The sequence below is a fragment of the Brevibacillus panacihumi W25 genome (assembly GCF_000503775.1).
GTDB classification, from domain to species: domain Bacteria; phylum Bacillota; class Bacilli; order Brevibacillales; family Brevibacillaceae; genus Brevibacillus; species Brevibacillus panacihumi_A.
This window is the reverse complement of sequence record NZ_KI629782.1, coordinates 631,890-1,093,262: the sequence shown is the minus strand read 5'-3', so window position 1 is coordinate 1,093,262 and position 461,373 is coordinate 631,890. Positions and strand designations below refer to the sequence as shown.

Here is a 461,373-nt window from a genome sequence, read left to right as displayed (position 1 = left end):
GCCGATGTCCAAAACCGTCTTGCCTGTGAACATCTGCTCTTGAGAGTGATAGGGGAGGAAAAATTGAATCGTCTGGTCCCCTTTTTGAAACTGCCATTCGGTGTAGCTCATCTGCCCTTCGTTCGCCAGGTTAAAGGGATGAACGGGCAGGGGAAAGAGTCGGTTCAAACCGAGCAACATTTGAGAGGATACGGACATGTTCCAGACTACCTTCCTTCCTGTTAAGATCATCATTATTGTTTTCGGTGCAGAGCCTTCAAGACCAGCTCGCTGCTCTTCGCAGCTTCTTGCTCCAACAGAAGCGCTTGACGTGTGATCGTCTCCCGTTCTTGGTCGAGCATCTTCAGCCGTTCCGCCAAAAGGGTGAGCAACGAGTTGGCTTCCAATTTCGTAATATGGCCGGCGTTGGGCATGCCAGCTCTTTCGACAAAACGATCGATTTTGGGATCGTAGGATATTCCGGTAAAAGGGATGCGCAGCATGCAAGCCAAAATGAGCGAATGCAGACGCATGCCGACGACGTAGTCACATTGCTTCAATACGGACATGATATCGTGAAACGTGACGGGAACATCGAGAAGCCGGGCACCCTGCTGCGTCATCTGATCCATGATTTGTCTGGAAGGAGCCAGATCGCTGGGGACGTGCATCGGGAGGAACAATACATTCCAGCCCTGCTCGATGAACCAGTCTGCGGCCTTTGCCATGCTTTGTTTAAAATGCTGCTCCTGTTTCCAGTCACGTACCGAAATGGCGACAAGCGGCTTCGTGGCATCAGCAAACATGCCTGCCAAGAGAGCTTTGCCACGCTCGTCCGATATGTCATCCGCTGAGATAGTCAAAGCCGGGTCTGCGGTGACATGGATCGGGGCTCGTATAACGCCGCAAGCCTTGAAGTCTTCACCCGATTCGTGATCGCGCACGGTGATGATATCGACGCGATTGACGACCCGCTTGATCATGGAGCGGCTCAGCGACTTCAGGATCGGTCCGAACCCTTGGGCGTAAAAGACGACAGGCTTGCCGAGGAGCTTGGCAATCATGACAATCCCCAAATAGTAGAGAACACTGCGGGGACTGGTCACGTCCTGCATCAGGGTTCCTCCGCCCATGACCAACATGTCGCTTCGCTTCAACTCACGGATAATCGTACCCAGACTCCAGCGATCATACGCCTCGATCCCAAACAGCTCGGCGGTACGCTCTGGCGTGTTGGAGAGCACAGCCAGGGAGATATTCGGTTGTTCCCGCACAAGCGAGCTGATGATGCCGTATAGGACCACATCGTCTCCGGCATTGTTGAAGCCATAGTACCCGGAGATGAGAATTCGCGACATGGAGTGAACCTTCTTTCTATATCAAACGTACAGGAAAAACACATTCTCAAGTATAATCGAGTAAACAATGGGAAGTAAAGCAACCCCCTAGCGCAAAAAGAGAATACCCATGGCAAGCATGCCAACGCCAAGGATGGCGAAGATGATCATCAGGATCAACATCCCTTTGTTTTTGCGCCGCCGATAAAAGAATTCGTCAAACATGAGCAACCTCCCTGCGGTAACTGATCCATTCTAGTATCATACCATGCAGCCTATGATCCCGCTATGTTCAGTTGTGAACATGCGAGGAAGAGTACCGGAAACGAAGAAAAGGAGAAGAGGAAAGTGGAGCAAAAGTGGTTGAAATACACCTTGCAGGTTAACCAGGAAATCGAGGACGTCTTTGTTGCGGAATTATTGGACAGTCCCTACACATTCGGCTGGTCGGAGCCGCCATTTGAGGTGCTGACCACCGAGAACGGCTATGACTTTGCGAAAAATAGCGTAGATGCCGTCACCGTCTACGTGTTCGAGCCGATGCAGCATCAGGAGGAGGCGCATCTGCAGCTCTTGCGGGCATACCTTGAACGCTGGTCTGGTGCCGTTTTCATCCGGGAGGTAGAACAGGTAGCGGAAGAGAATGATTCCTGGAAAGAGGCATTTCGTGAAGTGCAAGTGGGAGAATGGTGGATCGCCCCGACCTGGACGGATCCGGATCTGTTGAAGGAAGCCCGGAATATACTATGGATCGATCCTGGAGCTGCTTTTGGGACTGGCTACCATGGCACTACCCAGGATATTTTGCTTTTCCTTCAGGAGATCCCGGTCGCAGACAAGGTCGTACTCGACATTGGTGCGGGCTCAGGCATCCTTTCTTTATACTGTGCCGTCAATGGAGCAAGTCAACCCATCTACGCCATCGATATTAACCCGCAAAGCGAGTACCAGATCGAGGTGAATACCGCAAATAATCAAGTGCCGGACAAAGCCCTGAAGATCCTCATCGGTGATGCCCTCGAGGAGGCTGTACGCGAAAATTTGCCTGAACAAGCAGACTTGATCCTGCTCAACATCGGGGGAGAGGAAGATGTAGCCATGCTGCCGGTCGTAACAGAGCGGATCGCCCAGAATGGACATGTACTTTTGTCTGGCATCGTAGAGTGGAACCGCGAGATGGTCCTGTCCGCATACGAAGAAGCTGGCTTTGAGGCCTTGGGGGAGCGGCGCAGCGAGGAGTGGGTAACGATTCTGATGAAAGCCTCTGCCAATATGTCCCCACAACGGTAACCAATAGATGGTAAAATAGGAAAAAACGAAGGAGTGGGAAGCGGAATGGAGCGAGTCGTCATCGCGGCTGCCGGACGTACACCAATCGGTACGTTTGGCGGGGTGTTAAAGGATGTAAGTGCACGAGGCTTGGCGCAAACAGCAGTGCAAGGCGTGTTGGAGAGGGCTGGACTGGAAGGAAGACAGGTAGAGGAAATCATATTGGGCAACTGCATTCAGCGCACCGATGAACCCAACATCGCCCGGGTCGTGGCGATCGATGCAGGTCTGGGCCATGAGGTCACCGGTTTTACGGTCCAACGCCAATGTGCATCCGGAATGCAGGCTATTGTCAGCGGTGCATCACAGATCCTCCTGGGCGACCATGAAATCGTGCTGGCAGGCGGCGTGGAAAGCATGAGCAATGCTCCGTACGTCTTGAAAAACGCTCGCTGGGGCAAAAGGCTTACGCATGGCGAAATGACAGATGCGATGTGGGAGCTGCTCACGGATCCGCACCACCAGATCTTGATGGGTGAAACAGCGGAGAGACTGGCAGACCGCTATGGCATTACCCGCGAGGAGCAAGACGAAATTGCCCTGCGGAGCCAGCAAAATGCAATACATGCCATCGACAGCGGTATTTTTGCCGAAGAAATCATCCCTGTTTCTGTGAAAAAGAGAGGGGAAAGCCTTCTGGTCACCACCGACGAGCATCCTAGACGGGGAGTCACGATGGAGAGCTTGGCCAAGCTGCGGCCTGGTTTCCGGGAAAACGGCACCGTAACGCCGGGAAATGCCTCAGGTCTAAATGACGGCGCTTCCGCTGCCCTGCTGATGAAGGAGAACAAAGCGAAGGATCTGGGCATCGAACCGCTCGGAACCATCCTCTCCTGGGCTGTGGCAGGTGTAGAGCCAGACCTGATGGGCTACGGTCCAGTACCAGCTGTTCATAAGGCGCTGGCAAAAGCCGGCCTCACGCTGGGAGACATCGACTTGATCGAGGTGAATGAAGCGTTCGCGGCACAGTATCTGGCTGTGGAAAAACTTCTCGGGTTGCCGCGCGAGATCACGAATGTAAATGGCAGCGGCATCGCACTCGGCCATCCTGTCGGCTCGACGGGCTGCCGCATTGTCGTGACACTGCTGCATGAGATGAAGCGGCGCCAGGTGAAGCGCGGGCTCGCTGCCCTCTGTGTAGGCGGCGGCATGGGCATGGCCCTGATCGTAGAACGTCCCTGAATCGAGCAGGTTTAAACCAGATCTCTTCCGTTAAAACTGGAAACAAGTCCCTGTCCAAGCTGCTGCGTGACAGGGACTTGCTTTTACGGGGGAGGTCACGCGCAATGTTCAATCAATCCTTTTTCAAACGGTATGGAAAACAAATCGCCTTTCATCTGGTATCCTGGTGTATTCTTCTCATGCTGGCAGCTGTCGCGTATACAGTGATGGAGTACAGGCAGCTCGCCGAAAAATGGTACATGCCGATAGACGGACAGGTTCAAGATTCAGCTCAAGCCAATCCGGAACCATCACCGCCTCGCTCCCTGGGTTCTGCCACTACCCCGATGAAGCCGTTCGTCGCCCTGATTTTGGGAATTGACAGCAGAGACGGCGAGGCTGCCCGCTCGGATACCATCATGCTGGCAGCTATCCACCCAGCCAAGCAATCCGCCTATCTGATCTCGATTCCGCGCGACAGCTACCTGAGCATCCCAGGACGCGGGTATGACAAAGTGAACCACGCAATGGCCTTCGGAGGTCCCAAGCTGGTCAAGCAATCCCTGGAGCAATTCCTGGGCATCGAGATCTCGCGGTATGTGACGGTAGATTTCGAAGGCTTTCGCAAGGTGGTCGATGAGCTGGGAGGTGTCGCAATCGATGTGAAAAAACGGATGAAATACAGTGACCCCAGCGATGATACCTTCATCGATTTGCAGCCCGGTTTGCAGACACTTACGGGAGAGCAGGCACTGGATTACGCCCGTTACCGCAAAAGCGACCTTGGCAAAGAGGATAGCGACTACCAACGGATTGAACGGCAGCAGGAGATTATGGAAGCGTTGGTCTCGAAGGGGACTTCTCCCGAGGTATTGCCCAAAATGCACAGCTTGCTTTCCATCATGGGCGAACACGTCAAAATGGATTTGACCGAGGGCGAGATCGCCTCGCTGCTTTTTTCCTTTTCAGATCCGAAAGACAATCTGCTCAAGACGGATACCCTGATCGGGAGAGATGAGAGAATCTGGCACAACGGTGTACTGGGCTGGTACCATTTAGTCCCGTCGGCCGAGAGAGAGCGGGTTCAGCAGCAAATCAGGCAGGTTTTATCGCCTTGATACATAAGATAAAGTAGGAAGGGGGGCGAGATTGGGCCGCGTCCCTCCTTTACATTTCAGAAAAAAATTTCCATATCGAAACATTTTGTTGGAAAATTAACTATCTTTCGAATAGAATGAGTACTAGGAAGAGGTTATGAATGCTGAGCATACGGGACGGCAAGGCCATTACGCGATGGAGGGATAACCCATGTCAAATGCCAAGCCTTGGATTGCCAGTTACCCACCCGAAACTGCCCCGTCATTGGAATACCCCCGTGTTTCATTGACGCATTTTCTGGAGCAGTCAGCAGCTACATATCCCGATAACAATGCTATTTATTTTATGGGAAAGCGGATTACGTATCGTGAGCTGTTGGATTTGTCGTACCAGTTTGCCAACGGACTGATCAAGCGTGGCGTGAAAAAAGGCGATCGCGTCGCCATTATGCTGCCCAATGTGCCGCAAACGGTGATCTGCTATTATGGTGCCCTGTTTGCTGGCGCGACCGTCGTGATGACCAATCCCCTCTATACGGAGCGGGAGCTCATTCATCAATTGAACGACTCCGGGGCAGAGACGATCATCACACTGGATCTGCTGTACAAACGCGTCACTTCCGTTCGTTCATCGACCCCACTGAAAAGACTCATCATTACCAGCATCGGCGATTATCTTCCTTTTTTCAAAAGAATGCTGTATCCGCTGGTGCAAAAAAAAGACGGGCACAATCCGCAAGTCACATACGGCAGCGATGTTGAGCCTTTTCTTTCCATAGTAAAAGAAAGCGCTAACAGTCCGGTGAAGATCGAGGTAGATCCCGAGCATGACATCGCCTTGCTGCAATACACCGGGGGCACAACAGGCGTCGCCAAAGGCGTGATGTTGACACATGCCAACCTGATCGCCAATGCCGTGCAATGCAAAGCTGTTTTATACAAGCTAAAGATGGGAAGAGACCGCATTCTTGGCGCATTGCCGCTTTTTCATGTCTACGGCATGACGACGGTCATGAACAAAGGCATTTCCATCGCAGCAGAAATCATTCTCGTACCTAAATTTGACGTCAAGCAGATGCTGGAGTTGATCAGCAAGACCAAACCGACGCTGTTCCCCGGAGCACCTACTATGTACATCGGACTGATCAATCATCCCGATCTGCAAAAATACGATCTGTCCTCTATTGAAGCATGTGTAAGCGGTTCGGCTCCTTTGCCGGTTGAAGTGAAAAATCGCTTCGAGGAGTTGACCGGCGGCAAGCTGGTAGAGGGGTATGGATTGACCGAAGCCTCTCCGGTTACTCACTCCAATCCCATCTGGGGCAGAAGTATCACAGGCAGCATCGGATTGCCCTGGCCGGATACGGACAGCCGCGTTCTCGACCCCAGCACGGGTGAAGAGCTGCCTACTGGCCAGATCGGCGAGCTTGCTGTCAAAGGTCCGCAGGTCATGGTCGGGTACTGGAATCGCCCGGAAGATACGGCTGCGGTCCTCAAGGATGGCTGGCTTCTGACTGGCGATATGGGATACATGGACGAAGACGGGTATTTTTATATTGTAGATCGAAAAAAGGACATGATCATCGCTGGAGGTTTCAACATCTATCCGCGTGAAGTGGAGGAGGTTCTGTTCGAGCATCCCGCTGTTCAGGAAGCTGCGGTCATCGGTGTGCCAGACCCGTATCGCGGAGAGACCGTCAAGGCCTTTGTCGTCTTGAAGCAGGGGATGGAAGCCAGCGAAGAAGAATTGGAGAAGCATTGCAGAGAAAAGCTGGCTGCCTACAAGATTCCGCGTCTGTACGAATTCCGCAGTGAATTGCCGAAGACGATGGTGGGTAAAGTGCTGAGACGCCAGCTTCAGGAAGAGGACAAAAAGCAAAGAGAAGCTCAGGAGCAGATCAAAACCAGTTAAAAGGATTGACAGGACCGTTCCCTCACAGGATAACGGTCTTTTTTCTGTGAAAAACGTCTCGACGTTTTTCATAAAAGTGAATGTGACCGCTTGCGGTCAAACAAAACGGTCATGACCGTTTTGTTTTTGTAAAAAATGACCGACCGCTCAGGATTGACGCCAAGCAGGAAGTATACTACACTTATGATTGTGAATGAATAGTCATTCATTCTATCATCGCTGCGAGTAAAACGTGGAGGTACATATGGCAAAAAAAACGGGGGAAAAGTATCAGGCCATTATCGATGCTGCAGTTCGCGTCATCGCCAGGCAGGGCTACCACAATGCCCAGGTTTCCAAAATAGCCAAAGAAGCGAAGGTGGCGGACGGTACGATCTACCTCTACTTCGAAAACAAAGATGATATTCTTATCTCCTTGTTTAACGAAAAGATGGGGAATTTTATCGAAACATGCAGAGCACGCATCTCGGAAGCGACGTCGGCGGAGCAGAAGCTATTTGTTCTCGTTCATGCGCATTTCAGCCAGCTTTCCCAGGATCATGAATTGGCGATGGTGACACAAATTGAACTCCGCCAATCCAATCCGATAATCAGCGAGGGCATCGGGAACGTCATGAAGCAGTATTTTTCGCTGATTGACGAGGTCATTCGCGAGGGGATGGAGTCTGGGATGTTCCGTCCTGATCTCGATGTGCGCTTGGCGCGAAAAATGATTTTCGGCACGCTGGACGAAGTGACGACAGCTTGGGTCATGAAACAGTGCAAGTACGATCTTGTCTCCTATGTTCACCCCATTCATAATCTCTTCCTGCACGGTTTGATGGGGAAATAGGAAAGAAAAGCTTTTGTTGCATACGTACCTTTGCTACAATAAAAGTGCAAAACTGAGCGACCGTTCGGAGGATGGTTGTTCCTTCATTTTTGATAGAGTGGAGGGTGAGAGATGACTGCACATTGGAATGTACAGGTGGAAGACCGCATTGCGATCGTTACGATCAACAATCCCCCAGCCAATGCATTAAGCAGAAAGGTGCTGGAGGAGCTGCAGGAGCTGTTGGGGCAGTGGGAAGCGGATCCTGCCATCAAGGCGGTTGTCCTGACGGGAGAAGGCAGGTTTTTCATTGCGGGCGCAGATATTAAAGAATTTACGCAGATGGATGCGGAGGATGCGAAAGCAGCTTCCAAACTGGGACAAGATTTGTTTACCCGAATGGAAACCTTTCCAAAGCCCATCATTGCTGCGATTAACGGCCCTTGCCTGGGCGGCGGTCTGGAACTGGCGATGGCTTGCCACATCCGTTTGGCTGCGGTGGAAGCAAGGCTCGGCCTGCCGGAACTGAATCTTGGACTGATCCCTGGCTACGGCGGGACTCAGCGTTTGCCTCGTCTGGTAGGCAAAGGTCGGGCGACGCAGATGATCCTCACATCCGAAATGATCGATGGAGTAGAGGCGCATCGCATCGGATTGGCGGAAGCCGTCTACCCGGTCGAGCAATTGTTGGAGGAAGCGAAAAAACTGGCAACAGTCATCGTGAACAAGAGCGCTGTGACCGTCAAGCTGGCTTTGGAGGCAATCCACGCTGCTGGCACGCTCTCTGCCGAAGAAGGCATGGAGAGAGAAGCCAAGCTGTTCGGTGAAGCATTTGCTACGGAAGACGTCCGGGAAGGCGTAGCTGCTTTTATAGAAAAACGCAAGCCGCAATTTTCTGACCGTTGACGAACGACGATAGAGAGAAGGAAAGAAATGGTTTGCCTCATCAGCTATTTCGCGGTAGCATTTCGACTAAGGAGGGGTCCTCATGAACATTTTGGTTGTGTTGAAGCAAACGTTTGACACAGAAGAGAAAATCGTAATTCAAGGCGGAAACATTTCGGAAGATGGTGTGGAATTTATCATAAATCCCTATGATGAATATGCCGTTGAGGAAGCCATCAAGCTGAAGGAAGAGCATGGCGGCGAGGTAACAGTCGTCAGCGTCGGACCGGATCGCGCGGAAAGCGCCATTCGCACCGCGTTGGCCATGGGCGCAGACAAGGCTGTGCTGGTGGATGACGAATCTCTTTTCGGTGATGAATTCACGACGGCTAAAGTCCTGGCAGCCGTAGCGAAGAAAGTCGGCTTTGACATTATCCTGGGCGGTCAGATGGCTGTCGATACGGGAGCTGGTCAAGGCGGGCCGCGACTGGCTGAAGAGCTGGGCATCAATCACGTCTCCACTGCAGTGAAGCTGGAAGTTAACGGAAGCCAAGTTCGCGTCGAGCGTGACGTGGAGGGGGACCTGGAGGTTGTTGAAACCAGTCTGCCTGTTTTGATCACTGCCCAGCAAGGATTGAACGAACCGCGCTATCCTTCCCTTCCTGGGATTATGAAGGCGAAGAAAAAGCCTTTGGAGCGTCTCTCTGCTGATGATCTGGGTCTGTCTGCCGATGAGGTAGCGGCAAAGACTGAGATCGTGGATCAATTTTTGCCGCCAACAAAAGGGGCTGGACGCATTTTGTCTGGTGATCTGTCTGCCCAAGCGTCAGAATTGGTGCAACTGTTGCGCAACGAAGCGAAAGTGATCTAAGAGAGAGGGAGAGGATTTCCATGAAAAAGGTACTTGTATTGGCAGAAGTGCGTGACGGACAACTACGCAACGTATCGCTGGAAGCCTTGGGAGCAGCGCAATTGATTGCTGACGGGGGCGAAGTGGTAGCAGGCGTTTTCGGTGCAAATGCGGCGGCTCATGCTGCGACTTTGGGCCATCATGGGGCTGCAATGGTCTATGCGGCTGAGCATGAGGCATTGGCACAGTACACGCCTGATGCTTATACACAGGCTGTGACACAATTGATCGAGTTGGCTGCGCCAGATGCAGTCGTATTGGGCCATACAGCGATTGGTCGCGACGTGGCGCCGCGCGTGGCAGCCCGTCTGGGATACGGTCTGGTATCTGACGTGACAGGGATCGAGGCTGGACCTGTTTTCATCCGCCCGATCTATGCCGGGAAGGCATTTCAAAAGCGCAAGTTCGTCGATGGAAAGCTGTTCGTCACCATTCGTCCAAACAATATCGCGGCAGGTGCGGCAGACGAATCGAAGTCGGCGACAGTGGTGCCTGTAGATCTGGAGATCAAAGACCTGCGCACCATTGTAAAAGAGGTCGTCCGCAAAACCAGCGGGAAAGTAGATCTTTCTGAAGCGAAAGTAATCGTATCCGGTGGACGCGGAGTCAAGAGCGCAGAAGGGTTCCAGACCTTGCAAGAGCTGGCCGACGTCCTGGGTGCTGCTGTCGGTGCGTCCCGCGGAGCGTGCGACGCCGATTATTGCGATTACTCCCTGCAGATCGGCCAGACTGGTAAAGTCGTAACGCCTGATCTGTACATCGCTTGCGGCATCTCTGGCGCGATTCAGCATTTGGCTGGCATGTCCAGCTCCAAAGTGATCGTGGCGATTAATAAAGATCCTGAAGCCCCAATCTTCCAGATCGCTGATTACGGCATCGTCGGAGATTTGTTCGAAGTCGTGCCATTGCTGACTGCTGAATTTAAAAAGGTTCTTGTCTAATCAAAGCTTGCGAAACGTCCTGGACTAAGTGATTCCAGGACGTTTTTTTGTCCCCGTGCTCGGAGGGCAAGAGGGCTTCACAAAAGAAACGATTTCCTGACAAGAAACAAAGGGTAAGGAAGGGTATGCAGGACAAACTATCCTTGAGTGCGGAAAGTGTCTGGCGTGATGGTCATATCGCCGCAGGGATGATATACTGATTCTCAGTAAGATACTTTTTCCAGAAGTAAGAGATCAAGGAGGTAACACTCATGGCAATTGTAAATGCATCTGATCAAAACTTTACCCAGGAAGTAGGGCAAGGCACCGTCCTGGTTGACTTTTGGGCACCTTGGTGCGGCCCTTGCAAAATGATCGCGCCTGTCCTGGAGCAAATCGATGGTGAAGTGGGCTCCCAACTGAAAATCGTAAAAGTAAACGTCGACGACAATCCTGAGTCTGCAGGCCGTTTTGGCGTCATGTCCATTCCGACATTGATCGTGTTCAAAGACGGTCAACCGGTAGACAAAATCATCGGGTTCCAACCGAAAGAAGCATTGATGGCAACAGTAGGCAAACATCTGTAAGCCGCCACATAGACGGAAATGTATCGAACGGACAGCATTTGCTTGAGAAAGGCAAATGCTGTTTTTCTTTGCCCAAACGTGTTACGATGGGGGGTGGAAAGTTGCGAAAGGAGGGGGGCAGCCGTGAATCGCTCCTTGAAAGACAAGTTGGGTGTATTGCCTGAAAAACCGGGCTGCTACCTGATGAAAAACGCTGCCGGTGAAATTATCTACGTAGGAAAGGCGAAGGTGTTGAAAAACCGCGTTCGCTCCTACTTTACCGGAAGCCATAATGGGAAAACACAGCTTTTGGTCAGTGAAATTACTGATTTTGAATATATCGTCGTATCGTCTGCGATTGAGGCCTTGGTTCTGGAGTGCAACCTGATCAAGCAGCACAATCCGCGCTACAATGTGATGCTTCGCGACGACAAGACGTATCCCTACATTAAAATTACCAATGAAAAAGAGCCGCGACTGGAGATCACGCGCAAGGTGTTGAAGGACAAGGCCCGATACTTTGGTCCCTACCCCAACGCTGGCGACGCAGGAGAAGTGAAGAAGCTGCTGGACCGTTTGTATCCACTGCGCAAATGCAAAACGATGCCGAAGCAGGTCTGTCTGTATTACCATCTGGGCCAATGTCTGGCTCCCTGCGTGTACGATGTGGCCGAAGAGGAAAATCAGCGGATCGTGGAGGAAATCGCCCGTTTTCTCGACGGCGGCCATGAAGCGATGAAGCAGGAATTGACGGCCAAGATGAATCAGGCGGCAGAGAATATGGAGTTTGAGCGGGCGAAGGAATACCGCGACCAGATCAAAAGCATCGAAGCCGTGATGGAGAAACAGAAGGTGACCATGGCCGACACAGTGGACCGGGACATTATAGGCTTCGCGGTCGACAAGGGCTGGATGTGCATTCAGATTTTTTACATGCGCCAGGGCAAAATGATCGAGCGGCAAACGACGTCTTTTCCTTACTATGGGGAGGAAGCGGAAGACTTTATGTCCTATGTGGGCCAATTTTACTATGACAAGCAAAACGCGCTGCCCAAGGAGATTCTGCTGCCCGAGGAAAGCGATCCCGAATTGCTCGCCCAGTGGCTCGGAATCAAGGTCCATGCGCCGAAACGCGGCAAGAAGCGGGAACTGGTGCAGATGGCGAATGAAAATGCACGAATTGCGCTGCAAGAGAAATTCGCCCTGATGTCCAAAGACGACGCGCGGACCGTCCAGGCGGTGCATAATCTGGGGCATATTCTCGGAATCAAAACCCCGCACCGAATCGAAGCGTTCGACAACTCTAACATTCAAGGTACTGAGCCGGTCTCTGCCATGATCGTCTTTACGAATGGACGTCCCGACAAAAAAGAGTACCGCAAATTCAAGATCAAAAGCGTCGAAGGTCCTGATGATTACGGCTCGATGCGGGAGGTCATCCGCCGTCGCTATTCCCGCCTGCTGAAAGAAAATCAGGAGATGCCCGATCTTATCGTGATCGACGGAGGCAAGGGACAGATCAGTGCAGCCATGGATGTGCTGGAAAACGAGCTGGGCTTGTACATCCCGGTTTGCGGCTTGGCGAAGGACGACAAACACCGTACCGCGCAGCTGATGTACGGCGATCCGCCAGAAGCGGTGGAGTTGAGACGCGACAGCTATGAATTTTACTTGCTGCAGCGCATCCAGGACGAAGTGCACAGGTTTGCGATCACGTTTCATCGGCAGTCGCGGTCCAAGACGATGCTGTCCTCCCAGCTCGATGAAATCCCTGGGATCGGGGAAAAACGAAGAAAGCTGCTGTTTACTCATTTCGGCTCGCTGAAAAAAATGCGGGAGGCAAGTGTCGAGGATTTCCGCCAGCTGGGAATCGGCGACAAGCTGGCCCGCGAGATCATCGCGCATCTGCGCAAGCTGGAAACCTGATCGAACGAGCAAAAAGGAAAAAGCCATTGATCCCTGCCAGGCAGCATGTTATAATGCCATTCAAACAGAATAGTTGACCTCACTTCCCCAAAGGAGTGAGGTAGAGGCGCGAAAACCATGAGTACCTCCCAGAGATCGGGTATCTATGAAGGGCAGGAAAAGGGGAATTCGCCGAAGTGTGAAGAGCGACCCGTGCTTTTCATGCTGGGCTTGCGTTGAACAAGCGCAGGACTGTCATCCAGGCAATGGCCAGTTGCTGGATGGAGAGCTATCTCACGGTGTGACAGTGTGAGTGATGACTGGTTTTTCCGATCATCTCTTGCAGTCTGTCCGCGTGTATTGGGAAGGGGGAGCCGGTATGTCGAAACCATAGACAGCGACAGGTGAAATTCCTCGTCGGTGTCTTTTTTGTTTATCTGGAAAACATAAAGAAAAAGAGAAACCAAACATAGAGAAAAAACGTGTGGATATGAGAATAGGAATAGGAGAGAAGTGCCATGGGATTGATCGTGCAGAAATACGGAGGTACTTCCGTAGGAACTATTGAGCGAATTTTGCGAGTAGCTGATCGGATTATCGCAAACAAGGAAGCGGGTCACGACATGGTGATCATTTTGTCCGCGATGGGAAAATCGACGGACGTGCTGATCGACATGGCGAAAGAAATTACGCCTTACCCGTCTGAACGGGAGATGGATATGCTGCTGACCACGGGGGAGCAGGTGTCCATCGCTTTATTGTCAATGGCCTTGCACCAAAAGGGGTATGACGCGATTTCCCTGACTGGCTGGCAGGCAGGAATTACGACCGAATCGATTCATGGCCGGGCACGAATCAAAGAGATCGATCCAACCCGGATTCGCGCGGAGCTGGACCGCGGACGCGTCGTGATCGTGGCCGGATTCCAGGGCATCAGCGACACAGGAGAGATCACCACTTTGGGACGTGGCGGATCCGATACGTCTGCCGTGGCCTTGGCGGCAAGCCTGCAGGCCGACAAATGCGAGATTTTCACCGATGTCGCAGGCGTGTATACCGCAGACCCGCGCGTGGTTCCGGCAGCAAGCAAGCTGGATCGCATCTCCTATGACGAGATGCTGGAGTTGGCCAATCTCGGTGCCGGTGTCCTTCACCCGCGATCTGTAGAGGCAGCCAAGAAATACAAGGTGAAGCTGGTGGTTCGCTCCAGTTTTACCGCAGAAGAAGGCACCTATGTAGAGGAGGTTCCCGATATGGAAACAGGTAGAGTAGTAAGCGGCGTCGCTCATGATGACGAGGTGGCCAAGATTACCGTGGTCGGCATGGCAGCAAAGGTCGGAACCCTGTCCCGACTGTTCAATACACTGGCGGATCATCGGGTAAATGTAGACATCATCATCCAAAGCTCCTACGATTCCGATGTGACGAATATTTCTTTCACGGTGGCAGCAGGAGACCTGAAGCATGCCTTGGATACCTTGGCGAAAAATCAGGCGGAACTTGGCTTTGAAAAAGTGGACTACGAAGAAGGCTTGAGCAAAGTATCCATCGTAGGATCCGGCATGGTGAACAATCCGGGTGTCGCTGCGGAGATGTTCCGCGTGCTGGCTGAGGAGCAGATTACTATCAAAATGGTGTCGACCTCCGATATCAAGGTATCCTGCGTCATCCCGGCAGATTTGACAGAGCTCGCGGTTCGCAGCCTGCATACGGCTTACGGTCTTGACGTGGCGGAGACTGCCGTGGTACACGGTTCGTAGATGATCATAGCGGGCAGCCCCCCTCTTCGCATCGGGAGAGGGGGGCTTTCACGGTCAGAAGCTGACGTGGATCTGTACGCTTCCTTTCTGTCCGAGCTCCATCTGCACAAGGGTTTCTTTGCCTTGCCATTCTTCTATCGCTCCCGCTATGACGCCGCATTCCAGGGAAAGGGTACGGCTGAGGCGCTCTTGAGACATATAGGGATAGATGGTGTGTGAGAGGGAATAATGGAGGTGTTGCTCGGATTCCTTCAACAGGTCGAGCTGTCCTAGGCCCAACCGGATAAAAGGCAGAATAATGCCATTGGCAGATTGAATCGGTATCTTTCGTCCCATATTCTTTCCGACCCAATAAAGGATCGGGCTTTCGCTTTCTCCCAGCAGGGTCTGGGTCAGCGTCTCGCGCAATAGATGGTAGCCGAGATAGGGCATATTCATCCGTTCCGCATAGGCGATCGATGCTGTCGGCAGCAAGGCACTCAATTGATCGGTCACTTTCACTCTACTTCCCCTCCTGTCCCTAATAGACTATGATGGAAGGGGAGCGGACATGCCATTTTGGTAGAGGAAAAATATCGGGTTCAGTTTCGTTTATTCTATCAATGGATTTAGTCTATTCATTATCTTGACGCTCCTTCACGACAGGAGTACAATTGTTTTGGTCAATGTTTTGCCAATCTTTTTTCCGTATTCCGACACATTTTGTCTTTTCCAGACAAAGGATGTGACGGACGTCCCGTCATGTCTAATGGAGAAGTCAATGGGTTAGGATAGGGGGAAAGATCGAGTAAAAGAAGGTTAGATACATTGAAAGGGGGACCATTGTATGGCGAAAGGCCATAGCTTTCTCAGTCACAGGCTTCACTCTCTCTTAGGTTTGTTTCCAATCGGGCTGTTCTTGCTGTTCCACCTGACGGCAAACTATCAAGCAACGCGCGGACCGGAAGCTTTCAACACGGCTGCGGGTCTGATTGAAAACGTACCATTCTTGCTGGTAGTTGAATTTGTCTTTATCTACATCCCGATCCTGTTTCACGCGGTCTACGGTCTCTACATCGCCTTCCAAGCGAAACAAAATGTAGGGAACTTCGGCTATCTCCGGAACCAATTGTTCCTCTGGCAGCGTTTGACAGGTATCATTACGCTTATCTTTATTGTTTGGCACGTCTGGGAAACACGCATCCCAAAAGCGATGGGCGCTGAAGTCAATTTTGACATGATGGCCAACATACTTAGCAATCCTGTCATGGTCGTATTTTATGCGATCGGGATTATCAGTACGACCTTCCACTTCTCCAACGGAATCTGGTCGTTCCTCGTTCACTGGGGAATCACAGTTGGGCCTCGTTCCCAACGCATTGCAACATATTTTACAATGGCAGTATTCGTAATTGTAACGTTCATTGGCTTGCGCGCTATGTCGGCGTTTATTGTATAGGGATAGGGGGACAAAGTCATGGCAAAAGGTAAACTGATCATTGTCGGTGGTGGTTTGGCCGGCTTGATGGCTACCATCAAGGCAGCAGAAAAAGGTGTTCCCGTCCAACTGTTCTCTCTGGTTCCGGTAAAACGTTCCCACTCCGTTTGTGCCCAAGGCGGTATCAACGGTGCGGTGAATACCAAAGGGGAAGGCGATTCCACTTGGGAGCACTTCGATGACACCGTGTACGGCGGCGACTTCCTGGCGAACCAACCGCCAGTAAAAGCAATGGCGGATGCGGCTCCAGGGATCATTTACATGCTGGACCGGATGGGTGTTATGTTTAACCGTACTCCTGAGGGACTGCTGGACTTCCGTCGTTTCGGCGGTACGAAGCATCACCGCACTGCGTTCGCAGGTGCGACGACTGGACAGCAATTGCTTTATGCATTGGACGAGCAAGTCCGCCGCTATGAAGCAGAAGGTTTGGTCACCAAGTACGAATATTGGGATTTCCTCGGTGCTGTGTTGGATGACTCCGGAACCTGTCGTGGGATTACAGCTCAAAACCTGCGTTCCGGTGAAGTTCAATCCTTCCGTGCAGATGCTGTTATCTTGGCAACGGGCGGTCCTGGGATTATCTTCGGTAAATCGACGAACTCGATCATCAACACCGGTACAGCGGCTTCGATCGCGTACCAACAAGGTGTCGTCTACGCCAATGGCGAGATGATTCAGATTCACCCAACAGCGATTCCTGGCGACGACAAGCTGCGTCTCATGTCCGAATCTGCTCGCGGTGAAGGCGGACGCATCTGGACGTACAAAGACGGTAAGCCTTGGTACTTCCTGGAGGAAAAATATCCGGCGTACGGAAACCTGGTTCCGCGTGACATCGCAACACGTGAGATTTTCCACGTCTGCGTAGACATGAAGCTGGGTATCAACGGCGAGAACATGGTATATCTCGACCTCTCCCACAAAGATCCGAAAGAATTGGATGTCAAGCTGGGCGGTATTATCGAGATCTACGAGAAATTCGTCGGTGATGACCCACGCAAGGTTCCAATGAAAATCTTCCCGGCTGTTCACTATTCCATGGGCGGTATGTGGGTAGACTACAATCAAATGACCAACATCCCTGGCTTGTTCGCTGCCGGTGAGTGCGATTACTCGCAGCATGGTGCGAACCGTCTGGGTGCAAACTCTTTGCTCTCCGCGATCTACGGCGGTATGGTAGCAGGTCCAAAAGCGATTGAGTATATGAATGGACTGAATCAATCCTCGGATGATCTCTCCTCTACGCTTTACGACGGCTTTACGAAGAAAGAGCAAGAGAAATACGAAAACATCCTGAAAATGGATGGAACAGAGAATGCTTACCTGATCCACAAGGAGCTGGGTGAGTGGATGACGGACAACGTAACCGTCGTGCGTTACAATGACCGTCTGAAGAAGACCGACGAGAAAATCGTTGAACTGATGGATCGCTACAAGAACATCAACATTAACGATACAAGCAAATGGAGCAACTCCGGCGCTTCCTTCACACGTCATCTGTGGAACATGCTGGTGCTGGCACGCGCGATCACCATTGGTGCCCTGATGCGCGATGAGAGCCGCGGTGCTCACTACAAGCCTGAATTCCCTGAGCGCGATGACGAGCGCTTCATGAAAACAACCATGGCAAAATTCAATCCGGAAACTACGGCTCCGGAGATCTACTACGAGGACATCGATGTTTCGCTGATTCCGCCGCGTAAACGTGACTATACGTCCGACAAGAAGCACTAAGAGAGGAGGAAACTGATCATGGCCGAAAAGTTGATTCACCTGATTATTACTCGCCAGGACAGCCCTGACAGCACTCCGTACAAGGAAGAATTCAAAATTCCTTACCGTCCGAACATGAACGTGATCGGGGCGCTGATGGAAATTCAACGCAATCCTGTAAATGCCCAAGGACAAAAAACGGCACCGGTCAACTGGGAATCCAACTGCTTGGAAGAAGTCTGCGGTGCCTGCTCGATGGTGATTAACGGCAAGCCGCGTCAAGCGTGCTCTGCCCTGATCGACAAGCTGGAACAGCCGATCCGTCTCGAACCAATGAGCACCTTCCCTGTACAGCGCGACCTGTCGATTGACCGCAGCCGCATGTTCGATGCGCTGAAACGCGTAAAAGCGTGGGTTCCAATCGATGGAACGCATGACCTGGGTCCAGGACCACGTATGCCAGAGGTTGAGCGTCAATGGGCATACGAACTGTCCAAATGCATGACCTGCGGTGTTTGCCTGGAGGCTTGCCCGAATGTCAACAGCAAATCGGACTTCATCGGTCCTTTTGCCATCTCCCAGGTTCGCCTGTTCAACCAGCATCCAACCGGAATGATGAACAAGCATGAGCGTCTGGAAGCGTTGATGGACGATGGCGGTATCGCGGATTGCGGGAACTCGCAAAACTGCGTACAAGCTTGTCCGAAAGGAATTCCACTTACCACTTCCATCGCACATATGAATAAAGAAACCATCAAGCATGGCTTGAAGAAATTCTTCTTCTCGTAAGCCTTTGCCTGATCGCAAAAAGCGTGTATCTGCTCTGTCAGATGCACGCTTTTTTGCATAGCTGGAAGCCTCCCTGTGAAAACTGTGGTAAGGGAACCTTTTCCTAAAGGAGGCAAACGATGAAAAAGAAGTGGATCAGCATAGGAGTGGCGTTGACTTTGCTTCCGACAACAGCCGCAGGTACGTGGCAGACGAAAGCGGCTACTCCCGGAGAAATGTCTGGATTTCAACAGCAGGTGATACGCGACATCCTCGTTTCTGAAAGCCCATTCCTACATAAAGCAACAGATGCATCTGCGTCCAGAAAGAGGGAATGGCATCCGGCCAAAGCAGATGAATGGCTTCATACGAATGATCGAATACTGGGCGAAAAGATGAACCAGTCATCCACATCGACCCTGGATATGATTGAAGCAACCAAGGCATGGCAGGAGGCTGGCGTGAGGGGAGAAGGCATGCTGGTCTCGGTCATTGACACCGGGATCAATCCGCAGCATCCTGATTTTCCAGCCCCGAAGGACAAGCGGCTGGCGCAACAAAAATCTGGATCAAGCAAAAAAGTAATACCAGGCTTTAACTGGGCAGATCGCAACCAGACGACCGTAGATGTGGGAGAATCGCAGCACGGCGCACATGTGGCGGGAATTATCGCAGCAAATGGCAAAATGACGGGAGTCGCACCAGAAGCCCAATTGATGAGTCAAAAAGTGTTCTCCAATTACCAGGGAGAAGTGCCGGGTCTCAGTGAGTCGATCCAGTACGCCATCAATGATTCCGTCACGAAAAAGGCAGATGTGATTAATCTGAGTCTGGGCTCATCTGCCGGATATGTAGACGAGGGCAATACGGAGCAATACGCAATCAAAAAGGCTGTAGATAATGGGGTCATCGTCGTGGCAGCCGCAGGCAATGACGCTTATTTTGGCAGTAACAAGGTGCGGGCGCAAAATCCGGACGTGGCGATGATCGGGTCTCCTGGTCTGTCACCTGATGCCTTTTCCGTCGCTTCGGTCAACGCTACGACATTGGCGGGACACAGTTTTCGCGTCGACGGGGTATCAGGAATGGATCGCATCGTCTATCTGCACGGACAGGCCGGCAATGGAGCTGCGATGAATCCTGTCACCACCCTGGTAAAGCCGTATGAACTGGTCTACATGGGCAAAGGCAAAAAGGAAGATTACAACGTAAGCGTCAAGGATAAAGTCGTGTTGCTGGAGCGGGGAGACATTACCTTTGACGAGAAACTTCGGCTGGCAAAAGAGGCAGGCGCAGCCGGTGCCGTGATCTACAATAACGAACCAGGTCCGATCATTATCAGTGCAGAGCATCTCAAGGTCATACCTGCTGTTGCCATTCTCAAGCAGATGGGCGACAAGCTGGCACAGGCTCTGAAAAAAGGGAAGAAGGTAACGCTGACCTTCGACGGCGAATACGCGCAAAATCCGATGCCTTACCCGGATGGCGGCACGATTTCCGCCTTTTCATCCTGGGGGCCGACGCCGGATTTGCAGTTCAAGCCGGAAATATCTGCGCCGGGCGGGGGAATTCTCTCGACCGTGCGCGATGCCGATTACGCCGTAAAAAGCGGAACTTCGATGGCGACACCTCATGTAGCAGGTGGAATGGCTTTGATGAAGCAAGCCTACGAAAAGCAAGGACGGAAGCTGCAAGGCAGGCAGCTCGTCGAAACCCTGAAGGCTGCTGCGATGAATACGGCCCAGCCAATCCTTGATCCGCAGCAGGATGTGGCTGCCTCGGCTGGCAAGCAGTCGGAAAAATTGCCATATACGCCGCGGGTGCAAGGGGCAGGACTGATGCAAGTAGCCAAAGCAATTCGCACGCCAGTGATCGTCGTGGATCAGAAAGGGAAGGCGGGCGTATCTTTGGGGGAGATCGGGGAGATGACGACTTTTTCCCTGTTCGTGGACAATCGCTTTGGAAACAAGCCGCTCACCTATCAAATCAAGGATGAGTTCGGCGTCCTGACAGATCGCAGGAAGGATGGTCTCAATCTGTTGCGGGAGGCCCGGCTGGAAGGCGCGAAGCTTAATTTCTCCAAGCAGGAGGTCACCGTCGCCCCCGGGAAGAGGGAAGAGGTCAAAGTGACGCTGCAAATCCCGAAAGAGGCCGAGTTGAATCAGTTTGCCGAGGGGTTTGTTCTATTTGCTTCCACAGACAAGGAGCTGCCGGATTTGCGCGTGCCTTATATCGGGTTCTTTGGCAAATGGGATGCGCCGCGGATCATGGACGAACCGATGTGGAAGGAAGAAAGCCAGGAAAAGCGTACAGGCGTCAAAACCACTTGGTACCATGACAAGGGAAATGACAAGTGGAAATACCGCGATTACCTGGGGGTGTCTGGTGTTACGGAGGATGGCTCTGCAAAGATCGACCCGGACAGGATCGCTTTTTCCCCCAATGGAGACGGTCATTACGATGTAGCTGGACCCTCCATCACCTTTTTGCGAAATGCGCGCCAGGTATCGGTCGAGGTGGCGGACGCGTCAGGCAAGGTGATCCGCTCCCTGGTCCAGGATGAAAAGGTAAGCAAATACGATCAATCTAAGCTTGGCACCCCGTATTATTTTACGGAGCGGGAAGAGTGGGGCTGGGATGGACGCGCGTATTCGGTGGAAAAAGGCACCTATGAAAAAGTTCCGGATGGACAGTACCAATTCGTGATCAAGGCGAAGATTGACGGGCGACATACAAATTGGCAGACGTTGACGCTGCCAGTGCGTGTGGATACGAAACCGCCAGCCGTCACAGCATCGATCTCCGGCAACCGCCTTCACTGGAGCAGCAAAGACAAGGATATTCAGGGATACCTGCTTTACGTAAACGGGAAGAAGGTGGGCGGTCCCTATGCGCCCAGCGTGACCAGCACAATCGTGAATCAACCGGATAAAAAGATGACGGTCGTAGCGTTCGATTATGCCGGGAATATGGGGATGGCGCACATCAATGGAAGAAGCGATACGACGCCGCCTTTCGTTGAGTTTCCCAATGACCTGTTCCAATATATGAAGATCACCAATCAACCGGAATTGGCCATAAGCGGCAAAGTGACGGGCGAAGATATGCTGGACAGAGTCAAGCTGACGATTAATAAACAACCGGTCAAAGTTGATGCGGACGGTGCTTTTCAGACGATCCTGCGTTTGACGGAAGGGTTGAATTACGTCAGCTACAGCGCCCAGGACCTGTATGGCAACACAAGGCAGTTTGTGCAACGGGTCATCATGGATACCACACCTCCTGTTTTGCAGTTCATGAATACTGGCAGTGAGGAAATGGTATTCGATGCGGGAACGAAGCGGATGATCGTCCCCATACGTTTCCTCTATCGCGATCAGACGTACAAGGGACAAATCAGCGTAAACGGTCAGATCATCGCAAGCTTTGAAGAAGATCAATTGGAGAGGCCGGTGCAGAAGCAGCTTACCCATACGCTGTCACTGAAGCACGGAGAAAATCGCATTCTGCTCGAAGGCAAGGACGGAGCGGGGAATCGAAGTGAACTGGTGATTTACGGCTACGTGGATGCCAATGTGGGCTCGGTCGTTTTGAATCACGGTGAACAGCGCTATACTTACCAGGCGCGGCAAACGCCAGCCCCAACCTTGGACCTAGCGCATAAGCAGATTGAAGCGGAAGAGGGAGAGACTCTACCGATTGAAGGAAGGGTTGTAGGTTCCGTCCCGATCCAATTGCAGATGGTGTACCGGGACAGACGGATGATGGCGGATATTAACGATCGCGGGGAATTTCGTCTGATGCTCGATCAGATCGAGGAAGGCAAGCAAAAGCTGTCGGTCATCGCCAGAGATGCGTTGGGACGGGAAACACAGGCGGAGATGATTATTGTCGGCAAGAAAAAATAAGCAGGCGTGAAACAAAGAAAGCCCGCTGCAGTGATGAAAAAATCGCTGCACCTGGGCTTTTTTCCATAGATGCTTTGGATGGCGGCAACCACAACTGGGAGGAAAAAACATGTTTTTTCACGGCATTAATTGGGAATATGTGAAGAGGGAGTATCCGCTGCTTTCCCCGCGTCGTACGGTCAGTCAAAAAGGGCAAGAGCAGCTCTTGGATCGTATCCATTTAATTCAGCAGTTTGGCATTGAGCCTATCCACTTGCTGGAAGCAGACGAGGGCTACCCGGAGGAACGTTGTATTCGGGAGTGTTATGTGTTTGGAGATACGGTTTTTGCCTTCGAAAGGCTGCCGTTGCCAATGTGGCAGCTGAGCAGCCATGAAGTCGGTGTCGAGGTGTTGGACCTGCGGAAATGCAGCCGGATTTATACGTATCGATCGGTGGTCGAAGTAGAGGAATGGTTTCCCGGAATTCCTTGCATACGGACCCAAAGACCTAATCATTTGCAGAGAACTATTGAATCCGGGAGAGATCATCTTTAAGATTAGGTAAAAAGAACGGATTTCCCGGGAAAGGAAGAGGACTTAATGAGTGTGCAATACTTACATCCTTTTTTGGATTCGGCGTCATTCGTCATCCAGCAAGTATGCCAAGTAGAGATTTCCCGTGGAGAACTGGAGCTTAAGCAATGGACGTACCGGGAAGGACATACTTGGCTGCGCATCGGGATGACCGGACAATTAGAAGGAGATGTTTTTTTCGGAATTCAGGATGATCTGGCCTTGCGGATTGTGTCTGCCATGATGGGTGGTTTTCCGATTCAGGAGATGGATGAGATGGGGAAAAGCGCAATCTCCGAGCTGGGCAACATGATCTCGGGGAATGCGAGCACGATCTTGTCCAATCAAGGCATTGTGATCGACATTACTCCGCCGTATTTCCTGGTGCACCAGGATCTGCAACAAATGACCGGGACTGCACTGACCGCTCCCTTGGAGTTGCAGGACATGGGGAAAATGGAAATTCAGCTGGTTGTAATCAAATAATCCATGGATGGGGTCATACGTACGTGAAAAGGGTTCCGAGTCTGGAACTCCTTTTTGCGTCGGAAGCAATGAGGGGGGATATTGTATTCAAAAAATAAAGAAAGATAAAATATTTTTGCCTGCCTAGATGATTTTTTTTAGATAGTGTATTGTGGGAAGAGCAAGGGGGTATGCAGGCTTGACATATGTGAAGCAAATAATAGGAATATTCTTGCTCGTTATCGTGATCTGTGGCGGGCCCTTGATGTTGACGACGGTAAAGGAAGAAGTCGTATTTGCCCCGGAAGAAGTCGTCACCCGCGCCATTTATTTGGTCCAGCAGATTGCAGGCGGTTCGCTTGGCACCTACTATTTGGGCGATTATGAGCGAAGCATCGCGGAGGATATTATCCCGTTTGCGATCAGCACGTTTGAGCTGCTCTTCTCCAGCGTCGTGATTGCGGTCTTGGCAGGGCTGCTTTTCGGCCTGTTTCTGCAGCGCTTCTGGATTGTGCGCAAGTTTCAGCGTCTGCTCGACCTGGTGTCTACGATTCCGGACTTTATTCTGATTTTTCTTTCAATCCTGGCGGCAGTAAGCTTTTACAAGCTGACAAGCATTCGGATCATCACGTTGTCTCCGACGAGCGATGCGGCGAACAAGTGGTTTCCCATCGTCCTGCTCTCCATAGGACCGACCATTTTTCTTTTAAAAGTGATCAGTCTGAAATACGTGCAGATCGGCGGCGAGGATTACATCAAGACGGCATTGGCAAAAGGGATGGGCATCTGGCATGTCCTGACCCATCACGTATACAAAAACATCAAACCGTTTTTGCTGGCTGATTTGAAAAAGACCATCGCGATCACGGTAGCGAACCTGTTTGTGGTGGAATATTTGCTCAATGTGGTGGGGCTGACGCGATTCATTTTCAGCAAAAGCGCAGAGTATCAGTTCAATGCAGCTGTCATGGGTCTTATGGGCATTATTCTTCTTTCTATCCTGGTGTATCTGTTGATCCGGGCGATTCTGTACCTGTTTGAGCGAATACTCGTCTATAAATAGGCAAGAGTGAGGTTCTACTATGCAAAAACGATTTAATTGGCCGTTGTGGACCGGATGTGTGCTGGTCACTCTTCTGCTGCTTCTGGGCATTACGGGTCCCTACCTGGCTCCCTATGAACTCGATTTCCAGGAAAAGTTAAGCAGTACGGTTGTAAATGGCAAGACCGTCATCACGTATCCGCCGCTGCCTCCATCCGCAGAGCATCCGCTCGGAACGGACAAATGGGGCTATGACTTGCTCACGCTGTTGCTTCATGGAGCGCCGTATACAGTGTTCGTCACATTGGCAATCGCCTTCATTCGCGTCTTCATCGGAACCATCATGGGCCTCTACATCGGCATCCAGGAGAAAACGCAGACATGGTGGCTTTCGGTTGAAAACGCTTGGAGCTACATGCCGATCTTCATTCCCGTCTATTTTTTACTGGCTGGGGTGACGATCAACTCCGAACTGCCCACAGCGAGTCTGGTCGCCTTGTTTATTGGCGTTGTCGCCATTTTGGGTACGCCAAGCGTGACGGCATCGATCCGCCAGAAAACGGAACAGATCAAGGAAACCCAGTACGTGCTGGCAGCCACCTCCCTGGGTGCAGGGCGCGAACAAATTATTTTCCGCCATATTTTGCCGCAGTTAAAAGAGCAAATCATCATCATTCTGGTTACCGAAATCATCGCCATCATGACGCTCATGGGCCTGCTCGGCATGTTTGATCTGTTCGTGGGGGGCACCTATATGACCACTGATCCTGTCATCTACAAGTCGATTACGAATGAATGGGCAGGGCTTCTCGGTTCGTATCGCTCCTTTGTTTACGGCAACGCGATCTGGATCTTTTTGTCTCCGTTGATCGCTTTTGTCGTAGCGGTTGGAGCCTTTACCTTGCTCGCCAAAGGACTGCGCGATCAGTTTGAGCAAAGCTACAACCGGACGCCTTTTATCTAGGAAGAATCGGGAGGATCCTCTTTTGAGGCGGCGACGTCAGGACGAACCCGAAGATGACGCGAGTTATTTCAGGATCAAAGCGACTTTCGCGCTTCTTCGGGAGTAATGGCAGGCAAATCGCTGACATCCATTCACAAACGTGTGGAACCCATTGCCCATTTTTCGAATAGGATGTATGGCAAAAGCCTAAAATACTTGAAATTCCGGCACCATCACCCACCCCCCATCATAGGATAAGGTGACTCTGTAATCCCTCAACCTTGTTCCTGTAGAGCCCACAAGGAGGGGTGGCACGATTGAAGGGTAGCGCCAATAGTGGTACAAATCCTTATAAAACAAGGATTTGTGCCACTTTTTTATATCGTATTCCTATTTTGATGCTAATTTGATGTTTTTAGGAGGCGAGTACATATGCCGTTAATAAGAATGAGAAGGTGGGGACGGTAAAAAATGGAGAAAGAGGATCCGAGGCGGGGATTGGTGGCGCTTGGTCTTGCCTATGAAAAGTAAGACTTGGTCGTGTGCAGGCATTTTGGAGGTCCTGTCACACAAAGGGAGATCCAAAAGGTACTTCATTTTCTCACGCCCCTCTTTCGGATATACCAGCGGCGTTTATGAAAGGAAATGGACCTGTATTTCTGGGCCAGTCTGATGATTCGTTTACGAGTAAGGGATGCTGGTGTTGAAGAGGAGCTTTTGTTAAGGGAACTTCTTACAACTAGATGACCGGGGTAGTGAGCTTTCACGAAGTTACCGTATGTTTCGAACTCGGAAAAGCCGGCATAACTCTGTTTGTTGGTCTTTTTGATAATTGCCCAGTACCACCGAGTCTTATGCCTGGCTTCAATTTTACGCTTCAGTCGGGATAGCTTCGCTTTGTCGAACAGCATATAGTGGGCAACGAAAGAGCGCGAGGCGGTTGGCTTGGTCCCCAGTAATTTCTTATAGGTGCGAAAATACTCGGGACGACTCCAGTTACGGCAGTAAAAAACGGTTTTCCCTTTGACGAGAAAGACATGAGGGCGGATGAGGACGGTGTCGGCGTCAATCACAAGATAATACCGATGCTTGGTCAAGTTTCCACCCGCCAGCTTCAACAATTGTTGGAGCAGCCAGCCTGAGCGATTGGTGCGTTTGGTTTGGTAGCGAATGTCTTTTTTTGAAATAGGAAGGACGCGTCTTTCATTGATGAAGGTGCAGTTTTTACGCCGGCAAAGGGCTTGTATTCGCTTGCTTGGTGGCGATACAAGCATGATCTTACCGACCGGATGCTTCACTTGCTTACGGATACTGTCAATGACATAAGGGAGAGTGCCAAGGTCTTTCTCAATAGCTGGGATTAGGACATCAATTTTGATCGTCAACTTCTCAACTCCTTTTCGTTAAGCACTTTAAGCAAATGTGACTGAACAGGTCGGCCAGAGTGTCAGACTTTCCAGATAGGATATGATTTTCTTCCTTAGGGTGAATATGACAGATATGGAGAACCTGCAAAATGGGTGTTTGTCTGCATTCTTGAGTCATGAATGTGAAACTGTTCAAGGTGGAACGATTAACACAGCACACGCTGAAATACCTGAGCATAAAAAAATCCCCCTAAAAGGGGATATTTGAGTTACTTGGAATGTGACAGAGCTGCATCAAAGGCGTCGAGTATTTCAAGGAAATGAGAGGCTTCTCTAAAGACGTGGTCAGCAAGTAATGGAGGGATAATACTCTTAATCCGACATGCTTCAATTAGATCACGTGCAGTTTTCTTAAAATCTCGTAATTGGCGTACTGATACACGATTTTGATCAACAAATTGATCGAGGAGGGGCTGGGTTTGTGATTGTGGACGCATAGAGTCAAGATCAATAGCTTGAAAGAGGAGTTGATCAAAGTCATGGCTAAAATCTCGCGCTTGCTCAACTAACTTTCTCTCAGACGGATCTAGCAAGTGATTTATGAATTTTGCATGGTCAGCCATAATCTTCAGGAAGAACACATTTTCATTTATGACGGCATCCGGCAATGGATCAAGGGTTCCTGTATTCAATTGTTTCAGTCGATTCATGAAATAAGCCGCTTCCCGACTTACATGATCCACCAACAAAGGGAAGTTGCTACCGAGGATTTTGCATTGAATGATTAATCCAAGTACTTTTCGCTTGAATGCCCAAATATGACAAGTGGCAGTGTGAACTACATTGTTAAAATCGTAGATTACTCGGGGATCAACATCTGGAGTAAAGGCAAGTGCCCGGTTTTCAATATTCTCAAAAATGCTGTAAAAACGGTCCGCTTCCTGGATTAATTGAGTGTCTTCACAGGTAAAACCTAATTTCAGAAAAAGCGAGTGTTCCTTCATGATACGCGACCAAAAACGAATTTCGTCTAGTGACCTTTCAACGAATTCATCTGCCATACGGTACCTCCAAATGAGTGTTTTAGGGGAACAGAGTAATTAGCAGGCAGATCTATATTTTAAGAGTTTAGTATGAAGGCGATCTCCTGTTATTAGAACTTGATGTATACCTATGCGTTTGCCCATACATTGGAATGGGCGTTTGCCCAAAAAAGACTAACAAAACAAGCCCAATTTTTGAAAAGAAGCCCGTTATATAAAAACATTTTGTGTTTTGATGCTAATTTATCGTCATTCGTCATTGGATGTAACGGAGGGGGTGAACGCAGATGCCGGTCTTTAAGAATGAAAAGGCGAGGGGGGACAAGAAATGGTGGTACCAGTTCTATACGGGCGAGATCAAGAATGGTGTGAGAAAGAGGATTACCAAGCGAGGCTTCAAGACGAAGAGGGAAGCGGAGAGGGCGATGGTAGAGGCTCAGGCTGCCAGCAGGAAAGGTCAATACGTAGAGCCGAGCAGGATGCTTTTCCGGGACTATCTCCAGGACTGGATAAAAACAAAGCGTAATCTGGGGGAACAAACCCTGGAATTGTACGACTCCTATCTAAGGACGCACATCATTCCTGTATTAGGCCATATTCCGCTTGCCAAGCTTACGGCTCATGATATCGAGATGTTCCTGAATTCCTTACACGATAAGGGACTGGCAGCCGGAACAGTGAAGCGAATCTTTTCCGTTGTCAACGCCGCTTTGAATGCTGCCGAGACGAAGGAGCTGATTACAAAGAATGCGGCAAATAAGGTGGAGAAGCCCCAGGTATCCAGACGCAGGGAGCTTGTTGTTTGGGACCCGGCTTATGTAAGTGTGTTTCTTGAGCAGACCAAGCAGGCTAGCCGGTACTGGATTGCGATTTACCTGGCTGTCATGACGGGGATGCGGCAAGGGGAGATCCTGGGGCTTCGCTGGTCGGATATTGATTTTGAAAAGCGTACTCTCACCATCCAGCAGACGGTGAATCGTCATGGAGAGATCAAGCAGGGGGGCAAAACGAAACAGAGTATGCGCTCTGTCGCCTTGTCACCTGAAACGATAGAGGTATTACAGGACCATCACAAGCTGATCATGATGGAACGGGCAGCGCTCGGTTCTGCCTACGAGGACCATGGCTTGGTCGTATGCACCCAGTTCGGCGGCCCTGTTACGCAGAGAACGATACAAAAGGTATGGACCAGCTTTTTGAAAAAGACGGGTGCGCCGAAGATCACCTTTCATGATCTGCGCCATACACATGCCAGCCTGTTGATCAAGCAAGGGGTGCACATCAAGGTCATCTCCGAGCGGCTCGGTCACTCATCCGTTTCGATCACCATGGACACATACGGGCACCTGATGCCAAATATGCAGGAGGACGCAGCTATCGGCCTCGATAGACTGATGAAGAAAACGAGAGAAGTACAATGCGATGATACGGAGAATCCCGACCACCGAGTATAAGGTCCAAACAATTGAACCGCCCGCGGGCGGTTTTTGTTTATGGCTACACTGTCCAGAAGGAGGCGCAGACGCTACGGAGTGAGGGTAAGTTTTACTCGTCCCCCCGTGATTCGGCCATGACCAGGTATCCGATACCAGTCACGAGAAAAATACAACCAAGGATCGGGAGCAGCCAAGCGAACGTATCCCTGATAAACCATTGAAATACGACGTCATCATAGCCTTGTCCGGAGTGTAAGATCGCAGCCCCCAAGTAATAGGCTGCAAATAATAGCGTTGCACAGAAACAAAAACCGAATCCAGTCAAACGACGAGACAAAGAAAGCACATCCTTTCGGCTATTTCATGTAGTTCCTGACGTCAAAAGAATTTCTTGAGGTGAAAAACAAAATACAACATCAGAATGACAGGAGATACAAAGCTATGGGTCAGACTCGTCATTTCCCATACTCTGAATGGTTGAAAATACCCAAACTCTTCTAGGCCAAAGACGGAGAAGAAACTTTCAGAGCTTATGTAGGAAAGCAAATGGCCAACGAGTAAAAAGAGAAAGGTTTTGTGTAAAAAGACAAGGATTGAAAACAGCGAGAGTAAAATAAGGTCCCCATACGGATAACCGCTAGATTCCCACAGGAGTTTCAAATAAACAAATGGGATCAAATAGATCGGCAATAACAACAAATCTCGCTTCACGGAGAATACCCCTTTTTCGGACATAGCCTAAATATACCAAATCTAGGCAATTTGCAACAAATAAGAAAGGACGGTCCATATTTATTGACCGACCGTCACAGCTCTAGACTGTATTATTGTCCTGCATATGAAGAACGAGAGATCCAGAGAGAATTAGGAGGAATGAGACAGCCGGAATTGCATGTAAACATATGGTATGGAGGGGAGGATGCAGGATGGGAATTTTCAGCAAGGTCGATCTTACTGAAGTACTGGAGGTGCAGCATATCCAGAAGTATTTGAACATTGGCCGCGTTCAGGCATATGAGCTGGTGAATTCGGGGCAATCTCATGTTGTCAGAGTGGGAAGACTCATTGGCTTGAGGGCAATTTCGATCCAAAGCAGGAGTAGGGCGATCCTGCTTTATTTTTATGTCTGATGATAATTTTGATGTGAAACTCCGGATAATCCCCCCTATAAAAGAATGGTAATGAAAAATGAAACGAGCCACACGGAAACACTTGTTAGGCAATACCTCCAGATACTTGAGGACTTTCGGGCAAAAAGAAAATTGGTTCCCAAACATATTAATAAGTAAATCAGGATGACCAAATACCCTAAGGGACTAGTACTTGGAGACCGGCTACCATCAAGTGCACCACCAGTCATTATGACAAATAGTAGAACATAGACTCCTGCGATCCCGAGGAGGATGTTCAAGGCGACAGCAGATAGCTTAATCCACATCGGTATTCACCTCGAATAAGTTGATATTTGTTTGACGCGTTTTAATCAATAATGTTGTCTCTCGTTACCGTACAAAATGCTCAGGGAGATAAGAAAAGGGGCGAGATCCTGATGGCACGGCGAAGATGCTATAACTCATTATGCCGAAATTAATTTACCACATATAGTTATTCAGGAGAGAGGGTGGGAGGGAAGGCAGCAACGGAAAAACCGAGCGCAATTGGAATCCTATCGAAAACGTAGCTGATGCCATCCAAATAGCAGATACGATCTTCGGTGAAGAATGGACGTTGCACAGACATGACGGCGGCTACTCTTTCAAAGGGGTAACTCCAGACGGTAAGGTTGGAAATGCTCACCTGGAGGAAGCGAAAGAGCTTGCCATTGTCACGGCGGCATTGCAGACGCTATCGGACGGGTGCAACTTCATGGGGCCATGCACGTTCTGTAAGCAGGAAACAGAGCTAATGCCGATGGAGGAAGGCGGCATCTGTAATGATTGCGTGGAATAAGGGGAGGGAACGGGGATGGAAAAGAAAAAGACGGTATTCGATGCGGGTAACATGCATCACCAGATGTTGGCTGGCATCATGACGATGTTCGTCGATGATTTCGGATCCACACCACGCGAACTGCTTGAGTTGATGGAAAGTGCGAAACGGGAGACCTGGCACGCGCTCCAGGAGATCGCGAAAGAGAAGAGGTTGTCTGATGAAGTTTGATCTACGGCAACCATGCAAAGCAGAGCGTCTTGGTTGCAACGATTACAGCAAATTAAATATGGACGTCGATTTGATCGATAATTGATTTAAGCGTCGTTTCTCCGGCGCAGCAGTATCCAACCAATAGTTAAAAGCAGCAGAGCGAAAATATCATAAGAAATGTCATACAGAAATTGGTTGGGTCCTGGTTTAACATGATGAGCCTGTAATAAGTGATGGTTAACTATACCCTCAACAAGATTAAATGCTCCAGCACCTAATAAGAAACTGCCCCAAAAACTAATTGATGGTTCCTTGGGGTTACCTTTCCATAACAAGATGCCTGACACAAATATGACGAGAGTTACGAATAAATGAAAAAGCCCGTCACTCATGATTTGGTGAAATCGATCTGTGTGCATATTCACACTATGCCACTGCAGAATTTGGTGAAAAACGATTCCATCTAGCATCCCGATAATACCTACACCAAATAAAAATGCTCCAATATCTGCTGTCTTCACGTTTTTTACTGACCTCCTTAACCTTCAATAGCATTATTGCCAGTTAAAAGGTCGGTTAGAACAATTATTCACACATCACACGATATGTTAACTGTATCGGCCTACGGTGAGCAGTTTCAGAGCATGAGAACTCAGTTCATCGTTACTGTCTTGCCAAATCGTTAGCAGAGCTTTAAAGGTTGCTTTCTTGTTATGATGAAGCCAAAGTAATCTTAAGCTCAATATTGGCGATTTAACAAAAGAGAGATTTTTGATGAGGAGGAAGCGAACGATAGAAAAGGGTACATCAAGTACCCTTAAGCTCCACTCCAGTAATGAATCTATACAAGTTCAATTAATAAATTTCTTGGCAAACACGTTGTGCATAACACCCTTGTGTTTCAGCAGCTGTAGCTCCAGCCGTTACAGACATAACCATTGCTACAGAAAAAACAACAGCAAGAAACTTTTTCATAGGGTCGATCACCTCCTCACAAAAGTTATAACAATAAATTATCATTTAAGGTAAAATATGTAAATAACTTTTTTCTTGAGAAGCTGAAAGGGTATAAGCCTTGAAACCAGCGATTAGTAAAGGGAGCATGAGCGACTTCATGGACAAGGTGCGGCGAAAAATATGCAACTGCGTATCCCATCCCGTTGAACTTTGTATCACTAACAGTCATCGAAGAGGGCTCACTCGTCTGCGATGGCGACTCCAAGAAGCATCTCTCCGAGTTGGAAGGCGTCCTATACGGCAAAAAAAGGCCATAGCCGGGAGACGGTACGGCTGGACTGATGGAGAGAAACAGACAATCTGAAGGCATTTTATTAGCTGGCGCTTGATTTGGACATTCAAGTTGTGAAGTCAGATGTCCTAAAGTAATGGGACTTGCAGAATACGAAATATCAATAAAGGGAGAGGTGATCAATGTGACGAACGAACTGAGAAGTGATGACTTGCCGGAAGTCCTGGAGGTCAAGCACATTCAACAGTTCCTGGGAATCGGTCAAGTACAGGCTTATGATCTTGCCAACTCTGGGCAGTTCCATGTGGTGCGCGTAGGTCGTAGAATTAAGATACCGAAAAAAAGTTTTCTTGAATGGTTTTATGGTAAGAAGCAGGATGCGTAGTCCTGCTTCTAGCTTGCTCTAGCTCCAAAAAGCCGCAAGCTCTTTGGGATATGCTTAAACAGTCGATTTGTGGAGTGATTAAACTTCTGCCATTAGGCTAAGATTTGCTGTTAATTTTGATGTTAAAAACCCGATAAAATAAAATTAACAGCAATTTTTATAAAAGCCATCAAAGCAGGACTAGCCTAGTAATGATAATGGTTTCCGGGTATCGTAGATGAAACGAAATAAATATAGATAAAACACAAATTCACTATTGAAGGGTAGCGACCAAACCAAGCCGTTGTTAACAAATCGAGAAAGAGAAGTGTTTGAACTCTTGGTCCAGGATAAGACAACCAAAGAGATTGCCGGACAACTCGTCATCAGTGAAAAGACTGTACGCAATCACATCAGCAATGTCATGCAAAAATTAGGGGTCAAAGGTCGATCTCAAGCAGTAGTCGAACTGGTTCGACTTGGTGAACTAGAGATTTGAGCCCTGTCCACCCAGCCTCCCTTTTCTTCCCTTGGTCGGAAGGGAGGGTTTTTTGTTTTATGAATTAGCCGAGAACACTCGTGACTTCAGTCATGAGATGAATCCGGCTTCGGACAAGTCATGTCTTTTGACACGTCAATTGTCCGATATATGTTAACGTAAAGATTAACAAAAGGTACTGATATCTAGTGGTAATTTCTTGAAAAACATCTTGCATCTGTTATCCTGAGATTGAGGTGGATAACATGGCAGATGTCAAACATGGTAGAGGATATGTGTGCTCTATCCAATACCATATTGTATGGTGTGTGAAATATCGCCATAAAGTGTTGCTTGGTGATATCGATAAAAAACGAAAGGAAATACTTAATTGCTACAGATAACGGTTTCACGATCTCAGAAATGGAAAGTGATTGTGACCATGTTCATCTCCTCATTGATTGTAATCCGCAACATTCCATTCCAAATATTATCAAAGCATTAAAGGGTGTTTCGGCAAGATTGCTATTTAAAGAGTTCCCCCAAGCTAAAAAAGAAGCTATGGGGAGGGAATCTTTGGAATCCTCAATACATCCAAAATCAGAAAGTGAGGTGAAAAGCGATGTTCGTAAATAAAGCATACAAATTCCGTATCTATCCAACCAAAGAGCAGGAAGTATTCATTGCTAAAACGATCGGTTGCAGTCGATTTGTGTTCAACCACTTCTTGGCAAAGTGGAACGAAACATACAAAAAAACAGGTAAAGGATTATCATACGGAGTATGTTCTTCCGAACTGCCGAATCTGAAAAAAGAATTCCCTTGGCTAAAAGAAGTAGATAGCATCGCTATTCAATCATCAGTAAAGAACCTCGCAGACGCCTATTCACGATTCTTCAAGAAGCAGAATGATGCACCACGTTTCAAGTCAAAAAGGAATAAAGTTCAGTCGTACACAACGAAACACACAAATGGAAATATTGCGATTGAAGGAAATAAGATCAAACTCCCTAAACTTGGACTTGTTCGTTTTGCGAAATCAAGAGAAGCAGAAGGGCGTATTTTACATGCTACGATTAGACGCAATCCTTCTGGCAAATACTTTGTTTCGTTGTTAGTAGAAACAGACGTGCAACCATTACCAAAAACAAACAGCGAAGTTGGAATAGATGTCGGACTTAAAGATTTTGCGATTCTCTCAAATGGAGAAGTATTTGAGAATCCGAAATTCCTACGGAATATGGAACAAAAACTCATTTGTGCACAACGCACCCTTTCCAGACGTGTGAAAGGTTCTTCAAACTGGAATAAACAGCGAATGAAGGTTGCCACAATCCATGAGCGTATCACAAATGCCCGAATAGACTACTTGCAAAAAATTTCAACGCATATTGTCAAAAACCACGACATCATTGCGATTGAAGATTTGCAAGTATCGAATATGATGAAGAACCACAAACTCGCCAAAGCGATTAGCGAAGTGTCTTGGTATCAATTCAGAACGATGCTTGCGTATAAAGCAAAGTGGTATGGGCGTACTGTCATTGCTGTAGGCAAAACATTCGCTTCCTCTCAGCTCTGTTCGTGTTGTGGATACCAAAACAAAGAAGTTAAAAATCTTAATTTGCGACAGTGGAAATGTCCTTCTTGTCATAGCGAATGGGATAGGGATGTGAACGCAAGTTTGAATATTCTTGCCGAAGGCAAAAGACTACTATCTGTATAATCGCAGTAACCGCAGGAACTGCGGGGATAGCTTGGTGGTACATCATGTACTAATTCTGTTCAGTAGAACGGACTACCCAAGAATCTCGTGGCTTTAGCCATGAGAGGTTCAATTGACGAAATGGTGTTGACTACAGCTCATGAAGATGGATACGAATATGTGACGAGGAGTGTCGTTCATGAAACTCGATGGGAAGGTTGTCATCATAACGGGAGGAGCAGGGGGATTAGGAAAAGAAGCGAGTTTGTTATTTGCAAGCGAAGGAGCACATGTTGTTGTCGTCGATTATCATCAGCAGTCGGCGGAGGAAGTAGCAAAAGAGGTGAATGGTTTTGGACTAGCGGTTGACGTGTCCAAACGTGATCAAGTGGATGAAATGGTTAGTGAAGTGATCAACCGATATGGAAAAATAGATGTTTTGATTAATAATGCAGGAATCACAATGGACTCCACACTTGTGAAAATGACGCAGGAACAGTGGGACCGAGTGATTTCCATTAACCAAACCGGTGTCTTTCATTGTACACAAGCGGTGGTACCTCACATGATAAAGCAAGGCTCTGGTCGAATCATCAACACCAGCAGCATCGTCGGGAGAATGGGGAATTTCGGGCAAACCAATTATGCAGCTTCGAAAGCAGCGGTGATCGCCATGACACAAACGTGGGCAAAAGAGCTTGGAAGGAAGGGCATACAGGTGAATGCTGTTGCTCCAGGCTTTATCATGACCCCTATGACAGAGAAAATGCCGGAGAGCGTACTACAAGGCATGAAGGAGAAAGTAGCTCTCCAGCGACTGGGAACACCAAGGGATATTGCGAATACATATTTATTTCTGGCAAGCGATGATTCCAGCTATATCAATGGTGCCGTCATTCCTGTCGATGGTGGTCTTTCGATATAATTGGAATGTAAAAAGGATTGAACTCTGCATGGGACAGAGCTCAATCCTTTTCTTGTTACTTTAGTTATTAAAAAATGGTCGGGACCATGCCTCCGTCCATACGGATTGGTGAGCCTTTAAATGCGGTCGCATAAGGGCTGGATAGGAATGCAACAAGCCTGCCTATTTCAGAAGGCCTGATAAACCGCTGTAATTCGGATTGGGGCAGGTTTGCAGCCATAAATTGATGCTCCTTATCCGAAAAGGACATATCAGCAGGAAACAGGCGATCAATGATTTGATATACATTTTCGGAAAGCGTTGGTCCTGGCATGATGGTATTGGATGTGACTTCTGTTCCTACCGTTAGTTTCGACAGGCTTTTAGACAGTGACAATAGCATCGATTTTGTCATGCAATACTGAGGCATTTGTCCTGAAGGCATAATCGCTTCCTCACTTGCGATAAAGATGATTCGTCCAAAATTGCTCTTCAACATCTTAGGCAAATAAAATTTAGATAATCCGTTAGCGGCAAGGACATTGGTTCGGAAGTATGTTTCCCATACTTCATCGTCAACGTCCTCATAGGACATGATTTCATAAATGCCCATATTGTTGACGAGAATATCTACGTGAGGATATTTTTCAAATATAGCTTCTCTTTGCTGCCTGTCCACAAGATCACCTGCAGCATTCTGAGGAGAAGTAGCCGGAAATTCCGACTTCAATTCTTTTACGATTCGTTCTACCTCTTCGTCATTCCGTCCATTGACAAGGACATTGACGCCTTCTTTTGCAAGCTCAATGGCAATTGCTTTCCCTATACCTTTCGTCGATCCAGTTACCAAAGCCGTTTTATTCCTTAATCCCATATCCATAACACTTGTCTCCTTTGTTGTCATTCATCGCAAGCTGACTAGAAGTTGTTCTTGGAACATCCTCGTGCTCCGGATAGAGATTATCGTACTATGTCTGGATCGTTCGGTAACTAGCGTGCAACGCCAGATTTCTTGCTTAGCCCGCCAAATATGGAAACGCGAAAAATGCAAGACATTCTTGAAACCGGGTTGGTTAGGGGATCTATGACGCTAGTTTGACTCTACATATTCGAAACGCCAATTGGAAGGTGTATCGCCTTCCCACATGCGAAAGGCCCGGTAAAACGAGTTTTGATCTTCATAGCCAAGTAAGAAAGCCACTTCTTTAATATCGAGCGTAGGGTCGGCCAAGCATTCTCGGGCTTTTTCATGTCGAGCCCGTGTTAACAGTTTCTTGAACGTTGTGCTTTCATCAGTAAGACGACGCTGCAAGGTACGATCGCTCATACCAAGCTCTCTCGCAACAGCTCGAATATCAAGGCTGCCTCCGGGTAGACTTCGCTTCAATATCCACTTGACCATCTCAGCAATGGACCGGCTTCCCTGTTCCTCCAATGATCGGTCCAATACGGGAGTCAGGATCTCCAATAATTCTTGGTTATATGAAAGAAAGGGGCGGTCCAGATCGCTTCGATGCAGGGTTAATCGGTTGGCATTGGCACCAATCTGTATGGGACACCCGAAATACGTTTCAAGGGCAGCTACATTCCCCATGGTGTGGGAAAATTCAACGGTCCATGCAGATATAGGTTTGCCCGTGCCGCGTCGTCCAAGCTCTAGAAGAAAGGCTAGCGTGATTCCAACCAAAACGGGTGGTACGGGTTGTTGTTCGTTGCGCATCCACTCCAATTCGATTGTACAGCGCTCGCCCTCCTCTACGATATGCAAGCTTTCCGGAGGGCACAGTCGCTTGTACCGTGCCATTCGATTCAGAGCGTCGCGATAGTCACGAGCATGGTAGGTCGCTAAAACGGTCGGTGGGTATTGTGTCGTTTCAAAAGCGGTTGCAAGCTTGATGATTCCGATAGCAGTGTCGCCAATGAGATCAGAGTATGCTTGCCAGATTTTATAATATTGGGCAGTGGTGACTACAGCTGATTCTGCGAGAATGGTGAGCGGTAGGCGCGCTTTGCGAGCTACGTCGTATGGGTCAATCCCTACTCGTTGTAATCCAGCCCAAAATCCCGCGGGGAATTTTATACGGTCTGATTTCATACGTATGACTCTCCTTTCGCCGCTTACCTATTCGTTCCTGCGCTCCTTCTTCGTTGCGATCCGCTTATGATTTGACAGTTTCAGTCGCCTTCTTATTTAAAATACTGTCTTCCAGCATGCCTTCGGTATCGCCGTATACGCGGATAATATGTTTTTCACCCCACGCGCACAGCGTATCTAAAATCCCTTTCAAACTCCAGCCATACTCGCTCAGTTCGTAGACCACTTTGGGAGGAACCTGCTCATAGACAATCCGGTTTATAATGCCGTCATCCTCTAATTCGCGGAGCTGCTGGGTCAGCATTTTTTGTGTAATGCCTGGCATCAGGCGCTTCAGTTCACTTGTTCGTTTTTCCCCGTGTGTAAGATGGCAGAGGATGACGCACTTCCACTTTCCGCCGATCACTTCCAAGGTAGCCTCTACCGAGATATTGTATTTCTTTTTTTGCATGATTCTCACTCGCTTTCTATAGGCACTAAAAAGTACCTATATTACTTTTTGGTATCTATGTCACTTAAAAGTACGTACTTTTCATTGCCGCTTATAGCATTCATAATAGCATATGCCAGCTGGTAATCAACAAAAATTTATCGATCAAAAGGAAGGAGATACCTCGTGAAAGAGAAAAACCGAAGCACACTTGCCTTGCTCGCATTGGCAGTCAGTGCCTTCGCTATTGGAACGACAGAATTTATCAGCGTGGGTCTGCTGCCGCTGATCGCGCAAGACTTGCAGATTCCGGTCACGACTGCAGCTCTGACCGTTACGTTATATGCGTTGGGTGTTACGTTTGGCGCACCTGTCCTTACGGCTGTTACCTCAGGGGTACCGCGCAAACGGCTGCTGCTGTGGATCATGATCATTTTCATCGTGGGCAATAGTATCGCAGCTGCCGCGACGAGCATCGGAGTCTTGCTCGTAGGACGGATTGTCTCAGCCTTAGCGCATGGGATATTCATGTCGATCGGTTCGACCATCGCAGCGGATCTGGTGCCTGAAAATCGCCGGGCAAGCGCCATTTCCTTGATGTTTACAGGCCTTACAGTAGCCACGGTCACTGGGGTGCCACTCGGAACGTATTTGGGGCAACAGGTAGGCTGGCGGTTTGCTTTCGTCGCAATCGCGGTCATCGGTCTTATCGCCTTTTTTGCCAACAGCATCCTCATACCAGCTAATTTGCAAAAAGGAGTACGCACCACGCTTCGGGATCAAATGAAGCTGGTGACGAACGGCCGTCTGCTTTTGATGTTTTTGATTACGGCTTTGGGATATGGCGGGACGTTTGTCGTCTTTACTTATTTGTCCCCAATCCTTGAAACGATCACTGGTTTTTCTGGTGGACAGATCGCTGTCATCCTGCTTGGTTACGGTATCGCGATTGCGATTGGTAATATGCTGGGAGGGAAGATCGCGAATAAAAATCCGCTGTCTGCATTATTTCGCATGTTCATCGTTCAAGCTCTTGTCCTATTTGTCCTATACTTTACGGCACCATTTTCGATGGCTGGCCTGATCACGATTCTGTTCATGGGGCTGATGGCATTCATGAATGTGCCAGGTTTGCAGGTATATGTCGTGATATTGGCTGAACGTTACGTACCAAGCGCGAAGGATGTGGCGTCTGCCATCAACATCGCCGCCTTTAACGCTGGGATTGCCATCGGTGCGTATTTGGGTGGAGTCGTTACGAATTCCATCGGGCTGATCCATACGACATGGATTGGAGGATTCATGGTGACAGGAGCGGTTATACTGACAGGGTGGATTCAGGTGCTGGAGCGTAGAACATCTATACACACACATGTAGAAAAACAGGAGGTACAAGTATCATGACAACTCATTTACAAGCTACAACCACATTGAGCAACGGAGTGAAAATGCCCTGGTTTGGCTTAGGCGTATTTAAAGTGGAGGAAGGACCTGAGCTGGTCAATGCTGTCCAGACAGCGATCAGACATGGCTATAGAAGCATAGACACAGCTGCGATTTACGGAAACGAAGAGGGTGTGGGCGAGGGAATCCGGCAAGGACTGAAAGAAGCGGGAATCAAAAGAGAGGAGCTGTTCGTTACCTCGAAAGTATGGAATGCCGATTTGGGGTACGAATCGACACGCAAAGCATTTGAGCTCAGTCTGAAAAAGCTAGGCTTGGAGTACTTGGATTTATATCTGATTCACTGGCCTGTTGCCGGTAAATACAAGGAAGCGTGGCGCGCACTGGAGCAGCTTTACAAGGAAGGGCGAATCAAGGCAATCGGTGTGAGCAACTTCCAGATCCATCATCTGCAAGACCTGATGCAGGAAGCTGAAATCAAGCCCATGATCAATCAGGTGGAATTTCATCCGCGCCTCACTCAAACGGAGCTTCGTGCTTTTTGCAAGGAGCAGGGGATTCAAGTAGAGGCGTGGTCGCCACTGATGCAGGGACAATTATTGGATCACCCGGTATTGAAAGAAATCGCCGATCGTCATCATAAATCGATCGCCCAGGTAATTCTGCGCTGGGACCTGCAGCATGGTGTTGTGACCATTCCGAAGTCTACCAAGGAGCAGCGGATCAAGGAGAATGCCGATATCTTTGACTTTGAGCTGACAGCAGAAGACATGCAGCTCATCGATGCCATGAACGAAAATCTGCGAGTAGGCCCAGACCCTGATAACTTCGACTTTTGATATTGATAATCACTGTGGAGCAGGCGTAGCTCCAGTGGGACCATGAGAGTCGCCAGCATTGGCGTTATCATGGTCCCATTTTACATAGTCGGAGGTTCGATAAAATTATTATTGTAAATTTTCTGATTTATTCTAAAATAATGACTATCAGCATCTCGTTCTTAATATACTTCCGGTACATATATCGAATTGAAAACGATTAGGAGCGCGGCTGAAGAAAATAGTAGTATAAGGGGGATTCATTCAAATGAAGAGACGGGTTCAACGCAGCTTTTTGTTATCAGTGTTGGTAGCAAGTATCGCACTCGCAGGATGTGCCGGCTCTAACAGTACGGGAAGCAATGCAAGCGGTGGGGCAACTTCCGGTACGCAAGGCTCCACGAGCGAAGGAAACAGTGCTGCTGGAGATGGAGGCAAAATACTCATTGCAACACAGAGCCCTCTTTCCGGCAGCCAGTCGGCGCAAGGTGATTCTATTAAGAGCGGAGCCGAGTATGCGCTGAAACTGAAACAAGAAGAGTTTAAAAAAATGGGCTTCGATCTGCAATTGTTACCCCAGGATGACCAAGCAGATCCGAAAATCGGGGTTTCCAACGCGGAGATGCTGATCTCCAATCCTGATGTGCTGGGTGTAGTCGGTCACTTGAATACAGGGGTTGCCATCCCGTCTTCCGTAAAGTATGAAGAGGGCAATCTTGTCATGGTATCACCGGCAAATACGGGCGTAAAACTGACAGAAGAAGGCAAGAAGACCGTCCACCGCATATGCGCGCGTGACGACTCGCAAGGCCCTAAAGCAGCGATGTATGCGAAAAATTCACTAAATGTCAAACAAGTTTTTGTCATGCATGATAAAACAGCATACGGTCAAGGTTTGGCTGATCAGGTAAAAATGCAGTTTGAAAAAGACGGTGTAACGGTTTTGGGCTATGAAGGGATAACGGCTGGTGAAAAGGATTATTCCGCTGTCATCACTCAGATCATCTCCAAAAACCCAGACTTGATTTTCTTCGGCGGCATGTACCCTGAAGGTGGCATTATCAGTAAGCAAGCTCGGGACAAAGGGTATAAAGGCTACTTTATGGGCGGAGATGGATTCGACAACTCAGATATGATCAAGATAGCCGGTGATGCTGTCGACGGAATCATCTTTACTTCTGTGGCCGGTGACGTGACACAAACCGAAGAAGGGAAAAAGTGGGGAGAGGAATACAAAAAGGCAACGAATAAACCGTTAGAGGCGTTTTCTGTTTACGGTTATGATGCAATGAATGTCCTCTTGAACGGTGTGGAGGAAGCCATTAGAGCAAATGGTGGCAAGAAGCCAACTCGTGAACAAGTTTTGGAAGCTGTTCATAAGACAAAAGACTTCCAGGGATTATTCACGAAGGTTACTTTTGATGACAAAGGCGATAACACGTTTGCCGATGTATTTATCTATAAATACGAAAAAGGGAAAGATAGATCTGTATTTGTAGGTAAGGCGGAATAGAATTCGCCAGACCAGATGAAATCGCGGTGGGACTTAAGGGTTCCCACCGTTTTTTTCTGTTTGATCGTCCGATGATTTATTGGAGAAGATGCCGTACGCGATGCGCGTCACGACGCCGAAGGTAAGCCCCGTACCCGCGAAAATGTAGAAGATCGTAAATACCTTCCCTAGGGCAGTCTGGGGAACAAAACCAGAATGTCCGACCGTGGTTAGCGTTGTAACACTAAAATAAAGAGAATCCAGGATCGGAAGACCTTCTTCTGAGGAATAAAAGATCGTTCCAGATAGCAGCAAGATGAGGGTAATCAGAAAAATGACCTGGAAGTTCTTGTCTTTGAATGCATGTAAAAGCCCCTGGACCAATCGCCTGGCTGTCAGCATAAAGGAAATCATCGAGGCATTCGCTCCAATCGCTTGAAAGTATCCCGATACACGATCGGACTCTTGGCGGTTGGAAATAGTATGGTCAATTGGTAGGAGTTTCATCAAAGCAAAAAGACGAAAGCAAGATGCAATCGTCTTTTCGGCAAGAGGGCAATGCCCCTTTGATTATCTACCTGTATACAGAATCAACGCGACCGCAGTGATGGCTACCAGTGCGACAACGACACCTAATCCCAAAATAAACGTCAAAGACATGATGAAAATCCAGATCCTTTCTGTAATAGTCATTCTTTCAATGAGTATTACGCAGTTTCATCCTGTCTCGTTACATCCGGGGATTCATTCAGACTCGCTCAAGCGGACGGTGCGGGAGGGGCGGGTATTCGACCCGGATCGGATCACCGGGCTTTACCTCACCGGAGGCTGTCACAATTCCCATGACGCCGGCTTTGCGGATGAGGTTGCCGTCCGGGTCGCGATCCAGGACAGCGTCCATCAGGCCTGGCTGGAACTGGTTTAATTGTTGGCAGGGATTGCGAAAGCCAGTCAGTTCGACTACGGCGAATCTCCTAGATGAAGGCGTGTGCCAGTCGGCAATTCCAGCAGAGGGATGCCACGGGTAGTGATATTCTCGCCCATTTGTCCGCTTGAGACGTCAAAGCCTGCGCTTTGCAATTCCTCATGCAGCTCGGCATGAATGAGATGGACTTGCCGCAGGTTCGGCTGGTTTGGATTCTGTGCTACACGCGAACGATGCTTCACAGTCTCCCCAAGATGCGCGTCTCCCTCTACTCCCAGCCCATCAAGCAATTGGATAGAGGACTGGTTTTGCTTGCTGAAGGAATGGGTGGCGCTTCGGCTGACTGCTGTTACGAAACCTGCAGGTGAAGGGATTGTGGGAGTCTCTTTTAAGACCAGGATAAATTCTTCCACCTCCTCATCGCGGAAATGGGAAAAGCCCTTGTCTTCGCCAACAATTTCGAATCCGCATTTTTGCAGCACGCGGGTCGAGCCGATATTGTCTTTTGCCACTCGGGCATAGAGCGGGCGAGTCGGCAGTTGTTTTACAAATAGGGAGAGTGCACGGGTGGCGATTCCTTTTCCCCAGAACTCTTTCCCAAGCCAATAGCCGACGGTGGGCAGCCCAAGGAATTCAAAGCTCGATAGGTGTCCTGCTACTGACTCTTGAAAAAGAATGGTCTGCTTGTGGATGCTCGTATCGCCTAACCGTTTGGTCCAGTTGCTGAAATAGGTTTCGCGGTCTTGCGGGTCCTTGGCTGTAAAAGCAGCCATGTGATTGGCGGTCGGGTCTAGCTGCTGTTCAAAGAACAATACAAGGTCCTCTTCTGTTATATCTCGCAGCCGAACGTTGTTGGCAAGCTCCTCCATCGTGAACACCTCTTGTCTTTGATAGGGAATCGTATAACGCTGACGAAACGGGGACTTTCTTCTTCCGAGTATAGTATGATAGAACTTAGAAAAACAGAATGGAGATAGCAAGGAGGGTTTGATGTATGGACAAATTCATGAAGCGAGCGGTAGAGCTGGCAATCGAAAATGTAGACAATGGCGGACAGCCGTTTGGCGCCGTACTTGTGAAGGACAATACAATCATAGCGGAGGGCGTAAACGAACTCCATCAAAAGCATGATGTCAGCGGTCATGCAGAGCTTTTGGCGATTCGGCGTGCGCAGGACCAGCTGCAGACCAACAGCTTGTCCGGATTTACGATGTACGCGAGCGGCGAACCATGCCCGATGTGTTTTGCTGCCATGCATTTTGTGGGGATTGATGATGTGTATTACTGCTTGTCGGTCGAGGATGCAGGGGAAGTGGGCCTCGGCAAGTCCAAGGCAATCTACGAGGACTTGAAGAAAGAGCGGTCAGCGCGCTCTCTAGCAATAAAGCACATGCCTCTCGGAGAAGAAGACACAAATCCGATGACGCTGTGGAAAGATCGCTCGACGAAATCGTAAAAAAGCAGGAGAAAACGGTCCTGTGACGCTTGGTGGAGGGGCATTCGGCTTTACGGCAACGGCCAACGCCCCACCTTTTTCAAGATTCAATCCGGGGTCTGGTCGGGTAACAATCAGGTGCCTTCACATCGGACACTTCGGAGAGCTTCATCAGGTAGTAGCACTCCTCACGGGACATATGATCGGCCATGAGTGGAGAAAGGACACCCAAGACCGCATTGTGCATGCGCATTTCTTGCAGCTCGTGCAAAAATACCTGAAACAGTTTGATTTCCATTTCAGCTTGATGATTGAAGCGATGCAGAGCCGGGAAATCTTGCAGATTGGTTCGCAGGTATCCTGCCAACTCGACTGCCTTTTGATAGAAATCCTCAAATTTCTTGGTGAAATGCTCGCTTTTGTGCTGCACGTCTTTTTCTACCATGTCCAGCAATGAGGTAATCGAGGCGGCATGCCCTGCTGCATCTGAGAGCCAAAGCAGATGGTAATGGACAGGGTGTTCACAGGGGATCGGGTGGCCAGTCAGGAAGGCGTGCAAAATTCGCTGGTACTCCTCCAGTTCATTCACCATGTGGTTCACGAAGGTGGGCGGCAGGGAAAAGGAGATTTTTCCAACCAATTGCCGCTGCAACAAGTGAAGCTTAAACTCCCGCAAGCGCTCTGTCAGCTCGCTTGCTTGTTGCGTGAGTGCAGTGACTTCTTCTTCCTGCAGATCCTGCCGCGCATAATCGAGCAGCGTATCGAACGAGTGGATAAAATGATTCGCTTGTTCGATCTCTGTGCATTCATCAGGAGCTAACGACTGAAAAATAAACCGGGAATGATCCCCCAGGATTTGCAGCCAAAAACGATGTTCAAACAACTGCTGATCTTTTGTGCTGATTTTCATCGGATTCCCTCCTTGCATACGTCCACAGTCTATGTGCAGCAGCCCATATCGGTGAATGGACGATGCGAGGAAAGCAGAGAGCTAGAACAAAGTGAGAATCCAATAAATCGATCCGCTGATGATCAGCAGCGTGAGAAAAAGCAGCAGGCGCGATTTGAATCTGCTATTGGAGGCAAAGAGGACATCCGCTCCTGCCCAGATCAACAGAAAGACCGCAAGCATAACACTTGTCATAAGCTCCATGAAGGAACGCCTCCCTTTTCCGAATATTACCATATCTTTTCTAGAGCGTGAACAGGCAATGCGACTTATGGAAAAGATCGGTATTTTTCGTATAATGAAATACGCGAGGATAGAGAGTGAGGAGGGGGAAAATGGGAGAAAGTGTCTCGTTAATCAAGCCGACTGTAGACGTGAAGGATGAATACCTGGCTTTCTATCAGGAATGGAAACAAAGCGGCGAGCAGATGGTGCCATGGGTGATCAGCAAAGATCCATCAGATTTTTCAGCGATGGTAGAAGAACTGCACGCGGAGGAGTCAGGGGAAAACCTGCCCGAGGGATGGGTTCCCGCGTCTACATACTGGTTGATTACAGAGGATAAGAAGATCGTGGGGGCCGTCAACATCAGGCATCAGCTTACGGTGCCTTTGCTGCAGACTGGCGGACATATCGGCTATGGGATCCGTCCATCGGAAAGACGCAAGGGCTACGCTACGCAGATACTGGCTTTATCCCTGCAAAAAGCAAAAGAACTGGGGATCGAAAAAGCGCTGGTGGTTTGTGATGCGACCAATCTGGCATCCGAGCGGACGATTCTAAAAAATGGCGGCATGGCAGATGAAAGTTTTGTAGAGGAAGACGGGAACATCGTCAAACGATATTGGATCGCGTTGTAAGAGATGGGGGCTTCAGATGAAAAAGAGAAATCTAGTGATCCTTTTGCTCGTACTGGTTGTCGTGGCGGGACTGGGCTTCGCCGGGTTCCGTCTATTCGGTGCCACCGCCCTGGCAGAGGGATACCTTTATGAGGAAGAGAACCTGCTGCTGTACGCCAAAGTGACGCAGGCAGAGGAGATCGGCGTAGAGATTACGGAATGGCGAGTCGTGACAGAGAAGGGCATTCCGGTCTTGAAAACCAGGGAGGATGCGTACAAGGCGACTGTGGACGAGCATCAGCTCACCCTGCAGCAAGACGGGGAAAAGAAGTGGAGCGCTTCGGTTACAAAAGAAGAGCTGATCCTGCACGATCCTGTGACGGAAGGGCTTGCGGCCGATTCGAAATGGCAAGCGAGCGACCCGGCAGGCTTCGAGTCCAAGCGAAAAGCTCTGGAGGAGCGGGTCCAGCAGCAAGCCGAGCAGAAGAAAAAAGAACAGGCTATTGAGGAAGAGCGCGTCAGAATCGCGGAGGCGGGGGACAAGTTCAAACGGCTCAAGGCGGATTTGCAGGAAAATAGCGAATATCTCGATGCGACGCAGTTTTCCGATGAGACCAGTGTTGCCGAAAATCAGCTCGCACACATGCAGAGCCTGCTGGAAGAGGTACGGATGTACGCGGAGCAGACGAGCATGAATCGCATGGAATTTGAGGTCATGCAAGCAACTGTGGACAGCATGAAGGTGATTCGGGACGGGGCTGGTACGATTCAGGAAAACATCGACCGCAAAAAGACAGGGATGGTCAACCTGACGGAAATTCTGGAATCGGATGTGGCGGAACTGGACAAAATCTGGGAGCAGGTGATCAGCCAATTGCCAGATGCCAAGAGCCAGGAGGAAGAGTACAAGAAGGTAAAAGAGACGGTTGCCACCGCGATCGCCCAGGCGAAAGAGCGATTGGCTGCGGGAGAACAGACCGTGGCAAAAACGAAGCAGGATATCGAAGCCCTGTACGGAAATGCCACAGCAATGCTCCAACAGGCAAAAATGAAATACCAGTTTTAGGAAAACCAATCAACCTCCATGTTTCGGATGAAACGTGGAGGTTTTCATTTGTTTGCATTTATATTATTCTTATAGAAATACTGTGTATTATGCTCGTCTTTACTGACTGAGGAGGAACCATACGATGAGTGTGTATCAAAATATAACCGAACTGATTGGCAGGACTCCTATCGTCCGATTGCGCCGATTGGTTCCCAGAGAAGCAGCCGAGGTATTCGTGAAGCTGGAGAAGTTCAATCCGTCCGGCAGCGTCAAGGATCGGGCCGCGTTCAATCTGATCCATACAGCGGAAGAGGCAGGTCTGATCAAGCCTGGGGACACCATTATTGAGCCGACAAGCGGCAACACCGGGATCGGTCTGGCGATGAACGCGGCAGCCAAGGGGTACCGGGCGATACTCGTCATGCCGGACAATATGTCAAAAGAGCGCATTAATCTGTTGAGGGCGTATGGGGCCGAGGTAGTGCTGACGCCGAGCGAATTGCGGATGCCGGGTGCGATCGCCAAGGCTATAGAGCTGCAAAAGGAGATTCCAAACAGCTTTATACCCCAGCAGTTCGAGAACCCGGCCAACCCGGATATTCATCGCATCACGACAGCGAAGGAGATATTCGAGCAGATGGAAGGCAGGCTGGATGCTTTCGTCGCTACGGCGGGGACCGGGGGCACGATTACGGGCACGGGCGAGACCTTGCGCGAACAGCTTCCCGATCTGCAGATCACGGTCGTGGAACCAAAAGGCTCACCAGTCTTGTCCGGCGGAAAGCCCGGTCCGCACAAGCTGGTCGGGACCAGTCCCGGTTTTGTGCCGTCTATTCTCAACACGAGCATTTACGACGAGATCGTGCAGATTGCGGATGAGGAAGCACTGCAAACGATGCGAAACCTGGCGTCGATGGAAGGCATCCTAGTGGGGCCATCCTCGGGTGCATCGGTGTTCGCGGCCATTCAGGTTGCCAAGCGCCTGGGTGCGGGCAAACGCGTCGTCTGCATCGCTCCCGATACCGGAGAACGTTATCTCAGCATGGGGCTATTTTGACCTATCATCCCTACCATCAGGAAAAGCCTGTCCGCGGACAGGCTTTTTTTCTGTGAAAAACGTCTCGACGTTTTTCATAAACGTGGATGTGACCGCTTGCGGTCAAACAAAACGGTCATGACCGTTTTGTTGTGAAAAAGCCGTCTCCTCGTGATAGAGCTGATAGTTTTGGTCTAAGCAAGGGTTGTCAGCAATAGGTTATAGCAATGTATAGATGCTGGAATCAGCCCGAATAGGTGCTTGGTAGCGAGGAGGGAAAGGGATGTTGCACATAGTCGCCTGTATCAAACAGGTGCCGGACACCAAGATCATCAAAATGAACCCGAAGACGAATACGATGGACCGTTCCAGTGCCCCAGCCATTCTCAATCCGTATGATGCGCATGCCGTCGAGGAAGCGGTTCGTTTGAAGCAACGATACGGGGGAGTGGTCTCGGTCGTGACGATGGGCCCCCCCCCAGCCGTCAAGGCGATTCGCAAATGCGTCGAGATCGGAGCGGATGAGGGGTATCTGATCACGGATCGTGCCTTTGCTGGTGCAGACACGTTAGCGACGAGCTATGCCTTGACCAAGGCGATCGAAAAAATCAGCGAGATCAAGCCGGTAGATCTTGTGATCTGCGGCAAAATGACGATTGACGGAGACACGGGTCAGGTAGGTCCAGGGATTGCCCGGCGCCTCGACATTCCACCGTTGACCAATGTCAATAAAGTGGTCGAGGTAAATCAGAGCGAAGGGTACGTCATCGTCCACCGCAAGCTGGAGGATGGCTACGAAGTGATTCGTTCCACCCTCCCATGCCTGTTTTCTGTAGAAAAGGAGATCAACGAGGTTCCCTATTCGCCGTTGCCGAACATGCTCCGCGCCGCTCGCTACCAACCCGTCATCTGGGCTGTCAATGATCTGGGCGAGATCGACCGCACTTTGCTGGGGCTGAAAGGGTCTCCGACTATCGTGGCGAAGGTGTGGCCGCCTGAAAAGCCAAAAGGCGGAGAGAGACTGGAAGGAACAGCACAGGAGCAAGTATCCCGACTGATGGAGATCTTGCAGGAGAAGCAAGGGTTGTTCCGGGTGAAGGAGGAGCAGGTATGAATCTGGAGGAATACAGTGGCATATGGGTCTTTTTGGAAGTGAAAGACGGACAGATCGCTCCCGTCTCGCTCGAATTGCTGGGCGCCGGCCGGCAGATGGCCGACAAGCGCGGTGTGCCCCTGGCTGGCCTTCTCATCGGGGAGGGGGTGGCTTCACTCGCCGAAATGGTTTTTCCCTACGGGGCTGACGAGGTCTATCTCTACGACGAAGAGATCTTTCGCGATTATCGCACGGAGTCTTACATGCGCGCGGTGCTGGAATGCGTAGAGAAGCACAAGCCGGAAATTATCCTCTACGGTGCCACCTCCACCGGAAAAGACCTGGCCAGTGCGGTCGCGACTGACTTGCAGACTGGTCTTACGGCGGATACGACCATGCTCGACGTGAATGCGGAGACCGGACTTTTGGAAGCGAGCCGTCCTGCTTTTGGCGGCAATATCATGGCGACCATCCTGTGCAAAAAGCATCGTCCGCAGATGGCAACTGTACGTCCGAAGGTCATGAAAGCGCTGCCACCCGATCCAAATCGAACCGGGCAAATCATCCGGGAAACGATTGAGCTGCGCGAAGAAGACATCCGAACGAAGGTTCTGGAGATCGTGCGTGAAACGAAGGAGAAGGTGCGCCTGGATGAGGCAGATGTGATCGTAGCGGGAGGAAAAGGTCTGGGGAGCAGAGAGGGCTTCGAGCTGATCCACCGTTTTGCCGAGAAGATCGGGGCAACAGTCGGGGCCAGTCGCGATGCAGTGGAAGCGGGCTGGATCGATCATCAGCACCAGGTGGGTCAGACGGGAGTGACCGTGACGCCAAAGGTCTATTTTGCCATCGGCATCTCGGGAGCGATCCAGCACATCGTCGGCATGCAGAACGCGGGATTGATTATCGCGATCAACAAAGACCCGGAAGCTCCCATTTTTCAATCCAGCCACTACGGCATCGTAGGAGATGCGTTTGAGATCGTCCCGATACTGATGGAAGCGTTCCAGAAGATGCCGGACAAGGAGGTTCAATATGGCGGAAAAATTTGACGTTATCGTCGTGGGAGCAGGTCCGGCGGGAACCGCATGCGCCTATACGCTGGCAAAAGCGGGGGCGAATGTTCTGTTGATGGAGCGCGGGGAGTATCCCGGCTCGAAAAACGTGATGGGCGGTGTCCTTTACCGCAAGACGATGGAGGATATCATCCCCGAATTTTACAAGGAAGCACCTTTGGAAAGACCGATCGTGGAGCAGCGATTCATGATGCTGGATAAATCCTCTGCCCTGACTTTCAGCTACAAAGGATTGGAGTGGGCGCAGGAGCCGTACAACAATTTCACCGTGCTGCGTGCGAAGTTCGACCAGTGGTTTGCAGACAAGGCTGTGAAGGAAGGAGCTTTGCTGCTTAACGAGACGGTGGCACTGGAGTGCATCGTCGAGGACGGCAAGGTGGTTGGCATCCGTACAGATCGGCCGGATGGCGACGTCTATGCCGACGTAGTGGTGTTGGCGGATGGGGTCAACTCCTTGCTGGCGAAATCACTTGGCTTCCACAAGGAATTCCGTCCCGACGAGGTCGCGCTGGCGGTCATGGAAGTCCTCAAGCTGGATCGGAAAATCATCGAGGACCGCTTCAGCCTGGAGGGAGATCAGGGCTGCACGTTCGAGATCTTCGGCGATTCCACCAAGGGAATCCTCGGAACAGCGTGGCTCTATACCAATAAAGACAGTCTCAACATCGGAGTCGGAGCGATGCTCTCCGGTCTGATCAAGCACAAGATCAAGCCGTATGAGCTGTTGGATTATGTAAAAAATCATCCGATGCTGCGACCCTATATCCAGGGCAGCGAGCAGCAGGAATACCTAGCGCATCTCATCCCGGAGGGCGGCTACAAGTCCATGCCCAAGGTGGTGGGCAACGGGGTGATCGTGGTGGGGGATGCCGCCCAGCTCGTCAATGCCATCCACCGGGAAGGCTCCAACATGGCGATGGCATCCGGTGTCATGGCAGCCGAGACCATTTTGCAAGCGAGGGAAGCAGGCGATTTTTCCGAGAAAATGCTCGACATGTATCGGGTGAAGCTGTTGGACAGCTTTGTCGGCCAGGATTTGAAAAAGTACAAGGATGCCACGCATCATTTTGAAAAATTCCCGCAGTATTTCGAGCAGTATATTCCCATGATGAACAGAGCGGCAAGCCAGATGTTTACAGTAGACGGAACCTCCAAGTGGGAGAAGCAGAAAAAAATCTGGCGTGACATCGGGACTCCCAAGGAAAAATGGCGGATGGCTCGCGATCTGATGAATGCATGGAGGGTGATGAAGTGATGGCTGACCTGCCCAAAGGCCAATCGATCGAGGAAAAGCAATATCTGGTGAGGTTCAAGGCCGACACGCAGTCGCACCTGCACGTGCTGGATGCCGATATCTGCGCGACGCGTTGTCCAGACAAGTTGTGTACGATTTTTTGTCCCGCGGAAGTCTATAAATGGGAAGAGGTGCGGATGCATGTGGGATATGAAGGATGTCACGAATGTGGAAGCTGCCGCATCGGTTGTCCCTACGAAAACATCAAGTGGGAGTATCCCAAGGGCGGGCACGGCATCATCTTCAGGCTCGCTTGATTTAATGGCAGCCGCGATGATCGAAGAAGGGGATTCCGTCGTCTATGTACGTGACGGGGCGCGAGGGGTCGTGGTTCGTGTGGAAGAGGGTCGCTTTCTGATCTTCTGGGAGGATACATTTGTGAGTTGGGAGCCTGTCCATCTTGTGGAGAAAATAAAAAAATGAAAGAGGCAGACCGTCTCGCCTCTTTCATGCAAAAAAAGTGACTGGAATCGGTATGGCTCTTTGGTCGATTATCCGGTAACTGCCGACGGTAGGCTGTTTATTGGCGAGGGAGACAATCAGATACGCAGCTTCAGGATAGGTAGCGTAGGCGATATCTTCTTTAGATGGAATGGGGGGAGCAGTTGGGTGGGAGTGGTATACTCCCGCCAATTGCTCCCCTCTCTCTTGAATGGCCTGAAAAACCGTTCTGATTTGCTCAGGGTCCATGTAGAAGGATACTGGACTCCGATCGACATTTACCATTCGCCAGATCGTTTCGACCCTTCCCATGCGTCCCGACAAAAGTCCGCATGCCTCATACGGACGCTCTTCGAGGCAGTGAATCAACATTTCCTTCCATACCCTATGGGAAGCGAAGAGGGCTGGAATAGGATAGACCATTTTGCTGTTACTGTGAGCGTTTCCTGCCACAACAACCGCCTGTTTTGGGTGTAGCCACACTTCTGACGGTATTTGTCGGTCCAGAATTGGGCAAGGGTGTCTGTATGCGTTGCTGGCCGGATGCATGGTTCCTGACTGGGCGAGCCTGCCTTTGGCGATACAGCTCGCGATATTGTTCGGGTGTCATCCAATCCCTTCCTTTCGCTAAGACTAATAATGGTTTATGCCGAGCAACCTCAGGTTGGAACGGCAGTTGCACATTGAGGGGAAAGGAAGGGGAAAGTGGGGGAGTCCATCGATTACGGCTACTCAGTCGGCTTAAAAGGATTGATGGGGTGAGTATGCGGTGTTTGATGTGGTTTCAAATATGTGGCATGGGACTGTGTAGGCATTTGGATTGAGGTCGATGGAGTTGAAGTTGCTGGAATTGATTTTGCTGAAGTATGGGCGGTTTGTTGGATCGGTATTCCCGTTTTGGGGGACCGAGCTTCTTTTGCCGTAAACTCCTGGATGGACTCCTTGTATTTTTTCTCCTTTTCCTGCCACTGTGCATGCATATTTTTCAAGGACTCAATGGTTTTCATCAAGTTGCTTTCTTGGAGCTGCAGTTTGGAAATCAATGAATCCTTCTCTTCCAATTGCTTGCTCAAGGCCTCTTGAGCGGCTGTGTGGGAGGCGACGGCTTCCGCCAGTTCCTGTTCCAGGAGTTGGATTTTCTGCTCGACTTCAGCCTCTTGTCGGGTGGTATCTTGTTCCTGCAGTTTGGAAATCAATGAATCCTTTTCATCCAATTGTTTGCTCAAGGCCTCTTGAACGGCTGTGTGGGAGGCGACGGCTTCTGCCAGTTCCTGCTCCAGGAGTTGAATTTTCTGCGCTGCTTCAGCCTCTTGTCGGGCGATTTCTTGTTTCCGAGTGAGCTTCGCTTGTTCAAGCTGTTTCTCCCACTCTCGTTCCTTCTCCTGATAGTCCTCAATGATTTTTTGCTTCTCCTCCAAAGCCTGTTCATATTCCCGTACCTTGACCAGAATATCGGACTTATTCAGCTTCTCTACTTTTTCCTTGTAGTGGGCAATGGTGCCTTCTTTTTGATGTAAGATCTTGGCTTGCTGCTGTATTTTGGTTTCCAAATCGCGAATTTGCTGCGTGCCACCTGCGAGCTTGTCGCGCCAGTCGGCTTCCAGCTCCTGATAGTTGGCTAGGGTTTGGCGTATTTCCTTGAGTTGTTGCTGATATTCCTTTTCTCTTTCTTCCCACTGCTGGTGCTGTTGCTGGAGTTCTTTCAATTCATGGCTATACTGGAGAGCGATTTCTTCGTAGTAGCTCGCCTGTCTTTTGAGCAAAATGATCTTCTCTTTTTCGGGCGAGCGCTTGGTGGACTTCTTCTTGATAGGCATTCTATCCCTCCCTCCGGTATCCAGTTTCCCCTATAGACATATGTCGGCAGGCGCGTACGGGTGCAAGTTAGGTGAAAGCTTTTCTGAACAAAAAAAGAGAGAAGCAATTGAGGCTTCTCTCCGAGTTCAAGCGTGGATGAAGAATTAGGGGATTGTCGGTCCTACCAGAACATCTGGGAAGGTAATGCAGTCTTGAACCAGCAGTTGTGCATCTGGAACGATGGTGATCGCTGCTGCGAAGGAAACGACTCCCAGAGGATCGGTCAACAGGAAGAGAATGACGTCTGGCAGTCCCAGACCTGTTTCCGCCAAGACCAAGGTGTAGTTGAGTGTCTGTGTTGTGCCTGTAGCAGTAAATGTCTGTACCCCTGTACCTGTCACGATCATGCCGATTGCGATGGTTGGCAGTGCGATACCTGGAATAAGCCCAGGAAGGACAGTGATGCAAGTAGGAGAGCTGATCGTAGTAGGGGAGAAGTTGAAGCTTTGATCGCCTGGTAAGACATCCGGGAGCGGAGTCGGACCAGGAGTATCGAAGAAGTTGAAGGTGAAGGTGCTGCCGCCAGGGTTGCAGCTCGGGCAAATATCGGCAATCAACTGCACGGTACCGATCTCTACGATAGCAGCAGGCGGCAGACCAAGGCTTACCCCAACTCCTGGAATCAGTGTATTGACAGTTGCCTGGCAATCGCAGTTAGGCCGCGGGAAGATCGGCGGGCATTGCGGCGGGAAGGCAAAAGGAGGGCAACGGAACGATGGTGTAGGCGATGGAACCGGAATGTCGTTTGGACGTGGCGAGCAGAATTTTGCCAGTACTTCCAATTTGACCTCGGCTTCGACCTGAACATCGAGACAGAAGATGACGTTTAGCTCAACCATGCCACCCAACAAAACAGTACCAGTCGGGATGCATTCCAGAGCAGCGATTCTGCAAACGATATTGTCTTCATCGAGAGGTTCAGGCAGGCAGAGTACGACCTCTTGATCAAATTGAACGGTTGTAGGGAAGTCGCACAGCAATACCCCGTCTGCGAAGATCCGAATGATCGCGGTTCCACCAAATATGAACCGTACCACCCCTACACGAACGGAAACTCCACCCACTACAATGTTCTCACGGCGAATGCTGGCAACACGACATGTGAAGTTGCCTGTGGGCTCAATGCATTGCACGGTGATGTCTTGACCTGCAGCAATCGCTGCATCTACCAATGCCTGACAGTCGGTTGGAAGTGGAATCTTGTTGCGATACTGATTGGCGCTGACGACCCAGTCGTACACCTTTTGGACGCGGATACACTCTTCAGCTAGGTTGTTGGGGATTGGCGGAGGAGCGGTAGGCGTCGGTGTAGGCACTTGGCGACCCATGATGGGCTTGATGTTGTTCACCAGATGGACCCTTCCTTTCCTATTGGATTTGCATTTGCATTTACATTCTATGGAGGAGGCCTCGTTTTTGCTTGTCATCATTTGCCTATTTTCAGGCGATTGTACAAGGGTAACAGGCCCGCTCTTCAAATCCAAACGCTTAAAAAGGAATTCTGAATTCCCGGGTCCACCAGTCGTCGTCATGTTTTCGTCGGGCGAAATAGCGGACGCGTTGGGCGGCCGCACCATATTTTATTACGTCCTGCTCTACTTCATCGGCATTGGCATGAATGATCAGCTTTTTGCAGGCGGCAATTCTTTCCTCTTTGAAGTGGCTGTACGCCATACGCAGCATGTTGTAGTACACGTGTGTATGGGTTACCGTGTACGGGTGCGCCTGACGGAAGAGATGAAGGATTTTGACGTTGGGATGGACAAAGCAGCGATAACCGAACAGCCAAAGCTTGATGGAAATTTCAATGTCTTCGTAGCCCCACACTTGAAAGCCGCGATCGAACCCGCCAATGTCCATGAAGACAGATTTGGGAATGACAAAACAGCCGCCGGGCAGGATGGCGACTGGGGAGGGACGGTAGGGTTGGGGGTTCCACACGACTCCCAGGCGCTCATCCAGCTTTTGACCATAGCCTACTTTATGAGGTTCGCTGATGGAGCCGATCGCTGGGGCTACTGCATCTGCTGTTCGGGAAAGGATCAACTCCAGCAAGCGGTCGATCCAGTAAGGCTCGAAGGTCAGATGCGCATCACAAAAGATCAGATAATCTCCATGTGCCTGTTCAGCACCTAGGTTGCGTGCCGGAGCGGCTCCAATCCCGGGAGTGGAAATGAGTCTGACAGGCAGGGCTTGCTGCTCGGTCTTTAAAAAATCACAACATTTGTCACTGGAGCCGTCGTCTACCACAATGATTTCCAACGGGTAGCGCGTCTTGCATTCATACAGGGATGCCAATGTCGTGCGTACATTTTTTCCCTCATTTTTGGCCGGAATGATGACCGAGACCAATGGTAGTTTTTCTATGGACAAGTTGATCACTCCTCTCCTTTGCTAGGGTATGCAAAAGCCTGATTGAAGGCACACCCCCAGGGCAGGGCATTCATACAATAGACCGGGTATGTGTAGGTGAGAAGGAGTGAAGAGGATCATGGATGTCGAGGTGTATTATGATGGACAGCGCAGAGAAGCCATCCCCTATTCGGCATTGCCCGCTCTGCGCCTGTTCTGCCAGGAACAAGGCTTTCAGCTTCAGTGGGACCCGGAAGCCAAGCGGGTTGATCTGGGATCAGGTTTAAAAGGAAAGGTTTTTATGTTGATAGCGGGTGGTATGGATGATGACACAGGTCTGGAATACGAAGTGCTTTCTCGTACTGCATCCTTTCTCCGTGATGTTGGTGCCAAGCCAGTCCTGCTGGAGAGAGGGGATGAATCGTCGGGCGACAGTGATGCCGCTTTGCGTTTTTCGGCTAAGGAGCTGCCTTCCCTAGATGAATCGCGTCTGATTCTCTTCCAAGGGGACGATGAGCGAAGAAGAAGGCTGCTGCATCATGTGTTCCACGAGATGAAAGAGAGTGGCATTCCTTGCCAGATACGCATCAGCAAGCGGGCGAAGACGTCAGTTCTTTTACCGATCCAGTGGCATGTTCCCTCGGGACTTGAGGGAGCAAAGAGAAGCAAGCTGGCAGAGCAAATCGCGATCTCTCTTGTCTCGGGGATTCTTCGCGACGTCCATGAGGGTCAGGGAATCAGTCCGATCTCGTATCTGCTGCCACACCTCCTGCAGACATTCTTCGGTCAAGTGCAGAAGCTGGAGGAATGGGAGACTAAGGATCAAAAGGAGCAACAGGAGCAACAGGTACATCAGCCTGCACTAGTCGAGGCCGTAGCGGAGGTGCACCAGGAGGAAAAAGAAGAGAAGCAGATAATCGAGAGGCCGATATTGCCGACGGAAGTAAAAATGCCTACACCCATTGCGACAGAACAGCGCATAGAGGCAGAAGTTTATTTTGACTACACGTTGATGCACCATGAGACAGAGAACCGTCCCTATCTGTTGATCGGAAGCCTGATCGTAAAAAATACAGGAACTGAAGCTTTGTACAACCCGGTAGTCTGCTTGCGAGTCAACCCGATCGAGGGTATCAAGCTAGGCGGGCAAATCCTGCCGCCGAACATGGTAGAGACTCTCGGTGTCCAAGGACAGGGTGGGGCCAAAGGGTGGAAGTACATGGAGGATGACTGGTTCGAACAAGCGAAGGAGCGTGGAGAATATTGGATTGCTCCGATTCAGCCGATGATCATCCCGCCGAAGATGAGCGAGGCATTTCAAAATTTCCAGATCTCCTTTTTTCAACAGGAGGAGCGAACCACCATTACCGTGGAAGGGATCGTTATGGTGAACGACCAACAACTGCATTTTCCGGCAAACAACCGGATTGCTGTATCATTCTAAAGAAAACCCACCGCCTTCGGGAGAAGGGGTGGGTTTGAGCAAGGCTTAATATTTTACGAACATCTGCACGAAGGTTTTTCCATGAGGTCCGCCATCTACGACTGCAATCCCCACGTGTGTGTAGGTTGCGTTCAGGATGTTGGCCTTATGTCCAGAGGAACCCATGAACGATGCGTGGGCGGCAGATACGCTACGGTTCTGGGCGATATTTTCCGCCGCAGCGCGATAGTTGATGCCGAACGTGTCCATCATCTGGAACGGGGAGCCATAGGTTGGAGAAGTGTGGCTGAAATAGCCATTGTTTACCATGTCCTGTGCTTTGACCCGGGCTGTCTTGACGATGTTCATGTCTACTTGCAGCGGTTGAAGTCCTCGGCTGGCACGCTCTTGATTGACCAGCTGAACCATTTCCTTCTCCTCTGATGTCAGGCCAGCTGGAAGCGGCACTTCTGCAGAGGGATTTGAATTTCCGGTTTGATTGGACTGATCGGGTGCAGCAGGAGTCGAAGGCAATGTTGGCTTGCTTGGAGTTGTTGGTTTGGACTGCTCTCCAGACTGGCTTGGCTTCTCTTGTGCTTGTTTGGAAATTGCCGCAATGAGCTTGCTGTCTGCTTCACCTGTCAGGCCCAACGAATGTCGCGATTGGAAAATCATCACGGCCAGGCGGGTGGAAGCATCGTAGTTGCCGCTGACTGTCACGTTGTATCCCAGCTGTTTCAAATCCTCCTGCAAAGCTTTTACTTCTTTCCCGGATGAACCCAATTTGAGCGTGTCAGAAAAATGGGTGTCGGGCTTAGTGCTTTCCGGCTGCTTATTTTCCGAATTGGGTGTCTGTGTCTCTTTGTCTTTTTGGCTGTCGGAAACGTCATTGTTACTCGCCTTTTGCTTGTTTGCATAGGCTTTTTTCAGCTTGTCATACGTAAGCTTATTGACGGTTCCGGTTTGTTTCAGCTTCACTGATTTTTGGAATTTTTTAACATTTAGAGCTGTGTATTTGTTGTACAGCTTGTCCACTTTCAATTTGTAATCAAAATTCAATGCCTTCAGCATTTTTTCAACTTCCTGTACTGTCTGACCTTTCATCCCAGATTTCAATGGGGTAAAAGAGGTTTTGGCGAATACAGGTTGTCCGATAACGGCAAGCGAGACGGACAGGGAAAGGATGGTTGCCATCTTCGTTAGGTTGTGCCTCATGTCATCACACCTTCCGCTGGTTTTTGTCGCCTTTCAATGTTACTAGACCCAAAGTTGACATAACAAGGAGAAAATCCTGGAAAGGGATGGAGTCCAAATGTTTGGCATTTCGTTTTTGGATTTGGTGATTCTTGTGCTGGCGAGCTTCAGGCTTACGCATTTGATTGTGTTTGATGAAATTACAGCGTTCATCCGCAAGCCGTTTCTATCTGTTACCTATGATTCGGATCCATCAGGACAGCTGGTCCGAAATGTGGAATACAAGGGGACCGGATTGCGGCGCTGGATCGGCAGTCTGCTTGCTTGTCATTGGTGTGTCGGCGTCTGGGTGGCAGCGGTCATTTTGCTCCTTTATACGTATGTCCCCATAACCTATCCGTTGTTGCTTGTGCTTGCTATAGCCGGAGCGGCGGCCGTGATCGAGACAAAGATGTATTTTGGATGATCATGCTCTTTCACGGACGCTCACTTGGATGGCAACCCATTGCCGGCCGACAGACTAGTGGGCAAAGGTCCGAAAAACAATGGCTTCTTCGCGGGAGAGCGGAAGGATTTCTTCTGCGATGAAGCCTGCCGCCTGAAGGAAACCCAGCCGCAAAGAGACAGGAGAAATGATTTGAGAAGTTGCAATGTCCACCAGATTGCTCGTCCTCGAGGGATCGAGCGGGATCTCCAGCTGGAAGCTGGTCTGGGTGATCGGAAACGATTTGTAAGGCTGCCCATTGATTAATGCTGTCAGAGTCATAGGCTTCTGATTTTGAAAGGCAGGTGCGGGAAGTCTTCCCTTGACGATCACCAGATGGGCGGGGGCGTGTGCATCGGAAGCGATCTGGATGCGAAAGATCGGAGGAGTCCACATGTCAATGGAACGGTTGGTATGGATGACTCTTGGCTGGTTATGAGCGGCGTCTTTCAACTTGTTGATCAAGGTAAAAGCGCCCGGCCCTTGATATTGGGAAGCGTAGGTAACCCAGCCGTACGGAATGCTGCCGTAGTGTTTGGCCAATGATTTCAACACCTCGGGAATCCCGGTCGATTGCCACTGTGTCGCGGATTTGCAGTTGCTGTGAAGTCTGGCGGTTGCGACAAATTCCGGGATATACCCGATGATATGCTGTTTGGCGACACGCATCCATAATTCATAGTCCATGCAAAAATGCAGACTTTCATCGACACCGTTCATTTGCTCAAAGACATTTTTGCGAATAAAGGCAGCAGGCTGACAGATACAGCAGGTATGGTACAGCTTTTGGGCATCTGCTGGTTCGGTGGGAAAGCTGCTCGTGATCTGATTGGTCTCATTGGCGACATGGCAGTGTCCGTGCATCATTCCCCACTCCGGATGGGAGAGGAGGGCATGCACGGCTTTCCGGATCGCTCCTGGCAGGTACGTATCATCTGAATTGAGCCAGCCGATGATTTCCCCCCGTGCCATGGCCAATCCTTTATTGATGGCATGTGACTGACCGCGGTCAGGTTCGGAGATAAAGCGAAAACGCCCGTCGCTTTGCGCATAGCTTTGCAGGATCGCAATGGTGTTATCTGTAGAACCACCGTCGACGACGATGTGTTCAATATGTCGGTAATCTTGCTGCAAGACGCTGTCGATGGTCTCCCGAATGAACTTCCCCTGATTGTAGGAAGGCGTAATAATGGTGACCAGAGGCAATGGTGAATGTGACACAATATCCCTCCCTTGCTCGAAAGGCGGATCTTTCCAAACCCACACTTCTCTCCCGCAGTGTATGTACAAGGGAAGCATTTTGTTTTAGGGTAGCTTTCTTATTTCCTCAAGGTTTTTCCATATATCCAAAGGCATCCAGCCGATTGTTCGCCGACTGGATGCCAGGAAGGGAATTACAGATGCTCAGGTACCAGTCCCGGATTTCGAAACGTCCGCAAGATTTCGGCGCGGGCTGCCGGATCGATTTTGCTGGGAGGTATCGCTTCTGCCAACAAGCTGATCCTCCCGGCATGATAACCGTTAAATCTGCCCGAGGATACCGTGCGAATCGTATGGGGAAGCGGTTGAAACAAGGTGTTCTCCAGCATTTCCAGTAAGCACGGCAGAGTAGGGAGCCACCAAGTCGTATCATCCTGATAGATGCGGTTCATCTTTCCCGGGGTGCCGTTCAAAACCATCATGGATTCATCCGAGTCGAGAACAGCTGCTGTCTCCAACAGAAGATGACCGCCGGTTTTGATGACGCTTCTGCATTGGGAAAGGGTGTAGAGCGGGTCGCGTACATGATAGAGAAGCCCCAAGTGTTGAACGATGTCGAATTTATTGTGCTGGATTTGCTCTGGAAAGGGTTTTCTTGCAGTCATATCGTCCATGAGCAGCACCTGAAGACCGTCCCATAGGCGATAGGGCGAGGTATTGTAAAAGGGGATGGCTTTGCTGTTCAGAATGTCTTTACATAGTTCAAAGTTGGCGTATAGAGGATGCAGGCAATCTGTGGCAACTACCAGGCTCGCTCCAAGCTTTTCTGCTTCGAACACCCACATGCCGTCAAAACTGGCCAAATCAAGGACACGCTTGCCTTGATAAGAGACATGTTGTCTCGTCTGCCGTGTCATGTCCCAGAGATTTTCAAGAATCTGTATTCCCGGCGTGACAATCCCGGGGCGAAGCTCAATTTTGTGATACCATTTGCGCTTGTTTATTTCTTGTATAATTTCTTCGTTCGTCCAGTTGCCTCCCAACTATCTGACCTCCTTGTCGGTATCCTTCTCTCACTTGTGGTGGACTGATGATAGGATACGTGCGGATGCTTGGTTGGGTACTGGTTGGTTGCCCCAATTTGGTCCCCACGCGCCAGCAGATTACATATGGTATCGGAGAGAAAATGGCGCAAACAGGGAGGAACGTCCGATGTCCTTGCCCATTGTATTCATCCATCGTACGGACGACAATTACTTGTCATACAGCTTGCGGCAGGCCCAAGTGAGCAACCCCGGTTCGAGAATTTTCCTGCTCGGCACAGCTCTCAACCAGAGATTTGGGACAAATGGTATACAGCATGTGAGATTGGACGCATACATGCAGACCGCCGCCGCCTTTGCCCCGCACTACAAGCATCTGCACGTCATGTCCCACGCGTACAATCTGTTTTGTTTTCAAAGGTGGTTTATTCTTCGTGATTTCATGCGTTCTCAGCAAATGACGGCTTGCTGCTATATCGATTCGGATGTGATGCTGTACGAGAACGTAAACAACCCGGAATACAGCCAATTTATGATGGAATTCGTCTGGACCAATTTTGTGAAGGCAGAGCTTTTGGACCGTTTTTGTTCGTTTACAACGATGTATTTTGCTGATCCCGTCATGTTTGAGAAATTGGTGCAGGAAACAAAGGAGCTGGGGCATGTGAGCCATGACCTTCCTCTCGTCTCAGACATGGTAGCCGGTCTTTTATTTTTGCGTCAGTTTCCGGACTACACTTATACACATGGCCGATACGGGGACAAAATGTTTGATGAAAATATCAATCGTCCTCTATGGGCAGAAAGTCTCAATGGAAAAAGAAAGGTGTATCTGATAAACGGCAAACTGTACACCAGGGAGATGGCGAGCCATACCTTTATCCGTCTCAACTCCCTTCATTTTCAAGGCTTGGAAATGAAATCGTATATGCCTTACTTTTTCACTCCCCATCTTTCAACGCAAGGCATGTTCATGTTTGATTATCTCAGCCAGCGGTGGCATCCGACGGGATTCTAGGCAGCTTGCAGCCCTCTTGGTATCTGGCTATGGGGGCTGCTTCATTTTTTCTCGGATCAGCAGCACGCCTACAGGAGAACAGACCATTTTCCGGCAAACGCGAGGCATCGCCTTCAACTGGTACATATGATGCCTTATACACGATGAAAATGGACAGAGGTGGCCTGGATGATGCTGATACTGCTTTCGGGAGGGGCTGGAAAAAGGTTGTGGCCGCTATCCAATGAGGCAAGGTCCAAACAATTCCTGAAGTTGCTACGTCAGGCAAGCGGCGAGCCGGAATCCATGGTGCAACGTGTCTGGAGACAGTTGACAGCACATAAATGGACAGATCAAGTGTATATTTCAGCTAGCAAACCCCACATCGATCTATTAAAAAGCCAGTTGGGCGAGGATGTTCCCTTGATAATAGAACCGCAAAAAAAAGACACGTTTCCTGCAGTCGCTTTGGCCGCAACCTATCTGCACACCTGCGTGGGAGCGGATCCGGCTGAACAGGTGATCGTCATGCCGGTCGATTCTTATGTTGAGGAGCATTTTTGGGAAAAGCTGCAGGATTTGAGGCAAGCGTTGCTTCATTCTAAGGCAGATCTTGCCCTGATTGGTGTCACACCTACCTATCCTTCTACCAAATACGGCTATATTGTCCCCATCACGTCCACTATGGACAGCCAAGATTCCTTCTCTTATTACCATGTCGCAAGCTTCAAAGAGAAGCCATCCGAGACGCAGGCAAAAGCGTTGCTGAAGAAGCAAGCAATGTGGAATTGCGGTGTCTTTGCTTTTCGATTGAGTTATCTTCTGGACTTATTAAAGAAAAAAGGTTTGCCTACAGACTATGAACAACTGCTTCAAGCCTATGCCACGCTTGAACCGATCAGCTTTGACTATGAGGTCGTAGAGAAAACGGATCGGATTGTGGTGGTTCCGTATACAGGGTACTGGCGAGATCTGGGCACCTGGAATACCTTGACCGAGGAGATGAACGTCCAAACCGTAGGACGAGTATATCAGGATGGGGATGCGCCCAATACACATGTGATCAATGAGCTGGATATTCCCATCGTCACCATTGGCTTATCGGATACCGTCATCGCAGCAAGTCTTGATGGCATTCTGATCTCGGCTAAAGACAAGAGCCATCGGGTAAAGGATCTGCCCTTGGAGTGGCAGCAACGCCCCATGTACGAAGAAAAGCGCTGGGGGACGTACCGAGTCCTGCATTATCGGACGACAACAACGGGCGCACAGGTATTGACCAAGATTCTGCATATTTTCGCGTACAAAAATCTGAGTTATCAGACCCATCAATATCGCAGTGAGGTCTGGACGGTAGTCGAAGGGGAGGGGGAATTCGTCTGGAACGATCAGCTTATTCCAATAGGTCCGGGCGATGTTCTCGAAATCCCCGCGGGAACCAAGCACGCGATACGAGCATCAACTGACATGGAAATCGTCGAAGTGCAGCTGGGAAGCCAGCTTATTGAGGAGGATATTGTCCGCCACGCCATGTCCTGGGAGGAGATTTTGTTGCAAGTCAGGTCCAGCGGGAGTGTGTCTGATGGTCAATAGCTCCTTTTGGCACAAAAAAAGAGTATTGGTTACCGGGCATACCGGATTCAAAGGAGCTTGGCTTAGCATCTGGCTGCATGCAATGGGGGCAGAAGTGACGGGATATGCCTTGGAGCCGCCGACTGATCCGAGCCTGTTTCGGCTGGCGAGTGTCGGGCAGCTCGTACACACAATTACAGCTGATATTAGGGACAGGCGAATGCTGGAGCAGGTTATCTTGCAAGCAAAGCCTGAGATTATTTTTCATCTGGCTGCTCAATCCCTGGTGCGTCAAGGGTATCAGCATCCGGTCGAAACCTATGAGACCAATGTGCTCGGGACGGTCTATCTGTTGGAAGCAGTCCGACTGGCATGCCAACAGGGAGTGCCGATCCGGGCTGTGATCAACGTAACAAGCGACAAATGCTATGAAAACCGGGAATGGGTGTGGGGATACCGAGAGCAGGATGCCTTGGGGGGACGCGATCCTTATTCCAGCAGCAAAGCGTGCGCCGAACTCGTTACCGCCAGCTATCGCAACTCCTTTTTTTCTGCTGTCGAGACAGCGGGGATTGCGATCGCCTCTGCCCGTGCCGGCAATGTGATTGGCGGAGGGGATTGGGCTGCAGATCGCTTGATTCCCGATTGTCTGAGTTCCCTTATGAACGGAAAAAGAATCAAGCTTCGATACCCTGAAGCTGTACGCCCCTGGCAGCATGTGTTGGAACCCCTTGGAGGTTATCTGCTGCTTGCCGAACGGATGTGCGAAAATACCGTACGCTTTTCAAAAAGCTATAATTTCGGACCTGATGAGCGAGATACTCGAACAGTGGCCTGGGTCGTCCAAAAGCTGTGCGAGAAGTGGGGGGCAGCTGCAGAGCTTGAAATAGAACGTGAGGATAACTGGCCTGAGGCTTCCTTGTTGAAGCTGGATTGCTCCAGGGCTAAAGAAGAGCTTGGCTGGAATCCCCGATGGAGCATCGAACAGGCTTTGGAGCAAATCGTGGAATGGACGAAAGACAGCCAAATGGGGAAAAATCTCCAGGAAATCTGCAAAAAACAGATCCAGAACTACATGGAAGCAGCACCGCAATAAAGGATCCTGGCCGGGGACAAGAGACAGGAGGGAGAGAAAAGCGTGAAAGTGGTCATATTGGCTGGCGGATACGGGACGCGGATTGGGGAAGAGACGCATTTGAAACCAAAGCCCTTGATCGAGATCGGCGATAGGCCGATTATTTGCCATATTATGTCCATTTATTCCCGGTACGGCTACAATGACTTCATTATTTGTCTGGGCTACAAGGGGTACATGATCAAGGAGTATTTCTCCAATTATTTTCTGCATCAGTCCGATGTCACCTTTGATTTTCGCCGGGACAATGAAATGATCTTGCACAATCGCCGCACGGAGCCATGGAGGGTGACGCTGGTAGATACAGGCAAAGATACCGGAACCGGGGGGAGGGTGAAGCGCATCCAGCCCTACGTGGGGGATGAACCCTTCATGCTGACCTATGGAGACGGGGTAGCCAATCTGGACATCTCTGCCCTGGTTTCGTTTCACCGCGAGCACGGGAAGCTGGCCACGATTACCGCTACACAACCGCCGGGGAGATTCGGGGCTTTGGACGTGACGACGGAGAATGTCGTTCGCGGCTTTCAGGAGAAGCCAAAAGGGGATCGAGGCTGGATCAACGCCGGATTTTTTGTAATGGAACCAGAGGTGTTCGACTATCTTGAAGGCGATGAGACTGTGCTGGAAAAGGAGCCATTGGAAGTGCTGGCGAGGTCTCAGGAATTGGTGGCATTTCCTTTTACGGGATTCTGGCACCCTATGGATACGCTCCGGGATAAAAATTATCTGGAGAGCCTGTGGAGAGCAGGTACGCCGCCGTGGCAAATCTAGGAGGAACGATGGCATGCGTGTGCTGGTGACGGGTGCGACAGGATTTCTTGGCAGTCATCTCGTAAAAGCTTTGCTCGCTGAAGGGCATGAGGTTTACATTCTGAAACGAAAGACTTCGGATTGTTCTCGCCTTGCCACTGTCCTTCATGAGATTGAATGCTTTGATCTCGAACATGTGGAGATAGAGGGGATGTTTCGCGACATAGGTCCCTTGGATGCTGTCATTCACACGGCAACCTCCTATGCCCGGAACCAGGAGAGCTATCATGCCACACTGGAAGCGAATGTCTCCATGCCCCTGCAAGTGCTGGAAGGGGCGATTCGCTGCGGGACGCCCCTGTTCATGAATACCGATACATTTTCCAATACGGCTCAAGGAATCTTTCAGAGACTTGTCGGGTATCACCTGACCAAAAGGCATTTTCTGGAATGGGGAAAGCATTTGGCCGCGCAATCCTCCCTTCGCTTTGTCAATCTCAAGCTGGAGCATCTGTACGGACCTGCTGATTCACCGGAAAAATTCATCCCGTATATCGTCAGAACTTGCCTGGAAAACCAGCCTGATCTCTACCTCACTCCCGGGGAGCAAATGAGAGATTTTATTCATGTCCGGGATGCGGTTGATGCGTATCTGCTCCTCCTGCGTCAAAGCAAGCTTTTCACCGCTTCTTTTTGCGAGTTTCAGGTTGGAAGCGGCGTTGCCACCTCGATCAAGTCGCTGGTTAGAGAAGTACACAGATTGACCGAATCGGCGACGACCCTTCATTTTGGGGCGCTGCCCTATCCTTCGCAAGAAATGATGCATTCGCTTGCCGACGTGGAGCCGTTGCGAAGGTATGGATGGCGCAGCCAAGTCCCGCTGCGGGAAGGACTGCTTACGGTCATCGAGGAGCATCGCTCGAGAATTTCTGCAAAATAAAAAACGTGGCTTCGCCATTGGCGGCGGCCACGTTTTTTCGTCTGCTTGTATATAAGGATTCCTATCCCCAGCTATTCTTATTGGTGCAGTACAGATCACCGTGGAACGGCTTGATCATCTCTAATAACGTCTCGTAGTCTGCGACTTTGACAACTTGATCGTCTCTGCGAATCAGGTATATGTTCCTATACAGCTGTTGAAGAAGCGCATACAGGTCATGCGGATCTTTTCCGAAATTGTTCATCATGCTATCCAGATTGAATTCGATGACCAGATCCGGGTCAAAGCGCTGAAGGGTTTCCTGAGCGCCGTGCAGCACCTCCAGTTCGGAACCCTCAACATCCACCTTGATCAGGTCGAGGCGATTCAATGGATTTTTTTGGACCCAATCGTCGAGGCGGACACAAATGATTTGATTGGCAGGATCAGTGGAATGAACCTGATTGGCGTCGATAAAAGACCAACCACCACCAGAGGCCACTTCGTGAAACTGGATCGCACCGTTTCGGTCAAAAACCCCTAGCTTGATCGCTTCGATGTTTTTGATGCCGTTTTCTCCGATGTTTCGCATTAAAAAATTGTAGTTGACTGTAGAAGGCTCAAAAGCGTACACCTTGCCCTTTTTCGCCAGATAACTCAACGCAAGCGAGATCGTTCCCAGGTTGGCGCCGATGTCCAGACAGATGAAATCGGGAGCCACGACACGCTGGAGCAATTTCAGGACGTATGCTTCATAATAGCCGTTTTCCAATTCCAGATAGTACAAAACACTCTGGTCCGATTCGCTGCCGTAGAGCACGAACGATTTTTTGTCAAAGGGCAGGTGGAAATCTAGCTTCTTCAAAAGAAAGACTCCTTTCTAGGGTAGATGGATGCGGATGATATCGTCTTTTACCGTGTACTGCATATCGGGGCGTTTTGTCAGGACGTATGTCTCCAGCTCCTGGATGGTGGGGAAATCGTTCAGCAAGGGATTAGGCCCAATAAAGCAGCGGGCATCATCGATCAGGATGACATGGTTGCGAACGGGATGCTCCAGAATGCTGTCGAGCTCCTGGAGGATCGGAGTATCCTTGCTGCCTTTTGCCGCCTCGGCAGACAGGGGAATGTAGTGACCATCAAGCCAGAACAGGCAAGGCTTTTGGATCGTCGAGAGGAGGGCGGGCAGTTTCTCTGCGCTGTCCCCATAGAGGAGCTTGACGTTAGGATCAGCAGCAAACTTTTTCGAGGCGGACCAAAATAGAGGATAATTCAGTTCGATGGAAAAAACCTGCTGAAAATAATGCTTGGTAGCTTGGATCATGGCCCCCTGAAATGTTCCTGTTTCGATCAAGGTATCCAGCGAAAAGCGTTGACCGTATTCCAGCACGGCTCCTACCTTTACGTCATAGGTGGGAGACTCCAAAACCCAGAAATCCCACGTCTCCTGGGCGCTTAAAGGATAGGGGATGCGGTGTTCAGATCGCCATACCCGCAAGATTTCATCCATTCGTGATGTCGACATCAGGTACCTCCTTTACCCGCCTTGAGGACGGAGTACAGATTGAAAAACAGCAAGTGTATGCCGTGCGCAGGCATCCCAGGAAAAGCGGGAGGCTTGCTGCGTTCCTTTGGCAATCAGGTCTTCCCGAAGGGCGGGATCCGACATGGCGGCAATCTTTACAGCGATGTCTTCCGGGACATGAGGGTCGAAAAGGAGAGCAGCTTGGCCTACAACCTCCGGAATACTGCCTGCGTGGGAACAGGTGATTGGAATTTTGGAGCGCATGGCCTCGACCAAGGGAATGCCGAATCCTTCAAATAGCGAGGGGAAGCAGAGGAAGGATGCGTTTCGATAAAGCGAGGGCATCTCCGCTTGGGGAATGTAGTTCAACCATTTGATCTGATCCCACATTTGATGCTGGGTGATGAAGTTGATCACGGTTTGATGCGCTTCCTGAGGGAAACCGGTGAAGACCATGTTCACCTTGTAGTTGTAGGTGCGACGCAGAATCAGCAGGGCTTGCAGAAGATTGATGTGATTTTTATGTCGCCAGGTATTGGCGGGGTAGAGTCCGTATTGTGCAGGCAACTGGTATTTATGGCGAAATTGCTGATCGAGTTCTGGCTGAACAGGCAGGGAAAATTCCGCGGCTGCGTCCAGATGAATGCTGTGCACTTTATGGGACGGCAAATGAAACTTCTCGATGATTGATTTGCGAGAGAATTCGGATAGGGTAAGCACGGCACTGCTCTTCTGGGCTGAGGACTGATAGTTGTCTTTTCGCCATTGCAGCACAGGAGGATCAAAAAACTGGGGATAGAATTCATGCTGAATATCAGGAATGTTGATGACACTGGGAATCGTTACATCGGACGGCTGCAGCACCAGCAAGGGACAGAACCAGAGATCGAGCCGCAAATGCTGGATTTGCTCGTGGAAAAGGGAGTGCGCTGCCGATATGTCCCGGAATAAAATCTTGTGCAAATATTGTCCTTCCGCGAAGGTGTGATAGTTGTGACTGCTCAAAAACAGGAACCATTCATGCCCCTCGTTGTTCCTCTGCGAAAAGTCAATCAGATTGCGTACATACTGTTCCATCCCGCCTATTTTTCCAGGGATGACAGCGAGAAGATTGACGCCGATTCTCAAGTCCTCTCCCTCCCGTCAGATAGGCTTTGCCTGTACCAGGCGATGGTTTTCTGCAAACCGGCATGAAGCGGAGTAGATGCCTCGAATTGGAAAAGGGCCTTGGCACGGCTCACATCCAGCCTGCGTCTAGGTTGTCCGTCCGGCCGTGTTTTGTCCCAGAGAATCTCGCCGCCGTAGCCGCTCTCTTCCTTGATTAACAACGCCAGCTCGCGAATGGTCATCTCTTCCCCCGAACCGATGTTGACGGGTTCCGGCCCGTCATATCGCTCGGTAGCCAGCACAATCGCACGTGCGGCATCCTCTACATAAATAAACTCCCGGGTCACTTCGCCGCTGCCCCACAGCAAAATAGTCGGCTCATGGTTCGTCTGGGCCTCCACACATTTGCGGATGATGGCGGGAATGACGTGGGAGGTTTCCAGATCAAAGTTGTCATGCGGTCCGTACAAGTTGACGGGCAGCAGGAAAATCGAATTAAATCTGTATTGTTCACGATAAGCCTGCGCTTGCACGAGCATCATCTTTTTTGCCAGGCCATAGGGAGCATTCGTCTCTTCGGGGTATCCGTTCCATAAATTCTCTTCGGAAAACGGTACAGGGGTAAACTTCGGGTAAGAGCAGATCGTCCCGATTGCGACGAACTTTTCTACGCCAAACAATCGGGATTGCTCCAGCAGTTGGGCACCCATCATCAGGTTATCGTAAAAAAAGGAACCGGGATTTTTTTGATTGGCCGCAATCCCTCCGACGACCGCAGCCAGGTGTATGACGATTTCAGGGCGATAGGTTTCAAGCATGTGGATGATCTCTTTCTCTTTGCGTAAATCAAACTGCTTCTTGCGCGGAACGAAGATATGCTCACAGCCGAGCTGGGAAAGCTGCTCCACTACATGCCGGCCCAAAAATCCTGCTCCACCAGTCACAACGATTCGTTTTTGTGTGAGATCGATCATCTTGGAAATGTACACCTTCCTTTCTTGCGGATGCTCACAGAATGGGGGAGGGATGTCTGTTTTGTTTGATCCATTCGCTCAAGGGGTTGCTCCCTTGCAGAAAATGCTGATAGAAGCTGTATTCCTCTTCAGAGAGAGGCAGGATTTGATCAACCAGGTAGCTTACCGTCCGCTTGTTTTGATCGGGGAGCGGATCTTCTTTGACAATTTGCCGACTCGCGATCACGTCTACAAAGCACGTGGGATTGTTCGATTGAATCGGAATTTCCATCGTAAACACATGATCTGCGTCGGTATGAACGCGCATATCTGCCTGTTGCCCTTCCACGAGAGCATGAAAATGCATCGGGTGCATGGATGGGGGATAAGAGCCCTTGATCACCAATGTATGAAGGGGACAAGACGAATCCACATGGAAGTGCATACGCAGATAAGGCGGAGCCCATAAGTCGGCAAATCGGTTGGAAGATGCTAGAGACGGTGTAGAGCCGAATATACGATGGAATTTGAACAAGTCGAGAAACCAGAAGACACCTTTATCCCGATAGGTCTTCAGAAAGTGGAGCAACCACTCATTGGCGACTGTGCCAAAGTGCCGCATGCTGGTCTTCACGATTTCCGGAAAACCGACGTCGATCAGGCTGGTTACGGATTTGCACTTGTCATGCAGGCGGGAACTGGCCAGATAGTCTTCGATGCAACCGATCGGGTATTTGGCTGAAATACGGAGCCACAAGTCATAATCCATGCAGAAATGTAGATCCTCATCGACACCGCCTACTTCCTCGAAGATCGATTTTCGAATGAACGCCGTAGGCTGGCAGATAATGCAGTGAGTAAACATCTTTTTTCGATCAAAGGGAACCCACGGATATTTGTACATAATTTTGTTTGCTTCGTTGATGTGCAGCCCTTTTCCATACACCATCGACCAGTCGGGATGCTTCAGTAAACTATCTACGGCTTTTCGCACCGCTTGGGGAAAATAAGTATCGTCTGAATTCAGCCAGCCGATGATTTCCCCCTTGGCCATTTTCAACCCTTTGTTGATGGCGTGGGATTGGCCGCCATCTGGTTCCGATATATAGCGGAAGCGCTCCCCCAACTGACTGTACTGTCGCAGAATAGCCTGCGTACCGTCCGTAGACGCTCCGTCAACCACGATATGCTCGATCCGCGGATAATCCTGACGCAGCACGCTTTCGATGGTTTGTTTGATAAAAGCTGCCTGATTGTAGGACGGGGTAATAATCGAGACCAATGGCATGGAATGGTTGTTCAACATCTCTCCCTCCCTGAATGTTGTCGTTTGCGTAAAAGAATACGCCAGTAATCGAGGAGATCTTCCATTGTTTTGGCAAAAGGGATTTGTGGCGCCCATCCTGTTTTGCTGCGAAACGCAGAGGAGTCTCCGAGCAATGTATCCACATCAGAGGGGCGAAGGCGGTCGGGATCCACTTCGACAGTCACCTGAACATTCGTAAGGGAGAGAAGAATTCGCAGGACTTCTTCAATCGTATAAGTAGAACCGGATGAGAGATTGTAAACTTCACCGGGTTCGCCATGTGTTGCAGCAAGCCAGTATGCCTGCACGATATCGCGTACATCTGTGAAGTCTCTTTTGGCTTGCAGATTGCCGACGAAAATTTTGGGCGGCTGTAAACCAAGCTCAATTTGGGCGATCTGTTTGGCAAAATTGGAGGTCACAAAATGCTCGCCTCGACCAGGTCCCGTGTGGTTAAAGGTTCGAGTGCGGATGATCGGCATCCCATAGCTTTGATAGTATTGATAGCCAAGAAAGTCTTGTGCGATTTTGCTAACCGCATAGGGATTGAGAGGACGCAGCGGGTTATCTTCTTTGATCGGTGTCTCGTGGGGAAAGACCAGACCGTATTCTTCGCTAGAGCATGCGATATGGATGCGGCAGGAGAGATCCAGCTTGCGAACAGCTTCCAGCAAGTGAATCTGGCCGACGAGATTGTTCACCATTGTCTCGGCGGGAGAGTTCCAGGAGGTAGGGACAAAGCTTTGTGCTGCGAGATGAAAGATCAGGTTGGGCCGGATTTCTTCAAGCATCCGATGGACAGAATGAGGGTCCCTCAATTCACACTCGACGAGATGGATCTGCTTTGTAATCGGTTCAAGCAGCTCCATGCTGCTGCGCACCCGGTAGGTGCCGCATACCTCGACATCCCCGCGAGAGAGAAGATATCCGGCTAGGTGACTACCGGCAAATCCGGTAATTCCCGTAATCAATGCTTTCAATGAACAACCACCTCCCCGTAGGGCTTCCAAGCGGTAAATCAACGAATCATTCTAGCTATTCATATGGTTTGCCAAGGAACATGCCACGGCACCAGCCTTTTGACGGGCTGACTTTTGGCAGATGCGGATGGCGGCGTTGCAGTTGCGACATAGAATAAGGCAACGATGAGACAAGGAGGCAGGAGATGGGCCAAATCAACAGCTTTGAAAAGAAGGTATTTTCGCAAAATGGCGAGGATGGAGTGATTGAAGAGCTGTTCTCCAGGATCGGTACAGTCAATCGCTTTTTTGTAGAGTTTGGGGTCGAGGATGGCATGGAATGCTTGACTCATAATCTGTGGGTTCATCATGGATGGTCAGGTGTGCTGCTGGAAGGAAGCCAATTTCATTACCAAAATCTTGCAAATAATATCGCTCCGTATCCTCAGGTTCGCGCCAGTCAGCAATTTGTCACGCGCGATAATATCGGCCAGCTGTTTCAAGAGATGGCGGTTCCCGTCGAATTCGATTTTTTATCGATCGATATTGATGGAAATGATTACTGGGTGTGGCAAGCACTCGACGCCTATCAGCCGCGGGTAGTCGTGATCGAGTACAATGCATCCTATCCTCCGCCACAAAACATGGTCATCCCCTACCAGGAAGATTTTTGCTGGGACGGAACATCGTATTTTGGAGCCAGTCTGTGCTCGCTCACGACATTGGGCAAGAAACTGGGCTACGCTTTGATCGGTACAGATTCCCAAGGGGTAAATGCGTTTTTCCTGCGCAAAGATCTTCTGGATGTAGCCCAATTTGCAGAACTTTCCCCCGAATCAGCGTATCACCCCCCAAACTATGGCCCGGATAACGGGGGCCATCCGCATCGCAGCGGCCCGATTCTGGACATCTAACCCTCCGAAGGATGTTCGAGCAGTTTTTTGACGTCGACTTTTAACTGTTCCAGCTTTTGGGAGGCTTCCTTGTGGGAGTCTCCGACCGTACCGAGATATAGCTTTAGTTTTGGCTCTGTCCCCGATGGGCGCAGACAGAACCAGGAGCCGTCTTCCAACAGAACCTTGAGCACATCAGACCGAGGCAGCGAAAGAGGTGTGCGATTCCCTTTTGCCAAGTCCTCCATGCTTCCTGTCAGATAGTCCTCTATGCCAATGATGCGCATACCGGCGAAAGATGGAGGCAGATGCCTGCGCAGGGAAGACATCAAATCCTTCATGATTTGGATGCCTTGTACTCCTTTGAACGTTTTGGTTTGCAGGTCCTCAAGGTAGTAGCCGAATCGCTCATACAAGTTTTGCAGCGCGTCGCCAAGACTCTCGTTTTTCGCCTTGTGGTAGGCGCACAGGTCTACGAGCAGCAGGGCGCTTTGTACGGCATCCTTGTCGCGAACAAAATCTCCGATCAGGTATCCGAAGCTTTCTTCATAGCCGAATAGAAACACATAATCTCCACTTTTTTTGTACGTTGTTATTTTTTCACCAATGTATTTGAAGCCGGTCAAGGTATCTTCCGTTTTGACGCCAAAATCAGCGGCGATTCGCCTGCCAAGTTCAGACGTAACGATGGTTTTTAAAACGATGCCATTCGGCGGCAAGCTCCCTTGGATACGTTTTTGACGCAGCACATCATATAACAATAGCGCGCCGATTTGATTGCCTGTCAGCGGCAGATACGTCCCGCCGCTTTGTTTGACCCAGACCCCAAGTCGATCCCCGTCCGGATCGGTGCCGATTACCAGATCAGCTGCTGCTTGGATCGCGTACTGCAAAGCCAGATGGAACGCTTCTGGTTCCTCGGGGTTCGGGGAAGAAACGGTGGAGAAATCAGGGTCGGGCAAAGCCTGCTCGGGAACAGTCAGCACGTGATGATAGCCAAAGTCCTTCAAGCCTTTGGAAATGACTTCCCCGGTTGTCCCATGCAAAGGGGTAAATACGATGTTCACCGCATTCTTGGCTGCCTGGGACAATTCGGAATGCTGACGAATGCTGCTTACCTGCTGGAAATAAGCGTCCACGATCGTGTCGCCAATTCGCAGCAGCATGCCGCTTTGCAGCAGGCTTTCTTCATCGGCTGTTTGAATCGCCAATTCATCTCCAGCTTCCTGGATCAGGGTGAAAAGTCGGGAAGCGGTGTCGGGCGTGATTTGTGCACCGTCAGCATCGTATACCTTTATTCCGTTGTAGTTGGCCGGATTGTGGCTGGCAGTGATTACGACACCTGCAGAAGCAGCCAAATGACGGACGGCAAAGGATAGAATCGGCGTTGGCATGATCCGTTCAAAAAGATAGATGCGTATTCCGTGATTGCCCAATACTTTGGCTACTTCACGGGCGAACGTTGCAGATTGGTGCCGTGAGTCGAAGGCAATCACGACACCGGCTTTTTTCGTTTGCTCTCCCTGGACGGAGAGGTAGCGGGCAAGACCTTCCGCCGTTTTGCGGACCGTGTAGAGATTCATGCGATTGATGCCAGGACCTAATTCTCCACGAATGCCTCCTGTTCCGAATTCCATATATCGGTAGAAACAATCCATCAGCAAAGATTCATCTGATTCAAGGGCGTGCAGATCTCGACGAAGATGATCGTCCAGATTGGGAAAGTCACGCCAGCGCTGATACGCTTTTTTCCATTCTTCCTTCATGGCTAAGCCCCCTCCGGTCAAGGGTAAGTAGATCAAATCACCTTATTCGATACTTTATTGACAACCTGGAAAATGCGTGCGGGCGAAGGAACAATCAGCCAGTCCGAACATATACAAGATGGTAGAGGGAAGATTGAGTTGGGGGGAAGCCGATGAAAACAGCTTTTATCACGGGGATCACCGGTCAGGATGGAGCCTACTTGGCCAAATTTCTGTTGGAAAAAGGGTATCGGGTCATCGGACTGGTCCCCCGCCGGAGCACGTCCAATCTTTGGCGCCTGGAGTATTTGCAGATTGCTGATGATGTGGAATGGAAAGAAGGCGACTTGCTGGACCTCTCCTCGCTGACCCGTGCGATCAAGGCGGCCAAACCTGATGAGGTCTATAATCTTGCGGCCCAGAGCTTTGTCGGATCATCCTGGGAGCAGCCCATCCTGACCGCACAGGTGACGGGGATGGGAGTCTTGCATGTGCTGGAGGCCATTCGCGAGACGGATCCCGGCATTCGCATGTACCAGGCGTCCTCAAGCGAGCTGTACGGACTGATCCAGGAGCCGCAGCAATCGGAGAAGACGCCGTTTTACCCGCGCAGTCCCTACGCTGTATCCAAGCTTTTTGGCTATTGGATGACCAAGAACTACCGCGAGAGCTTCCACATGTACACCTGCAACGGAATCTTGTTTAATCACGAATCTCCCCTGCGGGGACCGGAGTTTGTCACCCGCAAAGTGACGCAGGCTGTCGCCCGAATCGCCACGCAAAAACAAAAAGAACTTCGCTTGGGTAATATTCACGCGAAAAGGGACTGGGGCTTTGCGGGTGATTTCGTCGAAGCCATGTGGTTGATGCTGCAACAACAAAAGCCGGAAGATTACGTAATCGCTACCGGCAAGACAACGACCGTAGAAGAAATGTGCAAGGTCGCTTTTGATTACGTAGGCTTGAACTACCTGGATTATCTCGTGATAGACCCGGATCTATACCGGCCAGCCGAGGTGGACGTTTTGCTCGGCAATCCAGCCAAAGCGAAAAGGGAACTGGGCTGGTCCCCCAAGACCACCTGGGAAGAACTGATTCATATGATGGTGGAAGCAGATCTGCAGAGAATGGGAAAATAATACGGAATAGGCACCTCACATCCCTGAAGATCCGGGAATGAGGTGTTTTTTTTGGTTGTTTAAAAATGGGTGATCCTATTTTCGGAAAAACGGGTTATAAAAACGAAAAATGTTACCCTATTTTCGTTGAGTTGGCAAAGAGAGAGGAGCTTCAGCCCAGATAAAAAGTATATTTTTAGATTTATCTCAAGTTTGGCACGATAGTTGCTTGTTCTCCACTTAACAAGGATTCCAACCAACCTCAAAAAGGAGACTTGTTATGAATGTGGTAGCAAACGTATACCGGGGAGACCAAATGGAAAGCTCTCATCTGGGTCACATCGCAGTAGTGGATCAACATGGCAACCTGCTTTACTCTTACGGTGATCCCGATCGACTCACTTTTGCCCGATCCAGCATGAAGCCCCTACAGGCAATTCCGATCATCGAAACAGGTACAGCAGATCGATACCAGTTGGAACCGGCGGACCTCTCACTTTGTTGTGCTTCTCACAGCGGAGAGCCGCGCCATCGTACGCGGGCGATGAGTATGCTGGAACGTGCAGGGCAGCCAGAAGCGACTCTGCAATGCGGCACCCACGTTCCTCGTCACGAGGAGAGCTACAAGGAATTGATTCGGGCAGGCAAGCCGCTGACACCTGTGTACAGCAACTGCTCCGGCAAGCACGCGGGCATGATCGCCACAGCCACACATATGGGGGAGGATGTTGCGAGCTATCATTTGCCAGAGCATCCTGTCCAGCAGCGAATCCTGGATGTCGTAGCGGACATCACTGGTTACCCGCGCGAAAAAATCACCTTGGGAATAGACGGGTGCGGCGTACCGGTTCATCGTCTGCCGCTTGTCAATTACGCTTGGGCCTTCGCCAAGCTGGCCAAGCCGGAAGTCATCGACAATCCAGTTCGTCAAGATGCTGCGAGAAGGATTGTGGAGGCGATGGTAGCCCATCCCGAGATGGTTGGGGGGGAGAGCCGCTATTGTACAGATCTGATGAATGCATTCGGCGGGAGAATTTTCGGGAAAGCAGGCGCTGAATCCGTCTACTGCCTCGGGGATCGCGAGCGAGGCATTGGCATCGCGGTCAAGATCGAGGATGGCGGTGCACGCGCCATCTATCCGGTGGTCAATGAAGTGCTTCGCCAATTGGGGATTGGCGTGGACGGGGCGCTGAAGACTCTTCATGCCTATACGAATCCGCCTATTACCAACATGAGTGGCAGTGTCGTCGGCCGTGTCGAGACGACATTCCAGCTGCTGCAGGAGAATCGGTCGATTTGTTAATAAATGGCCTTCTACACAGGGATGCCATTTGTTATATGCTTTTTACATGAAAAGGGGGAACATTCATGAAGATGAAAAAAGGATGGAAGGTGCTTAGCACTGCGGCTCTGCTCGCGGTCCTAGCCGTCACCGGTTGCAGCCAAACGGCAGCTCCAGCGCCGCAAGATACAGGCAGCAATGCGGGTGCTGCTCCGCAACAAGAGCCTGCGGGACAAGCTGACATGACCGCAAAACTGCGGCTCAACCTGAAGACAGAGCCGCCTTCCCTCGATCCGCCAAAAGGCTTTGACAGCACGTCCAATGAGGTTCTGAATGCTACCATGGAGGGCTTGGCCCGCCTTGATCAAAAACACGTGCCGCAGCCGGCGATGGCAGAAAAATGGAGTGTCAGCGAAGACGGCAAAACCTATACCTTCACGTTGCGCGATTCGAAATGGTCCAATGGTGATCCCGTCACCGCTCATGACTTCGAATTTGCCTTCAAGCGTATTCTCGATCCGAACAATGCCTTCCCTTCTGCCTTCCTGGCATACTACATAGAAGGAGCGGAAGCCTACAACAAGGGAGAGGGCAACGCGGACGGAGTCCAGGTCAAGGCATTGGATGACAAGACGCTTGAAGTGAAGCTCGCGGCGCCAGCTGGTTATTTCTTGCATATTATCACCCAGCCAACTTTCTTCCCTGTGAACAAGAAAGTGGTAGAGAGCAATCCGAAGTGGGCAGAAAACGCTTCTTCCATCGTGACCAATGGACCTTTCAAAATGGAAGATTGGGTGCATGATCAATCCGTGAAAGTAGTGAAGAATGACGGCTATTGGGACAAGGATTCCGTAAAATATGCGGGCATCGATTGGATCATGGTCAACGATGAGAACACACAGTACCAGATGTACAAAACGGGACAGTTGGATATGATTCAAACCGTTCCAATCGATCTCAAGGCGAAACTGATCGAATCCGGTGAGGCGAAAGTAGAGCCAGAAGCAGCAATCTACTACTACCGCATGAATACGCAAATGCCTCCTTTCACCAATGCGAACATCCGTAAAGCGTTTGCGCTCGCCCTTGATCGCAAGCTGTTGATCGAGAATGTCGTCCAAGGAAAACAGATTCCTGCCCTGGCGCATGTGCCGATCGGTTTCCCTGAGCCGGATGGAACGGACTTCCGTGAAAAAGGCGGCGATTTCTTCAAGGATAATGATGTCGAACAAGCCAAGGCACTGCTGAAAAAAGGGATGGAAGAAGAAGGCTGGACGACATTGCCGCCAGTCACCATGACGTACAATACAAGCGATACACATAAAGCGATCGCACAAGTGATGCAGGAAATGTACAAGAAGAACCTCGGTGTTGACGTCAAGCTGGAGAACAAGGAATGGAACGTATTTTTGGCAGAGCAGCGCGCTCGTCAACTCCAGTTCTCCCGTTCTACCATTCCTGCAGATTACGGTGATCCAATCAACTTCCTGGAGCTCTTTGTCACGGATCATCCTGGCAACCGCATCAATTACAGCAATCCCGACTACGATGCCCTCGTAGCGAAAATCCGCAACACGGCAGATGAAAAAGAGCGCTTCGGTCTGATGCATGACGCGGAAGCTATTTTCATGAATGACATGCCGCTGGTTCCGGTCTACTTCAATACGAAGGTGTTCATGGATCAACCGAACATCAAAGGGATTTTGCGCCATCCTGTAGGCACGCTTGACTACAAATGGGCGGAGATTGAGAAGAAATAGTAAAATAGGCGAAGACAAGGGTCTGCATGGGATGCCCTTGTCTTCACTTTACCTCGTGGGGCGGATGGAATGGAGAAAAAAAGTGTCACCTTCATTGCAAAAATGGATGAATTCTTGCACTCTGCTGTCAGCCAGTGTGTGGAATTGGGTGTGTCCGATGACTTTCATATCGAAGGCATACGCGTCGATCAGCTTGCCTTCAGGCCCATCGCAGAAGGATCACTCGTGGTCATTTCTTCTCCGAGCCTTGAGGGCATGGTAGAGTCCTATCTGCCACAAGGAAGCAAGATGATTATCGCGAAGCGGATGTTTTCCTATCAGAACCTTCGCGGCATGCTGGAGATTCCCAAAGGGATCAAAGTCCTCTTGGTCAGCGATACCCCCGAAACGGCATACGATAACATCGAATTGATCCGCGCTTCCGGACTGGATTTTGAGTTGTATCCGTACTATCCCGGAGCAGATTATCCGAAAGATATTGAGATTGCCGTGACGCCAGGAGAAGCGGAGCATGTACCGCCGCATATTCGCAAGGTCGTCGACATCGGTTTTCGGGTTATCGATCTGTCTACGTGGCTCGCCATTTACACGCATTTTGACAATGACAATTTCCAGAAAGTGACCATGCGCATCATGCAGTCGCTGGTGTACATCACGAAAGAACTGAACAATGAGATTCAACATGCTCATCTGCTGAGCAAGTATCTGGAAGCCATCGTCAATGGGATCGAGGATGCCGTGATTGCTTGCGACGAAGAGGAAATTATTCGCTTTATCAATCAAAAGGCGATTGATTCCCTCAACCTGCGCGGTGCCAGCATCGTCGGAGAGAAGGCAGCTGTCAGCCTGCCATCCGATTTTTACCATCTGCAGCAGCAATGTGAAGAGAATGAGGATATTTTGGTGGATTGGGCGAACAAGACCTATTTTTTTCGCAAGACGCACATCTTTATGGAAGGTCGCTTCCTGGGCAGCTTGCTGCTGTTCCGCCAGGCGGTAGAGATCGAAAAGCTGGAACATGATTACAGAATGCGTCTGTACAGCAAAGGACTGGTGGCAAAATATCAGTTCGATGATATCTACGGAGAAAGTCCTTCCTTTCAAAAAGTCCTGCAAATCGCCCGAAAGATTGCCAGAAGCAATTCAACCGTTCTTTTACTGGGAGAGACGGGGACGGGTAAGGAATTGCTCGCCCAAGCTATCCACAATGCCTCGCCGCGGCGCAGAGAGCCTTTCGTCGGTGTCAACTTTGCCGCCATTTCCGAATCCCTCCTCGAAAGCGAATTGTTCGGGTATGAGGAAGGCGCCTTTACTGGTGCGCGAAAAGGGGGCCATATCGGCTGGTTTGAGTTGGCTCACAAAGGAACGATCTTCCTCGATGAGATCGGCGATGCGAGCGGTGCTATCCAAAATCGCCTGCTGCGTGTCCTGCAGGAGCGGCAAATCATGAGAGTGGGCGGAAATAAAGTCATTCCTACCGATATTCGGGTCGTAGCGGCAACCAATCAAGATCTGAAGCAAATGATCGCAGAAGGAACGTTTCGCGCTGACTTGTATTACCGGCTGAATATCCTCCCGATTCATCTGCCGCCGTTGCGGCACCGACAGGAGGACATTCCCTGGCTGGTCGAGCGTTTTATCCGCAAATACTCCTACGATTTGCGCAGACCGCCTTTCACGCTTTCAAAGGAGGCGATGAAAGCGATGCAGGAGTACGAATGGCCCGGCAACATCCGCGAATTGGAAAATGTCGTAGAGTATCTGGCGCATATCGTAGAGGATGAGGGCTTTGTTTACCAACTGCCCTTCCTTGTCGAGAATGCCGAGTCATTGGACGACGGATTCTCCGAGGAATGTGAGCAGCTTGTAGAAGAATACAGCAAGCGCGGATTTTTGGAGGAGATGGCCGCGATTCTGCTGGAATTGCAGCAAGGAGGTACGGGCCGCTATGCCCTGAGCGAACAGTTGGAGGCACATGGATTGTCGATTTCCTCGCAGCAGCTTCGCTATCGTTTAAAGCTGTTGCAATCGAATGAGCTGATTCAAGTAGGGAAAGGGCGACAGGGAAGTAAAATCTCGTCCAAGGGAGAGCAGTTTCTCGACTTTTTAAAACGACGAAACGGGAAGGGGAATCGTCATGAGTCATAACTGGAAAGAATTGGCGCATCTGAGGCGAGACGCTTTTTTGGCAGACTTGCAGCGCTTTCTAGCTATCAACAGCATCGAGGATATGACGACCGCAGAGGAAGGAAAGCCTTTTGGAGCAGGCGTCGCCGAAGCGTTGGAGTATATGCTCACGCGTGGAGAAGCAGATGGATATGTGACTCGCAATGTCGACGGCTACGCAGGAGTGATCGAATTCGGAGCAGCTCCAGAAGAGATTGGCGTCCTGGTTCATGTGGATTTGGTGACCGTGGGGGAAGGCTGGACGACTCCCCCGTTTGAACCGAGCATCCGGGACGGCAAAATCTATGCACGCGGCGCACTGGATGACAAGGGACCGGCGTTGGCTTCCTATTATGCGATGAACATCGTGAAGGACTCAGGCCTTCCTTTGTCTAAAAAGGTGCGGTTCATCATCGGGACGGACGAGGAAAGCGGATGGTTGTGCATGAAGCATTTTTTGGAGAAAGAGACGCTTCCGCAGGTTGGTTTCTCGCCAGACGCCTCCTTCCCGATCATCCACGCAGAAAAGGGACAGATTAATCCTACGCTGACGATTCCGCCAGACTCCGAAATGGCTGCTGAAGGGGGCTTGAAGCTTCTCTCCTTTGTCTCCGGCAATCAGGGGAACAGCGTGCCAGATCGGGCTGTCGCGATTGTATCTTCAGGTGAGCCCTCCGTTTTGCAGGAGATGCTTGCGAAGTGGCCGGCATTTGTGACGGAGAAATCCACGACTGGAGAGGCAGCCATCGGCGAAGACGGGAATCTGGAACTTACATTATTTGGAATAAATGCGCACGGGATGGAGCCGCAGATCGGAAAGAATGCTGGAACAACCCTGGCATGTTTTCTGCGCCAATACCCGTTTGAAGGTTCGGCGTATTCGTATATTTCCCTATTGTCAGATATCCTGCACGAGGATTTCTACGCAGAACGCTTGGGACTGGCCTGTGAGGATGAGGTCTCTGGCAAGCTGACCGTAAACGCCGGCATCTTGCGCTACAGTCAGGCTGAGGGAGGAAATATTCGGTTAAACATCCGTTATCCCGCTACCGTATCTAAAGAGGAGCGGATCGAACGGCTAAAAGAGCGAGTGGCTGAAATGGGCTTGACGCTGGCAGAACTGCGTTCATCATCCGCTCATTACGTCCCGAGCGATCATGTTGTCGTGCAAACGCTGTCCCGCGTCTACGAAGAACACACAGGCATGCCTGCTGAGCTCTTGTCTTCGGGCGGAGCAACCTACGCCAAGATGATGTCGTCAGGGGTTGCTTTCGGACCGCTTTTTCCGGGGAGGGCATCTACGGCCCATCAGACGGACGAGTATATCGAGATCGAGGATCTCATGCGTGCGATGGCTATCTACGCTCAAGCCATCTACGAGCTAGCCAAGTAAACAAGGAGGGGTCACCATGTCCAACTATCTGCTGAAGCGTGTTTTGATGATGTTCCTGACCCTGTGGATCATTGTGACGCTTACCTTTTCATTGATGCATGCCATCCCGGGTAATCCGTTCGCATCCGAATCGGACCAACTGCCCGAGCAGATCCTCGCCAATTTGCGTGCGAAATACCACTTAGACGAACCATTGCCTGTTCAGTATTTCATGTATCTGAAAAATCTGGTGTCTCTTGATTTAGGACCTTCGATCAAGTCGGATTCGCGCAATGTGAATGATATGATCGCTGACGGTTTCAGCGCTTCGGCCTGGCTGGGCGGACAAGCCATTGTCGTCGCACTGATCTTCGGCGTGCTATTCGGAATTATTGCGGCGTTGAATCGCAACAGAGCGCTGGATTACATCGCCATGGCGCTGGCTGTTCTTGGTGTTGCTGTGCCGAGCTTTATTTTGGCGCCGCTTCTGATCAACTACCTGGCAATCAAGCTTCCGCTGTTTCCTGTCGCCACCTGGGGGACGTGGATGCATACCGTTCTGCCGTCACTCGCGCTGGCATTCGGTCCGATCGCGATTATCACCCGCTATATGCGTGCGAGCATGATTGAAGTAATGAATCAAAACTATATCCGCACGGCAGAGGCCAAAGGGATTCCGACTGTGCTGATTGTGATCAAGCACGGGATCCGCAACGCCATTTTGCCTGTCGTCACGTTTTTGGGACCGCTGATTGCTTCGTTGATCACGGGAACCTTTGTAGTCGAAAAAATCTTTGCGATCCCGGGTATTGGCAAGTATTTTGTAGATGGCATTTTTAACCGGGATTATCCCGTCATCCTGGGAACAACCATTTTTTACAGTGCGATTCTGATCGTCACGATCTTTTTGATCGATATCGCGTACAGTCTGATTGATCCGCGAATCAGGCTCACCAAGAAGGAGGGATGATGTATGGAGATGGATCAAAGAATAGACCCGCTGTTCCGCCCGTTGACCAAGGATAATCAGGCAGCACAGGTGATCACGCGGCCAAGTCTGAGCAATTGGCAGCAAGTAATCCGAAAATTGGTGAAAAACAAACTGGCTATGCTCGGGTTGTTCATCATCCTCTTTTTGGTCGTAATGGCATTGATCGGGCCTTTGCTTGTACCCTACAGCCACTCGGATCAAAGTCTGCTGGACCGCAACAAGGAAATTTCGGCGGAGCATTGGTTCGGTACCGATGAGCTCGGGCGTGACATGTTTGCCAGGACGTGGTACGGTGCACGAATTTCCTTGACGATCGGAGTGGTAGCTGCCCTGATCGACCTGGTGATCGGTGTGACGGTTGGCGGAATCGCCGGATACATGGCAGGACGAGGCAAAAAAGGGGATCGGATCGACAACCTGATCATGCGCGTCATTGAAATCCTGTACGGTCTGCCGTATCTGTTGGTCGTCATCCTTTTGATGGTCGTGATGGAGCCAGGGATCCTGACGATCATCATCGCCCTGTCTGCGACAGGCTGGGTGGGCATGGCGCGGCTGGTGCGCGGACAGATTCTGCAGTTGAAAAACCAGGAATTTATCATGGCCGCACAGGTTTTGGGAGCGAAGTTTTCCCGCATTTTGCTCAAGCATCTGATTCCCAACACATTTGGCGTGATTATCGTCAATCTGACGTTTACGATTCCCTCTGCGATTTTCGCGGAGTCCTTCCTCAGCTTTTTGGGACTGGGCGTTCAAGCGCCGGCAGCCAGCTGGGGGACGATGACCAACGATGCGATGGGCGTGATATTGACCGGTGACTGGTGGCGGCTCTTCTTCCCGGGGCTGATGATTTCGCTGACGATGTTTGCGTTTAACGTGTTTGGCGACGGCTTGCAGGACGCCCTTGACCCGCGTCTGCGCGATTAGAGAGTGGAGGGAGGAAGAGAAGATGAAAGAGCATTTGCTTTCGATTGAAAATTTAAAAGTGAACTTCAAAACCTATGGCGGTGAAGTACAAGCGGTTCGCGGCGTTACCTTCCACGTCGAAAAGGGAGAGACCGTCGCGATTGTCGGGGAGAGCGGCTGCGGCAAAAGTGTGACAGCCCAGGCCATCATGGGGCTGATTCCCAATCCTCCTGGCCGCATCGTCGATGGCAAGGTCGTATTCGAAGGGACCGAGATCAGCAAGCTTCCCAAGAAAGAATTGCTGGGGATTCGCGGTACACAGATCGGGATGGTGTTCCAGGATCCGATGACCGCTCTGAACCCGACGATGAAAGTTGGAGCTCAAATCGTAGAGGGCTTTGTTCGCAGCCAGAAGGTATCGCGTGAGGAAGCGAAAAAACGCGCGATTGAGATGCTTCGCCTTGTCGGGATTCCCGACCCGGAGCAACGCGTCGATCAGTATCCGCACCAGTTTAGCGGCGGGATGAGACAGCGCGTCGTCATTGCCATCGCCTTGGCTTGCAACCCGAAACTTGTCATCGCGGATGAGCCGACGACCGCATTGGACGTAACCATTCAGGCTCAGATTCTCGATCTGCTGAAACAATTGCAGGAGGAGCAAGAGCTGGCGGTCGTCATCATCACGCATGATCTCGGCGTCGTGGCAGAAATTGCGCACCGCATGGTCGTCATGTATGCAGGGATGGTTGTAGAGACGGGGACGGTTGAAGAGGTGTTCGCCAATCCGCGTCACCCGTACACGTGGGGCTTGATGCGCTCACTGCCGCGACTTGATGAGAGTGAAAAGCAGCGATTGGTTCCGATCGAGGGAGCGCCGCCAGATCTGTTCAACCCGCCTGCCGGTTGCGCCTTTGCCGCTCGATGCGATTTTGCGATGGAGATATGCAAGCAGCAGATGCCGCCTACCACAACGTTTGGCGAGGGACATGAAGCCGTATGCTGGCTGCATGACGAGCGAGCGCCGCGCATCGATGAATTGGTTGCAGCAGGGAGGCAGGATTCATGAGTGATGTATTGCTGGAAGTCCGGGATTTGAAGAAGCATTTTTCCATGTCCTCTGATTTTGTTTTAAAAGCGGTGGACGGCGTCTCCTTTTCCATCCGCAAGGGAGAGACGCTGGGACTGGTCGGCGAGAGCGGCTGCGGCAAATCCACGCTGGGCCGCACCCTGATCCGGCTATACGAAAATACGGACGGGGAAGTGTTGTACAAGGGGAAAAACGTGCATCAATTGCGGGGGAAAGAGGTCAATCAGTTCAATCGTGATGTCCAGATGATCTTTCAGGCCCCGCAGGCGAGCCTCAATCCGCGGATGACGGTTGAAGATATCGTAGCAGAAGGGTTGGATATCCACGGATTGGGCCGTGGGAAGAGACGTGAGCGTGTCGCGGAGCTGCTCGAACTGGTAGGGCTGCATAAGGATCATGCCCAGCGTTACCCGCATGAATTCAGCGGAGGACAGCGCCAGCGGATCGGCATCGCACGAGCTTTGGCTGTAGAGCCCGAGTTTATTATTGCCGACGAGCCAATTTCCGCGTTGGACGTGTCGATCCAGGCGCAGGTGGTCAATCTGCTGGAGGATTTGCAGCAGGAACGTGGTTTGACCTACCTGTTTATCGCCCATGATTTGTCGATGGTCAAGCATATTTCCAACCGGATCGGCGTGATGTACCTGGGGAAAATGGTGGAGATGGCTCCGAGCGGCGAATTGTACGCAGAACCGCTGCATCCGTATACTCGAGCGTTGCTCTCCTCGGTGCCAGTGCCGGATCCGACCATCAAGCGTGAGCGGATTGTCCTGCAGGGCGATTTGCCCAGCCCTGCAAACAAACCGAGCGGCTGCGGCTTTCGCACTCGCTGCCCATTGGCTGTTCCGCGATGTGCTGAGGCAGAGCCGATGTGGAAACAAGCGAAGCCGGATCATTGGGTAGCGTGTCATTTGCTGGACATGTAAGTGCGGGGTGCTTTTCAAGCGGACAAATGCATGTCAGGCCTGTCCATAATAAAGAAGCGTAAGACCGATGGAAAATAGGGTCAGCATGAGGCCCGCTTCGATCAAAAGGGATGTTCCTCTTCGGATGAACATCTCCTTTTTGCGTTGGAAAGACGGATCTTCCATTTGGAACAGGTCATCCTGGAGAATGCGCGGCTTGCGAAAGAATATTTGCTTTAGCTCGCGAAATCCCTTGGTGAACACGGTAAGGAAACCAGATCGCATGACGATTGTGAAACCACCTGCGATGAGGAGGAATAGACCAAGCAAAAAGCTTTGATTGATCACACGAAGAACGATGTGGGTGGGGGCTGCATACCCGACGGCCACGCAGGAAAGTAGTGTGATGACAAGCCAGTAGGGAATTCTTTTCTTCATGGATTCAGACACATCCTTGCGAGAATGGGCGTGACAATGAAAACTGCCATCTTGACTGTACAGCAAAAGCACAACATTGCCAATGATCTTTCTTAGCCAGCACAAAGTGAACAAACCCCTCCATGCCCATCTGCAGCAGGGCGTTGAAGGGGTTCGGGATCGGCTCGATTTCTTAATAGGGCTGCCATCGAAGTTTTCTCGCTTGCCCAAAACGCTCTTCCACATAAGGCCAATTGACCAGATTCCACCACGCCTTCACATAGTCGGGCCGCTTCTCTTTATACGTAAGAAAATAGGAGTGTTCCCAGACATCGAGCGGCAAGAGCGGGATGACGTCCCATTGTGACAGGTTTTGGTGTTTTTCCGCCGTCAAAATTTCCAAGCGCAAGGAGCGGGGAGACCAGACGAGAATCGCCCAGCCGGGTCCTTCCACCTTTTCGGCCGCATGGGTAAAATGCGCCTGAAAGGCAGGGAAGGAGCCGAAATAACGATCGATGGCTTGCGCCAAGTCTCCTGACGGTTCGCCTCCGCCCTGGGGACTCATCGTAGACCAGAATAACGTGTGCAGGTAATGGCCTGCTCCGTTGAATGCCAATTCCCGCTCCCAATGCCGAACCAGATCGAAATCTTGATTGGCGCGGGCCTCCGCCAATTTGAGTTCGGCCTTGTTCAGATCGTCTACGTACTTCCGGTGCAGTTTTTCGTGATGAATCCGCATGGTCTCCTCGTCGATATGCGGTTCCAGCGCATCATACGCATAGGGCAGCGGTGGTAGCGTGTGGCCACCCAAAGGGACAGGACGAGCTACTGGGACACGCTCCCGCGATGGGCTTGGCTGTGGCCGAGTCTCCCGGACGGGTTCGAAGACCGGTGGTGGCGATGTGTCCTGGACAGACTCCAAGACAGGGCGTTGCTGCACATAGTCGGCTGGTTGCATGGCAGGGCGGTTGGCCGCTTGATCGAATGCACCATTGACGTGCGCGTCTCCGTCAGGCTCCTGTTGATGGACAAGACGTAAAAACTGATGAAATTGCTCCTGAATTTTATGTGCCTGTGAGACCAAAATTGGCAATTCGTTGATATCGATTGTCTGACCTAATCGCGAAGCCTTTTTTCCGATATTCGTGAAAGACTCGTCGAATTTGTGGAGATGACGCTCCAACTCACGGTTGAGCGGCTTGTTCTTGCGCAGTTGTTCGATCCACTGCCGCCCCCACTGGCTCCAGTCCAGCAGTTGCCTCGTTTGATCTTCCACTCTGATCCCTCCTGCAGATGCACATCTCACCTTCAAGGTATGACATTTGCCCAGAGAAGGTGCGGCATTCGCGGAGTGCAAGAAATTTCAAGCCCGCATATGGTAGTAGCACAAAGGCAGGAAGTGGTATGCTGTTCATTATTCACGACAACAGGGGAGACACAGCATGCATAGAGATCAAGTAATTGCCATTATTGATTCAGGAGTAGGCGGACTTACAGTAGCCAAGGAAGTGCTTCGCCAACTGCCGCATGAGAAGATCCTGTACGTGGGGGACAATGCGCGTTGCCCCTACGGTTCCAAAACGCCGGAGGAAATTCGTGCCTGCAGCTTTCAAATGATTGATTACGTCGCACGGACACCCTTGAAGGCACTCGTCATTGCCTGCAATACTGCTACAGCCGTAGTGCTCGAGGAGGCTCAGGCTTATCTGCCGCATCCGGTGATCGGGGTGATTGAGCCGGGAGCCAGAGCGGCGGTAAGAGAGTCCAAGACAGGAAGGATTGGCGTGATCGGGACGGAGACGACGATCCGTACCCAGGCTTATGAACGGGCGTTGCTGCGGATCCAACCGGAGCTGTACGTCCGCGGTTTGGCGTGCCCGGGATTTGTTCCTTTGGTGGAAAATCATCTGGCACAGACCGAGGAAGCGTACCGAATCGTAAAAGAAACGCTGCAGCCGCTGCTTGCAGAAGAGCTGGATACCTTGATATTGGGATGTACGCATTACCCGCTGCTCGCACCGCTCATTCAGGAGGTCATGGGCAACAAGGTCCGTTTGATCAACTCCGCAGAGGAGACGGCCCGCGAGCTGGCGGAGCAAATTTTCCCCGCCAGGGCCAAGACTGGGGATCAATCGGGAGAGCGCATGCCCGAGCCTGTTTTTGTCACCAGCGGGGATGCCGAGATGTTTCGTTTGATCGCCGAAGAGTGGCTGGATCGTCCCGTGACGGTCGAGCATCACTCGCTTGCCGGCAGCTTTCAACCCTAAAACAGCGTTATCTCCAGCCGCGACTTTGTACGACATTCTACGCATAAACCCAAGCCCTGCTCGTATACATGGTAGTACAAAGTGTCTGGAGGAGGCTGGATGAGATGAAGATACAACGCATGGGCAAAATGACGGCCGTGCTGGGAGTAAGTGCAATCCTGCTTTCGGGCTGCGGTCTCTTTGGCCCGGAGAAGGAAGTGAGCAGCATCGATGCACCTCCGTTGTCGGAGGTGACGGTAGAATTGCCTGGTGCTGCGACGGATGCCGACGATTCGCTGGCAGTCCAAGGGCCGGAGGGTGTACAGGAAACGTGGGAGCGAACCGTTTATCTGGCTGACGCCAATGGGTATGTCGTCCCTGTTTCCCTCTCGCTGCCCAAAGTGGAGGGACCTGCAAAACAGGTTTTGAGCTACATGGTCAAAGGCGGTCCCGTCGAAAGCATGCTCAACAGCGGCTTTTCTGCGATCTTGCCAGAGGGAACGCAGGTCAAAGGGCTTCTCATCAAGGATGGCGTCGCCACGGTCGATTTTTCCAAGGAGTTCAAAACTTATGAGGAAAAGGATGAGAAGCGCATCCTGAATGCGGTCACCCGCGCCTTGACGGAATTCGGCAATGTGAAGACCGTCCAGATCTGGATCAATGGCACACCGCTCAAGGAGATGCCAGCCGCAAGCACGCCCATCACCCAACTTGACCGTCAGCTCGGCGTGAATCTGGAATTGGCGGAAGGAGCAGTCCCCGGAAACACCACTTCCGTCACAGTCTACTTCCAGGGGCAGCTGGATGATGCCCGGACGTATTTCGTCCCTGTCACCCGTTTGATCCCGACCACACAAAATGTAGCGAAAGCAACGGTAGAGGAGCTGATCAAGGGGCCGAAGCAGGATTCTCAGCTTTTCAGCTCGTTGTTGCGCACTACCAAAGTGCTGGACGTCAAACAGGAGAAGGATCTGGTCACTGTCAACCTCAGCGGCGACATCCTGAAGTATGACGACGGCAAGGACGCCAGTCCCGATGCCCTGGAGTCGCTCGTTCTGTCGCTGACAGAGAGCACAGGTGCCAAGCAGGTGCAACTGCTGGTCGAGGGCAAGCCGCTCACCAGTGATGTCCATGATTTTTCCAAGCCGGTTGCGCGTCCCGTCCATGTCAATTCGATGAGCTTCTAATCTACATGAGAAGATTCGACCACGCCTGTGGCTTCGCAGCGCGTGGTTTTCTTTTTGAATGTTTGCCCCTCCACCCAGATGGCGCGGCCCAGAATCAGGGACGTGATGGTTACGAAGGCGCCGGCTGCAAAACCTACGATGCGTGGTTCTGCGAAGGCGAGAATCCATCCTCCTGCGAGCATGGAAAGCCCGAGCAGTACGTTGGAGAATGTTTCATCTAAAGCGAATACGCGGCCGAGGTTCCTGGCGTGGACATGCTTCATCAGCAACGTGCGCAGACAAGCGTTCCCCATCCCGCCTGCGACCGTGGACAGGGCGTAAAAAAGCGCGGTAACGTACAGCGTGGGAGAAAAGCTGGTAAGCAAAAAAGCCAGCCCCTCAATGGCAAAGCTGAGAGCTGCCACCTCATAGGGTCTTTTATGAAAAAACTCCGCGATCAATCCCCCGACGATAAAGCCCGCGCCAATCGCGCCGTACAAAAGCCCGATTCCCCATTTTCCGGCATCGAAGACCTGGTAGGCATAGACGCTGATCAGCACGTTGAAAAATCCGCCGCCAATGGGCCACATCGCGGTCATGAGCAAAATGGCGAGCACGATCGGCGTGCGCATGATCATGTGAAGCAGCTCGCGATAAGAAATCGCCCCTTTGCCTGCCTCCTGATCCGCGACAGGAGCAGCTTTTTCTTCCTGCTCCGTCTGGTTGGGAACGGTCAGCCGCATCAGCACCCAACCCGAGAAGAGAAAAGAAAAAGAATTGAAAACAAAGGCTACTTCGTTACCCCACATCGCCACGAAAACCCCGCCGATCAAGGAGCCGACCGCCATGACAGTCCCGTAGATGGTCTGGTCCAGCGCATTGGCAGCTGCCAATTCCTCGCGGCTGACGATTTGCGGCAGAATCGACAGCCTGGAGGGGTTGTAGAGACTGGAAAACATGACGAGCAAAAAAGTGGCAGCATAGACGATCCAGACATCGCTCGCGGAGGAAATCAGGAGAAAGGAGAGGGCGATGACAGCGCGAGCCAGATCACAGACAATCATCACCGTCTTGCGGTTGAAGCGGTCTGCCAGGATGCCGCCGAGCGGACCGAAGATTAGGTGAGGCAGGGTGCGCAAGGCAAGAGTAATGCCGACTGCCATCGCCGTCCCGGTCACTTCCAGCAAAAGGCTGAGTACAGCTACACTGTTGAACCAGTCACCAATTCCGCTGAAAAAATTGGCGGTAAGCAGCCGCCTAAGGTTTGGTTTTTTTACAAGTGCCAAGGTCTTCATCTATCATCATCCTTTAATTAGATAAAAATCTAATTAGATAATATTTGAATTCGAAGCACTGCACAAGGTCCTTTTTTAAAATCGCTATTTTTGTCCACGCGAATTTTGGCAATAGTCCCACATCCGACAGAGCGGTCATGTTTACTGGCAGAGCGTTTCCTGCCTCTGGTATAATGGGCTGAGTATGAAAGCATGTAGGGGGAACTTGAGATGAGAATAGACAGCCGAGCAAATGACCAATTGCGCCCGGTAACGATTACGCGCCATTACATCAAACATGCGGAGGGGTCTTGCCTGATCGAGATCGGGGACACCAAGGTGATCTGCACGGCGACAATAGAGGATCGGGTACCGCCGTTTATGCGCAATGGAGGGAAGGGCTGGATTACCGCCGAATATTCCATGCTTCCCAGGGCGACAGCAACCCGCAACCCGCGGGAATCGTCCAGAGGAAAAGTCGGAGGTCGCACGATGGAGATCCAGCGGTTGATCGGCCGTGCCCTGCGTTCCGTCGTTCATCTGGAAGGAATGGGAGAGCGGACGATCTGGCTGGATTGCGATGTGATTCAGGCAGACGGCGGCACGCGCACGGCTTCCATTACCGGGGCGTATGTAGCAATGGTAGATGCCATGAATAAGCTGGTCGAGAGTGGAGTCTGGAAGCAGTTGCCGCTCCATGATTTTCTTGCGGCGACATCCGTCGGGGTCGTCGGAGAGGATTCGGTGCTTGATCTGAATTATAAAGAAGACTCGACAGCTACGGTCGATATGAATGTGGTGATGACCGGAGCAGGCAAATTCGTCGAGCTGCAGGGGACAGGGGAAGACGCTCCTTTTTCACCGGAGCAATTGCAAGAGATGCTTGCCTTGGCGAAGAACGGCATTGATCAGTTGATTACGATTCAAAAGCAAGCCTTGTCCGACGTGACTCTTCCTTTTGCCAACAAAGAGCTGGGCGAATCCGATACGCTTGTAGGTGAGAGCCATGTCTGAATCAAGACAAATCGTCCTTGCGACACGCAATCAGGGGAAAGTGAAAGAATTCAACAAGCTGTTTGCCTCCCTTGGCTGGGAAGGCATTAGTCTGGCGGCATTTGACGATGTGCCTGAAGTGATCGAAGACGGGGATACGTTTGAAGCCAATGCCATCAAGAAAGCCGTCACGATTTCTACATACTTGAACCTTCCCGCGGTTGGCGACGACTCGGGACTGGAGGTAGATGCCCTGGATGGACGTCCGGGTGTCTACTCAGCCCGTTATGCCGGGGAGACGGCGACTGACGAGGAAAACTGGAAAAAACTTCTGCACGAGCTGGACGGTGTGCCACAAGAGAAGCGGACGGCGCGGTTTCGCTGTACGCTGGCCCTCGTGGAACCAGGAGGTCAGCCGCTGATCGCGACAGGCTCCTGCGAGGGAATCATCGCCACGCAGCCGGCTGGCACCAATGGATTCGGCTATGATCCGGTGTTTTATTTGCCTGAAAAGCAGAAGATGATGGCTGAGCTCAGCGCGGAGGAGAAAAACCAGATCAGCCACCGGGCGATGGCCATGCAGGAATTGCTGCGTCTACTGCAAGAGAACAGGTAGTCAGCAAGATATATGATAGAAGAAACGGGAGTGGGAGCGATGGGCATTCTGGTCATGAGCGACAGTCACGGACTTGTGCGGGAAGTGGAGCAGGTAGTGAAGCGGCATTCTGTCGATCGTATCTTTCACTGCGGTGATTTTTGCGTCGATCATACACGCCCGCCTTTTTCCGGTATGAAGCTGGTACGCGGCAATTGCGACACGACCAAAGCTGTAGCGACCGAAGCGCTGTCAAAATGGCGCGACCTGACTATCCTGCAGACACACGGACATCTGTTCGGCGTCAAAAGTTCTCTCTTGCGCCTGCACTATCGGGCAGAGGAGACGGGAGCCAATGTCGTATTGTTCGGACACTCCCATCTGCCTGTTTGCGGCGTCGAGCGCGGCATCCTGTTCGTCAATCCCGGCAGTCTGCAGATGCCGCGCGGTTTTGATGTGCCGACCTATGCGTTGATCGAGCAGAATGAAGCTTCTGCGGAAAAGGTAGAGGTGTCCGTCACTTTCTATGATGTTCGGGGGAATCTCGTAACGCAATTGGGAGGCAATTATTCTCTGCGGCGCTGATCCGTTGGTCAGGTTGAAAATGAAAAGATTTATGCTATACTGGAATGGTTATAATGACTAGAATATGATCGCCCGAGTTTTGTAAGCAAAATTTTGCAAGGCTGGCGGTGTTTTCGTGGATCCAATCTAGGAGGGGAAGTTTACGTGGCAGCAAATTGGGAAAAGGTAGAGAATAACCAGGGAGTCCTGACGGTTGAAGTAGATGCTTCGCAAGTAGATGCGGCATTGGATCAAGCGTTTAAAAAAGTCGTGCAAAAAGTGCAAGTTCCAGGATTCCGCAAAGGAAAAGTTCCACGCAAGATGTTTGAAGCGCGCTTTGGCGTAGAGTCGCTGTATCAAGATGCGCTGGATATCCTCTTGCCAACCGCTTACGGACAAGCAGTACAAGAAACTGGGATCGAGCCAGTTGACCGTCCAGAAGTAGACGTAGAGCAAATGGAGCAAGGCAAATCTCTGATCTTCAAGGCTACAGTAACGGTGAAACCGGAAGTGAAGCTGGGCGACTACAAAAACCTGACGATCGAACCAAAAGAATTCGAGGTAACCGAAGAAAGCCTGGACGCAGAATTGAAACGCATGCAAGAGCGTCATGCTGAGCTGGTAACCATCGAAGAAGGCGTTGCTGAGAACGGCGATCAAGCCATCATCGATTTTGAAGGTTTCCAGGACGGTGTCGCATTTGAAGGCGGCAAAGCAGAAGACTATTCGCTGGAGCTGGGTACCGGCACATTCATCGCTGGTTTTGAAGAGCAAGTAGTGGGTATGACTTTGGGCGAAGAAAAAGACATCACTGTCACTTTCCCAGAAGAGTACCACTCTCCAAACCTCGCTGGAAAAGAAGCGGTATTCAAAGTGAAGCTGAATGGCCTGAAGCGCAAAAACCTGCCTGCTTTGGATGACGAGTTCGCAAAAGACGTCAGCGAGTTCGACACGCTGGAAGAGCTGAAAGCAGATACCAAAAAGAAACTGGAAGAAAAAGCAGCACAAGAGAAAGATCAATACATCCGTGAACAGCTTGTACTGAAAGCTGCTGAAAATGCAGAAATCGACCTGCCTGCTGTTATGGTAGAGCATGAGCTGGATCAAATGGTGAGCGAATTTGGTCAACGCCTGCAATACCAAGGCATGACGCTGGAGCTGTACTATCAATTCTCCGGCATGGATGAGAGCCAACTGCGCGATCAACTGCGTGCAGACGCTACTTCCCGTGTGCGTACTTCCCTGACTTTGGAAGCAATCGGCAAAGCAGAGAACATCGTGGCAAATGACGAAGATGTAGACGCAGAACTCGAGAAGCTGGCAGCTATGTATGGCCGCCCTGCTGATGAGCTGCGCAAAATCTTCTCTGCTCAAGACGGCCTGGTTGCTCTCAAGCGCGATGTTCAAACTCGCAAAACTGTCGATTTCTTGGTTGCAGAAAACAAAGTAAGTGCATAAACTTAGAGGAACGCATGAATAGCCAGTGGTCAGGCTACGCCTCACTCTGGCATGGCGGATGACAAGGCACGATTTCTCGTGCCTTGTTTTTCCAACTGGGTAATCCTTTTGGCAAAGGAGGAACATACATATGCTGATTCCTATGGTGATTGAGCAGACGAATCGAGGCGAACGTTCCTACGATATCTACTCGCGCCTCTTGAAAGACCGGATTATCCTTTTGGGGACCGAGATTGATGACGAAGTTGCCAATCTTGTTGTCGCCCAACTGTTGTTTTTGCAGGCTGAGGATCCGGACAAAGACATCTCCCTATACATAAACTCTCCCGGCGGTTCTGTCACGGCAGGAATGGCCATTTTTGACACGATGCAGTATATCAAGCCAGATGTCTCGACGATTTGTGTAGGCATGGCTGCCAGCATGGGTGCATTCCTGTTGGCGGCTGGCGCAAAAGGGAAGCGATTTGCCCTCCCGAACAGCGAAGTCATGATTCATCAGCCGCTGGGCGGTGTGCGCGGACAGGCAGAAGACATACGGATTCACGCCGACTGGATTTTGAAAACCAAGCGGCAGTTGAATGAAATTTTGTCGGAACGGACAGGACAGCCATATGAGCGCGTGGAAGCAGATACGGATCGCGACAATTTTATGAGTGCCGAAGAAGCCAAAGCCTACGGATTGATTGACGCTATTATTGAACGCAAAAACTGACCTGTTGTGAGGTGACGCGCATGTTTAAGTTTAATGACGACAAGGGCCAACTGAAGTGCTCCTTCTGCGGCAAGTCCCAGGAACAGGTGCGCAAGCTGGTAGCCGGTCCCGGTGTATACATTTGTGACGAGTGTATCGAGTTGTGCAACGAGATTGTGCAGGAAGAACTGGGCACTGAAGAAGAAGTCGATATGAAAGAGATTCCGAAGCCGATCGAAATCCGCAAAATCCTGGACGATTATGTCATTGGTCAGGATCTGGCGAAAAAGTCGCTGTCGGTTGCGGTATATAATCACTACAAGCGGATCAACTCCGGTGCGAAGATCGAGGATGTGGAACTGCAAAAGTCCAACATCATGCTGATCGGTCCGACCGGTAGCGGGAAGACGCTCTTGGCGCAAACACTGGCCCGCATTCTCAACGTGCCATTTGCCATCGCAGACGCTACCTCTTTGACAGAGGCTGGCTATGTAGGTGAGGATGTGGAGAATATCCTGCTGAAGCTGATTCAGGCTGCAGACTACGATGTGGAAAAAGCGGAAAAAGGCATTATCTACATCGATGAGATCGACAAGGTAGCGCGCAAGTCGGAAAATCCGTCCATCACGCGCGATGTATCCGGTGAAGGAGTACAGCAAGCCCTGTTGAAAATTCTCGAGGGTACGGTTGCCAGCGTGCCGCCACAAGGTGGACGCAAGCATCCGCACCAGGAATTCATCCAGATCGATACGTCCAATATCCTGTTTATATGCGGCGGAGCTTTTGATGGCATTGAGCAGATCATCAAACGCCGTCTGGGCAAAAAGGTGATCGGATTTGGCAGCGATCTGAACGAAGGCATCAAGGGCGATCTGAAAGCAGGCGAATACCTGAAATACGTTCTGCCGGAAGACCTGCTGCGCTTTGGTTTGATCCCGGAATTCGTCGGCCGTTTGCCGGTTCTGGCAACACTGGAGCCGTTGGATGAGGACACCCTGATCCGCATCCTGACCGAGCCGAAAAACTCTTTGGTGAAGCAGTACCAAAAATTGCTGAGCCTCGATGGCGTCGAACTGGAGTTCGATACAGGCGCATTGCTGCAAATCGCCAAAGAAGCAATCAAGCGCAACACCGGCGCTCGCGGCCTGCGTGCCATCATCGAGCAAATCATGCTGGACATGATGTACGAACTGCCGTCGCGTGACGACGTAAGCAAGTGCGTCATCACTGAGGAAACCGTTCGCGACAAGGTACAGCCGCAGTTGATGACCAAAGAAGGAGAAAACGCTCGTTCCGAAACGGCGTAATTGTATCGTGAATGTAGAGAGGCTATTCCATTGAGGAGTAGCCTCTTTTTTCTTGAAATGGAGCCGTAGAGGGGAGAAGGGGATTTCCATGCTTCGCTTTCCTCTTCGTCCTGCAAGGGTGCCGGGACTGTCCGCTCCGCAGTGATTGGCGGGGAATCGCAAAAGCAGCCAGCACTTCGAAGTCTGCGCAGGGTTGCGATTCTTTTTCCCGCCAATCTCTGCTCCGCTAGGCTGGACTACGCCATAAGCTGCGCCTGGAAATCCCCTTCTCCGTGTAATAAACCCATTGAGGATAAAAGACCGTGATCGCAAGTCTAAGGTGGTTTATGAAATGAAGCCGTAGAAATGACCAGAATTGGAGTCCATTTTGTTTCTGGTCTTTATTCCTGGAAAAGGAGAAGTAGTTGCTAGGTTAAGGCACTGTACTTCCGAATAGCAAAGTGATTTCCAAGATGTTTTGCCAACAGCCCCTGCTTTCAAACGCTCGAAGACCGCGTCGTACCTGGAGAAGAAGATTTCCAGACCAGCTCCTTGCGAAGTCCGACCCAGCGGAGCGAGGAGAGGCGGGAAAAAGGACCGCAACCCTGTATCACTTCAGTGAGTTGGCTGCTTTTGCGGTTCCCCGCCACTCCTCGCAGAGCGGACAGTTTCCGCTTCCTTGCGGGACGCAGAACGGAGTGCAGACTGGAAATCTTCTTCTCCCGCCTACAGCCCATTCCAAGGAGCTTTTAAGAGTGCTGTGTCCCCGCCACTCCTCGCGGAGCGGACAGTTCCCGCTTCCTTGCAGGACGCAGAACGGAGCGCAGACTGGAAATCTTCTTCTCCTCCTACGGCACCATTTCAAGGAGCCTACACAAGCCTGGTAACAACAGGAAGCATGGTTTACCTCCCCCTGCAAGCGGCAATACTACTTGGTAAAGCTTATAGATGTTTCCTGGGATGAATAGCTGCCAGAATCGTATGGGAGGGATTCAGATGAACTATACAACGTTAGTCATTGCCGTAATTGAAGTGATTGTCGGGATCGTGATCGGAACGTATTTTTGGAACCTCTTGCGCGCACAAAGAAGTACGAAGAACTCCTCGGAAAAAGAATCGAAAAAGGACTTGGATTCCCTGCGCCGCTTGCGCATGATCGCATTGACGGAGCCCCTCTCGGAAAAAACACGGCCTGCAAAGCTGGAAGAGATCGTCGGCCAGGAGGATGGATTGCGCGCGCTGCGTGCCGCATTATGCGGCCCCAATCCCCAGCATGTGATCATCTACGGCCCTCCAGGAGTGGGAAAGACGGCAGCAGCCCGCGTCGTTTTGGAAGAAGCCAAAAGAAACCACTTATCCCCTTTTACAGCAGACGCGAAGTTTATCGAGATTGATGCGACGATTGCCCGTTTTGACGAACGGGGGATTGCCGATCCATTGATTGGCTCCGTGCATGACCCCATCTACCAAGGAGCTGGCTCGCTTGGTCAGGCGGGTGTTCCTCAGCCAAAGCCCGGGGCAGTCACCAAAGCCCACGGCGGAATGCTTTTTCTCGACGAAATCGGGGAACTTCACCCGGTGCAAATGAATAAACTGCTCAAGGTTTTGGAAGATCGCAAGGTAATGCTGGAGAGCGCGTATTACAGTGAGGAAAATACACAGATCCCTTCCCATATCCACGACGTGTTCAAATACGGCTTGCCTGCTGACTTCCGTCTGGTCGGAGCGACGACTCGTTTGCCGGACGAATTGCCAGCGGCGCTGCGTTCCCGCTGCCTGGAGATTTTTTTCCGCCCGTTAAAAGCGGCTGAGATCGGCAGCATTGTAAGGACGGCTGTGCCGAAAATGGAGATGACCATCATGGACGACGCCGTCTCCGTTATCGAACGCTACGCGACGAACGGACGCGAGGCAATCAACACCTTGCAGATTGCGGCTGGGATTGCCCTGACAGAAGAAAGAAAAGTGATCCAGGCATCTGATGTGGAATGGGTGATGCACAGCAGTCAGAAATCACCCCGCATGGAAAAGCAGGTGCATGACCAGCCGCAGGTGGGACTGGTCAACGGACTTGCGGTATACGGTCCCAATATGGGCAGTGTCATGGAATTGGAAGTGACAGCCTCTCTTGCAGCCGCAAAAGGCCAAGGCCGGGTAGCCATGACCGGGATGGCAGAGGAAGAAGAAATGGGCAGCAGAAGCCGGACAATCCGCCGCAAATCGATGGCCAAAGGCTCCATCGAAAACGTGCTGACCGTTCTGCATCGCATGGGCGTGCAACCGTATGATTACGATCTGCACATCAATTTTCCCGGCGGTGTACCCGTCGATGGACCTTCTGCCGGGATTACCATCGCGACGGCGATCTACTCCGCCATCCGGGAAGTGCCGGTGGATAACCTGCTGGCGATGACGGGTGAAGTCAGCATCCACGGAAAAGTAAAACCAGTCGGCGGCGTGGTAGCCAAGGCAGAAGCGGCACGTCTGGCTGGAGCGACACGGGTCCTGATCCCGGAAGAGAATTGGCAGTCCATTTTTGCCGAGATGAAGGGAATCGAGATCATCCCCGTATCTACCGTGTCACAAGTGCTGGAACTTGCTGTCCTTGAAGAGAAGCTGCCGGAAACAGAAGAAGCTGGATTTACCTTGCAGTTGCCGGCAGAAGAATTGGCTTCCTCTCCGATGTCCCTGTAACAGTCGAGTGCGCTTGCGGATTAGACATCAGATTGCGTTTGCGCTACAATGGAAAAAAGCTTGATACGAGGGCGCTGCCTATATCAAAAAGCTGGATGGACCGGCGTCTCTCGTGTCGGCGGGTTGTATGTTCGACGATCAAAAACGGCTGTCGGAGCCGTTTTTGCGTGTTAACTGAATCTTTAATCAAGGGAACAACTAAGGAGAGGTGCATAAGTTTTGGCTGAACGTTCCGGTAACCGAGAATTACCGCTTCTCCCGTTGCGAGGATTGCTAGTGTATCCAACGATGGTACTCCATCTCGATGTTGGGCGGGAAAAGTCCATTCGTGCATTGGAGCAAGCGATGGTGGATGACAACAAAATCCTGTTGGCAACGCAGGAAGAGGTCCACATAGAAGAACCGAGTGCGGAACAAATCTACAAGATTGGTACCGTGGCTCGCGTCAAGCAGATGCTGAAACTGCCAAACGGCACGATTCGTGTCCTGGTGGAAGGTCTGCAGCGCGCCAAAATCGAGGAGTACCTGCAGACGGACGACTACTTCATTGTCTCCGTTACATATCTGGAGGAAGAAAACGCAGAAGAGAATGAAGTCGAAGCCCTGATGCGATCTGTCCTCAACCACTTCGAGCAGTATATCAAACTGTCCAAAAAAGTGACCCCAGAGACTTTGACCTCCGTCTCTGACATCGAGGAGCCGGGCAGACTGGCTGATGTGATTGCCTCCCATCTTCCGCTGAAAATGAAGGATAAGCAGGAGATCCTGGAGACGGTCAACATCCAGGAGCGCCTGGAGATCCTGTTGACGATCCTCAACAACGAGCGCGAGGTATTGGAGCTGGAGCGCAAGATCGGCAACCGCGTGAAAAAACAGATGGAGCGCACACAAAAAGAATACTACCTGCGCGAACAGATGAAAGCGATCCAGAAAGAACTGGGAGATCGTGACGGACGCCAGGGTGAAGTAGACGAACTGCGCGCACAGCTTGAAAAATCCGACGCGCCTGAACGGATCAAAACAAAGATCGAAAAAGAGCTGGATCGTCTGGAGAAAATGCCGTCCACCTCTGCGGAAGGCTCGGTGATTCGCACCTATATCGACACCTTGCTGGCTTTGCCGTGGACCAAAACGACCGAAGACAATCTGGACATCGCCCATGCGGAAAAGGTGTTGGATGAGGATCACTACGGATTGGAAAAGCCAAAAGAACGCGTGCTGGAATATCTGGCTGTCCAAAAGCTGGTCAATTCCATGCGCGGTCCGATTCTTTGTCTGGTAGGTCCTCCGGGGGTAGGGAAAACGTCCCTGGCTCGCTCCGTTGCCCGTGCATTGGGACGGGAATTCGTCCGCATCTCGCTTGGCGGCGTTCGGGACGAAGCGGAGATTCGCGGTCATCGCCGTACCTACGTCGGTGCATTGCCTGGACGGATCATCCAGGGAATGAAGCAGGCTGGCACGATCAATCCAGTCTTCCTGCTCGACGAGATCGACAAGCTGGCTTCTGATTTTCGCGGCGACCCGGCCTCCGCTTTGCTGGAAGTGCTGGACCCGAATCAGAACGACAAGTTTTCCGATCATTATATTGAAGAAACATACGACCTGACCAATGTCATGTTTATTACGACGGCAAACAGCCTACATACCATCCCGCGTCCGTTGCTGGACCGGATGGAAGTCATCTCGATCGCAGGCTATACCGAACTGGAGAAGCTGAACATCCTGCGCGGCTACCTGCTCCCCAAACAAATGGAGGATCATGGTCTTGGCAAGGATAAGCTGCAGGTTAACGAAGACGCCATGCTCAAACTGGTTCGCCAGTACACGCGCGAAGCTGGGGTGCGCAATCTCAATCGGGAAGCAGCCAACATTTGTCGCAAGGCAGCCAAACTGATCGTCAGCGGCGAGAAAAAACGCGTCGTGGTCACCGCAAAGACCCTTGAGACCCTCGTGGGAAAACCGCGCTATCGCTACGGCTTGGCGGAGAAGAAGGATCAGATCGGTTCCGTGACGGGATTGGCCTGGACGCAGGCAGGGGGAGATACCCTGAATGTCGAGGTAAGCATACTTCCCGGCAAAGGCAAACTGACGCTGACCGGACAACTCGGCGACGTGATGAAAGAATCGGCCCAGGCTGCCTTCAGTTACATCCGTTCCCGCTCCAAGGAGTGGGGCATCGATCCCGATTTCCACGAGAAGAACGACATTCATATCCATGTTCCGGAGGGTGCGATTCCCAAAGACGGTCCATCCGCGGGAATTACGATGGCGACAGCCTTGGTGTCTGCCTTGACACAAATCCCGGTGAAAAAAGAAGTCGGGATGACTGGGGAGATCACCTTGCGCGGTCGTGTGCTGCCGATTGGTGGTTTGAAGGAAAAATCCATGTCTGCCCATCGTGCGGGTCTGACAACGATCGTTATGCCGAAGGATAACGAAAAAGACATTGATGATATCCCGGAAAGTGTCCGCAATGAGCTGACCTTCTATCCAGTAGAGCATCTGGATGAAGTGCTTCGCTACGCTTTGACCAGACAGCCAGAAGGTGGCCAGTCATGAAGGTAACCTCATCGGAGTTTGTCATCAGTGCTGTTGGTCCGAAGCAATACCCGGAGGACGGTCTGCCCGAAGTTGCCCTGGTGGGCCGTTCCAATGTAGGGAAATCGTCATTATTGAATAAAATGATGAATCGCAAGGGGTTGGCACGCATCAGTTCGCGGCCAGGCAAAACCCAGACGCTGAACTATTTCCGCGTCAATCAGATGCTATATTTCGTTGATTTTCCAGGATATGGATACGCGAAGGTAGCCAAGACGATCAAGGAACAATGGGGAAAAATGATCGAAGGCTACTTGAAAAACCGCGAACAGCTTCGTTTCGTCATCCAATTGGTGGATATCCGCCATGCACCGAGCAAGGATGACGTCGCCATGTACGAATGGTGCAAGCAAATCGGCATTCCCACCGTCGTCGTCGCGACAAAAGGAGACAAGATCGCCCGTGGACGCTGGATGCAGCATCTCAAGGTGATTCGCCAGGATTTGAACCTGCGCGGAGATGATTCCATCATTGTTTTCTCCTCCGAGACCGGTCAAGGAAAAGACGAGCTGTGGGGAGAAATCATGCGGCGTTTGCGCGCGGCAAACGATCAGCCAGATACCGACAATCCTTCATAACCCAAACCATGAGGCAGGGGGATGTCTTCCGTGAGCGAGCATGCGCGTTTTGCTATTACGGGGGTAATCGAGGGCTTCTACGGACCGCCCTGGACCCATCAGGAGCGCTTGGACATGATTGGTTTTTTGGGGAGCTGCGGGTTTAATACCTACATTTACTCTCCAAAAGAAGATTCGAGCTTGCGGGATCGCTGGATGCAGCCACATTCGCAGCAGGAGCTGGACCAGTTCCGCGAATGGGCAGATGCCGCGTCCAAGCAAGGGATTTCTTTCGTCTATGCGATCAGTCCCGGCTTTGGCATGGAGTACGCCAGCAAAACCCATTTACAGGTATTGAAGGACAAGTTCTACTCGCTGTATAGACAGGGCGTGCGCCAGTTTGCTCTTTTATACGATGACATCCCGCTGCAGTTGATGCATGAAGGGGATCAAGCAGCGTTTTCCCATTTGGCTGAAGCTCATGTCGCGACAGCCAGATGGATCTGGGAGGAGATCAATGCCTGGCCAGAGACGAAGAAGCTGCTGGTCTGTCCGACCCAGTACTGCGGTATGGGGGACGAACCGTATATCACTTATCTGGGGCGCCATCTGCCGCGGTCCGTCGAATTGTTCTGGACGGGCCGCTTTGTCTGTTCCCCTTATCTGACGAGCCAGGATGCCATGCGCTTTTTGACCTACACCCAGTGTTGTCCGCTCTACTGGGACAACTATCCGGTGAATGATCTGGCGATGGCCAATGAGCTTCATATCGGTCCATTGCGCAATCGCGACCATGACCTGGGCAACTACGCTGCCGGATACGTCGCGAATGCCATGTCTTCGTCCGAGGCTTCCAAAATCCCGTTGATGACGGCTGCCGAGTATCTGCAAAATCCGCAAGGCTATCTGGCAGACGCAGCATGGGACAGGGCGATTGAGGCAGTAGTCGGGAGGAAACACGCTGCTGCCTTTCGCCGATTTGCCGAGCATGTGCAGGGGTCCTTTCTGCATGACAGGGAGTCGCCTGAATTGCTCGAGGCATTCTTGCAGTTTCGCTTTCATTTTTTACAGGGAAACAGGCGGGATGCGCTGCGGCAGTTGCAGGATCTTTTCTTAGAAATGGAGATGACGGCTGACGAGCTGCTGAACGGCCTTGAAAATCGCAAGCTGCTTGCAGAATGCCGTCCGTGGATCGAAAAGTATCGCCTTTGGGGAATGGTCGGGCAAGCGGCCGTCTCGTTGATCGATGCGGGGACCGAGGGGAAAATGGCTCAGGCTGCCTATCATCTGCTGAAGCTGAAGAAACTGGTCAAACGCGCGGAGGCGATGCCGCAAAAGGTATGCGGCAATGTGATGAGCATGTTTGTCGACAGCGTGCTGCAGGAAGTCAAAAAGGGCAGGCAATAGAAAAGGTTCCTACCTGTTGAGGTGGGAACCTTTCTTCCTACTTAAGCGGAATGCTTCTGATTCTGCTTTCGCTGCTTTGCATTTTCCAGCCATTCCTTGATCGGCAGCTCTGCCAGAATCATGCCGACGAAGATCAACAGACAGCCCACGAGCTGACGTCCGCTTAGGACCTCATGAATGAAGACATACGAAGTAAGGGCGGCAAAAACCGGCTCCAAAGCAAAGATGAGTGCAACCCGTGTAGAGCTGGTCTGCTTCTGCAAGGCGGTCTGGGCGAGGAACGCCAATGCTGTGGCAAAAATAGAAGTGATGAACAAGCCAAAAGCAACTTCCGGGATCAGTAAGATGGCTGGATCGAAGGCGCGCTGATAATCTTCAAACAAGAAAGCGTAAGCCCAGCTTAACAGAGCAACGGTGAACAACTGTATAATCGCCAGCGGCAGGGCGGGAAAACGCGGAGCGTACTTGCCTGTGATGACGATTTGCATCGCGAAGCAGATCGCACAGCCGAAGACGAGAGCATCTCCCAGGTTGAACGTAAAGCTCTGGTTCTGTGTCAGCAAATACAGACCAAAGGCGGCCATGATGACACCGACAATCGCAGCAGGCTTGACTCGATCCCGCAAAATCAGGAAGGAGAAAAGCGGGACCAACACTACAGACAGCCCTGTGATAAAACCAGCTTTGGAAGGTGTCGTGTAGAGAAGGCCGACGGTTTGCAGCGCGTAGCCCAAGCAAAGCCAAAAGCCGAGGATGGCTCCAGAGACGAGAAGCGGGCCGCGCCACTCTTTCCATTGCTTGCGGTACAAGATGATTTGAAGCAGAAATAAGAACAAGGCCGCGATCGTAAAGCGTACAGCGTTAAAGCTGTTGGGCGGCAAAGAGGCGATTGCCTGCTGTACGATGAGGAAGGTGCTTCCCCAAATGAAGGCGACCAACAGTAGGGTGATGTCGGCCATCCATGGTTTTTTCAAAACTTCTCTACTCCTTATCTGTGAATTCGCAATTTCTTGACACGTTCTTGTATAGCCTGCATGATACGGCATTCCCGCGGAGAGCGCAAGCGGATTTCGCACCATTCCAGCAAGCGGGAAAAGCAGCGAGAGGACTTTGGAATCTGTTGGGAGTGTCGCCAGTTAATAAACTTTTCACAATTACGCATGGTTCTTTTGGGACATAATGATATAATGATAGTGAATTTTACACAGGGAACGACAAGGAACGTCAATCTGGGAGGATGTCATGGATATACTTTTGCTGGGACTCAATTATAGAACAGCACCAGTCGAAATTCGCGAAAAATTTACCTTTAGCGATGACGGGACTGAGCGGGCTCTTCATCTTCTCTCCCAGACGAAGAGTATCGCAGAATGCATTATTATCGGCACGTGCAACCGCACTGAGATATACGTGGTATGTGATCAGGCCAATATCGGACGGGATTATACCCTGCGCTTTCTGGCGGAGTGGTTTGGCGTGGAGAAAGAGTCTTTTAAGCAACATCTCTATATAAAGCAGCAGGAGCAAGCGATTGATCACTTGCTGCGGGTGTCCGCTGGTCTGGACTCGATGGTCATGGGGGAAACGCAGATTCTCGGCCAGGTGCGGGACGCTTTCATGCTTGCCCAGCGTTGCAAGACCACAGGAACGGTCTTCAACACCTTGTTCAAGCAAGCGATCACCTTTGCCAAACGGGCGCATACCGAGACTGCAATCGGCCAAAATGCCGTCTCCGTCAGCTATGCGGCGATCGAGTTGGGCAAAAAGATCTTCGGCTCTTTTGCGGGCAAGTCCGTACTGATTATCGGTGCAGGCAAAATGAGCGAGTTGACCGCCAAGCATCTGCATGCCAACGGCTCGGACAAAGTGATTGTGGCGAACCGGACATTGGAGCGGGCTCAGCTTTTGGCTGAGAAATTCAAAGGGGACGCCTGTACCATGGAGCAGTTGCCGGAGGCGCTGCTCACCGCAGACGTCGTCATCAGCTCTACGGGTGCTGCCGGCTATGTGCTGGGCAAAAAAGAGCTGGCACCCATCATGAAGCAGCGGAAACACCGCCCTTTGTTCATGGTGGACATCGCGGTGCCCCGAGACTTGAATCCCGACCTGCACGATCTGGATAATGTCTATCTCTATGATATTGATGATCTGGAAGGGATTGTGGCAAGCAACGTGGCTGAGAGATCACGGGAAGCACAGCGTCTGGATTCCATGATCGAAGAAGAGATCGTTGCCTTCACCACTTGGTACCAGACCTTGGGTGTAGCTCCGCTGATTGCCGCACTGCGGGAAAAAGCGCTGGGCATTCACAGCGAAGCCATGCGCAAGATCGAGAACAAGCTGCCAGAGCTCACTGAGCGGGAGATACATATCATCCGCAAAACGACCAAAGGGATTGTCAATCAATTGATGCATGATCCCGTGGTCCGTCTGAAAGAGATGGCGGCCAGCAAAAAAGGAGACGATGTGCTGGATATCTTTACGACGATGTTCGCGCTGGAGGAAATTTTGGAGCGGACAGAGAAGGAAGCAGTCTGGGCGGAAGAGAAAAAGACACAACGTGCTCCCCAGGAAAAAGTTCTCGTCTCTTCTGATTCCTAGAAGGGACGCGGGCGTCCACAGACAGAAACTTGAAAGAGAAAGAGAGGAGAGCGTACATGGCTGATGTAAGATGGATCTATGATCTGACCATCTTTCTCTACGCTGCGAGTGTTCTCTTCTATCTTAACGACTTCTTGCAGAGCAATCGGAAAGTCAATCGTTTGGCTTTCGGGTTGCTTGCTGTCGTTTGGGCCTTGCAAACCGCTTTTTTTGTCTCGCAAGCGATAACCAAGGCCTATTTTCCGGTCATTACCTTGTTTGAGACACTTTTCTTTTACTCATGGGTGCTGGTAAGTCTATCCCTTGCCATTCACTATTTTTTTCGCATAGATTTACTGGTTTTTTTTACTAATATCATCGGTTTCGTCGTGCTGGTCTTGTCCATGTTTTTGCCGGAGACGCCGATCAAGGCTGTTTCCCATATCCTGACCTCCGAGCTGCTATTGACTCATGTGACGCTCGCGATATTCAGCTATGGGGCCTTTTCTCTATCCATGGTCTTTTCCGTGATGTACCTGTTTCAGCACAAAATGCTCAAGGAGCGCAAATGGACGCCTCTCTTGCGCAGGCTTCCGAGTCTGGACCAGCTCGAAGCGTATGCCTACCGGATGAACATGCTGGGGGTGCCGATGCTCTTGCTGTCCATCGTACTCGGTACGATCTGGGGGAAAATGGTGCTTCCGGAGAAATTTTTGCTTGATACCAAGGTGTTTTTCTCCCTGCTGCTTTTAGCCGCGTACTCTTTTTGGCTATACAAACGGTATCGGGATACATGGCAAAAGAGGCGTCTGGCACAAGCCAATATTTTGGCATTCGCCCTTTTGCTGATCAACTTTTTCGGAGTCAATACTTCAAATTTTCACAGCTGGTGGTAAGGGCTGTCTAGGGAGGCCGTTATGAAAAAATGGAACGTAGGGACGCGTCGCAGTCGTTTGGCGCTTACCCAGACCAATTGGGTCGTGGAACAACTGCAGAAGCTTGAGCCAAATGCAAGTTTTGAGCTGCATGAGATCGTGACCAAGGGAGACAAAATTCTCGATGTGACGCTTTCCAAAGTAGGGGGCAAAGGATTGTTTGTGAAGGAAATCGAGCAGTCCTTGTACGAGAAAGAGACGGATTTCGCGGTGCACAGTCTAAAGGACATGCCGGCAGAACTGCCTGAGGGTTTGGTCATCGGGGCGATTCCGAAGCGGGTCGATCCGCGGGATGTGCTTCTCTCCAAAGACGGCAAAACACTGGATGAATTGCCGCAGGGGGCATTGGTCGGCACGAGCAGTCTGCGTCGCGCGGCACAACTCCTGGCTTATCGGCCTGACTTGCAGATCGAGTCTGTGCGGGGAAACATCGACACGCGCATGCGCAAGCTGCATGAAGGCAATTTCGATGCTATCATTCTCGCAGCAGCTGGATTGGAGCGCGTCAATTTTGAAGGAGAGATTTCCCAATTTATTCCAGTCGAAATCAGTCTTCCTGCTGTCGGTCAAGGAGCTTTGGCGATCGAGTGCCGATCCGATGATGAAGAGACACTTGCTCTGCTTCGCCGTCTGGACGACGAGCCGACACGACAGGCGGTCACGGCCGAGCGCACCTTCCTGCACAAGCTGCAAGGGGGATGTCAGGTTCCGATCGGCGCATACGCTACCGTGACGGATGGCGTAATTCAGATCACCGGTATGGTCGGCTCCCCGGACGGCAAGCAGATGTGCAAAAGCTCGGCTTCCGGGAGCGATCCGGTGGCAGTAGGCTTGCAGGTAGCGGAGGCCGTACTGAAGCAGGGAGCGGCGGACATTTTGGCGAAAGTACTGCAGGAGAATGAAAAATGATGAGCGGTGAAGCCTACACCGAAACAACAAGGCCGCTTGCAGGCAAGTGCGTCATGGTGACGCGGGAGCGCAGCCAAGCGAAAGAGATGGTGGAAAAGATCGAGGCATTGGGAGGAGAAGCTTATGCTTTTCCGCTCTTGAAAATGATTCCGCCACAAGACTGCACGAAGCTGGATGCTGCGATTCACGAACTGGCCAGCTATGATTGGGTGATGTTCACCAGCGTGAATGGCGTCCGGTACTTTTTTGCCCGCATGGATCAACTGGGAGTACCCGCAGCACGCATCACGGGCCAGCTGGCGGCCGTCGGACCCAAAACAGCAGCAGCGCTGGAAGAACGGGGACTTCAGGTAGCCGTCATCCCCGGCGAATATGTGGCGGAGGGCTTGTTGACCAGCCTGGGTAATCAGCTTCATGCAGGACAGCGCGTTCTTCTGCCACGAGCGGATATCGCACGAAAAGTCCTGCCGCAGGAACTGCTGGCGATGGGCATGGACGTGACGGAGGTGGATGTCTACCACACCGTGATCGATGCTGAGCAGGCGCCAGAGGCAGTTGGACGCATTCAAAAAGGCGAAATTGACGCCATCTTGTTTACCAGCTCGTCGACCGTGACCCATTTCGTCCAGGCGATGGCTCCTTATGCGACACCGGGGTGGCTTGCGCGGGTAAAGATTGCCTGCATCGGCCCCATAACGGCTGAGACAGCGCAACGACTCGGATTGACCGTAGATGTTGTGGCGCAGGAATATACTGTGGATGGCTTGCTGGAGGCTGTAACGAAAAATATGGGAGGGGAACACGCATGACAAGCAAATTTGATCGTCACCGCCGCTTGCGCAGCAGTGCGGCGATGCGCAGTCTGGTTCGGGAAAATCACGTACGGGTAGAGGATTTGATCTATCCGCTATTTGTCGTGGAAGGCCAGAACATCAAGGAACAGATTCCTTCGATGCCGGGAGTCTATCATTTTTCACTGGATCGTCTTGCAGAAGAAATGAAAGAAATCGCTGCAGCAGGCATCAAGTCCGTGCTGATGTTCGGCGTACCGGAGCACAAGGACGCATGCGGCTCTGAAGCGTACAACGATCAGGCGATTACGCAGCAAGCGATTCGCCAGATCAAGGAAGCGTATCCGGAAATGATCGTGATCGCAGACACCTGTCTGTGCCAGTATACGGATCACGGCCATTGCGGCGTCCTGCATGAAGGCCAGGTCGTCAACGACGAAACTCTGAAGCTGCTGGCTCAGACCGCTGTCTCCCAGGCCAAAGCCGGGGCTGACATCATCGCGCCCTCCAACATGATGGACGGTTTTGTCATTGCGATCCGCGAAGGCTTGGACGAAGCAGGCTTCGCCCACATCCCGATCATGTCCTACGCGGTGAAATACGCGTCTGCCTTCTACGGACCATTCCGCGATGCGGCGCATTCGACTCCGCAGTACGGCGACCGCAAAAGCTATCAGATGGACCCTGCCAATGCGCGTGAAGGCTTGCTGGAAGCTGAGTCCGACATCAAAGAAGGCGCGGATTTCCTGATCGTGAAGCCGGGTCTGGCCTTTATGGACATGGTCTTGCGTCTGCGTGAGAACTTCCATGTGCCGATTGTCGCCTACAACGTAAGCGCGGAATATTCGATGGTCAAGGCTGCAGCCGCCAATGGCTGGATCGACGAAGAGCAGATTGTGATGGAAACACTGGTCGGCTTCAAGCGTGCCGGGGCTGATCTGATCATTACGTACCATGCCAAAGACGTGGCAAAATGGTTGGCGAGGTGAACGACATGAATCGTGAAAAATCATCGCAGTTTTTTGCAGAGGCGCAGACCTACATACCGGGAGGCGTCAACTCTCCGGTGCGGGCGTTCAAAAGCGTCGGAGGCAATCCGGTCTACATCGCCAAAGGGGAAGGCTCCCGCATCTATGATGTGGACGGAAACAGCTACATTGATTACATTGGCTCCTGGGGACCGCTGATTTTGGGGCATGCTCATCCGCAGGTGCTGGCAGCCATTACAGAAGTGGCGGCATTGGGAACCAGCTTTGGTGCTCCTACCGAACGAGAAACCGAGATGGCGAAGCTCGTTTGTCAGCTCGTTCCTTCTGTGGAAGTGGTCCGCATGGTCAACTCCGGTACAGAAGCGACCATGAGCGCTCTGCGTCTCGCGCGCGGCTATACCAAGCGCAATAAAATCATGAAGTTCGAAGGCTGCTACCACGGTCATGCCGACAGTCTGCTGATCAAAGCAGGATCGGGTGTCGCGACGCTCGGCTTGCCTGACAGCCCGGGAGTACCCGAAGGCACGGCGCAAAATACGATCACAGTGCCATACAACGACTTGGATAGTGTGAAGCTGGCGTTTGAACACTTTGGCGAGGATCTGGCGGCTGTCATCGTCGAGCCGATCGGCGGAAACATGGGTGTTGTCCCTCCTTTGCCAGGCTTTTTGGAGGGATTGCGTCAGATTACAGAGCAATACGGCACTCTGCTGATCTTCGACGAGGTCATGACAGGCTTCCGCGTCGCATTGGGCGGTGCGCAAGAGCGGTTCGGCATCACGCCTGACCTGACAACCATGGGGAAAGTGATCGGCGGCGGCTTGCCTGTCGGCGCTTACGGCGGCAAACGGGAAATCATGCAGCAGATCGCTCCGGCAGGTCCGATCTACCAAGCAGGAACACTCTCCGGGAATCCGCTCGCGATGGCGGCAGGTCTGACTACCCTTCAGGAGCTGTCCAAGCCAGGTGTGTATGAACGGCTGGAAAAACTGTCGGCACGACTTGGCGAAGGGCTTGCCGAAAACGCGGCGAAGCTGGGAATCCCTCATACCTTGAACCGCGTAGGCTCGATGGTTTGCCTGTTCTTCACCGATACACCGGTCGTCAATTACGAGACTGCGAAGACCTCCGACCTGGAGCGCTTCTCCGCCTACTTCAGCCATCTGCTCGACGACGGCATCATGATTCCTCCTTCTCAGTTCGAAGGAATGTTCGTCTCCCTGGCGCACACAGAGGAAGACATTGAGCGCACTATCGAGGCAAGCTACCGGGCAATGCAAAAGCTGTAAGTATCATCAAGGGTTGTCCCACACGTCAACAGACGTAAAGGACAGCCTTTTTTGCTTTCTTACAGGATTTCCCTTCCTTTGGTGCGAATAGAAATAAGATGGCTTGATCGAAAAAAGGAGTGAATCTCCATGACAGGGACGATTGTCAGGCTTCCAGAAAAGCACTTTATCGGGATGAGTTTTTCCGGGTCATTCCAGACGCTTATAGCGGGAATGCCCGGTCATTGGGGAGATTTTCTCAAGCGCCAGGATGAAATTGCGCAGGTGATCGAACCGACTGTCCGCTATGACATCAGCGATGAAAATCGCAGCTTTCAGATGCATACCGAATACGTGGCCGTCGAAGTCGAAAATTTTGCCCATATTCCGCAGAAGATGGTCGGGTTTACGATTCCAGCACGCACCTATGCGAAATTCACCCATGTTGGACCGATGACGCAGGTGCAAAATACGTATACGCAGTTGTTTCAATGGCTGCATGCACAGGGGCTGCAGATGGATGAATCCGCATTGCGCTTGGAGCGATATGACGAGCGATACATTCCTTCTATGCATGCTGCGGATCGGGTTGAAAATACATATGAGATTTTCATTCCATTGCTCGATAAGTAGGAGAATGCGGATGAAGGCAACCTTTTTTCAAAAGATCAAGTCAGAAAGAGAGAAAACCAACACCGTAATCGGAGTGGAATTGAAAGAGGGATCATAGTGAGCATGATTGGAATTGACTTGGGAACCACGAACAGCCTTGTCGCCTATTGGGACAAGGATCAGGCTGTGATCATCCCCAACGTGCTGGGGGAGCATTTGACGCCGTCGATTGTCAGCGTGGATGAGAATGGCAGCATTTTGGTGGGACGAATCGCGCAAGAGCGGCTGATTACCCATCCGCATCTGACCGCGTCTACCTTTAAACGTTTTATGGGTACGGAAAAAAAGTACACACTGGGACAACATACATTCACGCCCGAAGAGCTGTCCTCCTTTGTCCTGAAATCCTTGAAAGCGGATGCCGAGGCTCATTTGGGAGTAGAAATCACGGAAGCGGTAATCAGCGTTCCCGCTTATTTTAATGATTCCCAGCGCAAAGCGACGAAACGGGCGGCGGAAATCGCGGGATTGAAAGTAGAGCGTCTGATCAGCGAGCCGACAGCGGCAGCCATTGCCTATGGCTTGCATCAGGAAAAGCCGGAAACCAAGTTTCTCGTCTTTGACCTTGGAGGAGGGACTTTTGACGTCTCCGTGCTAGAACTGTTTGAAGGCATTATGGATGTCAAATCCATCGCTGGAGATAATTTTCTCGGTGGAGAAGATTTTACAGAAATCCTGATTGCGCATTTTTTGGAAAAACACAAGCTGGAGCTCGCATCTCTAGACACCAAAACCCAATCGGCGCTCTATAAACAGGCCGAAACCTGCAAGCTCGCCCTGGGGCAGGAAACCAGTGCGACGATGAGCCTGACGATTCAGGATCAATCCTACGAGCTGCGGCTGGATCGGACGGAGTATGAAAAACTGGCTCATCCACTGTTGCTGCGCCTGCGCAAACCCATCGAACGGGCATTGCGGGACGCCTCGCTCTCCCCGTCCGATCTCGACGCGGTAATCCTGATCGGCGGTGCGACACGGCTGCCGCTGATCAAGCATGTCATCGGACGCATGTTTGGACGCATGCCGTACACCAATATCAACCCTGACGAAACAGTTGCTTTGGGCGCGGCGATCCAGACGGCTTTGAAACAACGCAATCAAGCTCTAGAGGAGATCATTCTCACGGATGTTTGCCCGTATACGTTGGGGACGAGTGTCGTACAGGAGCTGGGGAATGGCCAATTGTCATCCGGCCACTTTTTCCCGATCATCGAACGAAACACGCCGATTCCGGTCAGTCGGGTTGAGCGTCTGTACACCGTATACGACAATCAAAAACGTTTGACTGTCGCGGTCTATCAGGGTGAAAGCAGGCTTGTCGAACATAATATCAAGCTTGGCGAGCTGCAAATCAAAATACCCCCTGCCCCTGCGGGAGAGCAGTCGATCGATGTCCGCTATACCTATGACATCAATGGAATTCTTGAGGTCGAGGTGGTCAGCGTCTCGACAGGGGAGAAAAAGCGGGTCGTGATCGAGCAAAATGAAGGCAGCATGACCAAGGAACAGATCGAGGCACGTTTGCGGGAATTGGAGGATATCAAGATCCATCCGCGTGACCGTACCGAAAACCGTTTGCTGATCGCAAAAGGAGAGCGGCTGTATGAAGAGTCTCTTGGAGAGCGGCGCGAGGCCATCGCCATCGCTATACAGCAGTTCGAGAAAGCCTTGCTGACCCAAAACGACAAGGAAATCAAGAAAGCCACCGAACTATTCAAGGAACGGCTGGAGCAGATGGAAAGGTGGATGGATTTCTCGTGAGCGTATGGGATATCTTGGAGATCGATCCGACCGGGGAAGAATCCGTCATCAAAAAAGCGTACGCCAAAAAGCTCAAGCAGCATCACCCCGAGGATGATCCGGAAGGATATCAACGGCTTCGGGAAGCGTATGATTCAGCCCTCAAGCAAGCCAAGCATATCGCTGCCGCTCCCCCGACTTCCGCAGTCATGAATGAGGAAGATCCGGATGCCGACGAGGAATGGATGTGGCAGGATGAGGACGAGGAATGGGAAGAAGATTCGGATGAAATCGTCTTGCCAGAAATCGAAGAGCACCCTGTCCGCCGTTTTCTAGAACAGGTCGAGGAGTTGTACGAAGATTTTCCATCGCGTATCGAGCCCGACTCTTGGAAAGCTTTGCTGGACTCAGACATTGTCTGGGATGTAGAGCAAAGTCAGTCGCTGCAGGACGGACTGATCTCCTTTTTGGAGGATTCGCACCATCTCCCGCACAGTGTCTGGGAGGTGCTGGATCAGGTGTTTCGATTCAGCGCGGACAAGGAAGCACTGCTGGAACGTTACCCGGAGTATTTCGTAGCGTACATGCTCCGCCAGATCAATGGCTCGATGGAGCTTCGCTACGATTGTTTTCGCGGTGTAGAGACAATCGATGACGTAGACATCGAGTATTACCTCTCTTTGCGGGAAGACGCCCAGGAGATGTTGAGCGATGGCGATCTGGAGGAAGCAAAAGAACTTCTGGATACCGCCTATGAGATGTTTTCCGACGATCCCGATCTGGAGCTGATGCGAAGCAAGTATTTTCTTGCAGTGGGCGAAACGGACCAAGCGCTGGAAAGTCTTCAGCACGTCATTGAGCTAAGCCCGGAAGATTGGGATGGACATTGGCATCGGGCGCAGTTGCTCCACGATCTTAAGCGTTACGAGGAGGCCTTGGCTGATTTGGAGGTTCTGCTCCAGCAGGAACCTCATAATTCGCATGTGCTGAGTCTGGCGGGGCGCTGTCATCTCGGACTTGGGCAGCTTGAGGAAACCAGGGAGAAGATGAAGCTATCCTATGAACAAGACAACACGCACATCAACACGTTTGTGTATTGGTATATGGCGGGTAACAAGCATTTCTACGAGCAGCCACCAATAAAGCCCGCTGATCGTCGCAAAGCGCGTCTGCACACCTTCTACTACTGGGCAGTGGTCTACCTTCGCATGACCTGGCTGCCAATCATCCTTTATACGATGCTTGAAGTGTTCTTCGATTTGCCTGCAATCTGCAACCGCTTGTTTATTCTGATCCTGCTCTGGAATTTATGGAGAATGATCAGGTCAGAACGCTTTATCTCAACCTAGAAAGGAGTAACCCTGTATGCGAAAGCACTACAGCAGGAAGAAGCAAAGGCATCTAGAGATGTACTTTCGCTGTCTGTCCAGTTTTTGCAACGACAGTCTTCTGACCAACTACTATCTCCTTTACGAGTTTCATCCCATCGAGCGATGGCTTCGAAACCACCTGTTGAAACAGGCTTTGGTGTTATGGGATATAAAGGATGCGGCGTCTTTGAAAGAGCGAATCCGCTGGTTGCTGGATGACGGCGGACGCATGGAATACAAGGAATTGCATCATCAGCTATTGGCACTGACAGAGGCAGCACGCCGCAGGTATATCGAGACCGCCGAGGATGATCTGAAGCATGCCAAGCGCAAAGTGGTGCATACGTTTCTTCCCCAATTGCCGTCTGGCGAGATTGCGGCGTTCGGAGGGGGATGGGCGATCTATCTAAGTCGGGTAGGGCTGGCCTACGGGTATCTGACGAAAGAAGAAGCATGGATATACAAGATAGAGGCTGCCCGTTATATCCAACAGCATTACAGCAGTTGGGGCGAATATATCACCGCTATTGCTGCAGGAAACATTTTCAAATCGTCAGATAAACAGATGACACGTAACAGACCGATCATCAATATGGCCAGTTCCTTCCTTGGCAGAAGTACATTGGTCAAGAAAGTCGTTTGGGAGCAGGATTTGCAGCCGGATAAGGCAGTGAGCCTGCCAAAACAGGAGCAAGTCTCGGTCTGAGTTTTTTCGGATGCTGGATTCAATCGGGTACATACCCTGCATGGAGACGCAGGAGGCATCAGAGCTGGACAGCCTTCAACCGTCAGATGTGCTGGTCTGGAAGAATCAGGCAGGGGAAGGCATCCATGCTGCATATTGTATCGCATCGGGCTTCGTATTCAATAAAATGGGGCAGTCCTGGGAACAGCCCTGGTCCGTCATCGACATCAAAGAAATCTTGGATTACGCCGAGGTGATTTCTGGGGGTGGAAAGATTGTCATTTACCGAAAAAGCAACCCCGAATGAGACCTGTCTTTTTTTCGCCCGCCATGCCCATTCAGTCTATTCTGCGGATGAATACGGCAGGCCACTGAGCGAGCGTGGCTATCAAGATGCCCAGCGAGTAACAGAAATCCTGAAGACAGAAAACATCAATCGAATCCTCTCCAGTCCCTACAGACGCGCCATTGAGACCGTGGAGGGGATAAGCAGATTCCTGGGTATCGAAATTGAACGGAAAGAGGATTTTAAAGAGAGAGTGGTAGCCAGTCATCCCGTCGAGGATTTCGCTTTGGCGATGGCGAAGCTGTGGGGAGACGAACAGTTTGCTTGGCCGGGAGGGGAGTCGAACCAAACGGCCCGAGCCAGAGGCGTGCATGCAGTCAATAGGGTACTGGAAACCTATCCGGGTGAAAACATCGTCATCGCAACACATGGAAATCTCATGGTCCTCACGATGAACCAATTTGACAGCAGGTATGACTTCTCCTTTTGGAAACAACTTGCGATGCCGGATGTGTACAAGCTCACTTTTGAAGGAATGCAATGGCGAGAGGCTCGAAGACTATGGGTACCCCAATAGGATGCAGTCTGAACAACGAACATGAGGAAAAGGCAGGGGATCAGCATGAAGAAACAGGTACAACTCAAAAATGGTACGCGCATCTCTTACCAGGAAGCAGGCTCGGGTGATACCCCCATCGTTTTGCTGCACGGCTTTTGCGGAAGCAGTGATTACTGGCATCTGGTCCTGCCGCTGCTGTCGGCCTCGCATCGCGTGATCGCCGTAGATCTTCCCGGACACGGCGACAGCTCGGCACCAGGTCCCGATGAGACTTACTCCATAGAGCTTTTTGCTGAAAATCTGCACGCTTGGGCGCAAGAGACAGGGCTGGATCGCTTTCACCTGTTTGGCCACTCTCTCGGAGGCTACATCACGCTGGCCTTTGCCGAGCAATACGCGGATCTGTTGAAAAGCTTCGGATTGATCCATTCCACGCCTTTTCCAGATGACGAGGCAGCCCGCCAGAATCGGGACAAGGGAGCGGAAAGCATCAAGAGCAATGGCATCGAGCCCTTTATCAAGGCACTGGTCCCCAAGCTTTTTGCGCCGAACCATGTGCAGACCATGCCGGAGCAACTGGCTTTGGCCAAAGAAATCGGCCTTGGGACCGATCCAAACGGTGCCATTCAGACCCTGAGGGCGATGCGGGATCGAAAAGATCGGCTTCGTGTTTTGCAAGAGGCGGTTTTACCCATTTTGCTGGTGGCAGGCAAAGAGGATCAAGTCATCCCGCCTGAGAAAACCTTTGTCGTCCAAAAGGCTCAGGTTCAACAGGTGCTGTTGCCGAGTGCAGGCCATATGGGGATGCTGGAGGTTCCGGAAGAGCTGGCAGGAGCGATCAAAACATTCCTCGATCAGCTTTAGAATCTTTACTAGCATTATATTTTTTAGGTAAAATGTTCCGATCTATCAACCCAATTTCTTCATATTTTGATATAATGGTCACGAGTTTGGACTTACTAGATACATAATAGAGAGGGGAAATTTGCGATGAAAAAAGCACGTCGGATCACGATGACAGCATTCGCATCGGTTGTCTTTGCTTCTCTGATGGCGACATCGGCCTTCGCGGCACCGCTTCATCCAGTGCAACACACAGATTGGATGGTTAAAAAATCAATCCTGTCCGCGGGACAAAACGGGGACTTGGCCCTCGACCGCAATATCACCTTGGCAGAAGCAGTTGTTGTTTTCGCCAAGCTGAAGCAGGAAAAAGTAGAGAATGCGGCTGGTGGTCATTGGTCGACGCCTTTTCTGAACTGGGGAAAAGCGAACGGGGCCATTACGGATGCTGATTTTGCCCATCCAGGAAAACCTGTAACTTCTGCCAAACTGGTGGAAATGGCCAAAAAATTCGGATATGATCTGACGCTGGAGCAAAAAGCGCAAGTAACTCGCGGTGAATTCTTCCAGGCGTTGGGAGATGCAGCCACTACCCATATCACAATCGCGCATACCAACGACGTGCATGGACACATCCAAGAAGACAAGGGACAAAAAGAGTTTGGCTATGCGAAAATCGCTACACTGCTGAAGGAATGGCGTGAGGAAAACGAGAACTTCCTGTTGCTTGACGCAGGCGATACCTTCCAGGGAACGATCTTCGTCAACCAGTTCAAAGGGGAGTCTATCGTTCCGATTCTCAACAGCCTGGACTACAATGTCATGGCAGCCGGGAACCATGAGTTCGACTTCGGCTACGAGCAATTGCTGAAGCTGCGCGATTCTTTGGATCATCCTGTCATCTCCGCCAACGTGTTCAAGGCAGATGGCAAGGAACTGCTTGTCCCTACCTTCAAAGCTGAAATCGGCGGCAAGAAGTTTGCCTTCCTCGGATTTGTAGCAGAAGATACACCGATTCTGACACACCCGGACAACGTCAAAGGACTCACCTTCAAGAGCCCTGTAGAAGTAGCGAAGGCAGTCGTTCCTGAACTGAAAAAAGAAGTGGATCACGTGATTGTTGTTTCCCACATCGGGATCAATGTAGACCGTGAGATTGCCGAAAACGTGCCAGGCATCGACCTGATCGTCGGCGGTCACTCCCATACGCCTCTGAAGACACCAGAAGTGGTAAACGGAACTTACATCGTTCAGGACTGGGAGTATGGCAAGTCCTTGGGTCGTGCCGATCTCTACTACCTGGGTGAAGAACTCGTCGCTTTCAGCGGTGGACTGAAAGAGTATGACGAGGCAGTAACACCTGATCCGGAGATCGACAAAATGGTCAAGGAGATCGTCACTAAAATCGATACTGTGATGAATGTGGTCATCGCCAAATCGGAAGTGCCACTCGACGGCGACCGCAACCTGGTCCGCAAGAAAGAGACCAATGTGGGGAACCTGATCGCAGATATCATGGTGGAGCGTACGCAATCCATTCCTGGCTACGAAGCCGATATCGCTTTGGCGAATGGCGGCGGAATCCGCACTCAATTGGAAGCTGGCGATATCACCAAGAAAGACCTGTACACCTTGCTCCCATTTGAGAACAATACTTTGTCTGTGACTGAAGTCACCGGGGAAGTGTTGAAACAAGTTCTGGAACATGGCGTTAGCGATGTAGAAAACGGCGCAGGACGCTTCCCGCAAATCAGCGGTATGAGCTTTACGTACAGCAAAAGCAAACCAGTAGGTGAGCGCGTCCTTGAAGTGAAGGTAAAAGGCGAACCGCTTGATCTGAAGAAAACCTACAAGCTGGCAACCATCGATTTCCTGGCCGCCGGCGGTGATGGCTACGAAATGTTGAACAAACCGTTCTTCAACAGCGGATTATCCATGTACAGCGTAGTAGAAGCCGCACTGATCGAACGCAAAGTGGTGAATCCAAAAGTAGAAGGCCGCATCGTAGAAGTTGAATAGCCAAGCAAAATGGGGAATGTGATTGCACATTCCCTGTTTTTTTGTCCCTCCCCGCCACTCCGTCGTGGCGACCACCTCAATTACTACCTTGTAATGTATAGTAGTTATCTGGTAGAATCTGACTGGGTGATGAATATGAACGCTCAATTTAAAAAAGGGGTGCTGGAGCTATGCGTGCTTGTCCTGACAGCCAATCGGGACAGATACGGGTACGAACTGGTGGCCAGCATTTCTGAAAAGTTCCAGATTTCTGAAGGGAGTGTCTATCCCTTGCTGCGTCGTCTGACCCAGGAGGGGATGTTTACGACATACTTGGCAGAATCGCAGGAAGGCCCGCCGCGCAAGTATTATCAGCTGACAGAACGGGGCCGCATGTATATGAACGATCTGATTTTGGAGTGGCATGTCTTTAGCCGCGGCGTGAATCGGATCATTGAGGAGGGACTCGGATATGACGAGGCGTGAGTTTATGGACGAATTAAGCACGCTTCTTGCAGATTTGCCTGACAAGGAGCGTTTGGACATTATCGCGGATTACACCGAGCATTTTTTGAGTGGAATCGAGGATGGAAAGACCGAACAGGAAATTGCCGAACAGTTGGGGAGTCCCAAGGCTGTGGCTCGTGAGCTGTTGGCTGGATACCGCATCCATCAGGCACAGACGCATGCTTCCGCAACCAATATCGGCAGAGCCATCCTCGCGACACTCAGCCTCGGTTTTTTTAATCTGCTGTTCGTCTTGGGACCATTTATGGGGTTGGTCGGTGTATTGATCGCCTTTTACAGTGTGGCAGCCACATTGCTGGTAGTACCGGTAGGGTTTCTCTTCTTCCCTCCGAACATGATGGAGACGTCTGAAAATCGCCTTCTTCTCTTGTTTGGCGGGATGGCTTCGATCGGGCTGGGAGGCATGATGTCAATTGGCCTGCTGAGATTGACAGTCTGGCTGTACCGCCAGTTCTTGCGCTATCTCCAATTTAACGTGCAGTTGATCAGGGGGAAATAAAATGATTCGCTGGTTGAAAAGATTGTTTCGCTTCTTTCTATTGCTCTTTCTCGTCGGGGTCTGCGGTCTAATATGGCTGTTTTCCCAGCGTGATGCCTTCTTTTTTACGATAAACAATATCGACGAGCAACGGGTGGTCGACCAGGCGTTTACCTCGGTGGAGATTACGGCGCAGACGTCAGATATCATCATCAAAACAGATCACATTCCATCCGCGCGTCTTCATTTCACTGGCAGCGTGCCCGAGGAAAGGAAAAAGAGTCTCCAGCTTGTCAGCGAAGTTCAACCAAATGGCACGCTAATCGTGAAGATCGTGGAGAATGAAGAGTATTCCTTACTCAAGCCGGGCTTCCATAAGCTGAAACTGGAAATCACGCTCCCGGAAAAAGAAGAACCGTATAAAGTCGTTCGCGTACAAAACTCGTTTGGCGATGTAAGTGCAAGCTCCGTACAGACGGAAAAGGGAAGGTTTGCTACCCATCTTGGAGACATCTCATTGTCTGAGGTCATCGGGGATGACATCCAGGTCAGGACGGATACAGGAGATATCCAGTTGAATAGGGTGCTGGCCGCGATAGAGGTGGATAACTCCCTCGGGGATGTAGAAGTGGTGATTCCCGAACTGGTGCATGACATACGGGCAAAGACAGAGACGGGTGATGTGACGATCAGCATTACGAAGACGCCGACCGAAGCCATTCTTGATTTGGGTACGTCGTTAGGTGACGTTCAGGTGGATTGGGACCGGACTGCAATTAAAACCGGCGGTCCGACGATTTCGGCGAAAACCTCACTTGGAGATATTCGGATTCAATAAGCAGGATTTGGAAAGAATAATGGAATAGGTTCCCAAAATGAAGAAACGATAAGATTTTGACACAAAAGAAAGGGTTTTTGTCGAAACTCAATGGTATCATTAGAATTGGGTAAGATTATTGTGCAAAGCGAGGTTTATTCATGACCGCCAAACCATTTAACGATACCTTTTTAAAAGCTTGTCGCAAGGAAGCGACGGATCGCGTGCCTGTCTGGTATATGCGCCAGGCAGGACGCTATCAGCCTGAGTACCGGGCGATCCGCGCAAAACATAGCTTTTTTGAGATGAATTACATACCGGAAGTATGCGCAGAAGTTACGCGACTGCCTGTCGAGCAGCTTGGGGTGGATGCTGCTATTTTGTTTGCCGACATCATGACCCCCCTAAAACCGATGGGAGTAGATGTAAACATCGAATCGGGGATCGGACCGGTGATCGCCAACCCGATCCAGACGCTGGCTGATGTACAGCGTCTTCACGATCTCGACCCCGAGACACATGTTCCGTACATCCTGGAATCGGTGAAAATTCTGCGTCAACAGCTTTCGGTTCCGCTGATTGGCTTTGCCGGAGCGCCGTTTACCCTGGCAAGCTACATGATTGAGGGTGGCCCGTCTAAGCACTATCACAAGACCAAAGCCTTTATGTACACAGAACCGCAGACCTGGCAGGCCCTGATGGACAAGCTGGCTGACATGACTATCACCTACCTCAAGGCGCAGATCAGAGCAGGCGCACAAGCTGTACAGGTATTTGATTCCTGGGTCGGAGCCTTGAATGCAGAGGATTATCGCACTTATATTACTCCTGTTATGCAACGGATCTTTTCAGCGCTTCGTGAAACAGATGTGCCGATGATTTATTTTGGCGTAGGGGCCGGTCATTTGCTCAAGGAATGGAATCGTCTGCCGGTCGACGTGCTCGGCCTGGACTGGCGAACGACGATTACCGAAGCGAGAGAGCTGGGCGTGACCAAGGCGTTGCAAGGCAACCTGGACCCGACGCTCTTGTTGGCTCCGTGGGAAAAGCTCGAATCCAAAGCGCATGAGATCTTGGAGGAAGGAACCAGACAGCCTGGCTTTATCTTCAACTTGGGCCATGGCGTGTTCCCGGATGCAAAGGTAGAGACCTTGCAAAGATTGACCCACTTGATTCATAGCTACAAACGGGAGCAGTAATCAGGAGGTGCGAACACAATGTCCAAACAAAAAATGGGTTTATTGCTGATGGCGTACGGGACACCCCGCTCTCCTGAAGAAATAGAGCCTTATTATACTCATATTCGCCGAGGCAGAAGACCGTCGCAGGAGCATTTGGACGATCTGGTCTCCCGCTACGAGGCGGTTGGCGGCCTGAACCGGTTTGCAGAGATCACGGATGAACAGGTCATCGAATTGGAAAAAGAAATGAACCGCCGCTATCCAGAACGGGAATTTGTCGGATATCTGGGTCTCAAACACATTGCGCCTTTTGTGGAGGATGCGGTAGAGAAGATGAAGCAGGATGGCATCACGGATGCGATCAGTCTCGTTCTCGCCCCGCACTATTCCACTTACAGCGTAAAAGAGTACAACGGCCGGGCGAAAGCGCATGCGGAAGCCATCGGGGGTCCGAACATCCGCAGCATTGAAAGCTGGTACCTGGAGCCAGGATTTATCGGGTACTGGGCAGACGCCATTCGCGACACTCTGGCTGCAATGCCAACGGAACAACGGGAGAAGGCAGTGGTGATCTTTTCCGCCCACAGCCTTCCGGAAAAAATCCTGCAATCCGGGGACCCGTATCCGCAGCAATTGGAGGAGACGGCCAAACGGATTGCCGAACAGGCAGGAATCCCCGATTACGCCATCGGCTGGCAGAGTGCAGGCAACACGCCGGAGCCTTGGCTGGGGCCGGATGTGCAGGATTTGACCCGCGAACTGCATGAGAAACACGGGTATCAGGCGTACGTCTATTGCCCTGTCGGTTTTATCGCTGAGCATCTCGAAGTCTTGTATGACAATGATGTGGAGTGCAAGGCTGTGACAGATGAGCTGGGCGTACACTACTACCGCCCTCCGATGCCCAATGCCAGACCAGCCTTTATCTCGAGTTTGGCAGATGCGGTCGAGAAAAAGCTGGTAGAGTAGGGGTTCGATCAAAATGAGTGACAACAGCTATCACATGACGATTATTGGCGGCGGCATCACGGGACTGAGCGCCGCCTTTTACTTGCATCGGCAGATCCAGGAGCAGGGCTTGCCGGTCCGTTTTCAGCTCATCGAAGAGGCAGATCGCCTCGGGGGCAAGATCAAAACCTGGCGGCACGAGGGATTCGTCATCGAGCTTGGCCCGGACTCCTTTCTGGAGCGCAAAGCAAGCGCAGCTCAATTGGCCAAGGATTTGGGCCTGGAGGACGAACTGGTACGCAATCGCACAGGGCAGTCTTACATCTATCACCAGGACCACCTTGTTCCGATTCCAGAAGGTGCCGTCATGGGTGTGCCGACCAAAATCATGCCCTTCGTCAAAACGGAACTGGTCTCCTGGCCGGGCAAGCTGCGTGCGGCGGCTGATTTGCTCCTGCCTGCCGCTCAAGGGACTGAAGACCGATCAGTCGGAGAGTTTTTTCGGCGCAGACTGGGAAATGAGGTCATCGAAAATCTGATTCAACCGCTTCTATCCGGCGTCTATTCAGGTGATATCGACAATCTCAGCCTGTTGGCAAGCTTTCCGCAATTCGCCAAAATGGAGCAACAGCACCGCAGTCTGATCTTGGCGATGAAGCAATCCCGGCCGCAGGCCAAGGAGCCTGGAACTCCGAAGGGAATTTTCCTGACTCTGAAAAATGGCCTGGAAACATTGATTGAGGGCATGGAAAAAAGCCTTCCCGTGGAAAGCATTTGGAAAGGGATAGGTATAGAAAAGCTGGAAAAAAACGGGAATAACCGTTATCTTCTGACGATGAAGGATGGACGGATACTGGAAACAGATGCCGTTCTGCTCACGTTGCCGCATGCGGTGACAGAGCCGCTTCTCGCCCCCTATGCATCAGTGCCGACACTGCCAAAAGCAAAGCCGCACATGGTGGCGACGATAGCCATGGCGTTCCCGGAGGATGCACTGGATCAACGGCTGGACGGTACGGGCTTTATCGTACCGCGCAACTCGGGGATCGAGATTACGGCTTGCACCTGGGCGCATCGCAAGTGGCCCCATTCCACACCCAAAGGAAAAGCATTGCTGCGCTGCTTCGTAGGCAGAGCAGGCGAGCAATCCTTCCTGCAGCTTTCAGATGAAGAGATTGTTGATATGGTCCTGCGAGAATTACGGAAGATCATGACGATTCGTCAGGAGCCTGATTTTTATCGTGTCACCCGCTTGCAGAATGCGATCCCGTATGTCGTGGGACATCAGGCATGGGTACAGGAAGTGAAAAAGCGTGTTCGCGAAGAGCTTCCAGGTGTCTATCTGGCAGGTGCTTCGTACGATGGCGTCGGGGTGCCTGATTGCATCGATCAAGGAAAAAAAGCAGTATCCGATTTGCTGGCAACCATCCAACCGGGGAGATAACCCCGGTTTTTCTATTTTCCGGTGCTAAAGGACTCGTCCGTTCCATATAGTATAGGGAAATGTCCTGCACTTGAAAGGAGGAGCACGAATGGCATTACAGGATGGACTGCTTTCGTTCACCATCAAGGAGACCATTTTCCTCTCATCTGATAGAGCCGGTATCGGTGATTTGCAAGAGCTGGAATTGGTTCCGGATGTGGAGGTGCTTGAAAATCAGTCCTATGTTTCCATCACAGGCTGCTTGCAGCTCTATGGGAAGTACGAGCCGATCAGGGATACTGCTGAGCCAACCAGTGGTGGAACGGAAACCCTGGTAGAGGCGATGTCGTTCTCCCCATTACGTCTGGATGCATCTGAGAGGGCTGCTTACGGTTTGGAAGAACAGATCGGACACCGCATTCCGCTGAATATTACGATTCCTGTAGAACGGATCGCACAGATGGGGGATATCTACGCGGTCGTAGACAGCTTTGATTACAAGCTCGAATCTCCTCATCAGATGCTGGTAGAGGCAGAACTAAAAATCGCCGGGATACATTTTGCAGATCCGGCGGAGGAGAGGCAACAGGAGACGAATTCCTATGATTACAGTTACGAGGCAGTGCCAGCCAACCATGAAGACGTTTGGGATTACTCACACGTAGCGGTAGAACAGACGGAAGAACTGACCGAGCCGGCGACGCTGGAAGAGATCGAGGAGAAACTGAATGCGCTGGAACAGGAAATGGAAAGAGATGCCCAGCCCATCGCATACGAATCACAGGATTCCCCTTCGCTCTTTGACACACCGGCTGTAGAAATGAGTTCGCATCAGATGTATACCAACAACAGCTTTGGCGAAGTGACGGAAGATGAGGCAGGCAATTCAGATTCGAGCCAGTACGAATCATGGAATCTGCCCGCTCAAGTACGGGAAGAGGATTCATCGACATTCGAGCATGTAGCGGCACAGAACGGCTACAATGATCAATACGAGTACGACCAGCAGGAGGAAGAACTGGATGCTCCCGTCTTGGCCATCCACGACGAGCAGGAGGTAGACTATACATCTGTCGCCGACCAACAGCCTGCCGCCAGACAGGAGGAAAGTGCTGAAGAGGGGATTGCCGCGAAGACTTTTTCAGCAGAAGAGGAGCAGGAGAGCCAGGAAGTGCTTGCCTCTGCTCAGGAGGAAGAAGAGGCTGATTCGCAAGCAGTGGACGGTCATGTAGAAGAGGTTGAAGATGAAGAGGTTGCGTCCGAAGCCGATGCTGCTGAAGTAGAGGTAAGCGCGGAACCAGAGGTGCAGGAGGAGGCAGAAGTACGAGTCGCGATTTCCGGGAAACCCTCCAGGGAAAAAGAAGGGAATCTGAACATTACGTCCATCTTCTCGCATGCTTCGAAGGCGAGACAGGAAGCGGAAGCGCAGGATCCCGAGTCTTCCTCCAGTTCGTCCAAAAAAGCGGCCGTGCCAGCTGCCAACGCGTCTACTTTGGAAGCGATGCAGAACCTTTCCGCCTTCGCGCGCAGCCGGGAAGAGCGAACCAGCCAAATGAAGCTGTGCATCATCCAAAAAGAAGAAACCCTGGAAGTCATCTCGCAGCGCTATTCCTTGCCGGTATCCAGGCTGGTGGAGGTAAACCGACTGACCTCTGATCAGTTGGTAGCCGGACAAATCCTGTACATTCCACAGTGAGGAGTGGAGGGCTGTGGACAAGATTGAACTGAATGAGATTTGCCAACAGTATCGAGCGCGTGTGATTCGCGTCACGCCGCTGGACGACTGTTATTTGCTGGAGACCAATCGTGGTCCCAAAGAACTGCGGGTATGGCCGCGCGTAGATGTGATGCGCTGGTCGTTTGCTTGGCGCGAACGACTGGCGCGTCAGGGTTTTCGCGGTCTGGAGAGGTTTATACGGACGCGTGAAGGCAAACCTTACGTCATCGCAGGGAAGCGTGGAGTCACCATGACAGATCACCATCGTCGTATCGAGCCTTGTCAGCCAGGGGTCGAGATGGCTCGCCAATGCGGAGAGGTGATCGGGATGATGCATGCCGCACAGCAAGAGAGTCCGCTGCTGAACGGGACGGAGTACCTGAAGCATGAGCAGTTGAAAGCGGAATCGGAATGGAATCGGGCGAAGGCACTCTTCGCCTCCTTCCGCAGGGAAGATAAAAAAAAGCTTCGGGGAGAGCGCTGGGTGGCGGAACTGGGTCCGACGCTCCTGCAGCGAATGGAGCGCTCCTATACGATGCTGAGCCATCCGGAGATCCCCCAGGACAGCATCGGCGTATCACACAGAGATTTGACCCGTGACAATTGGGGGATCGTGGATGAGCGGCTGTTTATCCGCGGCTTCTTTCGGCCGGCGTTGTCGGTACAGCATCGGGATGTAGCAGGATACTTGCGGGAACTCTACTTGACGCATGAGGACCTGGAGCAGATCGATTCATTTTTGGATGGTTACGAAGAAAAAAAGGCGCTCTCCTACGGGGATTATACGTTGATGCTTGCTTTCATGGCTCGTCCCCGGGAAGTGTGGAGAAGTGTGGAGTCGTATGTAAAACAGCTTGAGCACGGGCCGCAGGTGCCGACGACAGCGATTGAACAGGCTTTGGAATGCCAGCAGACAGTAGATGTCCTTCTGCGGCACATCGCCAATCGAGCCGAGCGGGCAAGGAGTGAAGGCAGCCATGAGTCGCTTTGAGGAAATTTTCCCCCTGTTTCAGGAATACGACATGTTTGCCCAGTCCATCGATATGATCAAGGAGCCGAATGTGTTCAAGGCAGAAACACCGTACGGCACCTTTATCTGCAAGAGATCGTCCATCCCGGGCAAGCGTTTTTCTCAAGTCAGCGATGTCTTGCGGCAATTGCAAAAACGCGGCTGGGAAGGGGCTGTCCCCTTCGTGTATACGAAGTACGACGATCCCTTCGTGCAGGTCGAAGACAGGGTGTATTACCTGACACGATGGCAGCCCGGCAACGAACAATGGGCTGCTCAACCGCTGGCTTGGGCGACGCCGACTCTGGAAAGATTGGCGGAAATGCATCATTTGACCCAAAATGTTCACTTCGACGATCCCAGACAGGTGGAGCCGTTGATTGACTCCTTGCTGGCGAGATGGCGGTTCTGGCTCAAGCAAATGGACGCCGCAGCCGAGACGGCCCAAGGACGGATCTATCAATCTCCGTTTGATGTCGTATTCTTGGCCAACCAGGGGTTTGTCGCTGATCTGGGCAATCAAGCGATTGAGCTTCTTACGGATTGGCGCGAGCGGCACGAGACTCACGCGCACTTTCGCCTGTCATTGATACACGGCTATCCGCACCCGGCTCATACGGTTGCGGACCGGAATGGCCGGGGAAGACTGATCAATTTTGACCGGGCTGTATTCGACACGCCGATCCGCGATTTGACGTTGTTTTATCGCACGTATTTTCAGATGGCGGGCGATCAGGCAGGCGCTTCTCAGCTGTTTCACCATTATGCCTCCATCTTCCCGCTGCGGCCGGATGAGATCGAACTTTTGGCAGTGTTTTTAAGCTATCCTGAACGTGTGATGCGGGACATCGATGTCTATTACAACAAGCGGCGAGACTGGAGCGAATTATATGCCGTCAAGCGGCTGGAAAAAGATATGGACCGTTTGATGCGACTGCATCGCTGGGTCCAGCAAGCATTCTAATGGGCAACGTCTCAGCAGCTTGGGACGTTGTCTTTTCCATTACAGCCAATCCAGGACGATGGCCACATAGAGCAAAGCGAGGAGTCCCAGCAGGATCACATCGAAGGAGGTCGGGAAGAGGACGGTTCGGATAAATTGAAAGACGATCAAGGGAAGTAAAACTTGCTTGAAGCCAAACTTGATTCGCAGAAAGGTAGGATTGTACTTCCAGCGAAAATTCATCGCGAGATCACCTCAACTCAGCATATGCCAAAGCAGTTTGGACAGTGCCAGTCAGCTCTGCGCAGGTTTGGGGCTGGGTAAAAGAGGGAAGGGCAATTACAACAAGGATATATGCTGGCGAGTAAGGTGATGGAGATGCAAATGGAAGCGTTGATTTTTTGGCTTGGCATCGGTGTTGGCGGTTGCATTCTTTTTGGCTTGTGGGCCGCTTACCGAGAATATGGCACCAAGATTTTAGAAGATTCGGCTGCTGAAGGATTTCGCCGCCAGTACCTCAAACTGCGTTTTTCTCAATTGGAAGCTGGCTTGATGCTTTTATTGATGCTGGCAAGCTTGCTTGGTCTTTTGCTGCTCCCGCAATTGTCCTTCGCCGGGAGTGCGGGCTTGTCCGCAGCGCTTCTGCTGTGTGCCTTTCACTTTGTTAGGACAGGCCTGTCGAATCGAATGCTACTAAAAGAGGTATTTCACTCTGCGGCCAAGCTGCAGCAAAATTATGCAGAGAAAGTGCTTTCCTTGCAGGCGACCAACAGCCAGCTTGCACATCTTGTGGGAGTAAACAAAAACTACAAATTTTTACTGAATGCCAGAGATGACGTCCGCCCGCGCCCGTTGACGGAGGATTCTTTGCAGGAATTGACCCAAGAGCTCGTCGACAACTGGTTTGCGAGGGTCGGCACCATCTCCTTTCTGCGGTTCTCGCTGGAAACAGCCGATGGCGACGTGTATCATGAGGCGATGCGAGGCACACCGGATCATCCTGATGTCATCCTGCGGGTCTGTGAGCAAATTAAAGTGGAAGATCTGCCTGGTTCCCTGGAGCTGATCCGATTCGTCACGCTGACGGCAGAGGTCAAGATGGGGGAAAATGGTGAACGGGAGCTTGAACCAGCCTTTTTCCGCTTTTTGCTGCTCCATGTTCACGACTATCTCCTGCAGTGCATGGACAATCGCCGTTCCTTGGCGTTCCGGGAGATGGAGAAGGAAATGGAGCTGGCGCAGCGAATACAATCCTTACTGATTCCTCGAGAGAAGTTCTCTCTGGAGCGGTTAAAGGCGCGCGCGGTCTATTCTCCCGTGACCTACGTAGGCGGAGATTATATCGACTACATCCAGATGGATGAACGCTATACCTGCTTTATTGTTGCTGATGTCTCAGGCCATGGATTGCCAGCCAGCATGCTTGCGACGGGCATCCGAAGTGCCGTACGTTCAGTCGTGTTGCAGAATGTATGCGCCCCTGATGAGATTCTGGGTCGGTTGAACCGGCTGTTGTACGAGGACCTGTCCAGGACGAGATCATTTATCACGGCGCTGGTGATGGTTTATGATAGAGATGAACACAAGCTGCTGCTGAGCAGGGCAGGTCATCCGCACCCCTTGTACCTGTCGGAAACAAAACAGGTTATCCTTCCTTGCATGGGTGGGGTTGGATTGGGCTTGTTGCCGGACTTTACCTATCCCTTGCAAGAGATCGCTTTGCAGGAAGCGGGCATGATGCTCGTCTACACGGACGGCTTATTGAATTCGGGACGAAACGATCCCCAAAAGTATCCGCAGAAATGGCTGCACGATCTCGGGTTGCTTTTGCAGGAATCTGATGTAACATGTGAAAACGCGATTGATCGCGTAGAGGCATTTATCTGGGATAAGACAAGAAGTGGGCAACAGACCGATGACATTGCTGTGCTGATTTTGCAATTTCTACCCGAAGAGGAAACATGCATGTATCATAAAGGGGGCAACACGGAGGGAAAAGCGTCCGCCCCAGCGGCCAACGCGACACGAAAAAGGAGGATGAACCGTGATTCTGTGCGAACAGTGTCCGAACAATCCTGATTGTCAAAACTGCCTAGAAGCCTTGCGTGTCGGCAATTCGGCTCGAAAAGTGATTCCGCCCCGTTCTGTTCGCATCACCCTCCTTGGCAGCGGAAAGACCTGCCAAGTCCAATTGGTGACGGTCAGCAGGACGGCGATAGGCTTATACAGCCCCAATCTTCCGCTTCACGACCGACTCGAAGTGGAACTGGCGGATGATTTTCGCATTATTGGCACTGGATTAAAAGGGATTGAGGGCGATCCGTATTTTGTGATGGACATCGACAAGGTGCTGCGCCGTCAGGAAGTCCTGGATCGCTTGTTGCTCGAGGAATTTCATACCTGGCTCATGAGCAAGGAACTGGATCTTTCCAACATCCTCCTGGATTGGAAGGAACGAGACGACCAGATGAGCCGTCTCATCAAGCAGGAGCTGCAAAAGCTGTCCATTCTGCGTCAGGTGGAGACGATCTTTCTGTACCACTACGAATGGGGAAAATTGCGTCCGCTCGGATCAAACCGGGCTGATCCGGACGTCGAAAGGGAAATGAAGCGGCTGATTCATCCGGCCTCTTTGACAGGAGCTTCCCTTCGCGAGCAGCTGGTCTCGGCGAATGGAGAGAAGGTTTTTGAATTGTACGTCTCTCCCCTGCCCGATCAAACCTGTGGCGTAGCATTGATCGACGTGACGGCTGTCATCATGGAGGAGCGCAAGCGCAAGAGGCGAGAGTGGGAGATGTACCGCGATCTGCTCGGTGTCGTTACGCGAAACAAACTGCTGCTTTTAAACGATGAGGAACTGTTTGTATTGCTGAGGGAGGGACGAAAGCTCCTGTCACAGGACCTGGGGGAACCAGAGGATTTGGCTTCGCTGCGGAAGGCCTTCCGGAAAGCACTGGAGCCGATGAACCTGCCGGATAAACGGCTCCTGCAATATCTGGTCGCCGTCAATGAGGCGGCATCCAACATGATCAAACACGGGAATGGCGGTTCCATCCTGCTCTATGCTGCGACGGACTGGAGCAAATGCAGAGCAGTCATCCATGATGATGGGCAGGGAATTGTACTTGAGGACCTGCCTCGTGCTACACTGTTACAAGGGTATTCAACCCAGCATTCCCTGGGAGTCGGCTTTCACGTCATGCTGCAATACTGTGATCGGCTCTATCTGGGGAGCTCGCATGCAGGTACGAAATTGATCCTGGAGTGCGACGCTACTTCCTGAGGCGATAGGCATTCTTTGGTTTTCATGTTTATGGACGCAAAAATCAGGGTAATCAATCAGTGTGGAATGACAAAGTACAGTATCGATACCGAGAGGGGGGTGGGCATGGACTACCGAGCAACGGAGACAAATGGACAGGCCACGTTATTTTTTACTGGAGAATTGGATATGGCAGTGGGAGACCAGGTCGGCCAATTGCTTCAGAAATACGGAGAGCGGAATCAAACTGTCAGAGTCGATTTTCAAGATGTCTCTTTTGTGGATTCATCCGGCATCGGCAGCCTGTTTTTTACCACAAAAGAGTTGCTGGCTTTGGGCAAAGAAGTGGAGATCGTAAATGTACGCGAGGAAATCCTGGATATTTTGCACGTGCTGGGCTTCACGCAAGCACTGGGCATCTCTATTGGAAAGGCCGAATAACCGGGTTTGACGCAAAACGACTCTATTGTATATAATACATGAGATGAATAAATTCCATATACCATCAACGATGAGCGGGAAGAGTAGGTCAGGACGCCTTGACAGAGAGGAGAATCAAAGCTGAGAGATTCTCTAGGTTGGGAATGGCTGAATGTCGCCCAGGAGTTGTTCCGATGAGACCATTGTAGTCGGAAGCGGTTCGCAGCCGTTATCTTGTTTGAGGGAACACCCGAGTCTGCAAGGCTTGGCGTGTTAACAAAGGTGGTACCGCGAAATGATCCTTTCGTCCTTTGGATGAAGGGTTTTTTTATTTTTTCAACGAACGAGGAGGAAAAAGCGATGTCAACACAACCGTCACAAGAGATCGATCAATTGCTGCCGAAGAACTATGACCCCAAGGCTGCAGAGAGCAAGTGGTATCCATACTGGATCCAGAATGAATTTTTCAAAGCGGAGCGCGATCCCAAAAAACAACCATTCACGATTGTGATCCCGCCTCCCAATGTGACCGGAAAACTGCATCTGGGCCATGCGCTTGATACGACCCTGCAGGACATCATCACACGCACGAAGAGAATGCAGGGCTACAGTACTCTGTTTCTGCCTGGGATGGACCACGCAGGGATTGCTACGCAAGCGCGTGTCGAAGCGACGCTGCGTGAGGAGGGTATCTCCCGCTATGATCTGGGCCGGGAACAATTCCTGGAGAAGGTCTGGGAGTGGAAGCATGTCTACGCAGGGCATATTCGCGAGCAATGGGAGAAAGTGGGTCTCGCTCTGGATTACTCCCGTGAGCGCTTCACGATGGATGAAGGATTCTCCCGCGCCGTGCGCGAGGTATTTGTCCGCCTTTATGAAAAGGGCTTGATCTATCGCGCCAATCGGATCATCAACTGGGACCCGGCAGCACGGACGGCTCTGTCTGACATCGAGGTTATCTACAAAGAAGTGAAAGGCGCCATGCACCATATGCGCTATCCGCTCTCGGACGGCAGCGGATTTATCGAGGTAGCCACCACGCGTCCGGAAACTATGCTGGGCGATACAGCAGTAGCGGTTCACCCGGAAGACGAGCGCTACAAGCATCTGGTCGGCAAAACGGTCATTCTCCCGATCGTCGGCAGAGAAATCCCGATCGTAGCCGACGACTATGTCGATCCCGAATTCGGTTCCGGCGCAGTGAAAATTACGCCTGCTCACGATCCGAACGACTTCGAGCTGGGGCTTCGCCATCAGTTGCCGCAAATCGTCGTCATGGATGAGACGGGCAAAATGAACGAGCTGGCTGGCATCTATCAAGGAATGGATCGCTTTGCTTGCCGCAAGCAGATCATCAAGGATCTGACAGAGCAAGGCGTGATGTTCAAAGTCGAAGAGCATATCCATCAGGTAGGTCACAGCGAGCGAAGCGATGCTGTCGTGGAGCCGTATCTGTCCACCCAATGGTTCGTCAAGATGCAGCCTTTGGCCGATGAGTCCCTCGCCAACGCAGCGAGTGAGGAAAGTGTCAAGTTCGTGCCGGAACGCTTCAAAAACAATTACCTCCGCTGGATCGAAAATATTCGCGACTGGTGCATTTCCCGTCAGCTCTGGTGGGGCCACCGGATTCCTGCCTGGTACTGCTCGGATTGCGGGGAAACCATCGTATCCCGTGAAGACGTATCGGAGTGCCCGAGCTGCCACAGCCACAAGCTGGAACAAGATAACGACGTTTTGGATACCTGGTTCTCTTCGGGCTTGTGGCCGTTTGCAACCCTTGGATGGCCGGAAGAGACAGAGGATCTGAAGTACTTCTATCCGACTAATGTGCTTGTTACCGGATACGACATCATCTTCTTCTGGGTAGCCCGGATGATTTTCAACGGACTGGAATTTACCGGTCAAAATCCGTTCGAACACGTTTTGATCCACGGCATTATCCGCGATTCCGAGGGACGCAAGATGTCCAAGTCGCTCGGCAATGGCGTCGATCCGATGGATGTGATTGAGAAATACGGTGCGGATGCCCTGCGCTTTACACTGGCTACGGGGAACTCTCCGGGGAATGACCAGCGCTTCTACTGGGAAAAAGTAGAGTCCAACCGCAACTTTGCCAATAAAATCTGGAACGCTTCCCGCTTCGCCCTGATGAACCTTGCAGGCTTCCGCTATGAGGACATCGACCTCAGTGGAGAGCTTTCTACACCAGACAAATGGATTCTTTCCCGTCTGCAAGCGACAATTGCCGATGTGACCCGATTGTCCGACAGCTTTGAATTCGGCGAAGTAGGACGGATTCTCTACAACTTCATCTGGGATGATCTGTGCGACTGGTATATCGAGATGGCCAAACTGCCGCTGTACGGCACGGACGAGGCAGCGAAGAAAACCACGCAATCGGTGCTTGTGACCGTCCTTGACCAGACCTTGCGTCTCTTGCATCCGTTCATGCCGTTCATGACCGAAGAGATCTGGCAGGCTTTGCCGCATGAAGGGAAGAGCATCACCGTAGCAGCATGGCCGACCGTCAAGGAAGAGTGGATCTTTGCCGATGCAGAGGCGGAGATGAATCTGCTCGTCGAAGTCATTCGCAACGTACGCAATATCCGCGCTGAAGTAAACGTACCGATGTCCAAGAAAATCGAACTCCTGATCAAGCCAAGCGATGCCCTTTCTTTTGAAAGACTGAGCCGCTCGGAAGAATACATCACGCGTTTCTGCAATCCGGAGCGTCTTTTGATCAGCATGGAGCTGAGCACTCCTGACAAAGCGATGTCTGCCGTCATGACTGGTGCCGAGCTGTACCTCCCGCTCGCAGGATTGATCGATTTGGAGCAGGAGCTGGCTCGTCTGGAAAAAGAACTGGCTACCTTGAACAATGAGGTAGAGCGGATCGAAAAGAAATTGAACAACGCCGGCTTCATGGCCAAAGCACCGGAAAAAGTCGTCGCAGAGGAAAAAGCGAAGATGGCCGACTACATGGAAAAGCGGGATAAAGTAATTGCCCGACTGGCCGAATTGAAGGGCGCATGATTCGCCGTATCATCGCATAATTTGAGAATGGAGCATAGCGGTATGAGTTCAGAACAATTTACGAAATACGAGCAAGGGCTCGACTGGCTGCACGGACTCTTGAGATTCGGGGCGAGACCGGGTCTGGAGCGAATGAACTGGGTCCTGGAAGAGCTGGATCATCCGGAGCGCAGACTGCCGTTTATCCATGTAGCGGGGACCAACGGCAAAGGTTCGACCTGCGCATATCTGACGCAGATGCTGTTGGAGGCAGGGTACAGTGTAGGGACGTTTACTTCTCCGTATCTGATTGATTTTCGGGAACGTATTCGCTACAACGGCAATATGATTCCTCAAGACGATCTGCTTGCGTTGATCAACGAGATCAAAACGCTGGTGGATCGATGCGAACAAGAAACGGAATACGGCTCTCCCACCGAGTTTGAGGTGGTTACGCTAATCGCGATTCTCTACTTCGCAAGAGTGGTGAGACCGGCTGTTGTAGTATGGGAGACGGGGCTGGGCGGACGCTTGGATTCTACCAACGTCGTCCTGCCGATCGTCTCGGTCATCACGAACATCGGGATGGATCATACGCAAGTGCTGGGACAAAGCCTGCCGGAGATTGCCTGGGAAAAGGCAGGCATCATCAAGCCTGGCGTTCCGGTCGTGACAGGCGAGCGCAATCCAGAAGCGCTTGCCGTCATCACGAAAAAAGCGAAAGAGACCCGCAGTACCGTGTACCAGATCGACAAAGAATTTGAAGCTGCACAACTGGAGGAGCAGCTGGGCGAACAACGGTTTCGCTACAAAAGTATTCACCGCCGCCATGAAAGCAGCTACCGGTTGACGATGAACGGACCGCACCAGGTCGATAATGCGGCTGTCGCTTTGATGACGATCGACGTGCTGCGAAACTACTTCTCCTATATCCTGGAGGAGGAAGAAATCTTGCGCGGTTTGCAACAAACGCGCTGGCCTGGACGTCTAGAAGTCGTCTCCTCCAGGCCGTTGGTGGTTCTGGATGGAGCGCACAACCGAGAGGGAATAGAAGCGCTCACGGGCAGTCTGAAGAAGTTAATGCCAGGAGAGGCGCGTCTGCAAATGCTGTTTGCTGGACTGGGTGACAAACCCTTAATGGAGATGGCGTCAGCGCTGACAGAGATGATGGACCGGGTAGAATCACTTCACGTGACAACCTTTGATTATCCACGGGCTGCAGATGCCCAAACCTTGTATCAAGCGTTTCGCGACGGAGGATGGGAGGAAACGCTCCTGGACACTGTCCCAGACTGGCGTGCTTTTCTGAAAGATTGGATGAAAGATAAGCAATCAGCGAAGGCGGATGACTGGCTGGTCATCTGCGGTTCGCTCTACTTCATCGCCCAAGTGCGCGCATTCTTTCCCACTACAGTAGAAGAGGCAGGTGAATAGGGTGGATCAGGCACAACACGTCCACTTTGTGGGTATAGGCGGTTATGGAATGAGTGCAATTGCTCGTGTCTTGATTGACCAAGGGGTTAAGGTGACCGGCTCGGATGTCGCATTGAATGATTTGGCGAAGAAGCTGGAAGCAAGAGGGGCAATTGTACACATCGGCCATTGCGCATCCCACATCGAAGGAGCAGACACGATCGTTTACTCCACCAGTATTCCCAAAGATAATCCAGAGGTGGTTGCGGCAGCAGAGCAGGGAATCCCGGTTTTGCACCGCTCCCAGATGCTTGCCAAAATCTTGAATGAGCGTACAGGGATCGCCGTGGCAGGGGCGCACGGAAAGACTACGACCACTTCCATGATCGCTCATGTCCTAGAAGAATGCGGCGTAGATCCGACGTTTATTATTGGCGGAGAACTCGTGAATGCCGGGACCAATGCAAAGGCGGGTTCCAGTCCATACGTGGTGGCAGAGGCGGATGAAAGCGACGGTTCTTTTTTGGAATATCGTCCCTACTACGAGATCGTAACAAGTATAGAGCCTGATCATCTGGAGCATTTCGATGGCGACTTTAATAATTTGAAACGTGCCTATGTCGAATTCCTCGGTCATCTCAACCCCGGGGGAAAAGCTGTACTATGCATTGATGACGCGCATGTGAGAGAAGTGCTTCCCTCCGTTGCACAGACTGTCATCACATACGCCATCCATGAGCCGTACGCCCAGGAAGCGACGTATCGAGCGAGCGAGATCGAATGCGGAGATCGGCGGGCAAAATGCCTCGTCTATCATCGCGATCTCCTGTTGGGTGAGCTGTCTTTGCATGTACCAGGGAAACACAATATCTCGAATGCGCTGGCAGCGATCATCGTCTGCCTCGATATTGGCTTGCCCTTTGAACAGATTGCCGCAGCACTGACCACTTTCCGAGGAGCCAAGCGACGCTTTCAAATTATCGGCGAAGCACGGGACATCCTCGTAGTGGATGACTATGCCCATCATCCGACGGAAATTATTGCGACGCTGCGTGGAGCGAAGGCGTCCGGCAAGCGAGTGATTGCCGTGTTCCAGCCGCAGCGATATACCCGTACTTTTTTCCTGATGGATGAGTTTAGTCGAGCCTTCAGTGAGGCGGATGAGGTGATCATCACCGATATTTATTCTCCAGCAGGGGAAGAGCGGATCGAGGGGGTTTCCTCAGAAGTCCTCGTTCAGAAGATCCGCACCAACAGTCATCCTCGTGCCCAATACATCCCGACCAAGGAGCAGGTGCAGGAGCGTCTCTATCAGGAGATTCAGCCTGGTGATTTGGTCATTACGATGGGCGCGGGAGATATTTGGAAGTCGGCTTATTGGCTGGCCGAAAAGTTAGGAAAATAAATCGAGAAGAGGCCCTTCTCCTCGGTGAGCAAGACCACTTGTTGACAAGAGTCTATGCCCACAGGCGAGAAGGGCATTCTTTTATTTAATTTTTAGTACTAGATACTAATACCTGGTGTTATAATGAGGTTATCAAATTGATAGCGATTGGAGTGTTGGCAATGAAATCACCAACGTTGACCACGAATTCAAAGGCGCGTGTCACCGCCATTGGCACCTATGTGCCCGAACGCGTACTGAGCAATGAAGATTTGGAGAAAATCGTAGATACATCCGACGAGTGGATTGTCCAAAGAACAGGCATGCATGAACGACGAATCGCCTCGCCTGATCAGTTCTCCAGCCATCTCGCCATAGAAGCGGTCAGCAACCTGGCGAAGCGCTACCAGAAAACACTGCATGATGTAGACATGGTCCTGGTCGCCACCTCGACGCCGGATTATCCGTTCCCCAGCGTAGCCAGCCAGATTCAGGCTCATTTTGGCATGGCGCAGGCGGGGGCTTTGGATCTGGGTGCGACATGTGCAGGCTTTGCCTACGGGCTACATGTAGCCAATGGCCTTGTAAGTGCTGGCTTGCATCAAAAGGTGCTCGTCGTAGCGACAGAAACCCTGTCCAAAGTGACGGATTATACAGATAGGACCACTTGTGTCCTCTTCGGTGACGGCGCGGGAGCTGTTCTGGTAGAAAGAGACGAAGAGCAGACCAGCTTCCATTCGTCTTATACCACGGCAAAAGGGGAAGGCGGGATTCACCTGTACCGCTCCGGACTGTCCAAGAAGATGCACGGGAAGCCGCTCTCTGGAGACGGATGCATTGTGCAGAACGGCAGGGAAGTCTATCGCTGGGCGGTGACGACTGTTCCTGAAGGCATGAATGAGGTCGTAAAACGGGCCAGGATGTCGCTTGATCAAGTGGATTGGTTTATTCCGCACTGTGCCAATTTGCGGATGATCGAATCCATTTGCGAGAAAAGCGGGTTCCCGCTCGAAAAAACTCTCACCAGCATGGCGTATTACGGCAATACATCGGCTGCCACGATTCCCTTGTCATGGGAGGAAGGGATCTTGCAGGGGAAGGTCAAAGCAGGCGATACGCTCCTTCTCTACGGATTTGGCGGCGGACTCGTCCAGGCCGGCATGCTGCTCACTTGGAATCCGAAGCAATAGGGAGGGACGCTGTCCGGCACAATGCAAGGTGCCGGGCGGCTTTTTTTGTTCCAGTGACATGCGGCATACTTGCAGGCACAACAAACGGGGGAATGGAGGAACGTAGTGGGAGCAGTTTCGATGGAAATCATCACACGGTGCGTACTGTTCGTCTTATGCTTATTTGTGACGTGGACGGATTTGCAGGAGAGGCGAATCCCAAATTGGTCGCTGCTCTTGTGCGTGATCCTTCTTTTTGTCATGCGCTTTTTCTTTGGTCCGCCCTGGTCCTGGCTCGATCCATTGCCTGTAGCTAGTGTAGTCCTGTTTTCCTTTGCGGCACTGGCCTGGCGATGGCCGGAAGCGTTGGGGATGGGGGATGTCAAACTGTTCGCTACGCTCGCGTACGGACTGGGTGGCGCGGCCTTCGTCTGGATTGTAACGGCAGCCAGTCTCCTTGCCCTTTTATCCGCAGGCGTGGTACTCCTGGTCAAACGAAAGAAAGCGCCACGGCTGCTGCCTTTTGCTCCGTTTCTCTTCGCTGGTTATGCTTGCTGGCTTAGCGCCGGAGCGGCATCCTGGTGAGACAACTGTCATACCCCGTCCCATCGCGGCGTATGCTGGTACAAAGAGCCTGTAGCTGGGAGGGCATGACGTTGAGCGGAAGTCAAACAAACAAATTCAGAGTAAAAGTGAACGGGCAAAACTGGGATACACCGTCTAAGGGATCAGCAAAACCAGTCGAAGAAAAACAACCTTCGTCTGGCCGCAAGCAAATTCAGGGACCTGCCTTGTCTGCGGCAGAATTAGCCAAGATGTCAAAGCGCGAAGACGCATGGGACAGGATGATCGAAATTCGCGGTACTGCTGCCGTGGAAAGAGCGGCGCAGCCAGAAAGTGACCCTGAACGGGATGAAGATAACCAGCCGGATTACGGAGAACTCGATTATAGCGGCGGCAAAAGGAGAGGGCAGCGCATCGAAGCCATCTGGCCGAAGAAAGCATTTGTCCGCATCTTTCTGACGACGGGTGGCGCTGTGGCAGTCGGTCTCATCTTTGGCATTATGGTGCTGACGATTTTTTCCCAAGAGCAGTTCAAGACTTCCTACCGGTCGGTTTTGTCCGATACGGTGCAGACGCTGACAGCACAATCCGCGGACCAGGGAGAACAGAAGACACCTACTGCTGGGACGCCACTCCCGCAAGAAGCGGACGCAAGCACGGCGCCGACTGCTTCTGCAGATGCCTCTCAATCCGTGTCGCTGCAGCTTCCTGAACTGAAAATGTTCGTCGCGCAGGCAGGTGTTTTTCAAGCAGACACATCTGCAGAGGCAGCGGCGGCTCCTTTGACCCAAAATGGTCTCTCGCATCTGCTGTACAACGACTCGTCCAAGCAATACATGTTTGCCGCAGCCGCCACCAATCGGGAAGCTGCGCTCGGCTTTGCCAGCAATATCAAGGACAAGGGCATTGAGGTGTATGTAAAAGAGTTCAGCTTCCCTGCTTTTCATGGAGCGGTTCAAATGGGCCAGTCGACTGACGCAGGGAATCATCTCGACCTGCCGATGTTCTTCTCCAAAGGGCGTGAACTGGTGGAAGCCCTGTCTGCTAACTCCGGCCTGGTGATCACAGCTCAGCCTGCCTCTGGAGAAGTGGCGAAAATCAAGGAGACGCATCGGAAGTTCCTTGAGTCGGGCAAGGTGAGCGCTTTACCTGCGGAATGGCAGCCTCATTTTCAACAAATGGTGAACGGCCTGAATCAGGCAGTCACAGCGCGTGATAAAATGGCGGAGGCTTCCACGGGCCAAAAAACGCAAAGTGCCGAGCAATATGCCTGGCAGGTTCAGGCGGGGATTCTCTCCTATCTGGAAAGCTATACGAAATGGATACAGCAGGTAGAGAACAACCAATTTCTATAGATGTGCGCAAAGGCTTCCGCCAAGTTTTCTTGCGGGAAGTCTTTTCTTTTTATACAGTTACTACCAAGAGCAACCGGGGATTGTTTCACCCTCTCCCTTTTGCTACACTTAGGGTTGGTTAATGTGAATCCCTTTGCGGTTTTTGGGAGTGGAAACATGGGGAAAGAGACGCTTACACTAGTTTTTCTATTGATTTGCGGAATGCTTTTTGGCAGCATTATGGGCGAAATCCTGAGTCCCTGGATTCCGTTCTTGACCAAGAGTAAAATGATAAGCTGGTCACCCGCTGCGGATTTGGAGATTGTGAAGTACGACCTGAACTTTCAGTTTAAGCTAAACCTGGCAAGTATCGGGGGCCTTGCCCTCGCGTTTTGGATACATCGACGACTGAAGTAGGGAGTATGACAGATGAAACAAGAAAAAATGCTCATTCTTGCGTCGTCCTCACCGCGACGCAAAGAGTTGTTGCAGACACTTGGCTTGTCCTTTAGCATTCAATCCAGCGATGTGGACGAGACGACAGATCCGGGCATGCAGCCGCAGGAAATCGTAGAGGAACTAGCGTTGCGCAAAGCCCGAAAAATCGCTTCTGGCTTGACAGAAGGCGTTGTTCTCGGCTCGGATACGATCGTCGTGTTGGATGGTGAAATCTTGGGCAAGCCTGTGGACGATGAAGATGCTTATCGCATGCTGCATGCTTTGCAAGGGTGTGAACATACTGTTTACAGCGGAATCGCTCTGATTGACGCCGAAAGCGGGCAATCAGAGGTTACCCATTCCCGTACACAGGTAAGGATTCGTCCGCTCGCACCAGATGAGATCCGCGCGTATATCGCTACCCGTGAACCGATGGACAAGGCTGGTTCTTACGCGATCCAGGGAATCGGAGCGACGCTGGTCGAAGGGATCGAGGGTGATTACTTCACGGTTGTCGGTCTGCCTCTGCGTCTGACAGCCTCGATGCTCTCACGCTTCGGCATCCAGGTTTTGTAAGTTTTGAGCTTGCTTTGGTTTCTAGCGGCTAGGGTATTATTCTGCATGATCGCAACCTCACGCAGCCGTTTTCAAGCAATAGATGGGAATGGCTGGAGGCGAGGAAAATGTCAACAAATACCTGTAACAAAACCGTCCTGAAAAACGTCCCTTACTATGATCGTCCCCGGGAGAGACTACTCCGAGTGGGAGCCATTCATTTATCGGACACGGAGCTTTTAGCCATCTTGTTGCGTACAGGGAGGGAGAATGAGACGGCTTATCAGCTCGCTGCTCGTTTGCTCGCTACCTTTGGTGATCTGCACGGACTGGCTCAAGCAGCTCATTCGGAGCTGACGGAGATAAAAGGAATCGGTCAGGTCAAGGCGATCGAACTGCAAGCCGCTTTGGAACTGGGGCGCCGCTTGCACAGTACCCCAAGGCAAAGACGTGCTGCGATTCGTTTGCCGAGGGATGTGGCCGAACTGATGGCTCCAGAGCTTGCCCATCTGACGCAAGAACATTTTGTTTGTCTATTTCTAAATACAAAAAACCATGTCATTGGCAAACAGACGATTTTTGTAGGAAGTCTGGACTCCTCAATTGTGCATCCTCGTGAAGTGTTTAAGGAAGCAATTCGGCGAAGCAGCGCATCTGTGATCTGCTTACATAATCATCCGAGTGGCGATCCGACTCCAAGCAGGGAAGATATCGCGGTTACGCATACATTGCGGGAAGCAGGCGAATTGGTTGGGATATCTCTTTTGGATCATGTGATTATCGGGGATGGCAAATACATCAGCATGAAAGAGCAAGGGTATATGTAAATCATAGTTATTTCACAAATTACCGGCTCGCTACTGTCAAATATTGGAAGGAGTTTTCGTATGTTTGGTGGATTTACTCGTGACTTGGGGATTGACCTGGGTACTGCTAATACACTTGTCTTTGTAAAAGGAAAAGGAATCGTCGTTCGGGAACCATCCGTTGTGGCGATTCGCACAAACAACAATTCAATTGAAGCGGTGGGAAATGCAGCGAAAAACATGATTGGACGTACGCCGGGTAATATCGTAGCCGTCCGTCCCATGAAAGACGGTGTCATTGCCGACTTCGATACCACAGCGACTATGATGCGCTATTTCATTAATCAGGCGCAAAAAAACCAAGGCATGTTCAACCGCCGTCCCAACGTCATGGTATGCGTACCTTCCGGGATTACAGCCGTAGAGAAGCGGGCGGTAGAGGATGCGACAAAACAGGCTGGAGCAAAAGAGGCGTATACGATTGAGGAGCCATTTGCTGCCGCTATCGGAGCAGATCTTCCTGTCTGGGAACCGACAGGCAGCATGGTCGTAGACATCGGAGGAGGGACCACCGAAGTGGCGATCATCTCCTTGGGGGGAATTGTCACCTCGCGTTCTATTCGTGTAGCTGGCGACGAGATGGATGAGGCGATCATCCAGTATATCAAACGCCGCTATAATCTGATGATCGGAGAGCGTACGGCAGAGACGCTCAAACAGGAGATTGGTTCTGCGATCGCACCGGAGGAAGTAGAGACCGTAGAAATTCGCGGGCGAGACCTGGTGACAGGACTGCCCAAAACGCTGACCGTCAGCAGCACCGAAATCGCCGAAGCATTGGCTGAGACAGTGGCTGCCATCGTGGAAGCTGTCAAAGTTACATTGGAAAAAAGCCCGCCTGAGCTGGCTGCAGATATTATGGATCGGGGGATTGTACTGACTGGTGGAGGGGCCTTGCTGCGAAACATGGACCGTTTGTTGAGCACGGAAACGGGGATGCCCGTCCATATCGCAGAAAACGCCTTGGATTGTGTGGCGATTGGGACAGGACGCGCACTGGAGAACATGCACCTGTTCACGTCCAAGACCGGTATCACCTCTTCCCGACAAAAACGGGGTAAATAAACGGAGGTCTGGGCATGTCGTTTTTCGGGAACAAGCGGCTTATTATTGTACTTGTAGGCTTGGTCCTGCTCATCTCGGTCGTGGGCTTCACTTCTCGAGAACGAGAGAGCCTGACCTGGCCTGAAATGTTTTTCAAAGATACATTCAGTTGGGTGCAGGGCGTTTTTTATCGTCCTGCCCAGGCTGTTTCCGGCTTTTTTAAGGAAGTAGAGGACGCCTATAGCGTCTATGAGGAAAACAAGGCTTTGAAGGCGAGTCTGGACCAAAATGCCCGCCTGACAGCCGAGCTGCATGATCTCAAAGCGGAAAACGATCGATTGCGGGAACAATTGAATGCGAAAGAAAGCTTGAAGCTCTACCAATTGCGTTTTGCCGAGGTGGTGGCCCGCAATCCGGACACCTGGAACAATGTGATCACAATTGATAGAGGTCTCAAGCACGGCATCAAGAAGGACATGGCTGTAATCACAGCAAAAGGGATGATTGGTCGCGTACAAAGTGTCGCTAACTTTTCATCGACGGTTGAATTATTGACCAGCTATGAACGCAGGAATCATATTTCTGCCGACATCCAGACTCAACAGGTTGTCGACGGGGTAGCCACGTATCACAACGTTAGTGGAGTCGTCGAGGAATACGACCCGCAGGAGCGTCTTCTCATCATGCGGAAAATTCCTTGGGGACAGAAAATTGAAGCAAAGCAACAGGTGGTCACTTCCGGTCTCGGAGGTGTCATTCCGCGAAATCTGCCGATCGGATACGTCGTACGCGTAGAGCCGGATGATTACGGCTTGACGCAGACTGCCTATGTACAGCCAAGCGCCGACTTCACGCAATTAAACGAAGTGATGGTGGTCGAACGTAATTTCTCCATCTCGCCGAACGGGGAAGTCATTCCGACGAATCCCGAAGGCCAGACGAACTCGAATGCCGCTGGAACGATGAACTCCTCCGGCACTGTCAATCAGGGTACACCTGCCAACGGGGGTGGGCAATAAATGGCTCGCCTGCTCATGACCGCTATGGTGTTGCTGCTGTTTGTGCTGGAGGGGACCGTCGTGCAAGTGATTTCACCTTCAACGGGGGGGCTGTCATGGATGACAGTACCCCGATTTGCGCTTGTATGCACCATTTTGATCTCCATGTTTTTAGGCAGGCGTGAAGGCTTGTACTACGGGCTGGCATTTGGCTTCTTGCAAGATGTTCTGTACGGTCAGGTAATTGGGATATACTCTGTCTCCATGATGCTGGCCAGCTACTTCTCTGGCATGATCGTGCTGTTGTTTCAGCGAGGGTTTGGCATGGTTATCATCACCAGCATTCTGGTCATTTTTGGCCATGAGTGGCTTCTGTACAGCATGTATCGGATGTTTTCCCTGGCTCCGCATGACGTCCAGTGGATTTTGAGCAGCCAGATCCTGCCGACAGTTGTCCTGAACGGCTTGTTTACCCTTGTGATTTATATGCCGATCAGGCGTCTATGCAAAATGATAGAGTCGAAGAAGGACTTGTCTGCGAAGGAATAGTCTGGTGTGAAACGAAACCAAGAGGGGGGCAAGATGGATGGAAGAGGAGAAAAAACAGAAACCGACGATCCCCATCCGACTCAATATCTTGTTCGTCATCGTCTTCTTGTTTTTTGCCACGATCATTCTGCGACTCGCCTATGTTCAGCTGGTAGAAGGTGAACAGTATCGCCATGAATTGGAGAAGTTCAGTATTCGCGAACTGCCGATACCGGCCCCGCGCGGGAGAATTCTCGACAAGAACGGGGTTGTGCTCGTCTCGAACAAGCCTGTCTACACAGTACAGTACGTTGAGGAGCAGGGACAGGATATCGATGAGGAGAAGGTGGCAGATCGTCTGGCGCAGATTTTGGTGCCCGACGACAGCAAGATCGGAACGGACAAGGAACTTTTGAAGAAGACGATTGAATTGCGTTCGACGCTGCCCGTCGGCTTTAAGCGGGAAGAGACCAACGCATTGAAAGAGAAGATTATCCCCATGCTGACGCGTCTTCCAGATGTAAATCAGGTGGCTGGCATGAAGGATTTCGATTTGGTCAAGACAGCGATGTACGCCGGGCTTCGCGTTCGTTCTCCCTTTACGGAAAAAGAACGCACTGATGTAGTGAAAAAGCTCAATGCTTATTCCGAGGCCAATGGCAGCGACATTACCTATGATGACGTGAATGACTGGGAAATTTTCAAGCAAGCCTTTAAAGCGAATCTACCGATGAAATTGACTCTTGATAAAGAGGATCGCGAAGATTTGATTAAGGAAGTACAGGCTCAGCTGCGGCAGCTTCCTACACCAGCACAGTTGAACGGGAAGTCGGATATGGACCTGCTGCGCCTCGCCTCTCTTTTTGATCTGGACATTACCCTGCCGTTGACTGATGAGCAGCGACTCCACCAATGGCATAAGCTGTCCTTGCTGCAGGAGATGCGTTCTCCGCAATTGGCAAGCTATATTCCCAGACGGGTCAAGGTGAACATCACCCAGGAGGAAATGTTTCAAATCGAGGAACGGCGTACCGAACTGCCGGGGATCAGTGTAGAGCTGGAAGCGGTTCGGCAGATTATGCCGGATCCGGATGGAACGGGATTTGCCACCCATATTCTCGGCTACATCAATGCCATTCCGCCGCAAAGCTTAAAAGAGTACATGGCACAAGGGTACAATGCCATTGATCGCGTCGGCATCACGGGGCTGGAAGCTTATTACGAACGCTATCTGCGCGGCAAGGACGGGATTATGGACGTGCACGTCAACAAGAATTCCGAGTCGGTAGAAAAAACGATGCGACAACCCGCACAACCTGGAAATGATCTCGTCCTTGCACTGGATTGGCGTTTCCAAAGCAGGGTAGAGGCGATCTTGAAAGAAGAGGTCGAGAAGTACAAAAAGCTCCCCTCAACACCAAAGGAATACAACAAGACGCATGTGCTGGTGATGAACCCGAACACAGGAGAGATCCTGGCAATGGCCAGCTACCCGGATTACGATCTCAATCTTTATTATGATCGTAAAAAGTTCAATGAGAATTACAGTTCCTTGATTTTGCCCAATGAGTTGAATGATTTCATTTATACGCCATATCCACCTGCATCCACGTACAAACCGCTTTCGCTCATGATTTCGTTGCAGGAAGGCCTGACAAATCCATCAGAGACGATCTATGATTCGGGTGGCTATTATGTAGGGACAGCCTACAAGCGCAACTGGAGGGCGGGCGGACACGGTTCTGTAAATGCCCGACGTGCGTTGCAGGTATCCAATAATACCTACATGTACATCATGGCGGATCGCCTGTTGAAAAAATCCAGCCCATGGCAAAACCAGTTCCGTATTCTGGATTACTACAATGCTCAGTTCGGTTTGGGCGTGAAGACAGGTATCGACCTGCCAGGAGAAAAGAAAGGCTGGGAGAATCCTTACCTGAACTACGGGAACTTGGCGGATGCGTTTATTGGCCAATACGATCTGTTCACTCCGATGCAGATCGGACAGTACGTTTCCACGATTGCCAATGGCGGCTATCGGATTCGTCCGCATCTGGTCAAAGAGATTCGCCGTGGTACAACAGACCCGAAAGAGCCTGGACAAACGCTGAGTGTAATCGAACCAGAGGTTTTGAATCGCGTTACGATCGATCCGAAGCACCTCCAGGTAGTCAAGGAAGGGATGCGGATGGTGACACAGCCGGGCGGTACCGCTTCCAGAGATTTCGTCGGTCTGCCTTTCAATGTGGCTGCCAAATCAGGTACGGCTCAGACAGGGCGAAAGGCTGAGAATGCGTTGCTCGTCGGCTTTGCACCTTATGAGAATCCACAGTTGGTGTTTGTGGTCGTCGCTCCCAACAGCTTGCGCGACGGTACATCCAGCTCCGCCGCGACAGGGCCTGTATCCCGACGCTTGCTTGAAGCGTATAACGAGTTGAACCCAGGAGTTTTGACTGCTCCCCCTGTACAGACTCCTGCTCAGTCAGCCAAGTAGACGCGAATCGAGCAGTTTCGGCAAATTTTTCAGCAGAGCAGGAAAGTGATTGCCGGATGGCGAATGGTATCGGTCGAGGTGAAACCGGTGACGACTGTGAAGAGCAAGGTCACCATCAAAGGAACAAAAGAAGGTCTTGTCTTCTTTATGGACGATACTTGTTCCTTCGATGAACTGTTGGCCGATTTGCGTGAAAAAATAGAGCATAGCCACCAACAAATTTTATCTGGTCCGTTGATACGGGTATCGATCAAGCTAGGCAAGCGATACTGCACACCGGAGCAGCAAGAGGAATTGACAAAGATTATCCGGCAAAAGGGCAATCTGGTGATTCACCTGGTTGAAGCCGATGTCATTACCAAGGAAGAGGCTTTCGCCGAGCGTCTAAAGTCTCAGTTTCATGTGCAGGTGCATACGATTCGTTCTGGGCAGGTGCTGGAATCAGACGGAGATATTCTGCTTTTGGGAGATGTCAATCCGGGTGGTACGATTCGCAGCACCGGGAACATTTACGTATTGGGCCATTTGCGGGGCTATGCCCATGCAGGCATTTCGGGAGATACCGAAGCCATTATTGCGGCTGCCGTGATGAGTCCGACCCAATTGCGAATCGCTGAGGTGGTTAGCAAACCGGGAGACGAATGGACCCAGAATTCTGGCGGGACCGAATTTGCCTATCTGGAAAATGAGACGATGCTCGTCGCCAAGATGAACTATCTGTCACGGATTCGCCCTGAGCTGGGAGAGACAAAAGCATGAGGGTTGATGGAATAGGGGGAACGGATGTGGGGATCGGAATTGTCGTAACTTCAGGGAAAGGCGGCGTGGGAAAGACAACCACTTCCGCCAATTTGGGCACAGCGCTTGCCTTGATGGGACAAAAAGTATGTATGGTCGATACGGATATTGGGCTACGCAACCTCGACGTGGTGATGGGGTTGGAAAACCGGATTATCTACGACCTGGTGGATGTCGCAGAAGGCGCCTGCCGTTTGCAGCAGGCTTTGATCAAAGATAAGCGTTTTGAAAACCTAAGCCTTTTGCCGGCAGCGCAGACCAAAGACAAAAATGCGATTACACCTGAACAAATGGAAGAAATCATTACGCAGTTGAAGCGCGAGTTCGACTACGTCGTCATCGATTGCCCTGCAGGCATTGAGCAAGGCTTCCGCAACGCCGTGGCAGGGGCTGATCAAGCCATCGTGGTCACAACACCAGAAAAAGCTGCAGTCCGCGATGCGGATCGAATTATTGGCTTGTTGGAGAGAGAAAAGGTTGGCATGCCGAAGCTGGTTATCAACCGGGTGCGTTCCCATATGGTCAAAAATGGTGAAATGCTGGATGTAGAGGATATTCTGGATTTGTTAGCCATTGACTTGGTGGGCGTTGTACCCGATGATGATCATGTCATTAAATCGGCGAATCAGGGCGAGCCAGCCGTGATGAATCACGAATCACGGGCTTCGATCGCGTACCGCAATATCGCCCGCAGATTACTGGGGGAAGCGGTACCGCTTCTGCCCTTGGAAGAAAAAAAGGGCGTGTTTCAAAAAATGCGCAAATTCTTTGGACTGAAATAGGGTAGAACGGAACAGGAGCATTCCTGTTCTTTCCTATTTCTTTCCTGCCGAAATACTGGGCTCCGTTCTACTTTTTGAATGACTTTTTCGCGAACGCGGGTTTTCGCTACTGGACTAGGGCGAAAAGGCCGTGTTTTCCATTGGACGGTTGAAGCCATTTGGTCTAGGAGGAAAGAAATGGACCTGGAAAGACGACATCTAAAAAACATCGACTGGGCGATTGTGATCATAATGGTCGCCCTTGGCGCTTTTAGTTATGTAGGAATTGCCGGTTCTGCGGCAGGGGTTGAAAAGGCGAACCAGCAGGTTTTATGGTATGTGATCGGCTTTATCGTCTTGGGAGGAACCCTTCTTTTTGACTACCGGATCTATTCCAATCTCTCCTACGTTTTGTACGGGCTTGGAATCATATTGTTGCTCGGGGTTTTGAAAGCTCCTGCGATCAATAACACACATAGCTGGTACAACCTGGGGCCGATATTGTTTCAACCCTCAGAGCCGATGAAGCTGTTTACGATCCTGATGGTCGCCAGGTATATGGCAAAACGGGCGGAGGATCCCCATCGGTACCGTTATTTTTACAAGCTGATTCCGATCGCTTTGCTGGTAGCTGTGCCGTTGCTCCTGATTCTCATTCAGCCGGATCTCGGAACGGCTCTGGTCTATACCGGCATGCTCGCGACGATGCTGATCGTCGGAGGGATTCGCCTGCTCCACGTGCTTTATGTAGGGGGGATGGTCGGAGGCCTGTTTGCGGGAATGACCTTGTTGTATGAGTATAAGCGGGATCTGTTCTTCAAAATCATCAAACCGTACCAGTGGGACCGTGTCGTATTCTGGCTCAATCCCGACCTGGAGCCGATGGGTCGCGGTTTTCAATTGAAGCAGTCCCTGATCGCGATCGGCTCCGGCCAATTGTTTGGGAAAGGAATCGATACGCCTACCCAAGCGAGCTTTGGTTGGGTTCCTGTCGGGGAAAGCGACTTCATCTTTACCGTTATTGCTGAAAAAATGGGCTTCGTCGGAGCTGGCTTTTTGATGATTTTGTTCTTCTTCCTGATTTATCGGATGGTTCGCATCGCGATGGAGGCAAAAGACCCGTTTGGTTCATACGTGGTCGCCGGAGTGGTAGGGATGCTTACCTTCCAGGTCTTTGAGAATATCGGGATGAATATCCAATTAATGCCGATCACCGGGATTCCGCTGCCCTTCATCAGCTATGGGGGAAGTTCGCTCGTCACCAACTTTTTAATCATCGGAGTTGTGCTGAATATCGGCATGCGCAAGGACAAGTTGCGCTTCGACTAAATGCGTGACAAACCGAAAACGTTGTGATAAACTCAACCTAAGTTAACCATTTTTACAAGTTGCAGTGATTTGATGGCTTGGTTATGGAGTCGTGCCTTGTTGAGAGACGTCACCATGTCAAATCTCAACTTTGCACGGCTTTTTTCCTTACCGCAATAGGCTTCAGGAGTAAAAAAGGGTTAACGCTACACTTCTTCGCCTCGTGGGGCGCAATGTTTAGGGAGGTTTTGTTTCATGCAACAAGGTATCGTGAAATGGTTTAACGCAGAAAAAGGATACGGTTTCATCCAAGTTGATGGCGGAGATGACGTATTCGTACACTACAGCGCGATCCAAACAGAAGGTTTCAAATCGCTGGACGAAGGCCAAAAGGTTGAGTTCGAAATCGTTCAAGGAAGCCGTGGACCACAAGCTGCTAACGTAATCAAACTGTAAAAACTTCGGCAAATCCAACAGACAGTCTCTCTTCAGGGAGACTGTCTTTTTTGTTGTGCCAGGAAATTTTATTGATGCAAAAGTGTAACTTTATGTTTTCCATAAAAACGAATTGGGTACATAACAATTAAAATATTATACACAAAGGGTGAACACAGCAATGAAATTTCAGCTGAGATCAATGAGAACCAAATTGATCATCTTATGTCTTCTCATTCTTCTTATTCCAACCACTTTTATCGGAATAACGACGTATGAGGTTTCAACCAGCAAACTGGATCAAGCAGGGAAAGAGCAATTGAAGCATAGTGTGAAGATGGCCATCGCCTTGATCAACGTAATGAATGAACAGGTAGAAGCCGGCAACATGACACTGGAGGAGGCGCAGGAAAGGGTTCGGGTAGAATTGTTGGGAGTGAAAGAAGCCGACAATAAACGTCCGATCAATGAGGATTATACAGTTGGTGAAACAGGCTACCTCTGGGCTGTCAATCAGGATCAAATTTCTGTCATGAACCCTGCCAACGAAGGTACGGATCTGACAGAGGTCAAAACAGAAGACGGGGTCATGATCGGACATGAGATTGTAACGATCGGCGCAAACGGCGGCGGGTATTTGACTTATATGTGGAAAGCTGCCAAGTCCGATTCCTTGGAGATGAAAGTAAATTACGTAGAGAAGGCACCTCATTGGGGATGGACGATCGGTGCAGGAGCGTATCTTTCCGAATTTAACAGCGGGGCCAAAGAAATGTTGAACATTGTGATGATTATCACGTTGATCGCGCTCATTGTCGGTTCCGTGATCGCAGCGCTTTTCTCCAAACGCTTTACAGGACCGATCATCCATATTGCCGAAAAGCTAAATGCAGTGGCAGAGGGTGACCTGACGATAGACGAGGTTTCTATCCGATCAAAAGACGAGGTTGGAAAATTGGCAAAAGATTTCAACCATATGATCCAAAACATGCGGCATTTGATAAAAGAAATGCATGCGTCCGCAGACAAAGTTGCAGTTTCCTCCAATGAATTGACAGCCAGCTCCGAACAGACCAGCAAAGCTTCGGAACAAATTGCAAGCGACATTCAGGAATCAGCCAATGGTGCAGAGGAACAACAAGATGCACTACAAAAAGCGTCTGCTTCCCTCGGGGAAATTTCCATCGGAATGCAGCGGATTGCGGAAAGTTCCTCCACAATAGCGAATTCCTCTGAAGAGACCATGGATACGGCAAATTTGGGCGGTCAAGCGGTACAAAAAACCGTGGAGCAGATGAATTCGATTCGAGACTCCGTCCATCAGTCGGATGCTGTGATTAAACTTTTGAACAAACGCACGCAGCAAATCGAAGAGATGTTGCATGCCATCTCGGACATCTCGGCTCAAACCAATCTGTTGGCTTTGAACGCTGCGATTGAAGCTGCGAGGGCTGGTGAGCATGGACGAGGCTTTTCTGTAGTAGCGGAAGAGGTCAGAAAACTGGCTGATCAATCAAGCCAGTCTACGAGTCAGATTGCCTTGTTGATTGAGGAAATTCAGAAAGATATGGATCAGACCATCCTCACCATGAGCAAGGTGAAAGAAGAAGTGGTGTCTGGTATTGAAGTGGCAAACGAAACCGAGAAAAGATTTGACGGCATTCTTTCGCTGACCACTCAAATCTCGCAGCAGATTGAAGAGTTGGCTAGCGTGTCTCAACAGATCTCGGCGAGCATGCAGGAAGTTACCGCAAGCGTAGAAAATGTATCGGCTATTTCGAAACAATCTTCCCTCCATTCGCAAAACATCGCGTCAGCGGCTGAAGAACAGCTTGCTTCGATGGAGGAGGTAAGCGGATTATCTGCTCATTTGGCAAATCTGTCGGATGAAATGCAGAAGCTGACCCAGAAGTTCAGGTTCTGATTCCCAGTTTCAGCGAGGAGCGGCTTGTCATGTACGGACAGGCCGCTCCTTTTTTGTCCCGCCTGCCGAGTATGCCCTTCGTGTCAAGGGACGCACGGACGAGTATAAAGCGGGTAGACAAGTCATAGGATGGTAGAAATGGCTGGTCTACGGAGGGGATGGACGTGTTTGATGGTGAGCGTATAAAAGAGCGGAGACGGGAGAGGGTGGAGAGGATTCGACTTCAGCAGTCCCGGGACAGCTATACACCTTTTGTGGATGATTGGAAGGACCCCATTGATCCCCATGAAGAGTTATTCTCGTTTTCATCGCGGGATGAGCGCGGCTACGAGCCCAAAACCGTCAATGAAAAGTGGGGGATTCAGATCTTTGCCTCCCTTTTGTTGGTGGGAATGGCCTATCTGGTGTTTCAGACCGCTCTCATTCCGGCTTCGTGGAAGGATTCTGCGCGTGAAGTGATGACGCGCGATTTTAATTTTGCGGGAGTGTCGGACTGGTATGAAGCGAATATCGGTACGATACCAACCTTCTTGCCCCCTCTCTCGACTCCACAGGTCGTTCCGGCCAGCACAGAAGGAGAAGCCCAGGTCTGGAAGCTGCCTTCCCATTGGAAGGTCGCGAAATCGTATAACCCAGAGAGTGCCAAAGTCGTTTTGACAACCGGGTTTTCGGATCAAGTCAAGATTGGAGAGATGGGCTGGGTGACGTTTATCGGAGAAAAACCGGGATACGGCACTACGGTAGTCGTTCGCCTGACAAAGGGGCGTGAGGTTTGGTTCGGGAATCTGGATGGAGTGATGGTAAGCAAAGACGAGGTCTTGCAACCCGGGCAGGTGGTCGGGACGGCCCGAGCGGTCAATCAAACCTCACGCCATTTGTATCTGGGAATGTCCGTGAACGAGGAATTCGTCAATCCACTGGATGTGATCCCCTTTGAATAAAGGGGGCTGGTTTGGGTTTCGTTTTCGCATACATCTCTTGTTTTGGGTGGTAATCGGTCTTTCTGTGGCGGCTGGCCGTTTTTTGGAGGTTTGCACCTTGTTCGTCATCGTCTTGATCCATGAATTCGGACATGTTGCCATGGCAAAGGAATTGGGCTGGAAGGTAACAGAGGTGCAGCTGCTCCCCTTTGGCGGCGTCGCGACGATGGAGGATTCCTACGCGACAGATCCACTGGACGAAATCGTCATCGCATTGGCGGGACCGTTTATGAATGTCGTCATGATGGGACTCTCTTATGTATTCTGGCTTGGAGGAATCTGGACAGAAGAATGGGCAAGATTTTTTCTGATGAGCAATGCTGCCATTGCGGGATTCAATCTGCTTCCGATCTGGCCCCTCGACGGTGGTCGAATTCTTTTGGGACTGCTCTGCTACCTATTGCCGTACCGTCAGGCGGCCTTGCTTTGCTTGCTGGGAAGCACCTTGTTTGCGGGGACGATGCTCGGCTTGTCGTTGTTTGACTTGAAAATCAACCTGCTGGTGATCGGCAGCTATTTGCTTGCAATCAACATCCAGGCTTACTTGCGCTTTCCTTATCAGTTCTTCCGCTTTCTCATGGAAAAATACGTGCGACAGCCCGTGGAATACAACGTCCAGGCGATCCAGATCAGACCGGACGAGACTGTGCTGCAGGCCTCGCAGAAGCTGCGCAGAGGAGCCTCCCACTTGATCTATGTGCAGGGTGCCGGTCTGCTGGCAGAGGATCAGCTCCTGCGGGCCTTGTTGTTTGAGCAAAAGCATGATACGGCCGTGAGAGAACTCGTCCTCTAGCGGCCACAAGACCATTCCATAGCCTGCAATCTCGCATTGCCTGACGTTGCTGTCTTCTTTTCATTTCCCCAAGCCTATGATAGGATTACTTCCTAGTAAGTCCGGATTTCCTGTCTGGACACTTGAAGAACGGAAGGAAAGCGGGAGTGACGGCTGTGCGGCAGGTAGCGATAAGCGGGAGCGGCAAACGTATGAGTGTGGCATTGCTGGAGAATGAGCGTCTGGTGGAATGGCGCTCAGAAGGCGAACAGACCGAGGTGGCAGTGGGTGAAATCTTCGTCGGACAGGTTGCGGATGTCCTGCCTGCGATTCAGTCCGCGTTTGTCCAGATCGGGATGGACCGAAACGCCTATTTGTATGTAGACGATGTTCGAGAGCCCTCCCAGCTTCCGGCTCGCAAAACCACAATTCGCGAACGGGTGCGCGAGGGAGAGAAACTGCTCGTGCAGGTGATCAAGGAGGGCAGTGAACTCAAAGCACCCAAAGTGACGACAAAGCTCAGCCTGCAAGGAAGGTACCTCGTCCTGTTGCCTTATGAAAAGGGCATTTCTATGTCCAGAAAAATGGCTGATCCCCATAAGCGCGAGCGTTTGCAGGAACTGCTTGTCCCTTTGCTGGCAGAAGATGAAGGCGTTATTGTACGGACAGAAGCCTTTGAAGCAGATGAACAAAGACTGCTTGCGGAACTCGAATTTTTACGTCGACGCTGGCAGGAGATTCGTGAACAGGTTTCGCAAAAGACTGGGGTAGGGCGAGTCAGCCTTGCGACAGATTGGCTGGAGGCGACGTTGCGCGAGTTGGTTTCGGCAGATGTCGCGAAGATCTGGGTAGAAGACGGAGCTGTCTATCAGAAGGTCAAGGAAACGCTTGAGATGGTTGCGCCGGAAGGGCTGTCTGGCCTTACCTGGTATCGGGAAAAAGAGCCTTTGTTTGCCCGCCTGGGGATCGAAGTGCAGTTGCAGCAGGCCGTGCAGCGTCAGGTCAAGCTGCCCAGCGGCGGCTTTTTGATTTTTGACAAAACAGAAGCGATGACGGTCATCGACGTGAATACAGGTGCTTTCACGGGCAAGGGAGGGCAGCAGCGCGAACAGGCTGTCACCCAGACCAATCTGGAGGCTGCGGCACAAATCGCGGTCCAGCTTCGGCTGCGCGAGATCGGCGGCATCATCGTCATAGATTTCATCGATATGAAGGAACAAGCCAATAAAGAACGGGTACTGACTGCTCTAAAGCGCGAACTTGCGAAAGACCCGGTCCCTGCCACCGTCCTGGGCATGACGGCCTTGGGACTGGTCGAGATGACCCGAAAACGGGTTCGCCCCAGTCTGACCGAAAGACTCTTCATTCCCTGCAGCGCTTGCAGAGGACAGGGGCTGTTGCTGTCCCCACAGGAGGTTGCTTCCCGTCTGTACAGCGAGGTTGCGTCGCTCTCAAAGGTGCAGGAAGCAGAGGCGGTGCTGGTCGAGCTGCCTACCCGTCTCTTTCATCAGATCGAGGAGGCTGAGCTTGCATGGCCTGCTCGAGTGTACAAGCTTCATCGGCCTGCCCTGCTGGCGGATGAGTACCGCATATTGTACCTGGGCAGCGAGCAGGAAGCGAAGCGTCTTTATACCCGGCAGACACAAATAACTTGACTGGGTGAGCGCAGATATGGTAACCTATTGGTTGTCATACAGATATGTCTTGTGCATACTGTAACCGCACGAAGCAGGTAGACAAGACGTCGTTCGCGGCGCACCTGTACAGGCGAGTCTGAGTATAGGAGGTGCACACAGTGTACGCAATTATCGAAACCGGTGGAAAGCAATACAAAGTAGAAGAGGGCTCCGTTCTCTTCATCGAGAAACTGGCTGGCAACGAAGGAGAAGCAGTTACTTTTGACAAAGTTCTCTTCGTAAACAAAGACGGTAAAGTAACAGCAGGTACTCCTACAGTAGCAGGAGCAACTGTTACAGGCAAAGTAGAAAAGCACGGTAAAGCACGCAAAATCATCGTGTTCAAATACAAAGCCAAAAAGAACTATCGTCGCAAGCAAGGTCATCGTCAACCGTTCACCAAAGTTGTGATCGAAAAGATCAACGCTTAATTGGTAGACTAGATGGTTACCGTAACTGTAAAGCGAAACGAGCGTAACGGGATCGAGGAAATTACCATTTCCGGACATGCCCACGCGGGAAAGCACGGCTCGGACATCGTCTGTGCCGCTGTATCCGCAGTCAGTCTGGGAACGATTAATTCCGCAGATCTGTTGCTCGGCTCAAATCCGAATGTTCAGTTTGCAGAACGGGAGGGCGGGTACATCCACTGGAAGGTGGGAGATTGCCCCGATCCGCTCATCAGCGAGAAGCAGCAGCTTTTGGCTGAGAGCTTGGTCATCTCTTTGTTCATGATCGCTGAAACAAACGGAAAATATGTCTCAATTCAAGATCCAAAATGGCAAGGAGGTGTCTGACATGAACTTTCGTTTTCCTGTAGACCTGCAGTTTTTCGCATCGAAAAAAGGGGTAGGTTCCACCAAGAACGGTCGCGATTCCATCGCGAAGCGCCTCGGCGTAAAACGTGGCGATGGACAATTCGTGAAAGCGGGTAACATCCTCGTTCGCCAACGCGGTACGAAAATTTACCCAGGTGAAAACGTGATGAAGGGTGGAGACGACACTCTGTTTGCAGTAGCAGACGGTGTTGTTCGCTTCAAACGTCTGGGCCGCGATCGCAAGCAAGTTGTGATCGAACCAGTAGCATCCCAAGCGTAATTGGATACGAAGAAAAACCCAGCCTCGCTGCTGGGTTTTCTTTTTGCCTCAAGCCATTTTGTGGTACAATAAGGAGTACAAAACAAATACATTATTGACTTGGGTGAATGGGAATGAGTCACGACAGGCGACTGATCACGCATCAGACTGACGAACTGCTGACAATTTTAAATAGGCAGCGACACGACTGGTTGAACCATGTACAGGTTCTGCTCGGCTATTTGCATTTGAACCGTACGGACCAGGGAGAAGCACATCTGAAGCGAATCGCGGAAATCGCGATGCAGGAAAGCCTGATCGCTCGGCTCAACAACTCGCTTTTGTCCGTTTTTTTCTTGACATTCAACGCGTTGAACAAGGAAATGCTGTTAGAGGTAGACGTGTGCGATCAGGTCGACCTTTCGTGCCTTGTCTTGGACGAGCAGGACTTGTTTTCTTTCGTGTCGGACATCCTATGCACAGCGAACGATCATGTCAGCACGGATGGTTATGAGCCGGCAAGCATGCAGGTCACGCTGTTTTCAGGTGAGCGTGGCGTCCATTTTCGCTTTGACTTGGCCGGAGAATTGACTGCTGAAGGTTTGGACGAACTGGAAAAACGGGTACATAATAGCAAACAACGTACGGTGGAAGTCACCGAATGGATACATACGAAGGAAGAGTGGATCTTGGAATTGATCGTTCCATTCTCGAAATGAAAGAGGTGACACCATGTTTGTCGATCAAGTCAAGATTTATGTAAAAGGAGGAGACGGCGGCAACGGAGCTGTTTCCTTCCGACGCGAAAAATACGTCCCGCTTGGCGGTCCTGCGGGTGGAGATGGCGGACGCGGCGCAGATGTCGTGTTTGTCGTAGACGAGGGTCTGCGTACGCTGGTTGATTTTCGCTATCAAAGGCACTTCAAGGCCCCGCGCGGCGAACACGGCCGCAATAAGGGGCAGCACGGCGCTGGAGCGGAGGACATGGTGGTGCGCGTCCCTCCAGGAACAACGGTGATTGACGATGATACGAAAGAAGTCATTGCGGATCTGGTCGAACACGGTCAGCGTGCTGTCATCGCCAAAGGTGGTCGCGGCGGGCGCGGGAATATGCGCTTTGCCAATCCGTCCAACCCGGCGCCGCACATCTCGGAGAATGGGGAGCCCGGCCAGGAACGGTATATCACGATGGAGTTGAAGCTGATTGCGGATGTCGGTTTGGTCGGCTATCCGAGTGTCGGGAAATCAACCCTGCTCTCCAGCGTCACAGGGGCAAGACCGAAGATTGCCGCCTATCATTTTACGACCTTGTCCCCGAACCTGGGCGTCGTGGAACTGGGCGAGCAAAGCTTTGTCATGGCTGATCTTCCAGGCCTGATTGAAGGGGCTCACGAAGGAGTGGGGCTCGGACATCAATTTTTGCGCCATGTCGAGCGGACCAGGCTGATTGTGCATGTGATCGATATGGCTGGCGTGGATGGACGTGATCCGTACGAAGATTATCTGCAGATCAATCGTGAACTGAAGCTGTACAATCTCAAGCTGGAAGATCGCCCGCAAATCGTCGTCGCCAATAAAATGGACGTTCCGGAAGCGCAGGAGAATCTGCAACGCTTCAAGGAAAAGCTTCCTGACATCCAGGTGTACGAAATATCTGCTGCGACGAGACAAGGTTTGCAGGAGTTGATGTACGCGATCGGCGAGATGCTGGCAACGCTGCCGGAAAAATTGGCCGTGGAAGAAGTCGCGGAAGTCGAAGAGCGTGTGGTGTTCCGTGCTGAGAAAGAGCCGGATGCCTTTGAGATTCATCGTGAAAACGAAATTTTTGTTGTCAGTGGCGACAAGATTGAAAAGCTTGTGCGCATGACCAACCTGAACAGCTACGACGCAGCTCAGCGCTTCGCAAAGATGATGCGCAGCATGGGTGTGGATGACGCATTGCGCAAGCACGGAGCAAAAGATGGGGATACGGTCCGCATCGGGAAACTAGAGTTTGATTTTGTGGAGTGACCTAGACCATGGCAGATATTCCTACCCTCCAACCTTTTCTGAACGATAGCAAGCTTCAACGCGGCGGTATGTTGCAGATGCAGATCTCCAAGCAGGGGCAAGCTCCGATACCGATCATCGTCGAGCATGCCAAAGCAGGCTATCTCGTCGTCAGCTATGAAGCGAATACCACGGAAAATCTGCAGATCTTGGGCTCTCACGTACGTGTACGCTGGGAGAATGATGCCAGTGTTCACACAGTAGAGATGGAGGTTGTGCAGGAACAAACCGTATGGCCGATTAAGCTGCTTGGCCTAATCCCCTTAAGTGTCAGTGTCGAGATTGCGCTCAGAGGACGCCAAGAACCCATAGCGCCCGATTTTATCATCCAGGTTCCTTACAAAGTGATGGGGGCAAGGCCCAGCGAGGAAAGAGGAGAGGGTGTCCTGTTGAAATTTTCTCCGACCCGTCTGGTGATCGGGACAGATGGATATGTAGCCAAAGGCGATTTCGTCAATTTATCTTTTTCAATTCCGCATTTCAAGCAGGAAATTGTAGGAATGGGAAAAGTGGTGGAAAAAAACTTTGAGGACTCGAAAGCGCTGATCGAGCTGATATTTACAGATATTAGCAAGCAAAATCATGAATGGATCAAGAAATACTATAAAATGCTGCAAGAAACCGCTTCTTCTTGACGAAGCGGTTTTTACCTTTGAAGTTATAGTGAATAAGGTATATAGTATAGGTGTAGAGAGTACTGAATCGTGCCTGCTCGTTTTTTTTCCGGTACTTTGTGAAAAAAATTACAAAAGAAGCGCGCTAAGGCCTCTATTCCAATGCAAAGGAGGACGTTTTCCTATGTCACAAACTACTCAACAAGCCGCTGAAGAGGTGGCGAGCACTTCTGCAGTAGCTTCCCAACAACCTGATGTACTGGATCAACTGATGAAACCGGAAATTCAACAGTCCTTGAACGTTTTGGTAGAAAATCTGCCGAAATTGGCCGAGATGACGACGGTTCTGACGAAAACCTATGATTTGGTGCAAACGGTTGCCAATGACCACGTTCTGATCAACGATTTGAAGGGTGGCATGGAGGAGTTCGTGAAGCCCATTCAAGACAAGGCGAAAGGGATTGCCCAGGCAGCGATTGAAGCAAGCGATCGTTCGCAGGCCGAGACCTCGACAACCGTTGGGCTGTTCGGGCTTTTGAAAATGCTCAAGGACCCGCAAGTGCAGAAGGCTTTGCGTTTTGCCCAAGCATTCTTGGAAGTAACGGCGGAACGCCAGCAACAACAGAAGTAGTACTTAGATTGAAGAGACGGACGGAGGATTGAGCAATGGCGAAGCATATAGTTATTCTAGGCGGCGGTTACGGCGGGTTGCTCAGCGCATTGACTGCCCGTAAATATATGACGGCAGAGGAAGCTGAGATCACTGTAGTAAACCGTTTTCCATCCCACCAAATCATCACGGAATTGCACCGTTTGGCAGCAGGCAACCTGGCTGAAAAGGCTGTCGCCCTGCCACTGGAAAAATTGCTGCGCGGCAAAGATGTCAACCTGATGATCGATACCGTAGAAAACATCGGTCTGGATTCCAAACGCGTAACATTAGCTAGCGGCGAGACGTTGAAATACGATGCGCTTGTCGTGGCTTTGGGCAGTGAAACGGCATTTTTCGGTATTCCAGGTCTGCAGGAATACAGCTTTACACTCAAATCTGTGGATGAAGCCAACAAGCTGCGTGCACATGTAGAAGAACGCATCGCGGCATACAGCCAAAGCAAGAACAAAGCAGACGCGACCTTTGTTGTCGGCGGCGGCGGTCTGACAGGGATCGAGCTTGTCGGAGAATTCGCGGACATGCTGCCAGGTCTTTGCGAGAAAAACGGCGTAGATTACAGCGACATCAGCCTCTACTGCGTAGAAGCGGGTCCTTCTATTCTAGCCGGATTTGCTCCAGAGCTGGTAGAACGCGCGAAAACAAGTCTGGAAAAACGCGGGGTTCAATTCCTGACAGGCGTGGCTGTTACCGAGATGAAAGAAACAACTGTCCTTTTGAAGGACGGCAGCAGCATTGAAACGAAAACAATGGTATGGACAGGCGGAGTTCAAGGAAACAGCGTCGTAGCCAACAGCGGTCTGGAAGTAAATCGCGGGCGCGCTACGGTAAATGAATTCTTGCAATCCACATCCCACCCAGAAGTATTCCTTGCAGGGGACAGCGCCGTGGTTATGGGACCAGAAGGACGTCCATATCCTCCAACTGCCCAATTGGCATGGCAAATGGGAGAAGTGGTCGGACACAATCTCTTCGCTTCCTTCAAAGGATCAAAGATGCAAGTCTTCACACCAGTTTTCTCTGGTACGCTGGGAAGTCTGGGACGCAAGGATGCGATCGGCACCATCGGAGCGAGCCAAATCAAGCTGAAAGGTGCTCCTGCCTCCTTTATGAAAGAAGCCAGCAACGTGCGCTACCTGGCACACATCAATGGCCTGTTTTCAATCGCTTATTAATCTGGAAACACAAAACCCGGGAAACGGTCTCCCGGGTTTTTTCCATTTGACTAGCCATTGCCGCTTGGATCCTCGATTACATGTGGAGATTGGGCCATTTTTTTCCCTTTCATTTCATCCCCGAACTGGTCCAGATGACTCGGCTTGGCAGCGGGATGATTGTTGCGTCGCTCCGATTTATCCGTCTTTCCTCTTCCAGCCATTCATGATCACCTCCTCGCATTACTCGCTTTCTATTCTGCGCGAAGAACCATCTACTCATGTAAACGCGAACTGAACAAGATAGCCCAATTATGAAAAAAACGTCGACAAGGATTGTCAGGCGGAGAACGATCCGTTATAATGTCCTCTATGAAGAAACAACTGTTTTTCTCAGGAGGACACATCGAGTGAAACGGGAAGAAAAATTCTATCTGATACGATCTGACATTCTGCCGGAGTCAATCGCCAAAACCATTGAAGCGAAAAAAATGCTGGAATCCGGCGAAGTGGACACGGTCAACGACGCGGTAGAACGCGTAGGACTCAGCAGAAGCGCCTTTTACAAGTACAAGGACGGCATTTTTCCCTTTAATGCCATGATGAGCGAAAAGATCATGACGATTACCTTTTCGCTGGATCACTTGTCAGGCTATTTGTCCAGAGTCCTGACGTATGTAGCGGATCAGGGCGGGAATGTGCTTTCGATCAATCAGACGATTCCTTTGCAAGGGATCGCCAATGTCTCGATGTCGGTTGATATGGCGCATTTGCGTGTATCAAGTACGGAGTTTTTGGATGGTCTGCAATTAATACCCGGCGTGCGCAAGGCGATGATCGTCGGTAGAGGGTAGAATGGATGGGAGGAAGAGAGATGGAGAAGCAGGTTGTAAAAGTAGGATTGATGGGCTTCGGAACAGTAGGGACTGGTGTCGTGCGCATCATCTCGGCACATCAGGAGGATTTGCAAAAACAGACAGGGCTTGGCATCGAGATCAAAAAGGTGCTGGTGCAGGACGCAGAAAAAGCTCGCCACATCCGTTCCATGGAAAACAAGCTGACAACCGATCCGGCTGAATTGCTGGAAGATCCAGACATAGATGTGATTGTTGAAGTGATTGGCGGCATCTCGCCAGCAAAAGAGTACATCCTGGGGGCCCTGGAGCGCGGCAAGCACGTCGTGACTGCCAACAAGGACCTGATGGCGCTGCACGGCGCAGAGATTTTGAACAAGGCGCAGGAAGAAGGCTGTGACGTCTTCTACGAAGCGAGCGTGGCAGGCGGTATACCAATCCTGCGTGCTCTGGTCGAGGGCTTCTCATCTGACCGCATCACCAAGATGATGGGGATCGTCAACGGAACAACGAACTACATTTTGACCAAAATGAGCCAGGAAGGCGCGGATTACGCAGAGGTGCTGAAAGAAGCGCAAGCACTGGGCTATGCGGAGGCGGACCCGACCTCTGACGTGGAAGGATTCGATGCCGCTCGCAAAATGGCGATTCTGGCAACGCTCGGCTTCCGTGTACCGATGAAGCTGGAAGATGTCGATGTCAAAGGAATTAGTGCGGTAAGCCGGGAAGATATCGCCTACGGCAAGCAATTGGGCTACGAAGTAAAGCTTCTGGGACTGGCCCGCCGCGATGGCGAAGCGGTAGAGGTAAGCGTGCAGCCGACTATGGTGCCGAAGTCTCATCCACTCGCTTCTGTCAATGGAGTGTTCAATGCCGTTTACGTGCACGGGGAAGCCGTCGGAGAGACCATGTTCTACGGTCCAGGCGCAGGTGAGATGCCAACCGCTACCGCAGTCGTATCCGATCTGGTGACTGTCGTGAAAAATATGAAAATGGGCGTCAACGGCCGCGGCATGGTCGCTCCATACAAAGAGAAAATTCTGAAAGACGACAGCCAGAAGCTGTCCAAATACTTCTTGCGCATCGTCGTAGCTGACAAGCGCGGCGTGCTGGCGAAAATTACCCAGATGCTGGCGGACAAAAACATTTCGCTGGAGCAAGTCATCCAACAGCCGTACAACAACGGCGCGCAAGCAGAGATCATCATGATTACCCATCTCTCCTCCAAGAGCGACATGAGCAATGTCATTGTGGATATGGAGGAAATGGAGATTATTACGGAAGTAAAAAGCTGCTACCGTGTGGAAGGTGGAGACCAACAATGAGTACAGATCGTCAATCCGGCATCATCGCCCGCTACCGGGAATTTCTCCCGGTCACCGAAAAAACACCGTTAGTAAGCTTGCATGAGGGTACTACGCCGCTCATTCACGCAGCCAATCTATCCAAACAATTGGGTGTGGAACTGTACGTCAAATACGAAGGCTTGAACCCGACCGGTTCATTCAAAGACCGCGGCATGGTCATGGCAGTAGCCAAAGCGGTGGAGGAAGGCAGCACGACAATCATGTGTGCGTCTACCGGAAACACTTCTGCTGCTGCTGCCGCATATGCCGCACGCTGCGGATTGCGCTGCATTGTCTTGATCCCGAGCGGCAACATTGCATTGGGCAAGCTGGCGCAGGCGATTGCTTACGGCGCTGAAGTCATTGCGATCGACGGCAATTTTGATGAAGCCCTGAACATCGTGCGCGAAATTACAGCAAAAGAACCGATTACCTTGGTCAACTCGGTCAATCCGTACCGTATCGAAGGACAAAAGACAGCTGCATTTGAAATCGTAGATGCTCTCGGGGATGCTCCAGACATCTTGGCGATTCCGGTGGGCAACGCCGGAAATATCACGGCTTACTGGAAAGGGTTCAAAGAGTATCACGCTGCAGGTAAAGCCCAAAGCCGGCCTCATATGTACGGCTTCCAGGCGGCGGGAGCGGCTCCGCTGGTTCACGGAGAGCCCGTACCGAATCCGGAGACGATCGCGACTGCGATCCGCATCGGCAACCCTGCAAGCAAGGACGGCGCTCTGAATGCCATCAGCGAATCCAATGGACTCGTCGACAGTGTAACGGACGAGGAAATTCTGGAAGCCTATCAATTGTTGGCGAAAAGTGAAGGGGTATTCTGCGAGCCTGCTTCTGCTGCATCATTGGCCGGGGTTATCAAACTGCACAAGGCGGGCAAGCTGCCAGCAGGGGCCAAAATCGCATGCGTGCTGACCGGAAACGGCTTGAAAGACCCGAATATCGCCCTGAAGCTGGTCGGCTCCGAACCGCGCACCGTACCGGCAACACATGAAGCTGTCATGAATCTGGTGCGTCAGCAAGAGAAAGAAGTGTCGTCATGAGCAGCAAGCGTGTACGCGTGACCGTTCCGTCCAGCACAGCCAATCTTGGCCCTGGATTTGACACCCTCGGAATGGCATTGCAATTGTATTCAGTAGTCGAGATGCAAGTGAGCGAGCAAACCACAATCGAGCTCATCGGCAAGGAACTGCAAGGCACCCCCACAGACAAAAGCAACCTGCTCTATGTCATCGCGGCCGAGCTGTTCCAACAGGCTGGCTTGGCTGTTCCTGAGCTGCATATCCGCGCCTCCAGCGAAGCACCTTTGACGCGCGGTCTGGGCAGCAGTGCAGCCGCGATCGTAGGGGCATTGGTAGCGGCCAATCACTTGGCTGGAGAACCGTTTACCCGAGACCAGCTTTTTGCCATGGCAGTAAAAAAGGAAGGACACCCCGACAATGTGGGGCCGTCCTTCTTTGGCGGGATCATCGTCGCTACGATGCCGGAGAAGGAAGATCAGCCGATTCCCTACATTTGCCTGGCACCGCCTGCAGCAATGAGGGCATTGGTTGTCATTCCGGATTATGCCTTGTCTACCGAAAAAGCGCGCAACGCACTGCCGCAGGTGTACAGCAAGCAAGATGTCATATATAATGTTGGTCATAGCAGCTTGCTTGTGGCCGCATTGGCGCAAGGCAGGCTGGACCTGTTGGGTCAAGCGATGGGGGATCGGCTGCATCAGCCGTACCGCGCACCGCTTGTTCCTGGCCTCGAAGAGATCCTGGCCGCAGCGACAGATAACGGCGCAGTAGGCGCTGCCCTGAGTGGAGCAGGGCCGACGATTCTTTGCTTGACAGCTTCGGATTCGGAATGTGAGCGGTTGAAGTCGTTTGTGGATCAGGTGATGAGAGGGCACGGCATTTCGTATCAGACAATGGTGTTGCAACCAGACGAACATGGCGTACAGGTAGAAGTTCAATAGAGAGATAGCTTCAAGCCGAACTGGATAGGAGAACGTCATGGAGAAGAAACTTGCCTTTCTCGGACCGCATGGAACTTTTACGGAGCAAGCAGCACGATCTTTTGCAAGGGAGCAGCCGTTTTCGCTCGTTCCGTACCCGAATATTATCGAAATTTTAAACGCAGTACATCGTGGTCAAGCGGACTACGGTGTCGTCCCAATGGAAAACTCGATTGAAGGTAGCGTCAATATGACATTGGACTGGTTGATTCATGAAGTTGACCTGCCAATCATGGGAGAGCTGGCCTTGCCGATCACCCAAAATCTTCTCGTGGCAAAAAGGGATCAACCGCTCCCGCTGTCTGCGATTACTCGGGTCTTGTCCCATCCACAGGCAATTGCCCAAAGTCACAACTTCTTGCGGGAGCACCTGCCGCAAGCCGCGATTGAGTACACAAACAGCACAGCATTGGCCGCACAAATGGTAAGCGAGCATCCAGAAGAACCGTGGGCCGCTGTTGGGACCGGACTAAACGTGGAGATCTATCCGCTGGAATTCGCCCGTGAGCAGATTCAGGACTTTTCCAACAACTTCACGCGCTTTGTGCTGGTGGGCCGCGAGCCATTGGACATGCCCTCCTCCGACCGGGAGAAGACGACGATTCTGGTCAATCTCCCAGAAGATTTTCCGGGAGCGCTCTACCAGGTGTTGGCGGCGTTTGCTTGGCGAAAGATCAACCTTTCGAGGATTGAGTCGCGTCCGACGAAAAAAGCATTGGGCAGCTATTATTTTGTAATTGATATTGAACAGAAAATGGATGAAGTTCTGCTCCCAGGCGCTTTTGCGGAAATCGAGGCGATCGGCTGCCAGGTAAGGCAGTTGGGGACATATCCATTCTATATGCCGAAAACCAACTCCTAGGGGTTGGTTTTTTGCTATTCCATGCCCCTCCAAGAAAGCTGGGCGGAGCAGGAGCAAAACGCCCAGAGGTGCATACGATGGTAGGGAGTTTCCGCAAGGGAGGAGAAAGCGTGAGAATACATGTAGTACAAAAAGGCGATACGATGTGGAAAATCGCCAAAAGATATGGCGTCGATTTCAAAGAGCTATTGAGGTTGAATAGTCAGCTCGCGACCCCCGATACGATTTATCCAGGGGCACGGATCAAAATTCCCGCCAAAGGTGTACCCGTTCGTCCCAGAAGAAGGTCTCCTCAACAACAAAGCAGTCAATCTCAATCTCCCCAATCGGTAAAAGAGCGGCCGATCCCCAAGGAAGTGCCGGAGGTTCCGATTGAGATCGAGCGAAGACCGATGGAAGAGCCAGAACAAGAGGAAGAGATTCAAGGCGAGATGGAGCAGGAAATGGAGCAGGAAATGGAGCCGATAGAAGAAGCAGAGCCAGAGGTCGAGATGGAATCGGAAACAAGGATCGAGTCAGAGTCCAAAACGAAGCCTGACATTCCTTATGTGGATCATCCAGCCGTCGAACGACCAACTCCTACGCTCTCGCCGCAAATCGTCACACCTCCGGCCCGTCCGATGATGCCCCAACAGACACGTCCGAACATTTCTCCCTATATGCTTCCCAATCAAGGCCAGCAGATGATCCCCCCGATGCAGCCGCCGCTCCCGATGCGCCCGATGCAGCCCATGATGCCGCCTCCGGTACGCCCGACTGCAGCACCGCAGCAGATTAGTCCCTATATACAAAAAGCACCCAATCCTCCCATGCAGATGCAGCCGCCCATTCCGCGAAGGCCATTGAGTCCGATCAGACCGACGCAACCTCCGGGCCAGGTTAGTCCGTTTCAATCGAACCGTCCCCCGAGCCAGGTGAGCCCGCTGCAACCGAACGAATCGCCGAGTCGGGTCAGTCCGTTCCAATCGAACCGCCCCCCGAGCCAGGTGAGCCCGCTGCAACCGAACGAATCACCGAGCCGGGTCAGTCCGTTCCAATCGAACCGCCCCCCGAGCCAGGTGAGCCCGCTGCAACCGAACGAATCGCCGAGCCGGGTCAGTCCGTTTCAGCCCAACCGACCGCCAAGCCAGGTAAGTCCGTTCCAGCCCAACCGACCGCCAAGCCAGGTAAGTCCGTTCCAGCCCAACCGACCGCCAAGCCAGGTAAGTCCGTTGCAACCCAACCTACCACCAAGCCAGGTAAGTCCGTTGCAACCTAACCTACCGCCAAGCCAGCTTAGTCCGTTTCAGCCACCCATGCCACCCATGCTGCCGATGCCGCCGATGCTGCCGATCCCTCCTTATATGCCGCCAGGGCATGTGAGTCCTTTCCAAGAGCACCACATGCCATTGCCACCGATGCCGATGCCGCCCCTGCATCGTCCTGCTCCTTGTCCGCCATGTGGAGGTGCAAGCCGTGGTTATCCGGTCGGGCCGATGTATTTTCCGCCAATGATGCCACCCATGCCGTGCCCGCCTGACCAAGGAATGCCCGGCTACCATATGTTGCCGCCTGATTATGATTCGTCGTACTCTTCTTCGTGCGAATGTTCCCCTGAACGGCCAAAGCCCAGACGAAAAGCCTTGAGACGGTCCAAAAAAGCTCACGATTCGTATCACTACTACCCAGCAAGCATGATGTCCCCTCCTTCACCCGCCATCTCCAGTACGCCAGGGCAAGGGCTATGGCCGAATTGGGGAGAAGGACATGATGAATCCTCTGCCTACTAATCGGGTTGGCTATGAACAAAGGATTACTACCTTCTCTTGAAAAAGCGTTTCGTTGCCAAATCTTTGGAGTCAAACCGAAACGAAACGTGAATCTGCTCAAAACGGACCGGGGCTACTGGATCATCAAGGGGTACAAGAATCGGGAAAAAGCGCAATGGGTGACTGAAATCGCTCAAGCACTGCGCGAAAAAGGGTTTCGGCATACCGTTCACTACGTGTTAGATGCGAGCGGGTCCGCTATTTTTGCCTACGGTGATCGCTTCTATACCATTATGAAGATGATTGATGGCCAGGAGGCGGATAATGCTGCACTGTACGACGTCAAAAAATCAGCAGAAACACTCGCTCGCTTTCATATAGCTGCACAAGGATTTCCCGTGCCACACAGCTCCTATACCTATGAAGGCACACCGGCATTGTTGGATAAATGGGAAAGCCGTCTGGAACAATTTGAACGAATTACCTGGTCGATTGATCTGAATGGTCCGCAAAATCGGATCGAGCAATTGATACAGCAAATGGCTCCCCAGGTGATTCGCGACGGGCAGGATATTTTGCAAAATGCTTACAAGTTGCCTCTTACCCCAGAAATGTATGTGGCGCTGGAGAGGGGGACATTGGCTCACCGGGATGTGGCGAGCCACAACTTTTTGCTGACCAGCAGAGGAAACTGCTATCTCATAGATCTCGATACCGTGGGTCATGACCTGCAGCTGGTTGATCTGGTTCAGTTGATGTCTCGCATGCTGATGATGCAGGAATATCGGGTCCAATCTTTTGTCGAGGCCATGGAGGCTTACAGCAAGGTCAAACCTCTCAGTGACACGCAAATCTGGATGGTGCATCAATTGCTGCGTTATCCTGACAATGTGCTGCGTGAAATTACAGGTCTGTACAGCCATCGTCCCGGCTATCATATGCGCGGGGTCCTTCAGCTGGTGCAGATGGAAGGCAGGCTGCAGCAGCAGCGGAGCATGTTCCTGGAAGCGGGGGACCAGATCTTGCAGCGCTCGCCGTGGGGGAATTATCACTTTGTAGGGTAAAAAAGAAGGTGCTGCCCATGGGTTTTGGGGACAGCACCTTGTTTGTGTTCATTATTTGGAAGCTGGTTTGGAAAGGTCGATTGTGTATTTTGCAAAGCCGTCTTCTTGAGTCGTAACGTATTTGAGGTTGGGCATTTTATCCGCGTATGGCTTCGCATCCGGGGATGTTTTGAAGGTAACGTTGAGATCTCCCTGGATGGGTGCAAAAGACCAGTTGTTGTCTGCAGCAGGGTTGATCGTTTTTTCACTCAGAATGTAGTTGATTACGACTTGGCGGCTTTCATCAGGTGAATCGATAATGATATTGGAACCGTCCAACCCAGGGAAGCTTCCTCCGCCACTTGCGCGATAGTTGTTGGTGACGATGATGAACTTGTCTTCCGGGTTGATCGGCTTGCCGTTGAAGCTCAGGTTTTTGATGCGGTGAGCGTTCGCGTCAGCCAGTTTGCCATCGAGCGCGTAACGGGACGGCTGTGTTACATCGATCTGGTAGGTAACACCGTCAATCACATCGTAGTTATAGGTTGGGAAGGCTTCATTCACCAGAGGCTGTTCTTCTTTTTTCTTCACATCGATCTGGTTGAATTGGCCAGCGGCGCGCTCCAGCCATTCTTTCACATCGGAGCCTTTCACCAGTACTGCGTTTACAGTGTTCGGATAGATGTACAAATCAGAAACGTTCTTGATTGCGATGGTTCCTGTCGGAATATTGGTGTAGTAGCTTGCCCCATTGCGTCCGCCCGCTTTGAATGGCGCGCCAGCAGAAAGAACTGGAATTCCTTCGTATTCCGTACCTTTGATGTGGTTTTCCACATACCATTTCTGCGCGTTTGTTACGATCTGAATCGAAGGATCGTCCTGCACCAGTGCAAAAAAGCTAAAGATCGGAGAAGTAGTTGTTCCTACCGCAGAACGTACCCATTCTACCGTGTGGTCATGATCTTCCTTCACTGCAGCCACCAGATCTTTATCTGCCTCTGCCAACGGAGCTTTTTTGGCTACGTCGTAGATGGGAAGCGCAGCCGTTTGGGAATCTGCAACTTTCCATTTGCCGTTCTCCTTCTGCAAGGTAAGGTCGATTACGCCCAGATGATTGCCCCAATAGCCGGGCATGACGGCTGGTTTTCCGTTAATTGTTCCCTTGGCAACGTCGACACCTTCAATACCCTCGAAGTTAGGGCCCGGGAACAAAGCATGGGAATGACCGAACAGCAGCGCGTCGATTCCATCGACTTTGCTCAATTGGAAGGTAGTGTTTTCGGCCATTTCTTCTGTTTCAGTGCCGCCGATTCCGGAGTGAGGCACTGCGATGATGATGTCTGCTCCTTTTGCCTTCATTTCAGGAACGAATTTTTTGGCAGTCTCTACGATATCCTTCGCAATGACTTTCCCTTCCAGATTGGCTCTGTCCCACTGCATGATTTTTGGCGGAACGAAGCCGATCACACCGACTTTGAGTGTAACGTCTTTGCCGCTTTCATCTTTAAATGTGCGATCCAAAATCAGGTAGGGAGTAAACTGGTTTTTGTCATTGTCTGGATTGTCGTCCTTGTCATCCACGTACACGTTGGCATTGACATAGGGGAAATTTGCACCTTTCAGACTGATCTCCAAGTGCTCCAGTCCGAAGTTGAACTCGTGGTTTCCGATGTTGCCGGCGTCGTACTTTAGCAGGTTCATCGCTTTGTAGACGGGGTGTACCTCGCCGTCTTTCAGCGGGTCTACTTTCGCTACGTAATCTCCCAAAGGATTGCCCTGGATGAGGTCGCCATTGTCGATGAGAATGCTGTTTTTCACTTCATCTCTGGCTTTTTTGATCAAGGTAGCTGTTTTTACAAGGCCAAATTCATCGGTTTCTTTATCTTGATAGTAATCATAGTTGACGATATTGGTGTGGATGTCTGTTGTCTCCAGCAGACGCAATTTCAGTGTCGATTCCGAATTTGCGCTTACAGGAGTAACAGGAAAGGCGAAGGCGCTGACGACCAACGACGTACTGAGCAAAAAGCTTGCCAGTAGTTTCTTGTTTGGCTTCTTCATAATGAAATAGATAACCTCCAAGTCATGAATAATATCATACAAAAAGATTTTACCATCAGAGACAGAATATTGGTATAAATTCCTAATGAATTTGTCGTAAATATGAGAATGTTGAAGAGACACGGGTATGTGGCCCCTTCCTTCTGGCAAAACTAGGAAAAAAGTCTAGTGAAGGGGTTCATCGTGCTATGAAGAGAAAATGGATGGTCTATGCCTCATGGGTAGCAGCCCTGTTGACCGGATTGATTGTGGGGATCGTAATGATGCTGCAGCCGGGTGCGGACAAGCAAAACAGCTTGACCCGGTTGTTTTCCCCGAGTTCAGAGAATGCGGCAAGAGTGATGGGTAACACCTATAATCTCGTATTGACCCGTACCTATTTGTGCGGTGTGAGGGACGAGGAGTACAAACCTGTAACAGCGAATCGATTGGCGGATATGATGGCGGATTACAAGGGCTGGGAGATCGTCTCCGCTGACGCCCACAAACTGATTTTGCTTAAAAGGGAGCATGATCTATCCCCGGCCTGCAAGGAAAATGGGTATTTCGGATTGAATGAAGACGGCATGCTTACGTTGTTCCACGGTCTTCCCAAGGAGCAGGAGGTCGTCCAAACCTTTTACCGGATCAACACCGCGAAAATGGAAGCAAGTCTCTCCAAGGAAGAATTGGAGAACTTGAAGCAAGGAATTCGAATTCATGACCTGGCGGAGTACAATAGTGTGTTGTCTACTTATGGTGAGTTTCAATTGATGGAGGAAGAGTGAGAGGGGCTGTCGCGAGGACAGCCCTTTTTATTTTCGTATTCAAGGATAGTCCATTTGGACCTCAACAATTCTCCAGCGGTCCCAAGGCGCTTCCCGATGCAGGAGAAAGAGCCAGGTGCCGGAGCGTTTCCTGCCGTTTTGCCCCACGAAATCGACATGAACGGGGAGTGCCACGAAGAAAAGACCAGCTTCATCAGACCGCGGAATATCCTCTTGTCGCTTGACACCTTGGACAGAGAGAAGCGATTCTGGCAGCGAGAAGCCAGAAGTGGTCATCCGCAGCGTGTGCTGATCATGCTCGTTCAATGAAGTGAGAAAATAGCCAACCAGCTCCTCGGGTTCTGCACGGACCAAGGTCTGGGCCAAAAGTCCGGATGGCTTGAGGATCATCAAGCTATGGCTGGGGTCTGGTTCCGTGCGGCGATGAGTTGAACTGCCGAAGAAATGGATGCAAAAATGGCCCGGAAAGGCATTTCCGCGTATGGCGCCAGCCCCATGCGGCATACCGTGCATGGAGGCGGCAAAAAATTTGCCGTCCACTTCGACCAGGATCGCACGCCGTTTCCAGCTCCATTTGCCCCGATAGATTTCTTTCATGATCATGGTATCCGCGCGAGTCAAGGGCTGGACGTCAGCGTGACGGCTGCCTGCTCGCCGCTGCACCATGAACCGCTGCCCGGTCTCCAGGTCGACGACAGTGGCATTCTCCATGCGCTCAAAGGATTTTTTCACTTGTTCCCAGGGAAGCGGATTTCCGTAGTGTGCTTGCTCCACAATTTGAACGAACTGCTCCACCTGTTGCCTGGCTTTTGCCGGGATCAGGAGGAGCTGCGATTTTTGCGGATCGTATAGTCGACCATCATGATCGTACCAATACAAGCGTTTATTCACCGCCATCGTGGCTCGGACCCAGTGCGGATTGCAAGTAGACTCTTTGGTGCGGGCACGCGAGATTTGCTTGATAAATGTACGGTCTGCCTGAAAGGTGATGGTTGTGACGAATGAGGATTCGGGTGAGACGCGAACCGAGATGGCAATATTGCGTCCCTTTACCGTTGTGGCATCTACCTGAGCAGGGGCGAGGATGAGAAAATAAAGGCAAAAGCAGCATACTATTCGAAAAAACAGCCGCATGACCGTCACCTCCACTCATTAGTCTGCGCTGCAAAGAAAAGGAGCAAATCTGCAAATCTTGCCAACATAAGCGATTGGCCGATGCGCATACTGTTTCCATACGGCGGTCTTGAGGAGGTATCTTTCGCATGGGCTCAATGCCGAGAGGAAGCTATAAGGACCAATTCCACCAACGTTTGTATGTTCAACTCAACCAAGGCCATAACAAGCTGGACTATCGCCGAATCAGCAAGATCCAGGATGAGATGCGAAACCATGTTGATGAGTATGCTCATATGCTGCACGATGAGGCTGATACGCTGGGGATGAACAAACACTAGGTGACGCCGTATGACCCGCTCTCCATTCAGAGCGGGTTTTTTCCGTCTTGTTTCGCGCTCATGGAAATGCATGTTCGCTTTGTTGGCGCTTTATGATACAGTAGAGATACGAATCTTTGTATCATTGGCAGGAGAATGGATTATGCGCATTATTGGAATTGACCCGGGAATAGCCATCGTCGGATTTGGCGTGGTGGACAAAGAGGGAAGCCAGCTTCGCCCTGTTCAGTACGGCAGCATCCAGACACAGGTAGGCCTTTCCGTTCCTCTACGATTGAAGCAGATCTTCGAAGCGATGCAGAGTCTGCTTGAGACTTATCGCCCGGATGAGATGGCGGTAGAGAAGTTGTTCTTTAATAAAAATGTAACGACAGCCTTTACGGTCGGGCAGGCGAGAGGCGTGATTCTGCTCGCGTCCGAAATGGCTGGCGTACCCGTCTATGAATACACCCCGATGCAGGTGAAACAAGCGGTGACCGGTTATGGTGGTGCAGAGAAAAAACAGATTCAGGAGATGACCAAGCTGCTCCTTCGTCTCAAAGAAGTGCCAAAGCCAGACGATGTGGCTGATGCTTTGGGCATCGCATTGACTCATGCGCAGTTCCGCGCATTTATTTCGATTTCGGAAGGGGTTCGCCGATGATTGATTTCGTGGAAGGCACCTTGTGCTATTTGGATTCAGAATATGTGGTGATCGAGACGAACGGGATTGGCTACCGGATTTTTTGTCCGAACCCTTATCAGTTTGTCCGCGATGAAGGAAATCGGACGAGATTACATACGCATCATCATGTGCGGGAGGATGCGATTCTTTTGTACGGGTTTGCGAGCCGTGATGAGCGGGATTTGTTTCGCAAGCTGATCGATGTAAGCGGCATAGGCCCCAAGGGAGCTTTGGCGATCCTGGCGGCAGCCACACCTGAGCAGATCGTCATGGCAGTACAGCAAGAGAATGTCACGTATTTAACGAAGTTCCCAGGAATAGGAAAAAAGACAGCGCAACGCATTATTCTGGACCTGAAGGACAAATTGGTAGGCTTTACGCCATCGGCAATCCTCACTGTTGCGACCGGGGAACTGGCGCAGGGAGAAAAGGCAGCCTCCGCTTTGAACGAAGCCCTGGAAGCGTTGACCTTCCTTGGTTACTCTGATGGAGAATTGCAAAAAATCAGGAATGCGCTGTCTGAAAAGGCCAAAGGTGGGGACAAGGTAGAGGCGCTCATCAAGCAAGGGCTGGCTCTGCTGATGAGGGGGTAGACTATGGACGAGCGTATTATTACGACACAGATGAACCTGGAAGAGGACGCGGCTGAGTTCAGCTTGCGACCGCGGTATCTGAATGAGTACATCGGTCAGCAGCAGGTAAAGGAAAACCTGAAGATCTTCATTGAGGCGGCCAAGATGCGCCACGAGTCGCTGGATCACGTCTTGCTGTACGGACCGCCTGGATTGGGGAAGACCACGCTGTCCCAGATCATTGCAAATGAAATGGGTGTCAATATTCGCACCACCTCGGGACCTGCGATCGAAAGGCCGGGTGATCTGGCCGCGATTCTGACCAATCTGCAGGAAGGGGATGTCCTTTTTATCGATGAGATTCACAGGCTGAACCGGAGCGTGGAAGAGGTCCTTTATCCTGCGATGGAGGATTTCGCATTGGATATTATCATCGGCAAGGGGCCGAGTGCCCGCAGCGTCCGTTTGGATTTGCCACCCTTTACGCTGGTGGGGGCGACCACTCGTGCAGGGATGCTGTCAGCTCCTTTGCGGGACCGATTTGGAGTGGTCAACCGGCTCGAATTTTACACGGTACCAGAGCTTGCCTTCATCGTCTCTCGCGCCGCAGATATTTTGCAGGTTGAGATTCGCGAAGCGGGAGCGCAGGAGATCGCCAGACGTTCGAGAGGGACACCGCGTGTCGCCAATCGTTTGCTCAAGCGTGTTCGTGATTTTGCCCAGGTGCGGGGGGAAGGTGTCATTACGGACGAGATTGCCAAGGAAGCTTTGGAGCGGCTGCAGGTAGATGCCTGCGGTTTGGATCATATCGATCACAAGCTCTTGTTGGCGATCATGGACCGCTTCGATGGCGGACCAGTGGGCCTTGATACCATTGCTGCCACGATTGGCGAGGAATCACAGACGATTGAGGATGTGTGCGAGCCTTACCTGATGCAGATCGGCTTTATGCAGCGTACACCGCGTGGTCGCGTGTTGACACCAAGCGCCTATCAACACTTCGGTCGGGAGATGAAAGCATGAATCCAATCGCCAAGCTCTTGATTATCGGCGGAGCGGTCCTCATTGTGATCGGATTGCTATGGCAAATAGGCGGACGCTTTCTGCCATTGGGGCGGTTGCCTGGAGATATTGTCGTAGAAAAGGAAAATGTCAGGTTTTACTTTCCCATCGTGACATGTATCGTGATCAGCATTGTGTTGTCTCTTGGCATGTACCTGTTTCGGTTGTTCAAATAAGGATTATGCAGTCAGAAAAACCATGGAGAAATCCGTGGTTTTTTCTTTTGTCCAAATCGTCAAAAACGCCAAAGAGGGAAGGAGAACAGCCAATGATTGTCGAAAAAGTTGGTTGGTAATGCCAAAATTCGACGTATACAGGTGAAAGGAAGGACGAGGGACGACATGTGGAAGAAATGGATGGGTAAAGTCCTCTCCGCAGGCCTGATCACAACTTTGCTTCTGGGTGGACAGCTTCCGGCACAAGCCAAGAGCAAAGATATTCGGGTTGCATTGTTCGTGGATTCGGGGCAGGGGTATCGAGGAGTGGTACCTTCGATCACGTTGACCTCTGAGGGCGGCATAGACGTGATATTGTCCAGTGCCGAGGGGAAAACAGAACTGCCGGAGATGAATGGTGAAGCCGCACGTTTTCGTGTGGACGAGTTCCATCTGATCGTCGCGGAGACGGCGGATTGGAACCAGGCGCAAGGAATTGCCCAGCAATTAACACAGCGCAAGTACGAGGGAACCATTCAGGCAGTACAAAAGGGTTCACAGATGCTCTACCAGGTTGTGAGCGGATCCTACTCTACGTATCAGGCAGCGTCCAAACAGGCTCAGACCGTTGCACAGGCGACTGGACAAAAGCCAGTGGTCAAGGGGCCGTTTCATCTGGAGGCGGGTAGATACCGCAACCTGCAGGAAGCAATGGACTGGAAACGAACCTTTGATACATCAGGTTATCCTGCCTATCCGGTGGTCATCCAGGACGGGAAGAGAGAGGAGTACGCCCTGTGGGTAGGGGATGAGGTGAGCGGGGAGGCCCTGCAAGCCTTGAAGCGAAAAGTATCGTCGGAAATTCCCGGATTTTCGTACACGGAGGCAGCAGCCTCTTCTTATGTTATCCTCAAGCAGGACGTGTATGGGTCGGCTAGAGATACGATCTGGAAATACGTATTCTCACCTCGCGCCAAGCTGATTGCAGAGCCCCAGCGAAGCCGAGGCACAGCGCTGATCGGAGTAGTGGAGCGCGATCAGCGGACCTATCGCGGAAAAATGGAGCTTTCCTCGTACAATGGCTATCTGACGCTTGTAAACGAACTGCCGCTGGAGGAGTATCTCTATGGCGTCGTCGGATCGGAAATGGCTCCTGGATGGCCTTTGGAGGCATTGAAAACTCAAGCGGTCCTGGCTCGGACCCGTGCGGTCGGCTTGGGCAATAAATACGGAGTGGCCAATCTGTCCGACACCGTCTATGAGCAAGCATATTACGGATACGCCAAGGAATCGGCGGATATTCGCGAAGCGGTGGACGAGACAAAGGGAGAAATCATCACCTATCGTGGTAAAGTGGTGGAATCCTTGTATTATTCCAACGCCGGGGGCATGACGGCGGACGGAAGCGAAGTATGGGGCAATCCTGTCCCATATCTGAGACCGGTCGACAGTGATGATTATGGTCCGATGGTGCAAGCCAACCTCTGGTACCAGGTATCCCTGGCCGATGGCAGATTGGGTTATGTGAGAAGCGATCTGGTCAAAGAGTCGGGCTTTACCAATGCGATGGGATTGCGACAGGCAGTCGTTGCTACGGACAATACCAATCTACGCTCAGGGCCAAGCACAGCCTTCCATCGCGTGTTAGCTACCCTGCCTTATGGCGCTTCGCTGACGATCCTGTCTGAAGAACCGGAAGAAAACGCCTATTCCTGGACTCGCGGACCTTATACGGCAGAAGAGCTGGCGGGCATGATCAACACCAGTCAGGACAGAAACAAGGCTCCGCGAATTTCCGGCCCGATTCAGTCCTTGCGAGTGACTGAGCGTGGGCCATCAGGACGGGTTCTGGAGATGGAAGCCAATGGTCAAACCGTGGCTGTCTCTTCGCCGGATGCGCACCGGTCTATTTTCCAGCAAGGAGGAAGCTCCCTGCGCAGCACCAAATTTGAAGTGGAAGAGATGGGCAGCATTACCATTCTCGCCGGCAATGGCAAGCTTCGCAATTATGCGGCAGGCGGAGGACAGATTCAGGCGGTTGGAGCCAATGACTACTATTCCCAGGCAGCCAACGGCTACAACGATCAGTACCTCGTTTACAGTGGAGATGGCGTTTGGAGAACAGTCAGCAAAACCCCGCTCTTTCTGTTCCGGGGGACAGGCTTCGGTCATGGTCTCGGGGTTTCGCAGTACGGGGCCAAGGCAATGGCAGAAAGCGGGTATGACTACGAAGAGATTCTGCAACACTATTACCAAGATGTAGAAATTGAACGCAGCAAATGAACAAGACAAAAGGAGTAACAGCCTGTGGATGTGCAACAGTTTGACTTTGAGCTTCCCGAACATTTGATAGCCCAACACCCCTTGGCAGATCGCACAGCATCAAGGCTGCTGGTTCTGCATAAGGAGACGGGCAACATTTTGCATCAACGCTTTACGAATCTGATCGACCATCTGGTGCCGGGAGATGTCCTGGTCCTAAACGACAGCCGTGTTCTTCCCGCACGGCTGATCGGCGAAAAAGAGGGTACGGGCGCAAAGATTGAGGTGCTATTGCTCAAATCACTGGGAGAAGACCGTTGGGAGACTCTCGTAAAGCCAGGAAAGCGGGTGAAGCCGGGTACGGTCGTAGTGTTTGGCGACGGATTGCTGCGCTGCATCTGTGAAGAAAGCACAGACATGGGAGGACGCATCGTCCGCTTTTCCTACGAAGGGATATTCTATGAAATCCTGGAGCGATTGGGTACGATGCCGCTGCCGCCCTACATCCATGAACAGCTTGAGGATCAGGAACGGTACCAGACGGTTTACGCTCGCGAACGGGGCTCTGCTGCAGCCCCTACCGCAGGACTACATTTCACCAAAGAATATCTCGAACGAATCGCGGCCAAAGGGGTCCACATCACGACGATCACGCTGCATGTAGGCTTGGGAACCTTTCGTCCGGTCTCGGCAGATCGCGTCGAGGAACATGTGATGCATGCCGAATACTACGAGATTTCACAGGAGACCGCCGATGTGGTCAATGCCGCCAAAGAAGAAGGCAGACGTGTGATCGCTGTCGGAACCACTTCTTGTCGCACCCTTGAGACTGTAGGCTCGGCCCATGGAGGCAGATTGGCAGCCACCAGCGGCTGGACGGATATTTTCATCTATCCGGGCTATTCATTTTCCATCATTGACGGTATGCTGACCAACTTTCACTTGCCCAAATCCACGCTGGTTATGCTCGTTAGCGCATTGGCCGGAAAAGAGAATATCTTGAATGCCTATAAGAGCGCAGTTGAGCAAGAGTACCGTTTCTTCAGCTTCGGGGATGCGATGCTGATCATTTAGTCCTTGAGTTGGCATCATATGAGCATTCGCTTATCTGTTTGGGTTTACTTCAATGCGAGATTTTTTTATAATAGGAAAGACTTACATACAAGCTTGGGGAGTGCAATCATTTGGCTGTACGCTACGAATTGATCAAAACTTGCAAACAAACCGGTGCACGCCTTGGCAAGCTGCATACGCCGCACGGTACAATCGACACCCCTGTGTTCATGCCAGTCGGCACACAGGCTACGGTGAAGACGATGAGCCCGGAAGAGCTCAAAGAGATGGGTGCGGGCATTATTCTGAGCAATACCTACCATTTGTTTTTGCGTCCAGGTCACGAAATTGTGCGTGAAGCCGGGGGACTGCATAGCTTTATGAATTGGGATCGGGCGATTTTGACTGATTCCGGCGGTTTTCAGGTGTTCAGCCTCAGCAATTTGCGTAAAATTACGGAGGAAGGCGTCTCTTTCCGCTCGCATTTGAACGGAGAGAAGCTGTTCATCGGACCGGAAGAAGCGACGCAAATCCAAAATGCACTGGGTGCCGATATTTTTATGGCGTTTGACGAGTGTGCGCCCTATCCGGCGGAATACGATTACGTCAAGCAATCGATGGAACGGACTACACGGTGGGCAGAGCGCTGCCTGAAAGCGCATGAACGGCCGGATGCTCAAGCCTTGTTCGGCATCGTGCAGGGCGGGATGTACAACGACCTGCGTGCGATCAGTGCCCGAGATCTCGTCTCGCTTGATTTTCCGGGATACGCCATTGGCGGTTTGAGCGTGGGTGAACCGTTTTCCTTGATGTACGAAGTGTTGGAGAACACCGTTCCGCTTTTGCCGTCTGGAAAACCGCGCTATCTGATGGGAGTAGGTTCGCCGGATGCCCTGATTGAAGGGGCCATTCGCGGAATCGATATGTTCGACTGTGTACTGCCTACGCGGATCGCTCGCAACGGGACATGCATGACAAGCCAGGGCAGACTGGTGATTCGCAATGCAAAATTTGCACGCGACTTCACGCCGCTTGATCCTAACTGCGATTGCTATACCTGCAAGAATTATACACGCGCTTATATCCGACACCTGGTCAAGTCGGAGGAAACCTTCGGGATTCGTCTAACCACCTATCATAACCTCTACTTCCTGGTGAAGCTGATGGAGAAGGTGCGCCAAGCGATTGCCGAAGACCGTCTGCAAGATTTCCGCGACCAGTTTTTCGCTCAATATGGATTGGGTGGAGATAGATCTTTTTAATTGAGGGGGCTACATATTTATGGACAGCACATTGACCAATTTTTTACCGATTATCATCATGTTTGCGATTTTCTATTTCCTGCTGATTCGTCCTCAGCAAAAAAAGGCGAAACAGCGCAATGCCATGCTTTCAGCCTTGAAAAAGGGCGATAAAATCGTAACCATTGGCGGCATGCACGGGACGATCCAGGAACTGTCTGATGATTCGGTGACGCTGCGAATTGCCCATAACGTGAACGTTACGTTTGACCGCGGTGCGATCAACAACGTCGTCTCCTCCAATGCGAGCGAGCCTGCACCAACCAAGACAGAGGAAACAAAAGAAGAAGCAAAATAAGCCTGACACAAGCGCGAAAGCCTGGTGACCGGCGATAGAATGCAGACAAAACAAAAGCACAGGACAAAAGACCGGTTTGGTCCATTGTACTGTGCTTTTTTGCTGCTTTCCGAGCTTTGTCCCTCTTACCTTCTGGGCTTGAAATTTCTCGGTTTATGACCGGAATTGGCGGAATTGACACCCAATATACCCCCGACACCGGCAATCACGAATGCGCCGATCAGGAAGAAAAAGGTCTCCCATTGCATGGGAGCGTCAAATCCGAGAAAACCGATCAGAAGCACAAACAAAAAATAGGTGAGTCCGGTCAGGCCGCCGTAGTACCAACCCTTTTCTCCGCGTCGGCGGCCTGTAACAAAACCTCCGATCAAGAGTCCCAGGATATTGATGACGTACGTAAAATAGGGCAGGGAACTTTCGCGTATGCTGGTAAAACTAAGCAGCAGAGTGGCAAGCAGGGCTCCCGTCAAGACGAGACCAAGCGTGTACATGAGTCCGGTCAGTACAGAGGTAGAGGCACTCCGCACAGTATAACCCCCTTACTGGTCAAGTTTGTACCATCTATATGAGTAGCTTGGTCCACGTATTCATCTTCGCGTTGAACATTGGAAGGAATTTTCGTATGATGGATGGGAATCGGACGGGAGTGAGAAGAAGATGATTAAAACCTATTTTTACAATCACTCTGAGCAGAAAATGTATCATGACGTCGATCTCACGACCAAAGACCAATGGTTGAAGTCACCGGAAGACTTGCTCTGGATCGACTTGTATGACGTAGGGAACCAGGAGCTTCCCTTCATTGCTCAGATATTCGACTTTCACCCTTTGGCGATCGAGGATTGCCTGCACGTCAGTCCGCGTGCGAAGGTTGACAAGTACGATGACTATTACTTTTTCGTTTTTCACGCCCTGCGGTACAACGAAGAAAGTGATAACGAAATTACGACTGTAGAACTGAACGTTTTTCTCGGGCCCAATTACATCGTCACCATTCACAAATCTCCAATGAACAGCATCGGCAGGATCGCCGCGGTAAGCCACCGCAATAATTCCTATCTAAATCGGGGCCCTGACTATCTCTTGTACGCGATTGTCGACGGGATCACGGATGAATACTTCCCGATCATTGACAGGATCTCTGTGCGGATTGATGAACTGGAAGACGAGATTTATGAGCATCAAATGGAAGAAATCACGGAGGAATTTCTTGCCTTGAAGCGAACGATCATTCTGATCCGCCGCGTCATCATGCCGCAAAAAAGAATTTTCGCCAACGTGAATGGACGCTATTCATTTGATATTTCCGAGGAAAACGTACCGTTCTACACGGACTTGACGGATCACCTAGAGAGGATTTCGGACTCGACCGAGACGTTCCGCGATTTGGTAAATGGTGCGCTCGATACCTACTACACCATTATCAGCGCGAAGACGACGGAAACCATGCGTGTACTCACGATGATTTCCACCATTATCCTCCCATTGACCTTTATTACAGGGCTTTTGGGAATGAATACCTTTAGTTGGCTTGGAGTAGAGGCAGAGCCTTACATGCTCGTCATCGGCGTCGCGATCATGCTGATCATGACGTTATCGATGCTGCACATTTTTCGCAAACGCAAGTGGCTGTAATTGGTGCTTATAGTTTTCACGCCCCCCGCACAAGAATAGAGAGAAAAGAGGTGGGGGGGATTTCTGTGGAAGACATAACCGGTTTATTGGTGCGTACCCTTTTTACCTACTTCTTTATCTTACTTTTGTTGCGGCTCATGGGGAAAAGGGAATTGGGCAAAATGTCGGTTTTTGATGTGGTGATCTCGATCATGTTGGCCGAAATGGCCGTCCTGTCTATCGAGGATACAGAAAAACCACTCATGCATTTCTACCTTCCAATGCTGCTGGTCTGCGGATTGGAAATTGCCATGTCCTTCTTGTCGCTGAAAAGCAAAAAAGTACGAGACGTCGTGGACGGCTCAGCTGACATGATTATAGAAAACGGCCAGATTCGTGAAGAAGCCATGCGGCGGAACCGCTTGAACATGGACGATTTGATGGTTCATTTGCGACAGAAGAACGTAAAAAATATTGCGGATGTGGAGTTCGCTCTTCTCGAGCCGACCGGCCAATTAAGTGTCTTTGTAAAGCATGACCAATCCTTTCTCACCAAGGGCGATTTGGGAATCAACCCACCGCAGCCTGCCAGTCCAGTCACATACAAAGGACTTCCCATCCCGTTGATCCTCGATGGCAAGGTGAGGACAGAGGCCTTGCGCAAGGTCGGGCAGAATGAGCTGTGGCTGAAGCGGGAAATCCGCAAATACGGAATCAAGGACATCAAGGATGTCTCGTTTTGCAGTATCGACGATCAGGGCATCATGTACCTCGATAAAAAAGACACGCCGCAGAAGTAACTCAGCGGCGTGGGAAAAAGAGGGATAGCTGTTCTCCAATCCAGGGGATGCGGCGCACATCCTGTCTGCCCAGCACCCGGAAAGCAAGTAGCAGGAGAAGATAGAGGCAGGAGCTGGCGGGGATACTGACGAGCATAGCGTATGCCTTGGTCGCGTGCGGCAACCACTGATTGGCAATGTACGATCCGGAATAGCCCATGATCAGCATGGCAACGAGTATTTTGGCGAACTCCCAGACGTCGATGGCGAAGCCGATTTTTTTTACCAGGCTGGAAAAGTGCAGCAGTGTAACCAGGGTAATTCCGATGTTGAGGGCGATAACAGTACCGTAGATGCCAAAGCTCGGCTGGGAAGTAAAGGCAAACATGGCTGCAATTTTTACGATTGCGCCGATCAGCGTATTGCGAAAGACGACCTGTGCGTGATCCAATCCTTGCAGGGCTGCGGCAAGCGGTGCCTGAAAAAACAGGAAGACCGAGAAGGGAGCCAATCCCTTCAGGATCAAGCCCACTTCATGAAACTGGTCGCCGTATAGCAATGCGCAGATCGGTTCTGCAAAAATGGTAAGCAATACCGTGCAAGGTGCTCCAATGACGAGTGTAATGCGCATGGCTTGATAAATGCGCCGATGCACCAGTGGGGCATTTTTTTGGTAGGCTGCTTCCGCTACAGCAGGAACGAGCGAGACGGATAAGGAATTGGTTAAAAAGGTTGGAAACAGCAAGAGCGGGACAGCCATGCCAGCAAACTGGCCGTACAGTCCAGTAGCGTCGGAAGTGGCGTACCCAGCGATAACCAGGGCAAATGGAACGAGCATTGGTTCCAGTACATAGGCGATGGAGCCAATCACGCGGCTCATTGTTACAGGCAAAGCTACATGGATCAACTGCCGGATGCTGGCCGTTCCCGTTTTTACTCTTGTGTAGAGTGGTCTTCGCATCAGCTGAACAGTTCTTTTTCGGCTCCCTTTGCGATATTGCCAAAAAATGTAAAATAGTCCGGCAGCTTCGCCAAAAATAATACTTCCCACTGCTCCCGCGGTCGCATACTCAATGCCGTAGGAGAGGAACGTCATCGTCATGACGGCGACTAACGCCATTCGCACCACCTGCTCCAGCAGTTGGGAGACAGCGGTCGGAATCATGTTTTGCTTCCCCTGGAAGTACCCTCGCAGAACCAGGGAGATCGCGGAGATGGGAATCACCGGAATCGCTGCCAGCATGACCACATGGGCACGCGTGTCCGCAAACAGGAGAGCAGCGAGTGAGTCAGACAACAGCAGCAAGAGCATGCATACAATCAGGCTGATACTGCCTGCCACCAAAAGGGAGACGTAGAGAAAGCGGCGAGTCTGCCGGTGATCCTTGGCCGCTTCCGACTCGGCTACCTGTTTTGCGATCGCCACGGGCAAACCAAATGTTGTTACCGTAATGAGAAAGTACAGCAGCGGCACAACCATCTGATAGAGGCCCATTCCTTCCGCGCCGATGATGCGGGAGAGAACGATCCTGTGGGCAAAGCCAAACAATTTCGTCACGCCGCCTGCCAGGATGAGGATAACCGTTCCGTAAAAAAAGGACTGTTTCATGGAAGGCTCCTTTGCATGGATAAATGTACTCCATACAGAATATGGACGTGCCGAGAAAGGCATGACTACTTTGAGGGGGAAATGAAGATGGATCTAGCGAGCAAGCAGGATTGGTTCTCGGAGGTAGAAAGCATCTGTCAAAGCAAAGCAGAAGAGTTTGCTTTGCTTGGCTACGACAATGTCACAGCGCAGGATATCTGGGAATGCGTTACACAAGGATATAAAGAAATTCCTCCGTTGCACCGCATGGTAAACGATATTTTGTCGCTAAAACCGAATAAATACATGAACTACCTCATGATTCAAATGTATCGCAATTCATAATGAAACTTTTTTCCGATCTTTTCGTACACCATCTAGATACGCATGACGGGAGATGGTTACCATGATTCGCCTAGCCTGCAATAATTGACACTTTTTTTCATCGTTCGCTATAATGGGCATATTGGTTTTCGTCTAGGACGGGACCCTTTGAGGAAAGAGGGGTATTACGACAATGGTGAAATGGGGAAGATTCGTCCTGTTCTTGGTTGTTGTGGCTTTGTTGGGCACATTAGTCGCGACGACGACCAGAGATGTAGCAGGAAACATTACGCTCGGTCTTGACCTGCAGGGCGGGTTTGAGATTCTGTACGAGGTAGAGCCGCTGGAGGCTACGCATAAAGTTGACATTGAACTGCTCAAGGCAACTGCGTACATGATTGAGAAACGGATTAATATCGGGGGAGTGGCAGAACCGGTTATCGTGACAGAATTGCCCAACCGCATCCGTGTTCAGATTGCTTCTCAGTCTGCCGATCAGGACAAGCTCAGAGAACTGATTGGCAAGCCCGCTGTACTTACTTTCCGCGATGAGGCGGGAAATATTATCCTGCGAGGTAGTGACCTGGCTCCAAACGGTGCGGCAGTCGGCTATGACGACCTGAGACGCCCGCTGGTAACAGTCAAATTTTCCGATCCGAAAAAATTGGAAGACGTGACACGCGCCAACTTGCACAAACGCATGGCGATCTACCTGGATGAGAACATGCAAACCAATCCGGTGATTCAATCTGTGATCCCCGGGGGCAGTGCGCAAATTACAGGTGATTACACTCAGGAATCTGCCCAGGAATTGGCGGATTTGCTCAACTCCGGTGCGATGCCTGCGAAGCTGATTGAAAAGCAGGTGACTTCTGTAGGGGCATCACTTGGTAAAATTGCCTTGGAGAAAACGATTTATGCCGGTTACGTCGGAGGAGCTTTGATTGTCCTCTTCATGCTGTTTGTCTACCGCATGCCTGGCATGATCGCCAATATAACATTGGCTGGGTTCTGTTTTTTCTGTTTGGTCGTGCTTGATTGGATGGACGCGACTCTTACATTGCCGGGGATCGCTGGCTTTATCTTGGCGGTCGGGATGGCTGTGGATGCGAATATCATTACGTACGAGCGAATTCAGGAAGAAATCCGCTCCGGCAAGACGATTCTTTCGGCTTTCCGCGCGGGTGAGCGCCGTTCTCTCGTGACGATCCTCGACGCGCACATCACGACGCTGATTGCGACAGGGGTGCTGTTCTACTTTGGTACAAGCTCGATCCAAGGCTTTGCCATCGTGCTCGCCATGACACTCATTGTGAGTATTATTACGAACGTGTTCGGGTCTCGTTTCCTGCTCTGGCTGGTAGTACGCTCCAACATGTTTAAAAAGCCGTTCTGGTTCGGAGTAAAGGAGAGTGAGATCGGTGAGCTTTGATAAAGACCACACTGTGATTCGATTTGACATCGTAAAGAATCGCCGGAAGTTCTTCCTGTTCTCCGGAGCGATTATCGTCTTGGGCTTGCTGTTTTCTTTGTTCCAGGGGTTTAACCTGGGCGTTGATTTCCAAGCTGGGACTCGGTTGGATATCTACGTCGGAAAGGAATTCGTCCCTGCCGATGTGGAAGCAATCCTAAAAGAACAGCTGCCGGAAGCAAAGTTTTCCGCTGTGACGCCATATGGTACAAATCAAGCCTACACCCGCTTTGACCAGACGGTGTCATCTGACAAAATGATGGAGATCGAGCAAGCGTTGAAAGCCAAATACGGGGATCAGGTGACCAAACAGGTCGCGACAGTAGACCCAAGCATCGCTCGTGAAATGGTGAAAAAGGCTGCGATTGCGGTATTGATTGCATCTCTCGGGATCATTGTCTACATCGCATTTCGTTTCCAATGGCTGTTTGGTATCGCTACGGTCGTAGGGTTGGCGCATGACGTGATTATCCCAATCGCGCTGTTCTCTGTCCTCGGTCTGGAGGTAGATATTACCTTTATCGCGGCCATTCTGACCATTCTCGGTTACTCCATTAACGACAAGATCGTTATTTTCGACCGGATTCGGGAAAATCTAAAGACCATGAAGTCCAAATCTGTAGAAGAATTGGAGCATCTGGTGAATGTTTCCTTGTGGCAAACCATGCGCCGCTCCGTCTTCACGGTCGCAACCGTATTCTTCACGGCCATGGCAATCGCTATCCTGGGTAGCGAAAGCATCCGCAACTTCTCGCTGGCACTGGTATTCGGTCTGGTGAGCGGGACCTACTCTTCGATCTTCATTGCAGCTCAAGTATGGGTCAACCTGAAAGAGCGCAGCATGCTGAAGAAAAAACGGACAACCACAACGTCCAATTAGGCTGTCAAACGAGCCGCGGGGTCTCCCCGCGGCTTTTCTACTCTTCGAGGGTGAAACTGCTGCTATTGTCAGTCTCCCTCTCCATCCACTATAATGAATAAGGGATTGGAGGAACGCCCATGCTGAAAGCGAAAACACGCTGGCAATTGGCTGCCTGCGATGAGCGTCTGGCCGAAGAGTTGGCAGTGAAAGCCAATCTGACTCCGCTGGTGTCCAAATTGCTGGTGATACGCGGCATCCAAACACCAGAACAGGCGCGCGATTTTCTTCAACCGGGGCCAGAACAATTTCACGACCCATTTTTGCTGGACGGGATGGAGAAAAGCGTTTACCGGATCCGTCAAGCAATTGAGAACAAAGAACCGATCTGTATTTATGGCGATTACGATGCGGATGGCGTCAGTTCCACGTCGTTGATGGTACACTTGCTTCGCCAACAGGGAGCTGTGTTTGACTACTATATTCCCAACCGCTTTACGGAAGGGTACGGGTTACATAAAGAGGCATTGGCCCATCTGCAGGAAAGCGGATTCAAGCTGATTGTCACTGTCGACACAGGAATTAGCGCAGCAGAGCAGGTGGACTACGCCAATCAACTAGGTCTGGATGTCATCGTCACAGACCATCATGAACCTCCGGCTGTGCTACCGGAGGCATTTGCTGTGATTAATCCCAAAAAGCCTGGATGCTCCTACCCGTTTGATATGCTGGCGGGTGTAGGGGTAGCCTTTAAACTTGGGCATGCTTTAACTGGGAAACCCCCGCTTCATCTGGCTGACCTAGCCGCACTTGGGACGATTGCTGATTTGGTCCCCTTGGTGGATGAAAATCGGGTACTGGCAAAACTCGGTCTGCAGCGTCTGAACCAAACGACCAATCCAGGCCTGCAGGCATTGATTCGGGTATGCGGTCTTTCAGAAAATGAGCTGTCTGCCGGGCATGTCGGCTTTGCACTCGGACCTCGCTTGAATGCGAGCGGTCGGCTGGAGACGGCAGAAGCGGCGGTCAAACTGTTGGTTACAGAAGATCCACAGGAAGCCGATGCCTGTGCAGTCGAGCTGGACAATCTCAACCGCGAGCGGCAGGAATTGGTGCAGCAAATGACGGAAGAAGCGGTGGAGATGGTGAAAAATCATTTTCCCCTCGAGCAAAATCAGGTTCTGGTCGTCGCCAAAGAGGGCTGGAATGTGGGAGTGGTCGGCATCGTTGCTTCCCGCCTGGTTGAGCAGTTTTACCGTCCGACGATTGTGCTGGGCATCGACCAGCAGAAAGGTACGGCAAAAGGCTCGGCGAGGAGCATCGCGGGCTTCGACATGTATGAAGCGTTGACCGCCTGCAAGGAATGGCTTCCGCATTACGGTGGCCACACGATGGCAGCCGGGATGACGCTGCCTGTGGAAAATCTTGATTTTTTGCGTCAAAGACTGAATGAGCTGGCGAGAGAATGGCTGACAGCAGATGATTTCATTCCGTTGACCAAGGTGGACGTCTCCCTGGAGCCGGAGGAGATCCATATGGACGCGGTTGAGGAGTTAGCCAAGCTGGCGCCATACGGCATGGGAAACCCCACGCCGCTTGTCATGCTTCAGGAAATGGAAACGACAGGGATGCGCGCAATCGGCAGAGAAGAAAATCATCTGAAATGCACCTTGATGCGTGAGGGCTGCAGTCTGGATGCGATCGGATTCAATTGGGCGCATGTGACACAGCATGTAACGCCAAAAGCAAGATTTCATGTGCTTGGGGAGCTGTCGGTCAATGAGTGGAATGGCAATCGCAAGCCCCAGCTGACCATACGGGACTTGTCCGTGCCGCATCGACAGGTTTTTGATTGGCGGGGGAGCCGCGACAAAATGGAGAAATGGCGGCAGTTAATGCTTGCGGAGGACTCCTTGACCCTCTTGTTTCGCGAGGAGAGTCTGGAGGCTCTGCATGGCCTCTTGACACCGCAGCAACGCCGCTTTGTGCATCTAGTCGAAACCGTCGAGGCAGAACCCGCAGATCATCCTGGCTTTCGCAATCTCGTATTATACGATTTGCCCAGACGACGTGCTGATCTAGAACGAATCGTCCCCATCTGGAATCAGGCAGAGCGCATCTATTGTCTGTTCGGGGATCCTGATCTGGGGATGGAGAGGCTCTTTTGTCCGGGGAGAGAACATTTCAAGCAACTGTATACGTTTTTTATGCAAGTACCTGCGGTCAAGCATGAACATCTGGACGCGCTCGCGCGAAAGCTGAAGTGGAAACGGCATGACTTGGATGGGATGCTGGAAGTCTTTTGCGAATTGTCGTTTCTGGCAAAGGAAGCAGATCAGTATTGTTTCCAGCCTGCTGCAACCAAGCGTCCCCTGGAAAGCTCCATGCTGTACACTGCCTGGAAAGAAGAAGCCCAACTGGCGACCGAGCTGCTGCTCTCCTCGTCAGAAGGCTTGATACAAATGTTTCACCAAATGGTGGAGCCTGAGCCTGTCACTTAGGAGGAATTTTAGATGGATTTTAAACAATATATTCGCGTGATCCCTGACTTCCCGCAACCGGGAATTCGCTTCAAAGACATCACGACACTTTTGAAAGACGGTCCTGCTTATCATGCAGCCATTCAGGAATTGGCAGTCTTCGCCCAGGAAGTAGAGGCTGAGGTAATCGCCGGTCCCGAAGCCCGTGGTTTTGTCGTGGGTGCGCCGCTTTCCTATGAGATGAAGATCGGCTTTGTGCCTATCCGCAAATCCGGCAAGCTGCCCTATGAGTCTATCAAGGCAGATTACAACCTCGAATACGGAAAGGATGCACTGGCGGTCCACGTGGATGCGATTCAGCCCGGGCAACGTGTCCTGATCGCGGATGATTTGTTGGCGACCGGCGGCACCATCGAAACGACGATTCAACTGATCGAGCAATTGGGCGGCAAGGTAGTAGGAGCAGCTTTCCTGATCGAGCTGGGCTACCTCGACGGACGCAGCAAGCTGGGGAATATCCCTGTTAAATCCTTGATCCAATACTAGTTTGTACCAGGAAAACGGGCATTGAGCCCGTTTTTTGCTATTTTGCGGCATTCTTCTTGTCTTTACCGGGGAAAGCACCTTTACAACCCGAACGACTTACAAGATAATAGGATGAAATAGATATTTACCGCATATTCGCGGACACGCAGCTATGACACGACCGTTCTTCACCGTACTTGACGCTTCCTCTAAAGGAGTATCGGCTTCTTCGAGAAGGCTTCTATTCAAGCTTTTTTATGAGAGGATAAGGGAAGGAACTATGATTACGGGTATTGATGAGGTAGTAAAAAAAGCGAGCACATATCTATCACCTGCGGACTTGGACATGATTTCGCGTGCATATGAGCTGGCAAACAAGGCACACGAGGGTCAGATTCGAAAATCTGGCGTTCCCTATATTATGCATCCGATCGCGGTTGCGGGGATTCTCGCCAACCTGCATATGGATGCGGTAACGATCGCGGCGGGCTTTCTGCACGATGTGGTAGAAGACACGCCGGTGACACTGGATGATTTGCGGGAGCAGTTTGGACCGGATGTAGCTCTCCTTGTCGACGGTGTGACCAAGCTGGAAAAAATCAAGTACAAATCGAAGGAAGAGCAGCTTGCTGAGAACCACCGCAAGATGCTGATCGCGATGGCACAGGATATTCGGGTGATCATGATCAAGCTCGCCGACCGTCTCCACAATATGCGCACCCTGCGCCATATGTCAGAGGAGAAGCAGCGGGAAATCTCCGATGAGACGCTGGAGATTTTTGCCCCGCTGGCGCATCGCCTGGGGATCGCGTCAGTGAAATGGGAGCTCGAGGATACTGCTCTTCGCTACCTGAATCCGCAGCAGTACTACCGCATCGTCAACCTGATGCAGAAAAAGCGGGTAGAACGTGAAGCCTATCTGAACGAGGCCTCCGCCACCATCCGGGAAAAACTCGGGGAACTGAACATCGAAGCCGAGATTTCCGGACGTCCCAAACATATTTACAGCATTTATAAAAAGATGACGAAGCAGAACAAACAGTTCAATGAAATCTATGACCTGCTTGCTCTGCGTGTGATCGTAAACGACATTCGCGACTGCTATGCCGTGCTGGGCATTGTCCACACACTGTGGAAGCCGATGCCTGGACGATTCAAGGATTACATCGCGATGCCCAAGACGAACATGTATCAGTCCTTGCACACCACTGTGATCGGTCCGAAAGGTGAGCCTCTTGAAGTGCAGATCCGCACATGGGAGATGCACCAGACGGCCGAGATCGGGATCGCGGCTCACTGGGCCTACAAGGAAGGCAAGAATGTGGTTCAGGGCTCGTTCGCGGAAAAATTGGGCAATCTGCGGGAAATGATCGAAGGCGGTTCAGAGGAAGCACCGAGCGCCCAGGAATTCATGGAGAGCCTGAAGCAGGATCTTTTCTCCGACACCGTTTTTGTCTTTACGCCAAAGGGCGATGTTGTGGAGCTCCCAAAAGGCTCTGTCCCGCTTGATTTCTCGTATCGGATTCACTCTGCTGTCGGAAACCGGACGATCGGGGCCAAGGTCAATGGCAAAATCGTTCCGCTGGATTATGCGATGAAGACCGGGGACATCGTCGAGATTCTCACTTCGAAGCATTCGTACGGACCGAGCCAGGACTGGCTGAAGATGGCGAAGTCGGCCCATGCTCGAAATAAAATTAAACAATGGTTTAAAAAAGAGAAGCGGGAAGAGAATGTAGCCAAAGGCCAGCAGATGGTCGAAGGCGAGATCAAGTCCCGCGGCTTTGACGTCAAAGAAGCGATGTCGGAAGCCAACCTGAAGGAAGCGGCTGCCCGGTTCAACTTTCAAGGGGCGGAGGACATGTTCGCGGCGGTGGGGTATGGCGGAATCACGGCTTCGCAGATCGTCACCAGACTGGTAGACAAGATGCGCCGGGAACGCGAGGAGCAAAATCCGGTCATCCCCGAGCACAAGCCGACACCATCCCCGTCTGTTACGAGAAGCGAGTCAGGGGTCAAGGTGCGCGGGGTAGACAATCTGCTGGTTCGCATCTCCCGCTGCTGTACGCCGGTTCCGGGCGATCAGATCATCGGTTTCATTACCAGAGGACGCGGCGTGTCGGTACACCGTCTGGACTGTCCCAACATCGCGACAGAGGACTGTTCGGAGCGTCTGATCGATGTGGAATGGGACACCGAATTCAAGCACAATTTCCATGTGGATATTGAGATCACCGGGAATGACCGCAGCGGCCTGCTGAACGATGTCCTTCAGGTCGTGGCTGAGACGAAGACCAACATCTCGGCCGTCAGCGGCAAGGCAGACAAAAACCGCGTGGCGACCATCCACATGACGATCTCGATCAGCAACGTCGATCACCTGCATAAAGTGGTGGAACGAATCAAGCGCATCAAGGATATTTATTCGGTACGCCGAATTTTAAGCACCTGATCCCTGGATGGATTAGGTGTTCTTCTTTGGCCTTCAGCGAGGGGATGAAGAAGAATAGGATGAAGAGGAGGAAGCTGCGTGCGAGTAGTCGTACAAAGAACCAGGGAAGCCAGCGTGACAGTAGCAGGAGAGGTCGTGGGGCAAATCGAACACGGCCTGCTATTGTTGGTAGGAATTACGCATGAGGATAGCGAAAAAGATGTGGAATTCGTTGCGGACAAGGTAGCGCACCTGCGCATCTTTGAAGATGAAGCGGGGAAAATGAATCATTCGGTGCTCGACACAGGAGGTCAGATCCTGTCTGTCTCGCAGTTTACCCTGTACGGAGACTGCAGGAAAGGAAGACGTCCCAATTTTATGAGCGCAGCCCGTCCGGAGCAGGCGGAGCCTTTGTATGAGTTGTTCAACAACAAGTTGCGGGAAAAAGGCTTACACGTGGAGACAGGCCGTTTTGGCGCGATGATGGATGTGCGGCTGCTCAATGATGGACCTGTGACCTTGATCGTAGAATCCTAGCTTTCGAAAAGGAAGGGGAGTGAACCATGGGGCAAGAAGCGCTTGTAATTGGAGGAACGGGCATGCTGGCCGATACCGTTCTGTGGCTTGTCGGACAGGGGTATCGGGTCACGGTGCTGGCCCGTGACCGCAAAAGGTTTGAGCAATTGCGGCAGGACCTGCCTGATCCACAGGCAGTGCATTTTATCCAGCTTGATTACCACCAGACGGCGGTGCTGAAGCAAGCAATGGAGGAATGGGTTGCCGAGACGGACTCAGTCGATCTGGTCGTATCCTGGATACATTCGAGTGCCCCGCTGGCACTGGAGACGATTCTAGATGCTCTCTCTGTTCAGCGCAAGCCATGGCGATTGTTTCAGGTTTGCGGAAGCCGCGCTTGGAAAAATCCCCCGCAAGAGATTGCGAGGGAGCACGTGCTTTTTCGACGCGTCATCCTCGGATTCATCCTGGAGGAACAGTCGGCGAGATGGCTGTTCAATCACGAAATCTCACAAGGCGTCATCGATGCGATTCGCTCGGATCAGCCGCTATCTATTGTAGGCACGGTAGAACCTTGGGAGAAACGCCCCATATGAAAAGCCCTCCGGCGACAGCTTGGACGAAAAATTGTCTAGCTGCCGAGCCGGAGGGCTTCTTTTGTCTAATTCACTGTTGTTTAGCCGCCTTGATTGCTCAGAGTGGCAAAGTATTGAATAATCCCTTTGTACAAGCCTTCCGCAGCCAACTCCTGCTGCTGCTCAGAGCGCGCGCGGATCTCGTCATTGTAGTTGGAGAGGAAGCTGATCTCTGCCAGAATCGATGGGGTTGGATTCTCCCGCAAGACGAAGTAATTGCCGAAGCGTGCATTCATATCCTTGTAGTTGGTCGCTTTGACGATTTCATTTTGCACGAGGGAGGCCAGTTTGCTGGAATTGCCGTCGCTGTAGTAGAAGACGATCGTTCCGTTCGTCGCCGTGTTCGGATGCGTATTGTGATGGATGCTGACGAAGATGTCCGCCTTGTTTTGAATGGCGATGTCTACCCGCTGCTGCAGGGTTAATTTGCGGTCATCAGCTCGTGTCATGACCACCTTGGCTCCTGCTGATTCCAGCTTTTTGCGCAGGATGAGGGCGACTTGGAGGTTGACGGTCTTCTCTAGTGTCGCAAAGCTTGAGCCGGTTGCCCCATTGTCATTTCCGCCATGTCCCGGATCCACCACGATCACCTTGTTGACCAGTTCATTGCTTTTCAGGACGGCCGGAACCCCGACAGCCGATACAAGCCAGCCTGCTACGTAACCGCTGGAGCCGTCCCCGAAGCGAATGTGGAACCAGTCTCCCTCAGTATTGACGATTTCATATTTCTCGCCTGTTTGAACCCGTTTCACGATCTCGTGCTGTGTACCAGGACCTTTGCGGATGTTGGTATCGGGATTGATGATCGTCACGTGCGGTCCGGCAGGTGTCGGATACTCGGGTATCGATACGGTGATAAGCCAGCCGGCGACCCATCCGGTTTTGCCTTCAGGGGTAGTGACCCGGTACCAGTCTCCTTGTTTTTGGACGATCGTCAGCTTCGTGCCGGTGGCCAAAGTGGCCAGGATCGCGCTGGACGTATTGCCTTCACTGCGCAAATTGAGTCCGTCCGTGTTGACTGTCGCAGTTTGTACAGCCGGGGTTTGCGGCGTGTTGGGCGCCTGGACGTTCGGCTGGCTGCCAGTTGTTCCCGTATCAGGGACAGGCTGCTGCGATGGCGCGTCCTCCTCTGTTTTGATCCAGGCGTTGACTCCTTGATAAGGAAATTGGACCCAGCCATTTTGCTTCGCCACGACCGTAATCGTGGAGCCCGCGTGCAATTGACCGATCGCTGGCGTAGAAGAGTCCGGAAATGCGTAGATATAGGGAGCGGAGTCCAGCGTCAGGCTGGCGCCTTGGACTGTGTCCTGTTTGGGAACCTGTACCTGGACGGGCGGGAGCTGCGTCACTGGAGCTGTCGTTCCGGTATTGCCGCTCACACTGGTTCCGCCGCTACCAGAAGTCCCTTGTTCCTTGACCAGCCATGCCGCGACCCACCCCTTTTTTGAGCCGGGCAATTGTATTTCGATCCAGTCTCCGCTCTTTTGCAGTACTGCATAGCGGGTTCCCGGATTGATGGTTTGAACGATCTGATGATTGGTTCCTGGGCCGGAGCGAACATTCAGGTTCTCCGTGCTGCTCTCTATTGTGGCTGTGGCAGAAGCCGCTGTAGATGCGGGAGGATTACTGCCTGCCGATGAAGAGGCGACGAATTGGCCGGATACCCATCCGCTCTTGCCGTCGGGGAGCTGCACTTGCACCCAGTCATTTTGTTGGGATAGGACTGGCAAAACAGTTTGGTTCGGGAGGGTCGTAATAATCGTGTCCTGGAGACTGGGACCAGAACGGACGTTCAGCTTGTCCACAGTGACCTGAACAGAACCGGCGGCCCAAGCTGATGAGACAGGGATGGAGATGGCACAGACGATAGTCAGGAGCATCTTCAGGAATTTTTGACGAACAAACACGATAGACATCCTTTCCGAAAGATTTGCATACCTCTCGCAATCATTTCTTGCATGAATTTGGCAAAGCTTTGGGGTAAAGGTATTCCATTCTCCTTCCATCCTGGTTTTTCCTGCAACATCCGACAAACTTCTCGGGGAAAATGGCGTATGACGGTGCGAAACAACCGGCAATACTAGCAGATAGACCCTCAATGGCAGGCAGGAGGAAAACATGAGACAGTCGAGTAAAGAAACCTTTGCCCAAGAATTGAACCGGAAACTGTTTTCCGTCGATTTTCACGATTTTTTGGAAAAAGAGTCGCGTTTAAACGATATTGAAATGTCCAGGGAATTCCATATCAGTGTCCGAGATGTCCGGGCATTGCGCAGAGGGGCCAAGCCGTAATGGCTCCTTTCTCACGGGTTCGCCGCATGTAAGGTTGACCGGACTTTTCGGGTCGGCTAAGATGAAGGGTGGCAAATGAAAAAGCAGGTGAACCCAATGATTGAAATTACATGTGAAGGGCACGCTTTCGAGCGGGAAGTCTCTTTGATTCTCGCCTTGTTCTACGAAGATCCCGCGCTTGCCTTCGTCCCCAGCTGGACAAATGAGCCCGGACTAAAACTGAAATTGACCTTATCCCAGCGAGCAGACGGAGTCGAAGCAGCCTGCCAGCTTTTTGACGGGCAGAGACGTCTGGCGCACCAGGTTCAGCGCATCTATGCCAGCCGTGACGAAAAAGCGATGCGCCGAACGGCCAAACAGGCGATCAACTACGCTTTGCTGCTGGTCTTGGAGGAATACACCGGGATAGAGCAGGGATGGGGCATCCTGACAGGAATTCGTCCCACTAAATTGCTTCATCAACTCCTTTCATCTGGAATTTCCCGGGAAGCAGCCCATCAAAAACTGCAGCAGGAAGTCGTGTTGCGCCCTTACAAGCTGAAGCTTTTGCAGGAAATCGTGGATCGCCAGTTGCAAGTGGTCCCGGACTTTTATCAAATAGACCGCGAACTGTCGATTTATATTGGCATCCCCTTTTGTCCGACGAAGTGTGCCTACTGTACGTTTCCTGCATATGCCATTCGTTCGCATACCGCATCCGTCAATCCGTTTCTGGAAGGGCTGCACTACGAGATGGAGCGCATCGGAGAGTGGCTGACGGCACGCGACCAGAAAATCACCTCGATCTACTTCGGGGGCGGGACTCCGACGAGCATTACAGCGGAGGATATGGACCAGTTGTTCGAGACCATGCACCGCCGTTTTCCGCATATGGATCAGGTTCGGGAACTGACTGTGGAGGCGGGCAGACCTGACACGATCACCCCGGAAAAGCTGCAAGTGATGAAGCGCTGGGAAGTGGATCGGATCAGCATCAATCCGCAGTCGTTTACCCAGGAGACCTTGCGTGCCATCGGTCGCCATCATACCGTGGAGGAAACGATCGAAAAGTATCACTTGGCGATGGAAATGGGGCTGACCAATATCAACATGGACCTGATCATCGGTTTGCCGAATGAGGGGATTGCCGAGCTGGCCCATAGCCTGGAAGAAGTCGAGAAGCTGATGCCGGCCTCTCTGACGGTGCACACCTTGTCCTTTAAACGCGCATCGGAAATGACGCAGAACAAGGATCGGTACCGGGTAGCCAGTCGGGACGAGATCAGCCGGATGATGGAGCTTGCCTCAGAGTGGACGCAAGCCAATGGTTATTCGCCATATTACTTGTACCGCCAAAAAAACATTCTGGGCAATTTGGAGAATGTGGGTTATTCCAAGCCAGATCAGGAAAGCATTTATAACATCATGATCATGGAAGAAGTGCAGACCATACTCGGGCTTGGCTGCGGCGCGGTCTCCAAGCTGATGGCTCCGGGAAGCGGCAAGCTGACCCGCTGGCCCAACCCCAAGGATCCGAAAACGTACAATGACACCTACAAGACCCTGGTCGAGAATAAACTTCGTGATCTGGACGAAATCTACTCGGAAAAATCCGTTACCCAAGCCTGACATCCTGATCAAAAAATGTTTTTCAAAACGCCTGTTGACGACGGATTCCGAGTTTGCTATGATTCACATTAAGCTTTTTTCAACCGAATGGAACAGATCTGATGACGGGAAAAAGTAATCAGGAACCGCTGGAGCAGAGAGCAAGCATCGAGGCTGAGAGTGCTTGCCGAAGACGACCTGACGAAGGACATCTCCGAAGACCGCAGTGAACAGATGAGCGAATGGCTCGCCTTAGTAACTGGCAGGCGCATAGCCCGCGTTATGGGCTTACAAGTGGAAGGGTCCCGAATGTTCATAATGAGGGATCTTCAAACAGGGTGGCACCACGGAGGATAAACAAGTCTTTCGTCCCTGACATGCGGCGTATGCACCATGTCAGGCGGCGAGAGGCTTTTTTTACTTTTTTGCCAAAAATGGAGGTTCTATTTCATGAAAAAAATTCAGATTCCACGCGGCACGCAGGACATTTTGCCGGGTACGGTGGAGCTGTGGCACTACGTGGAGAGCAAAGCCCGCGATCTCTGCCGCCGCTACAACTACCAGGAAATTCGTACACCGCTCTTCGAGAACACCGAGTTGTTCATTCGCGGCGTGGGCGAGACGACAGACGTCGTGGAGAAGGAGATGTACAGCGTCGCCAATCCGCGCAGTACCGATGCTCTGACTCTCCGTCCAGAGGGGACTGCAGGGGTGGTCCGTTCTTACGTGGAGAACAAGCTGTACGGTTCACCCAATCAGCCGACCAAGCAGTACTATCTAGGGCCGATGTTCCGCCACGAGCGTCCGCAGGCTGGCCGCTATCGCCAGTTTGTACAGTTCGGAATAGAGGCGATTGGCAGCAGTGACCCGGCCATTGACGCGGAAGTCATCAGTGTCGCCATTCGCTTGTACCAAGAGCTGGGACTTACCGGGCTATCGGTAGAGCTGAATAGCGTAGGGACGCTGGAGGACCGGGCACGTCATCGCGAGCACCTGCTCGCTCACCTGAACGCGGTGCGCTCGGAGCTTTGTGAGGATTGCCAATCCCGCATCGACCGCAATCCGCTGCGCGTGCTCGACTGTAAAAACGAAAAATGCCGCTCGCTGACCAAAGACGCCCCATCCATCCTGGATTATCTGAGTGAAGAGTCTACAGCTCACTTTGAAGCTGTTAAAGGCTATCTCGAAGCGCTGGGAATCTCGTACTATGTCAATCCACGCCTGGTGCGCGGACTTGACTATTACACCCTGACGGCATTCGAAATCAAGATGGCGGAGATCGGCGCTGTCGAAACGCTTTGCGGCGGCGGCCGCTACAACGGGCTGGTGGCTGATCTGGGCGGAGACGACATGCCGGGAATCGGCTTTGCTCTCAGCATTGAGCGCTTGCTGCTGGCCTTGGAGAAGCAAGGGATTCAGCTTCCGACCCCCGGCGGAATTGACTGCTTCGTCGTCGTTCAGACACCGGAAGCCAAAACCAAAGCCTTCGTGCTGGTCGACCAGCTTCGCCAGGCTGGTATTTCCGCCGAACAGGATTACCTCGACCGCAAGATGAAGGCGCAGTTGAAACAAGCCGATCGTTTGGAAGCGCGTTTCACCGCTATCATCGGCGAATCGGAACTTGCGAACGGCACCGTCGTCGTCAAGGAAATGGCGACAGGCGAACAGCAAGAAGTGAAACAGGAAGACCTCGTCAATTATTTGACAGAGAAAAAATAAAGAAACCTTAGTGGAGGGACTCATCATGGCATGGCAATATCGTTCCGTGCATTGCGGAGAAGTGACAAAAGAACACGTAGGGCAAGAAATCGTTTTGAACGGCTGGGTACAGACTCGCCGCGACCTCGGCGGCGTCATCTTTATTGACTTCCGCGATCGCACCGGGATCGTGCAAATCGTTTTTAACCCCGAGTACAACAAGCCGGCTTGGGAAATCGCTGACAAAGTAAGAAGCGAATATGTGCTGGTGGTCAAAGGGGAAGTGGTCAACCGCGCTCCCGAAGCCATCAATCCGAAATTGCAAACCGGAGAAGTCGAAGTTCATATTTCTGAAATTCAAATCTTGAATGACGCAAAAACACCACCGTTCCCGATCGAAGACGACATCAACGTCGACGAACAGGTGCGCCTGAAATACCGCTACCTCGACCTGCGCCGTCCGGAAATGCAGCGTTCCCTGGTCCTGCGCAGTAAAGCAGCCAAAGCCTTCCGCGATTACCTCGACGAGAATGGCTTCGTGGAAGTAGAGACACCGATGCTGCAGAAAAGCACGCCAGAAGGAGCGCGCGACTACCTAGTTCCTTCCCGTGTCCATCCAGGGGAGTTCTACGCATTGCCGCAATCTCCTCAGCTGTTCAAACAGCTGTTGATGGTATCCGGTCTGGAGCGTTACTATCAGATCGCCCGCTGCTTCCGTGACGAAGACCTGCGTGCGGACCGCCAGCCAGAGTTTACCCAGGTGGACATCGAGACCTCCTTCCTCCCGATGGAAGAGATTTTGCCGATGATGGAAAAAATGGTTGCCCATGTCTTCAAGCAAACTATCGGCGTCGATGTGCCAACACCGTTCCCGCGCCTCACTTATGCAGAAGCGATGGGACGTTACGGCTCCGACAAACCAGACATTCGTTTCGGCATGGAGCTGACAGATGTATCGGACGTCGTAGCCAACAGCGATTTCAAAGTGTTTGCCAGCGTCGTAGCGAGCGGCGGACAGGTAAAAGCGATCAACGCAAAAGGCTGCGGCCACTATTCCCGCAAGGAAGCAGACGATCTGGCGAAATTCGCTTCCCGTTACGGAGCGAAAGGCTTGGCTTGGATCGGTCTGAAAGACGGAGAGTTGAAAGGTCCAATCGTCAAGTTCTTCAAAGAAGAAGAAATGAATGAAATGAAAAAACGTTTGAACGCCGAAGAAGGAGACTTGCTCCTGTTCGTGGCAGACAAACCAAAGGTAGTCGCAGATGCCCTCGGCGCCCTGCGTACCAAGCTGGCAGCCGAGCTGGGACTTATCGACCACAGCAAATTTGCATTCCTGTGGGTCGTGGACTTCCCGCTGGTCGAATGGGACGAGGAAGCGAAACGGTACGTAGCGCTGCACCATCCATTCACTCGTCCAAAAGACGAGGACCTGCATCTGTTCGACACCGATCCGGGACAAATCCGTGCGCAAGCGTACGATATGGTCCTCAACGGCTACGAGCTGGGCGGCGGTTCGATGCGGATCTTCAAACGCGACGTACAGGAGAAGATGTTCAAGGCACTTGGCTTTACACCTGAAGAAGCGCGTGAGCAATTCGGCTTCCTCCTGGATGCCTTTGAATACGGTACACCTCCCCACGGTGGAATCGCGCTTGGCTTGGATCGCCTGATCATGCTTTTGGCTGGACGCAACAATCTGCGTGAAGTAATCGCCTTCCCAAAAACAGCCAGTGCGAGCGATCTGATGGTAAACGCCCCGGATGTGGTAGCTCCAAATCAGCTGAAAGAACTGCACATCGACACGATTGTCGAACAGGAAGAGAAGGTAAAAGCTTAGCGGCAAGCGACTTGCACAGATGCATGACACTTTGATACATTGGTTATAGTAGAAGATAAGCCCTACGATGTCCGTGACATCTGATCGTTTTGAGCCACAATGTTTGATTCGGGAGTCGAAAGTCCCAACTGGAAAGGCACGCCTCCGCAAGAGTGGAAGTCTCTTTCAGTTGGGCAGACGCCCACCTGCGATGAGCAGGTTCAAAACGTAGGAAATCACGACATAATGGGGCTGCTTTATTCCCTGGAATCCTACTTTTCCGATGGACAATTACTCTGCTTTGAAAGGTGAAAAATACGTATGCTTCATCAATTTTCCCGTTGTGAATTGGCCTTCGGTCCTGAAGGTTTGGAAAAAATGAAAAACAGCCGCGTCGCTGTCCTGGGGATTGGCGGGGTAGGCTCCTTTACCGTAGAAGCTTTGGCGCGAACCGGCGTAGGCAAACTGGTGCTGGTGGACAAGGATGTCGTCGATATTACGAATTGCAACCGCCAGATTCACGCGACGTTGCATACGATCGGACAGAAAAAAGCGGAGTTGATGAAAGAGCGCGTGGCGACCATCAATCCCGAATGCGAGGTCATCACGCTGAATATGTTCTACAGCGAAGAGACCGCCGAACAATTCTTTGCCCATGAAGTGGATTATATTGTGGACGCGATGGATATCATGTCTGCCAAGCTTCACATCATTCAGGAGGCAAAGCGGCGCAATATCCCGATTATCTCCAGCATGGGTGCAGCGAATAAAATGGATCCGACTCGATTCGAGGTCGCGGACATTTCGCAGACGAGCTATGATCCAATCGCCAAGGTCATTCGACGCGAGCTGCGCAAAAAGGGCATTTATAAAGGGGTAAAGGTAGTGTACTCCCGCGAGATTCCCGTTGAGATCCGTACAGATGTACGGGAGCAGATCGTCACCAACCCGGATTCTCCGATCAGCAAGGTTCGGCAGCCTCCAGCGAGCAATGCGTTCGTCCCGTCTGTGGCAGGTTTGATCCTGGCCAGCGTGGTCGTACGTGATCTGCTTGAGTGGCAGCCGGTGAAAGGGTAAGAAGATGGACGATCTCTTCTCTTTTGCCTACGAACAACAGGGAGGCAGCGGCAAACAAAAGCCGCTTGCCGCTCGCATGCGACCTCAGACGATTCAGGATGTAATCGGCCAATCGCATATCATCGCTCCTGGAAAGCTGTTGCGCCGGGCGATTGAGGCAGACCAGGTATCGTCCTTGATCTTCTATGGTCCGCCAGGTACGGGAAAAACGACTTTGGCAAAAGTGATCGCTCGTTCGACGCGTTCGTATTTTTCAGAACTGAATGCAGTGACTGCCGGTGTAGGCGACATTCGCAAAGTTGTGGAAGAGGCGAAGGAAAGATTAGTAATGGGCGGTCAGCGCACGACCTTGTTTGTAGACGAGATTCATCGCTTCAACAAATCCCAGCAGGATGCTTTGCTGCCTTTTGTAGAAGAAGGAACGATCATTTTGATCGGCGCCACGACAGAAAATCCGTTTTTCGAGGTAAATGCAGCTCTGCTGTCCAGGTCCCAGATTTTCTCTCTGCAACCGCTCAATCATGAAGAACTGAAACAAGTCATCGACCGTGCTTTGCGGGATGTGGAGAACGGGCTGGGAGAACTGGACGTGCAGCTCACACCGGAAGCGCAAGAACATTTGATTCAGTATGCCGAGGGAGATGCGCGCCGCTTGCTGAATGCTTTGGAACTGGCGGTCACCACGACACCCCAGGGAGCAGACGGGAGCATCACCGTCACCTTGGATGTGGCGGTGGAATCCATCCAGCGCAGGGCTGTCAGGTATGATAAGAGCGGAGATAATCACTATGATACGATCTCCGCGTTTATCAAATCCATTCGCGGCTCTGACCCCGATGCGGCCTTATACTGGCTGGCGAGAATGATCGACGCCGGGGAGGATCCTCGCTTTATCGCTCGCAGGCTGGTCATCTCGGCATCCGAGGATATTGGCAATGCCGATCCGCAAGCGATTACGGTAGCCATCTCCTGTTTTCAGGCCGTAGAATTGGTCGGAATGCCGGAGGGGCGAATCGCATTGGGACAGGCTACTACTTATTTGGCAACCGCGCCAAAAAGCAACGCGGCGTACAACGGGATCAACCAGGCATTGGCCCATATTCAAAAAGAAGGGCATAAGCCCGTCCCGATCCATCTGCGTGACTCAGCCTACAAAGGCGCGTCGAAGCTGGGGCACGGCAAAGGTTATCTGTATCCGCACAACTACCCGTTCGGATACGTGCAGCAGCAGTACCTGCCAGATGGCCTGGATATTGTGTTCTACGAGCCAAAGGAATTTGGCTACGAGCGCCATATCCGAAAGTTCCAGGAGGAAAGGCAGAAGCTGGCGAATCCGAAGAAGTCCTCTTGGGAATAAGGACGAGGGGGAAAAGAACCCCCTCGACAAAGAGGGAGTAACTCGCTTACGTACGGACGTTTCCTCCAGGTTTGTTGGGCAAGTCGCCGTTTTCGTTGGGCTGCTTGCTTTGTTCGCTTGCACCATATCGCGCTTTGTGTGCAACTGTCCCGGCCGGGTTTTCGTACAACGTTCCGGACGGATGGTTGCGGCCTCGTTCCGAACGTTTATTTGTGGTCATTTTGCACTCACCCCCTGTAGGTAGTGTATCCCGGACCGATGAACTCATGTAGGAAGCAGGAAAGAAGGGAAATGTAAATATAGAGGAGAGTTGTGACTGTGAAAATATCGACGAAGGGACGTTATGGGCTGACGATTATGATGGAACTGGCCAATCGCTGTGGAGAAGGGCCAACCTCATTGCGCAGCATCGCACAACGCCATGACTTATCTGAGCATTACCTGGAGCAGTTAATCGCACCGCTGCGCAATGCAGGTCTGGTGAAGAGCATTCGCGGGGCTTACGGCGGATATGTCCTGGCCAAGCAACCCGATGAGATCTCCGCAGGCGATGTCATTCGCGTGTTGGAAGGTCCCATCAGCCCTGTGGAATTCGCGGAGGAGGAAGATGCAGCGAAGCGCTATCTGTGGCTGCGCATTCGCGACAGCATCTCTTCGGTGCTGGATTCTACATCGCTGCAGGATTTGATTACCTTCCAGGATGACGGGCGCACGGACAACTACATGTTTTATATCTAATGATGGAAGCAGAAGGTGACTTTTGTGTCGGAAATGATCTATTTTGACCATGCCGCCACCACCCCGGTACATCCGCGTGTCGTAGAGGCCATGACACCCTACCTCACCGAGGTGTACGGAAATCCTTCCAGTGTGCACGGTTTTGGGCGCAAGGCTCGCCAGGCATTGGAAAAGGCCAGAGACGAGATTGCAGGCTCCTTGCATGTCGATCCGCAGTCTTTGATTTTTACAAGCGGCGGAACCGAGGCGGATAATCTGGCAGTGATCGGTGGTGCGTTGGCTCAACAGGGCAGGGGACGTCACGTCATTACGACGCAGGTCGAGCATCACGCTGTTTTGCACGCCTGTGAATACCTGGAGCAGATCGGGTACGAGGTGACGTATCTTCCGGTGGATGAGACGGGCACTGTGCGCATGAGCGACCTGGAAAGGGCTGTACGAGAAGATACAGCGCTAGTCTCGGTCATGTATGGCAACAACGAGGTAGGAACGCTGCAACCGATTGAACAGATTGGACGTTTTTTGCGTGAGCGCCACATCATCTTTCATACAGACGCCGTACAGGCATATGGGGTGCTGCCGCTTGATCCAGAACATCTTTTTATCGATATGCTTTCGGTCTCGGCACATAAAATCAACGGCCCCAAAGGAGTCGGTGCTCTGTACGTAGGCAAGCACGTTCCCATTTCTCCTTTGTTGCATGGCGGGTCACAGGAGAGGAAACGTCGTGCAGGGACGGAGAATCTGGCGGGGATCGTCGGCTTCGCGGAAGCTGTCCGGATTGCGGAAGCAGAACGGGAAGAGCGGGTAGCCAAGTATAAGCAGATCAAGGCTGCTATGCTTGCACGCTTTCAGGAGGCCGGAATTGCGTATCACGTAAATGGACACCCTGAACACACGCTGCCGCATATCCTGAATGTCAGCTTTCCGGGAATCGAGACGGAAACCATGTTGATGAATCTGGATCTGCTACAGGTAGCAGCCGCCAGTGGTTCGGCTTGTACATCGGGATCTTTGGAATTATCGCATGTCTTACAAGCGATGAATCTTGGTGAGGAGCGAGCAGAATCCGCGATTCGCTTCAGCTTCGGGATCACCAACACCGTAGAAGAAGCAGAGCTTGCAGCAAAAAAGATCGTACAGATCGCAACGCGTTTGCAAAAATAATAAACGAAGACCAGTCTGGCGAATGGATGCCGATGACTGGTCTTGTTTTTTTACGTTTATCATCCTCGGATTGTGGGAAACGATAACTAAATGGTAAAATATTTCTGCTATAATCAAAATTCTTCCTCATCTGCAAGAGAAAAGGAGTGTTTCCTCATGATAGCAAGAAAGGCTTCTGTGAGATTCAAGCTGCTCGCGACCATGCTGATCATAACGATTGTTCCGCTCATGATCGCAGGCTATCTCCAGTTTGAGAATGCCAAGAGAGCTGTCTATCAGTTTACGATTTCTGATTTGCAATACATAACCGAGTTGAAAATGCGGGAGTTGGCGCCTTACACGCAGGATACGAATATTTTTGACGGAAATAGACAGAAAATAAAAGATATTTTGAATGAGATATCAGAAAAATACTATCAGCCAAATGGGATGAGCGGCTTTGCTTATATCTTGGATCAACAGGGGGTGCTGATGTTTTATCCCGATGAGAGCATGGAGAACACCTCCTTGTGGGAAGAGAGCTTCACACAGGAAATGATCGCGAACAAAAACGGCTGGATGGAGTACAGTTTCAAGGGAGACGACAAGCTCGCCGTCTACAGTGAACTTCCCAACGGATGGATCCTGGTGACAGCGAGCTTCCAGCGGGATTTGTTAAACCCGATAGAAACAAGCAGGATCACCATGTTTGTCATCAGCCTGATCAGTGCGATTGCGGCATTGGCTATCGGCAGTTTTGTCGTTTACAAGCTGCTTTCGCCTCTGAAACAATTGGTTTCGGCAATGAAGGCGGCTGAAGCGGGAGACTTGACTCCGCGGGTTGAGATTCATACCAAGGACGAGTTCGGCCAGCTTTCACAGAATTACAATGAAATGATGAACGGCTTCTGCCGGATGTTGCGTGATGTGCAGGAGGTATCGCAGCAGGTGGAAATCTCGTCTGTCGAATTGAAGGCAAGCGCGTCCGAAAGCGCACGTGCGTCCGAACAAATTTCCCACTCTTCTGCGGAAATCGCGACGTCTTCTGATCAGCAAAAGGAAACCGTCCATTTGACAGGCGACTTCATCCAGCGGATCGGGAAGGATATACAGGAAATTGCCCAATCGACGAGCCATGTAAACGAAGAGGCTTCCCATGCCTACGCGCTTGCGGGCCAAGGGGGAGAGAAGCTGAGTGTTCTCGCCCAAGAGATGGATCAAATTACAGAGCATGTCCGGCGTACGGAGCAAGTCGTGCGGGAGTTGGGGATGCAATCCGAAAAGATTATCGGAATCATCGCCATCATCCAGCAAATATCGGAGCAGACCAATCTGCTGGCTTTGAACGCAGCCATCGAAGCGGCACGAGCCGGAGAGCAGGGACGCAGCTTCGCAGTTGTCGCCCAGGAGGTTCGAAAATTGGCTGAGCAATCCGGTCATGCAGCTGAAGAGATCGCATCCTTGATCCACAACGTCAACGGAGAAATCCAGGAGGCTGTCGGAGCGATGAGCAAAACGATGGGCGCCGTTCAGGATGGACGCGGTGGGGTTGCATCTGCAGGAGAAAGCTTCCGTCTGATCCTGCAGGCAGTTCAAGATGTCAGTCAGCAGGTTGATCGCATGAACGGGGCTGCGCAAATCATTCAACAGGATACGGAGAAGCTGCTCGTCCACTCTGGCACGATTCAAGAGCTGGCAGAAATGACAGCGCGCAATACACAAGAAGTAGCTGCGGCATCCGAAGAACAGACAGCCTCGACCGAGGAAATGGCAGCAGCAGCCGAGACTCTCGCACAGTTGGCCCAGCGGTTGTCAGAACAGGCAAAACGATTTACAATCAAATAGAAGCGATGGTGAAATCCACTTTGTTATAAAGTGGATTTTTTCCATCTTCAAGGGCAAATCATCTGTTCGAGGATCGTTCGAACAGGTGTGAGGAGGCGTTTGGGATGGAGGAGCAACAACAAATCTCCTTGTTTTCCGAAACATATATTCGCGGATATGTCAATCAAGAAATATTTTACAACGAAGAAACATGGTACGGAATTATCCGTCTAAAGATAGAAGAGACCACGGAGAACATCAAGGATTCCGAGGTCATCATCGTCGGGAATTTTCCACGGCCTCATCCGGAAGAACGATACACCTTCTATGGGGAGTGGAAGACACATCCGCGATATGGACAACAATACGTCGCCAAGCGTTATGAACGAGAAACGCCCAAGACGGCGGCTGGGGTAGAGCGTTATCTGGCGAGTGGGCTTTTCCAGGGAATCGGTAAGAAAATGGCAAAGCGCATTGTTGAAGAATTGGGCGTAGATGCACTTAGCATCATTGCACAAAATCCGGAGCGCCTGGCTCAGTTGCCGGGGATTTCGGAGGCGAGAGCCAAGACGATCTACGATTCGGTCATGGAACATCGCTCGCTGGAAAGTGCCATGGTATTTTTGTACGATTTCGGGATCGGAGTCAATATGGCTCTACGCATCTATCAGCACTACAAGCTGGAGACGATGGACGTTTTGACGAAGGAGCCGTATCGCCTCATCGAGGATATCCAGGGCATTGGCTTTAAGCGGGCAGATGACATTGCTCGCGCGACTGGAATTGCCGCTTCCTCCGAAGAACGGGCAAAGGCTGCTGCGTTGTTCGTGCTGCAAGAATCCTCATACTCGGAAGGCCATGTGTTTGTCCCGGTAGATGAGCTGTGTGAAAAGACAAAGCGGTTGCTGGATGAGTGCGGCGGACATGCTTTTACTCAGGAAGAGATCAAACTGGCGGTCGAGGCGTTGTTCGTCCAAAGCAAGGTGGCTTGGGAGGAAGAACGCATCTACTTGCCTTCCCTGTTTTTTGCAGAGATTGGATTGGCCAAGCGGCTCCGCCATTTTGCGCAGCGTGATGATTTCGGCACATTTCCTGTATCAGAGTTTTACAGCGCCCTGGGCAAGGTGGAGGACGAGCTGGGGATTACGTACGCTGACACCCAACGCGATGCGATTGAGCGGGCCATTACCAGCGGACTTATGCTCTTGACCGGTGGACCCGGAACAGGAAAGACGACGGTCATACGCGGGATCTGCCGTGTTTTTGCCCAGTTGCATGGGGTCTCTCTTGATCTGAAAAAATACGGAGATGACAATCCATTTCCCATCTTGTTAGTCGCACCAACGGGACGAGCTGCCAAGCGAATGACAGAGACGACCGGATTGCCTGCGATGACGATTCATCGGCTGCTGGGCTATAAAGGCGAAAGCTTTGAGCATGACGCTGAGCATCCGATTCAGGGAAGACTGTTAATCGTAGACGAGATGTCGATGGTGGATATTTGGCTTGCCAACCAGCTTTTTCGGGCCATTCCCGACGAAATGCAGATTATCCTCGTAGGGGATCCGGACCAGCTTCCTTCTGTCGGTCCGGGCAATGTGCTGCAGGATATGATCACATCCGGACTGCTGCCGCTCGTCCAACTGAAGGATATATACAGGCAGGCACAGGAATCGACGATCATTCAGCTGGCACATGAAGTACGGCAGGGTCAAGTGCCAGCTGATTTGTTGAAGACGACGCAAGATCGCAGATTTTTCACAAGTTCGCCACAAGATGTGCCGGAAGCAGTGAAACAAATTTGTGCGGCAGCCGTAAAAAAAGGGTATACGGCCAAAGATGTACAAGTCCTCGCCCCGATGTACAAGGGGATGGCCGGTGTGAATCGATTGAATGAAGAATTGCAGGAGCTGTTCAATCCGAAAACCGCACAAAAGCGCGAGGTTACCTTCGCGGAAACTGCCTTTCGGACCGGAGACAAGGTGCTGCAATTGGTGAACAACGCCGAAGAACATGTGTTCAACGGTGATATGGGTGAGATCGTAGCAATTTTTTTCCCCAACGAAAATGCGGAAAATGAAGAGATGCTGGTCGTCAATTTTGATGGTCGGGAGGTAGTGTACAAGCGTTCTGCCTATCATCAGCTGACGCTTGCCTACTGCTGTTCCGTGCACAAATCGCAGGGTAGTGAATTTCCGATTGTGATTATGCCGTTTGTCAAAAGTTATTACCGGATGCTGCGCAGAAAGCTGGTGTATACCGGCATTACACGCAGCAAGTCATTTCTCATCATGTGCGGGGAGCCGGAAGCATTCCTGGCAGCCGTGCAGACCGATGAGGAAGGAGTCCGTTACAGCTATTTGGAAGAGCGCTTAAAGCAAGTGTAGGTTGGAACCATTTGCGCCGAATGAGCATTTGTCTTTCGCCGATACTAAAAAGGCGGAAGGAGGATGTCCCACATGCGCAAGGCATTGGATGTAGTCGGTATGCCCGTCATGTGTCTTCAGACCGGAGAGACGATCGGCACCGTGCGTGACATTCTTTGCGACCCCACTTGGCATGTACGAGGAGTCTTGCTGAGCGAACAGGGCTGGTTCCACCCAGGCACCTACATTCCTTCCGAACGGATTCACGCGGTCGGCGAATCATGCCTGACCGTTTCGGGAAAAGACGCAATCACTCCCTTGCTTGATCTCGCCGGTATCGAACCTGTCGGCATCGTGACGGGAAAGACAAAACTAAAAGGGAAAGCGGTCGTTACCGCTTCCGGAAACATCCTGGGCAGAGTGGAAGATGTTTACTTCTCTGCAAACTGGGAGAAACTTGTAGGGTACGAACTATCCAATGGTTGGATTGCGGATGTCACCGAAGGGCGAAAACGCTTTTCCGCACCACCTTCTGTCATTGTCGGGGAAGAAAACCTGATCGTGCCGGACTAAGTTCGTATCCAGGCGTGAAAGGGAGGATTTAGGTGATGCGTGTCATTTGCCCGAATTGTAGTTCGAAAGACGTCGGAAAAATTGGGACCAACCAGTATTACTGCTGGAACTGCTATATTGAAATGAGCGTAAGCAATGAACAGATTGCTTCCGTCTACCAAGTGGAAGAGGACGGTTCTTTGCATTCCTTGAATGATTTGTTCATTGAGGAGCAGACCGCGGCTGCTCAGATCAATATGTAGTCTGGCGAAAAAACATCCTATGGAGGTGGCCGCGAATGTTGATTCGAAGCCTGATGCGGATTGTCGCGACTGGCGGGATTGTCGCTTTGATCGGTTATTTGATGGCCCCGCGTCGCAAGAGACGAGGATTTTCGTTGAATTTCAACCGTTTGCCTTTCTCCATGAAAGATGTCAATCGCATGGTAAAATCTAGCCGCAAGCTCATCCGGGCTATGGCTAGGTAAACGCAATAACCCCCGCTTTGGCGAAATCAATAGAAATGCCCGAACGCTCATATGGCGTCCGGGCATTTTTTTATGCGTTGCTATGCTTAGGATTGTTCGGCCATTCTTTTTTGTTTCTGGTTTTTCATGCGGCCGATCAAGAGCACACCAACCACTACTGCCACGATGAATACCCATTTTACCCACGGATAGGCTGCGAAGAATGGAGCGAGCAATTTTTCATTGGTGACCATGCTTCCAGCGGTGTATGCCAGTACCCCAGCCCCGATAAAAATGACGATCGGGAAGCGTTCCATGAATTTAAGAATCATTGTACTTCCCCACACCATGATCGGAACGCTGATGATCAAGCCGATCACGACAAGCAAAAAGTCTCCATGAGCTGCACCGGCGACCGCGATCACATTGTCCAGACCCATGACCGTATCCGCGACGATGATCGTCCAGATTGCTGAGCCGAGTGAACCGCTTGCTTTCATGTTTTCATGGCCTTCTTCCTGGACCAAAAGCTTCAGTGAAATCCAGATGAGGATCAGACCACCGACCAGCAAAAGACCGGGTATTCTCAGCAACCAGACAACGGCCAAGGTGGCTAGAGCGCGTATGACGATAGCTCCGACGGTCCCCCAGATAATTGCTTTTTTCTGTTGGTGTGCAGGCAAGTTGCGGGCTGCCATCCCGATGACAATCGCATTGTCACCAGCCAACACGAGATCGATAACAATGATGGCTAAAAGTGCGGACCAAAACTCGGGTGTAAACAGTAGTTCCATTTCTTTCTCCTCCTCGTCCTCGAATGGTGAAGAATCCTCGGCCGTTTTCTTACAATCTCCCTTAGTATTTGTAGAAAGGAGGAAAAGAAAACGACCTTTCCCTGGACAGGTAAAGGTCGTGTGAAAAACAAAAAAAGACCATTACCCTACAGGCAAAGGTCTTGCTTACAACATTTCCGAAAATGTTGCCAACATAGCCGGGGATTTCTCCCGTAATGACGACTATGCTGCAGAAAAGCTACTCCCCTTTGGAGATATCTTCTTGTAGTTCAAATTTTATGTGCCTTTTGGCTGCATGTCAATAGTCAGTTTTCTTGGGCGTACATGTTTTTTTTGCTTTGAGACAGGCTAATTTTTAGGTTCCACCATCAGGAAGGGGAGTGACAGCGGTGGATGAATTGAAGCGAAGCCGTTGGTTCGCTGCTGCCGTCTGGCTGATCGCTCTGTTGATTATTGGGAATTTGCTCTGGCTGCTTCGTCCCGTACTCATTCAAATTCTGCGTTTGTTGTCCGAAGTCTTTATGCCTGTCCTGGTTGGCTTGCTCATCGCATACATTCTTCATCCGATTGTTGAATTGCTCGAACGCAGACGTGTGCCGCGTCTGATGGCTGTCCTGCTGATTTACGCATCGTTTATTCTGGTCATTGCCATCGTGATCGTAAACGCAATACCGGTGTTTACCACCCAGTGGATTGAGCTGTCGGATGACCTGCCGCGCCTCAAAGAGTGGTATACGAAGTGGATGAGTGAATGGGAGGCGCATAAGTATTTCTTGCCGGAGAGCATCTCGCACGGGGTAGACCGTGTCATTATTCAATCGCATGAGCGCGTCTCCCATTCTGTCACGGAGCTGGTGAATAATGCCCGCAATACATTGGGCAAGCTGCTGGCTTATGCGGTCGTGCCGTTTATCGCTTTTTATCTCCTGAAGGATATGAAGCAATTGCACCAGTCCAGCATGCTCATCATCCCTGCCGCGTACCGCAAGCGCGTATTGACGGTGTTGCGCGATATCAACGTGTCGCTGGGGGATTACATCCACGGGCAAATGATGGTCGCGCTCATCGTCGGGATCTGCGCTTATCTGGGGTATTGGCTGATTGGCATGCCGTATCCGTTTGTCCTGGCCGCCTTCGTCTGCTTGACCAATGTCATCCCGTATATTGGCCCTCTGATCGGTGCGGGTCCGGCCGTTATCATCGCGTTGACCATTTCGACGAAAATGGCTATCCTGGTCGTGACCGTCAATTTGATCATCCAGGTGTTGGAGGGGAACGTTTTATCCCCCCATATCGTTGGCCGATCCCTTCAATTGCATCCTTTGCTGATCATCATGGCACTGCTTGCTGGAGAGGCTATCGGGGGAATTGTCGGCTTGATCGTAGCCGTGCCTTTTTTGGCAGTCTGCAAGGTTGTGATCAATCGCATCGCTTTGATGATGCATGAAAGTTGACAGTGATCGGCAAAAAAATTTATAATACGAACAAAGCACTACATGTACAATGATCAATGAGGGAACGAGTATGTCGCAGACCTTTTACAGAGAGGACGCTCCATGGTTGAGAGGGCGGCCAGAAGAAGTGCGACGGAAGGCTACTCCCGAGACCGGGCAAAAACCGGCGGCTTGGCACCGTTACTTGTCTGTAAAGCGACAGAATCTCGACCTTCGATCAGCAGGCGGATCTGTAAGCAGGGTGGTACCGCGAGAAAAACAGTTCTCGTCCCTGAGGGGATGAGGGCTTTTTTTATTTTTATCCCCGTGATGTCATAGGGTAGTCAAGTTTTCTATTTTTTGGAGGAGATTGCCATGAAAAAACTGACAGGAAATCAGATTCGCAGGATGTTTCTTGATTTTTTTGTGGAAAAGGGGCATCGCATCGAACCCAGTGCATCACTGGTGCCGGTCGACGATCCTTCCTTGCTGTGGATCAATAGCGGTGTTGCGACGCTGAAAAAATACTTTGACGGACGGATTATCCCGGAAAACCCGCGCATCACCAATTCGCAAAAATCCATCCGTACAAACGATATTGAAAATGTGGGACGCACAGCACGGCATCATACGTTTTTTGAGATGCTGGGCAACTTCTCGATCGGAGATTACTTCAAAGAGGAAGCGATTGAGTGGGCGTGGGAATTCCTGACCAGTCCGAAGTGGATTGGCTTCGATCCGGAACTCTTGTCCGTGACAATCCATCCAGAGGACGAAGAAGCGTTCGAGATCTGGCATAAAAAAATCGGCATTCCCGAAGAGCGAATCATCCGTCTGGAAGGGAACTTCTGGGATATCGGGGAAGGCCCAAGCGGTCCGAATACAGAGATTTTCTACGATCGTGGCGAGAGCTTCGGCAACGATCCAAATGATCCCGAACTGTATCCTGGCGGGGAGAATGAACGTTATTTAGAAGTGTGGAACCTGGTATTCTCCCAGTTCAACCACAATCCGGATGGCACCTACACGCCGCTGCCGAAGAAAAACATCGATACCGGTATGGGTCTCGAGCGTATGGCTTCCGTCATCCAGGAAGTCGACAACAACTACGAGACTGATCTGTTGTTCCCGCTGATTGAGAAAACCAGCGAGATTTCCGGTGTCCAATACAAAACCAGTCCTGACCTGGATGTCGCCCTCAAGGTGATTGCTGACCATGCTCGTACGGTCGTGTTTGCGATTGGGGACGGAGCCCTGCCGGCAAACGAAGGACGCGGATATGTGATTCGCCGCTTGCTCCGTCGCGCGGTGCGGATGGGCAAAAAGCTGGGCGTGGAAAAGCCGTTCCTGTACAGCCTGACAGAGACAGTCGGCACGATGATGGGCGAATTTTATCCGGAAGTGGTGGAAAAGCGCGCCTTTATCGAAAAAGTCATTCGTGCTGAGGAAGAGCGTTTCCACGAAACTCTAAACGATGGACTGAACATCCTGACCGAAATGGTGAAGGCTGCAAAAGCAAGCGGCCACTCCCAGATCGCGGGCAAAGACGTGTTCAAGATGTACGATACGTACGGATTCCCTGTCGACCTGACAGAGGATTTTGCCCAGGAGCAGGGATTGACCATCGACCGCGAAGGCTTCGAGCAAGCGATGGAAGAGCAACGCGAGCGTGCCCGTGCAGCTCGTCAAGACGTCGACAGCATGCAGACTCAGGGAGGTCCGCTGTCAGATTTGACGGTTACGAGCCAATTTGTTGGTTATACTGAATTGGTAGCGACAGGTAAAGTCGAAGCGATCATTTTCAATAACCAACTGGTCGACGAAGCGGAAGAAGGACAAACCGTACAGGTCGTACTGGACCGCACGCCATTCTATGCGGAAAGCGGCGGACAGATCAATGACGAAGGTCTCTTGCTCTCCGATTCGGTAAAAGCGCGGGTGCAAGATGTACAGAAAGGACCGATGGGACAAAATGTCCACTCTGTTCTGATCGAAGCAGGAACCTTGCGCAAGGGAGATGAAGTGCGTGCGGAAGTAAATCGCGATGCACGACTCGCCATTACCAAAAACCATACGGCTACCCACCTTCTGCACCAGGCTCTCAAAGATGTTCTGGGCACGCACGTAAATCAGGCGGGCTCGCTGGTGGCACCGGAGCGTTTGCGCTTTGACTTCACGCATATCAGCGCAATTACGCCAGAAGAGCTGGAGCGCATTGAACGAATCGTCAACGAAAAAGTTTGGGAGAATCTGCTGGTAGACATCTCCAACAAACCAATTGCGGAAGCAAAAGCGATGGGAGCAATGGCCCTCTTCGGCGAGAAGTATGGAGACATCGTACGGGTTGTCCAGGTCGGCGACTACAGCCTGGAGCTTTGCGGCGGATGCCACGTCAGCAATACCGCTGAGATCGGTCTGTTCAAGATCGTCAGCGAGAGCGGAATTGGTGCAGGAACCCGTCGGATTGAGGCGGTGACAGGGTGTGGTGCTTACCAGTTCCTGAATCAGCAATTCGCGATCTTAAAAGATGTGGCGCATGCGCTGAAGGCTCCTGTGCTCACTGAAGCTCCTGCCCGTGTAGAAGGATTGCAGCAACAACTCAAAGAGGTTCAGCGTGAAAACGAATCACTTCGCGCAAAACTGGGTAATATTGAAGCGGCGTCGCTGACTGACCAGCTGCAGACCGTCGAAGGCATTCAGGTGCTCGCGGCTCGTGTGTCAGCATCTGATATGGATAATCTGCGCGGTATGGTGGATGAACTGAAGAACAAGCTGGGCTCCGCAGTTATCGTGCTAGGTTCCGTCGACGGCGATAAGGTAAACCTCGTTGCAGGTGTAACCAAAGACCTGATGGACCGCGGTATCCACGCCGGAAAAATCATCAAGGAAGTAGCGACCCGTTGCGGCGGTGGCGGTGGCGGACGTCCCGACATGGCCCAAGCAGGCGGGAAGGATCCGTCCAAGCTGCAAGAAGCGTTGGACGCAGTCGCAGAATTCGTAAAAGCACAAGCTGTGGCGAAATAAGTGCACCTTCTCGGGAATTTTTGCACTTTCGACAAGGAGTAAGGTTGGAGGGAGTCGAATACATGTGGTGAGAGGCTCCCTTTTTCAAAAAAGAAGTCTCAAAGGAAATCGAGGTGTTGATTGTGAGTTCGTTGGATAATACCATGAAATTCACGGTGCCCAAGGAAGCGAATGCGGCGGACGTTCAGGAGACATTGACAGAGGTGTACAAGGCCCTGCAGGAAAAAGGATACAACCCGATCACCCAGATCGTGGGATACTTGCTTTCTGGAGACCCGGCGTTTATCCCACGCCACAACAACGCACGCAGCTTGATCGGCAAACTGGAACGAGACAAAATCATAGAAGAGTTGGTGACTGTTTACTTGGCAGAGCGCAAGTAAACCAGACGACATGGCGCGATTACTGGGATTGGACGTCGGCGACAAGACAATTGGCGTCGCAGTAAGTGATGAATTGGGCTGGACGGCCCAAGGGCTGGAGACGATCAAGCGGCAATCCAAGGAAAAGGATTTGGCTCGCATACAGCAGTGGATCGCCGAGTATCAAATCGGCGGTATCGTGGTCGGACTCCCCAAAAACATGAATGGAACCATCGGCCCCAGGGCGGAAATTTGCCAGGCTTTTGCACGCTTTTTGGAGGAGCGCACATCTCTTCCCGTCTATCTATGGGACGAGCGCTTGACGACAATGGCAGCGGAGCGGATGCTGATCTCAGCAGATGTCAGCCGGCAAAAACGAAAAAACGTGATAGATAAAATGGCGGCCACTTTGATCCTGCAGGGATATTTGGACGCGAAATCGAGGTGACCATGATGAGCGAAGAAATGACAGAGGAGTTCGAAGTGGGCGATGTGATTGCCCTGACAGAGGAAGGGACCGAGGAGCCGCGAGATTTTCGGATCATGTACATTTTTGATATCGAAGATCGCAGCTATCTCGTACTGGTTCCAGTGGACCAAGAGGAAGAAGAAGAGTATGAGGTACACTTCCTGCGTTACGACGGAACCGATATGCTGATTCCGATCGAGGACGACGAAGAGTGGGAGCAAGTCGAAGCCACCTTCGAAACCTTGATCACCGATCTGGAAAAAGAAGGAATTTAATCGCGAAGAGGAGGGCCCAAGGGTCCTCTTTTTTTGTATTGTCAACCTTGAGAAACCCGCAATAGTAAAGTTGGCGGACCTAAAATGGCTGGCTGAGGAAAAAAGGGAGAAAAGCGAAGGTATTTGGGATCTTGACCCAGACGCAACGGAAAAGGCGGAACCCGCATTCAGCGGCCAACCCTGAATCACTTCTTAGAGAGGGCTGCTTTTGGCCGCGGTTCCGCCTTTGGAGTGGAGGCGGCCAGGAATGCCCCCCAGCGAAGATCCCAACCACCTGGAGCGTTCTCCCTTTTTTCCTCCCCTCCACTACAGTTGGACAACGAGGTTTTTATAGTCTTATATAGGAGCCTATCCCACGTACATGATAAGATAGAAGTATGACAATTCGGGAGAGAAGGCATGCTAAAAAAAATCATTCTAGCCGCATGTTATCTGGCAATCGGCTACTTCATCTATCAATTCGGCGAAGATATTCTGGCTTGGACCCAGGATTCGAACAATGTTATGCTGGTAGCGGCAATAGCGACCATCATGGCCCTGTTTCCAGTGATTCCCTATCCGCTCGTAGGTGGCGTCATCGGTGCGGCTTACGGCCCACTCATTGGAGGCCTGATCACCTGGATCGGCTCGACAGCTGCTTCCATCCTGATGTTTCTGTTCGTGCGCTACGGCTATCAGGAATGGGGTATTCAAATTCTCAATCGCTACAAGCGAATTGGGGAGTTGACAGGTCTGTTTGAACGCCATGCTTTTTTGACGATTGCGTTCGCCCGATGCATTCCCATCGTTCCGTCGATCGTGGTCAACGTGTATTCCGCATTGAGCCGCGTTTCCTTTTGGAGCTATACGATTGCTTCGGCCCTGGGGAAAATTCCCGCTATGCTGTTGTTTGCTGTCGTAGGGGACAACCTGATGACAGAGCCGCGCAATATTCTACTCGCAGTGGGGATTTACAGCTTGTTTTTAGGTGCTGTCTTATGGATACACCGCAAATGGAGAAGCACAAAAAGGCAATCAAGCACCTGAATAAGGGTGCTTTTTCTAATCATGATTCGGCAAAATCCAACACGGTGACAGCGTGGATTGCCTCCTGTATAATAAAAAAGATTGAGAGAAGAGACGCTAGGGGGATTCCTACCTTGAATCAACTGTTAGAGAAGCCAGATTTCAAGGCCGAGCGCCCGAAAGAACAACGCCGCAGGAGAGGCGGGCGACTGTTTCGCTGGTTGGTGCTGTTCTTTTTTGTTCTGGTACTTGCTGTCGGAGGGACAGCCTTCTATGTATATCAGCAGCTCCAACCTGTACCCTCAGAAGAGGTGACGAAACATGTCGTTATCCCGACTGGGTCTTCGGTGCTTCAAATCGGCCGATTGCTGGAAGAGCAAGGATTAATACGGAACGCGGAGATGTTCTCCTATTACGTCAGGTATACAGGTGTAGCTCCCAAGCTGAAAGCAGGGGAATACGCCTTCACTCCCGGGCAGACGCACGACGAGATGCTGCAGGCGATGATCGAGGGCAACACTGTCGTCCGCGCCCAACGCTTTACGATTCCAGAGGGATGGAATGTGGAGCAGATCGCAGACCATTTGTCTTCCGAAGGACTTGTCGATAAAAAGGTCTTTTTAGACGAGGTCAACAACGGCAATTTCGAGGCGTTTTCATTTGTAGCCCAAATACCGAAAAACGAAGCGCGGACTCATCGTCTGGAAGGGTACTTATTTCCAGAGACCTACGAGATCAAAGAGGGCGCTACCGAGCATGAGATTATCGAACGGATGCTGGCCCAGTTCCAAAAGGAATGGAAGCCGGAGTGGACAGAGAAAATCAAGGCACAAAACCTGAGTATGGACGAGGTCGTCAATCTCGCATCCATCGTAGAGCGTGAAGTAACAGTGGACAAAGAACGTCCGACTGTAGCGGGGGTTTATTTCAACAGACTGCGCGACAAATGGCCGCTCCAGGCGGATGCAACCATTCAGTTCATCCTGGGCAAGCAACGGGATCGCCTGACCTATGAAGATCTCAAGGTGAAAAATCCTTACAACACCTATGCCAATCCAGGTTTGCCTCCAGGTCCAATCGCAAGTCCGGGCAGGGCTTCGCTGGAAGCAGTCGTCAATCCCGAAAAGCACGATTATTTTTTCTATGTTACGAAAAAAGACGGTACCTCTGAGCATTACTTTTCGCGGACATTGAAGGAACACAATGCGAATGACGCGAAAAGCAGGAAAAACTAGAGGAGTGTTACGATGATTACCAACCCGAAAGTAGAGGAGTATCTCTTCCGTCTGGTGCCAGATAGATCCCCGTTGCTGCAGCGGCTGGAGCAGGAAGCAGCGGACGAGGGAATCCCGATTGTTCAGCTTCCATCCGCACAAGTGATGCGGATGCTGCTCCTTTTGCACCGCCCCACCTCAATATTGGAAGTAGGGACAGCGATCGGGTATTCTACGATCTGGCTGGCTGAAGCTGCTCCGGATGCACGTATCGTCACGATGGAGATCGATCAGGAAAGGCTTTCCCGTGCCCAAGCCAATATTAAGGAAGCGGGATATGCGGATCGGGTGGAGATTCTGTCACGGGATGCTACCCTCGGACTGCCTGACAGCTACCAGTTTGACTGTCTGTTTATTGATGCAGCGAAGGGGCAGTACCAGAAATTCCTGGATTTGTACCTTCCGATGCTTCGCGTGGGGGGAATGGTGATCAGCGACAACGTTTTATTTCGTGGACTGGTTGCATCTCCTGAAGAAGCAGGCAAGCGACAGCGGCCATTGGTAGACAAACTCATTCACTTCAACCAACAGCTCGCGACACGGCCTGATATGGAGACGACATTTATCCCCGTTGGAGATGGCCTCTCCATAAGTGTAAAAAAGGCATAACAGCGGTCAACACAGAGAATAAATCGGGCATGAAAAGGCCTTGGATACATGAAGGAAGGGGACATGCAGGATGAAGAACCCCGTGCTCATTGGGGTAGCAGGAGGAAGTGGATCCGGTAAATCCACAGTGGCTGGAGAGCTGTTCCGCCAATTTCAATACGATCGGGTGACGATGATCGAGCAGGATTCCTATTATAAAGATCAAAGCCATCTCAGCTTGGAGGAGCGGGTAACTACCAATTACGACCATCCGCTTGCTTTTGACAATGACCTGCTGTTGACGCACCTGCAAGAGCTTTTGCAGGGGCGTGCCATTGAGAAGCCGATTTACGATTTCAAGGTCCATAATCGCAAACAGGAGCGCGTGCGGGTGGAACCCCAGGATGTCATCATTTTGGAAGGCATGCTGATCCTGGAGGATGAGCGCATTCGCAATCTGATGGACATCAAGGTCTTTGTCGATACGGATGCGGATGTACGAATCGTACGCCGAATCGTGCGCGATATCGAGGAGCGCGGGCGTTCGCTCGAATCTGTCGTCAATCAGTACTTGAATATCGTACGACCGATGCATTTGCAGTTTATCGAGCCGACGAAACGATACGCGGATGTCATCATTCCTGAGGGCGGGTTCAACCGTGTCGCGCTCGATCTGTTGTCGACGAAGATCAGCAACATCCTCTTGGAAAAACGAAAATATGTTCAGGTAACCCCTTAGGCACCAACAAGGAAACACGCCCCTACGGCGTGTTTTTTGTATGATCCGCAACACATGCCCGTTTCCGCTCAATGGAATCCGTCAATACTTGGAAGAAAGAGAGCTGGAGGGGGGACCTGGTATGCAACTGGAACAACGTATCAAACGACGCCATTTTCTGGTGCTCTTTTTCATGACAATTGTCTGGATTGGATTGCTCGCCCGTCTTTGGTGGATTCAACTGGGGGCTCCGCATCATTTTTCCCGCAGAGGCGTCGATCTGGTAAAAGGAGCTGTCAAGCAAAGGCAGCAAAGCATTGTCCTGCACAGCGGTCGTGGCGATATTCTGGATCGCCATGGCTATGCGTTTACAGGGAGCGAGCATCTGGCATTGATCCTTTTTCCCCTTGCACGCGGCAGTCTGCAAGGGACGGACGGGATCAAACAGCTTGCTAAGATCGTAGGACAACCCCCGGACCACCTGACTGCGACGATGGAGAAGGCCAAGGCGCCTGTCCTGCTGCGCAATCCAGCTGGCAAGCTTATCGTTCTGACTGAACAGCAGAGCAGCGAGGTGAACAGCCTGGCGATACCTGGCGTCGTCGCTCTGAAAGTGACGGAGCGTTACCGTCAAGATGAAGTAGCGAAGCATCTGATCGGCTATATTCACCAAAACCCCAGCCTGGTCCAAACCCTCTATCCAGAGGAAGTAGCCAGCGGCAAGATGAATCAGGAAAGCACGATCGGAGCGTCTGGACTGGAGCGCAGCTTCGACCGCTTCTTGCAGGGAGTGGAGCCTTCTGTCCTCTCCTATTATGTGGATGGACAAGGCAGGCCGCTGCGGGGTCTTGACATCCGTTACAGCAAGCAGGAAAACGAATACTATCCGCTTTCCCTCACGACGACATTAGACGTCGAGATTCAACGCAGGATGGAACGTGTCGCAGATCAAGTGGGGCTGCATGAAGGCTCCTTGGTCGTGCTCGATGTCAAAAACGGCGACATTCTTGCGATGGTGAGCCGGCCAGCCTATGATCAGACCAAGGTAAACGCACAGTCAAGAGAGTGGCAAAATCGCGCGGTCAAGCAACTGCCCCCTGGCTCCGTCTTCAAGACAGTTGTAGCTGCAGCAGCACTTGGAGAAGGAGTGGTGCTTCCGACAGACCGTTTTACCTGTACAGGGGATTACGGCAGGTATCATTTCTCTTGTTGGAAGAAAGAAGGACATGGGACCCTTACGATGGAAGAGGCGTATGCCCAGTCCTGCAATATCGCCTTTGCCGAAATTGCCAAACGGGTAGGCGCGAAGAAGCTGGAGGAGTACGCTCTGCGTCTGGGCTTGTCCGTTCCTGTCGGCCATACGACCGCTCACTTGTTCAAGCTGGATGGATTTAAGCAAATCGATGGGGAAGAGCGAGGCAGCATTTTTGCTAAAGAAGCCTCAGCACAGGATGAAGGCGTTCTGATTCAGACCGCTATCGGTCAGCGGGATGTCCGCGTAACCCCATTGCAGGCGGCAAATCTGATGGTCACGATCTTGCGCGGCGGTCAGCCTGTCCAAGTACGGCTTGTCAATCAAATCTCTTATAAAAACGGACAGTCCTTTTTCCGTTTTCCGGTTCAAGATCTGGGACAGCCGGGCATCGATTACGTTACAGCAAGCAAGCTGCGCAAAATGATGCGCAAGGTCGTCACCGACGGAACGGGAAAAATGCTGAACGATTCAGTCTGGCAGATTGCGGGAAAAAGCGGAACGGCACAGACAGGGGGGGCAGGCTCATCTGCCAACCATTACTGGTTCGTGGGTTACGCCCCCTACGATGAACCGCTGTATGCCATCAGCGCTGTCGCCGAAAATAGGCCGAGCTGGGGGCAAAATCAGGCAATGGAGATGTTTCGCTTGGCTATCGATGAACTTTCCGATCAAACAACTCGATCTTCCCGACCTCGCGCAGGGAATTCCCCAGAATAAACCCTCTCGCCTGCAGCTGATTCTGTTTGTTCAGCCCGACGATCAGCATGAGCGGAGAGGCGGACATATACTTGGATTGAATCGCTTTGGACCAAATCGTCCGCTTGTCGCCCTTGCTCGGTGACAAACGACGGATTGTATGGCTGTGCCAATCTCCAAGATACTGCCAGCGCCTGCTTCGGTTTAATTTGCGGACTATCTTGCGCAAATACTCGTCATCAAAAAAAATGGAGCTCGGTTGGTGGATGGCTTTTGGGCCTGGATCACTGGCATAGGCAATGACCCACTCATCTTCGCCGAGAGAATATCCCATCATCACCCCTCCTGTTTCCAGAGAGGGGTTTTTACGTACCGCATTTTCTATCTGTTTCCACGCTCTTGGTGTAAGGTACAGCGTTGTCATCGAAAAACGGTCCTCCTTGCCTTTCGCCAAATGATTCGCCTTTTATCCTATGATTCGGCAGAAAAGAAGGTCCCGGAAATAGGGAAAGTTAAAGAATTGTCGAAAAAAGGCATTGTCACGTGAACCCTTTCTTTCTATAATTTAGGAAAAGGACTTGAGAGGTTGATCCTATGTCTTATATGCCTGTTAACGGTTCACTGGTAGGGCGAGTGTTGGCTTCTGACCTGTTTACGAAAAACGGAATCTTGCTTCTGCCACAGGATACCGTGATTACTGCCACTCATGTACATATTTTGCAAAAACAAAGTATTTGGGAGGTAGAAGTCCAGGACGTCTGGACGGAAGGCACAGGAGAAGACATTTCGTCTCAGCTTGTAGAAATGACAGCAGATGCTTCCGCTGTCGCGGTATATGTAGAAGCCTTGGACAAGACACGAGAGATTTTTGAACAGACTTTTCAAGATGTCAAACCGAGGCTGGAACAATTCTCTGAGATTTTTTGTGATGTAGCTGGACATGCTTTGAAGCAGAAGGGATTGTTTCGTTCTCTTTACTTCCTCGAAGGGGCAGACAGTTATACATACCGACATTCCTTGAACGTCGGCATTTTGTGCTCCCTGATTGCATCATTGCTCAAATGGGACGAGGATCGGGTATCGTTCATGGGTACCGCCGGCTTTTTGCACGATCTGGGCAAGATGCGAATTCCCAAGGAAATTTTGCTAAAACCAGGGAAGCTGAGCGAGGAAGAGTTTGCCATCATGCGCCAGCATACCGTGTATGGATATGAAATGATCCGAACCATGGAGGGCGGCTCCGAGGAATTGGCGCTCTGTGCCCTCTTGCATCATGAACGCCTTGACGGGTCTGGCTATCCGCAGCAGCGAAAAGGCGATGACATCCCGATCGAATGCCAGGTGCTGGCGGTGGCCGACATGTTCGATGCCATCTGTTCGGACCGGGTATACAAAGACAGAACCTCTCCTTTTGAGGCTGCACAGCACCTCTGGAAGGAAGCCTGTAACGGTACCCTCAATATTGAGATCGTAGCCCAATTTGTTCGCTATATCGCTTTGTTGTACGTCGGGGCCAAGGCGCGGCTAAGCACCGGTGAGGAAGTAGAGGTCATTTTGATCAATCAAGACGAACCGATGCGTCCACTGGTTCGCCGGAGTGGAGAGTTTCTGGACTTGCGACTGGAGAGAAAGCTGACAATTGAAAAAATGATTGGTTGACCGCTCTGATCCCAGGGTGGTTTTTTCCTTTTTGACGAGCCAACCGGCTTATGACAAAATAAGAGACGGATTCGCACAAGAGAAATACCGACACCAAGAGAGGAGGACTCCAGATGATCCGCAAAGCGTTACCTGCCGATGCAAAAGATGTAGCCCCGCTCATCATGGAGGCGATCGGTCTCGATATCGCACACAGTTTGACTGGAGCCAAGGAATACGATGAGGCTGTTCAGAGAATTGCCAGCTACTTTGTCAAATCGCAAAATCGGTTGAGCTATGAAAATGTGGTCGTAGCGACGAATCGGGAGCGAGTAGTGGGATTCGCCTTGTTCTACCACGGCAGCGAAACGGAGCGGCTGGACCGTCCCTTTGTGGAAGGGTGGCTGCAGCGTACCGGACAAGCTCCGGTTATTGTAAAGGAAGCGCGTGATGATGAATTCTATCTCGATTCCCTCGCTGTCCACCCTGATAGCCGCAGGATGGGAGTGGGCAAGTCTCTGCTCCATGCTTTCGAGAAGGAAGCGGAGGCTCGCGGGCACGACCGCGTCGCATTATTGGTCGAGGAGGAAAATGTGAAGGCACGCAGACTGTATGAATCGGTCGGTTTTCGCCCCGACGGCAGCCTGATGGTTGCAGGGCATCTGTATCATCATATGGTCAAGCGTGTTCCTGTACTTGTACCGTAAACAGCAGACCGGATTGAACCAGCCATTTCTTTGATAAAAAGGCTGGTTTTTTATGTGCCAAATTTCACATACTTGCTTTTCTATTCAAAAGGTTCACACTTCGATGGTCAAGGAGGCGAACACCTGATAGAATACTTGCATGAGTCAGTCGGCTATTCAACTTGCGGAAAGTAGGGGTATGTGTGACGCGTACACTGTTTCTTGTTCTCGCACTTCTCAGCCTGATATGGGGTGGGTCATTCTATTTCGTAAAAATTTTATTGCCTGATTTTGGGCCGTGGAGTATTGCTTTCCTGCGGTCTTTTTTTGGTTTCATCACCATCGTCATCGTGATGCTTCTTCTGAAAAAGCCGTTTGGTCTCAAGCAAATTGCCTGGATTCCGATGGTCACGATGGCTTTGATCAATACGGCCATTCCATGGGCCTTCATCGCTTTTAGCGAAACGAGATTGACGAGCAGCATGGCGTCTGTCCTGAACGCGACCACGCCGCTTTGGACGCTGACGATCGGGATACTCTTTTTCAAGGCGGTCTCAGGGCGTATGCAATGGTTCGGTATGCTGATTGCCTTCCTGGGTATCGTCGTATTGCTGGACATAAATCCGGTTTCCCTGGTCTCTGTAGATGCCATCGGATTTATCTGTATGTTGCTTGCTACTTGCTGCTATGCGATTGGAACGCAATTATCCAAACGCCTGCCGGGCAACTTGTCGATGTATCAGATTACCTTTGGGACTCTCTTGAGCACGATGGTGGGAAGCGGAATCCTCGCATTTGCATGGGAATCCTTCTCCTTTGCTCCGCTCGCTGAACCAAGCTCGATCGGAGCGGTATTAGGCATCGGCGTGATGGGTTCGGGGATCGCCTATATTCTGTATTATTATCTGGTGCAAAAAGGCGGACCAGAGATTGCTTCCCTGGTCACGTATTTAATACCCGCAAGTGCCATTTTGTGGGGGTATCTGTTCTTGAACGAAGAGATCACCTGGAATTTGCTTGCTGGCACCATCCTGATCGTGGGAGGCGTATTTTTAACGGGTAAAAAAGCAAAACTGCCCGTATCGAAAGTGCCAATGGATGTGTAAAAGATCAGCAGACCGGCCGAGAGCTGCGTAAACATCTATTTGCCGGACAACCTGCCTTCCGCATCGAGTTTGATCATATGTAACACGGGAATACACAAATCATCATTCTGTGCAAAAACCGAAGAAGAAAAAGGAAATATAGTGACAGTAGAGAAATGTACATTAGTATTTTACTTTTTTTTCAACAACGATGAAGGGATGGAGTGGGTGAATGTGTCCACAAAGGATTACAAGGCGATCAACGAGTTTCATCTGAATCAATTGGCATCAGTGGGTCAGATTGCGGCAGGCATCGCACATGAGGTGAAAAATCCGTTGACTGCTGTGAAGGGATTTCTTCAGCTTTTGAAGGAAAGCCCCACCGATGAATACCTGGACATTGCACAATCGGAATTAAATAATGCGCTTGCAACATTGGAAAATTTATTGCATGTGTCAAAGCCTGATGCTGAAGATGAACCTTATCAACCGATCAAACTGGCGGTTGAACTCGAAGTATTATTTACGCTCTTCCAAGACCAGATCTACCGGGTGGAAATACAGCGAAATCTTCTTGATACAGAGACTCCTATATATGGGAAGCGAAATCAACTGAAGAAGGCGTTGTTCAACCTGTTGAAAAATGCGTTTGAGGCCATACCACAAAAAGGCACGATATTTGTGCAGCATTACGCGACAGATGAAGAAATCCATATTTCTATCAAAGATACTGGTGTTGGCATCCCGCCAGAAAAATTAAAGATGTTGGGTACTCCATTCTACACAACCAAGCCCGAAGGCACTGGAATGGGGCTTACGCAGGTCTTTTCCGTGATTTATGAACACCAAGGAAAGATTGATGTACATAGTGTACCAGGCGAGGGAACTACTTTTCATATCAAATTGCCCAAAATGACCAATACGCCAACTCGTGGAGTGATCAATTTGAATGTGGAGTATGCACAAGGTGAAGATATCAGACATTTCTTGCTCCGAAATCAAGACGTATTTGAGAAACGCTTGTTGGCTGAGGCAGTCAATGTCAATGAAAAAATCAATGAGATTCAGAGGGTAGGCAATATCGACTTGTTGTCCAATGCCCACAAGCTGGTGCTGTATATCGTTGACGGCCGAGAGCATGAGATGATTTCCTTTGCCAGGAAAGAAGGAGTTGCGTGGGCGAAGTACTCTCTGACACTCGCTTTGGAATGGGTGCAAACAGTGCGAAGAGTGCTGTGGGACTTTTTATATAATTATGATCGATTGCATTCCGTTGGGGCTCAGAGCAGTCGGGAACAGTTCTTCGAGTTGGAGAGAAGATTCAACCATATGATGGATCAGTTCCTGAATCACTTTTTCATCAGTTATACAGAGTGTAAAGACCAATTGATTCAATCGCAAAGGGAAATGGTAAACAATCTGTCCGTTCCCATTATTCCCCTCACTGCAAATGTTTGCATTCTTCCATTAATTGGGACTATTGACAAGGAACGTGCTGCAATCATAGAGGAGAAGGTCATCAACCATATTGGCGAGATGCGGATTGAAGTGCTGATCTTGGATTTGTCGGGAATTTCCAGTATGGAGACCTCTATCCTCAATCAGCTTATGGGCTTGCTCAATGGGATGACGATGATGGGGTGCAAAGCTGTAGTCACAGGATTGCGGCCTGAAGTGGTCAAGCAGATTATCCGAAGCGGTATTTCGTTTGAAAAGTCAGTTATTACCAAAGGAACGCTTCAGCAGGCGCTGGTTGATTTTTTGCATGAATAATGAATAAGTAACGCAATCATCAGATTGTCCTTTCTGCTGTACATGCACAAATAGGCGATTGCCCACATAAGGTTAGGAGAACGCAATTCCTGACGTGGAGGTGGCAGCCATGTCCAGCATTTTAGCAGCACTCTCGTTGGTTTTTAAAGAACTTCTGATGTTTGTGGCTTATGTCAAAAACAATGCATTCCCTCAGCCGCTTCCTGACACGGAAGAAGAAAAGTATCTCCGGCTGATGGCCAAGGGAGATCCCTATGCCCGCAACAAGCTGATCGAACACAATCTTCGGTTAGTGGCTCACATCGTGAACACGTTGTGAACACGAACCGACGTCAGGAAGCAGCGCGTTTTGTGTGCAGCGGGCGGTTTGTGCGGTGAGGTGGGCCGAGCTATATGGAGCCTGAATCAGCCGGTCCGAGGGGGCCGGTTTTCTGCTTCTTCTGGAGTTAATACCGATACTTGAGAGCCTTGTACGGCAAGTATTCCGTATACCAATGGAGCTTGCCATTAAGATTGAAGGGAATAGCCGTATTCTACCATACTTCATATCTTCCAAATCTAGTATAATAAAGTATCGACATTTTTCTCCGAAAGGGTATGCGCACGGTATGATGAACTTGTTTGATGTAGTACCGGAAGGATTATTTCATCTTCTGACGGGTTCCAATCGGAAGATATATGCGGAAGCACTGCTGCTTTTATACGAGCATTCGCAAAGGGAGCGGTTCGGCATTCGCTATGAAGTCATGCGGGATCTGCTGCAGGAGCTGCTGGAGACTCAACAAGAAACGGGTATGGTCATTTCTGCCGATGAGGATGAGCCGGTTGGAGCTGGAAGAGAGGATCAGCTTACGTTAGAGGATGTCTCCAGAGCTCAGGCCAATGCATTGCTGCGACGGCTGGAACGGGCGAAGTGGATTGATGTGGAAACCCGCAGCCAGTTCGAAGCTTATATTGTACTTCCCCATTATGCCAGCCGGCTGATTGCGGTGTTTCAGGAATTATGCGAAGCACGGACGGTCGAATATCAACGGTTTGCTTTTGTAACTTATCAGCTTCTTACCGGCGAGGAGGCCAAAATGCGCCCTTGTTTCGCCGTAATGGAGGCGGCACAGGTAACAAGGCAATTTCGCCATGAATTGATTGGGTTATACAATAATATGAAGCATCACATGGAGACAGTTGTTCAAAAAACTTCGATTCGCGAAGTGCTGGACCATCATTTTGAAACCTATAAATCGCAAATTGTAGATAAAAGCTATCACCGGCTCAAAACGTCGGATCATGTGGCGCGCTATCGTTTTCAAATCCTTCATACGGTTCAGAAGTGGCTCCTAGATCGGGGTTTGCTGCAGGAAGCTGCAATGGACGGCGTCAAGAGCGAGCTGTATGAAACGGTTGAACAAGCGGAATATGCCGTCAAGGAAGCTTTATTCTTCATTGAAGAAACCTTTGTCGGGCTGGAAGAGATTTTCTATCAGATTGATGTGCGGCATAACCAGTATCTTCGTTCTTCCTACGACCGGGCCAGATATTTGAGTCAGCAGCATGAAGGATTGGACCGCCGGTTGACACGTCTGCTGGAGTTGCTCGGCCAGCAAAAGCAGGATGCGGAATACTCGCTGTTCGCGATTAATCAGGTTCGCGGATGGTCAGAGCAGTCACTCCTGCCGCCGCGCCGCCGAAGGATGGCTCATCAGCCGGAGACCCATGTTACGGTTCCGATTCCGGCACACGTGATGGAGGAGCTGCGACAGAGGAACGTAGAGAAAATGCGCAAGGCCATTACCCGTAAAAAAGTGGATGATTACGTCATGACCCGGCTTGGTGACCGAAAGCGCATGGAACTGATCGAGCTCGCTCCAAGTAGTGCCGAGGAATTTCTTATGCTGGGGTATGTTTATTTGTATGGCTCGGATGGTGGCTCGCGTTTCAGCTTGGACCGGCAAGGCAAGCGGCAGACGGTTAGTGTCGGAAGATATCGATTCCACAATCACGACATTGTCCGTAAAGAGCGGGGAGGATAACGATTCATGATGTTTCAAGATTTGAGCGACTCTGAACAATCGAAGGTCAAAGAAGTAATCCAGCGACTCATGGAGGTTAACCTTCTGATCAAAGACAAGGACCGGGAGTTGTATGCGACAATTCGTCGCTACCGTACCGCGTTGGAGGGCTATTATCGATTCCTTGGTTGGGAACTTGTCGTGGACGAGCGGCATGAATGCGTCTATCTGCATATTCCCGATGGCCGTCTTCGCCGTAGGCTTGACCGGGAACAGACACTATGGCTGCTGGTGCTGCGCTTACTATATGAGGAGAAGAGGCAAGGCCTATCGCTGGCGGATTATCCTATGATTACCCTTTATGAAATTCGCAGCAAGTACGAGACGTTCCGGCTGGAATGGGTAAACCGTACCGCATTGGACAGGCTGGTTAGATTGTGCGTACAGGCCCAATTGATTGAACCGCTGGATTCCGACATTCGTTCCGATGATGCCCGGTTCAAGCTGTTCCATACTTGGATCTATATGATTCAGACGGATGAGATGCAGTCGTTGCTTGATAAGCTAGAATTGTACCTGACGAACGCGGAGGGAGGATTGCTGGATGAAATGGATGAAGCGGCTGCGTCTGATTAACTGGCATTATTTCAAGGACGAGGAGCTGGAATTCGGAAAACAGACGTTGATCACTGGACAGAACGCCGCGGGAAAATCGACGATTATTGACGCGCTGCAGGTGCTTTTCGTTGCTGATCATCGAATGATCAAGTTCAATGCGGCTGCACACGATGACGCCAAACGCAGCTTTATCAATTATCTTAGGGGAAAAATCGGCAGCGACGAGCGCTCCTTTTTGAGGGACGGCGATTTTACGACTTATATTGCAGCTGAATTCCGGGACGAGGACCGTAAGGAATGGTTCGTTGTCGGGGTAGCGATTGATGTATACCGAGGAAGCACGACCGGGGAAGAAGAGTATTTCATTTTGTCAGATCGGCGGTTGGATGATTTGCAGTTTGTCAAATCCAACGGCCAGCTGCTCAATCGAGACGAATTCCGCAAGCGCTACGGTGGGGAAAGCGTCAGGGTCAGCGGGCTCTCCGGAAAAAAGGCTTTGTTTGAAAGGAACAAGACCAACTATCAGAAAGCCTTACTCGCCCGGATGGGACAGCTTCATGATCGGTTTTTCACAATATTCACCAAAGCGCTCTCGTTCAAGCCGATCCAGAATATCCGTGCTTTTGTCAACGATTATATACTCGACCGAAAAGAGCTGCAGTTGGATTTGATGCGGCAAAATTTCGAGATCCACGAACGGTATCGCCAGGAGCTGGAGCATCTTCAGGAGAAGAAGCTGCACCTGCAATCCATACGTGAGTGTTATGCCCAGTATGCCAAATACAAGGAGACTGCCATTGAGCAGGATTATGTGATCCGGCGCTTGAAAGCGGATTACGAGAGTGAGAATCTGGAGCAGACCGAACGGGACAATGTCCGGCTGGAAGAAGAGCTGCGACAGCTTGCGGATGATATTGACCTTGCCGCCCGGTTGCAGGCGGAAGCCCGGGACAAGCAACAGGATGCTTACCAGCGCTGGCAGAACCATGCTGCGGAGAAGCGCAAGAAAGAGCTGCACGAGGACATTGCCCGGCTCACCGCTCAACAGAGCGAGGGAGAGAGGCTCTTGCTCACGTATCGGAGACAAATTGAACGGGAGCTTCAGCTATTGGCGAACTTGTACGATTGGCCGGACAATCCGTACTGGACATGGAAGCCTGGAGAGAGGGAGACGCTCCGCAGTTATCAGGAGAGCCTGGCGCGTCTTGACGCTGTGGCACGTTGCGGAATCATTGAAGTCCATGAGGAAGAAGAGTGGACACGGGATCTGGCTGAGATTGGAGAAGGTCTAACGGCGTGGCGTGACAGGATGCTCGTTCAACATAACCAGTTGCAGGAAAAGCTGGGTGAAACGGACGCTCGAATCGAAGAGTTAAGAACGATCATTCGTGATCTGGAGCAGCAGAAGCGCAGCTATGCCGAACCGGTGCGCCAGTTGAAGGGCATCTTGGAGGAACGGCTGCGGGGCCGCTCGGCGGTTTGGGTGTTTTGCGAGCACATGGAGCTCAAGGAAGAGCTTTGGCGTAATGCGGTGGAAGGGTATTTGAACACCCAGCGCTTCGATCTGTTGGTTGAACCGGAATGTTTCGCAGAGGCATTGTCTATTTATGAAAGGGAGAAGCGAACCTATCGGCTGGAAGGCGTCGGTCTCGTCGATACGGAGAAGGAGAAGCGGTATTTGGGAACGGCCGTAACCGGTTCCCTGGCACTCGAGCTGCAGGCGGAGCATCCCGTAATCCAGGCGCACGTCGAGCATTTGCTGGGCAAGGTGATGAAGGCTGCAAACGAGCAGGAACTGCGACACCATCGTACAGCGGTGACCCAATCATGCATGGTTTACAACAACCTGGTAGCCCGGCAGATGCGCAAGGAGCAATACGAGGTTCCGTTCATAGGCGCCAAAGCGATCGCCCGCCAGTTGGAAATCCGCCGCTCCGAGCTGGTGTCTGCCCAGGACGAACGGCGCATGCTGTATGCTTGGGGTGAACACCTTTCCGAATGGATCGGCAAATTGAAGGAAACGGGCTGTACCAAGCTTGCCGACCATCTTGGCCTGATGCGGCATATCCACGAATGCTCGGAAATGCTATTGCAGAAGACAGAGGAACTGAATGGTCTCGATTTCAGCGAAGCGGAGCGGCTGCAGGCGGAGTATGAGCAGTGGAAGAAGGATGAACAGAAGTGGCAACAAAAATGGGGATCCTTACTCCAAAAGCAAACGGAAACCGAATCGAAAAAGTCCGAAGCGGAAGGAAAGCTGCACTTGCTTCGGATTAAGGTGCAAGAGTACGAAGCCGCATGGCGGAATTGGATCAATGAGCACGGCAGCGAGCGGGAAGCGGGAGCGATGCAAAGATACGAAGAAGCATGCAATTCGTCCGCCTCCACTTGGCAGAAAATCCAAAATTGGGAAGGCAGCTGGAAGGGTCAGCAGACACTGCGCGACAGCCAGTTCAACAAGCTGCAATTAATGCGGCAAAAATATAATATCGATCAAAATTTTATCGCCGACATCCAGAAGGTCACGAACGAGGATTACGATCGGCTGCTTGAAACGATCGAACACCTGAATATTCCGGAATATCAGGATAAAGTTGCGGCGGCTTTGAAAGAATCGGAAGAGGAGTTCAAGTCCCACTTTATTTTTCGGTTAAGGGAAGCGATCGAGATGGCCCGTAGGGAGTTTCACGAGCTGAACTATGCGCTGAGGCATTTTCCTTTTTCCGACGACAAGTATCATTTTGAGGTTTCCCCTAGTGAACGTTACAAGCGCTTCTATGATGCCGTGATGGATCCCATGCTTTTGGAAAAGGGTTCATTGTTCGAATTACCGGACAATGATCGTACCGAGGTTCTGCATGAGTTGTTCGATCTTCTGGTCAAAGGTGAGGCCGGACAATTGGAGGAGTTCTCGGACTATCGGCAATACTTGGATTTCGATATTATCGTAACATCCGGCAACGGCAAATACCGCTTCTCGCAAGTGCTGAAGGAGAAATCGGGAGGCGAGACGCAGACACCGTTCTATATTGCGATATTGGCTTCCTTCCACCACTTATATTCCGGAAAAAGCACGCGGCTTGTCATTTTCGATGAAGCGTTCAATAAAATGGACGAGCAGCGGATTCAATCCAGTCTGCGGTTGATTAAGCAAATGGGTCTGCAGCTGATTGCCGCCGTTCCCGATGAGAAGATGCAGCATATGGCTCCTGAGGTGTCCACCACGCTGTTCGTCAGCAAGCATAACTACCAGTGTTATGTAGACATGATTGACAAATGGGACAACGGGGCGGAAGACGAGATGGCGAGAGCGGGAGCCGTGGAAATAGCGGAATATGAGGCTGAGGCGGCTGCCACATCGAATTTATCGAACGTTGACAACGGGAAATCCCCCTCAGCCGATGATGCGGATGAAGGAAACGGTCAAGGCTTTTTATTCTAGATTTTATGGTAAGGGGTGATCTGCTTGGAGATTCATGAAACGCCATATAAATCCAAATTTGTCTCCCAGCTGCTAAACCTCCTGTTGGACAAATACGAGTTAAGCCAGTCTTTTGTAACCGGGCAGCCTTCCAAGCAAAGGCCGCAGCTATCTCTTAACAAAAGTCCATTCTGGCAAGATTATACAGACGAAGTGGATTTCCGTAAACGAATTTGGATCAACGAAGCAGCTTCCGAGTTGGAGCGGCTCGGACTTGTTGAACTCAATTGGGCCCGGTTTCGCACCGGCGAGCAGTTGGAAAGAATCTATCTGCGATGGAGTGAGTTGAAGACGGCTTATCGCGTTGCGGGGCGGATGCCGAAGCGGGACAAGCTGGAACGCTTGCGGCACATCCTTACTCCCTTATCCCGCCATCCTTGGGAATGGGTCAGGGTGTGGTCTGAACAAGCCGATGTATCGCTAGCCGAAGGTAAAACTGCCCACCTGGAGGTGGACGATCCAGAGGGGTATAAGGATCTTGTTTGTGTATTGCTGGAGCTTCCTAGGCTCGAGCGAGCCGTTCCAATAAGATTACTTAGCCAGAAGCTGTTCAAGGACTCCAAGCACATGGAAAGAAACGTTCAACGAAGGTTGCTTTCGCTCGCCAAGCAGGCATCAGGAGAGGAGCGTGAAACCGAGGAAGAATGGCTTGATTTCCTCGGGGTGGCCAAAAATCCACAAATTGTGCTGGTAAGCGGGCCTCTTTCATTCCGTACTACCGACAGTCGTAAGGTTGATATTGGAGTGTTTGCCGGTGGGGTTGGCTTATCGGATAAAACGGGGGAAGAAATGTATCAAGTGCAAACAGTTGCCACTCGGATAGTAACAATTGAAAACTTGGCGACTTATCATCTGTGGCTCGAACACGCTTCCGAGCTCCGCGAAACAGAGCTTGTTCTATATACCGGGGGATTTCCCCATCGGTCATTGCAATCCTTTTTGTGTAGACTGGCAGAGCATTTGGCCTCGGCATCGGAAAAGAACATTGAAGTGTATCATTGGGGTGATATTGATCTGGGAGGAATCCGGATTTTTGAATACCTGCGGAAGAAATTCTTTTCTAATCTGAGGCCCATGCTAATGGATGCGGAGACGCTTCTTCGTTACGAGTCCTCAGCGGCGTCAATCAGCGATGAATATGCCGGAAAGCTTGAGGAGGCTCTAAAGGATACCCGACTGACCCATTGGAGGCAGGTGCTGCAAACGATGCTTGATCGAAGGATACGCTTGGAACAGGAAAGTATTGTGGAATTGGATTAAAGAAGAAAACAATGGACATTAACTTTCTGACTTTTTGTTATGGAGGAAAACCAGACCACTCATCTTTGACGAGGGGTTCAGGTAACGTTCTTGTATTCACGAATCCGAGAACCTTAAGGCAGCGTAGCTGCCGGCCGCGACGCGGTTAGGTTCGCAGGGTTGTCTGCATGAATCTTCTCCCCCGAAATGCCTCGGGCAGACCAAGGGCCGTATGGCCCGAAGCGTGAATACGGTGTTAGCTGATGTTGCTGACTACCTTGAAATAGCCCGTACGATCTTTATGAAATTTCATTAAGTACGTGTTATAATAAAATTAATTTAGCCTTTCTAGATAGGGGTTGATCGAATGGCAGTTTCAAAAGATCATTTGAACAAATTAATTCAACAATTACCTGAAGAAGCCCTTCCAATCGCTGCTGATTTCTTGGAAAAATTAGTCACAAATAAAGAGTATCGTCATATCCCTTGGGATGATGAGCCAACTACTCAAGATGATATTGAAGCAATTAAAAAAGCTAAAGAATCCTTTAGACGTGGCGAGAGTATTAAACTTAAGGATGTTATCGATGACTTACTCAATTGAGTTCTATAAAGATGCTCTTAAGTATTTACAAAAATTAGATAGGACGAATCGTATTCGAATTACTCAACATCTACAAATTCTCTGTGAAGACCCTTATCATCCAGAGCTCGATATCAAAAGGATGCAAGGAACAATGGACGAATATCGATTACGAGTGGGTTCTTATCGAATTATTTATTCAGTTGAGAATGATAAGTTACTTATCCAAGTAATTAAAATTGGCTCTCGTGGTGATGTATATAAATCTTAACTTCTAGGTCTATTCTTACAGGGTAGGCCTTTTTACTTTTCTTCAGATCTTCAGCAATTTCAGCTAACGGCGCGGTTTGCGAAGTAAGGGTGGACGAGCTACATGGGCGATATGCCGGTCCGTGGGGACCGGTTTTCTGCTTCTACAGGATTCGGGGCGGTTTATGTTATACTGGTGATAAAAGAGCGGAAAAGCTTATGACATGGGGTGACATCGAATGGAAAAGGTCAATTCACCGGAAGAGTTGATGGAGAACATATCGAATATGAGCCGCGACAACTCCGTGTACCACTTTCATATTCCAGGAAAGGGAAAGTTCACTCTCGTCTTGCAAGAGGAAGAGCAGCGGTCCATTCAAGCTGACGTTGAGTCTAATCCGGAATTGAAGGTCATGATTGAACAAAGCAGGAAGGAATTCAAGCTTGGCAAAGCCTTGAGCACATCGGAGTTACTGAAATCCTTATCTGCCGAGGACTTTCGATCATGAACCGCGTAGTTTTATGGTCTCCGGCAGTAAGCTCTCCCAGTTTCGCAGCGAGTGATTTTCTCCCGAGAAAACGTATGATTTCATATAATTATTCATTCTTGAAACAGAAGCTATACTCACCAATCCCATTATAGGCAAAGCTTATACTGAGGAAGACAGACCTATGCGGGACTGTCGCGTATCATTGTGAAGAGGTCTAGGATTTCTTTTGAACAGCAGGAGAATGAAGTTTAGAATGTTCCTGTTTTGTTTCCCGGAGAGAAATGAAAATGATTGCTCAGATTTATAATTGGGAGGAGAACAGTTGGCTATGCCCCTGCCAAATAAGTTGGACCGACAAATGTCTGAGGATGAATGCAGCATTGACGATATCCTTGAATCGGCTGGAGTTTTAACTCCGGAACAAGCTGCGCATTTGACTGATGAAATCAAAAGGATGCGCGAAGAAGAATGGGAATGAATCTAAATAGCCTACCCATTGTAATTCCAACCGGGATACAGTGGGTTTGTTTATATACTCGGAATACTTAAAAGGAGAACAGACGATCATGGTTTATAGATGCAGAATCGAACTGAATGAGATTGCCCCGAAGATTTGGCGGGAGTTTCAATTTCATCCGGACGTGACGTTTCATCAGCTTCACAAAATCATCCAATCGGTCATGGGATGGGAAAATTACCATTTATACGAGTTTCATGTGAAAGAAAAGGTGATCGGTCTGCCCGATCCGACATTCGCAGATATGGAAGACCGAGAGGTATTGAATGCTCGAAGAGAAATCGTTCAGAAGCATGTTCACGAAGAAAACACCGTATTTACATACGTGTATGATTTTGGAGATGATTGGCAGCACACGGTTACGTTGATCAAAATCGACGCATCGACATCCGACCCGGCACCCTTGTGTCTAGATGGTGCCCGCGGCTGTCCGCAGGAAGATGTGGGAGGCGTGTGGGGGCATCAGCATATGCTGGAAGTACTGCTTACTCCCAATCATCCGGAGCGGGATCATTTTATAGGCTGGGTTCGAGAAGGATATGATCCCGAACATTTCTCCTGCGAAGAAGTGAATCAGGAGCTTGAGCGACAGAAGGACAAGCTGATCCCCAAGTCACTGGTTAAGCGGCCGGTAGGGAAAAAGCCTGTGAAGCTGACGAAGTCTGCTCTGAATAAGCATCTGAAGCAGCTAAATAGCGACCAGCTTATCGATTTGGTGAAGGCTTGTCATGGCGCCAGCAAAGATATGGAGAAGTTTCTTGCTGTAAGAATACTGGGCGATGAAGCAGTAGAGTCTCTCTTTCAAGAGTATTGCAAGAAGGTTGAGAAAGAGTTTTTCCCTGAGCGGGGATTTGGCAAGCTGAGACTCCAGGAAGCGAAACATGCGATCTCGGAATTCGAAAAATTGACTGGAAATGCCAGGTACGCCCTGGAATTGAAGCTGGTCTACGTTGAAAATGGAGTTGATTTCACCCTAAGCTACGGGGATATTGATGAACGCTTCTACTACAGCATGGTGTCCATGTATGCCGATATCATTGATCAAGTAAATGAAGATAAAACAGCCGAGTTGTTCGACGAATTCGAGGAGCGCCTCGAAGCCGTGGTTTCGAAAACAGAAGGGATCGGCTGGGGTTTTCATGACAATTTGGCTAATCTGCACGCTCAAATACGATGGATTTAGGTGGGGAACTTAATGCGCGGCAGGAAGAAAAATAAGCGGACCGGTCAGAAAGCGGAATTCACGGGGCTGTTGGAGCAAGACGAGAATTTCTATTTTATCGCCGGATATACGGATGGCGGCTTCCCGTATGGAACCACGTGGGAGGAATATGAGGCGGAACAACGCGGCGAGTTGATCAAAGCGATAGTAGCTGAGGGAGAACCTATGAAAGAATTGAAATTGACCAAGCAGCAGTTTCAGGAGATTGTGGATGCATACGACATGTACGTAGAAGGAATAGAGTCCTTCCTGAATATCGAAACTGGAGATGTTGTCACGTTGCGAACGTTTGACCGGGATGAAGAGGACGAAGAATTAAGCGAGGTCATTGAAGAAGGCTTTAATGAAATTTATTTTCGGTTACCGAAACGGGAGTCGGATGATGGATATACCGACATGGTTGATTTTGCGGAAACGGTTGAAGATAAAAAGCTGCAATCCACTTTGATGCACATATTGAGCGGCGGCAAGAAAATATTCCGAAGATTCAAGGATGCGTTATCTTCCGACAGCGAGCAGTTAGAGCGGTATTACCAGTTTGTTGAAGAGCAGAATCGCAAACGTGTTTCGGATTGGTTGGAATCCATTGAAGTGAAGTTGATTCTCGAGTAATAAAGAAATGTTTGGGCAGGGGATACCGGTGAAACGTGCTTCAAGACAGACGATGATTAAGCTGTATGCGGAAGCGGTCATTTTGGAACTTCAACAATTAGGTTATCCCAATGATCAAGCTAACGCAGTCTTTTTTCGACACTATCGAGACATGAAACGCTTATTTGGTCTTGAGCAGAATGTATGCGATTTTGCAAAGATGATGGATGAATTTGAACGTGCCATGCAGAAGAAGCATGACCCGAGTGATCCCAATTCAATTGCTGTTGGCCATCTAAACCACTTGGCTAAAACATACATCCTTAAGCATAAAAGCAACAAATGAGCAGGATTATTTTCCAAATGGCAACCGATATACGACCTGTGTCGCTGTCACCATTTCTAAAAGATGAACATGTCGACGCTGCGGCAGATCAACATATTTTCTTCTTCACCACGGTGCGATCTTATCAGGTGTTCATCGACTATTGGAATTCCAAGATGGAAAGAAGCATCCAAAGGGGGTGGTCCTCTTGAATTTATCCGATTTTTCCAGATACATAGATCCTGCAGTTGTACACAGAGGGAAGGAATACGCGTTCGAAGGACGGGTAATTTCCTTGAAGTCCATTGCCGATGAAAAGTACACTGCGGTTGTGCGCGGGTACGAGGATTATGAGGTTTATGTAAGGCTAGACAACGAGAACAACATAATGGAATCGGAATGCGATTGTCCGTACGATTTCGGGCCGGTATGCAAGCATCAAGTCGCCGTATTCCTCGAGCTTAAGAATAGAGAAGCAGACGGGGTATCTTCACCGGAACCGTCTCTCCGGCAACTGTTGGAAGCAGAGAGCAAGGAGAAATTAATCGAATTGCTGCTCTCGATTGCATCGGATTCATATACCGCGGAAGAGCGCATCAGACTCCACTTGTCGAAAAGGGGCGCGGATCAGGAGTTGGACGCCTGCCGACGGTTGATTCGATCCTACATTGACACATATTCGGATGATCATGGTTTTGTGTCTTGGCGGAACGTAAGCCGCGCGGTGGAAGGTGCGGAGATCGTCGCTGAAAAGGCTCTCTCCGCCTTCGATGAAGAGGAATGGTTGCACGGGCTGGCGATTCTGTTTTGCATCATCGAAGAGATGATTGAATTATTGCAGTCCGCCGACGATTCGGACGGTGGAGTCGGGATCGTGATCGAAAGCTGTCTGGAATCGATCTTCAAGCTGGTTCAGGATCACCATCATATTCCGGCGGAAGAACGCTTGAAGATTTTCCGCCGGTTGTTGGAGGAGACACACCAGCTTTATTACGACGGGTGGTCGGATTGGCAGCTCGCGCTCCTCGAGGCGGCGGGCGCGCTGATCGAGTCGGAACAGATGCAACATCAATGGGATGCTGCGGCGGATTCGCTCCTGGGTCATACGTCCGGAAGCAATTGGTCGCGGGAGTACACAGACGAGCGGGTAACTGTGCTCCGATATGGTCAAATTTTGGAACGTTCAGGTGAAGAACAGGCGAAAGCTTATTTGTATAAACATCTGCATTTCCCGGAAATTCGGGAGATTGCGATTCGAGCGGCGCTTGAGCAAGGCGATGCCGAGGAAGCGATTCGATTGGCGGAGGCCGGGGAAGCCCAAGATCAGGGGCTGCCGGGGCTCGTCTATCGCTGGAAGAAATATCGGTATGAGGCATACCATCGCACAGGACAAGTCGAACAGCAGCGGAAACTCGGGATGGAGCTGATTGTGAACGGAGAGTATGCGTATTATCGCTCTGTGAAGGATACATTTTCCGATGAGGGAGAATGGACTTTGTATTTGCAAGATATGTTAGATCAATTAGAGCAGAGCCCGAGGGGAGAGCATACGTATACCCAAATTCTGGTGGAAGAGGAGATGTACGCACGGCTTTTGGAACATGTCCGCAAGGCACCTTACCGAATTGAATCGTTCTATGAGCAATTGCTTCCGCATTACCCGGAGGAGGTGAAGGCGCTTTTCGTGGCATATATCGAATTCCGGGCGGATCAATCCAGAGACAGGCGAGATTACGCCGATGTTTGCCGGATCATTCGAATGCTTCAACAGGTTGGCGGACGGAAAGAAGCGTTCACCGTCACACAAAAATTGTTAACCAAATTTCCGCGAAGACCGGCTTTCCGGGAGGAGCTGGGGAAGATTCGTTTTTGAACTTTATGGGAATAAGAAGTAACGCGGTTTGAGCATAGCTTGATTTTTGTGAGTGGGTGGACAAACTGGTATGCGAGGCCTGTAATTTTGATCTGAAACGAGTATGTTATAATAATGGCAAGATTAAGTCGGGTTGGATGGTGACCTATGATGGATCGTATTCAAGATTTGCAAAAACTGATCAAACTTACGGGCGATCGCGCGAAACTGGATGCAAAAGCGAACGGAACTTATATTGTCTATCAAACGGAAAAAGGCCAGATTGTCAAAGAATATGCAAACGGTGTGATCGAGCCAATCGACAATCCTGGGGTTCATCATGAATGAGTACTCCACAGTGATGGTTGTATTCGCCGGCAATAACGGCAGCGGCAAAAGCACCATTCGCAATTTGATAGTGGACAGGCTTGGTATCAGTGTCAATATAGATCCCGACGCTTTAGCTCGCGGCATTGATTCTGACCATCCGGATCGCCGCAAAGTATCCGCAGGCAAAGAAGCGATTAAACTTGCGAGAGATTGTATCCATCATAAACGCGATTTTTCTGTAGAAACGACTTTGGCCGGCGGTAATGCGATACGACTGATACGGGAAGCCAAGGCGAACGGCTTTGAAGTGATGATGTTTTATGTGGGTCTAAATGATGTTCGGCTCAATATCGAACGTGTTGCCGCCAGAGTTCGAAACGGCGGACATCATATACCGACTGAAGACATCATTCGGAGACAAACCACATCCATGCAAAATCTGCTAACTCATATCCATCTCATTGATCATTTGATTGTGATTGATAATAGCGAAGTTTCCGGTAAAATCGTTATGCAAGCTGAACATAGTATTTTAAAATATCAGGCCGAATCTCTTCCAAAATGGGTGCATAAGATCAAGGATCAGTTACATTGATTATGGAGAATCATATGAAGTTTGAAATTAGCAAATCTATGGAAAACAAAATTAATAATTGGGATAAATGTGAACCCAAAGATGTAACGGGAGCAAAGTTTGCGTACATATTTATACCAACAAGTCTAGGATTGGTTATCAAGGTCCAGTGTGATGTTTGTAAAAGGGAATTACTACTAACCGAAGATGATTAAATCTTGAATTTTACATTTCTCCCAATGTGAATAAGGAATTCTACGCGACCGGATTAGATCTGGTCGTTTTTTTTGTGCAGAACATATATTCGCTGACAAAAAGTTGTCATGACTTAACTATAAAATAAAAATATACTAGATCACTGAGGCAGAGGCAGAGTTTTTGGAGTTGTAGATGGTAAGCGTCAAATAACTCGGTGGATAGAAAAAGAGCAGAAACTCGTGTAAACTGAGTTCTGCTCTCTGAGTTTTGCCCTATTTGCAGGCTTCTTGAACTTCTGGACTCCACGGAAGGTAATCCTCAAGAAATTCCGGATGCTGTCCGAACTGTACGCCCGGCAAGTTTTTAAAGATAAAATTTAGATATTTGTATGGATGTAGGCCATTTGCCTTGGCACTTTCGATGATGCTATAAACAGCTGCACTCGCCGAAGCTCCTTTCGGGCTTCCGCTAAAAAGCCAATTTTTGCGTCCGATGGTAAAGGGACGAATGCTATTTTCAGCAAGGTTGTTCGAAATGGAGCAGTTGCCATCCTCAAGATAATTCATAAACTCTTCCTTATGGTTCAGAGCATAAGTCAAAGCCTCGCTTAGTTTGGATTTGGGTAGTACCTTCCCTCTGGTAGAATCGATCCATGCCCAAAAAGCCTCTAAAACGGGTTTTTCCTGTTTCAGACGCTCCGATTTACGTTGTTCGCTAGAGAGATTCACGAGCTTCTTTTCAATCTCGAAGAGGTTGTTGCAGAATGTAATGCCTTGGCTTGGAAGGGTGGCTTCCGGCCGATGTATATCTTTCGGAAGAGCATCAACGAATTTCCTCCGAAGATGCGTCCAACAAAGGCACCTTTTGATACCTGTAATCTTTTTGTACCCCGCGTATGCATCCGAATGAAGGTACCCTTTGAACCCTTTTAGGAATTCCTGAGGGTATTTGCCACTTCTGCCAGGCTGATACTCGAAGATTCGAATAGGGTGTTTGCCATGCTGGCCGCTGCTATATACCCACATGTAGGAGTCAGTAGTATTTTTCCGTCCTTCTTCATTCATTACTTGGACGGTGGTTTCATCCGCATGCAAATAGTTTTCTTGCAAGAGCTTCTGATGCATGAGCTTCACCAATGGCATCAACCAGTCGCGGGATGCGGCCAGTATCCAGTTGGCCATGGTGGCACGACTTAGGTTCACACCTAGTGACTTCCACTCCTTTTCCTGACGGTAAAGGGGAAGGGCGTTGACAAACTTCTGATGCATCACCCATGCGACTGTGGAGGCGGATGCCATGGAATGCTGAATCACCGGATCAGGCATCGGTGATTTTTCCATGTAGGGTTTCCCATCCTTACGACAGGTGCGGCACTCAAAGGTTTCACGGTAATAGTCAATGACCCTAACCTGGGCTGGAATGAACTCGATTTCCGTGCGGACAAACTCTTCGCCAACCGACACAAGGTCGGTGTTGCATGTTTCACAAAAGCGGTCTTCTTTAACCAGGGTACAGAGGCGTTTGTCGTGTGGGATATCCTTCAGGAGTTCCTTCCGCTGACCTTTGAATTTCTTTCGTCGGTAATTCTCTACCTGCTTGAGATCGGGCTCTGCTGCTACCGGATCCGATTGGGTTTCTGCTTCATCAAAAAGAGACATCTGCCCCAAAGAAAGGGACGATGTCTTCTCCGTACTTCTGCCGAAGAGCTTTCGCGTCAGATATTCAACGGAATCATGGAGACGTTTGTTTTCCTGCTCCAAATCGGATATGCGTTTTTCGAGTGTTTTTATCTGATCTGCAGCGCTCATCATACCCGTTCCTTTAGCGTTTTCTACTTCTACCCATTATAGCATAAAAGTGTGAAAAAGCCCAGTAACCATGCGTATTTGCGGGATTTTTTGTTGTTACATACAGGCGGTAATATTGATCTTTTTCACGGCCTTCGGTTGGTCTATGGATAAGCCTTCGAGAAGCCAGCGAAATTCCTGGTAGGTGATAGAGCGAACGGCTTCGGCATTCATTGGCCATTGAAAACTTCCGTTTTCCAATCGCTTGTAAAGGAGAACAAATCCATCTCCCTCCCAACAGAGTGCTTTCAACCGATCACGTCGCCTACCACAAAAGAGAAACAGACTGTTCTGGAAAGGGTTCAACTGATAGTTCTGCTGGACAATGGCGGCGAGTCCATCAATGGACTTTCGCATGTCGGTATACCCACAAGCAATATAGATTTTATCTGCTTTCGAGATATCACCGAACATGTTGCAGTGCCCTCAGGGTGTTTTCGATCAATGTTGCTGATGCATGGTTGCGAATCTCCAGTGTTACAGCCCCAAAACGCAAGACAATATCCGATGATTCTTGATCCGAAGAGCAAGTTTCAACTGCGTGGTTTGGAATATGTACTGGAACGATTGGATTGTTTCCACTAAGTGACGGAAGCGCTTCGCAGGCGGCTTTACGGATCCTTCTTAACCAATAATAATAGCTTGATGGTTTGATGTTATTCTCAGCACACCACACAGCGACTGTCTGGCCACTACTGCGGCATTTACGGACGATCTCAGTCCACTGGTTGAAACGATATTGGGTAGTGACTTCCCTGGTATCCAACTCTAAACCCCTTTCAAGTTTTTCAACTTTACTTTAAAAACTTTACTTGAGAGGATTGTCCTATAGTTTTAGGGAGGTTTCTATCCACTGTCTTATTAGACGCTTACTGTAGATGGGGGTGAACAGAATGACATTGATTAAAGATCTGAGTACGAATGATGAATTCGTCGGCTTCTATTTGCTGAAAGAGCTGGAGCTGAAGCAGACCAACACATCGCCGGCAAAGGATTACTTCGATTTGGTGCTGTGTGATGCCAGCGGACAGTTACCCGCCAAGTATTGGGATGTGGAGGAAACGGAAAGAGACAATTTTTCTCCGATGACGCTTGTCAAGGTTCAAGGAATCGTTCAGTTATATCGGGAAAAACCGCAGGTTAAGATCATCCGGATTCGCAATATAAGGGACGAAGACGGTGTGTCCCTAACCGATTTTATTCGAGCTGCACCAATTGGATCTGCGGAATTATTAGAGGTCATAAGCAGAGTCATCGAGAGTATTTCGGATCCGGCGATTCGCGATATAGTAAGCTTTTGCGTCGATAAGGTGAGAGAGAAATTAGCTCATTATCCGGCGGCCAAAATGCACCATCATGCTTACTTCGCAGGCTTGGCCTATCATATCGTTCGTATGCTGGAGATCGGAGAGTTCCTTTGCAAGCAGCGGCCATTTCTAAATGCGGACATGATCAAAGCCGGGATTATCCTGCATGATATCGCGAAGCCAGAGGAAATGATCGCTCAGCTTGGGGTCGTGACAGATTATAGCACTCAGGGAAAGTTGATCGGTCATATTGCCATGGCGGCTAGTTGGATCACAGAAGCGGCTTTGCGGCTGGAACTTCCACTCGATTCGCAACAAGTGATCGGATTGCAGCACCTTATTCTCTCGCACCATAACCTTGGGGAATGGGGAAGCCCGGTGCAGCCGCAAACGGCAGAAGCGGTAGCATTGCACTATATTGACGCACTGGATGCCAAACTCCAGATGGCGGAGGACGCACTAAGCGCCACTTCGGACAAGGAGTTGTGGACACAGCCGGTCCGAGGGCTGGAGAATAAAGCGTTGTACCGGATGTCATTGTAGAAATTAAAATATACGAAGAAAATGCAATGAAACAAAAATACTTTGCGGCAAAATAGCGGCAATGGTATAATGTTATTGAGGAAGGTGATGTTATGTTTACACCCAAATATTCAATAACGGACACCATAGCCCGCAGACTAATGGATATACAACGCGCCAGTGTTGTGGTGGATTTGCTTCCATTGCCCGCATCTATTCTGGATATGCTTAAGAAAGAATCCATGGAAAAGACAGTCATTCTTTCAACGAAAATTGAAGGAAACACACTTGACGAGGCGACGAAGCGAAAAGTTTTGTACCAAACCAGCAATGACAATGAAGAGCAGGAAGTTTATAACTTAATGAAAGCTTTGGAATACCTGGATGAAGCCGAAAAAAGGCAGCTCCCGGTCACAGAGGAATTTATTAAAAAGCTGCATGCCATTATCCGAATATCGCACGGACGAAGACCGCGTGTTAGCGAGTATCGCGAAGAAAAGAATCAAGTAGGCAGCCGCAATGCCTCCGGTTTTTATTTGCCGCCGGAATGGAAAGATGTCCCGGTATTAATGGAGTATTTGGTTGCCTGGGTGAACTCGCCGGAAACCTATTCGGTTCCGGTTCCTATCAAGGCTGGCATATTCATGTGGCAGTTCCTAACGATTCATCCGTATTTGGACGGGAATGGCCGAACGGCCCGGATGATCACGACATATCTTTTACGACGCGGCGGATATGGTTTAAAGGGGTTATTTGTACTCGAGAATTTCTATGACCGCAACTTGGCTGAATATTATCGACGACTCCAGTTGGGTCTCCATCACAATTATTATTTTGGGCGGAATGAGGCTGACTTGACGCCTTGGCTGGAATTCTTTATCGATGGTTTGGCGGAGGTTTTTCAAGAAGCCGCTGCCATCGTAACCGAGAAATCTGCTCAAATGACGAAAATCGAACCGGATCTGATTCGCAAGTTAGATCCCCAGCAAAGAATGGTGTTTGCTCAATTAACCTTTAAACAAGATACCCTAACGACAAGCGAAATGAGGGACCTGCTACGTTTGTCGGACCGTTCAATAAGGGAAAAGGTAAGTCATTGGAGAGAAGAAGGATTCATTGAGCCGCGCGATCAAGACGCCAAAAGAGTTCGTTCGATCAAATTATCCGCAGAGTACGAGAAGTTGGCACAAGACATTCGGAATGCGCCTGATCAGTTTGCCCATTTTCTTAAATGAATGCAGCACTGCGATCTCAAGTTGAGATGCCGCAGTGCTTTTTTTGTGCGCAGAACATATATTCGCTGACAATCTATGGTCGTTGCGATCCGTCATAATGAAGGAAAGGCATGCGGGAGTGAGTACAATGGATCAACCGATCTATATCGCCGTCACAGGCACGCAGCATTACTACGGAGCAGCATTTCTAAAGCCGGGTCAGGTCGTTCACTTGATCAAAGACCCGGATAATCCGCATGACCATGAAGCGATAAAGGTGGATATGATCCCTTTGGGCAAAATCGGCTATGTCGCCAACAGTCCGCATACCGTACCGAAAGGATGCCGCAGCGCCGGCCGGATTTATGATAGGTTTGATCATCATATTTGCGGCATGGTGCGATTTGTCGTTAAGGATACGGCAATTGTTGAACTTACGCCGGGTCTAGAGGAAGTGTACATTATCAAAACGACAGTGAACGTTGCGTTTTCTCCTTATAGGCAGGAAGAACTAGGTAAAGCATAGAATCCCAATTATGATAAGGATTTACATTCTCTATGACACGATAGGAGATATAGCATGACGGATAAAGTGATTCGGCTCTTTAAAATACTTCTCGCCATTCAATCCAATCCGGGGATTTCGGCCAAGGAGCTGGCGGACAAATGCGAGACAACGGATCGTACGATTTATAGGGACATGCGGATTTTGGACTTGATCGCACCGATTACAAACGAGGGTTACGGAAAAGGGTACCGTTTTGTCGGTAATTTCGCCATGTACCCGCTGAATTTCACGGAGCAGGAAGCGTTGGTATTCTCTGTCCTGCCCTCCGTGTTGGACACCAGCAAGTTGCCTCCAGGCTTTGAATCCGCCTACGACAAGGTGATGGCTACCCATGTGAAAGAAACGCGGAAGAGGTACGATACATTGGAAAATGTCGCAGGCATGATCCAAATGGGCACCCCGGCTTATCGGGAGAACAGTGCCAACTTCTTGCTGCCCATCATGGAAGCGATCATCGCCAGTAAGACGATCAGGGCTGTTTACCATACCCAGAGCCGGAATGAATTGACGGAGCGCGAAATTGATCCGTACTACCTGGTTCCAAGGGATCAACGGTTTTACTTGATCGGCTATTGTCATTCCAAGCAGGACATTCGAACGTTTCGTATAAGCCGTTTCCGCCATGTAGAGTTGACAAGTAATCGATTCGACAAGGGTGATTTTAACATTGCTCAGTATATGAAGCATACCTGGTCGATTGAACGCGGGGATTCTTTAATCACTTTTATGATCAAATTCCAACCTGATGTCGCACGGTATGTGAAGGAAGAAGAATTGTTCGTGAGACCGAAGATGACCGATCTGCCGGACGGCAGCTTATTATTCGAGGTCACCGTCAACCACGAGCGGGAGTTTATGAATTGGGTGGTTCAGTACGGACCTTCAGCGGAGATTTTAGAGCCTGCATCTGTCCGGGAAAAGTTTAAGGAACAGCTACAGCGTTGGGGACAGTTGTATGGGCAGTAAGGTGCTGTTGTTGAAAGATAGACGAAAGGAAGGTATCCCTTTTGAAAATAGCAGGCACGTTTCTAGAACGTTTATATGATGCAATCCGTAGAGAGCCATTTCGCCGCAAAATTGTTATTGCTCCTTCCTACATCGAAGGACAGTCCTGGTTGATGCGAATATGCCGGGAATTAGGGCCGGTTATGAATGTGGAGGTCCAAACGGTTCAATCCTTTGTAAGAAGTGAGGTTCAGTTCTCCCTGTATCAACAAGGGCTGACTTTCATCGGGGAACAGCGGTCCTTTTGGATTATCCATCATGTCATGGAACAAATGGCTTCCAAGCCGGGTTCCTACATCTCCATGGATCAAGTAAAGCCTGGTATTGCCATGCATGTTCACCAAGCCATTATGGATCTGCGCCGTGCCGGAGTGAGAGCGGGGGAGCTTCGAGACTACCACTTTATGAGCCAGCAAAAAGGCAGCTATGTCAGAAAGGTGCTGTCAGCGTATGAGCGCTTTCTGAATCAGCGGAGCTGGACCGATTTCCCCGGCCTTTTGTCGCATATACCAACCCAATTGCAGGAAAACGTGGAGCTTATTCTGCCAGACCCTATGCCGCTTCCACCGGTTTCCCCCCGGATGATGGAGCGGTTGTCAAACGGACGGATGACAAGGATTATTGCGGATTCTTTCTTCACTGACATTCAATCCACAATGCCGTTCGAAGAGGTTCAGTTCTATCATGCGACCGGAAGGATGGCGGAGGTTCGCGAAGCATTGAGACGCATTATTCAGGGCCGGATGCCATTGGATGAAGTGGAGATGATCGTACCGAATGCGGAATATGCGCTGGCCATTTTGACCATGTGTGCTTCTTTCGGTCTTCCCTGTTCCTTTGCAGACGGGCTGCCTGTGATTACATCCGGAATGGGAAGAGCCGCCCATTTCCTGCTGAACTGGCTGGAGTCCGGTTATCAGGTGCGGCAGCTCGTATCAATGCTGCAGCAGCAATTGATCACGTTCTCCGATCGTGACCAAGGAATAACGAATGCAGATTGTATTCGAGCCCTGGAGAAAAGCGGAATCGGCTGGGGGAAAGAACGGTATATCAAGTTGCTAGAGTCAGAAGTTGTCCGGTCCCAAGGGGATTCAGATGAAAAACCCGAAGAACGGGAGCGGACGGAACAACAACAGCGGGATGACGAGATCAAGAAGCATCTGACAAACCTCCTAGGAGAATTGTTTCCAGACGAAGCGGCGCTCTCCTCTCCTAAGGGAATCTGGGGATGGCTCGTTAACATCTTGGATCGATTTGGTGTATGCGGAACGGAAGAGGATGCGATCGTCCTGCAAGAAATGAAAGGTATCGCTAAAGAACTGCAGGAATGTCCTGTTCCGGACTCGATGCCATTTCAGCAAATGCTCTTGTATGCCCGAGACATGCTGCAGGAACTTCGAGTCGGGGTGCAACGGTTACCCAAGCCCGGATTCCTGTACATATCGAGTTTGTCGAACGGGGGGATCAGCGGGAGAAAACATACGTTTCTTCTCGGGATGGATGAACATTCGTGGTCCGGGAATATCAGGCAAAATCCCATGCTTCTCGATGAAGAGTGCGGACGGATCGGTGCCGGGCTTCAAACAGCCGTGCAGAGACAAAGAGATCGGCAACGCCTTCGTGATGGTCGGCTTGGGATGATAAGCGGCAATATTACATTTAGCTTCTCGTCGTATGACTTGGCAGAAGGAGCGACAGCAAGCCCGGCTTTTCAACTTCTACAGGTATTCCGAAAAGTATCCGGAGAAACGAATGCGGACTATGAGATGCTGCACCGAAGCTTAGGCGAACCTGTCGGGTATTTGGATGTAGAGCAGCCATCCTCTACTGAGCTAAATGGACTGCCATTGGACGGCTCTCATTATGTCTTCCGACAAATCCATGCGAATGTAAACCTTATGAGGGACCGGCAATCCTTCATCGAATCGGTCTATCCGTTGCTACGTCAAGGCAGACTTGCACTCGAGGCACGCGGCAGCTCGCAAGTGACGGAGCATGACGGATATATAGCGGGGGATGAATGGGCTGATTATTGGAAAGGCCGGGACGAACGGACGCTTAGCGCAAGTCAATTGGAGAAGTACGCGGAATGTCCGATGCGGTACTTTTTCCAATATGTGCTCAGGATTCGCGTGAAAGATCAGGTGACTTTTGATCGTACCTCCTGGCTGAAGCCGAATGAAAGAGGCTCGCTGCTGCACGAGGTTTATCGTCGTTATATGACGGAAGTCAGCGCAAGTAAAGTCATGCCTATTACACACGATCATGCCCGTTTGCTTCGTATTGCGGAGGAGACGATTCTCTTATATGCCGAGCGGATTCCAGCACCGAGCCCTCATGTGTTTGAGAGGGAGCGGCAAGCGATGCTCCGGGATGTGGACGTGTTCTATCGCATGGAATTGCAGGCTAAGACGGCTCCCCGGTTTTTCGAACAAGAGCTCATCGTGGATGGCCAGCCGTTGCACCTTGAGCTTGGCGAGGACATGGCGATTACGCTGCGCGGGATCGTCGACCGGATCGATCAAGTTGCGCCGCATCAATATCGAATTATCGACTATAAGACCGGCAGTCCTCGGCCTTACAAGGAAAATGGCATGTTCGCAGGCGGCACGCAGCTGCAACATGCGCTTTACGCAATGGGGACGGAGCTTTGGATGCGGCAAACGGGTGTGGATTCTGATGCAAAAGTGCTTGAAGCGTCTTACGTCTTTCCAAGCGAACGGGGGCACGGGCAAGTGATTGCACGTTCGCAAACCGAACGGAATCGAGTCACCGAGGTGATCCGGGGAATCCTTTTGTCGATGGAACAGGGATTGTTTATTCCCGCTTCAAATCCTGGGGTCTGCCGATATTGCGATTATGCGGCTGTATGCGGAGATCATGCAGAGATGATGGCCGATAAACGAAAGGATGAAGCGAATTCGGAGCTGCTGCACACGCTGCTGGAGGTGGAGAACATTGAATGAACCATCCGATCAACAAGCTAGAAAGAGGATATTGGAGGAGCTGAACACGACCTTTCTGGTAGAAGCCGGTGCAGGCTCGGGAAAGACAACCAGCTTGGTCGGCAGATTGCTGGCGCTCATCGAGACCGGAACGGCTAAGATGGAGCATATTGCGGCGATCACCTTTACGAATAAAGCGGCGGATGAGATGAAGGAGCGTTTCCGTATTGCTCTGGAGCGGAAAACGGCTGATGTTGAAGGCGAAACTAGAGAACGAATGGAAGAAGCTTTGGCCAATCTGGACCAAATCTTTATTGGAACGATCCATGCGTTCTGTTCCTCCATGCTTCGCGAGCGACCGATTGAGGCCGGATTGGACCCTTCTTTCGAAGAAATGGATGATGAAATGAATCGCGCGTTCCACGATCAATGCTGGGATGAATATCTGATTCAGCTGCAGGAGGAAGATAGTGAAGCACTTGCCTCCTTTGCCGAGGTGGGAATCGACGTCAGCATCCTGAAGAATGTCTATGATCGGGTATCCCTTTTTACGGATCTCCAAATCCCTTGCGAACCGGTTCATTGCCCTGATTTCAACCTCATCCGGCTCTCCCTGCTTCCCATGATCGAAGAAGCCAACAGGTTTCTACCGACAGTTGAACCGGAAAAAGGGTGGGATAATCTTCAGGCAAAACTGCGTACTGCTAATCGTATGCTGCGGTTGTCGGATGAGCAGGACGATATGCTGATGCTTACGCTCGCGAAGATGTTTGACTTTAAACTGGATGTGAAGCAATACAAATGGACGGATAAGAAGCAAGCCAAAGCCATATCCGAACGATTTCACGATTGGCAGATTACGGTCCTGTTCCCCTTTCTTCAATCGTGGCGGGAATATCTGTATCCGAAAGTCATTCAATTTGTCTTGCCTGCATTGGAGTATTGCAGAGAACGGCGATTGCAGGCAGGGAAGCTGAACTTTCAGGATCTGCTGATGTATGCCTGCCGTCTTCTGCGTGATTACCCGGAGGTTCGCGCATTTTTCGCCGGGCGCTACCAACGGCTTATGGTCGACGAATTTCAGGACACCGACCCGGTCCAAGCGGAAATGATGTTTCTCTTAACGGGGGCCGGCGATGATCCGAATGAACGGAATTGGCGGAAGCTTACTCCAAAGCCGGGTTCCTTGTTCCTCGTGGGAGACCCGAAACAGTCCATCTATCGTTTCCGCCGCGCGGATATTTCCATTTATAACGAGGTTAAATCGCGGATTCAAGCATGTGGAGATGTGCTTCACTTGACCAGCAATTTCCGATCCGTCGATGCGATCGGCGATTTTGTGAACGGGCAATTTATCGGCAAGCTTCCCGTCCGGGAAACCGATGTTCAAGCGGCGTATGTCCGGATGGAAACGAATATACCAAATCCAAAGGGGAATAAGCGCGCGGATCACGGGGTTTATGCACTCACTTACCCGAAAATTCCCGGAGGCAAGGATGAAGTGGCGGCGGTTGACGCACAGCGTATTGCCGCATACATCGCGTGGGCTTGCCGCGACGGAAATTTGCTTATTCAGGAGCGGGATGGCGCATCCTGGGTGTTCAGAGAGGCACGGCCCAGTGATTTTCTGGTTTTGACAAGCACAAGGCATTATTTGCATCTATACGCGGAAGAATTGGAGGAAAGGGGCGTTGCCGCAGAAACCGTAGGAAGCTCCGCTCTATATCCCGAGATTCATACGTTAGGACAATTGGCCCTCTACCTGGCTGATCCGTCCGATCAGGTGGCGATGCTGAGCGTATTGCGCGGACCTCTATTCGGGATTAGCGACAAGGAACTAATGGCGTATCGTGTTCAAGGGAATGCGTGGTCGATCTACCGGCTGCCAGAGGAGTCAGCAGAACAGGATAATCGAGTTGTCGCTGCATGCCGGAAACTGCGGGAATATGTCGGCTGGGTGAAAGAATTGCCTGCATGGGCAGCCTTGTACCGCATTCTGGAGGATACTGGTCTTTTGCCTTATTCCACGGTGCAAGAAGCAGGAGCAAATCGGTCTGGAACACTGCTTAAGATGTTGGAGCGATTGCAGCGTGACGCCATGCTCGCATCGGATTGGCATGAACTGGCGCATGCGATTTCGGCCATTCGGGAGAGCCAAGGTATGGAAACCGCCAGTCTCTACACAGGCAAAGGGCAAGCGGTACGGATCATGAACGTGCATAAGGCAAAAGGGCTTGAAGCGCCTATCGTGTTTCTCGCTTGTCCTTGCGGGGAGAAGGATCATGACGCCGACCAGTTTGTTGATCGCTCGGAGTCCGAGGCTCAGGGCTATTTCTTGATCCAGCAATCGAAAGGGTTTCAGAAAGAAACGATTGCCCAGCCGGTCGGCTGGGAAGCGATGAGCGTGCGGGAACGAGCATTCATGCATGCGGAGCGGGATCGACTTCTCTATGTCGCGGCGACACGAGCGAAACAAATGCTAGTGGTCAGTCTCTATCCCGAACAACCTGCCAAGTGCCCGTGGAGTTCACTCATGGATGGGATGGAGCTAATCCGGGAGTTGGATGTTCCGGAATCGGATGTTCAAACAGATGAGTATGATCGGGAACTTGACGGAGATATTGTAATTGGGACAACTTCATCTGGTTTATCCGAATCCGAAGCAGCATCCATTGATCTAGGTGCTTACTTGGCCCAGAGAGAGCAGGTGTTCCATCAACTGCGCCAGCCAACTTATGCGGAAGCAACCGTTACCGGGCTGACGAAAAGTACTGGTGACACACCGGAATGGTCAGCCACTGGGAGGGGCCAATCTTTCGGCAGCGTGATCCATAAGGGACTTGAAGCAGTTGGGAAAGGTCTTCCGATGAGCGAATTGCCTGTATACGTTCAATACCTCTGCCAGACCGAAGGAGTATCAGAGAAGGACGCGACTGATGCCCTGCCTATTATTCATGAAGTTCTAGACAGTGAACTCTGGCAGCGTAGTCTGAGAGCGAAGCAGCGATTGTTTGAAATCCCGATTATGATGGTTCAGAGCAATGGGGAGACAATGTCTTATCCCGCAACCGAGCAGGCGATGTCGGAAACAGCTGCCGCTGCATTGACGCATCAGTCCAATAACGACGGCAATCTCTTGGTGAAGGGTGTAATAGATTTCGCTTTCGAGGAGGAAGAAGGCTGGGTGATCGTCGACTTCAAGACGGATCAATTGAATGAGAGCAAATTGGAGCAGTTTGTTCGGTTTTATGCGCCGCAAGTGCAGGCTTATGCTAAGGCCTGGTCTGAGACGTTTGAGTTCAAAACGAAGGAAGCTGGGTTATATTTTGCTAGTTTACGGAGATTTGTAGCGGTAGCTGTTAATTCCGAATTGTAACTCTATTTCCACTCATACATCCACTCATACATCAAACTACCGATGATATTAGAGTATAATGCGAACATATACTCGCTGACAAATATATGTCAGCGATATTTTGTATAATAGTATATGAGCTTAAGTAATCCAGGGCAGGAATACACCATTAGGCTGTCGAAATATAGTTCTTGAGATCCGATTTTGGAATTCGAATGCATGGATGACCGGAGTGAAAGTATGGCGAGTTTACAAGAATCGATTGCTTTGGAGATCAAGACTGCTAGAACTAAACGAAATAAAATGTTATTTGTTGTGGTGAGTCGGATTTCACAAGTAGAGTTGCAACGTGCCATTCATCAAATGGAGATTCCAATCCTTAACGTAGGCTTATTATTGTCTGAGCAACTACGACTACTTCCTCCAGAAAAAAGGCCTTTCGAAGTAGGCAGGATACTTCGATCACTTTTAGCAGGGGAAAACAAGAATGTAGTCTTTCTTGACCGTATTGAGTATCTATTCGATACAGAATTGAAGCAGAATCCCGTTCGTTTGTTTGAAAATTTAAGCGGGAATAAGACGCTTATCGTTCATTGGCCAGGAACTCTGGAAAGTGGCTCTTTAACATACGCAACACCCGAACATCCTGAATATTATCAAAGCGATAACTCGTATTCAAGTTATGTTATCGAAATCTAATATAGAAGGGGTTATTGTGAAGTATGAAGTATCGCGAACTTGTTCAGTTTGAACCCATTCGCTCCATTATCGAATTAAGAACCGCTGATGATAGCATTATTGATAATTATGTCATTTCTAACCGGATGGCAGAAGTACTAAATGATATTATTATCGAACAACTACAATTTGATCGTCCTATTGACCATAAAGGGATTATGGTTGTCGGAAATTATGGAACGGGTAAATCGCATTTGATGAGTGTGATTGCTGCACTAGCTGAACATCCGGGTACGAGTGGCCGTTTGCAAAATCAGACAGTTGCAGCCAAGGCCAAAGAAATCGAAGGAAAGTTTAAAGTGCTTCGAATCGAATTCGACGGTATTGATATGCCGTTTCGCGAAGTGCTGTTTCGGGAGATGACGGAATACTTACAAAGCATTGGTGTTAACTATGAAATGCCAGAGCTTTCTCAAGTTGTCAGCAATAAAGATGAGTTCGTCAAATTGATGTCTGTTTTCCACGAGACATATCCGGACCATGGATTTCTTCTCATTATAGATGAATTGTTGGATTACTTGCGCAGCAGGAAAGAACAGGAACTGATGCTGGACCTTAACTTCCTCCGGGCCATGGGCGAGATTACACAGTCGACAAGGTTCCGCTTTATGACCGGCGTGCAGGAAATGCTGTTTGATAATCCGCGATTTGCCTTTGTAGCTGAGCAATTAAGAAGAGTTAAGGAACGTACGGTTCAGGCTATTATTGCTCGTGAAGATATTGAATTTGTCGTTTCGCAGCGGCTACTTAAGAAGAACGATACTCAAAAAGCTTATATCCGCGAACACTTGCAAAAGTTCGCTCCATTGTATGATAAGTTAGGGGAGCAACTTGAAAAGTATGTAGAACTGTTCCCGATTCATCCGGCTTATTTAACTGCGTTTCAGAAGGTCAAAATTGCGGAGAAACGCGTTGCTCTAACTACGATTAGCGATGAGATTGAAAAACTTCTCGATCAAGATATTCCGGCAGACAGCCCCGGGATTGTTTCTTTTGATAGCTATTGGACATATATACAATCCGATAGCACATTGCGTTCAGATCCGGATGTTCGGGAAGTCATGGAGAAAGCAGATGTCCTGCTGGACAGGGTCGAATATGCATTCCAAAAACCGTCATACAAACCGATGGCCAAACGAATCGTTCAGGCTCTATCTGTCTTCCGACTTACAACGGATGATCTGAGGGTTCGAATTGGAATGACACCCTCGGAAATGCGGGACCAATTGTTCTTGTTCGATAAAAACTGTGATATGGACGTAGAATTTCTCGATGCTACTGTTGAATCAACGTTGAAAGAGATATTGAAGTCTGTTAGCTATCAATTTATTTCCACGAACCAAGAAAATGGACAGTATTATCTTGATCTAGACAAGGATGTTCCTGTAGATGATCACATTGCAAGTAAAGCGGAAACGTTAAGCGGAGAGCAATTAGATCGTTATTACTTTCAAGTATTAGAACGGGTGCTGGAATGTTCACCTTCTACTTATGTTACGGGTTATCGAATCTGGCAACACGAGCTGGATTGGTATAGTCACAAAGCAACAAGGCCGGGTTATCTTTTCTTCGGAGCGCCTAATGAACGTTCCACGGCTCAGCCGGAGCGGGATTTCTATATCTATTTCTTACAAGCTTTCGATGTTCCAAAATTTAAGGATGAGAAGAAGCCGGACGAAGTTTTCTTCGTGCTTGATACGAAGGATCAGACGCTGTTCCATAATTTGAGGCAGTATGCCGGGGCTAAGGAAATGGCGTTAACGGCTTCAACAGCTACGAAGGGGTTATACGAAGAAAAAGCTAACCATTACATTAAGGAATTAACCTCGTGGTTCAAGGTAAATATGCCAACCGCGTTTAAAATGACTTATAGAGGTATTACGAAAAAGTTGGCAGATTGGAGCTTTACTGCACCCGTGCAAGCGACAGTTCGTGAAATCGTGGACACCGCGGCCGATGAATGCTTAACACAATGGTTCGAGGAGAAATATCCGGATTACCCTGTATTTCGAACAGACAGGACATGCCTGAAATGGGATGTATTAAAGACTACTTATATTCCGGAGGCGTTAAGCTCGATCCAATCAGCTACAAAAACTAAAACGGCTAGGGCGATTCTGGAAGGACTTGTATTGCTCGATGGCGATAAATTGAACGTTCAAAAATCCGGATATGCGAATTGGATTATGCAGCTTGTGAACTCCAAAGGTCATAATCAGGTTGTTAATGCTTCTGAGCTGCTGCATACGGAACGAATCGCCGGCGGGATAGAAGTAAAGAGAACGGTACAGTTTAAATTAGAGCCGGAACTGCTGGCGGTATTGTTGGTTGCGCTTGTATATAGCGGAGATATCGTCATCACAATCAACGGCACGACTTATGATTCAATGAAACTTGATGAATTAATCCGTTTGAAAGCAGAAGGCATCATGGAATTTACTCACATTAAGAAACCTTCTGATTTGCCGTTAGCGGAATTGCGAGCATTATTTGATCTGTTTACCATCAGTCATGGACTTCTTCAACCCCAATCCCAAGCAACTGGGGTCGCTCAGTTGCAAGTGGAAGTCGATAAGTTGTTAAAAGAGATCGTAAAGTTGGAGCAGGATATTAAATCTGGGATTCCGACATGGGATTTTCCGTTGCTTTCTGAGACGGAAATTAGAGAGAATCAGCAAAAACTGCGAAAGCTAAACGAATTTTTGCAAAGCTTGACTGTATATAATACACCGGCCAGGTTGAAAAACTTCAAATATACGATTGCTGACATTGAGTTAATGCAGGAACATATACAACTGGCTAAGCAGTTGATAGCATTAGAGCAAAAGGCAATCGATGTAACGCAAAAGGCGCAGTACATTGTAAATGCGCTCAACCACGTACAAGTGAAGCATGAATGGCATGCGAAAGCGGAAGGTGCATTAGAAGACGTTCTTCATGCTTTGAAAGCAGGAGGAGATTGCCAGAAAGAAATTCAAAGCTTACAGAAGCTGAAAGAACAGTATATCGATCTATATTACGCGATGCATAGCAGCGCTCGACTCGGTATTACCGATCAGAACAAGAGGGATCAACTACTGCAAGATGGCAGATATGCTACATTCCGTCAATTAGCGAGTATTTCCATCTTGCCTTCAAGACAACTGGAGGAATGGAAATCCAAGTTGGATCAGCTAAAGTTCTGCTGGAATTTGAAGAAAGATGACTTGGAACATGCGGTCATTTGTCCTCATTGCCGATATCGCCCGAAGGATGAGCCTTACATTCAACAAGTTAGTATTGCTAAGCTGAATGATGAACTTGATGAATTAGTAACATCCTGGACGGGGACTGTAGTTAATACACTGAATGATGCAGAGATAAAAGAAAGTATTTCGTTACTTAATGCTGAGCAAAAACAATTAATCGAACAATTCGTCCAAGACGGAAAATTCTCTTCCCCTGTAGACTTAAAACTAGTCCAAACATTGAAGGACTTGTTCGAGGGGATACGTAAAGTTGAACTGTCAGTAGATCAATTGGTCCAGATGGCTGGGAATGGCCATCCATTAACAGTGGATGAGTTGAGAAGCCGATTTGAAGCACTTGTCAGAGATCATATAGGAACCGGCAACGGTAATCGAGTTAGGATTTTACTGCGGAAAGGTGATATACAGAATGGCTGATAAGGTTGAACAACTTGAGTTCCCCGATGAAAATCAAACAGCCCAAACAGGTCCGGTGACCTGTTTGGGCATGACTTTTGAAAATGATGAAGCCCGCCGCGCTTACTTTACGGAAGAGTTGAGAAAGAAGCTGCCGGAGCTTAGAAAGATCGAAGGATTTCCAATCGGTGAAGATGAGGATATACTCGCTCTATCTGATCCGCCATATTATACGGCGTGTCCGAATCCGTGGATCAAGGACTTTGTTAAAGAGTGGGAATCATCGAAGCCTGAAAAACTGGACGAGCAGCATTATCGCCGTGAGCCTTTTACTGCGGATGTAAGTGAAGGTAAGAATGATCCAATATATAATGCGCATAGCTATCATACAAAGGTTCCTCATAAAGCTATCATGCGTTATATTCTTCATTATACGGAACCAGGTGATATTGTTTTTGATGGATTTTGTGGAACTGGAATGACAGGTGTGGCGGCTCAAATGTGCGGGCACCGCAGCGAGATTATGAGCTTGGGGTACTCGATTAACTCATCCGGTGAAGTTATGGATTCTTCGGGAAATTTGATATCGAAAATAGGGGAAAGAAACGTCATCCTAAATGACCTTTCTCCTGCAGCAACCTTTCTATCCTATAACTATAATTCAAGAGTTGATTTGAATAAGTTCGATAAAAATGTAAAGAAGATTATCAACGAAGTAAAAAAAGAATGGAATTGGCTGCTCGAAACGGATCATTTACTCCCAGATGGGAATTCTGCAAAAGGCGAAATCAATTATATTGTTTGGAGTGATGTTTTTATTTGTCCTTCCTGTTTGGAAGAAGTTATTTATTGGGATGTTGCCATGCAAAAAGATACGGGAAAAGTGTTGGATGAGTTTTATTGCAATCATTGCAAAGCACTATTGAATAAAAAAAGCGTGGAACGAAGCTGGATTTCATTTTTTGATGACTGTCTTCAGATGACTGTAAAGCAACCGAAACAAGTGCCTGTGCTAATCAATTATTCATATGGTAATAGAAGGTTTTTTAAAGCCCCGGATGTATCGGATCTTTCTTTAATAGATAAAATTAACGATACCCCCATACCTTACTGGTATCCGGTTACAAAGATGCCCGAGGGTGATGAATCAAGCCGAAACGATAAAATCGGCATCACGCATATTCATCATTACTTCACCAAAAGAAATCTATTGTTAATTTCTGCATTGTTGCATAAGGCGAGCAGGCTCGAACCTCGGGATAGAAAAGCTTTTTTAGGCATATTAACAGGAATTTTGCAAATAAGTAGCAAACAAAGCTCCTTTAGATTCGATTCGCGTAATCCAGAAAATACAGCGGGGGGAATCTTAAAAGGAACTTGGTATATTCCTTCGATTATAAGAGAAGGCTCAGTGTTTCAAAATTTTGAAAGAAGATACGCTTCATTTCAAAAGCTCTATCAGACGAATCATGATTTTCAAAGCGATTTTAGTGTTATAACGACCTCAACCGCATCAGATATACTAATCAATGATAATTCGATAGATTATATATTTGTCGATCCGCCATTTGGAGCAAACATAATGTATTCTGAGCTGAATATTCTATGGGAGTCTTGGTTGGGCATAAAGACGAATGTGACGGATGAAGCAATCATCAATAACTCCCAAAGAAAGAAGTTGAACGAATATAAGAATATTATGTTGAAGTGTTTTCGTGAGTTCTATCGTATATTGAAACCTAACCATTGGATGACGATAGAATTCAGTAATTCAAAAGCTAGTGTTTGGAATTCCATTCGAGAAGCATTAGAACAGGCCGGATTTATAATAGCAAATGTTTCTGCGCTGGATAAACAGCAGGGAAGCTTTAAGGCCGTTACAACAACAACTGCCGTAAGGCAGGATCTTGTAATTTCGGCGTATAAGCCTAATTCAGAGCTAGTAAAGAATGTTGAACGGACGAAGAACACTTCTGACTCCATTTGGAATTTTATTAAATACCATCTGGAGCAGTTGCCGGTTTTTTTGGGGGAGAAGGATTCTGCAGGTGTTGTTGTAGAGCGAACACCTCGTATACTATTTGATAGAATGGTAGCTTTCCATGTTCAAAATGGTTATTCGGTTCCTATTTCTTCGGCAGAATTTCAAACTGAAATTACGCAACGCTTTCCAATGCGAGACGGAATGGTCTTTTTGGAATCTCAAGTTGCAGAATACGATAAAAAACGAATTCAGGCGAAAGATTTTGTCCAACTTAGCCTTTTCGTCTCAGATGAAAACAGCGCGATTGAATGGCTCCGCCAACAATTGCTCAAGAAACCTCAAACGCGTCAAGATTTGCATCCGAATTTCATGAAAGAAATACAACATATTGCCAAGCATGAAAAGTTGCCGGAATTGGATGATCTCCTCGAACAAAATTTCCTTAAGTATGATGGCGAAGGAGAAGTGCCAAGTCAGATCCATGCATATTTAAGCAGCGACTACAAGGATCTTCGCGGCTTAGACAAAAACGATCCAAAATTGAAGGAGAAGGCGAAAAATCGGTGGTATGTCCCTGATCCGAACAAACAAGCGGATTTGGAAAAGCTGCGGGAAAAATCATTGTTGAGAGAGTTCAATCAGTACGTTGAAGAACTTTCGAATAGTAAGAAAAAATTAAAGCAGTTCCGTACGGAAGCGATTCGTGTCGGATTCTACAAAGCGTGGACCGAGAAAAACTATCAACTTATCGTCGATATCGGCAATCGTCTGCCCGAATCAATCCTGCAAGAAGACGAGAAGCTGCTGCGGTACTATGACAATGCACAAACGAAGCTTGGGCTGTAAGGAAGTGAACATCATTGAACGCTTGGCGTCAAAAGGTGCTTGAATGTTTTCAAGCACCTTTCCCCCATTTTACGATGGTTAGCGATCCAGACCAATTGCTCGAAGATGAAAACATCCTTTCTACATTAACGGGGCAAGGATTAGAAATTATAAAGCTTCAGGATCGAGCGTCATTTCGTTACGAAATGGAACGCCGATTTAAGAACAAAGATCAAAATGTAAATTGCGTTGTTGTCAGCCAATTGGAAGACTTAAGAGAAATCCCCTTTGATATATGGAGCAATGCACAAAAGGTTGAGTTGCGGAAAAGCAGTCTGTTTCCTGGGCTTTCTGCTCATATTGTACGCCAATTGGATACACGAACATTGGACTTGTTATCCGGTATAACCATGAGTGGCACGGTATCTTCCGAACGGGCAACGATTGACTTTATCTTAAGACAAGTCTATGGGTTATCCTATGATTCCGTGCATTCTCTATCCGATTGTCTGTTGCTAGCTATGCGTTATCATCGACTTCATTGTGAAGTTCCGGAAGTGATGCAACAATATCTGATTGACGATCTGAAACGTCGAATAACGGATGTTCCTATTCAAGATTGGATATCCTCACATCACGCTTTTGTGCAGTATCTGCAGCAGGAGTGGCATGGATTTGTTGAAGACCATTTTCCGGAATCACATGCTTTTTGGGACCCCGAGGTACGTGCAGTGTTAAGCATGCTTTTCATCGAAGGCGATCTGTCCCCTGTTCCGATTAATCTCGATTCTTTCCCGGATGTGTTCTTCTGGGGCGTATCTTATGATGATAAGCGACAGAAAATCGAAATGCTGAAAGAAATAGAGCGACAGGTGGAGACGTTACTTTCTTCCTCACCAGATCGCCGCACCTGGATACAGATCGCTCGTCTCTTTGGGAAGGCAAAAAGTATCTTGTTAGAAGTGCAGCTTGAGGATGAGGACAGCAACCTATTAGTAGACATGGAGGAAAGAGTTGAGGCAGGTTTTGAACAGTGGTTATCGGATCACTATGGATCATTGGCTACGTTAACGGATCGAAATGCTCCGGTAATGGTGCATAAAACGGTTGAGGTGCTCAGGCTGAAGGGACAAGAGAAGGTTGCGCTTATTGTCTGTGATGGGCTGAGTTTTGTTCAATGGGCTCAAATGGAGCGGGAATTAGTGAAAGATTTTCAGTGTGAGGTCTATGGTTCATTCGCGTGGATTCCTACCCTAACTTCTGTATCCAGACAGTCTATTTTCTCTGGCGAAATTCCGCGATTCTTCTACGATTCCATTAACACAACGTCCAAAGAGGAAAAAGCCTGGAAGACAGTCTGGGAAAGAAATGGCGTTCCCTCAGTTTATGTTACTTACGAACGCGGTTTAGGACAAGGAGAATATGATCGATCCAATATTGCAGCATTGGCCAAATCGAACACCAAAGTTGCCGGCCTTGTTATCGATACGATCGATCAACTCACTCACCATACCATACAAGGCCAGTTAGGCATGTATGCTGCAATTGACGTGTGGTTGAAACAAAGATATTTGCAAACCCTTCTTTTGGACTTGTTGAACGCGGGTTTCGATGTTTATCTGACCTCCGATCATGGAAACAAGGAAAGTAAAGGGGTAGGGCGAACAAATGATGGGACACTTCCTGAAACCCGTGGGGAGCGCGTAAGGGTATATCGCGATGTTGTCCTAAGGGATCAGGCCGCAGTACAATATTCAAGTAAACGATGGTCAGGTACGGGATTGCCGGATGACTATTACGTCTTAATCGCTCAATCTGGGGAAGCCTTCGTGCGCGAAGGAGAGATTGTGGTTAGTCATGGCGGTGCAAGCATAGAAGAGGTCATTGTTCCTTTTGTTCATATCAAAAAAAGATGATGTAGGTGTATGATGAAAAAAGCAGTCGGTTTCGATCAAAAAATTCAACTTCATCAGCTTGATTTTATTGCGAATGAAATCCCTAGAATCTCATCAAGGGATGCATTGTACCAATTGGTTGATGAACGGCTCATGGCCGATATTGGAGGAGCAAAATCGCGTGCTAATGCCCGTACGATTTTGTTTAAAATTTGGTTCTTAGTTTCAGACGAGCATATCGAGCTTCGTGACAGGGCATTGGAGATGTTTCAACATGCAACGCGGGAAGAAAAGCTTGTGCTTCATTGGGGCATGTGTCTCCTTGCGTATCCTTTCTTCAAGGATACGGTAGAGCAGCTAGGCTACTTGTTTCACTTGCAAGATGAGGTGACTAGCGAACAGATCGGCCGGAAGATAAAAGGTTTGTATGGTGAACGTCGGCGAGTTGAAGTATCTGTGAATGCCGTACTTAGTTCACTTCGTTCTTGGGGAGTCCTGGATATGGCAAAGCGAAATACTTATAGCATAGCAGCGAAAACAAATATTTCCTCGTCGGAATTAAAAAAATGGCTTGTACAAGTCATGCTTATCGTTACAGGTAAGACGGTCATTGAACTGGGTCATCTATCTGGAGAATCTTGCATTTTCCCATTCGAACTAAGTGTGCTGGAATCTGAGCTCTCGGGCAATCATTTAGAAATTACACGTCAAGGCATTGGCCGGTTATTGGTCGGACTCAAATAAACTCTGCATGCGTGCGCCGCGGCAGAGTCTTTTTACAAAGTGGGTGATCATCATGCTAGTCAAAGGCGATATTGTGCGTGCTTCACAATTTCCGGAAACGGTGGAGATTAACAGCGTTGAACTGGTAGACGAGTATTTTGTTAATATTTCAGCTATTGGACGGGAATCGAATCAATATTACGAATTGATGATCGAACGAAGTGATTTGGAAAACTTTAAGAGGATAAATGAGTCTGTTACATCAGAAATAGTAAACGCGCAAGAGTTGCAACATTATCTACAGTACTTTGTTTTCTCAATGGATACAAAGTATTCCTCCAAGAGGGCTTTGGGGAATAACAAATTGATCCCGCTCCCTCATCAAAACGAAGCTGTATATAGTCGTATGCTTCAAACTCCTCAAATCCGATTTTTACTAGCGGATGATCCAGGGGCAGGCAAAACGATCATGTCCGGCATGCTCATAAAAGAGTTGATGGTTCGTGATCGTATCCAAAGGGTTCTGATTCTTGTTCCGCCACTTGTACTAAAGCAGTGGCAAGAGGAACTTAGTGAGAAGTTTGGGGAGAAATTTTTTATTATCAATCGTTCTACCATCAAACAATATGGGTCTGAAAATCCTTTTCTTAAGCATGACTTATGTCTGGCCTCTATGTACTGGGCAGCACGAGACGAAGTGAAGAGTATGCTTAGCGAAGTCGATTTCGACCTTGTTATCGTGGATGAAGCACATAAAATGGCTGCATATACACACGGCACGATCAACAAAAAGACGTCCAAAACGAAACTCTATCAACTTGGTGAATTGTTGTTGCGCCGTAGTGAGCATTGTGTTTTACTCACCGCTACTCCGCATAAAGGCGATATGGAAAACTTTCGTCACTTGATGAAATTGGTTGATGGAGATATTTTCTCGAGTCTATCTGTCAATGAAACGTTGAAGGAGAAAGCTAATCCATTTATTATTCGAAGATTGAAAGAGAATATAAAGAATTTTGACGGGACACCACTATTTCCAAAGCGTACAGTGAAAACGATTCAATATGAACTCTCTAAGCCAGAGTTACAGCTATATGAGGATGTAACGAACTACGTACGACATTATTTTAATCGGGCTATTCATTCTGGAAGCAATAGTACAGCGTTTGCTATGATGCTTCTTCAACGCCGACTCAGTTCGTCTATTGCAGCAATCGATTTGTCACTACGACGTCGCAGAAAACGATTGCAGCATTTATTAGAGCTGACAGTAAAAGAACGTAAAAAATTTATCGATAAAACAAAAACTATAAATATAGACGAGTATTCCGATGAAGCATTTGATTTGCAAGAAAAGATAGAACAACAGCTTGAGCAAGCCGTAGACCAAGTTGATACGGAGGAGCTTCAAATTGAGATCGACCAATTGTCTCGATTAATCAAGCAAACAGCTTACTTGAAGTCTAATGCAATCGAACGAAAATACGATGAATTGGAACGGACTTTATTTGGTTTAAATGGTTTGCTGAACCAAGGGGAGAAACTGCTCATCTTTACGGAGTCTGCCGATACACTGGAGTATTTGGAGAAGAGACTACTAGAGAGACTCCCAAGAGTGGCCAAGATCATTGGTAAATATTCAATGGATGAGCGAAGAAAGCAAGTAGAACTATTCCGTAATGAATGTCAAGTAATGATTGCCACGGATGCCGGCGGCGAGTCGATCAATCTGCAATTCTGTAATCAGATGATTAATTACGACATCCCATGGAATCCGAATCGATTAGAGCAACGAATGGGTAGAATCCATCGTATCGGCCAGAAAAACGACGTAGCTGTATTTAACTTGGTGGCATCCAATACTCGGGAAGGCGATGTCATGATTCGTTTGCTGGATAAGATGGATCGTATGCGCAACGACCTTGGATCGGATCTTGTATATGATTTTATCGGTGAGATATTTAATGGTGAAGATCACGATCTTCCTTCACTCATGCAAGCTGCAATTTTAGAACGCGAAAATCTAGATGACATAATAGCATCCATGGAACGATCGATATCGGAAGAGCACCAAAGATTGCTAGAGTTTGTCCAACAAGAGCGATTAGCCGAAGATGCATTTGATTTGCCGAAAATGAGACGTGAACAGCATGACATAGCCGTATCGAAACTGTCCCATCGTAGTTATGCTGAATTTGCCGAACAGGTGCTGGTCAGGAACAACATTCGGGTATATTCATCACAACAGGAGAAAGTAAAGCGGATTGATCGGATGCCGAAGTACATCAGAGACCTATGTAGAATTCACAATTTACCCTATAGTCAAATGAATGAGGCGATCCGATTTACACCGTATTCTGAATATTGTGTTGAAAATGTCATGTTGCTGTCTGATGATCACCCGTTATTTCGATTGAGTATGTTACTTGCCCAGAAAGATCAGGACAAATTAACCATTCAAAGATTTATGGTACCGTATCCGATTCGAGAACCGATGACGATTGATGTTTATTTGGTCAATGTTGTTGATGGAACAGGTAAAGAATTGGATGGTGATGTCATCTGCATCGCCAGAAGAGAAGATGGATCGGTGTTTAGACTCGATAATTATTGGTTATTTCAGCAACAGTTTAATGGAGAACCAATCGTATTGGAAGTTATAGATGACAAATCAATGCGATCAGCGGCGATACAGCAAGCAATTGCAATTAGGGATCGAGTGAAGACGAAGCGTAATCAATATTTAAACCGTGTTCTTCAGTATCTCGATCAAACGTTTACGAAGCAAATACATGAGCTGATGGATCGAAGAGCTGAATATGAACGAGATAATCAAGATAATCGTAACAGTGCTTTGATTAATCAATTGGATGCAAGTCTTATTGACATCGAATTGCGAAAAGAAACCCGGCTAACTCAGGTTGAACGACAAAAAAATATTACCATGAAACCGCCGAAACGAATCATGCAGCTAGAAGTCGTTCCTAGAGGAGTTGCGGAAAGGCTTTTTTCTGTAGACTACAAAGAGATTGTAGAAGCCTACGAACGTCAACATGGCAGGAGCAACGTGAAAATGTTTGATCCATTGGCGAGAGTTGATTTCTATAGTGAGCGTTTTAACGGTGAGCCGCGCTTCATTATTTTGACGGACAATAGAGACTTCTTTCCGTCAGAGGAATACCTTGAGGATTTGGCGGACATTGCTGAGTATACGTATGTTTATTATATTCAAGGCAATGTGGTGGTTGATGAGCAAAGATTGGCTCAACGTATTCTTGTATAGGCACCTTCGCAGTAAAAAACGTGCATGCCGACCTTTAATTTGATCGTCAAAAATGAGCGATAAAGAGGAAATCTTCTTTTATCGCTCTTTTTTCTGTACTCATCCATATAAGGAAAGGAAATATGATCCTCTTTTATTTCAAACGGTTAGATCATTAGATGCAGGGAAATACAACCATTTGTTGAACTATTTAAGTAATTTAAATTATTTTAATTTAGGGGAAAGGTGAGATTCTTATGCAACTTTACAGTTTGAAAATTGAAGGCTTTCGAAGGCACCTGGATACAGAAGTGTTTTTCTCGGACGCTACATTTCTGATAGGCGAGAATAATGTCGGCAAGAGTTCAATTTTATCCGCCTTGAACTATTTATTGAATGATATAAAGAGAATCCCGGTAGAGGAATTCTTTTCGTTTCTAGAAGAAGGTACTGCCGCCAATGTTCGTGGTGCGAATAAAATCGTATTGACCGCGGAATTCAGAGAGGTACCAGAAGAAGCACGTAATTGGCGAGGGTTTAAAGGACGTGTTTTAAGATATGAAAAAGAAAATGGTGAAGTCGGCTATAGGGTGGTCTATCGAAAAACATTTGAACCTAGTTCAGATTATGTGGTAGAACTTCGGGAACAAGCTAAGCATGTTAAACAGCAATTCGCAGAGTGTTCTACATTGCAACAATACATTGATGCAGGATTAGACGTTTCTCTAGTAGCAGATAAGCTTACAGGTGTCGAACCAACAAAAAAATTACCACAGAAAGCTCGCCAAATTCTTGATGAGTTGGAGGATGTATTATATGAGTACGATGAGGCATTGGAAGACTGGTTTGAAAATCCAGGAGGAATCCCAGCGAATGTTCTAACCCGGTTGCCAAAGTTCTTACTTATCCCAGCTCAAGATAAAGCGGAGGAATTGTCGGAGCAATCAGGAACACTTACCAAGACATTGGTTGAATTGTTCAATGATGTAAGGGATGCTTCATTCAATTTCAAGGAAGCGCAAAGATATTTAGAGTTGTTAGCAGCAGAGCTCGACCCGGATAATGTAGACAGTGAATTTGGCAGAATGATGAATGAATTGAACGGTGTACTAGGAGATGTATTTCCTAATACAGGATTGAAAGCACGCACTACGTTGTCCGATGCGGATAAGGCGATAAAACCCCAGTTCCAAATTTCGATGTTTAGCAACATCATTACACCCGTCAACTTGCAAGGAACAGGAATGATTCGATCAGCAGTATTTGCGTTACTGCGTTATCGAAATATGAGAGAAGCCCGAAGATTGGAAACAGGTGCCTTTAGGCCGTTAATCATTGGATTTGAGGAGCCTGAAATCTATCTTCATCCCAACGCCGCCAAACAAATGAGAGATACGATATATGAACTTGCTGCAGCACAGAACAACCAGATCGTATGCACGACTCATTCCCCTTATATGATCGACTTAAGCAAACGACCGTCACAAATTCTGAACAATTTGTCCAGAGTGTCGGTTCAGTGGTTTTTCGGAGAACGTGCAGTCATGATTGAAAAAATTCAATGTTTCGCTTTTAACACAAGTGAGGAGTTTCGCAAGTTGCAGGCCGAAGATCAAACGTATGTAAAGATGCTCTTAAAGGTTGATGATTACATTGCCAAAGTTTTTTTTGCAAAAAATGTTCTAATTATAGAAGGGGACACAGAGGATATTGTCTTTCGAGAGACGCTTCAGCGCATGCCTGATCCAATCCGGAAGAATATTGAGTCGAACTGGCAAATCGTCAAAGCAAGGGGAAAGGCAACGATCATCTCACTAGTGAAGTATTTAAAGGCGATGGGAATTCAACCCTACGTCATTCATGATGAAGATCGAGGTAATGAGCGTGCTGAAAGGTTAAATCAACCGATCCTTGACGCGCTGGGTGGTAGTTCGAAGAGAGTGATGCTCTCCAATTGCATCGAAGATGTCTTAGGATATCCTGCGCTATCCAACGAAAAACCTTATCGCGCATACATTCATATCGTCAATAATTGGGGTAGTGATTGGGACTCCTTGCCAAACGCGTGGAAGCATGTGATTCATCAAGTATTTTCAGATTATTTAAAGGATCTTGAAACAGAGGCTCATATGGCGGAGGTTGCTGCTGCAAGTGAGGCATCAGGCAGAGAAAACACAAATACATAAGTGCTAACCAAGCATAAGGGATTAGTTCTTGTTTACGTTCATTGATGTAAAATTGATGTAAAACATCAACAGAAACTGTCAGAAACGAACCAAAATGAGCGGACGCCTGTTGGCAAAAAACGCGTTAAATCAAGGTTCTGCTGATTGCAACAGATTGGATCTGACTATAGGGGGTTCATGCATACGGTGAATGTGGAGTATACAGTGTTACTAATACTGAGTGTAAGGCAAATGATTAAATCCAACGTTTTTACCTCACCCTAACCGAATGAAGGCGGGTAATGTTGTTCTCACCCTTTACTTTAAGCTCTTTTTTCCACTACAATATGCCCAAACAAAGCGGCTAATTAATGCTTCGTTTGGGTTTTTTTGCATTGTTCACAGGACTTACTTCCTATTTTGTCGAATCACCAGTAACCAGTAAAGGGGTTTTATTCCACGAGAACGTATATTCTATGACAGCATGCTGTCGAATCAATATGTTCTAATATGATCAACCGTTATTTGATTTGGAGGGATTGGGTATGGCATTTCTGAAGTGTTCTGAATGCGAGAATATGCTGAAGGCGATTCAAATTTCTAATAAGATCAGTCAAGTCGGGGAGCAACGACTGCTTGAATATTCGCCAACCGGGATCAAATGCTTAGACTGGACTCCTGTAATTGAAAACCTCCGAGGATACGAAGAGGGAATTTACTGCCCTTCTTGTTTTGCTATCGTTCCTTTAGAGAAAGAAGAATTTATTCTATGTGAAGATAACCGAATTCCCGGCGTAGTAAGTCATGAATTTTCATCAGAAGATGTACTGGATAAGCTGAAGGAGTTGGCAGAGGAAGAGGCCGCCGAGATTTATGTACATACACTTCCTGCGAAAGAAGCTACTTTTGCGGATATTCCTGAATCTACACCGGAGCCCATCAAGGACGCCTTACATCGAATGGGAATTACACAGTTATATACTCACCAAGCACAAACAGCCGATGCAGTCCATTCTGGTTCGAATGTTGTCTTGGTCACTTCAACATCATCTGGAAAGACGTTGTCCTATAACCTGCCGATTCTTAGCCGGTTGTATAATCATCCTGAAGAACGGGCATTGTACATATTTCCTACCAAGGCATTAGCTAATGATCAACTAGATCAAATCAGACGTTTTGGTACGGATGAAACGAAGGATCAATCATCCTTGGATGAGTGGTTTGAAACTCAATTGCACTTAGGAGATCGCCTGATTCATATCGGCCGGCTGGATGGGGATACCGAGAATGGGCCGCGGCAGCGAATTATGGAAAAAGCACAGGTATGGATGACGAATCCGGATATGATTCATTACTCCATTCTCGGGCAAGTTCAGAAGGTGAAGTATGCGACCGCACACCACATTCGGAATTATCTGCGGAACCTCAAATTTATCGTGCTTGATGAGATGCATATGTACCGAGGTACATTCGGAAGTCATGTCGCATTGGTACTCAGACGCCTGCTTAAGGTTTGTCGAGAACTTGGTAATACTCACAACATCCAGATTATTACGAGCTCAGCAACGATTGAAAATCCTATTAGATTAGCAGAGGATCTTACAGGTCTTAGCGGATTCACCCTCATCAATACAGATGGTTCCGCCCATCAGAAAAAGGGGATCGTCCTCTGGAATCCCGGTATGTCAGCCGATGAACAAGTCCGCCGCGCGCCTTCTACCGATGCCATTACGATGGCGAAACAGATCATGACTGTTGATCAGAAAGTGATTAAGAGCATCATTTTTCAACCTTCTCGCAGCCAGACTATGGTATTTACCCGTTATATCAAAGACGTCTTGCGCCAGCCTCTCCGACTACCAAAAGAGAAAGTGGACGGAGAGAAACTCGCGGCTTTTTATACTGGAATCCTACCGAATGATACCCGGAAACGAATTATTGAGCGGCTCAAGTCCCACGATATTCATGTCATTATTACGACCAATGCCCTTGAAGTCGGGATTGATATCGGTGATTTGAGTCTTGCCGTTCTTGTTGGTTATCCCGGATCGAAAGCGGCATTCTCCCAACAGATCGGACGTGTTGGCCGCAAAGGCGAGGGTGTTGCCATACTGATCTGGCAGGATGAACCGCTTCAGCAGTATTACATGCGTAACCCGCTTGAATTTATCTATAAAGCTCCCGAGGTAGTTAGGATTAATCCAACAAATTACAAGTTGTTAGCCATGCACATCCCGTTACTAAGAGAAGAGCTCGGGAGAGAAGTCACGAAGGAAGACTTGCAGGACATGTTTCCTGGATTACTCGAAGATTATATTGAGACTGTACTGCAAGTAGCTGCAACAGCTAACGATGAGGCGACCGTTGATGACAAGTTTAGTCTTCGATCAATGTCTGGTAAAAATTACAGCGTAACCATTCGGGGACAAAATCAAACGATAGTAGACAGTTTGGATGAGTGGAGTGCTCTTCGTGATTTTTATGAAGGCGCGATCTATTGGACTCCTGGAGAGAAAGGCTATCGAGTAGACTCTATCAATCGCAGAAAAGGTGAAATTATTGTATTGCCTATTCAAGAACTAACTTATTACACCCAATCTACTTATCGTGATGCCATCGATATTATGCAGACTTACCAGAAGCAAAATATCGAAGGAATCGATATGGCCTATGGTGAACTGGAGATCAAGCGGAGCGTCTTCGGTTATAAAAAAGTTTACTTCGGACAGAAGCATGAATCGGAGCAGGTTCAATTGGATCATCCGTCCGTCACCCGATTTACACCCGAAGGAATGTGGGTTACATTAACGGATTCCCAATGGGGTCATCTGAAGAATAACATCCAGGAATGGGTAGATGAAGGCAGACCCGTTGATCTGTTGGGCGAAGGCTCTCTTCACGCTGCAGGTCACGCTATGACTTCCGTTATTCCTGACCTCATTATTTGTGACGCGAATGACTTTACAGGTTTTTCCGCGAGTGCAATGACGGCTTTTGCTAATCGACCTGTTATCGGATTCTATGGGGAGAATGGGTCCGGCCTCGGAACCATCGAAGCGATTTACGAGAAACTCCCTCATGTGCTACGAAAAGCGCTTGAGCTTATTGAGAGCTGCCCTTGTTCTGAAGGATGTCCTAGTTGCGTCCAGCTCCCCGGTAAAGGGAATATTGAATTGTTCAAACCTGGGGCCAAAATGCTGCTGAAGATATTGATTGAAGGGATCGATTAAGAATGCCTGTAATCTGCTCTTCTTGTGGAGGCCAAAAGCCATATGGAGACTTTGTCCAAATCGGTTATAAAGCTGATCCGAAAGGATATTACCGTTATATCCATCAACGGGCAAACGGGATTCGAATTTCGGAGTGGCGCTCAATTGAACCCGATATGGAGTCCTATATAAACAAACAAGCTGGCGTTTATTGTACGCATGATGGATGTTCAATCTTGGACGGGATGTTGACACCGGAAGAAATGGAAATGATCTCAGACCGAAGACTTCCCGTGCAACAAGCATTCGATAGTGATATGCTCGTCCAGAACTTGCTTGAAGTCGGAAAACGTATCCGAAGCGACGTACATGTACATCAAATTGACGCCAATCAAGGCGCTTATGCTGACCAAATCCTTATGCCCAGTTGGCTGCAACGGAAGCTTCTTTCACTGGGGATCAATAAGCTGTATCAGCACCAAGGAGAAGCCATACAGAACATCCGGGAAGGACGTAATGTCGTTCTCTGTACGAAAACCGCATCGGGAAAATCATTGGCTTACAATGTTCCCATTATGGAAAAATTGGTATCTGATCCGAACGCGTGTGGGCTATATTTGGCTCCGTTCAAAGCATTGGTCGAAGATCAGTTTACCCATTTGAAAGAATGGGCCGATGATATAGAAGAGCAGGGAAATAAAATTTCGCTTAATGGATTTTCGCGATTCACTGTGAATGGACAACAAATATCTGTTGGACTTCTTCATGGGCAGCGGAACGTTCCGGAGCATATGAGAAAAGATCAGGCGTCTAGCTTCGTGTTCTCTGAGGGGCGCTATTGGCTGACCAACGTCCACTACCTGCACTTAATTCTTCAAGGAGCAGGCTCATCTACGGGAAGAGGTTCCCAGCTATTGCGCTTTTTGCAGAATCTTCGGTATGTGGTTATTGATGAGCTTCATCAGTACTCCGGATTGTTAGGTTCAAAGGTTTCTTTGGTCCTTCGCAGATTAAGAATGTTATGTGACAGGTTGGGAAATAAAAACGTCCAGTTTATTGCCTGCTCGGCTACAATTGCTAATCCAAAGTATCTAGCTGAAGAATTAACAGGAATGCGTGGAATGAAAGGATTTCATGAAATATCGGGAGTACAAGCGCCAGTAAAGAAGAAAGCGATTTTGATGTGGAATCCGGGCTTATCAGACGATGAGCAAAAGAAAAGGGCCGTTGTTTCCGATCTCTATGAGATTCTGCGCACGATCTACAAGGATGGAAGATGGCCGAGAAGTATCATTTTCACAAGCAACCGCCAGCAAGCCCAGCTTTTAAGTCGTGAAATAAACATGATACTGCGCAGCCACCTTCATGATCATGGCGGGCTTTCGGCAGACGAACCACATGAGTTTTTTCTGCCGTACCATGCATACCTCACGCAAGAAGTTAAAGAACGAACCATACAAAAACTTGAGCAAGGCGAGATCCTTGGAGTGGTCACTACTAGCGCCCTAGAGGTCGGAATTGATGTGAAGTGTCTGGATGTATGTATCTTACTCGGATACCCTGGCTCCCAGGCTTCCTTTTGGCAGCAGGCTGGACGAGTGGGACGCAGCAGAGACGGTGTGGTGATTATGATGCTTCAGGAAGAGCCATTGCAGCAATACTTTGCCCGCAATCCTGAAGAATTCTTTAAGCTCCCGCCTGAATCAGCAGCGATTAATACAACGAATCCCAAGCTATTAAAGGAACATCTCGCATACGCAGCTCACGAACTGGGAGGAACGTTGACCAATGCTATGAATTATGTTCGCTCTTCGGCGCTTCGCAAAGTGGTTGCGGAAGCAAGCGACCAGTGGCAGCAGATCGAAGGAAAACTCCTCTATCATGGTGAAACGCCAAGATATCAAACTTTGTATACAATGGGGGCTACTTATACGGTTGTAACCAAGAACGGCTGGAATGAGGACATCTTGTTTCAAAGTGTAGATGAGCGTTCCTTAATAAGAGATTATCACGTGGATGCAGTATTTCTGGGACCTGACAATCGTACCTTCTATAAGGTCAAGTGGGTCAACGGTAAGCAACGCAAAGTGGTTGTGGAGCCGGTAAGAACGGATTATCATACTCGCGGAATTGTTCGCGATAGCATTGAAATCCATGACATAACCAATCCACTGAGAAGTGACGCGGCGATCAAATCCAATCTTGGAAACATCATCGTAAAACGAAGCACATTTGGCTACAAAAAAATCTACAATCACGGCGCAACGCCTCCCGAAACCGTGCAATTGACAAACACATATCCTGTCAGTTTCCAAACCGAGGCGTTTTGGCTGATGTGGGATCACCAAGGAAGGGATGAACTTAAAGGTCTGCTCAATGATGTGCAGAATCACGAATCCATTGACTTGGAGACTTTGGTTGAGGGAAGCCTTCACGCAGTCGAACATGCCATAGCTTCGGCGATACCGGCCGTTGTAAGGTGCAGTATGGCTGATTTTCAGCACACCTCTTTTTATTCTGGCTCAGCATTGTTTGGAATGCCCGGAATGTTCTTCTACGACAGCCAAGCAGGAGGCGGTTCAGGTATAGTCGAGGTCGTTGCGGAAAAATTCGAGGTTCTCTTGGAGAAAGCCCAACAGATCATTAGCAGCTGTGGTTGTTCGGACGGCTGCCCATCCTGCATTCAGCTGTTTCATTGTGAGAAGCAGAATGAGCCGCTGCATAAGGCTGGGGCTTTGCTGGTTCTTAATCACCTGCAAAAATATCCGGTTTGCAACCATTCATGAGAAACTGATCTTTGAAATTGAAGGGAGGAAACCGTGTCCATGACTTTAATCGATAAGGCAATTGAGTTTGCTGCCGTTGCACATCGGGAACAGCGCCGAAAAGGCACAGAGATACCATACATTAGTCATCCTTATGCTGTGGGCATGATTTTGCAGCGGGCAGGTTGTTCGGAGGAAGTTGTCGCGGCTGGAATTTTGCATGACACGTTGGAAGATACCGATACAACGGAGGAGGATTTACTGGCCTTCTTCGGTCCTAAAGTATTGGAAATCGTAAAAGGCTGCTCAGAACCGGACAAAGGTGCATCATGGGAGGAAAGAAAGCAGCATACGCTAGATGAACTTAAACATGCAACCGTTGCTATTCGGCAGACGTCCTGTGCAGACAAACTACACAATATTCGTTCGATTAAGAGGGACTTGAAGCAGTACGGTGAGGAGGCATGGTCTCGTTTCAAACGAGGACGTGATAGTCAGGAATGGTACTATAAGGGGCTGGTGGAAAGCCTCGGGTACAAATCACGGTTTAAGTTGCTTGAAGAGTCCCGAAATATGAGGCAGACTTCGATCGTCTAGCTAACTATTTGGTGGAACGCGGGATCGAGTTACAGTCGAATAGTGAAGGGCCAATCATCCTGATCGGCTTCTGCACAGCGCTGATGCAGCTATTGAACTTATATCCGCATGAGATTTATCATCATTTCAAAAGAAATTTAAAACGTGGTATCTTGTAACGATACACCTGTGACAAAGAAAATAGTGGATAAATGAAATCGAGGAGATCCAATATGAGCAAAGTATATTTCGGCAAGTTTGACAGTAGAAGACCGCATCAAATCCAAGAGAAGTATTACGCCGCCGGCGCCAAGGAGAGTACCTGGTACGGGGGGATCGAACCTGGGGATTTCGTGTTTGTGGTGACCAATGCCAACGTAATTGCGTTATGGAAAGTGAGGGAATATGGGCATAAGGTAAATCCTATTAATCCGTCGGATACAGGTGTTGTTTTTTTCGAAGAAATCAAGCGGTTTCCGCATCCTGTACCCGTCGTGCAATTTATTAAAAGTCCATATTTCAATTTGGATCTCAACTTGCTTAATAAAATTAACAAAGCTACTCCAGGTCACGGATTCTTTCCCATTGAGACGACCTCGGCGTTTCCCATGGAAAACTGGGACCAGCTTTCTTTTGCTTCGGTTCGTCGTTATTACGTCACACTAAGTTCTCAACTCCCGTCGGTTGCGGAAAATGACATCATGGTTGTAATCGACAATCTCGTAACATCAAGAATAGTCGGGATATTGGAATGGAAGAATGGACAATCCCAACCTTATGCCAGTTTGCAGAAACTGTACGAGGACAAAAATTCCGTCAATGAACGGTATACATTGCTACAGTTGCTTGAATTTGCCGAAGAGGAAGCGCCGAATAAACGTAACTATTTGAAAAGCGTCCTGAATGAATTGGAAAAGCAAGGTTATTTTGTAGTGGATAATCCTATTCGCCTTTATGACAACGTCTTGGTTGGCCGCCGCAAGACACCGATCAGCAAACCGAATATGGAAGTTGGAACTGAAGGGAAAACACCAATTACGCATACGGTAGAATCTTCGGATATCGAGGACGCGCCGGAATTGTTTGAACAATACCGTGCGTATGCTGAGTTGCTGGATTTCAACCCCAATTTGATTTTATACGGACCGCCGGGAACAGGGAAGACGTTCGCTACGAAGAACATCATTGAAGCGTTTGAGTATACATTCCGTAAACGATATATCCCGTTCGTCCAAGTTGAACGGGAAGAACGGGTACGTTTCATCACTTTCCACCAGTCATACTCGTATGAGGAATTTATTGAGGGCATTCGCCCCCAATTGGAAGAAGACATGAAGCAAGACGAAGCAGGTGGTGAGATTCGGTACCGTGTGGAGCCTGGCGTTCTGAAAAAGATGGTGGAAGACGCGTCAGCACAAATTATCAAAGCGGAATCTGAGTCCTCCGGTATTTCGGGAGCCGAGTTCATACATTCGGGATCCCGGGTCTGGAAAGTATCGCTCGGCCGCCGCAACAGCGATCACATTTACAACCAATGTAAAGCGGGCAAACAAATAGCGGTCGATTTTCTCGATCACATCGACCTTACAGACAAATCATATGACGAAATTTATTCCTTGCTTGAGAATGAGCGGGATGATGGGGCTCAAAAGCCTACAATGGATGCCAATACGCTAGATACTCTCATTAACCAAATGGAACGAGGTGATATCGTATTTGTCTATGATGGCCCTCGGACGATTCGGGATATTGGTGTGATAACAGGGGATTATGCTTACAGAAAGGGACATGTGGCGCCACATGTCCGGCCGGTTGCGTGGTTGAAAGAATTTACGGACCCCGCGGATATTTACGATATGAACGGCGGAGTAAGTCTTACTCTCAAAACGATTTACGAGCTTCCCCGAATTCAAATGTCCGACGTTCAGAAATTGATCGGTATTTCCAACGATATAAATAAAACGGTTAAGACACAGCAGCATCAGCAAAAACCATACTATTTGATCATCGATGAAATCAACCGAGGTAACATCTCTAAAATCTTTGGTGAACTGATAACATTGATTGAAAAGGACAAAAGGCAAACGGTCAGCACGATCTTGCCCTATTCCAAAAAGCCTTTCTCGTTGCCTAGGAACCTGTATATTATCGGTACGATGAATACTTCCGATCGATCGATCGCGATGCTGGATACCGCGCTAAGAAGACGGTTCGTATTCGCGGAAATGGAACCAGATTATGCGGTTATCGAACAAAATACAGCAAAAGTGGGCTCGGTGGAACTTGCAAGTCTTTTGCGCAGCCTTAACGAAAAAATATCGGAGAAGCTGGATCGAGACCATCGGATCGGCCACGCCTATTTGATGGATGTTTTAACGATCGATGATCTTTTTAAGAGCTGGTATTATAAAATTTTGCCATTAATCGCTGAATACTTCTACAACGATGTCGCTGCTATTCAGTCGGTTGTTGGAACCAAGTTCTTCGAGAAATCCGGAAGCATGCGGTTCTTAAGCACGCAGCCTTCCGATAAAGATACGGTTTCCGACTTCGAGAAGGCCTTGTTGACCCTCTATAAAGGAATAGAAGACTGATGCCGAAACTCATCACCGTCTTTGAAGACAGGTATTCGTTGGAACCAATCTCGAATGAACATAGGATGGAATTATCTTCGTTGGAGTCCATTTGGGGAAGGCAAAATATTAGCTTCAGTGTAGATAACCGAGTGCTGCTAAGGAAGTATGTTGGATTTATCGCCACTCCTTCCTTGCAGCTACAGATTCTGCCCAAACTTTATGAAGATGCGGCATCCGCTGAAGACTTCGAAGAGGAAAAACGTTCGTCCGTTCGGATGCTGTTCCGTTTGCTGGCATCTAGCGGGTTCCTTTCAGTCAAAGATATTCCGGAACCTCAACTTATAGCGGCTATGAACGGAGATTTGCTGGAGATTTTCATTCACATTTTCATTAAGAGGTTCTTGGAACTCTTTCAGAAGCAAATTCATCGTCAATATGAAGATTTTGAGGGCAACCTGGCCTTCATTAGAGGAAGGATCCTTTTTCAGCGGCAGTTGCTCAGGAATGGGGGATTTAAGCATAAGCATTATGTTAGTTATCAGGAATTCACGGAAGACAATCTGCTTAACCAAATCATTAAAGCCACAATGATTTCACTTAGAACATTGACGAAAAACGAGGAAAACAAAACTAGTTTGAGCCATGCGCTTTTGCTTTTAGAGGATATCTGTCCCATCCGGCTTACCGAATCGATGTTCCAAAGAGTACGATTCAATCGGTTAAACGAAGACTATCGGCCGGTGTTTGAACTCGCTAAGATGTTTTACCTTAACCGTCAACCTGGGGTCCATGCGGGCGACGAGCGTACCTTTACCTTTTTGATCCCATTGAATCAATTATTTGAGTTCTCGTTATATCAATGGTTGGATAAGGGGTTATCTTCGGATGATTGGGTGGTCCGTTATCAGACGCCACAACGTTACTTGGATGCTGAAAAAGAGGTTTTTCTGCTCAGACCCGATATTACAATCGCATGCAGCCGAGCAGGATCAGACACGCCAATCGAAATGATTGTAGATGCGAAATATAAAAATCCCATTTCTGAAGAGAATACTCGACTTTCGGAGTCGGATGTTTACCAAATGTTGGCCTATGCAGTCCGTTATCAATGCAATCGGTTGTTTCTGGTATACCCAGTTTTCCGTGCGAATAAATATTTCCAGAATCCGCTAGCAACCTATTTGATACATAACGGAAATCAGGAGATCCGGATATCAGCTCTTCATATTGACATTGCTTCCGAAGACCTGGATCAAATACAAAAAGAGTTCATAAAGTTAATATGCCATTTTTTTGAGAGTTAAGAAGGGAGCATGAAATGAAAGTTCCGGAAGAGGCTAGTCCTTATGAGATACGAGAACTAGCCGAGCAACAGTGACCTTTGCTATTATTGATTTCAAAGCACATCCACTATATAATAAATTTGTTCCTTCTATCGCTTCTGTTCCCAACGGAAGCCTAATGAGTGGCCATCCTCTGGCCCAAATCATGTCCTCGCGGGACAGTTAATTGATACCATTTCCTCGAGCCAGGTGCTTTCGGTATCCAATTCCCTTTATGGTGATTAATTACAACACGGGAGTAGTTTGTCCTTGTGTACTATAATTGTTCAAATAATGAACCCGAATGAAACATTTTTTCTTTGCTTTCTTCGGGTTCTTTTTGTTGTTATTGAAGAAGATCGGAACACGCGTCATTCAGCAGCTTCGCAGCGTCAACTGGAGGAACATATCGCAAAGTTGTTGATAACTGCTTATGGCGTAGTTGTCGTTTTATAGCGATAATGTCAATCCCGCTGCTCTGCATCAAGTATGCCGTTGTATGTCGAAAACTATGGGCAGTGACTGTCTTTTGTATACCGGCCTCTAGGCAAAGATTCTTGATGATTCGGTTTAATGCTGCTTTTGTTAGTGGTCGATTGTTTTCAAAGAAAACCTCGGAATGTCCGGAATTCCGCCATTCTTCTACAACCGGATGATGCAAATAACGCTCCAACTCAACAACGAGGGAATCGGGCATATAAACGACTTCGGAGGAGGTTTTCTGCCCTTTGTTAACCAGAATAACCTTGCGCTCAAAATCAATCTGTTCGTACGTTAGCTGTATAATCTCCCTGTTTCGAAGAGCGGTCGTTGACATTAGCAATATGAGGATATAGAACTTCCGGACAAATGGATCGGCTTTAAGCGCTGCTTGAAATAATCGCTGACATTCACCAATGGAGAGGGAACGATCTATTATTCGGCGTTCATAGTACGGATTCGGAAAATTCTTCATGGGGTTTTGTTTAATCATCCCAAGACCGTGAAGTAACGTAAAAAAATGTTTCAGGTAAACAATGTTATTGAAGATAGTATTCTTGCTTGCCTGAAACCTCTTCTTGAGAAACTGGATATAACCGTCAATACATTCAGTATCGATCGGGCGATAAGTCTCGGATTCAGTATCATAATAAAATTTATCGAAATCCAGCTCTCCCTCAAAGTCTAAGCTCAGATATTGTTCAAATTTCATGAACTGGCGACTATAAGCGTAAATTGCAGAATCCTTGAGATGGGTATGTTTTTTCCAGTTGGCATAGTAAGGGGAATCCAATAACAAACGTTTCATTTGTTCTCCAACCTTTCTCTAATTTTTTGAATAATCTCTTGAGCAAATGGGTGCTTGTTAATGGCGTCTCGAAGCTGATCATCGAATAGCCGCAAGTATTTCATTGTGCTGTCGATCGATTCGTGTCCTAAAAGCTTCGAGAGGGTGTATATATCGATCCCTGCTTCAAGGCCTTGAACGGCAAAAGAATGACGAAAAGAGTGAGGACCTAAACGATCTTTGTCTTCCTCCTTTATCGACTGAGACTCGCGAATAATACGTTTCATAAATTGCTGAATGGCTCTAGATGTGATGGGTTTATCCCCGGCAGTGCTTGAAAAGATATAGAGCCTTTGATAATCGGAATCTGGCATCACCTCGCGAGCGCGACTGTATTTTTTCTCTATAAAATCTGTGAGTATCATTAAGGCGAGCTCGTTGATTTTTCGGACTTTCTTGGTATTCTCAGCCCCTTTGGGTGTTACCTTGATTGTTTGAGTATCAGGTGTGATATCACCGATCCTTAGATGGCACAGCTCGTTTATGCGAATTCCACTCCCAAGGAAAGTCCAGATAATTGCAGTGTAAAGGCTATCATGATTACGAGATTGAGCGATCTGCAAGATTTCTGCGATCTGCACTTTAGTAAAGGCCTTTGGTGCGTCATCGTTTGACCATCGAACGCGTAGTATAGTCTTCAAGTCCCCGAGATCCTGATGGCCATAAAATATTTTGTATGTGGTCTTTATGAAGGTGCGAAGAAAGGAAGACTTCTTGGCTTTTGTATTAGGATCCTCATTAAGCTTAATATAGTCAGACAAGAATTCGCCGTTTGTTACCTTTTCAAACTGCGGATCGTCGCCAAACTTTTCCTTGACATGTTGCTGGAAAAGTTTCATCTCTGACCGATACGTTGTTTGCGTGGTCCGGCTAAGTCCAGAAAACTTGCTGCTTTGATAGAAAGCATCAACGGCTTCGAGAAATGAAACGTTCCGCACTGCCAGGGGCATATTAGGTTTTGTCTGTGTCTGGACAGGCAAGGTTTCCATAACTTGCCGCATTTTCTCTGGACCATAAAGACATAACAGCTGATTCAGTTGTTCTTTAAGTTCGGTATACTTTGTATCGTTGATTACTTTAGGCATGGGAACCTCCTCAGTAATTGATTTTGTTTACAGCATTTGTTAATTGATTGGAGCTCCGGTGGACGTATCGTGCAGTATTTTCTGGCCGATCATGCCTTGCCAAGTACATAAGCAATTGTGACGGGCAATCTGTACGTTCCGACAACCTGCTGATGAAAGTGTGCCTCAGTAAATGGGGACCCCCCGGATATTTCCATCCCGAGACAAAAGAATAAAGTTTGTACTGTGCCCTTAATTTGCGAATAGTTGATTGGCTGTTGTTTCCAAACAGATGGACATCCTGACTTTTGTTGACAACAAGCTTGTGAAAGTAATTCTGTAGCGGATCAGGTAAGGGTAGAATGGCCGATTTCTCGTTTTTTCCGAAGACAGAGATGGTTCTATTCTCGACATTGATATCCTGATAGCGAATGTTAGCAACTTCATGAATTCGCAAACCAAGACAAAGCATCAACCCAAAGGCTGCCAGTTCCAATGTGGGATGATCAGAATAGAGTTGGATATTATGAAAAAAACACTGGAGTTCAGCATCTGTTGGTAACTCGCGATAATAGTATCTCTCGTACGGGATTCCTGTAACATCCATTGTTATGTCTTTAGCAAGCCAGCCCAATTTATAGAGGTTAGCCAGAAGGAATCGGATATCGTAAAAACTATTGCTAACCGTTTGCTTGATATAGATCCCTTTCTTTTCTAAACGGAGTAAATATTGCTTGAATTCGAGTAGATGCTCCTCAGTAACTAATGACAATGGTAATGCGTCGCATGAAGTGCTCTGGAACTGAACGTATGTTTTATTCAACCAGTTTAAAAATAGGGCGTAACTGATTTTATATTTACCGTTAACGCTTTTTTCCTTGACTCCTGAACGGTGTAAATCTTTAATATGCGCAGTGATAGCGGGATGATTTATATCTTGAGTCCTCTTTTTTGTAGAAATACCGTTTGTTGATTTCTTTAATTCGAACCCATTAGAGATTAATTTTCGAGCTATTGCTAGAATCATGTCACGTTGAACGAAATTGTAGGAAGAATGCTCAATGAAATTAATAAGTGCATCTTTATTTGCCAATTCTTTGTTTTGAATGGATCTAGCATCAAGCCCATAACGGGTTTTAAAAAAATCAATGAGCTCTAGTGCGTATTCCATCAAAGAAAAGTAGCTGGTGGATTTGATCGACTTTTTATTATCAAGGTAATCCAGTAGCACGGGGGCAAAGATTTTGCCTTGAATCTGGGTTGAAAAGATCCATTCATTTAATGCAAGAGAACCACTTTCTGGTGAACATATCTCGACGTCCTCTTCAGGCCAACGAAATGCATACATGGTATTCAAGAACGTGAGCACCTTCTCCCAACTAAGACTCTTAATATCATGATTGCCAGTTGGGACAGTTTGTAAATCATTCTTGCGAAGTAGAGTTCTCATAAGAAGCAATCTCTGCAATAGTTTTCGCATTTTGCTTCCAATGATCCGAATACATGAATCCCAAAATATCGATATCTTTAATATTCTGATCGTTATCCATCTACATCTCTCCCTCAGATTCTGTTTCTTTGACCGTTCAGACAGCAGCTTTTGCTTAAGAAAGGAGGTGGGGCCCGATGGTCCACATCATTGATGTAAAGGTATCATTTGCTTTCGTTTTCTGTCCTGGTTGCTCCACAAATGGAGCAAAAGCTCGTTGGGTTTTCGGGTTATGCGAGGATTTCGGCCGAAAGAAACAAGAATCGGCTCCATTTGTGGAGAGTTGATGATGAGTGCTTTGATACGGGATTAAGCTGATGGAGTGTAAAGCTTAGGTTGAAGGAAGACCTTCTTCAACTAGCCTTAAAATTCATCCATGGTGAAATAGACGAAATCACTTATATCAGCAGGCATGATCGAGACTGGTATGAGGTGAAAGAACTGGCAGCTACTGACCCAATAACTTTTGGTATTCTGCTACGGAAACTATCCTTGCCTTATCGTCGAAAAGCATTGATACATGCCTTTAGTTTAAGGACAGCGGAGTTAAGAACACTCTTGCTGGGAGATTTTTCGGAATCTTCTTCTACAATTTTCGACTTAACGAACCCTTTGAAATCTAGGAGATTCAGCAATGAGCTACTGGCCCAATTTGGCATCATCCACCGTGTTCCTTTTGATTGGGCTTATAAGGATATGCTTGTTATGGAGCGATGGAACTTTAAAAATTATGATTTTAGCGGGATAGCTTTAACTTGTATGGAAGACCTGATTCCGTTATTGAGAATGGCTGAAGATCGTAATAGAGATGTAAAAGGATATGTCATCCAGACAAACACGGATCAAGAATGTTATATCCGTCTAGAATCACGAACCGATGTGATCGTCGTTGATCTATATCAAAATGACCTATTAAGTTTGGACAAACTCATGTCCGCTCTAAAATCGAAGTCCTTAACATGGTCAGGATTCATTACCCAATCTGTTGTACCTGGGCACCGGTACTGGACATTCATTGGGGCGGATCATGAATCGGCTATTGTTCGAATTATGGAAACGGAGTTCAAGTATATCCAAAACACCATGCGCTTGTGATAGGACAAACCGCAGACGGAATAAGGTGTATTGAGGTGAAAAGTATGGAGCGAATGCCGACAATCAAAATCGTATATGTGCCTCATACTTTATGTAGTGATTCAGTTCAAGTCTCAAACACCTTATCCGCTGCAGAGGCCAAAAATGCCGTTATCGATTACATCCTAAAGCGTTTGATCTTGAAACCGACTGAATAAGCCGGTTTTTTTGTTTCTCTCTTTGTCCATACTGGAAAGTGATAGTGATCAGAAAGGAGAAGAGCGAACCTCCATGTATACGGCCATTTATCCAAGGGTTTCTACAGGCATGCAAGCATCAGAGGGCACAAGCCTTGATGCACAAATTGAGATTTGCATGCGGAAAGCGAAAGACTTGGGAATTCCCGAATCCATGATCAAAGTTTATCGCGAAGAAGGATTCACAGGTGAAGATATCGATCGGCCCGCCATGAATGAATTCAGACAAGATGTTGCGCAAGGGCTGGTCCGTCGCTTGATTGTTACCCACCCCGACCGGTTGACCAGGGACTTGACGGATAAATTAATCCTTTGCCGTGAGCTGGAGCGGAGCAATATCGAGCTGGTGTTCGTGGACACGGAATACCGGAATACGCCGGAAGGGCAGCTTTTTTTCAACCTGATGAGTTCCATAGCACAATACGAGTTGTCTTTAATCAAGAAGCGGACGGTACGCGGAAGACTCAAAGCGGTGGAAAAAGATAAGAAGATCATGCCCATGCGTGTGGCTCCCTATGGATATGATCTTCATGAAAATACCTTGATTATCAATGCGCAGGAAGCCGAATTTGTCCAGAAGATATACCACTGGTATGTTCATGAGAACTATACGCTTCGTGAAATCGGGGATCGACTCTATGCGTTGGGGGCGGTACCCAAACGAGGGGAAAGCAGGAACTGGAGCGCCAGTTCCATTAGAAGGGTTCTTACTTCTGAGGTGTACATCGGCAAGTTCTATTACAATCGTAGAGAAACCCGGAAGATTCGCGGGGAGAAAACCAAGAACGGCACACCGAAAAAAACATATGCCTTTCGCGAGGAAAAGGACTGGATCGAGGTTACCGTGCCAAGTATCATTGACCCGCAACTGTTTGAATTAGCCCAGGTGCAGAAAGAGAAAAACATGAAACGGTCAGGAAATGTAAAGTATGAGTATTTGTTAAAATCCATGATCCGGTGTGGACATTGCGGCAGAATGTGGCAAGCAACTACTTATACAGGCCGGGTAAATAAAGAAACGGGAGAAAAGATCCGTTACACCTGCTACAGATGTCCAAACCTCTTCCCAAAGAAGTATGGTGAAGGAGTTGAGAAGTGCCCGACTCAAACGTTGCGCGCCGATATGTTGGATCATTACGTCTGGCAGCTCATTTTGGAGACATTGTCTAATCCCGATGATTATATGGAGCGGCTGCAAAGCAAATCGAATGAGATTAACCTGGAACTTCAATCCGCCGCGGACCACATCAAACGTCAGCTGGAGCAGAAGGAGAAGGAAAAGGAAAAAATCAAAATCATGTTCAAGCGGGAGGTCATTGATGAGCAGGAGATGCTTACCGAAATGCAAAAGATTAATGCCGGACTAAAGTCGTTGGAGCAAGAGCTTGCCGGGTACGAAAAGCAGTTGTCAGAACAAGCGGAGAAGGAAATATCGGCCAATCGGATTGCCGAGGTCTCCAAGGCTGTCCGAAACTTTATCGAGAGCGCCGGCGACGAGCTTACCCTTGAGGAGAAGCGACATATCCTGGAGACCCTGGTTGATGAAGTTGTTATTCGCTACGACGGGAACGAAGTACAGATTACTGCAGTCGGAGCACTAGATGAGTTAAAACGCCAACAGTTTCTTCAGCATGAGGATGACATCGGTTCTTGTTTACAACCTCAAGAAATTCGAGAACACCGGAGAAGACAGTGAAGACCTGATCTCCATCGGGACCATTGGTCTGATCAAGGCAATTGAGAGCTACCAGGTGGATAAGGGAACGAAGCTGGCGACGTATGCGGCGCGTTGTATTGAAAATGAAATCCTGATGCACCTCCGCAGTCTGAAAAAAACGAAGAAGGACGTTTCCCTGCATGATCCGATCGGAACTGACAAAGAGGGCAATGAAATCACGCTTATAGACGTACTCGGGACAGAGACCGATGAAGTAGTGGATGCGGTGCAATTGAAGCTGGAGTCGAACAAGATCTACCAGCACATCCACATCCTCGACGAGCGTGAAAAAGAAGTCATCATCGGCAGGTTTGGATTGGACCAGGACAAAGAAAAGACGCAGCGGGAGATCGCTCGGGAACTTGGCATCTCTCGTTCATACGTCTCACGAATTGAAAAGCGGGCATTAATGAAGTTGTTTAATGAATTTTACCGGACGAAACAGACACAGAATAGATAGTGGGGACTGCAATCGGAAGGTCAGGCGCTCCCGCAAGCAGGTCATTTGGAAAAATGGCCAGCTTGCGGGTTTTTCGTGTCCACCCGATCCATCAGGGCTAGCAGTCCTGCCATTGCAAATCAATTGCGGTCCAATGAACTGAAAATCTTCATGATGCCAAGGTAACTCGAGCAAGATAAGGTCCGACGGCTTCGCTTGGTTCGGAAATGTGGCACGTTTTATCCGAGGACATATGTCCTTTTCCAAGATCTCAAACTGTCATTTAATAATGGAAAAAATGACGGGAGGTGACAAGGAAATGAAAGGAGCCATATTCGCTTTTATGGGCGGAGCCTTTCTTACGCTGCAAAGTGTCGCCAATTCGCGGATTAGTCAAGATATTGGGACCTGGCACACAGCGACCATTACCCAGTTTACTGGATTCTTGACATCCTTGATGGTCCTGCTGATAGTCGGGGAGAAGAATTGGCATGGTCTAAAACGCGTACAGCCTGCCTATTTGACTGGCGGAGCCTTTGCGGCGATGATTATTTTTAGTAATGTCACCGCTATGCATTTGATCGGTGCAACCCTGACAATATCTGTCTTGTTAATTGCCCAATTGAGCATGACCTTTTTTATGGATTGCAACGGATGGTTCGGCTTGGCGAAGCAGAAGATGAGGTTGCCGCAATTCATAGGCATCGGGCTGATGATCGCGGGTGTGGTGATCCTCAAAATGTAAGAGTGGAGGGAAAACAGCGACATGATCGAAATTCATGATCGAGTTCAGTTGAATGCCTATTTGTGTGAGCATCATATCGAGACCATCCTTCCCAAATCAATGCATCCGCATTTATCGTTATATCGTTTTGAGAATGGTGAACGGATTTGTTCGCAAGGAGAACCCGCTGCAAATCTGTATGTATTGGTCAAGGGAAAGATTAAAATCTATACAACATCTCCGGAAGGAAAAACCTTAATTCTCTCTTTTAAAACACCGCTTGAGTTGATCGGGGATATTGAATATGTACGAAAAATGGATTTTCTAAATACGGTTGAGGCGGTTTCGTCCGTGATGATGATTGGCATTCAATATCGCTGGTTATCAAAATACGGCAGCGATGATGCGCCATTTCTGAAATTTTTACTGGAGATCATCACGCAAAAATTCGCCATAAAATCAAACTCGATGAGCTTTAATTTAATGTATCCGGTGGAAGTGAGACTGGCAAGCTATCTTCTGTCTGTGTGCTTTGATGAATCCGATAATCAGGTAGTGGGGCAACTTCCCGCAACTAGTTTGAGTGATGCAGCGAATCTGATTGGAACCAGCTACAAACATCTGAATCGGGTCATCCAACAGCTCTGCGCAGCGGGTCTGATTGAGCGGATAAATGGAAGTGTTACGGTAAAGGACAAGAAAAAACTTTCTGAATTAGCCAATCATAATCTCTACAAATAGGAAGTGAATTCAAATGATACAAGGAGTATTGATGGCGCTACTCGCAGGTACACTAGTCAGCCTGCAAAATATATTCAATGCGAAAGTGAATGAACACGTTGGGTCTTGGACGACAACGACTCTCGTGTTAGGGATGGGATTTTTGGCATCGCTTGCGGGCGCAGTTATCTTTGCAGGACAGAGTGGGTTTCCTTTTTCGCAGATGAAGCTTTGGTACTGGTTCAGTGGAATGATTGGCGTAGGAGTAGTGATCTGCCTGGTTCAGGGAATTCGGCTGCTCAGTCCCACGTACGCCATCTCAATCGTCCTGATCTCACAGCTCATGTTTGCGATCTTGTGGGATTCTTTGGGGTTGTTTGGTCTGGTGAAGGTTCCCTTTACACCTAAGCAACTAATTGGTGTCCTTGTCATTGTAACTGGGGTTCTACTCTTTAAAGTTGGAGGTAGGGTGAGGCAGAGCACGCTGCCAAATGGATATCAGTGAAAAAGTGGAAATGAATCATTGACTCAATTTGTTGGATTATGATAAAATAAAAAATTTTAAACGAGTAAAGTGTGGTATAATAGAAGGAGGTTGTCTGGGAGGTGGACGTATGTTTGAAGTAGGAGACAAGATTTTTTACCCCATGCATGGAGCCGGAATCATTCAGGCCCGGGAGGAAAAAGAATTTCTCGGCGAGAAACATTTGTATTTTGTGTTGAACATGCTGCTGAAAGATTTAGACATCATGGTTCCTGTTGAGAAGATGTCCGCACTAGGCATTCGCCGCGTAGTTGAGAAAGACGTCCTCTACGATGTTTTGGCGCGTTTGCAGGAGGGAGAGGCAGATCTTTCCGTTCAAGCTGGCCAGCGTCAAAAAATCAATATGGACAAAATGAAAAGCGGAGACCTATACGAGATCTCCGAGGTGATCCGCGATTTGACAACGATTAGCAAGAACAAAATTTTAGGCACTTCTGACAAACTTATGCTGGATAATGCTCAGCAAATCATCATCAGTGAGATAGAACTAGTCTTGGGAATGGATACGGAACAGGCATCTGAACGTTTGAAACAAGCGGTATGCAAGCAAGAAATAGTAAGTAAAGCATAATACTGATTGACCAAGTACAATACAATCAGAGCAGCTTCATTCATGTACAAAGCAGACGCGGATGCCATTGATCCGCGTCTTTTTTATAGGAATCGTTTGCCGATAATTTCTCTCACGCGTCCCCATGCCCGCAGAAAATAGGGGGAGGGCTTATGCAGCAAAGTTCGCAACGGAACGATGCGGTAAGCGATTCGGCCTTTTCGCGTGAAACGCAGTGTATAGGTAGGGACTACAGAGATCTGGGTGAGCTCAGCCTGTCTATTCTCTTCTTTTTCGATAGTCAAAAAAAGAATCGCCCCGCATTGCGACTGTTGGATTTTCAGCATCGGCTCGGAGGAAAAATTGCCCAGTGAATAGGCAACGACCGTTTTCCGATGCTGGTTGTTTTTCTGGCGGATCATAGGGGTGACGACAGGCTGCAGAACATGGGGATGAGCACCGAGAACGATGTCGGCTCCGCGGTCCAGAAGGGCCTGCACGAGTATCCGTTGCCGCAGTGTCGGGGTGTAACGGAATTCAATCCCAAAATGAAGGGAGACGATCAGGATATCGACGAGCGGTCGAAGTTTGACGATGTCTGCTTCCATTCGTGCCGGATGAAGGAGATTGACCATCCAGGGTGCATTTGCTGGTATCTTCTGTTTGTTCGTTCCATAGGTATACGCCAGAACTCCGATGCGAATCCCTTTTACCAGCTTGATATAGGGGAGCTGTGCCTCCAGCTTGTTGCGGTAGGTGCCGGTATGATCAAGCTGGTACCGATCCAACACATCCAAGGTCCGTCCAAGTCCTAAGGGCCCGCCATCCAGACAATGATTATTGGCCGTCGTTAAAAGCTGAAAGCCAGCATGCTTCAAATCACGGGCAAGCTCATCCGGACAGTTGAATCGGGGATACCCAGCGCGAAACGAGCCGATCTGATAGGGCTGCTTGGGCCCAGAAAATGTCGTTTCCAGATTGCCGATCGTAAAATCAGCACGCTGCAACAGCCCGGCGACAGGGGCGAACTGTTCGGCGAAGGAAAATTGGCGGGTGCCAGGGATTTGGGCTGCCGCAATCTGACTTTTCCACATCAGGATGTCACCGACCGCGGCAATTGTCACCTTTTTTTTCAACTGCCTCACCTCTCTTGCTACTCTATGCATCCAGTCGTCCACCGGAATGGAACAGAAGTGGAGACAACGACTAGATGACGGTCTATACAGGCTGTCTACGCCCTTCATACTATGAGAAAAGAATTTTGGTGTGGACTCGAATAAAGGAGAGGCTGCGTTTGAAAAAAATAGGGAGAAAAGAGATAGCCAAGCTGCCCACCAAGCCGCTCATCCTGCGCATTCCTGTCATCGCAGTAACTGGCAGTGCAGGGAAAACGACGACGAAGGAAATGATTGCAGCGATTCTCGGGCGTACCCGACGAGTGTACAAATCGATGTTCAACAAGAATTTTCTAGGCAATACGAGAGCGCATGCACGACGGATCAGGAAGGAGCATCAAGCGGCGGTTCTGGAGTTTGGCATGCTGCGTAGAGGCCATATCATGAGGCATTGTCAAATCATCAAGCCTTCCTATGGCGTGATCACGAATATCGGGACAGCCCATATCGGCAATGTCGGAGGGACCAAACAAGGAATCGCATTGGCCAAATCGGAACTCATTCGTCATATGCAGCCAAATGGGAAGGTCTTTCTGAACATGGATTGTGCGTACTCGCGCATGCTTTGCAAGCAGCCGTATACAGGTAAATTTTCCGGTGCGTTTATTACGGTCGGACTGCAGCAGGAAGCGGATTACCGTGCGACCAACTTCTGCCAGACGGAGGAAGGCATATCTTTTTCCTGTGAACTAAAAGGCGAAGAGCACTCATTTTTCATACCCGTACTAGGCGAGCACAATATCTACAATGCCCTGTTTGCCATCGCGGTCGCGGATTCACTTGGTTTGAAGCCAGCAGTGATCCAGGAAGGCTTGCGATGTTTTCGTCCGCAAAAAAAGCGCCTGACTCATTATCGGACTGTACGCAATGTGCATATCCTCGACGACTCGTACAGCTCCAATCCCAATGCTGCCAAAGCTGCCATCGACGCACTGTGTCAGGTGGCGAGAGGAACGAAAGTCGCAGTCCTTGCCAGCATGCTGGAGATGGGCAATTACGAACAGAAGGGGCATGAAGATGTCGGGCGTTATTTGAGCCAAAAGCAGGTCGACTACGTCTACACCCTGGGAAAAAGCGCCAGATATATCGCGCGGGGAGCGATTCAGGCAGGCTTCCCTCCAGAACGCGTCGTCCATTGCATCAGTAAAAGACAGCTTCATCGAATGCTGATGAAACGCTTGAAGCCGAATACGTATTTTCTCGTGAAGGGCTCCCGAAAACTGCGAATGGGAGAAACGGTCTTGTTTTTATATCGCGAGGCGACGAAAAGCATCGCGAAACAAGCGCTGTAATCAAAAAAGGAAAACTCTTGTCTGATGAAAGGGCAAGAGTTTTCCTTGTATGAGGCATTTTGTTCTCTAGGGCTATAGACACCTGACTATGTAATCATTTCAGCTATTGGGAAAATTTACAGCCTTAACCTGTTTTGCTTTTTCCAGTAGACTGGTTCCGTACCCAATTCGTTGGGAAATTCACAACTTGGAGGGAAGCACATTGACGAAACGAGATTGGTTACAAAAATCCACTGTTGCTGTCTTGCTTAGCACATCTTTTCTGATGTTTGCAGAAGGTGGACAGGCTGTTTCGCATGCGGCGCAGACCCAAACCGAAGCCCAAGGGGCGCAAGTAGCAGCCATCGCCCAGTCGCTGAAAGGAAAATCGTATCAATACGGGGCAGTTGGTCCACAAGCTTTTGGCTCAGCAGGTTTTGCAACTTACATATACAAGAAGATCGGCATGAATATAGAGGATACCATTGCCAAGCTGAACAAGGCGGGCAAGAAAGTATCTGTGCAAGAAGTACAAGCTGGTGATTTGCTCTTTTTCTCCTCTACAGGGAAAGGATCTGCGTCTTTCATGGGTGTCTACATCGGAGACGGTCAATACATGTACGCATCTCAGGGAGAAAAGAAAGTGGTAGTTAAAAATTTGAGCGATTATTCCAAAAAGTTGCTTAGTGTGCGCCGCATTCTACCGGATGAAGCAGGTTCGGTCACACCGCCAAACACTACAGAACCCGATCAAAATCTGGGGAAGGACTTGGGCAACAAGGTCGTATCAGCAGGGATGAAGTACCTGGGAACTCCATACGAATACGGATCCACTCGTTCCAATAAAAAGACTATGGATTGCTCTGAATTCACGATGTGGGCCTATCTGGATGGGGCAGGCATCGATATGGGGCGGGGAGGAGCGAAATCCCAAGCCAACTATGTAAAAGCCCACGGAACGATGACAACGGACATCAACAAGCTGAAAAAGGGAGACCTCGTATTTGTCATGAAGTACAAGGGCTGGAAGGAGTCAGATTACAAAGGGATTGACGTATCCAAGCAAAGCATCAATCACGTCGCGATCTACCTCGGTGACAACAAGCTGCTGCATACGTATTCCAAGGAATCCGGGGGAGTACGGATCACCGATTTTAAAGGGACCCATTGGGAGTATCGTTTTATCAGCGGGGGGCGTCCCTATTAATCGGGAACAGTGAGAGCCAGATTCGGGCGGATGCATCTCGGACAAATGCGGAAAAATGGGTGAATGACCGCCGGCAAACGCACATGCCAGTTCCGCGTTTGCTGCATCTCCTATAGGGAGACTTGTAGGAGGTGAAGGGTCATGTCATATATGTTTCCACCTGGGTCTCCTGGATCGCCAGGTTATCCCGGTTATCCCCCTGGTTCAGGAGGGTATCCCCCTGGATCGCCTGGAGGTTTTCCTCCGCCACCAGGACCACCCCCGGGGAGGGCACCAAGCTCGCCTGGCTATCGAGGTGGAGGAGGCCCGCGAAGAATCGGGCCATGGAGCTTTCAAGGATGCTTGTATCGCTATACGTTCATCTGGCTCCACAACGGTCGCACGTTTTGGTTTTATCCCTTCAGGATAGGTCGCAACACAGTTTACGGCTATCGCTGGCGTAATAATCGCTGGGACTATTACGAGTTGAACGTCAATCGCGTTGCGTATTTTACTTGCTGATTCAGCCAAATCGCTTCATCATACCAACAAACCTGCAAAAACAGGCGCATGCTCCGCAATCGTACGACGGAGCTGCGCCTGTTTTTTGGATTTCCTATTCTTGCACGGCTACTGAAAAATCTTTGTGATCGTGAATGCTGCCTGCTTCGACATGAACCTTGACAGTATAAGCCCCAGATGCGGGGAATGTAAGCTTCGCTCCATATTGACCAGGATGGGTTTCGGCAGCATCCTGAAACGCGTGTTTTTCTTCTCCGTCCTTCCAGTATTCGAAGCGTACAGTCGCGTTTGGCAGGACATCATCCCCGTTCATGATGTGGACGCCAAGCCAAGTCTCTTCCGATGCGCGAATTTCTGTTGCCGGCATAAAATGCATCTCGACCTGTCCACCCTCTGATGCTTCTGTGCCATGGTCATGCGAACCTCCGTGTTCAGTGGAGGACGTAGTCTTTTTGTCTTGGCTCTGCTGTTCAGCAGGAGTTGGTTGATCGACTTCGCCCGTTTCTCCTTTTACTGTAAAGGGAATCTTTTTCATCGTGTGAAAATCCCTTGCTGTGACATGGTAGTAGACAAAGTACGATCCCGGCTGGGAAATGGTCTGTTTGGCAATGTAGAGGCCATCTTTTTGGAAGGTGGCGGGCAACATTTCATGCGGCTCCTGACCTTCCCTCCACCACTCAAATTTTACTTCGCTCGCATCGTCCACTGGTTTGCCATCCTGTGTCACCGTAACAGCAAACGTGACGGTATCACCCACAGCAGGCTCGCTTGGTTCCATGGTAAAGGCGGCTTCTACTGGCGAACCGGGCACAAATGCCTCTTGATTGTCATTGCCGCATGCAGCCACCGAGACGAGCAAAAGGAGGCAGGGAAGCACGCGCATGAAGCGTATGATTGTCATGTTCCGATCATTACCCTTTCTGTTTCAAGTTGATTAGTTCTTCGTAGATTTCGTCCGGATCGAAGTCTTCTCCCATACCAAACTTGCGCAAGACAACGTTGTTCTCGTCGACCAAATAGGTGCTGGTGGTATGGGAGATAAATCCGTCTTCCGTCTGATTGGCGAAGAATCCAAGCGAGCGTGTCACGGTTTTGATCGTTTCTTCGTCGCCGCGCAGAATAACCCAGCCTTGCGGATCGATTCCGATATTTTGGGCGTACTTTTGCAATACTTCAGGGGTATCATTGACTGGATCGATCGTAACAGTCAAAAATTCGATTCCATTCCCCATCAGATTTTCTTCCATCAGCCGCTTTTGCAATTGTACCATCCGAACCGTTGTAGTCGGGCAAACGTCTGGACAACGCGTGTAGATCAATTCAACAAGACGAAGGTTCTTTTTCTCGTTCGTCAGCGGAAAAGCGCTCCCGTCCAAAGCCTCCAGCGAAATATCAGGAAGAGCGGCCTGTACGTTCTTGGGCTGTCCGAAAAACCAGGACGACAGCAGGATAAGGAAGACTAGGATCGGCAAGAAAATGAGCAATCTTCGAATCCGTAACGCAGTAGTTGAAGCAGCGGTCATGCTAGGACTCCTCTCCCTCCCCGGGCATTAAGAATGGGGGAGCAGTTGATCATCTGGTTGGTCACGTTCTTTGCGGTACCATGTCGTAAAGATATAAGCAAGCATCACACCATAGGTCATCTCTTGCATCAGCTTCATGATGATTCCGCCGAGACGCTGATCCTCCAAGGGGTCCATGGTAAAGGCGAACATCGACTTGTCGATCGGTGCCGAGAAGAACGGCGCACAAAGCATCGTTGGACCATTCAAGTAGGTGTCGTACAATGGAGCGCCAGCAAACATGATCAGGGCACATGCCGGAGTGATCAATACCCCGTTGGCAAAAATATACGCCAGCTTTTGCAAATGGGACAGACGATGAATTTCCGGAACAGGAGCCATCACCGGCATCCACATGAAGAAAGCTGCGATCAACAAGATCAAGTGAATGGAGTTGTGAATCGCCAGATTGTTCATCGACAGGTCGAGAATGAAGGGCATATGATAGAAAGAAAACAGAGCATTAAACAAGATCACGCCTGGCAGGGGGTGCGTAAAAACGCGCAAAATTCCTCTGATTACGCGAAAACTTGCCAGGTAACGGATCAGGTAAGCAGGTGTTCCAGCCAGGATGAACAAGGGCATGACCAGATACAGCAAGGACTGCTGCAGCATATGGGCGCTGAACAAGAAATGGCCGCTCACATTTAACGGACTGCCCAGGCTGAAGTAAAAGAGCAGGAGCCCTATTGTAAACAGGATCTTATGTCTCGGCTTCGCTGGCTCATTGTCCGGAAAGGTATGACGCAAGGGACCAATAAAGGAAAAGTATGCCACACCGATCAATACGGTCAGTACGATCAGTTCAGGGTTCCACGTCCCGCGAAAGCCAAATGTTTCGGTCAAATAGGTGAGATTCATAGGTACTACCTCCGTTTTCCGATGATGTTCCCCATCCTCTATTATAGGCATGAAAAGGGAAGAAGCCTAATGACTATTTTGGGCTATTTCGTGGAGAAAAGAGGGATTGTTCACACATCTGTCACGCCGTATTCACAATAGCAGCCTCCCATCTATCAAAATGGGAGGCCGGCGGTAGGTTTAGGAGCCTTGTTGTTGTTCTTCAAACCATTTCTTCCAAGTGTCAGCATCTTGTTCGCCAACCTGGCGGGACACTTCTTTGCCGTCTTTGTAATGGACCAGAGTCGGTGTGAACTCAATATGATATTCATCCCAACTGGAAGGAAACTCGAGAAGATTATGTTTTTTCATGTCAATCTTCATTTCATCGGCAATCGGTACGAGCACTGGCGTTGTAGCCATGCAATGCTCGCATGTCGGGCTGAAGTAATAGACGTAAAGCTCTTCTTTCTTATCCATCTTGTCTTTCAGTTCATCAGGCAAGATGAGATTGCCGTACAGCGGATCGTCAAGTTGGGCCAGTGTGGCCGGATGAAGGGTTTCCTTGCCGTATGGATTTCCTGCTGCCTTCTCACGATTGGAGATGTCTGAGTACACGATGGCACCGATCAATAGCGCCGCCACGACGATAGCGAGAATAATAACTTTTTTCAAGGCCTAGTTCTCCTTTCGATGTCTCATTATCAACACTTGCAGGATGCTGATCAAAATAAATGCAATCAGAGCCAAAAACGGAATCGTGATAAAACCAAACCAGTTAATGTAATCGGTATTGCAAGGAACGATTCCGCATGCGTCCCCCATTTCATGCAGGAATGGAACCTTCTGTATCAGGTAGTGATACAGGGAGATCAGGCCGCCTATGACGGAGAGGATCAGCCCGTATTGGGACATCCGGTAGTCTTTTTTAGCGGAAGCAACACCCAGCAGAATCACGAGAGGGTACATGAAAATTCGCTGGTACCAGCATAACTCGCAAGGTATGTATTTGAGAACTTCTGAAAAAAAGAGACTACCCGAGGTCGCAATCAAGGAGATGACCCAGGAGAGGAACATGCATCGTTCCAAAAATTGTTCACGCTTCATATCAACACCTCAGCCCTTATTCTATCATAATTACGAATCGAAAGTAGATTGTATAAAGTAACAATTTGTGAAATGAACCGGCTTGTCCGACACAGAAGGAAAAGCCGTAAGCGTCCGAGTCGCCTCATCAGCTGTCAGGCTTTTTTCGTTTTCACTTCCGGATAGGCAAACGTGATGACGCTTTGCAGATTTTGCACAGGCGTGAACTGAGATTGCAGAGAGGGCCATTGCAAAAGCAGGACACCTCGCTGATAGCCTGCTCCTCCATCAATGCCAATGAGCGCCCCCCTCCTCCAGGGACCGGATCCGGCGTAGCCTGGAAGGCGGTCGACGGGCGTATGCCCAAAAACGATCGGGAGATTTCCATTATAGTGATCGTAGAAGGGCTGGCGTATCCAGAGCAGATCCTCAGGACGTTGTTGTGTCAGCGGGAGGTCAGGACGGATTCCAGCATGGACCAGTAATACAGCAGGAGTATTCATTCCGGGATTGGCGGGAAGCTCCATGTAGAGGGGAAGTGTTGTCAGGGCAGGCAGAAGCTGCGGATATTGCTCAAGGATCAGCTGTCTGGCCTGTTCCTGTTCTTCGGGTGATGGCATGCGCCCGAGAAATGCGCGACGCAGCGGGTGGCGATCCAAAAATGAGCGGATGGTGGCATCGCCGCCGTTGAAACGAAGATAAAGCTCAGGATTCCCTTTTCGCAGCAGCCAGTCTTCCAGCATCTGTTCATGGTTTCCTTTCAGCAGCATGATTTGGTTGGGATAGGCTTGCCGCAACTCTAGCAGATGTAGGAATACCTCTTTTGATTTCGGTCCTCTGTCTACCATGTCGCCAATCACATAGAGTTGATCGCCGCGATCCAGGGAAAAGGAGGCGTCTTCGAGCGCTTTGACGAAGGTTTGATACTGACCGTGCAAATCCGAGACGAAATACATCGTCATGACACAAGCCCCCTTTCCTATGCAAAAGAGATTTCCTTCCATTAGAATATGTATACGGTGTGAGCGAAAAGGAGTGACACGAGATGGACCCATTGAAGGAATGGCTGTATGAAGCCAAGTCTGCCGTTGTTTTTACTGGCGCGGGCATGTCTACTGAAAGCGGCTTGCCTGATTTTCGTTCGCAAAGCGGCTTATGGCAAGGAAAAGATCCGATGCAGCTAGCAAGCACACAAGCCATGCGCAATCATAGGGAAGCGTTTATAGACTTTTATCGAAAACGGATCGAGGGGTTATTGGCCTGCGAGCCGCATGCAGGACATGAATGCCTGGCTGCTCTGGAGCAGGCAGGGAAGGTGAAGGGGATCATCACGCAGAATGTGGACGGTTTTCATCACCGCGCGGGCAGCAAAAAGGTCGCACAGCTCCATGGCACGCTGGAGACGGTTCACTGTACGCGCTGTGAACAGGTCTATCCCAGTGCCCGCTACCTGCAGCAGGATGGAACCATTTGCTCCTGCACAGGGTTCCTTCGACCTTCTGTCGTCTTGTTTGGCGAGGCATTGCCTGCTATGGCGCTGGAACAGGCTCAGGAATGGAGCGATCAGGCGGATTTGTTTGTCGTTTTGGGCTCATCCTTGACGGTAAGTCCCGCTAACTGGTTCCCCCAACGTGCGAAGGAGGGCGGTGCCAGACTGGTGATCGTCAATCAGGAACCGACACCGCTTGATGCTTGGGCTGATCTTGTGATTTCCGATAAACGGATTGGCGCAGTATTGACGGAGGTTTGTCAGCAGATTTAGGATCACATGCCTGCGGACTTTTTTCTACGCAACTAGAGCTTACCGCAAAAACATGTTACCATTTGCTAGACAAGTCGAAAGAAAAGGTACAGGAGAAAGCCATGCAGATATTATCCGTGGAGAATCTCTCCAGAAGCTATGGAGAGAAACGTTTGTTTGAAAACATATCCTTTCATATTGCCGAGCAGCAGCGAATTGGTCTGATCGGGGTAAATGGCACAGGCAAGTCTTCACTCTTGAAGATCATCGCTGGCCTGGATACACCTGACAGCGGCAAAATCATTCATGCCAACCGGTTCGTTGTTGAATACCTGCCGCAAAACCCCAGCTTTGATGAAGACTCGAATGTGCTGGACCAGGTCTTTTACGGCGATTCCCCATTGATTCAGCTATTGCGCGATTACGAGATGGCACTGGCGGACCTTCAGGAATCTCCACTTGATGAGAAAAAGCAGGCCCGCGTGCTGGCGCTGCAAGGCCGCATGGACGCAGCTGATGCATGGGAGAGCAATACACAGGCGAAGATGATCTTGACCCAATTGGGCATCCATGATTTTTCCCAGCCTATTCGCGAGCTGTCCGGCGGTCAGCGCAAACGTGTTGCGATGGCGAGAGCCCTCATACAACCCGCTGACCTGCTGATCCTGGACGAACCGACCAACCATATCGATAACGAGACCGTCGAGTGGCTCGAGGAATATCTTTCCCGTTACAAAGGAGCGCTGCTGCTGGTCACGCATGACCGCTATTTTCTGGATCGGGTGACCAACCGCACCTTTGAGTTGGATCGCGGCCAGCTGTATAGCTACGAAGGCAATTACGCTACCTTTCTGGAGAAAAAAGCGGAGCGCGAAGAAAATGAGGCTGCGGCCGAAAGCAAGCGGCAAAATCTGCTGCGCCGGGAGCTGGCGTGGCTAAGACGAGGTGCCAAAGCTCGGACGACCAAGCAAAAAGCACGGGTACAGCGAGCGGAAGAGTTGCGGGATCGCGTAGTGGAGGGACCTTCAGCGAAGATGGATATGGCTCTGGGAGCCAGTCGATTGGGCAAAAAAGTGATCGAGATCGAGCATATCAGCAAATCCTATGGGGAGCGAAAATTGGTTGATGATTTCAGCTATATCGTGTTGCCGAAGGATCGCCTCGGAATCATCGGTCCCAATGGCAGCGGCAAATCGACTTTGCTCAATATGCTCGCGGGCCGCATCGAGCCTGATACGGGAAAGGTTGAGGTTGGACAGACCGTCAAAATAGCCTACTATACGCAAAATAATGTAGAGATGGACGAGAAGCTGCGTGCCATCGAATACGTGAAGGAAGCGGCAGAGGTGATCCATACGAGTGATGGGCAGACGATCACTGCTTCTCAGATGATGGAGCGATTTCTCTTTTCTCCGAATATGCAGTGGACCCCGATTTCTCGTCTATCCGGAGGGGAAAAACGTCGGCTCTATCTGTTGCGCACTTTGATGGGAGAACCGAATGTCCTGTTCTTGGATGAGCCGACGAATGATTTGGACATTCAAACGCTCAGCATTCTGGAAGATTATCTGGAGCAGTTTCCCGGAGCTGTCATTACGGTCTCGCATGACCGTTACTTCCTGGATCGAACAGTAGAACATTTAATGGCCTTTGAGGGACAAGGACAAATTCGCCATTTTTACGGCAATTACTCCGAATATCTGGAGACCAGGCGGGAAGAAAAGGAAGCAAGCCCCCCTGTGCCAGCGGGATCTACTGCGGAAGGCCAGCCTGCCAAAAGCGAGAAGAGTGTGGCCAACCGCGGGAATAACCGCACCCGCAAGCTAAGCTACAAGGATCAGAAGGAATGGGACGAGATTGAAGGCAAAATTGCTTCATTGGAAGAGCGAAGCCAAAAATTAAAGCAGGAGATCGCGCTCTCGGGCAGTGACTACGGCAAAGTGGAAAAGCTGTACGCAGAAGAACAGCAGGTAGCAGCTGAACTGGAAGCAGCCGTCGAGCGCTGGGCCGAACTGTCTGCTTTGATCGAGGAACTGGAGCAAGGAAAATAAATCTGATGTCAAACAATGTTTATACAGCCAGTAATTGATGCTGTGAACAGCGGCTCCCTTCATGTAGACTAATGGAGATTACACGAGTAGAGGAGTCGCTGTCTTTGCCTGCATACAAACTTGACCCGGAGTGGGTATCGTCCTATCTGATCCTGCAAGAAGAAAAACTAGATCAGGAAATGCCCGAGAAAAAGGAAGAGATCATGAACAAGATCAAGGAATTGACCTTGTCTATCATGTACAAGCAAGCTACAAGGTACATCGTCTACCTGGGATCAGATGAAACCGAAGATTGGGAAGAAACAAACGAAAACTCGATTCAAGACAAGACCCGCCTTTTGTAAAAAAGGCGGGCTTTATTTTTGACGGATGCGTACAGGTGTTCCGATTGGTACGATTTTAGCCAAGGCATTGACATCTTCATTGTACATGCGGATACAGCCATGCGATACGTAGTGGCCAATCGACGAAGGGTTGTTGGTGCCGTGAATGCCGTAATGCGGCTTGCTCAATCCGAGCCAGTAGGTGCCAAACACGCTGAGCGGACCGCCGGGATAAGAATTCGGGTACGGGACTTTGCTGATGATCGTGAAATTTCCTTGTGGGGTCGATGTCGCGAGTTTGCCTAACGCCACAGGATAGGAACGTACTACCTCATTGCCATCTAGCAAATCCAGCCTCAGCCGCTCGATCGAAACACGGATGTTGTAGGAAGGCATTTTCTCCACCTCTCGTTCTACCACATCCTATGTCGCAACTAAGCAAATGACGCTTCTTGGCCGTTATTTTTTGAGCCATATCTCTCGGGCAAAAGGATCGGGATAACCGATGCCGTCGCTTGCAAACAAGGTTCTCACCCATACATACGAGCGAAGCGGAATAGAAGGAAAGACAATCGCGACCTGCCCTTCCCCCAGAACAGGCAGATCGAGTGGAGACAGGACCTCGTAAGGAAGGCCTTCCTCATCCAGAACGGATTTGTATCGGTGTGCTTCGCTCCAGCTAACCGGGTAGTAAAATGAACGCTCCATTTTCTGCCAACCCCTTTTTCGTCATTCGCTACTGCTAGTGTAGTCTGACGGTTTGAGATAAAAAAACCGCAGACTGCTCGGCGAAGACAGGCGCCTTGTCTGTTGCCAAAAAATTGCTTTCAGACAAGGTAATAGTAAAACACCCGCTCCATTTTGTGAAGGTCATTGCGTGTTTTTTCCGAAGAGTTGGACGATTTACGCATGCCCATTTTCCATGTAAAGTAAAAGGTGTGAATCGGGGAGGGAATGGGATGGGAAGGACTCACTTGCACTTCGATATGCAGATTGGCAGAAAAAAACCGGAAAGTATCCATAATCGAGACGCTTCATGCCCATTTTGTGAAAGAAACAGCCTGACCGATGTATTGGAGCAGCGGGACAGCATGATTTGGCTGAAGAATAAATTCCCGGTCTTACAGGATACCGTTCAAACGGTATTGGTTGAATCTGACGAATGCGACGGGGACTGGTCTGTTTACTCCAAAGAGCATGTCCGCAATCTGCTCGCTTTTGGAGTTGAAAAATGGATGGCGATGGAGAGGAGCAAAGATTTTCAGTCGGTGCTTTTTTTCAAGAATCACGGCCCTTATTCCGGAGGGAGCATACGCCATCCGCATATGCAGATTGTCGGTCTTAACCAATATGACTATTTGCAACAGGTGAAGCAATCGGATTTTGAGGGGATTGTCATAGATCAGGAAGACGGGGTTGAGGTGACGCTGTCGACGCAGCCCAGAGCCAGCTTTTTTGAATACAATGTCGTGCTTTCAAATCATGATCGGCTTGGCCGAATGGCCGAATACCTGCAGATCCTGGCGCACTGGATCTTGAATCACGTCAATCCGCGCTTTCAAAGCTACAATTTCTTCTTCTATCATTGGGAGGGCAAGCTCGTCGCCAAAGTGGTTCCACGTTTTGTCACCTCCCCCTTGTTCGTTGGGTACTCGATTCCGCAGGTAGCGAACAATTTGGAAGAAGTGGTACGGGAGATCAGAAGCCATTATTTTTGATGGGAGAGGGATATATGGGATATGACATCGTAGCAAAGACCCGATTGACTGCAGAGGAGATTGCAGAGGTCCTGCAGCTCGTCCAGGTGTGCAACGAACATGACGGAATTGACCTCAAGGTGAACCCGGACATGCTGCGGTCCCGTCGCGGAACCGAGACAGAGGACTTTCTCTGCTACCAGGATGATCGCTTGGTTGGATTTCTTGGGCTGTATGTGTTTCATGGAGAGGAAGCGGAAGTAAGCGGGATGGTGCATCCTGATTATCGCCGAAAAGGGATCTTTCGTGCGCTACAAAATGAGGCAGCCCGCGTGTGCCGGGAGCGAAAGATTCCGCAACACTGTTTCATCGTTCAGCGAGAATCGGGTTCTGGGAAGTCCTTCGTAGAACAACTCGGCGCCGTGTACTCCTTCTCTGAATACTGGATGGATTTGGCACCGGATAAAAAAGCGGTTCTGCCGCCGCCTAGCATCCAATTGCGGGCTGCAGGACCGTCCGACCTCGAAACGTTGATTTGGCTGGATGTCCATGGTTTTCAAATGGAAGAGAAAAAAGTGCGGGAGATGCATCAGAGCATCGAGCAAAATGACCGGTCCAAGACCTATCTGATCCTCACAAATGATCAGTCCGTCGGAAAAATCAGCACAATGAGAACGGAAAAGGCAGGTTTTATCTACGGCTTTTGTGTTCATCCAGAGCATCAGGGAAAAGGCTACGGACGACAGGCTTTAGCGCAAACGATTGACATTTTGCTGAGTGAAGGAATGCAGAAAGTCAGCCTGGAAGTAGCCTGCGAGAACAGCAATGCGCTCGGATTGTATGAGTCTTGTGGATTTTTTGTCAAATCAGCCAATGATTACTACAAGCTGACTCTTTGAAAAATGATTTTTTACACTTTCCAAAGAGTTGCAGGTTGGAACCGATAGGGAATTCCATGCTAGGATATAGGGGAAGCTGGAAAGTGTGCGGAGAAAAGGAGTGACAAGGCATGAAATTGCTTTCGATAGAACCAACACCCAGTCCCAATGTAATGAAGTTGAATGTTGACGAGCGTTTGCCGGATGGCGTACAACGTGTCTATACCAAAGAGAAGGCGGAAAACGTACCTGATCTCATGGCGAAGCTTTTAGCTATCGATGGCGTTGTTTCCCTTTTTCATACGGCTGATTTCCTTGCGCTGGAGCGTAAATCCAATGCCGATTGGCAAAAAATCCTGACGCAGGCAAGAGAGATTTTGCATGCAGGCAGTGAGATGGCAGTTCCCGAGCTCCAAGAGGAATCAGGTGCTGCTGCATTCGGAGAGGCGCAGGTATACATTCAGATGTTCCGCGAAGTGCCGATGCAGGTAAAAGTCACAATGGGCAGCGAGCAAATTCGTGCTGCCCTGCCGGAACGTTTTGGCCAAGCGGCTGTTCGTGCTGGTTCTGCTTCCCCCAATCTGCTGATGGAACGAAAATGGGTCGAGCACGGCGTCCGCTACGGCGATTTGCGCGAGATCGGGGAAGAAGTGGCGTTGGAAATCGATGCGGCTTACCCCGTGGAGCGAGTGGAGGAGTTAGTCGAAAGAGCCATGCAGCAGGGAACGGGGGAACCGCCAGCTCCGATTGTTCGCGAGAAGAAGATCGTGACGTTGGAAATGCTGGATGATCCGGACTGGCAGAAGCGGTATGCGGCACTGGATCGGATGGAGCCCGGCGAACAAGACCTGCCTGTTCTGGAAAAGGCACTCAAAGATCCAAAATCCTCCATTCGCAGACAAGCAGTGGTGTATCTGGGGATGATCGGGAGCGACGCGGTTTTTCCATTGCTGTACGAGGCCCTGGAAGACGACTCTGTCTCCGTGCGCAGAACGGCAGGTGACACGCTGTCGGATCTGGGTGATCCCCGTGCGATTGGTGCGATGTGCAAGGCATTGAAAGACCGCAACAAATTGGTTCGTTGGCGCGCTGCCCGCTTCCTTTTCGAAGTCGGGGATGAATCAGCGCTTGAGGCACTGCGAGAGGCACAGAATGATCCGGAATTTGAAGTCAGTCTGCAGGTGAAAATGGCAGTCGAGCGGATTGAGAGCGGGGAGGCTGCCAGCGGGACCGTCTGGCAACAAATGACCCGGCGCAACGAGCAAGGATAAAACGGGGGTGATCCAACTCCCGTTTTTTATGGTGGTGTGCCCGGCATGGGCGTTGTCTCTAGGGTGAAAGTCCCGAATGGCGAAGGCAACAGTAGCCACTAGCTTACGACAAGGGTGTCCACCGCGAGGTGGAATCTGAAGGAAGTCTGCGGCAAACCTCCGGCCTGAGGAACACGAACTTCATATGAGGCTAACGATAGCTGGATGAGTCTGCCATACAAGACGAAGTCCATGTTGCCAAAGGCTATCGGGAGTAAATGAAGCAGGTGGATGGAGGGAAAGACAACGTTCTTACCCGGGGAGACCTGACTGGGACGCCATGCCCTCATGGTAACCTTCTCCGCTAGGAGAAACTGAACGGTCAGGAGTCAGCAGAGGCCATAGTACCGGAGTAGAGGACGCTTGAAACGGGAAGGGCCGAACATTTAGGAAGAACGGGACGCTAGGCGTTCACTCTTTATGATGATGCAGACAATCCAGATGGACTTACTTGAAGGAGGAAATGGTGAATCCATGGGGGACTTCAAGAGGGCGGAATAGAGAGTGGCACAAGTAGAAAGAACGTTCACGCGAAAGGATATCTGGTTTTATGATGGGACAACTGCTGTCACGGGAAAACCTCCTGTTGGCACTAAAGCGAGTAGAAAAGAACAAAGGAAGCCACGGTGTGGATGGTATGTCCGTAAAATCCCTACGTCAACATATCTTATCCAACTGGGACTCCCTACGAGCGTCATTGGAGAATGGAACCTATGTACCTTCGCCAGTCCGACGAGTCGAAATCCCGAAACTGAACGGTGGTGTTCGGCTATTAGGCATTCCTACCGTGACCGACCGTCTCATCCAACAAGCAATTGCACAGGTTCTTTCTCCGATATTTGATCCTATGTTCTCCGAACATAGTCATGGATTCCGTCCAAGAAGACGGGGACATGACGCAGTCAAGAAGGCACAGACATACATCGAGGAAGGATACCGTTGGGTCGTAGACATGGATCTTGAGAAGTTCTTCGATAAGGTAAACCACGATAAACTTATGGGGCTTATCGCAAAACATGTCAAAGACAGAACTATCCTAACCCTCATCCGACGCTATCTCGAATCAGGGATTATGGTTAATGGTATGGAAATTGAAAGCGATCAAGGGGTGCCGCAAGGTGGCCCGTTGAGTCCGCTCTTATCCAATATCATGTTGCACGAACTCGACAAGGAACTGGAAAAGCGGGGGCTTCGATTCCTTCGCTACGCAGATGACTGCAACATCTATGTGAAGTCAAAGAAGGCAGGAATCCGCGTGATGGATTCCGTGACCACGTTCATTGAGAGAAAGCTCAAGCTAAAAGTCAACATGGAGAAAAGCGCCGTTGATCGCCCATGGAATCGTAAATTTCTTGGTTTCAGTTTCACGGTGAACAAATCGCCCAAGATTCGAATAGCGAACGATAGTCTGAAGCGAGCAAAACAGAGGATTCGGGAGATCACCTCCCGCACTAAACCACTCCCAATGGAATACAGAATTGACGATCTCAATGAGTACCTTACAGGTTGGTGTGGCTATTTTGCCTTGGCTGATACCCCTTCGGGGTTCAGCCATCTTGACGAATGGATTCGAAGAAGACTCCGAAGAATGTGTCTCTGGAAAGAGTGGAAGCGCCCGAAAACAAAAGTAAAAAGGCTTATCTCCTTAGGAGTTCCCAAGGAAAAAGCCTATGAATGGGGCAATTCACGAAAGAAACAATGGCGAATTGCATGTAGTCCAATTCTTCACCGAGCATTGAATAATGCTTACTGGCGTAATCAAGGTTTGAAGAGTTTGTCAGACAGATACACCTATTTGCGTCATACCTAAATGAACCGCCGTATACCGAACGGTACGTACGGTGGTGTGAGAGGACGGGGGTTAGTCACCCCCTCCTACTCGATTGTGCGGATGGATTACGCCCTATTGGCAGAGAATACTATTGAAGAAGAGAGTAGGGAAAAATTGGCACGTTCGAGTATAATAATAGACGTAAGTTCAATTATAGTTGACTCTGCTCTGCCTATCCCTTATTCTAAGGATTGGGTTTCAAACCATATATCATAGATCAACATCGCTAGCGCGTAGGGGAGATTGTGTATGACAACCAATCACTATGACGTTGTAGTTGTAGGCGGAGGACTTGCGGGTCTTTCTACAGCCGCCTATCTGTCGTCGAAAGGGAAAAAAGTTGCTGTACTGGAACGCGGACAATTAGGTGGACGCGCCGTTACTTTGAAAATCAAGGGATTTAACTTCAACTTCGGTGCGCATGCGATTTACGCACGCGACAGTTCCGTATTGCGGACGTTTGAAAAAGAACTTGACCTGCACATTGACTGGCAAGATTTCAATCCGAACAAGGCCAAATACGATACGGGAGATATGCTGACCGCGGTTCCTGCCAACGTGCAAGGACTCTTCCAGACGAAGCTGTTGAAGGCCTTCGACAAAGTATTGTTTACGTTTGAAATTTTAAAAACGATGCTGAAAATGGAAACGGGCCATCCGCATCTATCCATTCAGAAGTGGATGGAGAAGAAGCACATTAATGAAGAAGTGCAGGAAATGATGCTGACACTCGCATCCTCCAACTTCTTTACCCGTGAGCCGGAGAAGATTCCATCGGATGTATTCTTCAACTACTATAGCCGTCTGTTTACCACAAACAAGCCCGTTGCTTATATCGGCGGAGGCTGGCAGGCGTTGATTACGGAATTCGTCCGTGTCATTGAAGCGAATAACGGCACGGTTTTGACCAAGACCAAGGTTGAGGGTGTTCGTGTAGAGGATGATCGTGTAGTTGCGGTCATGACGCCGGAGGAAGAGATTACCGGAGATGAATTCGTATGCTGCATCCCGCCGAAGGAAATGGTCAAGGTCTTCCAGGAAACGCGTCTTGAGCATGCCATCGCGCAATATGCGGAGTATGAACCAACCGTCGTTGTCGTGTATGACGTCGGACTGAAAGAGCGCATTGACGTTCCGTACTCCTATATTTACGACAAGCAAAACAACATCTTTATTACCGACATCTCGTACTATGACCATACCTGCGTACCGGAAGGCGGACAATTGCTTCAGGCTACTGCGTACTTGCGCCAATCCGAAGTCGGGAACAAAGAGATCATCGAACAGCGCAAACAGGAGATCGAAAATCTGTACGACAAGCATTTCCCAGGCTGGAGGGAGCAATTGGTCGTTCCGCGCGTCTCCACACGTGCGATCGTTCAGGAAATCAAGTGGACGATGAACCAGAAGCCGATGCCGATCTCGCTGCCTGATTACCGCAACCTCTTTTTTGCAGGAGACTGGTGCGAAGGACAGGGACAATTGTCTGAGCTTTCCTTCTCCAGCGCCTATAACGTATCCAAGCTGATTTTGGAAAAAGAATAATCCATACAAAAGGGATGTATCCGTCGTTAGAGGGGTACATCCCTTTTCATTATTATTCGTTGTCGTACAGGTCAAATACCAGCTTACCGATCTTGGCGATGGATTGCACCGCCGGCCTTTGCTCCAGACCCTTGTTCAGAACACAGATTGTGACAGCTCTGGAGCCGATGTAGAGAATCCCCATATCATGCGTGATCTTCGTCACAGAACCCGTCTTATTCGCGAATTCCCAGCTTGGCAGGCTGCCGATTACGTCTCCCCCTGGATAGGGAAAATGATACGGGATGCGGTCGCGATGCTGCTGTTGCTTCAGAATCGCGATCATTCTCTCGCAACTGTCGTAGGAGATCACTTTTCCGGTCGCCAGATAGCGCAGATGATTGCCCAGGTCCGCAGCAGTCACTTCGTTGTAGCCTTCCACTTGGGCAGGCACAATCATCAGCTTGTTGAAAAATCGGCTGTTGGTCATCTCCGTCGCCTGCATGGCTGCGCGAATCGCCTCTCGCCCGACCAGATCAATCAATATGTTGGTCGCCGTATTGTCGCTTTGGATAATCATCAGGGTGACGAGGTCCTGCACGGTCCATTCCGAGCCGGGTGTCATATGCTGCAGGATGCCCGCGCCCCCGACCTGATCCTCGCTCCGCAGGGTGATTTTCGACTCCAGGGCGAATTTGCCCGCGTATACTTCTGCAAAAACGGCAGTCATGATCGGAACCTTGATCACGCTTGCCGCGTAAAAGCGTTCATCCTGGTTAAAAGCAAGCTGTTCTCCTGTCTGCAAATCTTCAAGATAAACCCCCCATTCGCCGCCGGCTTCTTCCAGTATTTTAGCAATGGAAGGGGAGAGGCTGGATAGCATAGAAACAACTCCTTTTATATAGACAAAATTTTCTTACTATAATAGTATGTAGTCAAGCTAGGAACAGCAAGAATTATTTTCCGCATCCATCCATTACTCAGAAGAAGGAAGTGACCCGCGTGCGTCCCGTAATCGGTGTGGTTTGTGCAAAAATGTTTTTTCCAAATAACAATCTAGACCAGTATTTTTACGTTGGTTCCGGCTATGTAGACGGGATTGCCCGAGCAGGCGGGGTTCCGCTGATCATGCCGCTGTTGGGGATTCAGGACCCGCCCTTTGAGAAGATGCTGGAATCGCTCGATGGGCTGATTTTGACAGGCGGCGAAGATCCTGCCCCCCATCTCTATGGAGAAGAGCCTCTGCAACGCTTGGGAGATGTGGAATATGAGCGCGATCTGGCTGAACTGGCCATCATCAAGCTGGCGCTGGAGCAGAAGAAGCCGATGCTTGGCATCTGCCGGGGAATGCAGATCATGAACGTGGCATGCGGGGGAACCTTGATTCAGGACATCCCGAGCCAGGTGCCGGGAGCGTTTCAACACGCGCAAAAAGGATCTCGCCAGTACGGCGCGCACAAGGTACAGCTTCAGCCTGGATTCGTCGCCGACGCACTGGGTACCCACGAAGTGCTGGTCAACACTTCGCACCATCAATCGGTAAAAGACGTTGCACCGGGGTTCCGGGTGACAGGAGTGGCGGCGGATGGTGTGATTGAGGCGATTGAGAGCCTGGACGGACTGCATGTTGGACTGCAGTGGCATCCCGAACGCATGTGGGGTCATAATGCCCAGATGTTAAAAATCGCGGAGGCGTTTGTTGCGAATGTCAGTCAATCCATGGCACAAAAGCAATCGTAAAACGATGCACACGAGGGCTGTCCACAGATGAAAGTGGGCAGTTTTTCCTTTTTCTTCTTCGGCTGTATACTAAGGATGAGGTGAACAGGATGCTGACAATAGGGTCCCCCGCTCCCGCATTTACAGCGGAAAGCACGCAGGGAACGATTCATTTGCAAGACTATCTGGGAAGGCAGAATGTAGTGCTGATTTTTTACCCAGGCGACGATACGCCTGTCTGCACCAAGCAGCTTTGTGCCATTCAGGACCAGTACAGTGAGCTGGAAAAGCTGGATACGGTCGTTTTTGGTGTGAATCCCGCTGATTTGGGGAAGCATCAGGCATTCTCAGCAAAATTTGGCTATCGATTTCCACTGATTGTCGATGCCGATGAGCAGATTCGGACGGCGTATGGTGTGGGCAAGATTTTAGGCCTCTTTTTCCAGCAGCGCATCGTCTACATCATCGGCAAGGATGGGACGATCATTTATGCGAAGAAGGGGAATCCGCCTGTATCCGAGTTAATGGGTGCGATTCGTCAGCATATGTAGATTCTTGACAGGGGATCCACGCCCTTGCATAGTCCAGGAAAAACGGCGATAATAATAGAGATGAGAATGTATGTTTGGTGGTATCTGCCGTTATGAAAAAAATCCTGCACATGGACGTGGATGCTTTTTTCGCCAGTGTAGAGCAGCTTGATCAGCCGCAGCTTCGAGGAAAACCGGTCATCGTAGGCGGTACGGGCAATCGTGGAGTGGTTTCCACTTGCAGCTATGAAGCGCGCCGATACGGGGTCCGCTCGGCGATGCCCATTGCTTTGGCTCGCAAGAAATGTCCGCAGGCTGTCTTTTTGCCCGTCCGCTATGGACGCTATGTGGAAAAGTCAGCTGAAATCCGTGAAATTTTAGGTGAATATACGCAGCAATATCAAACCGTCGGACTGGATGAGGCGTATCTGGATGTTTCGGCCTATTCGGATGCTGTGCCGATCGCACGTGAGATCAAGACGCGCATCCGACGTGAGACAGGCTTGACCTGCAGCGTCGGTCTATCGTATAACATGTCTCTGGCCAAGATTGCCAGCGATTTGAAAAAGCCGGATGCCTTTGTCATCATCCGGCCGGAAAACGCCCTGGAGATCCTGGCGCCTCTGCCAATCGGCGCCCTGCATGGAGTAGGCAAGAAATCCCAGGAGCTTCTCGCCAAAAAAGGAATCAAGACCGTCGCGGACTTTTGGCAATTGTCTATGGATGAAGCGGTCCAGCTTTTTGGAAAAATGGGCAGGGTGCTTTACGAGCGGTCCCGGGGACACGATCAACGCGAGCTCGTCCTGGAGCGCGCACCTAAATCGCTTAGTCGCGAAACGACTTTGGGCTTCGACTTGTTTGAGCGGGAGGCAGTCGCTGCCATCGCATACTCCCTTTTGCAAGAGGTACAGGAAGACATTCGGCAGGAGGGAGTATCTCCCCAGACGATCATCCTGAAGATCAAATACGCTGATTTTACGTTGCGCACCAAACAGCGCAAAGCGACGACCGACTCAAATTGGCGAGAGCTGCTGGACGATTTGCTCGATGCTTTTTCCTACGGCGCAGGCGTTCGTTTGGTCGGGGTGGGCTTCTCCAACTTCGCCGATCCCCAAGAGGTTCGCTATGAGCAGCTCTCGCTGTTTACCTGGAATCGCAGAGAATGAGGGGAATGAGACGTGGAGCCAAACAATCCGCATCACTGTTGCGCGACGTGTGTGCATTTTCGCGTCGAACGGGAGCAAGGGAAGGTCGGATATCGCTGCTCGCGTCTTACCTACGAGACGCGTCCTGACTACCGCTTTTCTTGCTGGACGCCTACCAAGCGTGTCAAACGTCTGATGGAAAGCCGGAAAAACAAGGACTGCTGATGCCTTCGCGCCCATGCCGCCGGTACTGGGCGCGTTTGTTTTTCTTTTGCAACAGGATGGTGGAGTATGATATAGTAGGTGCCGAAATCACGGTTATAAGGCTTGTTGCCATTTGGAGGTGCTCCGTGTTTTTACAAAAGCTGATGCCAAACCAGTACGTGGATTCGATCCACCACATTGATATAGAAGAATTGAAGCAACGAAAGATTCGCGCGGTCATTACCGACCTCGACAATACGTTGGTGGAATGGGACAGGCCGCAGGCGACTCCGGAGGTGGTGGAGTGGCTCAAGCGCCTGCAGGAGGCCGACCTACAGGTCACAGTTGTCTCCAACAACAACGAGGAGCGAGTGGGAAGCTTTTGTTCGCCTTTGCAAATCGCCTTTATCAGTGCGGCCCGAAAGCCGACCAACAAAGCTTTTTTACAGGCGGTCCGGCATATGAATGTAAAGATTGAGGAAACCGTCGTGATCGGCGACCAATTGTTTACGGATGTGCTGGGGGGCAATCGTCTTGGATTTCATACGATTTTAGTTGTTCCCGTCGCGCAGACAGACGGATTTTGGACGCGCTTCAACCGTCAGATGGAGCGTGTCGCCCTATATTGGATGGAGCGGAAAGGATTGGTTTCGTGGAAGAGCAAAGCATGATGGATCAAAATCTGGGCGCCTGTGCCGGATGCGGAGTTGCGATCCAGACAGAGGATAAAAAGAAGCCTGGATATGCGCCGGCCTCTGCGCTTGAGCGAAAAGTGGTGATTTGCCAGCGCTGTTTTCGGATCAAACATTACAACGAAGTAGCTCCGGTCAGCATGGGAGATGACGATTTTCTCCGCATTCTGGACGGAATCGGTTCGACTCAGGCTCTAGTCGTTATGGTCGTGGATATTTTTGATTTCCAGGGCTCCTGGCTCAAAGGCTTGCCGCGCTTCGTCGGAAACAACCCGATCCTGCTCGTGGGCAACAAGGTAGATCTTCTGCCGCGCAATATCAACCTCAACCGCGTCCGCAACTGGATGCAGCATGAAGCCAAAGAACGGGGCTTGCGTCCGCAGGATGTGGTGCTGATCAGCGCCCAAAAAGGATTACATATCGACGAGCTGCTGGCTCGCATCGGAGAGCTGCGCAAAGGACGCGACGTATACATTGTCGGCGTCACGAATGTAGGAAAATCTACCATGATCAACCGGATTTTGCACGATTTCGGCTCCACAGAGCTGGAGATCACGACTTCTCCGTTCCCAGGAACGACTTTGGACAAGATCGAGATTCCGCTTGAGGACGGTCGTTCCATCTTCGACACTCCCGGCATTATCAATCGCGAGCAGATCGGGCACATGATCACGCCAACGGATTTGCGCAAGATCACACCGACGAGCCGAATCAACGCCAAGGTGTACCAGCTCGATCCGGAACAGACGCTGTTCCTCGGGGGGCTGGCACGCGTCGATTTCGTGCGTGGCCCAAAACAGCCGCTGGTCGTATATGTGGACAATGATTTGTACATCCATCGGACGAAGCTGGAAAAAGCGGATGAGGTCTTGGAAAAGCATCACGGAACCATGCTCGTTCCGCCTACGGGGGAAGAAGCTGTACAGGCTTTGCCCCAGTTTGTGAAGCATTCATTCAAGATCAAAGCCACTGGGATGTCTACGGACATCGTCATTTCTGGATTGGGCTGGGTCACGTTGCAGGGCAAGCATGAAGCGAACGTCGTCGTCCATGCACCCAAAGGGGTCAGTGTAGGGATACGAAAAGGCTTGATCTAAGCGTGAAAGATTGCTTCGCCCGCAATCCTGCCATATGCTAGAGAGAAGAGTTAGGGGGTTGGAGAGCGTCATGATGACAAGCAAGACAATATTGGTGGGGCTATTCGGTCATCCCGTTTCCCATTCTCAATCGCCGCTGATGCATAATGCGGCGTTCGCGGAAGCGGGCTTGTCCTTTGCATACGCTGCTTTTGACGTACATCCGGAGGATCTCGAAGAAGCTGTCGAAGGAATTCGAGCACTGGGGATCAAGGGGGTCAATGTGACGATCCCGCACAAGGTGGCCGTGATGCCCATGCTGGACGAGGTAGATCCCTTGGCGAAAAAAATCGGCGCGGTCAACACGATCGTCAATGTTGACGGTCGGTTGATCGGCTATAATACGGATGGCTTAGGCTATGTCCGATCGCTGGTAGAGGATACAAAAATCGAATTGGAAAAGCAAGTAGTCACGATCCTCGGTGCAGGCGGCGCTGCCAGAGCGGTTGCCTTTACCTTGGCAGAACATGGGGTAAAAGAAATTCGGATCATCAACCGTTCGCGGGAAAAAGCCCTGTTTTTGGCGGAGCATGTCGGGACCATCGTTCCGACCAAGGTCGTCGAACAGGATGCCGGGCAAGAGGCAATCGCAGATTCGACGCTCTTGATCAATACGACTTCCATCGGCATGTTCCCCAATGTCCAGGATATGCCGGTTCCGGCGGAATGGCTGCACGGGGAGCTGGTCGTCAGCGACTTGATCTACAACCCCTTGGAAACCCGTTTGTTGCGGGAGGCACGCAGTATTGGCGCTACTGTCCATTCGGGAGTAGGCATGTTCGTCAATCAGGGCGCGCTGGCCTTCGAGCTTTGGACGGGGCAAGCTGCACCCAGCGACAAGATGCGAGCCGTCGTGCTCGAACAACTGAAAAAATAAGAGGAGGCATGCCGATGTTAACCGGCAAGCAAAAGCGCTTTCTGCGCGCAGAAGCCCATCATCTCAGCCCTATTTTCCAAGTGGGAAAAGGCGGAGTGAATGAAAATATGATTACCCAAATCAAAGAGGCATTGGAAGTGCGTGAGCTGATCAAGGTCTCGATCCTGCAAAACAACCTGGACGACAAGCACCAAGTAGCGGAAGATTTGGCTGCGGGGGCTGGCGCTGAGCTGGTTCAACTGATCGGTCATACCGTCGTTTTGTACAAGGAATCTCGCGAACACAAGACGATCAAGCTGCCTTAGGAATAAAGGAGAGCCGTGTATGATGGAGCCACTGGATCGGGAAGCATTGCTCGCCCGCGTGCGGGCGCAGATGCATGACAAAAGGTATCAGCACACATTGGGTGTGGCAGAATCGGCACGTCAGCTGGCTCTGCTGTACGGTGCCGACCCGGACAAAGCGGAGCTGGCAGGATTTTTGCATGATTACTGCAAATGCTGGCCGGTAGACAAGATGTTTGAGATCCTGGTTCGCCATGATATGCCGACCGAATTGCTGCAGGGCGATAAGGAGCTCTGGCATTCATTTGCCGGGGCGATCGTCATTCAAAGCGAGCTGGGCGTGACGGATCCAGAGATCATTCAGGCTGTGCGCTATCATACGACCGGTAGAGTGGGCATGACCCTGTTAGAAAAAGTCGTATGTGTGGCAGACTATATAGAACCGAACAGAGATTTTCCAGGCGTGGGTATGATTCGCGCTCTGGCTGAAAAGGATCTGGATGCCGCCCTGGCTACTGCTTTAGGTGGTACCATCCAGTTCTTGATAGAAAAGCACAAGACGGTCTATCCGTTGACGCTTTTAGCTTATAACGACTTGGTTTCCCGCAAAGGGAGAGAAGGAGGGTTTAATGGTTAGGACGGTTGAAGATTTAGCTCGTTTGGTAATCAAGGCAGCAGAGGACAAAAAGGCCGAGAAGCTGACGGTGCTCGATATTAAAAATCTGTCTGTCATCGCAGACTACTTCATGATTTGCCACGGAAACAATGAGCGCCAGGTGCAGGCCATCGTCCGGGAAATCCGGGATCAGGCTCATAAGCATGGCTATCCGGTCCGTGGAATCGAAGGAGAAGAAGAGGGGCGCTGGGTGCTGGTAGACCTTGAAGATGTCGTCATCCACGTATTCCATCGGGAAGATCGCGAATTTTATAATCTGGAACGTCTTTGGAAGGACGCCGAGGTCGTTACGTTCTCAGAAGAAGGGTAACGAAGATGGCATATACGCATATGGCTGCCGTCTATGACCAATTGATGGCAGAGACACCGTATGGAAAATGGCTGGATTGGGTAGAGCAGGCTTGGGGAGAGCAAAACAGGCCAAGTCATGTGATTGATCTGGGCTGTGGTACAGGTACGGTAGCGATCTCGCTTGCCAAGCGCGGATACCGTGTGACCGGAGTCGATCTGTCTGCGGAAATGCTCGCCATCGCCTACGACAAGATGCGGCGTGAACAGGTGGATGTCTCCTGGGTGGAGCAGGATATGCGCGAGCTTTCCCTGACGCCTGCGGATGCGGTCATCTCCCTTTGCGACTCTCTCAGCTATCTGACGGAAGAGGAGGACGTTCAGGAGACCTTTCGCCGTGTTTTTTCACAATTGACCCCAGGTGGTCTCTTCCTGTTCGACGTCCACAGTCCGTACAAGATCCTGCATGGCTTTGGCGACGCCACCTTTACTTATGTGGAGGATGAGGTATCGTACATTTGGCAATGTTTCTGCGATCCATTGCGCACAGAGGTTGAGCATCAGCTTACCTTTTTCATTCGCCAGCCCTCCGGTTTGTACGAGCGGGTAGAGGAGGAGCATTGGCAACGCGCCTATCAGCCTATCCAGTTGATGCGCTGGCTTACGGATGCAGGCTTTAGCGACATCAAGCTGACAGCAGACTTTCTGGATTTGCCGCCGCATGCGGAAAGTGAACGTCTATTTTTTGCAGCCCGCAGGCCGAAAGATTGACACGGCTGGTTTGGATTGACTATAATCTGGTTATAACTACAAAAATCGACGCGTTAAAGAGGAATAGTAGGATCCTGTCTGCGACAACCAGAGAGTTGACGGCAGGTGCAAGTCAACCCAGGCCGATCTGAACTCACCTCCCAGCACTCTCCCTGAAGGCGCATGCCGTGCTGTGTAAGGGCGGGCGACTTGTCCACGATACGGATCCAACAAGCGGGTGAGCAGTTTTTCACCAAACTGGGTGGTACCGCGGGAGTATGCACAACCTCTCGTCCCTTTTCGTAAGCGATAGGGGCGCGAGGTTTTTTTATACTTTCAAAAGATAATTTCGCTAACGCGATAAAGGGTGAAAGTATAAGAAAAACGAAAGCTTTCGCCATTGGATTTGGGCGATAAGCCTAGTTTTTCTAATTTTTCCGAGATGGGAGTGCTTTACCATGGTTTTTAGTCATCAAAATGTCGAGAAGAAATGGCAGCAATACTGGGAACAGAACAAAACCTTCAAGACCTCCGAAGACAAAAACAAGAAAAAGTTCTATGCCCTGGATATGTTTCCGTACCCGTCGGGAGCCGGACTTCACGTCGGTCACCCGGAAGGATATACGGCTACCGATATTTTGTCTCGTATGAAGCGGATGCAAGGCTACAATGTCCTGCACCCGATGGGCTGGGATGCCTTCGGACTGCCTGCGGAGCAATATGCGCTAGATACAGGGAATGACCCTGCGGAATTCACCGAGCACAACATCAACAATTTCCGTCGCCAGATCAAGGCATTGGGCTTCTCCTACGATTGGGACAGAGAGATCAACACGACAGACCCGCACTACTACAAATGGACACAGTGGATCTTCACCAAGCTGTACGAGCATGGACTCGCCTACATCGACGAAGTAGCGGTAAACTGGTGCCCGGCTTTGGGAACCGTCCTGGCCAACGAAGAAGTCATTGACGGCAAAAGCGAGCGCGGCGGCCACCCTGTAGAGCGTCGTCCGATGAAGCAATGGGTGTTGAAAATTACCGCTTACGCAGAACGCCTCTTGGCCGACCTGGAAGAGCTGGACTGGCCGGAGAGCATCAAAGAGATGCAGCGCAACTGGATCGGCCGTTCTGAGGGGGCAGAGGTGACATTTGGCATCGAAGGCCATGACGAATCCTTCACTGTGTTTACCACGCGTCCTGACACTCTCTATGGAGCGACCTACGCGGTCCTGGCGCCTGAGCATAAGCTGGTTGAAAAAATTACGACCAGTGAACAAAAAGCAGCTGTCGAAGCGTATCTGGAACAAGCGAAGCACAAGAGCGATCTGGAGCGTACCGATCTGGCGAAAGAAAAAACGGGCGTCTTTACCGGAGCCTATGCGATCAATCCGGTCAATGGCGAACGCCTGCCGATCTGGATTGCCGATTATGTGCTGATCAGCTACGGAACGGGTTCGATTATGGCGGTTCCGGCTCATGACGAGCGCGACTACGAATTTGCCAAAACCTTTGACTTGCCGATCAAACAGGTCATTGCCGGCGGCGACATCTCCAAGGAGGCGTACGCAGGCGATGGAGAACATATCAACTCCGGTTTCCTCGATGGTCTGAACAAGGAACAGGCGATCAACAAGATGATCGAGTGGCTGGAGGAAAACAAAAAAGGAAGCCGCAAAGTTACGTACCGCTTGCGCGACTGGCTGTTCAGCCGTCAACGCTACTGGGGAGAGCCGATTCCGATCATCCATCTGGAAGACGGCACGATGAAAGTCGTACCCGAAGAAGAGCTGCCGGTCGTCTTGCCGAAAACCAAGGAGATCAAGCCGTCCGGTACAGGCGAATCGCCGCTTGCGAACATCACCGACTGGATCAATATCATCGACAAGGAAACGGGACAAAAAGCTCGTCGCGAGACCAACACTATGCCGCAATGGGCGGGCAGCTGCTGGTACTTCCTGCGATTTATCGACCCGCACAACGACAAGGCAATGGCTGATCCAGACAAGCTGAAAGAATGGCTGCCGATCGACATTTACATCGGCGGTGCCGAACACGCTGTTCTGCACTTGCTCTATGCTCGCTTCTGGCATAAATTCCTTTACGACATCGGCGTCGTACCGACGAAGGAACCGTTCCAAAAGCTGTTCAACCAAGGAATGATCCTGGGTGAAAACAACGAAAAAATGAGCAAGTCCAAAGGAAATGTCGTCAATCCGGACGATATTGTCCAAAGCCATGGTGCAGATACGCTGCGCTTGTACGAAATGTTTATGGGACCTTTGGATGCCTCGATCGCCTGGTCCACCAAAGGCTTGGACGGTGCACGCCGCTTCCTGGATCGTGTCTATCGTCTGTACGTCAACGACAACGGGGAATTGAATCCGAAGATCGTAAATACCGACAAGCCGAATGCGATGGAACGCGTCTACCACCAAACCGTGAAAAAAGTAACGGAGGATTACGAAGGACTTCGCTTCAATACCGGCATCTCCCAACTGATGGTCTTTATCAATGAAGCCTACAAGGCGGATGTATTGCCGAAGAAATACATGGAAGACTTCGTTAAAATGCTCTCCCCCATCACTCCTCATCTGGGCGAAGAGCTGTGGGAGAAGTTGGGACATAAAGAGACGATTGCTTACGCAGCATGGCCGACCTACGACGAGTCGAAGCTGGTAGAAGACGAGGTTGAGATCGTCCTGCAGGTAAACGGCAAAAACAAAGAGAAGCTGCTGATTGCGTCCGACGCGACGAAGGAGCAGATGGAAGCACTGGCGATGGAGAATGAGACGATCAAGGAACTCCTCGCAGGCAAAACAATTGTCAAAGTGATTGCCGTTCCTGGAAAACTGGTTAACATCGTCGTTCGCTAAACGGAGAACCTAAAAGAATAGCATATGTAAAAGGAGTGGCGCCTATCGCAGGTGCCACTCCTTTTTTCATCAGGAGCCAAAAAGGGTCAATCCGGCACCTTGCTGCTCCACTGGCTCTGAACGTGTTCGAGGTCTTCAGCGAATTTGGCGTGTGTACGCCGAAAGACTTCTGCGAACACACCCGGGATGGCGCCCTGCAAGACAGACAGTCCTTCACCGGTGATGCCTCCCGGGACACAGACCCGCTGCTGGAGAGACGGTAAGGTGAACAACTCCTGCTGCAGCAGCTCGCCCATGCCTATCAACATTTGAGATACCAGATAGGTAGCGGCATCATGAGAAATTCCGGTTTCCTTTACGGCGTCTTCAATCATTTGCTGCAAGATATAACTGACGAATGCCGGCCCGCAGCTAGTCAGGTCAGAGCTGACACGCAAAAAGCCCTCGGTTACCTCGATGGGATGGCTGATTGCTGAGAACAGGGAAAAAATTCGCTCTCGATGCTCTTCGGTAATCCGTGAGCCAAATTCACATAGACTGACACCGCTTCTGGCAGCATTGGTGATGCTGGGAACTACCCTCGCGACAGGACAGGGGACTTGAGCCTCCAATTGCTCCAATCTGATGGGGCTGGTTATGGTAATCAGCAGGTGGTCTTCAGTCAGGGCAGATGAGAGCTGTTGCAGCATCAGGCTGTATTCCAACGGTTTGACGCAGAGCACCAGTATCGAAGCAGAACGTGCGATCTCAGCATTGTCTCGTGCGACGGCCAAGCCAGGGTATTTCTCTGCCAATTGCTCGGCTTTTGCAGGGGTGCGGTTGCTGATGATGAGCTGGCTGGGGGAGAGGGCGTTGGCTTTCAACCATGCTTCCAGCACGATGCTGCCCATACTGCCCGTTCCTACAACACCAATCCTGTTCAAATCCATACCTCCCTCCACAATTCATTTCATCATATGTCAGGAAAGGGAGGTTCATGCCGATTCGTTGGCATTCATTGCACGCGGATCCGGTCCTTAAGACGCTCGTACATTTTTTCGCCGATACCCGAGATGTTTTTGAGTTCCTCCGGAGTGCGGAAGGGGCGTTTCTCTGTCCGATAGGCAAGAATGGCTTGAGCTTTTGCCTGTCCGATCCCAGGCAGGGTCATTAGTTCTTCTGCTGTGGCGGTGTTGAGGTTTACGCGGCTGTCTGCCTGGGCAGAGGTACTGCCAGTGCCTGTGACTCCTGTCGCGTCCGCGGAGAGCTGCGGCAGCATGCCAGGAAGGGGACGAACTGCCGATAGTCCGTCTGATCGGGCGGACTTTTTTGGAATGACAACCGCGGCGCCATCCGTCAGAGGCTGTGCGAGATTAATCTGATCCAGGTCTGCATCAGGAAGAGAACCTCCTGCCAAAGAGATGGCATCCGCTACCCGCATACCTGCTTTCAACTCGTACAAGCCCGGCTGCTGCACCTGTCCCTTCACATCGACATAGATGGGGGACGGGGCGACCGATTTCTCGGCTGCAGGTGTGGATTCATCCTTTTTCTTCTCATTTTGCTTTTCCGAGGGATCTTCATCTTCCTGTAAGAGCGTCTGCGTTTGCACTTCTTTGCCATGCACGATCACGGGAGAAAGCGGCCAATCCTCGTTTGCCTCTTGGGTATCCCATGTATAGAGCCAGACGCTGCCCGCCAAAAAAAGCAATGATCCCGCAATCATCATCAGCCGTCGATAGCGCTGCCACCATTCCCACAACAATAAAACCCCCTCCTCCTTGACGTACATCTGCAGGGTATCTCTACCACAGATGCTACGAAAAGAAAGAGGGGGGCTGCAAATATGATCTGGGACAAACGGGGTTACCCAATGTGCTGCAAACTGTTTTTCTTGCGTCTCAAGTCAACATTGGGACTCACGTACGGGTCAAAGGTATAGCGCTGCTCGATAAATATCTGATGCCACAGCATGAAGACGAGAATCGTCCAGATTTTACGGCTGTAGTCCGCATTTCCTTCTCGGTGTTCGTCCAGCATGTACAGCACATATGCCTTGTTGATCAGGTTGTCTACCTTGGACTCGAAAATCAATTCCTTGGCCCATTGGTAGAATTCGCTTTTCAGCCAGGTGCGGGTAGGAACCGGGAAGCCCAGTTTCTTTTTAGATTTGATTTCCGCAGGCAAGAAGTCCTTCATGGCTTCGCGCAACACATGCTTGGTCGTGCCATTCGCGATCTTGTATTTCGTGGGAATCGTCGCCGCGAATTCAAACACCTTCGTATCGATGAACGGAACGCGCAGCTCCAGCGAGTTGGCCATCGTCATCTTGTCAGCCTTCATCAGGATGTTGCCGCGCAGCCAGGTATGAATATCCAGATACTGCATTTTGGTGACGTCATCATACTCGCTGGCCCGCTTGTAAATTTCCTTGGTGATCGAAAACGGCGAGATGTAGGAGCTGGAGTTGGCAATATCCTCCATGACCACGCGTCTTTTCATTTCTTCACTGAAAATCAGGGCGTTTCCGAAGAAGCGTTCTTCCACGGTTTTTGATCCGCGGATCAGGAAATTTTTTCCTTTTACCTGGTCCGGCAGATGTTCAGCCAAGGATCCGATGGAGTGGCGCATCCAACCGGGCATTCCGGAAAACATTTTCAGGGACTGGGGCTCGCGGTAGATATTGTAGCCGCCAAAAAATTCGTCGGCCCCTTCACCGGACAAGACTACAGTCACATGCTCACTTGCCAGCTTTGCCACAAAGTAGAGTAGAATCGCAGATGGGTCTGCGACGGGTTCGTCCTGATGCCAGATAAGTCTGGGCAGTTCATCCATGTACTGCTGGGCATTAACGACCAGCTCGTGATGTTCCGTGCCGAGAAAAGAAGCGGTCCGTTTGGCGAAGTCCAGCTCGCTGTATCCAGGAATATCCGAGCCGACGGAGAAGGTTTTGACAGGTTCAAACGTGCGCAGCATGGCTACGATGCTGCTTGAATCTACGCCGCTGGAAAGAAAGGCTCCCCGGGGCACTTCACTGATTCGATGCTTGTCGATGGATTCCAGCATGATGTTGCGTGTGCCCTCGACAAAATAGGAAAAGGATTTGCCCTCATCAGGCTGAAAGTGAACGTCCCAGTAGCGTTCCAGGGTGATTTGATCCTGCTCCACAATAAACGAATGGGCTGGGGGAATGCGATAGATCCCCTTGTACATCGTTTCGGGATCAGGGACGTATTGAAAGGTAAGATAGTGGTAAAAAGCTGTAGGATTGACTTCGCGCTTCAACCCTGGCAGCTCCAGAAGGCTTTTGATCTCGCTTGCGATCCCGATGGAATCAGCGGTTTCAACATAGTAAAGAGGCTTGATCCCGAAGTGGTCGCGCGCGCCGAACAGCCGTTTTTTGCGTCCGTCCCAGATGGTAAAACCGAACATGCCGCGCAGATGCTTCGGCGCATCTGTCCCTACTTCTTCGTAGAGATGCAGGATCGTTTCAATATCAGAATCGGTTTGGAAGATGTGTCCGGAATCCTTCAACCATTGCTGCAGTTCTTTGTAGTTATATATTTCTCCATTGCCGATAATCCACATATCACGCGTCTCGTTGAACAGGGGTTGATGCCCGCCTTCCACGTCGATGATGCTTAAACGACGAAAGCCCAGGGCGATGTTTTCTTCGAGATGAAAACCATCGTCGTCTGGACCACGGTGCAGGATGACACCTGTCATCGCGCTGATTGTTTCTTGTTGAACAGGCGCTTGCCGCTTGTTATAGAGCGATACGATTCCACACATATGAAATGACTCTTCCTCTCACTGATTGCTCTTGCTAACTCTATCATAAGATCGAGTGCCAGCGCAATCTCTCCAAATGACCTGAAAATGTCGGAAAATCGATGGGTAAAAGGGCTTTCTACTTCCTATTTTTGTCCCGGGATAACGAGCTAAACTTCGATTTGAAAAGAAGTTTTCGACAAGGGACGGGGGGAGCAGATTGACGATACTAGGTGCGGGTATTTCACTCGTTGCAGGCTATTTGCTAGCAGCGTATCTACATTCGGCATGGATGCTTGCTGCGGCAGGCATCTGGCTGTCTGTATGCCGATTGCTTCCCCAGCCCAAGCGTCGCTGGCTGACCCTCTATCTTCTGATCACTATTCTAGCAGGTCTCTATTTTACCGGGTACGAATTTTTCCACCGATCTTCATTGCAGCCACTGGCAGCTGACGAGAAGGTTGTTTGGGCGAAAGGCGAGCTGCAAGCACCCGTCCAGCGCGACGGCGACGTGGCCAGGATGTTTGTCTTCCTGTCGGCGTGGAAAGAAAAAAACGGAAGCTGGATCGATATTCCCGGCAAAGAAAGAGTCGCTCTGCGCGTCAAGCTGGATACAGAAACCGAGGCCAAGCAAGTGGAAACATGGAGACACGGCGGCACCTTCGTCGCCCCGGTCCAACTTGCGCTGCCCGCGACTGCCCGCAACCCGCACGCATTTGATTACAAGCAATACCTCTACTACCAGCGCGTACATGTAACGGCAGAAGCAAATTATGCGGACATAAAGTGGACCTCGACAGGCTCCGGAATCTGGAGCTTTTTTCAGTCTTGGCAGGCAAAAGCAGCGAACCGGGTCGATGAATTGTTCGGGGACCCAAAAACGGCTGGTTATATGAAATCTCTCCTTCTTGGGGTCAGAGAGGATGTCGCTGTAGAGTGGGGAGAAATGTACTCTGAGCTGGGATTAAGCCATATTTTGGCGATCTCAGGCTTGCATGTGACGCTGGTTAGCAGCATGTTCATGTGGCTGCTTGAGCGCATCGGGATCAATCGCAAGCACGCATTGGTGACGACCGTTCTCTTCATTATCGGCTATGTGATGCTGGTAGGGGCGAGCGCTTCGGCTGTGCGCTCCGGGTTAATGGGAGGGGTCGCCCTTGCCTGTCAGGTGTGGAACAAGCGGCTGGACGGCCGGGAGGTATGGGCAGGCGCTTTGATTGTCATGCTCCTCTACGATCCCTATCAGCTTTGGAATGTAGGGTTTCAGTTGTCCTTCGCCGTTACGCTCGGCTTGATCCGATATGTCCCGTATTGCTTGTATGCAGGCGGGCAGACGCCTGTTTGGCTGCGTACCCTGCTTGCAGTCACCATGACGGCGCAGATGGTCTCTTTTCCTTTTGTGGTCTATCATTTTCATCAATTTTCTCCGTGGTCCTGGCTCGTCAATCTCCTGGCGACGCCTCTTCTTTCGTCCCTAGTATTGCCGCTGGGGTATATCGCGCTTCTTTTCGGCACCCTGCATCCGGCGTTGGCGACTGTGCCTGTCTGGTTATCCACGCAGCTGTTGGAATGGGTGCATGCCCCCTTGTTCGCTTTGGAAAATATGCGGCTTCCTTACACGCATTGGCCGCACCCGGATTGGTGGTGGCTGATCGGGTATGGTATCTTTTTACTTTTGCTGCCCAAATTATGGGATCTCGGGTATCATCGCAGACGGGACATGATCCTCTATCTGATCGTCTTGGCCGGCTTGATCATCGTAGCGAGGCAACCGTTTTCCGGGCATAATGAAGTCCGAATTACGTACCTGGATGTAGGGCAAGGGGATTCTATCATTGTCGAAGTTGGTCAAAAGAAGGTATACTTAATGGATGCGGGTGGAAAAACCGCGTGGGAAATCCGGGAGCCGTGGCGCGAAAAACGGGATCCTTACGAGGTAGGCAAGGATGTCGTACTCCCCTTTTTGCGTTCGAGGGGAATCACGCATGTGGACAGAGTCGTTCTGACTCACGGCGACATGGATCACATTGGAGGAATGGACGCACTCCTGGGGAGAATTACGTTTGGAGCTGTGTTGACGAACGGGACGACCTCAAAAGCGAAGGAACTGGAGCTGCTAGCCCGGTTTCAGGCGCAGAGTGTGCCGATTTGGTCCGGGGAGCCAGGCATGAGTTGGACAGACATGCCTGGAGTAGAGTGGAAGTGGCTTCATCCGGGACGAAGCGCCGGTTACTCCGGCAACAACGCTTCTGTCGTACTGCAGCTTACGGCGTACGGCAATACAGTCTTGTTTACAGGGGATATCGAAGCGGACGGGGAGAATATGCTGCTTGAGAATGGCATTCCAGTGATTGATGTATTGAAAGTCGCACATCACGGGAGCAAGACTTCCAGCACAGAAGCCTTTCTGACAGCGACAGCACCTCGCTATGCGATTGTTTCCGCCGGTCAACGCAACAGGTATGGACATCCTTCACCGGAAGTACTGGAGCGTTTTGCAAAGCACGGAACGAATCTCTTCCGTACGGATCGACACGGAGCAGTTACCCTTACGATTTCATCTAAAGGAATATCATGGAAGACCCAATTAGCCGATACATAAATATGGTTGCAACCTTTTTTAGCAGCGACCCGTCTGTAGGGGGGAGAAGAGAATATGCCGGAAGCAGAGCTGATCAGGTTAGCGCAAACCGGGGATCATGAGGCGCTTGTTCAACTGCTTCGATCTATTGAGACCTCCGTTTACCGCAGCGCATATTATATCTTGGGCAATGAACAGGACGCTTTGGATGCGTCCCAGGAAGTTTTGATTCGCATTTACCGAAAGTTGGATACCTACCAGGAAAAGGCGAAGTTTTCTACCTGGGTACAGCGAATCGTCAGCAATGTTTGTATGGATAAGTTTCGCGCGAAAAAAGAGACGGTCTCGATAGACGAGCACGAGATGATTATACCTGATCGAAACAACGTAGAAGACGAAATCCTTCTCACCGGATTGTCTCATGACATCCAAGAAGCCATTGGGAAACTGCCCAAGCAGTACCGAGTGGTGGTAGTACTCCGCTATCTGGAGGATTTTTCCTACCAGGAAATTGCGGAAACGCTTGAATTGCCGTTGAATACGGTAAAGTCGTATCTATTTCGGGCCAGACAACAGTTGCAGGAGCTGTTGTACGACTACCAGAAAGGGGGGATCGGTTGATGACTAACACAGAGATATGGGAATGGATGCAGCGGGATCTCGACGGAGATTTGTCTCCTGACGAGCAAAGAGCATTGTTTGCCCTTCTCGAGAAAGATACCGACTTGCAGCAAAAGTACAATCGTTTGAAAAGCGTGTCTCTTCAATTAGAGCAGCTGCCCCCAGTCGTCCCCTCCATCAGCATCGTGGATTCGATCTTGCCGAAGCTGGAGTCAGCAGTGGCCACACCTGCTGCAAAAGCCGATCTGAATGCGGGAGTCCTGCCAACCCTGGAAGTGAAAAGCAAGCCAGCTTCGCCTTCCGAACCGAGAAAGTGGAAAAACAAGACTGTCTGGTTTGCGCGAATCGGGAGCACCGCCGTGGCTGCATGTCTATTGTTAGGCGTCATGCTCATCGGAAAGGAAGCAAACGAGCAGATAGATCCCGCTACCCAGGGGTCGATTGTCGCTCCGCCGGCTGCGGAACCGCCTGTTATTATCGGGCCGCCTGCTCCCCAACCAAGCACTAATCCTACACCTCTTCCCGAACAGGGTGAGGAGCCGCCTGTACAGGAGGAAACGAAACAGCCGCCGAAGCAGCAGAAAAAAGCCCAGACTCCTTCCAAACCGGTAACGAAAGCTCCGGAACCGCCACCGGCCAAGGTTGGCCAACCAGCTGATTCCGTACCTGTCATGGTCCCTCCAAAGCCAGTGCCAAGGGAACCAAAGCCACCGGCATTTCCTTTCGGCCTGGAGGAGAAATCCGATGATGACAAAGGGAAGAAATCCAAAGAGGACGAAAAAGAGAAGAAGAAGAAGGATAACAAGAAAGATGACGGAGACGATCGAGATGACGACCGTGACGATGACCACGACGATGATAAAGAAATGGGGAAAAAGAAATCCTCGCGTGAATACGGGCGTACAAGTTTAGCTTGAAAAAACAGGCATCAGATGAAATGTGGCTTTCAACTGATGGACCGGCACCGGCAAGGGGAATCGTGCGTATAGTATAGTATCAAGCACCCCCTGCTTACCGTTTGGGGAGGATACATCCCGGGGCTCTTCCCCCAACGTTTACATAGAGGTGCCAACGATACCAAACCGCTGCCGTTCAGGCAGCGGTTTTTTCTTCTGACGAAATGTCAATATGGTATAATAATGCCGGAAGAGAAGGGAGTCGATATTCGTGCCATTACATGCGGAGATTCGTGAGATCCGGCAAAAGCAATTTGCACCTGTCTATGTCCTTTTTGGACCGGAAACCTATCTCGCGGAAGAATTTGTGGCTCTGGCCCGGCGCGAAATGATCGATCCGGCGTTCAGTGATTTGAATTTCAGCATATATGATTGTACGGAGACCCCCTTGGCTGATATTTTGCAGGATGCAGAGACCTTGCCTTTTATGGGGGAACACCGGCTCATCATTGCCAGACAAGCCTATTTTTTGACGGGCAGCAAACCGCCAGCGAAAATCGAAAGCAATCCGGATGCTCTGCTTGCCTATCTGCAAAATCCGCCGTCCTATACGACGTTGATCCTCATTACAGACGCGGATAAACTGGATGAGCGCAAAAAGCTGGTTAAGACTTTACAGCAAAAAGCCAAGCTGCTCCCATTTTTACAGTTGAAGGATGCAGATCTGTACAGCTGGGTGGAGCGGCGAGCAGAAACGTATCAGGCCCGTATTCAGCGGTCAGAGGCGATCAAACTCGTGGAGCGAGTGGGTGGTGAACTCCGCTTGCTGGACAAGGAATTGGAAAAGCTTGCGCTGTACGTCGGCACGAACGGAGAGATTACCGACGAAAGCATCGAGAAATTGGCTGTTCGCACGCTGGAGCAGGATGTTTTTGCCCTGATCGAGCACGTAGCGATGGGCAGAATCGACAGAGCATTGCGGATGATGTACGACTGTATAAAAACGGGGGAAGAGCCAATCAAGCTGCTCGCGTTGTTTGCCCGCCAATTTCGCCTGCTCCTGCACATTCGTCAATGGTCGCCGCGTGGATACTCCCAGCAGCAGCTGGCGGGAATGCTGAAAATTCATCCCTATGCAGTGAAAAAGGCGACGGAGCAAGCGCGTCATTTTTCGGAAGGATCATTGAAAAAACTGCTGGGGATTCTGGCAGAGGAGGATTTCCGGATCAAATCTGGCCAGGTGGACAAGCTGCTCGCCCTGGAGATGTTCATTACGCGCGCCCACGAAGAGCGGCAGAGGAGCAGCCAATATCAGGCATAAAAAAACCCGTGAACGAATGTTCGCGGGTTTTTGCTTACGCAGTTCTCTTACGCTACAGGAGCGCTCAGAACGTTAAGCTTTTTCATCAAACGGGATTTTTGACGGTTTGCTGCGTTTTTATGAATGAGACCTTTCGAAGCGGCCTTGTCCAGCTTTTTCACAGCCACCAGAAGAGTCGATTTCGCCAATGCTACATCAGAAGCAGCCACGGCTTTCTCAAAGTTCTTCAGGGAAGTGCGCAGATCAGACTTTTGAGAAGCACGGTGTGCGCGGCGCTTTTCAATTGTTTTGGTGCGCTTGATCGCGGATTTAATGTTTGGCATGTGTGTCACCTCCTTAGACGACCATAGACATACAGTCATACAACAAAGTAATTCTAGCATGCGCAGTACCCATTTGCAAGAAGAGGATTTGGAATAAAATTGAGCGATTCAAGCACCCTAGTAGCAGGAACAAAATGGAGAGAAGGGGGCAGATGGGAAGTGGAACATGATATCGATCTGTCAGGCTATTCGATACGAACTGATCTCGCTGTGGAGGCACACGAGCTGGCAAGGCAGCACAACGAGAGCGACATCCCGGGGGTATGGCTGCAGGCGGATGATAGCGAGCCTGGCATTATGGTCACCCGCTTGCACGTCCAGACAGAGGAAGCGGGCAAAAAGCTGGGAAAGCTGCCGGGCCGCTATTTGACGATTGAAGTGCCAAAGCTGCGCAACAACGATACAAGCGTGGAAGAGCAAGTGATACGGCGATTCGCTGTCGAGTTCGGGGGCTTTCTGAAAGAGCTAGGTATCACGGAAGAACACAAGGCATTGGTCGTAGGGCTGGGCAACTGGAATGTCACGCCGGATGCACTCGGTCCGATGGTAGTCGAAAACCTGCTGGTAACCCGGCATCTGTACCAGATCGCACCTGAGACTGTTGGGGATGGTTATCGTCCCGTTAGCGCCCTTTCCCCCGGGGTGTTGGGGATCACGGGAATTGAGACTAGCGAGATCGTTTTCGGCGTTGTGGAAAAGAGCAAACCGGACTTCGTCATCTGTGTGGATGCACTCGCATCCCGGGCGCTGCATCGCGTCAACACGACGATCCAGATCTCTGACACCGGCATCCATCCGGGTTCGGGTGTCGGAAACAAACGCAAGGCCATTGATCAGGAGACCTTGGGTATTCCCGTGATAGCAATCGGGGTTCCGACGGTCGTATTTGCCTCGACGATCGTCAACGACGCCATTACTTACTTGCTCGGTCATTTTGGACAATCCATGGCAGAGAGCAATCGAGCTTTCAACAGGCTGTCGATGAGTACGCTGCCAGAGCGCAAGGAGCCATACACAGAAGAGGACTTGCCTGACATGGAATCGCGCAAAACCTTCATGGGGTTGGTAGGCTCCTTGCCAGAAGAAGAGAAAAGACAATTGATTCACGAGGTGCTGCGACCGCTTGGACAGGATTTGATCGTCACTCCGAAAGAAGTGGATGATTTCATCGAAGGTGTATCCAATGTGGTTGCTACAGGGTTGAACCGCTCGTTGCACCGAGCCGTAGATGAGGAAAACAGCGCCGCCTACACCCACTAGACTTCCTAGTGAATAGGGAGACTAGCGCGAGAGAGAAAAGCTAGAAAGGGGTTCTATCGTCTCTATGACCCTCATAGGTTAAAGCATAGACAAGCGTGAGAGCCGGATGCGCTCCGCTGTCAAAGCTACAGCCAGAGGAGTGAGACAGATGGCTGCCCTCATACAGCGCCAGTTTGTAGTCCTTTCGTTTATGACCGCCTTTTTATTTTTGTTGACAGGCGTGCTGTCCTTTAGCAACAACCGGCTTGTGATCGCCTCTACTACAGTGCAACAGGCCGCATCGCAGATTTCCAGCCTTGCCTTGTTGACGTGGATGGGACGGGAGATACCGACACTGAACGAAACGGTACAGGGAGATCAAGCGCCTAACAGTGTGACGGGCTTTCTGTTTCAATTGGCGACGAGTATCCATCCCGGCGATTTGCGCAGCTTGCTCGGCAGGGAGCTGCCCGGCATGATGACCATGGATGATGCGCGGTTTATCGTAGAAGGGAAGGGCGCAAGATTAGCCGACTTGTATGTGGAATATCCTCCTCATCCCAAGCAGGTGATCGATGCTCAGGCAACCACTCCTTCCCAATCAACGGTGGATGATCCAGACACGGAAACCGCCCAACCCGAGGCCAAACCAGAAGAGCCCACAAATAAACCGGGCACGATTCCCAATCCCGCCGACAAAAAAGTCGTGTTTGTCTACACCTCCCACAACAGGGAGTCATGGGTCAGCGAGACGAAGTACGTCGGGTCTTCCCTGGATCATCCGACCCGCAATATTACACTGGTCAGCAAGCACCTCTCGGACGCATTGAACGAACGCGGCGTAGGATCAGAGGTAAACACCGATGACATTTACCAGCAACTGCTGGACAAGAAAATGAATTACGCCCTTTCCTACGCTCAGTCTCTCCAGGTTGTGAAAGCAGCCGCCCAGGAGCATCGGGAACTGGAATACTTTTTCGATCTGCATCGGGATACCGCGCCTCGAGAGCAAACAACGGCCACGATCAAAGGCAAAAAGTACGCCCGTGTGCTGTTCGTTATTGGGAAGCGAAACAAGAATCACCAGAAGAACGAAGCGTTTGCGACAGAGCTTCACAAGCTGCTGGAAGAAATGTATCCGGAACTTTCACGCGGTGTCATGGAAAAAGGCGATAAATCCGATCATGGCGAGTATAACCAGTCTATCTCTTCGGGTAGCCTGTTAATGGAAATAGGTGGCACCGAAAACACCTTGGAGGAGTGCTTGAATACGGCAGAAGCTTTGGCGGATGTATTCGCAGCCTATTACTTCAAGGCGGAGAAAGTGGCCAATCCAGTGGCTGAAGAGCCTGCGAAGAGGTGACTGGACATGAATGTGACATTCAAATTGACCGGAATGCTGGTGATTCTGTTGATTGGTGTAGTTTTAGGCTTGCAAACAGCGGAGAGAGGAATCGCCAAAGTGAGCGGAGTGCCGCAGCAGCAACCACAAACCTTCTATATTAAACAAGTAGATAAAGGGCAGATGGAGATTGCCGTAATGGGGAAAAATGTCCAGACTGCTTCTCCCGATCAAATGGTTAATTACGTCAGCAATATGGGGATGACGTTGGGAGGGTCTGTCAAAAACAGTGCGAAGGTGTTAGTAGAGTGGGTAGGGGGCTTCTTTGAACCATAAAACTGCTTTACCGTTAAATTGGTAGTAGGGAGAATGGCATAGAGACAAAAGGCCTGCTACGGCAGGTCTTTCCTATTTGGAATATCGTGGAAAACCAATCCTGATCAATCAAAAGCGGGGAGCAAATTCAAGATGAGAGTCTTCATTATAATTATCCGAAAATTTATAAAAAAAATATTAATGAGAAATTTAATTATTGCCAAAATATAGAACAGATGGCATAATGTCAGTAAATATTTGTAATCAACAACAATATAACGATGAAAGAGGTGCGCCGAGTGTCTCAGCCAGTGCTTCAGATCGAAAACCTGCAAACGCACTTCTTCACGGATCGTGGTCAGGTACCCGCAGTAGATGGTGTTTCGATCACGGTACATAAAGGTGAAGTAGTGGGCATCGTAGGCGAATCAGGTTGCGGAAAAAGCGTAACCTCGTTATCCATCATGAAACTGGTTCCGAATCCTCCCGGAAAGATCGTGGGGGGCGCGATTCGTTTTAAAGGAGAGGACCTGGTCTTGGCCAGTGAAAAACGGATGCGAGAGATTCGCGGCAATGAAATCGCGATGATTTTCCAGGAGCCGATGACCTCGCTAAACCCCGTATTCACCATCGGCGATCAGATTGGTGAAGCAATCCGCTTACATACGAAAACTAGTAAAAAAGAAGCGCGGCAAAAAGCAGTAGAGATGTTGAAAAGGGTAGGAATCCCCCGCGCCGAAGCCATCGTGGACGAATACCCCCATCAGCTGTCAGGCGGGATGCGGCAGCGTGTGATGATTGCAATGGCGATGGCCTGCAATCCAGAATTGCTGATTGCGGACGAGCCTACCACCGCTTTGGATGTGACCATTCAAGCGCAGATTCTCGATTTGATGAGACAGTTGAACCAAGAAGCCGATACCGCCGTTTTGCTGATTACGCATGATCTCGGAGTCGTTGCGCAAATGTGCCATCGTGTCGTAGTCATGTATGCCGGCAATGTGATAGAGGAAGGCGACGTACGGACCATTCTGAAAAACCCCAAGCACCCCTATACGATTGGGCTTCTGAATTCGCTTCCGAAGCTGGAAGAATCCCAGGAAAGGCTGTACTCCATCCCGGGCAATGTGCCGATTCCAGGCTCGCTGACTGCCGGCTGCCGTTTTGCGCCGCGCTGCGAGCAGGCGATGGATCGCTGCCGACAAGAAATGCCGGAGCTGATTGCCGTGGAAGAGAACCATCGCTCCCGTTGCTGGCTAAGTGTCTAACCCGAAAGGAGCATGCAGGTGACTGAAGAACTTCTGGTAGTTTCCAATCTAAAAAAATACTATCCCATCACAGGCGGTGTTCTTGGTGGGGAAATAGGCATGGTCAAAGCAGTTGACGATATTTCGTTTTCCGTCAAACGAGGGGAGACCCTCGGTTTGGTAGGGGAGAGCGGCTGCGGCAAATCGACGACGGGCCGTTCCTTGCTCCGTCTCATTGAGCCAACTTCAGGTGAAATTCGCTTTGATGGCGTTGATGTCATGAAGCTGAAGCACGATGACCTGCGCAGAATAAGGCGCGATATGCAGATTGTTTTCCAGGATCCGTTTGCTTCGCTAAACCCTCGTCACAATGTTGAGAAGATTCTGGAAGAACCATTGATCGTACATAAGAAGGGAACCTCGGCTGAACGAAAAAAAAGGGTGGCTGAGATGCTGGAAGTCGTCGGTCTCAGCAGTTATCACGCAAGGCGATATCCCCACCAATTCAGTGGGGGCCAGCGTCAGCGGATCGGCATCGCCCGGGCGTTGATGCTTAATCCCAAATTGATCGTGGCCGACGAGCCGGTGTCGGCGCTCGATGTCTCCATCCAGTCTCAAGTGCTCAATCTCATGCAGGACCTACAGAAGGAAATGGGGTTGACGTATCTATTTATCGCCCATGACTTGAGTGTGGTGCGCCATATCAGTGACCGAGTCGGAGTCATGTACCTCGGAAGGATCGTCGAATTGACTACCAGCAATCAGCTGTACACGAATCCACTGCATCCCTATACCGAAGCATTGATGTCTGCAGTGCCCACCCCAGATCCGGATGTTGTTCGGGAGAGAATTATTTTGGAAGGGGATGTCCCCAGTCCTGCCAATCCTCCCAGCGGTTGCACCTTTCACACGCGCTGTCCCCGGGTGAAAGAAGAATGCACAACCGTTCGCCCCCAGTTTCAGGAGGTCGAGCAAGGTCATTTTGTGGCCTGCCATTTATACAGCCAGGCGTAAACATCGACAGAAGCACAATCTACTATCCCGCAACCTTTTAAAGGGGGGATGCGAAGCAGAGTCGATAAGAACCAGAACCTTTATGTGCAAGCGGTAAACAAAGAAAAGAGGGGGATTCAAGTCATGAAGAAACGAATTCTTTCGGCGACCATGACCAGCTTGTTGGCGATTTCGATGCTGCTTGCGGGCTGCTCTCAAACGACGCAAGCACCGCCGACTGAGCCTGCCAAGACAGAGCAACCAGCGCCAACGCCAGCGCCGGAGCCTGCTAAAAGCGAACCGAAACAACTGATCGTCGGTCGTGGTGGTGACTCAGCTGGTCTCGATCCGATCAGAGAGACAGACGGCGAATCCTTTAAAGTAACCGAAAATATTTTTGACACACTAGTTGGTTACGAAGAGGAAAGCACCAAAGTTGTTCCATCCTTGGCTGAAAAATGGGAGATTTCGGAAGACGGCCTTACGTATACCTTTACACTGCGCCAGGGCGTCAAGTTCCACGATGGCACGGATTTTAATGCCGAAGCAGTGAAATGGAACTTCGAGCGTTGGATGGATAAGAGCAACCCCTTCCACAACCAGGACGGTTACTACTATTACAATGACATGTTTGGGGGCTACAAGGGAGATCCCAATCACGTCATCAAATCTGTAGAGGCAGTAGACCCGCATACAGTCAAGTTCACCTTGAATTATCCGTTGGCTCCTTTCATCCAAAACCTCGGAATGTCTCCTTTTGCCATCGCATCTCCAACAGCAGTTCAAGCGGCGGGAGCAGATGGCTTTACCGAAAAACCGGTAGGTACGGGGCCATTCAAATTTAAAGAGTGGAAACGCAACGACACGATAACCTTGGAAAAAAATCCGGACTATTGGAACGCCGGGTACCCGAAAGTGGACACCCTCGTGTTCAAATCGATTCCTGAAAATACGGCACGTTTGACAGCTTTGATCAACGGAGAGATCGACCTGATGGATGGCCTGAACCCTGATGATGCGGAAACGGTGCAAGGGAACAGCGATTTGCAGCTCATCCTGCGACCTTCGATGAACGTTGGCTATATTGGGTTCAACGTAGAGAAAAAGCCGTTTGACAATCCAAAGGTGCGCGAGGCCATTGCTTACGCGATCAACAAGCCTGCTATCGTGGAAGCCTTCTTTGCAGGTTTGGGCCAACCGGCTGTCAATCCTATGCCGCCGACCCTCTGGGGACATAACGACAGCATCAAGGACCGCGAGTTTAATCTGGAAAAAGCCAAGCAGCTGTTGGCTGAAGCCGGATTCCCTAATGGCTTTAAAACACAGTTCTGGGCAATGCCTGTACCGCGGCCATACATGCCGGATGGTGTGAAAATTGCCGAAGCCATTCAACAAGACCTCAAGCAAATCGGAATTGAAACGGAAATTGTGACGATGGAATGGGCGACTTATCTGGAGAAAACAAGAATCGGCGAGCAAACCATGTTCATGCTCGGTTGGACCGGGGACAACGGGGACCCAGACAACTTCCTCGCGACGCTCTTGGATAAGAATAATATCGATGGAAACAACAATACGCGCTGGGCAAACGATGAGGCTTCCCAGCTCATGATGAAAGCCAAGCAGGCGAATACCCAGTCAGAGCGCGAGCAGCTATACAAGCAAGTACAGGAGATTATCTTCAAGGAAGTGCCAATGGTTCCTCTGGCCCACTCCACACCTGCACTGGCTGCAAGAGCCAATATCGTCGACTACAAACCGCATCCAAAAGGCTCGGAAAGTCTGGAGAAAGTAGATATCAAATAATCCTCTCCATCAGATCAAACGATTGCAAAGGGTAAGAGGAGCCCCTTCTTCTTACCCTTTTTTCTTCGTGCAACCACCGCCCCGCCATGACGTCTTGACGGAGCCAAGTTTTCAAATCAGGAAAGCGAGGAGATGGCATTGCTATCCTACAGCATCCGAAGAATTCTAATGCTCATTCCCGTCCTACTGGGCATGTCCATCGTCGTTTTTTCAATTATTCGGGCTATACCGGGCGATCCGGCATTAACCATTCTGGGTGAGAAAGCAAGTGCCAAAGCAATTGCTGACTTGCGTGAAGTTCTTGGCTTAAACAATCCTTGGTACATACAGTATTTTGATTATCTCAAGCAAATCATTACAGGAGATCTTGGCGTATCGCTCCACACAGGGGCTAGCATTGCAAAAGAAATTGGTCCTTATCTGGCGGCTACGACAGAACTGACAATTTTTAGCATGTGTTTTGCTGTCTTTATTGGCGTCAATGCCGGCATTATCTCTGCTTGGAAGCAAAATTCCTGGTTCGATTACACCGCTATGCTGATTGCTTTGATTGGCGTTTCCATGCCGATTTTTTGGCTGGGTCTGATGGAGCAATGGTTTTTTGCGCAAGAGTTGAAATGGCTGCCATCAGTTGGTCGTGACAATCCGCGTGATCCTGTACAGGCTATTACGCACTTTTATATAGTGGATTCGATAATGGCAGGAAGATGGGACCAGTTCCGGGATGTCGTGGAGCACTTGATTCTACCTGGAATCGCGCTGGGGACCATTCCGATGGCCATTATTGCACGCATCACGCGCTCCAGCATGCTGGAAGTCATGCGTGCCGATTATGTACGCACAGCCAGGGCAAAAGGTATGGCTCAATTCGGCGTGGTGTACAAGCATGCATTGAAGAATGCCATGATCCCTGTACTTACTGTGATCGGTTTGCAAACGGGTCTTTTGCTAGGGGGCGCAGTCTTGACGGAGACGATCTTCGGCTGGCCGGGTGTGGGACGGTATATTTTCACGGCGATCGGCAATCGTGATTACCCGGTCATCCAATCGGGGATTCTCGTCATCGCGACGATCTTCGTCCTGATCAATTTGCTGGTCGACCTGCTGTACGCCTACATCGATCCACGGATCAAATACCGCTAAGGAGGTTCGTCAGATATGGCAGAAGTAAATGTGCAGACGTATCCGGTAAAGCAGGCAGACGAACAAGTCATCTCTCCTTGGCGGGAAGCGTGGAGAACACTGCGCAAGAACAAGCTTGCACTGGTGGGAATGGGGATCATTTGCTTTTTTGTGATCGTCGCTATATTCGCTCCATTTATCGCCCCTTATCCGTACGATGTAGGGGATCTGAAGATGAAAAACCAGCCTCCATCGGAGCAGCACCTGTTGGGGACGGACTACAATGGACGGGATGTTCTAAGCCGCGTCATTTATGGTGCGCGCATTTCCCTATGGGTCGGGACGTTTTCGGTGATCGGTTCGGTTGTGGCAGGAACGATTCTGGGGCTGCTGGCTGGTTATTACGGCCGTTGGGTAGATACCCTGATTTCGCGAATTTTTGATATCATGCTCGCTTTCCCCAGCATTCTCCTGGCGATTGCGATCGTTGCCATTCTGGGCCCCTCGCTGCAAAATGCTTTGCTGGCTATAGCGATCGTAAATATCCCGACCTTTGGACGACTGGTTCGCTCGCGTGTCCTCAGTCTCAAGGAAGAAGAATTTGTCATGGCGGCTCGCGCGATTGGCATGAAGGACAGCCGTATTCTTCTGCAGCATATCTTGCCGAACAGCATGGCCCCCATCATCGTGACGGGAACGCTTGGCATTGCGACCGCGATTATTGAAGCGGCAGCCTTGGGCTTTCTCGGCTTGGGCGCCCAAGCACCCGAACCAGAATGGGGCAAAATGCTCTCCGATTCGCGCCAATACATTCAGAAGGCACCTTGGACAGTCATCTTCCCGGGCTTGTCTATCATGCTGACCGTGCTTGGCTTCAACCTGATCGGAGACGGTCTGCGGGATGCGTTGGACCCGAGGATGAAAAATTAATTGTTTTCATAGAGAAGGAAGCTGCCTCAGCTTCCTTTTTCGGTGAAACGCTTCTTTTTTTGCCAAGGAAATGGTATCCTCGCTATAGAATATTGGCGAAAGCAAGGTGACGACATTGTTTGCAGCACGCATCGAAAAGCTTCATCACTTTATGCAAGAACAAAAGCTGGATGCAGTATTGATTACTTCTCCGAAGCATGTCTACTACCTGACTGGCTTTTTTACAGATCCGCATGAACGTTTTCTGGGACTGGTGATTCCGGCCCAGGGGGAACCTTCTTTGATCGTCCCTGCGTTGGATCGGGAGGCAGCCGCCTCCGCTTCCGACATCCAACGCATCTATACCCATACAGATATTCAAAATCCTTATGAAGTACTCAAAGAGACCCTGCCGACCGGCCTTCAGGCTTTGGGGATCGAGAAAAGTCATATGACTGTGGAGCGCTTCGAGGCGATGAGCGCATTCGTAGGGGCTTCACGCTTCGTCGACGTGGAGCAGCCCCTTCGGGAAATGCGTCTGATCAAGTCCCCAGATGAAGTTGCCCGCATGAAGCACGCGATCCAGCTCGTAGAAGATGCTCTGCGGGAGAGCTTGAAAAAAGTAAAGCCGGGCGTGACCGAAGTGGAGATCGTCGCAGAGCTTGAGTATCAGATGAAGCGTTTGGGTGCGGAAGGCCCTTCCTTCAGCACGATGGTACTCGCAGGCGAGAAATCGGCGCTGCCCCACGGAAATCCGGGTAGTCGAGCTGTACAGCAAGGAGAGCTGTTGCTGTTTGACTTAGGGGTTGAAGCCGACGGTTACGTCTCCGATATTACACGGACTTTTGCCGTGGGAGAAGTAGACGGAAAGCTGCGTGAAATCTACGAGATCGTATTGGCTGCCAATGAAGCGGCAATCGCAGCAATCAAACCCGGAGTAACGTTTGCCCATTTGGACAAAACCGCACGTGATGTCATCAGTGCCAAGGGGTATGGGGAATATTTCATGCATCGTCTCGGTCATGGACTTGGCATGGATGTGCATGAATACCCATCGGTACACGGGGAAAATCAGGAAGTCTTGCGCCCGGGAATGGTCTTTACCATCGAGCCGGGGATCTATCTGCCTGGTCTCGGGGGTGTCCGGATCGAAGACAACGTCCTGGTGACGGAAACAGGCGTAGAAGTGTTGACGAAATTCCCGAAAGAGTGGACGATAATCGGATAAAACCAGCGTCCAACCAAGTAAATAATGATGTTTCATGGTGCTAGGTTGCTGCCGTAATGGAGCAATCAGCTTAAAAGGGAAGTCCGGTGAAAAACCGGCGCGCCCCCGCCACTGTAACGAGGAGTGCGATGTCAGACATGCCACTGTTCCCTCACAAAAGGGAATGGGAAGGTGACACAGCACGATGAATCGAAGCCAGGAGACCTGCCATGAAGCCATGCATGATCGGCCCACGAGGATGGGGATGATGTGGAGTACAGCGGCAGCGAAAAGCAGGGCATAGTCAATCGCCTGTGTCTTGGCATGTCCCCGTCCACGAAAGACAAGCATCTCCCTCAACCATTAGGGGAGATGCTTTTTATTGTGATGAAAAATGAGGGGGAAGCTACATGAATCGCAAATTCAATTGGAAAAAGATGAGTATTATCGGTGTTTGTGCAATAACCATGCTGCTCGCCGCGTGCGGGGTAAACCAGCCAGCAAACCAGAATTCGCAAGGTGCGGGCTCTCAGTCACTATCCGGTCAAGAATCCGGGCAGTCGGTCGTGATTCAAAATAACGGAAGAGAAATTCGCTTCGACAAGGCACCTGAACGGGCCGTGACTCTCAACCAGCATGTGACAGAAGTGATGCTCGCGCTTGGCTTGGAGGCCAAGATGGTGGGGACGGCTTATCTCGATGATGCGATTTTGCCTATATATGAGGAAGCCTATGAAAAAATTCCGGTCTTGTCTGACAAGTACCCGAGTAAGGAGGTACTTGCGGCAGCCGACCCCGATTTTGTCTACTCCGGGTGGAAGAGCGGCTTTGGCGATGAGGGAGTAGGATCGATGGAAGAGCTGGAACAAGCCGGAATCCAATCCTATTTACATATGTCCTCCAATATGAGCGCTCCGACGACGGAGGATGTTTTCACAGATATTTTGAACATCGGAAAAATCTTTCGGATCGAGGACCGCTCCGAGGCGCTCATTTCCAGCATGAAACGAGAGATGGAGCAAATAACGGACAAGCTGGGACAAATCGACAAGCCACTTACTGTCTTCGTGTATGACAGTGGAGAAGACCAACCCCTGACCGCCGCAAACAACTACATGACCACCCTCATCGCCCAGGCAGGCGGTACAAACATTTTTTCCGACGTGGACAAGGGGTGGACTACGGTAAGCTGGGAAGAGGTGGTCAATCGCAATCCAGAAGTGATTGTCATCGTCGACTATGGCGATAAGACGGTAGAGCAGAAAAGAAACATGCTGTTGCATAAAGCGGAGCTGGCTGATTTGCCTGCGATCAAGGAGCAGAAGCTGATCGTCTTGCCGCTGTCCGCTGCGGCGGAAGGTGTTCGTGCGCCAATTGCGCTGAAAATCTTGGCAGAGGGTATGTATCCTGAAAAGTTTATGAATTAGCGCGTATCGAATACTTCCAGTTCTGGGCTGGCTCTTTGAAAGGGGGGGAGAAAATTGCGACGCATAAACATGACAATGCTACTCGTGGTGCTGGTAATCGGTCTGATTGTCACGATTACGCTAGCCATCACCATGGGATCAGTTCCGATCGACTCAGCGAAGGTTTGGAAAATAGCGTTATGGCATACTCCTTTCCTGGGTGAGAGCATACAGGCAGACTGGACAAAAGCAGAGCATACGATCATCTGGGATATCCGCTTTCCTCGCGTCTTGCTGGGAGTGATAGTCGGTGCAGGATTGTCGGTGGTCGGGGTGGCGATCCAAGCTTTGGTTCGCAACTCGTTGGCGGACCCGTATATCCTTGGAGTCTCTTCCGGTGCGTCCGTAGGAGCGACGCTGGTCATCCTGTTTGGCGCATTCAGTCTGTTCGGACAGTTTGCTTTGTCTGCCGGAGCTTTTGTAGGTTCATTACTCTCGGTACTGCTTATCTTTGTGTTATCACGGATCGGAGGACAGAATTCCACGGTTCGCTTGCTGATGGCCGGAATCGCCATCTCGGCCGTTCTGTCAGCTGTAACCAGCCTGATCATCTTTTCTGCACCCAATGAACACGGGATTCGCTCAGTTTTGTTCTGGATGAGCGGCAGTTTGGCAGGTGCCAAGTGGGATTATCTGACTATTCCTTCGGTGGTGGTATCGATTGTCATGCTGATATTGATCGCTCATTATCGTTCGCTCAATGCCATGCTGCTCGGGGAGGAATCCGCCCGTACCTTGGGTGTAAATACCACCCGTTTTCGCAGATTGTTGTTTTTGGTAACCGCCTTGCTGACCGGGGTGATCGTCGCCATTAGCGGGGCGATCGGCTTTGTCGGCTTGATGATGCCGCATATCGTTCGCGTCCTGGTTGGATCGGACCATCGGCGAGTGCTTCCCGTCAGCGCTTTGCTCGGAGCGATTTTTCTCGTCTGGGCTGATGTCATTGCCAGGTTTGCATTCGCTCCGGAAGAACTGCCGATCGGGATCATCACGGCGCTTTGCGGCGGACCGTTCTTTCTCTGGTTGATGATGCGCAGTTCCTATTCCTTTGGAGGTAGTGGCAAATGAGGGTGCAAGCGGAAAACATCTCCGTTACCGTAGATAAAAAGAAAACCTTGCTGCAAGATGTAGGACTGGAAGTGTTGGACGGGGAGACCGTCGGGTTGATCGGACCCAATGGCAGCGGCAAGTCCAGCTTGTTGAAGAGCATCTATCGCGTTCTGAAGCCGGAAGTAGGTCTCATTACGTTGGATGGGGAAGACGTCTATCGGCTATCCACAGTGGAGAGCGCCAAGCGCATGGCTGTCGTTCGGCAAGAATCGTCTGTTGAGTTTGACTTTACGGTACGCGAGATGGTCTTCATGGGACGCGCTCCCCACAAAACGCTGTTTCAGACGGATACAGCAGAGGATGAGCGGATTTGTGCCGAAGCATTGGCGCAGGTGGGGATGGGGGATCAGGAGCAGCGAAGCTTTTTTACTTTGTCAGGAGGCGAGAAGCAGCGCGTCATGATCGCTCGGGCCTTGGCCCAGCAGGCGAAATTCCTTGTATTGGACGAGCCGACAAACCACCTCGATGTGCGCTATCAATTGCAGATCATGGACCTGGTGAAAAGGCTGGGGATGACCGTACTGGCAGCCTTGCATGATCTCAATATGGCAGCCATGTACTGCGACCGCTTGTATGTCATGGACAACGGCAAAATCGTGGCGTCGGGACGGACAGAAGAGGTACTGTCGGCTGCGCTGATTCGCGATGTTTTCGGTGTCGAGGCGGAAGTGGTTCTTCATCCCAGAACGGGGAAAAAACATATCGTTTATTTTTCGGAAATGAGCTTGGCTGCTGCCTCCAGACAGAAGGGGGCTGTCGGATCATGAAAAATGTTGGCCGCTTCCTGTAACAAAAGTCATTCTTGCGCATCTAACGAGTAGCAGTGAAGGGAAGGAGGATCGTGCCGTGGAAAAATTGCAGCCCACACAGGAAGCTGCATTTGAACAAATCATGAAGGAATACGGGACGCGTATACTCCGCCTCATCACTTTTCTGGTCAAGGATCGCAGTCTGGCGGAAGATCTGACACAGGATGTCTTCGTCAAAGTGTATCGAAATCTCCCGCGCTTTCGTCACGAAAGCAGCTTGCATACTTGGCTGTACCGGATCGCCGTGAATGAGTGCAAGGGGTACTTGCGTTCATGGTCAGTACGGCATATCCTTCCCCAATCCTGGATTCGGGACGAAAGCGTTCACTCTGCCGAACGGCTTGTGATGGAACAGGTCGAGCGGGATCAATTGGTACAGGCTGTACTATCTCTGCCGCCGGCGCACCGTCAGGTCATCTCCCTACATTATTACGCCGATTTGTCGATGGCGGAGATGGCTGAGGTTCTCGGGATTAAGGAAGGAGCGGTACGTACGCGCTTGCATCGCGCAAGACAGCACTTGAAGCAACGGATGGGAGAGGAGGATGCATGGGAATGGAAGACAAATGGTTGGAACAGCTGAAGGAGCGGGCGGATCAAGGGATGCTGCGGGACGTGCATTTTACTGCTAAATTGGAGAATGGAGTACGTGATCGAATTCACAAGCGGTCTCCCAGGATGTCGTTTATGCGCTTTGGCCCAGTGACGGTAGCGGCACTGCTGCTCGTCATCACACTTTGGCAGGTGTGGCCGCAACAGGTCGAATGGGGGCAGAGCGGGACTGATCCTGTTCAACAACCGCCTTCTTTGCTGCCCGGAGGAGTCTTGCAAAGCCCGGAGCTCTGGAAACCTTCCCCTGTCGTCGAAGGAACAGTGGATAACCTGACTTTCTCCTATCTGGGCGAAAAGCCTGTCCGGTTGATTACAGATGAAAGCAACATCTACGCAGGTCAGCAGCAAAAATTCATGTGGATGCTGGACGGGGACTTTTCCAAAACGGTGGATATAGTAGCACACGACAGCGAGGGACAGCAAGTGGAGCTGGGGAGCTTCGAAGTGGGCGGTGGACTCTACGATGCCAAGGGCCATTTTCCTTCAGGACTTGTCTTGCCCACTCCGGGGATCTGGAAGCTGGAGGTACGGTCATCAGGGAAATATTTCGGGCATGTATTTATTGAAGTGAAGTCAGGGATCTCTCCGAGCAACCAAAGCCTGGTAGAACCGCTGATCCGCAAGTTTTTGGAAACCGAAGGAGATAAGCTGGGGTGGCTGGGCAAGAACCGCCAGATCACCATCGAACTGCTTCATGTCGATGCCCCTAGTGCCGAGAAACGAAGGGCCTATGCCTGGATCAGGGTCCAAAGTGAAAACAACTCCAGGAATCAGTGCGGCGATGGCGTTTGACGTGATGTATGTGGGGAATGACTATCGCGTGGTCGGTTTCCAGATGCCAGAGGATGGAAATCGGTATCAGAGCAGCCTTGCGGAAATTTTCCCACCGGAAGTCTTGGACATGATCCGGCAGCGAAGTGAGCAGCCATCCTGACATTTCATAACATCGCCAGAACATCTCTTGAATGTGGAATTGGGAAAAGTTATAATAAAACTTGTTGCGGGAGCCGTGCGACCACACGGCTCCCGCCCAATAGACCGCTACAAAGGCGGTCGGCTTTGGTAAAATGTCCAGAAATAGACCGCGTACCCTGGCAGGGGCGGTCTATTTCTTTTGGTTAAGAGCTACGACTATTGCGACAACCAGGGTCAGCCCTGCTATTAGTAGCGAACCAAAACCGATCATCAGCGTCAAAGCATCTTTAACCTCCACGTAGCATCCCTCCCTTCCGCGAGAGGTAGCCAACTGCCTTTGCAAGCCGTTCTATCGTTAGTCCAATAATAACATAAATTTACAGTTTGGTGTAATTGCTTCAGAATCACTTGGAACGTACTTTCTCTAGTGCTTTTGGGCCAACTCTCCATTCTCTTTTGTTGCTACGCTATCCAGCGTTTGCTATAATAACCGTTAGTGTATTTTTGTGAGACGCAATCTGGCAGGAATGGATTCGCGTGGGAGGGAACTAACAGTCAATGGATCGACGTGAAAGACAGAAAAGGATACGAAATTTTTCCATCATCGCCCACATTGACCACGGCAAGTCGACACTTGCTGACCGGATTTTGGAGCTCACCGGTGCCTTGTCATCCCGTGAGATGGAAGCCCAGTTCCTGGATTCGATGGATCTGGAAAGAGAGCGCGGCATTACGATCAAGTTGAATGCTGTGCGTTTGAACTATAAAGCGGACAACGGAGAGGAATACATTCTCCATCTGATTGACACCCCTGGACACGTGGACTTCACGTACGAGGTATCCCGCAGTCTGGCTGCCTGTGAAGGGGCGATTCTTGTTGTGGATGCCGCCCAAGGGATTGAAGCACAGACATTGGCGAACGTATATCTGGCGTTGGACAATAACCTGGAAATCATTCCGGTTGTGAATAAAATCGATCTGCCGAGTGCAGAGCCAGAGCGTGTAAAGCAAGAGGTGGAAGATGTCATCGGACTGGATGCCAGCGATGCCGTCCTGACTTCCGCCAAAGCGGGTATCGGCATCAAGGAAGTGCTCGAAGCCGTCGTGCAAAAAGTTCCGGCGCCGGAGGGCGACCCGGATGCTCCGCTGCAAGCCTTGATTTTTGACTCCTACTTCGATGCATACCGAGGCGTGATTGCCTCGATCCGCGTAGTGAACGGAACCCTTCGAAAAGGCATGAAAATTAAAATGATGGCGACAGGCAAAGCCTTCGAGGTAACGGAAATCGGAACCTCAACACCGCGCCAGACGCCAGTGGAAGAGTTGACGGTAGGGGATGTAGGCTACGTGGCCGCCTCTATCAAGACCGTCGGCGATACCCGGGTGGGGGACACGATCACGGAGGCGAGCCGTCCAGCCGCAGAGCCGCTGCCAGGTTACCGCAAAATCAACCCGATGGTATTCTGCGGTCTGTACCCGATCGAAACCAACGAGTACAACGACCTGCGTGAAGCGCTTGAAAAGCTGCAGTTAAACGACGCATCGCTGCAATTCGAGCCTGAGACGTCCCAAGCGCTGGGCTTTGGTTTCCGTTGCGGATTCCTCGGACTGCTGCACATGGAGATCATCCAAGAGCGTATCGAGCGCGAATTCAACATCAACCTGATCACCACAGCACCGAGCGTTATCTATCGTATTACGAAGACAAACGGCGAAGTGTTCGAGATTGACAATCCGTCGAAAATGCCGGAAGCTCAAAAGATCGAAACAGTCGAAGAGCCGTATGTTACAGCTACCATCATGGTGCCAAAAGAGTACGTCGGTGATGTCATGCAGTTGTGCCAGGGCAAACGCGGGGAGTTTCTCGACATGCAGTATATGGGCGAGAACCGCGTTCAATTGAAGTACGACATGCCGTTATCTGAGATCGTCTACGACTTTTTCGATCTGCTGAAATCAGGCACGAGGGGCTATGCCTCCTTTGACTACGAACTGGGCGGCTACAAAGCTTCCAAGCTGGTCAAAATGGATATTCTCCTCAATGGCGAGATGGTGGATGCGCTCTCCTTTATCGTCCACAAGGATACGGCATACGCTCGCGGAAAAGTGATTTGCGAAAAACTGAAAGAACTGATTCCGCGCCAGCAGTTCGAAGTGCCGATCCAGGCGACCATCGGACACAAGGTCGTGGCCCGCGAGACAATCAGCGCTTTGCGTAAAAACGTGTTGGCCAAATGCTACGGCGGGGACATCTCGCGTAAACGCAAGCTGCTGGAAAAGCAAAAAGAGGGGAAAAAGCGCATGAAATCGGTCGGCTCCGTAGAGGTTCCTCAAGAAGCCTTCATGGCCGTACTGCGCATGGATGAGAAGAAGTAGGCCTGACCTTTGTGTCAGGTCTTTTCCATTCTAAAACTACGAAAGGAGGGGAAGCGGAAGATGCCGCAATCGGTGTATATTCACATCCCCTTTTGTACGAATAAATGCTTCTACTGCGATTTCAACTCTTTTGTCACCCAAAATCCGCAGTTGGTATGGGATTACCTCGAAGCTCTGAAGCAAGAAATGAAGCTTACCTTTGCGAACAGAACCATGCAGCCCATCAAGACGATTTTTGTGGGTGGAGGAACACCTACCTTTCTTGATCTCGGACAGATGCGTTCTTTTCTGGAGACAGTCCAGCAATATCTTGGCAAACATCTGGCGCCAGATCTCGAATTTACAATGGAGGCGAATCCCGGCACGACAGATGTGGAGAAGCTGCGTCTGATGCGCGAGCTCGGGGTGAATCGACTGAGTTTTGGAGTCCAGTCCTTCGACAATGCCCTGTTAAAAAGACTGGGACGCATTCATGATACGGACGATGTCTATCGCAGTGTGGAGAACGCACGTGCTGCAGGCTTCGAGAATATTTCGATCGACCTGATGTTCGGCTTGCCGGACCAGACGATGGAGATCTTTCGGCAAACTCTGGACAAGGCATTTGCATTGGGGACGACGCACTTTTCAGCGTACAGCCTGAAGGTAGAGGAGAATACCTTGTTTCATACCCTTTATCAAAAGGACCAGTTGCCGCTGCCCTCGGAAGAGACCGAGCTTGAGATGTATCTCTTGCTGATCGAAGAGATGGAGAAGCAAGGATATCATCAGTATGAAATCAGCAATTTCGCCAAACCGGGCTGTGAAAGCAAGCATAATAAAACCTATTGGCTCAATAACGAATATGATGGTCTGGGAGCGGGGGCTCACGGCTATGTGAATGGCAGAAGACATGTCAATGCCGGACCGTTGCCGATCTATTTGCAGATGTGCAAGGAAGGGCTGCCGCGAGTCGATGAATTCGAAGTGCCGCGAGAAGATGCGATGGAAGAGCAGATGATTTTGGGACTGCGACTGAGTGAAGGAGTAGACCTTGGCCGGTTTGCAAAGCGTTTCGGCGCTGATGCCAGGGAAGTCTTCGGTGAGGTTATCCGAGAAGAGATCGAAAAAGGCATGCTGGAGGAACAGGGCGGGTTTCTTCGCCTGACTCGGAAGGGGTTGCCGCTGGGCAATGAGGTCTTTGCCCGGTTTTTACGGTAATCACTGTCGAGATTTGCAAATGAACTCCAGGAAGTCCGTTGACAAATCCTTCTACTATTGATAATTTAGTATGTAGATTTAGCACTCAATCGCAATGAGTGCTAACAACGGGGAGGCGAAGTGATCTTATGTTATCAGACCGTCAAAGACTGATCTTGAACGCGATTGTCGATAATTACATTCATTCTGCCGAACCAGTTGGCTCCCGCACGATTTCCAAACGGGAAGACATAGGATATTCATCGGCTACGATTCGCAACGAAATGTCCGACCTGGAAGAGCTGGGGTATCTCGAACAGCCTCATACCTCGGCAGGGCGTGTCCCATCTACAAAAGGGTACCGGTTTTATGTCGATAACCTGATCCAGCCACATCTGTTGAACGAGCAGGATTTGGTTAAACTAAAACAGTTATTTGCCGAGCGAATTCTTCATGCTGAGCAAGTCGTGGAGTACACGGCCCAGATTTTGACGCAACTCACCAACTATACGGCGATTGTTATGGGGCCGGAGGTTTTTGATCATCGTTTGAGAAATGTGCAAATCGTTCCCTTGAACGAGACACAGGCTGTGGCGATCATCGTCACCCACACCGGACGGGTAGAAAACAAACTGATTGATTTGCCGGATGGCATCGGGACAAGTGAGATTGAAAGACTTGTCAACTTGCTGAATCATCGCCTGACGGACGTGCCGCTCTGGCAATTGCGTCAGCGCTTGTACCAGGAGATCTCTGGGGAGATGAGACGCCATACCGAGCAATATGAGGAAATGCTCCAACTCCTTGATCAATCCTTCCATCAGGAAGAAACCGATCGTGTCTACCTGAGCGGTGCGACCAAGATCATGAACCAGCCGGAATTCCGGGATGTCGACAAAGTGAAGGATATTCTGGAATTGCTGGAGCAGCACGACCAGTTGCTTCATATGTTGGGCATGCCAGCGAATGGTCTGACAGTACGTATCGGTCAAGAAAATCAGCTAGACGCGATAAAGCAATGCAGTATTATCACCGCTTCGTATTCCCTAGGCGGCAAGCCGGTGGGAATGGTGGGAATTCTAGGGCCGACCAGGATGGAGTACAGCAGAGTCATCACTGTGCTCAATCATCTGGCAGAAGGGCTGTCGCGCATGCTGACCTCGCAGTTTGAAAAATAAAGCAAGGTACGAGTGAATGGCTGCCGGTCATCATGATCGGAGGAGCGACACAGGAGGTATTTCGAGTTGAGTGATGAGAAATGGACGAAGGAAATGACGGCCGAAGAGGAGCAAACGGCAGAAGCAGCAGAACAGCCTGAAACTCCTGAGACAGATTGGGAGCAGGAAGCAGCCAAATGGAAGGCGCAGGCTGAAGAAAATCAAAATAAAATGCTGCGTGCGATGGCTGACATGGATAACCTCAGAAGACGCGTTCGCAAGGAGCAGGAAGATTTGGCGAAGTACGCTTCGCTCAAAATCGTCGAAGAACTGCTGCCTGTGCTCGACAATTTCGAGCGTGCGCTGGCTGCTGACCGCGAATCCATGACAGTGGAATCCTTGTTGACTGGCGTGGACATGGTATACCGCCAGATGGTGCAAGTCTTTGAAAAAGAAGGCTTGCAAGCAATCGAGGCAAAAGGCCAGCCTTTTGACCCGCACATTCACCAAGCTGTGATGCAGACGCAAGACCCTGACTTTGATTCGGGCGTCGTTGTCGAGGAGCTGCAGAAGGGCTATCAGTTCAAGGACAGAGTGATTCGGCCATCCATGGTCAAAGTGAATGAGTAGCATCAGGCATTCTTAAAACATTCCCAGATGAAGTGTTAGGAGGAACAGATTGTATGAGTCGCGTAATCGGAATTGACTTGGGAACTACAAACTCTTGTGTTGCGGTAATGGAAGGCGGAGAGCCAGTCGTTATCGCCAACGCGGAAGGAAACCGTACGACACCATCCGTCGTCGCGTATAAAAATGGAGAGCGTATCGTCGGGGAAGCGGCGAAGCGCCAAGCGATCACGAACCCTGACAACACCGTTATGTCGGTAAAACGCCATATGGGTACCAACCACAAGGAAATCATGGAAGGCAAGGAATACACGCCTGAACAAGTTTCTGCCATGATCCTGCAAAAGCTGAAGGCTGATGCGGAAAGCTATCTGGGCGAGACAGTGACGCAAGCGGTGATTACCGTGCCAGCGTACTTCAACGACAGCCAGCGTCAAGCGACCAAGGACGCAGGGAAAATCGCTGGACTGGAAGTGCTGCGCATCGTGAACGAGCCGACTGCGGCTGCGCTTGCTTACGGAATGGAAAAATCCGAAGACCAGACCGTTCTGGTATTTGACCTGGGTGGCGGTACATTTGACGTATCCATCCTGGAATTGTCCGAAGGCTTCTTTGAAGTAAAAGCGACATCTGGCGACAACAAGCTGGGTGGCGATGACTTCGACCAAGTGATCATAGATTACCTGGTCAGCGAATTCAAAAAAGAGCATGGCATCGATCTGTCCAAAGACCGCATGGCTCAACAGCGCTTGAAAGATGCAGCGGAAAAGGCGAAAAAAGACCTTTCCGGCGTGTTGACCACAACCATCTCTCTGCCATTCATTACAGCGGATGCTTCTGGTCCCAAACACTTGGAGATCAACCTGACTCGCGCCAAATTTGAAGAGCTGTCCGCCAACCTCGTGGAGCGTACGATGGGACCAACCCGTCAAGCTTTGCAAGATGCCGGACTTACTCCGAACGAGATTGATCGCGTCGTCCTCGTCGGCGGTTCCACTCGGATTCCAGCTGTACAGGAAGCGATCAAGAAATTTACCGGCAAAGAACCGCACAAAGGGGTTAACCCGGATGAGGTTGTAGCCCTTGGTGCTGCTGTGCAAGCTGGTGTACTTACCGGTGATGTCAAAGACGTTGTACTCCTGGACGTAACGCCTCTCTCCCTGGGGATTGAGACATTGGGGGGCGTATTCACCAAACTGATCGACCGCAACACGACGATTCCTACCAGCAAGTCTCAAGTCTTCTCTACTGCGGCAGACAACCAGACTTCTGTAGAAATTCACGTCCTGCAAGGCGAGCGTCAGATGGCTGCCGACAATAAAACGCTGGGACGCTTCAACCTGACGGACATCCCGCCTGCGCCGCGTGGTATCCCACAAATCGAAGTATCCTTTGATATTGACGCCAACGGGATCGTGAATGTGCGTGCAAAAGATTTGGGTACAGGCAAGGAACAACGCATTACGATCACGTCCAACACGGGCTTGAGCGATGAAGATATCGAGCGCATGGTAAAAGAAGCAGAATTGAACGCCGAAGCAGACAAAAAGCGCAAGGAAGAAGTAGAAGTGCGCAATGAAGCAGACCAGCTCGTCTTCACAACCGAAAAGACACTGAAAGAAGTGGAAGGCAAGGTTGACCAATCGCAGATCGATTCGGCCAATGCAGCCAAGGATAAAGTGAAAAAAGCGCTGGAAGGCGGAAACATCGAGGAAATCAAATCTGCCAAAGACGAACTTTCCGCGATCGTTCAACAAATTTCCATGAAGCTGTATGAACAGGCAGCTCAAGCTGCTCAAGCGCAGGGTGGAGCTGGAGCAGGTGCAGAAGGGGAAGCGAAGAAAGACAACGTGGTTGATGCCGACTACGAAGTGGTAGACGACAAAAAATAGTCACGTTGGCACATTCTTCACCATGTGACCCACTTAGAAGTCAAAGTCACGCGTTGTGACTTTGACTTTTTTTCAAGTCTGTCACATGCTATGATAACAGTTGACTGTCATGGGAGTGATGTAGGAGATGAAGCGTGATTACTACGAGGTGTTGGGTGTAGCCAAAGAAGCGAGCGCGGACGAGATCAAGAAAGCGTATCGCCGCTTGGCGCGCCAGTATCACCCGGATGTCAATAAAGAAGCGGATGCAGAAGAGAAGTTTAAAGAAGTAAAGGAAGCCTATGATGTGCTCTCAGAACCGCAAAAACGGGCGCAATATGATCGTTTTGGCCATCAGGATCCGAATCAGGGCTTTGGCGGCGGTGGTTTTGACACATCAGGTATGGGCGGCTTTGGCGATATTTTTGATATGTTTTTCGGCGGCGGCGCGAGAAGAAATCCCAATGCGCCACGGAAAGGTGCCGATTTACAATTTGGCTTGAGCATCGAATTTACGGATGCGGTGTTCGGCAAGGAAACAGACGTAGAAATCCCGAAAGAGGCGGAGTGCGATACTTGTCACGGCTCGGGTGCCAAGCCTGGCACAGGAGTAGAGACATGTAAGACATGTAGCGGTACGGGACAGCAGGAAGTCGCTGCAAACACGCCATTTGGCCGGATTGTAAATCGTCGCGTTTGTACCACATGTGAAGGAAAAGGGAAAGTCTTCAAGGAAAAATGCTCCTCCTGCCGCGGCAGCGGACGGGTCAAGGTGCGCCGCAAGATTCACCTCAACATTCCTGCCGGTGTGGACGATGGTGCTCAGCTTCGCGTCTCAGGCGAAGGAGAACCGGGAGCAAACGGCGGGCCGCCGGGGGATCTGTATGTGGTATTGCGCGTCAAGCAGCATGAGTTTTTTGAGCGAGAGGGCAATGACATTTATTGTGAAGTGCCTTTGACCTACGCACAAGCGGCTCTCGGTGACGAGATCGAGGTGCCAACTGTAGACGGACGCGTCAAGCTGAAAATTCCAGCAGGGACGCAGACTGAGACGTTTTTCCGCCTGCGCGGAAAGGGCGTTCCGCACTTGCGCGGCAGCGGCCGAGGTGACCAGCATGTCAAAGTGCGGGTGATTACGCCAACCAGACTGAGCGACAGACAAAAAGAGCTTTTGCGCGAACTGGCTGAATTGTCGGGGGAGAAGCCGGGCCAACATGGCGGCGGTGTAGAGGATGAGAGCTTTTTTGAAAAAATGAAACGGGCGTTCCGCGGCGAATAAGGCCGCGGATACGTCTGCGTACAATCATCTTAGGCAGGCAATAGGAACACAACGGGGAGTGGTAGATTCATGAATTGGTCGGAAATTAGTATCCATACTACAGCAGAAGCTACAGAGGCGGTGTCCAGTCTTTTGTATGAATTGGGTGCCAACGGTGTCGTGATTGAAGATCCGGAGGTTCTGTATCGCGAATGGGATACGCCATTTGGTGAGATCTACCAGCTCTCCCCGGATGATTTTCCGGCCGAGGGCGTATTCGTCAAGGCGTATCTGCCGGTTGAAAGCCGCGATCTCCTCGAAGTGGTCGAAACATTGAGAGGACAGTTGGCAGAGCTGATCGAGTACGGCCTTGATATCGGCAAGGCGACGATTGCAGTCAACGATGTTCACGAGGACGAGTGGGCCCACGCCTGGAAAAAGTACTACAAGCCGATCCACGTAACGGATCGGATGACGATCAAGCCTGTATGGGAAGAGTACGAGCTGAAGTCCCCAGATGAAATCATTATCGAGATGGATCCGGGAATGGCTTTTGGAACCGGGACACACCCGACCACGATTCTTTGCTTGCGCGCCATTGAGAAGTATCTGTCCCCGGGCGATCGCGTGTACGATGTCGGGACAGGCACTGCCATTCTCAGTATCGCTGCGGTCAAGCTCGGAGCAGAGCACGTCCTGGCGATGGATCTCGACGAAGTGGCCGTCCGTTCTGCGCAAGCCAATACGGAACTGAACGGTGTTCATGAAAGCATTACGGTAAGGCAGAACAATCTGCTCGACGGCATCGAGGAACAAGTGGAGATGGTGATCGCGAACATCCTGGCGGAAGTCATCGTCCGCTTTACCGACGATGTGTACCGGGTGTTGAAGCCAGGCGGAACCTTCATCGCATCGGGGATTATTGAAGCGCGGGAAGCAGATGTGAAGGAAGCTCTGACCGCGTCAGGACTCACCATCGTGGAAACCATTTTCATCGATGACTGGGTAGCAATTGTTTCAAAAAAACGATAGAATAGTGAGGTTGGCGAGATGCAACGATATTTTGTCGAGCCAGATCTCTTTTCCGAGAATGAGATTACCATTGTCGGCGACGACGTTCACCATATCGTAAATGTGATGCGGGCCAAGGAAGGCGACGAGATTTATGTCTCAGATGGCGAAGGGCGTTCTGCCAGGGCTGCGCTCGTCGTCTTGTCTCCCAAAGAAGTGAAGGCGCGTGTGCTTGAGTTGCTGGAAGAGCGGCCTGAGCTTCCGATCCACATCACGATTGGACAAGGGCTGCCAAAAGGCGAGAAGATGGAGTGGATCTTGCAAAAGGGGACGGAACTGGGAGCGTACTCCTTTTTGCCGTTTTCTTCCGAACGCACCATCGTCAAGCTGGACGCCAAAAAAGAAGCAAAAAAATTAGAACGCTGGCGCAAAATTGTGAAAGAGGCTGCTGAACAGTCGCATCGAGCGGTTTTGCCACAATTGCTGCCACCTTCCTCGTTTCGCGAGGTCCTGAAAACGGCAGGGGAGTACACGCGCTGTGCCATTGCTTATGAAAAAGAAGGCACAACGACGCTGCATCAGGTATTTGATGAGTTGAACGCAGAAGATACGCTGCTCGTTCTCATTGGACCAGAAGGAGGTTTTTCTCCGGATGAAGTAGCGCTGGCAGAAGCGAATGGCTTTTTGCCGATCTCGCTTGGCTCACGCATCCTGCGGACAGAGACCGCTAGTCAGTATGTGCTGGCTTGCGCATCCTACCAGTTCGAGCGAATGAATGACACCGATGAGTGAAGGTGGAGGAGCAGGAAAAAAGGAGGTATAGCCATGTCTACTGTTGCTTTTCATACATTGGGTTGCAAAGTGAACAGCTATGAAACAGAGGCGATCTGGCAACTGTTCAAGGCAGACGGCTACGAACGGGTTGACTTTGAACAAGATGAAGCCGATGTTTATGTGATCAATACATGTACCGTGACCAATACAGGGGACAAAAAAAGCCGGCAGGTGATCCGCCGCGCGATCCGCCGCAATCCGGAAGCCATCGTCGCTGTGACAGGATGCTATGCGCAGACATCTCCGAGTGAGATTGCCCAAATTCCGGGCGTGGATATCGTCGTCGGGACTCAAGGCCGCGACAAGCTGCTTGAATACGTGGAGCAGATTCGCCGTGAGCGTACCCCGATCAATGCCGTAGGAAACATCATGAAAGCGCGCGAGTTCGAGGAATTGGACGTGCCGAACTTCACTGACCGCACGCGTGCTTCGTTAAAAATCCAGGAGGGCTGCAATAATTTCTGCACCTTCTGCATTATTCCCTGGGCGCGTGGTCTGATGCGTTCCCGCCAGCCAGAGAGTGTTGTAGAGCAAGCCAAAAAACTGGTGGAAGCAGGCTATCTGGAAATTGTGCTGACCGGGATTCATACCGGGGGCTATGGCGAGGATCTGGAGGATTACAACCTGGCCAAGCTGTTGGTCGACCTGCATCAGGTGGAAGGCTTGAAGCGGATTCGCATCAGCTCGATTGAGGCCAGCCAAATCACGGACGAAGTGATTCAAGTCATCAATGATTCGGATCGCGTCGTGCGCCATTTGCATGTTCCTTTGCAGGCAGGCGATGATGAGGTGCTGAAACGGATGCGCCGCAAGTACACCACAGCTGAATTCTACGAAAAAATGGTCAAGGTTCGCCAGGCGTTGCCAGGCGTGGCGTTGACGACGGATGTGATCGTCGGCTTCCCGGGCGAGACAGAAGAACAGTTCCAAAATGGCTATGACTATATTCGCAAGATCGGCTTTGCCGAGCTGCACGTATTCCCGTACTCGATGCGCACAGGGACCCCTGCTGCCCGCATGACCGACCAGATTCCGGAGGAAGTGAAGCATGAACGCGTCACCAAGCTTCTGGAGCTGAACCGCGAGCTGCAGTTGGCCTATTCCCAACAATTCGTCGGGGATGTTCTGGAAGTGATTCCTGAACGACCTTACAAGGAAGCGCCGGACAGCGGGCTTCTGATGGGCTACTCCGACAACTACCTGAACGTAGTGTTCGCCGGAGATGAAAGTATGATTGGGAAAATCTGCAAGGTTCGCCTTGATGCTCCTGGTACGGAATACTGCGAAGGAACCTTTGTCCGTGTGCTGGAAGATGATCAGCTGCCACTGCTAAAGGAGCGAGCTATATGAAGGAGATCTCGGCAGGAGGCGTAGTTTTCCGTCAGCAGGACGGAGAGTACATGCTGCTTCTGATCGAAGACCGCTATGGCAAAGTGACGCTGGCAAAAGGGAAGCAGGAGCTGGGAGAAACCATTCACGAGACAGCCTTGCGCGAAGTGCTGGAAGAGACCGGAGTTGCCGGACGTTTGGGTGAAAAGCTGGATACGATCAGTTACGAGTACACCCATCCCGCAACGGGAGATGTGGTGGACAAGGAAGTCCATTACTATTTGGTAGAGGCGTACAACACCGAGATTACCGTTCAGCTGGAGGAGATCAATGACGTGCATTGGCATCCGGCTGGTGAAGCGTGGGCCTTGCAGTTGGAGCGCGGATACCGCAATAATGATCAGATCTTTCGTTTGGCTTTTCAACATTTAGGGATTGAGGTGTAACCGATGACGGTTCATTTGAATGCTTATATTGACCATACCTTGCTGAAGCCTGAAGCGACTCAAGCCATGATTGACAAGCTGTGTGAAGAAGCGAAAACCCATTCGTTTGCTTCCGTATGCGTAAATCCGTATTGGGTTGCACGGGCTGCGGAATTGTTGAAAGGCACATCGGTCAAGGTTTGTACCGTGATCGGCTTTCCTCTGGGTGCATCCACCTCAGCAGTGAAAGCTGCCGAGACACGTGACGCTATCGCCAACGGCGCGACAGAAGTAGATATGGTGCTGAATGTAGGCGCACTCAAATCGGGTGATCTGAAGCAGGTTCGCTCCGATGTGGCAGCTGTCAAGCAAGCGGCTGGAGACATTCTGCTCAAGGTGATTCTGGAGACTGGTCTGTTGACAGACGAAGAAAAAGAAATTGCCTGCAAATTGTGCGTAGAAGCAGGGGCTGATTATGTCAAAACCTCTACAGGCTTTGGTCCGGGTGGAGCGACTGTTGCTGACATTGCATTGATGCGACGAGCGGTTGGCAGAGATGTCGGAGTGAAAGCCTCCGGTGGCGTTCGCGACCGGGAAACCGCATTGGCGATGGTAGAGGCAGGGGCTACCCGAATCGGCACGAGCTCGGGCATCTCCATTGTTTCTGGAGACGCACAGGCAACAAATGGAGGATATTAGTCGAATCGTGAAGGAGCCTGGCCGGTTGTAGGTCGGGCTTCTTCCGTTTCCGTTTGTCGGTAGGAAAAAGAGAGAGAAGAGATCAGGAAGAGGGGTAAGAGAAATGAAAATCGTCAATGGCATATTGATCCTGCTCGTTTTTTATGGAGTCGGAACGTTGGCGAGCAAATGGCTTCACATCCCATTGCCGGGAAATCTGATTGGCATGCTGCTTCTGACCCTGGCCCTGTACAAGGGATGGATTCGCATGGACTGGGTGGAGCAGGCAAGCAATCTCTTGATTCGCCACATGCTGTTGTTTTTTGTCCCGATCATTGCGGGGGTTGCTTCGTATCTCGGATTTTTTGCAGAAGATCCGTTGCCGATTTTGCTTGCGCTCATTTCCGGTCCATTTTTGGTCATGATTGTGACAGGAAAAGTCGTGCAATGGTACGTTAATAGGCAGCAGAACACAAAAAAACCAGTCCTGCCGCAAGAGGGGAGATCACTCGATGCTTAAGGAACTGTTGGCGATCCTGCTGATTGTGGCAGGCTATAAAGTGGCGACGATGATTTCGGAACGCAAGCCGATCTTTCAACCTTTGATCGTATCTGTGGTACTTGTCTGGGTATGTTGGTGGCTTTTGAGCAATGACTGGAAAGCCTTCTCTGCAGGAGGGGCCTGGATTTCCTACTGGCTTGGCCCCGCGACAGTAGCATTGGCTGTTCCCTTGGCCAAACAAATCAAGGAATTTGCCCATATTTGGCGCGGCCTCTTTCTGGGAATAGCAGCAGGATGCGGGATATCAATCCTTTCCGTCTTGCTGATTCACGCCTGCTTTGGCTTTGATGACTCCGTCATGTACAGCATGCTCAGCAAATCCGTCACCACCCCGATCGCCCTGGAATTAGCCCATTCCGTCGGAGGGATTCCGGCGCTGGCCGCCTTGTTTACCGCTTTGACGGGCTTTATCGGCACCATGTTTGCCCAGCCGGTCCTTGCCTGGGTGGGAGTGACCGACGATCGGGCTATCGGAGTGGCTGTGGGAACGAGCACACATGCCATCGGTACGGCCAGTCTGAACCGCACTTCTCAGGCGCAGATGGCAGCCTCTTCGGTGGCGATGATCGTCGCAGGGGTTATGACGTCGCTGTATCTGATCCCGTTTTCCTTATGAGCCCATCTTCGCGATTCAGCGCTTCTTGTCTGGGATCAGCCATTGAATGAAGGCAGCTATTTGTGCAGTGAAGGGCAACGCCACCAGGGAGCAGATCAGGTTGAAGATGGTTTGGGAATGCGCAATCTGCATGGAGACATTATCCGTTAAGAAGGCGCTGACGAGGGCAAGCTGAGATAAGAAAGGCAAAAAGATCAAGGCTCCTGCAACGTTGAACAGGGTATGGCACCAGGCTACCTGTTTGGATGCCGTATTGGTGCCGATGCTGGCGATCACGGCGGTAAAACAGGTGCCGATGTTGGCTCCCAGCACGATGGCCAAGGCAGTCTCCATCGTAAGAATCTGGTTGCTCATCAGTCCCATCGTTATCACAGTCGTGGCTGTACCGCTGTGAATCAAGGCGGTAAAAATGATCCCGGTGACGAGGCCGATCCAGATCGAGTGCCGACTTTCCAGGAAAAGGGAACGGAACGTATCCGATTGCTCCAATGGTGCGGCCATGACTTTCATGGTGTCTATTCCGAGGAATATCAACCCGAAACCTGCGACCACAAGCCCGATGCAGCGAATGCTTTTCCTTGGCATCAGCCAGAGAGCGGCCCCGACCAAAAGCATCGGTACGGCGAAGGATTCGAGCTTGAGCGCCACCAGTTCTGTGGTGATGGTTGTGCCCAGATTGGTCCCGAGAATAATGCCTACGGTCTGGGTGAACGGAATCATCCCCGCATTCGTCAAACCAATGGTCAAGACCGTAACCGCACTGGAGCTTTGCAGGATAAAGGTTGTGATCAGTCCCATCCAGAAGCTGTGCGCAGGGGTGCGGGTGACCTTGTACATCCACTGCTCCATTTTTTTGCCGGCCAGGTTTTGAAAACCCGATCGCATGGCGTACAGGCCAAATAGAAAAAAGCTTAGTCCGATCGAAAACGGTGCGAGGACAGAGAAAAACACGAGACGATCCTCCTTCCAGCGATTCATGGAGCTGGGGGTGGGAATGACGCATATTATACGCTATGCTTGTACGCAGACAGGCATGACTAGGAGGACATACATGGCACGAATTCACTTGCATCAGCATCGGAAAAAAAGACTGGAGGCAGGACATCCCTGGATATACCAGTCGGAGGTAGCGCAAATCGATGGAGAAGTCATTCCTGGCGAGATCGTCGAGGTCGTCAACCATAAAGGGCATTTTCTTGCCAAGGGTTACATCAATCCAGCGTCACAGATTTTGGTGCGCATCCTCAGCTACGATCCAGATGAAAAGATAGACTACGCTTTCTTTTTACGCAAAATTCGCGAGGCGTCCGAGTTCAGGACCCGATTCGTCGATAATCCCCGGGCTTGCAGGGTGCTGTACGGCGAGGCCGATTTCTTGCCTGGCTTGATCGTAGACCGGTATGAAGATGTGCTGGTCGCCCAAGTGCTGTCGCTCGGCATGGAGATGCGTCTGGATTGGATTCGCGACGCTTTGGTAGAAGTGTACCAGCCTCAGGGGATCTATCTGCGCAACGACGTGCCTGTGCGCGAACGAGAGGGATTGGAGCAGGGCAAGGGTGTCCTGTATGGGGAGTGTCCGCGTGAGGTGACGATTGAGGAAAACGGCTTGAAGTATATCGTCGACATCATGGAAGGCCAGAAGACAGGCTTTTTTTACGATCAGCGGGAGAACCGCGCTTCCATCCAGCCCTTGATGAAAGGCTGGGGTAAAAATCACGGCATTACCTTGCAGCAGGTCGAATCAGAACAAAAGCTGGTACCCGTCGACAAACGCGGCAAAGTGATCAAAAACCCGTTCTGGGACGGCGCAGAGGTTCTGGAATGCTTCACGCATACGGGATCATTTACGCTGAATGCCTGCAAATTCGGTGCGAAAAAAGTAACCGCATTGGATATTTCCGAGCATGCAATCGAGACCGCGAAGCGAAATATTACCCTGAATGGATACTTGCATCGGGTTGATTTTGTGGTCGCGAATGCTTTTGACTATCTGCGCCAGCAAGTGGAAGCAGAACGCTCCTGGGACGTCGTCATTCTCGATCCGCCTGCCTTCGCCAAATCACGCTCAGCAGTGAAAGGAGCAGTCCGCGGCTACAAGGACATCAACCTCAACGGCATGAAGCTCGTCAGACCCGGTGGTTATCTGGTGACCGCATCCTGCTCGTACCACATGTCGCCTGAACTGTTCCTGGAAACAATCCAGGAGGCGGCTATGGATGCGAAAAAAATACTGCGCTTGATCGAATGGCGCGGTGCTGGGAAGGATCACCCGCAAATCAGCGGAGCTGACGAAGGACACTACCTGAAATTCGCTATTTTTGAAGTGCGAAACCGCCGCTAGAACCAACACCAGACATACCTGATCCGTCCGTCGTACCTTGTTTTTGCAAAAGGGTTTGTTGTATCCTGAAGGATGGATTCTGCCGAGATAGAGCAGTTGACCTTCTTTTGCATAGGATAGAAGGTACGATACGGGTTAGGCTCTCTGTCAGCCAGAGAGGAAAGGAGCATGACAATCATGAGTAGGGAGAAAATTCGTCTCGGTATCATTTATGGAGGGAAATCCTCAGAACATGAGGTTTCATTGCGTACAGCCCTGTCCATCATGAAAGCGGTGGATGCAAATAAATACGAGATCACGCCGATCTATGTCTCCTTGGACGGCTCGTGGACGATGGGGGACGCTGTAACGGGCCAACTACCTGACAAGATTGCTTCCTTGCGTTTGCAGGACGCTGCAGGAAACGCTGAACGCAAGGATGCCCAGCTCGTCAGTACGACCCGGAAAGCATCCCCTTTTGCCATTGGAGAGCAAGTAGATGTCATTTTTCCAGTCGTGCACGGCCCAAACGGGGAGGACGGAACCATACAAGGCCTGTTGGAGCTGGCCAATCTCCCCTACGTGGGGGCTGGCGTGATGGCATCTGCTGTCGGAATGGACAAATGGATGATGAAGACCGTCTTTGCCCAGATCGGATTGCCGCAAGTGAAATATATTGGTCTTCTGCGTTCGCAATGGGAGAAGGATCGAGAAGGCAGTATGGATCGAATCGAGGAGGAACTCGGGTTTCCTTGCTTCGTGAAGCCTGCCAACATGGGCTCCAGCGTCGGGGTCAATAAAGCGAAAAACAGGGACGAACTGGCACACGCTCTCGATATTGCCGCAAAATTTGACCGTCGCCTAATTGTCGAAGAATACGTAAATGCCCGTGAACTGGAAATCGGTGTGCTGGGAAATGAAGAGCTGATCACCTCGGTAGTTGGAGAAGTGATCGCCTCGAAAGAATTTTACGATTACGAAGCCAAGTACAAGGGTGCGGGGACTGAATTGTCCATTCCTGCCATCGTTCCCGAGTATGTCACGGAAAAAATCGCTGAGATCGCCAAGACCGCTTTCCTGGCGTTGGACGGCTCCGGTCTATCCCGTGTCGACTTCTTCTGGGATGAGAAGAACGACAAGCTCTACATCAATGAAGTGAACACCATGCCCGGCTTTACGCCGTTCAGCATGTATCCGATGCTGTTTCAGGCAGCCGGCATCAGCTACAGCGAGTTAATCGACAGGCTCGTGCAATTGGGGCTCGAGCGCCATGAAGACAAACAGCGCAATATTGTGGATGCGGAAGAATTGGAATAAGAATAATCGTGCGACAAATCCATAGACGATAAAGAAGGATGCCCATGACAGGCATCCTTCTTTTCTTTGCGTTACGGAGTCAAGTCGATTTATTTCTGTTGTTCCAGATCAGAGATGACCGTCCACAGCTCCATGCCTCGGGATGCTTTGAACAAAAAGGCATGGTCGCTGTCACGCATGGGAAGCAGAGCGGCAACAGCTTCCTCTTTGGTGGCAGTGTGGAGCTTCGTGCCTTCATAGGCATCGCTGATGTGGCGGGAGTATTCCCCAACAGTCACGAGCATGGAAAAGCGGTCTCGCAACGTATTGGCGTACGCTCCCACTTGCCTGTGCAGGGCATCGCTTTCCATCCCCAGTTCAAACATGTCGCCGAGGACGAGCACTTTTTTGCGCTCGGGAAACAGTTCGGCAAAGGTGCCGATCGCGCCTTGCATCGAGGTCGGGCTGGCGTTGTAGGCATCGCTGACATAGACAGGGCCATGGGCGGAGTCGATTTGCTCAAAGCGCATGGCGGAGAGCTGGACGGTCGCCAAAGCTGCGGCGATCTCATCATGCGACAGGCCCATCCGTCTGGCGATCGCGATCGCGGGCAAGGCATTGAGGACGCTGTGCTTGCCGTAGAGGGGGAGAAATGCCTCCAGGCGGTCTCCGTTGGCAAAACATGCGGTGAAGCGCATGCCGCCGTCTACGGTCTCGATGTCTTCCGCCCACAGATCGGCTTTGCCATTGACCGAATAATAGAGGATTTCTCCCGGGTACAGATGGGCGATCTGGCGCAGATATTCGGAATCTCTATTCAGGATTGCAAGACCACCAGCGGCTGTATGAGGCAGAAGCTCCGCTTTGGCCAGGGCGATTTTTTCCTTGGAGCCGAAATGCTCAATATGGGACTCTCCTATGTAGGTGATCACGCTGATTTCGGGCTGAACCAGCGAAGCGAGCAGATCAATCTCTCCGGCATGATTCATTCCCAGCTCCAGGACAACAGCTTGGTGTTCTTGATCAATCTGCAGCAGGGAGTAAGGGACTCCGAGGTGGTTGTTGAAATTCTTGTACGTCTTATAAAGGGGAAAGCGGCTTTCCAGAACATGGGACACAATATCCTTGGTCGTGGTCTTGCCGATGCTTCCGGTGATTGCGATGTAGGGGACTTTGAAATCTTTTCGGTAGCCTGCAGCCAGCTTTTGAAAAGCGCGCAAGGTGTCGTTGACCAGGATCAGGCCAAATCCGTCTGGCAAATGCGCCGGAAGCTTCGTCTGGTCACTGACGATCGCGGCGACGGCTCCTTTTTCAGCCGCCTGCAGAAGGAATTCGTGTCCATCTCTTGCACCGCTCGTGATCGCGACGAACAAAGCGCCTTTGGTTAATTGACGGCTGTCGAAGTGGACGGAGGTTATTTGGGCCTCGGGAACTCCTGAGAGCAATATACCTTCTGCCAGCAAGGCTGCCTGTTTCAGGGCAACTGGTTTCATATGGGAAAACTCCTTTGTCTTGATATCCTCCAAACCTCGAGGTCATGCTATCACGCGATCCCGCTGGCCGCAAGGGAAATTTCCCGTAACGCCGGGATTGATTCGCTTCGTTTGCTTCGTTATGATGGTAGGTATCATTACATACATACGAACCAATCCTCTTAAGGATGTATAGGCGAAAGGAGTTTACCCCATCATGGAAAAAAGCATTTTTACCCGTATCATGGAAAAAGAGATCCCGGCGCGCATCGAGTACGAGGACGACAAGGTCATTGTCATTCACGATATAGCTCCGAAAGCAAACGTGCATCTGTTGATTATTCCGCGCAAGCCAATTCCTACGTTGATGGATGTCGCGGAGGAGGACCTTCCACTGATTGGCCATATCCATCAGGTTGCCCAAAAGCTGGCGCAAAAATTGGAATTAAAAGGGTTCCGGTTGATCAATAACTGCGGCAAAGAGGGTGGTCAGGAAGTCTTCCATATCCATTACCACCTCCTCTCCGGATTTCATGAATAAAAGTGAACTAAAGGTTGACCTCCTTTAGTCGAATATCCTATAATGAAGTGTGACAGTCTGTTCGTATGAAAAGTCGATTCAGGCGTCCCACGGTTTTAGCGGAGGGAGGGAAGACAAATGGCAGAAATTCGAGTCAAGAAAAACGAGTCTTTGGATAGCGCACTTCGCCGCTTCAAGCGTGAAAGCGCAAAATCTGGGGTGATGGCAGAACTGCGTAAACGTCGTCACTTTGAGAAGCCTAGCATCAAACGGAAGAAAAAATCCGAAGCTGCTCGCAAGCGCAAGTACTAATTGACGGAGGGCTCATCATGAGTGTAATGGAGCGACTCGATCAAGATATGAAGCAGGCAATGAGAGACAGAGCTGCTCTAAAACTCTCTGTTATCCGCATGGTGAAAGCCGCGTTAAAGAACGAAGAGATAAATAAAGGCAGACTTTTGTCTGATGATGAAGTGCTGACCATCTTGACTCGTGAGTTAAAACAACGCCGTGAATCCCTCCACGAATTTGAGAAGGCAGGCCGTGAGGAACTTGCCTCGAAAGCGCGCGAAGAGATCGACGTGCTGTCCGCTTACTTACCCGCTCAGCTTAGCGAAGACGAGATTCGTGAAATCGTTCGGGAAGCAATTGCCTCCACCAATGCCACCTCCAAAAAGGAGATGGGTAAGGTGATGGGCGCGATCATGCCGAAAGTAAAAGGGAAAGCAGACGGAAACCTCGTGCAGAAGATTGTATCTGAGGAATTACCGATGTAGATGCGTAACACCCTCATAATAGATACGACAGAAAAACTCAGCCGCATGTCGGTTGGGTTTTTCTTTATATATGAAAAAAATGAAACGATTGTCGAATTCCTCCGTATACCATAGTAACCATTCGTGAAATGATTCATTGAAAGGAGGTAGAAACGATGAGTGCAACCCGTTCGGTTTGGGGACGCACGCGACTGATCTTGTCGTTGTTCTGTATCCTGGCTTCCATGATTCTCTCGCTCATTCCCGCACCGACGACCCATGCGCAGACTTTTCAAAGAGCGGTTTGGATTCCCGTAGAAAAAGAGATTGAACGGGGGCTGGAGGCCTTCTTGCGCAGAGCGTTCGCCGAAGCGGAGGCACAACAGGCTGATCTGATCATCCTGGATATTAACACTCCAGGCGGAGAAGTGCCTGCTGCAGCCAACATTGGTGAATTGATTCGTCAATCGCCGATCCATGTCGTCGCCTACATTCGCAATCAAGCGTTTTCAGCGGGCACTTATATCGCTCTGAATGCGAATGAGATCGTCATGACGCCCGGCAGCAGCATGGGTGCGGCGGCACCGATTGATTTGGCGGGCAACGCGGCTTCGATCAAGTTTATTTCAGGCTGGTCCAACCAGATGCAGGCGGCGGCTAAGCTGAACGACCGCAATGTAGACGTCGCGAGGGCAATGGTCGAGATTGATACGGATTTCCCCGGATTGAAGCCAAAGGGAACCGTTCTCTCGCTTGATGCGGAACGCGCGAAGGAGCTTGGTTATGCCGATCGCATCGTGAACAACAAGGATGAACTGCTCGGTCTGTACGGCATCTCGGCGGAAACCATGCAGACGATTGAGCCGACGATCGGGGAAAACGTGGCCCGTTGGGTGACTAGTCCGGTCGTGATGAGCATGCTCTTGATCATCGGACTGGTGGGAATTGTGGTCGAGTTGTTCGCTCCCGGATTTGGAGTTGCTGGGACCATTTCGCTGTGTGCGTTCAGTCTCTATTTCTTTGGTCATTACGTCGCAGGTTTCGCCAACTGGCTGCATATCGGATTATTTCTCTTTGGTATCTTACTCATGATCTTGGAGATTTTCCTGCCAGGTGGTATTGTAGGAGCGATTGGCTTCATCAGTATCGTCAGCGGTCTGGTCATGGCAGCCTATGATACGGAGCAAGGACTGGCATCGCTGGGGATCGCAGTGCTCATCACGGCGATCGTTACTTTCCTTCTCATCAAGAAGTATGGCTTGAAAGGGCTGATCAACCGTTTTGTACTGGGGGATCAGCAGAGCAATGAGCGCGGGTACGTGGCGCCGAAGGATCAACGCAGTTTAGTAGGCAAGAAAGGAATTGCTTTGACCCCGTTCCGCCCTGCCGGAGTAGCCAAAATCGAAGGTAAGCGTGTCGATGCGGTCTCTGCCGGAGGTTTTATCCAGGCTGGCGTGCCTATCGTCGTGGTCCTGGTGGAAGGCACCCGCGTCGTGGTGCAAGAAGATGAAATAAAGGAGTAGATACTCATGTTAGAAGGCGGCTTGATTCCTCTCATTTTTATGGTCGCGGTAGCGATCGTCGTTCTCTCCATTTTCTTTTCGTTCGTTCCGGTCATGCTCTGGATTTCCGCGCTCGCTTCCGGCGTGCGCATCGGAATTATTACCCTGGTAGCGATGCGTTTGCGTCGTGTCATTCCATCCCGGATCGTGAATCCGCTGATCAAAGCGCGCAAAGCTGGCTTGGAGCTGGATACGAATCAATTGGAGAGCCACTATCTTGCAGGCGGTAACGTAGACCGCGTCGTCGATGCTCTCGTAGCAGCACAGCGCGCAGACATTCCACTCGGATTCGAGCGCGCCGCAGCGATTGACCTGGCTGGCCGTGACGTATTGGAAGCGGTACAAATGAGTGTAAACCCGAAAGTAATCGAGACTCCGTTGGTAGCCGCAATGGCGAAAGACGGTATCGAGCTGCGGACGAAAGCCAAAGTAACCGTTCGTGCCAATATTGACCGACTTGTCGGGGGTGCTGGTGAAGAAACCATCATTGCCCGTGTCGGGGAAGGGATCGTCTCGACGATTGGTTCGTCCAACAGCCACAAGGACGTGTTGGAAAATCCGGATCTCATCTCCAAGACTGTCTTGAATAAAGGCCTTGACGCAGGTACTGCTTTTGAAATTCTCTCCATCGATATTGCGGACGTAGATGTGGGCAAAAACATCGGTGCCGAGCTCCAGACTGACCAAGCCGAAGCGGATAAGCGGATTGCGCAGGCCAAAGCGGAAGAGCGTCGTGCGATGGCAGTAGCGACCGAGCAAGAGATGAAAGCGCGTGTCCAAGAGATGAAGGCAAAAGTAGTGGAAGCCGAGGCGCAAGTCCCGCTTGCCCTCTCCGAAGCGCTGAAATCCGGAAAACTGGGTGTCATGGACTACTACAACATGCAAAACATAGCGGCAGATACGCAGATGCGCCAATCGTTTGGATTGCCGGGTGAAAAGCAGAAACCAGCCGATTCTGATCAGAAGGAATAAGGGAAACCAACATGGATGACCTGTTTGATTTGCTTTTCGACCTTTTCGGATGGGTCCTGCCGCTGATCGGCAAGTTCTGGTTCCTGATCCTCGGATACCTGGGATATAAATTGTTTGGTCAGGCTGCAAAGAAGGCTGCCCAGGATCAAAAGAGACGAACGCTCACTCCCGTAGAAAGCGGAGGATTTCCGTCTCCCTCCCAGAAGGTGGAAAGGAAAACCGTACGCGCTTCCTCCCGTTATGAACCTGTACAGGTAGAGCAACGCGATGATGAGGGATGGGATCGTCCGTATGAGCCAGAGGCAGCTCCTGAGAGGGCAAGTCTCGAGGGGATGGACCAAACTTACAGCAAAGGATTGCCAGACAGGCCAGGGGCAGAAGCAAAGCCTGCGATTGACCTGGACCCTCGAGAAGGGATGAAATGGGCGCTGATTTTTGGCGAACCCCGCTCCAAACGGCCGTATACTTCTCCTACCACCCGGGGGAGAAGTGAATAGCCCCATACCAATTATGTGGAAAGGCAGACCCTGCAAGCAGAGATTTCGCTTGCAAGGTCTGCTTTTGTATTTTTGTCGAATTTTCTCGAAATTTCAGGCTTGTCTTGTCTAAAATTGTTCACTACTATTTATGTATAGAAATATTTTCCATATATGGTCCTGGGAGTTGGTAAAATCATGGAGCCAAAAGAAATGGTACAAATGGGACGTTTTCGCCAAAAGGTGATCCAACTCGCCATCGTTGAAAAAAAGTCAATTTATGAGACTGCGATTGCGTGCGGATGCACAGCAGAAAAGGTAAAGCGCGTAATTAAAAAATGGAAAGCTCTTACTCGTAATCATGTCTCCAGGCAACCCTCTTCAAAAAATGAATAGCATCTATGGCAACTGCTGACCCAAGAGTAGATCATCTGCTCGAGGGTCAGCTTTTTTTCTGAAATCCCCCGCACCGCCGTATTCCGACGAATCACTTCCTGTCTCGCCGCATAAAGATGGGTAAGAATGGTTTCGCAAGCCCGATGGTAGCCTGGAAGGTATGGCGAAGCATCAGAAACGGAATAGGCGTTGGAGCGCCAGTAGGAGAGGGGGCTTTTCCATGAGGCGTTGGAGCCGCCGTCTGCGTCATCTGGCCGGAGGGGTTTTGGACCTGCCGCAAGATGTAGTTCTGGAAGTCCCGCGGATCACGATGATCGGCCATTTGCAGATGTACATAGAAAATCACCGCGGAGTTCTGCACTTTAGTGAAAAAGAGCTCCGTTTATTGTTAACCAATGGACAGTTGATTGTCTCGGGGGAACAGCTCGTCATTCGTGCGATCCTGCCGGAAGAAGTATTGCTGGAGGGCAGAATCGGCGGCGTGAAGTTTGTGTAAATTCACAAAAAGGTGGGAAGATCACTTATGCGTTATGGGCTGAAGGAGTGGACAGAAGGATACGTCACCATCACCGTGCGAGGAAAGCGTTTTGAACGCTTCCTCAACATGGCGGTGCGGGAAGGGTTGCGGATCTGGAATATTCGGCGAGTGGGAGAGGAAACATGCCGTTGCGACATCCTGATCGCTGATTACTTTCGACTGCGTCCATTCTTGCGAGAGACAGGCTGTCGCAGTCATGTGGAGCAGCGAGAGGGATTGCCCTTTTGGTTGGTTCGCCTGCGCCGCCGATCGGGCTTGGGCATAGGGGCGGTTTTGTTTTTCGTCGGATTGTACATGCTCTCCTCGTTTGTCTGGACTGTAGAGGTGACCGGGACCAAACAGATGAGTCCCCAAAAAGTCCTGCAGGCCGCTGAACAAATCGGGATTAAAGAAGGGGCCTGGAAGGTCAAACTAAAAGAACCCCTTATGCTGCGGAAGGAATTGATGAATCTATTGCCGGAAGCAAGCTGGATTGGGGTGACCATACAAGGAACGAAGGTAACGCTGAACATCGTGGAAAAAGACGATCCCGTCAAGCCGATCGTTCTGGGTCCGCGCCATCTTGTCGCAAAAAAACGCGCAGTGATCCATACGATACTGCCTGAGGCCGGACGCAGCCAGGTGAAGGTGAATCAGTTCGTGGAGAAAGGACAAGTGCTCGTCTCCGGCATTATCGGCAGCGAGGAGCGCCAACAGGCAGTCGCTGCACGCGGTACAGTCATGGGAGAGGTTTGGTATACCAGTGATGCGTCCGTTCCGCTCAAGCAAACCCATTACCGTCTGACGGGAGAGAGGCAGGAGCAGCAATACCTCATAGTAGGTGCGTATGCTGTACAAGTCTGGCCCTGGAACAAGCAAGGCTTCGCCCGATACGAGAGCGAGGAGTCGCGGTTTATACCCAGCTATGCGGGATACACCTCGCCGATCGGCTGGAAGCAGGTGACGCAGGCAGAGGTTGTGGAAAGCCAAGTGGAATTGAGCACAGAGGAGGCCATCGCATATGCCAAACGCTTTGCCCGTGAGGATATATTGCGCAAGGCTGGAAAGGATGCCGTCATCCGGGAGGAAAAAGTTTTGCACGCCACAACAGAGAATGGTAAAGTTTACGTAAGCATTCATTTTTCAGTCATCGAAGACATCGCTGTTGAACAGCCGATTGTGGGAGTTCCCCAATCTCCTGAGCCCGACAGCACCCCATGATAACCGTTCCGAGGAGATGGAAGCCTGTTGCACGTACAAGAAGAGGTAAAAATCCCATTTTCAGACGCATCTGAGGCCTTGCTGCTGTTTGGACCGCATGACGCGTATCTCCAATTGATCGAGGCAAAAAGCAACGCCAAGATCTCAACCAGAGAAGGAGAACTGGTGATAAGCGGCGATAAAGCAGAGGTGGAAAAGCTGGCAGAACTGATAGACATCCTGCTGCAACTGATTCGCCGCGGTATTGCTTTATCGGAGAGAGATATTTCCTATGCGATGATGTTGATCGAACGCGGAGAAGGAGCGGACTTGCTGGACGTGTACGACGAAGAAGTCGCACGCACCCAACGCGGCAAGCCGATCCGGGCCAAAACTTTGGGGCAGCGGCATTATCTTTCTGCCATCAAACGACACGATATTGCCTTTGGGATTGGACCTGCGGGTACAGGGAAGACCTATTTGGCTGTCGTCATGGCAGTCAGCGCCTTAAAAATGGGACGAGTCAAGCGCATCGTACTGACACGCCCTGCGGTGGAAGCCGGTGAGAGTCTGGGCTTTTTGCCAGGTGACCTGCAAGAAAAGGTAGACCCATACCTGCGCCCGCTCTACGATGCTCTGTATGATATGCTCGGGACCGAACAGGTAGCCAAAATGATGGAAAGAGGCTTGATCGAAGTGGCGCCGCTCGCGTACATGCGCGGCCGGACGCTGGAAGACTCTTTTGTCATTTTGGACGAAGCGCAAAATACCACGCCCGAACAGATGAAGATGTTCCTGACTCGCCTTGGCTTTGGTTCCAAGATGGTGATTACCGGCGACGTGACCCAGATCGACCTGCCAAAAGGAAAAAAATCGGGTCTGCGCGAGGCGGAGCGCATTTTAAGTCCGATCGCGGATGTCGCGTTCATTCGCTTCCAAGAGGGAGACGTCGTCCGTCACAGCCTGGTGCAAAAAATCATCGAGGCCTACGCCAAGGAAGAGGCAGATCAGAATAACCGATAAAATGCTGGAAATAAAAGGAGATCACAACGTGCTAGCGGTAGAAATTTTGCATGAAGAAGTAGAGCCCATTGCAGAAAGTCTGCAAGACCTGATTATCCGCTGCCTGCAAAAAGCCGCAGCCAGGGAAGAGGTCAGCGGTGAAGTAGTCGTCACGCTGGTCAACAACGAGCGGATTCACGAATTAAACCGAGATTACCGTGGGGTGGACCGTCCCACAGATGTCCTTTCCTTCGCCATGAATGAAGAAGGAGACGGAGAGATGGAGATCTTCATCGACGAAAGTGAAATCGATGAGTATCCCAACATGCTCGGAGACATCATCATCTCCTTGCCCAAAACACACGAGCAGGCTGAGGAGTACGGTCACTCCTTTGAACGGGAGCTCGGTTTTCTCGCGGTTCACGGATTTTTGCACCTGCTTGGCTATGACCATGGCACGGAGGCAGAGGAGAAGGAGATGTTTTCCCGTCAAGAAGAGGTGCTGCAGGAAATCGGCTTGACGAGGTAGGAGATCGCTTTGAAGGAATGGAGACGTTTGGCGCGCAGCTTTGGCTACGCGATAGAGGGAATCGTCCAGACCGTCAAGACACAGCGGAATATGCAGATCCATCTAGTCGCCGCCATCCTTGCATTGGCGGCTGCCTGGTGGCTGGAAATTGATCGTGTGGAATGGATCTGGGTCCTTATCGCCATCACACTGGTGTTGGTAATGGAACTGGTCAATACCGCGATCGAAGCCGTTGTGGATCTCGTCACTCCCGATTGGCATGCCAAGGCAAAAGTCGCCAAGGATGCGGCTGCGGGGGCGGTACTGGCCGCAGCGATTTTGTCCATCGCAATCGGGATCGCGGTGTTCGGCCCTCCCCTGTATGAGAAATTTGTGGGATAAGCCAATCAAAAGAGGTACCAGACGAACTGGCGGCAGGTCAGATGTCTGGTTTCTTGGTGTCTGCGAAGAAAAAGGCGTTAACGATACGCGACCGAGGAGGAAGTAGAATATGGATCAACAAGCATTGCTGGCGCAAGCGCTGGAAGCCAGAAAGCGGGCGTACGTCCCGTATTCCCGCTTTGCGGTGGGTGCGGCACTGTTGACAGAAGACGGGAAGGTCTATCTGGGCGGCAATATTGAGAACGCTGCTTATTCTTTATGCAATTGTGCCGAGCGCACGACAATTTTCAAGGCGTATTCCGAGGGCGATCGCCGTTATGCGGCGTTAGCTGTAGCTGCTGACACACCTGGCCCCGTCTCCCCGTGCGGTGCCTGCCGACAAGTAATGGCAGAGCTGTGCCCGCCGGACATGCCTGTCTATTTGACGAATCTGAAGGGAGATGTTTTGGAGACGACTGTATCTGCCCTGTTGCCAGGGGCTTTCACCGAGGAGGATTTACGTGGATAACCGCAAGACAAAACAATCATTTAAATCAGGCTTCGTCACCATCGTCGGAAGACCCAATGTGGGCAAGTCTACACTGATCAATCACATGGTCGGGCAAAAAATCGCAATCATGTCCAACAAGCCGCAAACGACCCGCAACAAGATCACGGCTGTCCATACGACGGAAAAGGGTCAGATCGTCTTTATCGATACGCCGGGGATTCACAAGCCCAAGTCCAAGCTGGGTGACTACATGGTCTCAGTCGCAGAGAATACCTTGAACGAGGTAGACCTGGTGCTATTTGTGGTGGATGCTACAGAAAAGCGGGGAGCCGGGGATGAGTATATCATCGAGCGGCTCAAGCAGGTCAAAACCCCTGTCTTTTTGGTCATCAACAAAATCGACAAGGTGCATCCTGAGGCTTTATTGCCCATCATTGACGACTACCGCCAGCTGTACGATTTCAAGCAAATCATCCCGATCTCGGCGCTCGAAGGAAATAATACCGGTTCCTTGTCGGAAGCGATTTTTGGCGAGATGCAGGAAGGACCGATGTACTATCCTGCAGACCAGGTGACGGATCATCCGGAGCGCTTCGTCGTCGCTGAGCTGATCCGGGAAAAAGTCTTGCATTTGACACGGGAAGAGGTGCCTCATTCCATCGCGGTCGTCGTGGAAGAGATGAAGCGTGGAGAGAATGGGAAAACCTTGTACATCTACGCAGCGATTTACGTAGAAAGGGATTCGCAGAAAGGGATTCTGATCGGGGAGAAAGGGCAGATGCTCAAAGAAATCGGCCGCCGTGCCCGTCAGGATATCGAACGGCTGATGGGTGACAAAGTCTTTTTGGAGATCTGGATCAAGGTGAAAAAAGACTGGCGCAATCAGGACCGGATGCTGCGCAATTTCGGTTTTTACAACGAAGAGTAGGGGTCTGGTGTAATTTTTCCAAGGGATAGAAATACGGGCATAGGTGATTCTAAGAAAGAAGTGGATCCAGCCGAAACAGGAAAGGATGATGCTCCATGCTTCGTGACTTTTCTTGGAGAGTTTTCGCTTCAACCGGTGACATCCAGGCATACCTTCTTTACTGTGATCACCATCAAACCGCCATACCGGATGAGGAGGACGCGTTTGATCTCGCCCATGACGAATTGGGTGAATCGCAGGCATGCTTGTAAAGTGGGAAGGGATTGTGATCCGTAGCGTAGACTACGGAGAGTCCAGCAAGGTAGTAACATTGTTTACCCGGGAGCACGGCAAGCTGGCCATCATGGTGCGCGGGGCCAAAAAGGCAAAGAGCCGTCTGGCCGCCGTCTCCCAGCTATTCACGCACGGGTATTATCTGTGCAAGGCAGGGCCCGGTACGGGCATGCCTGATCTTTCCCAAGGGGATATTGTGAACTCGTTTCGCGAATTGCGCCAAAGCTTGAATGAGACGGCTTATGCCGCATACATAGCGGAACTATTGGACCGGTTGACGCACGAACGTGAAGCGAATCCCTTTTTATTCCAATTCCTGCTACATACCTTTGGCTATCTCGACGAAGGGCGGGACGCAGAGATTCTTTGCCGGATCTTCGAGACGAAAATGCTGCAGGTAGCAGGGATCTCTCCACAGCTTACCTGCTGTACCAACTGTGGCGAGCAAAGAGAGCCTTACGCAATCAGTATTTCGCAGGGAGGACTGCTGTGCCCGGTATGCCTGCCTTCCGATCCTTATGCGCTGGCTGTGACACCTTCTACCTGGAAGCTTTTGCGGCTGTTCCAGGTATTTGATTTGGAGCGCTTGGGCGAGATCGAAGTAAAGCCTGCGACACGTAGCCAGCTCAAGCATGTGCTGCGCGGTTTCATGGATGAACATCTCGATCTGCGCTTGAAAAGCCGCTCGTTTTTGGAACAGCTGGAACGCATGGAGATGCCGCGGCAGGACTGATTGACATCTTTTTTTCTTTCCGTTATCATATATACCTAATTGGATATTTGATATTGCCATGAAGGAAAAGAGTAGTCGGCCGCTGGTCGTTGTAGCGAATCGGGGAGAGTGGAAGCCCGGTCACCATGCTGATGAAGGGCGTTCCGGAGCAATGGATACGAAAGTGGGCGGAGCATCAGCTTCGTCAAGTAGGGTGGAACCGCGAGAATCCTCTCGTCCCTACACGGTCTAGTACAGACGGTGTAGGCGACGGGAGGTTTTTTTACTTTGAGGAGGACGAAAGCATGAAGATGACGTTTCAAGACATCATTTTGACGCTGCAGAATTTTTGGGCCAAACAAAACTGTTTGATCGTGCAGCCGTACGACGTGGAAAAAGGAGCGGGGACCTTGAACCCGATGACGTTTTTGCGTTCGATCGGCCCAGAGCCGTGGAACGTGGCGTATGTAGAGCCATCCCGCCGCCCGGCGGACGGCCGCTACGGAGAAAACCCCAACCGCTTGTACCAGCATCACCAATTCCAGGTAATCATGAAGCCGTCGCCTGACAATATTCAGGAGCTGTATCTGGACAGCTTGCGCGAGCTGGGAATTGATCCGCTCGAGCATGACATCCGCTTCGTAGAGGACAACTGGGAGCATCCAGGACTCGGTGCATGGGGACTCGGCTGGGAGGTCTGGCTGGATGGCATGGAGATCACCCAGTTTACCTACTTCCAGCAGGTCGGGGGACTGGAGTGCAAGCCCGTCGCTGTAGAATTGACCTATGGCTTGGAACGTCTGGCTTCCTACATTCAGGAGAAAGAAAACGTATTTGAACTGGAGTGGGTGAACGGCTATACCTATGGCGATGTCTTCCTCCAGCCGGAGTACGAGCATTCCAAGTACACCTTCGAGCTGTCAGACGTGGACATGCTGTTCAATCTGTACAATACCTATGAGGCGGAAGCGAAGCGCCTGATGAAAGAACGCCTCGTCTACCCCGCTTACGATTATGTGCTGAAATGCTCCCATACCTTCAACCTGCTTGATGCCCGCGGAGCGATCAGCGTGACGGAGCGCACCGGCTATATCGCCCGTGTCCGCAATCTGTCCCGCGAAGTCGCGCAAACCTATTATGCAGAACGTGAGCGACTTGGGTTCCCGCTGTTGGAAAAAGGAAAAGCAAACCAGGCTGTGGCGAAAGGAGAGGGTACGCATGAGTAAGCGTGATTTGCTGTTGGAGATTGGTCTGGAAGAGATGCCTGCCCGGTTCGTCGCGCAAGCAGCCGAGCAGTTCAAGGAAAAAGTAGAGAAATGGCTGGCGCAGGAGCGTCTGCCTTTTGAGCAGATTGCATCCTACGAGACGCCTCGCCGTTTTGCTGTACTCGTCAGCGGCCTCGCAGAAAGGCAGCCGGACCGCAATGAAGAGGCGAAAGGGCCGGCTCGCAAAATCGCTCAGGACGAAGCTGGCAACTGGTCCAAGGCTGCACAAGGCTTCGCACGCAGCAACGGTGTTGCAGTAGAAGATCTGTATTATAAAGAAGTAAACGGCGTCGAATACGTCCATGCGCGCAAATCAGAGGCGGGTAAAGCGACACAGGAGCTCTTGCCGCAGCTGAGCGACGCTATCGCCGGGATGAACTTCCCGAAAAACATGCGCTGGGGAGCGAATGACCTGAAATATCTCCGTCCGATTCGCTGGATGGTCGCCTTGTTCGGAGAAGAGCTGATCGATTTGGAGATCGCAGGCGTGCACAGCGGTCGCGTCACGCGCGGACATCGTTTTTTGGGAAAAGATGTGGAGCTTGCCCATCCTGGCGAATATGTGGGCAAACTGGCTGAACAATATGTCGTCGTCAATCCGGATGAGCGCCGCGCCGCCATCGTCGAGCAGATTCGCCGCATGGAAGAGGAGCAGGGCTGGAAGATTCCGATGGACGAAGGACTCCTGGATGAGGTAGTGCATCTCGTCGAATACCCGACTGCCTTGTACGGGACTTTTGAAGAGGAATTTCTGTCGATTCCGCGTGAGGTCCTGGTTACTTCCATGCGTGAGCACCAACGCTACTTCCCTGTGGAGGACGCGAGCGGGCAGCTTCTCAATCATTTTGTGACGGTACGCAACGGTGACAGCCGTGCGCTGGAGAATGTGGCAAAAGGGAATGAGAAAGTGCTGCGCGCCCGTCTCTCCGATGCCCGCTTCTTCTATGAAGAGGACCAGAAGCTGACGATTGAAAGCTGCCTGAAACGCCTGGAGTCGATCGTCTTCCATGAAGAGCTGGGAACCATCGGGGACAAGGTGCGCCGCGTCCGCAAGACTGCTGCACAGATCGGGACGAAGCTGCAGATCAGCCCGGCAGAAGCCCAGCAAGTTGATCGGATCGCCGAGATTGCCAAGTTTGACCTGGTTACCAACATGGTTGGGGAATTTCCGGAGCTGCAAGGCATCATGGGTGAGGATTATGCCCGTAAAGCCAATGAGAGCGAAGTTGTCGCACGGGGTGTATTTGAACATTATCTGCCGCGTTTTGCAGGTGACCAGATGCCCAGCTCTGCACAAGGCGCCATCGCAAGCATTGCTGATAAGCTCGATACCATCGTGGGCTGCTTCGCAATCGGGATCGTGCCAACAGGCTCCCAGGACCCATATGGACTGCGCCGTATGGCAGCAGGCATCGTCTCCATCCTGATTGAGCGCGATTGGGCTTTGTCCCTGGATCAGCTTTGGGATGCAGCACTGGCTACCTATGCCGAGCAGGGAGTAAACAAGCGCACTGCAGAAGAAGTGAAGAAAGATTTGATCGACTTCTTCGCCCTGCGCCTGAAAAATGTCTTGCAGGAAAACGGGGTGCGCTACGATGTGGTGGACGCTGTTCTCTCCGCTGATCTGACGCTGGTTCCTGCTGTGTTGGCCAAGGCAAAGGCGTTGATGGCCGCTGTCACTGCGGAGGACTTTAAGCTGATCGTCGAACAATTCAATCGTGTCAACAATCTGGCGCAAAAAGCGACGGCCGACGATGTGAAGGAAGATTTGTTTGCCGAGCAGGTAGAACGTGATTTGTTCCAGGCATACCGCGCTGTTCTGCAGGAAACGGAAGGCTTGGCTGATCAGGAGAAAGTACTGGAAGCTCTGGGCACGCTGCGTGAGCCGATCAAGAACTTCTTCGATCAAGTCATGGTGATGGCGGAGGATCAGGCAGTTCGCGCCAACCGCTTGGGCTTGCTGCTTCGCCTCTCCCGGCTGATCTTTAGCTACGCAGATTTTGCCAAACTGGTTTTTGCCTGATGAAAAAAAAGGATCTCAAACTCCACGACTAGGTGGAAGGCGAGGTCCTTTTTGCAGGCAAGGAACCGTTGATATGATTTCTCGCCTCATCCAACCGACTGCAGGATGCACATCATGACTAAAAAAGAATGTCGAAATCAAGTTTTCTAACTGCGAAAGAAGGAAAACCTGCACGAATAGAGTAATACTAGGAGAAGGTAACAGGACAGAACCGGGGTGATTAACCATCGAGCTTACCAAGCGACAAGAGCATATCTTACAAATCGTAAAGGATGACGGACCGATCACCGGAGAGCAAATTGCGGATCGGCTCAACCTGACCCGAGCCACCCTGCGTCCTGATCTTTCTATCCTGACGATGTCCGGGTATTTGGAAGCCAGGCCGCGGGTCGGGTATTTTTATGCGGGCAGACCTGCAAGCTCGATCATTAGTGAACGGCTTCACAAGCTTTACGTCAAAGACTATAAAGCGGTGCCGATCGTGGTTTCCGAGTCAGCTTCCGCTTATGATGCCATCGTTACGCTTTTTCTCGAAGACGTAGGCACATTGTTTGTAGTCAACCAGAAGGGGTATCTCGCAGGGGTAGTCTCGCGCAAGGATTTGCTTCGAGCCTCGCTCGGGAACAAGACGCTGGAGGATGTACCAGTCAGCATCATTATGTCGCGAATGCCCAATATCATTACCTGTGGACCGGAGGAAACATTGTTCGCTGCGGCCAAGAAGCTGATCGATTTTCAGATTGACTCCTTGCCGGTCGTCAATCCCAGCGCGGAGGATCCGCGCATGATGGAATTGACTGGACGGGTGACAAAAACCACGATAGCCAAGGCTTTTGTGGAATTGGGCAGCGAACCGAAAGTGTAGGAGGAGAAGCGATGCAAGAAAATCAACAGGGACAACTCATCTATGTGGTCTCGGACTCCATCGGCGAAACAGCCGAGCTCGTTGTTCGCGCAGGTGCCAGTCAGTTTGACCGATTCGTGATCGACATCCAGAAGTATCCGTACATTGAAGATAAAGAATCCATCGACGAGATCATCGCGTCAGCCAAAGAGTCCAAGGCAATGATTGTCTTTACGATCGTCGTACCGGAACTCAACTCCTACATTATCGAACAGGCTGCCCGTTACGGGATTCCGGCCATCGATGTCATGGGACCGGTCATGCAGACTTTGCAGAACATGCTGCAAGAGCCTCCGACGGGCAAACCGGGTTTGGTCCGCAGGCTGGACGAGGAGTATTTTCGCAAGGTGGACGCGATTGAATTCGCTGTCAAATACGATGATGGGCGCGACTCGCGGGGACTGTTGCGAGCTGATGTGGTGCTGATCGGCGTCTCACGCACCTCCAAGACGCCGCTGTCCATGTATCTGGCAAACAAGCGGCTGAAGGTGGCCAATGTCCCTCTCGTACCCGAGGTGGAGCCGCCCGAGGAGCTGTTCGCGCTGCCGCCGGAACGATGCATCGGACTGACGATCAATCCGGAGCAGCTGAATGGAATTCGCACAGAGAGGTTAAAAGCCCTAGGACTTACTGCTCAGGCGAATTATGCGAATCTGGATCGAATCGAGGAAGAATTGGCTTATTCCAAGAAAATCATCGAGAGACTCGGCTGCCCGGTCATCGATGTTTCCAACAAGGCAGTGGAGGAGACAGCCAACATTATTCTGGAGATCATTCGAAAAAATAAAATGCGTCAAGATCGAAAATAGGTCAAAGGAAGGAATTTGACGTTTTTTGTAGAAAAAGAGTAAAGCGTACGCGAAATGGGGATGGCGGCTAGCGTTTACCGGTCGCTGAAATGTGGCAAAGTAGAAATGTAAAAAGAAGTGTGCGCTCAAGAAGGAAATTGACGAATTTTGACGAATAACTTATTCTGCGATTCTCCTTTGAGAGGTGAATGAAAGATGGCTGGTCACACTTCGGATGAGTGGATTAATCAAGTGCGTACCGCTGTCGACATCATTGACGTCGTAGGAGAGTATGTGCAACTGAAAAAAAGCGGACGTGCCTATTTAGGCTTGTGCCCGTTTCACTCAGAAAAGAGCCCTTCCTTCAATGTCAATGCTGAAAGACAGTTTTATCATTGCTTTGGTTGTGGAGCAGGTGGGGATGTCTTTTCCTTTTTAATGAATATCGAGCAGTTGACGTTTCCCGAAGCCTTGCACAAGCTGGCGGAACGTGCAGGCATCGAGGTACCCAGGCTCCAAAGTCATGAAGCAGAGGATTCGCCGGACAAAAGGCTGAAACAGGTTATGCTGGAGGCACATCAGTTCGCCGCCAATCTGTATCAGTACGTCTTGAAGGAAACCCCCTACGGGGCAGAGGCGTTGAAGTACCTCACCCGACGCGGGATGTCTGCCGAGACCTTGACTGAATTTCAAATTGGCTTTGCCCCCGACTCCTGGGATTTCCTCACTCAATTCCTGGCTAAGAGAGATTTTTCGCTTGATGTGATGGTGGAAGCAGGACTCTTGGCCAAAAGCGATTCGGGCAAAATCTTTGACCGTTTTCGCGGCCGAGTGATGTTTCCCATCCAGGATTCACAAGGAAATGTCATTGGATTCGGCGGCAGACTGCTGGAGACGACGCAAGCCAAATCACAACCAAAGTATCTGAACAGCCCGGAAAGTCCGCTGTTCAACAAAAGCGCCACCCTTTTCAACTTGCATCGTGCCCGGCCAAACATTAGAAAAAAAAAGCAGGCATTGCTGTTTGAAGGGTATGTAGACGTAGTGTCTACGTGGCAGGCGGGTTTTCCTTTGGGAATTGCCACATTAGGGACGGCATTGACCGAACAGCAGGCCCGGATCATCCGGCGCAATGTGGATTCCATTGTTCTGTGTTACGACGGTGATGCAGCAGGGCAGGAAGCGACCAGCAAGGCAATCCACATCTTGCAGCAAGCCGATCTGAAGGTACGTGTTGCTCCTTTGCCGCAAGGGACGGACCCGGACGATTACATCCGGCAGCATGGAGCGGAGGCCTTTTCCCAGCAGGTTTTGCTGCAGGCGATGCCGATTACCGCGTTTCGACTGAAACATTTGCGCAGCCAGTACGTAATAAATGATGAGATGGACAAGGCCGGTTTGATTGCCAAGGCACTGGAAATCATCAACGAGCTGGACAGCCCAGTCGAACGGGATATGTATCAACGCCAATTGGCGGAAGAGTACTCTCTCTCCCTGAATGATTTAAAATGGGAGTCCAAACGGGTTTACAGACAACAAAAAAGTGAACGGCAAAGGGATAAAGTAGCGTCAGCATGGAATAATAGTATAAATAATGGCAAAGCTACGCTCGCGAAAACATTGCAGCCTGCATACATCACTGCGGAGCGCATGTTGCTTTACTACATGATGCGCAACGAAGAAATCGCTACTCGCGTCCAACAAGAGTGTAACGCCCATTTTCAGGTGGACGAACACGATGCGTTGGCCGCGTACTTGTACGCCTATTACGCAGAGGGAAACCCTGAGGACCCCGGAAAGTTTATACATTATGTGCAGGACGATTCATTAAAGCAATTAGCCTCGGGATTGGCCATGATGGAGTGCAAGGAAGACGTATCTGATCAGGAGATCGGCGACTACATCAAACAAGTGAATAACTACCCGAAGCGTGCCGAGTTGGAACGATTGCGCGAAGAGCAGCGGAGCTTACACCTCCAAGCGACCGCAGCGGACAGCGAGGATGCGCGCAAACAACTGGAAATTCAAGCAGCCGTTACAGGGATGAAGATTCTTGCATTGGAAAATGCTTTAAAAGAAGGGTAGCTTACGATCATTCCCGGGGAAGGAGGGATAGTAGATGAACAAACAAAACATCACTTCTGACATGGAAGCTATGTCCATCGAACAAGTGAAGGAACAGTTGGTCGAATTAGGCAAGAAAAGAGGCGCGTTGTCGTACAAGGAAATTACGGATCGCCTTGCTGGTTTTGAACAAGATTCGGACCAGATGGATGAGTTTTTTGAATATCTGGGCGACCAGGGTATTGAGATAAACAACGAAAGCGATGACGATGATGAACCGCACGAGATGCAGATGAAAGACGAAGACAACGAAGAATTCGACTTCGATGATCTCTCCGTTCCACCCGGAATCAAGATCAATGACCCTGTACGCATGTATCTGAAGGAAATTGGTCGCGTTCCTCTGCTTTCCGCTGAAGAAGAGATTAAATTGGCACTGCGTATTGAGCAAGGTGACGAGGAAGCGAAGCGCCGACTGGCGGAAGCCAACCTGCGACTAGTCGTCTCCATCGCCAAGCGATATGTAGGCCGCGGCATGCTGTTCCTGGATTTGATTCAGGAAGGGAACATGGGGTTGATCAAGGCAGTCGAGAAATTCGATTATCGCAAAGGCTTCAAATTCAGTACGTATGCCACATGGTGGATTCGTCAGGCAATCACGCGTGCTATTGCCGATCAGGCACGGACGATCCGCATTCCGGTGCATATGGTGGAAACCATCAACAAGCTCATTCGGGTATCACGACAGCTGTTGCAGGAATTGGGCAGAGAACCGATGCCGGAAGAAATTGCGGAAAAAATGGATTTAACGCCGGAAAAAGTTCGCGAAATCATGAAAATCGCGCAAGAGCCTGTCTCGTTGGAAACGCCGATCGGAGAAGAAGACGATTCCCATTTGGGAGACTTTATCGAAGATCAGGATGCATTGGAGCCATCCGATGCTGCAGCCTATGAGTTGTTGAAAGAGCAACTGGAAGATGTGCTGGATACGTTGACTGATCGAGAAGAGAATGTGCTGCGTTTGCGTTTTGGTCTCGATGACGGTCGTACACGAACGCTGGAAGAAGTGGGGAAAGTATTTGGCGTAACCCGTGAGCGGATTCGTCAAATTGAAGCGAAAGCCCTGCGAAAACTTCGTCATCCAAGTAGAAGCAAACGCTTAAAAGATTTCCTCGAATAACCGATATATTGTATGTGGCCTACGTATAGCCGACGTAGGCTTTACTTTTTTCTTGGCCCGGATGAAGGCGGGTCACAAAAGGAGGGGCAGCGTTGGACGACCAGCGCAAGCGAACCATTATAGCCGAGATCGAGAATTGGCGGCGAAATCACCTGCTGCCTGAACATTACTGCATTTTCCTCTTGAATCTGTATACCGAAGGGGAACGACCTGCCTCTTCTTCAACTCCCGTCAAGCAAGGAAAGAGCGGGAAAGAAGCAAGAGTCACGCAAATGGCGCAGTCATCAGGATCAGGCTGGGGTAAAGGAAGCACAGCAGATGCGGGATATGCCTATGTAAGGCGAGAGGTATCGCCGATCACCGGAAAAATGGTGCTTGCCTGGCTGCTCGGAGCCCTCGTCATCGCTGGATTGATCTTGCTTGCTTTTCATTTTAACCGTTTTCAAACCCCAATGCAAATTGCCATCTTTGCCTGTTTCGCACTGGTTTTCTATATATTGGCATTCGCTATCCGCCGCTCCGCGCCGCCGTTGACGCATCTTTTCTTGGGTTTATGCTTCATCATTCTCATCGCAGGCGGGATCTATTGTATCCAAAAATTGGATGGATCTATTGCGTTGACCCTCATGTATCTGGGCTTGCTTTGCGTGCTAATGTGCGCCAGTGCATTTGTCTTCGGGTTTACGTACCTGCTGTATTGCGGTATGCTCGGATTGGCCCTGATATACGGAGTCGCGACGACAGAGCGGGTAGGCGAAGCGTATAGCTGGTGGAAGGCGGAGCTGTACTGGGTGCCGATGGCTTGCATGCTGACTGGAGTCGGCTTTCTGATGCATCAGGCGAATCCAAAATGGGCGGGCGTTTTTGCGATGTGCGGTCTGCTCTGCTTTTTTGGAGCGGAAATCCAGTCCCTTTACATACCGGAGGCACAGCGGGATTTGATTCAGCTTTTGCTGTTCGTCAAGGTGTTTATCGCTTCCGCGTTCTTTTTCCTCACCCGGGGATACTGGTATTCCTGGCTGAGACTGTAACGAGAATGAGACTAGAGGTGACAGAAGTGGATAGCAAGTGGTGGGTATTGCTTGGGGTCGTCCTTGCTGGTATTTTGTTGGCAGCAGAAACGGTCATGAAGATCTTATCGATCCCGACTTACAATGCAGGCTATATTTTGGCAGCGCTCTCCTTTTTGGGGGCGATGATTATGGGAACACGTCGAAAATAAAGACGTGTTTTTTCTTTTGGAAAATACAACACATCTGGCAAACGATGGTGTATAATGGGTTGTAGAATTCTGAACAAACGCTCAGTCGAAATGACCAACACCATGTCCAGCAAGCTATAAAGCGTTTACATGGAGGGATGAATATGAACTTCGATTTGACATCCGAACAACAAATGTTAAAAAAGGTCATGCGAGAGTTCGCCGATGAAGTCGTGGCACCTGGAGCGGATGAGCGGGACAAAACCAAGCAGTTCCCTGTCGAAATCTTTCGTCAACTGGCAGACCTGAATGTAATGGGCTTGCCTTTTCCTGAAGAATATGGGGGAGCAGGTGCTGATGCGATCAGCTTCGCTATTGTGGTGGAGGAATTAAGCCGTGCTTGCGGCTCGACAGGTATCACCTATTCAGCTCATATTTCGCTTGGGGGCGCACCGATTCACTTATTTGGCACAGAGGAGCAAAAGCGCAAATACCTGACGAAAATCTGCAGTGGAGAGAGTATGGGTGCGTTTGGATTGACGGAGCCCAATGCCGGGTCGGATGCCGGAGGGACGAAAACAACGGCAGTCCGCCATGATCAGGAATGGGTGATCAACGGCTCCAAATGCTTTATTACCAATGCCTCTTACGCTTCCTTCCTGGCTTTGACGGCGGTGACGGAAAAAGAAAAAGGGTCGCGCGGCATCACAGCATTTATCGTGCCGACTGACGCCCCTGGCTTTACCGTACTTGCGAATTACGAGAAGCTGGGCCTGCACAGCTCCAACACTACAGAGCTTGTCCTGGAAAACGTGCGGGTACCGGAGGAAAATATCCTCGGCGTTCCAGGGGAGGGCTTTAAACAGTTCTTGATTACACTGGATGGAGGCCGAATCGGGATTGGGGCGATGGCTGTCGGGATTGCTCAGGCGGCTTATGAGAAGACGCTGCAATACGCCAAGCAACGGACGGCTTTTGGCAATACGCTGAGCCACTTCCAAGCGATTCAGCACAAGCTTGCCGACATGGCGATGCAAATCGAGCTTGCCCGCAGCATGGTCTACAAGGCGGCATGGCTGAAAGAGCAGGGGAGAAGCTTTACGAAGGAGGCGGCAATGGCCAAGCTTTACGCTTCCGAGGTTGCGATGTCGGCGACGCATCAGGCCATTCAGATCCATGGCGGTTACGGGTATATGCGTGAATACCAGGTAGAGCGCTTTTTCCGTGACGCCAGGCTGCTGGAAATCGGCGAGGGTACGTCTGAGATCCTGCGCAATGTGATTGCGAGAGAAATCGGCTGCTCCTAAATGACAGACAAATACGGTCCCTGCCATGAATTGGCGGGGATTTTGTCGTTTGTTGCTGATGAAAAGAGGGGATTTAGCGTTGGGCAATTTCGGTCAAATAGAGTAAAATAGTGGCTATGGAAGGTGGAAATTGAAGATGACATTTACAGCCATTTCAAAGCGTTTAAAAACCATAGCCAGCTATTGTCCGAAAGGAGCCCGCGTGGCCGACATCGGGTCGGATCATGCACTATTGGCTTCTTACTTGCTTGTGGAGGACATTGCCAGCTTTGTGATTGCCGGCGAATTAAACGAGGGGCCTTATCAGGCGGCTTTGAAGCAGATACATACTCTGCAGGCGCGGGACCGTGCCTCAGTCAGAAAAGGAGACGGACTTACAGTAGTCCAACCGGGCGAGGTTGATGCGGTCTGTATCGCCGGGATGGGGGGACAGCTGATCGTTTCGATTTTGGAGCATGGCAAGGAGCGGTTACAAGGTGTAAAAAGACTCATCCTTCAGCCAAACGTCGGGGAGGAGCTGGTCCGCCGCTGGTTTATTGAGAACGGATGGGAGCTGGTCGCAGAATCGATTTTAGAAGAAGACGGCATCCTTTACGAAATCCTCGTAGCCGAACGCGGCGAGACACACGCGCCATATGCAAACAAGGACAGGTCAATGGAGGAGCTGCTGCGAATCGGACCGTTCCTCTGGGAGAGAAAAGAGCCTCTTTTGCGTGAGAAATGGGGGCATGAGCGGGAGAAATGGCAGAAGGTACGCACACAGCTGGAGCGTTCCGACAAGCCGCAGGCGCAAGAACGCATCAAGCAGATTGAAAGTGAAATCGATTGGATAGATGGGGTGTTGACATGCTTGCACATGGACAAACAGTAATTCAATACGTCGAAGGGCTGGCTCCTAAAGCCATGGCGATGGAAGGAGATAAAATTGGTCTGCACGTCGGGACTTTGCAAAAAAAGGTAAAAAAAGTCATGATTGCGCTCGATGTGCTGGAATCCGTAGTAGATGAAGCGATTGCAGAGGGCGTCGACTTGATCGTCGCCCACCATGCTGTGATTTATCGCCCTTTGAAAAACATCCGGACAGATCTTGCCGCTGGCCGTGTCTTTGAAAAGCTGCTCAAGCATGACATCGCGGTATACACGGCACACACCAATCTGGATGTAGCGGTTGGCGGGATGAACGATTGGCTGGCAGAAGCGGTTGGGCTGGTCGACGTGGAAGTGCTGGATGTGCTGCATCGCGATACATGGAAAAAGCTGGTGGTTTATGTCCCGAAAAGCCATCGCGATGCTGTTTTTCAAGCAGTATGCCAAGCTGGGGCAGGCTCCGTAGGCAATTACGGACATTGTTCGTTTCAGGTAGAAGGAATCGGCACATTTATGCCTGGCGAAGGGACACAGCCGTTTATCGGCGCCGAGGGCAAGCTGGAGCAGGTGGAGGAGGTTCGCATCGAGTTGGTCCTGCCTGCGTCGCGTCAATCTGCGGTAGTAAAGGCGATGATGGCTGCGCATCCCTACGAGGAAGTGGCATACGACCTGATTCCGCTCGATCTGCCGGGTACAGGATACGGAATTGGGCGGATCGGTTACCTGCCGCAGCCACTGACTTTGCGTGAATTGGCAGAGCTCGTGAAGGAACGGTTTTCCCTGCAAGGAGTTCGCGTGGTGGGAGATCTGGATGGCACGATCAAAAAAGTGGCAGTTGTCGGCGGCGATGGGAGTTCCTTTGCTTCCAAAGCGATCTTCCGCGGGGCAGATGCCTATCTGACAGGTGATATCGGCTACCATACCGCACACGATGCGCAGGCAGAGGGATTGTCTATCATTGATGCTGGACACAACATCGAAAAAATCATGAAAGAAAAGCTCGCCACGTACCTGCTGGAACGACTGAAAGAGAACGGCTATGAGACTGAAGTCATCTCCTCCCGTGTGCACACAGATCCATTCCAATTTGTCTAAGGATCGGGAAGGCAGTAGAGATTTCGTCTCCACCTGAAAGTAGGAGGATTTCAAGTGCAAAAACAAATCAAGATGTCCCTATGCGGCTTATTGGTGACAAGCATGCTGGCCATCACCCCCGGTTTCGCTTCGGCTGCTGGGGGCTTTCTTCCCTACGATGATATCAGCAAGCATTGGGCGCGAGGTTCGATTGTTCGCGGGGTTGAGGCGGGCCTGTTTGCCGCTGGAACCAGTGTCACGCATTTTTACCCCAATCGGGAAATGACTCGTGCCGAATTTTTGGCCATGCTTGATCGACTGTACAACAATGGAGGACAGTATTCGATCTATCCGCTGACCCTCCTGTCCGAACACGCGCAGATGTCAAAGGGAGAAGGCTTTGACGAGCCTTACCTGCCGTACAAGGATGTGGATCGCCTGACCTGGTGGTACCGTCCGATATTGCGCGTATCGTATCTGTTGGACCGATTGTACGGGCCTGGCGCCATTCAGGAGGTTTTCCCAGGGGAGAAGATGAACCCGACTCAAGCGATTAGCCAGGAAGAGGCTGCTAAGCTGTTGGCCCTTTATACGGCGACAACAGACAGCGGCAAGGCTTGGGACGAAGTCAAGGCATGGGGCTGGCTGGAGGGAGAGAAGAACGACAAGCTGAAGCGCGGTGAAGCTGCTGCGGCAGCGGACCGCCTGATCGACTTTTTGCTCCAGGACCAGATCTTGCCCTTGTTGGATTACGATAGCCAAAAATTTCCGATGGTTCCAGAGATTCAGGATATGTTTCCGTTGTTTGCTCACTACACCGAGCAAAAGACACCTGATGAACAGGCTTATTTCGATGCTGTGAGCGCGATTGTCAATCAGATGGACAGTGAGGAAACCTACCAGGTCTTGCGCAAGTTAGGCAGTGATTCTTTCCCTAATCAGATCGGGGTTCACTACTATCTGAGCTGGGACCCGACCCTTGAGTTTGCCGACAATCTGGACGAGGCTTTTCTGGCGATTGACGCTTACTTCGCAGACAAAATGATCCTGCCGGAAACGTTGCGCCTTTTGTGTGCCAACGTCTACGATATCTCTTTGCAGATGGGCAACAAGAAACCAAAGGTGTATGGCGAGGTCCAAGAGCGCTTGGCTCGTTATCTGGAAAAGGTGAAAAAAGGCTCTGAGGAATGGGAAGCCTTGACTCTCTATCTGGCTGCTTTGGATGTGAAGGGAGGAAAGGTCGAGGAAGCGTTGGCGAGCTATCAATCTTTTGCAGCAGAGAACCACGAAGCGCTGATCAACGCTGTGTACTATCTGACGCGGCAAGACCGCCTGGATGAAGCGCAAGAGCTGGTCGCATCGATCAAGCCGTACCATAAAGACACGCGTATGATCCAACTGGTGAAGCTGCTGCAGCAGGATCTTGATTCGATGAAAGAGCAGTCCAAGATTGCTTTGGATTTGGCGTACAGCCTGCGCAAGATGGAGGCTTCCTCTACCGTGCAGGTAAAAGGGGAGTCGGTGTTGAGCGGGTATCTCTTCAAGTACACGCAAGAAATCGACCGGGAACGAAGAGCCAGCCGAACCACTGGTTATTATCAATCGCCCTATAAGCCGATTCTGGACAAAATGGAATCCTACACCGATGAGAAGTCTGAACGTCATTACACCTATGATTCGGAGTCCGAGAAGTGGGTAAGCGGCCGTACGAACAAAAGGGACTTTCTGCATGAATGGGTGGCGACGATCAGCATCAAGAATCGACTGAATGATTTGAATGCCCGGTACTACAAGCAAACGTTCGGGCGCTACGACGTGATCACGGAATGGATTCCGCGCACAGCCCTGGAAGAAAAATCGCGAGAGGTCTCGCTGGGAAAAGGAAAAATCAAGGTCGCACCGCTGTATATCAACAAGTACTACATAGACCGCGAGAGCAAAGAATTGGTTCAGCATGTATGGCGGTATGAGGAATTTTATGAGAACGAGGAATACGTGGCCTACTCGGGTACTGATTTTTACGACTATACTGCCAAGGTAAGGGTAACCATTCCGGAGCAGGTAAAGAATGAGGTGGGTCGATGAAAAGAATCACGCAATTGTTCTTGTCGGTCGTTATTTTTCTAAGTGCAGCCCTTCCTGTTTTTGCCAGTCAACCAACGTTCGCCGAGACGGTAGAAGTTTTCCATCATGTCATGGAAAGCCATCTCAGCAAGCCTAACGAAAATCAGTTGGTGCAGGGTGCTTTGAAGTATGTAAGCACGCTTGCAGATGAAGAGAAACAGGTAAAGCTGCTCTATTCCACCAGTGAGGGCACCATTGGGGATTTGAAGAGAAGGCTGGAAGAATGGGAGCGCAAGCCAGGGCTGGATGCGACGACGCTGAATCGCTGGGCAATCGAGGGAATGCTGGAAAGCCTCGACGATCCGCATAGCGTGTTTTTCACAGTAGATGAACTCCGACTATTCCAATCCAGTGTGGAGAACGAGTTTGTCGGATTTGGTTTTCGCTTGCGGTTGCAAAATGGGGCCTTTATCATTCGTGAAATCATACCGGAGTCGCCTGCTGCGGCTTCCGAATTGCAAAGAGGGGACCAAATCATCGGAGTAGATGATATTTCCCTTCAAGAAAAAAGCTTCGAGGAAGCGTATGCGTACCTGCGGGGTGAAGAAGGCAGCGAGGCACTGCTGAGGATCTACCGTCCCTCTGAAAAGCGGGAGCTGCAAGTGCCCCTGAAACGTGCGATGCTCACCCTGCCGGAAGCGGAGGGGAAGCTTTTTGACAATGAGCCGATCGGCTACATCCGTCTGGAGACATTTGGATCTGACGGCGCCTATCAGATTCGCGACCAGTTAGCTGCCTTTGATCGTTCGGGAAAACCGTTGAAAGGACTTATCCTCGATCTTCGAGACAATGGCGGAGGTTATCTGACGGCGGCAAGAGATATTGCCAGTCTGTTCATGGAGGAGGGTTTGCTCATGTACACGACCAACCGCAATGGCGTGGAAGTGGAAACATGGGTGCGCAATGGCAATTCGATCGGCATTCCGGTACGGATTCTGGTCAATGGCGGATCTGCTTCCGCTTCGGAACTGCTGGCTGGATCTTTACGCGACCACGAGATTGCGAAACTGGTGGGTACCAAGACGTATGGCAAGGGGAGTGCGCAACAGGTTATTCCGCTTTCCGAAGGGGACGCGCTCAAACTGACCTTGAATGAATATTTCACACCGAAGCACACTGTCGTCAATCACGTGGGGCTTACCCCGGATATTTTAGTGGAAGATGATGCGGCCCAAGTCATCGAAGCTTTGCAATCACTAGGTGTGAAAAGTTGGAAATTGGGCGATCAAGATGGCGATACAGTTGTCAATGGGGTCTCATTCCCCACTGTCCACCCCCTCTTTAAAGAGGATGCAAAAGGTTTGCAGATCCGTTCCGCTGTATTGACGCATCTGCTCGACCAAGAGGCAAGCGAAGAGGAGTATGTGTTGCTCGCGCCTTACCTCGAAGCACATAAGAATCTCTCGCTGGCAAAAGAAACGGATGGAACATTCACGCTTTTGTATACACAAAACTAAACATGGATGTGGATCAGCCCTCGTTCCGATCGGGAACGGGGGCTTCTTCGAGATGTTTGTGAATAGCATATTGTCCGCAATCAAACCCTATCTGAAGGTAAACGATTACGGATGAAGGGTGGCAGAAGGTTGAAAAAGGTGATTTTATTCCTCATAGACTCCATGATGCCAGATGTGCTTGAGCGCTGCATCGCTGCCAACCAAGCGCCAGGAATGCGGTTTTTGCTGGACGAAGGACAATACATACCGGATTGTGTAACCGTCTTCCCAACGATGACCGCATCCATCGACTGTTCGTTGATCTCAGGCGTCTATCCGGATCGGCACAAGGTCCCGGGGCTGGTCTGGTACGATCCGCGGGAAAAGAAAATGATCAATTACATCAACGGGTCCATGCCCGTACAAAGAATCGGAATTGCACACTGTGCCCGCAACGTCTTGTTTGATCTCAATGAGCGGCATCTAAGCCGGGAAGTGAAGACAATCCATGAAGTATTGGAAGAGAACAAGCTGGTATCAGGCTCGATCAATGTCATTGCCCATCGGGGACATAAACAACACAAAATCGATTTGCCGCCCGCCCTGGAAGCTCTGACGGGTTTCCAACTGAAGGAGAAAAAGGTGAGCGGTCCTACGATAATGAGTTTGGGAACTCTGGTTCGCCCAGGGATCTTTCGGCCGATTGTCTGGAATTTTGCCCAGACAGCACTGGACAGCTACGGAATCAATGACAAGCATGCAATCGATGTTTTGATCGAGGTCATCAAAAGCGGCAAACAGCCCCATTTCACCCTTGTCTATCTGCCGGATAACGATCACAAGCTGCACAAATCGCCGCAGGATGCGATCCAGCATCTAGCAGACGTCGACAGGCAGCTGGTACGCTTCCTTGACAGCTATGACTCCTGGGAGCAAGTGCTGGAGCGCAATGTGATCATCCTGATCAGCGACCATGGCCAGACGCTGATCGGGGAGAGTGAGGAGCATAATATTCATCTTGAGCAGCTTCTATTCGATCTGGTCATCCACCGTCTGGGAACCGATGTCACAGAGGCAGACGATGTCATCATCTGCAATAATGAGCGAATGTCTTTTTTGTACCCGGTTGGCAATTGTACTACAGAAAAGATCGTGGAAGCCGTCAGTGTTGACGCTCGCATCGATCTGATTGCATGGAAAGAAGGAAGTCAGGTAGTTGTACGGCGAGGCGGAAGCAGACAGGAGCTTCGCTTCTGGCGCGATGGAGAGTATAGAGATATCTACCAGGTATCATGGGGAATGCGAGGGGAGCGTGACATCCTGGATATCGATGTACAAGCTGGACAGATCCATTTTGACACCTATCCGGACGCGTTTTCTCGTTTGTACGGTGCGCTTTTTTCCCAGGAAGCGTCGGTTGTAGCAGTAACGGCCGCCCCCGGGTATCAATTTATTTCAGAAGTCTCCCCATCGCATCTCGGGGGAGGAAGCCACGGTTCCTTGCACAAGCAGGATTCGCTGATCCCGTTGGTCATTGCGGGTGCGTCGCAGCCCTTTGCAGTCCCGGCACGGCTAGTCGATGTGAAGTCCTTTATTTTGCAGGAGCTGCAGGTCTTCCAGGACGCAACTCTAGTTCCGCTATGACCGGGACATGATCGGACCAGGCTACAGGAGAGAGGCTGTACCGTTTGATCCACCAATGCGAGGAAGCGAAAATGTAATCGAGGCGTCGGCGGAAGGCAGGCAGGGTAGGCATGCCCTCCTTGCCCATCTCCAGCGCACAGTCCAAAAGGTCCGGAGCGAAGCTTACATTCGACGCATTGAAGTCCCCGAACAAAAGGAGGGGAGTCTCGAGGTCTTCGGCAGCTAGTGACCGCAACCGCTGTACCTGCATGGCTCGGCTTCCTGCTTGCAAGCTGCAATGGGTATTCCAGACGCGTATCTCGCGCCCCTGCAACAGGAGGGTGGCGGAGAGCAGCGTCCTTTTTTCGCGTTTCGCCGGCAAGAGAATGCTCCCGGATTCCTTGCAGGGCAGACGCGTTAAGAGGGCATTGCCGTAAAAGCCATCTGCCAACGCGATGGATGGCGAGAAAACAAGCGTATAGGATAGCTGTTCGGACAAATATTGCGCCTGATAGCCATATTTACTGTTCTCATGGACCTCCTGCAGACAGATTACGTCGGCATCCAGGGCGAGCAGCGTCCTGGCCATCTGGACCAGACGATTGCGCCAGAAAAGGTCCCGACCACTATGAATATTGTAGCTGATTACACGTATCATCTGGTATCCTTGAAGAGTGTGACATGGATCGTGGAAATGGTAAGAACCACTAATTATTTAGCATTTCCTGTTGCTTTTCGTTTTAGCCTATGCTATATTAAAAATCGTCGCCTCTGCGTGAAGTGACATTTGAATAAAACATCCTTTTCATACGGAGAGTTACCCAAGAGGCCGAAGGGGACGGTTTGCTAAACCGTTAGTATGCGCAAGCGTAGCGAGGGTTCGAATCCCTCACTCTCCGCCATTTCTATTTCACACAAGAGTTGAGGAATGGTTTTTTCTTTGTTATGGCGGCGTAGCTCAGCTGGCTAGAGCGTTCGGTTCATACCCGAAAGGTCGGGGGTTCGAGCCCCTCCACCGCTACCACAGGGGCATAGTTTAACGGTAGAACAAAGGTCTCCAAAACCTTTGGCGTGGGTTCGATTCCTACTGCCCCTGCCATTCAAGATTTAGATCTGATTATATATGGCGGTCGTGGCGAAGGGGTTAACGCACCGGATTGTGGCTCCGGCACTCGTGGGTTCAAGTCCCATCGATCGCCCCATATTACGGGAGTATAGCCAAGTGGTAAGGCACGGGTCTGCAAAACCTTCACCCCCGGTTCAAATCCGGGTACTCCCTCCAACCTGTCCCAGTAGCTCAGCTGGATAGAGCAACGGCCTTCTAAGCCGTCGGTCGGGAGTTCGAATCTCTCCTGGGACGCCATTGCAAATAATCGTTCAACGGAATCCCCGCTCGTACTCGATGAAATTCATTGAGTGCGAGCGGGGATTTTTTGTGGTTTTCTTTTTCAATATAATTGGCAATATTATGATAATATAGATGATAAAAGGAAAAGGGTTCGCGATGAGACAATTATCTATCCTCATGCTCGTTTTGGTTACTCTCTTTCATTTTGCTCCGGCAACTCTGGCAGAATCAGATACAACGCAAAAGAAAGATGAACAGGTTACTCCATTGTTAAAGGTTATTGATGACCTGGCTGAAACCACTCTCAAGTTTAACAAAGAGGAGTATTCTCCTGGCGAAACCATTGAGTTTACGGCCGAAACAAAGAGGGTCGGAACATACGTAAGGGGTTCAGTTAGAGCCTCGATTGACTTTGAAGATGTGCGAATGAGATACGATCTGACGTCAACGAAAAAGGCATACAAAGTGAAAGGAAAGATTACAGCACCAGACACCGAAGGTACGATTCGAGTTGGGTACTATATTCACATGAAAGATGATTCAGGAAAGTTATGGATCGGATTACAGTCAAAAATAGTAACGATAAAAGCTGCAAAAACACTTTCTCTAAGTCCATCAGAAGCAACCATTAAAGTTGGGGAAGAATTGTTATTGATCGGAAAGCACTCGAAAGAACGAAAAGCCGAAACGGGCTGGAATGCTAACGGGGATACAGGGTATTATACATTGACTAAAAACGTAGTACATTTACCGGACGAGGACGGGTATCGCATGGAAGTGTCTTCATTTGTAGCAGGAAAGCTGGGGGTATACAAGATTTATTACGGAATCGACTATGAGGAAGACGGCAAGAGTGAACACGAATCTCTTTCTGCAAAAATAACGGTCGTGGAGCAGTAGAATATAGGGATGAGTCGCCCGCTTATCGGAGAATCTCCGGTAGGTGGGTTTTTGTTTCAAACAGGTGTGATCCAGGTGGCTTGATGCCAATTTGACTGACAGCGGAAGAGCACGTATACTAATAGACGAAATAAAGGGCTGTGCTATCTCAGCACCGAAAAAAATGGAACTTCCTACGTACTCGAGGAAAGAGTGGAGTGCAAAGGATGTTATTTTTTTTCAAGTAAAAAAGAAGGGGTGCGCTATGAGACCTATGAGACGAGTAACACTAACATTTTTAATACTTGCAATGATCGCCACAATCGTCGGATGCTCTCCAAAGGACGATCCGAAAGAGACGCTTGAAAAATACTATTCACGGATTATCAACGAGGAATATAATTTTGCATACGCATATCTTTCGGAAGCTGACAAGAAGGTTACGAAAAGAGACGACTTTATCCTGTTCATGGAACTAGACGCAGATGTTACCGGATTAAACAAGGTGGAAATCACGCAGGTCGAGAAGAAAGGCGATACCATCGTGTTCAATGTCGTCGAGAATCGGCATGACTACATGGATGAAAAGGACAAAGACACCACGGTCAAACGCACTGTCGTCGCAGAAGATGGCGAGTGGAGGGTAAAAGCTGAAGGAGATTTCGCCACCTTGATTGTGGATCGTCAGGCCAAGATCGGAGCTATGTATTTAAACGGAACCGCCGGCAAGGCCTTAGACCCTGCAAAAGCCGCGACCCGGTTCGAGGATGTTCTCAAACGCGATCCATCTTTTTATCCTGCAAATTACGGACTAGCCGCTTCCTATGTAAAATTGAAGAAATATGAAGACGCGATCCCGCTTGCCACCAAATATGTGGAATCCGCTGCCGGCAATAATGAGAAGTCAAATGGGATGAACCTGATCGGTATCTGCTACGATGCTACCGGCAACAAAGAGAAGGCAAAAGAGGCATTCCAGAAAGCCGTCGAGCTGAACCCAGAGAACCAGCTTGCACAAAAAAACTTGAGCCGGTTCAAATAAAACCCATTTTGGAATGATTCACACAATCTGCAATCCTCCTGCAATGCTTCGTTTGCAGGGGGGTTTTCATTTTTCATTCCGTAAGCGTCTATTCTCAGCAATGCCATTCCTTGTCCATCTTTCCTCCGATTTAAACTGGATCAAGGGTTCGTTGATTTGGTATAATGACTTGATGGTTAAGCATGGCTGATAACCGGGTACCAGGGGACGATCCCTGAATGGCCCGAAGTGGCTGGAAGCAGATCGTGTAGATGCGACATATAAGTCAGCCGCGAGGAGGGAGTAAAACGAATGAATCCTGCAAGCAACCAAACAAGCTGCGATACTCCACTCTTGTGGGGGGATAAACGATACCATACATGGAACTACCATCTTCGTGAGACGTTTCAGGAGAAAATTTTCAAGGTTCCGCTGGACGGCGGGTTTAGCTGCCCCAACCGAGATGGCAAGGTAGCGACAGGAGGCTGCACCTTTTGCAGCGCGAGAGGCTCAGGAGATTTCGCCGGTGATCGCCGTATGGATTTGGAACGGCAGTTTCACGATGTAAAGAACCGGATGCACGAAAAATGGCCGAATGCCAAGTATCTTGGTTTTTTTCAAGCCTATACCAATACCTACGCACCCGTCGAGGAACTGCGCGAGATGTATGAAGTGATCTTGAAACAGGAAGGCGTCGTCGGTCTTTCCATCGCGACGCGCCCCGATTGTCTGCCTGACGATGTCATCGAGTATCTTGCAGAGCTGAATGAGCGCACGTATTTGTGGGTGGAGCTGGGACTGCAAACGATTCACGAGCACACGGCACAATTGATCAATCGGGCGCATGATTACCAATGCTATGTGGATGCGGTGGAGAAGCTGCGCAAGCACAATATCCGCATCTGCTCCCATATTATTTACGGGTTGCCGCAAGAAAGCCGCGAAGAGATGATGCAGACAGCGAATGCAGTGGCACATCTCGATGTCCAAGGGATCAAGATTCACCTGCTCCATCTCTTGCGCAAGACGCCGATGGTCAAGCAATATGAGGCGGGACTGCTTGAATTTCTCTCCCAAGAGGAATATACCAACCTGGTCGCCGATACCCTGGAGATTCTCCCACCGGAGATGATTGTGCACCGGGTCACTGGTGACGGTCCCCCGGATTTGCTGATTGGTCCGATGTGGAGCCGTAAAAAATGGGAGGTCCTCAACGGCATCGACGCCGAGTTGAAGCGCCGCAATACCTGGCAAGGGAAGTTTTACGTTCCAGACGCGAAGTAATCAAGCCGATAGCCTTTCTGCTTTGCCTGTAGCGGGTGAGTGGAAGGCTATTTTTCTTTCAGGCGCAGGCTTTTCCATACTTTTCGAGCCCTGCCGGGATAGTTTGTTATGATCCCGTCTACCTCCATTGCGAATGATTCCCTGATTTCGCGCTCGTTGTCGACGGTCCAGACGATAACCGGGTAATCATGGGCATGGGCTTGTGCGACCAACTCCGGTGACAATTGGTCGTACGGCACGTGAAGCTCATCGGCCTGATAGCGGGTCGCGATCTCCCAGGGAGACTTGAGCGCACCCACGTACAGCAGCGCTGTAGACTGAAATGGATCGAGCTCTTTGATTCTGGCCAGGCTGTCGAAGTTGAACGAGGAAATAACGGTTCGTTCTGTCAGCTGGAAACGCCGAATCATTTCAATCAATTTTTCCTCCAGTTGCGGCTGGGGAAACAGCAGGTTCTTCATCTCAATGCTGAAGCGGATCGAACTGTCCGCAAAGTGCTGGAATACCTCCCGCAGCGCAGGAATTCTCACTCTGGGGAAATGCAGGGAGGAATCTTTATCCGCACGGTATTGTCGCAGTTCTTCCATCGTATGATTCCGTACAAACCCGCTGCCGCTTGTGGTCCGATCCAGTATATGATCGTGAATGACGGCTAGTTTGTCATCCTTGGTCAACTGGACGTCTAGTTCAATGCCGGTTGCTCGTTTCTTCACGGCAGCTTGGAACGCTTCCATGGTGTTTTCCGGATATTGGCCGGAGGCGCCGCGATGGGCATAGATGATGGGCGGCATGTGAGGCTTCCTCCTTTCATGCAAGTTTGCCTCTCTACATGCATATGTAAAAAACCCCTCTTTACGACTCCTGCAGAGGGGCTGAACCATCTGGTTAATTACACGCGACGAGAACGATCACCAGAAGGACAAACAAGACCAATATCAATGTGAAATCGCTGTTGCTGCAGCTCATAACAAACCCCCTCCTTCCCGAATCAAACATCTCCCTTCCAGTAGTCTATGATCAAAAATAAGAATGGCTCTCGGCTTCTACCTAACCGAAAGAAGTGGTTCATTGTACAGATTGGCGGATGACGAAAATGGCTGTTACGCTACAATGAAGGAAAGAGGAGCGGGAGGGGAGCTTGAGATGAATAACGAAATACAGAATATGGTAAATAATGGAGATTTGGTTTTGGATCATCAGAACAGACGAGTGAAGCTTCACGTATACGATCCGCAACAGATCGACGAACTGGATGCGATGCTGCGTCAGCAAGCAGCCAAGATGGATGCGACCAAAGTGATCGTGTACGCGAAAAGAGCAGATGTGGAGAAATGGCAAGCACTCGGCTATCGTCTGGAAGGAACCATTGAGGGCTTTTTTCATGGGGAACACGCCCATATGCTCACTTGCTACTTGAGTGCAGAGCGGGCGAACTCTGCAGCACCCGAGCTAGCAGATGAATACCTGGCTCTTAGCTTGTCCAAGGCAGGGAATGGAGAAAAGAAGGAATTGCCCGCTGCATACAGCATGCGCGAGGCGACCGAGGCTGATGCGGAAGAACTGGCAAGCTTGTACAAGTTGGTATTTGCTACGTATCCGACTCCGATGGACGACCCTCACTACATTCGCAAGACTATGAAGGAGGGAACACGCTATGTTGTCGTGGAGCATGAGGGGAAAATCGCCTGTGCAGCCTCTGCAGAGGTGTCTGAGCGTTTCGGATCGGCCGAGATGACGGATTGTGCTACACATCCAGAGCACGCTGGAAAAGGCCTGCTCCAACCCCTTTTCGTAGAGTTGGAGCAGATGATGGAGCAACAGGGAATCTACTATTTGTACACATTGACCCGTGCCCAGTCTGCTGGCATGAACGTGACAGCTGCCAAAATGGGGTATCAATACCGCGGAAGGCTGATTAACAACTGCACGATTTTTTCAGGCTTTGAAGACATGAATATTTGGGTGAAAGCGCTTCGGCCTACGAAGGAATAATGAACCAGACCTCGGGCTACGGGGCTGGGGGATACAGATGCTGCTGGAGGCGGCGCGCCATCAAGGCGAGATGAAGCTGCCAGCGCTGATGGGCATCTTCCAGACTGCAGCCCGTTTTCTCTTCAATCTGGGTAATCCGGTATTTGAGCGTATGCCGGTGAATGTACAAAGCCTGGGATGTCTGCAGCCCGTTGCCATTGTGGCGTAGATAGGCGTCCAGGGTCTCCAGTAGCTGCATGTTGTGTTTGGTATCGTAGCGGATCAATGGGTCGAGCAAAGGCCGCCACAATGCCATCAGACTCTCTTGGCTGCGATGATAAGGGAAGAGAAACTGGTAGCCGCGCATCTCGCTGTAGCGCAGAAAGTCTGGGGGAGCAGCGAGAAACGGATACGCTTGCAGCGCAAACATGGCTTCTTCTGCCGCTCTGTCTACGCGGGGAAGCGGATCGCAGGGATTGCTTACCCCGATGTGCATCGGCTGATCTGGATAGAGCTGTTCCCAACGAGATGCTAATTGCTGCAAAAGCAGCAGGCTTGTCCGCTCATCCGGCAGGACAAAAAACAGGCAGTGGGGACGCTCGCGCAGAAGGTAGGAGCGTTTCTGCCGATCGCAGAGGCGGCGCATGAGCGTGATTGCGTTCTGATGCAGTTCGCTCGAGTCCGTATCTTGCCCGTTTACACGGACAGCCGCTACGAAATGCCTGCCTTGCAGAGGATAACCCAGCATGCGGCAACGGCTCTCCAACTCCGTCTCGTTCATTTCCTTGCCGCTTAGCAATTCTTCTACGAAATCTCCCTTTAACCGCCATTCTGTAGCAGAAACGGCGCGTTCTTTTACATACTCCAGCGCACACAAGGTAGCGGCATGCTGCAAAGCGACGTCATCCAGTTCCTTCCACAGATGCTTGGGCTTGGACAGCGTCAAGCTGCCGAAATGTTCACGGCTGGCTCGGATTGATACGGCGTGCGCTCTCTCTTTTTCCTCTCCTGTTCGCTCGCTTGTCCGAGGTCCATGCTGGACGACTTCAAATCCCAGGGCATCCACGAGGATTACCGCCCCGCCTGTCAGCTTTGCCAGCTCTTCGATGATGGCGGACAATCCGCCTTTGGACAACGCTGCTTCGATCATCTGGTTGTGAATCGCCTGGGAGTAGGCGAGGGTTTCGAATTGCCGGTTTACGATTGGCTGAAGGATCGCCTTGGTAATCGTGGAAAAATTGATTTCCACGGGGATTTCGATCAAAGGAAGACGGTACAAGTCAGCCTGCTGAATAAATTCCTGCGGGATTTCTCGCAGATAAAATCCGGTGTGAATCGCGACGCCGCTCAGCTTTTGACGGGCAAGCGAAGGGATGAAGGAGGCGAGGCGTTTGGAATCACCGTCCAGACCAAACCCGGTCGTGATCAAAAACTCGCCTTCCTGCAGGCGACTGGGGTCTTCCAGCACTTCGACAATGGTCACCCAACGGATTGGATGGTCTAATCCGCCCGCTCCGGCGATGAGCTTCGTCTGTACCATATCCGGGAGTTGCAGGGCTTCGCGTATGGTAATCGACATGCACAACTTCCCTCCTCCACATTCTCTTTATACAAAATGTACAAAAGATTTCGTCTCTTGACCATGTTTTTTTGCCAGGCAGTCGGATGGCGGAAGGGATCAGGTCGGCTAGGATGAAGAGAGAAGGAGAGGTGGCTTTTATGACAAGAAGTTATGTAATCAAACCTGAATTGGGGAAGACATATCCGTATATCTCTCATGGCAAAGGCATCTATCTCTACGATCAGGAGGGAAAACGCTACATCGACGGCTGCGGCGGAGCGGTAACAGCCAGTATCGGCCATGGAGTGGAAGAAGTGGCAGAAGCCATGTACGCCCAAGCCCAAAAAGTAAGCTTCGCGTACCGTTCGCATTTTAGCAGTGACGCAGTGGAGGCATTGGGAGCGAAGCTGGCGGAATGGGCACCTGGCTCGCTGAACTGGACCTTTTTTGTCAGCAGTGGATCGGAAGCGACGGAAACCGCGCAAAAAATCGCAATCCAGTATTGGCAGGAAAAGGGCAGACCGACGAAAAACCGCATCATCTCCCGCTGGATGAGCTATCATGGCATCACGATGGGCGCGCTCTCGATGTCCGGTCACGTATTGCGCCGCAAGCGTTTTGTCCCCTTGTTGGAAGACTATCCGACGATTTCCCCGCCGTATCCGTACCGCCGTCCCGAGGGAATGTCGCTGTCCGAGTACGGCCTGCAATGCGCCAACGAGCTGGAGGCGGCTATATTGCGCGTCGGCGCTGATCAGGTTGCAGCTTTTATTGCCGAGCCGGTGATCGGTGCATCCGGTGGAGCCGTCGTACCGCCTGATGGTTATTTTCAGAGAATTCGAGAAATATGCGATAAATACGAAGTGCTGTTTATAGCTGATGAAGTGATGACGGGTGTCGGACGCACCGGAAAAACATTCGGCATGGATCATTGGGGTGTTGTACCGGACCTGATGACGCTCGGGAAGGGAATGAGCGCGGGCTATACACCGATGGCAGCGACCATCGTCACCGACGAGATCATCGAGACCATCACCCAAGGAAGCGGCTTGATCATGGCAGGCCACACCTACAGCGCCAATCCCCAATCAGCTGCCGTATCTCTGGCTGTGCTGCAATATGTGGAGAAGCATCAATTAATCGAAAAATCCGCCGAACAAGGGGCCTATCTGCTGCAACGTCTGGAAGCGCTGGCTGAAGAACTGCCTCTGATCGGTGAAGCGCGAGGGCTCGGCATGCTCTGCGGTCTGGAGTTCGTCCGCGACAAGGCGACCAAAGAAGCATTTCCGCTATCTGCAGGCGTCGCTTCCAAGGTGATCGCCAAGTCCTTTGAGAAAGGGCTGATCATCTATCCGGCAATCGGAGGGTTGGATGGAGTAGCCGGGGATGCCATTATCGTAGCTCCGCCTTTGACCATCACGAAAAGCGAGATCGATGAGCTGATCGCGATCCTGCGGGAGGCGATTCTCGCCGTACAACAGGACCTGCAAGAGAAAGCGATGTTCAGATAGGAGGAACATTCATGACCAACCGGTTTGAGAAAGTGATTTCGATAGAAGAAGCAGCCGAGTATTTCCGAGATGGAATGACCTTGCTGGCTGGCGGGTTTGGCGGGGTAGGGAATCCTCCTACCCTCGTCCAGACGATTCTGGACAAAGGGGTTAAAGACATCACCTTGATCAGCAATGACACGGCTTTTCCCTGGATCGGAATCGGCAAGCTGATTACGGAAAAACGAGTGAAGAAAGTGATTGCGTCCCATATCGGCTCCAATCCCAATGCAGGTGCGCAAATGACGGCTGGGGAACTGGAAGTGGAGTTTTGTCCACAGGGAATCCTGGCAGAGCGGGTACGCGCTGGCGGTGTCGGGCTGGGCGGGATTTTATCGGACGTCGGAATCGGCACGATTGCTGAAAAAGGCAAGCAGAAGCTGACTTTGGACGGCAAGGAATACCTGCTGGAGACGCCTTTGACGGCAGAGGTGGCAATCGTCCACGCAAAAAAAGCAGATCGTTTTGGCAATCTCGTCTACGACACCAGCGCGCGCAATTTCAATCCACTGGTCGCGATGGCAGGGGATATCACGATTGTAGAAGCGGATGAGATCGTCGAGGTCGGGGAGCTGCCTTCGGAGGAAATCGTGACACCGGGTGTCTTCGTCAACTTTATCGTGCAAAGCAAAGGGGTGAACTGGCAATGGGCGTGGGAGAAGTAAGGGAAAATGAAGGGTATCGCGAGCGAATCGCCCGCCGCGCTGCACAGGAAGTCGAAGATGGAATGATCATCAACTTGGGGATCGGCATCCCCACACTGGTAGCCGATTTTATTCCTGCGAACAAGCGAGTCATGTTTCATGCCGAAAACGGCATTTTGGGTACAGGACCAAGCCCTGCCAAAGGGGAGGAGAATCCCATGCTGTGCAATGCAGGAGGTTTTCCGGTCACACTCGCTCAGGGAGCTTCCTTTTTTGATAGTGCTGTCGCTTTTGCCATCATCCGCAGGGGCTTGCTGGACATGACGATTCTCGGGGTCTTGGAGGTAAGCCAAAGCGGGGATATTGCCAACTGGATCGTTCCCGGAAAACGTGTTCCGGGTATGGGCGGAGCCATGGAGCTGGCGCAGAAAGCAAAAAAAGTGCTGGTCGTCACGACCCACCTAGATAAAAACGGACGTTCCAAGATCGTACGCGAATGTTCGTTGCCGCTGACAGCCCGGAATGCCGCCAATCTGATTATCACGGACATGGCAGTTATGGAAGTTATGCCGGATGGGCTTTATCTGCGAGAGGTCATGTATCCGTACAGCGTAGCTGACGTGATCGGCGCGACTGAAGCTGTTTTGAAAATCGAAGGAGATGTCGAGGTCTTTCGCTAGGCAAGTCCACATAAATTGGTGGTATGAAGGAGGCTAATAGCAATGGCGAATTGGCAATCGCTCGTACATGAACAGGTGCAAAAAGAGCGGGAAGCAGCTACCGCGCTGCTGCAAGAGTGGGTGCGACATCCAAGTGTATCAGGAGCGGAATATTCGATTCAGGAGAGTATTGCAAAGCGCTTGGCCTCGATGGGGCTGGATGTGGACCTTTGGGTGATGGGCGGCGAAGAGCTGATCAAGCATCCGTATTTTGTCTCCCCTCGACAACAGTTTGAGGGAAGCCCCAACGTTGTCGGTGTCTGGAAGGGGACAGGCGGGGGACGCTCCATCATTTTGAACGGACACGTGGACGTAGTGCCGGCGGGGGATGAGGCGCAGTGGGAGCAGCCGCCATTCAGCGGTGAGGTGCTCGACGGCAAGCTTTACGGCCGGGGGGCCACGGATATGAAGGGGGGCAATCTCTCCTCCCTGCTCGCCATTCAGGTTCTGCAAGCGCTGGGTGTCAAGCTCAAGGGAGATGTCATTTTTCAAAGTGTTGTAGAGGAGGAGAGCGGGGGAGCGGGTACGCTGTCTACCATCCTTCGCGGCTACAAAGCGGATGCGGCATTGATTCCGGAGCCGACCAATATGAAAATCTTCCCCAAGCAGCAGGGCTCCATGTGGTTCCGGCTATTGGTGAAGGGGCGCTCTGCTCATGGCGGGACTCGTTACGAGGGTGTCAGCGCCATTGAGAAAAGCCTTCTGGTCGTGCAAGCGATCGGTCAATTGGAAAAAGTGCGCAATGATCGCATGACAGACCCGTTGTACGCCAAGCTGCCGATTCCGATTCCGATCAATATCGGTGTAATCGAAGGTGGCAAATGGCCGTCATCTGTAGCTGATTTAGTCAAGCTGGAGGGCCGCATGGGAGTAGCGCCTGGCGAGCAGATGGAGGATGCCAAGGCGGAAATGCAGGCTGCTCTGTCAGCTCTGGCGCAGATTGATCCGTGGTTTGCCGAACATCCGGTCGAGCTCGAATGGTATGGCGCACGCTGGGTGCCTGGTGCCGTAGAGGAAGACCATCCCTTGATGGAAATTCTCCACAATCAGTTTGTCGCCATTACAGGTGAGAGAGCTGTGGTGGAGGCATCGCCGTGGGGGACGGACGGCGGATTGCTGACTGCCCTGGCAGACACTCCTGCGATTGTGGTAGGTCCGGGTGTGACACAGGTCGCGCATTACCCCAACGAGTACATCGAGCTGGACGATGTGTTTCGCTGTGCAGAGATTTTTGCCTTGACCCTGATCGAATGGTGCGGTGTAAGCGAATCGTAGCATAGGAGGATGGTCTGGTGAAGAAACCTTGTTACATCGGTGGAAAATGGGTGCAGAGCGCAGAGCATGTCCCGCTTTTTTCTCCGTACAGCGGCGAGGAGATAGCACTGATCTCGTCGGCGGATGAAGGAATGGTTGACCTAGCCATTACAGCTGCACAGGCGGCATCCCCGATTATGCGGAAAATGCCTGCCTACCGACGTGCTACAATCTTGGAGAACCTTTCCCTGTTGCTGAATGAGCGCATGGAGGAAGCGGCGAGAATCATCGCCCTGGAGGCTGGCAAACCGATCAAGACAGCCAGGGGCGAAATCATTCGCACGATTCAAACGTACAAGTTCGCGGCAGAGGAAGCCAAGCGGATACACGGTGAGACGATTCCCATGGACGCTGCCATCGGGGGAGAAGGACGGCTGGCGTACACGGTCAGGGAGCCCTTGGGCGTGATCGGAGCGATTACCCCCTTCAATTTTCCCTTCAATCTTGTCGCCCATAAAGTGGGACCGGCCTTGGCGGCAGGCAATACGATTGTGCTGAAGCCTGCTTCACAGACGCCGCTCTCTGCGTTGTTTCTCGCTGAAATCGCAGAGCAGGCGGGGGTGCCTCCAGGGGCGTTGAACGTAGTGACGGGAAGCGGCGCTGTCGTAGGCGACAGGTTGGTTCGTGATCCCCGGGTTAAGGCGATCACCTTTACGGGAAGCCCAGCAGTCGGGATTGATATTCGCAACCGAGCAGGCTTAAAGCGCGTCACTTTGGAGCTTGGCTCCAATTCTGCGGTCATTGTCGATCGAGATGTCGAGCTGGACGAAGTGATTCCCCGCTGTATTTTTGGCGCCTTCGCGTACTCTGGACAGGTATGTATATCCGTACAGCGAATCTACGTGGTACGTGAGCGCTATGACGAATTTGTCCGCCGATTCGTTATGGAGACCGGGAAGCTGCGGGGAGGCGACTCGCTTGACGAGGAAGCCGATTATTCTGCGATGATCCACCCTGCTGAGACGAAGCGCGCCCTCTCCTGGATCCAGGAAGCGGTAGAGCAAGGCGCCAAGGTCGCTTGCGGCGGAGAGCTGGAGGGGCGGATCCTCCAGCCGACTGTTATGACAGATGTTCCAGCTGATGCCAAGGTTTCTTGTCAGGAGGTATTTGGTCCCGTCGTGCTGATACATCCCATTGATTCCGTAGAACAAGGGATCGCCTTCGTCAATGACTCGCGCTATGGCTTGCAGGCAGGTGTCTATACCAATCATCTGGCTACGGCGATGCAAGCTGCGGAAGACCTGCAAGTAGGTGGTGTGCTGATCAACGATATTCCGACCTTCCGCGTAGACCATATGCCGTATGGCGGCGTAAAAGAGAGCGGCATGGGACGCGAAGGGGTTAAATACGCAGTCGAAGAATTGTCGGAGATGAAGCTGGTCGTCATGAAGAGATAGCGGGTGCTATGGCCTCGCTTTTCTTTTTTTCTTCCTCTTGCGCAAATTGGATTTTTTGTGCTATAGTATATCTTGTGTCTCATATTGGAGGGATACCGAAGTGGTCATAACGGGGCGGTCTTGAAAACCGTTAGGCGGCAACGTCACGGGGGTTCGAATCCCTCTCCCTCCGCCATATTTCGTAAGAACAGCAGGTAGACAAGCTCTGCCTGCTTTTTTGTTTTTTTAGAAACGATATCCCATCTTTTACCTCTGGAACCAGATGTTCGCTTGGTGCATAATGGAGATGCAAGCAAATTCATCTAGTGCAACAAATGGGGATTTGGACGACTCGAAAGCGGGTTGTCTTTTTTTTCCTCAAAAACCAGCAGATTCAATGTCGAAGCAAAGTCGCAAATAGGCTATCCTTTACCTAGGTACTGATTCTTGGGGCCTGCGGCAGCTTCAAACCTAGCAGAGGAGGCTGCCGCTTTTTTTGTGTGAAAATATCAGAATATACACATTAAAAAGATAATTGATTATAATAGAAGCAAATTCAGGTTGGGAGGCGTGTACATGATTGCAATCCAGCGAGCAAGGAGAAATACGTTAGGGGATATTCTCCGCAGAAGTCGCGGGCGATTTCCCGAGAAGGTCGCGTTGCAATTTGAGGAAGAAGTGCTTACATACCGTGAATTGGACCAGCTCGTCAACCAGACTGCACACGCCGTTCGCCATAAAGGCTTGAAAAAGGGAGACCGGGCGGCAGTCCTCTCTCGCAACTCCATGGATTTTGCCATCCTCAACTTCGCCCTTGCGAAAGCTGGAGTCATCATGGTGCCGATCAACTACATGCTGAATGCGGAAGATGTGGCTTTCATTCTTGGACACGCTGAGGTGAGTGCATGCTTCGTCTCGCCTGAGTTTCGTGAATTGTCGCAGGAAGCGATGCGTCTGTCAGGGATTTCCCCCGTCCTGCTTTCACTTATATCTCGGCCTGCTGTACCGCAAGGCGATTGGCTGCCGTTTCGCGAGCTGATCGCTGGAGGGGAGATCACGGAGCCGGAGGTCGAGCTGGAAGACGATGATATCGCCCATATCCTGTATACCAGCGGAACCGAATCAAGGCCCAAAGGCGTCATGCTGACTCATAAGAGCATCATCTCCGAGTACGTCAGCACGATCATCGATGGGGGCATGACGGAGGACGATGTAGCGATTCACGCGCTGCCGTTATTTCACAGCGCCCAGCTTCACTGCTTCCTGGGCCCGTATGTGTACCTGGGAGGAAGCGGAATTATTCTGGAGCAGGCGACGCCCAGCCTCATGCTGGAGTCAGTGGAGAGTTGGAAGGCGACACAGCTTTTTTGCCCGCCGACGGTCTGGATAGCGCTGCTTCGCTCACCCGAGTTCGCGTCCCGCAATCTCAGCTCCTTGAAAAAATGCTATTACGGTGCAGCTATTATGCCCGTGGAAGTGCTGAAGGAATTGAATGAACGGCTGCCCGGTGCACAATTCTACAACTTCTACGGACAGACGGAGGTTGCGCCGCTGGCGACTGTCTTGAAGCCTTCCGAGCAGATCCGCAAGGCGGGCTCAGCCGGAAAACCCTCACTGAATGTAGAAACGAGAATCGTCGATGATGCGGGCAATGAGGTACCTCGCGGGAGCATTGGCGAGATCGTCCACAGGACCAGTCACGCCATGCTTGGCTATTACCGCGATCCCGAGAAGACACAGGCCGCTTTCGAGGGCGGTTGGTTCCACAGCGGGGACTTAGGGATTATGGATGAGGAGGGCTTTATTACGGTAGTAGACCGCAAGAAGGATATGATCAATTCGGGAGGTGAAAATGTCGCCAGCCGGGAAGTAGAGGAGATGATCTACCAGCATCCCAAGGTGTCAGAGGTGGCGGTGATTGGTGTCCCACATCCCTTCTGGATCGAGGCGGTAACGGCTGTCGTGGTCCCAAAGGCAGGGGAAAGCCTGAATTCCGAAGAGATGCTTGCGTTCTGCAAAGATCGGCTTTCGTCCTTCAAAGCCCCGAAATACGTGGTGATCGCAGAAAATCTGCCGCGCAATCCCAGCGGCAAAATCCTCAAGCGGGAACTGCGGCTTCGCTATGAGGCATTAGCCGCGACATAAGGCACAGGAGCTTGCTCGCGTAAGAATGATCATAGAAAGAACCCGCTCCGGCGATTCAGCGGCCGAGAGCGGGTTCTTCGTCTTTATTTGACGGTAGAAATAATATGTCGGTCAGTCGGGATGGATGCAAAGCGGTAGCCTTTTTCCTGCAAAAACTCGATCACATGCGGCAAAGACTGCGCCGTTGCGGCTTTGGTCGAGGAGTCGTGCATCAACACGACGATTTCCTTTTGCTGTTTCACTTGTTGCTTGATCTGGGCGAATGCGTCGGCAGCTGTATATTTATTGCTCCTCGCATCGCCGTTGGTGACGTTCCAGTCGATAAAGACGTATCCGCGCTTGTTGGATTCTTCCTTGATGGCGGTCATGACGTTCTGCTGCTTGTTGTATAGCTTGGGATCCTGGTAATGCAGGCTTACCGTGTTCGTACTGCCGCCTGGATAGCGGAAAAGAGTCAGCTTGATCCCGGTCGCTTGCTCGATGAGTGCATTTCCTTTCTCCAGATCTGCGAAAAAGGCATCCTTGCTCTTGTACAGCAAACGATAATCGTGGGAATAGGTGTGACCTCCCACGGCATGCCCTTCCTCAATAATGCGCTTCAAGATTTCCTCGTTGCCAGGCACATTGCGGCCGACGATAAAGAAGGTAGCTTTGGCGTCGTACTTTTTCAGCGTCTCCAGGATCTCCGGCGTTACTTGAGATGGGCCGTCATCAAAGGTGAGATAGGCCACTTTCTCCGACGCAGCGGGAACAGGCTGTTGCTCGGCTGGAGCAGGCACGGTCGGCGGAATCTTGGGTTGATTCGGATTTGCTGGCTCTTCTTTCGGTTTTCCCTGCGGCGGTTGAACAGCCGGCGGTTCAGGATTTTTCGGTTCTTCACCTGTTGGGGCAGTCGGTACAGCCGGCAGATGGATGGAGATTGGAGCCGTCGGGAAAAAGGGCTGTTCGTTGTAAATCAGATACGGGCTGCGCAGGGATAAAAACTGGGCAAGCTGCGGGGCGTATTCCGCCTCGATCTCTTGCGGACTTTTTTCGCTTTCCAGCAGGGCGCCAATTTTATCTGTTCCCATGCGCAGGTCAAAATCGCTTGTCTTCGCATCGCTTCCTTTTTTTGGGATGGGGAAGTGGCTGAGTTGTTGCGCATACGCCAATACATAGATCCCGGTTTTAGCTGGGTTAAACAGGCGGGGATCCATGATCTGCATACGTACGCCGCCATCCGTATCCCGGTCTTCCGGAAAGAAGACGACGCCGGGCAAGAGGCTTCCGTTCAGCATGTCTGCATACTGGACAGAGTCGATTCCTGGGCCCCCGATCCAGCTGTAGTGATCCGCATGCCGGATGTTGGTTCCTTCACCCAGGCTTGCAGGCAGATAACGCATGGTGCTGCCCAGGTCAGGGAACTGCGGTGCAGGCTTGATCCAGCTAAGCCTTGTTTCCTGGAAAGACATGCTGCGGGTATAGCCCGCCATCGGAACAACAGAGACATCGGCACCGATCTGGCGATTGAAAAAGAGGGCGAGCTCGCCAATCGTCATACCGTGCGTCAACGGGATGGTATCCACGCCGGAAGGAGACAGGAAGCCTTCCTCCAGAACAGGGCCATCGACATTGATGCCGCCAAGTGGATTCGGATGATCCAGCACCAGGAGCGGCTTGTGGTGCTCTTTAGCCAGCAGGATCACTTGCTTCAGAGTCGATAAAATGGAATCATGGCGGTTTCCTGTATGTTGCACATCGACGAGCAGCAAATCAAGTGAGTCAATCACAGAGTTGGGAAGCTGCGGCGAAGGGGCAGCCAAGCTGTATACCGGTACGCCGTATACAGGGTGCAGGTAGGATGGATTGGCGTCTTCTGCCAAAGATCTGCCGTCCAAACCGTATTCAGGAGTAAACAATGCCTTCAGTGAAACGGAGCGATCTCGTCGAATCATGTCGATGGTGCTGATGCCGCTTCCGTTGACACCGGTTTGATTGGTGAGGAGTCCCACTTTCTTGTCTTCAATCATTTGGTGAAATTGTGTAAACAAAACATCGCTTCCCAATTGAATGACAGCTGTATTCGCGGAGCTTCCACCAGGGGGAATAATGGTTAAAATAAGAACGAGGATGAGGAAAGGAAGAATTTTTTTCATGAATCGCCGCCTCTTTCGGGGTGAAAATGTCGTCGGTGTATGTCTATTGTAACGGTTTTTTGTAGCAAGATGGTTTCAATTTTGTAACAAATTGAAAATAGTCCAAACGTACGGGGTATTAAGGATCAGAATGCAATGGTAAGCCCTCTATTAGCAGGAATTTCTTGAATCCGTGCAAAGGCTGTAGTAGATTATTAAACGAGCTATTCGAGGGGAAACGGAGTGAAGAAGGTAATGATGAAGAGAAAGGCAACAGCACTCATTTTGGGGTTGTCTCTTGTGCCGATGGCCGCTGTTTTCTCGATGAGCGCCAGCGCAGCATCTGCCATCCAAGTTGAGTACAACCAGTCGAACATCGTTTTCCCGGATCAAAAGCCTATTTTGCAAAAAAATCGCACGCTGGTTCCCATCCGCCCGATTGCAGAGAGTCTTGGATTCAAGGTGGATTGGAATGAGGTAAATCGCACTGTGATCATCAAAAAAGGGAGCGATCAAGTCAGACTGGTCGTATCGCAAAAATTAGCCCGCAAAAACGGGGAAACGATCCAGCTAGACGTGCCGACCCAGATCGTCAACAAGCGCACGATGGTACCTGTCCGGTTTATCGCCGAAGCTTTGCAATACGATGTCAATTGGGACCAGGAGGCGCAAACGGTCCTCATCGCAGACCCAGCCTCTGCAGGAACACCTTCAGAAAACAAGACGGCTGCAGCACAAACAACACAGCCCGAACAACCTGAGGCAGAGATCAAGCAGCAAAAGGAAGAAGTCACATTTATCGATCCTGAGGAAATTACGGCGAACAGTGCCAACTTGATGGGGCTAGGCATCTATATCATCAAAGGAAAAGCCGAACCAGGTTTGGAGATAAGTGTCCAGCTTGCGGACAAAACCTATGATGTAGAGGTCGCATCAGACGGCAGCTACAAATTTGAACTGATGGACAAGATATTTGCCGATGGGTACACCCTGACAGTAAGCGATGGGGACCAGGAGCAAATCATCGAAGGCGAGTTTACCAAACGGAACTGACCAGCAACTGGAAGACGAGAATAGAGTAAGAACACCTCCTGTACACCACACTATGGTCAAGGAGGTGTATTTTTGTTGAAGCGAAATCTCTTGGGGCTCTGCGCATGCCTGATGCTTGCAGCAGCCTTCGCAGGTTGTACCCCCAACAAGCAGCAGGGTACGGAGGATCGGGGTGGCAATCAGGCAAAGTACGATACGTTCGGCGTCAATATTCGCAATGACAACGCAGGTACGGACAAAGGGCCGGCTTCCATGCTCGGACAAAGAGTCATGCACAACCGCGAGCCGCAGCTGGTTGCAAGACTGGAGAGATATGCCGAGGATCTGCCCGGGGTTGCGGATATCAAGGTTTTGGCTTACAAAGATACGATTCTGGCCGGGGTATTGCCAGTGGGGACCCTCAATCCGGGAATGGTCAATACGACTCCTTCCATCCGTTATACGCCTGGCGCTATCGTGAGGAATGCCAACGGTCATACAGACCATTTGCAGACAAAAGTTGTCGATCGGATGAGAACTCAACTGACCAGCTACTCGCGCTACAATCTGTTATATGTAAGCACCGATCGGGCTATCTATGACAGGATCCTCGATTTGCACACCCGAATTGAACGAGGGGAGCCGGTGAGTGACGACGTTTTTCAAACCCTGATTAATGATATTGGCTACACCGTGAAAGGATACAATCTGACCGATTGAGCGCCACCTGTTGCCCGGGTGGGCTTTTTTGGCTTTTGCGCTTGAAAGGTAATGGCAGGGATTAGACAGACTGATGAGGAATACATGGGGATAGGAAAGGTGAACGGTGAGGAGTGCAGCGTATGGATACGACACAAGTCTCTCTGATGAAAATAACCCCTCCCATACCAAAAACGGTGGTTCTGCGTCGCCCTGCCTTGGCTAAAAAAATGCGATTGCTCGCTCATGCGACACTTGGTCTGATCCACGCGGAGATGGGGTATGGCAAATCGACTGCTGTCTCGACTTACCTCCATGATGCCGGAATGGAGGCGAGCTGGTACCGCTGTGGCGAAGAGGATGCGGAGCTGTCCTTGTTTTTGCTGGGACTATTGGAGAGTATACGGAGGCATCATTCAGATTTTGGGCAAAACCTGAGGGAACGGCTTACTAGCGCCCGCGAGCAGTCTGCACAAGTGGACGGACGGGAAATGGCCGAGCTTTTTTTGCAGGAGTGCATCACTTGTCCCAAGCTACCTGCCATTGTCCTGGATGATTACCATCTCATCCAGGAGGGCGGGGAAGCGGATCGTTTTGTGGAAAAGATCGCCATGCACCTCCCTTTGCGCGGAAAGCTGCTGATTCTCACCCGGACTCGCCCCAGATGGCCCGGGCTGGATTTGATGGCGGCGCGCGGGGACTGCATGGAGTTAAGCACCCCGGATCTGGCTTTTACCCGTGAAGAAAGCGAGACCTTCTACCAGGATGAATATGAGGTAATTTTGCAAGCAGAGGAGTGGGATCGCGTCGAGCAGGTAGCCCAGGGATGGATCATGGCCCTGCGTTCCTTTGGAGAACGGGTGGCGCGTGGCAGTACCGTTGCCGACAGCCTGCGCGAGTTGTCACGGCTGATGTATTTGCTGGAAGCCGAGGTTTGGGCGAAGCTGGAACCTGACATGCAGAAGTTTTTGATAGAGTCTGCGGTATTTACGGATTTTGATGCCCAGGATTGCTGTCAAGTTCTGGGGGAGAAAAGCGTGGGGCTGCTGCACGAAGCAAAGCGCAGCCACTTGTTTCTCTCGGAAGACTCTGACGGGAACTACTCGTTTCACCCGCTTTTTCGCAGGCTTATGGCAAGCAAGCTGGCTTCCGATCCCGCTGTTTACCTGCGCGTCAACCGACAGGCGGCACATTGGTACCATCGCAAGGGCGAGGCAGGCAAGGCCTACGAATGCCTCATGCTGGCGGAAGAATGGGAACTCTTGGGAGAGTGGCTGGCACAAGCTTCTGATGGGCTGCTATTGGACGGAAAGCTGGATTTGCTATATCACTGGGCCAGCGTGCTGCCGATCAAGGTCAAGGACGGTCAGCATTGGCTTTGGTTTTATCAGGCTGAAGTCGAACGGTATCGCTGCATTTATCGACAGGCATTTGATTCCTATCAGGTGTTTATCCGTTTGTGTGAACAAAAAAATGATCGGCACGGTCTATGTCGCGGACTGGAGGGGTTGGCGCGGGTTCATCTGGACAGCGTGCAGAATGTTCGGGCAGAGGAACTGCTGAAGCGGGCGATCCAATTGCTGCCGGCAGATGTGCCGGAACGGGAGCTGGCATCCCGCCTGTATCGTCTGTTGGCGGAGATCTATACCAATCGCGGAGATGCCAAGCAGGCAGCGGATTGGTACCAACGAAGCCAGGAGCTGGAGCAACAGACAGAGGTAGAGCTTGAATCGCGCTTATTGTTTCGTACGGGGCGCTTGCAGGAGGCTATTGCGTTGTTGGAGGAGAAGTGGACCCTGGAGCAAACCAGGCACCCAGCGCTGACCCGTTCTTATCGGGAGACATCTTTGCTGCTGTCGTTTGTCTTTGCCTTGAATGGCGAATGGGAGCGGGGCTGGGCTGCCGCAGAGACGGCGATTGAGCTGGGGCAGGCAGCACATTCTCCCTTTGTCGAAGCGAACGGCTATGTCCGCAAGGCGCACGCGGCGCTGATCAGTCAGGAACTCCCCTTTGACGAAATCCGCAAGCTGTACGAAAAAGGCTTGCGGATGATGGAGGAGCTGCAGTCTACCCGTGGAAAATCAGAGACGCTTCTCGGGCTCACGCTGCTCTACGGCAAGGAAAAGGCCTTGGAGCAGGCGCTTTTCTGGGGCAGACGCGGGATGCAGGAAACGGAAGCCATGCGGGATGATTGGCTGAACAGCCTCGTGCGGCTCGCTGTCGGAATCGCCTATGCGAAAAGCCGCAAAGATGAAGATGCCGTAGAGGTGATCCAGGATTGCAGCGAACGGCTTCGTCTTTGCAAAGACAGCTACGGTGTTGTGATCTGCCAATTGTGGCTGGGGTTGCTGGCGTACCGCAACAAAAAATGGGATCTGTTTCAACAAGCCATGACCCAGGCATTGTCACTGATGCAAACGGGCGAATACGAGTTTCTTTTGCAGCGTCAGACGATGCTCACCCCGCATGACGTCCAGGCATTCATGCCGGTCTTGCTCGAAGCCAGCCGCAGGCAGATTGTCCCGGATTACGTCACATCACTGTTAGGAGAGCTGGGCTTGCAGCAGGTCAGCTTCCACCCTGGCTATACCTTGCGAATCCAGACGATGGGACAGTTTCGCGTCTGGCTGGGCGAGCAGGAGCTGCCGGACAAGGCGTGGCAGCGGGGAAACGCCAAGCTGTTGTTTCAGTTACTGATTACCAAACGGCATCAGATGCTCACGCGCGAGGAGATCATCAACCTGTTGTGGGAAGGGCGCGATGACGAATCAGCAACACGTGACTTCAAGGTCGCTCTCAACGCCGTCCACAAAGCCCTGGAGCCTGACCGGGCGGCACGCACGGACGCCTTTTTCATCCAGCGGCACGGTTCTTCTTACGGATGTAACAGCGCTTCGGGCTACCACATCGACGTAGAGGAATTTGAAAGATGGGTCTCTCTGGGGCTGGAAGAGCGTGATTTCGTACAGGCGGCCAAGCTGCTGGAAAAAGGGCTTGCGTATTATCAAGGGCCTTACCTGCCTGAATGTCGGTACGAAGAGTGGTGTTCCTCAGAACGAGACCGATTGCAGGAGTTGTTCTTGCGCGGGGCAGAGAGATTGGCACAGATCGGGCTGCAGAGACAGGATTGGGAAAAGACGATTCGCTGGAGCGAAGCTATCCTGCGTGTCGACGATTGCTGGGAAGAAGCATATCGCCTGCTGATGCGCGCCTATTTTCTACAAAACAATCGCACACAGGCCATTCGCTGGTACGAAAAATGCGTCAACAAGCTGAGAGTGCAGTTGGGCGTGGAACCGATGCCTGCGACTGTAGCGATGTATCATCAGATTATCGGAGATTGAGAAGGTTAGGGGCTGTCCCAGGGGTCATGTACATGACGCAAGGGACGGCTCTTTTTTCTTTCGTCCACCTCTTGACGAATCTTGGAAAAAACAATACACTATTTTTGTACTGACCAGTCAGTTCAAAAAACAATAAGGAGTGTGGGAGTGATGTCGACTTCAAAAAAAGACCAGATTGCCCAAGGAGCATTAACTGCCTTTTCCCAATTCGGGTACAGCGAAACGACCATGGATTCGATTGCTGAAATCGCCCAGGTCGCAAAAGGCACCTTGTATTATCATTTTGCTACGAAAGAAGAGTTATTCTGGTACGTAGTCGAAAGAGGCGTGAAGATGCTGATCTACTCTGTGGACAGCGTGATTCAGGATGAGACCTTGTCTCTGGAAGACCGCATGAAGAGCATACTGGATGGTCATCTTCACTTCTTTTCCGAGAACCGGGAGCTGTGCTTTTTGCTCCTCAGTATTTTTACAACAGATGAACAGCGCAATCAGTTTGCCGGAAAGCTGTTAACCAACTATTTCACCATGATGGAAGGGTACATGCACGATCTGAAGGAGCAAGGATTTATTCGCCAGGATGCGGATATCCAGACACTTGCTTCCGCCTTGTTTGGCATGGTGGGATTCACAGCTTTGCGCAAACAGTTTCGCAATGAACCGGTCGACATCGAGGCGAGCAGGAAGACGTTGCTGCTGATGCTTGACGGGGCTTTGCTGGAATAGACCGAATGCCTTTCCTCACCGGGGCTGGTCTGAAATCGAGTGTAGATAGACATGGAGGGAAACACCGAGATGAACAAGAAACGAGCATGGATCGGGATGGCTGGCTTTGTGGCCGGCATCGCGGTTTTAGGTACTTTTTTATTGGGGCCGGGTATCGGCAATGTAGCGGGACACTCCGCCCAATCTCTGACAGGGGTGGTGGAAGGAACGGAAGTGGATCTCTCGTTTAAAATGGGAGGTTCGATCGAACAAATCAGTGTGGCAGAAGGGGACGAGGTGAAGGCGGGGCAATTGATCGCCACCTTGAGCAGCGAAGAGCTTCTCGCGAAAAAAGAACAGGCCCAGGGAGCTTATCGACTAGCTCAGGTCAAGCTGGAACAGGCAAAAAAAGGTGTTGCTTTAACCGACAGCTCCAGCAGCGCGCAGGTCGATCAGGCACAAGCCGTAGTAGCCTCTGCCAAAGCGCAACTGGAAGCCAATAAAAACGGCGCACGCCAAGAAGAAATCGCCCAGCTCAAAGCGAAGCTGCAAGCGGCGCAAACGGCGAAGGAAATCGCAGCTACCAATCTGGAGCGTATGAACAAGCTGCTGGCAGAAGGCGCCATTCCACAGGTGAAAATGGAAGAGGCCCAAATGCAAATGGACAAAGCGCAAGCCGAGCTGAAAGCGGCTGACGAACAATTGAAGATGGCGCAGTCGGGTGCTCGACGTGAACAAGTCGACGCGGCGCAAGCTCAGCTAGATCAGGCGAAAGCGGCCTATGATCAAGCAGTGGCTGGACGTGGTCAGGTCGGACTGAAGCAGTTGGATGTCCAATCCGCAGAAGCGGGAGTCCAGCAGGCAAAAGGGGCTTTGGAAGAGATCGAAGCGTATCTGAACAATACTAAGCTGACCTCTCCCGTAGACGGCGTGGTCAAATCAATCGCCGTGCAAAAAGGGGAGCTCGTGTCGCAAGGCTTCACAGTCGTGACGATTCAGGCAAAGGCTGACCATTACGTCAAGTTTTATGTCAATGAATTCGCGCTGGGAACGGTAAAAGCCGGAGATACCGTGAAGCTATATGTACCTGCCCTCAATCAAGAAGTCGAGGGAAAAGTGGCAACTATCGCACCAGCTGCTGACTTCGCCGTGAAAAAAGCGACACAGGAGCTGGGGGATCGCGACATCCGCGCCTTCGCTGTCAAAGTGATTCTGGCAGATGCCAGCATTCGTCCGGGCATCACGGTGGAGTGGGGGTTAGAAGGAGCTGGTTTCGGTGAGTAACTTCTCCCACCTGTTCTGGATGGAATGGAAAAAATTATTTACCAATAAAACAATTCGGCTCGTTGTCTTTATCGTGCCGATCATGTACTTGACGCTTTTCGGGTTCTTGTACAGCGAGAAAAAAGTGATGCAAATCCCGACTGTGATGGTCGATTCGGACCAAACCGAACTCAGCCGTGAACTGTATCGCGGTTTTGAAGCGGACCAGACCTTCGGAATGATCGGACTGGTCGATACAGAGACGGAAGCGATGCGCATGGTGGATCAGGGCAAGGCGCAGATTGCCCTGATCATCCCGCCTGATCTGGAGCGAAACGTCAAGGCGGGAAGAGAGGCTGAAGTGCTGACGGTGATCGACGGAAGCAATATGATGATCTCCAACACGGCTGTTCGGGCCGCCAACAGCGTCATCAAAACGGTCTCAGCCGGTGCGACGCTCAAGAAGCTGGAAGCCGCGGGACGCTGGGGAGAAGAAGGAAAAACGCTCTACACGGGGATTGATTTCCGCTACCGGGTCTTGTACAATCCGACGTTCAGCTACCTTAGCTTCATGGTGTTCGGGCTGGCTGGAACCGTCCTGCAACAGGTCCTCTTTCTTGGGGTGGCGCTATCCGTCACTCAACAGAAGGAAGAAGGAACATGGCATTCGACCATCGCCACGTACAGCTTCTGGGAGATTACATTAGCCAAGCTGCTGCCGTATTTTCTCGCCGGAACCTTGAATATGGTCCTGGGCTTCAGTCTTTTGCTCAAAGGCTTCGGCATTCCGTACTACGGCAGTACGATGGATCTGATGGTGATCGCTTCCCTGTTCAATATCGCGGTTCTGGCGATTGGCTACATGATCTCATTCCTTTTCAAAGATCAACTCCAATCTACACAAATCGCCATGTTGATCGCAGTGCCGTCGTTCATGCTGTCGGGGTACACCTGGCCGTTTCTGTCGATGCCAAGCTATATAGCGGCGATCGGCAAATCCCTGCCGCTGACGTATTTCCTGGACGGCGTACGCGAAATCCTGTCCAAAGGTCACGGGCTTTCCGCCCTAACGCAGGATATGATCGTGCTGGGATTCATGACCTTGGTTAGCTTGTTTGTTTCCTATCTGATCTATCTGTACCAGAACAGGAAAATAACCCATCCTGCTAGCGAATCAATGGTGGGATAGACAACATTTTCTGAAAAGAAAACCTTGTGCTACAAAGAATCTATCCTATATACTTACTTGTAAAAAGGCAGATTCTTCAACGCAAGGGGGACATTATGTCAGCAACTCATCTGAAGCAATTGTGCGAAGAGACGTATACGAAGTTGAAAAAGGTCAGCATGGAATTGGAACGCTACTTGAACCAGGTTACCTTGAACAGCCTCGTAGCTCAGTCCGGTGATCCGGAAGAGTATGAGTCCTACTATCGTAACTACCTTTCTGACCTGCGGCATTTGCTGGTATATTGTGAAAATGCTTACGAAAGGCTGGGAGTTTCCCTGCGCCGTGCACGATTCAACGAGGAGTTTGCAGAAGAAGTCTTGTACCAGGTATATCATAGCTGTATCAACAACTTTTACTATCCAAAAGGCGAAGTGTACGACGAAGACGGCAGATATGCTTATACCAACCAGGACTCCATCATTTTCCGGAAAAAAGTAACACCAGAATTAGAAAATCTGACATTGTCTTTATCTAAAGTATTTGAGCAGTTGCGTGACGAGCTTCAATATTACGAAACCGACTACATTACCAAAAAACGGATGCAAAAAGCACAGGCGTAAAAGCCTGTGCTTTTCTAATGGTGTGCCCGGCATGGGCGTTGTCTCTAGGGTGAAAGTCCCGAATGGCGAAGGCAACAGTAGCCACTAGCTTACGACAAGGGTGTCCACCGCGAGGTGGAATCTGAAGGAAGTCTGCGGCAAACCTCCGGCCTGAGGAACACGAACTTCATATGAGGCTAACGATAGCTGGATGAGTCTGCCATACAAGACGAAGTCCATGTTGCCAAAGGCTATCGGGAGTAAATGAAGCAGGTGGATGGAGGGAAAGACAACGTTCTTACCCGGGGAGACCTGACTGGGACGCCATGCCCTCATGGTAACCTTCTCCGCTAGGAGAAACTGAACGGTCAGGAGTCAGCAGAGGCCATAGTACCGGAGTAGAGGACGCTTGAAACGGGAAGGGCCGAACATTTAGGAAGAACGGGACGCTAGGCGTTCACTCTTTATGATGATGCAGACAATCCAGATGGACTTACTTGAAGGAGGAAATGGTGAATCCATGGGGGACTTCAAGAGGGCGGAATAGAGAGTGGCACAAGTAGAAAGAACGTTCACGCGAAAGGATATCTGGTTTTATGATGGGACAACTGCTGTCACGGGAAAACCTCCTGTTGGCACTAAAGCGAGTAGAAAAGAACAAAGGAAGCCACGGTGTGGATGGTATGTCCGTAAAATCCCTACGTCAACATATCTTATCCAACTGGGACTCCCTACGAGCGTCATTGGAGAATGGAACCTATGTACCTTCGCCAGTCCGACGAGTCGAAATCCCGAAACTGAACGGTGGTGTTCGGCTATTAGGCATTCCTACCGTGACCGACCGTCTCATCCAACAAGCAATTGCACAGGTTCTTTCTCCGATATTTGATCCTATGTTCTCCGAACATAGTCATGGATTCCGTCCAAGAAGACGGGGACATGACGCAGTCAAGAAGGCACAGACATACATCGAGGAAGGATACCGTTGGGTCGTAGACATGGATCTTGAGAAGTTCTTCGATAAGGTAAACCACGATAAACTTATGGGGCTTATCGCAAAACATGTCAAAGACAGAACTATCCTAACCCTCATCCGACGCTATCTCGAATCAGGGATTATGGTTAATGGTATGGAAATTGAAAGCGATCAAGGGGTGCCGCAAGGTGGCCCGTTGAGTCCGCTCTTATCCAATATCATGTTGCACGAACTCGACAAGGAACTGGAAAAGCGGGGGCTTCGATTCCTTCGCTACGCAGATGACTGCAACATCTATGTGAAGTCAAAGAAGGCAGGAATCCGCGTGATGGATTCCGTGACCACGTTCATTGAGAGAAAGCTCAAGCTAAAAGTCAACATGGAGAAAAGCGCCGTTGATCGCCCATGGAATCGTAAATTTCTTGGTTTCAGTTTCACGGTGAACAAATCGCCCAAGATTCGAATAGCGAACGATAGTCTGAAGCGAGCAAAACAGAGGATTCGGGAGATCACCTCCCGCACTAAACCACTCCCAATGGAATACAGAATTGACGATCTCAATGAGTACCTTACAGGTTGGTGTGGCTATTTTGCCTTGGCTGATACCCCTTCGGTGTTCAGCCATCTTGACGAATGGATTCGAAGAAGACTCCGAATGTGTCTCTGGAAAGAGTGGAAGCGCCCGAAAACAAAAGTAAAAAGGCTTATCTCCTTAGGAGTTCCCAAGGAAAAAGCCTATGAATGGGGCAATTCACGAAAGAAACAATGGCGAATTGCATGTAGTCCAATTCTTCACCGAGCATTGAATAATGCTTACTGGCGTAATCAAGGTTTGAAGAGTTTGTCAGACAGATACACCTATTTGCGTCATACCTAAATGAACCGCCGTATACCGAACGGTACGTACGGTGGTGTGAGAGGACGGGGGTTAGTCACCCCCTCCTACTCGATTAAACCGCAAAGCCAACTGTCAGACGCCAGCAGGCAGGCGCAGGGTAGCGATTTTTTCCGAAATGGAGTCGAGCATTTCTTTTCGCGTGGCTTCATCGACGTAGGGGACTGCCGCAAAATTTTCGTAGGTTACGACGTAGCCGATCATCTCCAGTGTCCCTTCGACGATCTGTTTGCGTATGACCTCGTCTAGTCCTTTGGCAGCCATCTCCTGGGCAGATTCCCGTGTAGTCGTGAAGACGAAAGCCTCCTTGCCGCACAATAGCCCGACAGGTCCATTCGCTTCATATCGGAAAGCAAATCCGTCCGTAAACACCCGGTCGATGTAACCTTTCAGAATCGCGGGAGCGGACCACCACCAGACCGGGTAAATCATCACCAGAAGATCGCTATCCGTGATCAGGGTCTGTTCTTCCTCGATGTCGCTGCTTAGATTCCCACGCTCGACACGCTTCATGTCCAGTGCAGAAAAGACGGGCTGGAAGTTCATCTGATACAGGTCGCGCACGGTATACTCGATTTGCGCTTTCTCCAGCTCGTCGCTGACGCGTTTCAAAATCTCGTGATTGAAGCTGTTGCTGCCTTCATGGGCAAATACGATGCATGCTTTCATGGAAGTCCCTCCTAGGATGCTATTGGAAACTGTTCCGCAGACGAAGCAGGAATTTATTAAGGATGCCTCCGACCTTTTCAGGTTTTTTCGGCTCGACCGGACGGACTTGGCGCAGGGTTTCAGCGCTGTTGATCATCCCGTATCCATAGAGCTGGTCATGACCAGGCGGTCCCAGATCGATTGCAGCCTTGCGGATATGCTCCATGACATCGCTGTTTTTCATATCTGGATTGACGGAGCGAACCAGGGAAGCAAGGGCAGCGACATGCGGACAGGCCATTGATGTACCGGAAAGGGCTGCGTAGTCGCTGTAGATATACGTGCTGGGAATATCAACACCAGGAGCTGCCACATCGATATAATCGCCAAAATTGGAGAAATCCGCCCGTTCCTTGCGATGATCGACGGCAGCGACAGAGAGGACTTCTTTATAGGCAGCCGGGTAGCTAGGCTGGTCTGTGGCATCGTTGCCAGATGCGGCGACCAAAACGACATTATGGTCGTACGCGTAGCGGCAGGCTTCCTTCAAAGTGGCGGAAGAGGTATAGTTGCCTACGCTTAAATTGATGACATCAGCACCGTTGTCCGTAGCCCAGTAGATGCCGTGGGCGATATCGACGGCAGAACCGGAACCGTCAGCACCGATGGCTTTAACTGGCATGATTTTGCTGTTCCAGGACATCCCGGCGATCCCGTCCTGATTGTTGGTCTTCGCTGCGATGATTCCGGAGACATGTGTCCCATGTCCATTGTCGTCTTCGGGCATGTTGTTGTCTTCGAGCACGTTATAGCCTTCGACCAGCTTTCCCTGGAATTCGGGATGCTCCATATCCACCCCGGTGTCCACAACAGCCACGATCACATCCTTGCTCCCTTTGCTCACGTTCCAGCTCTGCTCCATCCCGATCAGAGAAAGATTCCACTGATATTCCGTGTAGTAGGGATCGTTCGGCTTGCGATTCGGCAGGAGCAGGTAATTGGGTTCCGCGTAGACGGAGTGTGGATGCTCGGCCAGTGCTTTCATCATTTCCTTCGTGGTCTTGCTTTTGGATTTGAGAATGAGAAATTTCTCGAAATCCCGCTTCACCCAGGCGTCGAGAGAAGAAGCCAGTTCTTTAATTTCCTTTTGGGAAGGACGCGGCGAGAAGCGGACGACAATCTCATGCTCCACGTAATGGCTGCGGTCCCGCGGATTGTGATGCAGGGTTTGGATATGTGATTTGCTTTCCAGGTTGCGGCGAATATCCTTTACTTGCTCGATGTAGTTGATTCGCGGTATGGTCGCGTCTACAGAGGTGACTCGGGGATGGGGTTCACGCATCTCCTGCTGGACATAGTGATGACGCATTGGAATCACAACCAATCCGAGTAACGCGACGGCAACGACGATCGGGGGCAAGATGCGCAAAAAAAAACACTCCCTCCATGCTATCTGCCATTAGCGTGTGCATGAAGAGAGTGTTTATGAAGGTAAAAGTTACATCTTCTTATCTATTGTCGGGATCGTTCATTTTTGCTCTAGATCAAACCAAGTTTCTTCAAGCCGAAAGAAATGCCGTCATCGTCTACGTGCCGCGTCAGCATGTCTGCATACGGCTTCAACTCGTCGTGAGCATTCCCCATCGCAACCCCCATGCCGACGAAGGAGAGCATCTCCTTGTCGTTCAACCCGTCTCCAAAAGCAATGGCCTCTTCCGGACGCAATCCCAGGTGGTGAAGCAAGGCTTCAATCCCGCGAGCCTTGGAGCCGTTCGGTGGAAGGACGTCCAGAACCTGAGGATGCCAGCGGACATAGGAGACCTCCCGGTAGTTCTCAATATACGGACGCTCTTCGGATTCGTTGCAGTAGAGAAAAGCCTGGTAGATCGGTTTTTCTTTCCAGTACTGCTGACGAACAGCGGGACTGGGGAGCTGGAGAAAGTCAAAAGACTCCAGCACATGCGGATGGTCTTCGGTATTGGCGTAGCAGGATTCGGCACTCAAAAAGACCATGGGGTGATTGTTTTCCCCAGCGATGCTCTCCAGGTTGTTCAAGGTCTGCATATCCAAGGGAGTATGATGGATCACTTGTCCCTGGTGTACGTTGTAAGAACCATTGAAGCTGACGAAGGTGTCGATCTCAAGCTGACGGGCGATATCTGCCAAGTGATAGGGCGACCGACCCGTAGCAATCGCGACATGCATGCCGTTTCGTTTCAATTGGTGTATCGCTTCAATGGTGGTTGGCGGAATGATGTGGTCTGTATTCAGCAAAGTTCCGTCGATGTCAAAAAAGACGATTTGATAAGACATGGTTTTTCCTCTCCACTTCTATTATCTCTCGTACAAATTTGCTTGAAAATAAGGAAAAGGAATGCCGCGATACAAGACATTCCTTCTCACTTCGATTATTAGAATACCGCCACTTGCGTCTCTCTGTCAAATACATGGCACTTGGAGAGATCGAGGCCGAGCTGGATAGACATGCGAGGTTTCAACGCATCCCTAGCATCGACGCGGGCGACCATCTGCGTCCCTCCGATGTTATGGAAGTATATGTAAAGCTCAGAGCCCATATTTTCGACGACATCGATTTCGGCGACGAGAGTACTTGGGAACGGATTGGCTTCCAAAAAAGACGGCTCGCTGTACATATCCTCCGGTCGAATGCCAAAGATAACCGGCTTGTTTACGTATCCGCGATCGCGCAGAACTTTTGCCTTGTCTTCGGGAAAGCGGATTTCAACCGCATCGATCTGGAAGATTACGTGACCATCCTTTTCGAGCAGATTGCCTTCCAGAAAGTTCATCGAGGGCGAACCGATAAAACTGGCGACAAATTGATTGACGGGATGGTTGTAAATATCACTGGGGGTCGCGACCTGTTGAATCAGCCCGTCCTTCATGACTACGATTCTGTCCCCCATCGTCATCGCTTCTGTCTGGTCGTGGGTAACATAGATGACAGTCGTGTTGAGTCGTTGATGCAGCTTGAGAATTTCGGTGCGCATCTGAACGCGCAGTTTGGCATCCAGGTTGGAGAGCGGTTCGTCCATGAGGAAAACCTGCGGTTCGCGTACGATAGCGCGACCCAATGCGACACGTTGTCTTTGTCCGCCTGAGAGAGCCTTTGGCTTGCGATCCAGCAAGTGCGCGATGTCGAGAATGCGAGCGGCTTCCTGGATGCGCTGCTCAATCTCGCTTTTGGAGAACTTGCGCAGCTTCAACCCAAAAGCCATATTCTCATAGACGTTCATATGGGGGTAAAGGGCGTAGCTCTGAAAGACCATCGCGATGTCCCGGTCCTTGGGAGCGACATCGTTGACCAGGCGATCTCCGATGTATAGCTCACCCTCGGAGATCTCTTCCAGACCGGCGATCATCCGCAGTGTCGTAGATTTCCCGCAGCCAGACGGTCCGACCAATACCAGGAATTCCTGATCGTGGATTTCCAGATGGAAGTCATCGACGGCGACGACTTGGTTGGCATAACGTTTGTAGACATGATTCAAAATGACTTTAGCCAATGACAGGCCCTCCTCTATAAAAATCATCAAGGCAGGTAATCGTGCTCATTGTTGTCGCTTATATGGTACAAAAAGGGAAGGCCGACGGGCTATGGATATAGTGTACAAAATATTTTGTTAATTCTGACCGAAGAGCAAATGCAACTGCAGCAGGACTGCGTCGGGAAAATGCCTGGGATCAAGGCCGGTAGCTTCGGTGATCTTGTCCAGACGGTAGAGCAACGTATTGCGATGGATATACAGCTGCCTTGCTGTCTCGCTGACATTGAGCTGGTGAGCGAAAAGAGTTTCCAAGGCTTCTTTTTGCTCCGTGCTCAAAGCGGGTAAAGCTCGAACAGAAGAGATGGCTTGAAGCACCCCGGTAGCTACAGCGTCCGGTAGCATGGCAGCCCAACGTTCAAGGGGATAATGCCAACTGGCAGCAACCATTTTGCTTGGACGAAAACGCTGCAAGGCGGAAGACAAATGATATAGTTCAATGAAGGTTCTTCCTGCGTCAGTCAGCGAACTGAACGGTGGGCCAACCAGTACGCGAAAGCTGTCCAGCACTTCACAGGCGAGCAATTCTTGCAACCCGTAGGCCCATTCCAAAGTGTCTTCCCTGCCGTCCGTACCAATGACAGAAAGAGGGACGATAAGCAAGAGATGTGTCGGATTCAAAGGAATGATGAGGGATGTGGGCTGGATATCGGGAATGTAGTCTCGCAATAACGGCTCTACGGATTCCCATGTCCATTTGCTCTCATTTCGGCATCGTTCCACCAGGAAGATGACCCGCTTTTCCCGCCAAGTCAATTGCTGAACCGAGCGGGGAGGCGGTGTTCCGGGATGATCCAGCAGGCCCTGAAACCACGAGGCAAGCTGCTCCGCTATGGATTGCGGAGGCTGTGACGTGGCAGCCGGGGTAAGATAAAGCTCCAGCAGGGCACGAGAAGCCCTATCCCAGTAATCAGGCTGTATCAAAAACAGGAAGGCGCGATCTTCATTTTGCGCCAAATAGATTAGCTCCCATCCGTTGCGCTCCTGTTCCAGAAGGAGCGGCTCCCATTCGACGTTTGAGCATTCCATTCCGCGTATCGGCAGCCCGGTTGCCTGGGCAATTTCGTCCGCCTTTTTTTGCCAATCCATATTCCGCCTCCAGTCCAAGTACTCTATGGTCACCATCTCTTCGACGGATACAGCGAAGGGCAACCAACAAAAAAATCGAGTAAGTCTATTATAGCTTACTCGATTGCCAGGGTGGGCGCAGCTTCTTGTACTGTTGCAGAAGCCGGACGGCCCGTCAAGGTATGCAGGGTGATTTCGGGGCGAGAGCGCAGGCGGATGTTCAGCCCTGTCTGTCCGAGTCCTTCACTGATGTAGAAAGGACGTCCGTCTACATGGTGAAGCCCTTTTACCATATTCAATTTGGGCAGTTTTCCCATTTTCGCCAGGTGATATGGTTTTGGCCAGTGGATCTGACCGCCGTGAAAATGGCCTGACAGCAAATAGTCGTAGTGATAATCCTTCATTTTCAGCACGAGGTTGGGATCATGAGTCAAAACCAGCCGTGCTCCTGTCTCGGGTACGCCAGCGAAGGAACGGCCAAGATGACTGCGGCGAGTGGCAAAATCATCTACGCCGATGATGGTAAGAGGTTGGCCATGGTGATGCACCGTTACATGCTGATTGACCAGGACATGGCATCCGAGTCGTTCCAGTTCGCTCTTGAGTTGGTTCAGCCTGGATGGCGGCAAAATATAATCATGATTGCCGAACACCACGAAAGTCCCGTACAGAGGGTTCAGTTTCATGACGGTTTCCACGTAGGCGACTGCCTTGGGAATATTTTTATGACGATCCAGCAAATCGCCGGTGATCGCAATCAAGTCCAGTTTCTTTTCGGAAAAATCATCGACAATTCGTTCCGCGTCAATCGACAGATTTTCCATATGCAAGTCGGATAAGTGCAAAATGGACAATGGCTCATAATCGTCAGGATTCGGCAAGCGCTCAGAGGACGAAAGGGGTACAGTAACATGGCGAGTGTGTACATCGTAGGTATTTCGATTCGCTCGTAAATAAACAACGGCGACAGCTACAAACAGGACAATCCAGGTCATGATGGTCTGCCACCTCCTATTCATTTCAATAAGGTTCATTATACTAGATTTTTACTTCTTTGAATGAGGTGGATTTTGGAAGAAGGAATTTTGCCAGAAGGAAAGAAATATTATGAAAGTTGAGGTAAAATGTTTCCAAGTGGAGTGAAGGAGAGTGGGCTCATGAAGGTAGAAAAAATTCCAGTAATGCAAACCCAGTCCAATTTGCAGAATTATGACGAGGCATACGCGAATTTTGACTGGGCAGAAGTCGAAAAGGAGTTTTCCTGGTATGAAACCGGCAAGGTCAACATGGCCTATGAAGCGATCGACCGTCATCTTTTGACACCGCGTAAAGATAAAATCGCCTTGCAGTTCATCAATGATACGAGAGAAGAAAGCTACAGCTACGCGCAATTAAGTGAATTGTCAAACAAGTTTGGCAATGTGTTGCGCAAGCTAGGAATCGTAAAAGGTGACCGCGTTTTCGTATTCATGCCGCGTACGCCGGAGCTTTATGTAAGCGTTTTAGGTACACTCAAGGTAGGCGCGATTGTCGGTCCTCTCTTTGAAGCCTTCATGGAAGCAGCGGTCCGCGACCGTCTGGAAGACAGCGAAGCCGTCGCAATTGTGACGACAGCAGCACTGCTGCCGCGCGTTCCCGTGAATGAACTGCCTGCTCTCAAGCACGTGATTGTTTTCGGCTCCGAGGAAGAATTGGCTGAAGGTTTGATCAGCTACGAAAAAGAGATGGCTGAAGCATCCTCAGATCTGGAAATCCAGTGGGTCGATCGCGAAGACGGCTTGATTCTCCACTATACCTCCGGTTCTACAGGAAAACCAAAAGGCGTGCTGCATGTTCACAACGCCATGATTCAGCACCTGCAAACAGGGAAGTGGATTCTCGATTTTCAGGAAGACGATATTTTCTGGTGCACGGCCGACCCTGGCTGGGTGACTGGAACCTCGTACGGGATCTTCTCGCCATGGCTGAATGGCGTGACGATGGTCGTCCGAGGAGGGCGTTTCTCCCCGGAAAACTGGTATAGTACGATTGAAAAGTATAAAGTGACGGTTTGGTACAGCGCCCCGACTTCCTTCCGCATGCTGATGGGAGCAGGCGATGAAGTAGTCAAGCAATTTGATCTCTCCAGCCTGCGCCACGTCCTGAGTGTGGGTGAGCCTTTGAACCCGGAAGTCGTATACTGGGGACTGCGCACACTGAACCAGCGCATCCACGACAACTGGTGGATGACCGAGACGGGTGGTCAGCTTATTTCCAACTATCGGTGCATGGAAATCAAACCAGGCTCGATGGGCAAACCATTCCCTGGCATCCACGCTACCATCATCGACGACCAAGGAAACGAATTGCCTCCTAACCGCATGGGGAATTTGGCCATTCGTACCGGTTGGCCGGCGATGATGCGGAAAATCTGGAACAACCCGGCGAAATATCAGGAATACTTCAATTTTCCAGGCTGGTATGTCTCGGGAGACTCGGCGTACAGGGACGAAGAAGGCTATTTCTGGTTCCAGGGCCGGATCGATGATGTCATCAATACCTCCGGTGAACGGGTAGGGCCATTTGAAGTGGAAAGCAAGCTGGTCGAGCATCCGGCAGTAGCAGAAGCAGGGGTCATCGGCAAGCCTGATCCTGTTCGCGGTGAAATTGTCAAAGCGTTCATTTCCTTGCGTGCAGGCTATGAGCCGAGCGACGAACTGATGGATGAGATCCGCAAGTTCGTAAGAGAAGGGCTTGCTGCCCATGCCGCTCCTCGCGAGATCGAATTCCGCGACAAGCTTCCGAAAACTCGTTCCGGTAAAATTATGCGCCGTGTCTTGAAGGCGTGGGAACTGGGCTTGCCGACTGGCGACTTGTCCACCTTGGAAGACTAATTTTGTAGCAGAAGACAAAGCCATCTCTCAAATCAGGGGGATGGCTTTTACAGCATCGATCACGGAAACGGTGGTGTCATCATGGATAAGCACCAGCATACAGCACAAGAAGAATGGCTTCGTCAGGTCTTGGAAGGGATTGTGGAAACTTCGCGGGATCATCTGATCATTACGGACGGGGAAGGCTTTATCCGCATGATCGGCGATTCCTGCGAGGACATGTACGGCAGAAGCAAGGACGAGCTTCTCGGCCGCAACGTCATTGAGCTGGAACAGGAAAAGGTGTTTTATCCCTCTGTCACCCATATGGTGATGCAAAAGAACATTCCACAGACGATTTTGCAGGAGACCAAAAATGGCCAGCAGTTGATGGTGAGCGCGTATCCGGTTTTCTCCGGCGAAGGCAAGTTGACGGCAGTCGTCAACTACTCGCATGACTTGACGGAAATTCTGGAATTAAAGCAGCGCTATGAGAGTATGAATCAGCAGTTGAAACAATTTGAAAGTGAGATAGAAGAGCTGCGGGAGAAGAATCAGGACGGTATGGTGGCTGTCAGCGAGGCGATGATGGCGATAAACAGGCTGATCAAAAAAGTGGCAGTCGTCGATTCTACGGTACTGATCTTAGGAGAGTCCGGTGTAGGGAAGAACGTAATCGCCAAGGAAATTCCCCGCAACAGCCGCCGATCGGGAGGAGATTTCGTCGAGATTAACTGCGGCTCGATACCCGAAGGGCTCCTCGAATCCGAGTTGTTCGGCTATGAGGCAGGTTCGTTCACCGGAGCAGCCAAGACGGGAAAGAAAGGCATCATCGAGATGGCAAATGGGGGGACGCTTTTGCTAGACGAGCTGGGAGAGCTTCCCCTCCCGTTGCAAGCCAAGCTGCTCAAGGTGATCCAGGAAAAAAAGCTGCAGCGAATTGGCAGCACGCAAGATCGCGAGGTGGATTTTCGTCTGATTGCGGCAACGAACCGCAATCTCGAAGCCATGGTTAAGGAAGGGAAGTTTCGCCAGGACCTCTACTTTCGCCTGAACGTGGTGCCGATCCACGTTCCTCCTTTGCGCGAGCGCCCGGAGGATATTGCCGCCCTGATTCGGGTGGTGCTGCGCAATCTAAATGAGCGCTACGGCTTAGAGAAACGGCTCGATAGCGCTACAATCGCCGCTCTGATGCAGTATGATTGGCCGGGCAATGTGCGCGAACTGGAAAACGTTCTGGAGCGCATGGTCGTGACGACAGATGAAGAAGTGATCGAACCCATCCATCTGCCGGCAGAGGTAGCCGCGAGCTACGTCGAGCAGGAAGAGAACGTCCCGCTCATGCCCCGCTTTTCGCTCAAAGAGGCACTGGATCAAGTAGAGGAGAAATGGATGCGGTATGCCTCTGAGCGCTGCCGCACGACAGCTGAGATGGCGGACTTCCTGGGCATCAGCCAGCCCTCGGTCGTGCGGAAGCTGCAGAAATACCGTATTCGCAGTTGATTCATTTTTGAATTATATAATTCATTTTTGAATCGGATTTTGCAGCAAATAATTCAATTGTGAATAAATGCAGATAAAATAGGCGAGCTTTCCGCTTTTATTGAGTTTGGCATGCTTTTTGCTAAGTATAAGGAGCAGGTCGGGTATTACCGAATCTTACTCAAATAATCTCCTAAAGGGGTTGGGTCATATGTCCAAACAACGTACATTTGTCAATGTTTCTGCAGGGGTGCCAGGTCCCAAAGGCGCCGCGATCATCGCCAGAAGGGAGCAGGCTGTACCCAGTGGTGTGGGCAATAACACGCCGGTTGTCGTAGAACGCGCATCCGGTGCATTGCTGACAGACGTAGACGGCAACACATACCTGGATTTTGCCGGAGCGATCGGTACAATCAACGCAGGCCACTGTCCGCCAGAAGTCGTCCAGGTATTGAAGGAGCAGCTCGACAAATACATCCATACCTGCTTCCACGTTGCCATGTATGAGCCATATGTCCAATTGGCGGAAAAACTGGCTGAAATCACGCCCGGCGATTTTGCCAAGAAAACCATGTTCGCCAACAGCGGTGCGGAAGCCGTAGAAAACGCGGTCAAAATTGCCCGCAAATACACGGGCCGTCAAGGGATTGTCTCGTTTACCCGGGGCTTCCACGGTCGTACGCTTTTGGGCATGTCCCTGACCAGCAAAGTAAAGCCGTATAAATTCAAAATGGGTCCATTTGCGCCCATGACGTATAAAGCCCAGTTCCCGTACCCGATGAACAAGCCGGCAGGGCTGACGGATGCCGACTACGCCCAGTACTGTGTCGATCAGTTTGAAGATTTCCTTTTGACAGAGGTATCTCCGGAAGAGCTGGCAGCGGTTATTATGGAGCCAGTCCAGGGAGAAGGCGGATTTGTCATTCCTCCTGTCGAATTTGTTCAAGGAATTTACAATATTTGCAAGAAGAACGATATCCTCTTTATCGCAGACGAAATTCAAACCGGTTTTTGCCGCACTGGCTCAATGTTTGCCTCCACTCATTTCGGCATCGAACCCGATATCATTACGATGTCCAAGTCGATTGCGGCTGGTCTGCCGATCAGTGCGGTTACGGGGCGGGCAGAGATTATGGATGCGCCGACTGCCGGTGAAATCGGCGGGACCTACGGGGGAAGTCCTCTGGGCTGTGTAGCGGCTCTGGCTGTCATTGAAAAGATGGAAAAAGAAAATCTGGCCAAGCGGGCGCAAGAGATCGGCGATGCCATCCAGAAGCATTTCCTGGCTTTGCAAAAAGACATGCCAGTAATCGCGGATGTCCGCGGGCTTGGCGCCATGTGCGCGGTGGAATTCGTAGATCCGCAGACAGGGGAGCCGGCGAAGGAGCTGGTCGGAAAGCTGACCAAAGGATGTTGCGAGAACGGAGTAGTCGTGCTGTCTGCAGGCGTTCACAGCAATATTCTGCGCTTCCTCACACCGCTGGTCATCACGGATGAGCAATTGCAGGAAGGCTTGGATATCATGACCGATGTATTGAAAGGGATCTACGTAACCAACTAATCGAGAGAAGAGGAGGGGATCGCAATGAAGAAGCATTTGTACATCCAGGGGAAATGGAAGGAAGCAAAGGAGTACGCCCCGCTCTATTCTCCCTTCTCTGGTGAGTTGATCGCCGAGATCGGGCAGGCGGACGATGCAGATGTAGACGAAGCTATCGAAGCTGCGAGACAGGCGAGCAAGACGATGGCGAAACTTCCGGCAAGCAAGCGCGCCGCCATTTTGGAAAAGGCGGTCGCGATTATGGAAGCGCGGCAGGAGGAGCTGGCTCGGATTCTGGCGTCGGAAGCAGCCAAGCCGATTCGTACTGCCAGAACAGAGATCGGCCGAACGATTCAGACGTATAAATTTGCTGCAGAGGAAGCAAAACGCATCCATGGCGAAACCATCCCGCTAGACGCTGCACCGGGCGGAGAGGGGCGGTTGGCTTTCACCTTCCCAAAGCCGATCGGTGTCGTGGGAGCCATCACACCGTTCAACTTCCCGTTTAATCTCGTAGCACACAAGCTGGGCCCTGCCTTTGCTGCCGGAAACACAGTGGTGCTCAAGCCTGCCAGCCAAACTCCGTTGAGTGCCTTGGTATTGGCCGATATTTTTGCCGAAGCAGGTCTGCCCGAAGGAGCCTTGAATATTCTCCCCGGAAAAGGCGCTATCGTGGGCGAAAAGCTGGTGCGCGATCCGCGAATTGCCGCGATCACCTTCACTGGAAGTCCGGAAGTCGGAATCGCGATGAAGAACAAAGCTGGCCTCAAGCGGGTTACGCTGGAGCTGGGCTCCAACTCGGCTCTGATCATTGACGATAACGTGGAGATCGATCAGGCATTGATCGATCGCTGTGTGATAGGCGGGTTCTCGTTTAGCGGTCAGGTGTGCATCTCGCTGCAGCGTGTCTACGTGCACGAAAGCAAGTACGAAGAATTCCTCTCCTCCTTCCAGGCGGCGACGGAAAAGCTGGTGCTCGGCGATCCTCTGGAGGAAGCGACGGACATGTCGTCTCTCATCTCGGCTAAAGACCATCAACGCATGACAGACTGGGTGGAGGAAGCCGTCTCCAGAGGGGCGAACGTGGTTACAGGCGGCAAGCCCGTGAACGAGCGGCTTTTTGCCCCGACGATTCTGACCAATGTAGCGAGTGACATGAAATGCTCCTGCCAGGAGGTCTTCGGTCCGATCGTAGTCGTCACACCTTTCCAGAAGCTTGAAGAGGCGATTGAAGCCGTCAATGACTCCCGCTACGGGCTGCAGGCTGGCATTTACACCCGCGACATTCAGAAAGCGCTCAAAGCCGCCGACGAATTGGAAGTAGGCGGTGTCATGATCAACGACATCCCGACATTCCGGGTGGATCACATGCCGTATGGCGGAGTGAAGGAAAGCGGCTTTGGCCGTGAGGGAATCAAGTATGCGGTCGAGGAAATGACGGAATTAAAGCTAATCACCATCAAGCTGTAGCCAGCATAATCAATCAAATAAGCAGACAAGCGAGCCCGCAGAGGCTCGCTTTTTTCGTCGACGCCGGAGATTATTGATTTTCCATCCGCTCCACGATATATTTTGCGTCATTTCCAACCCCGCCGAGAAGGGCGGAGCCCCGGGAATACTGCCAAGGCAACCCGATGAAATAGAGATCCTGGACGGGAGAAATGCCTCTTTCATGGATTGGCTTCCCATCTGCCGCCAATACTCCGGGTATCTGAAGCCATTCATAATTCGAGCGAAAACCAGTAGCCCAGATGATGGCGGAAATCTCGGCTTTTGCTCCATCGTCAAAAGTCGCCGTACGATTCTGAATGGAGCGAGTGCGCTGGGTTACGTGCAGCTGCCCTTTTTTCGTCAGCTCGCGTACCTGCTTGCGGTAGCCAAAGATCGGGTCGGGTTTGGCGCGCCACTTTTTCCCCAGCCAGGAGGTCCCAGGCGATTCAAGCAATCCGAATGCGTACAGATACGAGAAGATCGATCTGCCGAAGATCATGGCTGGAAGAAAGGTGCGATCCTGCCCCATGGACAGATAGACTGGACGGGAGGCGGCAAGCTCGACAGCGATCTGTACACCCGAATTTCCCCCGCCGACGATCAGGACGGGACCGGGCGGCAATTGCGTTTCATTCCGATAAGAGGCAGTATGCAGGGAGAAGACATCTGATGAATCCTGCTGCCCCAACGCAGGAATGAACGGTGTTTGAAAAGGACCAGTGGCAACGACGAGGCTACGAGTATGCAATACCTCATCTGCCGTCTCGACTGTATATCCTCCGGCCGTTTTTTCCACCCGCAGCACTGTTGATTGATATTGGATGGGAAGGTCAAAGTGCCGGGCGTACATTTCCAGGTAGTCTGCCGTCTCCTCCTTGGTTGGCAGCTGCATTTGCTCGCCGGGGAACTCCAGTCCTGGCAAGGCACTGTAGCGACGGGGTGTAAACAAGACCAGGGTGTCGTATCGCTGTCGCCAGCTATCTCCAGTCCGTTTTTGCGAATCCAAAATCAGAAAGCGGCGATTGGTCTGTCGCAAATAATAGCCCATAGCCAGCCCCGCTTGCCCTCCTCCGACCACAATGACATCGTACTCGTTCATGGCAATCCCTTCTTTTCTCTCCTTGATTAAGGTAAAGGCTACCAAAAAGAGTTCAAACATTCAAGTGTTTATTTGAATGATTATGAGAATTTGGTATCATTGGACAGGTTCGCATATAATAGAAAAGATATACAATTCGCTAGATCGTTAGGAGGTTAGCATCTTGCCGGTAAACTTCCGTAGCCTGCTTCGTGACAGCCTGGGAGCGGTCATACTGGGGCTTGCCGTCGTCTGGGTGACAACAGGGGGCACGAGCAATCCTCTTTATGCGAATCTCATCACTTGGTCACCGAAATGGCTGGATGTCAGAACCTTTTTCCTCAGTATCGTCCTTGAAGCCATTCCCTTTGTTTTATTGGGAGTCTTTTTTTCCGCCTTTATTCAGACGTTTGTGACAGAAGAACAAGTTCGCCGCTGGACGCCTAAAAATCCATTCATTGCGTTGCCCTTTGCCGGGCTCTTGGGAGTGCTGTTCCCCGTGTGCGAATGCGCCATCATTCCGGTGGTTCGCCGCCTGATTCAGAAAGGGATGCCGCTTCATGTGGGGATCGTCTTCCTGTTGGCGGGTCCAATCGTCAATCCAATCGTGTTGACTTCTACCTACACGGCTTTTACCCGGCAGCCTGACATGGCGATGTATCGTGCGATTTCGGCGTTGATTGTTGCCTTCGTGATCGGGATTCTGGTGTTGTTCTTCGTCAAAAAGAATCCGCTGCGCTTGGGAATGGAGACAGAGATCAGACATGAGGCGAGACATGTGGAAGCATCTCGTGGCAAGCTGTCGGCTACTTTTTCTCATGCAGTCGATGAATTTTTTGATATGGGAAAATTCCTCCTATTCGGGGCATTAATCAGTGCGCTGCTGCAAGTTTTCGTCAGTCGGGAAACCATGCTGGGGATCGGACAGACGCCACTCTCTTCCCATTTGGTCATGATGGGCATGGCGTATATCCTCTCGCTATGTTCAGAAGCAGATGCGTTTATTGCAGCTTCCTTTGCCAATACCTTCCAGAGCAGTTCGCTACTGGCTTTCCTCGTCTTCGGTCCCATGATGGACTTGAAAACGACCTTGCTGCTGTTCCATTCATTCCGTTTTGGCTTTGTGGTCAAGCTGATCCTGGCGGTGACAATTACGGTATTGGTCGTCACATTATGGATGCCGGTGTGAGAGGAGAAGAAAAATGGACCAAAATCAGAAAAAATGGAAACGTCATTACATATTGCGAACATTGATATTGAGCGGTTTTGTGCTCTTGCTTGCGGAGATGATCATTACGGGGAGGCTAAGCCAGTATCTGGCACCCCGGCTGCATATGCTGAACTACGTGACGCTGGGCATCCTGATCATCTTGACGATCGCGAGCATCCGCCAGGTCATCATCGGCCAGAGCGATTATGATTGTGACTGCGACGCGCATAAAATCCCCCGGTCGCCATGGACTTCGCTGATCGTATACGGGCTTTTCTGTCTCCCTTTGGCGATGGGCATATTCATGCCGGACAAAACGCTGGGGAGTGCCATGGCAGAAAATCTGGGTGTGAACCTGCTGAGCAATGACGTCCGAAAACTGGCACAGGTCAATGCTACGGTGCCTGAGATGGAGTCACAGGTGGATGTGCAGCCAAATGACGGGGAGCGGATAGCGGAAGATGTCAGGAAGCAAGCAGAGCCGTCAAACACATCCGAAGAGCCAGTGAAGACTGTCCCGCTGGAAGAAGCGCAAATCAGGCAACTCTTTGCTGAAAGTGATTTTGGCGACTTTTACACAGACATTGCGGTATTCCTGTATAAGCAGCCTGTGATCAAGCTGGATGACAAAGTGTTTTTAGACGGTTTGACAACGATGGAGCTGTATGCCAAGGAATTTGCGGGCAAGGAAATCGAGACGATGGGCTTCGTCTACCATCAATCCGATTTTTCGGAGGAGCAGTTTGTCGTGGCTCGTTTTTCAGTCTCCTGCTGTACAGCAGACGCCAGTGTGTTCGGAATTCTGGTGGAAGACAAACAAGCCAAAAACTATCCTATCGACAGCTGGGTCAAGGTTCGCGGGAAGCTGGAGCTAAGAAATGCAGATGGCTACGATATGCTGGTACTGAAAGCTACGCAGGTAGAGCCTGTAGATGCACCGAAGGATCCCTACGTTTACTACAGCTTTGAAGCTCCGCAGGGGAGTGAATAGAAAAAAGAGCGTCTAAGGGAGAGCCCTGCAAAATCCCCTTGTTGGAGCTTGCAACTCGAGTAACCCCATTGAATTGTGTAAAAAAGAGGGCAATAACGAAAAAATGCAGTTCAATCTCCCTCAGGAGGCGGACTGCATTTTCTCTGTTAATTTTATCATCCGTTTTACATTTACGACGAAAGTCGTAAGTATTGCCTGTATTCGCATGCGAAAGAGACCACGGTACTTAGCCTTGGTCATCCCATGATACCTTTTTAGTTCCGCATTTTTATGTTCAATAATCGGTCTGCGACAAATACGTTCCTTGAACGTATCGCTTTTCTCAAACTCGATTTGCTCTTGGTAATGTTCCGCCACAATCCGAATGGAATAGGTTTTGCTCTTCGCTCCTGGCTTGAAGCATCCTTCCTTAAGCGGGCACGCCTTGCATTTCTCGGTATCGAAATAGAAAACAAGAGAACGACTATTGCCACTTTGCTTGCTTCCTTGGACAGCTTTTCGAATACTGTGTTGTCCTGCCGGACAAATAACAAAGTCTGCATCCTTGTTGTATTCAAAACCTTCTTGTCTAAGCCCTCCGTTATGTACGATCGGGTTAAGTGGTACGACGGGTTGAATCTGCTTACTTTTCATCTCTTCCAAATTATCTTTACCCGAATATGCAGTGTCAGCAATCACTTCATGTACTTCTATACCTGCGTCCAAGGTTTGATTCAAAAGTTCTTTGAATTGTTTGCCGTCATCCGAACTTCCTTCAGTAACTTCCACAGCCGTAATGATCTCTTCTTCTGTCATGGCGATATGTTCTTTGTAGCCAAAAAAGGATTTTGTATTGCTCTTCCATCCAAAGCGTGCATCCGGATCAATGGCCGACATAATGCCTTTATTGGCAAGGAGACGCTCGTCTTCCACGATGGCCTTGGCGATTCGAACTTTCTCCGAGATGGAACCTTCATGATCCGGCAACAACAACTCAACAGTTTCCCCAAGATTAGCCAGGTACTGAAGCATGATCTTCTCGGCATCCTCTTGATCTTCTTTCCTCAACCCCGGTAACTTCGGGAGTTTCTTCTCAAGCTTGGGATGCTTTTTCACCACAACACGGAACAGGCGCTTCGCCGCATCTCGAAGTACTTCAAGTGGCTTTTGTTTTTGCGAAGCTGCCAGTGTATGGGTGGAGTCCATGATGATCGTCTTTGACTTCACAAGACCTTTTTCAATGCACTGACGCACAACTGATATGAGCACCTCATCCACGGCTCCTGCTCCTAATCGATGATTACGAAAGCGAGACAGTTGGGAGGGGTCAGGAAGGTTATCCTCCGGATTTACACCTAAAAACCACTTGTAAGCGAGGTTTACCTGCGTTTCCTGAATGATGCGTTCATCCGAAAGATTGTAGAGAACTTGTAAAAACAGCAAACGAAACAGGAGTTCTGGTTCGTTAGCAGGTCTTCCGTAATGCTCACAATAAGAGGAACGAACTAAGTCATGAATAAACGTGAAATCTACGATTTCATTGATTTTTCGTAATGGGTGATCCTCGGGAATCAGTTTGTATAATTCGGCATGGAAAGATGCCGTCATTTGTTTAGAGGGCTGTAGCAATGGTTCCAACTCTTTCGTTTTCTTTTCATTGTACAACAAAACCCAGTGCCAAAGGGGGTACTGGTTGAAAACTCTACGGTTGGGGAGGAGAAGCATGTTTCCAGGCGGAGCGATTGGCGGAGTCCAGCCTAGCGGAACAGCGAAGCCCGGGGAAACGAAAGCGCAACCTATGAATAAACTCCGGAGCTGCGCGCCGTTTTGCGCTTCCCCCGGGATCGCTGTGGAGCGGACAGTTTAACTCCCTTGCGGGACGTAGACCGTAGCGCAGATCGGAAACATGCTTCTCCCCACTACAGCTACATTCACGACACATGAATCCCCAGTACCTAAAAGCACTGGGGATTCAGTTTACAGATAGTAGGTGGACTTTTGCAGGGCTCTCCTCAGGGCGCTCTTTTTTATTTTTTTAACAAGTGATGGCGTACGGCATATGCGGCCAGTTGCACACGGTTCGCCAGTTGCAGCTTGTCTAAAATATTTTTGATGTGATTTTTTACCGTGTTCTCGGCAATGACCAGTGCATCGCTGATCTCCCGGTTTGTCTTGCCAGCCCCGACATACATGACAATCTCGCGTTCACGCGGTGTCAGCACATCAGGCTTCAGCTCGTCTCCCAGCTCTTCCTGGCGAAAATGATGAAACAGTCGGGTCGCCATCTCGCGCGAGGGGAGACTGTCTTCGCACAATAGTGCATGCAGATAGTTGATCCAGTCGTCTGGCTCGAGGTTTTTCAGGAGGTAGCCCTGAGCGCCGAACTGGATCGCCGTGATCAAGTCGCCGACATCATCGGAGATGCTGAGAATGACGACTTTAATGTGAGGGTAGGCTTTTTTGACTTCGCGTGTCGCTTCCAGCCCGCTCCATTTGGGCATATTGATATCCATCAGGACGAGATCAGGCTGCAGTTCGCCGCAAAGCTGAAAAGCTTCTTCCCCGTTGACAGCTTCTCCTACCACCTCAAACGAAGGGTCCGGGTCAAGCAAACTGCGAATCGCCAACCGCGCCATGGAGTGATCGTCAGCGATAATGACTCGATAGGGGTTCATCTGTTTTCACCTCCTTTTTGAGAGATCAGGCTGATCAACGTTCCGCCGCCTTCCCGCTGTTTGATTTCCAAAATGGCGTCCAACTGCCGGGCGCGTTCACGCATCATGGACAGTCCGTATTTTTTGGACCTTTTTGAATCAGGCGAGATCCCGATGCCGTCATCTTCGATCGTCAGCATCCAGCTGCGTGAATCTTGCGTAACCAGCGAAATCCAGGCATGGCGGGCTTGCGAATGCTTGCGAATGTTGGCAAATGCCTCCTGGATGATGCCAAACACCTGGACCTCCTGGGCAGGTGAGAAAAAATTGTCGCTAACCTGTATCTCATGTACGATATCTACGCCAGAGAGAGCACTCCACTGGGCCAGCCAGTTTTCCAGACGCTGCTCCAGACTGCCTTCCTCCGGGAGCGAGCGCAGATTGAAAATGGCTTGTCTGACGTGATTGTCAATCGCCGACACGGCAATGCGCGCATCGTCCAAATGTCCTTGCTTCAGTTTGACGTTGAGAAAAAAGAGAGACTGCGCGATGCCGTCATGCAGTTCGCGGGCCAACCGCTCCCGTTCCTCGTAGACAGCGCGACGTGCCTGCTCCTCGACAAGGCGAGCATTCATCCTCTCAATCGTACGGAACATCCAGTTGGCGAATAGAAAAGAGAGTACCAACGTGAGGATCGTGATGTATACATTGCCGTCCTCCATGGAGAGATAGGGCAGCAGGAAGTCATGGCGGATGAATTCAAAACCTCCGATGATGATCGGAGGGAGCAGGGCGGTCAACCAGTAAAGGGTGCGGTAAGTCATTGCTTTCTTCCTTCCTTGTCCGATGGCAATCAAGACTAGTATACCGAACTGTAGCTTTCGATGATATACTCAGATAAGATCAGAGAATAGCGAGATGGGTGGTGGAGGATAACATGAAACAGGTAGCCAGAGCTTTAACGATAGCAGGCTCAGATAGTGGAGGCGGCGCCGGGATTCAGGCGGATCTCAAAACCTTTCATCAGTTCGGCGCATACGGAATGAGTGCGATCACCGCGATTACGGTTCAAAGCACCCTCGGGGTGTTTGGGGTATATCCCATGACGACAGAAGCTGTTGCCCAGCAAATCCATGAGGTGCTCCGCGATATCGGAGCGGATGCGGCCAAGACGGGGATGCTCTTCGATGCGGCGATCATCAGGGCTGTGGCGGATGAACTGCGTCCGTACAACAAACTGAAATTGGTTGTGGACCCTGTCATGATCGCAAAGGGCGGGGCAAAGCTGCTCCAGGATGATGCGATTGAAGCACTGACCAAAGGTTTGCTGCCTCTCGCGGAGGTTGTTACTCCGAATGTACCGGAAGCGGAGTGCTTGACGGGTATGCAGATTCGCAATGCGGAGCAGATGCGCGAAGCGGCCAAGGCGATTCACGCGTTGGGCGTGCGCAACGTCATGATGAAGGGCGGGCATCTGGAAGGCGACGAAGTGCGGGACATCCTGTACGATGGACAAGCTTTTCACGAGATCGTCCACGAGCGCATCCAGACCCGGCACACGCATGGGACGGGTTGTACGTTCTCGGCTGCATTGACCGCAGAACTGGCCAAAGGCACGCCGCTGATTGAGGCGGTGGAGAAGGCGAACCGCTTTATTTTCGAAGCGATTAAGACAGCACCTGAACTGGGCGGGGGCCACGGTCCAACCAATCACTGGGCTGTTATCGAATAAAGGAAGAACGTGAAAAGCCCGGCGCGAAGCCGGGCCTTTTCTATTTGATCTTGATTGCGAAGCCTTCTGTAAGCCGAGTTGGATAGCTGTAAAGCGTGAAGCTGTATTCCGAAGGGGTGCCATGAGAAGTGAGCCGTTTAAACAGATGACCGTAAAGCTGTATGTTTTTTGATGGATAGTCACTGGAAGAGGTGCTTTGCAGCAGGTCATATTCATTACCCAGGTCATCTGTCAGCTCGCCAAGCAAAGACACATATCGCGAGTGGTCGATCTCATCTACGATTAGCGAAAGGTCCATTCCCACGACATCGTCCCGTTGGCGCAGGGCGTCCAGGCGAAGGCGTTCATCCGGTATCTTCGTGAAATCGCCTGTCCGGGCATCTATCGTCACAGTCAGCTTGTCCTTATCCAGCGCGCGGATCCCTTTCGCCTGCAGCATCAGTTGTTCGAATTTGGCAAAGTAGATGCTCTCCAGATGGTAAATGACCACATCGTCGCCTTCGCGGGAATAAGGCAAGCCATTTCCCCAAAAGGCGTAGGTAGCTCCCTTTTCATCTTCCAGCTCCAATTGGTCGAATTCAAAAATATGCTTGGTATTGGCGGGATCGAAGCGGATCCTTACCTCTGTTTGCGTCGGATAGGCGGTGATGCTTTCGACCGTGAAGCGTTGGCTGTCGACTTGTACCTCTTGGTTTACCTCATAGGAGATGGGTTGATGTACAACAAACTTCGTCTTGTCGATGGCAAACACCACGTTTACCGGAGTATCTTGTTCTTCGCCGTCGATGGATATCGTGGCGCGAAGCTGCAAGAAATCCGGCACTTCCCCTCTTTCTTCGAACGTAAAATCGATCCGATTTTTCGTGGTTTGTCCCGGTTCCAAATTGTGACTCCACGATGCGCCGCCAAGTCCCCACGGATTCCCCGCAGTGTCCAGCAGCTCCACTTTATGCAAGGAGAGAACCTGATCGGAGCGATCCTGCGAGAGCGTATAAAAAATCAGCATGCGCCGTTCATCCATCAGCACCTCGTCCACACTGAAGCGGATGGCTCCTTGCTGGATGCTTTCTCCGACGTTTTGCACCATCCTATGCTCTGCTGCCCGCTGCAGGCCTTTGTCCTCGCGAATCAGCTCCACCAGCTTTTCCATCCCCGGGATATGACTCACATAGGCAGCGACAACCGGAGACAAGCGGATGGAAAAGAACAGTCCCACGACCAATAAACAAGCAGCCAAGCTGGTCCCGTAGCGCTGCCACCGCTTCCGTCTTGCCTGCAATCGCTTTGCTTTGTCTACTCCTTTTCGGATGTAATGGTCCAGATCAGCAGGCAGTATTACTGCTTGCATGCGTTCTTTTTCCTCATTCAACGACTGTTCTAACTTATCTTCATGTTGCATGAGCGTTCACCAGCCTTTTCCCAAGTCGTGACGCAATGCGCCGAGTGCCTTATGCAGCCAGGTTTTGATCGTCCCTTCCGGATGGTCGAGCAGGGAAGCAATTTCGCGTATCGTCAGATCTTCAAAATACTTCAGAATGATGACATGTCGCTGAATCGGGGAGAGCCGTTCCATGGCAGCCTGCAGCAAGATTCGTTCATCTGTATGATCTGCCTGTGGGTCTATGCGCTCCCGGTCGGTCTCTTCCAAAATCCAGCGCTTTCTTCGTTTTTGCTCATCTATGCACAAGTGGATCAAAAGCCGTGTCAGCCAAGTTGAAAAATAGGCCGGCTCCTTTAACGCAGACAGTTTGAGATAAGCGCGACAAGTCGCTTCCTGTATAGCTTCCAATGCATCTGTTTCCGTGCGCAAAAAGGCATACGCCACGCGATACATCCGCTCCTTGTGCATGAGGATAAGCTGGTAAAAAGCCTGATCGTCCCCTTTTTGGGCCTCACGGACAAGCTGTTCCAGATTCACGTTCACCCCTCCTACAATCATTAGACTCGCGAAGAGCGAAAACGGTTTTGCCGAACCTTCTCCTTCTTTTTTGCTTACTGTATGACAAACAGGAAAAAGGGTGGAAACGACTGTATGTGGACGAGATGGGTCACAATACACCAATCCTACGGCCTGCCCCGGGTCGCACAGGATTGTCGGCAATTTTTGGAATTGAAGGGCATTCAGGTCAAGGTAGTCGCTAAACGGACCAAGAGAAACGGGCATGTCTATTCTCTGCGCGTCCCGTCCTCCCAGCAAGAGCAGGCCAAGAAATGGCTTCACCTTTTTAAGCAAACGATGTAGGAAAAGCCCATGCCATCTACACACCAGCGCGGACGAGAAGCTAGCGGGACATACTAGAGCAAAGGGGGGAGAGTATGGCGACTACAGTGCAGGAAGCGCCAGGCAGAAGCAAATCCGGTCTTTTTATCCCTGACTATGTCTTTGTCGAGCCCCACGCTCTTGATTATCCGCTGGGGAAAGAGCTGTACCAGCGCTTTCAGCGGGAAGGAATCCCGATACAGATGACGACCAGCCACAACCAGGTCCGGGGAATCCCGGGAGAGACGGATGCGGAGAAATACCGCAATGCCAAGCGCACGCTGGTGATCGGGGTACGCAAAACCTTGAAGTTCGAGACCTCAAAGCCTTCTGCTGAATACGCCATCCCGCTCGCCACTGGATGTGTGGGCCACTGTCACTACTGTTATCTGAATACCAACGTCGGCTCCAGGCCGTATATCCGAATCTACGTCAACACCGATGAGATCTTCGCGCAGGCGAAAACCTACATTGAGGAGCGGGCGGGAGAAATCACCCGCTTTGAGGCTGCTTGTACTTCGGACCCGGTCAGCATCGAGCATATCACCGGCAATTTGAAGCGGGCGATTGAATTTATGGGGGAGCAGGAGTGGGGCAGGCTGCGCTTTGTCACCAAATTCCACCATGTGGACTCCCTTCTCGACGCCAGGCACAAAGGGCATACGCGCTTTCGCTTCAGCATGAACGCAGATTATGTGATCAAGAACTTCGAGCCGGGAACCTCGAGTTTCAGCGAAAGACTGGAAGCTGCGGGAAAAGTGGCGAAAGCAGGCTATCCGCTGGGGTTCATTTTGGCGCCATTGTACTGGTTTGAGGGCTGGGAAGAGGGGTATACGGATCTATTGGAGAGGCTGCGCGAACAGCTTGTCCCGGAGGCCATGGAGGATTTGACATTTGAACTGATTCAGCACCGTTTCACCAAGATCGCAAAAAGCTTGATATTGCAGCGGTATCCCAAGACTAAGCTGGAAATGAACGAAGAGGAACGAAAATACAAATGGGGCAAGTACGGGAAAGGAAAATACGTCTATCCTGACGTGAAGGCAAAAGCGCTGCAAGCTCATTTGGAAAAGGAAATCTCCAGATTGTTTCCACAGGCTCGTGTCGAGTACTTTACGTAAATGATAAAGCGTTTACAAGCTGCTCGAGGTATCGGGCAGTTTTTGCCGTTCCCAAGAACCGATACATTTCGACAAACCCGCGGCGGACATGCTACAATATGATTTGCTCTCATCTTCATGAAAGGAAGACCCAACCCCTATGAAGTCGATTTTGATTACCGTCGAGGGGCCAATTGGCATTGGAAAAACCTCTCTCGCACGGGAACTGAACCGGGCCTATGATTTGCAGCTGCTGGAAGAAATTGTGTATGAAAATCCGTTTTTAGGAAAATTCTACGAGGATATTTCCGAGTGGAGCTTCCAGTTGGAAATGTTTTTTCTTTGCAATCGGTACAAGCAGTTGCAAGATATTCATTCCAAGTATTTGCAGCAGGGCATTTCGGTCGTTTCCGACTACAATATTTTTAAAAATACGATTTTTTCCAAACGAACGCTTGATCCTGACAATCTGAACAAGTATCTGAAGATCTACGATATTTTGACGGAGGATCTGCCGCAAGCGCATTTGGTCATTTACTTGACAGCTTCGATCGATACGGTGATGAAGCGAATCGCCATGCGTGACCGCGATATCGAACGCAATATGGATATCACATACATGGAAAATCTGATTGCGGACTACGAAGAGTTCATGCAGGAATTTGAAAAGCAGCACCCCAATACCCCTGTGATCAAATTGAATTGCGATCATGTGGATTTCGTACATAACCAGGGAGATTTGCAGCAAGTATTGGACAAAGTAGATCCCATCATCCGGAAGCTGCTGGCAGAATAAAGGCAGAAAGAAAAGGTAGGAGTTGCGTACATGTCAAGGTTTCATAGCAGTCCACTTCGCGAAAAATTCGGAATCCCAGCCAACGCGGTGATCACCATCGGCGGAACAGTCGGTGTTGGGAAATCCACGTTTACACATGCATTGGCAGAACAGTTGGGGTTTCGTGTCTCGATTGAAAAAGTGGACAATAACCCGTATTTGGGACGATATTACGAAGATTTGGCTCGCTGGGGCTTTCATTTGCAAATCTTCTTTTTGGCGGAGCGCTTCAAGGAGCAGAAGCGAATGTTTGAATACGGAGGCGGATTTGTACAGGATCGTTCCATTTACGAAGATACTGGCATTTTCGCACGCATGCTGTACGAGCAAGGGAACATGACCGAGGAAGATTATCGCACCTATACCGAACTGTTCGAAGCGATGGTGATGACCCCGTACTTCCCGCATCCTGATATCCTGATCTATCTGGAAGGCAGCTTTGACGATATTGTTGACCGCGTGAAGGAACGTGGACGCCCGATGGAGCAACAGACACCTGTCGAGTACTGGAAGGATTTGTATGAGCGCTATGAGAAGTGGATCGGTTCCTTTGCGGCTTGCCCGATCTTGCGCATCAACATCAACGAGTACGATGCTGTTCATGATCCGAACTCGATGGAAAGCATCATTGAGCGTGTCGCGGAGAAAATCCGGATCGGCCGTTCCACCCGATTGGATAAGCGTTAAAAAATCGGGATGTCCACTGACACTTTCCGGCAGGTAAGAGCCCAACGAACAAACCCCGCTATGGTATAATAGGAACATCTTGGGAAGAAAAAAGGAGCTCAGACATGGCAGAAGAATGGTTTGAACGCAGCTTTCGCGAAGATTATGTGCTGGTGTACCGGCACCGTGATGATTCGGCAGCAGATGAAGAAATTGCCAATTTGCTCGAACGACTGCCGATCAAGGCGACAGGAAAAGTGCTTGATCTTTGCTGTGGAAGCGGCCGACATTCGCGTGCACTGGCTCGTCGGGGATACGAAGTCGTTGGAGTCGATTTATCGCCTGTCCTATTGAAGCTGGCGGAAGAGCAAAATCACTATCCAAAGCTCCGTTTTGCCCGCTGTGACATGCGAGAAATCCCGTTTCGCGAGGAATTTGACATCGTCGTCAATCTCTTCACCAGCTTTGGTTACTTCACTTCGGATGAGGAGAATGCGAAAGTCGTCCAAAACATGGCCCAAGCGTTAAAACAGGGCGGTGAATTAATCCTGGATTACCTCAATCCCGCTTTTGTCAAAGATCATCTGGTCCCGCATTCCACCAAGGAAGTAGAGGACTTGCTCATCGAGGAGAAACGCTGGATTGAGGATGGATTTGTGAAAAAGCGGATTTCAATCAAAGACGATTCGTCTCATGAGCCGCGGGAGTATACGGAGCAGGTTCGCCTGTTCAGCGTGGAGCAGATGATGGCGATGCTGGAACAGGCAGGATTTGGACAGATTCAGGTATTTGGCAATTATGTCTTCGAGCCCTATGTCGCTCCTGACTCCCCGCGCATGATCTTCTATGCAGTGAAGATGTAAATGGGTTGCGGATAAGCGTGACTAACAGGTGTCTCCCCTGAATAAGATGGTGTTACTACCGTTCAACGGGTCTACGAGGGGGAGTTTGTGATGAGCAGACTGTCGGTCGAGCAGGTTAAGCTGTATCTCGGGAAGGTGCCGGGCTGGAAACTGGTGGAGGATCGCATGGCGTTGGCACGGACGTATGAATGTTCTGATTTTGCTTCTGCCATGCGGCTTGTCAATCGGGTTGCCGAAATGTTGGAACACGACAGTCAGCATGTGGAAATTCACATCAAGGCAAACCTGGTCACCTTTGTTCTTACGACGAGGGAGGCGCGGGGTCTGACGGGCAAGGATTTTGCCCTGGCACAGACCATCACCAAAGTCGGTTGACAAAAAACGCAGGGCATATTGCTGGAAAGCCGCATTCGCGAGTCGAGGCGGCTTTTCGCATTTCCAGCGTAGCATCTGGAAAAGCCATCTGCTATGATTGGCTGTAAGTGTACAGCTTTGATGGCTGTAGTCAATTCGGAGGGATTATCATGGACATCCAGCAGCATGAGCAATTGCTCAAAATCTTGACAGAGGAATACGCGAATAAAGTGCTTACGGTCTCGTACACCCAGTGGGACTCGGAGGGCGAGGATGAAGAAGAGACGCAGTTTCGGGCAACTCTGGCTTCGGCTACGCTTACGAACAACGAGTTTACAGAAAAAGACCTGCTGTTGGTCTTCGCTGCCGAAGACGGGGAGCATATTGAGATCCTGATGGAAATTCCCAGCGAGGAAGCAGATCTGGCAGCCAACGAAGCAGGTCGCCTTTCCATCTTTGGGACGGAAGCCGAGCTCGTGCTCGAATCATGAGATCCGCTCGCACTTCCCGTTACATCGGCACTCCGGAGCCGATGATGCATCATGAAAGGTATCATTGTGAAAAGTATATAAAACGAAACAAAGCCTCGCTGATCAAGGCGGGTCGTTATCTGGTAGATACAAAAGCATTGCTCGCCCTGTTTCATCTGGACTGCGGCCATTGCCGGCAGGTGCACCGGGAAACCTGCTGCGAAGGGGGGCAGCCTTACGCAGTGGATGATTGGCAGGTCACGCTGCTGGAACAGGAATTGCCTGCGATCGCAAGCTATGCGCAGGATGCCCGAGTGCGACAGAGAATGACAGCAAAAGACGTCTGGGACCAGAACGCCGGTACCATCCGCATGCAGCACGGAAACTGCCTGTTCTATCAGGAATTGTCCGCCGGAAGCTTCGGCTGCGCCATCCATGCGTATGCGGAGAAGACGGGACGAGAGCTGGAACCATTGAAGCCCTTTAGCTGTCAGCTATACCCGCTCGATTTAATCGAGACGGATCAAGGAATCCTGGTGACAGCAGTGACCCCGGAGACATCCTCTTTTTCGCGCTGGGGCACGGATTATTTGGACCATTTTTATTGCGCTAGCCCGGAACGCAGAAAACTGGCTGTCCACCTCGATGAACAGCTTTTTTCTCTGAGCGGCTATCGCCCAGCTTACCTGTGGAATTTGGCCTTGCTGCGGTATGTGCTGCAAGACGAAGCAGATAGGATCGAGGCACTTTTGCAGGAGATGGATGAACAGCGTGCAGCAAGCACGTGCTAGGAACATACAGTTTGATCTAGGAAAGAAGGAGTTACTGTGATGAAAGGGAAAACAACACAAGAATCGCGCACGATCCAGGCTTCCCTGGTGCAGCCCTCAGATACCAATTACCACGGTACCATCTTCGGCGGAACGATGATGGCCTACGTGGACGAAGTAGCTGCCATCGCCGCCATGCGCCACTCACGGCGACCAGTCGTGACAGCGTCGATCGATTCCATCGATTTTCTCGCCCCGGTAAAGATGGGGCAGTCGATCTGCCTGGAGGCATATGTATCGTCAACTGGCAAAACGTCTATGGAAATATTTGTAAAAGTGGTAGCTGAAAATTTGCGGACGGGTGAGCGGGTGTTGACGGCGACGTCGTTCCTTACATTCGTCGCTCTGGATGAAGACGGGAATCCCACCGAGGTTCCGCCTTTGATTCCGGAGACCGAAACGGAAAAGTACCTCTTGGATACCGCCGAAGAGCGTAAAAAAATGCGCAAGGAACGCAAGCAGAATACACAAGCTTTTATTGATAAGCTGACGATCAAGAAAACGATTTGAGCGATAGCAAACAAGGGATAGCAAAAGGGGGAGAGGCATGATGAAGTACCGCCGTCTGGGAAAAACCGAACTGAATGTTTCTGTCGTAGGAGTCGGGACGTGGCAGTTTGGCGGCGAATGGGGAATGGATTTTACGCAGGCCGAAGTAGATCAGATCTTACATAAGGCCAAGGAGCTGGGGATTAATCTGATCGATACGGCGGAATGCTATGGCGATCATCTGTCGGAGCGCTTGATCGGTGATTATCTAAAGCGAGACCGGCGCGAAGACTGGATCGTCGCGACGAAATTCGGACATCATTTCCACGATCGCTTTACACGTACCAATGAGTACGGAGCGACAGAGGTCTTGGCTCAGCTCGATCGATCCTTGAAAGCACTGCAAACGGATTATATCGACCTGTATCAATTCCACTCCGGTCCTGATGAAGCGTTTGACAACGACGCGCTGTGGACGATGCTGGACAAACAGGTGAGCGCAGGAAAAATTCGTCATCTGGGTCTGTCCATTGCGAAAAACGACAACCTCCACCAAACGTCCTCCGCTTCGCAAGTAAATGCCAAAACCATTCAGGTGGTGTACAATCGACTGGATCGCAAGCCGGAAGAAGCGGTATTTGCTTCTTGCGAGGAGCAGGATCTCGGTGTATTGGCGCGCGTACCGCTGGCGAGCGGATATTTGAGCGGCAAGTACAAGCCGGGTGCTGTATTTGCGGGCAACGATGTCCGCCATCGCCACGATCCCGAGCATGTCAAGAACCTCCTGCAGCAGGTGGAGGAGATCCAGCGGACAGAAGTTCCGGAAGGTGTAGACATGGCGCAATGGGCCTTGGCTTGGTGCCTCAACCATCCGGCTGTGACAACGGTAATCCCGGGAAGCAAGAGTCCGGCGCAGGTCGAAGCCAATGCAAAAGCGGCCCTGCTCGTGCGTGATGATCATCCACAAGCAAGGCCGCTGTAAGCAGTACTAATCCAGAAATCGCGCTCGCATTGCAGGGGTAGGCAAGAAGCAGTGTTCACTTTTGCCGAACCAGCGGTAGCGATTGCGGGCAATCCACAGATAGACGGGATCGCGAAGAAAACGGGGGATGGCTAGCCCAAGCAAACTGAGGGCGCCCCCCCCCCCGCCCAGTTTTTTTCCGACCTGCAAGGCAGCGTCAGATTTGGTATAGAGTGTACCGCCATCAAAAAAGACGACGGATTGCAGACTATTTTCCGGATAACCATGAGCGGCAAGCAATTGCTTGCCTGTATCGGATTGCAGGGAAGCAAAGAAGATGTCTTGACCGCGATTATGTCGGAGCACGAACTGCACGGCAGAGTGGCACATGTGGCAAACGCCGTCAAATAACAGGATCGAGTTGGGTTGATGTGGCATGTCGAACCCTCCGCATGTGATAGGAATCAACGCTCTTTTGCTTATCATATCAAAGCGGGGAGCATTTTCCTACGCCTCGTCTATGATCCAGGCCAATTTTCCCTGCCTGACCAGGCATTCTGCCATGACCAAGTCAGGATGCATTTCACGGTCTTGGTGTAGCCGCGGGATGTTGCTGCGAATATGCTCATAGGCTTTGGCAGTGCCTTGCCCGAGCTTTCCAGTGCCAAATTCAAGAGCTTGAGCTGCGGCCAAATATTCGATCGCAAGAACTTTGGCTGTGTTGGCTACGATGGTGCGAAGTTTGCGTGCTGCAGTCGTTCCCATGCTGACGTGATCCTCCTGATTGGCGGAAGAGGGGATCGAGTCGACGGAAGCAGGATGGCAGAGCACTTTGTTTTCGGATACGATGGAGGCAGCGACATATTGGGTAATCATGAACCCAGAGTGCAAACCGCCATTTTCCGTCAAAAAGCCAGGCAATCCACTTAATTGCGGATTGACCAAGCGCTCTGTACGCCGTTCCGAGATGTTCGCCAGCTCCGCTATCGCGATTGCCAGAAAATCAGCTGCCAAGGCCATCGGTTGACCATGAAAATTGCCTCCGGATATTACATCTCCGGTATCGGGGAACAGGATCGGATTGTCGGTCACGCTGTTGCATTCGCGCTCAACGGTTTTCCAGACGTACTCCAGGGTGTCCCTGGTGGCTCCGTGCACTTGTGGAATGCAGCGCAGGCTATAAGCGTCCTGGACGCGCAGCTCTCCTGGCTCCGTGGTCCGTTCGCTGCCATGGAGATGGAGCAGCAGCCGCCGTGCGGACTCCTGCTGGCCGGGATGGGGACGAACAGCGTGCAATTGCGGATCGTACGCTTTCGGAATTCCGTGCAGAGCCTCCACCGTCATCGCGGCAATTACTTCAGCACTTTCCATCACGATGCGGGCTTCATGAAGAGACAGGCAGAGCAGGGCGGTCATCGCTTGTGTCCCATTGATCAGGGCTATCCCTTCCTTGGCATGCAGGCGTATTGGCGAAAGTCCTGCTGCACGCAAGGCTTCCTTGCCTGACAGGCGCTGGCCATTAACTTCCGCTTCCCCCTTGCCGAGCATGACGAGGACCATATGAGCCAATGGTGCCAGGTCTCCGCTTGCACCCAGCGATCCCTGCTGGGGGATGACCGGATGAACGCCGCGATTGCACATTTCCATGAGCAGAAGCAGCGTCTCCTCCCGAATTCCTGAATAGCCTGTTACCAATGCGTTGATGCGCAGAGCCATCATGGCGCGGACGACTTCGACCGGGTACGGCTCTCCCATGCCGCACGCGTGGCTCATGATGAGATTTTCCTGGAGCTGGCTGACCTCCTCCCCTGTGACCATCACATCGGAAAACTTGCCAAAGCCTGTGGTAATGCCGTACACGATTTGGTTCTTCTTCACCATCTCATCCACCATGCTGCGTGATTTGCGGACATTGGCGAGAGCGGCTTCCGGGATTGCAATCAGACTCTTCCCATAAGCGACGGAGACTACCTGTTCCAGGAGCAGGCCATTCCCATCCAGATTCACAACGGTTTTATCAGACATCATGATTTTCCTCCTTTAGCAGAGCAGAGGACGAAAAAAGGAAGAGGGGCAGGATCATTGTGATCCTGGCCCCTCTTCCTTGGGTTGTATAGGCAAATGACAAAACGAGATAGGCAAAGTGCCCCGCATGCGTATTTCCCCGCTTTCGTCCTCTATTCACATGTTTGGAATGTAATCGCTTTCCATTATTTTACCTGATTCATGAGCGCAGTCAAGAGGGGGGGGCACGGCACCTGCACCTGTTTGCGAAAAACGGGCTTAACCGAATTGGCAAAAATGGGCAAGTGTCGTTTCTTGAGCGGGATAAATGTCATACCATGTACTGTGTCAGTTCTCCCGAAAGGACGTGTGAGTATCTTTGGAAAAACGACGTAAAGTGCCACCCGCGCCACCCCGGCGTCCAAAAGAAATGCCCATGCCCAAACCGCCTTCGTCGAGTATGCCGTTCCCATCTCCCAACAGACCGTCACCGTCGATGCCTTCGCCTAATGTGTCTCCAAAAGAATCGCCGATGCGTCCGTCTCCGAACATGCCATCTCCCAATATTCCTATGCAAAAGAACCCCCAAATGCCTGCCCGTCCGATGCCGCAAAGACCAATGATTCCCGCACCGAACCGCCCTATGCCGAAGCCAGCGAATCCCATGCCGCCCAATCGGATGCCTGTAAGACCGATGCCGCCGAATTTGAGGCCATCCAATCCGATGCCTCCGAATCGGATGCCGGCGAATCCAATGCCTCCGAATCGGATGCCGGCGAATCCAATGCCTCCGAATCGGATGCCGGTCAATCCCATGCCGCCCAACCGTAGACCCAGTCCCAACATGCCGAATCGGATGCCATCCAGCCCCAATTCACCGCACTACATGTCGCCGAACGCATCACCCAACAGGAGAGCGCCCGAATCCCATGGAACACGCGGTGGAGATTACGAGCTTTACTTCTTCAAATTGCATTTTCACAAGGATCGGATGGACTACTATCACCACAAATGCGAGGAGCATCGTGATAATCGACGCAAATACGGGGAATACCGCAAGCTCTACAAGCACCATAAGCGCAGAATGAGTCATTATCACGAGCGTTGTCAAATGTATGAAGGAAGCAGCTCTTCTATGGATCGCAGGCATTCTTCCTCGGGTCACTCATCCGGACATAGCTGCGATTGTGGCTGCCGCTGTTAATCACGGAAAAAAGGCGTGTCAACGGGTCTGCCGTTTAAGCACGCCTTTTTTTCCATCCCATCACTTCATGGCAGCTTCGCCCTTGAACCCGCGTTTTTCCAGGTTTCGCCGCAGCGTCAGCAGTGCATCATCTTTATTTTTGCATTCCAACATCACATCGAGATCATAATCAGACAAAGCCGTCATGTACGAGAGAAATTGATCGGGATCGATGTTATCGGCGTGGGCGCGAAAATCATCCTCTGATTTGGGGGAGGAGATATGAATTTTCGGGGTTCTGTTCCCCCACGTAGCGATAATGCGCGGCAAATATTCCACCCAATCCTCGCCATTGGACAGGCACATATGGTGATGAATATCGAGCACCATGGGAACGCCGATCCTTTCACACAGCTCCAGCACTTCGACCATGGTGAAGGACACATCATCATTCTCCACGACCAAGCGCCGCTTTACCTCTGCGGGAAGCTGCTCAAAATTGGCAGCGAAGCGATCAAGTGCTGCGCTTCGATCTTCATACACACCACCGACATGTGTCACCAATACAGAGTTGTCATCCAGACCCAGCAGATCAAAAACCCGAGCATGATAACTAAAATCGGCGATTGTGGATTCCAGTACGGAAGGTTTGTCCGTATTCAGAATGCTGTAGTGGCCGGAATGTGCCGTAACCCGAATGTTGTGCTTGCGAATATACTCGCCGGCCTTTCGAAAATCCCAAGCAAACTCTTCAGCCCAGTTCCAATCTGCCGTGACGGGATGGGTAGCCAATGGAACGAATTCAGAAGGCAAGCGATATAAGAAAATACGGTGCTCGACATTGTACGCCAACAAGTCCATCAGGTTGAAAAAGTTGGTCTGCATCACTTGCCGCAGCTTTTTTAGCCGTGCGGCAGGCTCCAGCTTGTTCACCTGTGCAACGGTCGTTTTTTTGTTGGGGTTGTTCTTGTTCTTTACGCTGATGCAGGCATAGCCCAGTCGAATCATGGTGCCCACTCCTTTGCAACATCGTACGTGGTTCTAGTATTCCCAGGATGGGAATTTGGCCCCGTATGAAAAGTTCCCAGCATAGAGATACTATCAGGGATTTATTTTCAGGAGGTATGGACCATGGAGCATGAATTAGCGGAGCAGTATCGGGAGGGACTGAAAGCGTTTGGGGAGATGCTGCCAGAAGCTCTGCAAGCCTACAATCAATTTACGAGCCAATGTTTTGCTTCTGGTGCATTGTCAGTCAAGGAAAAGCATCTGCAGGCTCTGGCCATCTCCTTGTTTGCTGGGAATGAACATTGCATCGTCTACCACCTGGAGGCTGCACTGGGAGAAGGCATAACCGAGAAGGAGATTGCGGAAACGGTAGCGGTAGCAGGTGCGTTTGGCGGAGGTACGACCCTGGCTCACGGTGTGATTTTGATTCAGCAAGTGCTGCGTGAAAAACAGAACAGCATACAGTAGCATCGCGAAACAAAGCTCTGTGACCAGCAGGAGCTTTGTATTTATTTTGCTCAGAAAAAGAGAAGGAATATTCGAATTGACGACACTTGACACCCGTTCGCGAAAGATAATAGAATTGCTTGCTGCCGAAATGACAGGTATACTCATAATTATTAGATATTATGGACGTATCGATAAAAAGAGTGGGGGGATTTGATGGTCATTGATGTGAAAAATGTCGAATGGAAGCGGGATGAGACGACCATCCTACGAAACATCAACTGGCAGGTCAAGGAATCGCAACACTGGTGTATAGTCGGGTTGAACGGCTCGGGGAAAACCAGTCTGCTCCAGATCCTCTGCGGATACACCTGGCCCACACGTGGCGAGGTGCATGTCCTGGGAAACCGTTACGGTGAAGTGGATGTCCGGGAAGTGCGAAAATCGATCGGCTGGGTAAGTACGGCTCTGATCGCACAGATGCATGATCACGAGACGGCTTTTCGGGTGGTTCTGAGCGGCAGGGAAGCGACGATTGGCCTTTACACGACACCGAGCGATGAGGATCTTGCCAAAGCATCGGAGTTGTTGGATACCTTCGGGTGCTCCAAGTTGAAAAATCGCCCGTTTCGTGCCCTGTCCCAAGGCGAGAGGCAAAAGGTCCTGATCGCACGAGCATTGATGGCTTCACCGCGTCTGCTGATCTTGGACGAGCCGTGTACGGGCCTTGACCTGTTGTCCCGTGAGCAATTGCTGGCGATGATCGGGCAGATCGCAAGCCAGCCCGACGGACCAACGCTGTTGTACGTGACGCATCATATCGAAGAAATCCTTCCCTGCTTTACGCACACGCTCTTGATCAAAGACGGGGCCGTGGCAGCGGCAGCCAAGACGACAGAAGTATTGAAGCCCGACGTACTGACGAGCTTTTTCGGCGTTCCGGTGGATATTCGCCAATCCCAGGGGCGCTCCTGGATCAGCATCGGAGATGAAGCCGTCATCCGCTAAAAAGTGCCGCAACATCACGAAACCAAATGTTTGTGTATACTATCTGTAAGAAACTTTTATCTGGGAGGAGAGGAGAGATGGAGGCATGACGAATGTGACTGCACCTATAGCTGACTCCACCTGGGCGATTATTACCTATGAGGAGGCCTGGCAAGGTTACATTAACAGTTATGTGGTCAAACAAGGAGATTCCTTTGTGCTGATCGACTCCCAGCTTCGCAAGCACCGGAAGTATTTTCAGCAAGCGCTGGAGGGGATCGGGGCGATACCCGGAAAAATCGAGAATGTCTATTTTACGCATCGAAGTGCGGATCATATTGGGAATGCAGATTTGTTTCCTTCCCGCAATAACTGGATTCATCTGGATGATTATTACGAGTTGGACGATTTTTCCCAGACCTTTTTTGGTCACACGTTTACAGGGAGCGGGGGAGAGCTTTCTCCCTTGAAGTTTCGACAACTCTCTTTTCAAACGGAAGGTTCAGTGGCGTTTTTTGATCCCAAAACAAAAGTATGTTTTGTCGGCGATCATCTGTGCTTCCGAGAGGCACCCTTGGGAGACATTGTGGGAAAAGAACCGGAAGTCCGCACGGCTTATCACAAGAAGATTCAAGCATGGGCACAGCAGGAGCCTGAGCGTGCACGCGAATACGCAGAGGGGCTGGAGATCCTGCTGGACTGGCCGATCGATTATTTGGCTACGGGTCACGGTCCGATCCTCAGTGGGGAGATCACACCGTTCTTGCAAAGTTTGATCGAGGCAGCAAGACAGTCGTAACAAAATCCGAACAAAATCAAAAAACACCGCAAAAGCTTTGTGATTGGCTTTTGCGGTGTTTTCCTATTTAAACCATCAAAAAAATTAACTTACCTGCGTAGATGCCTTCTGCCATTCTTCCAGCCGTTTTTCCAATTCAGCTCTGTTCAGGTGCAAAAAATGGGAGGACTTGCTCATTAACTGACGCAAATGCGCTAGCGCGTGCTCGTAATTTCCTTTGGCGGCTTCGATCTCTGCGAGACAGAGCAACCGCCAATCTCGTGCCGAGCGCTTGCCGGAGATCAATTTAAACGCCTCCTGGGCGCTTTCCACTTCGCCAAGTCTCGCGTGGGCGCAAGCGATAACGGCCAATGAATCGGTCATTCCCTGGTCGCGCTGGTATACGCGGAAGGCGACTTCCAACGCATCGCTGTAGCGGCCTGACGAATAGTACACGATGGCCAGGTTGTAAAACAGATAGTGAATCATCGCCTGGTTAAAGAGAGAAGGACGTTCCTTGCAGACATTTAATCCTTGCACAATATATTTTTCTGCCAGCTCGTAATTGCCGATCAGGATCTCATAGGTCGATTTATCCAGCATCGCAACGGAGCGGGCGCGATTCTTGCGGTAAGAGGCATCGAGCCAACGCAAACGCTGCTCGGTACGGCTTTTGAACAAATGGGAGATATATTGATAGCGGAAGGGCCAGTGAAGTCGCGCAAACATGACCAATAGGACGACCGCCAATCCCGCGATTGTTGAAGTCAGATTCAGGTTCAAATATTCCATGAGCGGTGACACCCTTTCTTCCTGCTACGTCTACCTGTTCATCTTAGCACAGAACCCGTTTGCGCGACAGAGAATTACCGCTATTTTGTCAGGCTCAGTGTGCTGATCGGTTGATGATCTTCAAGCTTCTGGGACTTGATGAGGCTTTCCGATACCGTGTACAGCGTGTCGCCGATCGTCAGGATTCGTCTGATATTTTTCTTGCTGTCATACCATTCATCGCCGGCTTTCAGGGTATCTTCGGCTGACAGATGGGTAATCGTGCTGTCCAGGACAAAGCCTTCTTGCAGATTGAGCCGGTATACGTAGGCCCCTTGGAAGGAAAAACGGCCGTATGCCTGAATCCTGCGATTTGCCTTTTCTTCACTACTAAGGGTACGAACTGTTACCGGAAAGGCCAGCAGCTCCTTCTCCTTGGAGAACAGAAGGGCTTTGTGGTTGTGCAACAGCTCCGAATCGGTGCCCCGATCTCCGATGACGGTCTTGAATTTCTCGATCGGATTGGTTACATCGGTCACGTCAAACAAAGCGATTTTCATGCCTTGATAATACGCGATGTCCTTTTCCGCTTCCGCTTCCTTGCCAAATCCGATGAGATGATTTTCGTCGTACGGATGGAGATAATCGCTGTAGCCCGGAATTTTCAATGCCCCCAGCACACGTGGTGCATCCGGTTTTTTGACATCGATGACAAACAGGGGATCGACAGTCTTGAATGTTACCATGTACGCGCGGTCCCCGATGAAGCGGGCCGAGTAGATTTTTTCTCCTGGAGCGATCCCTTCCAGTTTTCCATGGATTTTCAGGTCCCGGTCGAGAATGTACAGATTATTTTTAGACGTACCTTCGTCTGTGCGCCAGATATTGCCGCTGGTCGTTGCGATGCGCAAATAACCGTCATGCTCGTCGATGGAGAATTGGT

Annotated in this window: 429 protein-coding genes, 7 tRNA genes, 1 other RNA gene, 3 pseudogenes, 2 riboswitches and 3 other annotated features (2 of these 445 running past the window's edge); of the genes and pseudogenes, 351 read left to right on the top strand and 89 right to left on the bottom strand. The window is 50.6% G+C overall.

Annotated elements, in window-relative coordinates; translation table 11 throughout:
- Positions 1 to 198: the beginning of a class I SAM-dependent methyltransferase gene (locus T458_RS34650; RefSeq protein ID WP_023555117.1), read on the bottom strand. 654 nt of this gene lie to the left of the window's left edge; 198 of the gene's 852 nt are visible here — the first part of the coding sequence; its start codon is at positions 196 to 198; its stop codon lies off the left edge, out of view.
- 35 nt (positions 199 to 233) lie between these two features.
- Positions 234 to 1,337: a polysaccharide pyruvyl transferase CsaB gene (gene csaB, locus T458_RS34645; protein WP_023555116.1), complete on the bottom strand. Its 1,104-nt coding sequence runs from the start codon at positions 1,335 to 1,337 to the stop codon at positions 234 to 236.
- A gap of 327 nt (positions 1,338 to 1,664) precedes the next feature.
- Between csaB and T458_RS34635 the strand changes: the two genes are divergently transcribed.
- The 11 genes from T458_RS34635 (at position 1,665) to T458_RS34585 (ending at position 14,572) form a co-directional block, all read left to right on the top strand.
- Positions 1,665 to 2,606 (top strand): 50S ribosomal protein L11 methyltransferase, encoded by a 942-nt coding sequence (locus T458_RS34635; protein ID WP_023555114.1) that lies wholly within the window; start codon positions 1,665 to 1,667, stop codon positions 2,604 to 2,606.
- Positions 2,607 to 2,651: 45 nt separating this feature from the next.
- Entirely contained in the window at positions 2,652 to 3,827 is a 1,176-nt protein-coding gene (locus tag T458_RS34630; RefSeq protein WP_023555113.1) for an acetyl-CoA C-acetyltransferase, read from the top strand.
- A 104-nt stretch (positions 3,828 to 3,931) separates the two neighbouring features.
- The gene (locus tag T458_RS34625) at positions 3,932 to 4,924 is read left to right on the top strand and encodes an LCP family protein (protein ID WP_023555112.1); all 993 of its coding nucleotides are present in this window, start codon (positions 3,932 to 3,934) and stop codon (positions 4,922 to 4,924) included.
- A 190-nt stretch (positions 4,925 to 5,114) separates the two neighbouring features.
- On the top strand, positions 5,115 to 6,815 hold the full coding sequence (locus T458_RS34620; RefSeq protein ID WP_023555111.1) for a long-chain-fatty-acid--CoA ligase: 1,701 nt from the start codon (positions 5,115 to 5,117) through the stop codon (positions 6,813 to 6,815).
- A 244-nt stretch (positions 6,816 to 7,059) separates the two neighbouring features.
- On the top strand, positions 7,060 to 7,647 hold the full coding sequence (locus tag T458_RS34615; RefSeq protein ID WP_023555110.1) for a TetR/AcrR family transcriptional regulator: 588 nt from the start codon (positions 7,060 to 7,062) through the stop codon (positions 7,645 to 7,647).
- 111 nt (positions 7,648 to 7,758) lie between these two features.
- Positions 7,759 to 8,532, top strand: coding sequence for an enoyl-CoA hydratase (locus T458_RS34610; protein WP_023555109.1), 774 nt, complete (start codon positions 7,759 to 7,761; stop codon positions 8,530 to 8,532).
- Positions 8,533 to 8,614: 82 nt separating this feature from the next.
- On the top strand, positions 8,615 to 9,382 hold the full coding sequence (locus tag T458_RS34605; protein WP_023555108.1) for an electron transfer flavoprotein subunit beta/FixA family protein: 768 nt from the start codon (positions 8,615 to 8,617) through the stop codon (positions 9,380 to 9,382).
- Positions 9,383 to 9,402: 20 nt separating this feature from the next.
- Positions 9,403 to 10,362, top strand: a complete 960-nt coding sequence (locus T458_RS34600) for an electron transfer flavoprotein subunit alpha/FixB family protein (RefSeq protein ID WP_023555107.1) — start codon at positions 9,403 to 9,405, stop codon at positions 10,360 to 10,362.
- A gap of 251 nt (positions 10,363 to 10,613) precedes the next feature.
- Positions 10,614 to 10,928 (top strand): thioredoxin, encoded by a 315-nt coding sequence (gene trxA, locus T458_RS34595; RefSeq protein ID WP_023555106.1) that lies wholly within the window; start codon positions 10,614 to 10,616, stop codon positions 10,926 to 10,928.
- A gap of 123 nt (positions 10,929 to 11,051) precedes the next feature.
- On the top strand, positions 11,052 to 12,833 hold the full coding sequence (gene uvrC, locus T458_RS34590) for an excinuclease ABC subunit UvrC (protein ID WP_023555105.1): 1,782 nt from the start codon (positions 11,052 to 11,054) through the stop codon (positions 12,831 to 12,833).
- A gap of 93 nt (positions 12,834 to 12,926) precedes the next feature.
- Positions 12,927 to 13,112, top strand: a riboswitch (Lysine riboswitch).
- Positions 13,113 to 13,330: 218 nt separating this feature from the next.
- On the top strand, positions 13,331 to 14,572 hold the full coding sequence (locus T458_RS34585; protein ID WP_023555104.1) for an aspartate kinase: 1,242 nt from the start codon (positions 13,331 to 13,333) through the stop codon (positions 14,570 to 14,572).
- 54 nt (positions 14,573 to 14,626) lie between these two features.
- Here the strand turns inward: T458_RS34585 and T458_RS34580 are convergent, their stop codons facing one another.
- On the bottom strand, positions 14,627 to 15,073 hold the full coding sequence (locus tag T458_RS34580) for a DUF2507 domain-containing protein (protein WP_023555103.1): 447 nt from the start codon (positions 15,071 to 15,073) through the stop codon (positions 14,627 to 14,629).
- A 325-nt stretch (positions 15,074 to 15,398) separates the two neighbouring features.
- Here T458_RS34580 and T458_RS34575 point away from each other — a divergent pair, with 325 nt between their 5' ends.
- The 8 genes from T458_RS34575 (at position 15,399) to T458_RS34540 (ending at position 25,465) form a co-directional block, all read left to right on the top strand.
- The gene (locus T458_RS34575) at positions 15,399 to 16,010 is read left to right on the top strand and encodes a succinate dehydrogenase cytochrome b558 subunit (RefSeq protein WP_023555102.1); all 612 of its coding nucleotides are present in this window, start codon (positions 15,399 to 15,401) and stop codon (positions 16,008 to 16,010) included.
- A gap of 18 nt (positions 16,011 to 16,028) precedes the next feature.
- A complete protein-coding gene (gene sdhA / locus T458_RS34570) occupies positions 16,029 to 17,786 on the top strand; it encodes a succinate dehydrogenase flavoprotein subunit (protein WP_023555101.1) in 1,758 nt (585 codons plus the stop codon).
- An 18-nt stretch (positions 17,787 to 17,804) separates the two neighbouring features.
- Positions 17,805 to 18,554, top strand: coding sequence for a succinate dehydrogenase iron-sulfur subunit (sdhB, locus tag T458_RS34565; protein ID WP_023555100.1), 750 nt, complete (start codon positions 17,805 to 17,807; stop codon positions 18,552 to 18,554).
- A 119-nt stretch (positions 18,555 to 18,673) separates the two neighbouring features.
- Positions 18,674 to 22,441: a S8 family serine peptidase gene (locus T458_RS34560; protein WP_023555099.1), complete on the top strand. Its 3,768-nt coding sequence runs from the start codon at positions 18,674 to 18,676 to the stop codon at positions 22,439 to 22,441.
- Positions 22,442 to 22,550: 109 nt separating this feature from the next.
- A complete protein-coding gene (locus tag T458_RS34555; RefSeq protein ID WP_023555098.1) occupies positions 22,551 to 22,976 on the top strand; it encodes a hypothetical protein in 426 nt (141 codons plus the stop codon).
- A gap of 45 nt (positions 22,977 to 23,021) precedes the next feature.
- Positions 23,022 to 23,480 carry a chemotaxis protein CheX gene (locus T458_RS34550; protein WP_023555097.1) on the top strand — a complete coding sequence of 153 codons (459 nt, stop codon included), beginning with the start codon at positions 23,022 to 23,024 and terminating at the stop codon, positions 23,478 to 23,480.
- Between the two features lie 178 nt (positions 23,481 to 23,658).
- Complete coding sequence (locus T458_RS34545; RefSeq protein WP_023555096.1) at positions 23,659 to 24,522, top strand: ABC transporter permease subunit; 864 nt, start codon at positions 23,659 to 23,661, stop codon at positions 24,520 to 24,522.
- Positions 24,523 to 24,541: 19 nt separating this feature from the next.
- On the top strand, positions 24,542 to 25,465 hold the full coding sequence (locus tag T458_RS34540) for an ABC transporter permease (RefSeq protein WP_023555095.1): 924 nt from the start codon (positions 24,542 to 24,544) through the stop codon (positions 25,463 to 25,465).
- Positions 25,466 to 26,037: 572 nt separating this feature from the next.
- Here the strand turns inward: T458_RS34540 and T458_RS34535 are convergent.
- Entirely contained in the window at positions 26,038 to 26,829 is a 792-nt protein-coding gene (locus T458_RS34535; RefSeq protein WP_023555094.1) for a DUF6492 family protein, read from the bottom strand.
- 251 nt (positions 26,830 to 27,080) lie between these two features.
- The gene (locus tag T458_RS34530) at positions 27,081 to 27,872 is read right to left on the bottom strand and encodes a DUF2935 domain-containing protein (protein WP_023555093.1); all 792 of its coding nucleotides are present in this window, start codon (positions 27,870 to 27,872) and stop codon (positions 27,081 to 27,083) included.
- A gap of 269 nt (positions 27,873 to 28,141) precedes the next feature.
- On the opposite strand from T458_RS34530, the gene T458_RS34525 reads away from it, so the two are divergent.
- Positions 28,142 to 29,308, top strand: coding sequence for a site-specific integrase (locus tag T458_RS34525; RefSeq protein WP_023555092.1), 1,167 nt, complete (start codon positions 28,142 to 28,144; stop codon positions 29,306 to 29,308).
- A 91-nt stretch (positions 29,309 to 29,399) separates the two neighbouring features.
- Here T458_RS34525 and T458_RS34520 read toward each other — a convergent pair whose 3' ends face one another.
- Positions 29,400 to 29,627 (bottom strand): hypothetical protein, encoded by a 228-nt coding sequence (locus T458_RS34520; RefSeq protein WP_023555091.1) that lies wholly within the window; start codon positions 29,625 to 29,627, stop codon positions 29,400 to 29,402.
- Positions 29,628 to 30,216: 589 nt separating this feature from the next.
- On the opposite strand from T458_RS34520, the gene T458_RS34510 reads away from it, so the two are divergent.
- From T458_RS34510 to T458_RS34500, 3 genes are all read left to right on the top strand, one after another.
- Positions 30,217 to 30,420: a hypothetical protein gene (locus T458_RS34510; protein ID WP_023555089.1), complete on the top strand. Its 204-nt coding sequence runs from the start codon at positions 30,217 to 30,219 to the stop codon at positions 30,418 to 30,420.
- Between the two features lie 598 nt (positions 30,421 to 31,018).
- Positions 31,019 to 31,240 carry a hypothetical protein gene (locus tag T458_RS34505; protein WP_023555088.1) on the top strand — a complete coding sequence of 74 codons (222 nt, stop codon included), beginning with the start codon at positions 31,019 to 31,021 and terminating at the stop codon, positions 31,238 to 31,240.
- Between the two features lie 15 nt (positions 31,241 to 31,255).
- Complete coding sequence (locus tag T458_RS34500; protein ID WP_023555087.1) at positions 31,256 to 31,450, top strand: hypothetical protein; 195 nt, start codon at positions 31,256 to 31,258, stop codon at positions 31,448 to 31,450.
- An 86-nt stretch (positions 31,451 to 31,536) separates the two neighbouring features.
- Here the strand turns inward: T458_RS34500 and T458_RS34495 are convergent, their stop codons facing one another.
- A complete protein-coding gene (locus T458_RS34495) occupies positions 31,537 to 31,953 on the bottom strand; it encodes a DUF2243 domain-containing protein (protein ID WP_023555086.1) in 417 nt (138 codons plus the stop codon).
- A 912-nt stretch (positions 31,954 to 32,865) separates the two neighbouring features.
- Here T458_RS34495 and T458_RS34490 point away from each other — a divergent pair.
- The 5 genes and pseudogenes from T458_RS34490 (at position 32,866) to T458_RS34475 (ending at position 36,153) form a co-directional block, all read left to right on the top strand.
- Entirely contained in the window at positions 32,866 to 33,066 is a 201-nt protein-coding gene (locus T458_RS34490; RefSeq protein WP_031305432.1) for a helix-turn-helix domain-containing protein, read from the top strand.
- Between the two features lie 256 nt (positions 33,067 to 33,322).
- Complete coding sequence (locus T458_RS34485) at positions 33,323 to 33,544, top strand: helix-turn-helix domain-containing protein (protein WP_023555083.1); 222 nt, start codon at positions 33,323 to 33,325, stop codon at positions 33,542 to 33,544.
- Between the two features lie 245 nt (positions 33,545 to 33,789).
- Positions 33,790 to 34,159, top strand: a pseudogene (gene tnpA / locus T458_RS56340) (IS200/IS605 family transposase).
- Complete coding sequence (gene tnpB / locus T458_RS34480; RefSeq protein WP_023555082.1) at positions 34,146 to 35,249, top strand: IS200/IS605 family element RNA-guided endonuclease TnpB; 1,104 nt, start codon at positions 34,146 to 34,148, stop codon at positions 35,247 to 35,249. The pseudogene tnpA (T458_RS56340) and the gene tnpB (T458_RS34480) overlap by 14 nt, the downstream one beginning before the upstream one ends.
- Before the next feature lie 178 nt (positions 35,250 to 35,427).
- Positions 35,428 to 36,153, top strand: coding sequence for a beta-ketoacyl-ACP reductase (locus T458_RS34475; protein ID WP_023555081.1), 726 nt, complete (start codon positions 35,428 to 35,430; stop codon positions 36,151 to 36,153).
- Between the two features lie 67 nt (positions 36,154 to 36,220).
- Here T458_RS34475 and T458_RS34470 read toward each other — a convergent pair whose 3' ends face one another.
- From T458_RS34470 to T458_RS34460, 3 genes are all read right to left on the bottom strand, one after another.
- Positions 36,221 to 37,012 (bottom strand): SDR family NAD(P)-dependent oxidoreductase, encoded by a 792-nt coding sequence (locus T458_RS34470; protein ID WP_023555080.1) that lies wholly within the window; start codon positions 37,010 to 37,012, stop codon positions 36,221 to 36,223.
- Positions 37,013 to 37,222: 210 nt separating this feature from the next.
- Complete coding sequence (locus tag T458_RS34465; protein WP_023555079.1) at positions 37,223 to 38,227, bottom strand: AraC family transcriptional regulator; 1,005 nt, start codon at positions 38,225 to 38,227, stop codon at positions 37,223 to 37,225.
- 64 nt (positions 38,228 to 38,291) lie between these two features.
- Complete coding sequence (locus T458_RS34460) at positions 38,292 to 38,678, bottom strand: winged helix-turn-helix transcriptional regulator (protein WP_023555078.1); 387 nt, start codon at positions 38,676 to 38,678, stop codon at positions 38,292 to 38,294.
- A gap of 165 nt (positions 38,679 to 38,843) precedes the next feature.
- Between T458_RS34460 and T458_RS34455 the strand changes: the two genes are divergently transcribed.
- The 3 genes from T458_RS34455 (at position 38,844) to T458_RS34445 (ending at position 42,392) form a co-directional block, all read left to right on the top strand.
- On the top strand, positions 38,844 to 40,061 hold the full coding sequence (locus T458_RS34455) for an MFS transporter (RefSeq protein ID WP_023555077.1): 1,218 nt from the start codon (positions 38,844 to 38,846) through the stop codon (positions 40,059 to 40,061).
- Entirely contained in the window at positions 40,058 to 40,900 is an 843-nt protein-coding gene (locus T458_RS34450) for an aldo/keto reductase (protein WP_023555076.1), read from the top strand. The genes T458_RS34455 and T458_RS34450 overlap by 4 nt, the downstream gene beginning before the upstream one ends.
- 247 nt (positions 40,901 to 41,147) lie before the next feature.
- Complete coding sequence (locus T458_RS34445; RefSeq protein ID WP_023555075.1) at positions 41,148 to 42,392, top strand: branched-chain amino acid ABC transporter substrate-binding protein; 1,245 nt, start codon at positions 41,148 to 41,150, stop codon at positions 42,390 to 42,392.
- Positions 42,393 to 42,425: 33 nt separating this feature from the next.
- On the opposite strand, the gene T458_RS34440 is transcribed toward T458_RS34445, so the two are convergent.
- Positions 42,426 to 42,785 carry a potassium channel family protein gene (locus tag T458_RS34440; protein ID WP_023555074.1) on the bottom strand — a complete coding sequence of 120 codons (360 nt, stop codon included), beginning with the start codon at positions 42,783 to 42,785 and terminating at the stop codon, positions 42,426 to 42,428.
- 193 nt (positions 42,786 to 42,978) lie between these two features.
- Between T458_RS34440 and T458_RS57545 the strand changes: the two genes are divergently transcribed.
- Positions 42,979 to 43,296, top strand: a complete 318-nt coding sequence (locus tag T458_RS57545) for a hypothetical protein (protein WP_252989782.1) — start codon at positions 42,979 to 42,981, stop codon at positions 43,294 to 43,296.
- A gap of 386 nt (positions 43,297 to 43,682) precedes the next feature.
- Here T458_RS57545 and T458_RS57130 read toward each other — a convergent pair.
- Positions 43,683 to 44,165, bottom strand: a pseudogene (locus T458_RS57130) (GNAT family N-acetyltransferase); the annotation flags it as partial.
- Positions 44,166 to 44,290: 125 nt separating this feature from the next.
- Between T458_RS57130 and T458_RS34435 the strand changes: the two are divergent.
- A complete protein-coding gene (locus tag T458_RS34435; RefSeq protein ID WP_023555073.1) occupies positions 44,291 to 44,752 on the top strand; it encodes a nucleoside deaminase in 462 nt (153 codons plus the stop codon).
- A 79-nt stretch (positions 44,753 to 44,831) separates the two neighbouring features.
- Here T458_RS34435 and T458_RS34430 read toward each other — a convergent pair whose 3' ends face one another.
- Both T458_RS34430 and T458_RS57125 read right to left on the bottom strand, forming a co-directional pair.
- Positions 44,832 to 45,641 carry a DUF2935 domain-containing protein gene (locus tag T458_RS34430; RefSeq protein WP_023555072.1) on the bottom strand — a complete coding sequence of 270 codons (810 nt, stop codon included), beginning with the start codon at positions 45,639 to 45,641 and terminating at the stop codon, positions 44,832 to 44,834.
- A gap of 81 nt (positions 45,642 to 45,722) precedes the next feature.
- Entirely contained in the window at positions 45,723 to 45,884 is a 162-nt protein-coding gene (locus tag T458_RS57125; RefSeq protein ID WP_023555071.1) for a hypothetical protein, read from the bottom strand.
- Between the two features lie 131 nt (positions 45,885 to 46,015).
- Between T458_RS57125 and T458_RS34425 the strand changes: the two genes are divergently transcribed.
- The 8 genes from T458_RS34425 to T458_RS57120 all read left to right on the top strand — a co-directional run bounded on the left by T458_RS34425 (position 46,016) and on the right by T458_RS57120 (position 52,486).
- Positions 46,016 to 46,540 (top strand): GNAT family N-acetyltransferase, encoded by a 525-nt coding sequence (locus tag T458_RS34425; RefSeq protein ID WP_023555070.1) that lies wholly within the window; start codon positions 46,016 to 46,018, stop codon positions 46,538 to 46,540.
- Positions 46,541 to 46,556: 16 nt separating this feature from the next.
- Positions 46,557 to 47,585, top strand: a complete 1,029-nt coding sequence (locus T458_RS34420; RefSeq protein ID WP_023555069.1) for a hypothetical protein — start codon at positions 46,557 to 46,559, stop codon at positions 47,583 to 47,585.
- Between the two features lie 124 nt (positions 47,586 to 47,709).
- Positions 47,710 to 48,624 carry a cysteine synthase A gene (cysK, locus tag T458_RS34415; RefSeq protein ID WP_023555068.1) on the top strand — a complete coding sequence of 305 codons (915 nt, stop codon included), beginning with the start codon at positions 47,710 to 47,712 and terminating at the stop codon, positions 48,622 to 48,624.
- A gap of 262 nt (positions 48,625 to 48,886) precedes the next feature.
- Positions 48,887 to 49,717, top strand: a complete 831-nt coding sequence (locus T458_RS34410; RefSeq protein ID WP_023555067.1) for an electron transfer flavoprotein subunit beta/FixA family protein — start codon at positions 48,887 to 48,889, stop codon at positions 49,715 to 49,717.
- Entirely contained in the window at positions 49,714 to 50,745 is a 1,032-nt protein-coding gene (locus T458_RS34405) for an electron transfer flavoprotein subunit alpha/FixB family protein (RefSeq protein WP_023555066.1), read from the top strand. Before T458_RS34410 ends, T458_RS34405 begins: the two co-directional genes overlap by 4 nt.
- Positions 50,729 to 52,024, top strand: coding sequence for an FAD-dependent oxidoreductase (locus T458_RS34400; protein WP_023555065.1), 1,296 nt, complete (start codon positions 50,729 to 50,731; stop codon positions 52,022 to 52,024). The genes T458_RS34405 and T458_RS34400 overlap by 17 nt, the downstream gene beginning before the upstream one ends.
- Entirely contained in the window at positions 52,024 to 52,320 is a 297-nt protein-coding gene (locus T458_RS34395; protein WP_023555064.1) for a ferredoxin family protein, read from the top strand. Before T458_RS34400 ends, T458_RS34395 begins: the two co-directional genes overlap by 1 nt.
- Positions 52,205 to 52,486: a hypothetical protein gene (locus tag T458_RS57120; protein WP_171819343.1), complete on the top strand. Its 282-nt coding sequence runs from the start codon at positions 52,205 to 52,207 to the stop codon at positions 52,484 to 52,486. Before T458_RS34395 ends, T458_RS57120 begins: the two co-directional genes overlap by 116 nt.
- Positions 52,487 to 52,510: 24 nt before the next feature.
- Here the strand turns inward: T458_RS57120 and T458_RS0128395 are convergent, their stop codons facing one another.
- The 4 genes from T458_RS0128395 to T458_RS34380 all read right to left on the bottom strand — a co-directional run bounded on the left by T458_RS0128395 (position 52,511) and on the right by T458_RS34380 (position 56,734).
- On the bottom strand, positions 52,511 to 52,927 hold the full coding sequence (locus T458_RS0128395; protein WP_031305426.1) for a M67 family metallopeptidase: 417 nt from the start codon (positions 52,925 to 52,927) through the stop codon (positions 52,511 to 52,513).
- Between the two features lie 305 nt (positions 52,928 to 53,232).
- On the bottom strand, positions 53,233 to 54,321 hold the full coding sequence (locus T458_RS34390; RefSeq protein WP_023555063.1) for a coiled-coil domain-containing protein: 1,089 nt from the start codon (positions 54,319 to 54,321) through the stop codon (positions 53,233 to 53,235).
- A 144-nt stretch (positions 54,322 to 54,465) separates the two neighbouring features.
- Positions 54,466 to 55,710 carry a BMQ_0737 family morphogenetic spore coat protein gene (locus tag T458_RS34385; RefSeq protein ID WP_023555062.1) on the bottom strand — a complete coding sequence of 415 codons (1,245 nt, stop codon included), beginning with the start codon at positions 55,708 to 55,710 and terminating at the stop codon, positions 54,466 to 54,468.
- Between the two features lie 139 nt (positions 55,711 to 55,849).
- On the bottom strand, positions 55,850 to 56,734 hold the full coding sequence (locus T458_RS34380) for a glycosyltransferase family 2 protein (protein ID WP_023555061.1): 885 nt from the start codon (positions 56,732 to 56,734) through the stop codon (positions 55,850 to 55,852).
- Positions 56,735 to 56,852: 118 nt separating this feature from the next.
- Between T458_RS34380 and T458_RS34375 the strand changes: the two genes are divergently transcribed.
- On the top strand, positions 56,853 to 58,157 hold the full coding sequence (locus T458_RS34375) for a hypothetical protein (RefSeq protein ID WP_023555060.1): 1,305 nt from the start codon (positions 56,853 to 56,855) through the stop codon (positions 58,155 to 58,157).
- Positions 58,158 to 58,202: 45 nt separating this feature from the next.
- On the opposite strand, the gene T458_RS34370 is transcribed toward T458_RS34375, so the two are convergent.
- Positions 58,203 to 59,351, bottom strand: a complete 1,149-nt coding sequence (locus T458_RS34370; protein WP_023555059.1) for a peptidoglycan-binding protein — start codon at positions 59,349 to 59,351, stop codon at positions 58,203 to 58,205.
- 97 nt (positions 59,352 to 59,448) lie between these two features.
- Between T458_RS34370 and T458_RS34365 the strand changes: the two genes are divergently transcribed.
- Positions 59,449 to 59,796 carry a DUF1360 domain-containing protein gene (locus tag T458_RS34365; protein WP_023555058.1) on the top strand — a complete coding sequence of 116 codons (348 nt, stop codon included), beginning with the start codon at positions 59,449 to 59,451 and terminating at the stop codon, positions 59,794 to 59,796.
- Positions 59,797 to 59,850: 54 nt separating this feature from the next.
- Here the strand turns inward: T458_RS34365 and T458_RS34360 are convergent, their stop codons facing one another.
- Positions 59,851 to 61,035 carry a glycosyltransferase family 2 protein gene (locus T458_RS34360; protein WP_023555057.1) on the bottom strand — a complete coding sequence of 395 codons (1,185 nt, stop codon included), beginning with the start codon at positions 61,033 to 61,035 and terminating at the stop codon, positions 59,851 to 59,853.
- A gap of 173 nt (positions 61,036 to 61,208) precedes the next feature.
- A complete protein-coding gene (locus tag T458_RS34355; RefSeq protein WP_023555056.1) occupies positions 61,209 to 62,057 on the bottom strand; it encodes a DUF1698 domain-containing protein in 849 nt (282 codons plus the stop codon).
- A gap of 169 nt (positions 62,058 to 62,226) precedes the next feature.
- Here T458_RS34355 and T458_RS34350 point away from each other — a divergent pair, with 169 nt between their 5' ends.
- From T458_RS34350 to T458_RS34330, 5 genes are all read left to right on the top strand, one after another.
- Positions 62,227 to 63,075, top strand: coding sequence for a hypothetical protein (locus T458_RS34350; RefSeq protein ID WP_023555055.1), 849 nt, complete (start codon positions 62,227 to 62,229; stop codon positions 63,073 to 63,075).
- A 168-nt stretch (positions 63,076 to 63,243) separates the two neighbouring features.
- The gene (locus tag T458_RS34345) at positions 63,244 to 64,647 is read left to right on the top strand and encodes a sugar phosphate nucleotidyltransferase (RefSeq protein WP_023555054.1); all 1,404 of its coding nucleotides are present in this window, start codon (positions 63,244 to 63,246) and stop codon (positions 64,645 to 64,647) included.
- A complete protein-coding gene (gene rfbG / locus T458_RS34340; RefSeq protein ID WP_023555053.1) occupies positions 64,637 to 65,722 on the top strand; it encodes a CDP-glucose 4,6-dehydratase in 1,086 nt (361 codons plus the stop codon). The genes T458_RS34345 and rfbG overlap by 11 nt, the downstream gene beginning before the upstream one ends.
- A 42-nt stretch (positions 65,723 to 65,764) precedes the next feature.
- Positions 65,765 to 66,535 (top strand): glucose-1-phosphate cytidylyltransferase, encoded by a 771-nt coding sequence (gene rfbF / locus T458_RS34335; protein ID WP_023555052.1) that lies wholly within the window; start codon positions 65,765 to 65,767, stop codon positions 66,533 to 66,535.
- Positions 66,536 to 66,548: 13 nt separating this feature from the next.
- Positions 66,549 to 67,454 (top strand): NAD-dependent epimerase/dehydratase family protein, encoded by a 906-nt coding sequence (locus T458_RS34330; RefSeq protein ID WP_023555051.1) that lies wholly within the window; start codon positions 66,549 to 66,551, stop codon positions 67,452 to 67,454.
- A 61-nt stretch (positions 67,455 to 67,515) separates the two neighbouring features.
- Here the strand turns inward: T458_RS34330 and T458_RS57540 are convergent, their stop codons facing one another.
- From T458_RS57540 to T458_RS34305, 6 genes are read right to left on the bottom strand one after another with little or no spacing between them, the layout of a single operon-like run.
- The gene (locus T458_RS57540; RefSeq protein ID WP_252989781.1) at positions 67,516 to 68,298 is read right to left on the bottom strand and encodes an FkbM family methyltransferase; all 783 of its coding nucleotides are present in this window, start codon (positions 68,296 to 68,298) and stop codon (positions 67,516 to 67,518) included.
- 15 nt (positions 68,299 to 68,313) lie between these two features.
- On the bottom strand, positions 68,314 to 68,958 hold the full coding sequence (locus T458_RS57535; protein ID WP_252989780.1) for a hypothetical protein: 645 nt from the start codon (positions 68,956 to 68,958) through the stop codon (positions 68,314 to 68,316).
- A gap of 12 nt (positions 68,959 to 68,970) precedes the next feature.
- Complete coding sequence (locus T458_RS34320; RefSeq protein ID WP_023555050.1) at positions 68,971 to 70,086, bottom strand: glycosyltransferase family 4 protein; 1,116 nt, start codon at positions 70,084 to 70,086, stop codon at positions 68,971 to 68,973.
- Positions 70,083 to 71,039, bottom strand: coding sequence for a GDP-L-fucose synthase family protein (locus T458_RS34315; protein ID WP_031305424.1), 957 nt, complete (start codon positions 71,037 to 71,039; stop codon positions 70,083 to 70,085). Before T458_RS34315 ends, T458_RS34320 begins: the two co-directional genes overlap by 4 nt.
- A 34-nt stretch (positions 71,040 to 71,073) precedes the next feature.
- A complete protein-coding gene (locus tag T458_RS34310; protein WP_023555048.1) occupies positions 71,074 to 72,324 on the bottom strand; it encodes a glycosyltransferase family 2 protein in 1,251 nt (416 codons plus the stop codon).
- Positions 72,318 to 73,304 carry a GDP-mannose 4,6-dehydratase gene (locus T458_RS34305; protein ID WP_023555047.1) on the bottom strand — a complete coding sequence of 329 codons (987 nt, stop codon included), beginning with the start codon at positions 73,302 to 73,304 and terminating at the stop codon, positions 72,318 to 72,320. The genes T458_RS34310 and T458_RS34305 overlap by 7 nt, the downstream gene beginning before the upstream one ends.
- Positions 73,305 to 73,489: 185 nt before the next feature.
- On the opposite strand from T458_RS34305, the gene T458_RS34300 reads away from it, so the two are divergent.
- Positions 73,490 to 74,197 (top strand): hypothetical protein, encoded by a 708-nt coding sequence (locus tag T458_RS34300; protein WP_023555046.1) that lies wholly within the window; start codon positions 73,490 to 73,492, stop codon positions 74,195 to 74,197.
- Here the strand turns inward: T458_RS34300 and T458_RS34295 are convergent.
- Positions 74,194 to 75,942 carry a phospho-sugar mutase gene (locus T458_RS34295; protein ID WP_023555045.1) on the bottom strand — a complete coding sequence of 583 codons (1,749 nt, stop codon included), beginning with the start codon at positions 75,940 to 75,942 and terminating at the stop codon, positions 74,194 to 74,196. The genes T458_RS34300 and T458_RS34295 overlap by 4 nt on opposite strands.
- Before the next feature lie 152 nt (positions 75,943 to 76,094).
- Here T458_RS34295 and gmd point away from each other — a divergent pair, with 152 nt between their 5' ends.
- The 9 genes from gmd (at position 76,095) to T458_RS34250 (ending at position 87,529) form a co-directional block, all read left to right on the top strand.
- A complete protein-coding gene (gmd, locus tag T458_RS34290) occupies positions 76,095 to 77,060 on the top strand; it encodes a GDP-mannose 4,6-dehydratase (protein ID WP_023555044.1) in 966 nt (321 codons plus the stop codon).
- A 259-nt stretch (positions 77,061 to 77,319) separates the two neighbouring features.
- Entirely contained in the window at positions 77,320 to 78,342 is a 1,023-nt protein-coding gene (locus T458_RS34285; protein ID WP_023555043.1) for an asparaginase, read from the top strand.
- Positions 78,343 to 78,407: 65 nt separating this feature from the next.
- A complete protein-coding gene (locus T458_RS34280; protein ID WP_023555042.1) occupies positions 78,408 to 80,081 on the top strand; it encodes a peptide ABC transporter substrate-binding protein in 1,674 nt (557 codons plus the stop codon).
- A gap of 69 nt (positions 80,082 to 80,150) precedes the next feature.
- On the top strand, positions 80,151 to 82,229 hold the full coding sequence (locus tag T458_RS34275; RefSeq protein WP_023555041.1) for a sigma-54 interaction domain-containing protein: 2,079 nt from the start codon (positions 80,151 to 80,153) through the stop codon (positions 82,227 to 82,229).
- On the top strand, positions 82,219 to 83,640 hold the full coding sequence (gene pepV, locus T458_RS34270) for a dipeptidase PepV (protein ID WP_023555040.1): 1,422 nt from the start codon (positions 82,219 to 82,221) through the stop codon (positions 83,638 to 83,640). Before T458_RS34275 ends, pepV begins: the two co-directional genes overlap by 11 nt.
- 16 nt (positions 83,641 to 83,656) lie before the next feature.
- Positions 83,657 to 84,589 (top strand): ABC transporter permease, encoded by a 933-nt coding sequence (locus tag T458_RS34265; RefSeq protein ID WP_023555039.1) that lies wholly within the window; start codon positions 83,657 to 83,659, stop codon positions 84,587 to 84,589.
- Positions 84,590 to 84,592: 3 nt separating this feature from the next.
- Positions 84,593 to 85,537, top strand: a complete 945-nt coding sequence (locus tag T458_RS34260; protein WP_023555038.1) for an ABC transporter permease — start codon at positions 84,593 to 84,595, stop codon at positions 85,535 to 85,537.
- 22 nt (positions 85,538 to 85,559) lie between these two features.
- Positions 85,560 to 86,582, top strand: a complete 1,023-nt coding sequence (locus T458_RS34255; protein ID WP_023555037.1) for an ABC transporter ATP-binding protein — start codon at positions 85,560 to 85,562, stop codon at positions 86,580 to 86,582.
- Complete coding sequence (locus T458_RS34250) at positions 86,579 to 87,529, top strand: ABC transporter ATP-binding protein (protein WP_023555036.1); 951 nt, start codon at positions 86,579 to 86,581, stop codon at positions 87,527 to 87,529. The genes T458_RS34255 and T458_RS34250 overlap by 4 nt, the downstream gene beginning before the upstream one ends.
- A 33-nt stretch (positions 87,530 to 87,562) precedes the next feature.
- Here the strand turns inward: T458_RS34250 and T458_RS57115 are convergent, their stop codons facing one another.
- The gene (locus tag T458_RS57115) at positions 87,563 to 87,946 is read right to left on the bottom strand and encodes a DUF3899 domain-containing protein (protein WP_031305422.1); all 384 of its coding nucleotides are present in this window, start codon (positions 87,944 to 87,946) and stop codon (positions 87,563 to 87,565) included.
- A 172-nt stretch (positions 87,947 to 88,118) separates the two neighbouring features.
- Positions 88,119 to 89,201 carry a superoxide dismutase gene (locus T458_RS34245; protein WP_023555034.1) on the bottom strand — a complete coding sequence of 361 codons (1,083 nt, stop codon included), beginning with the start codon at positions 89,199 to 89,201 and terminating at the stop codon, positions 88,119 to 88,121.
- Between the two features lie 166 nt (positions 89,202 to 89,367).
- Here T458_RS34245 and racE point away from each other — a divergent pair, with 166 nt between their 5' ends.
- Together racE and T458_RS34235 are read left to right on the top strand one after the other, a co-directional pair.
- Positions 89,368 to 90,192, top strand: coding sequence for a glutamate racemase (gene racE, locus T458_RS34240; protein WP_023555033.1), 825 nt, complete (start codon positions 89,368 to 89,370; stop codon positions 90,190 to 90,192).
- Positions 90,193 to 90,296: 104 nt separating this feature from the next.
- Entirely contained in the window at positions 90,297 to 91,358 is a 1,062-nt protein-coding gene (locus tag T458_RS34235) for a GerMN domain-containing protein (protein WP_023555032.1), read from the top strand.
- On the opposite strand, the gene T458_RS34230 is transcribed toward T458_RS34235, so the two are convergent.
- On the bottom strand, positions 91,355 to 92,632 hold the full coding sequence (locus T458_RS34230) for an MFS transporter (RefSeq protein ID WP_023555031.1): 1,278 nt from the start codon (positions 92,630 to 92,632) through the stop codon (positions 91,355 to 91,357). The two genes, T458_RS34235 and T458_RS34230, sit on opposite strands and share 4 nt — an antisense overlap.
- A gap of 210 nt (positions 92,633 to 92,842) precedes the next feature.
- On the opposite strand from T458_RS34230, the gene rph reads away from it, so the two are divergent.
- The 10 genes from rph (at position 92,843) to T458_RS34180 (ending at position 105,454) form a co-directional block, all read left to right on the top strand.
- Positions 92,843 to 93,625 (top strand): ribonuclease PH, encoded by a 783-nt coding sequence (gene rph, locus T458_RS34225; protein ID WP_023555030.1) that lies wholly within the window; start codon positions 92,843 to 92,845, stop codon positions 93,623 to 93,625.
- Positions 93,618 to 94,220, top strand: a complete 603-nt coding sequence (locus T458_RS34220) for an XTP/dITP diphosphatase (RefSeq protein ID WP_023555029.1) — start codon at positions 93,618 to 93,620, stop codon at positions 94,218 to 94,220. Before rph ends, T458_RS34220 begins: the two co-directional genes overlap by 8 nt.
- A gap of 39 nt (positions 94,221 to 94,259) precedes the next feature.
- Positions 94,260 to 94,784, top strand: a complete 525-nt coding sequence (locus T458_RS34215; protein ID WP_023555028.1) for a metallophosphoesterase family protein — start codon at positions 94,260 to 94,262, stop codon at positions 94,782 to 94,784.
- 144 nt (positions 94,785 to 94,928) lie between these two features.
- Entirely contained in the window at positions 94,929 to 96,221 is a 1,293-nt protein-coding gene (gene tig / locus T458_RS34210; RefSeq protein WP_023555027.1) for a trigger factor, read from the top strand.
- Positions 96,222 to 96,351: 130 nt separating this feature from the next.
- On the top strand, positions 96,352 to 96,933 hold the full coding sequence (gene clpP, locus T458_RS34205) for an ATP-dependent Clp endopeptidase proteolytic subunit ClpP (protein WP_023555026.1): 582 nt from the start codon (positions 96,352 to 96,354) through the stop codon (positions 96,931 to 96,933).
- 20 nt (positions 96,934 to 96,953) lie between these two features.
- Positions 96,954 to 98,219 carry an ATP-dependent protease ATP-binding subunit ClpX gene (clpX, locus tag T458_RS34200; protein WP_023555025.1) on the top strand — a complete coding sequence of 422 codons (1,266 nt, stop codon included), beginning with the start codon at positions 96,954 to 96,956 and terminating at the stop codon, positions 98,217 to 98,219.
- 975 nt (positions 98,220 to 99,194) lie between these two features.
- Complete coding sequence (gene lonB, locus T458_RS34195) at positions 99,195 to 100,892, top strand: ATP-dependent protease LonB (protein WP_023555024.1); 1,698 nt, start codon at positions 99,195 to 99,197, stop codon at positions 100,890 to 100,892.
- Between the two features lie 219 nt (positions 100,893 to 101,111).
- Positions 101,112 to 103,451, top strand: coding sequence for an endopeptidase La (lon, locus tag T458_RS34190; RefSeq protein ID WP_023555023.1), 2,340 nt, complete (start codon positions 101,112 to 101,114; stop codon positions 103,449 to 103,451).
- Positions 103,448 to 104,068: a ribosome biogenesis GTP-binding protein YihA/YsxC gene (gene yihA / locus T458_RS34185; RefSeq protein ID WP_023555022.1), complete on the top strand. Its 621-nt coding sequence runs from the start codon at positions 103,448 to 103,450 to the stop codon at positions 104,066 to 104,068. The genes lon and yihA overlap by 4 nt, the downstream gene beginning before the upstream one ends.
- Before the next feature lie 30 nt (positions 104,069 to 104,098).
- Positions 104,099 to 105,454, top strand: coding sequence for a protein O-GlcNAcase (locus T458_RS34180; RefSeq protein ID WP_035316072.1), 1,356 nt, complete (start codon positions 104,099 to 104,101; stop codon positions 105,452 to 105,454).
- A gap of 41 nt (positions 105,455 to 105,495) precedes the next feature.
- Here the strand turns inward: T458_RS34180 and T458_RS34175 are convergent, their stop codons facing one another.
- Positions 105,496 to 106,428 carry a DMT family transporter gene (locus tag T458_RS34175; RefSeq protein WP_023555020.1) on the bottom strand — a complete coding sequence of 311 codons (933 nt, stop codon included), beginning with the start codon at positions 106,426 to 106,428 and terminating at the stop codon, positions 105,496 to 105,498.
- A gap of 268 nt (positions 106,429 to 106,696) precedes the next feature.
- Here T458_RS34175 and hemA point away from each other — a divergent pair, with 268 nt between their 5' ends.
- The 23 genes from hemA (at position 106,697) to T458_RS34065 (ending at position 130,144) form a co-directional block, all read left to right on the top strand.
- Positions 106,697 to 108,055, top strand: a complete 1,359-nt coding sequence (gene hemA / locus T458_RS34170; protein WP_023555019.1) for a glutamyl-tRNA reductase — start codon at positions 106,697 to 106,699, stop codon at positions 108,053 to 108,055.
- Positions 108,056 to 108,111: 56 nt separating this feature from the next.
- Positions 108,112 to 108,930, top strand: coding sequence for a cytochrome C assembly family protein (locus T458_RS34165; RefSeq protein WP_023555018.1), 819 nt, complete (start codon positions 108,112 to 108,114; stop codon positions 108,928 to 108,930).
- 21 nt (positions 108,931 to 108,951) lie between these two features.
- Entirely contained in the window at positions 108,952 to 109,878 is a 927-nt protein-coding gene (gene hemC / locus T458_RS34160; protein WP_023555017.1) for a hydroxymethylbilane synthase, read from the top strand.
- On the top strand, positions 109,875 to 110,687 hold the full coding sequence (locus T458_RS34155; RefSeq protein WP_023555016.1) for a uroporphyrinogen-III synthase: 813 nt from the start codon (positions 109,875 to 109,877) through the stop codon (positions 110,685 to 110,687). Before hemC ends, T458_RS34155 begins: the two co-directional genes overlap by 4 nt.
- Positions 110,684 to 111,658, top strand: coding sequence for a porphobilinogen synthase (gene hemB, locus T458_RS34150; RefSeq protein ID WP_023555015.1), 975 nt, complete (start codon positions 110,684 to 110,686; stop codon positions 111,656 to 111,658). The genes T458_RS34155 and hemB overlap by 4 nt, the downstream gene beginning before the upstream one ends.
- 5 nt (positions 111,659 to 111,663) lie before the next feature.
- On the top strand, positions 111,664 to 112,947 hold the full coding sequence (gene hemL, locus T458_RS34145; RefSeq protein ID WP_023555014.1) for a glutamate-1-semialdehyde 2,1-aminomutase: 1,284 nt from the start codon (positions 111,664 to 111,666) through the stop codon (positions 112,945 to 112,947).
- A gap of 129 nt (positions 112,948 to 113,076) precedes the next feature.
- Positions 113,077 to 113,559: a GyrI-like domain-containing protein gene (locus T458_RS34140; protein ID WP_023555013.1), complete on the top strand. Its 483-nt coding sequence runs from the start codon at positions 113,077 to 113,079 to the stop codon at positions 113,557 to 113,559.
- A 96-nt stretch (positions 113,560 to 113,655) separates the two neighbouring features.
- Complete coding sequence (locus T458_RS34135) at positions 113,656 to 115,359, top strand: molecular chaperone HscC (RefSeq protein ID WP_023555012.1); 1,704 nt, start codon at positions 113,656 to 113,658, stop codon at positions 115,357 to 115,359.
- The gene (locus T458_RS0128375) at positions 115,356 to 116,687 is read left to right on the top strand and encodes a J domain-containing protein (RefSeq protein WP_023555011.1); all 1,332 of its coding nucleotides are present in this window, start codon (positions 115,356 to 115,358) and stop codon (positions 116,685 to 116,687) included. The genes T458_RS34135 and T458_RS0128375 overlap by 4 nt, the downstream gene beginning before the upstream one ends.
- Positions 116,688 to 116,703: 16 nt before the next feature.
- Positions 116,704 to 117,414, top strand: coding sequence for a DUF1266 domain-containing protein (locus tag T458_RS34130; protein WP_023555010.1), 711 nt, complete (start codon positions 116,704 to 116,706; stop codon positions 117,412 to 117,414).
- 40 nt (positions 117,415 to 117,454) lie between these two features.
- Entirely contained in the window at positions 117,455 to 117,700 is a 246-nt protein-coding gene (locus T458_RS34125; RefSeq protein WP_216087471.1) for a hypothetical protein, read from the top strand.
- Entirely contained in the window at positions 117,669 to 118,256 is a 588-nt protein-coding gene (locus tag T458_RS34120) for a histidine phosphatase family protein (RefSeq protein WP_023555008.1), read from the top strand. Before T458_RS34125 ends, T458_RS34120 begins: the two co-directional genes overlap by 32 nt.
- A gap of 45 nt (positions 118,257 to 118,301) precedes the next feature.
- Positions 118,302 to 119,102, top strand: coding sequence for an alpha/beta fold hydrolase (locus T458_RS34115; protein ID WP_023555007.1), 801 nt, complete (start codon positions 118,302 to 118,304; stop codon positions 119,100 to 119,102).
- Between the two features lie 126 nt (positions 119,103 to 119,228).
- A complete protein-coding gene (locus T458_RS34110) occupies positions 119,229 to 121,100 on the top strand; it encodes a bifunctional metallophosphatase/5'-nucleotidase (RefSeq protein ID WP_023555006.1) in 1,872 nt (623 codons plus the stop codon).
- A gap of 135 nt (positions 121,101 to 121,235) precedes the next feature.
- On the top strand, positions 121,236 to 121,565 hold the full coding sequence (locus T458_RS34105; RefSeq protein WP_023555005.1) for a PadR family transcriptional regulator: 330 nt from the start codon (positions 121,236 to 121,238) through the stop codon (positions 121,563 to 121,565).
- The gene (locus T458_RS34100) at positions 121,552 to 122,106 is read left to right on the top strand and encodes an HAAS signaling domain-containing protein (RefSeq protein ID WP_023555004.1); all 555 of its coding nucleotides are present in this window, start codon (positions 121,552 to 121,554) and stop codon (positions 122,104 to 122,106) included. The genes T458_RS34105 and T458_RS34100 overlap by 14 nt, the downstream gene beginning before the upstream one ends.
- 1 nt (position 122,107) lies before the next feature.
- Positions 122,108 to 122,923 (top strand): DUF4097 family beta strand repeat-containing protein, encoded by an 816-nt coding sequence (locus T458_RS34095; RefSeq protein ID WP_023555003.1) that lies wholly within the window; start codon positions 122,108 to 122,110, stop codon positions 122,921 to 122,923.
- Positions 122,924 to 123,063: 140 nt separating this feature from the next.
- Positions 123,064 to 124,101: a uroporphyrinogen decarboxylase gene (gene hemE, locus T458_RS34090; protein ID WP_023555002.1), complete on the top strand. Its 1,038-nt coding sequence runs from the start codon at positions 123,064 to 123,066 to the stop codon at positions 124,099 to 124,101.
- A gap of 18 nt (positions 124,102 to 124,119) precedes the next feature.
- The gene (hemH, locus tag T458_RS34085) at positions 124,120 to 125,052 is read left to right on the top strand and encodes a ferrochelatase (protein ID WP_023555001.1); all 933 of its coding nucleotides are present in this window, start codon (positions 124,120 to 124,122) and stop codon (positions 125,050 to 125,052) included.
- A 13-nt stretch (positions 125,053 to 125,065) separates the two neighbouring features.
- Positions 125,066 to 126,475 (top strand): protoporphyrinogen oxidase, encoded by a 1,410-nt coding sequence (gene hemY, locus T458_RS34080; RefSeq protein WP_023555000.1) that lies wholly within the window; start codon positions 125,066 to 125,068, stop codon positions 126,473 to 126,475.
- A gap of 88 nt (positions 126,476 to 126,563) precedes the next feature.
- On the top strand, positions 126,564 to 128,150 hold the full coding sequence (locus T458_RS34075; RefSeq protein ID WP_023554999.1) for a LysM peptidoglycan-binding domain-containing protein: 1,587 nt from the start codon (positions 126,564 to 126,566) through the stop codon (positions 128,148 to 128,150).
- 13 nt (positions 128,151 to 128,163) lie between these two features.
- On the top strand, positions 128,164 to 129,162 hold the full coding sequence (locus T458_RS34070; protein ID WP_023554998.1) for a protein kinase family protein: 999 nt from the start codon (positions 128,164 to 128,166) through the stop codon (positions 129,160 to 129,162).
- Positions 129,149 to 130,144, top strand: a complete 996-nt coding sequence (locus T458_RS34065) for a protein kinase family protein (protein WP_023554997.1) — start codon at positions 129,149 to 129,151, stop codon at positions 130,142 to 130,144. The genes T458_RS34070 and T458_RS34065 overlap by 14 nt, the downstream gene beginning before the upstream one ends.
- A 39-nt stretch (positions 130,145 to 130,183) precedes the next feature.
- Here T458_RS34065 and T458_RS0128370 read toward each other — a convergent pair whose 3' ends face one another.
- A complete protein-coding gene (locus T458_RS0128370; protein WP_031305416.1) occupies positions 130,184 to 130,366 on the bottom strand; it encodes a hypothetical protein in 183 nt (60 codons plus the stop codon).
- 141 nt (positions 130,367 to 130,507) lie between these two features.
- Between T458_RS0128370 and T458_RS0128365 the strand changes: the two genes are divergently transcribed.
- The 32 genes from T458_RS0128365 to T458_RS33910 all read left to right on the top strand — a co-directional run bounded on the left by T458_RS0128365 (position 130,508) and on the right by T458_RS33910 (position 163,843).
- Entirely contained in the window at positions 130,508 to 132,202 is a 1,695-nt protein-coding gene (locus T458_RS0128365) for a PP2C family protein-serine/threonine phosphatase (protein WP_171819355.1), read from the top strand.
- Positions 132,168 to 133,406: an ATP-binding protein gene (locus tag T458_RS34060; RefSeq protein WP_023554995.1), complete on the top strand. Its 1,239-nt coding sequence runs from the start codon at positions 132,168 to 132,170 to the stop codon at positions 133,404 to 133,406. The genes T458_RS0128365 and T458_RS34060 overlap by 35 nt, the downstream gene beginning before the upstream one ends.
- A 105-nt stretch (positions 133,407 to 133,511) precedes the next feature.
- Positions 133,512 to 133,826, top strand: a complete 315-nt coding sequence (locus T458_RS34055; protein WP_023554994.1) for an STAS domain-containing protein — start codon at positions 133,512 to 133,514, stop codon at positions 133,824 to 133,826.
- A gap of 61 nt (positions 133,827 to 133,887) precedes the next feature.
- Positions 133,888 to 134,120: a binding site (T-box leader), on the top strand.
- A 45-nt stretch (positions 134,121 to 134,165) separates the two neighbouring features.
- Positions 134,166 to 136,838 carry a valine--tRNA ligase gene (locus T458_RS34050; protein WP_031305414.1) on the top strand — a complete coding sequence of 891 codons (2,673 nt, stop codon included), beginning with the start codon at positions 134,166 to 134,168 and terminating at the stop codon, positions 136,836 to 136,838.
- Between the two features lie 42 nt (positions 136,839 to 136,880).
- The gene (locus tag T458_RS34045) at positions 136,881 to 138,251 is read left to right on the top strand and encodes a bifunctional folylpolyglutamate synthase/dihydrofolate synthase (protein WP_023554992.1); all 1,371 of its coding nucleotides are present in this window, start codon (positions 136,881 to 136,883) and stop codon (positions 138,249 to 138,251) included.
- Between the two features lies 1 nt (position 138,252).
- On the top strand, positions 138,253 to 139,635 hold the full coding sequence (gene murC, locus T458_RS34040; RefSeq protein ID WP_023554991.1) for a UDP-N-acetylmuramate--L-alanine ligase: 1,383 nt from the start codon (positions 138,253 to 138,255) through the stop codon (positions 139,633 to 139,635).
- Positions 139,636 to 139,796: 161 nt separating this feature from the next.
- Positions 139,797 to 140,804, top strand: a complete 1,008-nt coding sequence (locus tag T458_RS34035; protein ID WP_023554990.1) for a ketoacyl-ACP synthase III — start codon at positions 139,797 to 139,799, stop codon at positions 140,802 to 140,804.
- 120 nt (positions 140,805 to 140,924) lie between these two features.
- Positions 140,925 to 141,368 (top strand): prepilin peptidase, encoded by a 444-nt coding sequence (locus T458_RS34030; protein WP_031305413.1) that lies wholly within the window; start codon positions 140,925 to 140,927, stop codon positions 141,366 to 141,368.
- A gap of 71 nt (positions 141,369 to 141,439) precedes the next feature.
- Positions 141,440 to 142,702: a hypothetical protein gene (locus tag T458_RS34025; protein ID WP_023554988.1), complete on the top strand. Its 1,263-nt coding sequence runs from the start codon at positions 141,440 to 141,442 to the stop codon at positions 142,700 to 142,702.
- A 156-nt stretch (positions 142,703 to 142,858) separates the two neighbouring features.
- Positions 142,859 to 143,098 carry a DUF4321 domain-containing protein gene (locus tag T458_RS34020; RefSeq protein ID WP_023554987.1) on the top strand — a complete coding sequence of 80 codons (240 nt, stop codon included), beginning with the start codon at positions 142,859 to 142,861 and terminating at the stop codon, positions 143,096 to 143,098.
- A gap of 12 nt (positions 143,099 to 143,110) precedes the next feature.
- Positions 143,111 to 143,695 carry a Maf family protein gene (locus T458_RS34015; protein ID WP_023554986.1) on the top strand — a complete coding sequence of 195 codons (585 nt, stop codon included), beginning with the start codon at positions 143,111 to 143,113 and terminating at the stop codon, positions 143,693 to 143,695.
- 107 nt (positions 143,696 to 143,802) lie between these two features.
- Positions 143,803 to 144,501 (top strand): RadC family protein, encoded by a 699-nt coding sequence (radC, locus tag T458_RS34010; protein ID WP_023554985.1) that lies wholly within the window; start codon positions 143,803 to 143,805, stop codon positions 144,499 to 144,501.
- A gap of 60 nt (positions 144,502 to 144,561) precedes the next feature.
- Positions 144,562 to 145,605 (top strand): rod shape-determining protein, encoded by a 1,044-nt coding sequence (locus tag T458_RS34005; protein WP_023554984.1) that lies wholly within the window; start codon positions 144,562 to 144,564, stop codon positions 145,603 to 145,605.
- A 14-nt stretch (positions 145,606 to 145,619) separates the two neighbouring features.
- Positions 145,620 to 146,603 carry a rod shape-determining protein MreC gene (mreC, locus tag T458_RS34000; RefSeq protein WP_023554983.1) on the top strand — a complete coding sequence of 328 codons (984 nt, stop codon included), beginning with the start codon at positions 145,620 to 145,622 and terminating at the stop codon, positions 146,601 to 146,603.
- Positions 146,604 to 147,131, top strand: coding sequence for a rod shape-determining protein MreD (gene mreD / locus T458_RS33995; RefSeq protein ID WP_023554982.1), 528 nt, complete (start codon positions 146,604 to 146,606; stop codon positions 147,129 to 147,131). It abuts the gene before it with no gap.
- A gap of 37 nt (positions 147,132 to 147,168) precedes the next feature.
- Positions 147,169 to 149,604, top strand: coding sequence for a penicillin-binding transpeptidase domain-containing protein (locus T458_RS33990; protein ID WP_023554981.1), 2,436 nt, complete (start codon positions 147,169 to 147,171; stop codon positions 149,602 to 149,604).
- Between the two features lie 63 nt (positions 149,605 to 149,667).
- Complete coding sequence (minC, locus tag T458_RS33985) at positions 149,668 to 150,363, top strand: septum site-determining protein MinC (RefSeq protein WP_084567964.1); 696 nt, start codon at positions 149,668 to 149,670, stop codon at positions 150,361 to 150,363.
- 26 nt (positions 150,364 to 150,389) lie between these two features.
- Entirely contained in the window at positions 150,390 to 151,184 is a 795-nt protein-coding gene (gene minD, locus T458_RS33980; RefSeq protein ID WP_031305410.1) for a septum site-determining protein MinD, read from the top strand.
- A gap of 177 nt (positions 151,185 to 151,361) precedes the next feature.
- Complete coding sequence (gene rodA, locus T458_RS33975) at positions 151,362 to 152,492, top strand: rod shape-determining protein RodA (RefSeq protein ID WP_023554978.1); 1,131 nt, start codon at positions 151,362 to 151,364, stop codon at positions 152,490 to 152,492.
- A 234-nt stretch (positions 152,493 to 152,726) separates the two neighbouring features.
- Positions 152,727 to 152,927, top strand: a complete 201-nt coding sequence (locus T458_RS33970; RefSeq protein ID WP_023554977.1) for a cold-shock protein — start codon at positions 152,727 to 152,729, stop codon at positions 152,925 to 152,927.
- A 160-nt stretch (positions 152,928 to 153,087) separates the two neighbouring features.
- Positions 153,088 to 154,830, top strand: coding sequence for a methyl-accepting chemotaxis protein (locus T458_RS33965; RefSeq protein WP_023554976.1), 1,743 nt, complete (start codon positions 153,088 to 153,090; stop codon positions 154,828 to 154,830).
- Between the two features lie 158 nt (positions 154,831 to 154,988).
- Positions 154,989 to 155,771, top strand: coding sequence for a M23 family metallopeptidase (locus tag T458_RS33960; protein ID WP_252989778.1), 783 nt, complete (start codon positions 154,989 to 154,991; stop codon positions 155,769 to 155,771).
- Positions 155,764 to 156,603, top strand: coding sequence for a M50 family metallopeptidase (locus T458_RS33955; protein ID WP_023554974.1), 840 nt, complete (start codon positions 155,764 to 155,766; stop codon positions 156,601 to 156,603). The genes T458_RS33960 and T458_RS33955 overlap by 8 nt, the downstream gene beginning before the upstream one ends.
- A gap of 191 nt (positions 156,604 to 156,794) precedes the next feature.
- Positions 156,795 to 158,237, top strand: coding sequence for an Rne/Rng family ribonuclease (locus T458_RS33950; protein ID WP_252989777.1), 1,443 nt, complete (start codon positions 156,795 to 156,797; stop codon positions 158,235 to 158,237).
- Between the two features lie 52 nt (positions 158,238 to 158,289).
- Positions 158,290 to 158,367: a sequence feature (ribosomal protein L21 leader region), on the top strand.
- Between the two features lie 10 nt (positions 158,368 to 158,377).
- On the top strand, positions 158,378 to 158,689 hold the full coding sequence (gene rplU / locus T458_RS33945; protein ID WP_023554972.1) for a 50S ribosomal protein L21: 312 nt from the start codon (positions 158,378 to 158,380) through the stop codon (positions 158,687 to 158,689).
- Positions 158,690 to 158,701: 12 nt separating this feature from the next.
- Positions 158,702 to 159,055: a ribosomal-processing cysteine protease Prp gene (locus T458_RS33940; protein WP_023554971.1), complete on the top strand. Its 354-nt coding sequence runs from the start codon at positions 158,702 to 158,704 to the stop codon at positions 159,053 to 159,055.
- A gap of 1 nt (position 159,056) precedes the next feature.
- Complete coding sequence (gene rpmA, locus T458_RS33935) at positions 159,057 to 159,356, top strand: 50S ribosomal protein L27 (RefSeq protein ID WP_023554970.1); 300 nt, start codon at positions 159,057 to 159,059, stop codon at positions 159,354 to 159,356.
- Between the two features lie 113 nt (positions 159,357 to 159,469).
- Entirely contained in the window at positions 159,470 to 160,054 is a 585-nt protein-coding gene (locus tag T458_RS33930) for a Spo0B C-terminal domain-containing protein (RefSeq protein ID WP_031305408.1), read from the top strand.
- Between the two features lie 13 nt (positions 160,055 to 160,067).
- The gene (gene obgE, locus T458_RS33925; RefSeq protein ID WP_023554968.1) at positions 160,068 to 161,345 is read left to right on the top strand and encodes a GTPase ObgE; all 1,278 of its coding nucleotides are present in this window, start codon (positions 160,068 to 160,070) and stop codon (positions 161,343 to 161,345) included.
- Between the two features lie 8 nt (positions 161,346 to 161,353).
- On the top strand, positions 161,354 to 162,019 hold the full coding sequence (locus T458_RS33920; RefSeq protein ID WP_023554967.1) for a PilZ domain-containing protein: 666 nt from the start codon (positions 161,354 to 161,356) through the stop codon (positions 162,017 to 162,019).
- Between the two features lie 163 nt (positions 162,020 to 162,182).
- Positions 162,183 to 162,629, top strand: a complete 447-nt coding sequence (locus T458_RS33915; RefSeq protein WP_023554966.1) for a helical membrane plugin domain-containing protein — start codon at positions 162,183 to 162,185, stop codon at positions 162,627 to 162,629.
- Positions 162,630 to 162,664: 35 nt separating this feature from the next.
- Positions 162,665 to 163,843 (top strand): NAD(P)/FAD-dependent oxidoreductase, encoded by a 1,179-nt coding sequence (locus tag T458_RS33910; RefSeq protein WP_023554965.1) that lies wholly within the window; start codon positions 162,665 to 162,667, stop codon positions 163,841 to 163,843.
- A 50-nt stretch (positions 163,844 to 163,893) separates the two neighbouring features.
- On the opposite strand, the gene T458_RS57110 is transcribed toward T458_RS33910, so the two are convergent.
- A complete protein-coding gene (locus T458_RS57110) occupies positions 163,894 to 164,046 on the bottom strand; it encodes a hypothetical protein (RefSeq protein WP_023554964.1) in 153 nt (50 codons plus the stop codon).
- Positions 164,047 to 164,232: 186 nt separating this feature from the next.
- Here T458_RS57110 and T458_RS33905 point away from each other — a divergent pair, with 186 nt between their 5' ends.
- The 7 genes from T458_RS33905 (at position 164,233) to T458_RS33880 (ending at position 171,713) form a co-directional block, all read left to right on the top strand.
- Entirely contained in the window at positions 164,233 to 164,676 is a 444-nt protein-coding gene (locus tag T458_RS33905) for an ACT domain-containing protein (RefSeq protein ID WP_023554963.1), read from the top strand.
- A gap of 20 nt (positions 164,677 to 164,696) precedes the next feature.
- Positions 164,697 to 166,001, top strand: coding sequence for a homoserine dehydrogenase (locus T458_RS33900; RefSeq protein ID WP_023554962.1), 1,305 nt, complete (start codon positions 164,697 to 164,699; stop codon positions 165,999 to 166,001).
- A complete protein-coding gene (gene thrC / locus T458_RS33895; protein WP_023554961.1) occupies positions 165,998 to 167,080 on the top strand; it encodes a threonine synthase in 1,083 nt (360 codons plus the stop codon). The genes T458_RS33900 and thrC overlap by 4 nt, the downstream gene beginning before the upstream one ends.
- Positions 167,077 to 168,000, top strand: coding sequence for a homoserine kinase (gene thrB, locus T458_RS33890; protein ID WP_023554960.1), 924 nt, complete (start codon positions 167,077 to 167,079; stop codon positions 167,998 to 168,000). Before thrC ends, thrB begins: the two co-directional genes overlap by 4 nt.
- 37 nt (positions 168,001 to 168,037) lie before the next feature.
- The gene (gene pheA, locus T458_RS0128360) at positions 168,038 to 168,901 is read left to right on the top strand and encodes a prephenate dehydratase (protein ID WP_031305406.1); all 864 of its coding nucleotides are present in this window, start codon (positions 168,038 to 168,040) and stop codon (positions 168,899 to 168,901) included.
- A gap of 110 nt (positions 168,902 to 169,011) precedes the next feature.
- Positions 169,012 to 170,670: a SafA/ExsA family spore coat assembly protein gene (gene safA, locus T458_RS33885; RefSeq protein WP_023554959.1), complete on the top strand. Its 1,659-nt coding sequence runs from the start codon at positions 169,012 to 169,014 to the stop codon at positions 170,668 to 170,670.
- An 11-nt stretch (positions 170,671 to 170,681) separates the two neighbouring features.
- Positions 170,682 to 171,713: a phosphotransferase gene (locus T458_RS33880; RefSeq protein WP_031305404.1), complete on the top strand. Its 1,032-nt coding sequence runs from the start codon at positions 170,682 to 170,684 to the stop codon at positions 171,711 to 171,713.
- Between the two features lie 51 nt (positions 171,714 to 171,764).
- Here the strand turns inward: T458_RS33880 and T458_RS33875 are convergent, their stop codons facing one another.
- The gene (locus T458_RS33875) at positions 171,765 to 173,753 is read right to left on the bottom strand and encodes a bifunctional 2',3'-cyclic-nucleotide 2'-phosphodiesterase/3'-nucleotidase (RefSeq protein WP_023554957.1); all 1,989 of its coding nucleotides are present in this window, start codon (positions 173,751 to 173,753) and stop codon (positions 171,765 to 171,767) included.
- 188 nt (positions 173,754 to 173,941) lie between these two features.
- Between T458_RS33875 and T458_RS33870 the strand changes: the two genes are divergently transcribed.
- Positions 173,942 to 174,520 carry a BofC C-terminal domain-containing protein gene (locus T458_RS33870; protein ID WP_023554956.1) on the top strand — a complete coding sequence of 193 codons (579 nt, stop codon included), beginning with the start codon at positions 173,942 to 173,944 and terminating at the stop codon, positions 174,518 to 174,520.
- A 39-nt stretch (positions 174,521 to 174,559) separates the two neighbouring features.
- Here the strand turns inward: T458_RS33870 and T458_RS33865 are convergent, their stop codons facing one another.
- Positions 174,560 to 175,654, bottom strand: a complete 1,095-nt coding sequence (locus T458_RS33865; protein WP_023554955.1) for a hypothetical protein — start codon at positions 175,652 to 175,654, stop codon at positions 174,560 to 174,562.
- A 128-nt stretch (positions 175,655 to 175,782) separates the two neighbouring features.
- On the opposite strand from T458_RS33865, the gene T458_RS33860 reads away from it, so the two are divergent.
- The 9 genes from T458_RS33860 (at position 175,783) to yajC (ending at position 183,341) form a co-directional block, all read left to right on the top strand.
- Positions 175,783 to 175,974, top strand: a complete 192-nt coding sequence (locus T458_RS33860) for a hypothetical protein (RefSeq protein WP_023554954.1) — start codon at positions 175,783 to 175,785, stop codon at positions 175,972 to 175,974.
- Positions 175,975 to 176,116: 142 nt separating this feature from the next.
- Positions 176,117 to 176,617: a crossover junction endodeoxyribonuclease RuvC gene (gene ruvC, locus T458_RS33855; protein WP_023554953.1), complete on the top strand. Its 501-nt coding sequence runs from the start codon at positions 176,117 to 176,119 to the stop codon at positions 176,615 to 176,617.
- Positions 176,614 to 177,231 carry a Holliday junction branch migration protein RuvA gene (gene ruvA / locus T458_RS33850; RefSeq protein ID WP_023554952.1) on the top strand — a complete coding sequence of 206 codons (618 nt, stop codon included), beginning with the start codon at positions 176,614 to 176,616 and terminating at the stop codon, positions 177,229 to 177,231. Before ruvC ends, ruvA begins: the two co-directional genes overlap by 4 nt.
- A gap of 3 nt (positions 177,232 to 177,234) precedes the next feature.
- Positions 177,235 to 178,233 (top strand): Holliday junction branch migration DNA helicase RuvB, encoded by a 999-nt coding sequence (gene ruvB / locus T458_RS33845; RefSeq protein WP_023554951.1) that lies wholly within the window; start codon positions 177,235 to 177,237, stop codon positions 178,231 to 178,233.
- Complete coding sequence (locus T458_RS33840; protein WP_023554950.1) at positions 178,230 to 178,448, top strand: DUF2905 domain-containing protein; 219 nt, start codon at positions 178,230 to 178,232, stop codon at positions 178,446 to 178,448. The genes ruvB and T458_RS33840 overlap by 4 nt, the downstream gene beginning before the upstream one ends.
- Before the next feature lie 165 nt (positions 178,449 to 178,613).
- Complete coding sequence (locus tag T458_RS33835; RefSeq protein WP_023554949.1) at positions 178,614 to 180,710, top strand: SpoIID/LytB domain-containing protein; 2,097 nt, start codon at positions 178,614 to 178,616, stop codon at positions 180,708 to 180,710.
- A 24-nt stretch (positions 180,711 to 180,734) separates the two neighbouring features.
- A complete protein-coding gene (queA, locus tag T458_RS33830; RefSeq protein WP_023554948.1) occupies positions 180,735 to 181,763 on the top strand; it encodes a tRNA preQ1(34) S-adenosylmethionine ribosyltransferase-isomerase QueA in 1,029 nt (342 codons plus the stop codon).
- 110 nt (positions 181,764 to 181,873) lie between these two features.
- A complete protein-coding gene (gene tgt / locus T458_RS33825) occupies positions 181,874 to 183,004 on the top strand; it encodes a tRNA guanosine(34) transglycosylase Tgt (protein ID WP_023554947.1) in 1,131 nt (376 codons plus the stop codon).
- Positions 183,005 to 183,023: 19 nt separating this feature from the next.
- Entirely contained in the window at positions 183,024 to 183,341 is a 318-nt protein-coding gene (gene yajC / locus T458_RS33820; protein WP_023554946.1) for a preprotein translocase subunit YajC, read from the top strand.
- A 125-nt stretch (positions 183,342 to 183,466) separates the two neighbouring features.
- Here yajC and T458_RS33815 read toward each other — a convergent pair whose 3' ends face one another.
- On the bottom strand, positions 183,467 to 183,868 hold the full coding sequence (locus T458_RS33815; protein ID WP_023554945.1) for a TIGR04086 family membrane protein: 402 nt from the start codon (positions 183,866 to 183,868) through the stop codon (positions 183,467 to 183,469).
- 130 nt (positions 183,869 to 183,998) lie between these two features.
- On the opposite strand from T458_RS33815, the gene corA reads away from it, so the two are divergent.
- A complete protein-coding gene (gene corA / locus T458_RS33810) occupies positions 183,999 to 184,976 on the top strand; it encodes a magnesium/cobalt transporter CorA (RefSeq protein ID WP_023554944.1) in 978 nt (325 codons plus the stop codon).
- A 65-nt stretch (positions 184,977 to 185,041) separates the two neighbouring features.
- A complete protein-coding gene (locus T458_RS33805) occupies positions 185,042 to 185,755 on the top strand; it encodes a DUF421 domain-containing protein (RefSeq protein WP_023554943.1) in 714 nt (237 codons plus the stop codon).
- A 1-nt stretch (position 185,756) separates the two neighbouring features.
- Here T458_RS33805 and spoVB read toward each other — a convergent pair whose 3' ends face one another.
- On the bottom strand, positions 185,757 to 187,343 hold the full coding sequence (gene spoVB / locus T458_RS33800; protein WP_023554942.1) for a stage V sporulation protein B: 1,587 nt from the start codon (positions 187,341 to 187,343) through the stop codon (positions 185,757 to 185,759).
- An 87-nt stretch (positions 187,344 to 187,430) separates the two neighbouring features.
- Here spoVB and T458_RS33795 point away from each other — a divergent pair, with 87 nt between their 5' ends.
- The 8 genes from T458_RS33795 (at position 187,431) to T458_RS33765 (ending at position 196,524) form a co-directional block, all read left to right on the top strand.
- A complete protein-coding gene (locus tag T458_RS33795) occupies positions 187,431 to 187,667 on the top strand; it encodes a post-transcriptional regulator (protein ID WP_023554941.1) in 237 nt (78 codons plus the stop codon).
- A gap of 172 nt (positions 187,668 to 187,839) precedes the next feature.
- On the top strand, positions 187,840 to 189,078 hold the full coding sequence (secD, locus tag T458_RS55960; protein ID WP_023554940.1) for a protein translocase subunit SecD: 1,239 nt from the start codon (positions 187,840 to 187,842) through the stop codon (positions 189,076 to 189,078).
- Positions 189,068 to 189,997: a protein translocase subunit SecF gene (gene secF, locus T458_RS55955; RefSeq protein ID WP_023554939.1), complete on the top strand. Its 930-nt coding sequence runs from the start codon at positions 189,068 to 189,070 to the stop codon at positions 189,995 to 189,997. The genes secD and secF overlap by 11 nt, the downstream gene beginning before the upstream one ends.
- Before the next feature lie 119 nt (positions 189,998 to 190,116).
- On the top strand, positions 190,117 to 192,477 hold the full coding sequence (recJ, locus tag T458_RS33785) for a single-stranded-DNA-specific exonuclease RecJ (RefSeq protein ID WP_023554938.1): 2,361 nt from the start codon (positions 190,117 to 190,119) through the stop codon (positions 192,475 to 192,477).
- Between the two features lie 12 nt (positions 192,478 to 192,489).
- Positions 192,490 to 193,002, top strand: coding sequence for an adenine phosphoribosyltransferase (locus T458_RS33780; RefSeq protein WP_023554937.1), 513 nt, complete (start codon positions 192,490 to 192,492; stop codon positions 193,000 to 193,002).
- Between the two features lie 259 nt (positions 193,003 to 193,261).
- Complete coding sequence (locus T458_RS33775; protein ID WP_023554936.1) at positions 193,262 to 195,433, top strand: RelA/SpoT family protein; 2,172 nt, start codon at positions 193,262 to 193,264, stop codon at positions 195,431 to 195,433.
- 78 nt (positions 195,434 to 195,511) lie between these two features.
- Positions 195,512 to 195,949 carry a D-aminoacyl-tRNA deacylase gene (gene dtd / locus T458_RS33770; protein ID WP_023554935.1) on the top strand — a complete coding sequence of 146 codons (438 nt, stop codon included), beginning with the start codon at positions 195,512 to 195,514 and terminating at the stop codon, positions 195,947 to 195,949.
- Between the two features lie 26 nt (positions 195,950 to 195,975).
- Entirely contained in the window at positions 195,976 to 196,524 is a 549-nt protein-coding gene (locus T458_RS33765; protein WP_023554934.1) for an SDR family NAD(P)-dependent oxidoreductase, read from the top strand.
- Positions 196,525 to 196,604: 80 nt separating this feature from the next.
- Here T458_RS33765 and T458_RS33760 read toward each other — a convergent pair whose 3' ends face one another.
- On the bottom strand, positions 196,605 to 198,479 hold the full coding sequence (locus T458_RS33760; protein WP_051410048.1) for an N-acetylmuramoyl-L-alanine amidase family protein: 1,875 nt from the start codon (positions 198,477 to 198,479) through the stop codon (positions 196,605 to 196,607).
- A gap of 202 nt (positions 198,480 to 198,681) precedes the next feature.
- Between T458_RS33760 and T458_RS57105 the strand changes: the two genes are divergently transcribed.
- The 7 genes from T458_RS57105 (at position 198,682) to T458_RS33735 (ending at position 206,390) form a co-directional block, all read left to right on the top strand.
- On the top strand, positions 198,682 to 198,855 hold the full coding sequence (locus T458_RS57105) for a hypothetical protein (RefSeq protein WP_023554932.1): 174 nt from the start codon (positions 198,682 to 198,684) through the stop codon (positions 198,853 to 198,855).
- Positions 198,856 to 198,951: 96 nt separating this feature from the next.
- Positions 198,952 to 200,463 carry a coproporphyrinogen III oxidase gene (locus T458_RS33755; RefSeq protein ID WP_031305401.1) on the top strand — a complete coding sequence of 504 codons (1,512 nt, stop codon included), beginning with the start codon at positions 198,952 to 198,954 and terminating at the stop codon, positions 200,461 to 200,463.
- Between the two features lie 429 nt (positions 200,464 to 200,892).
- Entirely contained in the window at positions 200,893 to 202,161 is a 1,269-nt protein-coding gene (hisS, locus tag T458_RS33750) for a histidine--tRNA ligase (RefSeq protein ID WP_023554929.1), read from the top strand.
- 25 nt (positions 202,162 to 202,186) lie between these two features.
- Entirely contained in the window at positions 202,187 to 203,977 is a 1,791-nt protein-coding gene (gene aspS / locus T458_RS33745) for an aspartate--tRNA ligase (RefSeq protein ID WP_023554928.1), read from the top strand.
- Positions 203,978 to 204,033: 56 nt separating this feature from the next.
- Positions 204,034 to 204,213: non-coding RNA, 6S RNA (ssrS, locus tag T458_RS56330), on the top strand.
- A 64-nt stretch (positions 204,214 to 204,277) separates the two neighbouring features.
- Positions 204,278 to 205,033 carry a tRNA threonylcarbamoyladenosine dehydratase gene (locus T458_RS33740; RefSeq protein ID WP_023554927.1) on the top strand — a complete coding sequence of 252 codons (756 nt, stop codon included), beginning with the start codon at positions 204,278 to 204,280 and terminating at the stop codon, positions 205,031 to 205,033.
- Between the two features lie 4 nt (positions 205,034 to 205,037).
- Positions 205,038 to 206,390 (top strand): AAA family ATPase, encoded by a 1,353-nt coding sequence (locus T458_RS33735; RefSeq protein ID WP_023554926.1) that lies wholly within the window; start codon positions 205,038 to 205,040, stop codon positions 206,388 to 206,390.
- Positions 206,391 to 206,436: 46 nt separating this feature from the next.
- Here the strand turns inward: T458_RS33735 and T458_RS57100 are convergent, their stop codons facing one another.
- On the bottom strand, positions 206,437 to 206,610 hold the full coding sequence (locus tag T458_RS57100; RefSeq protein WP_023554925.1) for a hypothetical protein: 174 nt from the start codon (positions 206,608 to 206,610) through the stop codon (positions 206,437 to 206,439).
- Between the two features lie 98 nt (positions 206,611 to 206,708).
- Between T458_RS57100 and cymR the strand changes: the two genes are divergently transcribed.
- The 7 genes from cymR (at position 206,709) to T458_RS33700 (ending at position 213,503) form a co-directional block, all read left to right on the top strand.
- Entirely contained in the window at positions 206,709 to 207,128 is a 420-nt protein-coding gene (cymR, locus tag T458_RS33730; RefSeq protein WP_023554924.1) for a cysteine metabolism transcriptional regulator CymR, read from the top strand.
- Positions 207,129 to 207,152: 24 nt separating this feature from the next.
- Entirely contained in the window at positions 207,153 to 208,295 is a 1,143-nt protein-coding gene (locus tag T458_RS33725; protein ID WP_023554923.1) for a cysteine desulfurase family protein, read from the top strand.
- A gap of 156 nt (positions 208,296 to 208,451) precedes the next feature.
- The gene (locus tag T458_RS33720) at positions 208,452 to 210,119 is read left to right on the top strand and encodes a methyl-accepting chemotaxis protein (protein ID WP_023554922.1); all 1,668 of its coding nucleotides are present in this window, start codon (positions 208,452 to 208,454) and stop codon (positions 210,117 to 210,119) included.
- Between the two features lie 104 nt (positions 210,120 to 210,223).
- Positions 210,224 to 212,485: an SF1B family DNA helicase RecD2 gene (recD2, locus tag T458_RS33715; protein WP_023554921.1), complete on the top strand. Its 2,262-nt coding sequence runs from the start codon at positions 210,224 to 210,226 to the stop codon at positions 212,483 to 212,485.
- Positions 212,486 to 212,557: 72 nt separating this feature from the next.
- Entirely contained in the window at positions 212,558 to 213,037 is a 480-nt protein-coding gene (locus T458_RS33710) for a PRC-barrel domain-containing protein (RefSeq protein ID WP_023554920.1), read from the top strand.
- Positions 213,038 to 213,072: 35 nt separating this feature from the next.
- The gene (locus tag T458_RS33705) at positions 213,073 to 213,279 is read left to right on the top strand and encodes a hypothetical protein (protein ID WP_023554919.1); all 207 of its coding nucleotides are present in this window, start codon (positions 213,073 to 213,075) and stop codon (positions 213,277 to 213,279) included.
- 35 nt (positions 213,280 to 213,314) lie between these two features.
- Positions 213,315 to 213,503, top strand: coding sequence for a hypothetical protein (locus tag T458_RS33700; RefSeq protein WP_023554918.1), 189 nt, complete (start codon positions 213,315 to 213,317; stop codon positions 213,501 to 213,503).
- An 86-nt stretch (positions 213,504 to 213,589) separates the two neighbouring features.
- Here the strand turns inward: T458_RS33700 and T458_RS33695 are convergent, their stop codons facing one another.
- The gene (locus T458_RS33695) at positions 213,590 to 214,276 is read right to left on the bottom strand and encodes a TerC family protein (protein ID WP_023554917.1); all 687 of its coding nucleotides are present in this window, start codon (positions 214,274 to 214,276) and stop codon (positions 213,590 to 213,592) included.
- A gap of 389 nt (positions 214,277 to 214,665) precedes the next feature.
- Here T458_RS33695 and T458_RS33690 point away from each other — a divergent pair, with 389 nt between their 5' ends.
- From T458_RS33690 to T458_RS33645, 10 genes are all read left to right on the top strand, one after another.
- The gene (locus T458_RS33690; protein ID WP_023554916.1) at positions 214,666 to 215,730 is read left to right on the top strand and encodes an AI-2E family transporter; all 1,065 of its coding nucleotides are present in this window, start codon (positions 214,666 to 214,668) and stop codon (positions 215,728 to 215,730) included.
- Between the two features lie 354 nt (positions 215,731 to 216,084).
- Positions 216,085 to 218,733, top strand: a complete 2,649-nt coding sequence (gene alaS, locus T458_RS33685; RefSeq protein ID WP_023554915.1) for an alanine--tRNA ligase — start codon at positions 216,085 to 216,087, stop codon at positions 218,731 to 218,733.
- 122 nt (positions 218,734 to 218,855) lie between these two features.
- A complete protein-coding gene (locus T458_RS33680) occupies positions 218,856 to 219,116 on the top strand; it encodes an IreB family regulatory phosphoprotein (protein ID WP_031305400.1) in 261 nt (86 codons plus the stop codon).
- A gap of 10 nt (positions 219,117 to 219,126) precedes the next feature.
- On the top strand, positions 219,127 to 219,543 hold the full coding sequence (gene ruvX, locus T458_RS33675; RefSeq protein WP_023554913.1) for a Holliday junction resolvase RuvX: 417 nt from the start codon (positions 219,127 to 219,129) through the stop codon (positions 219,541 to 219,543).
- Between the two features lie 5 nt (positions 219,544 to 219,548).
- Entirely contained in the window at positions 219,549 to 219,839 is a 291-nt protein-coding gene (locus T458_RS33670) for a DUF1292 domain-containing protein (RefSeq protein WP_023554912.1), read from the top strand.
- A gap of 399 nt (positions 219,840 to 220,238) precedes the next feature.
- Positions 220,239 to 220,865, top strand: a complete 627-nt coding sequence (locus T458_RS33665) for a TVP38/TMEM64 family protein (protein ID WP_023554911.1) — start codon at positions 220,239 to 220,241, stop codon at positions 220,863 to 220,865.
- Positions 220,866 to 220,978: 113 nt separating this feature from the next.
- Complete coding sequence (gene mltG, locus T458_RS33660; RefSeq protein ID WP_023554910.1) at positions 220,979 to 222,079, top strand: endolytic transglycosylase MltG; 1,101 nt, start codon at positions 220,979 to 220,981, stop codon at positions 222,077 to 222,079.
- 12 nt (positions 222,080 to 222,091) lie between these two features.
- On the top strand, positions 222,092 to 222,727 hold the full coding sequence (locus tag T458_RS33655; protein WP_023554909.1) for an O-methyltransferase: 636 nt from the start codon (positions 222,092 to 222,094) through the stop codon (positions 222,725 to 222,727).
- Between the two features lie 70 nt (positions 222,728 to 222,797).
- On the top strand, positions 222,798 to 223,445 hold the full coding sequence (gene udk / locus T458_RS33650) for a uridine kinase (RefSeq protein WP_023554908.1): 648 nt from the start codon (positions 222,798 to 222,800) through the stop codon (positions 223,443 to 223,445).
- 121 nt (positions 223,446 to 223,566) lie between these two features.
- Positions 223,567 to 225,396 (top strand): peptidoglycan D,D-transpeptidase FtsI family protein, encoded by a 1,830-nt coding sequence (locus T458_RS33645; RefSeq protein ID WP_023554907.1) that lies wholly within the window; start codon positions 223,567 to 223,569, stop codon positions 225,394 to 225,396.
- On the opposite strand, the gene T458_RS33640 is transcribed toward T458_RS33645, so the two are convergent.
- On the bottom strand, positions 225,329 to 225,799 hold the full coding sequence (locus T458_RS33640) for a Mov34/MPN/PAD-1 family protein (RefSeq protein ID WP_023554906.1): 471 nt from the start codon (positions 225,797 to 225,799) through the stop codon (positions 225,329 to 225,331). The two genes, T458_RS33645 and T458_RS33640, sit on opposite strands and share 68 nt — an antisense overlap.
- Before the next feature lie 170 nt (positions 225,800 to 225,969).
- Here T458_RS33640 and T458_RS33635 point away from each other — a divergent pair, with 170 nt between their 5' ends.
- The 19 genes and pseudogenes from T458_RS33635 (at position 225,970) to T458_RS33550 (ending at position 244,656) form a co-directional block, all read left to right on the top strand.
- Positions 225,970 to 227,034 (top strand): HD-GYP domain-containing protein, encoded by a 1,065-nt coding sequence (locus tag T458_RS33635; protein WP_023554905.1) that lies wholly within the window; start codon positions 225,970 to 225,972, stop codon positions 227,032 to 227,034.
- Between the two features lie 113 nt (positions 227,035 to 227,147).
- Positions 227,148 to 227,720, top strand: coding sequence for a GNAT family N-acetyltransferase (locus T458_RS33630; RefSeq protein WP_023554904.1), 573 nt, complete (start codon positions 227,148 to 227,150; stop codon positions 227,718 to 227,720).
- 182 nt (positions 227,721 to 227,902) lie between these two features.
- Positions 227,903 to 228,805: a DMT family transporter gene (locus tag T458_RS33625; RefSeq protein ID WP_023554903.1), complete on the top strand. Its 903-nt coding sequence runs from the start codon at positions 227,903 to 227,905 to the stop codon at positions 228,803 to 228,805.
- A 198-nt stretch (positions 228,806 to 229,003) separates the two neighbouring features.
- Positions 229,004 to 230,557, top strand: coding sequence for an ATP-binding protein (locus tag T458_RS33620; RefSeq protein ID WP_031305398.1), 1,554 nt, complete (start codon positions 229,004 to 229,006; stop codon positions 230,555 to 230,557).
- 109 nt (positions 230,558 to 230,666) lie between these two features.
- Positions 230,667 to 230,864: pseudogene (locus T458_RS33615) on the top strand (RNA polymerase subunit sigma-70); the annotation flags it as partial.
- 301 nt (positions 230,865 to 231,165) lie between these two features.
- Positions 231,166 to 232,584 carry a Wadjet anti-phage system protein JetA family protein gene (locus T458_RS33610; RefSeq protein WP_023554900.1) on the top strand — a complete coding sequence of 473 codons (1,419 nt, stop codon included), beginning with the start codon at positions 231,166 to 231,168 and terminating at the stop codon, positions 232,582 to 232,584.
- A 6-nt stretch (positions 232,585 to 232,590) separates the two neighbouring features.
- A complete protein-coding gene (locus tag T458_RS33605; RefSeq protein WP_023554899.1) occupies positions 232,591 to 233,199 on the top strand; it encodes a DUF4194 domain-containing protein in 609 nt (202 codons plus the stop codon).
- Entirely contained in the window at positions 233,168 to 236,623 is a 3,456-nt protein-coding gene (locus T458_RS33600) for an ATP-binding protein (RefSeq protein ID WP_023554898.1), read from the top strand. The genes T458_RS33605 and T458_RS33600 overlap by 32 nt, the downstream gene beginning before the upstream one ends.
- 24 nt (positions 236,624 to 236,647) lie before the next feature.
- Positions 236,648 to 237,922: a Wadjet anti-phage system protein JetD domain-containing protein gene (locus T458_RS33595; RefSeq protein WP_023554897.1), complete on the top strand. Its 1,275-nt coding sequence runs from the start codon at positions 236,648 to 236,650 to the stop codon at positions 237,920 to 237,922.
- Between the two features lie 346 nt (positions 237,923 to 238,268).
- Entirely contained in the window at positions 238,269 to 238,505 is a 237-nt protein-coding gene (locus T458_RS33590; protein ID WP_023554896.1) for a hypothetical protein, read from the top strand.
- Complete coding sequence (locus T458_RS33585) at positions 238,489 to 238,755, top strand: type II toxin-antitoxin system RelE family toxin (protein WP_023554895.1); 267 nt, start codon at positions 238,489 to 238,491, stop codon at positions 238,753 to 238,755. The genes T458_RS33590 and T458_RS33585 overlap by 17 nt, the downstream gene beginning before the upstream one ends.
- Before the next feature lie 217 nt (positions 238,756 to 238,972).
- On the top strand, positions 238,973 to 239,242 hold the full coding sequence (locus T458_RS33580; RefSeq protein WP_023554894.1) for a hypothetical protein: 270 nt from the start codon (positions 238,973 to 238,975) through the stop codon (positions 239,240 to 239,242).
- Positions 239,243 to 239,546: 304 nt separating this feature from the next.
- Entirely contained in the window at positions 239,547 to 239,702 is a 156-nt protein-coding gene (locus T458_RS57095; protein ID WP_157462203.1) for a hypothetical protein, read from the top strand.
- 88 nt (positions 239,703 to 239,790) lie between these two features.
- Positions 239,791 to 240,924: a DUF6155 family protein gene (locus T458_RS33575; RefSeq protein WP_023554892.1), complete on the top strand. Its 1,134-nt coding sequence runs from the start codon at positions 239,791 to 239,793 to the stop codon at positions 240,922 to 240,924.
- A gap of 12 nt (positions 240,925 to 240,936) precedes the next feature.
- Positions 240,937 to 241,575 (top strand): UPF0158 family protein, encoded by a 639-nt coding sequence (locus tag T458_RS33570; RefSeq protein ID WP_023554891.1) that lies wholly within the window; start codon positions 240,937 to 240,939, stop codon positions 241,573 to 241,575.
- A gap of 28 nt (positions 241,576 to 241,603) precedes the next feature.
- A complete protein-coding gene (locus T458_RS33565) occupies positions 241,604 to 241,900 on the top strand; it encodes a nucleotide exchange factor GrpE (protein ID WP_031305395.1) in 297 nt (98 codons plus the stop codon).
- Between the two features lie 187 nt (positions 241,901 to 242,087).
- On the top strand, positions 242,088 to 243,752 hold the full coding sequence (locus T458_RS33560) for an SWIM zinc finger family protein (protein ID WP_031305394.1): 1,665 nt from the start codon (positions 242,088 to 242,090) through the stop codon (positions 243,750 to 243,752).
- Positions 243,753 to 243,899: 147 nt separating this feature from the next.
- The gene (locus T458_RS33555) at positions 243,900 to 244,079 is read left to right on the top strand and encodes a hypothetical protein (protein WP_015253841.1); all 180 of its coding nucleotides are present in this window, start codon (positions 243,900 to 243,902) and stop codon (positions 244,077 to 244,079) included.
- Positions 244,072 to 244,656 carry an ATPase gene (locus T458_RS33550; protein ID WP_023554888.1) on the top strand — a complete coding sequence of 195 codons (585 nt, stop codon included), beginning with the start codon at positions 244,072 to 244,074 and terminating at the stop codon, positions 244,654 to 244,656. The genes T458_RS33555 and T458_RS33550 overlap by 8 nt, the downstream gene beginning before the upstream one ends.
- Before the next feature lie 449 nt (positions 244,657 to 245,105).
- Here T458_RS33550 and tnpC read toward each other — a convergent pair whose 3' ends face one another.
- From tnpC to tnpA (T458_RS58025), 3 genes are all read right to left on the bottom strand, one after another.
- On the bottom strand, positions 245,106 to 246,641 hold the full coding sequence (gene tnpC / locus T458_RS33540; RefSeq protein WP_023554886.1) for an IS66 family transposase: 1,536 nt from the start codon (positions 246,639 to 246,641) through the stop codon (positions 245,106 to 245,108).
- A 96-nt stretch (positions 246,642 to 246,737) separates the two neighbouring features.
- Positions 246,738 to 247,094: an IS66 family insertion sequence element accessory protein TnpB gene (tnpB, locus tag T458_RS33535; RefSeq protein ID WP_023554885.1), complete on the bottom strand. Its 357-nt coding sequence runs from the start codon at positions 247,092 to 247,094 to the stop codon at positions 246,738 to 246,740.
- A complete protein-coding gene (gene tnpA, locus T458_RS58025) occupies positions 247,084 to 247,446 on the bottom strand; it encodes an IS66 family insertion sequence element accessory protein TnpA (protein ID WP_084567915.1) in 363 nt (120 codons plus the stop codon). The genes tnpB (T458_RS33535) and tnpA (T458_RS58025) overlap by 11 nt, the downstream gene beginning before the upstream one ends.
- Before the next feature lie 127 nt (positions 247,447 to 247,573).
- Between tnpA (T458_RS58025) and T458_RS33530 the strand changes: the two genes are divergently transcribed.
- From T458_RS33530 to T458_RS33450, 18 genes are all read left to right on the top strand, one after another.
- The gene (locus T458_RS33530) at positions 247,574 to 248,530 is read left to right on the top strand and encodes a 3'-5' exoribonuclease YhaM family protein (RefSeq protein ID WP_023554884.1); all 957 of its coding nucleotides are present in this window, start codon (positions 247,574 to 247,576) and stop codon (positions 248,528 to 248,530) included.
- Positions 248,531 to 248,622: 92 nt separating this feature from the next.
- On the top strand, positions 248,623 to 249,744 hold the full coding sequence (locus T458_RS33525; RefSeq protein ID WP_023554883.1) for a Fic family protein: 1,122 nt from the start codon (positions 248,623 to 248,625) through the stop codon (positions 249,742 to 249,744).
- A gap of 127 nt (positions 249,745 to 249,871) precedes the next feature.
- The gene (locus T458_RS33520) at positions 249,872 to 250,249 is read left to right on the top strand and encodes an HIRAN domain-containing protein (protein WP_023554882.1); all 378 of its coding nucleotides are present in this window, start codon (positions 249,872 to 249,874) and stop codon (positions 250,247 to 250,249) included.
- Positions 250,250 to 250,303: 54 nt separating this feature from the next.
- The gene (locus T458_RS33515; RefSeq protein ID WP_023554881.1) at positions 250,304 to 251,257 is read left to right on the top strand and encodes a helix-turn-helix transcriptional regulator; all 954 of its coding nucleotides are present in this window, start codon (positions 250,304 to 250,306) and stop codon (positions 251,255 to 251,257) included.
- Positions 251,258 to 251,439: 182 nt separating this feature from the next.
- A complete protein-coding gene (locus T458_RS33510) occupies positions 251,440 to 254,262 on the top strand; it encodes a PD-(D/E)XK nuclease family protein (RefSeq protein ID WP_171819353.1) in 2,823 nt (940 codons plus the stop codon).
- A complete protein-coding gene (locus tag T458_RS33505; RefSeq protein WP_023554879.1) occupies positions 254,255 to 257,617 on the top strand; it encodes a UvrD-helicase domain-containing protein in 3,363 nt (1,120 codons plus the stop codon). The genes T458_RS33510 and T458_RS33505 overlap by 8 nt, the downstream gene beginning before the upstream one ends.
- A 219-nt stretch (positions 257,618 to 257,836) precedes the next feature.
- Positions 257,837 to 258,295, top strand: coding sequence for a BREX-3 system P-loop-containing protein BrxF (gene brxF / locus T458_RS55950; RefSeq protein WP_171819352.1), 459 nt, complete (start codon positions 257,837 to 257,839; stop codon positions 258,293 to 258,295).
- Between the two features lie 23 nt (positions 258,296 to 258,318).
- A complete protein-coding gene (locus T458_RS33500; RefSeq protein WP_023554877.1) occupies positions 258,319 to 261,999 on the top strand; it encodes a DUF6079 family protein in 3,681 nt (1,226 codons plus the stop codon).
- A complete protein-coding gene (locus T458_RS33495) occupies positions 261,992 to 264,808 on the top strand; it encodes a DNA methyltransferase (protein ID WP_023554876.1) in 2,817 nt (938 codons plus the stop codon). The genes T458_RS33500 and T458_RS33495 overlap by 8 nt, the downstream gene beginning before the upstream one ends.
- Positions 264,809 to 264,822: 14 nt before the next feature.
- Positions 264,823 to 266,703, top strand: a complete 1,881-nt coding sequence (gene pglZ / locus T458_RS33490; protein WP_023554875.1) for a BREX-3 system phosphatase PglZ — start codon at positions 264,823 to 264,825, stop codon at positions 266,701 to 266,703.
- A gap of 9 nt (positions 266,704 to 266,712) precedes the next feature.
- On the top strand, positions 266,713 to 267,426 hold the full coding sequence (locus T458_RS33485; RefSeq protein ID WP_023554874.1) for a hypothetical protein: 714 nt from the start codon (positions 266,713 to 266,715) through the stop codon (positions 267,424 to 267,426).
- 52 nt (positions 267,427 to 267,478) lie between these two features.
- Positions 267,479 to 270,688 carry a DEAD/DEAH box helicase gene (locus T458_RS33480; protein WP_023554873.1) on the top strand — a complete coding sequence of 1,070 codons (3,210 nt, stop codon included), beginning with the start codon at positions 267,479 to 267,481 and terminating at the stop codon, positions 270,686 to 270,688.
- Between the two features lie 236 nt (positions 270,689 to 270,924).
- Entirely contained in the window at positions 270,925 to 272,853 is a 1,929-nt protein-coding gene (locus T458_RS33475; RefSeq protein ID WP_023554872.1) for an ATP-dependent nuclease, read from the top strand.
- 524 nt (positions 272,854 to 273,377) lie between these two features.
- On the top strand, positions 273,378 to 276,062 hold the full coding sequence (locus T458_RS33470; RefSeq protein ID WP_023554871.1) for a DEAD/DEAH box helicase: 2,685 nt from the start codon (positions 273,378 to 273,380) through the stop codon (positions 276,060 to 276,062).
- 2 nt (positions 276,063 to 276,064) lie between these two features.
- Positions 276,065 to 278,827 carry a DEAD/DEAH box helicase gene (locus tag T458_RS33465; protein ID WP_023554870.1) on the top strand — a complete coding sequence of 921 codons (2,763 nt, stop codon included), beginning with the start codon at positions 276,065 to 276,067 and terminating at the stop codon, positions 278,825 to 278,827.
- A 39-nt stretch (positions 278,828 to 278,866) separates the two neighbouring features.
- Positions 278,867 to 279,403 (top strand): HD domain-containing protein, encoded by a 537-nt coding sequence (locus T458_RS33460; protein ID WP_023554869.1) that lies wholly within the window; start codon positions 278,867 to 278,869, stop codon positions 279,401 to 279,403.
- Positions 279,404 to 279,615: 212 nt separating this feature from the next.
- Positions 279,616 to 281,976 (top strand): AAA family ATPase, encoded by a 2,361-nt coding sequence (locus T458_RS33455; protein WP_023554868.1) that lies wholly within the window; start codon positions 279,616 to 279,618, stop codon positions 281,974 to 281,976.
- A complete protein-coding gene (locus T458_RS33450; protein WP_023554867.1) occupies positions 281,976 to 283,262 on the top strand; it encodes an McrC family protein in 1,287 nt (428 codons plus the stop codon). Before T458_RS33455 ends, T458_RS33450 begins: the two co-directional genes overlap by 1 nt.
- Positions 283,263 to 283,626: 364 nt before the next feature.
- On the opposite strand, the gene T458_RS33445 is transcribed toward T458_RS33450, so the two are convergent.
- From T458_RS33445 to T458_RS57750, 4 genes are all read right to left on the bottom strand, one after another.
- Complete coding sequence (locus tag T458_RS33445) at positions 283,627 to 284,568, bottom strand: tyrosine-type recombinase/integrase (RefSeq protein WP_023554866.1); 942 nt, start codon at positions 284,566 to 284,568, stop codon at positions 283,627 to 283,629.
- A complete protein-coding gene (locus T458_RS33440) occupies positions 284,565 to 285,692 on the bottom strand; it encodes a tyrosine-type recombinase/integrase (RefSeq protein ID WP_023554865.1) in 1,128 nt (375 codons plus the stop codon). The genes T458_RS33445 and T458_RS33440 overlap by 4 nt, the downstream gene beginning before the upstream one ends.
- A 10-nt stretch (positions 285,693 to 285,702) precedes the next feature.
- Complete coding sequence (locus T458_RS33435) at positions 285,703 to 287,019, bottom strand: tyrosine-type recombinase/integrase (RefSeq protein WP_023554864.1); 1,317 nt, start codon at positions 287,017 to 287,019, stop codon at positions 285,703 to 285,705.
- Positions 287,020 to 287,095: 76 nt separating this feature from the next.
- A complete protein-coding gene (locus tag T458_RS57750; protein ID WP_023554863.1) occupies positions 287,096 to 287,221 on the bottom strand; it encodes a hypothetical protein in 126 nt (41 codons plus the stop codon).
- 275 nt (positions 287,222 to 287,496) lie between these two features.
- Here T458_RS57750 and T458_RS33430 point away from each other — a divergent pair, with 275 nt between their 5' ends.
- The 7 genes from T458_RS33430 to T458_RS33400 all read left to right on the top strand — a co-directional run bounded on the left by T458_RS33430 (position 287,497) and on the right by T458_RS33400 (position 293,206).
- The gene (locus T458_RS33430) at positions 287,497 to 288,255 is read left to right on the top strand and encodes a hypothetical protein (protein WP_023554861.1); all 759 of its coding nucleotides are present in this window, start codon (positions 287,497 to 287,499) and stop codon (positions 288,253 to 288,255) included.
- 270 nt (positions 288,256 to 288,525) lie between these two features.
- Positions 288,526 to 290,187: a recombinase family protein gene (locus T458_RS33425; protein ID WP_023554860.1), complete on the top strand. Its 1,662-nt coding sequence runs from the start codon at positions 288,526 to 288,528 to the stop codon at positions 290,185 to 290,187.
- Positions 290,123 to 290,668, top strand: a complete 546-nt coding sequence (gene sigK, locus T458_RS33420; protein WP_023554859.1) for an RNA polymerase sporulation sigma factor SigK — start codon at positions 290,123 to 290,125, stop codon at positions 290,666 to 290,668. Before T458_RS33425 ends, sigK begins: the two co-directional genes overlap by 65 nt.
- Positions 290,669 to 290,966: 298 nt before the next feature.
- Positions 290,967 to 291,392: a DMT family transporter gene (locus T458_RS33415; RefSeq protein ID WP_023554858.1), complete on the top strand. Its 426-nt coding sequence runs from the start codon at positions 290,967 to 290,969 to the stop codon at positions 291,390 to 291,392.
- 21 nt (positions 291,393 to 291,413) lie between these two features.
- The gene (locus T458_RS33410; RefSeq protein WP_023554857.1) at positions 291,414 to 292,112 is read left to right on the top strand and encodes a Crp/Fnr family transcriptional regulator; all 699 of its coding nucleotides are present in this window, start codon (positions 291,414 to 291,416) and stop codon (positions 292,110 to 292,112) included.
- A gap of 13 nt (positions 292,113 to 292,125) precedes the next feature.
- The gene (locus T458_RS33405) at positions 292,126 to 292,596 is read left to right on the top strand and encodes a DMT family transporter (protein ID WP_023554856.1); all 471 of its coding nucleotides are present in this window, start codon (positions 292,126 to 292,128) and stop codon (positions 292,594 to 292,596) included.
- A 109-nt stretch (positions 292,597 to 292,705) separates the two neighbouring features.
- Positions 292,706 to 293,206 carry a CarD family transcriptional regulator gene (locus T458_RS33400; RefSeq protein WP_031305388.1) on the top strand — a complete coding sequence of 167 codons (501 nt, stop codon included), beginning with the start codon at positions 292,706 to 292,708 and terminating at the stop codon, positions 293,204 to 293,206.
- An 83-nt stretch (positions 293,207 to 293,289) separates the two neighbouring features.
- Here T458_RS33400 and T458_RS0128340 read toward each other — a convergent pair whose 3' ends face one another.
- Positions 293,290 to 294,321: a CapA family protein gene (locus T458_RS0128340; protein ID WP_031305387.1), complete on the bottom strand. Its 1,032-nt coding sequence runs from the start codon at positions 294,319 to 294,321 to the stop codon at positions 293,290 to 293,292.
- A 158-nt stretch (positions 294,322 to 294,479) separates the two neighbouring features.
- On the opposite strand from T458_RS0128340, the gene T458_RS33395 reads away from it, so the two are divergent.
- Entirely contained in the window at positions 294,480 to 295,652 is a 1,173-nt protein-coding gene (locus tag T458_RS33395; protein WP_031305386.1) for a UDP-N-acetylmuramoyl-tripeptide--D-alanyl-D-alanine ligase, read from the top strand.
- 202 nt (positions 295,653 to 295,854) lie between these two features.
- Positions 295,855 to 296,838, top strand: a complete 984-nt coding sequence (locus tag T458_RS33390; protein ID WP_023554853.1) for a C40 family peptidase — start codon at positions 295,855 to 295,857, stop codon at positions 296,836 to 296,838.
- A gap of 595 nt (positions 296,839 to 297,433) precedes the next feature.
- Here the strand turns inward: T458_RS33390 and T458_RS33380 are convergent.
- The 6 genes from T458_RS33380 to T458_RS33355 all read right to left on the bottom strand — a co-directional run bounded on the left by T458_RS33380 (position 297,434) and on the right by T458_RS33355 (position 301,789).
- Positions 297,434 to 298,240: a FixH family protein gene (locus T458_RS33380; protein ID WP_023554851.1), complete on the bottom strand. Its 807-nt coding sequence runs from the start codon at positions 298,238 to 298,240 to the stop codon at positions 297,434 to 297,436.
- A gap of 10 nt (positions 298,241 to 298,250) precedes the next feature.
- The gene (locus T458_RS33375; RefSeq protein WP_023554850.1) at positions 298,251 to 298,862 is read right to left on the bottom strand and encodes an SCO family protein; all 612 of its coding nucleotides are present in this window, start codon (positions 298,860 to 298,862) and stop codon (positions 298,251 to 298,253) included.
- Between the two features lie 27 nt (positions 298,863 to 298,889).
- The gene (gene ctaG, locus T458_RS33370; RefSeq protein ID WP_023554849.1) at positions 298,890 to 299,762 is read right to left on the bottom strand and encodes a cytochrome c oxidase assembly factor CtaG; all 873 of its coding nucleotides are present in this window, start codon (positions 299,760 to 299,762) and stop codon (positions 298,890 to 298,892) included.
- 180 nt (positions 299,763 to 299,942) lie between these two features.
- The gene (locus T458_RS33365) at positions 299,943 to 300,416 is read right to left on the bottom strand and encodes a thioredoxin family protein (RefSeq protein WP_023554848.1); all 474 of its coding nucleotides are present in this window, start codon (positions 300,414 to 300,416) and stop codon (positions 299,943 to 299,945) included.
- 3 nt (positions 300,417 to 300,419) lie between these two features.
- Positions 300,420 to 300,848 (bottom strand): disulfide oxidoreductase, encoded by a 429-nt coding sequence (locus tag T458_RS33360; RefSeq protein WP_023554847.1) that lies wholly within the window; start codon positions 300,846 to 300,848, stop codon positions 300,420 to 300,422.
- A 134-nt stretch (positions 300,849 to 300,982) separates the two neighbouring features.
- Positions 300,983 to 301,789, bottom strand: coding sequence for a metallophosphoesterase family protein (locus tag T458_RS33355; protein ID WP_023554846.1), 807 nt, complete (start codon positions 301,787 to 301,789; stop codon positions 300,983 to 300,985).
- 83 nt (positions 301,790 to 301,872) lie between these two features.
- Between T458_RS33355 and T458_RS33350 the strand changes: the two genes are divergently transcribed.
- The 3 genes from T458_RS33350 to T458_RS33340 all read left to right on the top strand — a co-directional run bounded on the left by T458_RS33350 (position 301,873) and on the right by T458_RS33340 (position 304,963).
- Positions 301,873 to 302,589: an NAD-dependent deacylase gene (locus T458_RS33350; RefSeq protein ID WP_023554845.1), complete on the top strand. Its 717-nt coding sequence runs from the start codon at positions 301,873 to 301,875 to the stop codon at positions 302,587 to 302,589.
- 101 nt (positions 302,590 to 302,690) lie between these two features.
- Entirely contained in the window at positions 302,691 to 304,619 is a 1,929-nt protein-coding gene (locus T458_RS33345) for an ABC-F family ATP-binding cassette domain-containing protein (protein WP_023554844.1), read from the top strand.
- Positions 304,620 to 304,723: 104 nt separating this feature from the next.
- A complete protein-coding gene (locus T458_RS33340) occupies positions 304,724 to 304,963 on the top strand; it encodes a hypothetical protein (RefSeq protein WP_023554843.1) in 240 nt (79 codons plus the stop codon).
- A gap of 12 nt (positions 304,964 to 304,975) precedes the next feature.
- Here T458_RS33340 and T458_RS33335 read toward each other — a convergent pair whose 3' ends face one another.
- Entirely contained in the window at positions 304,976 to 305,338 is a 363-nt protein-coding gene (locus tag T458_RS33335; protein ID WP_023554842.1) for a L,D-transpeptidase, read from the bottom strand.
- Between the two features lie 63 nt (positions 305,339 to 305,401).
- Positions 305,402 to 305,650 carry a hypothetical protein gene (locus tag T458_RS33330; RefSeq protein ID WP_023554841.1) on the bottom strand — a complete coding sequence of 83 codons (249 nt, stop codon included), beginning with the start codon at positions 305,648 to 305,650 and terminating at the stop codon, positions 305,402 to 305,404.
- A gap of 251 nt (positions 305,651 to 305,901) precedes the next feature.
- Between T458_RS33330 and T458_RS33325 the strand changes: the two genes are divergently transcribed.
- The 5 genes from T458_RS33325 (at position 305,902) to T458_RS33300 (ending at position 312,203) form a co-directional block, all read left to right on the top strand.
- The gene (locus T458_RS33325) at positions 305,902 to 306,660 is read left to right on the top strand and encodes a DUF4931 domain-containing protein (protein WP_023554840.1); all 759 of its coding nucleotides are present in this window, start codon (positions 305,902 to 305,904) and stop codon (positions 306,658 to 306,660) included.
- Between the two features lie 14 nt (positions 306,661 to 306,674).
- Positions 306,675 to 307,538, top strand: a complete 864-nt coding sequence (locus T458_RS33320; RefSeq protein WP_023554839.1) for a GNAT family N-acetyltransferase — start codon at positions 306,675 to 306,677, stop codon at positions 307,536 to 307,538.
- A gap of 110 nt (positions 307,539 to 307,648) precedes the next feature.
- A complete protein-coding gene (locus T458_RS33315) occupies positions 307,649 to 308,788 on the top strand; it encodes a virulence factor (RefSeq protein ID WP_023554838.1) in 1,140 nt (379 codons plus the stop codon).
- A 589-nt stretch (positions 308,789 to 309,377) separates the two neighbouring features.
- Positions 309,378 to 310,637 (top strand): group II intron reverse transcriptase/maturase, encoded by a 1,260-nt coding sequence (gene ltrA / locus T458_RS33305; RefSeq protein ID WP_023554837.1) that lies wholly within the window; start codon positions 309,378 to 309,380, stop codon positions 310,635 to 310,637.
- A gap of 270 nt (positions 310,638 to 310,907) precedes the next feature.
- Positions 310,908 to 312,203, top strand: a complete 1,296-nt coding sequence (locus T458_RS33300; protein WP_023554836.1) for a phytoene desaturase family protein — start codon at positions 310,908 to 310,910, stop codon at positions 312,201 to 312,203.
- 52 nt (positions 312,204 to 312,255) lie between these two features.
- Here the strand turns inward: T458_RS33300 and T458_RS33295 are convergent, their stop codons facing one another.
- A complete protein-coding gene (locus T458_RS33295; protein WP_023554835.1) occupies positions 312,256 to 313,065 on the bottom strand; it encodes a serine hydrolase in 810 nt (269 codons plus the stop codon).
- A 119-nt stretch (positions 313,066 to 313,184) separates the two neighbouring features.
- Here T458_RS33295 and T458_RS33290 point away from each other — a divergent pair, with 119 nt between their 5' ends.
- The 12 genes from T458_RS33290 (at position 313,185) to leuS (ending at position 323,359) form a co-directional block, all read left to right on the top strand.
- On the top strand, positions 313,185 to 313,922 hold the full coding sequence (locus tag T458_RS33290) for a gamma-glutamyl-gamma-aminobutyrate hydrolase family protein (RefSeq protein WP_023554834.1): 738 nt from the start codon (positions 313,185 to 313,187) through the stop codon (positions 313,920 to 313,922).
- 89 nt (positions 313,923 to 314,011) lie between these two features.
- Entirely contained in the window at positions 314,012 to 314,452 is a 441-nt protein-coding gene (locus T458_RS33285; protein ID WP_023554833.1) for a peroxiredoxin, read from the top strand.
- 92 nt (positions 314,453 to 314,544) lie between these two features.
- On the top strand, positions 314,545 to 315,597 hold the full coding sequence (locus T458_RS33280) for a DNA polymerase IV (protein ID WP_023554832.1): 1,053 nt from the start codon (positions 314,545 to 314,547) through the stop codon (positions 315,595 to 315,597).
- A gap of 12 nt (positions 315,598 to 315,609) precedes the next feature.
- A complete protein-coding gene (locus tag T458_RS33275) occupies positions 315,610 to 315,801 on the top strand; it encodes a hypothetical protein (RefSeq protein WP_023554831.1) in 192 nt (63 codons plus the stop codon).
- A gap of 125 nt (positions 315,802 to 315,926) precedes the next feature.
- Positions 315,927 to 316,451 carry a YqeG family HAD IIIA-type phosphatase gene (locus T458_RS33270; protein WP_023554830.1) on the top strand — a complete coding sequence of 175 codons (525 nt, stop codon included), beginning with the start codon at positions 315,927 to 315,929 and terminating at the stop codon, positions 316,449 to 316,451.
- Entirely contained in the window at positions 316,448 to 317,569 is a 1,122-nt protein-coding gene (gene yqeH / locus T458_RS33265) for a ribosome biogenesis GTPase YqeH (protein WP_023554829.1), read from the top strand. Before T458_RS33270 ends, yqeH begins: the two co-directional genes overlap by 4 nt.
- Before the next feature lie 70 nt (positions 317,570 to 317,639).
- Positions 317,640 to 318,485 carry a shikimate dehydrogenase gene (locus T458_RS33260; protein WP_023554828.1) on the top strand — a complete coding sequence of 282 codons (846 nt, stop codon included), beginning with the start codon at positions 317,640 to 317,642 and terminating at the stop codon, positions 318,483 to 318,485.
- A 14-nt stretch (positions 318,486 to 318,499) separates the two neighbouring features.
- Positions 318,500 to 318,790: a ribosome assembly RNA-binding protein YhbY gene (gene yhbY / locus T458_RS33255; RefSeq protein WP_023554827.1), complete on the top strand. Its 291-nt coding sequence runs from the start codon at positions 318,500 to 318,502 to the stop codon at positions 318,788 to 318,790.
- A gap of 19 nt (positions 318,791 to 318,809) precedes the next feature.
- Positions 318,810 to 319,406: a bis(5'-nucleosyl)-tetraphosphatase (symmetrical) YqeK gene (gene yqeK / locus T458_RS33250; protein WP_023554826.1), complete on the top strand. Its 597-nt coding sequence runs from the start codon at positions 318,810 to 318,812 to the stop codon at positions 319,404 to 319,406.
- Entirely contained in the window at positions 319,399 to 319,755 is a 357-nt protein-coding gene (gene rsfS, locus T458_RS33245; protein WP_023554825.1) for a ribosome silencing factor, read from the top strand. The genes yqeK and rsfS overlap by 8 nt, the downstream gene beginning before the upstream one ends.
- Positions 319,756 to 319,760: 5 nt before the next feature.
- Positions 319,761 to 320,504: a class I SAM-dependent DNA methyltransferase gene (locus tag T458_RS33240; protein ID WP_023554824.1), complete on the top strand. Its 744-nt coding sequence runs from the start codon at positions 319,761 to 319,763 to the stop codon at positions 320,502 to 320,504.
- Between the two features lie 44 nt (positions 320,505 to 320,548).
- Positions 320,549 to 320,784: a binding site (T-box leader), on the top strand.
- 157 nt (positions 320,785 to 320,941) lie between these two features.
- Positions 320,942 to 323,359: a leucine--tRNA ligase gene (gene leuS, locus T458_RS33235; protein WP_023554823.1), complete on the top strand. Its 2,418-nt coding sequence runs from the start codon at positions 320,942 to 320,944 to the stop codon at positions 323,357 to 323,359.
- An 86-nt stretch (positions 323,360 to 323,445) separates the two neighbouring features.
- Here the strand turns inward: leuS and comER are convergent, their stop codons facing one another.
- The 3 genes from comER to asnB form a co-directional block, all read right to left on the bottom strand.
- Positions 323,446 to 324,282: a late competence protein ComER gene (comER, locus tag T458_RS33230; RefSeq protein ID WP_035316129.1), complete on the bottom strand. Its 837-nt coding sequence runs from the start codon at positions 324,280 to 324,282 to the stop codon at positions 323,446 to 323,448.
- Between the two features lie 71 nt (positions 324,283 to 324,353).
- Positions 324,354 to 325,103, bottom strand: coding sequence for a ComEA family DNA-binding protein (locus T458_RS33225; protein WP_023554821.1), 750 nt, complete (start codon positions 325,101 to 325,103; stop codon positions 324,354 to 324,356).
- Between the two features lie 101 nt (positions 325,104 to 325,204).
- Complete coding sequence (gene asnB / locus T458_RS33220) at positions 325,205 to 327,130, bottom strand: asparagine synthase (glutamine-hydrolyzing) (RefSeq protein WP_023554820.1); 1,926 nt, start codon at positions 327,128 to 327,130, stop codon at positions 325,205 to 325,207.
- A gap of 199 nt (positions 327,131 to 327,329) precedes the next feature.
- On the opposite strand from asnB, the gene T458_RS33215 reads away from it, so the two are divergent.
- From T458_RS33215 to holA, 4 genes are all read left to right on the top strand, one after another.
- The gene (locus tag T458_RS33215; protein WP_023554819.1) at positions 327,330 to 329,711 is read left to right on the top strand and encodes a DNA internalization-related competence protein ComEC/Rec2; all 2,382 of its coding nucleotides are present in this window, start codon (positions 327,330 to 327,332) and stop codon (positions 329,709 to 329,711) included.
- Positions 329,712 to 329,765: 54 nt separating this feature from the next.
- Positions 329,766 to 330,311 (top strand): RNA polymerase sigma factor, encoded by a 546-nt coding sequence (locus tag T458_RS33210; protein ID WP_023554818.1) that lies wholly within the window; start codon positions 329,766 to 329,768, stop codon positions 330,309 to 330,311.
- Positions 330,311 to 331,228, top strand: a complete 918-nt coding sequence (locus T458_RS33205; protein ID WP_023554817.1) for an anti-sigma factor family protein — start codon at positions 330,311 to 330,313, stop codon at positions 331,226 to 331,228. The genes T458_RS33210 and T458_RS33205 overlap by 1 nt, the downstream gene beginning before the upstream one ends.
- A 250-nt stretch (positions 331,229 to 331,478) precedes the next feature.
- Positions 331,479 to 332,528: a DNA polymerase III subunit delta gene (gene holA / locus T458_RS33200; protein ID WP_023554816.1), complete on the top strand. Its 1,050-nt coding sequence runs from the start codon at positions 331,479 to 331,481 to the stop codon at positions 332,526 to 332,528.
- Between the two features lie 47 nt (positions 332,529 to 332,575).
- On the opposite strand, the gene rpsT is transcribed toward holA, so the two are convergent.
- Positions 332,576 to 332,851: a 30S ribosomal protein S20 gene (rpsT, locus tag T458_RS33195; RefSeq protein ID WP_023554815.1), complete on the bottom strand. Its 276-nt coding sequence runs from the start codon at positions 332,849 to 332,851 to the stop codon at positions 332,576 to 332,578.
- A 159-nt stretch (positions 332,852 to 333,010) separates the two neighbouring features.
- On the opposite strand from rpsT, the gene gpr reads away from it, so the two are divergent.
- The 15 genes from gpr to T458_RS57525 all read left to right on the top strand — a co-directional run bounded on the left by gpr (position 333,011) and on the right by T458_RS57525 (position 347,962).
- On the top strand, positions 333,011 to 334,111 hold the full coding sequence (gene gpr / locus T458_RS33190; protein ID WP_023554814.1) for a GPR endopeptidase: 1,101 nt from the start codon (positions 333,011 to 333,013) through the stop codon (positions 334,109 to 334,111).
- A gap of 148 nt (positions 334,112 to 334,259) precedes the next feature.
- Positions 334,260 to 335,453 (top strand): stage II sporulation protein P, encoded by a 1,194-nt coding sequence (gene spoIIP, locus T458_RS33185; protein WP_023554813.1) that lies wholly within the window; start codon positions 334,260 to 334,262, stop codon positions 335,451 to 335,453.
- A gap of 6 nt (positions 335,454 to 335,459) precedes the next feature.
- Positions 335,460 to 335,768 carry a DUF3679 domain-containing protein gene (locus T458_RS33180; RefSeq protein WP_023554812.1) on the top strand — a complete coding sequence of 103 codons (309 nt, stop codon included), beginning with the start codon at positions 335,460 to 335,462 and terminating at the stop codon, positions 335,766 to 335,768.
- A gap of 278 nt (positions 335,769 to 336,046) precedes the next feature.
- Positions 336,047 to 337,015, top strand: a complete 969-nt coding sequence (locus tag T458_RS0128330) for an ABC transporter ATP-binding protein (RefSeq protein WP_031305382.1) — start codon at positions 336,047 to 336,049, stop codon at positions 337,013 to 337,015.
- 18 nt (positions 337,016 to 337,033) lie between these two features.
- Positions 337,034 to 338,008 (top strand): ABC transporter ATP-binding protein, encoded by a 975-nt coding sequence (locus T458_RS0128325; protein ID WP_031305381.1) that lies wholly within the window; start codon positions 337,034 to 337,036, stop codon positions 338,006 to 338,008.
- Between the two features lie 123 nt (positions 338,009 to 338,131).
- Positions 338,132 to 339,793, top strand: a complete 1,662-nt coding sequence (locus tag T458_RS33175; protein ID WP_031305380.1) for an ABC transporter substrate-binding protein — start codon at positions 338,132 to 338,134, stop codon at positions 339,791 to 339,793.
- Between the two features lie 132 nt (positions 339,794 to 339,925).
- Entirely contained in the window at positions 339,926 to 340,936 is a 1,011-nt protein-coding gene (locus tag T458_RS33170) for an ABC transporter permease (protein ID WP_023554810.1), read from the top strand.
- Between the two features lie 15 nt (positions 340,937 to 340,951).
- Positions 340,952 to 341,845, top strand: coding sequence for an ABC transporter permease (locus T458_RS33165; RefSeq protein WP_023554809.1), 894 nt, complete (start codon positions 340,952 to 340,954; stop codon positions 341,843 to 341,845).
- Between the two features lie 115 nt (positions 341,846 to 341,960).
- Positions 341,961 to 343,052 carry a M24 family metallopeptidase gene (locus T458_RS33160; RefSeq protein WP_023554808.1) on the top strand — a complete coding sequence of 364 codons (1,092 nt, stop codon included), beginning with the start codon at positions 341,961 to 341,963 and terminating at the stop codon, positions 343,050 to 343,052.
- Between the two features lie 18 nt (positions 343,053 to 343,070).
- Positions 343,071 to 343,278: riboswitch (cobalamin riboswitch) on the top strand.
- A gap of 163 nt (positions 343,279 to 343,441) precedes the next feature.
- Entirely contained in the window at positions 343,442 to 344,458 is a 1,017-nt protein-coding gene (locus tag T458_RS33155; protein ID WP_023554806.1) for an ABC transporter substrate-binding protein, read from the top strand.
- A 69-nt stretch (positions 344,459 to 344,527) separates the two neighbouring features.
- Entirely contained in the window at positions 344,528 to 345,565 is a 1,038-nt protein-coding gene (locus tag T458_RS33150) for a FecCD family ABC transporter permease (RefSeq protein WP_031305378.1), read from the top strand.
- Positions 345,562 to 346,374, top strand: a complete 813-nt coding sequence (locus tag T458_RS33145; protein WP_023554804.1) for an ABC transporter ATP-binding protein — start codon at positions 345,562 to 345,564, stop codon at positions 346,372 to 346,374. Before T458_RS33150 ends, T458_RS33145 begins: the two co-directional genes overlap by 4 nt.
- 79 nt (positions 346,375 to 346,453) lie before the next feature.
- Positions 346,454 to 346,999: a sigma-70 family RNA polymerase sigma factor gene (locus T458_RS33140; protein ID WP_023554803.1), complete on the top strand. Its 546-nt coding sequence runs from the start codon at positions 346,454 to 346,456 to the stop codon at positions 346,997 to 346,999.
- Positions 346,972 to 347,820, top strand: a complete 849-nt coding sequence (locus T458_RS33135; protein WP_252989774.1) for a hypothetical protein — start codon at positions 346,972 to 346,974, stop codon at positions 347,818 to 347,820. Before T458_RS33140 ends, T458_RS33135 begins: the two co-directional genes overlap by 28 nt.
- On the top strand, positions 347,810 to 347,962 hold the full coding sequence (locus tag T458_RS57525) for a hypothetical protein (protein ID WP_252989773.1): 153 nt from the start codon (positions 347,810 to 347,812) through the stop codon (positions 347,960 to 347,962). The genes T458_RS33135 and T458_RS57525 overlap by 11 nt, the downstream gene beginning before the upstream one ends.
- A gap of 171 nt (positions 347,963 to 348,133) precedes the next feature.
- On the opposite strand, the gene T458_RS57520 is transcribed toward T458_RS57525, so the two are convergent.
- Positions 348,134 to 348,241 carry a putative holin-like toxin gene (locus T458_RS57520; protein WP_023554802.1) on the bottom strand — a complete coding sequence of 36 codons (108 nt, stop codon included), beginning with the start codon at positions 348,239 to 348,241 and terminating at the stop codon, positions 348,134 to 348,136.
- Positions 348,242 to 348,501: 260 nt separating this feature from the next.
- On the opposite strand from T458_RS57520, the gene lepA reads away from it, so the two are divergent.
- The 13 genes from lepA (at position 348,502) to T458_RS33070 (ending at position 361,866) form a co-directional block, all read left to right on the top strand.
- The gene (gene lepA, locus T458_RS33130; protein ID WP_023554801.1) at positions 348,502 to 350,319 is read left to right on the top strand and encodes a translation elongation factor 4; all 1,818 of its coding nucleotides are present in this window, start codon (positions 348,502 to 348,504) and stop codon (positions 350,317 to 350,319) included.
- A gap of 60 nt (positions 350,320 to 350,379) precedes the next feature.
- Positions 350,380 to 351,519, top strand: coding sequence for a radical SAM family heme chaperone HemW (hemW, locus tag T458_RS33125; RefSeq protein ID WP_023554800.1), 1,140 nt, complete (start codon positions 350,380 to 350,382; stop codon positions 351,517 to 351,519).
- Between the two features lie 128 nt (positions 351,520 to 351,647).
- A complete protein-coding gene (gene hrcA / locus T458_RS33120; RefSeq protein ID WP_023554799.1) occupies positions 351,648 to 352,676 on the top strand; it encodes a heat-inducible transcriptional repressor HrcA in 1,029 nt (342 codons plus the stop codon).
- A 66-nt stretch (positions 352,677 to 352,742) separates the two neighbouring features.
- The gene (grpE, locus tag T458_RS33115; RefSeq protein ID WP_023554798.1) at positions 352,743 to 353,285 is read left to right on the top strand and encodes a nucleotide exchange factor GrpE; all 543 of its coding nucleotides are present in this window, start codon (positions 352,743 to 352,745) and stop codon (positions 353,283 to 353,285) included.
- A gap of 53 nt (positions 353,286 to 353,338) precedes the next feature.
- The gene (dnaK, locus tag T458_RS33110) at positions 353,339 to 355,174 is read left to right on the top strand and encodes a molecular chaperone DnaK (RefSeq protein WP_023554797.1); all 1,836 of its coding nucleotides are present in this window, start codon (positions 353,339 to 353,341) and stop codon (positions 355,172 to 355,174) included.
- Between the two features lie 127 nt (positions 355,175 to 355,301).
- Positions 355,302 to 356,432 carry a molecular chaperone DnaJ gene (dnaJ, locus tag T458_RS33105; RefSeq protein ID WP_023554796.1) on the top strand — a complete coding sequence of 377 codons (1,131 nt, stop codon included), beginning with the start codon at positions 355,302 to 355,304 and terminating at the stop codon, positions 356,430 to 356,432.
- Between the two features lie 69 nt (positions 356,433 to 356,501).
- Positions 356,502 to 357,443 (top strand): 50S ribosomal protein L11 methyltransferase, encoded by a 942-nt coding sequence (prmA, locus tag T458_RS33100; protein ID WP_023554795.1) that lies wholly within the window; start codon positions 356,502 to 356,504, stop codon positions 357,441 to 357,443.
- Positions 357,444 to 357,461: 18 nt separating this feature from the next.
- Positions 357,462 to 358,214 carry a 16S rRNA (uracil(1498)-N(3))-methyltransferase gene (locus tag T458_RS33095; protein ID WP_023554794.1) on the top strand — a complete coding sequence of 251 codons (753 nt, stop codon included), beginning with the start codon at positions 357,462 to 357,464 and terminating at the stop codon, positions 358,212 to 358,214.
- Positions 358,215 to 358,247: 33 nt separating this feature from the next.
- Positions 358,248 to 359,606, top strand: coding sequence for a tRNA (N(6)-L-threonylcarbamoyladenosine(37)-C(2))-methylthiotransferase MtaB (gene mtaB / locus T458_RS33090; RefSeq protein ID WP_023554793.1), 1,359 nt, complete (start codon positions 358,248 to 358,250; stop codon positions 359,604 to 359,606).
- Positions 359,603 to 360,031: an NUDIX hydrolase gene (locus T458_RS33085; RefSeq protein WP_023554792.1), complete on the top strand. Its 429-nt coding sequence runs from the start codon at positions 359,603 to 359,605 to the stop codon at positions 360,029 to 360,031. The genes mtaB and T458_RS33085 overlap by 4 nt, the downstream gene beginning before the upstream one ends.
- 3 nt (positions 360,032 to 360,034) lie before the next feature.
- Positions 360,035 to 360,709, top strand: coding sequence for a deoxyribose-phosphate aldolase (gene deoC / locus T458_RS33080; RefSeq protein ID WP_023554791.1), 675 nt, complete (start codon positions 360,035 to 360,037; stop codon positions 360,707 to 360,709).
- Positions 360,710 to 360,812: 103 nt separating this feature from the next.
- Entirely contained in the window at positions 360,813 to 361,208 is a 396-nt protein-coding gene (locus T458_RS33075) for a CidA/LrgA family protein (RefSeq protein WP_023554790.1), read from the top strand.
- Complete coding sequence (locus T458_RS33070; protein ID WP_023554789.1) at positions 361,201 to 361,866, top strand: LrgB family protein; 666 nt, start codon at positions 361,201 to 361,203, stop codon at positions 361,864 to 361,866. The genes T458_RS33075 and T458_RS33070 overlap by 8 nt, the downstream gene beginning before the upstream one ends.
- Before the next feature lie 15 nt (positions 361,867 to 361,881).
- Here T458_RS33070 and T458_RS33065 read toward each other — a convergent pair whose 3' ends face one another.
- On the bottom strand, positions 361,882 to 362,817 hold the full coding sequence (locus tag T458_RS33065; RefSeq protein WP_023554788.1) for a Na/Pi cotransporter family protein: 936 nt from the start codon (positions 362,815 to 362,817) through the stop codon (positions 361,882 to 361,884).
- 100 nt (positions 362,818 to 362,917) lie between these two features.
- On the opposite strand from T458_RS33065, the gene T458_RS33060 reads away from it, so the two are divergent.
- Positions 362,918 to 364,207 carry a class I SAM-dependent rRNA methyltransferase gene (locus tag T458_RS33060; RefSeq protein WP_023554787.1) on the top strand — a complete coding sequence of 430 codons (1,290 nt, stop codon included), beginning with the start codon at positions 362,918 to 362,920 and terminating at the stop codon, positions 364,205 to 364,207.
- Between the two features lie 177 nt (positions 364,208 to 364,384).
- Complete coding sequence (locus T458_RS33055) at positions 364,385 to 365,503, top strand: D-alanine--D-alanine ligase (protein ID WP_023554786.1); 1,119 nt, start codon at positions 364,385 to 364,387, stop codon at positions 365,501 to 365,503.
- An 89-nt stretch (positions 365,504 to 365,592) separates the two neighbouring features.
- Here the strand turns inward: T458_RS33055 and T458_RS33050 are convergent, their stop codons facing one another.
- Positions 365,593 to 366,975, bottom strand: coding sequence for a UDP-N-acetylmuramoyl-tripeptide--D-alanyl-D-alanine ligase (locus T458_RS33050; protein WP_023554785.1), 1,383 nt, complete (start codon positions 366,973 to 366,975; stop codon positions 365,593 to 365,595).
- A 196-nt stretch (positions 366,976 to 367,171) separates the two neighbouring features.
- On the opposite strand from T458_RS33050, the gene T458_RS33045 reads away from it, so the two are divergent.
- The 30 genes from T458_RS33045 to T458_RS32915 all read left to right on the top strand — a co-directional run bounded on the left by T458_RS33045 (position 367,172) and on the right by T458_RS32915 (position 395,544).
- Positions 367,172 to 367,495 carry a histidine triad nucleotide-binding protein gene (locus T458_RS33045; RefSeq protein WP_023554784.1) on the top strand — a complete coding sequence of 108 codons (324 nt, stop codon included), beginning with the start codon at positions 367,172 to 367,174 and terminating at the stop codon, positions 367,493 to 367,495.
- Between the two features lie 117 nt (positions 367,496 to 367,612).
- Positions 367,613 to 367,786: a 30S ribosomal protein S21 gene (gene rpsU / locus T458_RS33040; protein ID WP_003390641.1), complete on the top strand. Its 174-nt coding sequence runs from the start codon at positions 367,613 to 367,615 to the stop codon at positions 367,784 to 367,786.
- A gap of 17 nt (positions 367,787 to 367,803) precedes the next feature.
- Positions 367,804 to 368,250 carry a GatB/YqeY domain-containing protein gene (locus T458_RS33035; protein ID WP_023554783.1) on the top strand — a complete coding sequence of 149 codons (447 nt, stop codon included), beginning with the start codon at positions 367,804 to 367,806 and terminating at the stop codon, positions 368,248 to 368,250.
- A 155-nt stretch (positions 368,251 to 368,405) separates the two neighbouring features.
- Complete coding sequence (locus T458_RS33030) at positions 368,406 to 369,752, top strand: NfeD family protein (protein WP_023554782.1); 1,347 nt, start codon at positions 368,406 to 368,408, stop codon at positions 369,750 to 369,752.
- Between the two features lie 6 nt (positions 369,753 to 369,758).
- Entirely contained in the window at positions 369,759 to 370,763 is a 1,005-nt protein-coding gene (gene floA, locus T458_RS33025; RefSeq protein WP_023554781.1) for a flotillin-like protein FloA, read from the top strand.
- A gap of 11 nt (positions 370,764 to 370,774) precedes the next feature.
- Positions 370,775 to 371,260, top strand: coding sequence for a hypothetical protein (locus T458_RS33020; protein WP_023554780.1), 486 nt, complete (start codon positions 370,775 to 370,777; stop codon positions 371,258 to 371,260).
- Between the two features lie 177 nt (positions 371,261 to 371,437).
- Complete coding sequence (locus T458_RS33015) at positions 371,438 to 371,635, top strand: hypothetical protein (RefSeq protein ID WP_023554779.1); 198 nt, start codon at positions 371,438 to 371,440, stop codon at positions 371,633 to 371,635.
- Between the two features lie 220 nt (positions 371,636 to 371,855).
- Positions 371,856 to 372,131 (top strand): sporulation protein YqfC, encoded by a 276-nt coding sequence (gene yqfC / locus T458_RS33010; protein WP_023554778.1) that lies wholly within the window; start codon positions 371,856 to 371,858, stop codon positions 372,129 to 372,131.
- Positions 372,132 to 372,158: 27 nt separating this feature from the next.
- Positions 372,159 to 373,373, top strand: coding sequence for a sporulation protein YqfD (yqfD, locus tag T458_RS33005; protein ID WP_023554777.1), 1,215 nt, complete (start codon positions 372,159 to 372,161; stop codon positions 373,371 to 373,373).
- Positions 373,374 to 373,400: 27 nt separating this feature from the next.
- A complete protein-coding gene (locus T458_RS33000; RefSeq protein ID WP_023554776.1) occupies positions 373,401 to 374,375 on the top strand; it encodes a PhoH family protein in 975 nt (324 codons plus the stop codon).
- A gap of 1 nt (position 374,376) precedes the next feature.
- On the top strand, positions 374,377 to 374,883 hold the full coding sequence (gene ybeY / locus T458_RS32995; RefSeq protein WP_031305377.1) for an rRNA maturation RNase YbeY: 507 nt from the start codon (positions 374,377 to 374,379) through the stop codon (positions 374,881 to 374,883).
- A 9-nt stretch (positions 374,884 to 374,892) separates the two neighbouring features.
- Positions 374,893 to 375,264 carry a diacylglycerol kinase family protein gene (locus T458_RS32990; RefSeq protein WP_023554774.1) on the top strand — a complete coding sequence of 124 codons (372 nt, stop codon included), beginning with the start codon at positions 374,893 to 374,895 and terminating at the stop codon, positions 375,262 to 375,264.
- Between the two features lie 109 nt (positions 375,265 to 375,373).
- A complete protein-coding gene (locus T458_RS32985) occupies positions 375,374 to 375,772 on the top strand; it encodes a cytidine deaminase (RefSeq protein WP_023554773.1) in 399 nt (132 codons plus the stop codon).
- Positions 375,765 to 376,682 carry a GTPase Era gene (gene era / locus T458_RS32980; RefSeq protein ID WP_023554772.1) on the top strand — a complete coding sequence of 306 codons (918 nt, stop codon included), beginning with the start codon at positions 375,765 to 375,767 and terminating at the stop codon, positions 376,680 to 376,682. The genes T458_RS32985 and era overlap by 8 nt, the downstream gene beginning before the upstream one ends.
- 95 nt (positions 376,683 to 376,777) lie before the next feature.
- Complete coding sequence (locus tag T458_RS56310; RefSeq protein ID WP_023554771.1) at positions 376,778 to 376,933, top strand: YqzL family protein; 156 nt, start codon at positions 376,778 to 376,780, stop codon at positions 376,931 to 376,933.
- Complete coding sequence (gene recO, locus T458_RS32975) at positions 376,924 to 377,688, top strand: DNA repair protein RecO (RefSeq protein WP_023554770.1); 765 nt, start codon at positions 376,924 to 376,926, stop codon at positions 377,686 to 377,688. The genes T458_RS56310 and recO overlap by 10 nt, the downstream gene beginning before the upstream one ends.
- A 284-nt stretch (positions 377,689 to 377,972) precedes the next feature.
- On the top strand, positions 377,973 to 378,893 hold the full coding sequence (glyQ, locus tag T458_RS32970; RefSeq protein WP_023554769.1) for a glycine--tRNA ligase subunit alpha: 921 nt from the start codon (positions 377,973 to 377,975) through the stop codon (positions 378,891 to 378,893).
- Complete coding sequence (glyS, locus tag T458_RS32965) at positions 378,886 to 380,955, top strand: glycine--tRNA ligase subunit beta (RefSeq protein ID WP_023554768.1); 2,070 nt, start codon at positions 378,886 to 378,888, stop codon at positions 380,953 to 380,955. The genes glyQ and glyS overlap by 8 nt, the downstream gene beginning before the upstream one ends.
- A gap of 226 nt (positions 380,956 to 381,181) precedes the next feature.
- Positions 381,182 to 381,820 carry a transcriptional regulator CcpN gene (locus T458_RS0128315; protein WP_031305375.1) on the top strand — a complete coding sequence of 213 codons (639 nt, stop codon included), beginning with the start codon at positions 381,182 to 381,184 and terminating at the stop codon, positions 381,818 to 381,820.
- A gap of 11 nt (positions 381,821 to 381,831) precedes the next feature.
- Complete coding sequence (locus T458_RS32960; RefSeq protein ID WP_023554766.1) at positions 381,832 to 382,668, top strand: pyruvate, water dikinase regulatory protein; 837 nt, start codon at positions 381,832 to 381,834, stop codon at positions 382,666 to 382,668.
- A 195-nt stretch (positions 382,669 to 382,863) separates the two neighbouring features.
- On the top strand, positions 382,864 to 384,732 hold the full coding sequence (gene dnaG, locus T458_RS32955; protein WP_023554765.1) for a DNA primase: 1,869 nt from the start codon (positions 382,864 to 382,866) through the stop codon (positions 384,730 to 384,732).
- 34 nt (positions 384,733 to 384,766) lie between these two features.
- Entirely contained in the window at positions 384,767 to 385,891 is a 1,125-nt protein-coding gene (rpoD, locus tag T458_RS32950; RefSeq protein WP_023554764.1) for an RNA polymerase sigma factor RpoD, read from the top strand.
- A gap of 92 nt (positions 385,892 to 385,983) precedes the next feature.
- Positions 385,984 to 386,922 carry a hypothetical protein gene (locus tag T458_RS32945; protein WP_023554763.1) on the top strand — a complete coding sequence of 313 codons (939 nt, stop codon included), beginning with the start codon at positions 385,984 to 385,986 and terminating at the stop codon, positions 386,920 to 386,922.
- Positions 386,923 to 386,948: 26 nt separating this feature from the next.
- Positions 386,949 to 387,113 (top strand): hypothetical protein, encoded by a 165-nt coding sequence (locus T458_RS57090; protein ID WP_171819349.1) that lies wholly within the window; start codon positions 386,949 to 386,951, stop codon positions 387,111 to 387,113.
- A gap of 143 nt (positions 387,114 to 387,256) precedes the next feature.
- A complete protein-coding gene (locus T458_RS32940) occupies positions 387,257 to 388,399 on the top strand; it encodes an acyl-CoA dehydrogenase (protein ID WP_023554761.1) in 1,143 nt (380 codons plus the stop codon).
- Positions 388,400 to 388,535: 136 nt separating this feature from the next.
- Positions 388,536 to 389,270 (top strand): tRNA (adenine(22)-N(1))-methyltransferase, encoded by a 735-nt coding sequence (locus T458_RS32935; protein ID WP_023554760.1) that lies wholly within the window; start codon positions 388,536 to 388,538, stop codon positions 389,268 to 389,270.
- Positions 389,246 to 390,361 (top strand): Nif3-like dinuclear metal center hexameric protein, encoded by a 1,116-nt coding sequence (locus T458_RS32930; RefSeq protein WP_023554759.1) that lies wholly within the window; start codon positions 389,246 to 389,248, stop codon positions 390,359 to 390,361. Before T458_RS32935 ends, T458_RS32930 begins: the two co-directional genes overlap by 25 nt.
- Before the next feature lie 54 nt (positions 390,362 to 390,415).
- Positions 390,416 to 392,425, top strand: coding sequence for an S-layer homology domain-containing protein (locus T458_RS32925; protein WP_023554758.1), 2,010 nt, complete (start codon positions 390,416 to 390,418; stop codon positions 392,423 to 392,425).
- Positions 392,422 to 393,921 carry a S41 family peptidase gene (locus T458_RS32920; RefSeq protein ID WP_023554757.1) on the top strand — a complete coding sequence of 500 codons (1,500 nt, stop codon included), beginning with the start codon at positions 392,422 to 392,424 and terminating at the stop codon, positions 393,919 to 393,921. The genes T458_RS32925 and T458_RS32920 overlap by 4 nt, the downstream gene beginning before the upstream one ends.
- 138 nt (positions 393,922 to 394,059) lie before the next feature.
- A complete protein-coding gene (locus tag T458_RS32915; RefSeq protein ID WP_252989813.1) occupies positions 394,060 to 395,544 on the top strand; it encodes an alkaline phosphatase family protein in 1,485 nt (494 codons plus the stop codon).
- Here T458_RS32915 and T458_RS32910 read toward each other — a convergent pair.
- Positions 395,492 to 396,181 (bottom strand): endonuclease/exonuclease/phosphatase family protein, encoded by a 690-nt coding sequence (locus T458_RS32910; RefSeq protein WP_023554755.1) that lies wholly within the window; start codon positions 396,179 to 396,181, stop codon positions 395,492 to 395,494. The two genes, T458_RS32915 and T458_RS32910, sit on opposite strands and share 53 nt — an antisense overlap.
- A 153-nt stretch (positions 396,182 to 396,334) precedes the next feature.
- Here T458_RS32910 and T458_RS32905 point away from each other — a divergent pair.
- The 9 genes from T458_RS32905 to T458_RS32865 all read left to right on the top strand — a co-directional run bounded on the left by T458_RS32905 (position 396,335) and on the right by T458_RS32865 (position 400,055).
- Positions 396,335 to 396,425 (top strand) — tRNA-Ser (locus T458_RS32905).
- A 45-nt stretch (positions 396,426 to 396,470) separates the two neighbouring features.
- Positions 396,471 to 396,547 (top strand) — tRNA-Met (locus T458_RS32900).
- 1 nt (position 396,548) lies between these two features.
- Positions 396,549 to 396,622: transfer RNA gene (locus tag T458_RS32895), tRNA-Trp, on the top strand.
- A gap of 27 nt (positions 396,623 to 396,649) precedes the next feature.
- Positions 396,650 to 396,725 (top strand) — tRNA-His (locus tag T458_RS32890).
- A 6-nt stretch (positions 396,726 to 396,731) separates the two neighbouring features.
- Positions 396,732 to 396,805: transfer RNA gene (locus T458_RS32885), tRNA-Cys, on the top strand.
- Positions 396,806 to 396,809: 4 nt separating this feature from the next.
- Positions 396,810 to 396,886 (top strand) — tRNA-Arg (locus tag T458_RS32880).
- A gap of 141 nt (positions 396,887 to 397,027) precedes the next feature.
- The gene (locus T458_RS32875; RefSeq protein ID WP_023554754.1) at positions 397,028 to 397,771 is read left to right on the top strand and encodes a hypothetical protein; all 744 of its coding nucleotides are present in this window, start codon (positions 397,028 to 397,030) and stop codon (positions 397,769 to 397,771) included.
- Between the two features lie 91 nt (positions 397,772 to 397,862).
- Positions 397,863 to 398,792, top strand: a complete 930-nt coding sequence (locus tag T458_RS32870; protein WP_084567908.1) for a tetratricopeptide repeat protein — start codon at positions 397,863 to 397,865, stop codon at positions 398,790 to 398,792.
- A 291-nt stretch (positions 398,793 to 399,083) separates the two neighbouring features.
- Entirely contained in the window at positions 399,084 to 400,055 is a 972-nt protein-coding gene (locus tag T458_RS32865; RefSeq protein WP_023554752.1) for a tRNA modification radical SAM protein MnmL/YtqA, read from the top strand.
- Between the two features lie 47 nt (positions 400,056 to 400,102).
- On the opposite strand, the gene T458_RS32860 is transcribed toward T458_RS32865, so the two are convergent.
- Positions 400,103 to 400,846: a glycerophosphodiester phosphodiesterase gene (locus T458_RS32860; protein WP_023554751.1), complete on the bottom strand. Its 744-nt coding sequence runs from the start codon at positions 400,844 to 400,846 to the stop codon at positions 400,103 to 400,105.
- A 94-nt stretch (positions 400,847 to 400,940) separates the two neighbouring features.
- The gene (gene yjcZ, locus T458_RS57870) at positions 400,941 to 401,021 is read right to left on the bottom strand and encodes a sporulation protein YjcZ (protein ID WP_354702686.1); all 81 of its coding nucleotides are present in this window, start codon (positions 401,019 to 401,021) and stop codon (positions 400,941 to 400,943) included.
- Between the two features lie 177 nt (positions 401,022 to 401,198).
- Between yjcZ and ablB the strand changes: the two genes are divergently transcribed.
- Positions 401,199 to 402,047 carry a putative beta-lysine N-acetyltransferase gene (ablB, locus tag T458_RS32855; RefSeq protein WP_023554750.1) on the top strand — a complete coding sequence of 283 codons (849 nt, stop codon included), beginning with the start codon at positions 401,199 to 401,201 and terminating at the stop codon, positions 402,045 to 402,047.
- Positions 402,048 to 402,063: 16 nt separating this feature from the next.
- On the opposite strand, the gene T458_RS32850 is transcribed toward ablB, so the two are convergent.
- Positions 402,064 to 403,605: a PucR family transcriptional regulator gene (locus T458_RS32850; RefSeq protein ID WP_023554749.1), complete on the bottom strand. Its 1,542-nt coding sequence runs from the start codon at positions 403,603 to 403,605 to the stop codon at positions 402,064 to 402,066.
- Positions 403,606 to 403,745: 140 nt separating this feature from the next.
- On the opposite strand from T458_RS32850, the gene T458_RS32845 reads away from it, so the two are divergent.
- From T458_RS32845 to T458_RS32815, 7 genes are all read left to right on the top strand, one after another.
- Positions 403,746 to 405,098 (top strand): aspartate aminotransferase family protein, encoded by a 1,353-nt coding sequence (locus tag T458_RS32845; RefSeq protein ID WP_023554748.1) that lies wholly within the window; start codon positions 403,746 to 403,748, stop codon positions 405,096 to 405,098.
- A gap of 11 nt (positions 405,099 to 405,109) precedes the next feature.
- Positions 405,110 to 405,802 (top strand): 3-oxoacid CoA-transferase subunit A, encoded by a 693-nt coding sequence (locus T458_RS32840; protein ID WP_023554747.1) that lies wholly within the window; start codon positions 405,110 to 405,112, stop codon positions 405,800 to 405,802.
- Positions 405,784 to 406,461: a 3-oxoacid CoA-transferase subunit B gene (locus T458_RS32835; RefSeq protein ID WP_023554746.1), complete on the top strand. Its 678-nt coding sequence runs from the start codon at positions 405,784 to 405,786 to the stop codon at positions 406,459 to 406,461. The genes T458_RS32840 and T458_RS32835 overlap by 19 nt, the downstream gene beginning before the upstream one ends.
- A gap of 42 nt (positions 406,462 to 406,503) precedes the next feature.
- Positions 406,504 to 407,775: a peptidase gene (locus tag T458_RS32830; protein ID WP_023554745.1), complete on the top strand. Its 1,272-nt coding sequence runs from the start codon at positions 406,504 to 406,506 to the stop codon at positions 407,773 to 407,775.
- Between the two features lie 17 nt (positions 407,776 to 407,792).
- Complete coding sequence (locus T458_RS32825) at positions 407,793 to 409,211, top strand: aldehyde dehydrogenase family protein (protein ID WP_023554744.1); 1,419 nt, start codon at positions 407,793 to 407,795, stop codon at positions 409,209 to 409,211.
- An 86-nt stretch (positions 409,212 to 409,297) separates the two neighbouring features.
- A tRNA-Ser gene (locus T458_RS32820) sits at positions 409,298 to 409,386 on the top strand.
- Positions 409,387 to 409,766: 380 nt separating this feature from the next.
- A complete protein-coding gene (locus T458_RS32815) occupies positions 409,767 to 411,335 on the top strand; it encodes an acyl-CoA synthetase (RefSeq protein ID WP_023554743.1) in 1,569 nt (522 codons plus the stop codon).
- Between the two features lie 83 nt (positions 411,336 to 411,418).
- Here T458_RS32815 and T458_RS32810 read toward each other — a convergent pair whose 3' ends face one another.
- A complete protein-coding gene (locus tag T458_RS32810) occupies positions 411,419 to 413,470 on the bottom strand; it encodes an exo-beta-N-acetylmuramidase NamZ domain-containing protein (protein WP_023554742.1) in 2,052 nt (683 codons plus the stop codon).
- 222 nt (positions 413,471 to 413,692) lie between these two features.
- Here T458_RS32810 and T458_RS56305 point away from each other — a divergent pair, with 222 nt between their 5' ends.
- The 8 genes from T458_RS56305 to ltrA (T458_RS32765) all read left to right on the top strand — a co-directional run bounded on the left by T458_RS56305 (position 413,693) and on the right by ltrA (T458_RS32765) (position 424,115).
- Positions 413,693 to 414,502: a copper amine oxidase N-terminal domain-containing protein gene (locus T458_RS56305; RefSeq protein WP_023554741.1), complete on the top strand. Its 810-nt coding sequence runs from the start codon at positions 413,693 to 413,695 to the stop codon at positions 414,500 to 414,502.
- A 72-nt stretch (positions 414,503 to 414,574) separates the two neighbouring features.
- Positions 414,575 to 415,201 carry a YhcN/YlaJ family sporulation lipoprotein gene (locus T458_RS32800; protein WP_023554740.1) on the top strand — a complete coding sequence of 209 codons (627 nt, stop codon included), beginning with the start codon at positions 414,575 to 414,577 and terminating at the stop codon, positions 415,199 to 415,201.
- A 122-nt stretch (positions 415,202 to 415,323) separates the two neighbouring features.
- Complete coding sequence (locus tag T458_RS32795) at positions 415,324 to 418,524, top strand: AfsR/SARP family transcriptional regulator (RefSeq protein ID WP_023554739.1); 3,201 nt, start codon at positions 415,324 to 415,326, stop codon at positions 418,522 to 418,524.
- 150 nt (positions 418,525 to 418,674) lie between these two features.
- A complete protein-coding gene (locus tag T458_RS32790; protein WP_023554738.1) occupies positions 418,675 to 419,250 on the top strand; it encodes a TetR/AcrR family transcriptional regulator in 576 nt (191 codons plus the stop codon).
- Between the two features lie 69 nt (positions 419,251 to 419,319).
- A complete protein-coding gene (locus T458_RS32785; protein ID WP_023554737.1) occupies positions 419,320 to 420,513 on the top strand; it encodes an HlyD family secretion protein in 1,194 nt (397 codons plus the stop codon).
- On the top strand, positions 420,506 to 421,681 hold the full coding sequence (locus T458_RS32780) for an ABC transporter permease (RefSeq protein WP_023554736.1): 1,176 nt from the start codon (positions 420,506 to 420,508) through the stop codon (positions 421,679 to 421,681). The genes T458_RS32785 and T458_RS32780 overlap by 8 nt, the downstream gene beginning before the upstream one ends.
- A 95-nt stretch (positions 421,682 to 421,776) precedes the next feature.
- Positions 421,777 to 422,283 (top strand): DUF3907 family protein, encoded by a 507-nt coding sequence (locus T458_RS32775; protein ID WP_023554735.1) that lies wholly within the window; start codon positions 421,777 to 421,779, stop codon positions 422,281 to 422,283.
- Between the two features lie 575 nt (positions 422,284 to 422,858).
- On the top strand, positions 422,859 to 424,115 hold the full coding sequence (gene ltrA / locus T458_RS32765) for a group II intron reverse transcriptase/maturase (protein ID WP_023554544.1): 1,257 nt from the start codon (positions 422,859 to 422,861) through the stop codon (positions 424,113 to 424,115).
- Between the two features lie 93 nt (positions 424,116 to 424,208).
- On the opposite strand, the gene T458_RS32760 is transcribed toward ltrA (T458_RS32765), so the two are convergent.
- The 6 genes from T458_RS32760 to T458_RS32735 all read right to left on the bottom strand — a co-directional run bounded on the left by T458_RS32760 (position 424,209) and on the right by T458_RS32735 (position 430,410).
- Entirely contained in the window at positions 424,209 to 424,802 is a 594-nt protein-coding gene (locus T458_RS32760; protein ID WP_023554734.1) for an NAD(P)H-dependent oxidoreductase, read from the bottom strand.
- Between the two features lie 19 nt (positions 424,803 to 424,821).
- A complete protein-coding gene (locus tag T458_RS32755; protein ID WP_023554733.1) occupies positions 424,822 to 426,210 on the bottom strand; it encodes a S8 family peptidase in 1,389 nt (462 codons plus the stop codon).
- Between the two features lie 110 nt (positions 426,211 to 426,320).
- Positions 426,321 to 427,094, bottom strand: coding sequence for a Cof-type HAD-IIB family hydrolase (locus T458_RS32750; RefSeq protein ID WP_023554732.1), 774 nt, complete (start codon positions 427,092 to 427,094; stop codon positions 426,321 to 426,323).
- Between the two features lie 98 nt (positions 427,095 to 427,192).
- A complete protein-coding gene (locus T458_RS32745) occupies positions 427,193 to 428,308 on the bottom strand; it encodes an ABC transporter ATP-binding protein (protein WP_023554731.1) in 1,116 nt (371 codons plus the stop codon).
- A 117-nt stretch (positions 428,309 to 428,425) separates the two neighbouring features.
- A complete protein-coding gene (locus T458_RS32740) occupies positions 428,426 to 429,436 on the bottom strand; it encodes a PucR family transcriptional regulator (protein WP_023554730.1) in 1,011 nt (336 codons plus the stop codon).
- A gap of 95 nt (positions 429,437 to 429,531) precedes the next feature.
- Positions 429,532 to 430,410: a metallophosphoesterase gene (locus T458_RS32735; protein WP_023554729.1), complete on the bottom strand. Its 879-nt coding sequence runs from the start codon at positions 430,408 to 430,410 to the stop codon at positions 429,532 to 429,534.
- Positions 430,411 to 430,572: 162 nt separating this feature from the next.
- Here T458_RS32735 and acsA point away from each other — a divergent pair, with 162 nt between their 5' ends.
- The 4 genes from acsA to T458_RS32715 all read left to right on the top strand — a co-directional run bounded on the left by acsA (position 430,573) and on the right by T458_RS32715 (position 436,759).
- Positions 430,573 to 432,288 carry an acetate--CoA ligase gene (acsA, locus tag T458_RS32730; protein WP_023554728.1) on the top strand — a complete coding sequence of 572 codons (1,716 nt, stop codon included), beginning with the start codon at positions 430,573 to 430,575 and terminating at the stop codon, positions 432,286 to 432,288.
- Between the two features lie 81 nt (positions 432,289 to 432,369).
- Complete coding sequence (locus T458_RS32725) at positions 432,370 to 433,770, top strand: sigma-54 interaction domain-containing protein (protein WP_023554727.1); 1,401 nt, start codon at positions 432,370 to 432,372, stop codon at positions 433,768 to 433,770.
- A gap of 190 nt (positions 433,771 to 433,960) precedes the next feature.
- Positions 433,961 to 435,310, top strand: coding sequence for a 4-aminobutyrate--2-oxoglutarate transaminase (gene gabT, locus T458_RS32720; protein ID WP_023554726.1), 1,350 nt, complete (start codon positions 433,961 to 433,963; stop codon positions 435,308 to 435,310).
- Between the two features lie 24 nt (positions 435,311 to 435,334).
- A complete protein-coding gene (locus T458_RS32715) occupies positions 435,335 to 436,759 on the top strand; it encodes an aldehyde dehydrogenase family protein (RefSeq protein WP_023554725.1) in 1,425 nt (474 codons plus the stop codon).
- A 70-nt stretch (positions 436,760 to 436,829) separates the two neighbouring features.
- Here T458_RS32715 and T458_RS32710 read toward each other — a convergent pair whose 3' ends face one another.
- Positions 436,830 to 437,879: a flavin-containing monooxygenase gene (locus T458_RS32710; RefSeq protein WP_023554724.1), complete on the bottom strand. Its 1,050-nt coding sequence runs from the start codon at positions 437,877 to 437,879 to the stop codon at positions 436,830 to 436,832.
- Between the two features lie 277 nt (positions 437,880 to 438,156).
- Here T458_RS32710 and T458_RS32705 point away from each other — a divergent pair, with 277 nt between their 5' ends.
- Both T458_RS32705 and T458_RS32700 read left to right on the top strand, forming a co-directional pair.
- Entirely contained in the window at positions 438,157 to 439,047 is an 891-nt protein-coding gene (locus T458_RS32705) for a permease (protein WP_031305370.1), read from the top strand.
- A 13-nt stretch (positions 439,048 to 439,060) separates the two neighbouring features.
- Positions 439,061 to 440,059: a TIGR03943 family putative permease subunit gene (locus tag T458_RS32700; protein ID WP_023554722.1), complete on the top strand. Its 999-nt coding sequence runs from the start codon at positions 439,061 to 439,063 to the stop codon at positions 440,057 to 440,059.
- Between the two features lie 120 nt (positions 440,060 to 440,179).
- Here the strand turns inward: T458_RS32700 and T458_RS32695 are convergent, their stop codons facing one another.
- From T458_RS32695 to T458_RS32685, 3 genes are all read right to left on the bottom strand, one after another.
- Entirely contained in the window at positions 440,180 to 441,667 is a 1,488-nt protein-coding gene (locus T458_RS32695) for an IS1182 family transposase (RefSeq protein ID WP_031305284.1), read from the bottom strand.
- A gap of 398 nt (positions 441,668 to 442,065) precedes the next feature.
- Positions 442,066 to 442,713 (bottom strand): response regulator, encoded by a 648-nt coding sequence (locus T458_RS32690; RefSeq protein WP_023554721.1) that lies wholly within the window; start codon positions 442,711 to 442,713, stop codon positions 442,066 to 442,068.
- Positions 442,710 to 443,516: a sensor histidine kinase gene (locus T458_RS32685; RefSeq protein ID WP_023554720.1), complete on the bottom strand. Its 807-nt coding sequence runs from the start codon at positions 443,514 to 443,516 to the stop codon at positions 442,710 to 442,712. Before T458_RS32685 ends, T458_RS32690 begins: the two co-directional genes overlap by 4 nt.
- A 113-nt stretch (positions 443,517 to 443,629) precedes the next feature.
- Here T458_RS32685 and thiD point away from each other — a divergent pair, with 113 nt between their 5' ends.
- Positions 443,630 to 444,424: a bifunctional hydroxymethylpyrimidine kinase/phosphomethylpyrimidine kinase gene (gene thiD / locus T458_RS32680; protein WP_023554719.1), complete on the top strand. Its 795-nt coding sequence runs from the start codon at positions 443,630 to 443,632 to the stop codon at positions 444,422 to 444,424.
- A 40-nt stretch (positions 444,425 to 444,464) separates the two neighbouring features.
- Here the strand turns inward: thiD and T458_RS32675 are convergent, their stop codons facing one another.
- On the bottom strand, positions 444,465 to 445,772 hold the full coding sequence (locus tag T458_RS32675; RefSeq protein ID WP_031305369.1) for a DUF4179 domain-containing protein: 1,308 nt from the start codon (positions 445,770 to 445,772) through the stop codon (positions 444,465 to 444,467).
- A 57-nt stretch (positions 445,773 to 445,829) separates the two neighbouring features.
- Positions 445,830 to 446,342 (bottom strand): sigma-70 family RNA polymerase sigma factor, encoded by a 513-nt coding sequence (locus T458_RS32670; RefSeq protein WP_023554717.1) that lies wholly within the window; start codon positions 446,340 to 446,342, stop codon positions 445,830 to 445,832.
- 114 nt (positions 446,343 to 446,456) lie between these two features.
- Between T458_RS32670 and T458_RS32665 the strand changes: the two genes are divergently transcribed.
- The 10 genes from T458_RS32665 (at position 446,457) to T458_RS32620 (ending at position 453,273) form a co-directional block, all read left to right on the top strand.
- On the top strand, positions 446,457 to 446,666 hold the full coding sequence (locus tag T458_RS32665) for a hypothetical protein (protein ID WP_031305368.1): 210 nt from the start codon (positions 446,457 to 446,459) through the stop codon (positions 446,664 to 446,666).
- 74 nt (positions 446,667 to 446,740) lie between these two features.
- The gene (gene splB, locus T458_RS32660; RefSeq protein ID WP_023554715.1) at positions 446,741 to 447,805 is read left to right on the top strand and encodes a spore photoproduct lyase; all 1,065 of its coding nucleotides are present in this window, start codon (positions 446,741 to 446,743) and stop codon (positions 447,803 to 447,805) included.
- Positions 447,806 to 447,944: 139 nt separating this feature from the next.
- On the top strand, positions 447,945 to 448,580 hold the full coding sequence (locus T458_RS32655; RefSeq protein ID WP_023554714.1) for a deoxynucleoside kinase: 636 nt from the start codon (positions 447,945 to 447,947) through the stop codon (positions 448,578 to 448,580).
- Positions 448,581 to 448,610: 30 nt separating this feature from the next.
- Positions 448,611 to 449,306: a deoxynucleoside kinase gene (locus T458_RS32650; protein ID WP_023554713.1), complete on the top strand. Its 696-nt coding sequence runs from the start codon at positions 448,611 to 448,613 to the stop codon at positions 449,304 to 449,306.
- A gap of 104 nt (positions 449,307 to 449,410) precedes the next feature.
- Entirely contained in the window at positions 449,411 to 450,148 is a 738-nt protein-coding gene (locus T458_RS32645) for a class I SAM-dependent methyltransferase (protein WP_023554712.1), read from the top strand.
- Positions 450,149 to 450,238: 90 nt separating this feature from the next.
- Positions 450,239 to 450,523 carry a 4a-hydroxytetrahydrobiopterin dehydratase gene (locus tag T458_RS32640; protein WP_023554711.1) on the top strand — a complete coding sequence of 95 codons (285 nt, stop codon included), beginning with the start codon at positions 450,239 to 450,241 and terminating at the stop codon, positions 450,521 to 450,523.
- Positions 450,524 to 450,672: 149 nt separating this feature from the next.
- Entirely contained in the window at positions 450,673 to 450,993 is a 321-nt protein-coding gene (locus tag T458_RS32635) for a hypothetical protein (protein ID WP_023554710.1), read from the top strand.
- Complete coding sequence (locus T458_RS32630; RefSeq protein WP_023554709.1) at positions 450,990 to 451,763, top strand: DUF3109 family protein; 774 nt, start codon at positions 450,990 to 450,992, stop codon at positions 451,761 to 451,763. The genes T458_RS32635 and T458_RS32630 overlap by 4 nt, the downstream gene beginning before the upstream one ends.
- 39 nt (positions 451,764 to 451,802) lie before the next feature.
- Entirely contained in the window at positions 451,803 to 452,312 is a 510-nt protein-coding gene (locus T458_RS32625) for an acyl-CoA thioesterase (protein WP_023554708.1), read from the top strand.
- A gap of 40 nt (positions 452,313 to 452,352) precedes the next feature.
- Complete coding sequence (locus T458_RS32620) at positions 452,353 to 453,273, top strand: aldo/keto reductase (RefSeq protein ID WP_031305365.1); 921 nt, start codon at positions 452,353 to 452,355, stop codon at positions 453,271 to 453,273.
- A gap of 6 nt (positions 453,274 to 453,279) precedes the next feature.
- On the opposite strand, the gene T458_RS32615 is transcribed toward T458_RS32620, so the two are convergent.
- The 4 genes from T458_RS32615 to uvsE form a co-directional block, all read right to left on the bottom strand.
- Entirely contained in the window at positions 453,280 to 453,690 is a 411-nt protein-coding gene (locus T458_RS32615; RefSeq protein WP_023554706.1) for a thiol-disulfide oxidoreductase DCC family protein, read from the bottom strand.
- Between the two features lie 69 nt (positions 453,691 to 453,759).
- Complete coding sequence (gene hutH / locus T458_RS32610; protein ID WP_144083839.1) at positions 453,760 to 455,277, bottom strand: histidine ammonia-lyase; 1,518 nt, start codon at positions 455,275 to 455,277, stop codon at positions 453,760 to 453,762.
- 327 nt (positions 455,278 to 455,604) lie between these two features.
- Positions 455,605 to 456,102 carry a hypothetical protein gene (locus T458_RS57515; protein WP_051410016.1) on the bottom strand — a complete coding sequence of 166 codons (498 nt, stop codon included), beginning with the start codon at positions 456,100 to 456,102 and terminating at the stop codon, positions 455,605 to 455,607.
- Between the two features lie 418 nt (positions 456,103 to 456,520).
- Positions 456,521 to 457,447, bottom strand: coding sequence for a UV DNA damage repair endonuclease UvsE (gene uvsE / locus T458_RS32600; RefSeq protein WP_023554702.1), 927 nt, complete (start codon positions 457,445 to 457,447; stop codon positions 456,521 to 456,523).
- A 123-nt stretch (positions 457,448 to 457,570) separates the two neighbouring features.
- On the opposite strand from uvsE, the gene T458_RS32595 reads away from it, so the two are divergent.
- From T458_RS32595 to T458_RS32585, 3 genes are all read left to right on the top strand, one after another.
- Positions 457,571 to 457,915 (top strand): carboxymuconolactone decarboxylase family protein, encoded by a 345-nt coding sequence (locus T458_RS32595; RefSeq protein WP_023554701.1) that lies wholly within the window; start codon positions 457,571 to 457,573, stop codon positions 457,913 to 457,915.
- A 195-nt stretch (positions 457,916 to 458,110) separates the two neighbouring features.
- Entirely contained in the window at positions 458,111 to 458,902 is a 792-nt protein-coding gene (locus T458_RS32590) for an ABC transporter ATP-binding protein (protein WP_023554699.1), read from the top strand.
- A gap of 85 nt (positions 458,903 to 458,987) precedes the next feature.
- Positions 458,988 to 459,680, top strand: coding sequence for an MBL fold metallo-hydrolase (locus T458_RS32585; RefSeq protein ID WP_023554698.1), 693 nt, complete (start codon positions 458,988 to 458,990; stop codon positions 459,678 to 459,680).
- Positions 459,681 to 459,764: 84 nt separating this feature from the next.
- Here the strand turns inward: T458_RS32585 and T458_RS32580 are convergent, their stop codons facing one another.
- Both T458_RS32580 and T458_RS32575 read right to left on the bottom strand, forming a co-directional pair.
- Positions 459,765 to 460,451 (bottom strand): tol-pal system YbgF family protein, encoded by a 687-nt coding sequence (locus tag T458_RS32580; protein WP_023554697.1) that lies wholly within the window; start codon positions 460,449 to 460,451, stop codon positions 459,765 to 459,767.
- An 80-nt stretch (positions 460,452 to 460,531) separates the two neighbouring features.
- Positions 460,532 to 461,373: the 3' end of a beta-propeller domain-containing protein gene (locus T458_RS32575; RefSeq protein ID WP_023554696.1), read on the bottom strand. It continues 1,144 nt past the right edge of the window; 842 of the gene's 1,986 nt are visible here — the last part of the coding sequence; its start codon lies off the right edge, out of view; its stop codon occupies positions 460,532 to 460,534.

Coding starts and splice junctions, on each gene's coding strand:
- T458_RS33875 (WP_023554957.1), bottom strand. CDS start 173,753: ATGAAGAAGCCAAACAAGAAACTACTGGCAAGCTTTTTGCTCAGTACG.
- T458_RS34005 (WP_023554984.1), top strand. CDS start 144,562: ATGTTTGGTGGATTTACTCGTGACTTGGGGATTGACCTGGGTACTGCT.
- T458_RS33755 (WP_031305401.1), top strand. CDS start 198,952: ATGATTGAAATTACATGTGAAGGGCACGCTTTCGAGCGGGAAGTCTCT.
- T458_RS34470 (WP_023555080.1), bottom strand. CDS start 37,012: ATGGATATGGGATTAAGGAATAAAACGGCTTTGGTAACTGGATCGACG.
- T458_RS34115 (WP_023555007.1), top strand. CDS start 118,302: ATGAAGAAACAGGTACAACTCAAAAATGGTACGCGCATCTCTTACCAG.
- T458_RS32650 (WP_023554713.1), top strand. CDS start 448,611: ATGTCAAGGTTTCATAGCAGTCCACTTCGCGAAAAATTCGGAATCCCA.
- T458_RS34390 (WP_023555063.1), bottom strand. CDS start 54,321: ATGCCTATCAAGAAGAAGTCCACCAAGCGCTCGCCCGAAAAAGAGAAG.
- recD2 (WP_023554921.1), top strand. CDS start 210,224: ATGGAGGAGCAACAACAAATCTCCTTGTTTTCCGAAACATATATTCGC.
- T458_RS32735 (WP_023554729.1), bottom strand. CDS start 430,410: ATGACCTGGATTGTCCTGTTTGTAGCTGTCGCCGTTGTTTATTTACGA.
- hemB (WP_023555015.1), top strand. CDS start 110,684: ATGACAAGCAAATTTGATCGTCACCGCCGCTTGCGCAGCAGTGCGGCG.
- T458_RS34095 (WP_023555003.1), top strand. CDS start 122,108: ATGATTCGCTGGTTGAAAAGATTGTTTCGCTTCTTTCTATTGCTCTTT.
- T458_RS32700 (WP_023554722.1), top strand. CDS start 439,061: ATGGACCAAAATCAGAAAAAATGGAAACGTCATTACATATTGCGAACA.
- T458_RS34140 (WP_023555013.1), top strand. CDS start 113,077: ATGACAGGGACGATTGTCAGGCTTCCAGAAAAGCACTTTATCGGGATG.
- yqeH (WP_023554829.1), top strand. CDS start 316,448: ATGATGGATCAAAATCTGGGCGCCTGTGCCGGATGCGGAGTTGCGATC.
- T458_RS57525 (WP_252989773.1), top strand. CDS start 347,810: ATGGCGTTTGACGTGATGTATGTGGGGAATGACTATCGCGTGGTCGGT.
- gabT (WP_023554726.1), top strand. CDS start 433,961: ATGTCCAAACAACGTACATTTGTCAATGTTTCTGCAGGGGTGCCAGGT.
- T458_RS33445 (WP_023554866.1), bottom strand. CDS start 284,568: ATGAAACGTTTGTTATTGGATTCCCCTTACTATGCCAACTGGAAAAAA.
- T458_RS33795 (WP_023554941.1), top strand. CDS start 187,431: ATGGATCTAGCGAGCAAGCAGGATTGGTTCTCGGAGGTAGAAAGCATC.
- recJ (WP_023554938.1), top strand. CDS start 190,117: ATGCTGAAAGCGAAAACACGCTGGCAATTGGCTGCCTGCGATGAGCGT.
- leuS (WP_023554823.1), top strand. CDS start 320,942: ATGGTTTTTAGTCATCAAAATGTCGAGAAGAAATGGCAGCAATACTGG.
- T458_RS34540 (WP_023555095.1), top strand. CDS start 24,542: ATGCAAAAACGATTTAATTGGCCGTTGTGGACCGGATGTGTGCTGGTC.
- dnaK (WP_023554797.1), top strand. CDS start 353,339: ATGAGTCGCGTAATCGGAATTGACTTGGGAACTACAAACTCTTGTGTT.
- T458_RS33175 (WP_031305380.1), top strand. CDS start 338,132: ATGAAGAAACGAATTCTTTCGGCGACCATGACCAGCTTGTTGGCGATT.
- T458_RS33015 (WP_023554779.1), top strand. CDS start 371,438: ATGGAGCCAAAAGAAATGGTACAAATGGGACGTTTTCGCCAAAAGGTG.
- thiD (WP_023554719.1), top strand. CDS start 443,630: ATGAAACAGGTAGCCAGAGCTTTAACGATAGCAGGCTCAGATAGTGGA.
- T458_RS33580 (WP_023554894.1), top strand. CDS start 238,973: ATGGAAAAGGTCAATTCACCGGAAGAGTTGATGGAGAACATATCGAAT.
- prmA (WP_023554795.1), top strand. CDS start 356,502: ATGAATTGGTCGGAAATTAGTATCCATACTACAGCAGAAGCTACAGAG.
- T458_RS34330 (WP_023555051.1), top strand. CDS start 66,549: ATGCGTGTGCTGGTGACGGGTGCGACAGGATTTCTTGGCAGTCATCTC.
- T458_RS34255 (WP_023555037.1), top strand. CDS start 85,560: ATGAAAGAGCATTTGCTTTCGATTGAAAATTTAAAAGTGAACTTCAAA.
- T458_RS33425 (WP_023554860.1), top strand. CDS start 288,526: ATGTATACGGCCATTTATCCAAGGGTTTCTACAGGCATGCAAGCATCA.
- T458_RS34610 (WP_023555109.1), top strand. CDS start 7,759: ATGACTGCACATTGGAATGTACAGGTGGAAGACCGCATTGCGATCGTT.
- T458_RS57545 (WP_252989782.1), top strand. CDS start 42,979: ATGGCTACCAGTGCGACAACGACACCTAATCCCAAAATAAACGTCAAA.
- T458_RS33170 (WP_023554810.1), top strand. CDS start 339,926: ATGGCATTGCTATCCTACAGCATCCGAAGAATTCTAATGCTCATTCCC.
- T458_RS34075 (WP_023554999.1), top strand. CDS start 126,564: ATGGCATTACAGGATGGACTGCTTTCGTTCACCATCAAGGAGACCATT.
- T458_RS33285 (WP_023554833.1), top strand. CDS start 314,012: ATGCTGACAATAGGGTCCCCCGCTCCCGCATTTACAGCGGAAAGCACG.
- T458_RS32835 (WP_023554746.1), top strand. CDS start 405,784: ATGGGCGTGGGAGAAGTAAGGGAAAATGAAGGGTATCGCGAGCGAATC.
- T458_RS57120 (WP_171819343.1), top strand. CDS start 52,205: ATGTGGGATATGAAGGATGTCACGAATGTGGAAGCTGCCGCATCGGTT.
- rpoD (WP_023554764.1), top strand. CDS start 384,767: ATGAACAAACAAAACATCACTTCTGACATGGAAGCTATGTCCATCGAA.
- T458_RS32860 (WP_023554751.1), bottom strand. CDS start 400,846: ATGCCGCCCATCATCTATGCCCATCGCGGCGCCTCCGGCCAATATCCG.
- glyQ (WP_023554769.1), top strand. CDS start 377,973: ATGAAGATGACGTTTCAAGACATCATTTTGACGCTGCAGAATTTTTGG.
- T458_RS33640 (WP_023554906.1), bottom strand. CDS start 225,799: ATGACAACGCTGTACCTTACACCAAGAGCGTGGAAACAGATAGAAAAT.
- T458_RS34450 (WP_023555076.1), top strand. CDS start 40,058: ATGACAACTCATTTACAAGCTACAACCACATTGAGCAACGGAGTGAAA.
- T458_RS32640 (WP_023554711.1), top strand. CDS start 450,239: ATGAGCAGACTGTCGGTCGAGCAGGTTAAGCTGTATCTCGGGAAGGTG.
- uvsE (WP_023554702.1), bottom strand. CDS start 457,447: ATGATTCGACTGGGCTATGCCTGCATCAGCGTAAAGAACAAGAACAAC.
- T458_RS34510 (WP_023555089.1), top strand. CDS start 30,217: ATGGGAATTTTCAGCAAGGTCGATCTTACTGAAGTACTGGAGGTGCAG.
- clpX (WP_023555025.1), top strand. CDS start 96,954: ATGTTTAAGTTTAATGACGACAAGGGCCAACTGAAGTGCTCCTTCTGC.
- alaS (WP_023554915.1), top strand. CDS start 216,085: ATGAAAAAACTGACAGGAAATCAGATTCGCAGGATGTTTCTTGATTTT.
- T458_RS34475 (WP_023555081.1), top strand. CDS start 35,428: ATGAAACTCGATGGGAAGGTTGTCATCATAACGGGAGGAGCAGGGGGA.
- ruvA (WP_023554952.1), top strand. CDS start 176,614: ATGATTGATTTCGTGGAAGGCACCTTGTGCTATTTGGATTCAGAATAT.
- T458_RS34030 (WP_031305413.1), top strand. CDS start 140,925: ATGGAAATCATCACACGGTGCGTACTGTTCGTCTTATGCTTATTTGTG.
- T458_RS34310 (WP_023555048.1), bottom strand. CDS start 72,324: ATGTTGAACAACCATTCCATGCCATTGGTCTCGATTATTACCCCGTCC.
- tnpB (WP_023555082.1), top strand. CDS start 34,146: ATGTTCGTAAATAAAGCATACAAATTCCGTATCTATCCAACCAAAGAG.
- T458_RS33295 (WP_023554835.1), bottom strand. CDS start 313,065: ATGCTATCCAGCCTCTCCCCTTCCATTGCTAAAATACTGGAAGAAGCC.
- yjcZ (WP_354702686.1), bottom strand. CDS start 401,021: ATGAGCTGCAGCAACAGCGATTTCACATTGATATTGGTCTTGTTTGTC.
- secD (WP_023554940.1), top strand. CDS start 187,840: ATGGTGAAATGGGGAAGATTCGTCCTGTTCTTGGTTGTTGTGGCTTTG.
- T458_RS33880 (WP_031305404.1), top strand. CDS start 170,682: ATGAACAAAGGATTACTACCTTCTCTTGAAAAAGCGTTTCGTTGCCAA.
- T458_RS34625 (WP_023555112.1), top strand. CDS start 3,932: ATGTTCAATCAATCCTTTTTCAAACGGTATGGAAAACAAATCGCCTTT.
- T458_RS32985 (WP_023554773.1), top strand. CDS start 375,374: ATGGATCAACAAGCATTGCTGGCGCAAGCGCTGGAAGCCAGAAAGCGG.
- T458_RS34260 (WP_023555038.1), top strand. CDS start 84,593: ATGGAGATGGATCAAAGAATAGACCCGCTGTTCCGCCCGTTGACCAAG.
- T458_RS33050 (WP_023554785.1), bottom strand. CDS start 366,975: ATGAAACCAGTTGCCCTGAAACAGGCAGCCTTGCTGGCAGAAGGTATA.
- T458_RS34235 (WP_023555032.1), top strand. CDS start 90,297: ATGAAGATACAACGCATGGGCAAAATGACGGCCGTGCTGGGAGTAAGT.
- lonB (WP_023555024.1), top strand. CDS start 99,195: ATGAACTATACAACGTTAGTCATTGCCGTAATTGAAGTGATTGTCGGG.
- T458_RS32750 (WP_023554732.1), bottom strand. CDS start 427,094: ATGTCTTATCAAATCGTCTTTTTTGACATCGACGGAACTTTGCTGAAT.
- T458_RS34105 (WP_023555005.1), top strand. CDS start 121,236: ATGAACGCTCAATTTAAAAAAGGGGTGCTGGAGCTATGCGTGCTTGTC.
- hisS (WP_023554929.1), top strand. CDS start 200,893: ATGAAAAAAATTCAGATTCCACGCGGCACGCAGGACATTTTGCCGGGT.
- T458_RS33605 (WP_023554899.1), top strand. CDS start 232,591: ATGATGTTTCAAGATTTGAGCGACTCTGAACAATCGAAGGTCAAAGAA.
- mtaB (WP_023554793.1), top strand. CDS start 358,248: ATGTCTACTGTTGCTTTTCATACATTGGGTTGCAAAGTGAACAGCTAT.
- T458_RS33765 (WP_023554934.1), top strand. CDS start 195,976: ATGGGGCAAGAAGCGCTTGTAATTGGAGGAACGGGCATGCTGGCCGAT.
- T458_RS34035 (WP_023554990.1), top strand. CDS start 139,797: ATGAAATCACCAACGTTGACCACGAATTCAAAGGCGCGTGTCACCGCC.
- T458_RS33670 (WP_023554912.1), top strand. CDS start 219,549: ATGAGCGAAGAAATGACAGAGGAGTTCGAAGTGGGCGATGTGATTGCC.
- T458_RS32635 (WP_023554710.1), top strand. CDS start 450,673: ATGGACATCCAGCAGCATGAGCAATTGCTCAAAATCTTGACAGAGGAA.
- T458_RS57750 (WP_023554863.1), bottom strand. CDS start 287,221: ATGGATAACGATCAGAATATTAAAGATATCGATATTTTGGGATTCATG.
- T458_RS32785 (WP_023554737.1), top strand. CDS start 419,320: ATGAACAAGAAACGAGCATGGATCGGGATGGCTGGCTTTGTGGCCGGC.
- ruvX (WP_023554913.1), top strand. CDS start 219,127: ATGGCGCGATTACTGGGATTGGACGTCGGCGACAAGACAATTGGCGTC.
- T458_RS33965 (WP_023554976.1), top strand. CDS start 153,088: ATGAAATTTCAGCTGAGATCAATGAGAACCAAATTGATCATCTTATGT.
- T458_RS34265 (WP_023555039.1), top strand. CDS start 83,657: ATGTCCAACTATCTGCTGAAGCGTGTTTTGATGATGTTCCTGACCCTG.
- T458_RS32685 (WP_023554720.1), bottom strand. CDS start 443,516: ATGACTTACCGCACCCTTTACTGGTTGACCGCCCTGCTCCCTCCGATC.
- T458_RS32580 (WP_023554697.1), bottom strand. CDS start 460,451: ATGGAATATTTGAACCTGAATCTGACTTCAACAATCGCGGGATTGGCG.
- T458_RS33135 (WP_252989774.1), top strand. CDS start 346,972: ATGGAAGACAAATGGTTGGAACAGCTGAAGGAGCGGGCGGATCAAGGG.
- T458_RS33375 (WP_023554850.1), bottom strand. CDS start 298,862: ATGACCGCTGCTTCAACTACTGCGTTACGGATTCGAAGATTGCTCATT.
- T458_RS34525 (WP_023555092.1), top strand. CDS start 28,142: ATGCCGGTCTTTAAGAATGAAAAGGCGAGGGGGGACAAGAAATGGTGG.
- rpsU (WP_003390641.1), top strand. CDS start 367,613: ATGGCAGAAATTCGAGTCAAGAAAAACGAGTCTTTGGATAGCGCACTT.
- T458_RS34020 (WP_023554987.1), top strand. CDS start 142,859: ATGGGGAAAGAGACGCTTACACTAGTTTTTCTATTGATTTGCGGAATG.
- splB (WP_023554715.1), top strand. CDS start 446,741: ATGGCGACTACAGTGCAGGAAGCGCCAGGCAGAAGCAAATCCGGTCTT.
- T458_RS57110 (WP_023554964.1), bottom strand. CDS start 164,046: ATGGCTGGAAGAGGAAAGACGGATAAATCGGAGCGACGCAACAATCAT.
- spoVB (WP_023554942.1), bottom strand. CDS start 187,343: ATGAAACAGTCCTTTTTTTACGGAACGGTTATCCTCATCCTGGCAGGC.
- T458_RS33260 (WP_023554828.1), top strand. CDS start 317,640: ATGATGACAAGCAAGACAATATTGGTGGGGCTATTCGGTCATCCCGTT.
- T458_RS33635 (WP_023554905.1), top strand. CDS start 225,970: ATGTCTTATATGCCTGTTAACGGTTCACTGGTAGGGCGAGTGTTGGCT.
- radC (WP_023554985.1), top strand. CDS start 143,803: ATGTCAACAAATACCTGTAACAAAACCGTCCTGAAAAACGTCCCTTAC.
- T458_RS33035 (WP_023554783.1), top strand. CDS start 367,804: ATGAGTGTAATGGAGCGACTCGATCAAGATATGAAGCAGGCAATGAGA.
- T458_RS33865 (WP_023554955.1), bottom strand. CDS start 175,654: ATGCGGCTGTTTTTTCGAATAGTATGCTGCTTTTGCCTTTATTTTCTC.
- T458_RS33570 (WP_023554891.1), top strand. CDS start 240,937: ATGCGCGGCAGGAAGAAAAATAAGCGGACCGGTCAGAAAGCGGAATTC.
- T458_RS34220 (WP_023555029.1), top strand. CDS start 93,618: ATGTCTGAATCAAGACAAATCGTCCTTGCGACACGCAATCAGGGGAAA.
- T458_RS32615 (WP_023554706.1), bottom strand. CDS start 453,690: ATGCCACATCAACCCAACTCGATCCTGTTATTTGACGGCGTTTGCCAC.
- T458_RS32920 (WP_023554757.1), top strand. CDS start 392,422: ATGAAAAGAATCACGCAATTGTTCTTGTCGGTCGTTATTTTTCTAAGT.
- T458_RS32740 (WP_023554730.1), bottom strand. CDS start 429,436: ATGGATTGGCAAAAAAAGGCGGACGAAATTGCCCAGGCAACCGGGCTG.
- T458_RS34280 (WP_023555042.1), top strand. CDS start 78,408: ATGAAGATGAAAAAAGGATGGAAGGTGCTTAGCACTGCGGCTCTGCTC.
- T458_RS34365 (WP_023555058.1), top strand. CDS start 59,449: ATGTTTGGCATTTCGTTTTTGGATTTGGTGATTCTTGTGCTGGCGAGC.
- T458_RS34275 (WP_023555041.1), top strand. CDS start 80,151: ATGGAGAAAAAAAGTGTCACCTTCATTGCAAAAATGGATGAATTCTTG.
- rsfS (WP_023554825.1), top strand. CDS start 319,399: ATGGTTAGGACGGTTGAAGATTTAGCTCGTTTGGTAATCAAGGCAGCA.
- T458_RS33590 (WP_023554896.1), top strand. CDS start 238,269: ATGGCAGTTTCAAAAGATCATTTGAACAAATTAATTCAACAATTACCT.
- yajC (WP_023554946.1), top strand. CDS start 183,024: ATGGACAGCACATTGACCAATTTTTTACCGATTATCATCATGTTTGCG.
- T458_RS33700 (WP_023554918.1), top strand. CDS start 213,315: ATGTTGATTCGAAGCCTGATGCGGATTGTCGCGACTGGCGGGATTGTC.
- ablB (WP_023554750.1), top strand. CDS start 401,199: ATGAATAACGAAATACAGAATATGGTAAATAATGGAGATTTGGTTTTG.
- T458_RS33655 (WP_023554909.1), top strand. CDS start 222,092: ATGATTACCAACCCGAAAGTAGAGGAGTATCTCTTCCGTCTGGTGCCA.
- udk (WP_023554908.1), top strand. CDS start 222,798: ATGAAGAACCCCGTGCTCATTGGGGTAGCAGGAGGAAGTGGATCCGGT.
- T458_RS32630 (WP_023554709.1), top strand. CDS start 450,990: ATGAGATCCGCTCGCACTTCCCGTTACATCGGCACTCCGGAGCCGATG.
- T458_RS33920 (WP_023554967.1), top strand. CDS start 161,354: ATGGCAGATATTCCTACCCTCCAACCTTTTCTGAACGATAGCAAGCTT.
- T458_RS33610 (WP_023554900.1), top strand. CDS start 231,166: ATGATGAACTTGTTTGATGTAGTACCGGAAGGATTATTTCATCTTCTG.
- T458_RS34350 (WP_023555055.1), top strand. CDS start 62,227: ATGTCCTTGCCCATTGTATTCATCCATCGTACGGACGACAATTACTTG.
- T458_RS34055 (WP_023554994.1), top strand. CDS start 133,512: ATGGACTACCGAGCAACGGAGACAAATGGACAGGCCACGTTATTTTTT.
- corA (WP_023554944.1), top strand. CDS start 183,999: ATGATTAAAACCTATTTTTACAATCACTCTGAGCAGAAAATGTATCAT.
- T458_RS32690 (WP_023554721.1), bottom strand. CDS start 442,713: ATGAACCCCTATCGAGTCATTATCGCTGACGATCACTCCATGGCGCGG.
- hutH (WP_144083839.1), bottom strand. CDS start 455,277: ATGTCTGATAAAACCGTTGTGAATCTGGATGGGAATGGCCTGCTCCTG.
- T458_RS33645 (WP_023554907.1), top strand. CDS start 223,567: ATGCAACTGGAACAACGTATCAAACGACGCCATTTTCTGGTGCTCTTT.
- T458_RS57105 (WP_023554932.1), top strand. CDS start 198,682: ATGAGACAGTCGAGTAAAGAAACCTTTGCCCAAGAATTGAACCGGAAA.
- T458_RS0128370 (WP_031305416.1), bottom strand. CDS start 130,366: ATGAATTTTCGCTGGAAGTACAATCCTACCTTTCTGCGAATCAAGTTT.
- T458_RS33030 (WP_023554782.1), top strand. CDS start 368,406: ATGAGTGCAACCCGTTCGGTTTGGGGACGCACGCGACTGATCTTGTCG.
- T458_RS57515 (WP_051410016.1), bottom strand. CDS start 456,102: ATGTTGGGACTGGGTCTACGGTTGGGCGGCATGGGATTGACCGGCATC.
- T458_RS34445 (WP_023555075.1), top strand. CDS start 41,148: ATGAAGAGACGGGTTCAACGCAGCTTTTTGTTATCAGTGTTGGTAGCA.
- T458_RS33735 (WP_023554926.1), top strand. CDS start 205,038: ATGGACGATCTCTTCTCTTTTGCCTACGAACAACAGGGAGGCAGCGGC.
- T458_RS57535 (WP_252989780.1), bottom strand. CDS start 68,958: ATGTCGACATCACGAATGGATGAAATCTTGCGGGTATGGCGATCTGAA.
- T458_RS34250 (WP_023555036.1), top strand. CDS start 86,579: ATGAGTGATGTATTGCTGGAAGTCCGGGATTTGAAGAAGCATTTTTCC.
- T458_RS33350 (WP_023554845.1), top strand. CDS start 301,873: ATGGACCCATTGAAGGAATGGCTGTATGAAGCCAAGTCTGCCGTTGTT.
- yqfD (WP_023554777.1), top strand. CDS start 372,159: ATGCGTTATGGGCTGAAGGAGTGGACAGAAGGATACGTCACCATCACC.
- tnpB (WP_023554885.1), bottom strand. CDS start 247,094: ATGTTCGGTGATATCTCGAAAGCAGATAAAATCTATATTGCTTGTGGG.
- rpmA (WP_023554970.1), top strand. CDS start 159,057: ATGAACTTTCGTTTTCCTGTAGACCTGCAGTTTTTCGCATCGAAAAAA.
- T458_RS34575 (WP_023555102.1), top strand. CDS start 15,399: ATGGCGAAAGGCCATAGCTTTCTCAGTCACAGGCTTCACTCTCTCTTA.
- T458_RS34605 (WP_023555108.1), top strand. CDS start 8,615: ATGAACATTTTGGTTGTGTTGAAGCAAACGTTTGACACAGAAGAGAAA.
- T458_RS32655 (WP_023554714.1), top strand. CDS start 447,945: ATGAAGTCGATTTTGATTACCGTCGAGGGGCCAATTGGCATTGGAAAA.
- T458_RS34530 (WP_023555093.1), bottom strand. CDS start 27,872: ATGGCAGATGAATTCGTTGAAAGGTCACTAGACGAAATTCGTTTTTGG.
- T458_RS32710 (WP_023554724.1), bottom strand. CDS start 437,879: ATGAACGAGTACGATGTCATTGTGGTCGGAGGAGGGCAAGCGGGGCTG.
- floA (WP_023554781.1), top strand. CDS start 369,759: ATGTTAGAAGGCGGCTTGATTCCTCTCATTTTTATGGTCGCGGTAGCG.
- T458_RS34430 (WP_023555072.1), bottom strand. CDS start 45,641: ATGAAAATCAGCACAAAAGATCAGCAGTTGTTTGAACATCGTTTTTGG.
- T458_RS33515 (WP_023554881.1), top strand. CDS start 250,304: ATGACGGATAAAGTGATTCGGCTCTTTAAAATACTTCTCGCCATTCAA.
- csaB (WP_023555116.1), bottom strand. CDS start 1,337: ATGTCGCGAATTCTCATCTCCGGGTACTATGGCTTCAACAATGCCGGA.
- T458_RS33320 (WP_023554839.1), top strand. CDS start 306,675: ATGGGATATGACATCGTAGCAAAGACCCGATTGACTGCAGAGGAGATT.
- T458_RS33145 (WP_023554804.1), top strand. CDS start 345,562: ATGAGGGTGCAAGCGGAAAACATCTCCGTTACCGTAGATAAAAAGAAA.
- aspS (WP_023554928.1), top strand. CDS start 202,187: ATGGCATGGCAATATCGTTCCGTGCATTGCGGAGAAGTGACAAAAGAA.
- T458_RS33455 (WP_023554868.1), top strand. CDS start 279,616: ATGAGCAAAGTATATTTCGGCAAGTTTGACAGTAGAAGACCGCATCAA.
- T458_RS32585 (WP_023554698.1), top strand. CDS start 458,988: ATGACGAATGTGACTGCACCTATAGCTGACTCCACCTGGGCGATTATT.
- T458_RS33085 (WP_023554792.1), top strand. CDS start 359,603: ATGAAGGAGATCTCGGCAGGAGGCGTAGTTTTCCGTCAGCAGGACGGA.
- tnpC (WP_023554886.1), bottom strand. CDS start 246,641: ATGAGCGCTGCAGATCAGATAAAAACACTCGAAAAACGCATATCCGAT.
- thrB (WP_023554960.1), top strand. CDS start 167,077: ATGAGCAGCAAGCGTGTACGCGTGACCGTTCCGTCCAGCACAGCCAAT.
- T458_RS33380 (WP_023554851.1), bottom strand. CDS start 298,240: ATGACAATCATACGCTTCATGCGCGTGCTTCCCTGCCTCCTTTTGCTC.
- T458_RS34410 (WP_023555067.1), top strand. CDS start 48,887: ATGTTGCACATAGTCGCCTGTATCAAACAGGTGCCGGACACCAAGATC.
- sdhB (WP_023555100.1), top strand. CDS start 17,805: ATGGCCGAAAAGTTGATTCACCTGATTATTACTCGCCAGGACAGCCCT.
- T458_RS34615 (WP_023555110.1), top strand. CDS start 7,060: ATGGCAAAAAAAACGGGGGAAAAGTATCAGGCCATTATCGATGCTGCA.
- T458_RS34155 (WP_023555016.1), top strand. CDS start 109,875: ATGATGAGCGGTGAAGCCTACACCGAAACAACAAGGCCGCTTGCAGGC.
- T458_RS33440 (WP_023554865.1), bottom strand. CDS start 285,692: ATGCCTAAAGTAATCAACGATACAAAGTATACCGAACTTAAAGAACAA.
- T458_RS0128365 (WP_171819355.1), top strand. CDS start 130,508: ATGGAAGCGTTGATTTTTTGGCTTGGCATCGGTGTTGGCGGTTGCATT.
- T458_RS33910 (WP_023554965.1), top strand. CDS start 162,665: ATGGCGAAGCATATAGTTATTCTAGGCGGCGGTTACGGCGGGTTGCTC.
- T458_RS33460 (WP_023554869.1), top strand. CDS start 278,867: ATGACTTTAATCGATAAGGCAATTGAGTTTGCTGCCGTTGCACATCGG.
- T458_RS32875 (WP_023554754.1), top strand. CDS start 397,028: ATGAGACAATTATCTATCCTCATGCTCGTTTTGGTTACTCTCTTTCAT.
- dnaJ (WP_023554796.1), top strand. CDS start 355,302: ATGAAGCGTGATTACTACGAGGTGTTGGGTGTAGCCAAAGAAGCGAGC.
- T458_RS33410 (WP_023554857.1), top strand. CDS start 291,414: ATGATCGAAATTCATGATCGAGTTCAGTTGAATGCCTATTTGTGTGAG.
- minC (WP_084567964.1), top strand. CDS start 149,668: ATGGTATCGGTCGAGGTGAAACCGGTGACGACTGTGAAGAGCAAGGTC.
- T458_RS34600 (WP_023555107.1), top strand. CDS start 9,403: ATGAAAAAGGTACTTGTATTGGCAGAAGTGCGTGACGGACAACTACGC.
- hemY (WP_023555000.1), top strand. CDS start 125,066: ATGAGTGACAACAGCTATCACATGACGATTATTGGCGGCGGCATCACG.
- T458_RS32760 (WP_023554734.1), bottom strand. CDS start 424,802: ATGAAAGCATGCATCGTATTTGCCCATGAAGGCAGCAACAGCTTCAAT.
- T458_RS33525 (WP_023554883.1), top strand. CDS start 248,623: ATGTTTACACCCAAATATTCAATAACGGACACCATAGCCCGCAGACTA.
- T458_RS34015 (WP_023554986.1), top strand. CDS start 143,111: ATGAAACAAGAAAAAATGCTCATTCTTGCGTCGTCCTCACCGCGACGC.
- obgE (WP_023554968.1), top strand. CDS start 160,068: ATGTTTGTCGATCAAGTCAAGATTTATGTAAAAGGAGGAGACGGCGGC.
- T458_RS33300 (WP_023554836.1), top strand. CDS start 310,908: ATGACAACCAATCACTATGACGTTGTAGTTGTAGGCGGAGGACTTGCG.
- T458_RS34215 (WP_023555028.1), top strand. CDS start 94,260: ATGGGCATTCTGGTCATGAGCGACAGTCACGGACTTGTGCGGGAAGTG.
- T458_RS34585 (WP_023555104.1), top strand. CDS start 13,331: ATGGGATTGATCGTGCAGAAATACGGAGGTACTTCCGTAGGAACTATT.
- acsA (WP_023554728.1), top strand. CDS start 430,573: ATGAAGGTAGAAAAAATTCCAGTAATGCAAACCCAGTCCAATTTGCAG.
- T458_RS32815 (WP_023554743.1), top strand. CDS start 409,767: ATGATTGCAATCCAGCGAGCAAGGAGAAATACGTTAGGGGATATTCTC.
- T458_RS34425 (WP_023555070.1), top strand. CDS start 46,016: ATGGGAGAAAGTGTCTCGTTAATCAAGCCGACTGTAGACGTGAAGGAT.
- ybeY (WP_031305377.1), top strand. CDS start 374,377: ATGCTGGAAATAAAAGGAGATCACAACGTGCTAGCGGTAGAAATTTTG.
- T458_RS33495 (WP_023554876.1), top strand. CDS start 261,992: ATGGCTGATAAGGTTGAACAACTTGAGTTCCCCGATGAAAATCAAACA.
- T458_RS33155 (WP_023554806.1), top strand. CDS start 343,442: ATGAATCGCAAATTCAATTGGAAAAAGATGAGTATTATCGGTGTTTGT.
- T458_RS34620 (WP_023555111.1), top strand. CDS start 5,115: ATGTCAAATGCCAAGCCTTGGATTGCCAGTTACCCACCCGAAACTGCC.
- T458_RS33870 (WP_023554956.1), top strand. CDS start 173,942: ATGAAGAGAAAATGGATGGTCTATGCCTCATGGGTAGCAGCCCTGTTG.
- T458_RS33095 (WP_023554794.1), top strand. CDS start 357,462: ATGCAACGATATTTTGTCGAGCCAGATCTCTTTTCCGAGAATGAGATT.
- T458_RS33555 (WP_015253841.1), top strand. CDS start 243,900: ATGATGGATCGTATTCAAGATTTGCAAAAACTGATCAAACTTACGGGC.
- T458_RS32795 (WP_023554739.1), top strand. CDS start 415,324: ATGGATACGACACAAGTCTCTCTGATGAAAATAACCCCTCCCATACCA.
- T458_RS32840 (WP_023554747.1), top strand. CDS start 405,110: ATGACCAACCGGTTTGAGAAAGTGATTTCGATAGAAGAAGCAGCCGAG.
- T458_RS34345 (WP_023555054.1), top strand. CDS start 63,244: ATGATGCTGATACTGCTTTCGGGAGGGGCTGGAAAAAGGTTGTGGCCG.
- T458_RS32935 (WP_023554760.1), top strand. CDS start 388,536: ATGACATTTACAGCCATTTCAAAGCGTTTAAAAACCATAGCCAGCTAT.
- T458_RS33415 (WP_023554858.1), top strand. CDS start 290,967: ATGAAAGGAGCCATATTCGCTTTTATGGGCGGAGCCTTTCTTACGCTG.
- T458_RS34295 (WP_023555045.1), bottom strand. CDS start 75,942: ATGAAGGAAGAATGGAAAAAAGCGTATCAGCGCTGGCGTGACTTTCCC.
- rfbG (WP_023555053.1), top strand. CDS start 64,637: ATGGTCAATAGCTCCTTTTGGCACAAAAAAAGAGTATTGGTTACCGGG.
- T458_RS33480 (WP_023554873.1), top strand. CDS start 267,479: ATGCTAGTCAAAGGCGATATTGTGCGTGCTTCACAATTTCCGGAAACG.
- T458_RS33960 (WP_252989778.1), top strand. CDS start 154,989: ATGGACGTGTTTGATGGTGAGCGTATAAAAGAGCGGAGACGGGAGAGG.
- T458_RS0128395 (WP_031305426.1), bottom strand. CDS start 52,927: ATGGTCTATCCTATTCCAGCCCTCTTCGCTTCCCATAGGGTATGGAAG.
- T458_RS32850 (WP_023554749.1), bottom strand. CDS start 403,605: ATGTCGATTACCATACGCGAAGCCCTGCAACTCCCGGATATGGTACAG.
- mreD (WP_023554982.1), top strand. CDS start 146,604: ATGGCTCGCCTGCTCATGACCGCTATGGTGTTGCTGCTGTTTGTGCTG.
- T458_RS32845 (WP_023554748.1), top strand. CDS start 403,746: ATGACAAGAAGTTATGTAATCAAACCTGAATTGGGGAAGACATATCCG.
- T458_RS34045 (WP_023554992.1), top strand. CDS start 136,881: ATGAGTTCAGAACAATTTACGAAATACGAGCAAGGGCTCGACTGGCTG.
- T458_RS32930 (WP_023554759.1), top strand. CDS start 389,246: ATGCTTGCACATGGACAAACAGTAATTCAATACGTCGAAGGGCTGGCT.
- T458_RS33345 (WP_023554844.1), top strand. CDS start 302,691: ATGCAGATATTATCCGTGGAGAATCTCTCCAGAAGCTATGGAGAGAAA.
- T458_RS34395 (WP_023555064.1), top strand. CDS start 52,024: ATGGCTGACCTGCCCAAAGGCCAATCGATCGAGGAAAAGCAATATCTG.
- T458_RS34560 (WP_023555099.1), top strand. CDS start 18,674: ATGAAAAAGAAGTGGATCAGCATAGGAGTGGCGTTGACTTTGCTTCCG.
- T458_RS33325 (WP_023554840.1), top strand. CDS start 305,902: ATGGGAAGGACTCACTTGCACTTCGATATGCAGATTGGCAGAAAAAAA.
- T458_RS33055 (WP_023554786.1), top strand. CDS start 364,385: ATGAGTAGGGAGAAAATTCGTCTCGGTATCATTTATGGAGGGAAATCC.
- T458_RS34460 (WP_023555078.1), bottom strand. CDS start 38,678: ATGCAAAAAAAGAAATACAATATCTCGGTAGAGGCTACCTTGGAAGTG.
- yihA (WP_023555022.1), top strand. CDS start 103,448: ATGAAGGTAACCTCATCGGAGTTTGTCATCAGTGCTGTTGGTCCGAAG.
- T458_RS33585 (WP_023554895.1), top strand. CDS start 238,489: ATGACTTACTCAATTGAGTTCTATAAAGATGCTCTTAAGTATTTACAA.
- T458_RS33335 (WP_023554842.1), bottom strand. CDS start 305,338: ATGCCTTCCTACAACATCCGTGTTTCGATCGAGCGGCTGAGGCTGGAT.
- T458_RS32595 (WP_023554701.1), top strand. CDS start 457,571: ATGGAGCATGAATTAGCGGAGCAGTATCGGGAGGGACTGAAAGCGTTT.
- T458_RS33550 (WP_023554888.1), top strand. CDS start 244,072: ATGAATGAGTACTCCACAGTGATGGTTGTATTCGCCGGCAATAACGGC.
- T458_RS33465 (WP_023554870.1), top strand. CDS start 276,065: ATGCCTGTAATCTGCTCTTCTTGTGGAGGCCAAAAGCCATATGGAGAC.
- T458_RS33150 (WP_031305378.1), top strand. CDS start 344,528: ATGACAATGCTACTCGTGGTGCTGGTAATCGGTCTGATTGTCACGATT.
- ruvB (WP_023554951.1), top strand. CDS start 177,235: ATGGACGAGCGTATTATTACGACACAGATGAACCTGGAAGAGGACGCG.
- T458_RS33840 (WP_023554950.1), top strand. CDS start 178,230: ATGAATCCAATCGCCAAGCTCTTGATTATCGGCGGAGCGGTCCTCATT.
- T458_RS56310 (WP_023554771.1), top strand. CDS start 376,778: ATGCTTCGTGACTTTTCTTGGAGAGTTTTCGCTTCAACCGGTGACATC.
- T458_RS33180 (WP_023554812.1), top strand. CDS start 335,460: ATGAATGTGACATTCAAATTGACCGGAATGCTGGTGATTCTGTTGATT.
- lepA (WP_023554801.1), top strand. CDS start 348,502: ATGGATCGACGTGAAAGACAGAAAAGGATACGAAATTTTTCCATCATC.
- T458_RS57100 (WP_023554925.1), bottom strand. CDS start 206,610: ATGACCACAAATAAACGTTCGGAACGAGGCCGCAACCATCCGTCCGGA.
- trxA (WP_023555106.1), top strand. CDS start 10,614: ATGGCAATTGTAAATGCATCTGATCAAAACTTTACCCAGGAAGTAGGG.
- T458_RS33205 (WP_023554817.1), top strand. CDS start 330,311: ATGACTAACACAGAGATATGGGAATGGATGCAGCGGGATCTCGACGGA.
- T458_RS34065 (WP_023554997.1), top strand. CDS start 129,149: ATGAGTCGCTTTGAGGAAATTTTCCCCCTGTTTCAGGAATACGACATG.
- T458_RS32715 (WP_023554725.1), top strand. CDS start 435,335: ATGAAGAAGCATTTGTACATCCAGGGGAAATGGAAGGAAGCAAAGGAG.
- asnB (WP_023554820.1), bottom strand. CDS start 327,130: ATGTGTGGAATCGTATCGCTCTATAACAAGCGGCAAGCGCCTGTTCAA.
- yqeK (WP_023554826.1), top strand. CDS start 318,810: ATGATGGAGCCACTGGATCGGGAAGCATTGCTCGCCCGCGTGCGGGCG.
- T458_RS33405 (WP_023554856.1), top strand. CDS start 292,126: ATGATACAAGGAGTATTGATGGCGCTACTCGCAGGTACACTAGTCAGC.
- T458_RS33990 (WP_023554981.1), top strand. CDS start 147,169: ATGGAAGAGGAGAAAAAACAGAAACCGACGATCCCCATCCGACTCAAT.
- T458_RS33780 (WP_023554937.1), top strand. CDS start 192,490: ATGGATTTTAAACAATATATTCGCGTGATCCCTGACTTCCCGCAACCG.
- T458_RS33915 (WP_023554966.1), top strand. CDS start 162,183: ATGTCACAAACTACTCAACAAGCCGCTGAAGAGGTGGCGAGCACTTCT.
- T458_RS34285 (WP_023555043.1), top strand. CDS start 77,320: ATGAATGTGGTAGCAAACGTATACCGGGGAGACCAAATGGAAAGCTCT.
- yhbY (WP_023554827.1), top strand. CDS start 318,500: ATGTTAACCGGCAAGCAAAAGCGCTTTCTGCGCGCAGAAGCCCATCAT.
- T458_RS57125 (WP_023555071.1), bottom strand. CDS start 45,884: ATGGAGCTTATGACAAGTGTTATGCTTGCGGTCTTTCTGTTGATCTGG.
- T458_RS34100 (WP_023555004.1), top strand. CDS start 121,552: ATGACGAGGCGTGAGTTTATGGACGAATTAAGCACGCTTCTTGCAGAT.
- mreC (WP_023554983.1), top strand. CDS start 145,620: ATGTCGTTTTTCGGGAACAAGCGGCTTATTATTGTACTTGTAGGCTTG.
- deoC (WP_023554791.1), top strand. CDS start 360,035: ATGACGGTTCATTTGAATGCTTATATTGACCATACCTTGCTGAAGCCT.
- T458_RS32665 (WP_031305368.1), top strand. CDS start 446,457: ATGTGGACGAGATGGGTCACAATACACCAATCCTACGGCCTGCCCCGG.
- T458_RS32675 (WP_031305369.1), bottom strand. CDS start 445,772: ATGCAAGCAGTAATACTGCCTGCTGATCTGGACCATTACATCCGAAAA.
- ctaG (WP_023554849.1), bottom strand. CDS start 299,762: ATGAATCTCACCTATTTGACCGAAACATTTGGCTTTCGCGGGACGTGG.
- T458_RS32810 (WP_023554742.1), bottom strand. CDS start 413,470: ATGAAAAAAATTCTTCCTTTCCTCATCCTCGTTCTTATTTTAACCATT.
- T458_RS57115 (WP_031305422.1), bottom strand. CDS start 87,946: ATGAAGAAAAGAATTCCCTACTGGCTTGTCATCACACTACTTTCCTGC.
- T458_RS33940 (WP_023554971.1), top strand. CDS start 158,702: ATGGTTACCGTAACTGTAAAGCGAAACGAGCGTAACGGGATCGAGGAA.
- spoIIP (WP_023554813.1), top strand. CDS start 334,260: ATGGCTGCCCTCATACAGCGCCAGTTTGTAGTCCTTTCGTTTATGACC.
- clpP (WP_023555026.1), top strand. CDS start 96,352: ATGCTGATTCCTATGGTGATTGAGCAGACGAATCGAGGCGAACGTTCC.
- T458_RS33240 (WP_023554824.1), top strand. CDS start 319,761: ATGGCATATACGCATATGGCTGCCGTCTATGACCAATTGATGGCAGAG.
- T458_RS32620 (WP_031305365.1), top strand. CDS start 452,353: ATGAAGTACCGCCGTCTGGGAAAAACCGAACTGAATGTTTCTGTCGTA.
- T458_RS33280 (WP_023554832.1), top strand. CDS start 314,545: ATGAAAAAAATCCTGCACATGGACGTGGATGCTTTTTTCGCCAGTGTA.
- dnaG (WP_023554765.1), top strand. CDS start 382,864: ATGGCTGGTCACACTTCGGATGAGTGGATTAATCAAGTGCGTACCGCT.
- T458_RS34300 (WP_023555046.1), top strand. CDS start 73,490: ATGGGCCAAATCAACAGCTTTGAAAAGAAGGTATTTTCGCAAAATGGC.
- T458_RS33510 (WP_171819353.1), top strand. CDS start 251,440: ATGAATGTGGAGGTCCAAACGGTTCAATCCTTTGTAAGAAGTGAGGTT.
- T458_RS33520 (WP_023554882.1), top strand. CDS start 249,872: ATGGATCAACCGATCTATATCGCCGTCACAGGCACGCAGCATTACTAC.
- T458_RS33860 (WP_023554954.1), top strand. CDS start 175,783: ATGGGCTCAATGCCGAGAGGAAGCTATAAGGACCAATTCCACCAACGT.
- yqfC (WP_023554778.1), top strand. CDS start 371,856: ATGAGGCGTTGGAGCCGCCGTCTGCGTCATCTGGCCGGAGGGGTTTTG.
- T458_RS33665 (WP_023554911.1), top strand. CDS start 220,239: ATGCTAAAAAAAATCATTCTAGCCGCATGTTATCTGGCAATCGGCTAC.
- T458_RS33530 (WP_023554884.1), top strand. CDS start 247,574: ATGACATTGATTAAAGATCTGAGTACGAATGATGAATTCGTCGGCTTC.
- thrC (WP_023554961.1), top strand. CDS start 165,998: ATGAGTACAGATCGTCAATCCGGCATCATCGCCCGCTACCGGGAATTT.
- T458_RS33500 (WP_023554877.1), top strand. CDS start 258,319: ATGAAGTATCGCGAACTTGTTCAGTTTGAACCCATTCGCTCCATTATC.
- T458_RS34125 (WP_216087471.1), top strand. CDS start 117,455: ATGGAGACGCAGGAGGCATCAGAGCTGGACAGCCTTCAACCGTCAGAT.
- T458_RS33600 (WP_023554898.1), top strand. CDS start 233,168: ATGAAATGGATGAAGCGGCTGCGTCTGATTAACTGGCATTATTTCAAG.
- T458_RS34420 (WP_023555069.1), top strand. CDS start 46,557: ATGAAAAAGAGAAATCTAGTGATCCTTTTGCTCGTACTGGTTGTCGTG.
- pepV (WP_023555040.1), top strand. CDS start 82,219: ATGAGTCATAACTGGAAAGAATTGGCGCATCTGAGGCGAGACGCTTTT.
- T458_RS32645 (WP_023554712.1), top strand. CDS start 449,411: ATGGCAGAAGAATGGTTTGAACGCAGCTTTCGCGAAGATTATGTGCTG.
- T458_RS34630 (WP_023555113.1), top strand. CDS start 2,652: ATGGAGCGAGTCGTCATCGCGGCTGCCGGACGTACACCAATCGGTACG.
- hemL (WP_023555014.1), top strand. CDS start 111,664: ATGAATCGTGAAAAATCATCGCAGTTTTTTGCAGAGGCGCAGACCTAC.
- T458_RS34315 (WP_031305424.1), bottom strand. CDS start 71,039: ATGATCGATCTCACACAAAAACGAATCGTTGTGACTGGTGGAGCAGGA.
- T458_RS33705 (WP_023554919.1), top strand. CDS start 213,073: ATGCGTGTCATTTGCCCGAATTGTAGTTCGAAAGACGTCGGAAAAATT.
- T458_RS34050 (WP_031305414.1), top strand. CDS start 134,166: ATGTCAACACAACCGTCACAAGAGATCGATCAATTGCTGCCGAAGAAC.
- T458_RS34400 (WP_023555065.1), top strand. CDS start 50,729: ATGGCGGAAAAATTTGACGTTATCGTCGTGGGAGCAGGTCCGGCGGGA.
- T458_RS34550 (WP_023555097.1), top strand. CDS start 23,022: ATGAGTGTGCAATACTTACATCCTTTTTTGGATTCGGCGTCATTCGTC.
- T458_RS34375 (WP_023555060.1), top strand. CDS start 56,853: ATGGATGTCGAGGTGTATTATGATGGACAGCGCAGAGAAGCCATCCCC.
- T458_RS32775 (WP_023554735.1), top strand. CDS start 421,777: ATGTCAGCAACTCATCTGAAGCAATTGTGCGAAGAGACGTATACGAAG.
- T458_RS33930 (WP_031305408.1), top strand. CDS start 159,470: ATGAGTCACGACAGGCGACTGATCACGCATCAGACTGACGAACTGCTG.
- T458_RS33315 (WP_023554838.1), top strand. CDS start 307,649: ATGAAATTGCTTTCGATAGAACCAACACCCAGTCCCAATGTAATGAAG.
- rodA (WP_023554978.1), top strand. CDS start 151,362: ATGGACCTGGAAAGACGACATCTAAAAAACATCGACTGGGCGATTGTG.
- T458_RS32625 (WP_023554708.1), top strand. CDS start 451,803: ATGAAAGGGAAAACAACACAAGAATCGCGCACGATCCAGGCTTCCCTG.
- T458_RS33210 (WP_023554818.1), top strand. CDS start 329,766: ATGCCGGAAGCAGAGCTGATCAGGTTAGCGCAAACCGGGGATCATGAG.
- ltrA (WP_023554837.1), top strand. CDS start 309,378: ATGATGGGACAACTGCTGTCACGGGAAAACCTCCTGTTGGCACTAAAG.
- T458_RS33165 (WP_023554809.1), top strand. CDS start 340,952: ATGGCAGAAGTAAATGTGCAGACGTATCCGGTAAAGCAGGCAGACGAA.
- T458_RS33060 (WP_023554787.1), top strand. CDS start 362,918: ATGGCACGAATTCACTTGCATCAGCATCGGAAAAAAAGACTGGAGGCA.
- cysK (WP_023555068.1), top strand. CDS start 47,710: ATGAGTGTGTATCAAAATATAACCGAACTGATTGGCAGGACTCCTATC.
- hemA (WP_023555019.1), top strand. CDS start 106,697: ATGGATATACTTTTGCTGGGACTCAATTATAGAACAGCACCAGTCGAA.
- T458_RS32960 (WP_023554766.1), top strand. CDS start 381,832: ATGCAAGAAAATCAACAGGGACAACTCATCTATGTGGTCTCGGACTCC.
- sdhA (WP_023555101.1), top strand. CDS start 16,029: ATGGCAAAAGGTAAACTGATCATTGTCGGTGGTGGTTTGGCCGGCTTG.
- T458_RS32830 (WP_023554745.1), top strand. CDS start 406,504: ATGGCGAATTGGCAATCGCTCGTACATGAACAGGTGCAAAAAGAGCGG.
- T458_RS33720 (WP_023554922.1), top strand. CDS start 208,452: ATGATAGCAAGAAAGGCTTCTGTGAGATTCAAGCTGCTCGCGACCATG.
- T458_RS33835 (WP_023554949.1), top strand. CDS start 178,614: ATGTGGAAGAAATGGATGGGTAAAGTCCTCTCCGCAGGCCTGATCACA.
- T458_RS33070 (WP_023554789.1), top strand. CDS start 361,201: ATGCTTAAGGAACTGTTGGCGATCCTGCTGATTGTGGCAGGCTATAAA.
- T458_RS33775 (WP_023554936.1), top strand. CDS start 193,262: ATGATTACGGGTATTGATGAGGTAGTAAAAAAAGCGAGCACATATCTA.
- T458_RS33360 (WP_023554847.1), bottom strand. CDS start 300,848: ATGAAGCGTGAACAATTTTTGGAACGATGCATGTTCCTCTCCTGGGTC.
- gmd (WP_023555044.1), top strand. CDS start 76,095: ATGAAAACAGCTTTTATCACGGGGATCACCGGTCAGGATGGAGCCTAC.
- T458_RS33575 (WP_023554892.1), top strand. CDS start 239,791: ATGGTTTATAGATGCAGAATCGAACTGAATGAGATTGCCCCGAAGATT.
- T458_RS33740 (WP_023554927.1), top strand. CDS start 204,278: ATGCTTCATCAATTTTCCCGTTGTGAATTGGCCTTCGGTCCTGAAGGT.
- T458_RS34165 (WP_023555018.1), top strand. CDS start 108,112: ATGGCTGATGTAAGATGGATCTATGATCTGACCATCTTTCTCTACGCT.
- T458_RS33475 (WP_023554872.1), top strand. CDS start 270,925: ATGCAACTTTACAGTTTGAAAATTGAAGGCTTTCGAAGGCACCTGGAT.
- hemH (WP_023555001.1), top strand. CDS start 124,120: ATGTCCAAACAAAAAATGGGTTTATTGCTGATGGCGTACGGGACACCC.
- T458_RS34110 (WP_023555006.1), top strand. CDS start 119,229: ATGAAAAAAGCACGTCGGATCACGATGACAGCATTCGCATCGGTTGTC.
- rpsT (WP_023554815.1), bottom strand. CDS start 332,851: ATGCCAAACATTAAATCCGCGATCAAGCGCACCAAAACAATTGAAAAG.
- rph (WP_023555030.1), top strand. CDS start 92,843: ATGAGAATAGACAGCCGAGCAAATGACCAATTGCGCCCGGTAACGATT.
- T458_RS32790 (WP_023554738.1), top strand. CDS start 418,675: ATGTCGACTTCAAAAAAAGACCAGATTGCCCAAGGAGCATTAACTGCC.
- T458_RS33470 (WP_023554871.1), top strand. CDS start 273,378: ATGGCATTTCTGAAGTGTTCTGAATGCGAGAATATGCTGAAGGCGATT.
- brxF (WP_171819352.1), top strand. CDS start 257,837: ATGGCGAGTTTACAAGAATCGATTGCTTTGGAGATCAAGACTGCTAGA.
- T458_RS33950 (WP_252989777.1), top strand. CDS start 156,795: ATGAGTGTGGCATTGCTGGAGAATGAGCGTCTGGTGGAATGGCGCTCA.
- T458_RS33900 (WP_023554962.1), top strand. CDS start 164,697: ATGGAGAAGCAGGTTGTAAAAGTAGGATTGATGGGCTTCGGAACAGTA.
- T458_RS34500 (WP_023555087.1), top strand. CDS start 31,256: ATGGAAAAGAAAAAGACGGTATTCGATGCGGGTAACATGCATCACCAG.
- T458_RS32910 (WP_023554755.1), bottom strand. CDS start 396,181: ATGATACGTGTAATCAGCTACAATATTCATAGTGGTCGGGACCTTTTC.
- ruvC (WP_023554953.1), top strand. CDS start 176,117: ATGCGCATTATTGGAATTGACCCGGGAATAGCCATCGTCGGATTTGGC.
- T458_RS33630 (WP_023554904.1), top strand. CDS start 227,148: ATGATCCGCAAAGCGTTACCTGCCGATGCAAAAGATGTAGCCCCGCTC.
- racE (WP_023555033.1), top strand. CDS start 89,368: ATGCATAGAGATCAAGTAATTGCCATTATTGATTCAGGAGTAGGCGGA.
- T458_RS32590 (WP_023554699.1), top strand. CDS start 458,111: ATGGTCATTGATGTGAAAAATGTCGAATGGAAGCGGGATGAGACGACC.
- T458_RS33450 (WP_023554867.1), top strand. CDS start 281,976: ATGCCGAAACTCATCACCGTCTTTGAAGACAGGTATTCGTTGGAACCA.
- T458_RS33075 (WP_023554790.1), top strand. CDS start 360,813: ATGAAAATCGTCAATGGCATATTGATCCTGCTCGTTTTTTATGGAGTC.
- T458_RS33695 (WP_023554917.1), bottom strand. CDS start 214,276: ATGGAACTACTGTTTACACCCGAGTTTTGGTCCGCACTTTTAGCCATC.
- T458_RS33020 (WP_023554780.1), top strand. CDS start 370,775: ATGGATGACCTGTTTGATTTGCTTTTCGACCTTTTCGGATGGGTCCTG.
- sigK (WP_023554859.1), top strand. CDS start 290,123: ATGAGGATGACATCGGTTCTTGTTTACAACCTCAAGAAATTCGAGAAC.
- T458_RS33400 (WP_031305388.1), top strand. CDS start 292,706: ATGTTTGAAGTAGGAGACAAGATTTTTTACCCCATGCATGGAGCCGGA.
- T458_RS34370 (WP_023555059.1), bottom strand. CDS start 59,351: ATGAGGCACAACCTAACGAAGATGGCAACCATCCTTTCCCTGTCCGTC.
- T458_RS33710 (WP_023554920.1), top strand. CDS start 212,558: ATGCGCAAGGCATTGGATGTAGTCGGTATGCCCGTCATGTGTCTTCAG.
- T458_RS33435 (WP_023554864.1), bottom strand. CDS start 287,019: ATGTATGCATTTCGTTGGCCTGAAGAGGACGTCGAGATATGTTCACCA.
- T458_RS32865 (WP_023554752.1), top strand. CDS start 399,084: ATGAATCCTGCAAGCAACCAAACAAGCTGCGATACTCCACTCTTGTGG.
- ltrA (WP_023554544.1), top strand. CDS start 422,859: ATGATGGGACAACTGCTGTCACGGGAAAACCTCCTGTTGGCACTAAAG.
- T458_RS32725 (WP_023554727.1), top strand. CDS start 432,370: ATGGATAAGCACCAGCATACAGCACAAGAAGAATGGCTTCGTCAGGTC.
- hrcA (WP_023554799.1), top strand. CDS start 351,648: ATGTTATCAGACCGTCAAAGACTGATCTTGAACGCGATTGTCGATAAT.
- T458_RS33330 (WP_023554841.1), bottom strand. CDS start 305,650: ATGGAGCGTTCATTTTACTACCCGGTTAGCTGGAGCGAAGCACACCGA.
- hemE (WP_023555002.1), top strand. CDS start 123,064: ATGACCGCCAAACCATTTAACGATACCTTTTTAAAAGCTTGTCGCAAG.
- T458_RS33760 (WP_051410048.1), bottom strand. CDS start 198,479: ATGTCTATCGTGTTTGTTCGTCAAAAATTCCTGAAGATGCTCCTGACT.
- T458_RS33485 (WP_023554874.1), top strand. CDS start 266,713: ATGATGAAAAAAGCAGTCGGTTTCGATCAAAAAATTCAACTTCATCAG.
- T458_RS33355 (WP_023554846.1), bottom strand. CDS start 301,789: ATGACGATGTATTTCGTCTCGGATTTGCACGGTCAGTATCAAACCTTC.
- T458_RS33045 (WP_023554784.1), top strand. CDS start 367,172: ATGGAAAAAAGCATTTTTACCCGTATCATGGAAAAAGAGATCCCGGCG.
- T458_RS34405 (WP_023555066.1), top strand. CDS start 49,714: ATGAATCTGGAGGAATACAGTGGCATATGGGTCTTTTTGGAAGTGAAA.
- hemC (WP_023555017.1), top strand. CDS start 108,952: ATGAAAAAATGGAACGTAGGGACGCGTCGCAGTCGTTTGGCGCTTACC.
- T458_RS33970 (WP_023554977.1), top strand. CDS start 152,727: ATGCAACAAGGTATCGTGAAATGGTTTAACGCAGAAAAAGGATACGGT.
- T458_RS34440 (WP_023555074.1), bottom strand. CDS start 42,785: ATGATTTCCTTTATGCTGACAGCCAGGCGATTGGTCCAGGGGCTTTTA.
- recO (WP_023554770.1), top strand. CDS start 376,924: ATGCTTGTAAAGTGGGAAGGGATTGTGATCCGTAGCGTAGACTACGGA.
- T458_RS32940 (WP_023554761.1), top strand. CDS start 387,257: ATGAACTTCGATTTGACATCCGAACAACAAATGTTAAAAAAGGTCATG.
- T458_RS34555 (WP_023555098.1), top strand. CDS start 22,551: ATGTTTTTTCACGGCATTAATTGGGAATATGTGAAGAGGGAGTATCCG.
- glyS (WP_023554768.1), top strand. CDS start 378,886: ATGAGTAAGCGTGATTTGCTGTTGGAGATTGGTCTGGAAGAGATGCCT.
- hemW (WP_023554800.1), top strand. CDS start 350,380: ATGCCGCAATCGGTGTATATTCACATCCCCTTTTGTACGAATAAATGC.
- T458_RS34435 (WP_023555073.1), top strand. CDS start 44,291: ATGGACAAATTCATGAAGCGAGCGGTAGAGCTGGCAATCGAAAATGTA.
- T458_RS34465 (WP_023555079.1), bottom strand. CDS start 38,227: ATGAAATCAGACCGTATAAAATTCCCCGCGGGATTTTGGGCTGGATTA.
- pheA (WP_031305406.1), top strand. CDS start 168,038: ATGGAGAAGAAACTTGCCTTTCTCGGACCGCATGGAACTTTTACGGAG.
- T458_RS33620 (WP_031305398.1), top strand. CDS start 229,004: ATGGAGTGGGTGAATGTGTCCACAAAGGATTACAAGGCGATCAACGAG.
- T458_RS34230 (WP_023555031.1), bottom strand. CDS start 92,632: ATGAAGACCTTGGCACTTGTAAAAAAACCAAACCTTAGGCGGCTGCTT.
- T458_RS34130 (WP_023555010.1), top strand. CDS start 116,704: ATGCGAAAGCACTACAGCAGGAAGAAGCAAAGGCATCTAGAGATGTAC.